This window comes from Rhizobium sp. T1470 (assembly GCF_042140505.1).
Classification (GTDB): Bacteria; Pseudomonadota; Alphaproteobacteria; order Rhizobiales; family Rhizobiaceae; genus Rhizobium; species Rhizobium favelukesii.
The window spans coordinates 1,908,347-2,362,845 of record NZ_CP148091.1; the positions used below are offsets into that span (position 1 = coordinate 1,908,347).

The 454,499-nt window shown below is 59.5% G+C and carries 427 protein-coding genes, 10 tRNA genes, 35 pseudogenes and 1 riboswitch (1 of these 473 cut by a window edge); of the genes and pseudogenes, 263 read left to right on the forward strand and 209 right to left on the reverse strand.

The genetic code is table 11. From position 1 onward, the window contains the following. The first annotated feature begins 233 nt into the window (after positions 1–233). The 5 genes from clpX (at position 234) to WGT02_RS09620 (ending at position 8,359) form a co-directional block, all read left to right on the forward strand. On the forward strand, positions 234–1,511 hold the full coding sequence (gene clpX / locus WGT02_RS09600) for an ATP-dependent Clp protease ATP-binding subunit ClpX (protein ID WP_024314733.1): 1,278 nt from the start codon (positions 234–236) through the stop codon (positions 1,509–1,511). Positions 1,512–1,926: 415 nt separating this feature from the next. Next, the gene (gene lon, locus WGT02_RS09605) at positions 1,927–4,341 is read left to right on the forward strand and encodes an endopeptidase La (RefSeq protein ID WP_024314732.1); all 2,415 of its coding nucleotides are present in this window, start codon (positions 1,927–1,929) and stop codon (positions 4,339–4,341) included. 207 nt (positions 4,342–4,548) lie between these two features. Further along, a complete protein-coding gene (hupB, locus tag WGT02_RS09610) occupies positions 4,549–4,824 on the forward strand; it encodes a DNA-binding protein HupB (RefSeq protein ID WP_007531759.1) in 276 nt (91 codons plus the stop codon). Positions 4,825–4,946: 122 nt separating this feature from the next. Then, positions 4,947–5,097: riboswitch (FMN riboswitch) on the forward strand. A 119-nt stretch (positions 5,098–5,216) separates the two neighbouring features. Beyond that, complete coding sequence (locus tag WGT02_RS09615) at positions 5,217–6,077, forward strand: DMT family transporter (RefSeq protein ID WP_208248157.1); 861 nt, start codon at positions 5,217–5,219, stop codon at positions 6,075–6,077. A 71-nt stretch (positions 6,078–6,148) separates the two neighbouring features. Beyond that, a complete protein-coding gene (locus tag WGT02_RS09620) occupies positions 6,149–8,359 on the forward strand; it encodes an esterase-like activity of phytase family protein (RefSeq protein ID WP_208250455.1) in 2,211 nt (736 codons plus the stop codon). Between the two features lie 64 nt (positions 8,360–8,423). Here the strand turns inward: WGT02_RS09620 and WGT02_RS09625 are convergent, their stop codons facing one another. Further along, entirely contained in the window at positions 8,424–9,410 is a 987-nt protein-coding gene (locus tag WGT02_RS09625) for an aldo/keto reductase (protein ID WP_024314729.1), read from the reverse strand. A gap of 310 nt (positions 9,411–9,720) precedes the next feature. Between WGT02_RS09625 and WGT02_RS09630 the strand changes: the two genes are divergently transcribed. Then, positions 9,721–10,122 carry a cupin domain-containing protein gene (locus WGT02_RS09630; protein ID WP_024314728.1) on the forward strand — a complete coding sequence of 134 codons (402 nt, stop codon included), beginning with the start codon at positions 9,721–9,723 and terminating at the stop codon, positions 10,120–10,122. Between the two features lie 2 nt (positions 10,123–10,124). On the opposite strand, the gene WGT02_RS09635 is transcribed toward WGT02_RS09630, so the two are convergent. From WGT02_RS09635 to WGT02_RS09645, 3 genes are all read right to left on the reverse strand, one after another. Further along, entirely contained in the window at positions 10,125–10,730 is a 606-nt protein-coding gene (locus tag WGT02_RS09635) for a class I SAM-dependent methyltransferase (RefSeq protein WP_024314727.1), read from the reverse strand. Between the two features lie 131 nt (positions 10,731–10,861). Beyond that, on the reverse strand, positions 10,862–11,908 hold the full coding sequence (locus tag WGT02_RS09640) for a GGDEF domain-containing protein (RefSeq protein ID WP_024314726.1): 1,047 nt from the start codon (positions 11,906–11,908) through the stop codon (positions 10,862–10,864). 400 nt (positions 11,909–12,308) lie between these two features. Then, positions 12,309–12,384 (reverse strand) — tRNA-Val (locus WGT02_RS09645). 397 nt (positions 12,385–12,781) lie between these two features. Between WGT02_RS09645 and WGT02_RS09650 the strand changes: the two genes are divergently transcribed. The 25 genes and pseudogenes from WGT02_RS09650 to WGT02_RS09770 all read left to right on the forward strand — a co-directional run bounded on the left by WGT02_RS09650 (position 12,782) and on the right by WGT02_RS09770 (position 36,651). Next, positions 12,782–12,858 (forward strand) — tRNA-Asp (locus WGT02_RS09650). Between the two features lie 53 nt (positions 12,859–12,911). Next, positions 12,912–12,988, forward strand: a tRNA-Asp gene (locus WGT02_RS09655). 333 nt (positions 12,989–13,321) lie between these two features. After that, on the forward strand, positions 13,322–13,687 hold the full coding sequence (locus WGT02_RS09660) for an NADH-quinone oxidoreductase subunit A (protein ID WP_007789653.1): 366 nt from the start codon (positions 13,322–13,324) through the stop codon (positions 13,685–13,687). Beyond that, positions 13,678–14,262 carry an NADH-quinone oxidoreductase subunit B family protein gene (locus WGT02_RS09665; RefSeq protein WP_024314725.1) on the forward strand — a complete coding sequence of 195 codons (585 nt, stop codon included), beginning with the start codon at positions 13,678–13,680 and terminating at the stop codon, positions 14,260–14,262. Before WGT02_RS09660 ends, WGT02_RS09665 begins: the two co-directional genes overlap by 10 nt. A 15-nt stretch (positions 14,263–14,277) precedes the next feature. Then, on the forward strand, positions 14,278–14,880 hold the full coding sequence (locus tag WGT02_RS09670; protein ID WP_024314724.1) for an NADH-quinone oxidoreductase subunit C: 603 nt from the start codon (positions 14,278–14,280) through the stop codon (positions 14,878–14,880). Between the two features lie 73 nt (positions 14,881–14,953). Continuing rightward, positions 14,954–16,144: an NADH-quinone oxidoreductase subunit D gene (locus tag WGT02_RS09675; RefSeq protein WP_024314723.1), complete on the forward strand. Its 1,191-nt coding sequence runs from the start codon at positions 14,954–14,956 to the stop codon at positions 16,142–16,144. A 9-nt stretch (positions 16,145–16,153) separates the two neighbouring features. Beyond that, positions 16,154–16,396 (forward strand): annotated as a pseudogene (locus tag WGT02_RS09680) (hypothetical protein); the annotation flags it as partial. 16 nt (positions 16,397–16,412) lie between these two features. After that, positions 16,413–17,549 carry an NADH-quinone oxidoreductase subunit E gene (locus tag WGT02_RS09685; protein WP_208248155.1) on the forward strand — a complete coding sequence of 379 codons (1,137 nt, stop codon included), beginning with the start codon at positions 16,413–16,415 and terminating at the stop codon, positions 17,547–17,549. A gap of 10 nt (positions 17,550–17,559) precedes the next feature. After that, a complete protein-coding gene (gene nuoF / locus WGT02_RS09690) occupies positions 17,560–18,864 on the forward strand; it encodes an NADH-quinone oxidoreductase subunit NuoF (RefSeq protein ID WP_024314720.1) in 1,305 nt (434 codons plus the stop codon). A 2-nt stretch (positions 18,865–18,866) separates the two neighbouring features. Next, complete coding sequence (locus tag WGT02_RS09695; protein WP_197901955.1) at positions 18,867–19,493, forward strand: 5' DNA nuclease; 627 nt, start codon at positions 18,867–18,869, stop codon at positions 19,491–19,493. A 217-nt stretch (positions 19,494–19,710) separates the two neighbouring features. Further along, positions 19,711–21,792, forward strand: a complete 2,082-nt coding sequence (gene nuoG / locus WGT02_RS09700; RefSeq protein WP_024314718.1) for an NADH-quinone oxidoreductase subunit NuoG — start codon at positions 19,711–19,713, stop codon at positions 21,790–21,792. Positions 21,793–21,804: 12 nt separating this feature from the next. After that, positions 21,805–22,848: an NADH-quinone oxidoreductase subunit NuoH gene (nuoH, locus tag WGT02_RS09705; RefSeq protein WP_024314717.1), complete on the forward strand. Its 1,044-nt coding sequence runs from the start codon at positions 21,805–21,807 to the stop codon at positions 22,846–22,848. Between the two features lie 40 nt (positions 22,849–22,888). Continuing rightward, positions 22,889–23,380: an NADH-quinone oxidoreductase subunit NuoI gene (gene nuoI / locus WGT02_RS09710; protein WP_007789671.1), complete on the forward strand. Its 492-nt coding sequence runs from the start codon at positions 22,889–22,891 to the stop codon at positions 23,378–23,380. 141 nt (positions 23,381–23,521) lie between these two features. Beyond that, the gene (locus WGT02_RS09715) at positions 23,522–24,136 is read left to right on the forward strand and encodes an NADH-quinone oxidoreductase subunit J (RefSeq protein ID WP_024314716.1); all 615 of its coding nucleotides are present in this window, start codon (positions 23,522–23,524) and stop codon (positions 24,134–24,136) included. Between the two features lie 29 nt (positions 24,137–24,165). Then, complete coding sequence (gene nuoK / locus WGT02_RS09720) at positions 24,166–24,474, forward strand: NADH-quinone oxidoreductase subunit NuoK (protein WP_007531803.1); 309 nt, start codon at positions 24,166–24,168, stop codon at positions 24,472–24,474. A 6-nt stretch (positions 24,475–24,480) separates the two neighbouring features. Continuing rightward, positions 24,481–26,481: an NADH-quinone oxidoreductase subunit L gene (gene nuoL / locus WGT02_RS09725; protein WP_024314715.1), complete on the forward strand. Its 2,001-nt coding sequence runs from the start codon at positions 24,481–24,483 to the stop codon at positions 26,479–26,481. Continuing rightward, complete coding sequence (locus tag WGT02_RS09730) at positions 26,481–27,992, forward strand: NADH-quinone oxidoreductase subunit M (protein ID WP_024314714.1); 1,512 nt, start codon at positions 26,481–26,483, stop codon at positions 27,990–27,992. Before nuoL ends, WGT02_RS09730 begins: the two co-directional genes overlap by 1 nt. Before the next feature lie 18 nt (positions 27,993–28,010). Further along, a complete protein-coding gene (gene nuoN / locus WGT02_RS09735; RefSeq protein WP_208248153.1) occupies positions 28,011–29,456 on the forward strand; it encodes an NADH-quinone oxidoreductase subunit NuoN in 1,446 nt (481 codons plus the stop codon). Beyond that, positions 29,456–30,220 carry a biotin--[acetyl-CoA-carboxylase] ligase gene (locus tag WGT02_RS09740; RefSeq protein ID WP_024314712.1) on the forward strand — a complete coding sequence of 255 codons (765 nt, stop codon included), beginning with the start codon at positions 29,456–29,458 and terminating at the stop codon, positions 30,218–30,220. Before nuoN ends, WGT02_RS09740 begins: the two co-directional genes overlap by 1 nt. Positions 30,221–30,237: 17 nt before the next feature. After that, entirely contained in the window at positions 30,238–31,908 is a 1,671-nt protein-coding gene (locus WGT02_RS09745; RefSeq protein ID WP_024314711.1) for a ribonuclease J, read from the forward strand. 3 nt (positions 31,909–31,911) lie between these two features. Then, entirely contained in the window at positions 31,912–32,316 is a 405-nt protein-coding gene (gene mce, locus WGT02_RS09750) for a methylmalonyl-CoA epimerase (protein WP_024314710.1), read from the forward strand. A gap of 134 nt (positions 32,317–32,450) precedes the next feature. Then, complete coding sequence (locus WGT02_RS09755) at positions 32,451–32,732, forward strand: DUF1467 family protein (RefSeq protein ID WP_208248150.1); 282 nt, start codon at positions 32,451–32,453, stop codon at positions 32,730–32,732. A 574-nt stretch (positions 32,733–33,306) separates the two neighbouring features. Next, a complete protein-coding gene (proS, locus tag WGT02_RS09760; protein WP_208248148.1) occupies positions 33,307–34,629 on the forward strand; it encodes a proline--tRNA ligase in 1,323 nt (440 codons plus the stop codon). Positions 34,630–34,645: 16 nt separating this feature from the next. Continuing rightward, the gene (locus WGT02_RS09765) at positions 34,646–35,953 is read left to right on the forward strand and encodes a lipoprotein-releasing ABC transporter permease subunit (protein WP_024314707.1); all 1,308 of its coding nucleotides are present in this window, start codon (positions 34,646–34,648) and stop codon (positions 35,951–35,953) included. A gap of 14 nt (positions 35,954–35,967) precedes the next feature. Further along, positions 35,968–36,651 (forward strand): ABC transporter ATP-binding protein, encoded by a 684-nt coding sequence (locus WGT02_RS09770; protein ID WP_024314706.1) that lies wholly within the window; start codon positions 35,968–35,970, stop codon positions 36,649–36,651. Here WGT02_RS09770 and WGT02_RS09775 read toward each other — a convergent pair whose 3' ends face one another. Further along, entirely contained in the window at positions 36,652–37,116 is a 465-nt protein-coding gene (locus tag WGT02_RS09775; RefSeq protein WP_208248146.1) for a DUF5680 domain-containing protein, read from the reverse strand. 71 nt (positions 37,117–37,187) lie between these two features. Next, the gene (locus tag WGT02_RS09780) at positions 37,188–37,772 is read right to left on the reverse strand and encodes a hypothetical protein (protein WP_037069392.1); all 585 of its coding nucleotides are present in this window, start codon (positions 37,770–37,772) and stop codon (positions 37,188–37,190) included. A 303-nt stretch (positions 37,773–38,075) separates the two neighbouring features. On the opposite strand from WGT02_RS09780, the gene dnaE reads away from it, so the two are divergent. After that, complete coding sequence (gene dnaE, locus WGT02_RS09785) at positions 38,076–41,576, forward strand: DNA polymerase III subunit alpha (protein WP_208248144.1); 3,501 nt, start codon at positions 38,076–38,078, stop codon at positions 41,574–41,576. 2 nt (positions 41,577–41,578) lie between these two features. Here dnaE and WGT02_RS09790 read toward each other — a convergent pair whose 3' ends face one another. Both WGT02_RS09790 and WGT02_RS09795 read right to left on the reverse strand, forming a co-directional pair. Beyond that, positions 41,579–42,814 (reverse strand): L,D-transpeptidase family protein, encoded by a 1,236-nt coding sequence (locus WGT02_RS09790; protein WP_208248142.1) that lies wholly within the window; start codon positions 42,812–42,814, stop codon positions 41,579–41,581. Between the two features lie 94 nt (positions 42,815–42,908). After that, on the reverse strand, positions 42,909–44,198 hold the full coding sequence (locus WGT02_RS09795; RefSeq protein ID WP_024314702.1) for a DNA polymerase IV: 1,290 nt from the start codon (positions 44,196–44,198) through the stop codon (positions 42,909–42,911). A 75-nt stretch (positions 44,199–44,273) separates the two neighbouring features. Between WGT02_RS09795 and WGT02_RS09800 the strand changes: the two are divergent. After that, a pseudogene (locus WGT02_RS09800) lies at positions 44,274–44,802 on the forward strand (GNAT family N-acetyltransferase); the annotation flags it as partial. Here WGT02_RS09800 and WGT02_RS09805 read toward each other — a convergent pair. Together WGT02_RS09805 and WGT02_RS09810 are read right to left on the reverse strand one after the other, a co-directional pair. Continuing rightward, positions 44,790–45,458 (reverse strand): annotated as a pseudogene (locus WGT02_RS09805) (hypothetical protein); the annotation flags it as partial. The pseudogenes WGT02_RS09800 and WGT02_RS09805 sit on opposite strands and share 13 nt — an antisense overlap. Positions 45,459–45,460: 2 nt before the next feature. Beyond that, positions 45,461–45,769 (reverse strand): DUF3572 domain-containing protein, encoded by a 309-nt coding sequence (locus WGT02_RS09810; protein WP_029709995.1) that lies wholly within the window; start codon positions 45,767–45,769, stop codon positions 45,461–45,463. 133 nt (positions 45,770–45,902) lie between these two features. Here WGT02_RS09810 and WGT02_RS09815 point away from each other — a divergent pair, with 133 nt between their 5' ends. Next, a complete protein-coding gene (locus WGT02_RS09815) occupies positions 45,903–46,274 on the forward strand; it encodes a response regulator (protein ID WP_007531841.1) in 372 nt (123 codons plus the stop codon). Between the two features lie 18 nt (positions 46,275–46,292). Continuing rightward, positions 46,293–47,663: a PleD family two-component system response regulator gene (locus WGT02_RS09820; RefSeq protein WP_024314699.1), complete on the forward strand. Its 1,371-nt coding sequence runs from the start codon at positions 46,293–46,295 to the stop codon at positions 47,661–47,663. Positions 47,664–48,370: 707 nt separating this feature from the next. Here WGT02_RS09820 and rpmG read toward each other — a convergent pair. The 5 genes from rpmG to topA all read right to left on the reverse strand — a co-directional run bounded on the left by rpmG (position 48,371) and on the right by topA (position 55,586). After that, complete coding sequence (gene rpmG, locus WGT02_RS09825) at positions 48,371–48,538, reverse strand: 50S ribosomal protein L33 (RefSeq protein ID WP_003587245.1); 168 nt, start codon at positions 48,536–48,538, stop codon at positions 48,371–48,373. A 93-nt stretch (positions 48,539–48,631) separates the two neighbouring features. Continuing rightward, the gene (locus WGT02_RS09830; protein WP_208248140.1) at positions 48,632–49,819 is read right to left on the reverse strand and encodes an MFS transporter; all 1,188 of its coding nucleotides are present in this window, start codon (positions 49,817–49,819) and stop codon (positions 48,632–48,634) included. A gap of 258 nt (positions 49,820–50,077) precedes the next feature. Continuing rightward, positions 50,078–50,533, reverse strand: coding sequence for a DUF983 domain-containing protein (locus WGT02_RS09835; RefSeq protein WP_024314697.1), 456 nt, complete (start codon positions 50,531–50,533; stop codon positions 50,078–50,080). A gap of 32 nt (positions 50,534–50,565) precedes the next feature. Then, the gene (rnr, locus tag WGT02_RS09840) at positions 50,566–52,938 is read right to left on the reverse strand and encodes a ribonuclease R (protein WP_208248137.1); all 2,373 of its coding nucleotides are present in this window, start codon (positions 52,936–52,938) and stop codon (positions 50,566–50,568) included. A 2-nt stretch (positions 52,939–52,940) separates the two neighbouring features. Then, positions 52,941–55,586 (reverse strand): type I DNA topoisomerase, encoded by a 2,646-nt coding sequence (topA, locus tag WGT02_RS09845; protein WP_024314695.1) that lies wholly within the window; start codon positions 55,584–55,586, stop codon positions 52,941–52,943. A 257-nt stretch (positions 55,587–55,843) separates the two neighbouring features. On the opposite strand from topA, the gene WGT02_RS09850 reads away from it, so the two are divergent. Continuing rightward, complete coding sequence (locus tag WGT02_RS09850; protein ID WP_024314694.1) at positions 55,844–56,023, forward strand: hypothetical protein; 180 nt, start codon at positions 55,844–55,846, stop codon at positions 56,021–56,023. A gap of 5 nt (positions 56,024–56,028) precedes the next feature. Here WGT02_RS09850 and WGT02_RS09855 read toward each other — a convergent pair. From WGT02_RS09855 to WGT02_RS09885, 7 genes and pseudogenes are all read right to left on the reverse strand, one after another. Beyond that, positions 56,029–56,209 (reverse strand): annotated as a pseudogene (locus tag WGT02_RS09855) (DNA-protecting protein DprA); the annotation flags it as partial. 159 nt (positions 56,210–56,368) lie between these two features. Further along, positions 56,369–56,680, reverse strand: a pseudogene (locus WGT02_RS09860) (DNA-processing protein DprA); the annotation flags it as partial. Then, positions 56,580–56,867, reverse strand: a complete 288-nt coding sequence (locus WGT02_RS09865; RefSeq protein ID WP_375679384.1) for a hypothetical protein — start codon at positions 56,865–56,867, stop codon at positions 56,580–56,582. The gene WGT02_RS09865 and the pseudogene WGT02_RS09860, both read right to left, overlap by 101 nt. A gap of 71 nt (positions 56,868–56,938) precedes the next feature. Next, positions 56,939–57,057 (reverse strand): annotated as a pseudogene (locus tag WGT02_RS09870) (hypothetical protein). 107 nt (positions 57,058–57,164) lie between these two features. Continuing rightward, positions 57,165–57,785, reverse strand: a complete 621-nt coding sequence (gene plsY, locus WGT02_RS09875) for a glycerol-3-phosphate 1-O-acyltransferase PlsY (RefSeq protein WP_208248134.1) — start codon at positions 57,783–57,785, stop codon at positions 57,165–57,167. A gap of 20 nt (positions 57,786–57,805) precedes the next feature. After that, a complete protein-coding gene (locus WGT02_RS09880) occupies positions 57,806–59,095 on the reverse strand; it encodes a dihydroorotase (protein ID WP_024314690.1) in 1,290 nt (429 codons plus the stop codon). Further along, positions 59,092–60,048 carry an aspartate carbamoyltransferase catalytic subunit gene (locus tag WGT02_RS09885; RefSeq protein ID WP_024314689.1) on the reverse strand — a complete coding sequence of 319 codons (957 nt, stop codon included), beginning with the start codon at positions 60,046–60,048 and terminating at the stop codon, positions 59,092–59,094. Before WGT02_RS09885 ends, WGT02_RS09880 begins: the two co-directional genes overlap by 4 nt. Positions 60,049–60,227: 179 nt before the next feature. On the opposite strand from WGT02_RS09885, the gene WGT02_RS09890 reads away from it, so the two are divergent. From WGT02_RS09890 to WGT02_RS09905, 4 genes are all read left to right on the forward strand, one after another. Beyond that, positions 60,228–61,877, forward strand: a complete 1,650-nt coding sequence (locus WGT02_RS09890; RefSeq protein WP_208248131.1) for an acyl-CoA dehydrogenase family protein — start codon at positions 60,228–60,230, stop codon at positions 61,875–61,877. Further along, positions 61,877–62,494 carry an N-acetyltransferase gene (locus WGT02_RS09895; protein WP_024314687.1) on the forward strand — a complete coding sequence of 206 codons (618 nt, stop codon included), beginning with the start codon at positions 61,877–61,879 and terminating at the stop codon, positions 62,492–62,494. The genes WGT02_RS09890 and WGT02_RS09895 overlap by 1 nt, the downstream gene beginning before the upstream one ends. A gap of 150 nt (positions 62,495–62,644) precedes the next feature. After that, the gene (locus WGT02_RS09900) at positions 62,645–63,307 is read left to right on the forward strand and encodes a TetR/AcrR family transcriptional regulator (protein ID WP_208248129.1); all 663 of its coding nucleotides are present in this window, start codon (positions 62,645–62,647) and stop codon (positions 63,305–63,307) included. Between the two features lie 292 nt (positions 63,308–63,599). Further along, on the forward strand, positions 63,600–63,932 hold the full coding sequence (locus WGT02_RS09905) for a DUF6105 family protein (RefSeq protein WP_024314684.1): 333 nt from the start codon (positions 63,600–63,602) through the stop codon (positions 63,930–63,932). On the opposite strand, the gene ruvX is transcribed toward WGT02_RS09905, so the two are convergent. Then, a complete protein-coding gene (gene ruvX / locus WGT02_RS09910) occupies positions 63,869–64,363 on the reverse strand; it encodes a Holliday junction resolvase RuvX (protein ID WP_208248127.1) in 495 nt (164 codons plus the stop codon). The two genes, WGT02_RS09905 and ruvX, sit on opposite strands and share 64 nt — an antisense overlap. A gap of 118 nt (positions 64,364–64,481) precedes the next feature. On the opposite strand from ruvX, the gene WGT02_RS09915 reads away from it, so the two are divergent. The 5 genes from WGT02_RS09915 to WGT02_RS09935 all read left to right on the forward strand — a co-directional run bounded on the left by WGT02_RS09915 (position 64,482) and on the right by WGT02_RS09935 (position 67,917). Beyond that, a complete protein-coding gene (locus tag WGT02_RS09915; RefSeq protein WP_024314682.1) occupies positions 64,482–65,186 on the forward strand; it encodes a metal-dependent hydrolase in 705 nt (234 codons plus the stop codon). Between the two features lie 124 nt (positions 65,187–65,310). After that, positions 65,311–65,598 carry an Asp-tRNA(Asn)/Glu-tRNA(Gln) amidotransferase subunit GatC gene (gatC, locus tag WGT02_RS09920; protein ID WP_024314681.1) on the forward strand — a complete coding sequence of 96 codons (288 nt, stop codon included), beginning with the start codon at positions 65,311–65,313 and terminating at the stop codon, positions 65,596–65,598. Positions 65,599–65,652: 54 nt separating this feature from the next. After that, a complete protein-coding gene (gene gatA / locus WGT02_RS09925; RefSeq protein ID WP_024314680.1) occupies positions 65,653–67,134 on the forward strand; it encodes an Asp-tRNA(Asn)/Glu-tRNA(Gln) amidotransferase subunit GatA in 1,482 nt (493 codons plus the stop codon). Between the two features lie 273 nt (positions 67,135–67,407). After that, positions 67,408–67,617, forward strand: a complete 210-nt coding sequence (locus WGT02_RS09930; RefSeq protein WP_225039626.1) for a hypothetical protein — start codon at positions 67,408–67,410, stop codon at positions 67,615–67,617. A 24-nt stretch (positions 67,618–67,641) separates the two neighbouring features. Beyond that, entirely contained in the window at positions 67,642–67,917 is a 276-nt protein-coding gene (locus WGT02_RS09935) for a hypothetical protein (protein WP_024314679.1), read from the forward strand. Between the two features lie 44 nt (positions 67,918–67,961). On the opposite strand, the gene WGT02_RS09940 is transcribed toward WGT02_RS09935, so the two are convergent. Then, entirely contained in the window at positions 67,962–68,219 is a 258-nt protein-coding gene (locus WGT02_RS09940) for a YjhX family toxin (RefSeq protein ID WP_024314678.1), read from the reverse strand. Positions 68,220–68,515: 296 nt separating this feature from the next. Between WGT02_RS09940 and WGT02_RS09945 the strand changes: the two genes are divergently transcribed. After that, entirely contained in the window at positions 68,516–69,028 is a 513-nt protein-coding gene (locus WGT02_RS09945) for a GNAT family N-acetyltransferase (protein WP_024314677.1), read from the forward strand. On the opposite strand, the gene WGT02_RS09950 is transcribed toward WGT02_RS09945, so the two are convergent. Next, complete coding sequence (locus WGT02_RS09950; RefSeq protein WP_024314676.1) at positions 69,020–69,334, reverse strand: DUF1294 domain-containing protein; 315 nt, start codon at positions 69,332–69,334, stop codon at positions 69,020–69,022. The genes WGT02_RS09945 and WGT02_RS09950 overlap by 9 nt on opposite strands. A 140-nt stretch (positions 69,335–69,474) precedes the next feature. On the opposite strand from WGT02_RS09950, the gene gatB reads away from it, so the two are divergent. The 5 genes from gatB (at position 69,475) to WGT02_RS09975 (ending at position 72,998) form a co-directional block, all read left to right on the forward strand. After that, positions 69,475–70,977, forward strand: coding sequence for an Asp-tRNA(Asn)/Glu-tRNA(Gln) amidotransferase subunit GatB (gene gatB, locus WGT02_RS09955; protein ID WP_208248125.1), 1,503 nt, complete (start codon positions 69,475–69,477; stop codon positions 70,975–70,977). A gap of 4 nt (positions 70,978–70,981) precedes the next feature. Further along, positions 70,982–71,485, forward strand: coding sequence for a GNAT family N-acetyltransferase (locus WGT02_RS09960; protein WP_024314674.1), 504 nt, complete (start codon positions 70,982–70,984; stop codon positions 71,483–71,485). Between the two features lie 13 nt (positions 71,486–71,498). Then, the gene (locus tag WGT02_RS09965) at positions 71,499–71,960 is read left to right on the forward strand and encodes a GNAT family N-acetyltransferase (protein WP_208248123.1); all 462 of its coding nucleotides are present in this window, start codon (positions 71,499–71,501) and stop codon (positions 71,958–71,960) included. Between the two features lie 104 nt (positions 71,961–72,064). Next, entirely contained in the window at positions 72,065–72,463 is a 399-nt protein-coding gene (locus WGT02_RS09970) for an NADH:ubiquinone oxidoreductase subunit NDUFA12 (protein WP_208248121.1), read from the forward strand. Positions 72,464–72,566: 103 nt separating this feature from the next. Further along, the gene (locus tag WGT02_RS09975; protein WP_024317833.1) at positions 72,567–72,998 is read left to right on the forward strand and encodes a DUF2155 domain-containing protein; all 432 of its coding nucleotides are present in this window, start codon (positions 72,567–72,569) and stop codon (positions 72,996–72,998) included. A 3-nt stretch (positions 72,999–73,001) separates the two neighbouring features. On the opposite strand, the gene aat is transcribed toward WGT02_RS09975, so the two are convergent. From aat to WGT02_RS10000, 5 genes are all read right to left on the reverse strand, one after another. Next, a complete protein-coding gene (gene aat, locus WGT02_RS09980; protein ID WP_024317834.1) occupies positions 73,002–73,616 on the reverse strand; it encodes a leucyl/phenylalanyl-tRNA--protein transferase in 615 nt (204 codons plus the stop codon). 6 nt (positions 73,617–73,622) lie between these two features. Beyond that, positions 73,623–74,969 carry an acetyl-CoA carboxylase biotin carboxylase subunit gene (gene accC, locus WGT02_RS09985; protein ID WP_024317835.1) on the reverse strand — a complete coding sequence of 449 codons (1,347 nt, stop codon included), beginning with the start codon at positions 74,967–74,969 and terminating at the stop codon, positions 73,623–73,625. 10 nt (positions 74,970–74,979) lie between these two features. Next, on the reverse strand, positions 74,980–75,447 hold the full coding sequence (gene accB, locus WGT02_RS09990; RefSeq protein ID WP_024317836.1) for an acetyl-CoA carboxylase biotin carboxyl carrier protein: 468 nt from the start codon (positions 75,445–75,447) through the stop codon (positions 74,980–74,982). A 22-nt stretch (positions 75,448–75,469) separates the two neighbouring features. Further along, complete coding sequence (gene aroQ / locus WGT02_RS09995; RefSeq protein ID WP_024317837.1) at positions 75,470–75,907, reverse strand: type II 3-dehydroquinate dehydratase; 438 nt, start codon at positions 75,905–75,907, stop codon at positions 75,470–75,472. A 144-nt stretch (positions 75,908–76,051) separates the two neighbouring features. After that, positions 76,052–76,810 carry a DsbA family protein gene (locus tag WGT02_RS10000; protein ID WP_024317838.1) on the reverse strand — a complete coding sequence of 253 codons (759 nt, stop codon included), beginning with the start codon at positions 76,808–76,810 and terminating at the stop codon, positions 76,052–76,054. A 210-nt stretch (positions 76,811–77,020) separates the two neighbouring features. Here WGT02_RS10000 and WGT02_RS10005 point away from each other — a divergent pair, with 210 nt between their 5' ends. From WGT02_RS10005 to WGT02_RS10020, 4 genes are all read left to right on the forward strand, one after another. Continuing rightward, complete coding sequence (locus tag WGT02_RS10005) at positions 77,021–78,178, forward strand: pyridoxal phosphate-dependent aminotransferase (protein ID WP_024317839.1); 1,158 nt, start codon at positions 77,021–77,023, stop codon at positions 78,176–78,178. A gap of 173 nt (positions 78,179–78,351) precedes the next feature. Beyond that, entirely contained in the window at positions 78,352–79,215 is an 864-nt protein-coding gene (locus WGT02_RS10010; protein ID WP_037069958.1) for a site-specific integrase, read from the forward strand. Positions 79,216–79,219: 4 nt separating this feature from the next. Then, entirely contained in the window at positions 79,220–80,404 is a 1,185-nt protein-coding gene (locus WGT02_RS10015; protein ID WP_082321374.1) for an IS91 family transposase, read from the forward strand. A 409-nt stretch (positions 80,405–80,813) separates the two neighbouring features. After that, positions 80,814–81,762, forward strand: a protein-coding gene (locus WGT02_RS10020) for an IS630 family transposase (RefSeq protein WP_208248119.1) whose coding sequence is annotated in 2 segments (ribosomal slippage) — positions 80,814–81,149 and positions 81,151–81,762 — 948 coding nt in all. Because the reading frame shifts where the segments join, the coding sequence is not laid out codon by codon here. A 66-nt stretch (positions 81,763–81,828) separates the two neighbouring features. On the opposite strand, the gene WGT02_RS10025 is transcribed toward WGT02_RS10020, so the two are convergent. After that, positions 81,829–82,836, reverse strand: a complete 1,008-nt coding sequence (locus WGT02_RS10025; RefSeq protein ID WP_024317840.1) for a ketopantoate reductase family protein — start codon at positions 82,834–82,836, stop codon at positions 81,829–81,831. A gap of 89 nt (positions 82,837–82,925) precedes the next feature. Further along, entirely contained in the window at positions 82,926–83,141 is a 216-nt protein-coding gene (locus WGT02_RS10030; RefSeq protein WP_024317841.1) for a hypothetical protein, read from the reverse strand. Between the two features lie 196 nt (positions 83,142–83,337). Between WGT02_RS10030 and ftsZ the strand changes: the two genes are divergently transcribed. The 3 genes from ftsZ (at position 83,338) to WGT02_RS10045 (ending at position 85,673) form a co-directional block, all read left to right on the forward strand. Further along, positions 83,338–84,366, forward strand: coding sequence for a cell division protein FtsZ (gene ftsZ / locus WGT02_RS10035; RefSeq protein ID WP_024317842.1), 1,029 nt, complete (start codon positions 83,338–83,340; stop codon positions 84,364–84,366). 157 nt (positions 84,367–84,523) lie between these two features. Then, on the forward strand, positions 84,524–85,372 hold the full coding sequence (locus WGT02_RS10040) for an oxidoreductase (RefSeq protein WP_024317843.1): 849 nt from the start codon (positions 84,524–84,526) through the stop codon (positions 85,370–85,372). 97 nt (positions 85,373–85,469) lie between these two features. Then, on the forward strand, positions 85,470–85,673 hold the full coding sequence (locus WGT02_RS10045; protein ID WP_024317844.1) for a hypothetical protein: 204 nt from the start codon (positions 85,470–85,472) through the stop codon (positions 85,671–85,673). A 229-nt stretch (positions 85,674–85,902) separates the two neighbouring features. Here WGT02_RS10045 and WGT02_RS10050 read toward each other — a convergent pair whose 3' ends face one another. Next, complete coding sequence (locus tag WGT02_RS10050) at positions 85,903–86,229, reverse strand: hypothetical protein (protein ID WP_024317845.1); 327 nt, start codon at positions 86,227–86,229, stop codon at positions 85,903–85,905. 2 nt (positions 86,230–86,231) lie between these two features. Next, positions 86,232–86,486: a DUF2188 domain-containing protein gene (locus WGT02_RS10055; protein ID WP_024317846.1), complete on the reverse strand. Its 255-nt coding sequence runs from the start codon at positions 86,484–86,486 to the stop codon at positions 86,232–86,234. 211 nt (positions 86,487–86,697) lie between these two features. Here WGT02_RS10055 and WGT02_RS10060 point away from each other — a divergent pair, with 211 nt between their 5' ends. Further along, complete coding sequence (locus WGT02_RS10060; RefSeq protein ID WP_167546204.1) at positions 86,698–86,871, forward strand: hypothetical protein; 174 nt, start codon at positions 86,698–86,700, stop codon at positions 86,869–86,871. A 12-nt stretch (positions 86,872–86,883) separates the two neighbouring features. Here WGT02_RS10060 and WGT02_RS10065 read toward each other — a convergent pair whose 3' ends face one another. Further along, positions 86,884–87,810, reverse strand: coding sequence for an MBL fold metallo-hydrolase (locus WGT02_RS10065; protein WP_208248117.1), 927 nt, complete (start codon positions 87,808–87,810; stop codon positions 86,884–86,886). Between the two features lie 135 nt (positions 87,811–87,945). Then, positions 87,946–88,776: an alpha/beta fold hydrolase gene (locus WGT02_RS10070; protein ID WP_024317848.1), complete on the reverse strand. Its 831-nt coding sequence runs from the start codon at positions 88,774–88,776 to the stop codon at positions 87,946–87,948. A 538-nt stretch (positions 88,777–89,314) separates the two neighbouring features. Between WGT02_RS10070 and WGT02_RS10075 the strand changes: the two genes are divergently transcribed. From WGT02_RS10075 to WGT02_RS10105, 7 genes are all read left to right on the forward strand, one after another. After that, positions 89,315–90,031: a GntR family transcriptional regulator gene (locus WGT02_RS10075; protein ID WP_208248115.1), complete on the forward strand. Its 717-nt coding sequence runs from the start codon at positions 89,315–89,317 to the stop codon at positions 90,029–90,031. After that, positions 90,028–90,942, forward strand: a complete 915-nt coding sequence (locus tag WGT02_RS10080; protein WP_024317850.1) for a dihydrodipicolinate synthase family protein — start codon at positions 90,028–90,030, stop codon at positions 90,940–90,942. The genes WGT02_RS10075 and WGT02_RS10080 overlap by 4 nt, the downstream gene beginning before the upstream one ends. Then, on the forward strand, positions 90,935–92,452 hold the full coding sequence (locus WGT02_RS10085) for an aldehyde dehydrogenase (RefSeq protein ID WP_024317851.1): 1,518 nt from the start codon (positions 90,935–90,937) through the stop codon (positions 92,450–92,452). Before WGT02_RS10080 ends, WGT02_RS10085 begins: the two co-directional genes overlap by 8 nt. After that, entirely contained in the window at positions 92,449–93,795 is a 1,347-nt protein-coding gene (locus WGT02_RS10090; protein ID WP_024317852.1) for an FAD-binding oxidoreductase, read from the forward strand. The genes WGT02_RS10085 and WGT02_RS10090 overlap by 4 nt, the downstream gene beginning before the upstream one ends. Before the next feature lie 80 nt (positions 93,796–93,875). Further along, on the forward strand, positions 93,876–94,727 hold the full coding sequence (locus WGT02_RS10095) for a glycine betaine ABC transporter substrate-binding protein (RefSeq protein WP_024317853.1): 852 nt from the start codon (positions 93,876–93,878) through the stop codon (positions 94,725–94,727). An 84-nt stretch (positions 94,728–94,811) separates the two neighbouring features. Then, on the forward strand, positions 94,812–95,903 hold the full coding sequence (locus WGT02_RS10100; RefSeq protein WP_208248114.1) for a glycine betaine/L-proline ABC transporter ATP-binding protein: 1,092 nt from the start codon (positions 94,812–94,814) through the stop codon (positions 95,901–95,903). 23 nt (positions 95,904–95,926) lie between these two features. Continuing rightward, positions 95,927–96,814 (forward strand): proline/glycine betaine ABC transporter permease, encoded by an 888-nt coding sequence (locus WGT02_RS10105; RefSeq protein ID WP_225039628.1) that lies wholly within the window; start codon positions 95,927–95,929, stop codon positions 96,812–96,814. Here the strand turns inward: WGT02_RS10105 and WGT02_RS10110 are convergent. From WGT02_RS10110 to istA (WGT02_RS10120), 3 genes are all read right to left on the reverse strand, one after another. Further along, positions 96,760–97,820, reverse strand: a protein-coding gene (locus WGT02_RS10110) for an IS630 family transposase (protein WP_208245220.1) whose coding sequence is annotated in 2 segments (ribosomal slippage) — positions 96,760–97,328 and positions 97,328–97,820 — 1,062 coding nt in all. Because the reading frame shifts where the segments join, the coding sequence is not laid out codon by codon here. The genes WGT02_RS10105 and WGT02_RS10110 overlap by 55 nt on opposite strands. Positions 97,821–97,956: 136 nt before the next feature. Continuing rightward, complete coding sequence (gene istB, locus WGT02_RS10115) at positions 97,957–98,751, reverse strand: IS21-like element helper ATPase IstB (RefSeq protein WP_208245060.1); 795 nt, start codon at positions 98,749–98,751, stop codon at positions 97,957–97,959. Beyond that, positions 98,741–100,261, reverse strand: a complete 1,521-nt coding sequence (istA, locus tag WGT02_RS10120; RefSeq protein WP_208180357.1) for an IS21 family transposase — start codon at positions 100,259–100,261, stop codon at positions 98,741–98,743. The genes istB (WGT02_RS10115) and istA (WGT02_RS10120) overlap by 11 nt, the downstream gene beginning before the upstream one ends. 170 nt (positions 100,262–100,431) lie before the next feature. Between istA (WGT02_RS10120) and WGT02_RS10125 the strand changes: the two genes are divergently transcribed. From WGT02_RS10125 to WGT02_RS10145, 5 genes and pseudogenes are all read left to right on the forward strand, one after another. Next, positions 100,432–101,283 carry a proline/glycine betaine ABC transporter permease gene (locus tag WGT02_RS10125; RefSeq protein WP_024317856.1) on the forward strand — a complete coding sequence of 284 codons (852 nt, stop codon included), beginning with the start codon at positions 100,432–100,434 and terminating at the stop codon, positions 101,281–101,283. Between the two features lie 15 nt (positions 101,284–101,298). Beyond that, positions 101,299–102,306, forward strand: a complete 1,008-nt coding sequence (locus WGT02_RS10130) for a 4-hydroxyproline epimerase (RefSeq protein ID WP_208248112.1) — start codon at positions 101,299–101,301, stop codon at positions 102,304–102,306. Further along, positions 102,296–103,305: pseudogene (locus WGT02_RS10135) on the forward strand (GlxA family transcriptional regulator). The gene WGT02_RS10130 and the pseudogene WGT02_RS10135 overlap by 11 nt, the downstream one beginning before the upstream one ends. A 17-nt stretch (positions 103,306–103,322) precedes the next feature. Next, positions 103,323–104,048, forward strand: coding sequence for an MOSC domain-containing protein (locus WGT02_RS10140; protein WP_162392077.1), 726 nt, complete (start codon positions 103,323–103,325; stop codon positions 104,046–104,048). Positions 104,049–104,283: 235 nt separating this feature from the next. Continuing rightward, on the forward strand, positions 104,284–104,463 hold the full coding sequence (locus WGT02_RS10145) for a hypothetical protein (protein WP_225039630.1): 180 nt from the start codon (positions 104,284–104,286) through the stop codon (positions 104,461–104,463). A gap of 632 nt (positions 104,464–105,095) precedes the next feature. Here WGT02_RS10145 and WGT02_RS10150 read toward each other — a convergent pair. From WGT02_RS10150 to WGT02_RS10170, 5 genes are all read right to left on the reverse strand, one after another. Continuing rightward, on the reverse strand, positions 105,096–108,920 hold the full coding sequence (locus WGT02_RS10150; protein ID WP_024317861.1) for a vitamin B12-dependent ribonucleotide reductase: 3,825 nt from the start codon (positions 108,918–108,920) through the stop codon (positions 105,096–105,098). 590 nt (positions 108,921–109,510) lie between these two features. Further along, positions 109,511–110,098 (reverse strand): PDC sensor domain-containing protein, encoded by a 588-nt coding sequence (locus WGT02_RS10155; protein WP_208248110.1) that lies wholly within the window; start codon positions 110,096–110,098, stop codon positions 109,511–109,513. Between the two features lie 196 nt (positions 110,099–110,294). Continuing rightward, positions 110,295–110,792, reverse strand: coding sequence for a xanthine phosphoribosyltransferase (gene gpt / locus WGT02_RS10160; protein ID WP_024317863.1), 498 nt, complete (start codon positions 110,790–110,792; stop codon positions 110,295–110,297). A gap of 182 nt (positions 110,793–110,974) precedes the next feature. After that, entirely contained in the window at positions 110,975–111,814 is an 840-nt protein-coding gene (locus tag WGT02_RS10165; RefSeq protein WP_208248107.1) for a universal stress protein, read from the reverse strand. A 108-nt stretch (positions 111,815–111,922) separates the two neighbouring features. After that, a complete protein-coding gene (locus tag WGT02_RS10170) occupies positions 111,923–112,699 on the reverse strand; it encodes a competence/damage-inducible protein A (RefSeq protein ID WP_208248105.1) in 777 nt (258 codons plus the stop codon). A gap of 223 nt (positions 112,700–112,922) precedes the next feature. Here WGT02_RS10170 and wrbA point away from each other — a divergent pair, with 223 nt between their 5' ends. Continuing rightward, entirely contained in the window at positions 112,923–113,519 is a 597-nt protein-coding gene (wrbA, locus tag WGT02_RS10175; protein WP_024317866.1) for an NAD(P)H:quinone oxidoreductase type IV, read from the forward strand. Positions 113,520–113,596: 77 nt separating this feature from the next. On the opposite strand, the gene WGT02_RS10180 is transcribed toward wrbA, so the two are convergent. The 8 genes from WGT02_RS10180 to WGT02_RS10215 all read right to left on the reverse strand — a co-directional run bounded on the left by WGT02_RS10180 (position 113,597) and on the right by WGT02_RS10215 (position 119,874). Further along, the gene (locus WGT02_RS10180; protein ID WP_225039632.1) at positions 113,597–113,734 is read right to left on the reverse strand and encodes a hypothetical protein; all 138 of its coding nucleotides are present in this window, start codon (positions 113,732–113,734) and stop codon (positions 113,597–113,599) included. Between the two features lie 140 nt (positions 113,735–113,874). Continuing rightward, a tRNA-Leu gene (locus tag WGT02_RS10185) sits at positions 113,875–113,961 on the reverse strand. 1,220 nt (positions 113,962–115,181) lie between these two features. After that, positions 115,182–115,295 carry a hypothetical protein gene (locus tag WGT02_RS10190; RefSeq protein ID WP_375679385.1) on the reverse strand — a complete coding sequence of 38 codons (114 nt, stop codon included), beginning with the start codon at positions 115,293–115,295 and terminating at the stop codon, positions 115,182–115,184. Between the two features lie 185 nt (positions 115,296–115,480). After that, positions 115,481–116,320 carry an IS21-like element helper ATPase IstB gene (gene istB, locus WGT02_RS10195; protein WP_208245483.1) on the reverse strand — a complete coding sequence of 280 codons (840 nt, stop codon included), beginning with the start codon at positions 116,318–116,320 and terminating at the stop codon, positions 115,481–115,483. Further along, positions 116,317–117,801, reverse strand: coding sequence for an IS21 family transposase (gene istA, locus WGT02_RS10200; protein WP_208244988.1), 1,485 nt, complete (start codon positions 117,799–117,801; stop codon positions 116,317–116,319). Before istA (WGT02_RS10200) ends, istB (WGT02_RS10195) begins: the two co-directional genes overlap by 4 nt. Before the next feature lie 168 nt (positions 117,802–117,969). Further along, entirely contained in the window at positions 117,970–118,326 is a 357-nt protein-coding gene (locus WGT02_RS10205; RefSeq protein ID WP_208248103.1) for a hypothetical protein, read from the reverse strand. 183 nt (positions 118,327–118,509) lie between these two features. Continuing rightward, positions 118,510–119,334 (reverse strand): glycosyltransferase family A protein, encoded by an 825-nt coding sequence (locus WGT02_RS10210; RefSeq protein WP_225039634.1) that lies wholly within the window; start codon positions 119,332–119,334, stop codon positions 118,510–118,512. Positions 119,335–119,505: 171 nt separating this feature from the next. Continuing rightward, a complete protein-coding gene (locus tag WGT02_RS10215; RefSeq protein WP_024318099.1) occupies positions 119,506–119,874 on the reverse strand; it encodes a VanZ family protein in 369 nt (122 codons plus the stop codon). Positions 119,875–120,016: 142 nt separating this feature from the next. On the opposite strand from WGT02_RS10215, the gene ilvA reads away from it, so the two are divergent. The 3 genes and pseudogenes from ilvA to WGT02_RS10230 form a co-directional block, all read left to right on the forward strand. Further along, a complete protein-coding gene (gene ilvA, locus WGT02_RS10220) occupies positions 120,017–121,267 on the forward strand; it encodes a threonine ammonia-lyase (RefSeq protein WP_024318098.1) in 1,251 nt (416 codons plus the stop codon). Positions 121,268–121,303: 36 nt separating this feature from the next. After that, positions 121,304–121,630 carry an HlyU family transcriptional regulator gene (locus WGT02_RS10225; protein WP_024318097.1) on the forward strand — a complete coding sequence of 109 codons (327 nt, stop codon included), beginning with the start codon at positions 121,304–121,306 and terminating at the stop codon, positions 121,628–121,630. Between the two features lie 269 nt (positions 121,631–121,899). Continuing rightward, positions 121,900–122,382: pseudogene (locus WGT02_RS10230) on the forward strand (GGDEF domain-containing protein); the annotation flags it as partial. Positions 122,383–122,385: 3 nt separating this feature from the next. Here WGT02_RS10230 and WGT02_RS10235 read toward each other — a convergent pair. After that, the gene (locus WGT02_RS10235) at positions 122,386–123,162 is read right to left on the reverse strand and encodes an SDR family NAD(P)-dependent oxidoreductase (RefSeq protein WP_024318095.1); all 777 of its coding nucleotides are present in this window, start codon (positions 123,160–123,162) and stop codon (positions 122,386–122,388) included. A gap of 105 nt (positions 123,163–123,267) precedes the next feature. Here WGT02_RS10235 and WGT02_RS10240 point away from each other — a divergent pair, with 105 nt between their 5' ends. Then, positions 123,268–123,846: a TetR/AcrR family transcriptional regulator gene (locus WGT02_RS10240; RefSeq protein WP_024318094.1), complete on the forward strand. Its 579-nt coding sequence runs from the start codon at positions 123,268–123,270 to the stop codon at positions 123,844–123,846. A 47-nt stretch (positions 123,847–123,893) separates the two neighbouring features. Here WGT02_RS10240 and WGT02_RS10245 read toward each other — a convergent pair whose 3' ends face one another. Beyond that, complete coding sequence (locus WGT02_RS10245; RefSeq protein WP_208248101.1) at positions 123,894–124,508, reverse strand: FMN-dependent NADH-azoreductase; 615 nt, start codon at positions 124,506–124,508, stop codon at positions 123,894–123,896. 140 nt (positions 124,509–124,648) lie between these two features. Between WGT02_RS10245 and WGT02_RS10250 the strand changes: the two are divergent. Then, positions 124,649–125,606: pseudogene (locus tag WGT02_RS10250) on the forward strand (LysR family transcriptional regulator). 64 nt (positions 125,607–125,670) lie between these two features. Here WGT02_RS10250 and WGT02_RS10255 read toward each other — a convergent pair. The 4 genes from WGT02_RS10255 to WGT02_RS10270 all read right to left on the reverse strand — a co-directional run bounded on the left by WGT02_RS10255 (position 125,671) and on the right by WGT02_RS10270 (position 129,600). Continuing rightward, on the reverse strand, positions 125,671–127,659 hold the full coding sequence (locus WGT02_RS10255; RefSeq protein WP_024318091.1) for a bifunctional 2',3'-cyclic-nucleotide 2'-phosphodiesterase/3'-nucleotidase: 1,989 nt from the start codon (positions 127,657–127,659) through the stop codon (positions 125,671–125,673). Positions 127,660–127,749: 90 nt separating this feature from the next. Beyond that, on the reverse strand, positions 127,750–128,085 hold the full coding sequence (locus WGT02_RS10260; RefSeq protein WP_072376664.1) for a PilZ domain-containing protein: 336 nt from the start codon (positions 128,083–128,085) through the stop codon (positions 127,750–127,752). A gap of 76 nt (positions 128,086–128,161) precedes the next feature. Next, entirely contained in the window at positions 128,162–129,052 is an 891-nt protein-coding gene (locus WGT02_RS10265; protein WP_208248099.1) for a DMT family transporter, read from the reverse strand. Positions 129,053–129,138: 86 nt separating this feature from the next. Further along, entirely contained in the window at positions 129,139–129,600 is a 462-nt protein-coding gene (locus tag WGT02_RS10270) for an Lrp/AsnC family transcriptional regulator (RefSeq protein WP_024318088.1), read from the reverse strand. A gap of 154 nt (positions 129,601–129,754) precedes the next feature. Here WGT02_RS10270 and ald point away from each other — a divergent pair, with 154 nt between their 5' ends. Next, entirely contained in the window at positions 129,755–130,873 is a 1,119-nt protein-coding gene (ald, locus tag WGT02_RS10275) for an alanine dehydrogenase (RefSeq protein ID WP_208248098.1), read from the forward strand. A 59-nt stretch (positions 130,874–130,932) separates the two neighbouring features. Here the strand turns inward: ald and WGT02_RS10280 are convergent, their stop codons facing one another. The 5 genes from WGT02_RS10280 to WGT02_RS10300 form a co-directional block, all read right to left on the reverse strand. After that, on the reverse strand, positions 130,933–131,400 hold the full coding sequence (locus WGT02_RS10280; protein WP_208248096.1) for a DUF1203 domain-containing protein: 468 nt from the start codon (positions 131,398–131,400) through the stop codon (positions 130,933–130,935). 99 nt (positions 131,401–131,499) lie between these two features. After that, positions 131,500–132,063, reverse strand: a complete 564-nt coding sequence (locus tag WGT02_RS10285; protein WP_024318085.1) for a GNAT family N-acetyltransferase — start codon at positions 132,061–132,063, stop codon at positions 131,500–131,502. Positions 132,064–132,067: 4 nt separating this feature from the next. Beyond that, positions 132,068–132,937, reverse strand: a complete 870-nt coding sequence (gene sseA / locus WGT02_RS10290; RefSeq protein WP_024318084.1) for a 3-mercaptopyruvate sulfurtransferase — start codon at positions 132,935–132,937, stop codon at positions 132,068–132,070. An 18-nt stretch (positions 132,938–132,955) separates the two neighbouring features. Beyond that, the gene (locus WGT02_RS10295; protein WP_208248094.1) at positions 132,956–133,693 is read right to left on the reverse strand and encodes an alanyl-tRNA editing protein; all 738 of its coding nucleotides are present in this window, start codon (positions 133,691–133,693) and stop codon (positions 132,956–132,958) included. A gap of 6 nt (positions 133,694–133,699) precedes the next feature. After that, a complete protein-coding gene (locus WGT02_RS10300; RefSeq protein ID WP_024318082.1) occupies positions 133,700–134,740 on the reverse strand; it encodes a cysteine synthase A in 1,041 nt (346 codons plus the stop codon). Between the two features lie 184 nt (positions 134,741–134,924). Between WGT02_RS10300 and WGT02_RS10305 the strand changes: the two genes are divergently transcribed. Both WGT02_RS10305 and WGT02_RS10310 read left to right on the forward strand, forming a co-directional pair. Continuing rightward, complete coding sequence (locus WGT02_RS10305; protein WP_375679386.1) at positions 134,925–135,617, forward strand: ChrR family anti-sigma-E factor; 693 nt, start codon at positions 134,925–134,927, stop codon at positions 135,615–135,617. Between the two features lie 100 nt (positions 135,618–135,717). Further along, positions 135,718–136,551, forward strand: a complete 834-nt coding sequence (locus WGT02_RS10310; RefSeq protein WP_024318080.1) for an SDR family NAD(P)-dependent oxidoreductase — start codon at positions 135,718–135,720, stop codon at positions 136,549–136,551. An 81-nt stretch (positions 136,552–136,632) separates the two neighbouring features. On the opposite strand, the pseudogene WGT02_RS10315 reads toward WGT02_RS10310, so the two are convergent. Both WGT02_RS10315 and WGT02_RS10320 read right to left on the reverse strand, forming a co-directional pair. Then, positions 136,633–137,100, reverse strand: a pseudogene (locus WGT02_RS10315) (class I SAM-dependent methyltransferase); the annotation flags it as partial. Between the two features lie 81 nt (positions 137,101–137,181). Next, the gene (locus tag WGT02_RS10320) at positions 137,182–137,508 is read right to left on the reverse strand and encodes a hypothetical protein (protein ID WP_208248092.1); all 327 of its coding nucleotides are present in this window, start codon (positions 137,506–137,508) and stop codon (positions 137,182–137,184) included. Positions 137,509–138,701: 1,193 nt separating this feature from the next. Between WGT02_RS10320 and WGT02_RS10325 the strand changes: the two genes are divergently transcribed. Continuing rightward, a complete protein-coding gene (locus WGT02_RS10325) occupies positions 138,702–138,872 on the forward strand; it encodes a hypothetical protein (protein ID WP_157997339.1) in 171 nt (56 codons plus the stop codon). A 683-nt stretch (positions 138,873–139,555) separates the two neighbouring features. Here the strand turns inward: WGT02_RS10325 and WGT02_RS10330 are convergent. Beyond that, a tRNA-Asn gene (locus WGT02_RS10330) sits at positions 139,556–139,630 on the reverse strand. A gap of 117 nt (positions 139,631–139,747) precedes the next feature. On the opposite strand from WGT02_RS10330, the gene WGT02_RS10335 reads away from it, so the two are divergent. Then, positions 139,748–140,044: a membrane protein gene (locus tag WGT02_RS10335; protein ID WP_024318078.1), complete on the forward strand. Its 297-nt coding sequence runs from the start codon at positions 139,748–139,750 to the stop codon at positions 140,042–140,044. A 129-nt stretch (positions 140,045–140,173) separates the two neighbouring features. Continuing rightward, positions 140,174–140,635: a BA14K family protein gene (locus tag WGT02_RS10340; protein ID WP_024318077.1), complete on the forward strand. Its 462-nt coding sequence runs from the start codon at positions 140,174–140,176 to the stop codon at positions 140,633–140,635. A gap of 181 nt (positions 140,636–140,816) precedes the next feature. Here WGT02_RS10340 and WGT02_RS10345 read toward each other — a convergent pair whose 3' ends face one another. Continuing rightward, on the reverse strand, positions 140,817–141,353 hold the full coding sequence (locus WGT02_RS10345; RefSeq protein ID WP_208248090.1) for a hypothetical protein: 537 nt from the start codon (positions 141,351–141,353) through the stop codon (positions 140,817–140,819). 108 nt (positions 141,354–141,461) lie between these two features. Between WGT02_RS10345 and WGT02_RS10350 the strand changes: the two genes are divergently transcribed. Continuing rightward, positions 141,462–142,082 carry a hypothetical protein gene (locus tag WGT02_RS10350; protein ID WP_208248089.1) on the forward strand — a complete coding sequence of 207 codons (621 nt, stop codon included), beginning with the start codon at positions 141,462–141,464 and terminating at the stop codon, positions 142,080–142,082. 713 nt (positions 142,083–142,795) lie between these two features. After that, the gene (locus WGT02_RS10355) at positions 142,796–143,053 is read left to right on the forward strand and encodes a DUF2171 domain-containing protein (RefSeq protein WP_024318074.1); all 258 of its coding nucleotides are present in this window, start codon (positions 142,796–142,798) and stop codon (positions 143,051–143,053) included. A gap of 263 nt (positions 143,054–143,316) precedes the next feature. Here WGT02_RS10355 and WGT02_RS10360 read toward each other — a convergent pair whose 3' ends face one another. After that, entirely contained in the window at positions 143,317–143,751 is a 435-nt protein-coding gene (locus WGT02_RS10360; RefSeq protein WP_208248087.1) for a helix-turn-helix transcriptional regulator, read from the reverse strand. Positions 143,752–144,096: 345 nt separating this feature from the next. Between WGT02_RS10360 and WGT02_RS10365 the strand changes: the two genes are divergently transcribed. Continuing rightward, a complete protein-coding gene (locus tag WGT02_RS10365) occupies positions 144,097–145,302 on the forward strand; it encodes an NUDIX domain-containing protein (protein WP_208248085.1) in 1,206 nt (401 codons plus the stop codon). Between the two features lie 158 nt (positions 145,303–145,460). On the opposite strand, the gene WGT02_RS10370 is transcribed toward WGT02_RS10365, so the two are convergent. Both WGT02_RS10370 and WGT02_RS10375 read right to left on the reverse strand, forming a co-directional pair. Further along, the gene (locus tag WGT02_RS10370) at positions 145,461–145,742 is read right to left on the reverse strand and encodes a hypothetical protein (RefSeq protein ID WP_208248083.1); all 282 of its coding nucleotides are present in this window, start codon (positions 145,740–145,742) and stop codon (positions 145,461–145,463) included. 249 nt (positions 145,743–145,991) lie between these two features. Then, a pseudogene (locus tag WGT02_RS10375) lies at positions 145,992–147,161 on the reverse strand (IS66 family transposase); the annotation flags it as partial. A 226-nt stretch (positions 147,162–147,387) separates the two neighbouring features. On the opposite strand from WGT02_RS10375, the gene istA (WGT02_RS10380) reads away from it, so the two are divergent. Beyond that, positions 147,388–148,860, forward strand: a complete 1,473-nt coding sequence (istA, locus tag WGT02_RS10380) for an IS21 family transposase (RefSeq protein WP_208245170.1) — start codon at positions 147,388–147,390, stop codon at positions 148,858–148,860. Next, positions 148,857–149,753, forward strand: coding sequence for an IS21-like element helper ATPase IstB (gene istB, locus WGT02_RS10385; protein WP_208245168.1), 897 nt, complete (start codon positions 148,857–148,859; stop codon positions 149,751–149,753). Before istA (WGT02_RS10380) ends, istB (WGT02_RS10385) begins: the two co-directional genes overlap by 4 nt. Before the next feature lie 48 nt (positions 149,754–149,801). On the opposite strand, the pseudogene WGT02_RS10390 reads toward istB (WGT02_RS10385), so the two are convergent. The 3 genes and pseudogenes from WGT02_RS10390 to WGT02_RS10400 all read right to left on the reverse strand — a co-directional run. Next, positions 149,802–150,230: pseudogene (locus WGT02_RS10390) on the reverse strand (IS66 family transposase); the annotation flags it as partial. Positions 150,231–150,284: 54 nt separating this feature from the next. Continuing rightward, a complete protein-coding gene (gene tnpB, locus WGT02_RS10395; RefSeq protein ID WP_037069548.1) occupies positions 150,285–150,638 on the reverse strand; it encodes an IS66 family insertion sequence element accessory protein TnpB in 354 nt (117 codons plus the stop codon). Further along, entirely contained in the window at positions 150,619–151,038 is a 420-nt protein-coding gene (locus tag WGT02_RS10400; protein ID WP_037069550.1) for a transposase, read from the reverse strand. Before WGT02_RS10400 ends, tnpB (WGT02_RS10395) begins: the two co-directional genes overlap by 20 nt. Before the next feature lie 415 nt (positions 151,039–151,453). On the opposite strand from WGT02_RS10400, the gene WGT02_RS10405 reads away from it, so the two are divergent. Together WGT02_RS10405 and WGT02_RS10410 are read left to right on the forward strand one after the other, a co-directional pair. Continuing rightward, complete coding sequence (locus WGT02_RS10405) at positions 151,454–151,756, forward strand: hypothetical protein (protein WP_225039636.1); 303 nt, start codon at positions 151,454–151,456, stop codon at positions 151,754–151,756. 888 nt (positions 151,757–152,644) lie between these two features. Next, positions 152,645–152,899 (forward strand): glycosyl hydrolase 108 family protein, encoded by a 255-nt coding sequence (locus tag WGT02_RS10410; protein ID WP_024317458.1) that lies wholly within the window; start codon positions 152,645–152,647, stop codon positions 152,897–152,899. A 340-nt stretch (positions 152,900–153,239) separates the two neighbouring features. On the opposite strand, the gene WGT02_RS10415 is transcribed toward WGT02_RS10410, so the two are convergent. Next, complete coding sequence (locus WGT02_RS10415) at positions 153,240–154,355, reverse strand: IS630 family transposase (RefSeq protein ID WP_208245192.1); 1,116 nt, start codon at positions 154,353–154,355, stop codon at positions 153,240–153,242. Positions 154,356–154,383: 28 nt separating this feature from the next. Here WGT02_RS10415 and WGT02_RS10420 point away from each other — a divergent pair, with 28 nt between their 5' ends. Next, positions 154,384–154,668, forward strand: coding sequence for a LexA family transcriptional regulator (locus WGT02_RS10420; RefSeq protein ID WP_225039569.1), 285 nt, complete (start codon positions 154,384–154,386; stop codon positions 154,666–154,668). A gap of 487 nt (positions 154,669–155,155) precedes the next feature. Here WGT02_RS10420 and WGT02_RS10425 read toward each other — a convergent pair. Continuing rightward, a protein-coding gene (locus tag WGT02_RS10425) for an IS5 family transposase (RefSeq protein ID WP_375679387.1) occupies positions 155,156–155,919 on the reverse strand; the annotation gives its coding sequence in 2 pieces (ribosomal slippage) (positions 155,156–155,583 and positions 155,583–155,919; 765 coding nt in all). A 120-nt stretch (positions 155,920–156,039) separates the two neighbouring features. Here WGT02_RS10425 and WGT02_RS10430 point away from each other — a divergent pair. Continuing rightward, on the forward strand, positions 156,040–157,254 hold the full coding sequence (locus WGT02_RS10430) for an IS701 family transposase (protein WP_208244986.1): 1,215 nt from the start codon (positions 156,040–156,042) through the stop codon (positions 157,252–157,254). Between the two features lie 83 nt (positions 157,255–157,337). On the opposite strand, the gene WGT02_RS10435 is transcribed toward WGT02_RS10430, so the two are convergent. Beyond that, a complete protein-coding gene (locus WGT02_RS10435; RefSeq protein ID WP_208248079.1) occupies positions 157,338–157,637 on the reverse strand; it encodes a hypothetical protein in 300 nt (99 codons plus the stop codon). Positions 157,638–157,750: 113 nt separating this feature from the next. Between WGT02_RS10435 and WGT02_RS10440 the strand changes: the two genes are divergently transcribed. After that, positions 157,751–158,173 carry a hypothetical protein gene (locus WGT02_RS10440; RefSeq protein WP_208248077.1) on the forward strand — a complete coding sequence of 141 codons (423 nt, stop codon included), beginning with the start codon at positions 157,751–157,753 and terminating at the stop codon, positions 158,171–158,173. Positions 158,174–158,183: 10 nt separating this feature from the next. Continuing rightward, positions 158,184–158,345 (forward strand): annotated as a pseudogene (locus tag WGT02_RS10445) (ATP-dependent DNA ligase); the annotation flags it as partial. A gap of 24 nt (positions 158,346–158,369) precedes the next feature. Here WGT02_RS10445 and WGT02_RS10450 read toward each other — a convergent pair. Then, on the reverse strand, positions 158,370–158,636 hold the full coding sequence (locus tag WGT02_RS10450) for a hypothetical protein (protein ID WP_024317455.1): 267 nt from the start codon (positions 158,634–158,636) through the stop codon (positions 158,370–158,372). Between the two features lie 301 nt (positions 158,637–158,937). Between WGT02_RS10450 and WGT02_RS10455 the strand changes: the two genes are divergently transcribed. From WGT02_RS10455 to exoR, 13 genes and pseudogenes are all read left to right on the forward strand, one after another. Then, positions 158,938–159,011: transfer RNA gene (locus WGT02_RS10455), tRNA-Cys, on the forward strand. Between the two features lie 610 nt (positions 159,012–159,621). Continuing rightward, positions 159,622–159,804, forward strand: coding sequence for a hypothetical protein (locus tag WGT02_RS10460; protein ID WP_024317454.1), 183 nt, complete (start codon positions 159,622–159,624; stop codon positions 159,802–159,804). Positions 159,805–160,104: 300 nt separating this feature from the next. Beyond that, on the forward strand, positions 160,105–160,485 hold the full coding sequence (locus WGT02_RS10465) for a helix-turn-helix domain-containing protein (protein ID WP_208248075.1): 381 nt from the start codon (positions 160,105–160,107) through the stop codon (positions 160,483–160,485). A gap of 233 nt (positions 160,486–160,718) precedes the next feature. Continuing rightward, on the forward strand, positions 160,719–161,090 hold the full coding sequence (locus tag WGT02_RS10470; protein ID WP_208246116.1) for a transposase: 372 nt from the start codon (positions 160,719–160,721) through the stop codon (positions 161,088–161,090). A gap of 11 nt (positions 161,091–161,101) precedes the next feature. Further along, the gene (gene tnpB, locus WGT02_RS10475) at positions 161,102–161,437 is read left to right on the forward strand and encodes an IS66 family insertion sequence element accessory protein TnpB (RefSeq protein WP_208246417.1); all 336 of its coding nucleotides are present in this window, start codon (positions 161,102–161,104) and stop codon (positions 161,435–161,437) included. 48 nt (positions 161,438–161,485) lie between these two features. Then, complete coding sequence (locus WGT02_RS10480) at positions 161,486–163,195, forward strand: IS66 family transposase (RefSeq protein WP_208246114.1); 1,710 nt, start codon at positions 161,486–161,488, stop codon at positions 163,193–163,195. Positions 163,196–163,267: 72 nt separating this feature from the next. Then, positions 163,268–163,705, forward strand: a pseudogene (locus WGT02_RS10485) (IS630 family transposase); the annotation flags it as partial. A 620-nt stretch (positions 163,706–164,325) separates the two neighbouring features. Then, a complete protein-coding gene (locus tag WGT02_RS10490) occupies positions 164,326–164,988 on the forward strand; it encodes a protein-L-isoaspartate O-methyltransferase (protein ID WP_029710312.1) in 663 nt (220 codons plus the stop codon). A 222-nt stretch (positions 164,989–165,210) separates the two neighbouring features. Continuing rightward, entirely contained in the window at positions 165,211–166,098 is an 888-nt protein-coding gene (locus WGT02_RS10495) for a PopZ family protein (protein ID WP_208248073.1), read from the forward strand. 118 nt (positions 166,099–166,216) lie between these two features. Beyond that, entirely contained in the window at positions 166,217–169,060 is a 2,844-nt protein-coding gene (locus tag WGT02_RS10500) for a valine--tRNA ligase (protein WP_024317451.1), read from the forward strand. Positions 169,061–169,462: 402 nt separating this feature from the next. Next, the gene (locus tag WGT02_RS10505; protein WP_024317450.1) at positions 169,463–170,674 is read left to right on the forward strand and encodes an OmpP1/FadL family transporter; all 1,212 of its coding nucleotides are present in this window, start codon (positions 169,463–169,465) and stop codon (positions 170,672–170,674) included. A gap of 235 nt (positions 170,675–170,909) precedes the next feature. Then, complete coding sequence (locus WGT02_RS10510) at positions 170,910–171,233, forward strand: hypothetical protein (RefSeq protein ID WP_024317449.1); 324 nt, start codon at positions 170,910–170,912, stop codon at positions 171,231–171,233. 137 nt (positions 171,234–171,370) lie between these two features. Further along, positions 171,371–172,174 carry an exopolysaccharide production regulator ExoR gene (exoR, locus tag WGT02_RS10515; protein WP_024317448.1) on the forward strand — a complete coding sequence of 268 codons (804 nt, stop codon included), beginning with the start codon at positions 171,371–171,373 and terminating at the stop codon, positions 172,172–172,174. A gap of 59 nt (positions 172,175–172,233) precedes the next feature. Here the strand turns inward: exoR and xth are convergent, their stop codons facing one another. Together xth and erpA are read right to left on the reverse strand one after the other, a co-directional pair. Next, entirely contained in the window at positions 172,234–173,031 is a 798-nt protein-coding gene (xth, locus tag WGT02_RS10520) for an exodeoxyribonuclease III (RefSeq protein ID WP_024317447.1), read from the reverse strand. 118 nt (positions 173,032–173,149) lie between these two features. Continuing rightward, positions 173,150–173,482, reverse strand: a complete 333-nt coding sequence (gene erpA / locus WGT02_RS10525) for an iron-sulfur cluster insertion protein ErpA (protein ID WP_024317446.1) — start codon at positions 173,480–173,482, stop codon at positions 173,150–173,152. A 213-nt stretch (positions 173,483–173,695) separates the two neighbouring features. Here erpA and WGT02_RS10530 point away from each other — a divergent pair, with 213 nt between their 5' ends. From WGT02_RS10530 to WGT02_RS10590, 13 genes are all read left to right on the forward strand, one after another. Beyond that, positions 173,696–174,913 carry a deoxyguanosinetriphosphate triphosphohydrolase gene (locus WGT02_RS10530; RefSeq protein ID WP_024317445.1) on the forward strand — a complete coding sequence of 406 codons (1,218 nt, stop codon included), beginning with the start codon at positions 173,696–173,698 and terminating at the stop codon, positions 174,911–174,913. Between the two features lie 64 nt (positions 174,914–174,977). After that, a complete protein-coding gene (argS, locus tag WGT02_RS10535) occupies positions 174,978–176,735 on the forward strand; it encodes an arginine--tRNA ligase (protein WP_208248071.1) in 1,758 nt (585 codons plus the stop codon). A gap of 59 nt (positions 176,736–176,794) precedes the next feature. Continuing rightward, positions 176,795–179,788, forward strand: coding sequence for an SPOR domain-containing protein (locus tag WGT02_RS10540; protein ID WP_208248069.1), 2,994 nt, complete (start codon positions 176,795–176,797; stop codon positions 179,786–179,788). Positions 179,789–179,897: 109 nt separating this feature from the next. After that, entirely contained in the window at positions 179,898–180,911 is a 1,014-nt protein-coding gene (gene nagZ, locus WGT02_RS10545; RefSeq protein WP_024317442.1) for a beta-N-acetylhexosaminidase, read from the forward strand. Positions 180,912–180,932: 21 nt separating this feature from the next. Further along, positions 180,933–181,790 carry a ScpA family protein gene (locus WGT02_RS10550; RefSeq protein WP_024317441.1) on the forward strand — a complete coding sequence of 286 codons (858 nt, stop codon included), beginning with the start codon at positions 180,933–180,935 and terminating at the stop codon, positions 181,788–181,790. A 32-nt stretch (positions 181,791–181,822) separates the two neighbouring features. Continuing rightward, positions 181,823–182,503 (forward strand): SMC-Scp complex subunit ScpB, encoded by a 681-nt coding sequence (gene scpB, locus WGT02_RS10555; protein ID WP_208250452.1) that lies wholly within the window; start codon positions 181,823–181,825, stop codon positions 182,501–182,503. Positions 182,504–182,688: 185 nt separating this feature from the next. Beyond that, a complete protein-coding gene (locus WGT02_RS10560) occupies positions 182,689–182,889 on the forward strand; it encodes a twin-arginine translocase TatA/TatE family subunit (RefSeq protein ID WP_024317439.1) in 201 nt (66 codons plus the stop codon). Between the two features lie 49 nt (positions 182,890–182,938). Next, positions 182,939–183,604 carry a Sec-independent protein translocase protein TatB gene (gene tatB, locus WGT02_RS10565; protein WP_208248067.1) on the forward strand — a complete coding sequence of 222 codons (666 nt, stop codon included), beginning with the start codon at positions 182,939–182,941 and terminating at the stop codon, positions 183,602–183,604. Beyond that, positions 183,601–184,428, forward strand: coding sequence for a twin-arginine translocase subunit TatC (gene tatC, locus WGT02_RS10570; protein WP_208248065.1), 828 nt, complete (start codon positions 183,601–183,603; stop codon positions 184,426–184,428). Before tatB ends, tatC begins: the two co-directional genes overlap by 4 nt. Positions 184,429–184,520: 92 nt before the next feature. Continuing rightward, positions 184,521–185,804 (forward strand): serine--tRNA ligase, encoded by a 1,284-nt coding sequence (gene serS, locus WGT02_RS10575; protein WP_024317436.1) that lies wholly within the window; start codon positions 184,521–184,523, stop codon positions 185,802–185,804. 4 nt (positions 185,805–185,808) lie between these two features. Further along, positions 185,809–186,576 (forward strand): 5'/3'-nucleotidase SurE, encoded by a 768-nt coding sequence (surE, locus tag WGT02_RS10580; RefSeq protein WP_024317435.1) that lies wholly within the window; start codon positions 185,809–185,811, stop codon positions 186,574–186,576. Positions 186,577–186,582: 6 nt separating this feature from the next. Further along, positions 186,583–187,236 (forward strand): protein-L-isoaspartate(D-aspartate) O-methyltransferase, encoded by a 654-nt coding sequence (locus WGT02_RS10585; protein WP_024317434.1) that lies wholly within the window; start codon positions 186,583–186,585, stop codon positions 187,234–187,236. A 137-nt stretch (positions 187,237–187,373) separates the two neighbouring features. After that, positions 187,374–188,933: a peptidoglycan DD-metalloendopeptidase family protein gene (locus WGT02_RS10590; protein ID WP_024317433.1), complete on the forward strand. Its 1,560-nt coding sequence runs from the start codon at positions 187,374–187,376 to the stop codon at positions 188,931–188,933. A gap of 49 nt (positions 188,934–188,982) precedes the next feature. Here WGT02_RS10590 and WGT02_RS10595 read toward each other — a convergent pair whose 3' ends face one another. Then, entirely contained in the window at positions 188,983–189,858 is an 876-nt protein-coding gene (locus tag WGT02_RS10595) for an ATP-binding protein (protein WP_024317432.1), read from the reverse strand. Positions 189,859–190,067: 209 nt separating this feature from the next. On the opposite strand from WGT02_RS10595, the gene yajC reads away from it, so the two are divergent. From yajC to WGT02_RS10630, 7 genes are all read left to right on the forward strand, one after another. Beyond that, a complete protein-coding gene (gene yajC, locus WGT02_RS10600) occupies positions 190,068–190,415 on the forward strand; it encodes a preprotein translocase subunit YajC (RefSeq protein ID WP_024317431.1) in 348 nt (115 codons plus the stop codon). 56 nt (positions 190,416–190,471) lie between these two features. Beyond that, entirely contained in the window at positions 190,472–193,033 is a 2,562-nt protein-coding gene (secDF, locus tag WGT02_RS10605) for a protein translocase subunit SecDF (protein WP_225039638.1), read from the forward strand. A gap of 4 nt (positions 193,034–193,037) precedes the next feature. Further along, positions 193,038–193,424 carry an Mth938-like domain-containing protein gene (locus WGT02_RS10610; RefSeq protein WP_024317429.1) on the forward strand — a complete coding sequence of 129 codons (387 nt, stop codon included), beginning with the start codon at positions 193,038–193,040 and terminating at the stop codon, positions 193,422–193,424. 2 nt (positions 193,425–193,426) lie between these two features. Beyond that, on the forward strand, positions 193,427–194,278 hold the full coding sequence (locus WGT02_RS10615) for a phytoene/squalene synthase family protein (protein ID WP_024317428.1): 852 nt from the start codon (positions 193,427–193,429) through the stop codon (positions 194,276–194,278). Positions 194,279–194,346: 68 nt separating this feature from the next. Next, a complete protein-coding gene (locus tag WGT02_RS10620) occupies positions 194,347–194,814 on the forward strand; it encodes a hypothetical protein (RefSeq protein ID WP_024317427.1) in 468 nt (155 codons plus the stop codon). Between the two features lie 195 nt (positions 194,815–195,009). Beyond that, positions 195,010–195,669, forward strand: coding sequence for a peroxiredoxin (locus WGT02_RS10625; protein ID WP_082321189.1), 660 nt, complete (start codon positions 195,010–195,012; stop codon positions 195,667–195,669). A 36-nt stretch (positions 195,670–195,705) separates the two neighbouring features. Continuing rightward, the gene (locus WGT02_RS10630; RefSeq protein WP_024317425.1) at positions 195,706–196,743 is read left to right on the forward strand and encodes an MBL fold metallo-hydrolase; all 1,038 of its coding nucleotides are present in this window, start codon (positions 195,706–195,708) and stop codon (positions 196,741–196,743) included. Between the two features lie 184 nt (positions 196,744–196,927). On the opposite strand, the gene WGT02_RS10635 is transcribed toward WGT02_RS10630, so the two are convergent. From WGT02_RS10635 to WGT02_RS10650, 4 genes are all read right to left on the reverse strand, one after another. After that, a complete protein-coding gene (locus WGT02_RS10635) occupies positions 196,928–197,521 on the reverse strand; it encodes a class I SAM-dependent methyltransferase (RefSeq protein WP_208248063.1) in 594 nt (197 codons plus the stop codon). A gap of 99 nt (positions 197,522–197,620) precedes the next feature. After that, a complete protein-coding gene (trmFO, locus tag WGT02_RS10640) occupies positions 197,621–199,054 on the reverse strand; it encodes a methylenetetrahydrofolate--tRNA-(uracil(54)-C(5))-methyltransferase (FADH(2)-oxidizing) TrmFO (protein ID WP_024317423.1) in 1,434 nt (477 codons plus the stop codon). 76 nt (positions 199,055–199,130) lie between these two features. After that, positions 199,131–201,200 (reverse strand): pyridoxamine 5'-phosphate oxidase family protein, encoded by a 2,070-nt coding sequence (locus tag WGT02_RS10645; RefSeq protein WP_024317422.1) that lies wholly within the window; start codon positions 201,198–201,200, stop codon positions 199,131–199,133. A gap of 48 nt (positions 201,201–201,248) precedes the next feature. Beyond that, the gene (locus tag WGT02_RS10650; protein ID WP_024317421.1) at positions 201,249–201,866 is read right to left on the reverse strand and encodes a glutathione S-transferase; all 618 of its coding nucleotides are present in this window, start codon (positions 201,864–201,866) and stop codon (positions 201,249–201,251) included. 112 nt (positions 201,867–201,978) lie between these two features. Between WGT02_RS10650 and WGT02_RS10655 the strand changes: the two genes are divergently transcribed. Then, complete coding sequence (locus WGT02_RS10655) at positions 201,979–202,866, forward strand: LysR family transcriptional regulator (protein WP_037069563.1); 888 nt, start codon at positions 201,979–201,981, stop codon at positions 202,864–202,866. A gap of 40 nt (positions 202,867–202,906) precedes the next feature. Here WGT02_RS10655 and WGT02_RS10660 read toward each other — a convergent pair whose 3' ends face one another. The 3 genes from WGT02_RS10660 to WGT02_RS10670 form a co-directional block, all read right to left on the reverse strand. Next, on the reverse strand, positions 202,907–203,110 hold the full coding sequence (locus WGT02_RS10660; RefSeq protein ID WP_208248061.1) for a hypothetical protein: 204 nt from the start codon (positions 203,108–203,110) through the stop codon (positions 202,907–202,909). 264 nt (positions 203,111–203,374) lie between these two features. Then, the gene (locus WGT02_RS10665) at positions 203,375–203,518 is read right to left on the reverse strand and encodes a DUF1127 domain-containing protein (protein WP_065814346.1); all 144 of its coding nucleotides are present in this window, start codon (positions 203,516–203,518) and stop codon (positions 203,375–203,377) included. 297 nt (positions 203,519–203,815) lie between these two features. Next, the gene (locus tag WGT02_RS10670) at positions 203,816–203,962 is read right to left on the reverse strand and encodes a DUF1127 domain-containing protein (RefSeq protein ID WP_003558908.1); all 147 of its coding nucleotides are present in this window, start codon (positions 203,960–203,962) and stop codon (positions 203,816–203,818) included. An 870-nt stretch (positions 203,963–204,832) separates the two neighbouring features. On the opposite strand from WGT02_RS10670, the gene WGT02_RS10675 reads away from it, so the two are divergent. The 5 genes and pseudogenes from WGT02_RS10675 to WGT02_RS10695 all read left to right on the forward strand — a co-directional run bounded on the left by WGT02_RS10675 (position 204,833) and on the right by WGT02_RS10695 (position 209,081). Next, on the forward strand, positions 204,833–205,936 hold the full coding sequence (locus tag WGT02_RS10675; RefSeq protein WP_208248059.1) for a DUF2157 domain-containing protein: 1,104 nt from the start codon (positions 204,833–204,835) through the stop codon (positions 205,934–205,936). Between the two features lie 11 nt (positions 205,937–205,947). Continuing rightward, a pseudogene (locus WGT02_RS10680) lies at positions 205,948–206,519 on the forward strand (GDYXXLXY domain-containing protein). 154 nt (positions 206,520–206,673) lie between these two features. Then, positions 206,674–206,758, forward strand: a tRNA-Leu gene (locus tag WGT02_RS10685). Positions 206,759–206,946: 188 nt separating this feature from the next. Continuing rightward, on the forward strand, positions 206,947–208,428 hold the full coding sequence (gene tig / locus WGT02_RS10690) for a trigger factor (protein WP_024313980.1): 1,482 nt from the start codon (positions 206,947–206,949) through the stop codon (positions 208,426–208,428). A 119-nt stretch (positions 208,429–208,547) separates the two neighbouring features. Beyond that, positions 208,548–209,081, forward strand: coding sequence for a nuclear transport factor 2 family protein (locus tag WGT02_RS10695; protein ID WP_225039641.1), 534 nt, complete (start codon positions 208,548–208,550; stop codon positions 209,079–209,081). Between the two features lie 54 nt (positions 209,082–209,135). Here the strand turns inward: WGT02_RS10695 and WGT02_RS10700 are convergent, their stop codons facing one another. From WGT02_RS10700 to WGT02_RS10715, 4 genes and pseudogenes are all read right to left on the reverse strand, one after another. Further along, positions 209,136–210,917 carry a radical SAM protein gene (locus WGT02_RS10700; RefSeq protein WP_024313982.1) on the reverse strand — a complete coding sequence of 594 codons (1,782 nt, stop codon included), beginning with the start codon at positions 210,915–210,917 and terminating at the stop codon, positions 209,136–209,138. 190 nt (positions 210,918–211,107) lie between these two features. Then, entirely contained in the window at positions 211,108–212,514 is a 1,407-nt protein-coding gene (gene sthA / locus WGT02_RS10705) for a Si-specific NAD(P)(+) transhydrogenase (protein ID WP_024313983.1), read from the reverse strand. 102 nt (positions 212,515–212,616) lie between these two features. Continuing rightward, the gene (locus tag WGT02_RS10710; RefSeq protein WP_051166643.1) at positions 212,617–213,204 is read right to left on the reverse strand and encodes a tyrosine-protein phosphatase; all 588 of its coding nucleotides are present in this window, start codon (positions 213,202–213,204) and stop codon (positions 212,617–212,619) included. A gap of 79 nt (positions 213,205–213,283) precedes the next feature. Beyond that, positions 213,284–213,448, reverse strand: a pseudogene (locus WGT02_RS10715) (JAB domain-containing protein); the annotation flags it as partial. Positions 213,449–213,620: 172 nt separating this feature from the next. Here WGT02_RS10715 and WGT02_RS10720 point away from each other — a divergent pair. Next, positions 213,621–213,994: pseudogene (locus tag WGT02_RS10720) on the forward strand (TIGR02391 family protein). Between the two features lie 300 nt (positions 213,995–214,294). Here WGT02_RS10720 and WGT02_RS10725 read toward each other — a convergent pair. The 5 genes from WGT02_RS10725 to WGT02_RS10745 form a co-directional block, all read right to left on the reverse strand. Next, positions 214,295–215,503, reverse strand: coding sequence for a serine hydrolase (locus WGT02_RS10725; protein ID WP_208248057.1), 1,209 nt, complete (start codon positions 215,501–215,503; stop codon positions 214,295–214,297). Positions 215,504–215,732: 229 nt separating this feature from the next. Then, positions 215,733–216,923 (reverse strand): 3-(3-hydroxy-phenyl)propionate transporter MhpT, encoded by a 1,191-nt coding sequence (gene mhpT / locus WGT02_RS10730; protein ID WP_208248055.1) that lies wholly within the window; start codon positions 216,921–216,923, stop codon positions 215,733–215,735. Between the two features lie 320 nt (positions 216,924–217,243). Beyond that, positions 217,244–218,686 carry an AMP-binding protein gene (locus WGT02_RS10735; RefSeq protein WP_208250449.1) on the reverse strand — a complete coding sequence of 481 codons (1,443 nt, stop codon included), beginning with the start codon at positions 218,684–218,686 and terminating at the stop codon, positions 217,244–217,246. A 21-nt stretch (positions 218,687–218,707) separates the two neighbouring features. Beyond that, complete coding sequence (locus tag WGT02_RS10740) at positions 218,708–219,538, reverse strand: p-hydroxycinnamoyl CoA hydratase/lyase (RefSeq protein WP_024313988.1); 831 nt, start codon at positions 219,536–219,538, stop codon at positions 218,708–218,710. A 12-nt stretch (positions 219,539–219,550) separates the two neighbouring features. Next, a complete protein-coding gene (locus WGT02_RS10745; protein WP_208248053.1) occupies positions 219,551–220,996 on the reverse strand; it encodes an aldehyde dehydrogenase in 1,446 nt (481 codons plus the stop codon). 112 nt (positions 220,997–221,108) lie between these two features. On the opposite strand from WGT02_RS10745, the gene WGT02_RS10750 reads away from it, so the two are divergent. After that, complete coding sequence (locus WGT02_RS10750) at positions 221,109–221,552, forward strand: MarR family winged helix-turn-helix transcriptional regulator (RefSeq protein WP_024313990.1); 444 nt, start codon at positions 221,109–221,111, stop codon at positions 221,550–221,552. 45 nt (positions 221,553–221,597) lie between these two features. Here the strand turns inward: WGT02_RS10750 and WGT02_RS10755 are convergent, their stop codons facing one another. Then, positions 221,598–221,843: a hypothetical protein gene (locus tag WGT02_RS10755; protein WP_141652543.1), complete on the reverse strand. Its 246-nt coding sequence runs from the start codon at positions 221,841–221,843 to the stop codon at positions 221,598–221,600. Between WGT02_RS10755 and WGT02_RS10760 the strand changes: the two genes are divergently transcribed. Then, complete coding sequence (locus WGT02_RS10760; protein ID WP_375679389.1) at positions 221,766–221,942, forward strand: LysR family transcriptional regulator; 177 nt, start codon at positions 221,766–221,768, stop codon at positions 221,940–221,942. The genes WGT02_RS10755 and WGT02_RS10760 overlap by 78 nt on opposite strands. Before the next feature lie 748 nt (positions 221,943–222,690). Here the strand turns inward: WGT02_RS10760 and WGT02_RS10765 are convergent. Continuing rightward, entirely contained in the window at positions 222,691–223,518 is an 828-nt protein-coding gene (locus WGT02_RS10765) for an oxidoreductase (RefSeq protein WP_208248050.1), read from the reverse strand. 75 nt (positions 223,519–223,593) lie between these two features. Here WGT02_RS10765 and WGT02_RS10770 point away from each other — a divergent pair, with 75 nt between their 5' ends. Beyond that, positions 223,594–224,544: an AraC family transcriptional regulator gene (locus WGT02_RS10770; RefSeq protein ID WP_208250448.1), complete on the forward strand. Its 951-nt coding sequence runs from the start codon at positions 223,594–223,596 to the stop codon at positions 224,542–224,544. A 640-nt stretch (positions 224,545–225,184) separates the two neighbouring features. On the opposite strand, the gene WGT02_RS10775 is transcribed toward WGT02_RS10770, so the two are convergent. Then, positions 225,185–225,610, reverse strand: a complete 426-nt coding sequence (locus WGT02_RS10775) for a helix-turn-helix domain-containing protein (protein WP_024313994.1) — start codon at positions 225,608–225,610, stop codon at positions 225,185–225,187. A gap of 45 nt (positions 225,611–225,655) precedes the next feature. Here WGT02_RS10775 and WGT02_RS10780 point away from each other — a divergent pair. The 5 genes and pseudogenes from WGT02_RS10780 (at position 225,656) to WGT02_RS10800 (ending at position 229,736) form a co-directional block, all read left to right on the forward strand. Continuing rightward, a pseudogene (locus WGT02_RS10780) lies at positions 225,656–226,463 on the forward strand (SDR family NAD(P)-dependent oxidoreductase). 249 nt (positions 226,464–226,712) lie between these two features. Next, on the forward strand, positions 226,713–227,303 hold the full coding sequence (locus WGT02_RS10785; RefSeq protein ID WP_208248049.1) for a TetR/AcrR family transcriptional regulator: 591 nt from the start codon (positions 226,713–226,715) through the stop codon (positions 227,301–227,303). A gap of 74 nt (positions 227,304–227,377) precedes the next feature. Further along, positions 227,378–228,004 (forward strand): hypothetical protein, encoded by a 627-nt coding sequence (locus tag WGT02_RS10790; RefSeq protein ID WP_024313996.1) that lies wholly within the window; start codon positions 227,378–227,380, stop codon positions 228,002–228,004. 104 nt (positions 228,005–228,108) lie between these two features. Continuing rightward, positions 228,109–228,963: a cytochrome b/b6 domain-containing protein gene (locus WGT02_RS10795; RefSeq protein ID WP_208248047.1), complete on the forward strand. Its 855-nt coding sequence runs from the start codon at positions 228,109–228,111 to the stop codon at positions 228,961–228,963. Further along, positions 228,960–229,736, forward strand: a complete 777-nt coding sequence (locus tag WGT02_RS10800; RefSeq protein WP_208248045.1) for a molybdopterin-dependent oxidoreductase — start codon at positions 228,960–228,962, stop codon at positions 229,734–229,736. The genes WGT02_RS10795 and WGT02_RS10800 overlap by 4 nt, the downstream gene beginning before the upstream one ends. 271 nt (positions 229,737–230,007) lie before the next feature. On the opposite strand, the gene WGT02_RS10805 is transcribed toward WGT02_RS10800, so the two are convergent. The 4 genes and pseudogenes from WGT02_RS10805 to WGT02_RS10820 all read right to left on the reverse strand — a co-directional run bounded on the left by WGT02_RS10805 (position 230,008) and on the right by WGT02_RS10820 (position 233,952). Next, complete coding sequence (locus WGT02_RS10805) at positions 230,008–230,208, reverse strand: hypothetical protein (protein WP_024313999.1); 201 nt, start codon at positions 230,206–230,208, stop codon at positions 230,008–230,010. A gap of 7 nt (positions 230,209–230,215) precedes the next feature. Continuing rightward, positions 230,216–231,052: a type I methionyl aminopeptidase gene (gene map, locus WGT02_RS10810; protein ID WP_024314000.1), complete on the reverse strand. Its 837-nt coding sequence runs from the start codon at positions 231,050–231,052 to the stop codon at positions 230,216–230,218. A 674-nt stretch (positions 231,053–231,726) separates the two neighbouring features. Further along, positions 231,727–232,129 (reverse strand): annotated as a pseudogene (locus WGT02_RS10815) (ester cyclase). Between the two features lie 491 nt (positions 232,130–232,620). Beyond that, positions 232,621–233,952 carry a DUF2778 domain-containing protein gene (locus tag WGT02_RS10820; RefSeq protein WP_208248043.1) on the reverse strand — a complete coding sequence of 444 codons (1,332 nt, stop codon included), beginning with the start codon at positions 233,950–233,952 and terminating at the stop codon, positions 232,621–232,623. A 315-nt stretch (positions 233,953–234,267) separates the two neighbouring features. On the opposite strand from WGT02_RS10820, the pseudogene WGT02_RS10825 reads away from it, so the two are divergent. Beyond that, positions 234,268–235,289, forward strand: a pseudogene (locus WGT02_RS10825) (methyltransferase). Positions 235,290–235,313: 24 nt separating this feature from the next. Here the strand turns inward: WGT02_RS10825 and phaC are convergent. Then, a complete protein-coding gene (phaC, locus tag WGT02_RS10830; RefSeq protein WP_208248041.1) occupies positions 235,314–237,152 on the reverse strand; it encodes a class I poly(R)-hydroxyalkanoic acid synthase in 1,839 nt (612 codons plus the stop codon). A gap of 154 nt (positions 237,153–237,306) precedes the next feature. Between phaC and WGT02_RS10835 the strand changes: the two genes are divergently transcribed. The 4 genes from WGT02_RS10835 (at position 237,307) to recJ (ending at position 242,538) form a co-directional block, all read left to right on the forward strand. Continuing rightward, the gene (locus tag WGT02_RS10835; RefSeq protein ID WP_208248039.1) at positions 237,307–237,723 is read left to right on the forward strand and encodes a hypothetical protein; all 417 of its coding nucleotides are present in this window, start codon (positions 237,307–237,309) and stop codon (positions 237,721–237,723) included. Positions 237,724–237,947: 224 nt separating this feature from the next. Beyond that, the gene (locus WGT02_RS10840; RefSeq protein WP_024314005.1) at positions 237,948–239,165 is read left to right on the forward strand and encodes an LL-diaminopimelate aminotransferase; all 1,218 of its coding nucleotides are present in this window, start codon (positions 237,948–237,950) and stop codon (positions 239,163–239,165) included. Positions 239,166–239,230: 65 nt separating this feature from the next. Continuing rightward, positions 239,231–240,553 (forward strand): homoserine dehydrogenase, encoded by a 1,323-nt coding sequence (locus WGT02_RS10845; protein ID WP_024314006.1) that lies wholly within the window; start codon positions 239,231–239,233, stop codon positions 240,551–240,553. A 182-nt stretch (positions 240,554–240,735) separates the two neighbouring features. After that, positions 240,736–242,538, forward strand: coding sequence for a single-stranded-DNA-specific exonuclease RecJ (gene recJ, locus WGT02_RS10850; RefSeq protein ID WP_024314007.1), 1,803 nt, complete (start codon positions 240,736–240,738; stop codon positions 242,536–242,538). Between the two features lie 88 nt (positions 242,539–242,626). On the opposite strand, the gene WGT02_RS10855 is transcribed toward recJ, so the two are convergent. From WGT02_RS10855 to WGT02_RS10865, 3 genes are all read right to left on the reverse strand, one after another. Further along, positions 242,627–243,871: a glycosyltransferase family 2 protein gene (locus tag WGT02_RS10855; protein WP_024314008.1), complete on the reverse strand. Its 1,245-nt coding sequence runs from the start codon at positions 243,869–243,871 to the stop codon at positions 242,627–242,629. A gap of 427 nt (positions 243,872–244,298) precedes the next feature. After that, positions 244,299–244,373: transfer RNA gene (locus WGT02_RS10860), tRNA-Glu, on the reverse strand. Between the two features lie 240 nt (positions 244,374–244,613). After that, positions 244,614–245,675 carry a class I SAM-dependent methyltransferase gene (locus tag WGT02_RS10865; RefSeq protein ID WP_024318025.1) on the reverse strand — a complete coding sequence of 354 codons (1,062 nt, stop codon included), beginning with the start codon at positions 245,673–245,675 and terminating at the stop codon, positions 244,614–244,616. A gap of 227 nt (positions 245,676–245,902) precedes the next feature. Between WGT02_RS10865 and WGT02_RS10870 the strand changes: the two genes are divergently transcribed. Next, positions 245,903–246,337, forward strand: a complete 435-nt coding sequence (locus WGT02_RS10870) for a hypothetical protein (protein ID WP_024318026.1) — start codon at positions 245,903–245,905, stop codon at positions 246,335–246,337. A gap of 164 nt (positions 246,338–246,501) precedes the next feature. Here the strand turns inward: WGT02_RS10870 and WGT02_RS10875 are convergent, their stop codons facing one another. The 4 genes from WGT02_RS10875 to WGT02_RS10890 form a co-directional block, all read right to left on the reverse strand. After that, the gene (locus WGT02_RS10875; protein ID WP_024318027.1) at positions 246,502–247,275 is read right to left on the reverse strand and encodes an amino acid ABC transporter ATP-binding protein; all 774 of its coding nucleotides are present in this window, start codon (positions 247,273–247,275) and stop codon (positions 246,502–246,504) included. 20 nt (positions 247,276–247,295) lie between these two features. Then, a complete protein-coding gene (locus WGT02_RS10880; protein WP_024318028.1) occupies positions 247,296–248,450 on the reverse strand; it encodes an amino acid ABC transporter permease in 1,155 nt (384 codons plus the stop codon). A 1-nt stretch (position 248,451) separates the two neighbouring features. Next, positions 248,452–249,654: an amino acid ABC transporter permease gene (locus tag WGT02_RS10885; RefSeq protein ID WP_208248037.1), complete on the reverse strand. Its 1,203-nt coding sequence runs from the start codon at positions 249,652–249,654 to the stop codon at positions 248,452–248,454. Positions 249,655–249,744: 90 nt separating this feature from the next. Further along, positions 249,745–250,770 carry an amino acid ABC transporter substrate-binding protein gene (locus WGT02_RS10890; protein ID WP_024318030.1) on the reverse strand — a complete coding sequence of 342 codons (1,026 nt, stop codon included), beginning with the start codon at positions 250,768–250,770 and terminating at the stop codon, positions 249,745–249,747. Between the two features lie 367 nt (positions 250,771–251,137). On the opposite strand from WGT02_RS10890, the gene WGT02_RS10895 reads away from it, so the two are divergent. Continuing rightward, on the forward strand, positions 251,138–252,328 hold the full coding sequence (locus WGT02_RS10895) for a cystathionine beta-lyase (RefSeq protein WP_208248035.1): 1,191 nt from the start codon (positions 251,138–251,140) through the stop codon (positions 252,326–252,328). Here WGT02_RS10895 and WGT02_RS10900 read toward each other — a convergent pair whose 3' ends face one another. Together WGT02_RS10900 and WGT02_RS10905 are read right to left on the reverse strand one after the other, a co-directional pair. After that, positions 252,329–253,480, reverse strand: coding sequence for an FAD-dependent monooxygenase (locus WGT02_RS10900; RefSeq protein WP_208248033.1), 1,152 nt, complete (start codon positions 253,478–253,480; stop codon positions 252,329–252,331). 24 nt (positions 253,481–253,504) lie between these two features. Then, positions 253,505–253,750 (reverse strand): zinc-finger domain-containing protein, encoded by a 246-nt coding sequence (locus tag WGT02_RS10905; protein ID WP_007790335.1) that lies wholly within the window; start codon positions 253,748–253,750, stop codon positions 253,505–253,507. A 154-nt stretch (positions 253,751–253,904) separates the two neighbouring features. On the opposite strand from WGT02_RS10905, the gene WGT02_RS10910 reads away from it, so the two are divergent. The 7 genes from WGT02_RS10910 (at position 253,905) to clpA (ending at position 260,381) form a co-directional block, all read left to right on the forward strand. After that, positions 253,905–254,687: an alpha/beta fold hydrolase gene (locus WGT02_RS10910; RefSeq protein WP_024318033.1), complete on the forward strand. Its 783-nt coding sequence runs from the start codon at positions 253,905–253,907 to the stop codon at positions 254,685–254,687. A gap of 120 nt (positions 254,688–254,807) precedes the next feature. Next, positions 254,808–255,641 (forward strand): serine O-acetyltransferase, encoded by an 834-nt coding sequence (gene cysE, locus WGT02_RS10915; protein WP_037069840.1) that lies wholly within the window; start codon positions 254,808–254,810, stop codon positions 255,639–255,641. A gap of 129 nt (positions 255,642–255,770) precedes the next feature. Then, positions 255,771–255,974 carry a DUF3126 family protein gene (locus tag WGT02_RS10920; RefSeq protein ID WP_007532353.1) on the forward strand — a complete coding sequence of 68 codons (204 nt, stop codon included), beginning with the start codon at positions 255,771–255,773 and terminating at the stop codon, positions 255,972–255,974. Between the two features lie 255 nt (positions 255,975–256,229). Continuing rightward, complete coding sequence (locus WGT02_RS10925; RefSeq protein ID WP_024318035.1) at positions 256,230–256,652, forward strand: DUF3597 domain-containing protein; 423 nt, start codon at positions 256,230–256,232, stop codon at positions 256,650–256,652. Positions 256,653–256,883: 231 nt separating this feature from the next. Beyond that, complete coding sequence (locus WGT02_RS10930) at positions 256,884–257,255, forward strand: phasin family protein (RefSeq protein ID WP_024318036.1); 372 nt, start codon at positions 256,884–256,886, stop codon at positions 257,253–257,255. A gap of 260 nt (positions 257,256–257,515) precedes the next feature. Beyond that, positions 257,516–257,869 carry an ATP-dependent Clp protease adapter ClpS gene (gene clpS / locus WGT02_RS10935; RefSeq protein WP_007790346.1) on the forward strand — a complete coding sequence of 118 codons (354 nt, stop codon included), beginning with the start codon at positions 257,516–257,518 and terminating at the stop codon, positions 257,867–257,869. Between the two features lie 10 nt (positions 257,870–257,879). Further along, positions 257,880–260,381: an ATP-dependent Clp protease ATP-binding subunit ClpA gene (clpA, locus tag WGT02_RS10940; protein ID WP_208248031.1), complete on the forward strand. Its 2,502-nt coding sequence runs from the start codon at positions 257,880–257,882 to the stop codon at positions 260,379–260,381. 37 nt (positions 260,382–260,418) lie between these two features. Here the strand turns inward: clpA and WGT02_RS10945 are convergent, their stop codons facing one another. Continuing rightward, complete coding sequence (locus tag WGT02_RS10945; protein ID WP_208248029.1) at positions 260,419–260,976, reverse strand: transposase; 558 nt, start codon at positions 260,974–260,976, stop codon at positions 260,419–260,421. A 192-nt stretch (positions 260,977–261,168) separates the two neighbouring features. Here WGT02_RS10945 and istA (WGT02_RS10950) point away from each other — a divergent pair, with 192 nt between their 5' ends. Next, positions 261,169–262,641 (forward strand): IS21 family transposase, encoded by a 1,473-nt coding sequence (gene istA / locus WGT02_RS10950; protein ID WP_208245170.1) that lies wholly within the window; start codon positions 261,169–261,171, stop codon positions 262,639–262,641. Then, a complete protein-coding gene (gene istB, locus WGT02_RS10955; protein WP_208245168.1) occupies positions 262,638–263,534 on the forward strand; it encodes an IS21-like element helper ATPase IstB in 897 nt (298 codons plus the stop codon). The genes istA (WGT02_RS10950) and istB (WGT02_RS10955) overlap by 4 nt, the downstream gene beginning before the upstream one ends. Here the strand turns inward: istB (WGT02_RS10955) and WGT02_RS10960 are convergent. After that, positions 263,434–264,405, reverse strand: a complete 972-nt coding sequence (locus WGT02_RS10960; protein WP_208248020.1) for an IS4 family transposase — start codon at positions 264,403–264,405, stop codon at positions 263,434–263,436. The two genes, istB (WGT02_RS10955) and WGT02_RS10960, sit on opposite strands and share 101 nt — an antisense overlap. Positions 264,406–264,634: 229 nt before the next feature. Here WGT02_RS10960 and WGT02_RS10965 point away from each other — a divergent pair, with 229 nt between their 5' ends. Further along, positions 264,635–265,489: a phosphatase PAP2 family protein gene (locus WGT02_RS10965; RefSeq protein ID WP_225039643.1), complete on the forward strand. Its 855-nt coding sequence runs from the start codon at positions 264,635–264,637 to the stop codon at positions 265,487–265,489. On the opposite strand, the gene WGT02_RS10970 is transcribed toward WGT02_RS10965, so the two are convergent. From WGT02_RS10970 to WGT02_RS10985, 4 genes are all read right to left on the reverse strand, one after another. After that, positions 265,490–265,915 (reverse strand): HIT family protein, encoded by a 426-nt coding sequence (locus WGT02_RS10970; protein WP_024316943.1) that lies wholly within the window; start codon positions 265,913–265,915, stop codon positions 265,490–265,492. It abuts the gene before it with no gap. A 53-nt stretch (positions 265,916–265,968) separates the two neighbouring features. Continuing rightward, positions 265,969–267,159 carry a GNAT family N-acetyltransferase gene (locus WGT02_RS10975; protein WP_024316944.1) on the reverse strand — a complete coding sequence of 397 codons (1,191 nt, stop codon included), beginning with the start codon at positions 267,157–267,159 and terminating at the stop codon, positions 265,969–265,971. A 78-nt stretch (positions 267,160–267,237) separates the two neighbouring features. Continuing rightward, complete coding sequence (locus WGT02_RS10980; protein ID WP_024316945.1) at positions 267,238–267,957, reverse strand: glycerophosphodiester phosphodiesterase; 720 nt, start codon at positions 267,955–267,957, stop codon at positions 267,238–267,240. Continuing rightward, entirely contained in the window at positions 267,957–268,424 is a 468-nt protein-coding gene (locus tag WGT02_RS10985) for a RidA family protein (protein ID WP_024316946.1), read from the reverse strand. The genes WGT02_RS10980 and WGT02_RS10985 overlap by 1 nt, the downstream gene beginning before the upstream one ends. A gap of 137 nt (positions 268,425–268,561) precedes the next feature. Here WGT02_RS10985 and WGT02_RS10990 point away from each other — a divergent pair, with 137 nt between their 5' ends. The 15 genes from WGT02_RS10990 to lpxB all read left to right on the forward strand — a co-directional run bounded on the left by WGT02_RS10990 (position 268,562) and on the right by lpxB (position 283,590). Next, positions 268,562–269,398 carry a cell envelope integrity EipB family protein gene (locus tag WGT02_RS10990; RefSeq protein WP_024316947.1) on the forward strand — a complete coding sequence of 279 codons (837 nt, stop codon included), beginning with the start codon at positions 268,562–268,564 and terminating at the stop codon, positions 269,396–269,398. 120 nt (positions 269,399–269,518) lie between these two features. After that, the gene (locus WGT02_RS10995; RefSeq protein WP_029710256.1) at positions 269,519–270,229 is read left to right on the forward strand and encodes a pentapeptide repeat-containing protein; all 711 of its coding nucleotides are present in this window, start codon (positions 269,519–269,521) and stop codon (positions 270,227–270,229) included. 232 nt (positions 270,230–270,461) lie between these two features. Beyond that, complete coding sequence (gene rpsB / locus WGT02_RS11000; protein ID WP_208248018.1) at positions 270,462–271,226, forward strand: 30S ribosomal protein S2; 765 nt, start codon at positions 270,462–270,464, stop codon at positions 271,224–271,226. Between the two features lie 242 nt (positions 271,227–271,468). Continuing rightward, positions 271,469–272,395 (forward strand): translation elongation factor Ts, encoded by a 927-nt coding sequence (gene tsf, locus WGT02_RS11005; protein ID WP_208248017.1) that lies wholly within the window; start codon positions 271,469–271,471, stop codon positions 272,393–272,395. A gap of 93 nt (positions 272,396–272,488) precedes the next feature. After that, positions 272,489–273,211 (forward strand): UMP kinase, encoded by a 723-nt coding sequence (pyrH, locus tag WGT02_RS11010; RefSeq protein ID WP_024316951.1) that lies wholly within the window; start codon positions 272,489–272,491, stop codon positions 273,209–273,211. Between the two features lie 52 nt (positions 273,212–273,263). Continuing rightward, entirely contained in the window at positions 273,264–273,824 is a 561-nt protein-coding gene (gene frr, locus WGT02_RS11015; RefSeq protein ID WP_024316952.1) for a ribosome recycling factor, read from the forward strand. A gap of 43 nt (positions 273,825–273,867) precedes the next feature. Continuing rightward, the gene (locus tag WGT02_RS11020; RefSeq protein ID WP_208248015.1) at positions 273,868–274,614 is read left to right on the forward strand and encodes an isoprenyl transferase; all 747 of its coding nucleotides are present in this window, start codon (positions 273,868–273,870) and stop codon (positions 274,612–274,614) included. Next, positions 274,614–275,447 carry a phosphatidate cytidylyltransferase gene (locus tag WGT02_RS11025; RefSeq protein ID WP_024316954.1) on the forward strand — a complete coding sequence of 278 codons (834 nt, stop codon included), beginning with the start codon at positions 274,614–274,616 and terminating at the stop codon, positions 275,445–275,447. The genes WGT02_RS11020 and WGT02_RS11025 overlap by 1 nt, the downstream gene beginning before the upstream one ends. A gap of 28 nt (positions 275,448–275,475) precedes the next feature. Next, a complete protein-coding gene (gene rseP, locus WGT02_RS11030; RefSeq protein ID WP_024316955.1) occupies positions 275,476–276,609 on the forward strand; it encodes an RIP metalloprotease RseP in 1,134 nt (377 codons plus the stop codon). A gap of 194 nt (positions 276,610–276,803) precedes the next feature. Further along, the gene (gene bamA / locus WGT02_RS11035; protein ID WP_208250446.1) at positions 276,804–279,140 is read left to right on the forward strand and encodes an outer membrane protein assembly factor BamA; all 2,337 of its coding nucleotides are present in this window, start codon (positions 276,804–276,806) and stop codon (positions 279,138–279,140) included. Between the two features lie 50 nt (positions 279,141–279,190). After that, positions 279,191–280,252 carry a UDP-3-O-(3-hydroxymyristoyl)glucosamine N-acyltransferase gene (gene lpxD, locus WGT02_RS11040; protein WP_208248013.1) on the forward strand — a complete coding sequence of 354 codons (1,062 nt, stop codon included), beginning with the start codon at positions 279,191–279,193 and terminating at the stop codon, positions 280,250–280,252. Beyond that, entirely contained in the window at positions 280,245–280,712 is a 468-nt protein-coding gene (fabZ, locus tag WGT02_RS11045; RefSeq protein WP_024316958.1) for a 3-hydroxyacyl-ACP dehydratase FabZ, read from the forward strand. The genes lpxD and fabZ overlap by 8 nt, the downstream gene beginning before the upstream one ends. Then, entirely contained in the window at positions 280,709–281,527 is an 819-nt protein-coding gene (gene lpxA / locus WGT02_RS11050; RefSeq protein ID WP_024316959.1) for an acyl-ACP--UDP-N-acetylglucosamine O-acyltransferase, read from the forward strand. Before fabZ ends, lpxA begins: the two co-directional genes overlap by 4 nt. Before the next feature lie 3 nt (positions 281,528–281,530). After that, positions 281,531–282,412, forward strand: a complete 882-nt coding sequence (locus WGT02_RS11055) for an LpxI family protein (RefSeq protein WP_208248011.1) — start codon at positions 281,531–281,533, stop codon at positions 282,410–282,412. Further along, positions 282,409–283,590: a lipid-A-disaccharide synthase gene (gene lpxB / locus WGT02_RS11060; RefSeq protein ID WP_024316961.1), complete on the forward strand. Its 1,182-nt coding sequence runs from the start codon at positions 282,409–282,411 to the stop codon at positions 283,588–283,590. Before WGT02_RS11055 ends, lpxB begins: the two co-directional genes overlap by 4 nt. A 29-nt stretch (positions 283,591–283,619) precedes the next feature. Here the strand turns inward: lpxB and gltA are convergent, their stop codons facing one another. The 3 genes from gltA to lexA all read right to left on the reverse strand — a co-directional run bounded on the left by gltA (position 283,620) and on the right by lexA (position 286,921). Beyond that, positions 283,620–284,909, reverse strand: coding sequence for a citrate synthase (gltA, locus tag WGT02_RS11065; RefSeq protein ID WP_024316962.1), 1,290 nt, complete (start codon positions 284,907–284,909; stop codon positions 283,620–283,622). 124 nt (positions 284,910–285,033) lie between these two features. Continuing rightward, on the reverse strand, positions 285,034–285,327 hold the full coding sequence (locus WGT02_RS11070; RefSeq protein ID WP_141652590.1) for a hypothetical protein: 294 nt from the start codon (positions 285,325–285,327) through the stop codon (positions 285,034–285,036). 877 nt (positions 285,328–286,204) lie between these two features. Further along, positions 286,205–286,921 carry a transcriptional repressor LexA gene (lexA, locus tag WGT02_RS11075; protein WP_024316964.1) on the reverse strand — a complete coding sequence of 239 codons (717 nt, stop codon included), beginning with the start codon at positions 286,919–286,921 and terminating at the stop codon, positions 286,205–286,207. Positions 286,922–287,120: 199 nt separating this feature from the next. Between lexA and WGT02_RS11080 the strand changes: the two genes are divergently transcribed. After that, entirely contained in the window at positions 287,121–288,005 is an 885-nt protein-coding gene (locus tag WGT02_RS11080) for a VOC family protein (protein WP_208248007.1), read from the forward strand. Next, positions 288,002–288,847 carry a 3-deoxy-8-phosphooctulonate synthase gene (gene kdsA, locus WGT02_RS11085; RefSeq protein WP_208248005.1) on the forward strand — a complete coding sequence of 282 codons (846 nt, stop codon included), beginning with the start codon at positions 288,002–288,004 and terminating at the stop codon, positions 288,845–288,847. The genes WGT02_RS11080 and kdsA overlap by 4 nt, the downstream gene beginning before the upstream one ends. A gap of 22 nt (positions 288,848–288,869) precedes the next feature. On the opposite strand, the gene WGT02_RS11090 is transcribed toward kdsA, so the two are convergent. Continuing rightward, the gene (locus WGT02_RS11090; RefSeq protein ID WP_208248004.1) at positions 288,870–290,714 is read right to left on the reverse strand and encodes a methyl-accepting chemotaxis protein; all 1,845 of its coding nucleotides are present in this window, start codon (positions 290,712–290,714) and stop codon (positions 288,870–288,872) included. Between the two features lie 422 nt (positions 290,715–291,136). Here WGT02_RS11090 and eno point away from each other — a divergent pair, with 422 nt between their 5' ends. The 14 genes and pseudogenes from eno to WGT02_RS11160 all read left to right on the forward strand — a co-directional run bounded on the left by eno (position 291,137) and on the right by WGT02_RS11160 (position 302,809). Further along, positions 291,137–292,411: a phosphopyruvate hydratase gene (eno, locus tag WGT02_RS11095; protein WP_024316968.1), complete on the forward strand. Its 1,275-nt coding sequence runs from the start codon at positions 291,137–291,139 to the stop codon at positions 292,409–292,411. 142 nt (positions 292,412–292,553) lie between these two features. After that, the gene (locus WGT02_RS11100; protein ID WP_072376510.1) at positions 292,554–292,874 is read left to right on the forward strand and encodes a septum formation initiator family protein; all 321 of its coding nucleotides are present in this window, start codon (positions 292,554–292,556) and stop codon (positions 292,872–292,874) included. Positions 292,875–293,020: 146 nt separating this feature from the next. After that, the gene (gene pdhA / locus WGT02_RS11105; RefSeq protein ID WP_024316970.1) at positions 293,021–294,067 is read left to right on the forward strand and encodes a pyruvate dehydrogenase (acetyl-transferring) E1 component subunit alpha; all 1,047 of its coding nucleotides are present in this window, start codon (positions 293,021–293,023) and stop codon (positions 294,065–294,067) included. A gap of 17 nt (positions 294,068–294,084) precedes the next feature. Further along, positions 294,085–295,458: a pyruvate dehydrogenase complex E1 component subunit beta gene (locus WGT02_RS11110; protein ID WP_208248002.1), complete on the forward strand. Its 1,374-nt coding sequence runs from the start codon at positions 294,085–294,087 to the stop codon at positions 295,456–295,458. Between the two features lie 18 nt (positions 295,459–295,476). Beyond that, entirely contained in the window at positions 295,477–296,829 is a 1,353-nt protein-coding gene (locus WGT02_RS11115; RefSeq protein WP_208247999.1) for a pyruvate dehydrogenase complex dihydrolipoamide acetyltransferase, read from the forward strand. A gap of 19 nt (positions 296,830–296,848) precedes the next feature. Then, positions 296,849–297,490, forward strand: a complete 642-nt coding sequence (locus tag WGT02_RS11120; protein WP_024316973.1) for an SGNH/GDSL hydrolase family protein — start codon at positions 296,849–296,851, stop codon at positions 297,488–297,490. Positions 297,491–297,492: 2 nt separating this feature from the next. Next, positions 297,493–298,042 (forward strand): annotated as a pseudogene (locus WGT02_RS11125) (GNAT family N-acetyltransferase). A 15-nt stretch (positions 298,043–298,057) separates the two neighbouring features. Then, on the forward strand, positions 298,058–299,503 hold the full coding sequence (gene lpdA / locus WGT02_RS11130; RefSeq protein WP_208247997.1) for a dihydrolipoyl dehydrogenase: 1,446 nt from the start codon (positions 298,058–298,060) through the stop codon (positions 299,501–299,503). Between the two features lie 76 nt (positions 299,504–299,579). Further along, entirely contained in the window at positions 299,580–299,834 is a 255-nt protein-coding gene (locus WGT02_RS11135) for a GlsB/YeaQ/YmgE family stress response membrane protein (protein ID WP_024316975.1), read from the forward strand. 14 nt (positions 299,835–299,848) lie between these two features. Continuing rightward, positions 299,849–300,097 carry a GlsB/YeaQ/YmgE family stress response membrane protein gene (locus WGT02_RS11140; protein WP_024316976.1) on the forward strand — a complete coding sequence of 83 codons (249 nt, stop codon included), beginning with the start codon at positions 299,849–299,851 and terminating at the stop codon, positions 300,095–300,097. 42 nt (positions 300,098–300,139) lie between these two features. Then, positions 300,140–301,111, forward strand: coding sequence for a lipoyl synthase (gene lipA / locus WGT02_RS11145; RefSeq protein WP_024316977.1), 972 nt, complete (start codon positions 300,140–300,142; stop codon positions 301,109–301,111). Between the two features lie 61 nt (positions 301,112–301,172). Then, entirely contained in the window at positions 301,173–301,745 is a 573-nt protein-coding gene (locus WGT02_RS11150; RefSeq protein WP_024316978.1) for an ATPase AAA, read from the forward strand. 41 nt (positions 301,746–301,786) lie between these two features. Next, the gene (locus WGT02_RS11155; RefSeq protein WP_208247996.1) at positions 301,787–302,356 is read left to right on the forward strand and encodes an AAA family ATPase; all 570 of its coding nucleotides are present in this window, start codon (positions 301,787–301,789) and stop codon (positions 302,354–302,356) included. Positions 302,357–302,365: 9 nt separating this feature from the next. Next, positions 302,366–302,809 (forward strand): type II toxin-antitoxin system RatA family toxin, encoded by a 444-nt coding sequence (locus WGT02_RS11160; RefSeq protein ID WP_024316979.1) that lies wholly within the window; start codon positions 302,366–302,368, stop codon positions 302,807–302,809. On the opposite strand, the gene WGT02_RS11165 is transcribed toward WGT02_RS11160, so the two are convergent. Together WGT02_RS11165 and WGT02_RS11170 are read right to left on the reverse strand one after the other, a co-directional pair. Beyond that, entirely contained in the window at positions 302,800–303,300 is a 501-nt protein-coding gene (locus tag WGT02_RS11165; RefSeq protein ID WP_024316980.1) for a CinA family protein, read from the reverse strand. The two genes, WGT02_RS11160 and WGT02_RS11165, sit on opposite strands and share 10 nt — an antisense overlap. A gap of 1 nt (position 303,301) precedes the next feature. Continuing rightward, positions 303,302–304,513 (reverse strand): bifunctional 2-C-methyl-D-erythritol 4-phosphate cytidylyltransferase/2-C-methyl-D-erythritol 2,4-cyclodiphosphate synthase, encoded by a 1,212-nt coding sequence (locus WGT02_RS11170; RefSeq protein ID WP_024316981.1) that lies wholly within the window; start codon positions 304,511–304,513, stop codon positions 303,302–303,304. Between the two features lie 235 nt (positions 304,514–304,748). Between WGT02_RS11170 and dusB the strand changes: the two genes are divergently transcribed. The 8 genes from dusB to hflX all read left to right on the forward strand — a co-directional run bounded on the left by dusB (position 304,749) and on the right by hflX (position 314,784). Further along, positions 304,749–305,675 (forward strand): tRNA dihydrouridine synthase DusB, encoded by a 927-nt coding sequence (gene dusB, locus WGT02_RS11175; protein ID WP_339151150.1) that lies wholly within the window; start codon positions 304,749–304,751, stop codon positions 305,673–305,675. After that, complete coding sequence (locus tag WGT02_RS11180) at positions 305,672–306,826, forward strand: nitrogen regulation protein NR(II) (protein WP_024316983.1); 1,155 nt, start codon at positions 305,672–305,674, stop codon at positions 306,824–306,826. Before dusB ends, WGT02_RS11180 begins: the two co-directional genes overlap by 4 nt. Then, positions 306,823–308,274 (forward strand): nitrogen regulation protein NR(I), encoded by a 1,452-nt coding sequence (gene ntrC / locus WGT02_RS11185; protein ID WP_024316984.1) that lies wholly within the window; start codon positions 306,823–306,825, stop codon positions 308,272–308,274. Before WGT02_RS11180 ends, ntrC begins: the two co-directional genes overlap by 4 nt. Positions 308,275–308,465: 191 nt before the next feature. Then, entirely contained in the window at positions 308,466–310,736 is a 2,271-nt protein-coding gene (locus WGT02_RS11190; RefSeq protein ID WP_208247994.1) for a PAS domain-containing sensor histidine kinase, read from the forward strand. Then, positions 310,726–312,090, forward strand: a complete 1,365-nt coding sequence (locus WGT02_RS11195) for a sigma-54 dependent transcriptional regulator (protein ID WP_024316986.1) — start codon at positions 310,726–310,728, stop codon at positions 312,088–312,090. The genes WGT02_RS11190 and WGT02_RS11195 overlap by 11 nt, the downstream gene beginning before the upstream one ends. 65 nt (positions 312,091–312,155) lie before the next feature. Further along, complete coding sequence (locus WGT02_RS11200) at positions 312,156–313,019, forward strand: D-amino-acid transaminase (protein ID WP_024316987.1); 864 nt, start codon at positions 312,156–312,158, stop codon at positions 313,017–313,019. 110 nt (positions 313,020–313,129) lie between these two features. Beyond that, positions 313,130–313,372 (forward strand): RNA chaperone Hfq, encoded by a 243-nt coding sequence (gene hfq, locus WGT02_RS11205; protein ID WP_003539403.1) that lies wholly within the window; start codon positions 313,130–313,132, stop codon positions 313,370–313,372. Positions 313,373–313,449: 77 nt separating this feature from the next. Continuing rightward, positions 313,450–314,784, forward strand: coding sequence for a GTPase HflX (gene hflX, locus WGT02_RS11210; protein WP_024316988.1), 1,335 nt, complete (start codon positions 313,450–313,452; stop codon positions 314,782–314,784). A 69-nt stretch (positions 314,785–314,853) separates the two neighbouring features. On the opposite strand, the gene mazG is transcribed toward hflX, so the two are convergent. Together mazG and WGT02_RS11220 are read right to left on the reverse strand one after the other, a co-directional pair. After that, complete coding sequence (gene mazG, locus WGT02_RS11215) at positions 314,854–315,687, reverse strand: nucleoside triphosphate pyrophosphohydrolase (RefSeq protein WP_208247992.1); 834 nt, start codon at positions 315,685–315,687, stop codon at positions 314,854–314,856. A gap of 6 nt (positions 315,688–315,693) precedes the next feature. Beyond that, positions 315,694–316,281 (reverse strand): nucleoside deaminase, encoded by a 588-nt coding sequence (locus WGT02_RS11220; protein ID WP_024316990.1) that lies wholly within the window; start codon positions 316,279–316,281, stop codon positions 315,694–315,696. Positions 316,282–316,543: 262 nt separating this feature from the next. Here WGT02_RS11220 and cysG point away from each other — a divergent pair, with 262 nt between their 5' ends. From cysG to WGT02_RS11245, 5 genes are read left to right on the forward strand one after another with little or no spacing between them, the layout of a single operon-like run. Next, the gene (cysG, locus tag WGT02_RS11225; RefSeq protein ID WP_024316991.1) at positions 316,544–317,980 is read left to right on the forward strand and encodes a siroheme synthase CysG; all 1,437 of its coding nucleotides are present in this window, start codon (positions 316,544–316,546) and stop codon (positions 317,978–317,980) included. A gap of 2 nt (positions 317,981–317,982) precedes the next feature. Continuing rightward, entirely contained in the window at positions 317,983–318,297 is a 315-nt protein-coding gene (locus WGT02_RS11230; RefSeq protein WP_024316992.1) for a DUF2849 domain-containing protein, read from the forward strand. A gap of 8 nt (positions 318,298–318,305) precedes the next feature. Further along, positions 318,306–319,976 carry a nitrite/sulfite reductase gene (locus WGT02_RS11235; RefSeq protein WP_208247989.1) on the forward strand — a complete coding sequence of 557 codons (1,671 nt, stop codon included), beginning with the start codon at positions 318,306–318,308 and terminating at the stop codon, positions 319,974–319,976. Between the two features lie 10 nt (positions 319,977–319,986). After that, positions 319,987–320,499, forward strand: coding sequence for a DUF934 domain-containing protein (locus tag WGT02_RS11240; protein WP_024316994.1), 513 nt, complete (start codon positions 319,987–319,989; stop codon positions 320,497–320,499). Between the two features lie 38 nt (positions 320,500–320,537). Continuing rightward, the gene (locus WGT02_RS11245) at positions 320,538–321,749 is read left to right on the forward strand and encodes a UbiH/UbiF family hydroxylase (RefSeq protein ID WP_024316995.1); all 1,212 of its coding nucleotides are present in this window, start codon (positions 320,538–320,540) and stop codon (positions 321,747–321,749) included. On the opposite strand, the gene WGT02_RS11250 is transcribed toward WGT02_RS11245, so the two are convergent. The 5 genes from WGT02_RS11250 to WGT02_RS11270 form a co-directional block, all read right to left on the reverse strand. Further along, entirely contained in the window at positions 321,729–322,679 is a 951-nt protein-coding gene (locus WGT02_RS11250; protein WP_208247987.1) for an AEC family transporter, read from the reverse strand. The two genes, WGT02_RS11245 and WGT02_RS11250, sit on opposite strands and share 21 nt — an antisense overlap. A 40-nt stretch (positions 322,680–322,719) precedes the next feature. Then, a complete protein-coding gene (locus WGT02_RS11255; protein WP_208247985.1) occupies positions 322,720–323,469 on the reverse strand; it encodes a cytochrome c biogenesis CcdA family protein in 750 nt (249 codons plus the stop codon). A 168-nt stretch (positions 323,470–323,637) separates the two neighbouring features. Next, positions 323,638–323,922, reverse strand: coding sequence for a hypothetical protein (locus tag WGT02_RS11260; RefSeq protein ID WP_208247983.1), 285 nt, complete (start codon positions 323,920–323,922; stop codon positions 323,638–323,640). Positions 323,923–324,225: 303 nt separating this feature from the next. Continuing rightward, complete coding sequence (locus WGT02_RS11265; protein ID WP_024316999.1) at positions 324,226–324,453, reverse strand: hypothetical protein; 228 nt, start codon at positions 324,451–324,453, stop codon at positions 324,226–324,228. Positions 324,454–324,663: 210 nt separating this feature from the next. After that, positions 324,664–324,819: an entericidin gene (locus tag WGT02_RS11270; protein ID WP_225039811.1), complete on the reverse strand. Its 156-nt coding sequence runs from the start codon at positions 324,817–324,819 to the stop codon at positions 324,664–324,666. A 491-nt stretch (positions 324,820–325,310) separates the two neighbouring features. Here WGT02_RS11270 and msuE point away from each other — a divergent pair. The 11 genes and pseudogenes from msuE (at position 325,311) to WGT02_RS11325 (ending at position 332,633) form a co-directional block, all read left to right on the forward strand. Then, a pseudogene (msuE, locus tag WGT02_RS11275) lies at positions 325,311–325,857 on the forward strand (FMN reductase). An 18-nt stretch (positions 325,858–325,875) separates the two neighbouring features. Continuing rightward, positions 325,876–326,046 carry a hypothetical protein gene (locus tag WGT02_RS11280; protein ID WP_167546207.1) on the forward strand — a complete coding sequence of 57 codons (171 nt, stop codon included), beginning with the start codon at positions 325,876–325,878 and terminating at the stop codon, positions 326,044–326,046. Between the two features lie 22 nt (positions 326,047–326,068). Continuing rightward, positions 326,069–326,227: a hypothetical protein gene (locus WGT02_RS11285; RefSeq protein WP_157997356.1), complete on the forward strand. Its 159-nt coding sequence runs from the start codon at positions 326,069–326,071 to the stop codon at positions 326,225–326,227. 9 nt (positions 326,228–326,236) lie between these two features. Next, on the forward strand, positions 326,237–326,368 hold the full coding sequence (locus WGT02_RS11290; protein ID WP_258579806.1) for a hypothetical protein: 132 nt from the start codon (positions 326,237–326,239) through the stop codon (positions 326,366–326,368). A 36-nt stretch (positions 326,369–326,404) separates the two neighbouring features. Further along, positions 326,405–327,004 carry an alpha/beta hydrolase gene (locus WGT02_RS11295; RefSeq protein WP_024318794.1) on the forward strand — a complete coding sequence of 200 codons (600 nt, stop codon included), beginning with the start codon at positions 326,405–326,407 and terminating at the stop codon, positions 327,002–327,004. A gap of 149 nt (positions 327,005–327,153) precedes the next feature. Beyond that, complete coding sequence (locus tag WGT02_RS11300; RefSeq protein ID WP_258579805.1) at positions 327,154–327,288, forward strand: hypothetical protein; 135 nt, start codon at positions 327,154–327,156, stop codon at positions 327,286–327,288. 37 nt (positions 327,289–327,325) lie between these two features. Beyond that, positions 327,326–327,985, forward strand: coding sequence for a peroxiredoxin (locus WGT02_RS11305; RefSeq protein ID WP_024318796.1), 660 nt, complete (start codon positions 327,326–327,328; stop codon positions 327,983–327,985). A 74-nt stretch (positions 327,986–328,059) separates the two neighbouring features. Further along, positions 328,060–329,361, forward strand: a pseudogene (locus tag WGT02_RS11310) (LLM class flavin-dependent oxidoreductase). A 448-nt stretch (positions 329,362–329,809) separates the two neighbouring features. Then, a complete protein-coding gene (gene istA, locus WGT02_RS11315; RefSeq protein WP_208245170.1) occupies positions 329,810–331,282 on the forward strand; it encodes an IS21 family transposase in 1,473 nt (490 codons plus the stop codon). Beyond that, positions 331,279–332,175 carry an IS21-like element helper ATPase IstB gene (gene istB, locus WGT02_RS11320; RefSeq protein WP_208245168.1) on the forward strand — a complete coding sequence of 299 codons (897 nt, stop codon included), beginning with the start codon at positions 331,279–331,281 and terminating at the stop codon, positions 332,173–332,175. Before istA (WGT02_RS11315) ends, istB (WGT02_RS11320) begins: the two co-directional genes overlap by 4 nt. 275 nt (positions 332,176–332,450) lie before the next feature. Beyond that, a complete protein-coding gene (locus WGT02_RS11325; protein WP_082321210.1) occupies positions 332,451–332,633 on the forward strand; it encodes a hypothetical protein in 183 nt (60 codons plus the stop codon). Between the two features lie 856 nt (positions 332,634–333,489). Here WGT02_RS11325 and WGT02_RS11330 read toward each other — a convergent pair. Beyond that, positions 333,490–333,711 (reverse strand): DUF982 domain-containing protein, encoded by a 222-nt coding sequence (locus WGT02_RS11330; protein ID WP_024318798.1) that lies wholly within the window; start codon positions 333,709–333,711, stop codon positions 333,490–333,492. A gap of 131 nt (positions 333,712–333,842) precedes the next feature. Then, positions 333,843–334,010 carry a hypothetical protein gene (locus WGT02_RS11335; protein ID WP_225039871.1) on the reverse strand — a complete coding sequence of 56 codons (168 nt, stop codon included), beginning with the start codon at positions 334,008–334,010 and terminating at the stop codon, positions 333,843–333,845. On the opposite strand from WGT02_RS11335, the gene WGT02_RS11340 reads away from it, so the two are divergent. Then, positions 333,969–334,220 carry a DUF982 domain-containing protein gene (locus tag WGT02_RS11340; RefSeq protein WP_225039814.1) on the forward strand — a complete coding sequence of 84 codons (252 nt, stop codon included), beginning with the start codon at positions 333,969–333,971 and terminating at the stop codon, positions 334,218–334,220. The genes WGT02_RS11335 and WGT02_RS11340 overlap by 42 nt on opposite strands. Beyond that, the gene (locus WGT02_RS11345) at positions 334,174–335,280 is read left to right on the forward strand and encodes a hypothetical protein (protein ID WP_339151151.1); all 1,107 of its coding nucleotides are present in this window, start codon (positions 334,174–334,176) and stop codon (positions 335,278–335,280) included. The genes WGT02_RS11340 and WGT02_RS11345 overlap by 47 nt, the downstream gene beginning before the upstream one ends. 1,641 nt (positions 335,281–336,921) lie before the next feature. Here the strand turns inward: WGT02_RS11345 and WGT02_RS11350 are convergent. Beyond that, a complete protein-coding gene (locus WGT02_RS11350; RefSeq protein ID WP_024318801.1) occupies positions 336,922–337,167 on the reverse strand; it encodes a hypothetical protein in 246 nt (81 codons plus the stop codon). Between the two features lie 149 nt (positions 337,168–337,316). Then, the gene (locus tag WGT02_RS11355) at positions 337,317–337,622 is read right to left on the reverse strand and encodes a DUF982 domain-containing protein (protein WP_082321207.1); all 306 of its coding nucleotides are present in this window, start codon (positions 337,620–337,622) and stop codon (positions 337,317–337,319) included. Between the two features lie 772 nt (positions 337,623–338,394). Here WGT02_RS11355 and WGT02_RS11360 point away from each other — a divergent pair. From WGT02_RS11360 to WGT02_RS11370, 3 genes and pseudogenes are all read left to right on the forward strand, one after another. Beyond that, positions 338,395–338,559 (forward strand): HNH endonuclease, encoded by a 165-nt coding sequence (locus WGT02_RS11360; protein ID WP_225039648.1) that lies wholly within the window; start codon positions 338,395–338,397, stop codon positions 338,557–338,559. Between the two features lie 193 nt (positions 338,560–338,752). Beyond that, positions 338,753–339,070: a hypothetical protein gene (locus WGT02_RS11365; protein WP_024318804.1), complete on the forward strand. Its 318-nt coding sequence runs from the start codon at positions 338,753–338,755 to the stop codon at positions 339,068–339,070. Positions 339,071–339,514: 444 nt separating this feature from the next. Next, positions 339,515–339,899: pseudogene (locus WGT02_RS11370) on the forward strand (ATP-dependent DNA ligase); the annotation flags it as partial. A 73-nt stretch (positions 339,900–339,972) separates the two neighbouring features. Here the strand turns inward: WGT02_RS11370 and WGT02_RS11375 are convergent. The 6 genes and pseudogenes from WGT02_RS11375 to WGT02_RS11400 form a co-directional block, all read right to left on the reverse strand. After that, positions 339,973–340,131 carry a DUF982 domain-containing protein gene (locus WGT02_RS11375; protein WP_375678258.1) on the reverse strand — a complete coding sequence of 53 codons (159 nt, stop codon included), beginning with the start codon at positions 340,129–340,131 and terminating at the stop codon, positions 339,973–339,975. 221 nt (positions 340,132–340,352) lie between these two features. Then, positions 340,353–340,574 (reverse strand): hypothetical protein, encoded by a 222-nt coding sequence (locus tag WGT02_RS11380; RefSeq protein WP_024319159.1) that lies wholly within the window; start codon positions 340,572–340,574, stop codon positions 340,353–340,355. A 621-nt stretch (positions 340,575–341,195) separates the two neighbouring features. Continuing rightward, positions 341,196–341,442: pseudogene (locus WGT02_RS11385) on the reverse strand (hypothetical protein). Between the two features lie 264 nt (positions 341,443–341,706). Further along, a complete protein-coding gene (locus WGT02_RS11390) occupies positions 341,707–342,240 on the reverse strand; it encodes a hypothetical protein (RefSeq protein ID WP_208250444.1) in 534 nt (177 codons plus the stop codon). Between the two features lie 641 nt (positions 342,241–342,881). After that, complete coding sequence (locus tag WGT02_RS11395) at positions 342,882–343,775, reverse strand: hypothetical protein (protein ID WP_208250443.1); 894 nt, start codon at positions 343,773–343,775, stop codon at positions 342,882–342,884. A 1-nt stretch (position 343,776) separates the two neighbouring features. Then, positions 343,777–344,022: a hypothetical protein gene (locus WGT02_RS11400; protein WP_231052288.1), complete on the reverse strand. Its 246-nt coding sequence runs from the start codon at positions 344,020–344,022 to the stop codon at positions 343,777–343,779. Between the two features lie 8 nt (positions 344,023–344,030). On the opposite strand from WGT02_RS11400, the gene WGT02_RS11405 reads away from it, so the two are divergent. Next, positions 344,031–344,177, forward strand: coding sequence for an HNH endonuclease signature motif containing protein (locus tag WGT02_RS11405; protein WP_112334078.1), 147 nt, complete (start codon positions 344,031–344,033; stop codon positions 344,175–344,177). Between the two features lie 559 nt (positions 344,178–344,736). Here the strand turns inward: WGT02_RS11405 and WGT02_RS11410 are convergent. Further along, a tRNA-Ser gene (locus WGT02_RS11410) sits at positions 344,737–344,826 on the reverse strand. A gap of 576 nt (positions 344,827–345,402) precedes the next feature. Between WGT02_RS11410 and WGT02_RS11415 the strand changes: the two genes are divergently transcribed. After that, on the forward strand, positions 345,403–345,597 hold the full coding sequence (locus tag WGT02_RS11415) for a hypothetical protein (RefSeq protein WP_208250442.1): 195 nt from the start codon (positions 345,403–345,405) through the stop codon (positions 345,595–345,597). 28 nt (positions 345,598–345,625) lie between these two features. Here the strand turns inward: WGT02_RS11415 and WGT02_RS11420 are convergent, their stop codons facing one another. Continuing rightward, on the reverse strand, positions 345,626–346,489 hold the full coding sequence (locus WGT02_RS11420) for a Hint domain-containing protein (RefSeq protein ID WP_208250441.1): 864 nt from the start codon (positions 346,487–346,489) through the stop codon (positions 345,626–345,628). Positions 346,490–346,668: 179 nt separating this feature from the next. Beyond that, entirely contained in the window at positions 346,669–346,899 is a 231-nt protein-coding gene (locus tag WGT02_RS11425; RefSeq protein WP_208247677.1) for a hypothetical protein, read from the reverse strand. A gap of 429 nt (positions 346,900–347,328) precedes the next feature. Here WGT02_RS11425 and WGT02_RS11430 point away from each other — a divergent pair. Both WGT02_RS11430 and WGT02_RS11435 read left to right on the forward strand, forming a co-directional pair. After that, positions 347,329–347,637: pseudogene (locus WGT02_RS11430) on the forward strand (DUF1515 family protein). A gap of 873 nt (positions 347,638–348,510) precedes the next feature. Beyond that, positions 348,511–348,724 (forward strand): annotated as a pseudogene (locus tag WGT02_RS11435) (ATP-dependent DNA ligase); the annotation flags it as partial. Between the two features lie 62 nt (positions 348,725–348,786). Here WGT02_RS11435 and WGT02_RS11440 read toward each other — a convergent pair. Continuing rightward, positions 348,787–349,017, reverse strand: a complete 231-nt coding sequence (locus tag WGT02_RS11440; protein WP_024318889.1) for a hypothetical protein — start codon at positions 349,015–349,017, stop codon at positions 348,787–348,789. Positions 349,018–349,670: 653 nt separating this feature from the next. Here WGT02_RS11440 and WGT02_RS11445 point away from each other — a divergent pair. The 4 genes from WGT02_RS11445 (at position 349,671) to WGT02_RS11460 (ending at position 353,851) form a co-directional block, all read left to right on the forward strand. Continuing rightward, positions 349,671–350,768, forward strand: coding sequence for a septal ring lytic transglycosylase RlpA family protein (locus tag WGT02_RS11445; protein ID WP_024318888.1), 1,098 nt, complete (start codon positions 349,671–349,673; stop codon positions 350,766–350,768). Positions 350,769–350,837: 69 nt separating this feature from the next. Continuing rightward, the gene (locus WGT02_RS11450) at positions 350,838–352,034 is read left to right on the forward strand and encodes a D-alanyl-D-alanine carboxypeptidase family protein (protein WP_208250440.1); all 1,197 of its coding nucleotides are present in this window, start codon (positions 350,838–350,840) and stop codon (positions 352,032–352,034) included. Between the two features lie 115 nt (positions 352,035–352,149). Further along, complete coding sequence (gene tmk / locus WGT02_RS11455; protein ID WP_024318886.1) at positions 352,150–352,833, forward strand: dTMP kinase; 684 nt, start codon at positions 352,150–352,152, stop codon at positions 352,831–352,833. Further along, positions 352,826–353,851: a DNA polymerase III subunit delta' gene (locus WGT02_RS11460; protein WP_208250439.1), complete on the forward strand. Its 1,026-nt coding sequence runs from the start codon at positions 352,826–352,828 to the stop codon at positions 353,849–353,851. Before tmk ends, WGT02_RS11460 begins: the two co-directional genes overlap by 8 nt. Here WGT02_RS11460 and WGT02_RS11465 read toward each other — a convergent pair whose 3' ends face one another. Beyond that, positions 353,852–354,652, reverse strand: coding sequence for a sulfite exporter TauE/SafE family protein (locus WGT02_RS11465; protein ID WP_024318884.1), 801 nt, complete (start codon positions 354,650–354,652; stop codon positions 353,852–353,854). Positions 354,653–354,890: 238 nt separating this feature from the next. Between WGT02_RS11465 and metG the strand changes: the two genes are divergently transcribed. The 5 genes from metG to WGT02_RS11490 all read left to right on the forward strand — a co-directional run bounded on the left by metG (position 354,891) and on the right by WGT02_RS11490 (position 360,141). Then, the gene (gene metG, locus WGT02_RS11470; RefSeq protein ID WP_208250438.1) at positions 354,891–356,441 is read left to right on the forward strand and encodes a methionine--tRNA ligase; all 1,551 of its coding nucleotides are present in this window, start codon (positions 354,891–354,893) and stop codon (positions 356,439–356,441) included. A 7-nt stretch (positions 356,442–356,448) separates the two neighbouring features. Next, the gene (locus WGT02_RS11475; protein WP_024318882.1) at positions 356,449–357,231 is read left to right on the forward strand and encodes a TatD family hydrolase; all 783 of its coding nucleotides are present in this window, start codon (positions 356,449–356,451) and stop codon (positions 357,229–357,231) included. Between the two features lie 4 nt (positions 357,232–357,235). Next, on the forward strand, positions 357,236–358,126 hold the full coding sequence (locus WGT02_RS11480; RefSeq protein WP_024318881.1) for an MBL fold metallo-hydrolase: 891 nt from the start codon (positions 357,236–357,238) through the stop codon (positions 358,124–358,126). Between the two features lie 419 nt (positions 358,127–358,545). Continuing rightward, the gene (locus WGT02_RS11485; RefSeq protein WP_037069798.1) at positions 358,546–359,547 is read left to right on the forward strand and encodes an IS30 family transposase; all 1,002 of its coding nucleotides are present in this window, start codon (positions 358,546–358,548) and stop codon (positions 359,545–359,547) included. A gap of 165 nt (positions 359,548–359,712) precedes the next feature. Continuing rightward, a complete protein-coding gene (locus tag WGT02_RS11490) occupies positions 359,713–360,141 on the forward strand; it encodes a DUF4864 domain-containing protein (protein ID WP_024314879.1) in 429 nt (142 codons plus the stop codon). Between the two features lie 58 nt (positions 360,142–360,199). Here the strand turns inward: WGT02_RS11490 and tgt are convergent, their stop codons facing one another. From tgt to coaD, 5 genes are all read right to left on the reverse strand, one after another. Continuing rightward, the gene (tgt, locus tag WGT02_RS11495; RefSeq protein ID WP_208250437.1) at positions 360,200–361,330 is read right to left on the reverse strand and encodes a tRNA guanosine(34) transglycosylase Tgt; all 1,131 of its coding nucleotides are present in this window, start codon (positions 361,328–361,330) and stop codon (positions 360,200–360,202) included. Beyond that, on the reverse strand, positions 361,331–362,413 hold the full coding sequence (gene queA, locus WGT02_RS11500; protein ID WP_024314877.1) for a tRNA preQ1(34) S-adenosylmethionine ribosyltransferase-isomerase QueA: 1,083 nt from the start codon (positions 362,411–362,413) through the stop codon (positions 361,331–361,333). It lies immediately after the preceding gene. A gap of 71 nt (positions 362,414–362,484) precedes the next feature. Further along, entirely contained in the window at positions 362,485–362,994 is a 510-nt protein-coding gene (locus WGT02_RS11505; protein ID WP_024314876.1) for a peptidylprolyl isomerase, read from the reverse strand. A 26-nt stretch (positions 362,995–363,020) separates the two neighbouring features. Next, positions 363,021–363,590: a peptidylprolyl isomerase gene (locus WGT02_RS11510; protein WP_024314875.1), complete on the reverse strand. Its 570-nt coding sequence runs from the start codon at positions 363,588–363,590 to the stop codon at positions 363,021–363,023. A 29-nt stretch (positions 363,591–363,619) separates the two neighbouring features. Beyond that, positions 363,620–364,114 carry a pantetheine-phosphate adenylyltransferase gene (gene coaD, locus WGT02_RS11515; protein WP_024314874.1) on the reverse strand — a complete coding sequence of 165 codons (495 nt, stop codon included), beginning with the start codon at positions 364,112–364,114 and terminating at the stop codon, positions 363,620–363,622. 175 nt (positions 364,115–364,289) lie between these two features. Here coaD and WGT02_RS11520 point away from each other — a divergent pair, with 175 nt between their 5' ends. The 3 genes from WGT02_RS11520 (at position 364,290) to WGT02_RS11530 (ending at position 364,921) form a co-directional block, all read left to right on the forward strand. Further along, complete coding sequence (locus WGT02_RS11520) at positions 364,290–364,511, forward strand: hypothetical protein (protein WP_024314873.1); 222 nt, start codon at positions 364,290–364,292, stop codon at positions 364,509–364,511. A gap of 86 nt (positions 364,512–364,597) precedes the next feature. Further along, positions 364,598–364,753 (forward strand): hypothetical protein, encoded by a 156-nt coding sequence (locus WGT02_RS11525; protein WP_167371564.1) that lies wholly within the window; start codon positions 364,598–364,600, stop codon positions 364,751–364,753. A 33-nt stretch (positions 364,754–364,786) separates the two neighbouring features. Continuing rightward, positions 364,787–364,921, forward strand: a complete 135-nt coding sequence (locus WGT02_RS11530; protein ID WP_258579707.1) for a hypothetical protein — start codon at positions 364,787–364,789, stop codon at positions 364,919–364,921. A gap of 128 nt (positions 364,922–365,049) precedes the next feature. On the opposite strand, the pseudogene WGT02_RS11535 reads toward WGT02_RS11530, so the two are convergent. After that, positions 365,050–365,477 (reverse strand): annotated as a pseudogene (locus tag WGT02_RS11535) (GNAT family N-acetyltransferase). A gap of 165 nt (positions 365,478–365,642) precedes the next feature. Then, the gene (gene gyrA / locus WGT02_RS11540; RefSeq protein ID WP_082321203.1) at positions 365,643–368,426 is read right to left on the reverse strand and encodes a DNA gyrase subunit A; all 2,784 of its coding nucleotides are present in this window, start codon (positions 368,424–368,426) and stop codon (positions 365,643–365,645) included. Between the two features lie 225 nt (positions 368,427–368,651). Here gyrA and WGT02_RS11545 point away from each other — a divergent pair, with 225 nt between their 5' ends. Beyond that, the gene (locus tag WGT02_RS11545; RefSeq protein ID WP_024314871.1) at positions 368,652–369,293 is read left to right on the forward strand and encodes a MarC family protein; all 642 of its coding nucleotides are present in this window, start codon (positions 368,652–368,654) and stop codon (positions 369,291–369,293) included. Positions 369,294–369,471: 178 nt separating this feature from the next. Here WGT02_RS11545 and WGT02_RS11550 read toward each other — a convergent pair whose 3' ends face one another. Beyond that, the gene (locus WGT02_RS11550) at positions 369,472–369,993 is read right to left on the reverse strand and encodes a single-stranded DNA-binding protein (RefSeq protein ID WP_024314870.1); all 522 of its coding nucleotides are present in this window, start codon (positions 369,991–369,993) and stop codon (positions 369,472–369,474) included. Between the two features lie 249 nt (positions 369,994–370,242). Between WGT02_RS11550 and uvrA the strand changes: the two genes are divergently transcribed. From uvrA to WGT02_RS11565, 3 genes are read left to right on the forward strand one after another with little or no spacing between them, the layout of a single operon-like run. Beyond that, a complete protein-coding gene (gene uvrA, locus WGT02_RS11555; RefSeq protein ID WP_024314869.1) occupies positions 370,243–373,167 on the forward strand; it encodes an excinuclease ABC subunit UvrA in 2,925 nt (974 codons plus the stop codon). Continuing rightward, positions 373,164–373,628 (forward strand): GNAT family N-acetyltransferase, encoded by a 465-nt coding sequence (locus WGT02_RS11560; RefSeq protein WP_024314868.1) that lies wholly within the window; start codon positions 373,164–373,166, stop codon positions 373,626–373,628. Before uvrA ends, WGT02_RS11560 begins: the two co-directional genes overlap by 4 nt. Before the next feature lie 15 nt (positions 373,629–373,643). Next, positions 373,644–374,450: a DUF72 domain-containing protein gene (locus tag WGT02_RS11565; protein ID WP_024314867.1), complete on the forward strand. Its 807-nt coding sequence runs from the start codon at positions 373,644–373,646 to the stop codon at positions 374,448–374,450. Positions 374,451–374,458: 8 nt separating this feature from the next. Here the strand turns inward: WGT02_RS11565 and WGT02_RS11570 are convergent, their stop codons facing one another. After that, positions 374,459–375,934 carry an NAD(P)H-hydrate dehydratase gene (locus WGT02_RS11570; protein ID WP_208250429.1) on the reverse strand — a complete coding sequence of 492 codons (1,476 nt, stop codon included), beginning with the start codon at positions 375,932–375,934 and terminating at the stop codon, positions 374,459–374,461. 342 nt (positions 375,935–376,276) lie between these two features. Here WGT02_RS11570 and WGT02_RS11575 point away from each other — a divergent pair, with 342 nt between their 5' ends. The 3 genes from WGT02_RS11575 to hspQ all read left to right on the forward strand — a co-directional run bounded on the left by WGT02_RS11575 (position 376,277) and on the right by hspQ (position 378,567). Further along, positions 376,277–376,615 (forward strand): P-II family nitrogen regulator, encoded by a 339-nt coding sequence (locus WGT02_RS11575; RefSeq protein ID WP_003579240.1) that lies wholly within the window; start codon positions 376,277–376,279, stop codon positions 376,613–376,615. 57 nt (positions 376,616–376,672) lie between these two features. Beyond that, on the forward strand, positions 376,673–378,082 hold the full coding sequence (glnA, locus tag WGT02_RS11580; protein ID WP_208250428.1) for a type I glutamate--ammonia ligase: 1,410 nt from the start codon (positions 376,673–376,675) through the stop codon (positions 378,080–378,082). 155 nt (positions 378,083–378,237) lie between these two features. Continuing rightward, positions 378,238–378,567 carry a heat shock protein HspQ gene (gene hspQ / locus WGT02_RS11585; protein WP_024314864.1) on the forward strand — a complete coding sequence of 110 codons (330 nt, stop codon included), beginning with the start codon at positions 378,238–378,240 and terminating at the stop codon, positions 378,565–378,567. Positions 378,568–378,679: 112 nt separating this feature from the next. Here hspQ and WGT02_RS11590 read toward each other — a convergent pair whose 3' ends face one another. Next, a complete protein-coding gene (locus tag WGT02_RS11590) occupies positions 378,680–379,339 on the reverse strand; it encodes an invasion associated locus B family protein (RefSeq protein ID WP_208250423.1) in 660 nt (219 codons plus the stop codon). Between the two features lie 267 nt (positions 379,340–379,606). Between WGT02_RS11590 and WGT02_RS11595 the strand changes: the two genes are divergently transcribed. Both WGT02_RS11595 and WGT02_RS11600 read left to right on the forward strand, forming a co-directional pair. After that, positions 379,607–381,412, forward strand: coding sequence for an extracellular solute-binding protein (locus WGT02_RS11595; protein ID WP_024314862.1), 1,806 nt, complete (start codon positions 379,607–379,609; stop codon positions 381,410–381,412). Positions 381,413–381,495: 83 nt separating this feature from the next. Further along, positions 381,496–382,167 (forward strand): DsbA family oxidoreductase, encoded by a 672-nt coding sequence (locus WGT02_RS11600; RefSeq protein ID WP_024314861.1) that lies wholly within the window; start codon positions 381,496–381,498, stop codon positions 382,165–382,167. A gap of 6 nt (positions 382,168–382,173) precedes the next feature. Here the strand turns inward: WGT02_RS11600 and mfd are convergent, their stop codons facing one another. Then, complete coding sequence (gene mfd, locus WGT02_RS11605; RefSeq protein ID WP_208250422.1) at positions 382,174–385,680, reverse strand: transcription-repair coupling factor; 3,507 nt, start codon at positions 385,678–385,680, stop codon at positions 382,174–382,176. Next, positions 385,680–385,994 carry a succinate dehydrogenase assembly factor 2 gene (locus WGT02_RS11610; protein WP_024314859.1) on the reverse strand — a complete coding sequence of 105 codons (315 nt, stop codon included), beginning with the start codon at positions 385,992–385,994 and terminating at the stop codon, positions 385,680–385,682. Before WGT02_RS11610 ends, mfd begins: the two co-directional genes overlap by 1 nt. Before the next feature lie 92 nt (positions 385,995–386,086). Between WGT02_RS11610 and recG the strand changes: the two genes are divergently transcribed. Beyond that, positions 386,087–388,192: an ATP-dependent DNA helicase RecG gene (recG, locus tag WGT02_RS11615; protein ID WP_024314858.1), complete on the forward strand. Its 2,106-nt coding sequence runs from the start codon at positions 386,087–386,089 to the stop codon at positions 388,190–388,192. Positions 388,193–388,207: 15 nt separating this feature from the next. Here the strand turns inward: recG and WGT02_RS11620 are convergent, their stop codons facing one another. From WGT02_RS11620 to WGT02_RS11680, 13 genes and pseudogenes are all read right to left on the reverse strand, one after another. Beyond that, a complete protein-coding gene (locus WGT02_RS11620; RefSeq protein ID WP_024314857.1) occupies positions 388,208–388,912 on the reverse strand; it encodes a DUF502 domain-containing protein in 705 nt (234 codons plus the stop codon). Between the two features lie 122 nt (positions 388,913–389,034). Continuing rightward, the gene (gene glmS / locus WGT02_RS11625) at positions 389,035–390,861 is read right to left on the reverse strand and encodes a glutamine--fructose-6-phosphate transaminase (isomerizing) (RefSeq protein ID WP_208250421.1); all 1,827 of its coding nucleotides are present in this window, start codon (positions 390,859–390,861) and stop codon (positions 389,035–389,037) included. Positions 390,862–390,966: 105 nt separating this feature from the next. Beyond that, a complete protein-coding gene (gene glmU / locus WGT02_RS11630; RefSeq protein ID WP_024314855.1) occupies positions 390,967–392,328 on the reverse strand; it encodes a bifunctional UDP-N-acetylglucosamine diphosphorylase/glucosamine-1-phosphate N-acetyltransferase GlmU in 1,362 nt (453 codons plus the stop codon). Between the two features lie 81 nt (positions 392,329–392,409). Continuing rightward, positions 392,410–393,162, reverse strand: a complete 753-nt coding sequence (locus tag WGT02_RS11635) for a FadR/GntR family transcriptional regulator (protein WP_024314854.1) — start codon at positions 393,160–393,162, stop codon at positions 392,410–392,412. Between the two features lie 15 nt (positions 393,163–393,177). Beyond that, positions 393,178–394,146 (reverse strand): galactofuranose ABC transporter, permease protein YjfF, encoded by a 969-nt coding sequence (gene yjfF, locus WGT02_RS11640; RefSeq protein WP_024314853.1) that lies wholly within the window; start codon positions 394,144–394,146, stop codon positions 393,178–393,180. After that, the gene (locus WGT02_RS11645; RefSeq protein WP_024314852.1) at positions 394,143–395,162 is read right to left on the reverse strand and encodes an ABC transporter permease; all 1,020 of its coding nucleotides are present in this window, start codon (positions 395,160–395,162) and stop codon (positions 394,143–394,145) included. The genes yjfF and WGT02_RS11645 overlap by 4 nt, the downstream gene beginning before the upstream one ends. Beyond that, positions 395,159–396,682: a galactofuranose ABC transporter, ATP-binding protein YtfR gene (gene ytfR / locus WGT02_RS11650; RefSeq protein WP_208250420.1), complete on the reverse strand. Its 1,524-nt coding sequence runs from the start codon at positions 396,680–396,682 to the stop codon at positions 395,159–395,161. Before ytfR ends, WGT02_RS11645 begins: the two co-directional genes overlap by 4 nt. A 121-nt stretch (positions 396,683–396,803) precedes the next feature. Further along, positions 396,804–397,766: a galactofuranose ABC transporter, galactofuranose-binding protein YtfQ gene (gene ytfQ, locus WGT02_RS11655; protein ID WP_208250418.1), complete on the reverse strand. Its 963-nt coding sequence runs from the start codon at positions 397,764–397,766 to the stop codon at positions 396,804–396,806. Between the two features lie 146 nt (positions 397,767–397,912). Next, the gene (locus tag WGT02_RS11660) at positions 397,913–398,986 is read right to left on the reverse strand and encodes a BMP family ABC transporter substrate-binding protein (protein ID WP_208250416.1); all 1,074 of its coding nucleotides are present in this window, start codon (positions 398,984–398,986) and stop codon (positions 397,913–397,915) included. Positions 398,987–399,036: 50 nt separating this feature from the next. Next, a pseudogene (locus tag WGT02_RS11665) lies at positions 399,037–399,956 on the reverse strand (ABC transporter permease). Next, a complete protein-coding gene (locus WGT02_RS11670; RefSeq protein ID WP_208250415.1) occupies positions 399,953–401,038 on the reverse strand; it encodes an ABC transporter permease in 1,086 nt (361 codons plus the stop codon). Before WGT02_RS11670 ends, WGT02_RS11665 begins: the two are co-directional and overlap by 4 nt. After that, positions 401,028–401,240 (reverse strand): annotated as a pseudogene (locus tag WGT02_RS11675) (ABC transporter ATP-binding protein); the annotation flags it as partial. The pseudogene WGT02_RS11675 and the gene WGT02_RS11670, both read right to left, overlap by 11 nt. A gap of 31 nt (positions 401,241–401,271) precedes the next feature. Next, complete coding sequence (locus WGT02_RS11680; RefSeq protein WP_225039569.1) at positions 401,272–401,556, reverse strand: LexA family transcriptional regulator; 285 nt, start codon at positions 401,554–401,556, stop codon at positions 401,272–401,274. A gap of 28 nt (positions 401,557–401,584) precedes the next feature. Between WGT02_RS11680 and WGT02_RS11685 the strand changes: the two genes are divergently transcribed. Further along, entirely contained in the window at positions 401,585–402,700 is a 1,116-nt protein-coding gene (locus WGT02_RS11685) for an IS630 family transposase (protein WP_208245192.1), read from the forward strand. A gap of 14 nt (positions 402,701–402,714) precedes the next feature. Here the strand turns inward: WGT02_RS11685 and WGT02_RS11690 are convergent. From WGT02_RS11690 to pcsA, 3 genes and pseudogenes are all read right to left on the reverse strand, one after another. Continuing rightward, positions 402,715–404,082: pseudogene (locus WGT02_RS11690) on the reverse strand (ABC transporter ATP-binding protein); the annotation flags it as partial. A 42-nt stretch (positions 404,083–404,124) separates the two neighbouring features. Beyond that, on the reverse strand, positions 404,125–405,105 hold the full coding sequence (locus tag WGT02_RS11695; RefSeq protein ID WP_208250413.1) for a quinone oxidoreductase: 981 nt from the start codon (positions 405,103–405,105) through the stop codon (positions 404,125–404,127). Between the two features lie 9 nt (positions 405,106–405,114). Further along, positions 405,115–405,843 (reverse strand): phosphatidylcholine synthase, encoded by a 729-nt coding sequence (pcsA, locus tag WGT02_RS11700; RefSeq protein WP_208250411.1) that lies wholly within the window; start codon positions 405,841–405,843, stop codon positions 405,115–405,117. Between the two features lie 246 nt (positions 405,844–406,089). Here pcsA and WGT02_RS11705 point away from each other — a divergent pair, with 246 nt between their 5' ends. Next, positions 406,090–406,902 (forward strand): ferredoxin--NADP reductase, encoded by an 813-nt coding sequence (locus WGT02_RS11705; protein WP_208250402.1) that lies wholly within the window; start codon positions 406,090–406,092, stop codon positions 406,900–406,902. Positions 406,903–406,949: 47 nt separating this feature from the next. On the opposite strand, the gene WGT02_RS11710 is transcribed toward WGT02_RS11705, so the two are convergent. From WGT02_RS11710 to WGT02_RS11735, 6 genes and pseudogenes are all read right to left on the reverse strand, one after another. After that, the gene (locus tag WGT02_RS11710; RefSeq protein ID WP_024314842.1) at positions 406,950–407,567 is read right to left on the reverse strand and encodes a GntR family transcriptional regulator; all 618 of its coding nucleotides are present in this window, start codon (positions 407,565–407,567) and stop codon (positions 406,950–406,952) included. A gap of 281 nt (positions 407,568–407,848) precedes the next feature. Continuing rightward, positions 407,849–409,056, reverse strand: a pseudogene (locus WGT02_RS11715) (ABC transporter permease). Next, entirely contained in the window at positions 409,046–409,762 is a 717-nt protein-coding gene (locus tag WGT02_RS11720; RefSeq protein ID WP_208250401.1) for an ABC transporter ATP-binding protein, read from the reverse strand. Before WGT02_RS11720 ends, WGT02_RS11715 begins: the two are co-directional and overlap by 11 nt. Positions 409,763–409,774: 12 nt before the next feature. Continuing rightward, positions 409,775–411,070 (reverse strand): efflux RND transporter periplasmic adaptor subunit, encoded by a 1,296-nt coding sequence (locus tag WGT02_RS11725; protein ID WP_208250399.1) that lies wholly within the window; start codon positions 411,068–411,070, stop codon positions 409,775–409,777. A gap of 131 nt (positions 411,071–411,201) precedes the next feature. Continuing rightward, on the reverse strand, positions 411,202–411,612 hold the full coding sequence (locus WGT02_RS11730) for a GFA family protein (protein WP_082321202.1): 411 nt from the start codon (positions 411,610–411,612) through the stop codon (positions 411,202–411,204). Beyond that, positions 411,612–411,803, reverse strand: a complete 192-nt coding sequence (locus tag WGT02_RS11735) for a hypothetical protein (protein WP_024314839.1) — start codon at positions 411,801–411,803, stop codon at positions 411,612–411,614. Before WGT02_RS11735 ends, WGT02_RS11730 begins: the two co-directional genes overlap by 1 nt. A 523-nt stretch (positions 411,804–412,326) precedes the next feature. Here WGT02_RS11735 and WGT02_RS11740 point away from each other — a divergent pair. After that, positions 412,327–412,402, forward strand: a tRNA-Lys gene (locus WGT02_RS11740). A gap of 360 nt (positions 412,403–412,762) precedes the next feature. Here WGT02_RS11740 and WGT02_RS11745 read toward each other — a convergent pair. Both WGT02_RS11745 and WGT02_RS11750 read right to left on the reverse strand, forming a co-directional pair. After that, positions 412,763–413,554 carry a putative nucleotide-diphospho-sugar transferase gene (locus WGT02_RS11745; RefSeq protein WP_208250397.1) on the reverse strand — a complete coding sequence of 264 codons (792 nt, stop codon included), beginning with the start codon at positions 413,552–413,554 and terminating at the stop codon, positions 412,763–412,765. A 478-nt stretch (positions 413,555–414,032) separates the two neighbouring features. Beyond that, positions 414,033–414,239, reverse strand: coding sequence for a hypothetical protein (locus WGT02_RS11750; protein WP_208250395.1), 207 nt, complete (start codon positions 414,237–414,239; stop codon positions 414,033–414,035). Between the two features lie 816 nt (positions 414,240–415,055). On the opposite strand from WGT02_RS11750, the gene WGT02_RS11755 reads away from it, so the two are divergent. Continuing rightward, positions 415,056–415,307 (forward strand): GlsB/YeaQ/YmgE family stress response membrane protein, encoded by a 252-nt coding sequence (locus WGT02_RS11755; protein ID WP_024314835.1) that lies wholly within the window; start codon positions 415,056–415,058, stop codon positions 415,305–415,307. Between the two features lie 70 nt (positions 415,308–415,377). On the opposite strand, the gene WGT02_RS11760 is transcribed toward WGT02_RS11755, so the two are convergent. Beyond that, on the reverse strand, positions 415,378–415,659 hold the full coding sequence (locus WGT02_RS11760; RefSeq protein ID WP_024314834.1) for a hypothetical protein: 282 nt from the start codon (positions 415,657–415,659) through the stop codon (positions 415,378–415,380). Between the two features lie 217 nt (positions 415,660–415,876). Between WGT02_RS11760 and WGT02_RS11765 the strand changes: the two genes are divergently transcribed. The 6 genes from WGT02_RS11765 (at position 415,877) to WGT02_RS11790 (ending at position 421,598) form a co-directional block, all read left to right on the forward strand. Then, the gene (locus WGT02_RS11765; protein WP_208250393.1) at positions 415,877–417,769 is read left to right on the forward strand and encodes a peptidylprolyl isomerase; all 1,893 of its coding nucleotides are present in this window, start codon (positions 415,877–415,879) and stop codon (positions 417,767–417,769) included. A gap of 17 nt (positions 417,770–417,786) precedes the next feature. Then, positions 417,787–418,803, forward strand: a complete 1,017-nt coding sequence (gene trpD, locus WGT02_RS11770) for an anthranilate phosphoribosyltransferase (protein ID WP_208250392.1) — start codon at positions 417,787–417,789, stop codon at positions 418,801–418,803. A gap of 9 nt (positions 418,804–418,812) precedes the next feature. After that, positions 418,813–419,625, forward strand: coding sequence for an indole-3-glycerol phosphate synthase TrpC (gene trpC / locus WGT02_RS11775; RefSeq protein ID WP_024314831.1), 813 nt, complete (start codon positions 418,813–418,815; stop codon positions 419,623–419,625). Between the two features lies 1 nt (position 419,626). Beyond that, positions 419,627–420,127 carry a cyclic pyranopterin monophosphate synthase MoaC gene (gene moaC / locus WGT02_RS11780; RefSeq protein ID WP_024314830.1) on the forward strand — a complete coding sequence of 167 codons (501 nt, stop codon included), beginning with the start codon at positions 419,627–419,629 and terminating at the stop codon, positions 420,125–420,127. Next, entirely contained in the window at positions 420,124–421,347 is a 1,224-nt protein-coding gene (glp, locus tag WGT02_RS11785) for a gephyrin-like molybdotransferase Glp (RefSeq protein ID WP_208250390.1), read from the forward strand. Before moaC ends, glp begins: the two co-directional genes overlap by 4 nt. Positions 421,348–421,415: 68 nt before the next feature. Further along, positions 421,416–421,598: an ACT domain-containing protein gene (locus WGT02_RS11790; protein ID WP_029710010.1), complete on the forward strand. Its 183-nt coding sequence runs from the start codon at positions 421,416–421,418 to the stop codon at positions 421,596–421,598. Positions 421,599–421,611: 13 nt separating this feature from the next. On the opposite strand, the gene WGT02_RS11795 is transcribed toward WGT02_RS11790, so the two are convergent. From WGT02_RS11795 to WGT02_RS11820, 6 genes are all read right to left on the reverse strand, one after another. Further along, positions 421,612–422,307: a methyltransferase gene (locus WGT02_RS11795; protein ID WP_208250388.1), complete on the reverse strand. Its 696-nt coding sequence runs from the start codon at positions 422,305–422,307 to the stop codon at positions 421,612–421,614. Between the two features lie 19 nt (positions 422,308–422,326). Further along, entirely contained in the window at positions 422,327–422,758 is a 432-nt protein-coding gene (locus WGT02_RS11800; RefSeq protein WP_208250386.1) for a GNAT family N-acetyltransferase, read from the reverse strand. 54 nt (positions 422,759–422,812) lie between these two features. After that, positions 422,813–424,687: a DEAD/DEAH box helicase gene (locus WGT02_RS11805; RefSeq protein WP_024314827.1), complete on the reverse strand. Its 1,875-nt coding sequence runs from the start codon at positions 424,685–424,687 to the stop codon at positions 422,813–422,815. A 98-nt stretch (positions 424,688–424,785) separates the two neighbouring features. After that, on the reverse strand, positions 424,786–426,645 hold the full coding sequence (locus WGT02_RS11810; RefSeq protein ID WP_208250385.1) for a CHASE2 domain-containing protein: 1,860 nt from the start codon (positions 426,643–426,645) through the stop codon (positions 424,786–424,788). A 5-nt stretch (positions 426,646–426,650) separates the two neighbouring features. Then, positions 426,651–427,184, reverse strand: a complete 534-nt coding sequence (locus WGT02_RS11815) for a FecR domain-containing protein (protein WP_208250383.1) — start codon at positions 427,182–427,184, stop codon at positions 426,651–426,653. Between the two features lie 102 nt (positions 427,185–427,286). After that, positions 427,287–428,432 (reverse strand): citrate synthase family protein, encoded by a 1,146-nt coding sequence (locus WGT02_RS11820; RefSeq protein ID WP_208250381.1) that lies wholly within the window; start codon positions 428,430–428,432, stop codon positions 427,287–427,289. Positions 428,433–428,517: 85 nt separating this feature from the next. Between WGT02_RS11820 and WGT02_RS11825 the strand changes: the two genes are divergently transcribed. Then, positions 428,518–429,606 (forward strand): citrate synthase/methylcitrate synthase, encoded by a 1,089-nt coding sequence (locus tag WGT02_RS11825; RefSeq protein WP_208250379.1) that lies wholly within the window; start codon positions 428,518–428,520, stop codon positions 429,604–429,606. Positions 429,607–429,650: 44 nt separating this feature from the next. Here WGT02_RS11825 and WGT02_RS11830 read toward each other — a convergent pair whose 3' ends face one another. The 6 genes and pseudogenes from WGT02_RS11830 to WGT02_RS11855 form a co-directional block, all read right to left on the reverse strand. Then, entirely contained in the window at positions 429,651–431,489 is a 1,839-nt protein-coding gene (locus tag WGT02_RS11830) for an ABC transporter ATP-binding protein (protein WP_208250376.1), read from the reverse strand. Between the two features lie 220 nt (positions 431,490–431,709). Next, positions 431,710–432,138, reverse strand: a pseudogene (locus WGT02_RS11835) (SRPBCC domain-containing protein). 109 nt (positions 432,139–432,247) lie between these two features. Continuing rightward, on the reverse strand, positions 432,248–433,876 hold the full coding sequence (locus WGT02_RS11840; RefSeq protein WP_037121996.1) for a CTP synthase: 1,629 nt from the start codon (positions 433,874–433,876) through the stop codon (positions 432,248–432,250). A 140-nt stretch (positions 433,877–434,016) separates the two neighbouring features. Beyond that, positions 434,017–434,529, reverse strand: coding sequence for a preprotein translocase subunit SecG (gene secG / locus WGT02_RS11845; RefSeq protein WP_024314821.1), 513 nt, complete (start codon positions 434,527–434,529; stop codon positions 434,017–434,019). Positions 434,530–434,636: 107 nt separating this feature from the next. After that, positions 434,637–435,407, reverse strand: a complete 771-nt coding sequence (gene tpiA, locus WGT02_RS11850) for a triose-phosphate isomerase (RefSeq protein WP_024314820.1) — start codon at positions 435,405–435,407, stop codon at positions 434,637–434,639. A 194-nt stretch (positions 435,408–435,601) separates the two neighbouring features. Continuing rightward, the gene (locus WGT02_RS11855) at positions 435,602–436,486 is read right to left on the reverse strand and encodes an alpha/beta hydrolase (protein WP_208250375.1); all 885 of its coding nucleotides are present in this window, start codon (positions 436,484–436,486) and stop codon (positions 435,602–435,604) included. Between the two features lie 217 nt (positions 436,487–436,703). Here WGT02_RS11855 and parE point away from each other — a divergent pair, with 217 nt between their 5' ends. Beyond that, on the forward strand, positions 436,704–438,776 hold the full coding sequence (gene parE / locus WGT02_RS11860) for a DNA topoisomerase IV subunit B (RefSeq protein ID WP_208250374.1): 2,073 nt from the start codon (positions 436,704–436,706) through the stop codon (positions 438,774–438,776). A gap of 5 nt (positions 438,777–438,781) precedes the next feature. On the opposite strand, the gene WGT02_RS11865 is transcribed toward parE, so the two are convergent. Together WGT02_RS11865 and WGT02_RS11870 are read right to left on the reverse strand one after the other, a co-directional pair. Next, complete coding sequence (locus WGT02_RS11865; RefSeq protein ID WP_024314817.1) at positions 438,782–439,237, reverse strand: OsmC family protein; 456 nt, start codon at positions 439,235–439,237, stop codon at positions 438,782–438,784. Positions 439,238–439,241: 4 nt separating this feature from the next. Beyond that, positions 439,242–439,859, reverse strand: a complete 618-nt coding sequence (locus tag WGT02_RS11870) for a GntR family transcriptional regulator (RefSeq protein WP_208250373.1) — start codon at positions 439,857–439,859, stop codon at positions 439,242–439,244. Between the two features lie 204 nt (positions 439,860–440,063). Here WGT02_RS11870 and WGT02_RS11875 point away from each other — a divergent pair, with 204 nt between their 5' ends. After that, positions 440,064–441,242, forward strand: a complete 1,179-nt coding sequence (locus WGT02_RS11875) for an AI-2E family transporter (protein ID WP_024314815.1) — start codon at positions 440,064–440,066, stop codon at positions 441,240–441,242. On the opposite strand, the pseudogene WGT02_RS11880 reads toward WGT02_RS11875, so the two are convergent. From WGT02_RS11880 to WGT02_RS11895, 4 genes and pseudogenes are all read right to left on the reverse strand, one after another. Then, positions 441,243–441,560: pseudogene (locus WGT02_RS11880) on the reverse strand (GNAT family N-acetyltransferase); the annotation flags it as partial. Between the two features lie 106 nt (positions 441,561–441,666). Next, entirely contained in the window at positions 441,667–442,506 is an 840-nt protein-coding gene (gene istB, locus WGT02_RS11885) for an IS21-like element helper ATPase IstB (RefSeq protein ID WP_208245483.1), read from the reverse strand. Continuing rightward, complete coding sequence (gene istA / locus WGT02_RS11890; RefSeq protein ID WP_208244988.1) at positions 442,503–443,987, reverse strand: IS21 family transposase; 1,485 nt, start codon at positions 443,985–443,987, stop codon at positions 442,503–442,505. Before istA (WGT02_RS11890) ends, istB (WGT02_RS11885) begins: the two co-directional genes overlap by 4 nt. 213 nt (positions 443,988–444,200) lie before the next feature. Beyond that, positions 444,201–444,347: pseudogene (locus WGT02_RS11895) on the reverse strand (GNAT family N-acetyltransferase); the annotation flags it as partial. Positions 444,348–444,464: 117 nt separating this feature from the next. Here WGT02_RS11895 and WGT02_RS11900 point away from each other — a divergent pair. Beyond that, the gene (locus tag WGT02_RS11900) at positions 444,465–444,875 is read left to right on the forward strand and encodes a hypothetical protein (RefSeq protein WP_024314813.1); all 411 of its coding nucleotides are present in this window, start codon (positions 444,465–444,467) and stop codon (positions 444,873–444,875) included. Here the strand turns inward: WGT02_RS11900 and WGT02_RS11905 are convergent. The 3 genes from WGT02_RS11905 to WGT02_RS11915 form a co-directional block, all read right to left on the reverse strand. Beyond that, entirely contained in the window at positions 444,872–446,044 is a 1,173-nt protein-coding gene (locus tag WGT02_RS11905) for a DUF2336 domain-containing protein (protein WP_208250372.1), read from the reverse strand. The genes WGT02_RS11900 and WGT02_RS11905 overlap by 4 nt on opposite strands. Before the next feature lie 85 nt (positions 446,045–446,129). Further along, positions 446,130–446,726, reverse strand: coding sequence for a flavin reductase family protein (locus WGT02_RS11910; protein WP_208250371.1), 597 nt, complete (start codon positions 446,724–446,726; stop codon positions 446,130–446,132). Then, the gene (locus WGT02_RS11915; protein WP_024314811.1) at positions 446,726–447,310 is read right to left on the reverse strand and encodes a nitroreductase; all 585 of its coding nucleotides are present in this window, start codon (positions 447,308–447,310) and stop codon (positions 446,726–446,728) included. The genes WGT02_RS11910 and WGT02_RS11915 overlap by 1 nt, the downstream gene beginning before the upstream one ends. A gap of 113 nt (positions 447,311–447,423) precedes the next feature. Between WGT02_RS11915 and WGT02_RS11920 the strand changes: the two genes are divergently transcribed. Then, positions 447,424–448,515 (forward strand): hypothetical protein, encoded by a 1,092-nt coding sequence (locus WGT02_RS11920; protein ID WP_208250370.1) that lies wholly within the window; start codon positions 447,424–447,426, stop codon positions 448,513–448,515. Between the two features lie 85 nt (positions 448,516–448,600). Here WGT02_RS11920 and thrS read toward each other — a convergent pair whose 3' ends face one another. From thrS to WGT02_RS11940, 4 genes are all read right to left on the reverse strand, one after another. After that, complete coding sequence (gene thrS, locus WGT02_RS11925) at positions 448,601–450,586, reverse strand: threonine--tRNA ligase (protein WP_024314809.1); 1,986 nt, start codon at positions 450,584–450,586, stop codon at positions 448,601–448,603. 122 nt (positions 450,587–450,708) lie between these two features. Next, positions 450,709–451,233 (reverse strand): DUF1697 domain-containing protein, encoded by a 525-nt coding sequence (locus tag WGT02_RS11930; protein ID WP_208250368.1) that lies wholly within the window; start codon positions 451,231–451,233, stop codon positions 450,709–450,711. Positions 451,234–451,363: 130 nt separating this feature from the next. Further along, the gene (yidD, locus tag WGT02_RS11935) at positions 451,364–451,768 is read right to left on the reverse strand and encodes a membrane protein insertion efficiency factor YidD (RefSeq protein WP_024314807.1); all 405 of its coding nucleotides are present in this window, start codon (positions 451,766–451,768) and stop codon (positions 451,364–451,366) included. 12 nt (positions 451,769–451,780) lie between these two features. Further along, complete coding sequence (locus WGT02_RS11940) at positions 451,781–452,227, reverse strand: iron-sulfur cluster assembly scaffold protein (RefSeq protein ID WP_208250366.1); 447 nt, start codon at positions 452,225–452,227, stop codon at positions 451,781–451,783. Positions 452,228–452,534: 307 nt separating this feature from the next. Between WGT02_RS11940 and folE the strand changes: the two genes are divergently transcribed. From folE to WGT02_RS11955, 3 genes are all read left to right on the forward strand, one after another. Then, complete coding sequence (folE, locus tag WGT02_RS11945) at positions 452,535–453,155, forward strand: GTP cyclohydrolase I FolE (RefSeq protein ID WP_024314805.1); 621 nt, start codon at positions 452,535–452,537, stop codon at positions 453,153–453,155. Between the two features lie 26 nt (positions 453,156–453,181). Then, positions 453,182–453,640, forward strand: coding sequence for a phosphoribosyl-AMP cyclohydrolase (hisI, locus tag WGT02_RS11950; protein WP_024314804.1), 459 nt, complete (start codon positions 453,182–453,184; stop codon positions 453,638–453,640). Between the two features lie 111 nt (positions 453,641–453,751). Then, positions 453,752–454,499, forward strand: the 5' portion of a protein-coding gene (locus tag WGT02_RS11955; protein ID WP_024314803.1) for a patatin-like phospholipase family protein. It continues 224 nt past the right edge of the window; 748 of the gene's 972 nt are visible here — the first part of the coding sequence; its start codon is at positions 453,752–453,754; its stop codon lies off the right edge, out of view.

Below are 454,499 nucleotides of genomic sequence, written 5' to 3' on the forward strand. Positions count from 1 at the left end.
GAAGAAACCCGGTGGCGGGTGCGGCAATCTCAAGTATTAATGCTATGTTGAATTCTTATGACATAGCATCGGCAGTCGAAGGGGAATTCGTTGCCGCCGGAGCCAGGACAGCATAGTTTGGACCGGTTCGTACCCCTTAACGGCCTTGGCCGGCTGGGGCTCCAAGCATGGAGCAGGCCAATGAGTGGACCGTTATTTCACCTTGAAATGCGGCGTGCTGGAAGGAAAGTGATATGAGCAAAGTCAGCGGCAGCAACGGCGGCGACTCTAAGAACACCCTGTACTGCTCCTTCTGCGGAAAGAGCCAGCACGAAGTCCGGAAGCTTATTGCCGGACCGACCGTTTTCATCTGCGATGAATGCGTCGAATTGTGCATGGACATCATCCGCGAGGAGAACAAGTCCTCGATGGTCAAGTCCCGTGACGGTGTCCCGACGCCTCAGGACATCATCAAGGTACTCGACGAATATGTCATCGGTCAGCGCCAGGCGAAGAAGATCCTGTCGGTTGCCGTTCACAACCATTACAAGCGCCTCGCGCATGCCACGAAGAATAGCGAAGTCGAACTGTCGAAGTCGAACATCATGCTGGTCGGCCCGACCGGCTGCGGCAAGACCTATCTTGCCCAGACGCTCGCCCGTATCATCGACGTTCCCTTCACGATGGCCGACGCGACGACGCTGACCGAAGCCGGCTATGTCGGCGAGGACGTCGAGAACATTATCCTGAAGCTGCTGCAGGCTGCAGACTACAATGTCGAGCGGGCCCAGCGCGGCATCGTCTACATCGACGAAGTTGACAAGATTTCCCGCAAGTCCGACAACCCGTCGATCACCCGCGACGTTTCGGGTGAGGGCGTTCAGCAGGCGCTTCTGAAGATCATGGAAGGCACGGTTGCCTCGGTGCCCCCGCAGGGCGGCCGCAAGCATCCGCAGCAGGAATTCCTGCAAGTCGACACGACGAACATCCTGTTCATCTGCGGCGGCGCCTTTGCCGGCCTCGACAAGATCATTTCTGCCCGCGGCGAGAAGACCTCGATCGGCTTCGGTGCAACGGTGAAGGCTCCAGACGACCGCCGTGTCGGCGAAGTCCTGCGTGAACTAGAGCCGGAAGATCTGGTCAAGTTCGGTCTCATCCCTGAGTTCATCGGCCGTCTGCCGGTCTTGGCGACGCTTGAGGATCTCGACGAGGATGCGCTGATCCAGATCCTTTCCGAGCCGAAGAATGCGCTGATCAAGCAGTACCAGCGCCTGTTCGAGATGGAAGACGTGGAACTGACCTTCCACGAGGATGCTCTTCGCGAGATCGCCCGCAAGGCGATCGTGCGCAAAACCGGCGCTCGCGGCCTTCGCTCGATCATGGAGAAGATCCTGCTTGATACGATGTTCGAACTGCCGGCGCTGGAAGGCGTACGTGAAGTCGTCATCTCCGAGGAAGTGGCACGCGGCTCTGCCCGTCCGCTTTACATCTACGCCGATCGACAGGACGAGAAGGCCAACGCTTCGGCGTGAGACGTTAGAGATATCTTGACGATACGAACCGTGAATTTAAGGGGCTTGCCGTCGGCAGGCCCCTTTCTATTTGAAAACCAGTGCACGACCCTGATAAATCTTGCTAAAGAGGTCGGAAAGCGCCTCTGCGGCCGTTGCGGATTCCCACGTCCGTGGCAATTATGGAATGATTCCGTTTGGTGTGTTTCGGTCTTGTGTGTTAGCCGGCGCGGAAGTGGCAAGCGCCGGTCCAGCCTGGCGCTCCAGAGTGAAGGTGTTCCGTTGTAGCATAGCTGTCATGTCCGAGGGGACACCGGCCATGGCGCAGCTTGAAAAGCATAGTCAGAACCTCCACTTGTGTCTCAAGTGGAGTGCGGCCCGGTTCTAGTGGCCGCGCCAGAAGAGCCCGGCAACGGGACGATGGAAAGGAAATAAAATGACGAAGAAAACGTCAGCTGCGAGCATCGCATATCCGGTTTTGCCCCTGCGCGACATCGTCGTCTTCCCGCATATGATCGTGCCGCTGTTCGTCGGCCGCGAGAAGTCGATCCGTGCGCTGGAGGAGGTCATGGGATCGGACAAGCAGATCATGCTCGTCACACAAATCAACGCGAGCGATGACGATCCGGAACCGTCCGCCATCCACAATGTCGGCACCGTCGCCAACGTATTGCAGTTGCTGAAGCTGCCTGATGGCACCGTCAAGGTCCTGGTCGAAGGTCGCGCACGCGCCGAGATCGATGCCTACACCGATCGCGAGGATTTCTATGAAGCCCTCGGTCATGTTCTCGAAGAGCCGCAGGACGATCCGGTCGAACTCGAAGCTCTGAGCCGTTCGGTTGTCTCCGAATTCGAGAGCTACGTAAAACTCAACAAGAAGATCTCGCCGGAAGTTGTCGGGGCGGCCAGCCAGATCGACGACTACTCGAAGCTCGCCGATACGGTCGCTTCGCATCTGTCGATCAAGATCACCGAAAAGCAGGAGATGCTGGAAACCACCAGCGTCAAGGCTCGCCTCGAAAAGGCGCTCGGCTTCATGGAAGGCGAGATTTCGGTTCTGCAAGTCGAGAAGCGCATCCGCTCGCGCGTCAAGCGCCAGATGGAGAAGACCCAGCGCGAGTACTACCTGAATGAGCAGATGAAGGCGATCCAGAAGGAACTCGGCGACGGCGAGGAAGGCCGCGACGAGATGGCCGAACTGGAAGAGCGCATCACGAAGACGAAGCTGTCCAAGGAAGCCCGCGAAAAGGCCGATGCCGAGCTGAAAAAGCTGCGGCAGATGAGCCCGATGTCTGCTGAAGCGACCGTGGTCCGCAACTACCTCGACTGGCTGCTGGGTATTCCGTGGGGCAAGAAGTCGAAGATCAAGTCAGACCTCAACAACGCCGAGAAGATTCTCGAAGCCGATCACTTCGGTCTCGACAAGGTCAAGGAGCGCATCGTCGAGTACCTGGCTGTTCAGGCTCGCGCGACCAAGATCAAGGGTCCGATCCTGTGCCTCGTCGGCCCTCCGGGCGTCGGCAAGACCTCGCTTGCCCAGTCGATCGCCAAGGCGACCGGCCGTGAGTATGTCCGCATGGCGCTTGGCGGCGTTCGTGACGAAGCCGAAATCCGCGGTCACCGCCGCACCTACATCGGTTCGATGCCCGGCAAGGTCATCCAGTCGATGAAGAAGGCAAAGAAGTCCAATCCACTCTTCCTGTTCGATGAAATCGACAAGATGGGCCAGGATTTCCGTGGCGATCCGTCGTCGGCTCTGCTCGAAGTGCTGGATCCGGCTCAGAACTCGACCTTCATGGATCACTACCTGGAAGTCGAATACGACCTGTCGGACGTGATGTTCATCACGACGGCGAACACGCTGAACATTCCTGCACCTTTGATGGACCGCATGGAAGTCATCCGTATCGCCGGCTACACCGAAGACGAAAAGCGCGAGATCGCCAAGCGGCACCTGCTGCCGAAGGCGATCAAGGAACACGCGCTGCAGCCGAACGAATTCTCGGTCAGCGACGATGCGCTGATGGCGATCAGCCAGCAGTATACCCGCGAAGCCGGTGTTCGTAACTTCGAACGCGAATTGATGAAGCTCGCCCGCAAGGCGGTCACCGAGATCATCAAGGGCAAGACGAAGTCCGTTCATGTGACCGCAGAGAACATTGACGACTATCTGGGCGTTCCGCGCTTCCGCCATGGCGAAGCCGAACGCGAAGATCAGGTCGGCGTTGTAACCGGTCTTGCCTGGACGGAAGTCGGTGGCGAACTGCTGACGATCGAAGGCGTGATGATGCCAGGCAAGGGTCGCATGACCGTTACCGGCAACCTGAAGGAAGTCATGAAGGAATCGATTTCCGCAGCGGCATCCTATGTGCGCTCGCGCGCAGTCGATTTCGGCATCCAGCCACCGCTCTTCGACAAGAGCGACATCCACGTGCACGTGCCGGAAGGCGCGACGCCGAAGGATGGCCCGTCGGCCGGTGTCGCCATGGCAACCGCGATCGTCTCGATCATGACCGGTATCCCGGTCGACAGGAACGTCGCGATGACCGGTGAAATCACGCTGCGCGGCCGCGTGCTGCCGATCGGCGGTCTGAAGGAAAAGCTGCTTGCAGCGCTTCGCGGCGGCATCAAGAAGGTGCTGATCCCGGAAGAAAATGCCAAGGATCTGGCGGAGATTCCGGACAACGTGAAGAACAACATGGAGATCATCCCGGTGTCCCGCATGGGCGAGGTGATCAAGCATGCGCTGGTCCGCAGACCCGAGCCGATCGAGTGGGATGGCACGGTGGAAACGCCGGTCATTGCAACGGTCGAAGGGCTCGACGAAACGGGTGCAACCATAGCTCACTGAGCCATGTTTGCCACATTCGCGCCCAATTGCTTAAAAACCCTGAAAAGGCTGGCGTTTTCGCCAGCCTTTTTTTGTGAAATCGACACGCAGACGCTTGCATTTCCTTGATTTGCAGGGTCTTTGGGGTGCGGCGGGCCTGATGAACTCCGTTCTGCGCCTAGCTTATAGATTTGAGTCGTTTCGAACCATTTAGAAAGGGGTGGAAACATGAACAAGAATGAACTCGTGTCCGCAGTTGCCGAAAAGGCAGGACTCTCGAAGACCGACGCTGCTTCCGCAGTTGATGCTGTTTTCGAAGTCGTCCAGGCTGAACTGAAGGGCAAGGGCGACGTTCGTCTCGCTGGTTTCGGTAGCTTCACCGTTTCCCATCGCGCTGCCACGAAGGGCCGCAACCCGTCCACCGGCGCTGAAGTCGATATTCCGGCTCGCAACGTGCCGAAGTTCACGCCCGGCAAGGGCCTGAAGGACGCCGTAAACGGCTGATATGAATTTGCTTGGCGGCCGGACCACCAGACCGGCGGTGTAAGTTTCGAAGGGTTCGGCCACGGCCGAACCCTTTTTGCTTTTCGCGGACTTGTCGGCACACGAAGCACGTCCTATGAAATGGTTGTTCTCAGGGCGGGGTGAAAGTCCCCACCGGCGGTAAGAGCTTCGGCTCAAGCCCGCGAGCGTCTTTCGGCCGATCTGCCGAAAGGGTCAGCAGATCCGGTGCAACTCCGGAGCCGACGGTTACAGTCCGGATGAAAGAGAATGAGCGGAGCGGGCGGGGCGAAATCTGTCCTTGCCGTGACATCGCGCTCATGCGTCCTGATTTGTGTTGGTTTCGGATGAAAGACATGAATTAGACTTCCCAGATATCTTCTGCCTCGCGTGCAATGGTCGGTGCTGCCTGGATGGTCGCCGCGGGCATTGCCTTCTCGATCCTCAATGTCCTCACACAGTGGCTGACGATGAAGCTCGCCTTTCCCTCGGCCTCGGCAGCCTTCTGGCAGTATGCCATTGCATTGGTCTTCTCGTTGCCCTTTCTCCGGCGCGTCGGCCTCGGGGCGATGCGAACGCGCTATCCCTGGCGCCATGTCGTGCGCGTTGCCTTTGCGGCATTCGGCGTGACGACCTGGGTCGCAGGACTCGCGTCCGTACCGATCTGGCAGGCGATTGCGTTGGTGATGACCTCGCCGTTCTTCATCATCATGGGTGCACGCATCTTCCTTGGTGAATATATCGGTCCCGCGAGGTGGGCAGCGACCGGTACCGGCTTCGTCGGAGCGATGATCATCCTGCAGCCATGGTCCGATAGCTTCAGTTGGGCGGCGTTTTTGCCGATCCTCTCTGCCCTTCTGTGGGGCGCCTCGTCGCTGATCACCAAGAGTCTCACCGGAGTGGAACGGCCCGAAACCATCACCGTCGGGCTGCTGGCACTCCTCACTCCGATCAACGGCGGCTTGGCTGTGGCCGCCGGCCTCAGCATCCCCTCCGGCCTGACGCTTCTCCTTTTTGTCGTGGCAGGTCTGCTGACCGTCATGGCCCAATATTTCCTGACGCTCGCCTACAGCACGGCCGATGCCGCCTACATCCAGCCTTTCGACGATCTGAAGCTTCCCCTGAATGTTTTTGCCGGCTGGCTGGTCTTCGGCTATGCCCCGACCGGTTATCTCTGGTTGGGTGCGCTGCTGATCCTCGGGGCATCGCTCTTCATCATGCGGAACGAAATGAAAAAGGAGCAGGGGGCCGGCTAACGCAGCCGGAATACGGCGCAGGTGTCATTGCGCTGTCATGCCCGTCCCGCAAAAACCCTGTGTTTGAATTCATGGGGGATTTCGTGACAATATTTTCGCGCAAGACAGCGGTTGTTGCCGTGCTTCTGACGACGGCGGCCTTTCCGGCCGCCGCAGAGCCCGTTATCAACCGCATCGCAACCTTCCCGGTGGCATCCAACCTGCCGGAGGGAAAAGACAAGCTTTCGGCCACGTCGGCGGAAATCATTACGGCCACTGACGACGGCATGACGCTGATCTACAGCGATAGCCCGCTCGGTGCGATCTGCTTTGTCGATATCTCAGACGCCAAGGCACCAAAGGCCGGTGGGGCGCTCATGATGGACGGCGAGCCGACATCCGTGACATCCGCTGCGGGCAAGGTGCTGGTTGCGGTCAATACGTCGAAGAGCAAGGCAAAGCCCTCGGGGCGCCTGGCGATCGTTGACGTTGCCACCGAGAAGATCGAGAGCACCTGTGATCTTGGCGGTCAGCCGGATTCCATCGCGCTCAACAAGGACAAGACCCTCGGCACGATCGCAATCGAGAACGAGCGTGACGAAGAGGTGAACGACGGCAAGATTCCGCAGCTGCCAGCCGGCGACCTGGTCGTATTCCAGATCAAGGATGGCACGGTTGATTGCGGCTCGATCAAGCACGTCGCGCTGAGCGGACTTGCCGGGATCGCGGCCGACGATCCGGAACCGGAATTCGTCTCCCTCAACGATCAGAACGAGATCGCCCTGACCCTTCAGGAAAACAACGAAATCGTCATCATTGACGCGGTAACTGCGTCTGTGAAGACGCACTTCTCCGCGGGCAGCGTCGATCTTGCAGGCATCGACACCAAGCGCGATGGCGCGCTGAAGTTTGCCGGTGAGCTCAAGAACGTCGCACGCGAGCCTGACGCTGTGAAGTGGCTCGACAATGATCGTCTGGTCGTCGCCAACGAAGGCGACTATCAAGGCGGTTCGCGCGGTTTCACGATTTTCGACACAACCGGCAAGGTACTCTATGAGTCCGGTGCCTCCTTCGAACGCGCCGTTGCCAATATCGGTCATTATCCGGACAAGCGTTCATCCGCCAAGGGTGTCGAGCCGGAAGGCCTGGAAGTGGCAACGATCGGAGGTCAGAAATATATACTCCTGCTCGCGGAGCGCGCCTCCGTCGTCGGCGTCTACAAGGATACCGGTGCCGTGCCTCAACTCGTCCAGATCCTTCCGTCCGGCGTTTCACCTGAGGGCGCTGTCGCCGTTCCGTCGCGCAATCTTCTCGCCACCGCCAACGAAGTCGATCTCGGCAAGGATAGTGGCCCGCGGTCGCATGTGATGATCTATGAACTTGCCGAGGGTGAGATCGCCTATCCGAAGATCGTTGCCGCCGAAAAGGACGGCAACCCGGTTGGCTTTTCGGCGCTCTCCGGCCTTGCTGCCGTTCCGGAAAAGCCAGGCCAGCTGTTTGCGGTCAGCGACAGCGTGCTCGGCATGCAGCCGACGATCTACACGATCGACGTAACCAAGGAGCCAGCCGTGATCACCGAGGCGCTGACCGTGAAGCGCGACGGCCAGCCGGCACAAAAGCTCGACATCGAGGGTGTGGCTGTCGATGAAAAGGGTTGGATCTGGCTGGCGTCGGAAGGCAACAGTGAGAAGCTGGTGCCGCACGCTCTCTATCACGTCAACCCAAAGGGCGAGATCAAGGAAGAGATAGCACTTCCGAAGGAGCTGGCGGCTAACGAAATCCGCTACGGCTTTGAAGGCGTGACGATCGTCGGCTCCGGCGACGACGCGACGCTCTGGATGGCCGTTCAGCGTGAGTGGAAGGATGACGAGAAGGGCTTTGTCAAACTCGTTTCCTACAATGCGAAGAGCAAGGAGTGGGGTGCCGTCCGCTACCCGCTCGACAAGTCCGAAGGGGGGTGGGTCGGTCTTTCCGAAATCTCCGCTCACGGCGACAGCGTCTACATCATCGAACGCGACAATCTCGTCGGTGACGCGGCAAAGCTGAAGAAACTCTACAAGGTGGCGATATCAGATCTGAAGCCCGCCAAGTTGGGCGGCGAGTTGCCGGTGGTCAAGAAGACTGAGGCTCACGACTTCCTTCCGGAGTTAAAGGCCGCCACCAACGGCTATGTTCTCGACAAGCTAGAAGGCTTCGCTTTCGATGCCTCCGGCAAGGCCTACGCGGTCACGGACAATGACGGCGTCGACGATTCCTCGGGTGAAACCCTGTTCTTCCCGGTCAATCTCGTCGGCACGAACTGAGATTGATCTATCAAGGAAACAGAATGGCCGGGTCTTAGCCCGGCCATTTTTTCTTGTGGTCGTCTTACCAGCGCTGGTGGACATAGGGAGCGACCAGCCGCTCGTAGATCTCGCGTGTTGCGTCCATCACTTCATGCGATAGCGGCGCGAGGCCAGCAGCTGCTGCGTTGGCGCGTGCATGTTCGGCGTTGCGTGCGCCGGGGATGACGACGGTTACCGAATCGCTCATCAGGATCCAGCGCAGCGCGAAGGCCGCCATTGTTGCGCCGGCCGGCACGAGCTTGCGCACTTCCTCCACAGCCTGCAGGCCGACCTCGAAGGGAACGCCGGCAAATGTCTCGCCGACGTCGAAGGCCTCGCCGTGGCGATTGAAATTGCGGTGATCGTCGCTCGCAAACTTCGTCTCGCGAGAGATCTTCCCGGACAACAGCCCGCTTGCGAGCGGCACGCGGGCGATGACCGCGATGTTCCTTCGTCGCGCCTCCTGGAAGAACAGGTGATCGGGCCGCTGGCGGAAGAGGTTGTAGATGATCTGGATGCTGACGACGCCAGGATACTCGATCGCCTTCAGCGCTTCCTCGACTTTTGCGACGCTGACGCCGTAGCCTCTGATCTTGCCGGCCTTCTGCAACTCATTCAGGCCTTCGAAGACCTCCGGGCGATAAAGCACCTCGGTCGGCGGGCAATGCAATTGCACGAGGTCGAGGCTGTCGACGCGCAGATTCTTCAGGCTGCGATCGATGAAGCCTTCGAGATTGGCCTTGGTGTAGCCGTCGGCAACATGCGGATTGAGCCGCCGACCTGCCTTGGTCGCAACCATCGGCCGTTCGCCGCCGCGGCTATCGAGAACGTCGGCAATGATCTTTTCCGACCGGCCATCGCCGTAAACGTCGGCGGTATCGATGAAGGTCATGCCGGCGTCGAGCGCCGCATTCAGCGCATCGCGACCGTCGGCTTCGCTGACATCGCCCCAGGCGCCGCCGATCTGCCATGCGCCGAAGCCGATATTCGTGACGGTGTGGGGCAGGTGACCGAAAGAATGCTGTTTCATGGAAATCCTCCGCGTGATGAAATGCCAGGCACTAGCAGTCGCCCAGGCAGGGAGCAAGCGTCTGCAGCCGAGATAGGGCGGCATCTGCCAAGCGTTGCCAATTCTGGCGAAGAGCGACGCAAACGGCGCGGTCGGCGACCGATTTGCCAGATATCGCTGTCGTCGGACACGTCGTATCACTGGCCGGTGACTGAAGGCCTGCTGGTCAACAGGACAGGCTGTACGATCGAGCCATACATCGCTTGGATGATGCGGACGCTTGGCTTACGGTCGGCTCAGACGGGCAGGTCAAGTTCGAAAGGAAAATCTGATGGAGATCAAACCCTGCGGATCACAACCCTCGATGAAGGCGCCGGCAGAGTATTTCACGGGATCCGTCCGCCAGGATCCATTGATGGATGCGCCGAGCCCGGCCCGGATGCGGGTGGTGAGCGTCACCTTCGAGCCAGGTTCCCGAACCGCATGGCACACCCATCCGCTGGGACAGACCCTCTTTGTCACCGCCGGAAAAGGCCTGGCGCAGAGCGAGGGCGGCCCCCTTCGTGAAATTCGCGCCGGCGATACGGTCTGGTTCGCGCCGGGCGAAAAACACTGGCATGGCGCCGCACCCGATACCGCGATGACGCACATCGCGATCCATGAAGCGCTTGACGGCAGCGCCGCCGACTGGATGGAACGCGTTACCGACGAGCAATACACCGGAACGGCCTGAGGTCAGAGACGCTTGAGACAGTAGGAAAAATGCGCGTGCGATTCGACCGTTAGGAACTCGAACTGCCAGCCATAATCCTTGCAGAATTTGGTGACCGCTTCGACGACGCCGTAGACGATCGGCTTCACAGTGTTGCCGGTGCAGAAATCGTGCCCGGCGATTCTTCCCGTTCGTTTCACTTTCTTCTCGCAAAGGAGGAGTTCCTGCCAGGTGAGCTCGAAGGAATGGTCCGTATCGATGTAGGCCCAGTCGAGGAAGTCATCGTCGAACTCGGCGAGCTTTTCGAGCGATGTGCCCTGCATCAGGTGCAGTTGTCCGCTCTCGATCTGGTCTTTGAATTGAGTGTGGATTTGATCGAGCCCCGAACTATAGCGGTCCATGCTCCAGGGATCGATCAGGTAAAGCTGCGCTGGCCGGTTCTTTTCGAGGATCTCTGCCGTGTACTCCCCAAAGGCGGCTCCGACTTCGACACCGATGCCGCCGTTCGGGATACGATAGAGCAACTCGCCCCGATCCGGCAGCAGCCTTGCGTTCTCCATGTGATGAGCGGCAAGCTGGGTCCTCGGCATGCTCGCCCGTTGTGCCTGCCGTTCCGCGCGTGTTTTCATGATGATGTCTCGGATGATGCTTGTACAATTGGACCGTGCGGCCCGTGAGAACCACCTTATAGCCAGTGCGACGTAAAGTTGGCTAGGCTTCTTCCTGAGGAAGGCGCAACGCAGATCGCCGACGTCTGATTCTATCGATAAATGAGCCAGTCCTTCGGCACGTGCGAGACATTCGTCACGCCATGTATGGAGACATTGTCTCCGCCCGATGCCTTTGCCATAGCGAGCGCTTGCTCGGCGAATGCGATCACGCCATCAGCAGTCAGGGCCTCCTTCGACATACATATCCCGACCGAGAATGAAAGCGCAGCGGCCCGTTTTCCGGATACTGGATGCACCACCGCAAGCCCCTTTATTCGATCGCGGAGCCTGTCGATGAGCCGCATGATTTCCGTCTCGTCTGCGGTTCGGAAAACGAAACCGAAGCGACCGCGATCGAAGCGGCAGGCCAGGTCTTCTTTGCTGGAGATCCCCTGGATCAGCTCGCCGATTTTCTTGAGGACGGGTTCGAGGAGGTTCGGAACGGCGGCAATCGTCTCATAGCCGTCGATGTCCGCAAAGGCGATTCCACAAAGATCAGGCAGCCCTGATTTCTCGTAGATCTTGGCTAGTTCCTTGTTGAACCCCCGGCGGTTCCCCAGCCCGGTCACCGTATCGACAAATCTGGCAGCGTTCGCCGCGGCGGTCTCTCGCTGCACCTCCTCAAGTTTCTGCGATTTCTCCACCACCTTCGAGGCGAGCATTGAGCTTTGTGCCTCGCGAGCGTGTGTGGCCGAGCTCACCGATTGCAACGATTGCGTGAGAGCGACCTTGTCTGTCACATCATTGGCTTCGAAAATTCGGGCAGCTTGGCTGATGACACTTCCGTAACGCGTAAGAGCGGACTTCTCCTCGTTGAGCAGGGAGAGGATGCTCTGCAGCTCCTGCTGCACCTGGCCGGAACGCGCCTCGAGTAGGCTGCCTTCGAAGTGATGGGGCAGGTAACGTCGGCAAATCGCATCCAGAGCATCCTGCGTCTTGACCGGGCCGAGCGACCTGAGTTCACGGGCGAGATCCGGACTATTGCCGGTCATGGCCTCGAACACGAGCTCATAGTTGCGCGGCAGCCCCTCGATACCCAATTGTTGCAAGACCGTTGCAACGCGAAAGGCCAGATTCGTGTGCGTATTGGGCTGCACCAGATGCTCTCCACCGTGACACTGTGTTTACCATCGATGAACTGCGGGAAGGGGCCGGATCACCGGCCAGCATGGCAGTCACTATTTAGGCAAGGTATGCTGGGGACTTCCTGCAGCGACCTTTGGCCGTGCCGAAAAGCATAAGAGATATGTATGAGAGAAACCGCAGAGCGTCATGCTCGCGCGGCAGACAACTTATAAGAACAATATTGCGCGCGCTCAATTAAAACGGAGTAAATGCCGAATTTGGCATAGAATGATGTGAACCTGCTGGCGCGCGTTTGGCTCCCAGCCGCTTGAGATCCGGTGGTCTTCGCTTGGCCGGCAGGCGTCTGCTGGCGCGGGCAGCGAAAGACGTTTTGCCAGTAGCAAATGCCATCGCGGATATGAACGGAAAGAATGGTGGGCGATGAGAGACTCGAACTCCCGACATCCTCGGTGTAAACGAGGCGCTCTACCAACTGAGCTAATCGCCCTCGCGAGAACGGTCCGGTTCGGTCCGCCGCGTCGGTGGCCGTGATCTATGCGGATCGCGGACAAACCGCAAGAGTGTTTGCGAAGATTTTTTGATTTTTTTGAGTGGAGCTGCTCGCCTTGCTTTGGTCTCGGCGATTTCTGAACTGTGGAAAACCGCAGGCTGGGCAGGCGAGGGCTGGGGAGTTGGTTGCCTGCCCGCAGCTCGGCAGGCACTCACTTAACAATACTTCGATTTTGCCCATGGAATTTGAGGCCCCGAAAACAATTCGCGGACTGTCATCGTTTTGTCTCTAAAGCTGCTTGACACTGAAATGCGAACCCCTTAGTTAGCCGCTCATCGAAGCGGCGAGGCTGCTTTGACATGGACGCGAAAGCTTCCGGATGCTTGAAATGAATGCGGGTGTAGCTCAGTCGGTTAGAGTGCCGGCCTGTCACGCCGGAGGTCGCGGGTTCGAGCCCCGTCACTCGCGCCATTTCAAGAAAAGGTACCACCTGGTGCTTGATCCGGTCCTTTGGTCCAACATGCGCGGGTGTAGCTCAGTCGGTTAGAGTGCCGGCCTGTCACGCCGGAGGTCGCGGGTTCGAGCCCCGTCACTCGCGCCATTCCGTCCCGGATAGGGTGTTTTTCTCTTCTTGTTGCATGCCTGCTTGGTCACCGGTTCCGATCTTTCCGTTGGCTTGGAGTTCGTCTTTCGTTGCGAGCCATGCAATATCCGACGGGCTGGCATGCAGTCTGAATCGACTTGTGTGGATTTGTCGCGACATCATTGCATCTGCTTGATAATGTCGCGCCTCGGCAGTCGAATTGGTGCTCTAAAAGTCTTGCGCCGTGGCGCTGGCTGCGCTAACCACGGCTGTGTTGCAACGCACGTTCGCTTGCCGGGCAATTGCCCACTTGCGCCTTCCTGGCGCAGCCCGCAAGCAGGGATGAACCTGATGACTGGACTGCTCAGTTCCTATATTCCGATCGCTATTTTCATTGGTATCGCCCTTGTAATCGGCCTGGCGCTTCTGATCGCGCCGTTTGCCGTTGCCTTCAAGGCGCCTGATTCCGAAAAGCTTTCGGCCTTCGAGTGCGGCTTCAACGCATTCGATGACGCTCGCATGAAGTTCGATATCCGTTTCTACTTGGTATCAATCCTCTTCATCATCTTCGACCTCGAAGTCGCTTTCCTCTTTCCGTGGGCCGTTTCGTTCGGCGCGATCGGCTGGTTCGGCTTCTGGTCCATGATGGTCTTCCTCGCTGTGCTGACCATCGGCTTTATCTATGAATGGAAAAAGGGAGCCCTGGAATGGGAGTAGCCCAAAGCGATAAGGCGCTCGTCGCGCCACACCCGAAGGGCATCATCGACCCGGCAACGGGAAAGCCGATCGGCAGCGACAGCGCCGTCTTCGGCGAAATCAACGATGAACTGGCCGATAAGGGCTTTCTCGTTACCTCGACCCGCGATCTGATCACCTGGGCCCGTACGGGCTCGTTGATGTGGATGCAATTCGGTCTGGCATGCTGTGCCGTCGAAGGCCTGATGCAGGTTTCCGGTCCGCGTTACGACATGGAGCGCTTCGGTGTTGCTCCGCGCGCTTCGCCGCGCCAGTCGGACGTTATGATCGTTGCCGGCACGCTGACCAACAAGATGGCGCCTGCGCTGCGCAAGGTCTACGACCAGATGCCTGAGCCGCGCTACGTCATCTCGATGGGATCCTGCGCCAATGGCGGCGGTTACTATCACTATTCCTATTCGGTCGTCCGTGGTTGCGACCGTGTCGTTCCTGTCGATATCTACGTGCCGGGCTGTCCCCCCACGGCAGAAGCGCTGCTCTACGGGGTGCTGCTTCTGCAGAAGAAGATCCGTCGAACCGGAACGATCGAGCGCTAAGGGCGGAGGACTGTCATGACTGAAGCCTTGAGCGAATTGTCTTCGTATCTCCGCGAGATGCGCGGCGATCTCTTTCTCGATGCATCCATCAGCTACGATGAGCTGAACGTCGCTGCGACGCCGGAAACGATTCTGGCGCTGCTGACGTTCCTGCGCGACGACGCACGCTGCGGCTTCATCAGCATGATCGATATCTGCGGTGTAGACTGGCCGCAGCGCGAAAAGCGTTTCGATGTCGTCTATCACCTGCTGTCGCCGAAGCAAAACCTGCGCATCCGTGTCAAGGTTGCCGTGGCTGACGGCGAACCGGTGCCGTCGGCAACCGCCGTTTATAAGGGTGCCGAATGGTTCGAGCGGGAAGCCTGGGACATGTACGGCATTCCGTTCTCCGGTCATGCGGACCTGCGCCGTCTTCTCACCGATTACGGTTTCGAGGGCCACCCGCTGCGCAAGGACTTCCCGACGACGGGTTACGTCGAAGTGCGTTATGACGATGCTGCCAAGCGCGTTGTCTACGAACCCGTCGAACTGAAGCAGGAATTCCGCAATTTCGACTTCATGTCCCCTTGGGAGGGCACGGACTACGTGCTGCCGGGAGACGAGAAGGCGGCGAAGTGAAGATGAGGCTCGGATTTCTTGAAGCCTCTCTGCTTTTCGTCTCATGCCAATTGCCAGCGCGGAGCGCGTCGCTATGACTGAACATAACGTTCGCAATTTTACGATCAATTTCGGACCGGAGCATCCGTCCGCGCACGGTGTTCTGCGTCTCGTGCTTGAGCTCGATGGTGAAATCATCGAGCGCGTCGATCCGCATATCGGCCTTCTGCATCGGGGCACTGAAAAGCTGATCGAGACGAAGACCTACCTGCAGGCCGTTCCCTATTTCGATCGTCTCGACTACGTCGCGCCGATGAACCAGGAACACGCTTTCGCGCTCGCCGTCGAAAAGATGCTGAAGCTCGAAATTCCGATTCGCGGTCAGCTCATTCGCGTTCTCTACTCCGAAATTGGCCGAATCTTGTCGCACATCATGAACGTGACGACGCAGGCCATGGACGTCGGTGCGATGACGCCGCCGGTCTGGGGTTTCGAAGAGCGCGAAAAGCTGATGGTGTTTTATGAGCGCGCCTGCGGCGCCCGTATGCACTCAGCCTATTTCCGTCCGGGTGGCGTTCACCAGGACCTCCCGCCGGAGCTGGTCGAGGATATCGGGAAGTGGTGCGATCCCTTCTTAAAGATCCTCGACGATATCGAAGGCCTGCTGACCGACAACCGTATCTTCAAGCAGCGTAACGTCGATATCGGCGTCGTATCGCTGGAAGACGCATGGTCGTGGGGCTTCTCGGGCGTCATGGTGCGCGGTTCGGGCGCTGCCTGGGATCTGCGCCGCTCGCAGCCCTACGAGTGTTACAACGATATGGAATTCGACATTCCGATCGGCAAGAACGGCGACTGCTACGATCGCTACCTGATCCGCATGATCGAGATGCGCCAGTCGGTTCGCATCATGAAGCAGTGCGTCGAGCGCCTGATGGGCAGTGCCAAGACCGGTCCGGTCTCGTCGATCGACGGCAAGGTCGTTCCGCCGAAGCGCGGCGAGATGAAGCGTTCGATGGAAGCGCTCATTCACCACTTCAAGCTCTACACGGAAGGCTATCACGTGCCGGCCGGCGAAGTGTATGCGGCCGTCGAAGCGCCGAAGGGCGAATTCGGCGTCTACGTCGTCGCCGATGGCAGCAACAGGCCGTACCGCTGCAAGATCCGTGCACCGGGCTACGCCCACCTGCAGGCGATGGACTTCCTCTGCAAGGGCCACATGCTCGCTGACGTGACGGCCGTGCTCGGTTCGCTCGACATCGTGTTCGGTGAGGTAGACCGCTGATGAAGCTGCCTCCTTGCTGCCTCCGGGGCCGTCGCCCAGGACGTCGGCGGAATGGGCCCGAAGCTGGGCCAGGGCGAGGTGCAGCCGCCGGCAGCAAAGGCCTCGATGGGCGACCTGTTGTCCAAGGGCTATGAAATCAAGGCCGCCGTTCCGAACGGCGGCAAGTTCGTTGTGTTTTTGCAAAAAGACCAGTCGGCCTACGCATGCGAGATGAAGTCTCTGACGGCATCGCAGTGTGGGACCATAAACTGACAAGGCGTGAGGAAGAATGTCCGTTCGTCGATTAGCCGAAGATCAATTCCAGCCTGCCGCGTTCGCCTTCAATGACGAGAACGCGCTCTGGGCGGAAAAGACGATCAAGAAATATCCCGCTGGCCGTCAGCAATCCGCGGTCATCCCGCTGTTGATGCGGGCGCAGGAGCAGGATGGTTGGGTCACGCGCCCCGCGATCGAAAAGATCGCCGACATGCTCGACATGGCCTATATCCGCGTTCTCGAAGTTGCGACCTTCTACACGCAGTTCCAGCTGAACCCGGTCGGTACGCGCGCCCACGTCCAGGTGTGCGGCACAACGCCCTGCATGCTGCGCGGCTCGGAAAGCCTGATGGCGGTCTGCAAGAGCAAGATCCACCATCACCCCTTTGAGCGTAACGCTGACGGCACGCTCTCCTGGGAAGAAGTCGAGTGTCTTGGGGCCTGCGTCAACGCGCCTATGGTCATGATCGGCAAGGATACGTACGAGGACCTGACGCCGGAACGTCTTGAAGAAATCATTGATACCTTCGAGGCCGGCAATGGCGCGAGCATCACGCCCGGCCCGCAGATCGACCGTCACTTCTCGTCGCCGGAGGGCGGCCCGACGACGCTGACGGAAGACGAACCGAAGGCAAAGAAGGCGCCTGCAAAGAAGGCCGTTGCCGAAGCTGCGACGGCAAAGGTCGATGCTGCTCCGGTTCCGCCGTCTGAAGCTGCGCGCCCGAAGAGCACCGATGCTGAAACCAACGCTGCATTGAAGACGCCGGCAACGGCGCCGAAGGCGGCCGCCAGGAACGTGAAGGCTGTCGAAGAACAGGCGGCTGCTGCACCGGCAGCGGCTCCGGTTGCCACGGCAAAGCCCTCGCTTACCGACAAAAACCGTCCGGCCGGCATCGAAAAACCGGCTGCTCCGGATGATCTGAAGCTGATCTCCGGCGTCGGTCCGAAGATCGAAGGCACGCTCCACGAACTCGGCATCTTCACCTTCGCGCAGGTCGCGAGCTGGAAGAGGGCCGAACGCGAATGGGTTGATGGCTACCTGAATTTCAAGGGCCGCATCGAGCGCGACGACTGGGTCAAGCAGGCCAAGGCGCTCGCCAAGGGCGGCGAAGCCGAATACATTAAAGTCTTCGGTAAGAAGCCGCGGTAAGGGGTGAAGCATGTTACAAGATAAAGACCGCATCTTTACCAATATCTACGGCCTCAAGGACAAGTCTCTGAAGGGCGCGATGAGCCGCGGCCACTGGGACGGCACCAAGCAGATCCTCGAAAAGGGTCGCGACTGGATCATCAACGAGATGAAGGCATCGGGCCTTCGCGGCCGAGGCGGCGCGGGTTTCCCGACCGGTCTCAAGTGGTCCTTTATGCCGAAGGAAAGCGACGGACGCCCACATTATCTCGTCGTCAATGCCGACGAATCGGAGCCCGGCACCTGCAAGGACCGGGACATCATGCGCCATGATCCGCATACGCTGATCGAGGGCTGCGTGATCGCCAGCTTCGCCATGGGTGCAAACGCGGCCTATATCTACGTCCGCGGCGAATATATCCGTGAGCGTGAAGCCCTGCAGGCGGCGATCGACGAATGCTATGATTACGGCCTGCTCGGCAAGAACAACAAGCTGGGCTGGGACATGGACATCTTCGTCCATCACGGCGCCGGCGCCTATATCTGCGGCGAAGAAACCGCTCTGCTCGAAAGCCTGGAAGGCAAGAAGGGCCAGCCGCGCCTGAAGCCGCCGTTCCCGGCCAACATGGGTCTCTACGGCTGCCCGACGACGGTCAACAACGTCGAATCGATCGCGGTTGCTCCGACCATTCTGCGCCGCGGCGCTGGCTGGTTCTCGTCGATCGGTCGTCCGAACAACGTCGGCACCAAGCTGTTCATGCTGTCGGGCCACGTCAACAAGCCGTGCACCGTCGAAGAGGAAATGGGCATCACTTTCCGCGAGCTCGTCGATCGCCACGCAGGCGGCATCCGCGGCGGTTGGGACAACCTGCTTGCAGTGATTCCGGGCGGCGCATCGTGCCCGATCGTTCCGGCAAAGGACATCATCGACTGCCCGATGGACTTCGATGGCCTGCGCGCGGTCGGTTCTTCCTTCGGTACGGCCGCTGCGATCGTCATGGACAAGTCCACCGATGTCATCAAGGCCATCGCCCGCATCTCGGCCTTCTTCAAGCATGAGAGCTGCGGCCAGTGTACGCCGTGCCGCGAAGGTACCGGCTGGATGTGGCGCGTGATGGAGCGCATGGCCAAAGGCAATGCCCACAAGCGCGAAATCGACATGCTGTTCCAGGTCACCAAGCAAATCGAAGGTCACACTATCTGTGCGCTCGGTGATGCTGCCGCATGGCCGGTGCAGGGTCTGATCCGTAACTTCCGTCACGAGATCGAAGCGCGTATCGACCAGTATACGGCAAGCGCACTGGATCACGGGGCGGTTCTCGAGGCTGCAGAGTAAGGCTGATGACGAAGGCGTCCGATAGCACTGACAAGGAAGGGGTGGCTGATTTCTCGGCCGACTTCGGCCGCCTTGCTGCCGAGATGCTGGAAAACGCCCGTGCGCTGCCGGTGCCGTCCGTGATGGTCAATCCGGCTGCGGCAATGGCGGCGGCTACCGCGATCGGTTTCGGCTTTTCGACGCAGATGGCCGGCGCATTCTTCGGAGCGCTGCAGGGCGCGCTCGATGCAACGAGCAAGCTCGCCTCCGTTCTCGACGAAACGCCGCCCGATGAGGGCAAGCCGCAAGTCGAGGTCCGGCCGGAGAGGGCGCCTGCCAGGAAGGTTGCAGACAAAGTCAGGCTTTCGGTTGTTCCGGTTAGGCAACCGAATGCCACGCCTGAAGTGGTTGCCAAACCCGCTTCAGGCGCTCGAAAGGCGGACGATCTGAAGCAGATTTCCGGCGTCGGTCCGAAGATCGAGCAGGTGCTGAACGCCAGGGGCATTCGCTCCTTCGCCATAATCGCCGGCTGGTCGGACGAGGACGCGGCGCACATCGACGCCGAACTCGGCTTCGACGGGCGGATCGCCCGCGATGGCTGGGTTGCGCAGGCCAAGGCGCTGATCGCCAAGGGGCGAAAGCGGAAGTGAATTTTCGGCCGAAACGGCCGGAGCAGGGTCAAGGCTGAAGAGGACGGGCAGGCGCCCGAAACTGCGAAGGCCGAAGGCTGATCCCGGGTCTCGGGATCGGCAGAGAATTTGAGCGACACCGATGCCAACGGGACAAGAATCCGGCCTGGCAGCGAAACTGTTGCAAAGTGGGTTTGTTTGCCGCCATCCGGCAAACGGAAAACAGGACTGAGTGACGATGGCAAAACTGAAGATTGACGGTAACGAGATCGAAGTACCCGATCATTACACCCTCATTCAGGCGTGTGAGGAAGCCGGTGCTGAAGTTCCGCGCTTCTGCTTCCATGAGCGCCTTTCGGTTGCCGGCAACTGCCGCATGTGCCTCGTTGAGGTAAAAGGCGGCCCGCCGAAGCCGCAGGCATCCTGCGCCATGGGCGTGCGCGATATCCGCGGCGGCCCGAACGGCGAACTGCCGGAGGTCTTCACCAACACGCCGATGGTCAAGAAGGCCCGTGAAGGCGTGATGGAGTTCCTGCTGATCAACCATCCGCTGGATTGCCCGATCTGCGACCAGGGCGGCGAATGCGACCTGCAGGACCAGGCGATGGCCTTTGGCATCGATAGCTCGCGCTATCAGGAAGACAAGCGCGCCGTCGAAGACAAGTACATCGGACCGCTCGTCAAGACGGTCATGAACCGCTGCATTCACTGCACGCGTTGCGTCCGCTTCACGACCGAGGTAGCCGGCATTTCCGAACTCGGCCTGATCGGCCGCGGCGAGGACGCCGAAATCACGACCTACCTCGAGCAGGCGATGACCTCCGAGCTGCAGGGCAATGTCGTCGACCTTTGCCCGGTTGGCGCTCTGACCTCGAAGCCGTTCGCCTTCACGGCCCGTCCTTGGGAATTGAACAAGACCGAAACGATCGACGTCATGGACGCACTCGGTTCCGCAATCCGTGTTGACACGCGCGGCCGCGAAGTCATGCGCGTGATGCCGCGGGTCAACGACCAGATCAATGAAGAGTGGATTTCCGACAAGAGCCGCTTCATCTGGGACGGCCTTAAGACGCAGCGCCTCGACCGCCCATACGTCCGCAAGGACGGCCGCCTGCAGGCTGCGACCTGGGGCGAAGCTTTCGGCGCGATCAAGGCTGCCGTTGCCGCGACCAGCGGCGAGAAGGTCGGCGCAATAGCCGGCGACCTCGCATCCGTCGAAGAAATGTACGCACTGTCGGAACTCGTGAAGTCGCTCGGTTCCGAGAACCTCGACTGTCGCCAGGATGGGACGGCACTTGATCCGTCGCTCGGCCGCGCAAGCTACCTCTTCAACCCGACGATCGAAGGCATCGAGCAGGCGGACGCACTGCTGATCATCGGCGCCAACCCGCGCTTCGAAGCCGCCGTGCTCAACGCCCGCATCCGCAAGCGCTGGCGCCGCGGCAACTTCCCGATCGGGGTGATCGGCGAAGCTGGCGAACTGCGCTACGGCCATGAATATCTCGGCGCTGGCCCGGACACGCTGAAGGATCTCGCTGACGACAACCACGCCTTCGCCAAGGTTCTGACGGATGCCAAGAAGCCGCTGATCATCATCGGCCAGGGCGCTCTGTCGCGCAGCGATGGTGCTGGTGTTCTCGCAACTGCTGCAAAGCTTGCCGGCACGGTCGGTGCAGTCGTGGAAGGCTGGAACGGCTTTGCTGTTCTGCACACGGCGGCATCGCGCGTCGGCGGTCTCGACCTCGGCTTCGTGCCCGGTGCAAAGGGTGTCAACGCTGCAGAGATGCTGGCATCAATGGATGTTCTCTTCCTGCTTGGCGCCGACGAACTTGATTTCGCCGCCAAGAAGGCAAAGCTGACGGTCTACATCGGATCGCACGGTGACCACGGTGCCCACAATGCCGATGTCATCCTGCCGGCGGCAGCCTACACCGAGAAGTCCGGCACCTGGGTCAACACCGAGGGTCGCGTTCAGATGGGCAATCGAGCCGGCTTCGCACCGGGTGACGCCCGCGAAGACTGGGCGATCCTGCGCGCGCTTTCCGACGTGCTCGGCAAGAAGCTTCCGTTTGACTCGCTTGGCGAATTGCGTGCAAAGCTCTATGCGGCCTTCCCCCATTTCGCAGCGCTTGACGAGATCGCTGAAAGCGACAGCGCCAAAATTGCCGCAGTTGCGAAAAAAGCCGGCAAGATGAACAAATCCGGGTTTGCTTCGCCGGTCAAAGACTTCTATTTGACGAACCCGATCGCGCGCGCTTCGGCAGTGATGGCCGAGTGCTCGGCATTGGCCCGCAACAACTTCAAAGTCGCGGCAGAGTAAGGGCAGGGGACTATGGAATCGTTTGTTTCAACTTATGTCTTGCCTGGCCTCCTCATGGTCGGTCAGTCGCTTCTTCTCCTGGTCTGCTTGCTCGTCTTCATCGCCTACATCCTGTTGGCAGACCGCAAGATCTGGGCAGCAGTGCAGCTCCGCCGAGGTCCGAATGTGGTAGGTCCGTGGGGACTTTTCCAGTCCTTCGCCGACCTTTTGAAGTTCGTCTTCAAGGAGCCGGTCATTCCGGCCGGCGCCAACAAGGCGGTCTTCCTGCTGGCGCCGCTCGTGACCGTGCTTCTGGCGCTGTCGACCTGGGCCGTCGTGCCTCTGGCTGATGGATGGGTCATCGCCAACATCAATGTCGGCATCCTGTACATCTTCGCGATCTCCTCGCTTGAAGTGTATGGCATCATCATGGGTGGCTGGGCCTCGAACTCGAAGTATCCGTTCCTCGGCGCGCTCCGCTCGGCCGCGCAGATGGTGTCCTACGAAGTCTCTATCGGCTTCGTCATCGTCACAGTCCTGCTCTGCGTCGGTTCGTTGAACCTGACGGATATCGTCCATGCCCAGCAGGCCGGCCTCGGCACGCGCCTCGGTCTGCCATCGTCGTTCCTCGACTGGCATTGGCTGGCGCTGTTCCCGATGTTCATCATCTTCTTCATTTCGGCGCTGGCCGAAACGAATCGCCCGCCTTTCGACCTTCCGGAAGCAGAATCGGAACTCGTCGCCGGCTTCATGGTCGAATACGGCTCCTCGCTCTACATGATGTTCATGCTCGGCGAATATGCGGCCATCGTTTTGATGTGCTCGCTGACGACCATCCTGTTCCTGGGGGGGTGGCTGCCGCCGGTCGACGTATGGTTCCTGAACTGGGTACCGGGCGTCATCTGGTTCACGCTGAAGTCGTGCCTGGTGTTCTTCATGATCGCGATGGTCAAGGCATTTGTCCCGCGCTATCGCTACGACCAACTGATGCGCCTGGGCTGGAAGGTCTTCCTTCCCTTGTCGCTCGCCATGGTCGTTATCGTTGCATTCGTGCTGAAGCTGACGGGTTGGGCATGATCATGCCGGCCCTCGTTTCAAGCAATATTGGAGGTTGAAGATGGCAGGCTTGTCCAACGCTGTCAGCTCGCTGTTCCTGAAGGAATTCGTCAGTGCGTTCTGGCTGACCTTCCGGTACATTTTTAAGCAGAAAGCAACAATCAACTACCCGTTCGAAAAGGGGCCGGTCAGCCCGCGCTTCCGCGGCGAACACGCACTGCGTCGCTATCCCAACGGCGAAGAGCGCTGCATCGCCTGCAAGCTCTGCGAGGCGATCTGTCCTGCCCAGGCGATCACCATCGAAGCTGGTCCCCGCCGCAACGATGGCACGCGCCGCACGGTTCGTTACGACATCGACATGGTAAAGTGCATCTACTGCGGCTTCTGCCAGGAGGCATGTCCGGTCGATGCGATCGTCGAAGGTCCGAATTTCGAATTTGCAACGGAAACCCGCGAAGAACTCTACTTCGACAAGGCGCGGCTTCTGGAGAACGGCGACCGTTGGGAGCGCGAAATCGCGCGCAACATCGCGCTGGACGCACCGTACCGTTGATCGAAATTGAAATGCCGGAATGCCGCCCGTCGCGCGGCTACCGGTCAACATGCACCGAGGCTTTGCCGGACCCGTCCATGCGAAGCTTCATCGGGCAGGGAAACTCCCGGCTGCCCGGGGGAAGATGAAAAAGGCACCAACATGGGTCTGCAGGCTCTATTTTTCTATCTTTTCGCCTTTGTCGCGGTAGCGTCGGCGTTCATGGTCATTTGGTCGAAGAATCCGGTACATTCGGTTCTCTTCCTGATCCTGGTTTTCTTCAACGCGGCCGGCCTCTTCCTGCTGCTCGGCGCCGAATTCCTTGCGATGATCCTGCTCGTCGTTTACGTCGGTGCCGTGGCGGTTCTCTTCCTCTTCGTGGTCATGATGCTTGACATCGACTTCACGGAGCTGCGCGCCGGCGTTCTCGAGTACGCGCCGATCGGTGCGATAATCGGGTTGATCCTGGCGGCTGAGCTCATCGTTGTCGTCGGCGGTACGGTCATTTCGCCGGAGATCGCCAAGACGGTCGCGATGCCGATCCCGGCTCTGACCGAGCGGACGAATACCGCTGCACTCGGCGACGTGCTCTATACGAATTACGTCTACTTCTTCCAGATCGCTGGTCTCGTGCTGCTCGTCGCTATGATCGGTGCGATCGTGCTGACGCTCAAGCATCGCACGCACATCAAGCGGCAGGACATTGCCAGACAGGTTGCCCGCAATCCGGCGACCGCCGTTGAGGTGGTCAAGGTCAAGCCGGGGCAGGGCGTTTAAGGCAGGCGCGAGCTTAAGGAACAAACACAATGGTCATCGGACTTTCCCATTACCTGACGGTCAGCGCCATCCTCTTCACGCTCGGCGTCTTCGGCATCTTCCTGAACCGGAAGAACATCATCGTCATCCTGATGTCGATCGAGCTCATCCTGCTCGCGGTCAACATCAACATGGTCGCCTTCTCGTCGTTCCTGAATGACATCGTCGGCCAGGTTTTTGCACTGTTCATTCTGACCGTCGCTGCAGCTGAAGCGGCAATCGGTCTTGCAATTCTCGTCGTCTTCTACCGCAACCGCGGCTCGATCGGCGTCGAAGACGTCAATATGATGAAGGGCTGAGGGCTCATGTTTTTATATAAAGCTATCGTCTTTCTTCCCCTGATTGGCGCGATCATCGCCGGCCTCTTCGGCCGCGCGATCGGCGCCAAGGCATCGGAATACGTTACCTGCGGCCTGATGATCATCGCCGCGGTGCTGTCGTGGTATGTCTTCATCACCGTCGGCATGGGTCACCATGAAGGCGGCCCGATCAAGGTTGAAGTCCTGCGCTGGATCCAGTCCGGCGGCATTGACGTTTCCTGGTCGCTGCGCGTCGACACGCTCACCTCCGTCATGCTGATCGTCGTCAACACGGTCTCGACGCTGGTGCACGTCTATTCGATCGGATACATGCATCATGATCCGCATCGCCCGCGCTTCTTCGCCTACCTCTCGCTCTTCACCTTCGCCATGCTGATGCTGGTGACCGCCGACAATCTGGCCCAGATGTTCTTCGGCTGGGAGGGCGTTGGTCTGGCCTCGTATCTGCTCATCGGCTTCTGGTTCAAGAAGCCGTCGGCAAACGCCGCCGCAATCAAGGCCTTCATCGTCAACCGCGTTGGCGACTTCGGCTTCATCCTCGGTATTTCCAGCCTGTTCGTACTCTTCGGCTCGATCAACCTCGACACCATCTTCGCGAACGCAGCGAGCTTTGCTCCGGCCGAAGCCGGCGGCGCGGGCGGCGAAATCGTTCTCAACCTCTTCGGCATGCACCTCGACAAGGCACATGCGCTGACCGGGGCCTGCCTTCTTCTCTTCATGGGCGCAATGGGTAAGTCGGCACAATTCCTGCTGCACACCTGGTTGCCTGATGCCATGGAAGGCCCGACGCCGGTGTCGGCACTCATCCATGCCGCGACCATGGTTACCGCAGGCGTCTTCCTCGTTGCCCGCATGTCGCCGTTGTTCGAGCTTTCGCCAGATGCGCTTGTCTTCGTAACGACGATCGGTGCCATCACGGCCTTCTTCGCCGCAACTGTCGGCCTCGTTCAGAACGACATCAAGCGCGTCATCGCTTATTCGACCTGCTCGCAGCTCGGCTACATGTTCGTCGCTCTCGGCGTCGGTGCATATGGCGCTGCAATCTTCCATCTCTTCACGCACGCCTTCTTCAAGGCTCTGCTGTTCCTCGGTGCCGGCTCGGTCATCCACGCCGTCGATGGTGAGCAGGACATGCGGTACATGGGTGGCCTGCGGACACACATCCCCGTCACCTTCTGGATGATGACGATTGGCACGCTGGCACTGACCGGCGTCGGCATTCCGTTCACGCCGTTCGGCTTTGCCGGCTTCTTCTCGAAGGACGTCATCATCGAAGCGACTTACGCTTCGCATTCGCCGGTCGCGGGCTTCGCCTTCACGCTCCTGGTCATTGCAGCTCTGTTCACCAGTTTCTATTCCTGGCGCCTGGCGTTTCTGACCTTCTTCGGACAGCCGCGCGCCTCGCACGAAGTCATGCACCACGTCCATGAATCGCCGCAAGTCATGCTGGTTCCGCTCTATCTTCTCGCTGCCGGTGCGGTTCTGGCAGGCGTGCTGTTTGAAGGCCGCTTCTATGGCGAGGAGTATGCCGAGTTCTGGAAGGGCGCGCTCTTCACCTCCAAGGAAAACGAGCTGCTTGAGCAGTTCCACCACGTTCCCGCGTGGGTCGGCCTCAGCCCCTTCATTGCGATGGTCGTTGGCTTCGTCACGGCCTGGTACATGTACATCAAGTCGCCATCGACGCCGCGCATCCTCGCGCAGCAGCATCGGGTTCTGTACCAGTTCCTGCTCAACAAGTGGTACTTCGACGAACTTTACGACTTCCTGTTCGTACGCTCGGCAAAGGCGCTCGGCCGCTTCTTGTGGCAAAAAGGTGACGTCGGCGTCATCGACACCTACGGCCCGAACGGCATCGCTGCCCGCGTCGTCGATGTCACCAACCGCGTCGTGCGCTTGCAGACCGGTTACCTCTATCACTACGCGTTCGCCATGCTGATCGGCGTTGCGGCGCTTGTTACCTGGATGATGCTCGGGAGTTCCTTCTGATGACCGATTGGCCTATTCTTTCAACGGTCACCTTCCTGCCGCTCGTCGGCGTGGTGCTCCTACTGCTGATGAATGAAAACGGTCCGAGTGGCCGCCGCAACGTGCTCAACATCTCGTTGATGACGACGGTCGTGACGTTCGTCCTTTCGCTCCTCCTCTGGATTGGTTTCGACAATGCGAACCCGGGCTTCCAGATGATCGAGAAGCATGGCTGGCTTGGCACCGGCATCAGCTATCATCTCGGCGTTGACGGGATCTCGATGCTCTTCGTGATCCTGACGACCTTCCTCATGCCTTTCTGCGTGCTGGCGAGCTGGCTGTCGATCGAGAAGCGCCTGAAGGACTACATGATCGCTTTCCTGATCCTGGAAGTGATGATGGTCGGCGTCTTCGTTTCGCTTGATATCGTTCTCTTCTACGTCTTCTTCGAAGCCGGCCTCATTCCGATGTTCCTCATCATCGGTGTCTGGGGCGGCAAGGATCGCGTCTACGCCAGCTACAAGTTCTTCCTCTACACGCTGCTCGGCTCCGTTCTGATGCTGCTTGCCATTATGGCGATGTACTGGCAGGCCGGCACGACCGATATTCAGGCACTGCTCGCCTACCAGTTCCCGCCGCAGATGCAGACCTGGCTCTGGCTTGCCTTCTTCGCGTCATTCGCGGTGAAGATGCCGATGTGGCCGGTTCATACCTGGCTTCCAGACGCGCACGTTCAGGCGCCGACGGCCGGCTCGGTCATCCTGGCCGGCGTGCTTCTGAAGCTCGGCGGCTACGGCCTGATCCGCTTCTCGCTCGGCATGTTCCCGGTTGCCTCCGAGTTCTTCGCACCGCTCGTCTTCGCGCTGTCTGTGATCGCCATCATCTACACCTCGCTGGTGGCGCTGATGCAGGACGATATGAAGAAACTGATCGCCTACTCGTCCGTTGCCCACATGGGTTACGTGACGATGGGCATCTTTGCGGCCAACGCGCAGGGTCTGCAGGGCTCGATCTTCCAGATGCTGTCGCACGGCATCGTCTCGGGCGCTCTCTTCCTTTGCGTCGGCGTCATCTACGACCGAACCCATACGCGAGAGATTGCGGCCTATGGCGGTCTGGTCAACAACATGCCGAAATACGCCGTTGCGATGATGGTCTTCACGATGGCGAACGTCGGCCTGCCGGGCACCTCGGGCTTCATCGGCGAATTCCTGACCCTGATTGGCGTCTTCCGCGTCAACACCTGGGTCGCGCTCTTCGCCGCAACGGGTGTTATCCTCTCCGCTGCCTATGCGCTCTGGCTCTATCGCAGGGTCATCTTCGGCGCGCTAGAAAAGGAAAAGCTCAAGGCGCTGCTCGACCTTTCCCGGCGTGAACAGCTGATCCTCTATCCGATGATCGCACTGACCATCTTCTTCGGCGTCTATCCGGCTCCGGTCTTCGATGTGACCGCTGCATCGGTTGACCAGCTGATCCATAGCTATACGGCCGCAGTCCAGGCAGCGCACGACGTTGCGCTGTCGATGAAATGATGACGGGACTTTTGGGACATGATCTCTGAAACAATTCTCGCAAGCCTGCATCTTTCCATTCCGGAGTTGATCCTCGCGGTCGGCGCCTTGGTGTTGTTGATGGTCGGCGTCTTCTCGGGAGAACGCTCCGGCCGCATGGTCAGCGTTCTCGCGCTGATCGTGCTGGCGGCGGCCGCTCTCTGGCTGATCGTCCTTCCGAGTGAAGGTGTTGCATACGGCGGCGTCTTCCTGTCGGACGGCTTCGGTCGCTTCATGAAGATCACGGCGCTGGTCGGTTCGAGCGTGGCGCTCTTCATGTCGCTCGGCCTTGCCAGGGAAAACCAGCTCGACAAGTTCGAGTTTCCGGTTCTGCTGTTGCTCTGCACGCTCGGCATTCTGCTGATGATTTCGGCCAACGACCTTATCTCGCTTTATCTCGGCCTCGAACTGCAGTCGCTCGCAATCTACGTCGTTGCTGCGATCAATCGCGACAGCGTCAAGTCCACGGAAGCCGGGCTGAAGTACTTCGTGCTCGGCGCGCTCTCCTCGGGCATGCTGCTTTACGGCATGTCGCTGGTCTATGGCTTCACCGGCCACACGCAGTTCGCTGCGATTGCTCAGGTATTGACTGTTGACGGCGCGCGTTCGCTCGGCCTCATTTTCGGCCTTGTCTTCATCCTTGCCGGTATCGCCTTCAAGATTTCGGCCGTTCCGTTCCATATGTGGACGCCGGACGTTTACGAAGGTGCGCCGACCCCGGTCACGGCTTTCCTTGCAAGCGCCCCGAAGGTTGCTGCGATGGCGATGATGACCCGCATCGTCATCACCGCCTTCCAGCCGGTTCTGGCCGACTGGCAGCAGGTCGTGGTCTTCATTTCGATCGCCTCCATGCTGCTCGGCTCCTTCGCCGCAATCGGTCAGAGGAACATCAAGCGCCTGATGGCCTATTCGTCGATCGGCCACATGGGCTATGCGCTGGTTGGTCTTGCCTCCGGCACGCAGACCGGCGTCTCGGGTGTCATGCTCTACATGGTCATCTACATGGTCATGACACTCGGCAGCTTTGCGATCATCATGTCGATGCGCCGCAAGGACGGCACGGTTGTCGAGGAGGTCAACGATCTGGCCGGCCTATCGACCACCAATCCGTTCATGGCGACGGTGCTGACCATCCTGATGTTCTCGCTGGCCGGTATTCCTCCGCTCGCAGGCTTCTTCGCGAAGTACTTCGTGTTTGTCGCTGCAATTGAGGCAAAGCTCTATGCGCTTGCCATCATCGGCATTCTCGCATCGGTCGTCGGCGCGTACTACTATCTCCGCGTCATCAAGCTGATGTGGTTCGATGAAGCCACCGACGAATTTGCTCGCGTGTCCGGTTCGCTGCGCCTGGTCTTCGGTGTCTCCGGTCTCTTCGTTCTCGCCTATGTCCTTATCGGCGGTCCGATCGGCGGCGCGGCCGAGCTTGCTGCTGCGACGCTGTTTTGATGAACTCTGAGGCACGGCGCCGGATATCGCTCGACGATTTCAGGCACGAGGCCCTGTCGGAGACATCGTCCACCAATAGCGAATGCCTTGCCCGAGCCCGGGCAGGGGACCGCGGCCTCCTCTGGGTGACGGCGGAAAAGCAGACCGGCGGCCGCGGCCGCCGGGGACGCCCCTGGGTTTCGGAACGGGGCAATCTCTACGCCTCGCTTCTACTCATCGATCCGGCGCCTATGGAGCGTCTGGGCTCACTGCCGCTGGCAATTGCCGTCGCGGTACATCAGGCCGTGCGCCAGGTGCTGCCGCACACGGCCGAGCGGCTGGAAGTGAAATGGCCGAACGATATCCTGATCGGGCGAAAGAAGACCTGCGGCATTCTCGTCGAGGCCGAAGCCTTGCCGGATGGGCGCCAGGCCCTCGTCATCGGTATCGGCATCAACGTTGCGTTCATGCCCGACAACCCGCTTTACCCTGTGACTTGCCTACGCGAGCAGGGGAGCTTTGCTTCCCCTGAAGAGGTTTTCGCGCATCTCTTCGCGTCGATGGCCGAAGTCCTCGAGGCATGGGATCGCGGCCGCGGAGTGCGCGAAATCACCGAACGCTGGCGCCAAGTCGCCTGCGGTATCGGCGAAAAGATAACTGTGAATCTGCCGGACCGGTCGATTTCCGGCCACTTCGCCGGAATTGATGTTAATGGCCTGTTGATGCTCGATACTGGCGCAGGCAGGATGATGACGATTGCCGCCGGCGATGTCTTCTTTGGTTGATTGGAAAAAAGAATAATATGACGAAGCAGGACGAACTGGTATTTCTGCCGTTGGGCGGCGTTGGCGAGATCGGAATGAATCTCGCCCTTTATGGCTACGGCCCGCCCGACCATCGCCAGTGGATCATGGTCGACTGCGGCGTCACCTTCCCTGGACCCGACTTGCCGGGCGTCGATCTTGTGCTGCCCGACATTCGCTATCTCGCCAGCGAACGGAAGAGCCTCAAGGCGATCTTCATCACTCACGCGCATGAGGACCACTACGGCGCGCTCGCCGATCTCTGGCCGGGCCTCAACGTGCCGGTCTATGCCTCAGCCTTTACCGCGGGCCTGCTCGAGGCGAAGCGCAATTTCGAGAAGTCGGCGATCGGTGAGATCCCGGTGACGCTGTTTACGGCGGGCGATACCGTCAATGCCGGACCCTTCAGCGTCGAGGGCGTGGCGGTAAACCATTCCATTCCGGAGCCGATGTCGCTGGTAATCCGCACACCACTCGGCAATGTGATCCATACCGGCGACTGGAAGATCGACCATGAGCCGTCTCTCGGTCCTCTGACAGACGAGACCCGTTTCCGCCAGCTTGGCGACGAAGGCGTTCTGGCGTTGATGTGCGATTCCACGAACGCGCTTCGGGATGGTGTCTCGCCGTCGGAGAAAGACGTTTCCGAGAGCTTGCGCAAGATTATCGAGAACGCCGAAGGCCGCGTCGCGGTGACGACGTTCTCATCGAACGTCGGCCGTATCCGCACGGTAGCCGAGGCGGCGGAGGCTGAAGGCCGCGAAGTACTTCTCCTCGGCAGTTCGCTCAAGCGCGTGGTCGACGTTTCTCGCGATATCGGCCTGATGGAGGGGATCAAGCCGTTCATTTCGGAAGATGAGTACGGCTATATCCCGCGCGACAAGGTGGTGGTCATCCTCACCGGAAGCCAGGGCGAGCCGCGTGCGGCCCTTGCCAAGCTCTCGCGCGATGAGATGCGCAATGTGGCGCTTGCCGCCGGCGATATCGTCGTATTCTCCTCCCGCGCCATTCCGGGAAACGAGAAGGCGATCCAGGATATCAAGAACGGCCTCATCGAGCAGGGCGTCCACGTGATCACCGACAACGAGGCCCTCGTCCACGTTTCCGGACATCCGCGCCGCAACGAGCTGCAGAAGATGTACGAGCTGACACGGCCGAAGATCGTCGTGCCGGTGCACGGCGAGGCGACGCATCTGACAGCGCACAAGGAGCTCGCGGAGCAATCCGGCATCTCGATCGTGCCGCGCGTGCGCAACGGCGACATTCTTCGTCTGGCGCCGGGACCAGTCGAGGTGATCGACGAGGCACCGCATGGCCGCATCTACAAGGACGGCTCGCTGATCGGCGATTTCGACGAGATGGGCATCGGTGAGCGCAAGAAGCTCTCCTATGTCGGCCACGTCGCCGTCAACGTCGTGATCGACAGCCGCTACGATATCGTCGGCGACCCGGATCTGGTTGCGATCGGCCTGCCTGTCTATGACGATGAGGGCGACGAGATGGAAGACACGCTGTACGATGCTGCTGTTGGCGCCATCGAGAGCATACCGCGCGCGCGCCGGAAGGATCTCGACCTGTTGCAGGAGTCGGTGCGCCGCGCCATTCGCGCAACGGCCAACCAGACCTGGGGCAAGAAGCCCGTGGTCACTGTCTTCGTTACGAAGGTCTGACGAATGCTCGGCCGGGTCAACCACGTTGCTATCGCTGTTCCCGACCTTGCCGCCGCAACGGCCGCCTATCGGGACACACTCGGCGCAACCGTCTCGGCCCCGCAGGCTCTGCCGGAACACGGCGTCACCGTCGTCTTCGTGGAGCTGCCGAATACCAAAATTGAACTCCTGCAGCCGTTGGGAACGGACTCGCCGATCGCGGCTTTCCTGGAGAAGAGCCCATCCGGTGGAATGCACCATATCTGCTATGAAGTCGGCGATATCCTCGTGGCTCGCGATCAGTTGATCCGGGGCGGTGCAAGGGTACTCGGCAACGGCCAGCCGAAGATTGGCGCGCATGGCAAGCCAGTGCTCTTCCTGCATCCGAAGGATTTCTTTGGGACACTCATCGAACTGGAGCAGGTCTGAGCAAGCCTGCGGCAGAGTGACACAAATCCGGCAAATGTCAGCAAGTGGTTCAAACCTGCTTTGAGTTGACGGACATTCCGGCCTATAAGCACGACAATTGCGATAGTCGCAAAGAGCCTAGTGGGACCATTTCGATGCTGCAGACATTTCTACAGGGCTTCGCCGTCTACTTTATCGTGTGGTGGATTACCCTCTTTGCCGTCCTGCCGATCGGCCTGCGCACGCAAGCGGAAGACAACGATATCGTGTTGGGAACCGTTCACAGCGCGCCGACCCGGTTCCGGCCAGTATTTGTTTTCTCGATGACGACGCTCATCTCCGCCGTCATCCACGCGTTGTGGTATATTGCTTCGAACTACTTCGGGTGGGGCTTCGACGCCCTGCCGCAGATTGGCCCTTCATTCTCAAACGTCTAAGGGCGTTTGCCCAGTTTTTGGGCGGATGCAGATTTTGGCCGTCACACACATGTCATGAGGTTGCGGCATGGAGGTGCCGTAACGGAACGAGGCCTTACGCTACGGTAGTGAAGGGTGTTATAAAGCGGAACATGGGTAGAAAAAGCCCAAAAAAAACAAGGCTGAAAGCCTTGTTTTAAGTATCGCGTGATCCTTATCCGTTGCCGGGGCTGCGACAAGCGCGCCTAAGATCTGATCCTCCCAAGACTTGACCGCGAAATCGACAGGGATTTGAGCTCCCTGCCTGTTTTGTGGGCTAAAACTAGCTCAAAGAATGGGCTTTGTCATCAGGTTTTTTGCATTTTTGCTACACTCCAGCAAAATTTTTCTGTTGATAAGAATTTCGTACAAACCATTATAATTCCGGCTTTTTCTTACTTTGTCTGCTTCGCAAGTGCGAACTTGCTTTAACGGAAGGCCGCTTCAGCCCGTCGCGGGTTTCTTTCCTTTCGCGAAGCAGCTATGAACGCTGCCAATATTTGTGATCGCCTTCGATTCCGCGACATGCGGTATCTCAACAGCTCTGGAATTCGCCATGCGCCTGTCTCGCTATTTCATGCCCATCCTCAAGGAAAATCCCAAGGAGGCGGAAATCGCCTCCCATCGGTTGATGTTGCGTGCCGGCATGATCCGGCAGCAGTCGCAGGGTATCTATTCCTGGTTGCCGCTTGGAAAGCGTGTGCTTGACAAGGTCAACAACATCATCCGCGAGGAGCAGAACCGCACCGGCGCGATCGAGCTCTCCATGCCGACGCTGCAGTCGGCCGAGCTCTGGCAGGAAAGCGGGCGCTACGACGCCTACGGTAAGGAAATGCTGCGCATCAAGGATCGTCAGGATCGTCCGATGCTGTACGGCCCGACGAATGAGGAAATGGTTACGGATATCTTCCGGTCCTACGTGAAGTCCTACAAGAGCCTGCCGCTCAACCTTTATCACATCCAGCTGAAGTTCCGCGACGAGATCCGTCCGCGCTTCGGCACCATGCGCTCGCGTGAGTTCATGATGAAGGACGCCTATTCCTTCGACCTGACGCGCGAAGATGCAGAGCACTCCTACAACAAGATGTTTGCCGCCTATCTGCGCACCTTCGACCGCCTCGGCCTGCGCGCCATCCCGATGCGCGCCGATACCGGTCCGATTGGCGGCAATCTCAGCCACGAGTTCATCATCCTGGCCGACACCGGCGAATCCGAAGTGTTCTGCCACAAGGACTTCGTGAATTTCGATATCCCTGCGGAAGATACCGACTTTGACAGCGTCGAAGGTCTGAAGGCGGTCTTCGACAAGTGGACATCGCTTTATGCCGCGACATCGGAGATGCACGACGAAGCTGCGTTCAACGCGGTTCCCGAAGGGGACCGCCTCTCCGCGCGCGGCATTGAAGTGGGCCATATCTTCTACTTCGGCACAAAGTATTCGGAGCCGATGGGCGCGAAGGTGCAGGGTCCGGATGGCAAGGAGCATACTGTCCACATGGGTTCCTACGGGATCGGCCCAACCCGCCTTGTTCCCGCCATCATCGAAGCATCGCATGACGAGAACGGAATCATCTGGCCGGCGTCCGTGGCGCCGTTCGATGCTATCGTGATCAACATGAAGGCCGGTGATGCGGCGTGCGATGCTGCCTGCGAGAAGATCTATGCGGCACTCTCGAACGCCGGCAAGGACGTTCTCTATGACGATACGGACGACCGTGCCGGGACGAAATTCGCGACCGCCGACCTGATCGGCGTTCCACTGCAGATCGTTGCCGGCCCGCGCGCGGTCGCGAGCGGCGAAGTCGAAGTGAAGGACCGCAAGACGGGCGCTCGCGAAACGATGACCATCGACGCGGCGATCAACAAGCTCTTGGGCTGAGAAGGCGGGTGGCAGGATGGCAGATGTAGCGGTGAGCCAGCAGGGTTCCAAATCCGGCTCGGCGCCGGCCAGCCGGCCATTTTCCGCCTTCGAACGGCTTGTGGCGTGGCGCTATCTGCGTGCCCGCCGCAAGGAGGCGTTTATTTCGGTGATCGCCGGCTTTTCCTTCATCGGCATCATGCTTGGCGTTGCTACACTCATCATCGTCATGGCGGTGATGAACGGATTCCGCACGGAGCTGATCTCCCGCATTCTTGGCATCAACGGTCACATGATCGTTCAACCGGTCGATACGCCGTTCACCGACTATCCGGCGTTGACCGATAGGCTTGCTGGTGTGCCAGGCATTAAAATGGCACTGCCGCTGGTGGAGGGCCAGACGCTCGCTGCCGGGCCAAGCGGAGCCGGCACAGGTGCGCTGGTGCGTGGTATCCGACCGGAAGATTTGGACAAGGTGAAAACCGTCTCCGGCAACATCAAGTCCGGTGATCTGGTCGGCTTTGCCGCCGGGCAAGGCGTGCTGGTCGGCTCGCGCATGGCAGAACAGCTCGGACTCCAGGCGGGGGACACGATCACCTTGATGTCTCCGGAAGGTGACATTACGCCGATGGGCGTCAATCCGCGCGTGAAGTCCTACAAGGTCTCGGGTACTTTCGAGATCGGTATGTCCGAATACGACGCGACGATCATCTACATGCCGCTCGAGGAGGCGCAGCTCTATTTCAACGCCGAGGGACTGGTTCAATCCATCGAGCTCTTCGTCGACAATCCCGACGACATTGACAATATGCGGCCGAAGGTTGAGGCCGCGGCCGGTCGTCAGATCGCGATTTCCGATTGGCGCCAACGCAACCAGACCTTCTTCTCGGCCCTGCAGGTCGAACGCAACGTCATGTTCATGATCCTGACGCTCATCGTGCTCGTTGCTGCGCTCAACATCATTTCCGGCCTCATCATGCTGGTGAAGGACAAGGGCAGCGATATCGCCATCCTGCGCACGATGGGCGCGAGTTCCGGCGCGATCATGCGCATCTTCTTCATGACGGGCGCCGCCATTGGTGTCGTTGGCACGCTGGCCGGTGTCCTGCTCGGCGTTCTCGTCTGCGTCAACATCGAGGAGATCCGCGAGTTTTTCTCGTGGGTTTCCGGCACGGTGCTGTTTGATCCGCAGCTTTATTTCCTCAGCCAGCTGCCTGCCGAAATGAGCTTCAGCGAAACGCTGTCGGTCGTGATCATGGCCCTGACGCTGTCCTTCATCGCGACGATCTTCCCGGCATGGCGAGCCTCCAAGCTCGATCCCGTGCAGGCCCTGCGCTACGAATAAGGAATGCCCTGTTCATGAAACGGAATACCGTTCTCAAGCTTTCCGGCGTCGAGCGCCACTACGGCCAGGGCGAGACGCTGCTCTCGATCCTCAAGGGTGCGGATTTTACGTTGAACAGCGGTGAAATCGTAGCCCTCGTCGCGCCATCAGGCACGGGAAAATCGACGCTGCTGCATGTTGCCGGCCTGCTTGAGCATCCCGATGGCGGCGAGGTGACGATTAATGGCAATGCCTGCGACGGCTTGCCGGACGACAAGCGCACCACGATCCGCCGCAATGAAATCGGCTTCGTCTACCAGTTTCATCATCTGCTGCCGGAATTCTCCGCGATCGAGAACATCATGATGCCGCAGATGATCGCCGGCCTGCCGCGCAAGGAAGCAAAGGAGCGGGCGGGCCAGTTGCTCGACTACATGCGGATTGGCCATCGTGGCGCGCATCGCCCCGGGGAACTTTCCGGGGGCGAACAACAGCGCGTGGCGATTGCCCGCGCCGTCGCCAATGCGCCGAGCCTGCTTCTGGCGGACGAGCCCACAGGCAATCTCGATCCTGAAACCGCAAGCTATGTCTTTGACGCGTTAGAAGCACTGGTGCGCCAATCTGGCCTGGCGGCGCTGATCGCGACCCACAATCACGAACTCGCCGGCCGCATGGACCGGCGCGTCACGATCGCCGACGGCAAGGTCGTGGATTTCTGATCAGCGGTGGATGAGACCGCCACGGTAGTCCAATTCGTAGGCCCTGCGCTCGTTCACGACGATAACTTCGCGGCCGCTGAAATGGCTGCAGTCGCCCGTGCTTTGATCGGCATAGAAACCGAAGGCATGCTCGAATTCCATGCCGCCGAGAAAGCGTCGGTACTCGGCATACATTTTCGACAGCGCAGCCTTGATGACGGTCCCGGCCCGTTCTCCATCAATCAGCGCATGCTCGACGATGCGTCCGAAGTAGTTCATCGCCCAGATCGGCTCGCCATCCAGCCAGACCACTTCCTGCCCGGCGAAATCGGTTCCGCCGAAATAGCTGTCGAGATAGCGCCACCCGCCGCGCTGATAGCCGATGTCGTGCGATCCCGTCCGGCAGGCCGGCGAAGGAGTTCCGCCGCCGACATAGGTGTTGGCCTTCGCCTCGACGATAAAACTGTTCAATGCAGAAATATTCATGGCCTGTCGCCTCCCGCTCGGCAGCGTCTCAACAACGGTGCCAATTGTAAAAAACAAAATAAGAACGAAAGCTATTGCCCGCAGATCGATTGCCCAGTGTCGTCGTTCCACTGGGCGATCGGGATGACACGGGGCTCGGTTTTGACGTCCTTGCCATTCTTCTGCAACTTGCCAGCCAAGGCGTTGTAGTCGCAGGAGCTGCCGGCGTTGGGGTCGAGCGTGTCGTAGTGATTGTAAGTGTAACCGGCCACGACGAACTGCTTGTTGCGATAGGCGACCGTCAGCGTTTGGTCCCAGCGATCGCGGCCGATGGCGCTGTTTTGCGAGTGTATCGCGATCGAGGACTTGCCGACGGCTTTCAACGACGGCTCCTGGCCGAAGACCCCATCAGCACTGGTGCTGCCCCAAATCTTGTTTGGCGCGCTCAGCGAAAGTCGCAGGAGTTCGTGGTCGCTGTCGCGAAGATAGATGTAGATGCTGATTTGATCATCGTTGGCTTTGTCTACTGGAGCAACAAACATTGCAAGATCCACCCGCCCGTCGCCATCCCAATCGCCCGTCGCCGCGTCGACGATGCGTGCAGGATCAATCTGCTCGGCTCGGGCGGTAAACGCCGTGGATAGAGCCAGTCCAGCAATTAATACAAACTTAAACATGCTTTTCTCCATCGCCATGCGGCCAGCAGAGCGGAAAAGAATCCTGTTGACAATAGAACAATAGCAGAACAAATTAAAAACATAAGAGAACAGGAGAGCCAAATGACTGACATGATCCGTGATATCGCAGCATTCACCTCCATCGCAATGTTCGTTGCCAGCTTCTCGCTGATCTGCATGGCAATGTGAGAATTCCGGGGACCGCACGGCTGCCATGCGGTCCAAACGCACTCCCTTCTCTGGACATCGACCCCTCAATGCTGAGAATACACCCGATTGATTCAGGTGATCGGAAGGCATGTCATGGCGGGTGCGGAGAAAGACGCGGCGAGCGGTTTTATCGGCGGTACGCCGGGCTTTGTTCACCTTCGTGTCCACTCGGCTTATTCGCTGCTCGAGGGCGCGCTGCCGCTTAAGAAGATCCTCTACAAGGCATCGAGCGACAGCCAGCCGGCGATCGCGATCACCGACACCAACAATCTGTTTGTCGCCCTCGAATTCTCACAGAAGGCGATGGATGAAGGTCTGCAGCCGATCATCGGCTGCCAGGTCTCGATCGACATGGAAGACGGCCTTGAGACGGAGCGGCGCGGCGGACAGCAGGCGCTCGTCAAGCTCCCGTCCTTGGTGCTGCTGGCCGCCACCGACGCCGGGTACGAGCGACTGGTGGATCTCGTCAGTCGGGCCTATCTCGGCGGTGAGGGCAACGGTCAGTCGATCCACATTCGTGCCTCCTGGCTCGATGAGATCGGAGCGGACGGCCTGATCGCCTTGACAGGTGCCTTGACGGGGCCGATCGATATGGCGTTGAAGGACGGGCACGCAGCGCAGGCAGAAGCACGCCTCCTGCTGCTGAAGCGCCATTTCAGCGACCGTCTCTATGTCGAACTGCAGCGTCACGGCACCTATGACAAGCGCCATGAACAGAAGGTCGTGGGCCTTGCCTATCAGCACGATCTGCCGCTGGTCGCCACCAATGAAGCGTTCTTCCCGACCCGTGACGACTATGATGCGCACGACGCGTTGATGGCGGTGGCCCACAATGCCATCGTCTCTGACGACACGCGGTTCCGCCTGACGCCGGATCACTACCTCAAGAGCCGCGCCGAAATGGCGAAGCTGTTTGCGGATCTGCCGGAAGCGCTGGAAAACACCATCGAGATAGCCCGCCGCTGCTCGTTCATCCTCAAGACGCGCAAGCCGATCCTGCCGCGCTTCACGGGCGCCACGACCGATCCCGAGGAAGCGGAACGCGAAGAGGCGCTCGAACTGCGCCGGCAGGCGGAGGAAGGGCTGGACAATCGCCTCGCCACGCTCGGCATGTCGCCTGGTTACGAGGAGAAGGAATACCGCGATCGGCTGGAGTTCGAGCTCAGCGTTATCGAACGCATGAAGTTCCCTGGCTACTTCCTGATCGTTGCTGATTTCATCAAATGGGCAAAGCAGCATGATATTCCCGTCGGCCCGGGCCGTGGTTCGGGTGCTGGGTCGCTGGTCGCCTATGCCCTGACGATCACCGACGTCGATCCGCTGCGTTTCTCGCTGCTCTTCGAACGCTTCCTCAACCCGGAACGCGTCTCGATGCCCGACTTCGACATCGACTTCTGCCAGGATCGCCGCGAAGAGGTGATCCGCTACGTCCAGCGCAAATACGGCCGCGAGCAGGTCGCGCAGATCATCACCTTCGGTTCGCTGCAGGCTCGCGCCGCATTGCGAGATGTCGGCCGTGTGCTGGAAATGCCGTACGGACAGGTCGACAAGATCTGCAAGCTGGTTCCCAACAACCCGGCCAACCCGACGCCGCTGTCGAAGGCGATCGAGGAAGAGCCGAAGCTGCAGGAAGAGGCCGGCAAGGAGCCTGTCGTCGCGCGCCTGCTCGACATTGCCCAAAAGATCGAGGGCCTATACCGCCACGCCTCCACCCACGCCGCCGGTATCGTCATCGGCGACCGCCCGCTGTCGAAGCTGGTGCCGATGTATCGCGATCCGCGCTCCGACATGCCCGTCACCCAGTTCAACATGAAGTGGGTCGAGCAGGCCGGCCTCGTCAAGTTCGACTTCCTCGGGTTGAAGACGCTGACGGTGCTGAAGGTAGCGGTCGATTTCGTCGCCAAACGCGGCATCAATGTCGACCTGGCCTCGATACCGCTCGACGACAAGAAGACTTACGAGATGCTCTCGCGGGGCGAAACGGTCGGCGTGTTCCAGGTGGAAAGTGCGGGCATGCGCAAGGCACTGATCGGCATGAAGCCGGACTGCATCGAGGATATCATCGCGCTTGTGGCACTTTATCGCCCAGGCCCGATGGAGAACATCCCGACATACAACGCCCGCAAACACGGCGAGGAAGAAGTCGAGTCGATCCATCCGACGATCGACTATCTGCTGAAGGAGACGCAAGGGGTTATCGTCTACCAGGAGCAGGTGATGCAGATCGCCCAGGTCCTGTCCGGCTACTCGCTCGGCGAAGCCGACCTTCTGCGCCGCGCCATGGGTAAGAAGATCAAGGCGGAGATGGACCAGCAGCGCGAGCGCTTCGTCGATGGTGCCGTGAAGAACGGCGTGTCGAAGCCGCAGGCTGACAACATCTTCGAACTACTCGCCAAGTTCGCGAACTACGGCTTCAACAAGTCGCACGCCGCCGCCTACGCGATCGTCTCCTATCAGACTGCCTATATGAAGGCGCATTATCCGGTCGAATTCCTTGCCGCGTCGATGACGCTCGATATGTCGAACACCGAAAAGGTCAACGACTTCCGCCAGGACGCCAAGCGCCTCGAGATCGAGGTGATCCCGCCCTCGGTGCAGACCTCGTTCCGTCATTTCGAGACTGGCGACAACAGGATCTACTATGCGCTGGCAGCGCTGAAGGGTGTCGGCGAATCGGCCGTCGATCATATCGTGGAGGTCCGCGGCGACACGCCGTTCGCAAGCCTTGAAGATTTCTGCCTGCGCATCGACCCGCGGCAGGTGAACCGTCGCGTGCTGGAAAGCCTGATCTTCGCCGGTGCCTTCGATTGCTTCGGGCTCGATCGCGCGCAACTGGCAGGCGGTCTCGATCGCATCATGGGTTATGCCCAGCGTGCACAGGAAAACAAGCTGAGCGGCCAGTCGGATATCTTCGGCAGCGCTCTTTCGTCGGGCCCCGAGAAAATCTCGCTGCCGCCGTTTTCGCCGTGGCTGGCCTCCGAGAAGCTGCTCAAGGAGTTCCAGGTCCTTGGCTTCTATTTGACCGCGCATCCGCTCGATAGCTACCAGAACATTCTGCAGAAGATGCGCGTGCAGACCTTCGCCGAGTTTTCGGCGGCAGTGAAGCAGGGAGCGAGCAACGGCCGCCTTGCAGGGACGGTCATTTCCAAGCAGGAGCGCAAGACGAGGACCGGCAACAAGATGGGCATCATCGTGTTTTCGGATTCATCGGGTCAGTTCGAAGCGGTGTTGTTTTCTGAGATGCTGAACCAATACCGTGACGTACTGGAGTCTGGAAAGTCCTTCGTGATCACGGCGATGGGGGAGGAGCGGCCGGAAGGCGTCGGCCTTCGGCTGCAGACCATACAGTCGCTGGAAGAGAAATCGCTGCAGATGCAGAAGGCCCTGCGCGTCTACGTGCGCGATTCCGGGCCACTCCGCGCGGTCGCGGCGCACTTGAATGCGAAGGGCGATGGCTTGGTCTCCTTCATCGTGATCAAGGAGGAGGGCAAGCGCGAGGTGGAGGTTGAACTCCCGCAGAAGTATCGCATCACGCCCGAGATTGCCGCGGCGCTTCGCGCAGCACCCGGTGTCGTTGACGTCGAGTTGGTCTGACGTCAGCTTTTGGTAACGGTGATGAAGTCGGTTCCTTTGCCGGTCTCGGTTCCGAGGCCGGTGTCGGAGATCGTCAGTGTCGAGCCGCTGGTCAACATGGCGTCGATCTTGCGCCGCGTCTCCGCGGGAATATGGATACGGCTCAGAGCATTGGCGATCGGCGTGCCGCTGATGATCGAGCTTTCGAGGCTGCTGATTCCGAGCCGCGTCATGGTTGCGCGCGAGAGCGTGTTGGGAAGCGTCGCACCCATCCAGTCCGCCGAGCCTGTTTCGAAATCGACACTGTGTGCCATGAAGAAATGCGTACCGAGAGCAAGGCCAGGATTTTCAATCGAGATCGGCGCTTCAAGAACAGGCTGGAAACCTTGGCGGATCATGAGGACTCCATTCGGAGGCGTTCCCTTGCCCGCCGCGGCATAGACGGCTCGGATGAGCACATCACTTGCCGGTGACTTGTCTGCGGTGGGCTCAACTGGACGCTGCAACTTGAAATCGCTGATTGCCTGGAGCGTTGCTGGTCCGAGGAAGCCATCCGGCTCACCCACGGCAAATCCGAGCTCGTTGAGGTATGTTTGAAGGTCGATAACCTCCTCGCGCAGGCTGCGGCGCGTAACGAGAATACGGATCGGCGTGTCGTTCGCGGGAGCTCTTGCCGCCGGGGTCTGGGCAGCCGGTAGCGCGACGTCGTTCATGGCGACCTGAACGGGGGCCTGCCCGATCGCCGGCCGCAAAGCAGCGTCGGAAAGCAGCGCCGGGGGCTCCGGCATGTCCGGCCGGAAGAGCGTCGGATGATCGATCGGTTCCGGCGTCACTTCCGCGTCGGTAATGACAACCGGAACGCCCATCTCTGTCATCTCATAGAGCTGCTTGGCAAAGGCTGCCGGCATGCGGACGCAGCCGTGTGACGCGGGGTATCGCGGCACGGAATTGGACTCGTGAAGCGCGATACCAGACCAAGTCAGCCGCTGCATGAAGGGCATCGGTGCAGCCGAGTAGAGGTTGGACTCGTGATATTTCTGCTTCTCGATGACGGAAAAGATGCCGCTCGGCGTTGGATGGCCCGGTTTCCCCGTCGAGACCTTCGAGGTCGCCGCGACCTCGGTGCCATCGTAGAGCGTGAGCGACTGCGCATCCTTCGATACGAAGATCTGCAGCGTGCGTGCATCCGCCGCGAGCGCAGGGTGCACGAGTGCGGTGGCCGACAGCAAGCCGAGGCCAAAAACGAGACGCGACAACATATGACTCAACCGATACGCAATACGTGAAGCGCCAGCCTAATCGGCGAAGCTTAAGGAAAACTTGAAATAAAGGACGTTGAGGCAGGCTCACATACTAGTGATCGCGCTTGCCGCCAAAAGTATATCCGGTCTGGACGGTTCCTTTGCCGAACCTGTCGCGCAGCTTGTCCATCGCCGCTTCGGCCGCCGCCCTGCGGCCCGATTGCACATCGATGAGGTCGGGCGGATCTGCCCGTGCGGGATCGCAAAGATCGGTCACGCCAATGCCGATCAGACGAAACTTCGTGCCGTCCGTTTCTTTCTCCAAAAGGTCCAGCCCGGTGCGGAAGATCCGGTCGGCAAGTTGGGTCGGGTCTTCGAGCTTGCGATTGCGCGTGCGCTGCTTGAAGTCCGCCGTCTTCATTTTCAGAACCACCGTCTGGCCCGCAATGCCGTGCTTCTTCAGCCGCCAGGAGACCTTTTCGGAAAGACTGCGGAGGATCGGAAGGAGTTCGTCATAGCGGGAAATGTCGTCGAAGAAGGTTGTTTCGGATGAGACGCTCTTTGCGACGTCGTTGAGATGCACTTCGCGGTCGTCGACGCCACGGGAAAGGCGTGCCAGACGCTGCCCCATGCTGCCATATCGGCGCATGAGGTCGCCTTCTTCCATCTCCTGCAACTGGCCGATCGTGCGGATGCCATCGGCCTCCAGTGTTGCTGCAAACGCCTTGCCGACGCCCCAGATCGTCGTCACCGGTCGCGGTGCGAGGAAAGAAACAGCCTCCTCCCGGCCGATGACCGAGAAGCCGCGAGGCTTCTGCAGGTCGGATGCGACTTTTGCGAGAAACTTGCAATAGGAGAGGCCGACAGAGATGGATATGCCGATCTCCTTCTCGATGCGCTGGGCAAATTTGGCAAGCGTGCGTGCCGGCGGATCGTGATGCAGCCGCTCGGTGCCGCCGAGTTCCAGGAACGCCTCGTCGATCGAAAGCGGCTGAACGAGCGGCGTCAGTTCCTGCATCAAGGTGCGGACCTCGCGTCCGACCTCGACGTATTTTTCCATGTCGGGCCGAATGACCACTGCCTGAGGACAGGCCTCCAGGGCCTTGAACATCGGCATCGCAGAACGAACGCCGTGAATGCGCGCAATGTAGCAGGCGGTCGACACCACCCCCCGCTTGCCGCCACCGATGATGACAGGCTTGTCGGCGAGCTCGGGATTGTCACGTTTCTCTATCGTCGCATAGAAGGCGTCGCAATCGATGTGCGCCAGCGTCAGCTCGTACAGCTCCTTGTGCCGCACAACACGGGGACTTCCGCACGCCGCGCAGCGGCGCGTTTCGGCCTTCTGCTCGGCAAGGCAGTCGCGACAAAAGCCGGGTGTCTTGGCGTACGCAAGTGTCATGACCAGAACAAAGATTGAACATCGCAACATTAGCCTCTAAGCTTTTGAGTCTCAAGAGAGGCGAGGAGGTTTGCATTGGATATCGATCTCCGTTTCGAGCCGGTGACGAAAAACCGGTGGGGTGACTTCGAACGGCTCTTCGGTCCTCGCGGAGCCTTCTATGACTGCTGGTGCGTTGCCCTGCGCTTGCCTCGTGCCGTGCGAGCGAAGATGGGGCCGGGAGAGCGAAAATCGCACATGCAGGGCCGAATAGCTGTCGGCCCGCCGCCAGGCATCCTGGCCTATGCTGATGACGAGCCGGTCGCTTGGGTCCAAGTCGGATCGAGGCACGACGTGCCGCAATTCAATTCGCCACGCACCGTGTCCCGACCGGTGGAAGAACGCGATGCACACGATCCGTCATTCTGGGCCGTGAGCTGTTTTTTTCTGAAGTCGCATTTGCGAGGGCAGGGGCTCAGCCATCGCCTTCTTGCCGGTGCGATCGACCATGCGCGGCGTCACGGTGCTCGCTATCTCGAGGGCTGTCCGATCGACCACGTCAATGCAATCGAAGTCGGTGACGCTCTGTACGGGGTCCACCGCGATCTTCGATGCGGCTGGATTTGCGGTCTTGAGACTATCCGCCGAGAAATGCGCCCTCAGTAGGTCTGCAGCATGTTCCCAGCCAGCGGCGGCCACGATGCTTCCAACCGGCGGTGGTGCGAACGGCTTGAAATCGGCGTTGGCCATCATGGTCAGGAGCAGGCACTCGGGCACATGATCGGCAACGGAAAGGAGATTGCGTTGCATATCATCGATGAAGGCGACAGGCAGGCTTCTGCGATCATGCAGCCTGGCGACAACAGGACCTTTCGGCTCCTCCGTGGCGATCAGGTCGAAAGAGAGGTCGAGCTGATCGAGCAATTTGCGCCGGATGCCGTGGTGCCGAGGCGGCATCGCAGTCAGGAAGACGACGTCGGCGTCATCGGAGAGCGCCCGCAGCGTTTCCACCGCCTTTTCCGCCGGCATCTGCCAGAGGTGCTGGTTTGCGAAGAACACCTCTTCGAACGAATCGACTGCGGCCTTGTCCAGTTCGCTGCCGTCGAGGAGCGAGACAATATTGCCGTAGAGCCGGAACGAGCGGGGCAGCAGGTCGTAACTGTGCGAGCGAAGGAAAGCGGTAAACGGCGAGAGGAATTCGAGAACCACTTCGTCGATGTCGCAGACGATCAAGGGCCGGTCGCCGAGGCGGATCTGGCTGGTGTTGGTTGCCATATCCATGCTCAATATTCTCCCGAGCCCAATCCGGGTGGCGAAAAGTGCAGCCATGCCGCGTTCAATACGTCGGGTGCGGTGTTGGTCGCCTGGCAAAAGGCCATGGCCGTCGGCTCGTGCTGCATGATGAAATCCATCATGCCGGAGAGAAATCCGGGCTCCTTGAGTGCACCGCGCACTTGCGCCGGTTCGACGCCGGTCAATGCAAGGAAACGGCCGAACAAATCCGGTTCGTTGGCAAGCCATGCGAGAACGGCGATCGCGGTCTGCTGCGGATCGGCCGCGAGTTGTTTCGAAGTCTTGAAGTTGCTTTGCATTTCTCGGGGTAAATTACCTATTCTTCAACCAAATACCGCTAGCCTGCAGCCATCGGTTCTATGGAACCATGCCGTCGCATAAGCCTTCTTCATGCGGGGAAGCGGTTACCAGAACGGACGTAGGACGCGTGTCATGCCCAAACAGGTGATGATTGTAGAAGATAACGAGCTCAACATGAAGCTCTTTCGCGACCTTATCGAGGCGTCTGGCTACACGACGATCCAGACCCGAAACGGCATGGAAGCCCTTGATCTCGCTCGTAAATACCGGCCTGATCTGATTCTGATGGACATTCAGCTCCCTGAGGTTTCTGGTCTCGAGGTCACCAAATGGCTGAAGGAAGACGATGACCTGCACGTCATTCCTGTTATCGCCGTCACAGCATTCGCCATGAAGGGAGACGAGGAGCGCATCCGCCAGGGCGGCTGCGAGGCCTATGTCTCCAAACCCATCTCCGTTCCCAAATTCATCGAGACGATCAAGACCTATCTGGGCGATGCCTGACGCATCGGAAAGAAGCCTATGACTGCGCGCATTCTGGTGGTTGATGATATTCCGGCCAACGTCAAGTTGCTCGAAGCGCGGCTAGTCGCCGAGTATTTCGATGTATTGACCGCCGGCGACGGCTATCAGGCCCTGGCAATATGCGAGCGGAACCAGGTCGATCTTGTCCTCCTAGATATCATGATGCCGGGGATGGACGGCTTCGAAGTGTGCGAACGCCTGAAGGCCAATCCAAAGACCTCGCACATACCCGTCGTCATGGTGACGGCTTTGGATCAGCCGACTGACCGCGTGCGTGGCCTGAAGGCAGGCGCCGATGACTTTCTCACCAAGCCGGTCAATGACCTTCAACTGATTTCGCGGGTCAAGAGCCTCTTGCGGCTGAAGACGCTCAGCGATGAACTGCGCATTCGCGCTGAAACCGCCCAGACGATGGGGATCGACGAACTGCTGCGGTCGGGTGAGGGGCGGGGCGACGAATCGGGCCAGGTACTGCTGGTCGATGGGCGTGCCAACTCCCAGGAACGTATCATCAAGGCACTGAAGCCTGTCGCCGATGTCTCCGCAATCTCGGATCCGCAGGCAGCTCTCTTCGAGGCCTCGGAAAATCCGTTTGAACTGGTCATCGTCAACGCCAACTTCGAGGATTACGATCCGCTGCGTTTGTGTTCGCAGCTCCGCTCGTTGGAGCGCACGCGTTTTCTGCCGATACTGATCATCACCGAGCAGGGCGACGACGACATGGCGATCCGGGCGTTGGAACTCGGCGTCAACGACTATATCGTTCGCCCGGTCGACCCCAACGAACTGGTGGCACGCAGCCTGACGCAGATGCGTCGCAAGCGCTACAATGATCGTTTGCGCGCGAGCCTGAAGCAGACGATCGAGCTTGCGGTCACGGATCCGTTGACCGGGCTCAGCAATCGCCGCTACCTGGATAATCACCTGAGCACGCTGTTCAATCGCTCGATGGCGCGGGGTCGTCCGCTATCGGTGCTGATCACCGATATCGATCGCTTCAAACAGGTCAACGACACCTATGGGCATGATGCGGGAGACGATGTGCTGCGGGAGTTTGCGAGCCGCATCCGTTCCACTGTCCGTGGTGCCGATCTTGCTTGCCGCTACGGCGGCGAGGAATTCGTGGTAATCATGCCGGATACGTCGCCAGAAGTCGCTGCAGCCGTCGCGGAGAGGTTGCGCTCCGCGGTCGAGACGGTACCGTTCTTGCTGAAGTCATCGGGGCAGGAGTTGAGCGTCACGGCTTCATTCGGAATTTCGTCACGGATCTCCTCCATCATCACTCCAGGACAGTTGATGAAGCAGGCCGATCTGGCGCTCTACGAGGCAAAAACGGGCGGCCGAAATCGCGTCGTCGCCGCGGCTTGAGTAACACGTCTATGAAGCATTTTGGGTCATCCACAGCTACCTGATTCATGCCTGCCGACGCGCAGCAGCCAAGTAATTTGAATACAAAGCCGGCCATCTGACCCGCACATTTGTTGGCTCTCGAAATCGCGCCAAGCAGATGCGGCATGGGCTCAGCGAAAAATGTGAGGATCAATCAGATTTAGCCGGCATTTCGCAAGTAGCTGCGATAACCGAGCTTCGAGGCGCAACGGCGCAAGCTAATACTATTGGTCTATAGTTTCGCGCTTCTTTGTCAATTTGGCGCTGTTCTTGCCGTCGGAGGCGACTTGAAGCTCTAAAGATTGTCCCAAAGCCGTACTTTTAACCATGCAATCAACCTCGGAAATCTAACCATTAAGAATTTGTTGATTTTCTTTCATTTTCGAGCAAATTATCGGCCATAAGAGATAAGTACTCCCTGTGAGGAGTCCGGGATACCCCATGATGCTCAGGTCCGCCGCATCTCCTGGGTCGTGGGGTCGGTCGGCTGGTTCGCAACATTAAGCGGTTCCTCGTGCCGCGTTGCTTGCCGGTCGACCCCCTTTCGAGTAAACGCCGTCCTTTCCGCATTTTCAGGAGGGGCGGCGTTTCTGTTTCTGTGCCTCGAACCAGACAGCAAAGCCGGCAAACAAAAAGGCGCGCAGCCGGTGGGCGCGCGCCTTCTTGAAAAACGTCAGATCCAGCGATTACTTGATCTTGGTTTCCTTGAACTCGACGTGCTTCTTTGCAATCGGGTCGTACTTGGTCTTCGTCATCTTGTCCGTCATCGTACGGCTGTTCTTCGTCGTGACGTAGAAGAAACCGGTGTCGGCCGTCGACAGCAGCTTGATCTTGATTGTGGTAGCCTTGGCCATGGTCGTCCTGCCTTTAATAAAATGAAAGCCGTGGCAGGCCGGATAGGCTCCACGGCAAATTCTGGCGCGAAACTACGAATCCCGCCCGAAAAGTCAAGCCCGCTTTCGGAGGAAAAGCAGCCTGACGGCGGAAAGCAGGGCATAAAGGCCGAAGAATCCGGCGATCGCCCAGGCGAAACCGTCATTGCCGGCAACGTCGATGGCTGCGCCGATCACCTGCGGTCCGGCCACGGTGCCCACCGCATAACAAAACACAAAGGCCGCGTTGGCGGCCGCGAGGTCGGAGCCGGTCAAGCGCGAACCCAGGTGACTGAGGCCCACCGTATAGAGCCCCGCGACACACCCTCCCCAGAAAAGGAGTACCGTCGCCATCAGAATCCAGCTGTGCACGAGGACCGGCAGCATCAGGGAGCCGATGAGGCCCATGAATGCCATGGCGGCCAGCAGCGGCCGCTTGTCCTTCATGCGGTCCGATAACAGGCCGACGGGAATCTGGAAGATCACATTGCCGATTCCCATGACGGTCAGCAGCAGGGCTGCCTGCGATTCGGTAAAGGAGGCGCGCACTGCATAGATTGGGAACAGCGCTAGGCCACCGGCTTCAACGGCCCCGAAGATAAAGACGGCAGCCGTCGCGGTCGGGACCAGGAAGACGTAGCGCATGAAATGCAGCTCCGGCTTCTCTTCGAGAACCGGGCTTTCGTACCGTGCGATATAGATCGGGATGGCGGCCAACAGAACGGCGCCTGCGCCGACAGCAAACGGCAGGATGCCATCGCTGCCGAGAATCGAAAAGAGGAGCGGCCCGCCTGCAAACCCGAACGAGAGGACAGTGGCATAGATACCGAGCACGAAGCCGCGCTTGGAAGGCGGCGAGGCGGCGTTGATCCAGAACTCCGATAGGATGAACAGCGTCGTTGTCGCGCCGTGAAAGGCGAAACGCAGCGGAAACCACATCCAGAAGTCCTGGGCGTAGTAGAAGCCGAGCGCGCTGATCGCTGAAATCACGACGGCCCAGATCATGGTCGGGGCGACGCCGTACTTGTGCGCCAATTTCGTGGTGATCGGGGCAGCCGCCATCGCGGCAACCCCGGCCATAGCCGTGTTCAATCCGATAAGCGTCGAGGGAATGCCGCGTTTTTCGAGAATGATGCTGAGAAGCGGAAGCCCGAGGCCGATTGCTATGCCGACAGCGGAGATGGACGAGACGGCTGCCACCAACGAAGGCCAATGAATTTCTTCGACATCGCCTGGTGTTGTGCCGTTTCGCGGCTGAGACATATACGCATCCTTAGAGACTTGCTGCACAGGTTCGCTCACCGCGCAGCACCATAGAAAGGCACAGTTGTGCCAAATCCAAATGACGGCTGTGCTTTACAAGATGAAACGCGCTGGCGGCAATAACCTGGATGAACTTGAATTGGTATAGTCAAAGAAGCTTACCGAATACACATGAGATTTCGCCCCGCGGAACCGCAGCGCCGTTGGGGCGTGCCACTACACGTCAATTGTGTCGTGAAGGTGAAGGGGCAGGTACGCCTAGCGTTTGCGGCCCGGTATCTCGTAGGCGTCATGATCGTCGGTTTGGCCACCGAAGCCGTGCATCTTCAACGCCCATTGCAGGCCGATGACGCCGCCTTTGATCGGCTGGATGATCAGCAGCGTGGCGATCAGGGTGATGGGCGTCCAGATCGCGAAGGTGAGCCAGAGGGGCATTGGCCAAACGAGGTCAGTTGCCATGTAGCCGCCGATGATGAGGTGGCCGATGACCACGATCGCGAGGTAGGGCGGCAGGTCGTCCGAGCGATGGTGGTGCATGGCTTCGCCGCAGGCAGCACAATTGTCGACCGGCTTCAGGAAGCTTTTGAAGAGTTTGCCGCTGCCGCATGCGGGGCAGGTGTTCAGCATGCCGCGCTTGATAGAGCGGCCGAGCGGACGCTCCACCTCGTCGCTGCCCCCGTAACGGATTGCCTGGTCGCTCGAGGTGGTCGTCATGGTTCATTTCCTTTCGCGGCGTCCCTACACGCCTATTGCCGCCCTCTTGGCGGCCTTGTTCCGGCCTTTTTGCGCGCGCGGCTTGCGTCGCGCCGGCCCGCCTTGTGGAACGAACGTACAGCGGTCGGCATCTTTCGCCCCTCGCTGATCATCTCGAAGCGTAGCGCACCGGCAAGCGGAATGGCTTCTGCAAGCTTGACCGTGACACTGTCGCCAAGGCGATATCCGAGCCCGGTCTTTTCGCCAGTCAGTGCTTGGTGCGCCTCATCGTAGATGAAGTAGTCCGTTCCGAGCGTAGATATAGGAACGAAGCCGTCCGCTCCATAGTCCGGGAGAGTGACAAATAGTCCCGATTTCGTCACACCTGATACGCGTCCTTCGAATTCCTCGCCGATGCGGCCGGCAAGATGATGGGCAATCAGGCGGTCTATCGTTTCGCGCTCGGCAGCCATGGCTCGCCGCTCGAAGGTGGAGATCTCGGCGGCGATGTCGTCGAGCACCCCTTCCTCATCGGGTGTGATGCCGCCTTCGCCGAAGCCGAGCGAGCCGACCAGCGCACGATGGACGATGAGGTCCGCATAGCGACGGATCGGCGAGGTGAAGTGCGCGTACTTCATCAGGTTCAGCCCGAAGTGCCCGATGTTCTCGGGGCTGTAGATTGCCTGGCTCTGCGAGCGCAGCACCATCTCGTTGACCATCGTCTGATGCGGGGTATCATCGGCCTTGGCAAGGATCATGTTGAAATTGTTGGCGCGCATGTTGCCGCCCTTGGCGAGCGATATGCCGAGGGTCGCCAGAAACTCACGCAGCACTTCCTGCTTGGCGAGCGTCGGCCCGTCATGAATTCGGTAGATCAATACCTGCCGCTTCTTCTCCAACGTCTCGGCTGCAGAAACGTTTGCTTGGATCATCATTTCTTCGATTAGCTTGTGCGCGTCGAGGCGTGGCGGCACGAAGACGCGGTCCACGGTGCCATCCGGCTTCAGCAGGATTTTGCGCTCAGGCATGTCGAGCTCGAGCGGCTGGCGTCGTTCGCGCCCGCGCGTCATCAGCCTGTAGGCATTCCAGAGCGGCTTCAGAATGGGTTCAAGAAGCGGTCCCGTCTTGTCGTCGGGTTTTCCGTCGATCGCTGCCTGTGCCTGCTGGTAGGAGAGCTTTGCCGCACTCTTCATCATAATGCGATGGAAGGTATGGCCGATCTTGCGGCCGTCGTTCGAAAACACCATGCGAACGGCAAGCGCCGGGCGGTCCAGACCTTCTCTCAGCGAGCAGAGGTCATTCGAAATCCGCTCTGGCAGCATCGGCACAACCCGGTCGGGGAAATAAACCGAGTTGCCACGCTTCAAGGCCTCGCGGTCGAGCGGCGAGTTCGGGCGCACGTAATAGGAAACGTCGGCGATGGCGACGGTGACGATGACGCCGTCGCGATTGTCAGCTGAAGGATCGGTCTCGGCATAGACCGCGTCGTCATGGTCTTTCGCGTCGGCCGGATCGATGGTGATGAGTGGGACATCGCGCCAATCCTCGCGATGCGACATCGTCGCGGGCTTGGCATCATCCGCCTCGGCGACAACTGCCGGCGGGAATATGTGCGGAATGCCATGCGCATGGATGGCGATCATCGAGATCGCCTTTTCTGATGCGACGGAACCGATGATCGACAGCACCTTGGCGCGCGGCAGGCCGAAGCGCGAAAGACGTGCAACTTCGACCTCGACGAGATCGCCGTCCTTGGCCTCGCCCTTATAGTCGGGGTCGATGACCATTTCCTCGCCGCGCCGGTCGATCGGTAGCAGACGTCCGGCTCCACCCGGCGCATCCTTGAAGACGCCCATGCTGGCGGTGCGGCGCTTGTCGAGGATCTTGATGATACGCGCGGTATAGGCCGGTCCGCCGCGGTCGGCGGCCGGAAAGATTTTCGCTAGAATGCGATCGCCCATGCCGGCAACGGGCGCCTTGCCCTTGCCGTTGCGTCCCGCGGGAGAGGTCGATTGGCGGATGGCGACGGCCGGCGCGACGCCCTGGTCATCGGGCCACTCCGCCGGCCGGCCGATCAGTTCGCCGTCCTTGTCGCGCGTCGTGATGTCGAGCACGGTGACGGGCGGCAAGGCTCCCGGCCGGATTAGCGACTTGCGCGTCTTCTGGAGCATGCCTTCCTGCTCCAGTTCGCGCAGCAGGTGCTTGAGCTCGACGCGGCTTTCGCCTTTCAGCCCGAACGCCTTCGCCAACTCGCGCTTCGACGCCTTCTGCGGATGATCGGCAATGAAACGCAGGATAACCTCACGGGAGGGCAGCGCGCCATGGGCGATGTTCAGTGGATCGGCGGCGGGTGGCTGGCTGGAGTGTCCAATCTTGCCCGGGCGCTTGCCCATGCCCTTCATTCTTTCCCGCGGGATTTTGCTCACTCTCAGCTCTTTTTCGTCTTTGCCGGCGCCTTGGCCTTCGTCGCCTTCGGCTTGGCGGCGGTCTTGGCCGTCTTCGTTTCGGCCGCCGCGGCCTTCGCCTTCGGTTTTGCCTTGCTCTTCGAAGCCGGTGCCTTGCCTGCCTTTGCGGCGATCAGCGCGAGCGCTTCCTCGACTGTCAGAGCCTGCGGATCGGTGCCCTTCGGCAGCGTCGCGTTAACCTTGCCCCAGTTCACATAGGGGCCATACTTGCCGTCGCGAATGGTGATTGCGCCGCCATCCGGATGGTCGCCGAGTTCCTTCAGCGCTGCCGCTGACGCCCGCCCGCCCGGTGCCTTGCTCGCCTTCTCGGCGATCACGGTGACGGCGCGGTTAAGACCAATTGAGAACACGTCCTCGACGCTTTCGAGATTGGCGTAGCCGCCATCGTGCAGGAGAAACGGTCCATAGCGCCCGATGCCGGAGGAAATCATCTTGCTGGTTTCCGGGTGCTTGCCGATATCGCGTGGCAGCGAAATCAATGCCATTGCCTTTTCGTAGTCGATATCGTCAGGCTTCCAGCCCTTCGGCAGGGAAGCACGCTTGGCATCCTTGCCGTCGCCACGCTGAATGTAGGGGCCGAAGCGTCCGGAACGCAGCGTCAATTCCTCGCCGGTCACCGGGTCGGTGCCGAGATTCTTCGGCTCGTTCAGCCCGGTGCCTTCGGCTTCCGAACCGCCTTCGGACGAAAGCTGACGGGTATAGTTGCATTCTGGATAATTCGAGCAGCCGACGAAGGCGCCGTATTTTCCCAGCTTCAGCGAAAGATTGCCGGTGCCGCAAACCTGACAGATGCGCGGATCCCCGCCATCTTCGCGCTTCGGGAAAACAAGCGGCGCGAGCGCCTCGTTGAGCGAGTCGAGAACGTTGGTGACGCGAAGCTCCTTCGTGTCCTCGATCTGGGAGAAGAAGTCCTTCCAGAAATCGCGCAGGACCTGCTTCCAGTTCAGTTCACCCGCCGAGATCCGGTCGAGCTTCTCTTCAAGGTCTGCCGTGAAGTCGTACTCGACGTACTTGGTGAAGAAGCTTTCGAGGAAGGCAGTCACCAGCCGGCCCTTCGCCTGCGGAATGAGCTTGCGCTTGTCGATGGTGACGTATTCCCGGTCACGCAGCGTCGCCAGCGTCGCGGCGTAGGTAGACGGACGCCCGATGCCGAGCTCTTCCATCTTCTTGATCAGCGACGCTTCCGAGTAGCGCGGCGGCGGCTCGGTGAAGTGTTGGGTCGAATTGATCTTCTGCTTCGCGAGGTTTTCGCGGGCGTTGATCTCGGGCAGGCGACCATCTTCGTCGCCGTCGTCGCTCTGTTCGCCGTCCTCCTTCTGGTCAGTATAGGCGGCGATGAAACCATCGAAGCGGATGACGGAGCCGACAGCGCGCAGACCGGCCTTCTGGCCGTTGTTGTCGGCGGTGATCTCAGCCGTCGTGCGTTCGATCTCCGCGGAGGCCATCTGGCTCGCGATACCACGCTTCCAGACAAGGTCGTAAAGCCTTAACTGGTCGGCATCGAGGAACTGACGCACTCGATCGGGCGAGCGATTGAAGTCGGTCGGCCGGATTGCTTCGTGGGCTTCCTGGGCGTTCTTCGCCTTGGTGGAATAGAAGCGCGCCTTTTCCGGCATGTAGCGTTGGCCGAATTGATCGACGATGGCAGCCCGTGCCGCATCAATGGCTTCGGGCGCCATCTGCACACCGTCCGTACGCATATAGGTGATCAGACCGACCGTCTCGCCACCGATGTCGACCCCCTCATAGAGCTTCTGGGCAACCTGCATGGTGCGGGACGCCGAAAAGCCGAGCTTCGATGAAGCGGCCTGTTGCAGCGTGGACGTTGTGAAGGGTGGTCCCGGGTTGCGCTTGACCGGTTTCGCTTCCACCGTATCGACGACATACGTGGCACCTTCGAGAAGCGCCTTCAGTGTGCCGGCTTCCTCGCCGTTTGCGATCGAGCGAGCCTGCAACCGCTTGCCATTCGCTGCAACCAGCTTTGCCTCGAATTCGTCGCCCCGCGGCGTCTTCAACAGGGCCGAAAGGTTCCAGTATTCTTCCGAGATGAAGCGCTCGATTTCGGATTCGCGATCGCAAACCAGGCGAAGCGCCACCGACTGCACACGGCCCGCCGAACGCGCGCCCGGAAGCTTGCGCCAAAGAACTGGGGAAAGGTTGAAGCCGACGAGGTAATCGAGGGCGCGGCGAGCCAGATAGGCATCAACCAGCGGTACGTCGATGTCGCGCGGTTCGGCCATCGCATCGAGGACGGCTTTCTTGGTGATCGCGTTGAAAACGACCCGCTTCACCGTTTTGCCGTTCAGGACGCGCTTTTTGTTCAGCATGTCGAGGACGTGCCAGGAAATCGCTTCACCCTCGCGATCCGGGTCGGTTGCAAGGAACAGGCCGTCGGAAGACTTCACCGCATCGGCGATGTCCTTGATCCGCTTGGCTGACGCACCATCGACCTCCCACAACATCTCGAAATCCTGGTCGGGAAGAACCGAGCCGTCCTTGGCAGGCAGATCGCGGACATGGCCGAAGGAGGCGAGCACCTTGTATCCGGGCCCCAGATACTTGTTGATCGTCTTTGCCTTGGCAGGCGATTCCACCACTACAACATTCATCATGATTCTCTAAAAAATGCGCCAAACCGGCGGATAAGCAGATGGAATCCCTGCCATGCCAAGATAACCGGTTCTTCGACATGGACAGGGAAATCGTTTCGGTCAAGTGTTTTGACTTCATTTTTACGCATTACGACGTGATGCAACCAATACGAGATAGTCAACGTATTGCAATTTCGGATAATTGAAGTATCGTTTTTGAAGTGTGGTTCGGGCCCGCCGAAAGGCAGCATTTCTCTTTCCTCAGAGACTATCCCATGGCGGCCAAGTTCGCAAAGAAAGATACCGGACGATCCGGCTCGCATGAGAACATCGCTTCCATCAGGCAGATGCTTGCTGAGTTGCGGCGGGTGGCGGAAGACGAGAACGCCGATATGCTGTGCTATCTGATCGAAATGGCCAATGTGGAGGCCGGCGATTTGCAGGCCTCGATGTAGGAACCTCAGTCGCCCATTGCAAGCGAGACGAAGCCGCCTTGATGGCGATAGTCATCCGGCGATAGTCAGCTCCAGCAGGGCAAGATAGACCGAAGGCGCCGGCAAACTGGTGTGACGGATGACGTCGTCGACCTCAACAGACGTCGGGCCGAGCGCATCGACGATGAGCGAGCGATCGGGGTCACCGGCGGCAGTATCGAACGACCGCCCTCGCGCCGCGACGGGCGCTGAGGAGCGATCGATCTGCGAGAGGGGTGCCAAAGCTTCGGTGAGATCACCCGGAGTGGTGAATATCATTGCTCCATCTTTCAGCAATTCGTTGGTGCTGTGACAACGCCGGTCGAGCGGCGAACCCGGCACCGCGAACACCGGCCTGCTGAACTCGCCGGCAAGCCTTGCCATGATAAGTGAGCCCAGGCGCATTGCCGCTTCGACAGCGACGACGCCGAGCGAAACGCCGGCGATCAGCCGGTTTCGGCGCGGAAAGTCGCGTGCGCGTGGTTCTCAGCCGAACGGCATTTCGCTGATGGCAAGTCCGTTGCCATTCCAGATTTCGTCAAGCAGACCGGCGTTCTCCGGCGGGCAGGCTGACAAACCTCCGGCCATGGCGGCCACAGTTCCGGTTTCGAGGCTTGCGTGATGCGTTGCCGTATCGATGCCGCGCGCAAGACCGGAGACAACCACATAGCCTGCCTGGGCCGCACTGGCGCGCAATCGTGGCGGCGAACTTCGCTCCACTGATGGAGGCGTTGCGGGAGCCGACAAATCCGACTGCCGGCTGCGAGGAAACAAAAAGATTGCCTTTGACGGCGAGCAATGGCGGAGCACCGTCGACTTGCTTCAACGCCTGCGGGTACTCCGGCTCGCCGATACCGACAAACCGGGCGCCAAAAGCGTCGGGCTGCCTCCAGCTCCTTATGCGTTCGTTCTCCGTCGCGCTATCCGGATCGCCCGCGTCGCCCCACCACGTGCAGAAAGCTCGGGGAGCGCGGCCAGGGTAGTCTCGGCGGATCCGAAATGATTGATAAGGTCACGAAGGTCGCGGGCCCGACATTGTCGGAGCGGATAAGACGCAGCCAGGCGATGCGTTGCCGCTTTCGTCAGCGCAATTCCCTTTGGCGGTGCGCTGCGAGCGTCCATCCTATCCCTTCGCCCCGATCTTGCTTTCCGTCCCGCTTATCAGGCGGGAGATGTTGGTCTTGTGCTTCCAGTAGGAGATGACGGTCATGATGGTCATGACAGCTGCAACCTTCTCGGCGCCAAGTATCCACAATGCAGCCGGAACGACAAGCATTGCAACCAGTGCGGAAAGCGACGAATAGCGCGTCGTGAAGGCGACTGCCAACCAGACCGCGGCAAAGGCCAGAACCATGATTGGGGCGACGCCGAGCAGCGTGCCGATATAGGTGGCAACACCCTTGCCGCCCTTAAAGCCGATCCAGACCGGGAAGAGGTGACCGATGAAGGCGAAGAAGCCGGCGATCAGCGCTGCTTCGTCGCCCAGGAAGTAACCGACGATCCAGGCCGCTGCGGATGCCTTCAGCGCATCGAGGAGAAGCGTTGCCGCGGCAAGCTTCTTATTGCCGGTTCTGAGCACGTTGGTCGCGCCGATATTGCCGGATCCAATGCTGCGCAGATCACCGAGACCGGCGGCCTTTGTCAGGATCAGGCCGAACGGGATGGAGCCGAGCAGGTAGCCGATGGCGGCAGCCGCCAATGCGATCGGCAGCGTGATCTGCCACGTCATGAGATCCGAGACCATGTTCCCCTCCGGTGGTCTTTTTATATCGTATACACGCACTGTCCGGCGACGTAGGTCGCAACAGCGCGTCCGCTGAAGCGCGCGTCTTCGAACGGCGTATTCTTCGAGCGGGAAAGAAGCATGTCCTTCGAAACAAGCCAAGGGTCATCGAGATCGATCAGCGTAATATCCGCCTTCGCGCCCGGCTTCAGCGTGCCGGCCTCGAGGCCGAAAATCCGCGCCGGTCGCGTCGACATCGCATCGATAAGGCGCATCAGGCTCACCTGACCGCTGTGATGCAGGCGGAGCGCCGCAGCGAGCATCGTTTCGAGGCCGACGGCGCCATCTGCAGCTTCGCCGAAGGGCAGACGCTTCGTGTCGACATCCTGCGGATCGTGCGAGGACACGATGATATCGATCGCACCGCGTGCCAGTGCATCCACCATCGCTACGCGATCGCCTTCGGAGCGCAGCGGCGGGTAGAGCTTGAAGAAGGTGCGGTACTCGCCGATATCGTTTTCGTTGAGCGACAGATTGTTGATCGAGATGCCGCAGGTCACGGTGGCGCCGCGAACCTTGGCAAGTTCGATCGCCTCGACCGATTCCGGGACGGAGATCATCGCCGCGTGGTAGTTGCCACGTGTCAGCTTGGCGATACGCAGATCGCGCTCGAGCGGAATGAGTTCGGCTTCCTTCGGGATGCCGCCGAGGCCGAGCCAGCTGGCAAACAGTCCCTCATGCATCACGCCGGTGGCGCCGAGATATTTGTCGCGCGTCTCGCAGGAGATTACGGCGCCGAATTCGCGCGCATAAGTCATGACCCGGCGCAGGACCTGTGTGTCGTGCACGCTCGAGCGACCATCGGTGAAGGCAACAGCGCCCGCTTCCATCAGCAGGCCGATCTCGGTCATTTCCTCGCCGGCAAGATGCTTGGTGATCGCCGCTGCCGGATAAACGTTGACCAGCGACTTGTCCTTCGCGGTCTTCTTGACGAACTCGACCAGCGCGATGTCGTCGATGACAGGATCGGTATCCGGCATCATGATGATCGAGGTGACGCCGCCGGCCGCTGCCGCACGGCTCGCCGAAGCGATCGTTTCGCGATGCTCAGCTCCGGGTTCGCCGATATGGACGCGCGCATCGACGAGGCCCGGCGCGGCGACGAGGCCGGTGCAATCGCGCACTTCGGCGCCAGCAGGCGTGCCCTGGTTCTGCGCATCCGCGCCGGCTGCGACGATCACGCCGTCCTTGACGATGATGGTGCCGACTTCGTCGAGATCGCGCGACGGATCGAGGATGCGAACGTTCTTGAGGACGATCGAGTTTCTCATGCACCGGCTCCTTCGGTGCGAGGACCCTGATTTTGCGACACAAGCAGCGTCTCCATCACAGCCATGCGCACAGCAACCCCCATTTCCACCTGTTCTGCGATCACGCTCTGCGGCCCGTCCGCGACCTCCGAGGAGATCTCGACGCCACGGTTCATCGGTCCGGGGTGCATGACCAGGGCGTCTTCCTTCGCCGCCCTCAGCGTCTCCGTGTCTAGCCCGTAGAAGTGATAGTATTCGCGCACCGACGGCACGAAGGCACCGGACATGCGTTCGCGCTGCAGGCGCAGCATCATCACCACATCGGCGCCCTTCAGACCTTCCTTCATGGAATGGAAGACCTCGACGCCCATATCGGTAATGCCAGCGGGAAGAAGCGTTGCCGGAGCAACGACGCGCACGCGTGCGCCCATTGCGTTCAGCAGTAGGATATTCGAACGCGCGACGCGCGAATGCAGAACGTCGCCGCAGATGGCGACGATGATGCGCGACAGCTTGCCCTTGGCGCGGCGGATCGTCAGCGCGTCTAGCAGCGCCTGCGTCGGATGCTCGTGCTGACCGTCACCGGCGTTGACCACCGAGCAGGAAACCTTCTGGGCAAGCAGGGCGGCGGCACCGGCGCTGGAATGGCGTATAACCAGCACATCGGGCCGCATTGCGTTCAGCGTCATCGCCGTATCGATCAGCGTCTCGCCCTTCTTCACCGAAGAATTGCCGACTGACATGTTCATCACGTCGGCGCCGAGGCGTTTTCCGGCGAGCTCGAAGGACGATTGAGTGCGCGTCGAGGCTTCGAAGAAAAGGTTGATCTGCGTGAGGCCGCGGAGCGTCGACGTCTTCTTCTCTCGCTGCCGGCTGATCTTGACGGCCTCGTCGGCCTTGTCGAGAAGAAAGGTGATATCCTGCTCTGTGAGCCCTTTGATACCGATGAGGTGGCGGTGGGGAAAGAAGACCATGAACCTGCCTCTTGCTGTCGTCTGCGGGGTCTATAAAGAGTGAGCCGGGCGGCGGCAAGCTTGCGCTGTGGGAAAGGCCTGTCTCCCCCTGCAATTTTGCCCGAATTCAACTATTGCAGAGATAGGGAAATTATAACTTCCGGTTTCCCTTTGCCTGCCTCTTGCACTAGAAGCGATTCATGACGCCCGCCGAAGAGAAACTTGCCGAACTCAACCAACCGAGCCTGTGGTCCGGTATCAATGCCTACAGGTCCGATCCGCTGATCGTTGACCTGACCGGCACGTTGCCGCGCGGGATCCGCGATGATCTCGACAATATGGGCCGCTATGTGACTTCGCCGGAGGCGCAGGAACTGGCGCGCATGGCAAATCAGGGCACGCCGCAGCTGCGCACGCATGGTCCGCGCGGCGAGCGGCTGGATGTCGTCGAGTTCCATCCCGCCTGGCATGCGCTGATGCGCCGTTCGATGTCATCGGGGCTTCACTCGTCGGTCTGGGATCCGCAGGCGGATACCGAGGCGAAAAACCAGGCACACAAGATCAGGGCGGCGCGCTTCTATCTGACGGCGCAGCTCGAATCTGGCCATCTTTGCCCGCTGACGATGACGAGCGCCTCGGTTGCTGCCCTTTCCGCGTCGCCGGCCGTGCAGAAGGACTGGGCGCCGAAGATCCTGTCACGCAAGTATGATTCCACGAACAAGCCGGCCATGCAGAAATCTGCCGTGACGATCGGCATGGGCATGACGGAGAAGCAAGGCGGCACCGACGTACGCGCAAACAAGACGGCGGCGGAAAAGGTCAGCGAAGGCATCTATCGCCTGTCCGGCCACAAATGGTTCATGTCGGCTCCGATGAGCGACGCCTTCGTGATGCTGGCGCAGACGAAGGATGGGATGGGCTGCTTCCTGGTTCCACGGCTGCTGGAAGATGGCTCTGCGAACGGCCTGCACTTCCAGCGCCTGAAGGACAAGGTCGGCAACCGTTCCAATGCCTCTTCCGAAGTCGAGTTCAACGATACCTTCGGCTTCCTGCTCGGCACGCCCGATGGCGGCATCCGAACCATCCTCGACATGGTGACGTTGACGCGTCTCGACTGCGCGCTGGCATCGTCAGGCATCATGCGCGCCTCGCTCGCCGAGGCTGTCCACCACACCCGCGGACGCAGCGTTTTCGGCAAGATGCTGGTCAACCAACCGATCATGACGCGCGTCTTGGCCGACATGGCGCTCGATGTGGCCGCCGCGACGGCGCTGTCCTTCCGACTTGCCGACGCATTCGACAGAGCACGCGCTAGCGCCGAAGAGGCGGCCTACGCCCGCGTCATGACGCCGGTTGCGAAATACTGGTGCTGCAAGATAGCGCCCGCATTGATCTACGAAGCGATGGAGTGCATCGGCGGCAGCGGCTACATCGAGGAGCGTCCGATCGCCCGTCATTATCGCGAAGCGCCGGTCAACGCGATCTGGGAAGGCTCCGGCAATGTGATGGCGCTCGACGTGCTGCGCATCCTGAACCGCGGCAAGGATCTCTTCGAAACGGTCTTTGCTGGGCTCGCGCGGGATCTCGGACCGGCCGGCAAGAAGACAATCGACGTTCTGCGGGCCGCCATGGCGCTGTGCGAGCGTGACGAGGGCGCAGCCCGGCTTCTGGTCGAGCAGTTGGCGCTTGCCGCCGGCGCAGCCGAACTTTATCGCCTCGGAGCAGGGCGGATCGCCGATGCCTTCATCGAGACCCGTCTCGCGAGCGGTTGGCGCTCCACCTACGGCATGCTCGATTCGCGCTTCGACGCCAGCTACATCGTCGATCTTCTCTATCCACCGGCAAACTGATGACAACGCTGCGTCCTGTCCGTGCCGAAGATCTGGAACAGATTTACGCAATCTCTCTCCTGACCGGCGATGCCGGCGGCGACGCGTCCCAATTGCATCACGACGGCAAGCTGATCGGCCACATCTACTCAGCGCCCTACATTGAGCTCAGCCCCGAAACGGCTTTTGTGGCAGAGGATTTTGAGGGTGTGGCAGGCTATATCGTCGGCGTCTTCGATACGGTTTTTTTCGAGGAACGGCTTGAACGCGATTGGTGGCCGGCGCTGCGAGAGACGTACGCCGATCCGCAGGGCGATCCGGCCAGCTGGGACGCGGATCAGAAGCACATCGCCGCGATCCATCGCCCGTCTCGTGTGCCCGCGACGCTCGTCGAAGCCTTTCCCGCCCATATCCACATGAACCTCCTGCCTCGCCTACAGGGGCAGGGGATGGGCACCAAGCTTTTCGACCGCTGGCTGACGAATGCACGACAGGCTGCTGTCGAGGCAGTCCACCTCGGCGCGAATGCGAACAATCATGGCGCCCTACGCTTCTGGGGCTCCCGCGGATTTAGTCGAATCGAGCCGCCATTGGTCGATCCTTCCGACCCGACCGCCTGGTTCGGGCAGCGACTGTAACAGCCTGTTGCAAAGCCATCCCCGCATGGTGACATCGTTGTAATTGTTCCGTCTTTGGCCGATTGTCCACAATCTTTCGAAGATGTCTCCGTTGCCGGTTCGCAGCGGTGTTGCTACTCACCGCAGAGTGACAACCGGACCGAATCCCTGATGCTCAATGATTCCATGGTGCTAGCGCCCGTTGCTGAGGCAATGCGTGTCGAACCCGAAAAGCGTATCCGCGACCGCGGGGCGACCGAAAAGGCGATCCTGAAGGCAGCCAAGTCGCTGCTGGCGGAGGAGGGGTTCCAGAATTTCGGGATCAACGCAGTTGCCCGCCGCGCAGGATGCGACAAGCAGTTGATCTACCGCTACTACGGCGGCCTGAACGGCTTGGTGGAAGCGATCGGCGCTGATCTCGGCACCTGGGTCAAGGATCGCATTCCCGAAGACACCGGCGGCATGTTCCTCCTGACCTACGGGGATTTGATGGAGCGCCTGTCACTCCTGTTCCTCGAGGCCTTGCGGGACGATCCGCTTGTTCGTCGTATCGTTGCCTGGGAAGTCTCCGAGAACACCGAGCAGGTGAGGCGGCTTTCCGAAGCGCGGTCGAAGGCCTTGGCAAACTGGCTCGACCGCATGCGTGGATCGCTGACGCCGCCGAAGGGCGTCGACGTCGTGGCCGTCAATGCGATTCTGATTGCAGCCATCCAACATCTCGTGCTGTCCGCATCCGCGGGCGGTCAGTGCGCTGGCCTGGCGTTGAAGACGCCGAAGGACTGGGAGAAGGCCGCGACCGCCCTGAAACGCATCGTTCGCGGCGTTTACGGCTGAAGCGCAAACAGCTTTCCACAGGCAGTCGGATGCCCGTTAACCTTAACAAATGGTTTACGTTGCGCGCTCCGGGTTAAGAAGTCAGGTTGCAGGGCAGTCCAAAATGCTTGGTGTCTGGAACCATGGGAACCAAAATCGCGAGAGCCGCGTTTCTTGTTGCCGCGATCATGTTTTTCGCTGTGCTTGCGCTGGATATTGCTGTGCCCGCGCTGGTTCTAGGTTCCATGGCATTGTCGATATGGCTGGTTTCGTTCGAGGGACCGTCCATTCGCAGAGAACGAGAGACGACCGCATGAAGTGGTTTCTGATCTTCTGGGCCGGTCCCATCGTCTTCCTGGCGGGATGGTATTGGCTTTCTTACTACGACATGAATTTCGGCATCTTCATGCTGAGCCGGCAGGTTCACGACCTCACGTTTGAGATCTACGGAAAGATCCTTGGCATTCCGCCGGAAACCATTCCGCCGCTGGTCGCCCGTGCGATCGTTGTCGACAGCCTTGTCGTGTTCGCCATCATCGCCTTCCGCCGGCGCAAGGCGATCGGTGCTTGGTGGCGTGCTCGTCAGGCGTCCAAGTCGTCCGATGCCGCTCTGGCGAGCAAGGACAGTCTGTCCAGCGCTCCCTGAAGAATGAAGCTTGCCGCAGCCGAGTCGATGCGCTCGGCACGCTTGCTGCGCGATACGTCCATCTCCAGCAGTGCCCGCTCGGCGGCGACCGTCGACAGCCGTTCGTCCCAATAGACGAAGGGCAAATCGGTCTTCTGCTCAATGTTGCGCACGAAGGCGCGCGTTGCCTGGACACGCGGCCCGGCCGATCCATCCATGTTCATCGGCAGGCCGATCACGAAGGCCGCAACCTTCTCCTTTGCAACAAACTTCAGAAGCGTTACCGCATCGATCGTGAATTTTTCGCGCTTGATGACGGGCCTCGGCGTGGCAAACCGTCGGCCAAGATCGGACATCGAAAGCCCGATCGTTTTCGTGCCGAGATCAAGCCCCGCAATCGCCTGTCCCGGCTGCAGCACAGTTGCCAGTTCCTCGATCGTCAGCACTGTCATCGTGGTTTCATCCCGTCAAAAGAAATTGAAGCGGTAACGCTTTTCTTTGCGACCGCATCGGATATGTCCATAACGAGCAAAGCAGGCTTTTGCATCCGATAATAGAAGGAGAAATTTCATGAAGATCACTTGGCTTGGTCATTCCGCATTCCGCATCGAGATCGGAAAGGCTAAAATCCTGCTGGATCCGTTCCTCACCCACAATCCGTCCTTTGCCGGGCAGGATGCAAAGGACGTCGCAAACGGCATCACACATATCCTGCTCACGCATGGTCACGGAGATCATGTCGGCGATACGGTTGCGCTTGCCAAGGCCTCAGGTGCGGTCGTTCTCGCCAACGCCGATCTCGCCGCTTGGCTGGGCTCGAAAGGCTTGTCGAGGATCGAGGCGGGCAATACCGGCGGCACGATTTCGTTCGACGGTTTTTCAGCGACCTTCACCAACGCGCTGCATTCCTCGGCGCAGATCACCGAAGACGGCGTCTCCCATGCGCTCGGCAATGCCAACGGTTTGATGCTGCACTTCGATGAGGAAGCCTCGATTCTCGCCATGGGCGATACCGACATCTTCTCCGACATGGCGCTGATCAACGAGTTGCACCAGCCTGAGATCGCTCTCGTGCCGGTCGGCGATCGCTTCACCATGGGCGGCGCCGTGGCGGCGCTTGCCTGCCAGCGCTACTTCAACTTCAAGACCGCCATGCCCTGCCACTATGGTACCTTCCCGATCATTGACCAGACGCCGGAGAAGTTCGTCTCCGGCATGGAAGGATCGAAGACGGCGGTGAATGCGCCGAGGCCGGGCGAGAGCCTTTCCTTCTAGTCGAGGTCTACTGAAATCGCGTCGATTTCAGAGAGGGAATTCTATGCACTCAAAAGAGCATGCCCGTTGCGCACAGCGGGCATGCTCTTTATAGCGGGTAGGAAAATCCTATCCGGAGAATACCATGTCCGTCGACTTTGCCACCGTTAAGCGCGTAGCGCGCCTTGCCCGTATTGCGGTCTCCGAAGAAGAGGCAAACCGCATGGTGGGCGAGTTGAATGGTATCCTCGGCTTCGTCGAGCAGCTCTCCGAGGTCGACGTCGAAGGCGTCGAGCCGATGACGTCGGTCACGCCGATGGAGATGAAGAAGCGCACGGATGATGTGACTGACGGCAACAAGGCGGCCGACATCGTTTCCAACGCGCCTGTCACCGATCAGAATTTCTTCCTGGTGCCCAAAGTCGTCGAATAAGGCGTCATGCCGCTTTCCGACTCCGTTGCCAATCCAGATTTGAAGCGAAACACCATGAGCGAACTCACCAGCCTGACCATTGCCGAAGCCCGTACGAAGCTGCGCGCCAAGGAGATCAAAGCGACTGAACTGACCGAGGCCTACATCTCGGCAATCGAAGCGGCCAACGACAAGCTCAATGCCTATATTAAGGTCACGCCCGAGAAGGCGTTGCAGATGGCGGAAGCCTCTGACGCACGTCTCGCCGGCGGCAAGGGTGGCGCGCTCGAAGGCATCCCGCTCGGCATCAAGGATCTGTTCGCCACCGAAGGCATTCATACGCAGGCCTGCAGCCACATCCTCGACGGTTTCAAGCCGCACTACGAGTCGACCGTCACCCAGAACCTGTGGGGCGACGGCGCCGTGATGCTCGGCAAGCTCAACATGGACGAGTTCGCGATGGGCTCTTCCAACGAAACCTCCTACTACGGCGCGGTCATCAACCCCTGGCGTTCGGCTGGCTCCAACCAGCAGCTGGTACCGGGAGGCTCCTCCGGCGGCTCCGCAGCGGCTGTTGCGGCCCACCTCTGCGCCGGTGCGACGGCAACCGATACGGGCGGCTCGATCCGCCAGCCGGCCGCCTTCACCGGTACGGTCGGCATCAAGCCGACGTATGGCCGCTGCTCGCGCTGGGGCACGGTGGCTTTCGCCTCGTCGCTTGACCAGGCTGGTCCCATTGCCCGCGACGTGCGCGACGCCGCAATCCTGCTGAGGTCGATGGCGTCAGTCGATTCCAAGGACACGACCTCCGTCGACCTGCCGGTTCCGGACTATGAAGCCGCGCTTGGCCAGTCGCTGAAGGGCATGAAGATCGGCATTCCAAACGAATATCGCGTCGACGGCATGCCGGAGGAGATCGAAACCTTGTGGCAGCAGGGCATTGCCTGGCTGAAGGACGCAGGCGCCGAGATCGTCAACATCTCGCTGCCGCACACCAAGTATGCGCTGCCGGCCTATTATATCGTTGCTCCCGCTGAAGCTTCGTCGAACCTCGCCCGCTATGACGGCGTCCGTTACGGCCTGCGCGTCGACGGCAAGGATATTGTCGACATGTATGAGAAGACGCGCGCCGCCGGTTTCGGCAAGGAAGTCAAGCGCCGCATCATGATCGGCACCTATGTTCTCTCGGCTGGTTACTACGACGCTTACTACATCAAGGCCCAGAAGGTTCGCACACTGATCAAGCGCGACTTCGAACTGGCCTTCAATGCCGGTGTCGATGCGATCCTGACGCCCGCGACACCGTCGTCTGCCTTCGGCGTCGCCGACGAAAACCTCGCCTCCGATCCGGTCAAGATGTACCTGAACGACATCTTCACGGTCACGGTCAACATGGCCGGGCTGCCGGGCATTGCCGTTCCGGCCGGACTTGACCACAAAGGCCTCCCACTCGGCCTGCAGCTGATCGGCAAGCCGTTCGACGAAGAGACATTGTTCAAGACTGCGCATGTGATCGAGCAGGCTGCGGGTAGGTTCACGCCCGCCAAGTGGTGGTAAGTGGACCCGCAATTAGGATGATGGCAGGGGCTGATCATCAAGTGGTCGGCGAGATTGGCTTGCCGCGTGGAAATCCAGCGGTGCAAGGGGAAGCCGGTTTCGACGATCCCGTCGTAATCGAGGCTGCTCAGAAGGCTTTCTTCGACTACCGGCAGCGACGAAATGTGACGTCGCGATTGCCGAACTTGGAAGCCCGGGTGGTCGGCTGGGGCGCCCGGGAAAACGAGCCCAATTCCATTTCTGACATCTGGATCGATCCCGCCTGCCAGGGCCGTGTCATCGGTTCGCCTGGTCCGCTATTTCGTTGAAGGCATTGCCGCTGATGGCTTCAAGGTTGCAAAAATCCGCTCCCGCGCTACCAATGGCGGCGCCATGCGGCTTTACGAGCGGGCCGGCTTCTCGATCGTCTGGCGCGGTGAGAGGTTCGATGCGGAACTCGCCATTCGGCTCGAAAAGGTGCATCTGGAGAAGCGTCTCGGCTAAAGGCGCAATTTCGGGAGGAGGCCTATGTCCAAACAGAATCTTGCGGACATGATCGGAGCATTGGATTGCCTCGCGGCGGCAGGTTTCGCCGTGGGTGCGGAGTGGCAGGCCGTGCATGAAATCTGCCAGGCACATGAGGGCGAGGCGCCTTTCGACTGGGGCCACGCCCTTTGCCATCGTATCGAAGGCGACGACTGGAATGCCGACTACTGGTACCGTCGAGCGGGAAAGCGCCGCGGGAGCGGCACGGTGGCCGAGGAATGGTCGGTGATGAAGGCCGAGCTTGCCGCACATCTTTGAACGATGCCGCGCGCCGAGGCGACGCGCGGCCGAATGTCGGAAAGCTACTTATTGTCCTGTTCCGCTCTCACCAGAATCAATCCCCGTTCGGTGATGCGATAGGGCTTGCCACCTGAGGATTTGATGGCCTTCTTCCGCTTCAGCTTGCGAAAGAGCTCGAGACCGAAGCCGGGATAGACCCAACCGTCGCGCGTGAAGCACTTTGCTGCCTCGATTTTTCTGTTGTCGTCGCGTTCGATTTCAATACGGCCACCCTGAGCCAATAGATGCAGGATGCGCTGCTCCGTGCGTGAAATATCCATGGAATGTTGATCCGGTCGTAGCGCCTTGAGGAGGCGCGCAAAAACGATCTGGCGTCCGATCGGACGTCAGGGCTTCGTTCTTTCGGGCCCGTGCGCGCAAGGAAAACCTGCGGGCAGGGGCCTCTACCGGGTCTGAGAGGACGAGTTCAACATGAGGCCGTCATATCCTCTGATCGCAGTCTCGTCAAGTTTTGCAACCCATGGGGGGATATTGTCCAGACCCTCGCGCTTGAAACGCAAGGCTTTGATAACGCGGTGATTCGGTGTTTTACTTCGGTGCAAACGCGGGGGTGCTGTTGATCCACATTCGCAATGCCCGCGAGGGCGACGCAAATCTTTTGAGCGAGATCGGAATAAGAGCCTGGCAGAATGCAATGGCGTCCATTGGGGAAGCGGACGCCATGGTGGATGCTGCCCGAAGCGCGTTCTTCAATTTCGTTGCCGGTAGCTGGATCACCGTCACCGTCATCGAATGGAACGGACATGCGGCAGGATGGGCCGCGCGCGAGACGCTCGACGAGAAAATTTCGGATTTCTGGATCGATCCTGCCTTCACCGGTCATGGTCTCGGAACAGCACTCTTGCAGGATATCGAGAAAGACATAGCAGCGCAGGGTTTCGATACGGCCATGATGCAGACGCACTCCGCGAACTCCGAAGCGATCAGCTTCTTCCAGAAGCGTGGATACGCAATTCATTGGCTGTCGATTGCCTACAATCCCAAGCTCGATCGTGATGTGCCGTCAGTCGGTTTGTCAAAGGCTTTGGAGTCCACGGACGACGGCACATACGGCCTTGTCTTAGTCTAGCAGCGGGCCATCCAGCGCGACGTAGCCGAGGGCGCCTGATAAAACAAGCGCGGCCACCATATGAAACATGACGATGGCCCTAAGGATCGATCGGAACGGTTCTTTCTGCGTCTTGTGACGTAGGAGCCTTTGCGCGCAAACCGCGCCCAAGCTGCCACCGACGAATGCGAGCGTCAGCAAGGTTTTCTCGCTGATCCGGCGCCGATGATCGCGAGCAGCCTGCTTGTCGAGGAAATAGATCGAGAACACGAAGGCATTCAGTGCCAGGAAGAGCCCGATGATCTTGAGAATAGCGGTTGCGGTCATCTGCGCCACGCTAGCGACATTGCGTTAACACGCCCCAAACTAGTTGGCTTGCTGCTACAGCACGGCCGAAAGCCTTGCACCGGCAAGCCATTTCCGTTACCTCACCAGTTGAAAAGAACAGCCTCAAAAAGAGCATCTCAATGACCATTGTCGACGTTCGCACGCCCGATCCGAAACGCTTCATTCCCGGCGCCACCGGCGATTGGGAAGTCATCATCGGCATGGAAGTCCATGCACAGGTGCTGTCGAATTCGAAGCTGTTCTCGGGCGCGGCGACGGAGTTCGGCAAGCCGCAGAATTCCAACGTCTCGCTTATCGATGCGGCCATGCCCGGCATGCTGCCCGTCATTAACGAGGAATGCGTCAAGCAAGCTGTCCGCACAGGTCTTGGCCTCAAGGCGCAGATCAACAAGCGCTCGCTCTTCGACCGCAAGAACTATTTCTATCCCGACCTGCCCCAGGGCTATCAGATTTCGCAGTTCAAGGATCCGATCGTCGGCGAGGGCAAGATCACCATCTCGCTCGGACCCGACCGGCAGGGCCAGTTCGAGGATATCGAGATCGGCATCGAGCGCCTGCATCTGGAGCAGGACGCCGGCAAGTCGCTGCACGACCAGCATGCCACCATGTCCTATGTCGATCTCAATCGCTCGGGCGTCGCGCTGATGGAGATTGTCTCCAAGCCTGATATGCGCTCGTCGGATGAAGCCAAGGCTTACATGACGAAGCTGCGTTCGATCGTTCGCTATCTCGGCACCTGCGACGGCAACATGGACGAGGGCTCCATGCGCGCCGACGTCAACGTCTCCGTCCGTCGCCCGGGCGAAGGCTTCGGCACCCGTTGCGAGATCAAGAACGTCAACTCCATCCGCTTCATCGGCCAGGCGATCGAATACGAAGCCCGCCGCCAGATCGCTATTCTGGAGGACGGCGGTACGATCGATCAGGAAACCCGTCTCTTCGACCCGAATAAGGGCGAGACGCGCTCGATGCGCTCCAAGGAAGATGCACACGACTACCGCTACTTCCCGGATCCGGATCTGCTGCCGCTCGAATTCGACGACGCCTTCGTCACGGCGCTCGAAGGTGATCTGCCGGAACTGCCCGACGACAAGAAGGAGCGCTTTGTGCGCGAACTCGGTCTCTCGATCTATGACGCTTCCGTCCTTGTCTCGGAAAAGGCGATCGCCGACTATTTCGAAGCCGTGGCAGAAGGCCGCGACGGCAAGGCAGCCGCCAACTGGGTCATCAACGACCTGCTCGGCGCCTTGAACCGCACAGGCAGAAGCATCGAGGAGACCTCCGTTTCGCCGGCTCAACTTGGTGCGATCATTGACCTCATCAAGGCGGAGACTATTTCCGGAAAGATCGCGAAGGACCTGTTCGAAATCGTGCTGAACGAGGGCGGCGATCCCGCCGAGATCGTCGAAACCCGGGGCATGAAGCAGGTGACCGACACCGGCGCGATCGAACGGGCTGTCGACGAGATTATCGCCGCCAACCCGGATCAGGTTGCAAAGGTCCAGGCCAAGCCGACACTTGCCGGCTGGTTCGTCGGTCAGGTCATGAAGGCGACCGGCGGCAAGGCCAATCCGCAGGCCGTCCAGGCTCTCGTGAAGGCGAAGCTCGGCATTGAGGAGTAAGGCCGTGTATTTCGTGCGCACCGCCAGCGAGGGTGATTTAAGCAAGATGCGCACCTTGCTGGATGAGGGCTTTCGCGCGACCTATGCTGGCCTCTATGGCGAAACGAAGGTCAACGCGCTCATTGCGCATCTGTTTTCGCCAGCGGCGCTGCAGGCGCGGCTGGCGAAAAAGAATGCCGAGTTCCTCGTTGCCGATAACGGCAAGGATATCGGCGGCATCGGTTATGCCGCCATGTCGGATGAGATGACGAAGACCGTCATGCTGCATCTGCTCTATGTCCGCCCGCCGCTGCATCGCCAGGGTATCGGGCGGGAGATCTTTGCCGAGTTGGAAACCTGCTTTCCCGATGCCGAAATCATGCGCCTCGAGGTCGAGCCGCGGAACAAGACGGCGATCGCCTTTTACCATGCCCACGGCTTCGAAGATGTCGGCCGCAATGAAAACGATGGGCCTGGGCAATCCGGAATACCGACGCTGATCCTCGAAAAGCCTCTCGAACAGCGCTAGCCCCAGTATGAGCATGAGCCAAACCATCATTCGCGAGGCGCGCAGCGCCGACGTGGCGGCACTCGTCGCCATCTTTGCTGCCGATGAACTCGGCGGTCACGGGGACACGACTGCGCCCGAGGTCTTCGGTGATTATCTCAGGGCTTTCGAGCGGCTCGCCACATCACGCGACCAGACACTCTACGTGGCGGAGCGCGACGGGAAGGTCGTCGGCACCTTCCAGACGATGATCGTGACGTCGCTGGTCGGTCGCGGCTCGTCATCGATGATCATCGAGGCGGTGCAGACGCGCGGTGACATGCGTGGACAGGGCATCGGTGCCCAGATGATCGAGTTTGCCATAGCGGAGGCAAAGCGTCGCGACCTGCGCCTCGTGCAACTGGCATCGAACGCGAGCCGCACGGATGCGCACCGTTTCTACAAGCGGCTTGGCTTCAAACAGTCGCACCTCGGCTTCAAGATGGCGCTGAAATGAGCCGGTGTGGCGCCGGAATCACTGGACAATGCGTATCGCTGGCGGCATAAGCGAGGGATCAAATTCTGGTCCCGCTCGCCGCTCGGCTAGCTCAAGGAAAAGACATGAAGAATCTCGTCGTGCAAATCTTCACCTGGTGGAACGGTCAGACGATCGGTACGCGCTTTGCGACCTGGCGTTTCGGCAAGCGCGTCGGTGAAGACGAATTGGGCAACGTCTACTACGAAGGCGGCATGTCGTCCTACGGCCTGCCGAAGCGTTGGGTTATCTACAAGGGGTATGCCGAAGCCTCCGCGATTCCGCCGGGCTGGCACGGCTGGATGCATCACCGCACGAACGTTCCCCCGAGCCAGGAAAACTATGTCGCCAAGGAATGGCAGAAGCCACATCGCGCAAACCAGACCGGTTCGCCGCAGGCTTATCGCCCGCCGGGCTCACTGGTCGTTCCTGGCGAACGTCCGCGGGTTACGGGCGACTACGACGCGTGGACACCTGGCAACTGAGCAGGGCAGCCGGCCCCGCTTTTGGCCACAATTGACCATTACCCGCAGAATGGCCGCAGCGATTGCGGCCTTCGATTTTAAGATGCTGTGGAGACGGGTAGATATGAAGCTTTTCACGCGGAAAAATCTCCTGCGTGCCGTCGGTGTCTCCCTGGCGCTTGGCTCGTCCTTTCTGCCGCAGGCTGCCGCCGCTGCCCGCATCGAGAACTCCGTCGCCGTATTCTCCGGCCTCGACAAGATCACCGGCCGCATCACGACCTTCGATGTCTATGTCAATGAGACCGTGCAGTTCGGCGCGCTGCAGGTCACGCCGAAGGCCTGCTATTCCCGCGATCAGACCGAAGCGCAGAAGATCGATGGCTTCGTGGAAGTGGACGAGATCACGCTCGACCGCAAGATTCGCCGTATCTTCACTGGCTGGATGTTTGCTGACAGCCCCGGCCTCAATGCCGTTGAGCACCCGATCTACGACGTCTGGCTGAAGGATTGCAAGCAGAACTCGAACGTTCCCGCTCCGGATAAAGCGGCCAAGTAATTCTCAGAATTCAAGATGTGGTGAAGCCATCGCCGCCGCTAGCATGTGGGTATACTCGTCCTTCGGAACATCTATGGCTCCGAAAGTCTTTAGGTGTTCGGTCGTAAACTGTGTGTCGAGCAGGGTAAAACCCTTGGCTCGCAGCCGTTCCACGAGATGAACGAGACAGATCTTCGAAGCGTCTGTCCGGCGTGAGAACATGCTTTCGCCGAAGAACGCCGAGCCCAGCGACACTCCGTATAATCCGCCGACAAGTTCGTCGCCGTCCCACGCCTCGACCGAGTGCGCATGGCCGATGCGATGCAGCGTCGAATAAAGCGTCCTGATCGTCTGATTGATCCAGGTGCTCGGCCTGTCCCCGGTCTCTGCTGCACAGGCTGCGATTACCGCATCGAAATCGTGGTTGAAGCGGATGTCGAACGGCTTGCGTCGGATCGCCTTGGCGAGGCTTTTCGAAACGTGGAATTCGTCGAGCGGCAGGACGCCGCGAAGATCGGGCTCGACCCAGAATATTTCCGGGTCGTCGGCCGACTCGGCCATAGGAAAGAGGCCGATAGAATAGGCGCGCAGGAGGATTTCCGGTGTAATGCCTGGAGACTTCCTGCGCGATCCTGCCATTCGTTGTTACGCCGGTTTCTTGGCAAGATAGTTTTCCAGCCAATGGATGTCGTAATCGCCGTTGGCGATGTCCTGGTTGTCGACCAGATCCTGGAACAACGGCAGCGTCGTCTTGATACCGTCGACGACGAACTCGTCGAGCGCGCGGCGCAGACGCATCATGCATTCGACGCGTGTGCGGCCGAACACGATGAGCTTGCCGATGAGGCTGTCGTAGTATGGCGGGATCTTGTAGCCCTGATAGGCGCCGCTATCGACGCGCACGCCAAGGCCACCCGGCGCATGGAAGTGCGTGATCGTGCCGGGAGAGGGCACGAAGGTACGTGCGTCCTCGGCGTTGATGCGGCACTCGATCGCATGGCCGTGGAAGTTGATCTCTTCCTGCTTGACGGAGAGTCCGCCGCCGGAGGCGACGCGGATCTGCTCGTGAACCAGGTCGATGCCAGTGATCGCCTCGGTGATCGGATGCTCAACCTGCAGGCGGGTGTTCATTTCGATGAAATAGAACTCGCCGTTCTCGTACAGGAACTCGATCGTGCCGGCGCCGCGATACTTCAGCTTGCGCATGGCATCGGCGCAGACTTCGCCGATCTTCATGCGCTGCTCGACATTCAATGCAGGAGAATTGGCTTCTTCCCAGACCTTCTGGTGGCGGCGCTGTAGCGAGCAATCGCGTTCGCCGAGGTGGATCGCATTGCCTTCGCCGTCGCCGAATACCTGGATTTCAATGTGGCGCGGCTTGCCGAGGTACTTTTCCATGTAGACGGCGTCGTTGCCGAAAGCGGCTGCCGCTTCGGTGCGGGCCGTCGACCAGGCTTCGATCAGGTCGACCTCGGACTTGGCAACCTTCATGCCGCGGCCGCCGCCACCGGCGGTTGCCTTGATCAGCACCGGATAGCCGATTTCGGCGGCAGTCCGCAGCGCGTCTTCCTCGGTCTTCACCTCGCCATCGGAGCCCGGAACGACGGGGATGCCGAGTTCCTGGGCGGTCGTCTTGGCGGTGATCTTGTCGCCCATGAGGCGGATGTGTTCCGCCGTCGGGCCGATGAAGGTGATGCCGTGCGCTTCCAGGATTTCCGCAAACTTGGCGTTTTCGGAGAGGAAACCGTAGCCCGGATGCACCGCGTCGGCGCCGGTGATCTCGCAGGCGGCGACGATCTGATGGATGTTCAGATAGCTTTCGCGCGACGGCGGGGGGCCGATGCAGACGCTCTCGTCAGCCAGGCGCACATGCATGGCATCGGCGTCAGCAGTCGAGTGAACCACGACGCAGGGAATGCCGAGCTCCTTGCATGCGCGCAGCACGCGAAGCGCGATTTCTCCGCGATTGGCGATGAGGATTTTCGAGACCATGACGCTCGCCTTATTCGATGACGACGAGGGCTTGGCCGTATTCGACGGGGCTTCCGTCTTCGACCAGGATTTCTGTGATCTTGCCGGACTTCGGCGAAGGGATCTGGTTCATGGTCTTCATCGCTTCGATGATGATCAGCGTCTGGCCTTCCTTGACCGTGGCGCCGAGTTCGATGAAGGGACGCGCGCCCGGAGCCGGAGCCATGTAGGCCGTGCCGACCATCGGGGCGCTGACGGTGTTGGCAGGGTTGCGCGCGGGGGCCGCAGGCGCCGCTGCGGCTGGAGCTGCAGCGACCGGTGCCGCGGCAAATGCGGGCGCAGCGATCGGAGCCTGGACGTACTGGGTGTTGCCGGCGCGCGAAACGCGAATTCGCAGATCGTCCTGCTCGACTTCGATTTCCGTCAGATCCGTATCGTTGAGGATGTTCGCGAGGTCGCGGATCAGCGCCTGGTCGATACCGTTTTTCTTCTCAGCCATGAGTGTTTGCCCTGTGTTCTTCTTATGCCGTGAGATTCTTCAGCGCATGCAGCGCCAGAATATAGCTGTGAGGCCCGAAGCCGCAGATGACGCCTTTCACCGCTGGCGCAATCATCGACTTGTGGCGGAATTCTTCTCGTGCGTGGACGTTGGAGATATGAAGCTCTATCACCGGAATGGAAATAGCGCGAATTGCGTCGTGGAGCGCGACCGACGTATGCGTGTAGGCTCCGGCGTTGATCGCCACACCAACGGCCTTGTCGTTCGCTTCATGGAACCAGTCGACGAGCATGCCTTCGTGATTGCTCTGGCGAAAATCGATATCGAAGCCGAGTTCCTGCCCTGCTGCCTTGCAATCTGCCTCGATATCCTGAAGCGTCTTGCCGCCATAGATGCCCGGCTCTCTTTTGCCGAGCATATTCAGGTTGGGCCCGTTCAGGACGAATATCGTTTGCGTCATCGAGTGTTCCATCAAGTGCGAGACGGCAACCTATAGACTCCCAACGGACCTAATGAAAGCCCTTTGGAAGAGGCAGCCGGAATCGCGCCACATTTGTCCACATGGCTGAAACGCGTCGATTTTGGCGATTTGATGGGCGCCGTCTCAACAACTCGTCTTGCCGCAGGCGCGCATGTTCTTGACCTTGGCTTCGAGGTCATCGAAACCGACTGCGCCCTGAACCAGTTCGTTGCCAATCACGTAGGACGGCGTGCCTGTAATGCCGAGGCTCTGGGCAAGTTGATAGGTCTCCTTCACGGAGGCGTCGCTGGAGCTCTTGGCCATCTCGTCACGGATTTGCTTTTCGCTGACACCAAGTGAGGCGGCGACTTCAATTGCACTCGCTTCGTCGGCGCGGCCATCACTGCTGAGAAGAGCGACATGGAACGCGCTATACTTCTCCGGCGCCAGCTTGCGGAATGCATCGGAGACCTTGTGCGCGGCAACCGATTCCGGGCCGAGGATGGGAAATTCCTTGAGCACGAAGCGGACGTTCTTGTCCTTTTCGAGCATCGTCTGCATGTCGGAAAGTGCGTGGCGGCAATAGCCGCAATTGTAGTCGAAGAATTCGACGATCGTGATGTCACCCTTCGGATTGCCGATCGTCACGTCGTACTGCGAATCGAAGATCGTCGACTTGTTGTCAGCAATCACCGCGTTGGCTTTGACGAGGCGCGTCTGCTCCTGCTTCTTCTGCAGGGCATCCTGAACATCCAGCATGATCTCCGGGTTTTCGATCAGATACTGCTTGATGAACTCGCCGAACTCCTTCTTCTGCGCCTCATCGAGCGCTGCCGCCGGGTAGGCCGTTGCCACAGAGGCAGTCAGCGCCAGCGCGGTGAAGATTTTCGGAAGTATGGCCATTATATCCTCGTCTTTCGCAGTTCGTATGCATCGTTCTAGGCACCGGATAACACTGCCCGGTTAACGGCAGCACTCCGATGCCGCCAAATTAAGGTGCGTCCGGTCGTCTTCAAACAGGAAATTTCGCATCCGCAGTTCAATCGCGGGATTGTGATGATCCGATTATTGCGGCAATTGTCTGGCCGCAAGCAAAGTTAGAGAGAAGCGATCTTGTTTTCCATTTCCCAACGCAGCGACGTCGAGCCCTTTCATGCCATGGATGTTCTGGCCGAAGCGACGAAGCGGCGAGCGAGCGGTCACCCGGTCATTTCCATGGCTGTCGGGCAGCCCTCGCATCCGGCGCCACGCGCCGCTCTGGAGGCTGCGCAGGCCGCACTCGTCGAGGGCAAGATCGGCTATACGGACGCGCTCGGCACGACGAGGCTGAAGCATGCACTGGCCTGGCACTATCGCGACCGGCATGGGCTGGAAATCGATCCTGCGCGCATCGCGATAACCACCGGTTCTTCCGCCGGTTTCAACCTTGCCTTTCTCTCGCTGTTTGATGCCGGTGACGCGGTCGCCATCGCCCTGCCGGGCTATCCTGCCTATCGCAACATTCTCGGGGCGCTTGGGCTCAGGGTGATCGAGGTGCCGGTCACTGCCGACACGCATTTCACGTTGACGCCCGAGAGCCTTGAGGCTGCACAAGCGGCACACAACGTCAGGCTGAAGGGTGTTCTGCTGGCGAGCCCTGCCAACCCGACAGGCACTGTGACCGGCCGCCAGGGGCTGACGGCGCTGGCCGACTATTGTGCGGCCAATTCGATCGCGTTCATTTCAGACGAAATCTATCACGGGCTGACTTTTGCCGGCGAAGAGACCAGCGCACTGGAATTGACGGACGAGGCGATCGTCATCAACTCCTTCTCCAAATATTATTGCATGACCGGCTGGCGCATCGGCTGGATGGTGCTACCTGAGCGGCTGGTGCGACCCATCGAGCGTGTCGCGCAAAGCCTCTACATCTCGCCGCCCGAACTCTCGCAGATCGCAGCGACGGCAGCGCTCGGCGCGACTGCGGAACTCGATGTCTACAAGGCGAGCTACGCGGCCAACCGTGAGTTTCTGCTGAAGCGTCTGCCGGAAATCGGTCTTTCCATTGCATCGCCGATGGATGGCGCGTTCTACGCCTATGTCGACGTAACGCGCTTCACCAATGACAGCATGGCGTTCGCCAAGCGGATGCTGGCCGAGATCAACGTCGCCGCGACGCCGGGTCTGGATTTCGATCCGCTGGACGGCAACCGGTCGATGCGCATGTCCTACGCCGGCGCCGAGGCCGAGATCGTTGAAGCAGTCGAACGCATCGCAGCGTGGTTGAAATAAGTCTGTTTCATCAGAGCGGCTTGTGGAGACTTCCTAGAGCGTTTCCGCATTTTTCTGAATCGGGTCAGATTGAACTAAGCCGCTACCGCGGCAATTGCGGCGGGCTTTGAGAAGAGCCTCCTGGCTGAGAGGATGAGGGTGTTGCAAACCCACCCTTCAGACAGGAGGTCCAGATGGCCGAGATAAGCCCTCTTCGCCGCCGGATGATCGAGGACATGACGGTCCGCAATCTGTCTCCGGCCACCCAACGATCCTATATCAATGCCGTCCAGAAGTTCAGCCGCCATTTCGGCCACTCGCCGGATCGGCTTGATCTTGAAGATGTCCGCGCGTTCCAAGTCTACCTTGTCTCAGGTGGAATATCCTGGGCGGCATTGAACCAGATCGTCTGCGCGCTGCGGTTTTTTTATGGGGTCACGCTCGGTCAGAATGAGATCCCGGAGCGCATCCCCTATGCCCGCGCACCGCGGAAGCTACCCATCGTTCTGTCGACGGACGAGGTAGTCCAATTCCTGGAAGCTGTCTCCAGCCTGAAGGCGCGTGTGGCACTAACCTGCGCCTATGGAGCCGGTCTCAGGGTCTCGGAAGTCTGCGGACTAAGCATCGGTGATATCGACAGCTCGCGCATGGTGATTCATATCCGCCATGGCAAGGGCGGCAAAGCCCGCTACGTCATGCTGTCGCCGGAACTGCTCGGCATCCTACGCAGCTATTGGCGCTTGACGAGGCCCAAGACGCTGCTCTTTCCCGGACGCAATCCTGACAAGCCGATCGAGCCGACGGTGTTGCATGCCGCTTGTCGTTCGGCGGTTGCAGCAACGGGACTGGCCAAGCGGGTCACCATCCATACATTGCGGCACAGTTTTGCCACCCACTTGCTGGAGAACGGCACCGATATTCGTATTATCCAAGTACTGCTCGGTCATGCACACCTGTCGAGCACGGCACATTACACGCGGGTTTCCACCGACACGATCCGCTCCACGGCAAGCCCGCTTGACCGATTGCGACTGGAGGTGACGCCGCCGGTATCATAATCGGTTGCGCCCCGCTTTCGAAGTTGCCGACATCTTTCGGCGACACGGTGGCTGCTACAGGCGAGAGAACGCCGGTCATCTTAGTCGTGGCGAACGACGTGTCATGGGCGCGATCGAAGCTTGCCGCACACCCAGGCTCGGCGGCCATGTCGATGCCTGCGATGAGTGTGGCACGACTCGCATCTCCTATAATTCCTGCCGCAATCGTCACTGCCCGAAGTGCCAGGGCATAGCTCGCAGGGGATGGGTCGCGGCCCGCATCTGCGATCTCTTGCCGGTCCAGTACTTCCATGTGGTCTTCACACTACCGCCTGGCATCGCCGAGATAGCCTTCCACAACAAGGCGGTCGTCTACGCACTGCTGATGCGGATCGCAGCCCAGACGCTGCAGACGGTCGCCGCCGACCCTAAACGGCTGGGTGCCGAGATCGGTATCATCGCCGTGCTTCACACCTGGGGCCAGGCGATGACCCACCATCCCCACGTCCACTGCGTCATACCAGGCGGCGGTCTCTCACCGGATAAGTCAAAGTGGATCGCATGCCGGCCGGGCTTTTTCTTGCCCGTCCGAGTTCTATCGCGTGTCTTCCGGCGGCTCTTTCTGACGGCCCTTGCTGACGCCTTCGCTCAGCGTAAACTTCGCTTCTCCAACGCGCTTGCACGCCTTGCCGACCCCACCGCTTTCACCAGCCATCTCGCGCACGCCCGTCGCAGTGAATGGGTCGTCTACGCCAAGCCGCCGTTTGGCGGACCGGACCAAGTGCTCGCCTATCTCGGCAGATACACCCATCGTGTGGCCATCGCCAACAGTCGTATCGTCGGTGCCGATGACGAGCATGTCGACTTCCGGTGGAAGGACTATCGACGCCAAGGACATGATCGCGAGAAGATCATGCGCCTTGACCCGCTCGAGTTTATCCGGCGCTTCCTTCTCCACGTACTACCCGACGGCTTTCACCGTATGCGTCACTTCGGCTTTCTCGCCAATAGCCATCGCCGGCAACGCATCGCCCTCTGTCGGGACCTGCTGGGCCAGCGGTCGACGTCGGCCGAGCAACCGCATTGCCTCAACCCAAATCAAGGCTACCCCTTCACATGCCCCGAATGTGACCGGCCGATGCGTCGGATGAAGGCCAACATCCGACCCGCTCAAGCACGGTCATCTTCATTCCGATGTGACACATCATGACATCAGGCGATCGGCAGACGACCCATATCACCCGCCGACTTGGACGCCGTTCCGGCGGACAATCGTCGCTGCCTGGAACCAGGCCAGATGTTCGATCCGTAGGCGCAAATGCATCCATATCGGCACAACCGGCACAGCGACCCGCGACATTGCGCTTCGACAATCATGTAAAACCTCGCCGTCTGCCACTTGATTGCGCGCCCTCAGGGCCACCGCATCACCGCGCCGGAACCGGACGCAGAACGCAATCCCCATAGTGCCAAACAACCCGCGCCTTCGTTCAATCCGGCTTATGTGAGGTCGGCCGAGTATGACGCCACTGTCCTATCCGACCTCACATAACCCTCCAGATTCCCGAATCGACATTGTTCTGATTCACTGATGCTGGCTGGATGGAGGCCAGCATCATATGACCGCACCATTATCGAATGATCTTCGTGAGCGTGTTGTTGCGGCCGTTTTGAACGGCGAAGGTGTCCGTGCCGTGGCTGCACGTTTCGAGGTTGCCGCTTCTTCGGTGGTGAAGTGGTCGCAGCGCCATCGCGCGACCGGATCGGTTCGTCCGGGCAAGATGGGCGGGCATCGCAAACGCATTCTGGAGCCACATCGCGGCTTCATTGCCGAGCGGCTTGAGCAGAACCCACATCTGACGCTGCATGGTCTGAAGGCCGAACTGGCAACGCGAGGCATTACCGTCTCCCATAATACGATTTGGGAGTTCATCCGCAGCGAGGGACTGCGCTTCAAAAAAAACGCTGTTCGCCCTTGAACAGGCTCGTGCCGATATCGCCCGCAGAAGAGAGCGGTGGAAGACCTTGCAACATCATCTCGATCCTGAACGGCTCGTCTTCATTGATGAGACCTGGATCAAGACCAACATGACACCCATCAGGGGCTGGGGACCAAAGGGCAAGCGTCTGCGGGCGTTTGCGCCGCACGGCCACTGGCGCACGCTGACATTCCTCGGTGCGTTGAGGAACGACCGGCTGGCAGCACCTTGCGTCTTCGACGGGCCGATCAACGGCCAGTGCTTTCGCGCCTATGTCGAGCAGCAGTTGGTCCCTGTTCTCAAGCCAGGCGACATCGTCATCATGGACAATCTCGGCAGCCACAAGTCGGCTGCCATCCGCCAGGCTATTAAAGCCGCCGGCGCACGGCTTTGGTTCCTGCCACCCTACTCGCCCGACCTCAATCCGATCGAGCAGGCCTTTTCGAAGATCAAACACTGGATGCGGCACGCGCAGCGCCGAACAATTGACGAAACCTGGCGGCACATCGGCAGGCTAGTCGAAACAATCCAGCCCGACGAATGCGCCAACTATCTCGAAAACGCGGGCTATGCTTCTGTCAAAACATGAAATGCTCTAATTCAATTCATGAGCGTTCTCCCGAGAACGCAGCAAGCCGCTCGACCGCTCGCGCAGTCACTTCGCCGGTCGGCAATTCTCCCGGTCAAGCTGCGACACCAACGCCAGGATCGTTTCGGAAACCGGTGTCGGCGTTGCCGTCAGGCGGCCCAATGAAACGACCATTCCCACCAGCGGCGCAATCTCCAGCGACTTCCCTGCCAGAAGGTCTTGCAGCATAGAGGTGCGAACCGGCCCGATCTGCCGGGCCTGTTCCAGTCGCTGCTCGACGGACATCCCGACATTCGCGCCGAGTGCCTCTCCAACGGCCTTTACCTCCTTCATGACCTTCCCGATCTGGTCGGTGATTGCGGCATCCGCCATCAGATCGGACATCAATGATCGCGTCAGCGCGCTGATCGGGTTGAAGGAGGCGTTGCCCATCAGCTTGCTCCAGATATCGTCGCGGATGCGGCTCGAGAGCTTAACGCCGATATCGGCGCGCTGCAGCAGTGACTCGATGTCGCGCAGATCTGCGCTGATCTCGCCGGAGGCCTCCCCGAGAATGAAGTGGCCTTTGTTGCTGAGCCGGACCTCGCCGGGCTTGCTGACTTCGGCGCCCTGGTGGGCGACGCAGCCGATGACGCGCTGCGGGCCGACAAGGCGCCAAAGCTTGCCGCCCTCATCGAGCTCGTCGAATTGCAGCTCCGCATGCCCGCTGTCCTGATCGCGGTGGAAATACCACCACGGAATGCCGTTGAGGATCATCATGACGCGCGTGCTGTCTTTCAGCAGGTGACCTATTCCCTGCGCGGCAGCGCTGAGCTGATGGCCCTTCAGCCCGGTGATCACGAGATCCTGCGGTGGTAGTTCCCTCGGATCGTCGGTGGCTCTCAGTTTGACGATGAGGGGTGCGTCTGCGCCCGCCTCAAGGAGACGCAATCCGTCGCCTCGGATGGCAGCGAGATGAGCGCCGCGCGCAACGACCGAAACCGTTACCTCTGCGCCGAGCGATAAGGCAAACTTCGAGGCGATGGCGCCGCCGAGTGCACCGGCGCCGAAGATGCAGATATTCTTGAGGGGCATGCGATGATCTTTCCGCGATTGGTGGGTCGCGCTGAACTTAGGTCATCCATTCCTCGAGGCGAATGATATTTTGAAGCCGCCCGACGCTTTTAGTGGCCGGTGCCGGGAAGAAGCTCGTTGCGGCGAAGCTCGTCGATGGCTGCCACCGCATCTTCCGCAGACCAGCCCGCGCGAATGGCAGCGCCGATCATCCGGACCTCGGCCTCCTCTTCGATCTTGAGAAAGAGCGGTTCCAAGGCCTCCTGGGCGGTAAGAATATGCTCGTTTGGAGGGGTAACTGACTGGCGGGTGACTGGCGTAGGCATCTGCACGGTGCTCCTCTCTCTGGCAGGGGATGATTCAAAATAAAGCGCGAGGGCAAAAAAGGTTCCGGATAAAGTTTCAAGAAAGCTTCATCTTGTTCTTTCGCCCCGGCTCTGCCTTGTTGCGCGACTAAGCTGATGCTCGATTCGGTTCCCAAAAGAGGCGGAGCCATGACAAAAACGCACGAAGGAGATTGCGATGACGAACGCCAAGAACGGGATTTCCGAAATGCGACCCAGAATTACAGTAATTGGCGTCGGCGGCGGCGGCGGCAATGCGATCAATAACATGATAGCGGAAAATCTCGAAGGCGTCGATTTCATCGCGGCCAATACGGATGCGCAGGTGCTGGCGACCTCCAAGGCATCCCGCCGGATACAGCTCGGCGCGCATGTAACCGAAGGGCTGGGGGCCGGTTCGCTGCCGGAAGTCGGTCGCGCCGCCGCCGAAGAATCGATCGATGAGATCATGGACCATCTGGCTGGCTCGCATATGTGCTTCGTCACCGCAGGTATGGGGGGCGGCACCGGAACGGGGGCAGCACCTGTTATTGCCCAGGCCGCCCGCAACGCCGGCATCCTGACGGTCGGAGTGGTTACTAAGCCCTTCACCTTCGAAGGCAATCGCCGCATGAAGACAGCCGATGTCGGTATCGAGGCGCTCCGCGAAGCGGCTGATACGGTAATCGTCATCCCGAACCAGAACCTTTTCCGCATCGCCGATGCAAAGACCACGTTCGCGGATGCCTTCATGACCGCCGACCGTGTTCTATATGCCGGTGTGGGCTGCATCACCGACCTGATCGTCAAGGAAGGCCTCATCAACCTCGATTTCGCAGACGTGAAATCCGTCATGCGGGGCATGGGACGGGCGATGATGGGCACCGGCGAGGCTTCGGGTGAGGGGCGTGCGATGAAGGCCGCGGAGGCTGCGATCGCCAACCCGCTGCTCGACGACATTTCGATGAAGGGCGCCAGGGGCGTTTTGATCTCGATCTCCGGCGGCACCGACATGACGCTCTTCGAAGTGGACGAAGCGGCAAGCCGCATCCGCGACGAGGTTCAAGATGAGGCCGACATCGTCGTTGGCGCGATCTTCGACCGCAACCTCGATGGCAAGTTCCGCGTCGCGGTTGTGGCGACGGGCCTCGACGGGGCGACGGCTGGAACGCAGGCCCGTCAGGGCGTAGCGCCTGGCCAAGACATGCACACGCGTACGCTGCAGTAAGCTTCTTGTCGTCTGCGCGTCCGATCGGGCGCGCAGACTTTTCCTGATCGATGTCGTTTAGGCGTAGTCGTGCGCTGGAAATATCAGGCGGCGGCCCTAAATCCGCTCTCGCTCCTTTCGCCCATTCAGGCGTTCCCGACAGCATCAGGAAAATCACATGTCTCAGGACAAGTCTCCCGTCTGGCTCATCACCGGCTGCTCCACTGGCTTCGGCCGTGAGCTTGCGAAACTCACCATTGCCCGCGGCTGGCCGACGGTCGTGACCGCGCGCGATAAGGCCCGCGTTGCCGATCTGGCATCCGCCCATGACGCGAACGCGCTGGCGCTGGATCTCGATGTGACCGATCGCGCTCAGGTCAAGGCGGCGGTCGCGGCTGCCGAGCAGCGCTTCGGCCGCGTGGACGTTCTCGTCAACAATGCCGGCTATGGCTACCAGTCAACGGTCGAGGAGGCGGAAGAGCAGGAAATCCGCGATCAGTTCGAGGCGAACGTCTTCGGCCTGTTTTCGATGACCCGTGCCGTCCTGCCTGGTATGCGGCAGCGCCGGCATGGCCACATCATCAACATCACCTCGGTTGCCGGCTTTATCGGCTTTCCCGGCTCAGGTTTCTATGCGGCGAGCAAGCATGCGGTCGAAGGTTTTTCCGATTCACTCTACGCCGAGGGCAGGCCGCTCGGCATCAAGGTGACCTGCGTCGCCCCCGGTCCGTTCCGCACCGATTGGGCCGGCCGCTCGCTTCGGCAAACGAAGAGCAGAATTGCGGACTATGCCGAAACCGCAGCTTCCCGCATGCGCCAGACATCGGATTACAGCGGCAAGCAGGCCGGAGATCCCGTGCGCGCCGGCGAGGCGATGATCCGGATCACGCAAGTGGAGAATCCGCCGCGGCATCTCGTGCTTGGCGAAATCGGCTACAGCAATGTCACCAACAAGCTGCGCGAACGGTTGGCGCAGATCGAGGAATGGCGCGAAACGAGTCTCGGAGCGGATTTTGCGAAGGAGTAGGGTCGTCGCAGCACGGTGTCACCTTTCGCGATGATCTCGGCGTCTGCGATGGGCGCGCGTGGGGCGTTAGGCAAGCGGTTTGGTGGAGGAATATTGAATGGCGAGGATTGCCTATATTGTCGCCGGCCTGCTCATCCTTATCGGGCTGGTTTGGATGGGGCAGGGCAGTGGCTATTTTCCGTATCCGGCGGAAAGCTTCATGATCGACCAGACACAATGGATCTATTGGGGCGCACTTGCTGCGGTGGTCGGAATTGCCGTGATTGTGGTGACGGGAAACGCGCGGCATCGGTCGAGATAAACATGTCCGATGGCTGGGCATCGCACACACTGTCGATGACGTGCCACAGACAGCTAGGCATGTTTTGCGCGCCGGCCACATGGGGTCGCCTACCGGTGACATCGATTTAAGTGATCGCACGTGGCCCAGCATTGGATTGCGCGGTCGCCCTTAAAATAAGCTCGCCGGCGAAGGAAGCCTGTGTAAGCGTCCGTCGCCGGCGAAGATTGGAATATGTAAACGGCGTGAATTACGCTCGGCGCGAACGAGCATCCATCATATCGGGCCGCGTGCCATCAGGAGCGCGAAGTCCGTAGTGCTTGCTTGCGAACACCCATTCCACATTGCCGGGCTCAAACGGGCGACGCGGATTTCTCAGCGCCATCCGGCGCTCGGAGAGGCTGCGCGGCAGGCTGTCGATCATATCATTGACGAAGGTTTCAACGCTGTCTTTCCAGCGGGGCGAGATCGAAACATCGACGCCGCCATAACGATGGAAGTCGGGATGTTTGCGGGAATAGCATGCGCCGAGCATCCACGCATGCTGCTGCTTGAGAAAACGTTCTTTAATGGTCATTCCTAGTCTTTTTCCTTGGCGTCATCGACGACATCGGCCTCGGGGCGGTCGCCTCCGTTCGACCGTTCCGTTGTCCAGCTGCCGTCTGCACGCTGATATGTAATGTCCGCTCCCTGGCCACCGAGCTGTTGTCGCTCCGCGGCTCGTTTTGCCGCTGCCAGTGCTTCTTCGTGAGTTGGGAAAGTTTCCGACCAGACATCGTCCAGGCGGTAGGCCCAGGCGCCATCATGTTCGGCGACGTGGTAGGTAATCGACATCGATCTTTCCTTCAAGAACTTTTCGCAGGAATTTGCATGGAGGCTCCACCCAGATTGAAAAGCTGGAACGCGCTCGCCCCATGCTTGTTCCCCCCGTGCCTGGCCTGTGTGAGGCTGGATTCAGCGCGACGTGTGATCTTGCGCGAGCGCGGAACGCTTCATAGGCTTGGGGCGTTGATAGATTCGTTCAACGTCTTTCAATAGGAACCCCATGCGCGCTCAGTCGAAGCCGTTCATCGTCGAAATCAAATCCTCCCGCCGCACGGAGCGTCGCCAGTCAGCGTCAATCTGGGGGAACCTCGATCTCGCAACCGTTGCCGAAGAGATTGCGGAAGAACTGCCGCAGCCGGTCGCCGTGCCTGAAGAAGCCGCCGGCGCGCAGTAACCTGCCCGAACCCTACGCCGACACAAACCGGTAGGAAGCATCCTTGCGTTCTGCATAGCCAACGCCCGGGTAGCTCCAGTGATAGCCGAGCATCTTGAGCTTGTCGGTCGCCGCGCGATCGAGCAGCATTTGGCGGGTCTTCAACGCGATCTCAGGTTCCGTGTCGAAGCCGAAATGCCAGGCGGGATTTTCGAAGAAGATCACGTCGTTGGTGCAGGCGTCGCCCGTGATCAGCAGGCCGCCGTCTCCAGCCAGTTCGATCGAGCCATGGCCAGGTGTATGTCCGCGGGTTTGCTGGATCCGCATCCCGGGAATGATCTCGTCATCCGGTCGCAGGAGCGTTAGCCTGTCCTTGACGGCAAACAGGTCCCGCTGCGCACCGCGCGCAAAGTCATGAAGCGCGGATGGCATATGCGTCGCGCAGTCCCTGTCGGTCCAGAAAGCCCATTCTGCTTCGCTGACGAAATACTGCGCGTTCGGATAAAGAACCTTGCCGTCAATCGTCGTCGTTGCGCCGGAGTGATCCGGATGCGCATGGGTGAAAACAACCTTGGTGATCGCCTCCGGCGCGATGCCGAGCGATTGCAGGTTCGCCGCCAGTTTGCCGGCGCTTGCCTGGAAATGGCTGCCGGATCCGGTATCGATGAGGATCAGGTCTTCGCCATGGCGGATCAGAGGGATGTTGGCCTGAACGGGAGCGGTCGCCGCGTTGCCGCCCAGCCGTGGCATGATCGCCTGGCGCTCCTCGAGCGTGATCTCCGCCGGAAGCGTCAGGAACCCGTCGCTGACGACGGTAATGTCGAACGTGCCGTGCTGGAAGCGGTGGAAATCGGCTGCAATCGCGTTGCGTGAAGCCAGCATCACCACCGCTGCTGTGGCAGTCAGCTTCAGCAGGTCGCGTCGGGACAACCCGCTCGGAATGGTATCTCGTGTGGTCACGAGCGTCTCGTTTGATGAGCAAATGCCGGCATGCGGCAGGCGGGCACCCCAGGGACCCGCCTGCGAATGTTCGAACGGTCTTCATCCGTCATACGATTGCCGGGCCGTAGAGGGCCCGGCGGATGATCCGCCACCTCAGTCCAGGAAGAACTCCAGCAGATCGGCGTTGATGACATCAGGATGCGTGGTGCACATGCCGTGCGGGAAGCCGGCATAGGTCTTCAGCGTGCCGTGCTTCAGGAGTTTTACCGAAAGCGGTGCGGAATCGGCATAGGGAACGATTTGATCGTCGTCGCCGTGCATGACCAGCGTCGGCACTGTGATCCGCTGCAGATCCTCGGTGAAATCCGTTTCGGAAAACGCTTTGATGCAATCGTAATGAGCCTTGGCAGCGCCCATCATCCCCTGCCGCCACCAGTTCTCGATGACGCCCTGACTGACCTTGGCGCCCGGGCGGTTGAAGCCGTAGAAGGGGCCTGTCGGCACATCGAGGAAGAACTGAGCACGGTTGGCGACAAGCGCCGCGCGGAAGCCGTCGAAAACCTCGAGTGGCAGGCCGCCGGGGTTCTTGTCCGATTTGACCATGATCGGCGGCACGGCGCCGATCAGCACTGCCTTGGCGACACGGCCGGGCTTGGCGCGCGCGACGTAGTGGGCAACCTCGCCGCCGCCGGTCGAATGGCCGACATGGATCGCATTCTTGAGATTGAGAGCATCGGTAAGCGTCGCAACGTCGGCCGCATAGGTGTCCATCTCATTGCCCTGCCACGTCTGGCTGGAGCGGCCGTGGCCGCGTCGGTCGTGGGCAATCACGCGATAGCCCTTGTCCAGAAAGAACATCATCTGCGCATCCCAGTCGTCGGCGCTGAGCGGCCAGCCGTGATGGAAAACAACGGGCTGGGCATCGAGCGGGCCCCAATCCTTGTAGAAGATTTCGGTTCCGTCCGTGGTCTTGATGAATGGCATGATCAGCTTCCCTCTGTCTGGATGTGATGGCTTTCATGGCGGTAAAGGCACGCGAGCATCCTTCCGGCGCCCATGTCATGGGGCATCCGGGCAGAGCTGACCCGCCCATCTACACTCTACGTCATCACCATGACGCGGCTTTGGTGGCGTTGCGAGCCAAACGCTAATCTGATGCAAATATCGCAGAATGGAAGATGCCGTTTTGAAGAATGGCGGCGGCAGGAGAGAGGGAGGAGAGATGTGCTCTTTCCGATCGGCTGCAGGAGACTGCAGGTCGTCACGTTACATCACGGGATTGGCGGCGCCCAGGAACATCGACGCCAGCGTCGCGACGCCGCTTCGCCCTTGCTCGGCGTTGCCTGGATAGACCACTCAGTCCCTCAACTAACGTTCCAGCCGCCAGCCTATCACGTCGTTCGCATCGAAATGTATTCTTTGAGAACATTCATTGTGTACGCAAAGTACACAATTTATTGACATCGTTTTAGATGCATGCGATGTTCCGGGCCTGACGCAGTAACGGCACGGAGAGTGACCCATGGCGAAGACCGTGAAGAGCAACCTGTACGAAGATTTGAAACGTCAAATTCTAACGATGGAGCTCGACCCCGACGCCGATCTCGACGAAGCCAGCCTGAGTGAGCGCTACGGCCTCTCCCGAACACCAGTCCGCGACATCTTTCGTCGCTTGGCGGGCGAGGGTTATGTCGACATTCGCGAAAACCGCGGCGCGCGCGTCATCCCGATGAACCATTCGACGCTGCGTAATTTCTTCCTGGTGGCGCCGATGATCTATGCGGCAATCGGTCGTTTGGCGGTCCAGAATTTCAAACCAGCACAACTCGTGGACTTGAAGCAGACGCAGGAGCGTTTCCGCGCGGCCAGCGAGAAGGGGGGCGCGCTGGACATGGTCCTCGAGAACAACCGCTTCCACGAGATCTTCGGCGAGATGTCCGCAAACGTCTATCTGCAACCAAGTCTCGGCCGGCTCCTCATCGACCACGCCCGGATCGGTCACACGTTCTTCCGGCCGAGAAACGAGGACATGAAGCGGCGCCTGCAGTTGGCCGTCGAGCATCATGACTGCTTCATCGAAGCGCTGGCGGCGCACGATGAGGACGCGGTCGTCGATCTCGTCTTTGAACATTGGGAATTGTCCCGCGAGAACATGGAGATGTTCATCGCTCCGCAGGGACTAAAAGCGGACGTCCTCATCGGCGGTCCGGCTGCAAAAACACTGGAGAAATCACCGTGAAATTCGAGGGGATCTATACCCCGGCCGTTACTCCGCTCGATGAGAGTGGACAGATCGACCGGAAGGCTTTCGCGGCTGTGCTGGAGTCGCTGATCGAGGCGGGGGTCCACGGCATCATCGTCGGCGGATCGACCGGCGAGTACTATTCTCAGACCAGCCAGGAGCGTTTTGACCTCGCGTCCTACGCCAAGCAGGTAATCGGGAGCCGCTTGCCACTCGTCGTCGGAACGGGCGCAACACGGACCGAGGATTCGGTGGAATACGCGAAGGCCGCCAAGGAGATCGGCGCGGACGCGATCCTGGTTTCGACGCCTCCCTATGCGCTTCCGACCGAGCGGGAAAATGCCGTTCACGCGCTCACAGTCGACCGTGCGGCCAATCTGCCGATCATGCTCTACAACTATCCGGCCCGCATGGGCGTGATGATGGGTAAGGACTATTTTTCACGAGTCGGCAAGTCAAAGAACGTCGTCGCCATTAAGGAAAGTTCCGGCGACATGGGCAACTTGCATCTTCTTGCCAGGACGTTCCCACACATCTCGCTCTCCTGTGGATGGGACGACCAGGCGCTCGAGTTCTTCGCATGGGGCGCGAGAAGCTGGGTGTGCGCCGGATCGAATTTCCTGCCGCGGGAGCACGTCGCTCTCTACGAGGCCTGTGTTCGCGAGAAGAACTTCGACAAGGGCCGCGCGATCATGACCGCGATGTTGCCGCTGATGGATTTCCTCGAATGCGGCAAGTTTGTCCAGTCGATCAAGCACGGCTGCGAAATCATCGGGCTCAAAACCGGATCGGTGCGTGCGCCGCTGCGGTCTCTCAACTCCGAAGAAAAGCGAACACTCCAGACTGTCGTCTCCACATTGAAGCGAACGGTCGGTCAGATCACCTCGGGAGCCAATCGTCATGCATGAACCGTTGACCGCCGCCGAATACAAGGCGATCGCCGCCGAACTGCAGTTTCCGACAAACGCGTTCATCGATGGTGCATTCCGTCCGGCGAATTCCGGCAAGATTTTCAAGTCCAAGAACCCCGCGACGGGAGAGACGCTTGCCAAAATTGCCGCCTGCGACAGCACGGATGTCGACTATGCCGTGCTCAAGGCGAGGGAGGCGTTCGATGACGGTCGCTGGCGGCTGAGGTCCCCCTCCGAGCGCAAGGAGGTTCTCCTGAAGCTCGCCAGACTAATCGAGTGCAATCGCCATGAGCTTGCCGTCATGGAAAGCCTCGATAGTGGCAAGCCGATCCGCGAGTGCCAGACGGTTGACGTCCCCGATACCATCCATACGCTGCGCTGGCATGCCGAGTTGATCGACAAGCTCTATGACAACACGGCGCCGGTCGGACCGAATGCGCTGACGATGATCGTGCGCGAGCCCGTTGGCGTCGTCGGCTGCGTTCTGCCGTGGAACTTCCCGCTGCTCATGCTCGCTTGGAAGATAGGCCCGGCACTTGCCGCGGGATGCTCCGTCGTCGTGAAGCCCGCCGACGACACGACGCTGACGACGCTTCGCGTCGCCGAACTGGCTCATGAGGCAGGCGTCCCTGCCGGCGTCTTCAACGTCGTAACTGGCAGCGGCAAGGAGGTCGGCGAGCCGCTTGGCATGCACATGGACGTCGACATGGTCGCCTTTACGGGCTCGACTCCAACGGGGCGTTGCTTCCTGCGCTATGCGGCGGACTCGAATCTGAAGCGCGTGGTGCTCGAGTGCGGTGGCAAGAACCCGGCGGTGGTTCTCGACGACGCGGAAGACCTCGACCTTGTCGCCGAGCAGGTCGTCAATGGTGCGTTCTGGAACATGGGCGAGAACTGCTCGGCCACGTCGAGGCTCATCGTGCATGCCAAAGTCAAGGACGAGCTGCTAAAGCGGATCGGGGCCTACATGCGCGAATGGAAGACGGGCGACCCGCTCGATCCGGAAAACCGCATCGGCGCACTCGTCAATAAGGCGCATTTCGAGAAGGTTACGTCCTTCCTCGATGACGCCAAGAAAGAGAAGCTTTCGGTCGCTCATGGCGGCGACACGCGCGACGGCATCTTCGTCGAGCCAACGGTTGTCGATGGCGTCACGCCATCGAGCAGGCTGTTCCAGGAGGAGATTTTCGGGCCGGTTCTGTCGGTCACGACCTTCAAGTCCCTAGCCGAGGCGGTAGGCCTTGCCAACGACACGAACTATGGCCTGACGGCGTCCGTCTACACCGGAAGTCTCCGCAACGCGATCAAGCTCTCGCGCGAGATCCGGGCGGGCGTCGTGACGGTCAACTGCTTCGGAGAAGGGGACGCGACTACGCCGTTCGGCGGCTACAAGGAGTCCGGTTTCGGCGGACGCGACAAGTCGATCTTCGCGCACGACAACTATTGCGAACTCAAGACGATTTGGATCGACGTGTCAGATCGTTCAGTAGACGAGACGATCCGATGACACGGCACGTCATCAAGCGCCTGCCAGTCGATACCGGCGTCTCGGGCTGGGAAGCGATCAGCGAACGCGGATTTCCCGTCACGGCGCTTGATGGGGATATCACCGCGGACTGGCTGATCATCGGTGGTGGTTTCGCCGGATTGTCCGCGGCTCGCCGTCTCTCGCAGCATCGCCCGCAGGACAAGATCGTGATCCTGGATGCGCGGGAGTTGGCGAAGGGGCCGGCGGGTCGAAACTCGGGGTTCATGATCGACGTTCCGCATAATCTATCGTCGGGCGAATACTCCGTCGCTGACGAGGGATCTGCGAAGACCGAGATCAGGCATAATCGCCTGGCAATCTCTTTCGCGGCAGGCGTCGCAGCCGAGTTTGGACTTTCCGGAGAGACGTTCGATCCTTCTGGAAAGGTGAACGCAGCGGCCTCCGACAGGGGGTTGGCGCTCAACGACAACTATAGGCGCTCGCTGGAAAAAATCGGAGAAGCGCATCGCGTCCTCGACGCCGGCGAGATGCGGCGCATGACGGGCTCGACATACTATCGCGGCGGGCTGTTCACGCCCGGCGCCGTCATGATCCAGCCTGCCGACTATATCCGCGGCCTAGCCCGTGGACTCCGGGGGAAGGTTTCGATCTACGAGCATTCGCCGGTCCTCGAGCTCTCGCGGGAAGGCCGGAACTGGAAGGCCCGGTCGAACCGCGGCTCGGTATCAGCGCCGAAGGTCATTCTGGGGGTGAACGGCCACATTGAAAGCTTCGGCCATTTCCGCGGCAGGTTGATGCACATCTTCACGTACGCGTCGATGACGGCCGCCTATTCGCACAACGAGTTCGGCGGCGACGTGACGGGCGCAGACCGATGGGCGCTGCTGCCTGCGGATCCGATGGGCGCGACTGTCCGCAAGATCACGTCGAACGGCCGCTCCCGCATCGTCATCAGGACGCGGTTCACCTACAACCCAAGTCTAAAGGTATCCGAGCGGCGTGTCTCTGGCATTGCTGCCGAGCAGCGTCGGTCCTTCGACGCGCGGTTCCCGGGGATGGAAAGCCTGCCACTGGAATATAGCTGGGCAGGCGCGCTCTGCCTTAGCCGCAACCACGTTCCCGCCTTCGGCGAAGTCGAGGAGGGGCTGTTTTCCGCGTGCTGCGAGAACGGTCTTGGGACCGTCAAGAGCACGCTTGCGGGCATGATGGCTGCAGATCTCGCGGCCGGTGTCGGGAGCCCGGAGCTCGATCAGTACAGGAACCAGCCAGAGCCGAGCAGGCTGCCCCCAGAGCCATTTGCATGGTTGGGGGTCAACTCGGTCATTCGATTTCAGGAATTGCGTGCTGGCCGTGAGGGATGAGCCCTCGCCGCGCAATGGTGAAGACTGAGCCTACCGCAAGTCTTCAACGACAATGGGAACGAGAACTAGGAGTAAGAACAATGAAGACTTTGTGGAAAGCGCTCTGTGCCGCTGCGATGGTCGGCATCAGCATGCTTCCGGCCCGCGCGGAGGAGAAGACCATCAACATGGGCACGCTGTCCTGGGAAGACCTGACGCCCATCACCGGCATCACGAAGAAGGTGCTTGAGGATGCTGGTTATACCGTCAAGGTGACGGAATTCTCCGAGTGGGGTATTGCCTACGCGGCTCTGGCCAAGGGGGACATCCAGGTTCTGGCTTCGCAGACCGATTACGTCGCGCAGGACTACTGGGACAAGAACAAGAACCGTCTCGAGAAGATCTCTCCGGTTTCTCACGGCCTCTACCAGGGCATCGCCGTTCCGAAGTACGTTCCGATCGACTCCCTCGAGCAGCTCAACGAAAATAGCGACAAGTTCGGCGGCAAGATTATCGGCATCGAGCCAGGCTCCGGTCTGATGCGTGACTCCTCCAACGCCGTCAAGGACTACGATATAAAGCTGCAGCTCGTCGAAGGTAGCACTGCGGCGATGACGGCCGCCCTCAAATCGGCATACGATCGCAAGGAGTGGATCGCCGTCACGATCTGGGAACCGTCGTGGATGGTCCAGAAGTACGCGGTAAAGTATCTCAAGGATCCGAAGGGCATCTTCCCGCCACCGCAAGGCTACTACTGGGTCGGCCAGAAAGGCTTCTCCGAAGAGAACCCGCATGCTCGTGAGGTCATGGCAAGCGTCTACGTTCCGATCGCCGACATCACCGCCATCAATGGCGAGGTGAAGGATGGCAAGACTATGGACCAGGCCGTCCAGGGCTGGGTCGGCGCCCATGCCGACCTGATCAAGCGCTGGGAAAACATCAAGAAGAACTGATCGCTTCGGCCGTCCGATGCTGTCGGGCGGCCACCTTCAAGCCCAACAAGAGAAGCCAGCACCAATTGGCTCGAGGGGATCGCTATGAAAACCGCAAATGCCGATACCAATGAAGTCCTGATTGACTGCCAATCGCTCTGGAAGGTCTTCGGAGACAAGTCCGCCGCCGCGATGAAATCCATCAACGCGCGGGGACTTGGGAAGAAACAAGTGCTGAAGGAGTACAACTGCGTCGTCGGCGTGACGAACGCCAGCCTGCAGGTCCGGCGCGGCGAGATATTCTGCATCATGGGCCTGTCGGGTAGCGGAAAGTCGACGCTTATCCGCCTTCTCAACAAGCTGATTACACCGAGTTCCGGAAAGGTGCTCGTAAAGGGCAGGGACATTGCGGCGCTGTCGCCGGTCGAGCTCAGGCAAATGCGCGCCATGAACATCGGCATGGTGTTTCAAAGCGTTGCCTTGCTTCCGCATCGCACCGTGCTCGAGAACGCTGCCTTCGGACTGGAGGTTCAGGGCATCTCCAAGCTTGAGCGAAACAAAACCGCCAAGGCAGCTCTGGAAACGGTAGGCTTGGCGGACTGGGTCGACCGGTACCCGAACGAATTGTCGGGCGGCATGCAGCAACGCGTCGGTCTCGCTCGTGCCCTTGCGTCCGATCCGGAAATCATCCTGATGGACGAGCCGTTCAGTGCGCTCGATCCGCTCATACGCCGCCAGCTTCAGGACGAGTTCCGGCAGCTCACGAAGTCGCTGGGCAAGTCCGCCGTCTTCATCACGCACGATCTCGACGAGGCGATCCGGATCGGCGATCGCATCGCCATCATGAAGGATGGCGCCATCATCCAGACGGGCACGGCCGAGGAGATCATTCTCAATCCGGCGGACGACTATGTCGCCGAGTTCGTGGCGGGCATATCGCGGCTCCATCTGATCAAGGCCCATTCCGTAATGCATAGCGTCACCGAGTTTCAACGCAGTGAGCCCAACTCCGATATCTCTTCGCTGGTGCGCACCACGCCCGACGCTGACATTGACGAACTGATCACCCTCACCATGCAGTCGGACCGCGACGCGATCGCCGTCGTCGACAACGACCAGGTCGTCGGCGTGGTCACGCCCCGCGGCCTCCTCATGGGCGTCAAGGGAACTTCCAACAACGATCGTGCGGCCGCCTGACCGCTGAACGGGAGCTGAGTGACATGGACATTTCAAGCTTCACCGACACCTTCGACGAATGGACCGACGCAGCGCTTGAATGGGTAGGCGACAACGGCGAATCCCTTTTCGACTATGTCAGATGGGTTCTCGAGGGGCTTTACGATGGAATTCTCTGGCTTCTTGAACTCCCGCCGTTCTATGTCGTTGCGATCGTCGTGGCACTGGTTGGATGGCGAGTCGTCAATGCTTGGTTCGCTATCTTGAGCGGCGTCGCACTGATGCTCTGCTTCTCGATGGGCCTCTGGTCAGAGACGATGAGCACCCTCGCGCTTGTCCTAACGGCGACGGTGCTGGCGCTGGCGATCGGTATCCCGATCGGGATCGCGGCAGGTTTCTTCACGGCGCTGGATCGCTTCATGGAACCGGGCCTCGATCTGATCCAGACGCTTCCGCCTTACATCTACCTTCTACCGGCGATCGCCTTGCTCGGATATGGCCCCGCAACTGCCTTGATTGCCACCGTCGTGGTTGCAATGCCGCCGGCGATCCGGTTGACGTCGCTTGGCATTCGCATGACGCCGAAGGCGTTCATCGAATTGGGAGAAGCGAACGGTATCACGCCAGGCCAGATGTTCTTCAAGATCCGCCTGCCGTTTGCCCTTCCCAGCATCATGGCTGGCATCAACCAGAGCCTGATGATGGCGTTCGGAATGGTTGTCATTGCCGGGATTGTTGGATCAGGCGGTCTTGGAGAGACGATCTATGGCGCGATCCGGACGCTCGACATCGCGACGTCTATCAACGGGGCGATCGCAATCGTCGTCCTGACAATGGTTGTTGGTTTCCACGCGGAACTGATACCAACGAGCGCTAATCAAAACCGGTGCGCCCAGTCACGCATTCCAATCGACATGATCTTCCACGGCTGAGCGACCAGCTTGTTCCATGCGTCGCAGCAATGGGCGACGATGTCCTCGTAATCTTTGAAGATCCGGTTGGACAACCAGTTGTCACGCAGAAATTGCCACACGTTCTCGACGGGATTTAATTCGGGCGAGCGTGGCGGCAGGAAGAGCAGTGTGATGTTGTCGGGCACATCGAGCTTCGGCGTGACATGCCACCCCGCCTGATCAACGATCAGCACGGCATGAGCGCCGTCATCGACGGCCTGGCTGATTTCGATCAAATGCTGGTTCATGGCGCTGGTGTCGCAGTAGGGAAGAACGAGACCCGCACCTTTGCCCTTCTTGGGGCAGATAGCGCCGAAGATATAGGTCCACATCGTGCGTTGATCGTGTGGTGCCGAAGGCCTTGTTCCCCTGCGTGCCCATCGCCGGGTGATCTTGTTCTTTTGGCCTATCCGAGCTTCGTCGGCCCACCAGAGCTCAATCTCGACGTTCTTCGGGAGCCTGCCTTTGATGGCTGCCAGTGTGGCGGGGAACTTTTTTTAAAACTCTCCAGGTCGCCTTCGTTCTGGGCGTAATGGCGCGGGCGGGCAGACAGCTTTGCAAAGCCGAGCGCCTTCAATTCGCGGCCAATGGTCGTTTCATCGACGGATATCCGATATTCTTGGAACAGCCATTGAGCAAGATCCTTGCGCCGCCAGCGCACAACGCCATGCACCGCCGGTATCGGGCCACTTTCGACGATCTTTGCCAAAGCCTGGCGATGCACGTCGGAAAGCTTTCCTTGATTGCCGGGTGCTTTGCCATTGATGAGCCCCGACGGGCCACGCGCATTGAAGCGAATAACCCAGTCGCGGACAATTTGCAGGGTCACGCCTCCGATCCTGGCCGCATCGCTGCGGGAATGGCCATCATAGATTTCGGCAAGGGCAAGAAGCCGCCGAGCCTGTGCCGCATCCTTCGTGCCTTTGGCCAACGCCCGAAGAGCGAAGCCGTCGAAGTCATCGCGCAGTGGAATTCCTGATGTCATCCGCAAACCTCCGTTTGCGGTATTGATTCAGAACTCAACTGATTTGGAAACCTCAAAAAGAGTCAGAGATCGCTCACGCTGGTATGAGCCGGTTTTTCCACCAAGAAGTGAGCCACCTCTAAGTATGGTTTTCTGATCAGGATTTGGTCAAGGGATTGGCTTTTTCTCCTTTCTTCTGTGCTGCGGCAGCCGAGCTGGCTTTGAAGCGGAAGCTGTCGTTACCGGTTTCCAGGATATGGCAACGGTGGGTCAAACGATCGAGCAGAGCGGTCGTCATCTTGGCGTCGCCGAAGACGGTTGCCCACTCGCTGAAGCTGAGGTTGGTGGTAATCACGACGCTGGTCCGCTCGTAGAGCTTGCTTAACAGGTGGAAGAGTAGTGCTCCGCCTGAGGCGCTGAACGGCAGGTATCCCAACTCGTCCAGGATGAGCAGATCGAGGCGGACCAAGGTCTCCGCGATCTGGCCCGCCTTGCCTTTAGCCTTCTCCTGCTCGAGAGCATTGACCAGTTCGATGGTCGAGAAGAAGCGGACCTTTCGGCGATGATGCTCGATGGCTTGGATTCCAAGAGCGGTCGCGACATGCGTTTTTCCAGTGCCAGGGCCACCGATAAGGACAACGTTCTGCGCCCCATCCATGAACTCGCATCGGTGCAGTTGGCGCACGGTGGCCTCGTTGATCTCGCTGGCGGCGAAGTCGTATCCGGAGATGTCTTTGTAGGCTGGGAAGCGAGCAGCCTTCATGTGATAGGCAATCGAGCGGACCTCACGCTCGGCCATCTCGGCTTTCAGCAACTGGGACAAGATTGGCACGGCCGCATCGAAGGCGGGAGCACCTTGCTCGATCAGGTCCGTGACGGCCTGGGCCATGCCATACATCTTCAGGCTACGCAGCATGATGACGACGGCAGCACTTGCGGGGTCATGACGCATGACGACCTCCTACGATCCGGACCCGCAAGCCATCGTAGCGTTCTACATTGGCCTTGGGTTCGCGCAGCAGGGTCAGTGCCTGTGGCGTATCGATGTCGGGACCGTCGGTCGTCTTGCCATCAATCAGCCGATGCAGCAGGTTCAACACATGCGTTTTGGTCGCCACGCCTTGATCCAGAGCCAGTTCCACGGCCCTGACGACGACCTGTTCGTCGTGATGAAGCACCAGAGCGAGGATGTCGGCCATCTCACGATCACCGCCGGGGCGGCGAAGCATCTGATCTTGCAACTGTCTGAAGGCCAGCGGCAATTCCAGGAAGGGCGCACCATTGCGCAAGGCACCGGGTTTGCGCTGGATGACGGCAAGGTAATGTCGCCAGTCGTAAATCGTTCGTGGCGGCTTATCGTGGCTCCGCTCAATGACCCGCTCATGCTCGCATAGGATATTGCCCTCGGCCGCAACGACCAGTCTCTCGGGATAAATGCGCAGGCTGACAGGCCGGTTCGCAAACGATGCTGGCACACTGTAACGATTGCGCTCGAAGGTGATCAGGCATGTCGGTGAGACGCGCTTGCTCTGCTCAACGAAGCCGTCAAATGCGGGTGGCAGTGCCATTAATGCTGCCCGCTCATCAGCCCAAACATCTGCGATTGTGCCGGGCAAGGTGCCATGCGCCGTCTCCCGCCACAGGTCCTGGCAATGCTGTTCCAGCCAAGCATTCAATACCGCCAAATCCGGGAAGTCAGGCATCTGTTGCCACAGTCGTGGGCGAGCATCCTGGACGTTCTTCTCGACCTGCCCCTTCTCCCAGCCGGCAGAGGGATTGCAGAACTCTGGCGCAAAGACGTAGTGGTTCGTCATCGCGAGGAAACGGATGTTGACCTGCCGCTCTTTGCCGCGACCGACACGATCGACCGCCGTCTTCATGTTATCGTAGATGCCGCGACCAGGTACGCCGCCGAACACACGGAAGCCGTGCCAGTGGGCGTCGAAGAGCATCTCGTGCGTTTGCAGCAGGTAGGCCCTGACCAGAAAGGCCCGACTGTGCGACAACTTGATATGTGCGACCTGAAGCTTCGTGCGCTCGCCGCCGATCACGGCATAGTCCTCACTCCAATCGAACTGGAATGCCTCGCCTGGGCGGAAAGACAGCGGAACGAATATGCCGCGGCCCGCTGTCAGCTGCTCAGCCCGCCAGTCGCGGGCGAACGCGGCGACCCGACCATAGGAGCCGGTAAAGCCGAGAACCACCAGATCCGCATGAAGCTGCTTCAGCGTTCGGCGCTGCTTGCGCGACCTCCCGGCCTCGGTCTTCAGCCAGCCAGCAAGTTTGTCGGCAAAAGGATCGAGCTTGCTCGGACGTTCCGGTACCGTGAACGTCGGCTCGATCGTACCAGCGCTCAAATACTTCGCGATCGTGTTGCGTGACAGCCCAGTGCGCCGGCTGATCTCGCGGATCGACTGCTTCTCGCGCAGCGCCATCCGACGGATGATGTTTAAAAGTCCCATGTGGATCACTCCGTGGCCCCCGTCGCTCACCGCGTTGGGGGGAAGGTTCACATGGCTCAATTCTCAATGGAAATTATGCGCCTAACCGGCTCAGTTCTGCGTGGAAACCAACAAATGGTGCTCGACCGCATAACGCAGAGCGCGGCCCGGCTTGGAACAGGGAGGCAGTCATGAATCCTTCGATCTTGCAGTTTTCGCCAGGTGCTCTTCTTGCTCCGGCGGTTGATTGGTTGAACACGAACCTGCATCCACTGTTCTCTGCGATCAGCTATGTAGTGGAGGCCGTCCTGTCGGCGATCGAGGCCGCGCTACTTTCAGTGCCGCCCTATGCCCTTATTGCGATCGTCGTCCTTGCGGCCTTCTTTGCGGTGAATCTTCGAGCGGCAATCCTCGCGGGCCTCTGCCTGGGATTTTGCCTGATCGTCGGGTTGTGGACGGCGTCGATGCAGACGATTGCGCTCGTGACCGTTGGCGTTTTGATCTCCGTCCTGATCGCGTTTCCCATCGGTGTCCTCTGCTCGCGCCACAAGACGCTTGAAGCCGTTGTGCGACCAGTCCTCGACGTTATGCAGACTGTGCCGCCGTGGGTCTACCTGATCCCCGCGGTGATGATCTTCAGCCTCGGGCGCGTCCCGGCGATCATCGCCACGATCGTCTACGGCATTCCCCCGATGCTGCGACTGACAACATTGGCGTTCAACCAGGTGCCGCGCGAGTTCATCGAGCTTGGCAACGCGATCGGCGCCCATCCTCGTTCGGTGCTTTGGAAGATAGAAATCCCGCTGGCCAAGCAAACGCTGATGGTCGGCCTCAATCAATGCATTCTGCTTTCGCTGGCCATGGTCGTTCTGGCAGGTCTGGTAGGGGCGGGTGGACTTGGTGCCGAGGTGACACGTGGTCTGACCCGTATGGAAATGGGCTTGGGCTTGCGCGCGGGGCTCGCAATCGTCGCAGTCGCGCTCCTGCTCGACCGGCTGAGCCGCGGTCTTCTCAATCGCGACGGGGCGCTTCGGACGGCCTGACTTGAGGAGACGTATATGAGAAACAGCTTTTTCTGCATCGACGCGCGCACCTGTGGAAACCCGGTGCGTCTCGTTGCCGGCGGGGCGCCATTGCTACCGCATGCTCCCATGGGCGAGAGGCGCGAATTTTTTGTCCGCGACCACGACTGGGTCCGAAGGGCCTTGATGTTCGAGCCCAGAGGACATGACATCATGTCGGGAGCAATCATCTACCCTGCCTATCGGGATGACTGCGACTTCGCAGTCCTCTTCGTCGAGGTGAGCGGCTGCCTTCCGATGTGCGGTGCTGGAACGATCGGCGTCGTGACGGCCGCGATCGAGGAGGGCCTGGTGAAGCCCCGCACATCGGGGCGTGTTTCCATCGAAACCCCCGCAGGACGAGTCGATGTGAGCGGGTATGTGGACTCGGTGCGCCTCTATAATGTGCCCAGTTACCTGCACGAAGCGGATGTCGACGTGGATGTGCCTGGAATGGGGCGCGGAGGCAACTACTACGTCGTCGTGGAGCCTCAGGAGAACTGGAGCGGCCTCGACGGTATGACCGCGGCCGAGATTGTCGGCTTCAGCGGGAGGCTCCGGGACGCGCTCGCGGACATCTGCGACCCGGTTCATCCCGACGACGAAAGGATTGGCGGCGTCCATCACGCCATTTGGTGTGATCAACCCGTCAATGGGCGCTCCGATGGACGTTGCGCGGTGTTCTATGGAGACAAGGCGATCGACCGGTCGCCTGGTGGAACCGGCACCTCGGCACGTATGGCCCAACTTCATGGAAAGGGGCGGCTTGCGGTCGGCGCAAGCTACCGGCATGAAAGCCTGATTGGCACGGTCTTCGAAGGTAGGGTCGAAGCGGATGCCGACGTAGGTTCCGATAATGGAATCCTTCCGAGCATTGGCGGCTGGGCGCGAGTCATCGGCCACAACGCGATCTTCGTCGATGACCGGGATCCGCTTGCCCACGGCTTCCAGATCCAAGTGAATATCACGCTCCACCAGACAGGAGACCATCAAGATGAGACCTGAGGATTTTCGATCCGGAGAGGCTGCTGCGACCCCTAAGCAGCTCAGAGTCGGATTCGTCCTGGCACGGTCGTTCACTCTTTCGGCCTTTGCGCTGTTCGTTGACACCCTGCGTCTCGCAAGCGACGAGTTCGATCGATCCGGGCGTGTGCTCGCCGACTGGCAGGTACTCGGCAGCACGCGCCACCTCATCGCATCGAGTTGCGGCGTCCAGGTGGCGCCAACTTCTGACTTCGTTGATCCATCCCGGTTCGACTACATCGTGGTTGTCGGTGGTTTGCTGACGGTTGAACGGCCGGTGGACCTGGAGACGGTCGTGTTCTTGAAACGTGCTTCGTCACAGGGCGTGCCGTTGATCGGAATTGCACTGGAACCTTTATTCTTGCCGACGCCGGATTGATGGCAAGCCACCAGACCTGCGTGAGCTGGCTTCACGCAAAGGCCTACAAGGAGCGATTTCCCGGCCTTCCGGTGCGATCGGACCGGTTGTTCAATCTCGATCGGCGGCGTGGATCCTGCGCGGGCGGAAGCAGCGCGGCGGACATGGCAGCGCTGCTCGTGCGGCGCTACATCAGCCGGGAGGCCGAGCGTAATGCATTGGAAGTCCTGCAGATTGAAAAGGCTCGGTCGCCCGGAGACGTGCAGCCCCGCAGGCCGCTCCACGAGAATTACGACGACGACCGCGTAAGAGCCGTCATGATCACCATGGAACAAAACATGGAAGACGGCATATCCATACCGGCTCTTGCATCGTCCGTTGGGCTCTCACGGCGGCAGCTCGAACGGGTTTTCTTGGAGAAGGCCGGGATGTCACCAGCTCAAGCCTATAAACGTGTGCGAATGGAGAGAGCGAAAGTCTTGCTTGCCCGCTCGAAGCTTCCGATGATCGAGATCGCCCTCGATGTCGGCTTCGAGAACGCCTCCCACTTCGCGCGCGCCTTCAAGCGGATCTTCGGGGCGACACCCTCGCAGGTGCGCGCGACCTCGGCGCGAGCTCATTAGACATGCGATCGGTAGGAGTGATCAGAGAGCTCTGGCGCTATCCAGTCAGCTCACTAACCGGCGAAATGGTCGACGCAGTCAAGGTGTCCGGTGACGGAATGGACGGCGACCGGCGATATGCACTCGTCGACGTTTCGACGGGCGTCGTTGCCCATCCCGAGCGCGACAAGCGTTGGCAAAAGTCCGTTTATGTGAAGTCACGGACGGCGACGGACGGCACCGTCGAGATACAAGTGCCCGGTCATCAATGGCTCCCCGTCGATGAACCACAGCTCGCGGGCGGCCTAACGGCGTTCTTCGAGTTCGACGTGGCCGTGAGGCCTTATGAGCGCTCTGCGCACGAGAGCGCCGAGACGATCTTCGCGGTCGATAGGTACGAGGTGTCTCCTCTTCACCTGCTGACGAGCGCGTCGGTCGACCATCTGCAGTCGCTTCATCCGGCCGGTAGTCCCGACCGGCGGAGATTTCGCCCGAACATCTTTATGGAAGCGAAGGCCGGTATCAGCGGCTTTGCTGAACTAAGCTGGATCGGCGCGCCGATCCAGCTTGGCGAAATAACCGGAAAAGTGATCGCGCCGACGAAGCGATGCGGGTTCACCATCATTGCTCAGGAAGGACTGGAGAGCGATCCGGAAATCCTTCGAAGTGTGATGAAGTTCGGCAATCGAAACATGGGTGTCTACTGCCGCCCGAGCCAAGAGGGGTTGCTCCGGGTAGGAGATGTCGTGTCGCTCTCAGCGTGACGTCGTCGCAACTGGTTCGATGCCGGCTTCCTTCAAGGCTGCAAGCAGCGCCACAGGCACCTCGATCTCGCCAAGTTGATCGTCGTCGACGTCTTGTCTGGGAACGGTGACACCGGGCAGACCCCGGCGATATTGGGAACCCTTCTATCTCAACCGTGATCAACTGTGCGATTGCCTATGCCGACGCTTAACCGCAAAGCATCGAGGCGAGATCAATCAGGGAGACCACGGAGCGGTGGTCAAGCTTCTTCGTGCCGCGCTTGGCAACGAGCTGCCGAACCGTCAGGAAGCGAATCTCAAGGCGCTTCTGGAGCAGAAGGACGAGCTGCAATACGAATCGCGGGACGATGCCGAGCGTGCTCTCGAGCGGCTGGAGGAGTTCGTCGCCTGGGCTGAAACTCAGCTTCTGAAATAATGTCCGCTGCCCATCGAATAGCGGAAATCTACCAATTAGCGATGGTCAGTCTGGTGGCAGTCTCTACCTGAAGGTCAGAAGATCTAGGCGACGCTGCAGTTCGAGAGGTTGCGGTCAGCTCTCCGAGGGCGACGCAAACCGGAATCGGGTTTGCAGGTTGGGTGAGCGCTCTGCGGGACGCGAGACGCACGGATGCGTCCATATTCCCTGCTTCGATGGACCACAGCATTTACTTCGGTTCTCCCATCTGGCTCTACAGCCCCGCTCCTCCAATTTGGGAATTCATCAAAAGCAACGATCTTTCAGGGAAGAAAGTTGTCCTGTTCAATTTGATGAACAGCAAGTTCGACCAGAAATATATAGACGAACTTGCGGAATTGGTGAGGCAGAAGGGCGGTTCGCTCGAAGGCCACGATCCGCTCTACGAACTGGTTCTTGTACTTGCCTAGCCTCAACCATCTCCGGATGATCACTATTTGTTCCTGAATGACTTTCCGGGCGTTTTTCACGCCCGGAATTCTTTCGAATAGCTGTTCGCCAGTTTTGGCTTCGAAAATGGCCGGTTTTAGAGGTGTTTGGCCAGACCTAAGTTGGGTTTCTCAGAAAGACGCCGCCACAAGTCAGACGAGCAATCAAGAGCAGCCGCTTGTGCTTCCGCACGTGTCGCACTTCTCGCACGTTCCATTCCGCACCATCGTGAAGTTCTGGCACTCGGAGCACATGTTGCCGGTGTAACCCTGCATGATCGAGCGGGCGCGGCGTTCAGCCTCGACCTTCTTGGCTTCCGTCTTGGCCGAAGCGGCGTCGGCGGCAGCCTTGTCGGAGAAGAGGGCGGTTGCCTGCTGCTGGGTTTCGGTGGCGACCTCTTCGATCACTTCCTCGGCGATCTCTTCGGCCAATTCCCGAGCGCGCTCCTCGTAGTCGCGCTTGAAGGCGACGATTTCGGAGGTGGAGATGCCAACGGTCGGCTCGATCTTGCGGGCGGCTGCACCCGCAAAGGACGTGACCGTGGCACCGGAGGAGGCGCGCGCAGGAGCTGCGGTGGCGGAGCCCTTCGGCTCGCCAGATGTCTGACGCTCGTTGCCGGAGACGAGCGTCGGCTTGTAGCCGCGGGTCCAGCCCGTCGAAACGAGATTGGTCTTACCTTCCTGGATGCCCTTGCCGAGCGCCGTGTTCGAGAAGTCGGATGTGTCGACATGCGCCAGATCGTGACGGCCGAGGTAGGAAACGGCGAGTTCGCGGAACACGTAGTCGAGGATCGACGTGGCGTTCTTGATCGCATCGTTGCCGATGACCACGCCTGCCGGTTCGAATTTGGTGAAGGTGAATGCCTCCACATATTCTTCGAGCGGCACGCCGTACTGCAGGCCAAGCGAGATGGCGATGGCGAAGTTGTTCATCATTGCGCGGAAGGCGGCACCTTCCTTGTGCATGTCGATGAATATCTCGCCGATGCGGCCGTCGCCGAATTCGCCGGTGCGCAGATACACCTTGTGTCCGCCGACGGCAGCCTTCTGGGTATAGCCCTGGCGGCGGTTCGGCAGCTTTTCACGCTCGCGGGTAACGCGCTCGACCACACGCTCGATGATCTTCTCGGTGATGGTGACGGCCTGGGCTGCGACCGGCTGCTGCAGCAGATCCTCCATCGCATCGTCGTCGTTCTCATCTTCGATCAGCGAAGCGTTCAGCGGCTGCGACAGCTTGGACCCGTCGCGATAGAGCGCGTTTGCCTTGAGGCCGAGCTTCCAGGAGAGCATGTAGGCGCTCTTGCAATCGTCGACCGTCGCGTCGTTCGGCATGTTGATCGTCTTGGAGATCGCACCCGAGATGAAAGGTTGCGCGGCAGCCATCATGCGGATGTGACTGTCGACCGAGAGATAACGCTTGCCGATCTTGCCGCACGGATTGGCGCAGTCGAACACGGCGAGGTGCTCGTTCTTGAGGAACGGTGCGCCTTCGAGCGTCATCGCACCGCAAACGTGGATGTTCGCAGCCTCGATGTCCTTCTTCGAGAAGCCGAGGTGGTCGAGCAGGTTGAAGCTCACGTCGGCGAGCTGCTCGTCCGAAACCTTCAGGATGGCCTTCAGGAAATCTGTGCCGAGCGTCCACTGGTTGAAGACGAACTTGATGTCGAAGGCCGACTTCAGCGCGGCGTTGACGGCATCGACCTTCTCGTCGGTGAAGCCCTTGGCCTTCAGCGTCGAGGGGTTGATGGCTGGCGCCTGGTTCAGGTTGCCGTGGCCGACAGCGTAAGCTTCGATCTCGGCGATCTGGCTCTCCGAGTAACCGAGAGTGCGCAGCGCTTCCGGAACGGCGCGGTTGATGATCTTGAAGTAGCCGCCGCCGGCGAGCTTCTTGAACTTCACGAGCGCGAAGTCGGGCTCGATGCCGGTCGTGTCGCAATCCATGACAAGGCCGATCGTGCCAGTCGGCGCAATGACAGTTGCCTGGGCGTTGCGGTAACCGTGCTTTTCGCCGAGTTCAAGCGCCTTGTCCCAGGCGCTCTTGGCATGCGCAGCGAGATCCTGGTCCGGGTTTTCCGGATGGATGAGCGCAACCGGGTTGATCGACAAGCCCTCATAGCCTGATGCCTCGCCGTAAGCGGCGCGGCGATGGTTGCGGATGACGCGCAGCATGTTCTCGCGGTTCGGCTTGAACATCGGGAACGGGCCGAGCTCGGAGGCGATTTCCGCCGAGGTGGCATAGGAAATGCCGGTCATGATCGCCGTCAGCGAGCCTGCGATGGCGCGGGCTTCGTCGCTGTCATAGGGGATGCCCGAGGACATCAGCAGGCCGCCGATGTTGGCGTAGCCGAGGCCGATCGTGCGGTACTCGTAGGAGAGTTCGGCAATGCGGCGCGACGGGAACTGCGCCATCATCACGGAGATTTCGAGCACGACACTCCAGAGACGCACGGCATGCTCGTAGTCTGATATGTTGATGCGCTTGGTGGCCGCATCCTTGAACTGCATGAGGTTAAGCGAGGCAAGGTTGCATGCCGTATCGTCCAGGAACATGTATTCCGAGCACGGGTTGGATGCGCGGATCGGGCCGGCAGCCGGGCTGGTGTGCCAGTCGTTCATCGTCGTGTTGAAGTGCAGGCCCGGGTCAGCCGATGCCCAGGCGGCGTAGGAGATCGACTCCCAGAGATCGCGGGCCTTCAGCGTCTTCATGACCTTGCCGTCCTTGCGGGCGGTCAGGTTCCAGTCGCCATCGTCTTCGACTGCGCGCAGGAAATCGTCCTTGATCGAGACCGAGTTGTTGGAGTTCTGGCCGGATACGGTGAGGTAGGCTTCCGAATCCCAGTCGGTGTCGTAGGTCTTGAACTCGAGGTCCTTGTAGCCCTGGCGAGCGAACTGGATGACGCGGCCGATGTAATTCTCAGGAACCTGGTCCTTCTTGGCAGCGCGGATTTCGCGCTTCAGGGCAGGGTTCTTGTTTGGCTCGAAGCAATCGCCGTCATCGCCGCCGTCGCAGTTGACGCAGGCCTTCATGATCGCCTTGAGATGCTTGGCGACGACCTTGGAACCGGTGACGAGGGCAGCAACCTTCTGCTCTTCCTTCACCTTCCAGTTGATATATTCCTCAATATCCGGATGGTCGATGTCGACCACGACCATCTTGGCCGCACGGCGCGTCGTGCCGCCCGACTTGATGGCGCCCGCTGCACGGTCGCCGATCTTCAGGAAGCTCATCAGGCCGGAGGAACGACCGCCGCCGGAAAGTTTTTCGCCTTCGCCGCGCAGATAGGAGAAGTTGGAGCCGGTACCGGAGCCGTACTTGAACAGACGGGCTTCGCGAACCCAAAGGTCCATGATGCCGCCTTCATTGACGAGATCGTCTTCAACGGACTGAATGAAGCAGGCATGTGGCTGCGGGTGCTCATAAGCGGACTTCGACTTCGTCAGCTTGGCGGTGAACGGATCGACATAGAAGTGGCCTTGGCCGGGGCCGTCGATGCCGTAGGCCCAATGCATGCCGGTGTTGAACCACTGCGGCGAGTTCGGGGCGACGCGCTGCGTGGCGAGCATGTAGGCAAGCTCATCCCGGAAAGCAGAGGCATCTTCCTCGGACGAGAAATAGCCGCCCTTCCAGCCCCAGTAGGTCCAGGTACCGGCAAGGCGGTCGAAGACCTGGCGGGCGTCTGTTTCGGAACCGTATTGCTGATCCTTCGGAACGTCCTTCAGAGCCGCTTCATCGGCAACCGAACGCCACAGGAAGGAAGGAACGTCGTTTTCCTCGACCTTCTTGAGCTTGGCGGGAACGCCAGCCTTGCGGAAATACTTCTGCGCCAGGATGTCGGCAGCCACTTGGGAGAACTGCGCCGGAACATCGATATTCTCGAGGCGGAAAACGATCGAACCGTCCGGGTTCTTGATCTCGCTCGTCGCCTTGCGGAATTCGATATCCGCGTAAGCGCTCTGTCCTGCCTTCGTGAAACGGCGTTCTATGCGCATTTGCCTAACCTCTAGCTTGCGCGCCCCGTCCCCGTTTGACCAAGGCGCAAGTTTCCACCTCCGGCGGCGCCGTGAGGAGCGCAGCCAGTTCTCGTTTCCGTATCGTCACAGGAGTGTCATCGGAGATGTCTTTCCTGTATCTTGTGGTGATGGTGGCTGCAAACACTAAATATAGTATTAACAGCTTATTATCGCCAGCCCCCGATGTCACTTTTTGGAAGATAAAAATCGCGCACAAAGCCCCTCTTGGCGGTCGACCTTCATGGACGCAACACCCTGATTCTACGCTCGATTTTTGAAGAGAACCGGCCTCGTTAATTCCGGTCCAACTGCCGTAGCAACATCGGGACCCATTAAGTTGGAAACGCGCGATTCCGTCAAGGGGTTGTTTTTAACGAACCGTTCACCACAAGATGTTGTGGATCGGGCTGTGGAGAACGGGGAAAAGAAAGTCGTATAAGGAATTCAATAGGTTGCACCCGCTTATCCCCAGAGAGCGAAAAAAATCTAAGAAAAGTTGCGACCGTGTTGATTTGGTTGCAGCTTTTGGCGCGCAAATGGGCATGGCGATTCGTTGAGGCCAATTTCGATCACAATGCGTCGATCGCGATCGTCACCGTTGCGACACCTATCGGCTTTCCGTTTTCATCCTTGATGACGAAACTAGCCTGCGTTTCCAGTACTTGTGTCTGCTCATCGCGCTCGGCACGGTCGATGAATATCTCGTCGGACTGTCTCGCGAATGTTTTCAGGAACTTGTCTTCGTCGCCTTGCCAATAGTCGGTGGTCATCGTGCCCTGGCCGACGTTGAGCCCGTGACGATCGGTTACGAAAAATTCGATGATGGCGCCCTGCGAATCATCCTGCTTGGATTTGAGGTATCGCGACACCGGCTTGGCGAGCAGATGTCTGACCATCTGCCAGCCGCCGGCCTGGATTTCGGAGCGGTAGGTATTGTCCAGCACCTGGATGTCCATGTCGCTGACATTGCCGAACTTGGTGTTCTGCTCCTCGATCGCCTTGCGCACGATCGCGGCATTCACCATCGGCTTGACGACTGTCTCGACGTATTCCCGTACGACGGACACATAGGCCGGTTCCGCCCAAGCGGCCAAAGGCGAGAGACAGAGGCTCAGCCCGAAAGCCACCACCGTCCCGACGTAGCCCCAACGCATCATATTCGTTCCAACGTCGCGCCCTGCGACTATGCCTCTAACGCCAGTCCGCAACGCAACGCCGTTGCCGCGTTGGACTGTGCTTAGAAGAATAAGGTCTGCGTGCGCAGCGCGATAGCGGAATCCGATGTGTTAGTTAAACAAAGATTTGTGCAATTTGAGGTTGCAACCGGTCCGTCGGGTTCGCGGCGAGGCGCTCTCAGCCGCGGCCAGCCTTGGAGATCGGTTCCTGATAGGTGAACCCCATATCCCAGGGGAAGTAAATCCAGGTGTCCTGACTGACTTCCGTGACAAACGTATCGATCGTCGGCACGCCCTGCGGCTTCGCATAGACACACGCGAAGTGTGCCTTGGGCAGGATCGTGCGAACTTCCGAAGCTGTCTTGCCGGTATCGGTCAGGTCGTCGATGACTAGGACGGATACGCCTTCGTCAGCGGTCAGTTCCGGCGCGATGCCCTTGAGGAGTACCATTTCCCCCTGGTTCACATAGTCGTGGTAGGAGGCGACGCAAACCGTTTCGATCAGCCGGATGTTGAGTTCGCGCGAGATGATTGCCGCCGGCACGAGACCGCCGCGCGTAATGCAGACGATCGCCTTGAAATCGCGCTTGAGGCCGGCGAGACGCCAGGCGAGTGCGCGCGCGTCTCTGTGGAACTGATCCCAGGAAACGGGAAAGGCTTTATCGGGAAGGGACATGGTTTGCTCCGCGGCATGAATGATGAGACGCCGTTTGCCGGCGGCCGGACGAGGCATTCCGCGATCGGCCAAACGCAAATCGCGCAGCCGAGACTGCGCGATAGGAGGACCGAAGCCGGAGCTCGTCATCGGTCGCCGCAATTAACGGATTCCGGAGGCAAAACGCAAGCCCCTCGTGATTCTTATCGCGACAGCAGGGTCAATGCCGTCATCGACTGCAGCAGGCTCTTTGTGGTGCCACCGAAGATCATCTGCCAGAGGCGGGAATGGGTGTAAGCGCCCATGACGAGCAGGTCGATGCTGCTGTCGGAGAGACGGTTTTCGATCACGGCTGACGCCGACTTGTCAGCGCTTTGCGCCGTTGCCAGGGTCACCTTTACACCGTGACGCGCCAGAGTGGCTGCAATCTCCGCGCCGGCCACAGCCGCAGATTGGAGCGCGTTGTCGACGGGATCGACCGAGAAAACCTCGACTTCGTCGGCGGCCTGCAGGATCGGCAAGGCATCAAACGCGGCGCGCGCCGCCTCCTTCGAGCCGTTCCAGGCAATGAGGACGCGCTTGATCGGCTTCGGCTGGCGCAGCACAAAGGGGATCATCAAGACCGGACGACCACTTTCAAAGAGGAAGTTGTCGACGTCCACGTGACTGTCCGATGGCTTGGAGGGATCCGCCTGTGAGGCGATCAGCAGGTCAGCGCTACGGGCGCTTTCGATCAGCGGCGCCGTGCCATAACCGGTGGAGGAAGCGAAACTGCGCCATTCAAAGGAGCCTTCCACCTCGGCCTTCCTGCGGAAGATGCGCTCGATTTCGATAGTCTCGGAATGCGCCATGTCCTGCAGCGCCTGGACGGCGACCGGATCCGGTATCTCCATCGGCGCGACAAGGGGCACGACAGCGACGGTTTCCGCATGAAGGCCGATAACATGGGCATTGGTCTGTGCGGCAATGGCGAAAGCAAAATCGGCCACGGCGGTGGCGTTGTCGACGGTATCGAGAATGGCAAGTATGGTTTTGTAAGACATAATCACTTCTCCTTACGCAGATGAAATCAGCTTGCCTGGAACGAGAATGCGTCGGGAAGGACGTCGGTTCCTTGATGCAGATCAATGAGCAGACGGCATCGCCTCGTGCTACGCCTCCGCCGAACGGTTTTCAGCAATCTCCTTTGTCTGGCGGATGGTCTCGATCATGGCGCGAACGTCAACTCCTACGGCGTCGACCGCGTCCTGGGAACGGCCCCGCACGACGATTTCGGTGGAGAACGCCTGCCCGATATAGCGGGGATACGAGCCGATGCTCGTCTCGGAATGGGCTTTCTGGATGGCGGCAAGCGGCGTGCCGATGTCGCCTTCGCCATAGGGGCAGGAGATACCGAGCGAGAGCATGCGCATGCCGGTGCGCAATGTCGGGACAACCGCATCGACCATGGCCTGGAAGACCTGCGGGACACCCGCCATGACGTGAACATTGCCGATGACGAAACCCGGCGCGGTCGAGACGGGGTTGGGGATATGGCGTGCACCGCTTGGCATCCGAGCCATCCTCTTTCTGGCGTCGGTGAATTCGAGACCGCGGCGCGCATACATCTCGCCGAGCAGGGTCATTGCGTCAGCATCGTATTCGCAAGGCAGCCCGAACGCCGCAGACACGGCATCGGCGGTAATGTCGTCATGGGTCGGCCCGATGCCTCCCGACGTGAAGATGTAGTCGTATTTTGCGCGCAGTGCATTCAGGGCCTCGACGATCGCATCCTCCTCATCGCCGACGATGCGGACCTCTTTGAGATCGATGCCGCAAAGCGTCAGAATATCGGCCAAGTGGCCGATATTCTTGTCTTTGGTGCGGCCGGATAAGAGTTCGTCGCCAATGGCAAGCATGGCGCTGGTGACAATTGTCTCATTGGTCATTGGAAATTTCCGAACATTTGGGTCCCAACATAGGTAGCGCCCTTCGCCGGTCTTGCAAATCGTATCGCTGCCGCTAGCCCACGCAAATGGTTCAAGTATTTTTTTCGTCTATGGCCATTGAACAGTGCGTTCTGCCGCGTGGGGCTATGTTCGTTGCGGCGCGCTGCTAAGTTTCCAACCGCTTACGAAATTCAAACGCAAATTCCTTGATGGAGATAAATAAATGGCGAAGGTACTCGTGCTCTACTATTCGGCCTACGGCCACATCGAAACCATGGCATATGCCGTCGCCGAAGGCGCAAAGTCGACTGGCGCCGAGGTTGTTGTCAAGCGCGTTCCGGAACTGGTTCCGGACGAGGTTGCCAAGGCGTCCTACTACAAGATGGACCAGGCTGCGCCGATTGCCACTGTCGATGAACTTGCTGATTATGACGCAATCATCGTTGGTGCCGGTACACGTTTTGGAACGGTTGCCTCGCAGATGCGCAATTTCTGGGATCAGACGGGCGGCCTCTGGTTCGCAGGCAAGCTCGTTGGCAAGGTCGGTTCGGCTTTCACATCCTCGGCGACGCAGCATGGCGGTCAGGAGACCACCATCCTCGGCTTCATCCCCACCTTCCTGCACCAGGGGATGATCGTTGCCGGCCTTCCCTATGCTTTCCAGGGCCAAATGGGCGTTGATGAAATCAAGGGCGGTTCGCCCTATGGTGCATCCACCATCACGGACGGCGACGGATCCCGCCAGCCCTCTGCAATCGAGTTGGAGGCAGCCAAATACCAGGGCGCTCACGTCGCCAAGATCGCTGCCAAGCTGGGCTGATCGGCTCCCTTCACCGGCAGGGGCGGCCTTTGGGTCGCGCCTGCTTACAGTGCGCAGAGAAAGTCGCCGACTGTGCGTCAGCCGTAGAAGTCGTGCAGCTTCACTGCGTAGAAAAGAAGCGGTATTCCGAGAACCGCAATCGCGATCATTAATGCCGTTCCCGCCCTGAACAATTTGAGACGTCGCGTCCTCGTGCCATCCCAATCGTAAACCATCGCCTTACTCCCACAAGACAAGCTTACAACTATGCGCAGCCCCAACCGCGGTCCTTCTGGCGCGCGCATACAAGCACATTCGCGAGCGATGATAAAGGGTCGTGGCCGGCTGCCGTGGATGCTGGTGCAGTCTGGCCCGATGGTGCGGACGACGGGGCTCGAACCCGTAAGTCATTGAAGACGAGAGATTTTAAGTCTCTTGTGTATACCAGTTCCACCACGTCCGCTTTCCTACATTCGGTGGTGAAACAGTCGGTTTCCTACTTGGTCTCCGACACGCTTTCCTACACGCCTCCTACTCAGTGGCGTTTGTAGGAGAGCCGTTGATTAGCATCAGTTTTGACGCTGCGCCACCCTCCAGAGCCCTCAAATTATCCATGAGGTGATCCGTGGCGAGGTGGGCGTAACCGAGCGTCGTTTGGTAGGATCGATGGCCCATCTCATGACGCGCGTGAGGTCGATGCCCTTGATGACCTGGCAAGAGGCGCATGTGTGACGAGCCGTGTAGACGACCGTGTCTTCAAGCGCGGAGAGGTGCGACCGGATGCTGCGCCAGATGTCGACCATGGCCACCCGGTGATGTCAGCCCACGGGCCTTCAAGGTTCTCCTTGCGCTGCCGCTCGACGGCTTCCCATGCGCGGTTGCCAGCGGGAGCGTCCGGTCGTACATCATCTCGATCATGCCCATAAGGCAACAAAAGGGGCGCCTTAACGACGCTCCAATAGGTGAAAGGCCAGGGTGATTTACGGGCCTATTCCTTGCCCGTTCCCCGCTGCAGTATTGCCATAACCGAGATAGTACGCGACCGCGACCGCCACCCCGGCTGTTAAGAGATATAGAACGTCAAGCCAGTTGACGCCTTGGAGAGTGGATTGCCAGAGCCCGCGCTTTGCCTCGCTCGCGTCTTTTGTCGTGCGCGTCATCCGGCGTTAGGTGCTTTGGTCGCTTCAAGGTTTACAGGTGCAGCCGGTCCGACTGGTCTTGAGAGACCGTCGACCGGATTGTGAACGCCATAACCGAAGTAGAGAGCGCTAAAGGCCAAGAGGATAACCACTGCATAGGCCATAACCCCTTGTGTCCGGTCACTATTGAAAAGGCCCTTCATTCAACAACCCCACTGATTTGCTCCCATTACAGGGATAAGCATTAGGGAATGACGATGGAAGCCCTACACGTTCCTTCTATGGTGCATCGCAACGAGAATAGAAGGCGTGTGCCCTATGGGTCACATTATGGGCGTTAAGTAACTAATCAGTCGCCGGGTCATTTTGTGAACATTATATCAGCTAGAGGGCTCCAATAGGTATCCCTTAGCTGTCCCTATGGTGCGCGTTTAGTTGTCCCTAGCGTCGGACCTATCGCCGGATAGACCAAAAGACACTGATTGAGAGGGACATGAATGAACATTCCCGCCCTTCATTACCCATTGGAGCGCCTTTAGCGCCACTACCCGTGGCCCCGTGCAGCGCCCACATCGGTCAGATAGAGAACTCCATGGAGCATCTTAACGACAGCCCACGAGGTTTCGTCCTTACAACGACCGGAGGGGTCCACGTACATGGCCGTGCCTTCGTAGTCGAGGAAGTCCTTGTCGTGTAAGATCGGGCGATGCCAGCCAGCGGTCACCCGCAAGGCCAACTATAGCGCGGCGATCTGGATGAGAGGCGCGCGACAATCTGGATGAGAATCCCGTGTGTCGCTGGCTGGGTGAGTTTATCTGTTTGATTGACGCTCGCAAGCGTCATTCATTGGTCTGATTGACGCTCCGCGACAATCTCGTTTGTGTTGTTGATTGTCGCGTAGGAGGACGGTCTTCCACGTTGGCGTTTTGCCTCCATGGCAGAGCGACGCCTGTAACTTTCGACGTTCATCTCGAAGATCGTTGCGTGATGAACAAGCCGGTCCACCGCGGCGAGCGTCATCGCCGGATCCGGGAATACACGGTTCCATTCTCCAAACGGCTGGTTTGCCGTAATCAGCATGGATTTACGCTCGTATCGCGCGGAGATCAGTTCAAACAGAACGCTTGTTTCGGCCTGATCCTTGGTGACGTAAGCAAGATCATCGAGAATGAGCAGATCGAATCTTTCGAGCTTGTTGATCGCGGATTCCAGTTGAAGTTCGCGGCGAGCGACCTGAAGCTTTTGAACAAGTTCCGTCGTGCGCGTGAAGAGAACCCGCCAACCATTTTCGACAAGTGCCAGCCCGATGGCGGCCGCCAAATGACTCTTGCCTCCGCCTGGTGGGCCGAACATCAGGACATTAGCGCCCTTAGCGATCCATGCGTCGCCAGCGGTGATCGCCATGACCTGGGCTTTCGAGATCATTGGCACGGCATCGAAGTCGAAGCTGTCAATGGTCTTGCCGGGCGGCAGTCTTGCCTCAGCGAGATGACGTTCAATCCTGCGCCGGTCTCGTTCCGAGAGCTCGTGCTCGGCGATGGCCGCAAGGAAGCGCGCTGCTGGCCAGCCTTCCTTGTCGGCCTGTTCAGCAAATTGCGGCCACAGAACTTTGATCGCTGGCAGGCGGAGTTCATTGAGCAGCAGGGAAAGGCGTGCGGCGTCGACGGAGCTGCTATTCTTCATGCTGCATCTCCCATCTCGTTCGATGCGAGCAGAACTTCGTAGCTGGAAAGAGGAGCCAGTTGGACGACGACACCGGGTATCGCGGCCGGATCGGGAGCGAACAGTGCGTTCAGGCGCTGCATGTTCGGCAGTTTACCGGCGTCGAGACTGAGCTGAAGTTGGTCGGCGAGTTCAGCCTCGCAGCCGCGGTCATGCGCAAGTGCGAGGAGCTCGACCATCAACTTACACGCCTGCTTCTCTGGCATCCGTTCAATCAAGAGGTCGAAGGTCTGCCGATACGATTGCCGTGGAAAGAGCTGATCGCGATAAACAAGGCCGAGCAGAGCCATGGGTTTGCGGCGCAGCGAATGAATGACATGCCGATAGTCGACGATCTGACTATGCTTGCCACTGGAGTGAGCGCGCCCTCGGGGCAGTGTCATCAATGGTGTTCCGCCGACAAACAGATCAAGGCGATCGTCGAAAAGGCGAATGCGCAGCGTGTGTCCGATCAGTCGGGAAGGAACTGTGTAGAAGACTTTACGCAGTGTGAAGCCCCCGGTGCGCGCGACACGCAGAACGATCTCCTCGAAATCGGTCGTTCGTCTTTCGGGCAAACGTTGCAGATGCGTTCGTTCCACATCGGTTCGCTTGCCCTTCAGCGCATTGCGACGGCCGATAATCTCATCGATGAAGCTGCGATAGCTGTCGAGGTCGTCGAAATCATTTGAACCTCGCATCAAGAGTGCGTCTTTAATCGCACTCTTGAGATGGCCATGGGAGCTTTCGATCGAGCCGTTCTCATGGGCGATACCCTTGTTGTTGCGCGTCGGCGTCATCAGGTAGTGCTCGCAGAGCTGCTCGTAGCGTTGCGTCAAATCCCGCTTTGCGTCGTTGTCGAGATTGCGGAAAGCAGCAGAGAGGCTATCCGTTCGGTGGTTCAATGGTGCCCCACCCACCGACCACAAAGCATTCTGCAAACCTTCCGCCAGGGCGACAAAGCTCTCTCCGCCCAAGATGACGTGCGCATGCTCAAAGCCGGACCAGACAAGACGAAAGTGATAAAGAAGATGATCAAGCGGCGCAGCGGCGACGCGAACGCCAATGCTGCCCATATCGGTGAAGTCGGATAGTCCAAGCCTGCCTGGCTCATGAACCTGCCGAAAGATAACCTCCTGTTCTTGGCCATGTATTGACCGCCATGCACTGATCCGCCTCTCCAGAGTCCGCCGAATTCCCTGTCCGAGTTCCGGATGACGCCGCAGCATCTCCTCGTAGAGGGCCACAGATCGAATACCTGGCGAGGACTTCAGGATCGGCACAACTTCGGCGTCGAAGATGTCGACGAGTGGATCGGGACGCCGCCGTTCACGGGCCGGCTTCTTTTGGGATGGTAGCCTGGCATCGCTATCAAGGCGGTAGGCTGTGGCAACGCTTATGGAGGATTTGGCGGCCGCAACAGTGACCGAATGCGTCTGACGCAACTTCATAAAAAGCCTCATTTGATGATCGTTTACATGGCGACCCGGCAATCGGTGCTCCTCTCAGGAATACACCTCGATACTGGGCCGGCCGCGATACACAAACGAGCCGAAAAATCTCGCCATCAGCGCTGCTGGAACTCCGGTCGGGCTACGCCCTCCCTACGTTCCAGCAGCGCTGACAGATTCTCATCTTGATTGACGCGCATTCTCATCCTGATTGTCGCGCCGCAGCCAACCAATCGGCAGCTTCTCGATGACCTGATCGGGACCGGAGCCCCGGACGATTTCACGAGGAGCCTTCTTCGGGTTCAGGCCCATCACGATCAGATCGCTGAGCTTGAGCGGGAACCTGTCTTTGTCCGACAGGCTGGTGTCCGGCATGAACTGGAGCGAGAAGCGATCGATCGGATCAACCTTGAGCCGCGCAGCGATCTTGTCATGGATTGCTTGATGGCTGGCCTTCGTCCACAGGCGGATGGTCTTGAGGGCGTCCCAGTCGTTCTCCCCGAGCAAGGCCCCGTAGTCCATCCAAGCGTTGTGCATGGGATGTCGCGGTAGCCGCATACGCGACCGGCAGGCCATGCAGGGTGCAGCCTTCCCGTATCAGACCTTCACGCTTGAGTTTGGTCAGGTAATCGTTTCGCCAGGTGAGGACCGCGCACGTCTGTCCTCGCGTAACTGCAGATGTCTGTTAAATTGCTCTGTCGATTACCAATTATGGGCAGTTTACCGCCATATATTGAAATGCTGCTGCATGTACTCGATGCACCGGCGATTGGCCTCAGCACGGTTCGCACCCTCGATGGTGGCGAGGTATAGTGAGGCGACATCGTGTGCAGCGGTCGTCCGTGGTTCTTCCAGCCCGGCAGGAAGCCAGATCGGGATACCTTTCAGCGCGAGCATGCCGGACAACCAAACATCGTCGACTGCCCATATGACATCAGGAATGTCATATGCGATATCATCGAAAAACTCGGGACGCACGACGGCACCACCGAGCCCCTGAAGTACGTCCACATAGCCGCCTTCCGCAACCAAGCTTGGCATCGGTTTCGGCCGATCCAAACGCAACACTATGGAACCGAACTTATGTCGTATTCGGCGGACGCGGAGCGAAAGATCTATTTTCCGCCTACGCATTGCTTTCGGCACAAAGGCGGAAGGTCTCGCGATATTGGTTGGCACGTCCTTGCCGATCAAGGCTACGCACTCCGCCGGTCGCTCATCCTGTGCCGCGAACAACTGAGCGGCCCAATTAGGCGAGAACACCTTGTCGTCGTCACAAAATAGGATCTGCGCTTTTTTCCCACGCAGATCGCGCGCAGCAAACAGCACCTTAGACGCAGGCCCCATATCTTCTTCGGGCCGAACTATCGTGATCCCGGCGGGTACAGATGGAAGAGACCCGTCGTAGTCGGGAAATCGTCGATATCGTTTGGGAACGTAGAGCCGGATTTCATCCACTGCACCGTTCTGCTTTATGAGGCTGTTAAGCGTCGGCGCAAGCTTAGCGAAACGCGGAGGGATCGTGGAGAGCGAGATGATGCGCAATGTCGTGGGCTCGGCGGAACTATAAAGCATTGACGGGAGGTTGTGCGGCACTGTGCCATTCCGAGTTGAGTTAAGTCAACCAAGACCGAACCAATGAGCGTGAATGGGCGGCAGGCATGCAGCCCACTCCATCTACGACTGCGGCCATTCAGTCAAGAGCAGGCGGCTGTGTCATATCTGCGAGATGCTCGCTGCAGATTTTGCGAACCGGACTTTATTCAGCACGCAGCCTACCAAAACTCCCACGGATGCACCAAGGATTTTGACGAGCGCGTCGTGCAGGCGCGCGTGGCGCGTCGGGGATAAATATTGCAGGTACTCAATTGCCAATGCGCCGAGGAACAAGAGAATGGCGACCGCGAGCCAATGCCGCGGATAGGCGACCGCGAACATGAAGCCGACCAACGAATAGGCCAGCGCGCGGTCGAGATTGACCGAGGTCACGGTATGCGGCCGCAGCCCGATCGGCGACAGCGTGGCGAAAATAATGGCCGCGAGAAGCAGCCAGGCACCTGGCCTTGCAAATTTACTTGAGATCATCGGGGCGATGTAGCTCCGTCGCGAGCGAATTGATAGCGCACAATTGCGTTATCACACCAGCTTTGGAAGCTGGCGGATATGGGCTTTCTCGCTCCGCCCACTTGTGCGATAGCGAAGGTGAAACAGGAATGGACGAACGACCGTGACCAGACAGGATGTCGAGAGCGCCGAGGCGGCCATGCGCAGCCTCTTTCCAGCAACGCCACTGCAGCTGAACGAGCACCTGTCGGCGCGTTATGGCGCCGACATCTGGCTGAAGCGCGAAGATCTTTCGCCCGTGCGCTCCTACAAGATTCGCGGCGCCTTCAATTTCTTCCGCAAGGCGATCGCCGAGGGTGCCGGCGGCAAGACCTTCGTCTGTGCCTCGGCCGGCAATCATGCCCAGGGCTTTGCCTTTGTCTGCCGCTATTTTGGTGTGCCTGGTGTTGTCTTCATGCCGGTGACGACGCCGCAGCAGAAGATCGACAAGACTCGCATTTTCGGTGCGGAGTTCATCACCATCAAGCTGACGGGCGACTTCTTCGATCAATGTTACCAGGCCGCGCGCGATCACGTCGAGGCGATCGACGGTGTGATGGTGCCGCCTTTCGACCATGCGGATATCATCGAAGGCCAGGCGACGGTTGCTGCCGAAATCCTGCAGCAGCTGCCCGAGGGAACGGTACCTGATATGGTCGTCATGCCGGTGGGAGGCGGCGGCCTCGCGGCTGGCATCACCGGCTATCTCGATGGCGTTGTGCCGACGTCCGGGTTCATCTTCACGGAACCGGCCGGAGCGCCGAGCCTGAAGCGAAGCATCGAGGCAGGGCGCCTGGTGACGCTCACCAAGGTTGACAATTTCGTCGACGGCGCGGCCGTGGCGAGGATCGGGGAGCTGAACTTCGCCGCCTTGGAAACATTCCCGACCGAGCAGGTCATGCTGATGCCGGAAAACGCGATTTGCGTGACTATCGGCGAGATGCTGAACGTGGAGGGAGTCGTCCTTGAGCCGGCAGGGGCATTGTCGCTGACCGCGATCGCCGCGATGGATCCGGAAGTGCTGAGAGGCAAGACTGTCATAGCAGTCGTTTCTGGAGGCAACTTCGATTTCGAACGCCTTCCAGACGTCAAGGAGCGCGCCATGCGCTATGCCGGCTTGAAGAAGTACTTCATCCTGCGGATGCCGCAGCGACCGGGCGCTTTGCGCGACTTTCTGAACCTGCTTGGCCCGGACGACGATATCGCACGTTTCGAGTATCTGAAGAAGACGGCTCGCAATTTCGGCTCGGTGCTGATCGGCATCGAATCCAAGGCACCTGAAAATTTCGCGCAACTCGTCGCGAATTTCGAGAATGCTGCCATCGGCTTCGAGGACATCACCGAAAACGAGATCCTCGCAAACCTCATCATTTAACTTTTCCGGTACGAGTTGCCATGATAAAGGCGGAGTATGGCTTCGATCTTCTCCAGCATTTTTTCAATGTTTTCAGGCGTCGGCAAATCTGCTGACGCTCCGGCAGGCGTCTCCTCCGAGCCCCAGCTCTACGGCGACTGCACAATCTACGCCGAGCCGCAGAAGGAAGGTGGCCAATATCGTCTCGCCGGCCGGATCGAGAAGACTGTTGATGGCGAAGTCCTCGTACGCAACTTCATCCGCGCCGATATGTTCGGGTCTTCCGATGATGCGATCGAGTGCACGGTACGCAAGGCGCAGCAGATTATCGATCAGAACGGTCCGTCACTGTTCAGCGATGGCGCAAGAGTTCGTCAGGTCTGATCCGCTTCCGACGCGGTTTTTCGGCATCTGCCGGGGCAACGTTTCTGCTCACGCAATCTTAAAGGATTGCGAAGAATCTTGGTGTCCGAAGTCTTACAGAACAGCCACGTTCCCTGCGCCACACAAAACCGACCGTCATGTTCACCGCCGTTGGTTGTTGGCGTGGACGCAGCGCTCTGGTGTTTACGCGCTGGCTGATGACAGGGGCGCCTGATGCAAGCCATTAACCTGCTGCTCTTTGCCATTGAGGCGGTTGGCTATCTCACCCTGGTGTTTACGACCGCACCCGGATGGAGATGGACGCGCCGGTCATGGTTCGTGAGGCGCTGCGGCAAGGGCACTTCGCCACTGTGATTATCCTGGATGCGGACCATTTCAAGGACGACAACGACCGCTTCGGACGTCTGCAGGGAGATGAGGTGTTGAAGGCGATCACGCTTCGCCTCGGCACCATTCTGCGATCGGCCGATCGTGTTTTCCGCTTCGGCGGTGAAGAATTTGTCGCGGTCTGCCCGGCAACCGGCCATGCTGAGGGAATGCGTCTTGCCGAACGCTTGCGCTGGACGATCGCAAGCAGCGTCAAGACGCCGGACGGAAAGCCGGTTACCGTCAGCATCGGCGTGGCGACAGCCGATACCGACGGCGTGAGCTTCACAACCGTCCTTTCGGCTGCCGACGAGAGGCTCTATCAGGCAAAGAAAGGCGGCCGCCACTGCGTCGTTGGCAAGCCTGGGCTTGTGAAGACTGGCTAGCGATTAACCGGCGCGGAATATCTTGGCGCCGGAGGGCGCGCTTGTCGCGCCGCCGTCGACCACGATCTCGATCCCTGTGACGTTAGCCGAATCGCTTGAGGCGAAATAGAGCGCAGCCTTGGCAATTTCCTCCGCTTCGCTCATTCGTCCGAGCGGACTCATTCCGCCCAGCCGGGCTTCGAGCGCGGACATTGCATCGGCGGTGGACGCCATCGGTTGCCAGATCGGTGTTTTGGTGCCGCCGGGCGTGACCTGATTGACGCGGATGCCGCGCGGCGCAAGCTCGGACGCCATATTTCGGGTCATGGCGCGTACCGCACCCTTCGTGGCGGCATAGGCAGACCAGCCAGGCGCACCAAGCACCGCATGCACGGATCCGTTGAGGATGACAGAGCCGCCATCGTTGAGATGCGGCAGTGCCGACTGGACCGTAAAGAACACGGCGGTGAGGTTCGTGCTGATGATGGCGTTAAATTGCTCCAGCGACGTCCCTCCAAGTGGGGTAGCACCGCCAATGCCGGCATTGGCGAAGAGCACGTCAAATTTGCCGAACTTGGCAGCTGCTTCCGCGAATGCCCGTTCCGTGGCCGCTACATCGGTGACGTCGAGTTTCAGCGTGAGCACGTTGCTACCGAGAGCTTTTTCGGCGGCCGCGAGGGTCTCGGGATTCCGACCGGTAATGATCACCTTGGCCCCTTCATCGAGGAAGATCTTGGCGGTCGCAAGACCGATGCCGCTGTTTCCGCCCGTAATCAGGGCGACCTTGTTCTGCAGACGCATTGCATGACTCCTCTTGGAAATTTGCTCGATCTGGATTACGATCGACATCCATAAGGATTATGAGTATAATCTTTATGAGTCAACCGATCCCCGGAGAGAATTTTCATGGGCCACTCACAGCAGGATAAGCGCAAGACGCACGAGAGGATTGTCGAAATCGCGTCGAAGCGTTTACGCGAGAAGGGGCTGGAAGGCGTAGGCGTCGCGGATCTGATGAAGGAGGCGGGGCTGACGGTCGGCGGCTTCTACAAGCATTTCGCCTCGCGTGACGAACTGGTGGTCGAGGCGATGCAAGCAGCTTTTGGCGCCTGGGCCACGAAGGTACGGTCGGAAGGGCGGGCTCCGGAGGATATTCCGTTGCAGGAGTATGCGGCGACCTACCTGAGCGGGGAACACCGGGACGATACCGCTGGGGGATGCCCGTTCGCAGCCCTCACGGCTGATATAGCGCGCGCCGGCGAGAGGTGCCGGTCGCTCGCGACCGATCAGATGAAGATGAACTTACACATCATGCAGGCGCGCATCAACACGACCGATGAAACACAGGCACGCCGCAAGGCGATAATCACGTCCTGTCTCATGACCGGCGCACTTGGTCTCGCACGGATCGCGAAGGATGAAAGCCTCGCCAGCGAGATACTCGATACCGTGAAGGCTTTCGTGAACGAGGTCGGCACAAAATGAAAACGGCCGGTGAGGACCGGCCGTTCCAATATCGGTCTGAACACCGATTAGGCGGCGAGGGCGATTTCCTCGGCGCGAGCCTTGGCAGCGCCAATTGCCTTCTCGGCAGCTTCTGGGCCAAAGGCGAGGCCTTCGACGAAAATCGTTTCGATGTCGGTGATGCCGAGGAAGCCGAGGACCGACTTCAGATACGGAACGGCATGGTTCATGCCGGCTGCTGGGCCCTGCGAGTACACGCCGCCGGAGGCGAGAACGACGTAGACCTTCTTGCCGGTGGCAAGGCCGACCGGGCCGCTTTCGGTATACTTGAAGGTGAGGCCGGCGCGGGCGACGTTGTCGATCCAGGTCTTCAGCGACGAATAGATGTTGAAGTTGATGAGACCGGTGCCGATGACGATCGTATCGGCGGCAAGCAGTTCAGCGGCGAGCTCGTCGGACGTCTTCACAGCCGCGGCTTCGTCAGCGGTGCGGGCATCAGCTGGCTTGCGGATCGCGGCGGTGAAGAGATCGTCGATGTGCGGAAGCGGGTTGGCAGAGAGGTCGCGGCGAACGACAACGCTGCCCGGCTGCTGAGTCTTGATCTTTTCAACGAGGTCAGCCGCGATCGTGGTGGAAAGCGAGTCTACGCGCGGGCTGGAAGTCAGAAGCAGGATGGACGACATGATTGAATTTCCTCTAGAATTGGGTTCCGCGGCTCGTCTTGGGAGCCTCGAGCCGCTTGTTCGGGAAGAAAATAGGACTGGCCGGCTATCGAAAAAACTGTGATAATGTCGATCAAAATCATCGATAGATTGGATGGCAAATGCTTCCGAACCCGACATTGGACCAGCTGCAAGTATTTCTCACTGTTGCGGAGACGGGCAGCTTCCCGCACGCTCAACCGCGCTCAGTCGGTCATCAGCTACACGATCGCCAACCTCGAGGCTCAACTGGAAGTGCCGCTCTTCGAGCGTTCCGGCGCGAGGCAGCCGAAGCTGACGGAGGCGGGCAAGGCGCTTCTTGAGGATGCGCGGCGGCTTGTCTCCGATCTCGAGGTGATGCGCGCCCGCGTAAAGGGGCTGAAGGAAGGACTGGAGGCCGAGGTCTCCGCGGCGATCAGCGTCATGGTGCCGTCGCATGCGGTCGTCGACGTGCTACGCGGGTTCCGTGACAAATTCCCGTCCGTGGCGCTCAGTTTGACGGTAGGGGAACTCGGTGTGGTGATGGATCTCGTTTTGAGCGGCAAGGCAACGATAGGCATCGGCGGCGCTCTGCTGAAGCAACACGATGCGCTTGTTGCAGAACAAATCGGACACTCCTTCATGATGCCCGTTGCCGCGCATGATCATCCGCTGGCGAAGATCGGCAGACCGCTGACCCTGGCGGATGTCCGTGAGGAGACGCAGTTGGTGGTGACGGACGCGTCGGGTTTGACAAAAGGCCGGGATTTCAATGTACTTTCCTACAAGACATGGCGGGTCAGTGACATTGCGACGAAACACTCCCTCATTCGCGGTGGGCTTGGTTGGGGCGGCTTGCCCGCCTCGCTTATTCGCAACGATCTGAGAAGCGGCGCTTTGGTCCATCTCGACTTGCCGGCTTTCGAGCAGGGAGAATATCCGATCTACGCCATGAGACGGATCGCCAGCCCGCCAGGTCCGGCGGCAAGCTGGATGATCGATGCGTTTCGGGTGAGGCTCGAGCAATGCCCTAGGCACGCCGATTTTACGGCTCAACTGGCCGAGCTGGCGCCGCCCGATTTTCCGATTGCGGCCGAGTAAGAGGACGCGGGTACCTCGCGCCTCCCATTCCGCTCTGAGTGGACAACCTTCTGAAAGCTCACATCTACAGTATCAACCTGAACTTCGAGAAGCCTTCGGCGCCGTCGCCTGCTTCCTCGATCTTGACGCTTTCCACGTTAGCCAGGAACTGTTTTGCCTTCGGGCTGCTCTGGAAGACTGCCGTTGTTCCCGAGAGTGGCTTGAAGGTCCAGTTGCCGTCGGCCGACGGATTGATCGTGCCCTCTTCGTGGACGAAGCGGACGATGACGTCGCGGTTCGTGTCCGGCGCCTGGAAGATGACCTTGTCGGCGGCAATTTCCGGAAACTTTCCACCGCCGCCGGCGCGGTAATTGTTGGTGACGACCACGAATTTCCGCTTGAGGTCAATAGGTTTGCCATCAAACTGCAGGTTCTGAATGCGGTTTGCGTCGGCATTGATCAGCTTGCCGTCATCATCGAACCTGCGCGGCTGCGACAGGTCGATCTGGTAGGTCACGCCGTCGATCACATCGAAGTTGTAGGATGGGAACGCGTTGTTCAGCAGGTCTGCATCCTTCGATCCGGGTTTGACCTCATTGAACATCGCCGCTGACATCTCCAGCCAGTTCTTCACCTGCTCGCCGCTGATGGCGACCGCCTGAACCGTGTTGGGGTACAGGTAGAGGTCTGCCACGTTCTTGATCGCGATGGCGCCGGCCGGCACATCCGTATAGTAGTCCGCGCCGCCGCGTCCCCCGGCCTTGAAGGGTGCGGCTGCCGAAAGCACCGGCAGGTCCTTGTATTCGGTGTCGGCCAGCATTTGCTTGATATACCAGGTCTGGGCCTGGCTGACGATCTGAACGGACGGGTCGTCGGCAACCAGCGCGAAATAGGAGTAGAGCGGCGCCGAGGTCTTGCCGACGGGGGTACGCACATAAGCGAGCGTCGCCTGGTGCTCGGCCTTCGCAGCCTCAATGACGTCCTTCTGATCGGCCACATCGGCGATAATCTTCTTTTTGTCATCGCGGTGGTAGATCGGCCGCGCTTCCGATGTGAAGTCGACGATCCGCCAGCCTTTGCCATCCTTTTCCAGCAGGAGATCAATCAGTCCAAGATGCGAGCCCCAGAAGCCGGCCATCACCGCGGGTTTGCCGTGCAACGCACCTTTCACTGGATCGGCATTCTGAATGCCGTCCCAAGTCTTCGGACCGGGAAAGACGAGGTGCTGATGCCCGGTGAAGATCGCGTCGATCCCATCGACCGCGGCAAGATGCAGGGATGCATTCTCCATCTTCTCGGATGGGGCCGCACCGTCGATGCCGGAGTGCGAGAGCGCGATGACGATATCCGCGCCTTCCTGCTTCATGACCGGCACCCAGGCTTTGGCAGCTTCAACGATGTCGCGCGTCTGCGCCTTGCCTTCGAGGTTCTTGATGTCCCACAGCATGATCTGCGGCGGTACGAAGCCGATGAAGCCGATCTTGACGGGGCTCTCGTTGCCGGCGCCGTCCTTGATGGCTTTCTCGACGATGACGTACGGCTTGAGGAACAGCTCGTCCTTTGTCGGGTCGGACGCAAGTTGGCCCTTCGTCAGGTTGGCGCAGACGAACGGGAAGTTTGCTCCGCCCAGCACCTTGAACATGAAGTCGAGACCGTAGTTGAATTCATGGTTGCCGAGTGTGCCGACGGTGTACCCCAGCGTGTTCATTGCCTTGATGACGGGATGCACATCGCCGTCCTTCATGCCGAGCTGATAGGCCATGTAGTCACCCATGGGATTGCCCTGCAAGACGTCGCCGTTATCGATCAGCAGAGAATTGGCAGCCTCCGCCCGGATGTTGTCGATGATCGTCGCGGTGCGCGCCAGGCCCATCGTGTCGTTCGGTTTGTCGGCATAGTAGTCGTAGGGGAAGACGTTGACGTGAATATCCGTCGTTTCCATCAGGCGCAGATGAGCCTGATTGGCGCCCGCGCGCGCACTAAAGGGATGAAGCAGGATGAGTGCAGACGTGGCAGCAATGCCACCAAGCAATGAGCGGCGGGTCATTGGCGGCAGATCGAGAATGGAAGACATGAAAACTCCTTCGAAAATCACGCGTCGCCCGGCCCGCAGGCGAGACTAGGGTGATTCGCGAAGGAGTAAACCCTGAAAATGACAGGGCAATTATCGCGTCAGGACCGGTTTCACTTCCTTGTGGAAGAACCGGAAATACGACGACACCTGCGCGCGGGCATTGGAGTTCGGATCGAACTGAATTCCAAGGCGGCCATTGTGGGTCCAGCGGATGATGCCATGAAGGGTGCCGAGATCATCGGCAAGGATCTGCACACGGCTGCCAGATGCCGCATGAATCGGCGCCCGGATTTCGACGGCCATGCCGGTAACCGACATGTCAAGGATGCGCGCATCCACTTCCTTGGTGAGATAGCGGACCTTACCGAATATGCGGCAATGTTTGCGCTCGGCCTTGCGAGTGATGATATTCAGATTGTTCTGCATGTTACGCTCCACCAGAAACATGTGGATGAAATCTACTGGGTGAACATTGAGAATGCTTTAATAGCTCGATCTAAAATTACGGAGATGTCGGTTGTGGATGGGATCTGCGTGCAACGACGTGTTCCCGCCACACGGTGAAAATTCCTGCCGCAACGACAATGAAAGAGCCGATGATCATACTAAGGCTCAGCCTCTCGTTGTAGATCACGACGCCGATTATCGATGCATAGACAAGCTGCAGATATGTCAGCGGCTGCACGGCGGTGGCATCCAGCATGTCGTACGCACGGATGAGAAAATAATGGCTCGATATGCTGGTCATGCAGACAAGCGCCATCCATCCCCAATCCCACCCCGACATCCATGTCCAATAGAAAGGGCCGACCAGCGTCATGCCGATGCCGCCGACGACGCCCGTGTAGAAAAAACTCGTCATGGCCGAGTCGTCCCGGCTGACAAGCCGCGTCGCGATGACATAGAAGGCAAACAGGAAGCACGAGAAGACGGCAAGCAGCAGCTTGAAGTCGAAGAATCCGCCTTCCGGCTTCAGAATCAACAAGACCCCGACCAGACCCGCGGCGATCGCCGTCCAGCGACGCCAGCCGACCCGTTCGCCAAGGATAGGCATTGAAAGCAGCGCAATGAGAATCGGTGTTGCCGAGAAGATCGCTTGCGAGTGGGCAAGACCGATCAGGGCAAAGCAGTTGATGACGACAACCACCTGCACGGCCAGCAAAAGGCCCCTGATCGCCTGTAGGAACGGCCTCTTTGTCCTGGCCGTCTGTTTCAGGCCACCCCTCATCTTGCAGGCCAGCGCAACGGTGAAGGCGGCAAACGCCCAGTAGCGGATCATGGTGACGAAGACGGGCGGGTAGGCGGATGCCAGATGCTTCGAGATGCCGTCCTGCAGCGAAAAGATGGTGATCGCCAAGAGGACGAAAATATAGCCTTGGGTCTTGGATTTCATGCGTGTGTCTTACAGCGGGGGATCAGGCCGGGGATAGCGAAGCCGCAGCTCCGCGCCGGGGACTGTCTGCCGGTTTTGGGGCTCTGTCAAAGCCCGACATTTGGCCTATCGATGACTTCTCGGAGCGCAAAGCTGGAATTGATCTTCACGACGTGCGGAAGCGCCGAGAGCCAGTCGCGATGGATGCGCTCGTAGTCCTCTAGGTCACGGGCGGCGACACGGAGAATGTAGTCATATTCGCCGGACATCAGATAGCAGACGAGGACGTTCGGACAGCGCTTAACGGCAGCCTCGAATTCGGAGAGCGTCTTCGCAAACTGGCCCGACAGAGAAATGTGTACCACCGCGATCATCCTGTAGTCGAGCGCCTTGTGCGAGACGTGGGCGTGATAGCCGCTGATGACGCCGCTCTTCTCCAATATGTCGAGCCGCCGCGAACAGGCCGATGCTGACAATCCGACCTTGGCGGCAAGATCGGCATTGGTGATGCGGGCATTGGACTGAAGCGTCTTCAGAATCGCAAGATCGATGGCGTCAAGTTCGGACATTCGAAGAACTTTCGATTATTTGCTCGAATTCGCAATGATCTTCGAAAATCAGCATCAGAGCAAACCTTCTTTGCAAGGACATTTCGCGGCTGTGGTGGTTGGATTTCCCCGTCAAAGACATTCCGCCAAGCGGACATAAAAGAGAGGAACGCCAATGCGTGTCGGTTGCCCGAAGGAAATCAAGAATCATGAATATCGTGTCGGCCTGACACCCGCGTCCGTTCGTGAGTACGTTGCCCATGGCCATGAGGTCCGGGTCGAAACCAAGGCAGGCGCCGGCATTGGCGCCGATGATGCCGCCTATGTGGCCGCTGGCGCAAAGATTGCCGCCTCGGCCAAGGAGATCTTCGAGAAGTGCGACATGATCGTAAAGGTCAAGGAGCCGCAGCAATCCGAGTGGGCGCAGCTTCGCGATGGCCAGATTCTCTATACCTATCTTCACCTCGCGCCCGATCCGGAACAGACCAAGGGCCTGCTTGCCTCCGGCGTCACCGCTGTTGCCTATGAGACTGTGACGGATGATCGCGGCGGCCTGCCGCTCCTTGCTCCGATGTCCGAGGTCGCCGGACGTCTGTCGATCCAGGCGGGGGCGACCGCATTGCAGAAGGCCAATGGCGGCCTTGGCATCTTGCTCGGAGGCGTGCCTGGCGTGTTGCCGGCCAAGGTCACGGTGATCGGCGGCGGTGTGGTCGGCTTGCACGCGGCCAGGATGGCGGCAGGCCTCGGCGCCGACGTCAGCATCCTCGACAAGTCTCTACCGCGCCTGCGCCAGCTCGATGATATCTTCGGCGGTCGTGTCCATACGCGCTATTCCAGCATTCAGGCCTTGGAAGAGGAGGTATTCTCGGCCGACCTCGTCATCGGCGCCGTGCTCATTCCGGGCGCTGCCGCACCGAAGCTTGTCACCCGTGAAATGCTGTCGGGCATGAAGCGAGGCTCTGTCATCGTCGACGTCGCCATCGACCAAGGTGGCTGCTTTGAGACGTCGCATGCAACGACGCATTCCGAGCCGACCTACGTTGTCGATGACGTGGTGCATTATTGCGTTGCCAACATGCCTGGCGCTGTGCCGGTCACTTCGGCGCATGCCCTAAACAATGCGACGCTCGTTTATGGCCTGGCGCTTGCAGACCGCGGACTGCGCGCGATCGCGGAAGATTGCCACCTGAGGAACGGTCTCAACGTCCATAAGGGCCGCGTCACCAACAAGCCGGTGGCCGAAGCGCTGGGCTATGAATCCTACACTCCGGAAAGCGTACTGAACGTCGCGTAAATTGCTTCACGTTAGGTGATGCAGGCCGGCCGCAGTCTCCTGCGACCGGCGTTTTCTTGTCATCTGTCGATACGGCACTGATAGCAATTGTTGCGCGCCGAGCGCACATGCACGTAGGCAATCTCCGGCCGCTCGAGGAGTTCGGCGGCATAGGAGCGGATATGGGGGGTCGGCGTCACCGCGCCGGTGCCGTAGACGATGCGGTTTTCGGCATTGTAGCCGCGCACGATGAAATCCGGGCTGGTCAGGACCGGCGGTAGGACTTCTTCGGCGGCATAGCGCTCGCAGCGTTCCTTGTGGAGGAAGACAGGACCGGTTTCGGCATAGGGCTGAAGCTCGGGAAACGGCCTATAGGCGAAGACCAGCAGTTCCTCGCCCGCATCGATATTCTTCAGGCAATGGCGGCAGGGATGGCCTGGGCCGTCAGAGACCATCGTCTCGGGCAAGAAACCGTAGGCATCTGTACCACCGTTCCAGAGATTTTCGGCGTCGGCAGTGGGCATGGCGGAAAAGCGGATGTCGGTCATGGCAGATCTCCTAGCTGATGGCCATGAGATGCGCCTTTGCCGGCACACATACCACCCGATTCCTGCAGGTGCTCTTCGGACTGGTTTGCCTCTGCCGGCTCACCAGTCCCTTTTACTCAACTCCAGAAGTTCCTTGTCGCTGAGAGGCCGGACGATGCCCGAGCCGGTGGAGACCGGGGAAAAACCGAACATCTGGTAGAGCTGCAAGGCGCGCGGGTGATCGAGGTTGTTGGTCGTGGTCGTCACCCGCTTCGGATTGAGCGTCCAGATTGCATAGAGCGCCTGCAGCAGGAACCACTTTCCGATCCCCAGCCCAAGCGCATGCTCGAACAGTCCGAAGTGGCAGAGCTCGATCGTGTCCTCATCCTCGATGAAATATTCATAGAAACCGGCGGGTGCGCCGTTCACGTAGAGCACGCTGATACTGTTGCGCTTGTCGTGCAGCGCCCTGGCCAGATCCTCGTCAACCATCCGCAAACGGTCCACCCACTGCCATCTGGCCCCGACTTGGCGGTAGAGATAGCGGTAGAACGGCAACGGAATGTCGGGAGCCCGCATGATCGCCGTCTGGATGTTGATCGGCACCGGCAGGCTTGCCTTCGGCGGTGACGTCATTTCCAGGCGCGTAATATGGGCTTTCATGGACGAGGGGGCCTTCACCATCGTGTCAGGCTTTGACCGGTTCTGGCGGGCCAGTGACGACGGGCGTGTCGTCCCGGCCACCCCATTCGCTCCAGGAGCCGTCGTAGAGCTTGTTGTCGGTATGGCCGAGCGATTCGAGCGCCAGCGTGACGATCGCAGCTGTGATGCCGGAGCCGCAGGATGTCACCACGGGCTTCGACAGGTCTATGCCCGCGTCCTCGATCGTCTGCTGGAGTTCCGGCAGCGACTTGAAGCGGCCCTGGTTGGCGAAGACGCCCGATGGCAGGTTTCGCGCCCCGGGCATGTGACCGGATCGCATACCAGCGCGCGGCTCGGGCTCGAGCGCTGTAAATCGGCCGGCGCTTCGGGCATCGGCTATCTGCAGGGCGCCGCTCGCAACGATGTCCCGCATTGTGTCGAGATTGACGACCCGCGAGGCGTCATAGGTCGGCCTAAAGACCTTGGGCTCATAGTGCGGCACGTTTGTCTCTAGCGGGCGGCCCTCGGATTTCCATCCGTCCAGGCCGCCGTCGAGCACGTACACATTCCGCGCGCCCATCACGCGAAACAGCCACCAAACACGCGGAGAGGCGAACATCCCGATGCCGTCATAGACGACGATGCGGTCCTTTTCCTCGATACCGAGCTTACCGACCTCGATTGCGAAAAGGTCTGGCGAAGGAATGGTGTGCGGCAGCGGCACGGAGTGATCGGCGATCTTGTCCTGATCGAAACGGATCGCGCCGGGGATATGGCCGGCGGCGTATTCCGCGTCAGCATCGCGTTGCTGCGCCGGCAGATAGAAGGACGCATCCAGGAGCCGCAAATCCGGCTTGCCGAGTTCCGCCTGCAGCCAATCGGCCGAAACGACGAAACGGCTCTTCTTTTCGCTCATTTTGCTCTCCCTAGACCGTCAAGCTTCGTCGCCGGGAGCGCCGAAGCGAATTCGGAAGCGCCGGTTTTCTTTGCCCTTCTTCTCGATCTTGGCAATGTGAATCTGGCCGACTTCCTGAGTTTCGGACACATGTGTGCCGCCGCAAGGCTGGCTGTCAATCGCAGAGTTTTCGCCGATGCAGACAAGGCTGACCCGGCCAAGGCCGATCGGCGGGCGAACATTCTTGGATTTGACGATACCGGGATTGGCCGCAAGTTCCTCGTCGGTAATCCACTGCAGGTAAACCGGATAGTTCTGCCGCACCAGCTCCATGAGTTTTTCGGTCACGTCGTCCTTGTCGATCGTCTCGCTCATGTCGAAGTCAACACGGCTCTCGTCTTCGCCGACGGCGGCACCGGTGATCGGATAGGAGCAGACGACGGAAAGCAGATGGCAGGCCGTGTGCATTCGCATCAGCTTGTAGCGACGCGGCCAGTCGACATGCAGCACCAGCTTTTCGCCAACAGCTGGCTTGGCTTCGCCTTCGAGGGGCACATGCACGACGATGTCTTTTGTCGCTCCATGTTTCGTCTGCCCAAGCGCGATCTTGCTGCCGTCCGTGCGCTCGAGAAAGCCGGTGTCGCCCGGCTGGCCTCCCGATGTCGCATAAAAGCAGGTCTGGTCCAGCTCAATGCCCCCGTCATCGTGAACGGCGGTCACCACCGCCTCGCATGTCGAAAGATAGAAATCGTCACGATAGAGGGCATTGACGGGCATGGGGTCTCACGCTGCTGGTTCGTATGGGATCTGTATGGTTTGCGTCTTGGCGAGCCATGCGGGAACGGGAAGGCCCTTCGACGTCAGGAAGTCCGAATTGAAGAGCTTGGACTGGTAGCGGTTGCCGTAGTCGGCGAGGATCGTCACGACTGTATGGCCGGGACCGAGCTCCCTGGCAAGGCGCACCGCGCCGGCGATGTTGATCGCCGTCGATCCACCCAGGCACAGGCCTTCATGCTCGACGAGATCGAAAAGGTAGGGCAGGGCTTCCGCATCCGAAATGTTGTAGGCGAAATCGGGCGTGAAACCGTCCAGATTTGCCGTGATCCGGCCTTGACCGATTCCTTCGGTGATCGAGGAGCCAGCGGATTTAAGTTCGCCGTTCTTGTAGAATTCGTAGAGCGCGGCTCCGTCGGGATCGGCAAGGCCTATCTTGATGTCCTTGCTGAAGGCTTTGAGGCCGGCTGCGACACCCGCAAGCGTCCCCCCCGAGCCAACGGAGCAGATAAAGCCGTCCACTTTGCCGTTCGTATCGTTCCAGATTTCGCGGGCTGTCGTTTCAATGTGGGCCTGCCGGTTGGCGACGTTGTCGAACTGGTTTGCCCAGATCGCGCCGTTCGGGTCCGTCTTTGCCAGCTGTTCGGCAAGCCTTCCGGACACCTTCACATAGTTGTTCGGGTTCTTGTAGGGAACGGCAGGCACCTCAACGAGTTCTGCGCCGAGCAACCTCAGTGCGTCCTTCTTTTCCTCGCTCTGAGTCTCCGGGATGACGATGACCGTTCGGTAGCCAAGCGCCTTCGCAACGACGGTCAAGCCGATGCCGGTATTGCCGGCCGTCCCCTCGACGATAACGCCGCCCGGCCTCAGCAGGCCCTTCTTCTCGGCATCGCGAATGATGTAGAGCGCAGCGCGATCCTTGACCGACTGGCCGGGATTGAGGAATTCCGCTTTGCCAAGAATCGTGCAGCCGGTCGCTTCCGACGCGCCCTTGAGCTTGATCAGGGGGGTGTTGCCGATTGCTTCCAGAACGGAGGGATAGACGGTCATGGACTCTGCCTCATTTGAACGCTTAGTTTAGGAACGGTCTTTTCCCTTCACAAGGCTAGGTTGGCAAGAAATGCTATTCCATCCCTTTGAGCGCAACGATAAAATTAGACTTCGATGCGTCCAGTGTGGTCGAGACTGAGCGTTCGCCGCCGTTGTGATCCGGAGATTGACTTTCAACGTACGGATGACGACAAAGCAATCTCTAAAAGCGGAAACGACCGAAACCGTCATGGTTCCCGATCATATCGACACGGTCGATGCACTGATGGCGCATTACGTCGCCGGATCCCTTCCTGAGCCGGCGCGCGTGCTGGTGGAATCGCATCTTGAAATGAAGCCGGATCATCGCTTGCTGGTGAGCGATCTCGAATCCATGGCTGGCGAGGCTCTCGAGCAGATACCGGAGGCTGCGATCAGCGATCGCAAGGCGCAGCTCGCTGCCGTCTTCGGCTCCGCGCCGCCGGCCGAAGATCAGGCGCCAGCCGATCTGCAGACACACGGCGGCTTCTTCCCGAAAGCGATACGCAATCTGGTCGGCTATGATGTGGATACAGTGCCTTGGAAGACGAAGCTTCCAGGCTTCAAGGAATACTCCACCAACATCGATGGCTGTGAAGTCAGCCTGATGTGGATCAAGGCCGGCCGCGCGCTGCCGGCACACACCCATAAGGGAATGGAACTGACCTTGATCCTGGACGGCGCGTTCAACGATGCTCGCGGTCGTTTCGGACCTGGCGATATCTCGGTAGCAGATGAGAGCGTTGACCACCGGCCGATCGCCGAAAAGGACCGTCCCTGCATCGCGTTTTCGGTTCTCGATGCGCCGGTCAAGCTGACTGGATCTTTCCGTCAGCTCATAGGTGACCTGATCGGCTGAAAGCAGCCACAATGGTGTGATACAGGCCTAAATCCGGGAGATGGCGAGGAACACCCGGACTTTTTTGACGTTCAGAAAGGCGGCCCGGAGGAGATGTACCATGCAAGATTTCTTTGCTCGTCCCGAACATGGGATAGCCTGGATTTCCGGCGCGAGTTCCGGAATTGGGCGAGCGCTGGCACTCAAACTCGCGGGAGATGGATACAAGGTCGCCGTCACCGCCCGCGACCATGAGAAGCTCGCCGAACTGCAGGCCGAGGCCTCCGACCTGTCCGGCAGCATTATCGTGCTCGACGGCGATGTCACGAACGCCGAAGACATGGAGCACGTGCTTGCTTCAATCGAATATGAACATGGTGCGCTCGCACTGGCGATCTTCAACGCCGGCGTCTATCTGCCTGTCCACGCGGAGGAGTTGAAGCTTGCTGATTTCGAGCAGAGTTTCGCGGTCAATCTGCAGGGTGTTGTAAATTGCCTGGTCCCGGCCGTACGGCACATGAAGGCGAAGGGGCACGGACAAATCGCCATCGTTTCGTCCGTTTCGGGCTATGGCGGCCTGCCGACCAGTGCGGCCTACGGCGCCACAAAAGCCGCCTTGATCAACATGGCGGAAAGTCTGAAATTCGATCTAGACAAGATGGGCATCCGCATTCAGCTCATCAATCCGGGCTTCGTCGATACTCCTGGAACGAAGAGGAACGAATTTCCCATGCCCTCTCTGGTCTCGTTCGAGGAGGCAGCCGAGCAGATTTCGGCGGGCCTCAAGTCTCGGCGTTTCGAGATTATCTTCCCGAAGCGTTTCACCTACATGATGAAGCTCGTCAATCTCCTGCCTTATAGTCTCTATTTCTGGTTAGTGAATCGCTCGACCGGCTGGCGGGAGCGGCCGCTTGAAAAGCATGCACGACCGGGTATGGCGCATCCTGCAGAGTAGTGTTCGGCGTCCAAGGCACGGACGAGGCGGATGGCGGCCGGACAGGAGGTCATCTGCCGGATTGGCCGCCATCCGCTCTCGTCAATTCCGCGCAAAGACGACCTGGCGGACGTCTATTTTTCTAGCGCGGAAGCCTGCTTCGCAATACAAAAAATAGAATTCCCAGAGCCGCTCGAAGCGCTCGTCAAAGCCCAATAGGCCAACAAGCTCCCATACCGACCAAAAACGCTCACGCCATTCGGCAAGCGTACGGGCGTAGTCTAACCCGAAAGCAAAGTCCCTGACCAGTGACAAATTCACCTTGCGGCCAAGTTCGGCCAGGTGGTCGCGTGCCGGCAACATGCCGCCGGGGACGACGTAGCGCTGGATGGAATCGGGGTTCGTCCGATATTGGGAAAACGCCTCGGGGCGAATGGCGATGATCTGAAGGCCGGCTTTGCCCCTCGGCTTCAGGCATTGGCGTAATTTGGAGAAATAGGCTGGCCAGTACTTTTCACCGACCGCCTCGAACATCTCGATCGAGACGATGCTGTCATAAACGCCGGCCTCCGCAGTGCAAGTTTGACTTTGGGGGCACCGCCCGGGCATAAGAAGAAACTGGAGCCGCTGCTAGAACTGCGGATGCACGCATCACTGCTCCCTCTTTTCGGTCGCAGATGCAGTTTCACAAATTTTTAGCAGCTTTTTGATTTCGTCGCATAAAACCACAAACGCAGCGGCGACGAGCTCGTTGGGCGTGTCGTCCATCTCGGCAATCAGTGTCTCCACCTCGCTCAGTGTCCGTGATGTCATAGGCGTATCTGCTCCACTTTCATCAAGTGTCAGTCGCAACTCGCGGATGCTGGCAATGCCGCGAGCGACTAGCTCGTTTCGCTCGTTGGGCGTCAGTAGGTGGATTTGGTTTACGGCCCGAACGAGCTCAGAGACAAAATCCGATGTTGTCGAGATGCTTGACATGCCTCAGTGCCCGAACGGTAGCGGCTTCAATTTTAACTAAATATCAACACTGTCGTTGTTCAGGGAGCTAACCTTTCGGTTGACGGGTGCATTTTCATAACTGCTGCGGGTACAATAAGCTGCAAGCACACGCGAGCTCTGTACCAAGCGGACCAGCTTCGTGCGCTAGAGAGCACTGGCGCTCCGGGGACGCGCCAACGCAACCTCGAGTCGTCTCGCAGCGGCTCGACCTGTCCCAAACGTCGTCGTCCTTCGCATCGTAGTCGCAAGCGTCCGGTTCATCGAGTTCGTCGTCGACGTTCCCAAGCTGCTGTCATGCGCACGAATGTGTAGGGTCCTTGGCCTCTGCCGCTTTATAAGACCCTACACATCGGACTACAAGAAGGCCATACGCTTTCGCTCTGGCCTTTGCCTATCTGAACAAATGCAAGCTCGCCGTACGCGACTAACTGTTGAGTAGTTGACGGAGATGCATTCAGCGCCGACGCGACTTCCTTAAGCGACAACAACCGCGGCACTGGGAAAGCTTCCATTCCGGTCAAGAACGCTCGTTGCACGTCCTCGCGCTGCGCTGAACGGCGTGGGGCGACGGCTGATTCTTGAAGATCGGATTTATTCCCACCAAAGACATCAGAGGCATTGCCGCCGGCACGAATCCCGAAGGCATTTCGATGTCTCCTCCGGTATGGTGGTGTCCGCTGTCCTTGGACGGCGAATTTGCAGCTTGGTGGGCCGCGATGAAAAAAGCGAGGCGAGCCGCGTGAGGGCGGTCAAGGAGCTATCAGGGGCGGTCACGTGATCTCGTGACAGCGGCGTGACGTCAATCTGCCACCCGACCCCATTCTTAAGTTAATGGCAGTCGCGCCCGGTCGCAGGGTCTAGCTGATCTTGTCGCAAAGGGCAAAGGCGTCATTCGTCGACTTCCATGAAACCGGAGCAATCGTCATTCTCCGTCAGCGAAGCGCAATGGGTAGAGAAATCTACGGAATAAACCTCCCTAGCGATCACGAACGTCCAAACCGAACCGTTCGAGGCGACGCGCTCGAGCACACTCATTGGCCACGCGGAACCACGCAGTGAGGATCAAGCAGGCAGGACTCCGCGCAACGCTCAGGCGCAAGCAGCGAAACCTCTGCTGCTGCTGCTGCGGGGTGCGGATGGTCCTGACGAACCCTACCAGCAGGATGCCTAACGTGGAAACGCTCGAGCATCTTGATCGGCGATCGGATGGCGGCAGCAACAGGCGGTCGCGCCTGGCGTTGGCGTGTTTCGACTGCAACTTCGGCCGAGGTTCCATGGACTGGCTGATCTACAAGACAATCAAGAGCGGTGAGCTCTTCGACATAATCATGAACAAGTTTTAGACGCGATACTTGCGCGCCGGCCCGCCTCCCTGGCGTGGCCTCTTGTATATACCAATGGCCGGCGCGGTCACCACCTGCGCCTCCACCAGCAGCGCGCCGACCGGTCTACCCCAATAGAATCAGTTGCCTCCGCCCGTTTTCTCATCTCTATTAGGTTAACCTAATGGAGGATTCGCGCATGGAAAGACTGCCGCCAGTTCGATCCGACGAAGTCAGCGCCTACGACAACTACGCTCGCCGCTTGATCGCCCATATGCGCGAGAGTCGCCGTCTGCTGGACTCGTTCACGCTACGGGATGATGGAGCCGGATCAGGGTCTGACGGAAAAATCGGCGGGAAGCATTAAGCACTCAAAATGAAGACCCGGCGCTGGGAGCTTCCGGGCCTTCTTGTGCTGGCGCCTTGAGGGACTGCGGGGGCCAGCGCGCGCAACTACCTGTCAGAGTGATTGCGTTGATAAAACCCGCAAACCTGCGAATGGTTCCGTTGCGCTCTGCTAACGCCCACCAGAAAAAGCGAAAGCCCGACAGGCTAGGGGGCGGCGCTGGCGCTCGCGGCTCGGACATGCTGCGGCGCAAGTTATCCGCAGCCAGCCGCTCGTGGTCGATTTCAAAAGTGGGGAGGGAAAGTGGAGAAGTAAGCGCCTGCTTCGGACAACAAAAGCAGGCGCTTACTTTCAAAACTGGCTCCCCGGGCCGGATTCGAACCGGCGACCTGTCGATTAACAGTCGAATGCTCTACCGCTGAGCTACCAGGGATCACCGCTCGCCGCGGTGTGAGTGGCCTAATACAAACGCTTGCCCGATTTGCCAAGCGGTTTTTTCAAAAAAATGACATCCGCTTGTATTCGACCTGCATAACCCCATTTCCTGTGGATGACTGAAGCACATGATACCACTGGAAAATCAAGCGCCAAGCGATTTGGCATCGACCACACCACGGGCCATCTCATTCTGGGTTCCGTAAGCATCCCGCTCCCGCGGTCGCGCTTTGCCCGGATGACAATCGGCGTGCTGCTGATCTTCGGCGGCGTTTTCGGTTTTCTGCCGGTTCTCGGCTTCTGGATGCTTCCGCTGGGGTTCATCCTGTTGTCGCACGATTTGCATCTCGTCCGTCGGATGCGGCGGCGATTCTCCGTCTGGTGGGTGAAGAGGCGTAAATCCAACCCTTGAATCGGTGATCATCCGGCAGCCCAAGCGAAAATGCCGAACGGTGCGCGGCCCGGAACCTCGCACCTAGCTAAGCGTTAATGAGATATGCGCGTAAGTGTACAAGCATGCAGGAAATAAGAAGGTGCTGGAATGAAGAAACTTGCGGTATTGGTGTTGGCAATCGCCACAAGCCTGGCCGGCGTCGGTCCGTCTTTTGCCGAAAATTCAGGCGATGAGCATTCGGCTCAGAGCCGCGGTGGGTTCGGAGATTCCGGTGCGAGAAATAGTCGCGGCTTCGACCGCTGCAGTATTTACCGTTGCGGCGGCTACCGCCATGGCCGTTACGGAGATCGTTACTACGGAAATCATTCCGGAAATCGCTATTATCGCGACGGCTACTACCGCGGCCATAACAGCGATGCGGGTGCGCTGCTCGGCGGTCTTGCAGCCGGCGCCATCATCGGCGGCCTGATTGCTTCGCAGCCGGTGGCTCGACCGGTGGGCAATTCGCACGTCGATTGGTGTTACAGCCGCTACCGGTCGTATCGGGCGTATGACAACACCTACCAGCCTTATTACGGTCCGCGGCGGCAGTGCTACTCTCCCTACTAGTGGTTGACCACAGAAACCGGTGGGATGACGACCTGAAATCCCATCGGTTTTTCAACAACCCCTTGCACTCGATTTCTATTCATTCTAAATGCCCGCCAACGCTTCGGTCATGAAGCGTCGTGAGGCCTCGTGGCGGAGTGGTGACGCAGAGGACTGCAAATCCACAGCATTTCCAATAAAATCAATGCCCGTTCTGAATAAGCGCCCCTACTTCAGGCGTTTTCTTCGTTTTACGACCATTGTTTTCATTCAGTTTTTTCGGCCATTCAGAATGGCCAAAACGCTTCTTCGTGGCTTCCAAGACGCGCTTTTCCGTCTCCTTCGCATAGCCACGATAGGCCGCCGCAGTCTTGTGCTTTGACAGCACCCGACCCTGTCCTTCGGTGAGCCCGCTTTCTTCCAGTTCCGTCATGCCTCCGTGCCTGCACTTGTCCAGGCTGAAGGATGGCGCGTCGAGCTTTCCTTCGTCTCGGAGCTTGTCCGCCCTCTCGCGAACCTCATGCGCGAGGAACGTGCCGTCTCCGAATAGCTGGCCGTTCTTCTTGCAGACGATCGACGTGCCGTAGCGAGGCGTCTTGTTTACGATCTCCTCCGCCTTCTCGTAGAGCTTCACCAGCGAGCCATCCTCGTCGGCGTACTCCAGCGGGTGGAGCGCGAGCTTGTCCGTCTTGCGGTGCTTCAGGCGGATCTTGTCGGGATGGTCGGAAGCACAGTCCATGGCGCATAGCCGGCACCGATCGAGGAAGCCACGATTTGCACTGGGGGGCATGGTATATCTGATGCTGCGGCAGGTTTACGGGCAGCCCGAGCTAGTGGAGATCTGAGAATGACGCATGAGGAAATAGCCGAGCTGTTCATCCACGCTGCGGAAGTGGATCGGCGGCTGCCAAACACGGCGCGGCCAGCAAGGCTGAAGGCGCAGGCTCTGCCATACGTTCACGACCATGTCGACCAAGCGGGATGGGCCGGCCAGCGATACGAGGAAGAGCGTCAGGCATTCTGGGATGCTCGGTCTATCCGCCTTCAGGTGAAGGATGTCACCGACTGGGAAAGGGCTAACGACCTGATCGTCCACGTTCAGCGCGAGCGGGATCGCCGCTGCCTCTGGTCATGGGCGAAGTCAAAAGCCGGCGGCATGTCCTTTAGCAAGTGGTGCCGGAGTGTCGAGCACATCCATCGGAATTACGGAAAAGAGTGCTGCGACCGTGCAATGCATCAAATAAGAGAATATTTCATTCGAAACGTATCAATCGATGTGATGAATGGTGTTTTAGCCGCCTTGCAACTTGAGCCCGAAATCGAGCATATTCAGGTCAACATAGACGAACCGCGACACTTCGCCTGGATGGTAGCAGCCGCTGACATCGAGGCCCGGGACTTCTCATGGGGCCGCCGAGCAGAACGAACGTCGCAAGCAGAGAGAAGCTCGCCGAAATCGGCGGCATAGGAATTGAAGGAGTGGCCGGGTCTAGCGGCCACTCCTTCACTGCGTTACATGGCTATGAAGTGCAGAGCTTTGAGTATTAGCATGATGAGCACGGGCGGGATCACGAGCTTGATGGTGAGTTCCCGGTATTCGAGTGTAAGTTTCATCTGATCTCCTTCTGTAGCGAAGGGTCACGACGCCCTTCGACAACATTTAGGCGAAACGGCACTTAAACCAAAGTGCCGGTTGGAATTATTCCATGTAGTGGGGATGGCCCGGACTGATACCTTCAGCATCCCGGCGATCCGAAAGTATTCTCAGCTTTCGTCGCGCATCGTCCATTGCAGAGCCTCAAATTATAGCGCCAGAGAGCCCGTCGCCGGTTTGTCACCCGGTCGGCGGGCGGACACCTCGATACAGCTTGGCATTCCGAGGCGTTCACTCTCCGCGGCAGCCACACGGGTTCCGTCTGAGGCGGTCGGATAAGGTCCGAGCAAAGCTAAACCCCATCTTCTCGGATGGCGACCCAATGGCCCCGTCTGGTCCAGCCAGTCGATACAAAATTGCAATTCAAAAGTTTGCCTTTCATGTTCATCGCGATTGATCTCGCGAATCGAACATGCGGCCTGAATGGTTGTTTTCACCAATCGCCCGCCACCTTCACCGGTCGGCGGGCTTTTCCATGGATCTTATCTCGCTCTGCGGCGTTAGTCGCGGAAAGGAGAAGAATCCCAATGGTAGATGCAGGGCAGATCAAGGAACACGCCGAAGTTATCGGAGCCGATGGTGTCCATGTCGGCACAGTCGACCACGTCGAAGGCCATCGGATCAAGCTCACCAAGAAGGACAGTGGCGAAGGCTCGCATCGCGGACACCACCACTATATCCCTCTGGGGCTGGTGGCCGAAATTGAAGGCGACAAGGTGCGTCTGTCGGCGAATGGCGACGTCGCGGTGACATTCGAGGAGGAAGAAGGCTCGGGTCCGGCGTAATTCTTCGGAGTCAAGCGTCAGATGGTATAGAAGTTACCGGCGGACGCATCCTCACAGCCCGGGCGTCGGCTCGGGCACCGAATTTCAAGGCGCCGGACAAGCCGTGAACGAACAGGCACTTTGCTGCTCAACTACTATAATTTGGGTGAGCAAACGAACTGAACACCGTCGCCAGCGGGAAGGCGCAAGTCAGGCAACGTAAGTCGCCGCGCATATTCTGAGCGCCATTTTGTAACAGCCCGTCACCACCGGGTGGCGGGTGTTTATTGATCGGGCCAAGTTGCATCCCGATGCTCGAGAACAGCCTCGGCATGCTTCCTTGCGTGCCCGAACACTTTGGACGCGTCTTCTGGCATTAGCCTGATCTGCAACTCTTGTGATCGGTCAATGCTTCCGAGCGTGTAAAAGCGCTCAACAGCATCATTGAAGTCTTCCGCCCAGACGGTCCATGGTGCAGTCCATTCCCCTTCCTCACCGCGGAAACGGGCCAAGAAGAAATGGAGCGGACGAGCTCCCTTGTGTCGTCCCTGTTGACGAATGAGCCAACCGGCATATTTGGCTGCAGCCTCATGCACTGGACGCACGGCGCTCTTGCCTGCTTCGACGTCTTGGTAGCTTCGGAAGGGCATGCCCATAGCCTCCGCCATCTCGTGCTGGGTGAGGTCCAGGCTTGCGCGGAATGCTTTGAGATCGAACATTGAAGGGCTCCTAGACCTCCCGAAGCTGGATTGCTTCGGTAAGATTGTAATGCACGAAAACCGTGCTTTCAACAACATTAAAAGCACGGAAGTCGTGTAAATAGTTGAGGCCGTCTGGAGCGATCGGGCGGCTCAACGCCCGCCACGGTGACCCGTCGGTGGGTTCTTCATTTTCGACGAGCCGCGGTCCCCGTGGTTGCCGGACTGGCGAGCGTGCAGCTTCGACGGACCGCGGCGGCAGTTCCTCTGACACCGAACCAATAGCCACTGCGGATCAGTTCGTTCAATGAGAAAATTGTGATATTATTGGTGCCTGCGAGAACGTGGTTACGACCGGGGTGGGCCATGAACTTCGAACCGCAGAAGTTTTTCATTGGGCTGGTCGACTTCTTCTCGATCATCCTGCCGGGCATGTTTGTCGCGTATCTCGGCGGGGAACTTGTTCCCCATGACTCTACCCTATTCCCGGACACCAACGAAGTCGGGTGGGGTGTTTTCCTGTTCGTCAGCTATTTCCTCGGCCATTTCATCTTTCTGATCGGCGCGCTGCTGGACGAATGGATCTACGATCCAATGCGGGCGTGGACCGATCTCGGCCAAACGAAAAGGCTATCCAAGGGAAAAGGGCTTTCTCCGGAGCTCTTGCGCAGGCTGGCACCCTCCTACCTGCTGTTCGGCCCCAACCCGGATAGAGCAGTCACGAAGGCAGAACGACTGAAGACAGCGGGCCTGCAGCAGCTCTCTGCCGAGAACACGATCAACGCGTTTCAGTGGTGCAAGGCACGGCTGGCGCTCGAAAGTCCGGAAGGCCTGGCGCAGGTGCAGCGGTTCGAAGCCGACGCGAAGTTCTTCCGCAGCTTCGTGGTCGCGCTTGCCATCTTCGGAGTGATCTACGCTTTCAGGGAAGACTGGCTGCGCGTAGTGATCGCGGCCGTGCTTGGTGGGCTCGCCCTGTACCGCTACGTCGAACAGCGATTCAAAACAACCCAGCAGGCATACTGGCTGGTGATCACGAAAGAGGGACTGAAGAATCCGCCGGCGCCGGCGCCGGCGGCGGCGGCCAGGGCGGACGGATTGACCCATGCCGGGGGCATCGTCTTCAGGAAAAGCAAACAAGGCCTCGAGTATCTGCTGGTAGGGGCGAAGGACGAACCCTCGCAGCTGGTGCTCCCGAAAGGCCACATCGAAGCGGGCGAGCAGACTGAGTTTACGGCCGTCAGGGAGGTACGGGAGGAGACCGGAACGTGGGCGCGAGTGCTGAAGCCGCTCGACACGGTCGAGATGAAATCTCGGACGAGGCCCGATACGCTGGCCCGCGTCTTTCTTATGGAGGCCGTCGAGGAAGGCGACGCCACCGAGGAACGCCCTAAGAGTTGGCTAGACCTGGAGTCCGCGAAGAAGGCGGCGATGCAGGAAACCCAGACTTTGCTCGGCCAGGCCGACAAGGCTGTCAGAGAGATGCGCGATTACGAGATGACGCCGCGCTTCATTAGCTCGATATGTCATCAAGTTTGGCAATTTGGTCGGCGTAGTATTGCGGCGATCTTCTAGCGTGTTCAGAGGTCTCCTCTGGGGGCTCTTTAAGCATTTCTACCAGCCGCCGGGACAGGGGACATGGCGAGCGCTCTAGCGGAAAGCCGATAGGTAACCAACGTTGCCGTCACAGCGAGGGCAGACATATGGCCGGCCGGATTTATCTGACTGTACGGTCAAAACAAAGCGGCCATCATCCATGCATATCGGGCAGAAAGCAGTTCCGATCGGCTGCTTTTCGGCGTCACAACGATAGCGATAGCCGCTATGCTCGACGGTTTCGTCTTTTCTCTGGAGGGACGATTTAAGGATTTAAGAGCCGCTATCTCGGTTTCTTTCTGCCTCAGTTCTTGTTGGGCGTCGATAAGACTAAGCTTTGCTTCCGCAAAGGCGCTGCTAATTTCGGCTATCTTAAGCTTGAAGGAAGCCTCGTCGACCTTCTGGTCGATGTCGTTCAACTGCTTCACGATCGTAAGTGCGGTCGAAATGCCGGTTACTGCGCTGGTATATCCAGGTGCATATCCTTCTCTGGTTGCAACACCATGAAGTTGGAAACTGCCGATTCCATCAAGCGGACATCGCAAGAATCGCCGATGCTCACAGGCTTTCCTGAGCGCTTTGCTCGTTGTTCGTAAGCGCGATTTTCGATGCGTATTGACGCCTGTTCCACACCGAACGGCGGATAGCATCGGTCGCGGTATCCGGCTCTATTCGGTCGTGGAGGTCTTGGAGAAGTTGAACGGGAGCAGGTCGCCGATGTCGGCATTCTCTTCGCGCTGTGGCAACTCGGTGAGTACGTGGCGCAGCCAGATCAGAGGGTCGACGCCACAGGCGCGGCATGTCAGCATCAGACTGTAAATCACAGCACTGGCCTTGGCTCCGTCAGCAGTGTCGCTGAACAGCCACGATTTTCTTCCGGTCGCAAAAACCCTGATGTCGCGTTCCAGGATGTTGTTATCGATCGGCATCCTGCCGTCGCTGGTGTAGCGCGTCAGATAATCCCATTGGTTCAGGGTGTAGGACACAGCATCGCCGAGCTTGGTATCCGGCACGACCTTCGGCGCGATGTTATCGAGCCACGTCTTGAGGGCGTTCAGGACAGGCAAACTGTGCTGTTGCCGGAAGCGGCGAATGCAGGCGGCCTGCGTTTCACCGGCGTCGGGCTTTATCTCTCGCGCCTGCCTCTCGATCCGGTAGAGCTGCTCGAAGAACCTGAGCGCTTGCTCCGGCGGGCCGCCGCCATTCTTTCTTGCCTTGAGGGCTTCGACGAAGCGCCGCCTGGAGTGAGCCATGCATCCGACATGGGTTGCGCCATGCAATGTGCGCCAGGCTGTGTAGCCATCGCTCACCAATATGCCGCGGTAGTCACCAAGGAAGGTCTGCGGGTGGATCTGGCCGCGCCCGGGCTGATAATCGAGCAGTACGATTGGCTGGTCACTGTCCTCGCCGCTGCGATAGGCCCACATGTACGATGTGCTGGTGGCCTCCTTGTCCTTTTCCTTGAGGACTTGAACCGTCGTCTCATCGCCATGAATGAGAGGCTGCGATCGCAACCGCAGTTTCAGCGCATCATAGATGCGGTGCAGATGCTTCTCGCTTGAGCCGATGACCCAGTGAGCGAGAGCGCCGCGGCTGATCGGAACACCAGCACGCTCGAATGTCTGAGCCACGCGGTAAAGCGGTGTGCCGTCGACGTATTTGTGGACGAGCGCGAAGGCTAACGTCGAGGCGGTAGCGATGCTGCCCGGCAGGGGCTGCGTCGGCATCGGTGCGATCACGACGGGTGTGTTGATCCCGGTGCGGTCGCAATGGCGGCAAGCGTACTTGAACCGCACATTCTGTAGGACCTTTGCCTTGACCTCGATATGGAGCTGCTTGCGCGGCGACAAACAAGGTGAGACTCAGCGTCAATCAGGATGAGACTCGGCGGCGGGGGTGTGACGAAGGGAGGGCGTAGCCCGACTGGAGTTACACCCCCGCCGCGGCGCAATTTTTCGGCGTCTCATGATCGCGGTTGGCCCGGTAGCGTCGGTGATTTTCTGAGAATGGAGAATCACCTTTGTGCCGGGTCGCCATGTAACCGATCATCAGACGAGGCTTTTTATGAAGTACCGACAAAACAACCCCATTGAGGTCGCTGCCGCCAAGGCGTCGATCAGCCGGGCGACGGCTTACCGCATCGAGAAGGATGCGCGTCTTCCATCGCAGACCAAGCCGCCGCGCGACCGGCGTCGCCCCGATCCCCTTGAGCACATCTTCGACGCCGAGGTTGTTCCGCTCCTCAAGGCCGCGCCCGGCATCCGAGCGGTCGCCGTTTACAACGAGATGCTGCGGCGTCATCCAGAGCTGTCAGAAGGTGTTCGCCGTACGATTGAGCGTCGTATCCGATCATGGCGGGCTGTTCACGGTCAGGAGCAGGAAGTGATCTTCCGTCAGATGCACGAACCCGGTCGGTTAGGACTGTCGGATTTTACCGACATGGGCAGCCTCGGCGTGACGATCGCCGGCCAATCGCTCGATCATCTGCTTTATCACTTCCGGCTGGTCTGGTCGGGCTTCGAGCATGCCCATGTCATCCTGGGTGGAGAGAGCTTCGTCGCTCTGGCCGAGGGGCTGCAGAACGCCCTGTGGTCGGTTGGCGGTTCGCCGCTCTATCATCGCAGCGACAGCTTATCGGCCGCCTTCCGCAACCTCGATGCCGACGCCAAGGTCGATCTGACGCATCGCTACGACGAACTGTGCGCCCATTATCGCATGACGCCGACGCGCAACAACAAGGGCGTCGCGCACGAGAACGGCTCGATCGAAAGTTCCCACGGCCATCTCAAGAATGCGATCCGCGATGCTCTGCTGATGCGCGGAACCAGGGACTTTGGCGACCTCGGATCCTATCGCGCCTTCATCGATGAGATCGTCAGCCGCCGCAATGCCGCACATGGCAAGCGCATCGATGCCGAGCGCACGCATCTGCAAGCTCTTCCCGATCGTCGCACCACCGACTTCGAAGAGGTCATCGTCACCGTATCGAGCACCGGCGGCTTCGCCTTGCGCAAGGTCTTCTACACCGTGCCTTCCCGTCTGATTGGCCACCGGCTGCGGGTGCGTCTGTTCGACGATCGCCTCGACGTCTTCATCGGCGGCACGCATCTGCTGACATTACCCCGAGGCCGCGCCCATGCGAGTGGCAAGCACGATCAAGTCGTCAACTATCATCACGTCATTCATTCCCTGCGCAAAAAGCCGATGGCGCTTTTGGGGCTCGTCTATCGCGACAAGCTCTTCCCCAGGCCGGAATATCGCAGGACTTTCGACGCGCTCATCGAGCAACTGCCCGAGCGGCAGGCTTGCAAGATCACCGTGGAACTGCTTGCCTTGGCTCACGATCGCAGTTGCGAGCGTGAACTGGCCGAGGAGCTTGCCAAAACGCTCGACGCCCACAAACTGCCTGATCTGGCGGCTTTGAGAGCGGTCTTCAGCCCGGACCCGGATCAGTTGCCGATCGTTCATGTGCAACTCGCGTCGCTCAATGGTTATGAAGCCCTGATCGGCACGGCCTATGCGGGAGAGGTCGCATGAAGAGCAACATCCACACAGTCGATGAAGCCCGCCTCGGCATCATGCTCAACGAACTGAGGCTGCCGACGATCAAGACGTTCTGGCACCAATTTGCCGAGCAGGCCGATCGGGAAGGATGGCCTGCTGCCCGTTTCCTCTCGGCCATCGCCGAGCATGAATTGGCCGAACGCGCCCATCGCAGGATCGAAAGACACCTCGCCGAGGCCCACCTGCCACCCGGAAAGACGCTCGACAGCTTCGCCTTCGACGCTGTTCCCATGGTCTCCAAGGCCCAGGTCATGGCGATTGCAGCCGGCGATAGCTGGCTCGCCAAAGGCGCCAATATCCTGATGTTCGGTCCGCCCGGCGGCGGAAAGAGCCATCTCGCCGCAGCCGTCGGCCTCGCGCTAATCGAGAACGGCTGGCGCGTGCTCTTCACCCGCACGACCGATCTCGTCCAGAAGCTTCAGGTCGCGCGGAGGGAGCTTCAGCTCGAAGCCGCCATCGCAAAGCTCGACAAGTTCGATCTTCTCATCCTCGACGACCTGGCCTACGTCACCAAGGACCAGGCCGAAACGAGCGTGCTCTTCGAACTCATCTCCGCAAGATATGAGCGGCGTTCCATCATGATCACCGCCAATCAGCCCTTCGGAGAATGGAACCGCGTCTTTCCAGACCCGGCCATGACGCTTGCCGCGGTGGACCGACTTGTCCATCACGCAACAATCTTCGAGATGAATGTCGAAAGCTACCGGCGGCGTTCGGCCATGGAAGCCAAACGCCAGCGCGGCAGACCCGCCTCATTCGCGACAATCAAAAGCTCTTCCCAGCTTGTCGCGGAGCGGCAATCAGAACACGATGAAACTCTTGCCAGCGACAATCAACATGATAACTTCGCTCCAACCGCGACATAAGAATCTCATCCAGATTGTCGCTCGCGTCTCATCCTGATCGTCGCGCTATAGCTGCTCGGTAACAGCCTCGCCCATGCGATGCATCTGACCCTGGCAGCAGGGACAAGACTTCTGATCGTCGGGGAGGTCATATTCGACGCGCTCGCGTGGCAGGTCTTCTGGCAGAGGTCTGCGTCCACGCTTCTTTCCCGTTTGACCTTCTACCGCTGGCAGGCCGGTGTCCGGAAGCTCGACAACATCGCCTGCTTCGCTGCCATCCTCGACCGCAGCCTCTTCGGCCTCGTTGAAGAGACGATCAATGTGCTTTTCACTGCGGGGGGCAAAGCGATGGAGTTTTGCCAGTGCAAGCTCTTCTTCCAGCTTGACGACCCGCTGCGAGAGCGCTTCCTTCTCGGCTTTGAGCGCAGCGATTTCGGCAGCATTGGCTGCCAATTGCGCCATCAGTTCTGCAATGCTCGGTTCGCCGGTGCGAGTCATCAGATTCTTGAATCTGAACCGCCCAGCCGCGTCAACTGCTCAATTCGACATCCGTCAGCCGGCAATCTGATATTGCCGCACCGGATGGCGCACCATTGCGTCGATATCGATGCCATCGAGGATCCAGTGAAGCTGTTCTGTCGTCAGCATGACCACCGGCACCTCGCAACGGGGCCATCTGAACCTGTCCTCGGTCAACCGCTTCAGGACCATCACAAAACCGGAACGATCAAAAAACAGCAGCTTCATTCGGTCACGCCGGCGATTGCAGAAGGCAAAAACCGCAGGCGCAAACGGATCCAGCGCCATCGTCTCCTGGACCAGGACCGCCAGGCTGTTGATGCCCGCGCGGAAGTCGATCGGTTCGCGATGCAGGTAAACCTTGAGATCACCGCCCAGTCTGAACATGACCCAGCGCTCCTATGATTGCTTCCAGCACTTCCACACCGGCGCACTCGACGGTCAGGCTGACCCCGTTCGGCAGGAGTGCGCTCACCTTGGACGCGGGAAGGCACTGGCTCAATGGCTTGGTCTTCTTCAGATCGCCAGCAGAACCCGAGTGCATATCCGGAGCAATCTGAACCGGAACGAACGCCGAGGCCAATGGCAATTGACGCTCCGCTCTGGACTTCTTCATCCACTTCCGGACGAGATTCGCATTGACGCCGTGCTCCAGCGCCAGCCGCGAGACCGAAACGCCGGGTTCTAAGCACGCCGCGACAAGCTGATCTCTCGACGCAGGGTCATATCGACGGCGGCCGTCGCGACCAACAAGCCGTACCTGCAGTTTAGGAGCATCTTCATCCATGATTTGGTGTCCACCTATTTTTTGGTGGACGCTTCATGCCTCACAGCACTCCGCTACAGAAGGCGCACAGAAATTAGCGCTTACCGTTGTTCGACTTCTCCACAGGTTGAGAAACGATGATCGAGAATTTCCTGATGATGGCGCTTCTGCTACTTGGCGCCCATTGGCTGTGTGATTACCCACTGCAAGGCACTGGTTTGAGATGCAACGTGAGGAAGGTCGGTGCGATTTCGCCCCGGCCTTTTTGTTGCCGATTCCGATCGCTTTAGAGGCCATGCCACTATTAACTCGCATTCGGTCGAAGGCGCCCCATATCAGGGATAGTGGTCAGCAGGACCGGAGCCGTTGGTTTTGATTGATGCTCTCCACCATATGCGTTCAGATGATGAACGCATTCCTGAATTGGAAATCCATTATGGACGTCGTTGTAAGAACTTACTCAGGTAAGGGCTCGAAAGAGCTGTTCTCATTGCTGGAGATGCATAAGGCAGACGTTGAAAAGCTTATGCGTTCAGTCACGGGATTTGAAAGCTACACTCTAGCACGCAGTAGTGAAAGCGACGGCGGCTTATCGATGACCGTATGCCGGGACAAGGCCGGCACTGAAGAGAGTGTTCGCCTTGCGAAGGAGTGGCTCTCAAAAAATGCAGCAAACATTAGCATGGATGCGCCAAAGGTCTCCTTGGGAACGATAATTATTCAAGCCACTAAGCACTAGTTTTCAATGGTTTCCCGGTCGAGCAACTCGCCGGCCGGGGCTCCGCTCCGCATTTATCACCTGATCGCTCACTCCGGCATACAAGCTGCAGGCGTTGCTGTGGTCACAGGTAATATTTGGCTCGGGTTCCCATTGACGATCGCGCCATCGCGAGGCCACTGGCGTTCCTGCTCAGGGTCTACCACACTGCCGACGAAGCGAGAGCCATAGGGCCGGCCGAGGGTGGTAATCTGTAGTGCGTGCCGCGATACTTTTGCAGAACCCCTGACAACGTTTGAAGCTGACTGTAAGGGACATTTGCAAGCTTCAAACCGCTCATTAGAGGCCGTCGGGCTTGGTTCATCGACATCTTTCCTATCCTACTTTCATAGAGGGTATCCGATTTATGAAGTGAATGGCCACCTCGTCAACGCTGACCACGTGCATTTCAATGGCTACGGTTCGCTCTTTGTCGGTCGCCAACTCGTCGGTTGAGGCAGCGAAGCCTCCTTTAGGCGATCGCTCTACATTATCAGCAACAGGCTCGCTTCGGCGGGCCTTTTTCTTTTCCAACATCGATGAATTTGAAGGTAGCTGCGCAGGAGAACTTCGTTGCAGCTTCTGTCGGGCTGTGCCCATCACCAGGCCCCGCAGCCGTGGCTGATCTAAGGGCGGAAGATCTGGCGGCGCCCCTCCAAGACACATCGCCAGATCCTCCTTCTCGCTGCGAAGAAGGGTTCGAACGCAGCGATCCTGTGTGATTGATCCGGGAGCCCCGACAAGGAACGGGTTTGTCGGGGCTGCCCGGGCATATGCGTGATGATCACGCAATACGAATTCTACTGAAAAATCACGGCGCTAGCACGTACCCAATTCGATTTCATCATTCAACAATCGGAGATAGTCCATATGGCCCGGGAGACACTTCCGAAAGCCCTCACGCTCGTATTCGGGTCTGAGGGATGCTACAGCGATGCCCAGACCGACAGCGGTGGTCCAACCAAATATGGGATCACCCATAAGACGCTGGCGGCGCATCTCGGCCTTGCTCACGTACCGCCTGAACGCGTCAAGGCAATGACAATCAACGAGGCCGCCGAGATCTATGAACAGTCGGCGAGGTTGCGAACGTCATCTATGCCGCATTCACGCAATGGCGGATGATCGGCGGTGCGATCGAACCGGCTCGCCTCGGCACAAAGGCGGCGATCGAGGCTGCGGCTTCCGTCGAAGACGCTGAGGCCGCTGCCAACGCGGTAGTCTAGCCCTGACAACAGGAAGCCCGCCGGGGTTCGGGCGGGCTTCCGTACGCATTACAAGAGAAACTGACCGCATCCGGTCGGGTTGATAAAACCACAACCATCCATTGCTCGCACTTCGTCCATTGGGCGTAGATTGCCTACCTTTCGGTGAAAAAAATCGACGCTACGAATGCGTCACTCGCAATTCTTCCTCGCTAATCAAAATGAGAAAGTGTTCTTCATCTAGTGCCGCGCCACAGAGATTATGACTCTTTGACGGGGTAAGCTTTGCGGAGCTTTTGGCGGGCTTTTTCGGTTGTGAACATCCATTGGATCTTTGCGCCATTAGCGTTGCGTTGCTGCTCCCAGGCTGCGACTTCGGCGATTATGGTGTCTTTATTGTCGATACGACGGTCGAGGCATTGGCTGCGCAGGACACCGATCTCGATCTCGACCATGTTGAGCCAACTGGCGTGCTTGGGCGTGTGGTGGAACTCCAGTCGCTTCAGCACCCTTCGAGCCTCCGGGGCTGGAAATGCGTCGTAAAGCGCCCCGGCGGAATGGGTGGAGAGGTTGTCCATCACCACGCGGATGATCGGGGCGTCGGGATAATCGACGTCGACCAGTTCGCGCATGCACTGGGCGAAGTCTTGGTTGGTTCGCCGATCGGTGACCTTCACCCTGCGCCAGGGCTGGTGGGCGTCCATGAAGACAAACAGATTGACCGTGCCGTTTCGGCGATACTCGCAGTCGTAGCGTTCAAGCTGGCCAGGCTTGGCCGCAATGGGCTCGCGCACTTCGCCGATGAGTTGGGTCGGGCTCTCGTCGAAGCAGACCACGGGCCTTTGTGGATCAGGCGTCTCTGCGTAGAGGTCGAGAACATCCTCCATGCGCGCGACGTATTCCCCATCGAGCTTTGGGATGCACCACATGTCTTTGCGCCAAGGTTTGAGATGATTCTCAGCCAGCCGGCGACGTACGGTCTCCGAGGACAACTCGTCATGATCGGTGAGTCGGACCATCTCATCGGCCAGAAGCTCCAGGGTCCAGCGGGCTCGCCCGGGCGGCGGCTTTGAGCAGGCGGTCGCCACCAACAGCGCCTCCTCCTTGCTCGATAGCTTGCGCTCAACACCCGGGCGCGGTTCTTCACTGAGCGCGCCTTCCAGATTGGCTTCCACAAACCGGCGCTTGGTCCGGTAAATCGTCGATCCGCTGACGTTCAAGGTTGCCGCGATCACCTCGTCGCTGAAGCCTTCGTCCGCCGCCACCAGGATCTGGGCGCGCTTGATCTTGCGCGACGCATGGCGTCCCCCGCTCAACAAAACGGCCAGTTGATCACGTTCCGATTGGCTAAGCTCTACGTGAAACTTTATATTCATCGACACCTCCTTCAGCGCGGAGACGCAGATGAATCCGAAAATGAGTCCCTCACTTGACCCGCAAGCCGCAACGGCAAGACATGGCCTTACGCAAGTCCAAGGCCAGTACCTGGCCTTCATCTACGCCTACAGCCGCATCTTCAAACAGCCTCCGGCCGAAGCCGACATGCGTCGCCACTTCGCCGTTACGGCTCCGTCTGTTCACCAGATGGTGCTGACCCTCGAGAAGGCAGGATTTATATCCCGCGTGCCAGGCGCAGCACGCAGCATCCAACTTCTCATCCCACCAGAAGACTTGCCCATTCTACGATAACCCAACCCGTCATAATCTCTGTGGCGCGGTACTAGACGAGTGACGACGTCCCCGTCGTCTGTCAAATAGTCAACTCTTCCCATTCTAAAGTCGCCAAATCTGGATTGATCGGTCCTGATCTGCTCGATGACCGTGCATAGCTTTCCGGCTCGGCTGGCGCATTGGAATCGCCTCGTCTCTTCATATCGTGCCATTGGCCTACTCCCAGTTTGCAGGGGGCGAGATAGTGCGGCGGCGCCGAATCTTCAATTTCGCTAATAGGCGTATTAAAATGGGCGCTTGCGCGGAAAAGAAAGGGGTAAGCGTCCCATTCCAAGCTGGTGGTTGCTCGCGCCCGGCTTGTTCTAACATCGGCTGATGACGGCCGGTTCGTCCGGGAAGCCATTTGCCTAGGGCAAACGCCCACACAACACGAGCGCTAGGAGAGCGCCCTTACGAGTTGCGCCAAAACCGAAGGGCTAAAAATCGCCAGCGCTAGGGCGTCGACTCATAAACTCTGACACCAGATCCGCGCCGCGACAAGTTTGACAGCGGCGAGATAGTTTTCCGGGCGCTTGTCGTAGCGTGTGGCGATACCTCTGAACTGTTTGATCTTGTTGAAAAACCGCTCCACGAGGTTTCGCTGCCGATAAACCCAGCGCGAGAATGAGAAGGAGCCCGTCCGATTTGCTTTGGGCGGGATGTTGGCCCAGGCTTTGCGCGCGGCCGCCTTAGCCCGGATGGCGTTACTGTCATAGCCCTTGTCGGCAAGCAGGATGTCGCCTTCGCCGAGGCTGTCAGTCAGCGCATCGGCTTCAGTGCAATCAGCAATCTGCCCGCCGGTCAGGCGGAGCGTGACGGGCCGACCTTCAGCATCGACGAGCGCGTGGATTTTGCTCGTGAGCCCGCCGCGGGAACGTCCCATGCCACCATCGTCTTGATCCCCTTTTTTCCCGTGGCCGCGTGCTGGTGAACGCGAACACAGGTCGAGTCGATCATGACGATGTCGCCATCGTAAGCTTCTGAAACCGCTTCAAGAAGCCGATCCCAGACACCAGCCTTCCGCCAGCGGACGAAGCGGTTGTAGCAGGTGGTTGGCGGCCCATACCGCTCAGGAACTTCCGCCCAAGGAGAGCCTGTTCGGAAGCGCCAAAGGATGCCATTCAACACCCGTCGGTCGTCGACACGGGGAACGCCGCGCGGCTTGTTGGGAAGAAGTGGCGAAATAATCGACCATTCCTGGTCCGTGAGTTCGTAGCGGCGGCGTGTCATCATGGCTCCTCATTCGGAAGCCTTGAATCACGAGGCACGCAAAACGCCAAGAACATTAATGGGTTTACGCCCTAGCATTACAGTTGCATATCTATCTGTGGTCTGAATCTATGGGTCTCCATGATTCGGAGGTCATGGATGACAGGTGCATCAATCGAGACTACGCTTGAGCTTTGGGCATCATCGTTGCGCGACGTGAAGGCTCGCATGCGCAGACTGTTTACGCAGGAGCGAGTTGCAGCCTCTGCGAACCTTTTCCTGGACGGCTTGCTGGGTGACGAGCGGCGTAAGACAGGTTGGATGCGTGCTGAGGCGGCCGGTGATCCCGGCCCGTGGCGGCAACAAGCCATTCTGGGGCGCGGGCGCTGGGACGCGGACGCACTTCGCGACATCGTGCGAGAGTATGTCGTAGAAAACCTCGCCACGGATGATGCGGTCCTGGTCATCGACGAGACGGGCTTCCTCAAGCAGGGCAAGACATCGTGCGGTGTTGCACGTCAATATACAGGTTCGGCTGGCAAGATAACGAACTGCCAGATCGGTGTGTTCGCCGCCTATGTGTCCGTTCGCGGTCATGCCTTTATCGATCGGGCCCTGTACTTGCCCAAAAGCTGGACCGGCGATCCGGCAAGGCTGGCAGCAGCTCATGTTCCTCAGGCTACAGCCTTCGCTACCAAGCCAGGCCTGGCTGTCGAGATGATACGGCGTGCGCTGGCAGCCGATGTGCCGTTTTCATGGGTGGCCGCAGATGCGGTCTATGGCGTCGGGGACGTTGAAGGGACCCTGCGTCGAGCCTGCAAAGGCTACGTTCTTGGGGTTAAATCGGACCACCATTTCGGCTCCTGGTCGGGTAAGCCTCCGGTCGCCGGCACAGCGCAGGAGATCGCCCGTGATCTCGATCCAAGTGCATGGCAACGTCTTTCCGCCGGTGAGGGCACCAAAGGCGCGCGGCTTCATGACTGGGCCTATTGCGAACTCGCCGACCTCGATGCCGACGAATACAACGAGACGACATCTGGGCTTTGGACCCGTGGCCTCCTGATCCGGCGCAATATCAGCGACGGTGATCTCGCATTCTTCACCACATGGTGCCTGGCCGGGACGGACATCCAGACGCTCGTTTCCGTTGAAGGCCATCGCTGGGCGATCGAAGACAGCTTCGAGACCGCCAAGAACGAGCTCGGACTCGATCACAATGAAACCCGGTCATGGCATGGCTGGCATCGCCACGTCTCCCTCGTCATGCTTGCCTTCGCCATGATGGCGGTGATCCGGTACCGCGCCAATGACGCGACGCCCCAAAAAAGACCGCGGATGCCGACCATCAGGACTTGATCCGCTGGTCTATCCAGGAAGTCCGGCGCATCGCCATAAGACTCGCTCAGCGTCGCATAAGCCCCGCCTACGTCATCGCATGGTCATGCTGGAGGCGCGCCCATCAGGCGGCCGCTCGACGAGCTCACCTCAAAACTAAAATACAACTGTAATGCTAGAAGAAGAAACAAAGCGGCCAAGCCGAGTCTTGCGCTGATCATACCGATAGCCCCTGTGGTCAAGACAAGAATCGACGGTCGGTGCATCTCGTAGCCGCTTGCGAGGATTAGCAAAAGCGCGATGAAAGCGTAAGCTGCGCCACGAGCGAGTCTGAGAGAGACGCGGCGCATGAAGCCGTAAGCTTGGTCCGTTTCGTCCGGCGGTAGATTTATTTGGTCTGCCATGCCCCCCTCTTAGTCACGGTGCGGTAACTATTGCACTTCAATCGAGAATAGCAAAGTACAACTAGGGCTCGCCTTCGGCGGGCTTTTTCTTTTCCAACAATCTGGAGCGTCCCATGGACCGCAAGGCGTTTTACGACACGCTGCGAGGCAGCGTGCTATTCCCGAATGGCTTCTCGACTGATCAGGTGAAAGGCATAGAGGCGCTTCTAGACGCGGCCAAAAGCCTCGCTGCAGACGAGATGGCGTATGTCTTGGCGACCGCCTATCACAAAACCGCCACCACGATGGAACCCATCGCCGAGTACGGCAAAGGGAAGGGGCGCAAGTACGGCGTGCCTGGTCGCAATGGCGGACAAGTTCCTCACGGTCGTGGCTTCGTCCAGACGACGTGGGACCCGAACTATGAGCGCACCGATCGCGAGCTCGGGCTCGGCGGGCGGCTGATCGCCAGCTACAACCTGCTACTTACCGATATAGCGATAGCCGCTCAGCCTCGAGCTTACAGCCCGCCGATACTTATCCCTCCTGAAGAATGAGCAGGGCTCTAGGTATGCCGGCCGGCGCAAGAACCTCGTATGGGTTCAGCCAACGCTCATTGCGGAGATCGAGTACCGCGCTTGGACCCATGACGGGAACCTGCGCCACTCCTCATACAAAGGGCTGAGAGACGTGCAGGACAACGCTGCGGTTTATGATCTTCCAGGTTGAAGGCTGATGCGGTAAATGCTTCGTTCAATCCGGCAGCCGCCGAAAGGAATTCGAAGACGGAGCCGCCGGTCTCAGGGCATTCAAAAACATGCAAGTCGCGAACACAAATCCGATCATCGCTTGACTCTGACGATGGGTCTGTAACTGGGCGATGCTGACGTATCCGCGAGAATCCATAAAAAGAAGGCACGCACCAAATACCATCAACCAAAGCCAAATCGAGTAGTCGCCAACGAACTTTTCGACAACCTGGGCAACGGTTGAGATTATCCCGCCGTCTTTATCTGCCATCGCTCACTCCAATAGACTAAAAACCGCTCGGAAAGTCCTTTGGCAATGATAGCCAGCAACGTCGATATTAGATGTATATTTTCGACGCGCAGAAAAATAGTGCGCTCCAACGCGCATAGGAATTCTGGACAGATCGAGCGTTCGCCCATCTCATCCAAGCGCCTTACTTTAAGCCTGTGGAAGAACGTTCTGGAAACGCTTATTCAGAATGGAAAAAGGACATTATTCAGAATGGACCCCCTTGCGATTTATCTAGGATGGTTCTAAACGACCGCCACGGTTCGATTTTTCGACCGCGTGAGGCCTCGTGGCGGAGTGGTGACGCAGAGGACTGCAAATCCTTGTACCCCGGTTCAATTCCGGGCGAGGCCTCCAAATCTGTCTAGATATCGACAAGTTATTGATTTTTCGACCGCGTTTCTCCGGGCGCGGGCTGAACGTGGCCTATTCCGCCATGCCTATCCGGCCTGCTCCGTTTTCGGGCCGTCGCCGCATCTGGCGTCAGAGCTTCTTGCTGCTTCTATCTGCGAAATTTCCAGCGTGACCTCGCCAACCAACCTACTCCAATCGGATTAGGACCTAGGTCCGTCTAGGCCGGCCCTGATCTCAGCGCTATTGTTTCTCTCGCTGGTCTGCCGAGGACAGTGGGGCTTTGAAGGTCGGATCCACTCCTGAATTAGCGCTTGCCGCCCACGGCAGACAGGGCGGGGGTAGTTTTCAGTCCCGACAATGCTGGAGGGGCCGGCCAAAGTGGCTGGTCCTCTCCCGGCTTCTAGTATCACCATCCCGACTAGGCCTCAGCGGTATGGACAGGACGCTCCTTCCTGCGTCACCAAAGTCACCTTGCCGTGGCATTTGCTCCATCAACATGGTGAGAATCCATACGGCGCTAGCGTTGATGCATGCTTTTCATAGCCAAATCGTCGAATTGTCGAACTTTCGATAGGTCGCTAAGTTTCAGTTCCAGTTCTTAGGAGCGCCTCCGATGCCGGCGACCCAAATGCCGCAACTGATCTTTGCCTTGAGCGTGGCGCGGGAAATGGCGGAGCGCGAGCTGCACGCGGACATGCTTGTCATCCTGATCGATGAGGCTCTGAAAGAGGCGAAGGAAGAAGCGCTGCGCCACGGCATTCTGGTCGACATAGAAGAAGAAACGGAGCTGCAATAGCCCTCGGCGGCAAACCGGATGTGCCCCGGCCGCGGCTGTTTCGGGCCCCGGCCGGGTTGTCGACCTAAGAGGGGCTGGGGAGGCTCCGAGATCGACGCCGACAGGCTACAGATCTCGTCCGACGGCCGGAATTGGTGTTTAAAGGTATGTTTCGTCGTTTGTTCTTGCCTAAAAAGAACCTCGCGGCGAATGTCGACCCATCGCCGCACCGAAAAGCTAGAGCATCGCACTTGAATTGAGAATCGAGTGGGGTTTTCACGAGGGTATTGGTGTGATTCACTGCGGTTGGAGGTGAATCACATGGGTAAATCTCATTCTGTTGATCTTCGTCAGCGTGTTGTTTCCATGGTCGCTAGCGGCCAATCACGGCGAGCCGCTGCCCGTCATTTCGCAATCAGCGACAGCAGTGTGATCAAGCTGCTGCAACGCCGGGAGCGGACTGGGCTGATAACCCCCGCGCGTCAAGGAAGGCCACCAGGTGCAGGGAAACTGTCGGCGTTTCGCGATTTCCTGGTCGCACAGGTCGAAGGCAAACCGGATATCACCATGCCAGAGCTTGCCCGTCGCCTTGAGGATGAACATGGATTGGTTATTCCACCATCGTCCCTGTCGCGGTTTTTGATAACGCAGGGATACACATATAAAAAAACAGATAATGGCGTCGGAACGCGCTCGCGCTGATATCCGAAAGGATCGTGATGTCTGGATTTCGAAACGCCAACCCCGGATGCGATTTGAACCGCATCGACTTGTTTTCTTGGACGAAACCTCGGTGAACACAAAGATGGTGAGACTGCGTGGGCGCTCCCCGCGCGGCGAGCGTCTCATCGTACGCATCCGAGCAGGGCCGCCTTGTAGGAATTGTCGGATTTGGCACTGACTGTCCTTATTGACGTCAAAAAGGACAGTGCGGAATGGAACGGCTTGAGATTGTCGATAGCGGCCGGCGGCGACGCTTCAGCAAAGAGATGAAGCTGCAGATTGTCGCCGAGAGCTATTCGGAACCTGGCTTGTGTGCGACGACGGCGCGGCGACATGGGATTTCCCGTTCGCAGTTATATGAATGGCGGCGGCTCGCACGAGCGTGGCAACTGGATGTTGGGTCGCCTGCCGGCGGCTTTATCCCAGCACTGCTTGTTCCAGAGATAGAGCCGGCAGCAGGGTCATTGCCGAACGCCGGCCGGATGGAGGTTGTCAGCTCGAATGGTCGCCGTGTGATCGTGGACCGCGATGTCGACGTTGAGGCGCTGCTTCAGATCATGCGCGGACTGGAGACGCTGCGGTGAATCCGTTTCCGATGGGAACAGGCGTCAAGGTCTGGCTTTCGACGGGGTATACGGACATGCGCTGTGGCTTCCCCTCTCTGGCGCTTCGGGTGCAGGAGGTTCTGAAGCATGATCCGTTGTCAGGGCATCTCTTCGTCTTCAGGGGCCGCAGATCGGATATTTTGAAGATCATCTGGCATGACGGTTTGGGTGCCTGCCTTTTTACCCGGCGGCTGGAGCGAGGCCGGTTCATCTGGCCGAATTTGGAGGGCGGTGCGGTTGCGATCTCTCCAGCACAACTGTCTTATTTGTTGTCCGGGATCGACTGGCGCAATCCGCAGGAAACATGGCGTCCGACACGGGTCTGATAGCATTATTACATTGAAAATACAGGGAGAATCTGATCGAATGGCTTCATGAATTCGAAGCCTGCCGATCTTCCCGCGGACCTTGCGAGCGCCTATCTGGCGCTGCTTTCCGAGCGTGAGATGTTACAGGCTGAACGCGATGTCGTTGTTGCCGAGCGCGACACCGTCGTCGCCGAGCGGGACATTGCGGTGGCGCAAGCCGCCAATGCGCAGGCCATGTTATCGGACAGCGAGGCACTGATTGCCCGTCTGGAACTGGCGATCGAAAAGCTGAAGCGCGAACTGCGCGGCCAGAGATCTGAGCGCACGGCGCGACTGATCGACCAGATGGAATTGCAGCTCGAAGAGCTGGTGATGGCGGCGACGGAGGATGAAATTGCGGCGCAGGCTGCGGCTGCCAGGACATCGAGCGTGCGTTCGTTTACACGCAAACGGCCGGTACGAAAGCCCTGGCCGGAGGATATCGAGCGACAACGTGTGATCATCGATCCTCCCACCGCTTGTGTCTGTTGCGGTGGATCGCGTTTGTCGAAACTGGGCGAGGACGTCACTGAGACGCTGGAGGAGATTCCGCGCCGGTTCAAAGTGATCGAGACGGTGCGGGAGAAATTTACCTGCCGTGACTGCGAGTCGATCAGCCAGCCGCCGGCGCCGTTCCATGCCACGCCGCGCGGCTTCATCGGCCCTCATCTGCTGGCCACGATCCTGTTCGACAAGTTCGGAATGCATAGCCCTCTCAACCGCCAGAGCACCCGGTTCAAAAGCGAGGGCATCGAGCTTTCGACCTCGACGCTGGCTGACCAGGTCGGGTTTGGGACAGCCGCGCTCATGCCGGTCTTTGATCTGATCGAGGCGCATGTCTTCGCGGCCGAGCGCCTTCACGGCGACGACACCACCATTCCCATTCAGGCCAAAGACAAATGCACGACCGGGCGCATATGGACTTACGTATGCGATGACCTGCCCTTCGGCGGTGCGGCGCCGCCGGCGGCAATATACTATGCGTCGAGTAACCGGCGTGGTGAGCACCCGCAGAAACACCTGGCCGGGTATGGCGGCATTCTGCAGAGCGATTGCTACAATGGCTTCGAGCCGCTCAGTGTCGCCGAGAAGAAAGCGGTGCCGATCACCTTTGCCTTTTGCCATGCGCATGCGCGGCGTAAATTCTTTGAACTGGCCGACATCCAGAAAAGTGCCCGTGATCGCAAACGCAGAGGCAAGCCGATCTCGCCGATCGCATTGGAGGCCGTCCAACGGTACGATGCGCTGTTCGAGATCGAGCGCCAGATCAATGGATTGAGCGCCGAAGAACGACTGGCCGCGCGGCAGGAAAAGAGCAAGCCGCTGTTCGATGACATGCACGAGTGGCTGAAACGGGAGCGCGCCACGCTCAGCAGATCCTCCGAGGTCATCGAGCCGATCGACTACATGCTGAAGCGATGGGATGGTTTTGCCGGTTTCCTGGAAGATGGCCGGATTTGTCTCACGAACAATGCCGCCGAGCGCGCGCTGAGAGGTATTGCCCTCGGGCGCCGCAACTGGACCTTCGCCGGTTCCCAGCGTGGGGCCGATCGTGCCGCCATCATGCTCACCTTCATCACGACCTGCCGTCTCAACGACGTCGACCCAAAGGCATGGCTCGCCGATGTGTTCGCACGCATCGCCGATCTTCCCGTCTCCCGCCTGCACGAACTGCTCCCGTGGACGTGGAAAAGGCTCCGTGAGGCCGAAAAGGCCCAGGATCAGTACATCGCCTGAGCGACAGCCTCACCATACATCAGCAAGTGCGCCTGCGCGCGAGCCAATTCCGCGGCCTTCCGCGTATGGATACGTCTCATCACGGATGCGCCCTTTGGCCACTGGGGGACACAGACATTCATTGCAGGCTTGCGCTGTTTCGGTCTTACTGCGCCCTGGATTATTGACAGGCCGATGAACCGGGAAATCTTCGACACCTACATCGAGACCCAGCTTGCGCCGACACTCGAACCAGGCAATGTCGTCATCCTGGATAATCTTCGCGTTCACAAGAGCGATAAAGCCAAAGCCTGCCTCAAGGAAGTTGGTGCGTGGCTCCTGTTTCTGCCGTCTTATTCGCCAGATTTGAACCCGATCGAAATGGCCTTCGCCAAAATTAAGGCCCATCTCCGAGCCGCCGCCGCTCGCACGTTTGACGCACTCTCAAATGCGCTCGGATCCATCTGCAACCTCTTCAACAGCCAAGAATGTCGAAACTATTTTACAGCCGCAGGCTATGGGTTCGATTAAAGGTACGGCGCTCTAGGACCCGCGAAGCTTGGGACTTGCAGTCGCCACAACGGCAAGACAGGCCTATAATTCAATCGCCTCGTTCGCCGCAATTCGGCGTTCAGTTGATCCGTTGTAGTGACGGTATTGGTGACACGCCGGTTGTCGCGACATTCGGGGCGCCGACGCTCACAAAGGGAATGAGGAGTATGAGGGCCAGCAGCGCGCAGATGAAAAAGCTGCCCAGCACGAGTGGTCTGATTGCCATTTCCCGTCCATCGAATCCCAAGGGAACGACACTATCCGGCGAAAAACTGACAATGGCCTGAAGGCAGGCAGTCAGCTCGTTTCACGATCAAAAAGCCCGCAGCAGAAGATCCCAACCAGCGTAGCGATGATGAAGAAGTCGAACAACGAGAGATATTCGATGATGTTCGGCATGGCCTGCTCCTCCTCAATTCCTCCGGTTGCAATAATATCACAGCACGCTCCTTTGTTCCATGAAGGATTGCTGTGGGGCCGCTTCGGCAGCCTTGGCACCCCGAATTCTTGCCGCAGCCATTCGTGAAGCCTTGAAAGGCCAGTGTGCTAAGATTAAGAGACGTGCAGACAAAGCCGCTTCCACCGGGCGAGAGGACATAATGAATTTCGAATCAGCACGCGCAAACATGGTCGACAACCAGCTCCGTACGACGGACGTCACCTCGCATTCCGTGCTGACGGCCTTCCTCACCGTGCCGCGCGAGGACTTCGTTCCTGAGAAGGCGAAGCCGCTTGCCTATATCGATCGTGACGTCGAAATCTGCCCGGCAGCTTCCGGCAGGCCGGCGCGCTATCTGATGCAGCCGTCGCCGCTTGCAAAGCTGCTTCAGCTTGCGGCGGTCACGAAGGATGACGTCGTGCTGGAGATCGGCGCTGGCAGTGGCTACGTATCGGCTCTTTTTTCGCACCTTGCTGGAACAGTGATCGCGGTCGAAGAGGATGAAACGCTCGCAGCGGAAGCCAAAACCAACCTTGCCGGCTACACAAACGTGTCGGTCGTCACGGGAACGCTCAATGCAGGCAACCCGGCCGGTGCTCCTTATGATCTGATTTTCATCAGTGGCTCGATCGAGGAAGTTCCTGCGGCCTTGCTCGCACAGCTTCGCGACGGTGCCCGTCTGGTCACGGTACAGGGTTATGGCGGCTCCGCACGCGCGAAGGTCTTTGTGAGCGAGCGCGGCACGGTTTCCGAAAACGTCTACTTCAACGCCTCCGTTAAGCCGCTTCCGGGCTTCGCCAAGGCGCGCGAATTCGTCTTCTAATCCTTGGCGTTCGGTCAGTCATTTTCAGCGGGCGCCTATGGCGCCCGTCTTTCTTTCTCGTCATCGAATGGTCACGCCGCGAAACGACGGCAGAAAGCTGTGCACTCCAGCATTCATTTGATTCCCGATGATTTTTTTCAATCATCGGCTATCCTAAGCTATGGGTGATTCGGATGCCCATTCCACGCACTCCGGTCGTTTTTCGGAATAACGGGGATAGATATGGCTCAGCCAAGCGTAGCGCGTGAACCGTCCATGGAAGAGATTCTGGCGTCGATCCGCCAGATCATCGAGAGCAATGACCCGGGTGCGGGCAGGGCGCTCTCCGCGTCGCCGCCAGCGGTTTATGGCGCCGACGAGGACGATCGTGATTCGGACATCCATTTGACGGTGGACGAGGCCTACGCTGGCGTGGAATTCCCCGAGACCGCCGCCCAGTTCGATCCGCGTTTTGTCGCTGCCAACTCGGCAGGCTCGGCTCCTCTGCCGGAGGCGCCGCCGCGTGCGATGTCTCTCGCTGATGTCGCCGCGCGCGTCCGTGCGGCGTCGGAGCGGAACGCTGCGCAGTTGCAGCGCGAAGTGCCGCCGGCATTTAGGCAGCCGGAAGCAAGTGGCACGGAACTGAGGACCGAAGCGCCGGAAACTATTGGCGAGGCGTCGACTCCTGCGCCCGCTTCGCGATCTGCGGACGCCCCTATGGCTCCCATTTCAGCTCCTGCGCCGAAAATCGTCGCCGTGCGCCAGCCCGTGGAAGTACCATTCGAAATGCCTCAGGTCGCTGCCATGGAGCCACGACCGGCTGTTGCTGACGCGGCTGAGGTATCCGTTCCCGCTATCGCCGCACCGACGGCGGAGGAGATGCTGCCAAGCCGCATTGAGGATGAGCAACAGCCAGTATTGCTCTCACATGATGCGGGCCTTCAGGTCGCCCGGTCCTTCGAGGAACTCGCTGCCGCCATCGATGGCGCCGAGCGTCGCTCTCTCGATGAGATCGCGGAAGACATGCTGCGCCCGATGCTGCGCGAATGGCTTGATGATAATCTGCCAACCCTGGTCGAGCGCCTCGTGCGTGAAGAGATCGAACGAGTGGCGCGCGGCCCGCGCCGCTGATCGGAAACGCCTTTCCTCAAAAAGCCGCTCCGGTCTCCGGGGCGGCTTTTTCATTGACTTGCCTGAAGCCATCCTATTTACAACCCGCATCTAAGAACCTCCAGATTTTGGTCCCCAAATGCTCGACAAGACCTACGATTCTGCTGCCGTTGAACCGAAAATCGCTGCAAAATGGGATGAGGCAGACGCCTTCCGCGCGGGCGCCAATGCCAAGCCGGGCGCCGAGACCTTTACCATCGTGATCCCACCGCCGAACGTGACCGGCTCGCTGCATATGGGGCACGCCCTGAACAACACGCTTCAGGACGTCATGGTCCGCTTCGAGCGCATGCGTGGCAAGGATGTGCTCTGGCAGCCCGGCATGGACCATGCCGGCATCGCCACCCAGATGGTCGTCGAGCGCAAGCTGATGGAACAGCAGCTGCCGGGTCGCCGCGACATGGGGCGCGAAGCCTTCATCGAGAAGGTCTGGGAATGGAAGGCGGAATCGGGCGGCCTCATCTTCAACCAGCTGAAGCGCCTTGGTGCCTCCTGCGACTGGTCGCGCGAGCGCTTTACGATGGACGACGGGCTTTCCGCTGCCGTTCTTGAAGTCTTTGTAACCCTTTACAAGGAAGGGCTAATCTATCGCGACAAGCGCCTTGTCAACTGGGATCCGAAGCTTCTGACGGCGATCTCCGACATCGAGGTCGAGCAGCACGAGGTCAACGGAAACCTCTGGTATTTCCGCTATCCGCTGGAGCCCGGCGTTACTTATCAGCATCCCGTTGCCTTCGACGAAGACGGTAAGCCGACGGAGTGGGAAACCCGCGACTACATCGTTGTCGCCACCACTCGCCCGGAGACGATGCTCGGTGACACCGGCGTTGCCGTCAATCCGAAGGATGAGCGCTACAAGCCGCTGGTCGGCAAGCATGTGATCCTTCCGATCGTCGGCCGCCGCATTCCGATCGTCACTGACGACTATCCGGATCCGACGGCCGGCACCGGGGCTGTCAAGATGACGCCGGCGCATGATTTCAACGACTTCGACGTTGGCAAGCGCACCGGATTGCGCGTCGTCAATGTACTCACGGCCGATGCGCGGATCACGATTAAGGACAATGAGGATTTCCTGGAAGGCATTCCTGATGCGGCAGCGCTGCACGGCGCCTGGGAAGAGCTCGAAGGCAAGGATCGTTTCGAGGCCCGCAAGATCATCGTCCGCATCTTTGAAGAGGGGGGTCTGCTCGACAAGGTCGAACCACACAAGCACATGGTTCCGCATGGCGACCGTGGCGGTGTTCCGATCGAGCCGCGCCTGACGGAGCAATGGTACGTCGACGCCAAGACGCTCGCAGCACCGGCGATCGCGTCGGTTCGCGAAGGCCGCACCAAGCTCGTTCCGCGCAGCTGGGACAAGACCTATTACGAGTGGATGGAAAACATCCAGCCCTGGTGCGTCTCGCGCCAGCTCTGGTGGGGCCATCAGATTCCGGCCTGGTACGGTCCGGATGGTCAGGTCTTCGTCGAAAAGACGGAAGAGGAAGCCCTGCAGGCGGCGATCCAGCACTATCTCTCCCACGAAGGCCCGATGAAGGCCTATGTCGAAGACCTGCTTGAGAACTTCAAGCCAGGCGAAATCTTGACGCGTGACGAGGATGTTCTCGACACCTGGTTCTCGTCTGCGCTCTGGCCGTTCTCGACGCTCGGTTGGCCCGACAAGACGCCGGAACTGGAACGCTACTACCCGACCAACGTTCTCGTCACCGGCTTCGACATCATCTTCTTCTGGGTCGCCCGCATGATGATGATGGGCCTGCACTTCATGGAGGATGACGACGGCGTTCCGGTCGAGCCGTTCCACACGGTCTATGTTCACGCGCTGGTTCGCGACAAGAATGGCCAGAAGATGTCGAAGTCCAAGGGCAACGTCATCGATCCCTTGGAACTGATCGACGAGTACGGCGCCGACGCACTGCGCTTCACGTTGGCGATCATGGCAGCCCAGGGTCGCGACGTGAAGCTCGATCCGGCCCGCATCGCCGGCTACCGCAACTTCGGCACCAAGCTCTGGAATGCGACGCGCTTTGCCGAGATGAACGGCGCCAAGAGCGATCCGCATTTCGTGCCCGAAGCCGCCGAGTTGACGATCAACCGCTGGATTCTCACGGAACTTGCCCGTACGGAACGTGACGTAACGGAAGCTCTGGAGTCTTACCGCTTCAACGATGCGGCAGGCGCTCTCTACCGCTTCGTCTGGAACCAGGTCTGCGACTGGTATCTCGAACTGCTGAAGCCGGTCTTCAACGGCACGGATGAGGGCGCCAAGAAGGAAGCGCAGGCTTGCGCCTCCTACATCCTCGAAGAGATCTACAAGCTCCTGCATCCCTTCATGCCTTTCATGACGGAAGAGCTGTGGGCACACACTGCAGGCGAAGGCCTCGAGCGCGACACGCTGGTCTGCCATGCCGAATGGCCGGCGCCGTCCTATGCCGACGACGCCGCAGCAGACGAAATCAATTGGCTGATCGATCTCGTTTCCGGCATCCGCTCGGTTCGCGCCGAAATGAACGTGCCACCATCTGCGGTCGCGCCGCTGGTCGTCGTCGGTGCGAATAGCCTGACGCGTGAGCGCCTTGCTCGCCATGATGCAGCCGTCAAGCGCCTTGCGCGTGTCGACGGCATCTCGCTTGCCGGGGAGGCGCCGAAGGGGGCGGCGCAGATCGTCGTCTCCGAAGCGACTGTCTGCCTTCCGCTCGGCACGCTGATCGACCTTGCCGCGGAGAAAGCGCGCCTCGAGAAGGCGATCGCCAAGGCCGATGGCGAGATCGCGCGCATTAACGGCAAACTCTCGAACGAGAAGTTCGTCGCCAATGCCAATCCTGAGGTGGTCGCCGCCGAGCGCGATCGCCTGGAGGAACTGCAAGGCCAGATCGCTAGCTTGCGGGTTGCACTCTCCCGTGTATCCGAAGCTGCGTAAAATCAACGCTTAGTAGCATGGAATTTTACGACGCCCGATGCCGAATCGGGCGCCGTTTGTTGAAGGTCGACATGAATCTCCGGATTTGGCATCCGGATTTACCGATATTCCTGAGCCCCACCTTGATTCCACACGTTTTCTTGTCGCCGCTGGCGAAAAACATGAGTGTTGTTTCCCTGTTACAGGAGGCAGCTAATGTGGAATGGTCGACCTCAGCAGTATGGGTAATTTTACCATCCATAGAATTTTGTTCTAAATTGCCGAAATATTGACGTGCCCGTCAATTCTTTACGTAAAACATCCGTTAGCCCAGTTTCCAATCACGCCAGATCACAAAGTTGCCATTTATCGGCATCGCCTGCACAGTCCCGCCATTGCAATTGCCTGAGTGGGGGAGACACATTGGCATCTCGTATGATTTCGGCAGGCGTTCTGTCGCTTGCCCTATTTTCGACGCTGGCGCAGCCGTCCTTCGCGGGCGGCCTTGATCGCGGCGGGTACAATATCGATCTGCTGTTTGACCAGTCGCGTTTTTCCGCGCAGTCGGCTGTGATTTATGTCATGCCGCAGCGTGAATTGGAGAATGTAAAGGACAACACTGCTCGCCGCGGAAATCTGAGTGGTCGGCCGAATTCGGCAGATGAGACGGAAAACTATGCCGTGCCCTATGTAGGCTTCAAGGCCGGGTATGAGGCGGTTGATTGCCTGTTCGACTACTCCGAACCATTCGGTGTTCACACCAATCCGGGCGTGAACTGGGCTGGCGCAAACAGCAACGTTGAGACGAAGGTCGATACTGAGAACTACGCGGCCACATGTTCATACAAGTTTGATGTGGGTCCCGGTCAACTTCGGCTCATCGGGGGCGCTTTTTATCAGCGGCTCGATGGTTTTCAGGAGAAACTCGTAGCTGTTCTCCCGCCGCGGTTCGGCACCGGCATCGGTCGCCTTGACATAGCAGACGAGTCCGGAGGATGGCGTGCTGGCGTCGCTTATGAGATTCCGGAATATGGCGTGCGCGCAAGCCTGGTGTACAACAGCAGGGTGAAATACGACGACTTGACGGGCACGTTGAACCTTTCGCAGGTCGCAGGCGGTGCCATCATTCCAGTTGCCGGCTCTGCCGAGGCGCCTGACTCACTTGAGCTGAAACTTCAGTCCGGTATTGCACCCGATTGGTTGGCTTTTGGATCTGTGAAGTGGACGAACTGGAGCTTGCTGCAGTCGATCCCTTTTTGCCCGACGAACGGGCTTGCCTGTCCGGCTGGAGGGATAACGTCTCTCGATCTAGCCTATCGTGATGGATGGACAGTTGTGGGAGGCGTTGGCCATAAGTTCAATGACCAATGGACGGCTGCGCTTAGCCTTACATGGGATCGTGGTACGAGCGATGGCTATGGCTCACAAACGGACACATGGCTGGTTGGCGCAGGTGCGGCGTACAATCCGACTGAGAATGTCGAATGGCGCGTTGCTGGAAGCCTCGGCGTCATGACCAGCGGTGAGTCAGGAACTTTCACGAGGGATGGCGTCACCTACGGAAATGATGCCACTTACACCTTCGGCAATGATCTTGTGGCTGCCGTATCGACCAGCATCAAGGTGAAATTCTAAGTTACAAAGATGAGCCTCAGGAAAGCCCGGCAAAATTGTCGGGCTTTTCTTTATGTACGGGTCGTTAAGCATGCCGTTTCCACGTCTCATTTTGTGACGATTCAGCAACAGTTTTTTACCAGCATTTGAGTAAGATGATCCCACGGTGAAATTGTCCATTTCCCGCCACAAACTAGGCGCAGCGCTATAGGCAGGCGAGGGAATGACAGGCGTAGGGTGCGCGTAAAAGAGTACGATGAGCGAGTTCGTAACGGGTACAGTCAAGATGGGTGAAGCGTACGGCGAAGATGCCGCTGCCGACGCCATTTTCCTTTTCCCGCAAGGCGATGCCGCCCCAGAACTTCGCTCTGACGTTGCGCTTCCGAACCTCTCTTTCTTCTCGTTTTCAAACCGATCGGCATTATCGGAATCGGCTTCCGGTAACATCGACACAGGTTTGGTCACAATTGGTGATTACCCTTTCTTTGACGGCGGAAAGGCGCATAGCCGGGCCGCGGGAGTGAGGCAGATGGCATCGCGCCGGACAGCGGGCGGAGAGTGTCGATGCGCTGGGAATTGAGGCTCTCGCGGGAGGGCGAAAGGCTAGATGCGACGCGGGCAAGCGGGCCCTTGAGCCCACCGCGGGATCGCTCGCCGGGAGGAATGCATCCGCGGATAGAAAGTCCGCACGGGTGGAAGCGAAAGAAACCGAGTGAAATGCTGACGTCCGAGTTCAGACCTTTCAGACGAATGCTCATGGGGCTTTCCATTGCCTGTTGCGCGGCAATTGCATCGCCCGCGAGCGCATTCGACATCAAGTCAGGCGTTTCGAAGGAGTCCGGTCCCTTCGATCTCTTCAAGTTCGGCTTCAAGGCTTATAAGAACGGTCAGAAAGAAGAAGCGGTCGAGGCTTACAAATATGCCGCCGAGAAGGGCCATACGGGCTCGCGATGGGCACTTGCCAACATGTATGCCGATGGCGATGGCGTCGCGCAGGATGACTTCGAAGCCTTCAAGATCTATAGCGAGATTGCCCAGCAAGGGGTGGAGCCCGGCTCTGAAGACACTGGCTTCTTCGTCAACGCGCTGCTGTCGCTTGCCAACTATTACAAGCGCGGTATTCCTGGCAGCCCTGTTAAGACCGATCTCAACCAGGCGCGTCAGCTTTATTTCCAGGCTGCTTCCACCTTCGGTGTGCCCGAGGCGCAGTTCCAACTGGCACAGATGATGCTAGCGGGCGAAGGCGGCAGCACCAGCACGCAGCAGGCAAAGAAGTGGCTCAACCAGGCTCGCAAGAGCGGCCATCCAGGTGCCATGGCCGTCTTCGGCAATATCCTCTTCCAGGAGGGGCAGGCAGCCAATGGGCTGGCGCTGATGACCGCCGCTCTCGATCGCTGCAAGCCGAAGGACTGTGGCTGGATGGAGTCCCTGCAGGAGCAGGCCTTCTCCGTCGCGACCGAAAGCGACCGCCGCTCGGCCGTCGCACTTTCTCACAAGATCGCCGTCAACGGCGCCGACTAGAGAATGCCTCCCGAAAATTGGGAGCCGGCGACAAGCAATCCGAAGGATCGCGACGCGCTCTAGGCGCCGGTTGTGAAATCGAAATACGCAACGACAGGCACGTGGTCCGACGGCTTCTCCCAGGCACGGACATGCTTTTCAATCGCAGATGATGTCATGCGGTCTGCAGCCTCGGGCGAAAGCATCAGGTGGTCGATGCGAATGCCGTTGTTCTTCTGCCAAGCGCCCGCCTGATAATCCCAGAACGAGTAGAGTTGAACGGCATCCGTCGTCGCGCGCACGGCATCGGTCAATCCAAGGCCTTCAAGTCGGCGGAATGCCTGCCGTGTCTGCGGCAGGAACAACGCGTCGTTCTCCCAGACCTTGGGTTCGAAGCAGTCGTGCGGCTCCTGGATGACGTTGTAGTCGCCGGCAAGGATCAGGATTTCCTCGTAAGCCAAGCGCTCGGCTGCGAATGTGCGCAGCCGCTCCATCCATGCGAGCTTGTAGGTATATTTCTCGGTCTCGACCGGATTGCCGTTTGGCAGGTAGAGGCAGCAGACGCGCGCGACGCGATTGCCGGGCAGCGAAAACACGGCTTCGAGGAAGCGGGCCTGCTCGTCAAGCGGATCGCCTGGCAGCCCGCGGCTCACCTCGTCGGGCTTGGTTTTCGAAAGAATCGCCACACCGTTGAAGCCTTTCTGGCCGTGCGTCTCGACATGATAGCCCATCGCTTCGATTTCGAGCCTGGGAAAACCCTCGTCGATCGTCTTGATCTCCTGCAGGCAGACGATATCGGGATCCGAGTCCTTCAGCCATTGCGTCAGGTTATCGATGCGCGCCTTGACGCCGTTGATGTTCCAGGTCGCGATCTTCATGGGGTGTCCTGTTCCGCTTCGTCGGTCTCTTGTATTGTGCTCCGTCGAGCGCGGACAAGACTATAAACCGGCCGCAAGGGATTCTTCGGCCGGTTCAATGTGGATACCTGGAGAAGGATCAGATCGAGAAGCTTGTGCCGCAGCCGCAGCTTGCAACCGCGTTCGGATTCTTGATCTGGAAGGACTGTCCGAGCAGGCTGTCGACGAAATCGATCTCGGATCCCGCCATATAGACTAGGGAGAGGCTGTCGATTAGCACCTTGGCGTCGTTCTTTTCGACAACGGTGTCGTCGTCCTGCGCGTCATCGGCAAGGTCGAACTTGTAGGAAAAGCCCGAACAGCCGCCGCCTTCCACGGAAACACGCAACGCGCTCTTTCCGGGTTCGGTGCCGACGATCGCCGCGATTCGTTTTGCCGCGGCATCGGAAAGGGTTACACTTGCGTCCGTCATGTTTGCTCCTGCCGGGGTCAAGAACCGGAGAGAATAACTGTTAGCCGCTAGTTTCAAGCGACTGATTTCAAAGCTACTTTCGCTTCATACCACGAAAGCGCATGTTTGGCTAAAGTGGCAGCGAAAGCGGCGCTTTGCCGTTTATGCTCTCTATAGGTATGAAGAGCGCAAGGCGGCGTCAATGGGCGGCTGCATATCGAGTAACGGTGACAAATGACGATCGACAGGCATGCTTTGGGATATGGCAATAGCGACAGGGCGGTTTATGCGGCCGATCCCTGGGCGACGCGCGGGAGGCTCTATCCCGAGGACCTTAGCCCCACCCGTTCCGATTTTCAGCGCGACCGCGACCGCATTGTCCACACGACGGCATTTCGCCGGCTGAAGCACAAGACGCAGGTGTTTATCGCTCAGGATGGCGATCACTATCGCACCCGGTTGACGCACACGATCGAGGTTGCGCAGGTGGCCCGCGCGCTTGCCAGGGCACTGAAGCTCGACGAGGACCTCGCCGAAGGCGTGGCGCTCGTCCATGATTTCGGCCACACGCCCTTCGGCCATACGGGCGAGGATGCGCTGCACGAAATGCTGCTGCCATACGGAGGCTTCGACCACAACGCCCAGTCGCTGCGCATTGTAACCAAGCTGGAGCGCCGCTACGCCGATTTCGATGGCATCAATCTGACGTGGGAAAGCCTGGAAGGGCTCGTCAAGCACAACGGCCCACTCCTGACCAAGGAGGGTGCTGGCACGCGTGGGCCGGTTCCGCAGCCGATCCTGGACTATTGCGAGATCCACGACTTGGAACTGGATACCTATGCAAGCCTCGAGGCGCAGGTCGCCGCGATCGCAGATGATATCGCCTATAACACGCACGACATCGACGATGGGCTTCGCTCCGGCTATCTGACCTTCGACATGCTGGAGGAGATTCCGTTTCTGGCTGGTCTGATGGCGGAGGTGCGGGAACGCTACCCAAACCTCGAGTCCAGCCGCTTTACCCACGAGATCATGCGGCGCCAGATCACCCGTATGGTCGAGGACGTCATTTCCGTCGCGCAACAGGGCCTTGCGGAGATCGAGCCGAAGAACGCAACGGATATTCGCCAGGCCAATCGCGTGATTGCGACATTTTCCGACGACATGTTTGAAACCGACCGGCAGATCAAGGCGATGCTTTTCAAGCGCATCTACCGTCATCCGGACATCATGCGCATCCGCGCCGGCGCAGCGCAGATCGTGACCGATCTCTTCGGGGCCTATATGGCCAATCCGAAGGAGATGCAGAGCCACTATTGGGTGGATCACATCGCCGGCCTTGCCGAAGCCGCGAGGGCGCGCCATGTCGGCGACTATCTGGCGGGGATGACCGACACCTACGCGATCAGCGCCCACAGGCGATTGTTTGACCACACTCCGGATTTGCGATAGGCAGCGGTCGCCCGGCGGGACCGGACAAATGCCTTGTGGCAGAGCCTATGCATGGAAGAGTGCGATGAACCTTTTTACCGATTTCGACGCCAGGATTAAAACCGCCCTTGAACAGATCGATCTGGTCAAGGAGAAGCGATCCGAGGTGGATTTCGGCCGCATCGCGATCGAGCCGCCGCGCGACCCGAGCCACGGTGACGTTGCGACCAACGCAGCGATGGTGCTGGCAAAGCCGCTCGGCACCAATCCGCGCGCTCTGGCAGAGATCATTACGGCGAAGTTGAAGGAAGACGCCGACGTCGCGGACGTCTCGGTAGCTGGCCCCGGCTTCATCAACATCAAGCTTTCCGTCGGCTACTGGCAGCGCCTGCTTGCCTCGATGATCGACGCTGGCACGGACTACGGCCGCTCGGCGCTTGGCGCCGGCAAGCGCGTCAACGTCGAGTATGTGTCGGCGAACCCGACCGGTCCCATGCATGTCGGCCATTGCCGTGGCGCCGTGGTCGGCGACGCGCTCGCCAACCTGCTTTCCTTTGCCGGCTTCGATGTCGTCAAGGAGTACTACATCAACGACGCCGGCTCGCAGATCGACGTGCTGGCGCGGTCGGTTTTCCTGCGTTATCGCGAAGCTCTCGGCGAGAAGATCGGAGAGATTCCGCCAGGACTTTATCCGGGCGACTATCTCATTCCTGTCGGTCAGTCACTGGCCCGTGACTACGGCGTCAGGCTGCACAACATGACCGAAGATCAGTGGATGCCGATCGTCAAGGATCGCACGATCGATGCGATGATGGCGATGATCCGCGAGGATCTGGACGCGTTGAACGTGCATCATGACGTGTTTTTCTCTGAGCGCACGCTGCACGCCCATGGCGCTGCCGCGATCCGCACCGCGATCAACGATCTGACGTTCAATGGGCATGTCTATAAGGGCACGCTGCCGCCACCGAAGGGCCAGTTGCCCGAGGACTGGGAGGACCGTGAGCAGACGCTGTTCCGCTCAACGGAAGTCGGCGACGATATGGATCGGCCGCTGATCAAGTCGGACGGCTCCTACACCTATTTTGCTGCCGACGTTGCCTACTTCAAGAACAAATTCGACCGTGGCTTCAACGAGATGATCTATGTTCTCGGCGCCGACCACGGCGGCTACGTCAAGCGCCTTGAGGCGGTCGCCCGCGGTGTTTCCGAAGGTAAGGCGAAGCTGACGGTCCTCCTTTGCCAACTCGTGAAGCTGTTCCGTAATGGCGAGCCGGTGAAGATGTCGAAGCGCTCGGGCGACTTCGTCACCCTCCGCGAAGTTGTCGAGGAGGTCGGCCGCGATTCGGTGCGCTTCATGATGCTATATCGCAAGAGTTCGGAGCCGTTGGACTTCGATTTCGCCAAAGTAACGGAGCAATCGAAGGACAATCCAGTCTTCTACGTACAGTATGCGCACGCGCGCTGCATGTCGGTTTTCCGGCAGGCGAAGGAGGTGTTTCCGGACCTTGACGTGACGCCTGGCGAGCTTGCGAAAGCGGCAGCGCGGATCGCGGATCCCGCGGAATTGCAGCTGGTTGCGAAGGCAGCAGAATTTCCCCGGTTGGTCGAGTCTGCGGCACAGTCACAGGAGCCGCACCGCGTCGTATTTTACCTCTATGACCTGGCAAGTTCTTTCCATGCGCACTGGAATAAAGGCAAGGATCAAGTAGACTTACGATTTATTAACGATAAGAACCGAGAATCGAGTATAGCCAGATTAGGGCTGGTGTACGCCGTTGCGTCGGTTTTGAAGTCGGGACTTGCCATTGCGGGTACCGCTGCGCCGGATGAGATGCGGTAGCGTCACCATTTACCCACAATGCTCTGGCATAAACCTTAGCAGTTGCGAGTGGGATGAGTATGGCAGACAAACAGCGGGCGTATGACACGCGTAAGAATACGGACCACTTTGCCGACGATGACCCTTTGGCGGAACTTGCCCGTATCGTTGGCTTTGAACCGCGGGTAGCAGCCAATACCGTTGAAGATGCACCCCGACAGGAACCAGCATTCAATCTCGAAGATGAGTTGCTGCGCGAGTTCGAGCGCTACGACGAGCCTCAGTCCGCAGCTTCCTTCGATCGGCTGCCTGAGCCCGTGTTCGAGCAGCCGACTGCCTATGAGGCTTCCGCCGATGAAGCTGGTGTCGCGCCCGCTGCCGAGGCCGAACCTGATTTTGTCATCGAGCCCGAAGGTTCCCCCGAAGTTGCCGTTGAGCCGGAGGTTCTTCAGCCGCCGGAAGTGGCTTCCAACCTGACCGCCGCCGCTTGGGCGTCAAGCGCCCTGCGTGAGGGTGAACCAATCTCCGGTGGCGCTCGTGATCTGATCGAAGAACTCGAGATGTCGATCGGCGCATCGCCCGCTTCGGCTGCGCCCGTCGTGCCGGTGGCGTCTGCCAAGGCTCCGCAGTGGTCTGCGGCCAGCATCCGGCTGCCGATCGCCAACTTCCATCCGGCGCGCCGCGATGAGCCTTTTGCCCCGGTCGTTCCCGTGGCTGTTTCTGCGCCTGAACCGGCTGCTGCGTCGGAGGGCATTGTCGCTTTTGAAGTGCCTGTTGCCGCGGGCTTCCCCGCTGAAATCGATCGTCACGAAGAGCCCGAGGTGGTCCACGATGAGCGTGAGGTGCTTCCAGAAGCGCCGGTCGTTGAACCTCTCATCGATCACCGCGCCTTCGATCTGGCTGCTGCCGCGAAGGATGATGGTGCCGTTCAGGCCGATGCTGCGCTGACGGAAGCAGCGCCGACTGAGATCGACGATATTGCCTTCGATATCGATGCACTCCTCGCCGACGTGTCGCATTACCCCGTTCCGGAGCGCCAGATCACGCCTGCGACAGACGTCGCCGAGATGCCGCGCTCGCCGGAGCCGGTCCGCGTAGCGGCACCTGTCGTGGCTCCGATGCCGAAACCGGTCGAGCCGCCTGTGCTCGCCTCCACTGCCAAGGCTGAACCGGAAGGTGATGATCCTTTCGCCGGCCATGACTTCGAACTCGATCTTGAAGGTATCGAGCTGGAATTGGCCGATTTTGACTTTGCTGAGCCAGTGAAGGTGCAGCCGCACGCGGCCGAACCACCGAGAGTTCAGACACCGCATGTCGAGGCCGTTGGACTGCAGCCGGTCGCCCCAGTGCCCGCTTTCCAGTCGGCGCCCGCTCCGGTTGTTGCCGCCGCGCCGATCCGTCAGGCCCCGGTAGAGGCAGCTTTCGTCGAAAAGGCGCCCGCTACGCCCGTATTCTCGGCCGATGCCGGAGACGACCTCCCGTTCGATCCGTCGATGATCTCGGATGCGGAGTATCATCCGGAAGCCGTCGAAGAAATGCACGTGCCCGTGCTGCCGCCCGTCGAGCAGCGGGAACCGGTGGTGACGACCTCAGACTTCGATTTCGACGTCGACGCCGAGATCGCCAACCTGCTTGCGCCGGCCAAGCCGGTGGAAACGCCTGCGAAGCCAGTCGTCGAGGAATGGCGGACCCGTGCGCCGATCTCTGTCGCGCCGAGCGCAGCGCCAGCCGTGTCTGTCGCCAAGCAGGCTCCGTTACAGAGCTTGGACGAGTTCGAACGCGCCCTTGAAGAAGACTTCCGACGGAGCGTCAACGAGCCGGTCCAACGCCGCGAGAACGTTTCCCAGGTGCAAATCCAGTCGGCAGGTGAAGCCGAGGATATGAGCCGTGCACGCTCGATGAAACGGATGCTGGCTGCCGCTGCAGCGATCGTCGTGTTCGGCGGCGTCGCCTATGCAGGCTATACGTTCCTAGCCCGTGATGGAGGCCTTGGTATTGCCTCCGGCGAGCCGCGCGTGATCACTGCAGACAAGGACCCGGTTAAGGTCGTACCGGAAAATCCGGGCGGAAAGACCGTGCCGAACCAGGACAAGGCTGTTTACGACAGCGTCGGCGGTGCCGCGGCCGAAGCGCCGAAGCAGAAAGCACTGGTGTCGAGCGACGAGCAGCCGGTCGACGTCGTTCAGCGCACGCTGACGCCGGAGACGCTGCCCGAGGACAACGACAGCGACATCGCAACGCCACCAATGGCGACACCGGTCGGTGACACCCAGGATCCGCGCCTGCTTCCCAGCCAGGATACGGCCGCTGTCGACGAAGCTGACAATGCAAACCAGGCTCCGTCGGTTTCCGCCCGCAAGGTCCGCACCATGATCGTCCGGCCGGACGGTACTTTGGTTGCCCGCGACGAGCCGGCTCCGGAAGCAGCCCCGACGCTGCCGAAGGCAACTCCCGTTCAGACGCAGAAGATCACCGCTGGCTCAAAGCCGGCTGGCGGCACTGCTGCGAATTTCCCGGCATCGGGGCAGGTCGCCGCCGCCGACATTCGGTCGACCCCGGTTGAAGAAACCAAGCCGACAGCCGCGCAGGCTCCCTCGGAAAATGCGCTGGCCAAGGCGGCGGCCGCCTCTCCGGCGAACGTCGACCCGCCGGTGCGCGCGGTGAAGAGTTCCACGGTGAGTGACACCGCGCCGGCTCCGGCAGCGCGTCCGGCTGGGACTGAAGCGGTGAAGGCAACTACCGAGGCGCCCGCGGCACCTGCAGCACAGAAGCCGAAGGAAGTTGCCGCTGTTTCGCCGGCTGCAACCCAGGCCCAACCTGCTACGGCCGCTGGTGGCTACGGCGTCCAGATCGCATCGCTTCCTTCCGAGGAAGAGGCGAAGAAGTCCTACGCGAGCCTTTCGAAGAAGTTTGCAAGCGTGCTTAGCGGCCGCAGCTACGAGATTCGCAAGGCCGAGATTGCAGGGAAGGGCACGTTCTACCGCGTTCGTATCCCTGCGGGCTCCAAGGACGAAGCCGCGGCTATCTGCGAAAAGTACCGTGCCGCAGGCGGCAGCTGCCTTATCTCGAAGTAAGCTATCGGCAAGCATTCAATCGAAGCGGCGGGTCTCTGGTCCGCCGCTTTTTTTGTGAATGCCGGTTGACGCGGCTCGTATTTTTGCCGGGCACCTCTATGATTCGGGTATGACCGAATCAAAAGCAATGATCCTTGGCTGTAGCGGCCTTTCTCTTACTCCCGAAGAAAAGGCGTTCTTCAGCGCGGAGCGTCCTTGGGGCTTCATTCTGTTTGGACGCAATATTTCGGAGCCGCAACAGATCAGCGATCTCGTCGCGGAGATGCGAGAAGCAGTCGGTTGGCACGCGCCGGTTCTGATCGACCAGGAAGGTGGACGCGTCCAGCGCATCCGACCGCCGATCTTCCAGCACTATCCCACGGGGCAACAGCTTGGCGATATCTATCGGCAGAACAGAGAAAAAGGCCTCCGCGCCGCCTGGCTGATGTCGCGGCTGCACGCCTTCGATCTTTCGAGCCTTGGGATCAATGTGGACTGCCTCCCGGTGCTGGACGTTCCCGTGGAGGGCAGCAGCAACGTGATCGGCAACCGCGCTTACGGTGGCGATCCGATGACAGTCACGGCCATGGGACGTGCCGCAGCCGAGGGTTTGAAAGCGGGCGGTCTTCTCCCTGTCATGAAACATATGCCGGGCCACGGTCGCGGCTTTGCGGATTCCCATCACGAGCTGCCGGTCGTCGCGGTTTCGCGTGCAGAACTCCAGGTGCATGATTTCCCTCCGTTCATTGCCATGAAGGACGAATTGATGGCGATGACGTGCCATGTGGTCTTTGCAGCCGTCGATTCCGAGCACCCGGCAACCACCTCGCGCAAGGTCATCGCCGGTATTATTCGCGAGTACATCGGCTTCAAGGGTCTGTTGCTTTCCGATGATACATCGATGAACGCCCTTGCCGGCACGATCGGAGAGCGCGCCGCCAACATCATCGCGGGCGGATGTGATATCGTGCTTCATTGCAACGGCCACATGGACGAGATGCAGCAGGTTGTCGAAAATGTGCCGGTCTTGCAGGGCCAGTCGCTCTTGCGCGCACAAGCAGTGCTGAAGGGCTTCCCGAGCGCTGACAAGGCCGAGCAGGCTTCGATCCGCGCCGAATTCGATGAGATGTTTGCGACTGTCTGATCGCAGAAGGGACAGGGCAGGGTGGATACGGTCAAAGGCACGGAACGGCTGCTGACGGCGACGCCGATGGACAAGTTGTGGCAGGAGAACGGCGCCGAGCGCGCGAGCTCCGATCCCGCGCTGCTGATCGATGTTGCCGGCTTCGAAGGCCCGCTCGACCTTTTGCTCTATCTCGCCCGCAATCAGAAGGTCGATTTGTCCCGCATCTCCGTTCTTGCGCTGGCGGAGCAATATCTGCAGTTCATCGAAAGCGCGAGGCGGATCCGGATCGAGCTGGCAGCCGATTATCTCGTCATGGCCGCCTGGCTTGCCTACCTGAAATCGCGCCTGCTGATCCCGCAGCAGGCCAAGGACGACGGCCCTTCCGGCGAGGAAATGGCGGCAACGCTCGCCTTCCGCCTGAAGCGTCTCGAAGCGATGCGCGAGGCTGCGAGCGGTCTCGTCAACCGGAACCGCCTGGGCCGCGATATCTTTGCTCGTGGTGCGCCGGAGCACATCCCGGACAGGCATCCGTCGGCGTACACTGCCAGCCTCTACGATCTGCTGACGGCTTATGCGTCGCTCCGTCAGCGTCAGGCGGTAACGCAGGTGACGATCGCACGTCGCACTGTCTGGTCGCTGACCGACGCCCGCGAGCTTCTGACCCGCATCATCGGCGAGATCAGCGACTGGACAGCATTGGAATCCTACCTCCTGCGTTACATGGCGTCGCCGGAAGACAGGGTGACAGCAATTGCCAGTGCGTTCGCAGCTTCCCTCGAGCTCGTTCGCGAAGGTAAGCTCGAGATCCGTCAGGATGGAGCTTTCCAGCCGCTCTATATGAGACGAGGCCCTAAACATGGAACGCTGCAGGTCGTCGAACAGGAGCGACCGGCGTGACCGATCTGGAAGACGAACACATCGATAGTGCAATGGTGGAAGAGACAGAGGACGACGTTCGTGCAGAGACTGAGGCGGAGCGCATTGCCGAGGCATTGGTCTTCGCATCTGCGCAGCCCGTCTCAGAAGGGTTCATTGCCGATCGCCTGCCGCGTCCGTTCAACGTCCGTGGGATCATGCTGCGCCTGAAGGAGCAGTATGCCCATCGCGGCGTCAATCTCGTGCAGGTGGATGATGCTTGGGCCTTCCGTACGGCGGCAGACCTCTCCTTCGTCATCCGGCGCGACGAGAACGAAGCCAAGAAGCTGTCGCGAGCGGCCTTGGAGGTACTGGCGATCATTGCATATCACCAGCCGGTGACGCGCGCCGAAATCGAGGATATCAGAGGCGTCCAGACCTCCCGCGGCACACTCGACGTCCTGATGGAGGCAGGCTGGGTTCGGTTTCGCGGTCGCAGGCGTACGCCGGGTCGTCCCGTTACGCTGGGCACGACGCGCGATTTCCTTGATCATTTCGGCCTGGAAGAACTGCGCGATCTGCCAGGACTTGAAGAATTGAAGGGCGCAGGGCTGCTCTCCGGTCGCATCCCGGCCACCTTCAATATACCATCGCCGACAATGAACGACGAGTTGACCGAAGACGAAGATCCGATCACGCAGCTCGATCTCGAGGAACTCGGCCTGCTTGCGCCCGGCGGCGCGTCCGAAGACTAATCGGATTTGTCTTGGTTCCGCCACGCATCGCGAAAACAATGCCGATCACAGTTTTTCGAATGTGTCTTCTCTTGTCACAGAGGGCGATACCGTGACATTAAGCGACAATCCAAGGGGAACTTTGATGTTGGAATTGGTGTAGGAAGCTCTTACATCTGGAAACATCGCAACAGGGAGTTAGCGTAATGGGTTCATTTAGCATGTGGCACTGGCTGATCGTTCTGGCCATCGTGCTTCTGTTGTTCGGTCGCGGCAAGATTCCGGAACTGATGGGCGACGTTGCCAAGGGCATCAAGAGCTTCAAGAAGGGCATGAACGACGAAGACACCACGCCCGAGTCCACGACTGCCAAGACCGTCGATCACAAGGCCGACGAAACGAAGTAATCACCTCCGGGCAAACGTAGCCCCCACGTTTCCCGCTCAGGAGCCTTGAATGTTCGATATTGGCTGGACCGAGCTGCTTGTCATCGCGGTCGTACTGATCGTGGTGGTTGGTCCCAAGGACTTGCCGCCGATGCTGCGTGCGTTCGGCAAGATGACACAGCGTGCCCGCAAGGTTGCGGGCGAGTTTCGCGCCCAGTTCGACGAAGCATTGCGTGAAGCCGATCTGGACGAAGTACGCCAGACGCTGACGGACGCGCAGAAGCTGAACCCCGTCAACAGCTTGCGTGAGGCAATGAACCCGCTTCGCCAGATGGGCAACGAAATCAAGGCCGACCTGCAGAAGGCGACGACGGTCGAGAACAAGACCGAGGTTCCGTCCGCTGCGGTATCGGTGCCTGACCCGTCGATGAGCCTACCTGAGACGCCCCCGGTCATGCCGCCGCCTTCGCCTCAAGCCGCCGTAGCCGCTGAAATGCCTGGAGCCGCTGTTACCGAGAAGCCAAAGGCCGTGCGCAAGCCACGCGCCAAGGCTGCGGATAAGGCTGATGCCGCAGCGGCCATCGCCGTTGTTCCGGCCGAAAAGACGAAGCGCGCGCCTGCCAAGGCCGCGGCACCAAGCACGGCCACCGCAGCAAAGAAGCCGACGGTCGCCGCCGTTGAGGCCACAGTCGCTCCGAAGAAGACGGCAGCGAAAAAGAAGAAGGACGACGCATGAGCGGTGACATCGAGGACAAGCCACAGCCGCTGATCGAACACCTGATGGAGCTGCGCACGCGGCTCATGTGGTCGATTGGCGCGTTCTTCGTCGCTTTCATCGTGTGCTTCATCTTTGCCAAGCATCTCTTCAATGCCCTTGTCTATCCCTACAAGTGGGCCGTTATCTGGGCGCATCTCGATGTGTCCAAGGCACAGCTCATCTACACGGCGCCCCAGGAGTTCTTCTTCACACAGGTGAAGGTCGCCATGTTCGGCGGTCTGGTGATCGCCTTCCCGATTATAGCGGCGCAGATCTACAAGTTCGTGGCGCCCGGTCTTTACAAGAACGAGCGCGCTGCCTTTCTTCCGTTCCTGATTGCCTCGCCGGTTCTGTTCCTCATGGGCGCATCGCTGGTCTACTTCTTCTTCACGCCGATGGTCATGTGGTTCTTCCTGACCATGCAACAGGCGCCGGGTGAGGGCGATGTCGCGATCTCGCTGCTTCCAAAGGTCTCTGAATACCTCAGCTTGATCATGACGCTGGTGTTCTCGTTCGGCCTTGTCTTCCAGCTTCCCGTCGTTACCACGCTACTGGCGCGCGTCGGCCTGCTGACGTCGGACTGGCTTCGGGAGAAGCGCAAGTTCGCGATCGTGCTCGCCTTTATCGTCGCAGCGGTGCTGACGCCGCCAGATCCGATGTCCCAGATCGGCCTTGCACTGCCGACCATCCTTCTCTACGAGATTTCCATCTACGCGGCGCGACTCGTGGAGCGCCAGCGTGTCCGCGAGGCGGTCGAAGAGGCTGAAGGAACCACGGACGTTGCCAAGTCGGACAACGTCTGACCGATCTGCTTCAATGAGCGCTTCCAAGCATCCGGTCGAGGCCCAGCCGGGCTTTGGCCGGCTTATCTTTTTACAACGACCCTGGAACGACGATGCTCGATATCAAATGGATCCGTGAGAATCCCGAAGCGCTCGACGCGGCACTCGCCAAGCGTGGTGCCGAGCCTTTGTCCGAAAGCCTGATTGCGGTCGACGAAAAGCGCCGTTCGGCCATTCAGAAGGTCCAGGACATGCTGTCCCGCCGCAACGCCGCCTCCAAGGAGATCGGCGCTGCGATGGCGCAGAAGAACAGCGAACTTGCCGAAAAGCTCAAGCTCGAGGTGGCCGACCTGAAGGTGCTGCTTCCGGCCGAGGAAGAGGGCGAGCGTCAGGCGACGGACGAACTGAATGATGCACTGTCGCGCATTCCGAACGTCCCGCATGACGACGTGCCGGTCGGCAAGGACGAGCACGACAATGTCGTTGCCCGCGTCGTCGGCGAGAAACCGCGCTGGAACCATACGCCGAAGGAACACTTCGAAATCGGCGAAGCGCTTGGCTACATGGACTTCGAGCGGGCCGCAAAGCTCTCCGGATCGCGCTTCACCGTGCTGACCGGTCCGCTTGCGCGGCTGGAGCGCGCGCTCGGCCAGTTCATGATTGACCTCCATACGGGCGAGCATGGCTACACCGAAGTCAGCTCGCCGCTGATGGTGCGTGACGAGGCGGTGTTCGGAACAGCGCAGCTGCCGAAATTCGCGGACGATCTCTTCAAGACGACGGACGGCCGATGGCTGATCCCGACCGCCGAGGTGACACTCACCAATCTTGTCTCCGGTGAAATCCTCGACCAGGAGAAGCTGCCGCTTCGTTTCACCGCGCTGACGCCGTCCTTCCGTTCGGAAGCCGGCTCAGCTGGGCGCGACACGCGTGGCATGCTGCGCCAGCATCAATTCTGGAAGTGCGAGCTCGTCTCGATCACCGATGCCGAGAGCTCGCTTGCCGAGCACGAGCGCATGACCGCCTGCGCGGAAGAGGTGTTAAAGCGCCTCGGCCTGCATTTCCGCACGATGACGCTCTGCACCGGCGATATGGGCTTCGGTTCGCGCAAGACCTACGACCTCGAGGTCTGGTTGCCGGGCCAGAACACCTACCGCGAGATCTCGTCCTGCTCCGTCTGCGGCGATTTCCAGGCGCGGCGCATGAACGCGCGCTATCGCGGTAAGGAGGACAAGGCAACGAAGTTCGTTCACACACTGAACGGCTCCGGCACCGCCGTTGGCCGCTGCCTGATCGCCGTTCTGGAGAATTACCTGAACGAGGATGGTACGGTGACTGTTCCGGACGTTCTGCTGCCATATATGGGCGGTTTGAAGAAGATAGAACGGGCGGCCTGAGCCGATGCGCATCCTGCTCACCAACGACGACGGCATTCACGCAGAAGGCCTCGCGGCGCTGGAGCGGATTGCGCGCACGCTGTCTGACGATGTCTGGATTGTTGCGCCGGAGACTGACCAGAGCGGCCTTGCGCATTCGTTGAGCCTTTCTGAACCGCTGCGGCTGCGCAAGATCTCTGACAAGCATTTCGCGCTGCGCGGAACCCCGACCGATTGTGTCATCATGGGCATCAAGCAGGTCATGGACGTCAAGCCGGACCTCGTGCTTTCCGGCGTCAACTCGGGCTCGAACGTCGCCGACGACGTCACCTATTCGGGCACCATCGCAGGCGCTATCGAAGGCACGATGCAGGGCGTTCGCTCGTTTGCGTTGAGCCAGGCCTATTTCCACCAGGATGGAGCAAGGACTGTCCCCTGGGAGGTCTGCGAGGCGCATGCGCCGGCACTTCTCGAGAAGCTGATGTCACTCGAATTGCCCGAGGGCACATTCCTGAACCTCAACTTTCCGAATTGCCGACCCGAAGAGGTCGAGGGCGTGGACGTGACGGCGCAGGGCAAGCTTGCCTTCAACCTGCAGGTCGATGCCCGCGCCGACGGACGTGGCTTTCCCTATTACTGGCTCAGGTTTGGGGAGCGTGCCGGCGCCTTCGTCGAGGGCACCGATATCCACGCCCTGAAGCATCGCAAGATTTCGGTAACTCCTTTGAAACTGGATCTGACTGATTATTCCGTACGGGACCGCGTGGCGCGGGCGCTTTCGAGTACGGAGTAGATTGTTTTGACGGCACGGCTGGTCGAGAAGGAAGGGTTTGCGGCGCTCGTCTTGAGGCTGCGGGCCGAAGGCGTTTCCGATCTGGATCTTTTGACCGCGGTCGAGCAGACGCCGCGCTCTTTGTTCGTGCCGCCGCAGTTTGCGGAGCACGCCTATTCGAGCCGCACGATCCCGATCGAATGCGGCTCATTTCTCGAGGGCGTCGATCTGGCGGTCAGGATCCTTCACCACCTGAAGATCAAGCCGGGCCAGCGTGTGCTTGAGGTCGGCACGGGCAGCGGCTTCATGTCGGCCGTCATGGCCCGCATGGCCGAACGCGTGCTGACGATCGACCGTTACAAGACACTGACGACGAATGCGCAGCGCCGCATCGACTCGCTCGGGCTCCGAAACGTCATCATCCGCCAGGCTGACGGCAGCGCCGGCCTGCAGGGCGAGGGAACCTTCGACCGTATCGTGGTCACCGCTGCGTTCAATTCGATGCCGCGGTTCTACACCGACCAACTGGTCTCAGGCGGCTCGATGATCGCGCCGCTGATGATCTCAGAGAATGAATGTCGCCTCGTGCGGCTCACGAAGACGGGCAGCCGCTTCGAGCGCGAAGAACTGTTCGATACGCCCTATCTTCCCATTGTCCCGCGCCTGGCGTCTCAACTCTGAGGCGAGGCGGTGGCGTAGGCTGCTATGGTTAGCATTCTCTCAAAAAAATCTCGCAGATTTCGGTACCTTAACCGCGTGGTAATACTAACGCGCTTTAATAAACCCACAAATGGTTGCGTTCATCAGTGGGTCGAGTCATGCGTTTCAGTCTTTCGCCAAGAGTAGGCAAGTCTGCCGGTAATGTCCTGATAGCGGCTTTGCTGGCGAGTGCCGCAACGGGTTGCAGTTCCGATGTGACACGTTTCGGTGGTCTTTTCTCGTCATCCGGTCAGGATCAGATGACGACCAACTCAATCCCTCGCAGAAATATGCAGGCCGATCCGGTGCCGCAGGCGGATTTGGAGCAGGGCGGGTACTCGGCAAGCAATCAAGCGATGAACCAGCCGTATCCGGCACAGTCCACTTATGGCGCCTCCAGTGCTCGCATGGCCTCGGCACCGGTCTCTGTTCAGCGTTCCGACCTTGCTGCACCTTCGGCAGTGGCGCCTGCAGCGCCGTCCCGCGAAAAGCAGGTGGCTCTCGCGCAGCCCTTCCCAGCAGCCGCTGCTCCGAAGAAATCGGCGCCCATTCTCGCTCCGCCAAAGATGGCAACCGACTCGATCGTCACGGGCACGACCCCGAAGGTGTCCGGTTGGTCGGCAACCAACGCGCCATCTGTCACGCTTCGTCCGGGCGAGACCATCGCGACACTTGCCAATCGCTATGGTGTGCCGGAGAAGGAAATCCTTCGTGCCAACGGCTTCAAGACGGCGGCAGCCGCGAAGCCTGGCCAGATCATCCTGATCCCGACCTTCAACGGCGGCAATGCGGCCAAGGCATCCGCTCAGACGACCAACCTTTCCAAGGGCGGACACTTGCCTCAGCCGGGCAAGCAGCAAGAGCAGAACGTTGCCGTCGTTCCGGGCGCGAACTCCGCTCGCGACAAGTCGGTTGCAAGCGCAGATCCGGCGGGCAAGCTTGCGGCTGGTGCAGGCAAGGGGCCCAAAGGCGCTGGCGGCACCTATGTCGTCAAGCCTGGCGACTCGCTTGCCAAGATCGCCAAGGCGACAGGCAACAGCATCGACGACCTGAAGGCTGCCAACAACCTCTCTGCTGGTTCGATCCGCATCGGTCAGGAGCTCAATCTCCCGGGCGGTTCGCAGGATGGAATGAAGACAGCCTCCATTCCGGCAAAGGCAGAGCCGAAGCCGGTCGCTCAGCCCGCCGCCGCAACGACGACTGCCGCCGCGCAGCCGGCAACCTACAAGGCTCCGGTCGCGACCGAGACTGTGGACGAGGCTGCGAAGAAGGAAGTGGCTTCGGCGGCACCCGAGGCGACCGGCATCGGCAAGTATCGCTGGCCGGTTCGTGGTGCGGTGATTGCTGCCTACGGCGCCAACGTCAACGGCAGTCGTAACGATGGTATCGACATCTCCGTGCCGCAGGGGACGCCGATTAAGGCCGCCGAAAACGGCGTGGTCATCTACGCCGGCAATGGGCTGAAGGAACTCGGCAATACGGTTCTCGTCCGCCACGACGACGGTACGGTCACCGTCTACGGCAACGCTGATACCTTGAGTGTCAGCCGCGGCCAGAAGATCCAGCGCGGCCAGACCGTCGCCGTTTCCGGCATGAGCGGCAATGTCAAGCAGCCGCAGGTTCACTTTGAAGTCCGAAAGGATGCGACCCCGGTCAACCCGGTTACTTTCCTCGAGTAGGTTATGCGTTTGAGGATGCTCGAAAGCCCGGCCCAAAGCCGGGCTTTTGTCATTCGGCACGGTCGAGGGCGATGCGCATACGGCCAGCCAGATCCTGAATGTACTGCCAGGCAACGCGGCCAGAACGCGCGCCGCGCGTGGTGGCCCATTCCAGCGCCTCCGCATGCATCTTCTGGCGATCGACGGGTAGCTTGAAGTGGTCGGCATAGCCGTCGATCATCGTCAGATAGTCGTCCTGGCTGCATTTGTGGAAGCCGAGCCAAAGGCCAAACCGGTCGGACAGTGAAACCTTTTCCTCGACGGCTTCGGAGGGATTGATTGCCGTCGACTGCTCATTCTCCATCATGTGGCGTGGCAGCAGGTGACGCCGGTTCGAGGTTGCATAGAAGAGCACGTTGTCCGGCCGCCCCTCGACGCCGCCGTCAAGGGCTGCCTTGAGCGATTTGTATGCCGTGTCATCGTGGTCGAATGAAAGGTCGTCGCAGAAGACAATGACGCGATGGGGCGTATCCTTGAGAAGATCGAGCAGCGTCGGGAGGCTCGCAATGTCTTCGCGATGCACTTCCACCAGCTTCAGCGATACTCCGCTCTCACGCCGCACATCTTCGTGAACAGCCTTGACCAGCGACGACTTGCCCATGCCGCGCGCGCCCCAAAGGAGAACGTTGTTTGCCGGGTAGCCGTCGGAAAAGCGCACCGTGTTTTCGTGGAGGATGTCACGCACGTGGTCCACGCCTCGGATTAGCTTCAGGGCCACGCGGTTCGGTCGTGCAACGGGCTGAAGGTGCTGACGGGCAGGGGACCAGACGAAGCAATCGGCCGCGTTCCAGTCGTTGATCGCAGGCGCCGGGCCAGCCAACCGGTCGATCGCATCCGTCAGTCGGCGCAACTCCGCCAGAATGGTGTTGTTGAAGTCTTCGGCCATGGGCCTTCCTCCTGAATTCTGGTTGCAACCAGCGTACTGTGTCTTTTGCCTGCGGCCTAGCATGGCCTTTTGCGAGCGGAAAGGTTACGAGGCAGCGGAATCGGTACGGTTTCCGGCTGTTTCTGTTGCATTCGCAAGGACCATAATTATAGTCCGGCCACCCGAGAAAAGGCGGAGTTCCGCCCACGGAAAGTTTTGAGGAGTTTAGCATGTTCATCACCCCGGCATTTGCCCAGGCTGCCACCGATAGCGCGGCGTCGCCGTTCGGCTCCGGCTTCGAAATGATTATCCTGTTCGTGCCGCTGATGGTCGTCTGGTATTTCCTGTTGATCCGTCCGCAGCGCGCCCAGGCCAAGAAGCGCGAAGAAACGCTGAAGGCGATCCGTCGCGGCGATCAGATCGTCACTGGTGGCGGCCTTGTCGGCAAGGTCACCAAGGTTGTTGACGACAAGGAGCTCGAAGTGGAGATTGCAGACGGAGTGCGCGTTCGCATCGTCCGCACCGGCATCTCGGAAATTCGCGTCAAGGGTGAGCCGGTAAAGGCAGACGCTGCGTAGTATTGCGAACCCAGTTGTGAACCGGGCTGGGCCGGGTCGGAAATAGTCGAGAGAAAATGCATCGTTTTTCCCGCTTGAAGGCTGTTCTGATCTGGGTTTTGGTGGTGGCGGCCGTGGTAGTCGCGGCCCCAAATTTATTGTCAGACGGGCAGCGTTCTAAGCTGCCCGCATGGCTGGCTCACAGCCATGTTGCCCTCGGCCCGGATGTGCAGGGCGGTTCCCATCTGCTTTTCCAGATCGAACGCGCCGATATCGTCAAGGAACGGCTTGAACGCACCGTCGCGGATATTCGTGGCAAGTTGCGCGAATCTAACATTCGCTACACCGGCCTGACCGGCAACGACCAGGACGTCACCGTCAAGATTACCGATGCCGGCCAGGTGGACGCTGCAATCAATGCCTTGAGCGCGCTGACAGCGAGCAGGAAGAGCGGCTGGTTCGGCGGCTCGATCCAGAACTTGACCCTGGAGAGGGGCAACGTCGGACAGCTCACGCTGCGAATTTCCAAGGATAGTATCGACGAAGGCATCGCGGCTGCCCAGGCGCAGTCTCTGGAGGTTGTCGAGCGTCGCATTGCCGGCCTCGGGATCAAGGATTATTCTGTTCGCGCAGATGGCCGCGACCGCATCGACGTCAAAGCCCTGGGCTCGATCGACGTTGAGCGGCTGAAAAATATTCTGAACGAACCCGCTCAGCTTTCCGTCCGGATGATCGACGACAGCATGTCGGGTCAGCAGGCCCTTGCCGGTCGCTGGCCAGCGACCTCCGAGGTGCTCTATTCGCTGGACGATCCGCCCGTTCCTTACCTCGTCGATCGCACGGATTTCATAACAGGCAAGAATCTCGTCGATGTTCAGGCCGTCGTCGATGCGCAGACGAAAGCGGTTGCTATTAGCTACAAGCTGGATTCTGAGGGAGCCGAACGCCTCGCACAGAAGACGCGCCAGAACATCGGCCGACACCTTGCCATCCTCTTCGATGATCAGGTCATGGCGGCGCCGATGATCAATGCCCCGATCGTGGATGGCATGGGCACGGTACCGGTCAGCTTCAGCGAGGACGGCGCCCACGATCTTGCGCTGATGTTGCGAGCCGGCGCTCTGCCGGCGACGTTGACGACCGTGGAGGAGCGCACCGTCAGTACTGCCCTCGGCGCGGAATCGAAGCGCGCCGGTTTGGTGGCCGGCTTCGTCGCTGCGGTCCTTGTCATCGGTTTGATGTTTGCGTTCTATCGCAAACTGGGCATCATCACCGGCATCTCGCTTGTCTTGAGCCTCGTCCTCATTCTCGCCGTGCTGAGCGCAATCGGTGCGACCCTGACGCTGCCCGGCATCGCTGGCATTGTCTTGATCATAGGCATGGCTGTGGACGCCAACGTGCTCGTCTACGAGCGGATTCGCGAAGAGGCAAAAGCAGGTCACTCCTTCGCGGACGCGATCGACAACGGCTTTTCCCGCGCCTTTTTGACGATCCTTGATGCCAACGTCACGATCATCATTGCGGCCGTCATTCTCTACTATCTCGGCAGCGACACCGTTCGCGGTTTTGCTGTGACGCTTGCGGCCGGAATCCTGACGACGGTTTTCACGACGTTCACGCTGACCCGCTGGATCGTCGTCACCTGGCTTCACCGCAAGCATCCGCGGCATCTGCCGAGGGATGTTCAGACAGGCATTTTCGACCGTGCGAACATCCGTTTCATGGGCATCCGAAGGTACACCTTCACGGTGTCGGCCGCACTTTCGATCTTGGCTATGGTCGGCTTCGCGACCGTTGGCGCGAATCTTGGGGTCGACTTTGCCGGTGGTTCGCACGTGGAGGTCAAGGCGAAGCAGGGCTCTGCCGATCCGAATGATATCCGCGCGCGTCTTAGCGATCTGAACATCGGGGATATCGAGGCTCGTCGCCTTGCCGACGCCTCGACGGCATTGGTTCGCATTCAGGCGCAAGGTGGCGGCGAGAATGCCGAGCAGTCTGCAATGACCTTGCTGCGTGATGAACTGGCGGACGACTATGAGATCCGAAGCGTGGAGGTTGTCGGTCCTGCCGTGTCGGGCGAACTGACGAGGGCCGCGACGTTGGGCTTACTCGGCTCGCTCGCTGTCATCCTGCTTTACATCTGGCTGCGTTTCGAATGGCAGTTTGCGATCGGTGCGATCATCGCGACACTGCACGATATCATCCTGACGCTTGGCCTCTTCGTGCTGACAGGCATGGAATTCAATCTGACGAGCGTTGCGGCCATCCTAACGATCGTCGGCTATTCGCTCAACGACACGGTCGTCGTCTACGATCGCATGCGCGAAAACCTGAAGCGCTACCGAAAAATGCCGCTGCCGATCCTCATCGACGCCTCGATCAATCAGACGCTGTCACGCACAGTTCTGACGGCCGCGACGACGTTGCTGGCACTGCTGGCGCTCTGCATGTTCGGTGGTGAAGTGATCCGCCCGTTCGCCTTTGTGATGCTGTTCGGCGTTGCCGTTGGCACCTTTTCCTCCATCTACATAGCTGCTCCCGTGCTGATCGCTTTCAAGCTCCGCCCGGACGCGGTCGATAGCGATCAAAACAAGAAAGTGGCCGAGCCGGGTACGAACTCCGGCAATCCGGCAGTGTGAGAATATGGCAAGAGGCATAGAAATCCGCGAGGCGCATTTCCCTGGACGCGCGCCCATCGATACCTACGGCAATGGCGGTTTCCGTTTCGCCGACATGTCCCATCGCGGATCGATCCTTTGCCTGCCGTCCGGCATCTATGGCTGGGACATGGATATGTCGAAGCCGCTGGCCGTCGAGAATTTTCAGAAGGTGCTCGATGAGGCAGCCGAGATCGAGGTCCTGCTGATCGGTACTGGCAACGACATGCGACCAATCCCGGCTGATTTGAAGGCTGCCTTGAAGGCAGCCGGCATTTCATCCGATCCGATGAATACGGGTGCTGCGGTTCGCACCTTCAATATCATGCTGATGGAATCGCGCGCCGTTGCCGCGGCACTGATAGCGGTCTGACAATGGCCGATCAGTCTTTGACGAACCAGGACATTTGCCTGGCGACGCTACGCGACAATGACCGCGACCGATACCTTGCCTGTCTGCTGTCGCCGGATGACAAACGCGGCGCCCTGGCAGCGCTTTACGCCTTCAGCGCCGAGCTCGCACGGATTCGCGATCTGGTGCATGAGCCGCTTCCCGGAGAGGTTCGCATGCAGTACTGGCGTGACCTGCTGGAAGGAAGTGCGCACGGCTCCACCCAGGCGAACCCGATTGCCGCCGCCTTGCTGTCGGCGATCGAAGCCCACCATTTGCCACAACAGACGCTCGTGAACATGATCGATGCTCGCATCTTCGATCTCTACGACGATCCGATGGAGACGCGCCTTTCGCTCGAAGGCTATGCCGGCGAGACGGCGTCTGCCCTCATTCAATTGGCCAGCCTGGTGCTTGCGCCGGAGGAGGCGGCAAGATCCGCCGAGGCTGCCGGCCACGCAGGCGTTGCGCAGGCGATTGCTGGCCTGCTGCTTTTGATGCCGCTGCATCGTCATCGCGGACAGCTCTACATTCCCGTCGAAATCCTATCCGCGACGGGACTTGATCGCGATGCGTTTCTTTCGGGCGAGGACAGGCCGCGCATCTCTGCGGCGATCGAAGCCTTTTCCGGACTCGGCCGCGACCATCTCGCCAAGGCGAGAAGTGTCGCGATATCACCAACCGTATTTCCGGCCTTTCTGCCTGTCGCTCTGGCGGAGCCGGTTCTCGTCAGTGCCCAGAGGGCTGGCGCAGGATTGTTCGAGCGTCAGCTGCAGCGCTCGCAGTTGCGACGCCAGGCGGTTATGTTGCTAGCGTTGATGCGCAAGAAAATCTGATCCTGTTTAAACTCGCGCAAGGCTCGTGCGGTATAAGGGCGCCGTTGCAGCTTTGATCGGAGAGCGATGTGAGCATTATCGTCTGGTGCGTTATTTTCGCAATCGTCATCTTCATCGCCTTTATGTCGACGCGCATGGCCGCGCAGAACAAGGAAGATGGCCTCCACGATACAGGACTGGCCATCATCGAGTTCAACCGTGCTTTCCCGAATGAAGCAATCCGCCAGTTGCAGGCGACCGCCAACGGCCAAGCGATGTTCGTGCGCCTGCATGACAACAAGGCGGGCTTCATGCGCAACATGCAGAGACATTATTCATGCCACATCATCGAGCCGGGCAGAGTGCGTGTCCTGAGTTCTGAAACTGGCAGCGGCCTCAGCATCGAGTTCCTTGATGCTCCGCATCAGAACGGCACGTTCGAATTCGCCTCCGCCAAGGAGGCATCAGAGGTCTCCCTCTGGCTGCTCGGCAACTACGTGGCGGAACCTGACAAGGCATTGCCGCCGCACAATTCCACGGCCGCACACGGCCAGTAGCGGAGCCCCTGGCGAACCGGCATATCCTTTCGCCGCGGCCATTCCGCATTCACGATCATCCTTATCGGCGTTGCCTCTCGCGGGACGCATGGCTACGGCCGTTTTGCCGTTGCCTGCCGGCCGAAATAGGCGCAAGATTTGCGCTCATCCGGCAAATGTTTGAGTTTGTGTTCACAAACGCGATGGAGGTGCGTGATGCTTGCGATCAATGATACCGCTCCGGATTTCGAAGCCCAGACGACGGAAGGCAAGATCAGTTTTCACCAGTGGATCGGCAATTCCTGGGCGGTGCTGTTTTCGCACCCCAAGGATTTTACCCCCGTATGCACGACCGAACTCGGTTACATGGCGCGGATCAAACCTGAATTCGACAAGCGTGGTGTGAAGATCATCGGCCTTTCTGTCGATCCGCTCGAACGCCACACCAGCTGGATGAAGGACATCGAGGAAACGCAGGGCTACCGTCCGAACTATCCGATGATCGCGGATGTCGATTACGCGGTATCGAAGCGCTACAACATGCTGCCTGCCCTGGTGTCCGGCGATCCGACGGACCGCACCCCAGCCGATAACCAGACCGTCCGCAACATTTTCGTGATTGGGCCCGACAAGAAGATCAAACTGGTTATGGTCTATCCAATGACGACAGGTCGTAACTTCGATGAGGTGCTGCGGGTGATCGATTCCCTCCAGCTTACCGCCAAGCACAAGGTCGCTACGCCGGTGAACTGGAAGAATGGGGAGGACGTGATCATCGCCGGCTCAGTCTCCGACGACGAGGCAAAGAAGCAGTATCCGCAGGGTTGGCGCGCACCGAAGCCCTATATCAGGATCGTGCCGCAGCCGCACGGATAGTCGATCGCAAACTGTGCCGCCACGCAGGAGGTAGGGATGATCTTCCGGCAGCTGTTCGATCCAGTATCGAGTACTTATTCCTATTTGCTGGCAAGCCGGAAGGGCGGCGAGGCGCTGATCATCGATCCGGTGTTGGAAAGGGTCGATCGCTACCTCCAACTCATCCATGAACTCGACCTGAAGCTGGTCAAGGCCGTAGACACGCATCTCCACGCCGATCACATCACAGGACTTGGCGCTCTGCGCGACAAAACCCATTGCATCACAGTGATGGGGGAGCAGACAAAAGCCGATGTCGTCTCGATGCGGCTTTGCGACAACGACAAGCTGACCATCGAGGGGCTTTCCCTGGACGTGATCTATACGCCAGGCCACACGGACGATTCCTACAGTTTCGTGCTGCCCGACCGCGTGTTCACCGGCGACACGCTGCTCATCCGCGGCACCGGCCGGACCGATTTTCAGAACGGTGACCCGAGAGCACAGTTCGAGTCGATATTCGGTCGGCTTCTAAAGCTTCCGGATTCAACGCTGGTTTTCCCGGCGCACGATTACAAGGGGGATACGGTCTCTACCATTGGCGAGGAGAGGGCCTTTAACCCGCGCCTGCAGGTGACGTCTGCCGATGAATATGCCGACCTGATGAACAATCTGAAGCTCTCGAATCCGAAGATGATGGATGTTGCCGTCCCCGCCAACATGAACGTCGGGATGAACCAGGCTAACGTCATGCGCCACGGCTGGGCACTGACGGCGCAACAGGCACTGAGTGTCGTCGGCCTCGGCGATGTCGCTTTGATCGATCTGCGCGAGAACGCCGAGCGGCAGCGAAACGGTACGATTCCGGGATCGCTGCACGTGCCGTATCCCTCGCTCGAGGAAAGCATAGGCGCGGGCGGAATGCTGCATGAACTGGCAAGCTCAACCCGCAAGAGGCTTCTCTTCTATTGCGCGTTCGGTGAGCGATCGGCAATGGCCGTGCAGGCAGCGCACGATGCCGGCCTTCCCCTGGCCTTTCACATTGAAGGCGGCATCGACGCCTGGAAGAAGGCGGAAGGACCGATCGGGCATTAGCGGGCAGCCTAGGTGAGCCATGCAATGGTGAAGCGGCGATCAATTCTGACCTGTCCCATCTGCTACCGATCGGCAGAGACGATGCCGTTAATGCCTGCGTTTGGTTCCACGAATGCCGAGGCTGCGGCGCGACGCTCAACGGTTCGCTGTCCACCGGTTCAGGCCGGGAACCCTCGCCGTATTGTCACGCGACTTGAAACACAGCCGCGTAGTGGTAGGGCGGGAGATCGACGATCCGCAGCATGGTAAGGCCGGCCGGCTCAACAACGGTGCGGACGGCTTCGATTGGCATGCGCGTCTCGGTTCGCGGTCCGCGCGGCTGACCAAGCACAACCGTTTCTTCCCGCGGCCGCGGATGCCAATTCACGATGCAGAATAACCCATCTGGCCGCAGAGCTGCCCGGACGGAACGCGCAAGGCCAGTCTGGTCAGGAACGCCGTGGAATGTGTTGGCGATCAGGACATAATCGACCGGCTCATCCAGGCGTTCGGCCAGGGAGGTGGCGTCCGCGCAGATCCACTGGCGAACGGACGCGTGCCTTCGTTCAACTTCGGCCTTCGCCAACTCGATCATATCAGGGTCAAGATCAAGCGCCGCAAGGCGTCCGTCGACCAACTCAGCGAGCGGGCCGGTGAAGTAGCCGTCGCCGCAGCAAAGGTCGAGCACGCTCATGCCGTGCCGAATGCCGACCTGCTGAAGCAGCCCTTCCGGATCGGGCCAGAGCGCGGACCACCAGTCCCGGTCCGGCATGGATGTGCCTTGAAACAATGCTGCCATCAGCGCACTCTTTTCGAGGACGTTACGCCGCACAACATCTTCGATTCTGACAACCGCCGACCGATGGCAGCATCGAGAATACTGATACGCGCGGCCCGATCATGCACTCTGCGCGAGTTTAATGTCGAGCCCAAGCCAGTTCGCACAATCAGCAAGGGCGCGCCTCGCGATAAGCTGCCGCTTCATGATGGTCTTATCCTTGCCGCGGAAGCGCTTCACGCCCTCGGGCTTGACGATCGAACCGGGCTCGAGTTCGGGGAAAAGGCCGAAGTTGATGTTCATCGGCTGAAACGACCGCTTGCCAGGCTCCTCGTCATTGACGATGTGACCGCCTGTGATGTGGGCGAGCAGTGAGCCCAGCGCCGTGGTTGCGGGCGGCAGCGATACCGTTTCTCCCTTCCGCTCGGCAGCGGCAAACCGGCCTGCCATAAGCCCGACACTGGCGCTTTCGACGTAGCCTTCACAGCCGGTGATTTGTCCGGCAAAGCGCAGGCCCGGGCGTGACTTGAGCGTCAGAGACGGGTCGAGCAGCGTCGGTGAATTGATGTACGTATTGCGGTGAAGGCCGCCGAGGCGGGCGAATTCGGCATTTTGAAGTCCCGGAATCATGCGAAAGATCTCTGCCTGGGCGCCGTATTTCAGCTTCGTCTGGAAGCCGACCATGTTGTAGAGCGTACCGAGCGCATTGTCCTGCCGCAACTGCACGACAGCGTAGGCCTTAACCGCCGGGTTGTGCGCATTGGTCAGGCCCATCGGCTTCATGGGGCCGTGACGCAGCGTTTCGCGACCGCGCTCTGCCATCACCTCGATCGGAAGGCAGCCATCGAAGTAGGGTGTCCCTTCCCATTCCTTGAACCCGACCGTATCACCGGCAATCAGGGCATCCACGAAGGCATTGTACTGCTCTTCGGTCATCGGACAGTTGATATAGTCCTTGCCGGTGCCGCCCGGGCCGACCTTGTCGTAGCGAGACTGGTACCAACAGGTATCCATGTCGATGCTGTCGCGATGAACGATCGGCGCAATCGCATCGAAGAAGGCCAGCGCATCCGCCCCCGTCTCGGCCTGGATGGCGCTCGCAAGGGAAGGCGCAGTCAGGGGGCCGGTCGCAACGATTGCAAGATCCCATTCCTTCGGCGGCAGACCGGTCACTTCTTCACGAACGACTGTGATCAACGGATGCCCGTGGATCGTCTTGGTGACGGCTTCGGAAAATCCGTCGCGGTCGACAGCCAATGCGCCGCCGGCCGGGACCTGGTGCTTGTCCGCACAGGCCATGATCAGCGATCCCGCCAAGCGCATCTCGGCATGGATGACGCCGACCGCGTTGCTGGTCGCGTCATCGGACCGGAAGGAATTGGAGCAAACGAGCTCGGCCAGATCGTCGGTCTTGTGAGCGTCGGTGCCTCGCACGCCACGCATCTCGTGCAGGATCACGGGCACGCCGGCGTTTGCGATCTGCCAGGCCGCCTCTGAGCCAGCGAGCCCGCCGCCGACCACGTGGATGGGAGAATGGGAAGAGGTTTTGTTCATGCGCGGCTGATTACCACGCTGGAGCGGCACAGGAAACCGAAGAATTGACGACCGTTCGATGCACGCGCCGACGCTCTTAGATATCCAGTTCCAGCCGAGCGCCTGTGTCGCTCGCTGCCGGCACGGCGCAGCAGATCAAAGCTTCCTCATCGGCGGCGTCGGCGGTCGGCTCCTTGAGATAGGCGACAGCGCCGGAGAAGATCTTCGTCCTGCAGCTCCCGCAATTACCGAGGCGACAGTTGAAATCAGGCGCCAAGCCATATGTTTCGGTAAGCTCCAGCAAAGTGCCTGATCCTGGCTCCCAGCGCGCTTCCTTGCCTGAGCGCATGAAATACACTGGCTGCGGTTCGCCAGCGGCGGCGCGCGCTGTCGGCCGCTTGGCTTCATCGCCCGATCGCTGGATAGACGCCGATCCAAACGCTTCGGCGTGGATGCGGTTATCGGCAATATTCAACCCACGCAGGCCGTCGTGCACGGACTGCATGAAGCCTGCTGGACCGCACAGATAAAAATCATAGTCGTTGAACGGCAATACTGTGCTCAGCAGGTTCATGTCGACGCGCCCCTGCTGTTCGTAGTCTTCGCCAGCGACGGTATCGGAGGTATCGCTGAGCAGGCGGACCAGCCTGACGACGCCACCGGATGCCGCGGCGAGTGCCTGCAGCTCGGTATCGAATGCGCGCTCCGACTTGCTATGTGCGGAGTAGACCAGCCACGTCGGTCGTATCCGGCGGGTGCGCAGGCCTTCGTAGACGACATGCCGGAGCATGGCGAGCAATGGCGTTATTCCAATGCCGGCGGCCAGCAGAACGGCAGGACGTCTCTCTGTGGCGTTGATCGTGAACGCGCCGACAGGGGCGCGGGCCTCGATGATGTCACCTTCTCGGATGGCGTCGTGAAGACGCGTCGAGACAAGTCCCTCGCGCTTGACGCTGATGCGATACGGACCATCGGAGGGCGCCGAGGAGATCGTATAGGTGCGCACGGCGGGTACCTGCGATCCCTCCACATTGATGCGGACAGGCAGATGCTGCCCGGAGACATGGGGAATGATCCCGCCTGCATCTGTCGGTTCGAGATAGAACGAGCGCACGCTCGCGCTCTCCTGGACGATCCGGGCGACGCGGAAGGGCCGCCAGCTCTTGGCGATGGCTGTCGCGCGAAGCCGCGCGGCGGCCTCATTCCAGCTGCCGGTCATCAGAGAATTGGGAGATGGACCATCGGTCCGCGAACGCCAGCGAAGCGGCGACGCTTCTTGTCTGTGGACGATCTGCGTCGGGCGAAAGCGCCACAGTCGCTCAGCACCCTGGAAGGCTGCTATCTCCGGCGATTCCAGGATGACCTGCGCGTCGCCCGTCAATTGCAGCAGATCGCCGTTCTCGAAATCCGCAAAGACCAACCCCGCCCGCGGATTGGCGAGGATGTTGCCGAGCGTGTTGAAGAAGAGATTGCCGGCAAAGTCCGGGATCGTCAGAACGCCGTCCTCGCCGATCCGTACGAAACCCGGCCTGCCGCCACGATGCGAAACATCGATCTGGCGCTCGCCATCCTCGCGATCGACGTAGGAGGCGACAAAAAACGTATCGGCCTTAGCAATCATTTCGGCGGGACGCCCATCAAGGCTGTTGAAATGGACAGGGTCGTACCCTGAGCGCTCCATCGGGTCCCGCACGAAGTCGAAATCGCGCAGCTGGATATATTGCGGGCAGTTTCCGTAGGATTGTCCCACGCGCACATCGAAGCCGTCCTGCTCCGTTCTATGGACGGTACCATTCAGGCGGTTGCGGCGGCGCGTGTGGAGTTCGATGCCAAGCATAGCGATGGCCTTGCCGTCGTCGATTCCCGCGTCGGCCGGATCAAGGTGTTCACGCGGAAGGGCGACGCTCAGCATATGGATGTCCGGGCTCTCAAGGAAACCCGGACGATTGGCACGTAGCGTTGCCCATGCATTGCCGTCCGCATCTACCGTTCCCAGGACGATGAAGGGCAACTGCGCATAGAACTGGCGGTGCTGATCGATCAGGTGATCTCGCAGCACGCGCCGGCCCACCTCGTCCATTCGCTTGGCGACGCCGACCTTTTCGTGCAGTGCGATCTCCCCGGCGTGCCAAGGAGAGGACTTGGTGCTTTGTGCCTCGATAGGCATAGCGGGCTCCCTATTGGAGTGTGGTCGGCCGCAGCGCAATGGAACGCCTCAAGCCGCCTCGACAATGCCGACTGGCGATTTCTGGAATGGTTGAAAGCCGGGCAGGGCTTCTATCCGCTCAAGCCATGCCGTCACATTGCGGTAGGCGGACCGGTCGACATTTCCTTCCGGTGCGCGGGCGATGTAGCTGTAAAGGGCGACATCGGCGATGGTCGACCTGTTCGCGGCGATCCACTCGCGATCAACCAGGCGGTCATCGATCAGTTGGAGGATTCGATGCGCTCTCGCGATCACGTCCTCGGAGTCGAACTTCGCTCCGAACAAGGTCACAAGCCTTGCCGCACACGGGCCATAGGCGATCTCGCCGGCAGCGACCGATAGCCAGCGCTGGACCGCCGCTGCAGCTGCCGGTTCCTCCGGGAGCCATCCCTCGGGCGCGTACTTCTTGGCGAGGTAGACGAGGATGGCGTTGGAATCGCTGATGATGACGCCTCCATCTTCCAGCACAGGCAACTGCCCGAACGGATTGAGGGCAAGGAAGCTGGCGCTTTTGTGCTCCCTGGCAGCAAGATCGACCTCTACGACATCGACGTCGACGCCAATAAGCGACAGGAAGAGGCGGGCGCGATGCGAATGGCCCGAGAGAGGATGCGAGTAAAGCTTCATCGGTCTAGTCTCCGTGTTGAGGTGACCAGACAATAATTGTTTCCGCCCGCGTGCTGAATTGCGATATCATGAAAGAAACTATTTCATTTAGCGGAATATTACGGGTGAGCAGATGGATCGGCTTCAATGCATGAGGGTTCTGGTCAAGGTCGCCGAGACGGCGAGCTTTGCGCAGGCAGCGCGCCAGCTTCACATGAGCCCGCCGGCGGTCACACGCGCGATCGCTTTTCTGGAGGAAGCCACAGGGGCGCGGCTCTTCGTCCGCTCCACGCGCTCAGTAAAGCTGACGCCGTCGGGCAGCCGATATGCCGATGACTGCAGAAGGATCCTCAGTGATATCGACGAGGCGGAAGCCTCGGCTGGCGGATCTCATTCAACTCCATCGGGAACGCTAACCATCACGGCGCCGGTTCTATTCGGTCAGATCTATATCGTCCCGATTATGACGGACTTTCTCAGCATGCACCCGGCCGTCACCGGGCGCGTCCTTCTCTTCGATCGGATGGTCAATCTTGTGGAGGAGGGCATCGACGTGGCAATCCGCATCGGCCACCTGCAGGACTCGGATCAGCAGGCGATAAAGGTCGGCAGCGTGCGCCGCGTCGTGTGTGGAGCGCCGGCCTACTTCGAGCGTCACGGCGAACCGGCAACGCCAGCCGACCTGGCCCAACACGTCACGATCGTCAACACGGGCTCATCGGCGCCATTGGACTGGCACTTCTCGCCCAACCATACGCCCGTCAAGCTTCATCCGCGCATGTACTGCAACACTGTCGATGCATCGATTGCAGCGGCGGTGACTGGATGGGGCCTGTCACGGACCCTGTCCTATCAGGTGGCGGAGCATCTTGCCGCCGGTCGGCTGAGAATAGTGCTCGAGGATTATGAGGAAGAGCCACTGCCAATCCACGTCGTTCATGTGGAGGGCAGGCATGTCTCGGCCAAGACGCGCGCCTTCGTTGATGTCGCGGTTCAGAAGATAAAGACGCTCAGACTGTAACTGCCGGGATCCGATGCCACATTGGTGACATCCACGAAGTTCAAGCCATTGTCCTAGCGGAGGCTTCGTATCGTTTGGACATGAAGCTTATTCGATCGAGATTGTTCAGGATATCGACCATGTCGCATGCTTCGCGCCACGTCATCCGAGCCATCTGCACGTCGTTCAGTTCGGCCGGCTGCTGTGTCGTGGCGTCGACGACGGTCCACAAACCGTCCTCCATGCGAAGATTATATCGGCGCATCACGCATGTCTCCCTTAGGCAACGGCGGGATACTTTCACAATGGTTAATATTAGTCCACCCTAAAAGAAAGGCCGAAATCACGGTATCAACAGGCAACCAAGATCGTACCTTGCCGCCGTGCCGCGTTCGCATCGTGCAGCGATTCGGGCCTAGGGATTTGGTTCGCGCTCGTCTCGCGTTAACGGGGTGTCGCTCATCGCGAAAGGCCCGGAATCAAAAACGGCGCCCGAGGCGCCGTCTTGGAAGCTTCACGCTCGCCGCTATTAGCGGAACGAGCGGGAAGCGATGTTGCGAATGTCGTAGCGGCTAACGCCAATGTCGGCGAGCGTCTGGTTGGAGAGGTTACCAAGTTCGCTGAGCGTGCGGCGGTAGCTAATCCAGCTCTTTGCAATGCGGATCGGGTTCATGTTCGTCTTCCTCAGAATGATCGTCGAGGGCGGCGCCATCGCCGCCTCGTCGTTGACATTCATATAGGCGTTTCCTGTCGTATTGTGCAGTGCAAAGAAAAGGCATCTGCTATGCAATTGTGCATGCGATGCTCATTCCGGATGCAGTGATTACTCTCTGTGCGCGACAAGAAGGGAGGTCAAAACGACCGCAACCATTGCGGAAGCTGTGAGCCAGATAAAAGAAAACGCCCGTTGCCAAGGGCAGCGGGCGTTTTATCAAGGCGATCTGCTTGGGAGGATAGCGGACCGCTTGGATTAGCGGGCAGAAGCCTCGCGAGCAACGCGATGGATGTCAGAGCGGTCGATGCCGAGGTCGTGCAATTCGCGGTTGGTCATGCGGCCGAGCTCGGTAACGGTCTGACGGTACTTGCGCCAGTTGTTGAAAGAGCGTGAGAAGTTCATTTTAATCCCCTTTCGTAGGGCTTGTGATTTGCCAGCTGCCGCCGATCGGCGCTGACCTCTATTTGATGAGCAGAATATATGTTGCACTGCGAAGTCGCGCCAGACACAAGATTTCAGACCACCTATGCGTTGGATGCAGATCTCACGCCGCTATTTACGCAATGAAGCCGGAATTTGGTCAATCATTAGGCAGAATGGTTTGCCGCCGATCGGCTGGTGCCGGCCTTTTTGCCTCCAGCGACCAATCGACGACGGCCGGTATATGCGGTTGCCTCCCTCAAGGAGGACTCCCGCAGGTTTGGGGCTGTCGGCAGTGGCTGCGAACCGTTGCTGCATCCGGTCACTGCCACCAGGCCATTGGTCGGGCGCTGCATGCGGGGAGAGGCATCGGCGCTGCTGCCTTGAAGGCACTGGAAAACCAGACATGTGATATTTTCGGGTATGGAAAACCAAACGCCCACCGGGGGAGGATCCGGTGGGCGTCATGAGGGTGACTGACAACTGGGAGGAGGAGTGTTGTCAGTCCATCGGAGGGCGCTGGGAGGAGGAGTGCGCTTCTCCGAATTTTGTTACGAAGATCATCTTCGCAGGCTTCCCGAAAAGCGGGGCAGGGGCGCCATCCCCTGTCTTATGTCAAACATATAGGACGCCTGATCGAGATATTGCAGTGCAATATACTCATGTTGCCCATGCGCCGAGTGCATGGCTAATGAGGAGGCGCTATACATTCGCGATTTGACGTTGTTGATCGGTTAATGAGCACTCCCAAATTCGCCCAGGGAGAATTCATATGGGAATATTTCCCTCGCGCTAATCAGTGGCTATAAAGCAAAGAGGAAGCGCGTCATCGCGCGTTTGTCGGAGTAGGGCATGTACCGCGGTCGATTGGAGCGAGATCTTTCCGTTTGGGTGGAAAAGGGGCTTTTGCCGGAGGCGACCGCAGGAGCGCTGCTGAGTGAGTATGATGCACGCCCGGCAAGCTTCAGCCTCGGCAGCGTGCTGACGATCCTTGCGGCAATCTTACTTGGGGCGGCGATCCTGCTGGTCGTCGCTTCGAACTGGGAAGCCATTCCACGCCTTGTGCGCGTCGCCGTCATTCTTGTCATCATCTGGGCCGTGCATCTCGGTGCGGCGGTTATGCTGAGGCGCGGTGCGACGGCGGCTGCGGGCGGGCTGCTGGTGATCGGTACCTTGTCTTTTGGCGGAGCGATTTCGCTGGTCGGGCAGATGTATCATCTGTCGGGAGACGAGCTGACGGTGATGTATCTCTGGTTTGCCATGGCTGTGATTTCGGCGGTGCTGTTCGGCTCCGGCGTCGTCGCCGCGGTGGCGGGCTTTCTGTCCTGGGGCAGCTTTGCCGCCTATCTCGATACCTACGACACGCGCTGGGTCGGCCTCGATCCTTGGGTCGTGCCGCTCATGGCGGCAGTGGTCATTGGTCTCGTGCGCTTCACCGGCGCTGATCGTGTCCGTCATCTGGCATATCTGCTGCTCGTCGGCTGGCTCACCTGGCTCTACGCGGTGAACGAGAATTTCTGGCTCGCGCTCGTCTATGCCATTGCTGGCATGTTGGCTTTCGTGCTTGTCAGTCTGCCGCCGCCGCGCCTTTCCACGCTCATCAGAAGTGCCGGTTCCGCTCCTGCCTTCTACACCTTCCTCGTCGCCGTGATTGGCCTGTTCTTCCTGCATGTTGAACTCGAGCATGGCTGGCAGTTCGTAACATTGGCGCTCGTGACGCTGGGGGCCGCGGTCCTTGCGATTGCGCTCCAAGGCCGGAACAATGGCGCGGTGCGCTATTTGGCTTACACGGCGTTTGCCATTGAGATGCTCTACCTTGCATCGGTGACCGTCGGGTCGATTCTTGGCACATCGAGCCTCTTTTTGTTCTCGGGGCTTTTCGTTGCAGCCGTTGCGTGGATCGTCATTCGCCTCGAGCGCCGATTTGCCATTAGAACCCCGGAGGCAAGCCTGTGAGCATTTTTTCAATGCAAGGCTCAGGGCGCCGCTACATTGTCGCTGCAATCATCGTTGCTGCCCTGCAGACCGCCGTTCTTGGCTATGTGATTGAAAGTCGCGCATCGATCCTGCGAAGTGGCGCCGACGCACTCCTAAAAACTGCCCCCGTTGATCCGCGCGACTTTCTCCGGGGCGACTACGTCGTGTTGAACTACGAGATATCCTCGGTCCCGGTCGCGTCGATTATGGGTGGTGTGCCGCAGGATCAGGGCAAGAAGAGCCTTTGGGTGCGGTTGAAGGCTGGTGACGGCGGCTTCTGGGACATTGTCGAATCATCGTTCGAACGTCTGCCGGAGCAGCCGGGCACCGTGGTTCTCCACAGCAGACCTTTCTATAGTTATGGTGCCAATTCCGCCGACCATATCCGCATCGAGTACGGCATCGAACGCTACTACGTTCCGGAAGGCCAGGGCATGGCTTTGGAGAAGGCCCGCCAGGACGGTGACGTCTCTGTTGCCATTCGCGTCGCTACCGATGGGACGCCGCAGATACCAGCCTGCTCGTGGACGGCAAGCCTGCTTACGACGAGCCTCTTTATTGAGCAGAGGCCGAATGGTGTGGAAGCCCGCCACTGCGGGCGAAATCACTGTCATTTGCCCTTCATTTTTCCTTTGCCTCTACCAAATCGGGTGTTATAGAGACGCCGCGCTCCGGAAGGCCTCATGTGCAGGCATATGCATGCGGTTTTTGAGAACGCGGGTATGGTGAAATTGGTAGACACGCCAGATTTAGGTTCTGGTGCCGCAAGGCGTGGGAGTTCAAGTCTCTCTACCCGCACCAAAAGCTGGCTTGCAGGCGGGGGGATCGGAAAACGGTGTCCCTCGATTACCCGGAAGCAAAGCGCCGTTCCGCCAGGGGCGGAATGAATAAGAATTGAGAACAAGCCACGCTCGGCAATTTCCCGGCGTCGTGCTCATCGAAACGAACGGCGTCTGGGCACGGCCGCCACGAAATGAAGGTAGGAAGACATGCAGGTTATCGAAACGCTCGCTGAAGGGCTGAAGCGCGAAATCAAGGTCGTAATCCCGGCCAAGGACATGGAAGTCAAGATGAATGAGCGTCTTGCCGACGTGAAGGACAAGGTCCGCATCAACGGCTTCCGTCCGGGCAAGGTTCCGGCCGCTCACCTCAAGAAGGTTTACGGCAAGTCCATCATGGCCGACCTCGTCAACGAGATTGTCCGCGAGCAGCCGACCGCCATCCTCGCAGAGCGCGGCGAAAAGTCCGCGACGCAGCCGGAAATCGCGATGACGGAAGACAAGGACGAGGCAGAGCAGATCCTCGCCGCTCAGAAGGATTTCGAGTTCACGCTCTCCTACGAGGTTCTGCCGCCGATCGAGCTGAAGTCCAGCAAGGGCATCAAGATCACCCGCGAAGTCGTCGACATCTCGGAAGACGAAGTCAACGAGCAGGTTCTGAAGGTCGCTGAAAGCGCCCGTTCCTACGAGACCAAGAAGGGCAAGGCCGCCAACGGCGACCGCATCACGATGGACTACGTCGGCAAGGTCGACGGCGTTGCCTTCGATGGCGGCACCGACCAGGGCGCAGAACTCGTTCTCGGCTCCGGCCGCTTCATCCCTGGCTTCGAAGACCAGTTGGTCGGCGCCAAGGCTGGTGACGAAAAGACCATCACCGTCACGTTCCCGGCCGACTACCCGGCCAAGAACCTGGCTGGCCAGGAAGCCACCTTCGACGTCACCGTCAAGGACGTTGCTGCTCCGGCCGAGGTTGAAATCAACGACGAGTTGGCGAAGAAGCTCGGTCTTGAATCGGCTGACCGTCTGAAGGAAATCGTCCGCGGTCAGATCGAGTCGCAGTACGGCTCGATGACCCGCCAGAAGGTCAAGCGTCAGATCCTCGACCAGCTCGACGAAATGTACAAGTTCGATACCCCGGCTTCGCTCGTCGATGCCGAGTACAACGGCATCTGGAACCAGGTCGCCAACGATCTCGCCCAGTCCGGCAAGACCTTCGAAGACGAAGACACGACGGAAGAGGAAGCTCGCGAAGAATACAAGAAGCTCGCTGAGCGTCGCGTTCGCCTCGGCCTCGTTCTCTCCGAAATCGGCGAAAAGGCCGGTGTTGAAGTGAGTGAAGACGAAATGCAGCGCGCCATCTACGAGCAGCTGCGTCAGTATCCGGGCCAGGAAAAGCAGATCCTTGACTTTTTCCGCAGCCAGCCGGGTGCGGCCGCCTCGATCCGCGCTCCGATCTTCGAAGAAAAGGTCATCGACCATTTGCTGACCGAGATCGACGTCACGGACAAGAAGGTGACCAAGGAAGAGCTGCTCGCCGACGAAGAGGGCGAAGCTTCTGACAAGGAAGCCAAGAAGGCCGCTCCGAAGAAGAAGGCTGCTGCCAAGGCAGAAGCCACTGAAGGCGAAGAAGCTGCCGCTCCGAAGAAGAAGGCCGCTCCGAAGAAGAAGGCTTCCGAGGACAGCGCCGAGTAATCTTCGGTTTTCCGAATTCATGAAAGCTCCGCCTCGTGCGGGGCTTAATACATTGCGAGGCCGGAACATTGTTATGATGTTACGGCCTCGTTTGTCATTGAGGTGGTTGCGACACCGCGATGACGGTGCGGCGCGACGGGGCTACGTCGAAAGTGGAGTTGTTACACGAATTAGTTGCGGTTTCGATTAAGCGGACGCAGACTGGAGCATTGCAAGAGGGGGATTTGGCAATGTCTTCCAATGATGACCTTAGGGATCTGGTGCGGCGGATCTATCGTGCGCGGGTGGAGGGCGATCTCGAGAGTTTGATGTCTTTCCTTGATGACGATTGCCTATTCCGAGTGGTCGGGAATCAGCATCTGGCGCCTTTGACGGATCCTGTTGTCGGCGCCGCCGCGCTTCGCGTGACGATGCAATACTTGATCGACAATTGGGATATGAGAGGGATCGATTTTGTGTCCATCCATGTCGACGGCGACGTTGCGTTGATTCACCGTATGGGACGCATGCGTTTTGGCGCGACGGAATACGATACCGAGATCATGGACAAAATGACCTTCGAGAACGGCAAGCTGAAGGAATGCGTGGAGTTCATCGACACGCTGCAGGCCGCTGCGCTGCTGGACGTCGTGAAATTACCCACGCGAAACTAAGAGCGCCGGTCCGCCAATGGATCTCAACGCGCCCAACCAAAGAGCACGGGCGCGTCAAACTGCCTTGTGGGCATGGGTTAGTTCGGCGACACGGTGGATGTGCGAGACCGCAGCCCGTCCGCCCGCCGTTTTCGTGAAGAGTTCGAGCGTTTCATCCTCGTGGTCACCGACCGGTGTCAGTGCCTGATCCATGTAGTTCGCCGAGTTCTTGTCACGGGCTATGAAAAAGGCGCTCGTTGCGAGGCCGGCGATGGTGGCGCCCAGCGACAAATGCTTGGTGACGGTTTCCCAGATGAACCGTGGCCAGAAGGTAACGGCGCTTTCCTTGGGAAGATCTGGGCGGCGTTCGGATGGATGCTTGAGACGCAGCAGGCCGCTCTGCAGTGGATGCACGTTCTCCAGAGGTACAGTCGTGGCGAACGACACGAGCATCTTGACGAGGCTGGCGAGCGGCACGCCGGTAGCAACAGCCCGGCGCAGCAGCGTCTTCATATGCTCTGGCGAATAGTAGAGCGACCAGGCCTCCTGGTAGATGCTTTCCCACTCCTGCTTGCTCATCTTCGGATGCGCAGTGCAGACGTGCTCGACGTCGTAGATGTTGAGATCGGCGTCCATCTCGACGCCCTTCTTCCACAATGTCTGATGATCTTCCGAGCCCGGCAGCGGCGTCAGCACGAAGAACTCAATGACGTCGAGGGGAAGCTCATGCTGGATGATCGCGATGTCGCGCCGGATCGTCTCCGGCGTGTCTGCCGGGAAACCAAGAATGTAGCCGGCGAGCGTCATGATGCCTTGGGCTTTCCAGGCGAGCAGCATCTTCCGGTATTCGGTGATCTTGTTCTGGTTCTTCTTGGCCGCCGTCAGATTGTCGGGGTTTACATTCTCAAGCCCGATGAAGACGCGAGTGACGCCGGCGCGCTTGGATTTTTCGATGAAGTTCGGGATCTTGTGGCAGAGCGTGTCGACCTGGATCATCAATCCAAGTGGAATACCGTCCTTTTCCCGGAGTTCGATCAACCGGTCGAAGATCGCTTCCCAATCCCTGTTGCGCGCGAAATTGTCGTCGGTGATGAAGAACTTATGGATGCCTTGCGCCCAATTCATCCGCACTAGTTTTTCGACATCATCAGCCGATCGGAACCGCGACTTGCGCCCCTGCACATTGATGATGGTGCAGAAAGAGCATTGATAGGGGCAACCGCGGCCGGCGTCGAAGCTCGTGCTGAGGCCAAGCGTCTGTGCTACATTGGCTTTCGGCAGGAAGGGCACGGCCGCACCTTCGATACTCGGCAGGTCATTCATGAAATTGTAAAGCGGCTCAAGTTTGCCGCTGGCGGCATCCTGCAGGACGCGGTCCAGGCGGCCTTCGGCCTCGCCGGCAAACATCGAAATACCCATCTCGCGACATGCATCCAAGCCGACTGCCTTGCCGTCGAGCATGGCGAGGCAGCCCGACACGTGAAAGCCTCCCATCGAAACCGGCACGCCGGCCTTGCGGAAGGGGCGCGCAATATCCAGTGCCCGTGGATACTGGTTCGACTGAACGCCGACCAACGCGACCATCCCGAAATTGTCATGTTGCGCAAGTCGCTTGAGCAGTGCCGGGATGTTGACCCGCGTGTTTGTCTCGTCGACGACCGTGATCTCGATCCCGACCTCTGCCCCCAATACCTTACGCTCTGCGCAGTCAGACGCGATTCCATAGATTGCAGCCAAGGAGTTGGACGGGATCATCGCCCGCCACCAGCGGATCACATAGCCATCATCGTCATAGTGCGACGGCTTGATCAGAATCAGTTGGAAATTCCGTTCGGCAGTCTTGGACAGGTCTTGCACGGTCGCTCGCTGGTAAGAGGAATCCCCGAAAATGGACGCTACCAGACGCGGTGGATTATACAAGCAAAGCTTTTACCGGTGCTATCCGACACAAATAAGTCGGGTCGCGCAGATTTTGTTCGATTCGTATATCATTGCTTTCGTTAAGAAAACCGTCAGGAGATCGGCGCTGTCACCGTTTGAGACAACATCAAAGCTCCGACTTGATATCGCCCATCCGGTTCCACGCATCTAGGCCAGCAATCTTATAGGCTTCGGCGAGTGTCGGGTAGTTGAACGTGTTCTCGACGAAATATTCGACGGTGCCTTTGAGGTTCAAAACTGCCTGGCCGATGTGCACCAGCTCGGTCGCCCCTTCACCGACGATATGCACGCCGAGCAGCCGGCGCGTCTTCAAAGAAAAGATCAACTTCAGAAGTCCGGTGTCGAGCCCCATGATGTGTCCGCGCGAGGTCTCCCGGAAACGCGCGATGCCGCACTCGTAGGGAATGCCGCGCTCCTTCATCTCTTCCTCGGTCAGGCCGCAGGTAGAGATCTCCGGCACCGCATAGATGCCGTAGGGGAAGTATTTCGGCGGCTCCTTCGCGACCGCGCCAACGGCAACGCGCGCGGCAATGCGGCCTTGTTCCATCGAGGTGGAGGCAAGGCTCGGAAACCCGACAACGTCGCCAGCAGCGTAGATGTTCGGCACGGATGTCTGGAAGGTTTCCGGGTTGACCTTGAGGCGGCCGCGGTTATCGGCGTCGAGCCCGGCTGCGTCCAGATTGAGCGTGTCGGTCGCGCCCATGCGCCCTGCGGCAAACAGAACCATGTCTGTCACCATGTGGCGGCCATTGTCGAGCTTCAGTTCAACTCTGCCGTTGTCGAGGCGCGTCACTGTGTCGGCCTTGGTGCCGAGCAGGATCTTCATGTTGCGATCACGCAGCTGATAGGTGAAATCTTCGACGATTTCCCGGTCGATGAAATCGAGCATCGTCGGCTTCGGATCGATCACGGTCACTGCGGTATCCAGCGCGCTGAAGATCGTCGCATATTCGATGCCGATGACGCCTGCGCCGATCACGGCCATCGAGCGTGGCAGTTCTTCGATGTCGAGCAATTCGTCGCTGTCGAGTACCGTTTTGCCGTCGAAGGGGATGTAGTCCGGGCGGAACGGCTTGGTGCCGACCGCAAGCAGGATGCTGGCCCCGGTGACCTTGACGACTTCGCCATCGTCCTTGACGACTTCGAGCGTCGACGGGTCGACAAAGCTTGCCTTGCCTCTGATGTGCTGGACGCGGTTTCGGGCGAACTGATGTTCAAGCACCTCGACTTCGTGATCAAGGGTGATCAGCAGGCGGCGCCGAAGGTCATCCGCGCTGATCTCTTCCTTCACGCGATAGGACCGGCCGTAGAAACCACGCTCGCGCCAGCCGGAGAGATTGAGCGCCGTTTCGCGCAGCGTCTTGGAGGGGATGGTACCGGTGTGAACCGAAACGCCGCCGACGCGCTTGCCTTGTTCGATGACCAGAACCTTCTTGCCGAGCTTGGCGGCCTGGATTGCGCCGCGGCGGCCCGCCGGACCGCTACCCACAACAACGAGATCGTACTGGAACATTAAGCTGGCCCCGATTGGAAAGCTGGAATCATTTGTGCGACGCAGTATGTCGCGCGTCCACGGGTAGCAGGTCAATGTTGCAGAATATTTTAAGGGAGAATATCAGGATTCACGGAAGCCAAGCAGGGGTTCCAGCTTCTCGAAGGTGCGGTCCATGGCGAAGGCGCGGCTAATCGGCAGCGCAATATGGCCATAGATGATCGACATTTGCTCCTCCGCGACGTTCTCGTTCGTCTTGCTGATCGCCGCCAGATAGAGGGCCGATGCGAGCCCGGTGCGATCCGAGCCCGAGAGGCAATGGATCAACAGCGGCTTTGGAGCGTCTTTCATGACCTGGATCAATTCCTCCGCGCGTTCTGGAGAAAGCTCCTTGTAAGCAGACATCGGGAAATCGATATGCTCGATTCCAAGCGTCTTCGCTTGCTCGACCTCGCCGTGCCATGCCGAGCTGTTGGTCGGGCCGCGCAGGTTGATGATGGTCTTGATCCCATACCGCTGCGCGAAATCCGCAATAGCTTGCGGGGATGGTTGCGACGAACGGTAGACTTCGCCGGCGACGACCGTGTGGAAGTTGTTCGTGGCTTTCAAATAGAGAGCATAGCTGCCAACGATAAGAAAGAGCGGCGCGAGAAAGCATAGTGCTGCCTTCCTGAAGCGAGGAAATTGGCGAGAAGCAATCGTCGTCGTCATGAAAGTCTCGGAGCAGGATGGTTGCAGCATCGTCGCTTTGCCACCCAAACCTGACGGACACCTGAAGCCGATTTGGCTCCTATATGAGACGCAGCCCCTTGAGGCTCGCGTGACCGTCCTTGCCGATGATGATGTGATCATGAACTGTGATGCCGAGCGGTTTTGCCGTATCGACAATCATCTTTGTCATATCGATATCGGCTTGCGACGGCGTCGGATCGCCCGAGGGGTGGTTGTGCAACACGGGGGAGAATTGGAATTGCGCGCGCTTCTAAACCAAGCGTTGGCATTTGCGGGTCTCGCGGTCGACCGACGGGCGAACTCAAGATTGCCGAAGTCGCACAAACCCTCCCGGAGGCCAGCGCCGGGCCCGCGAACTCCGGGCAGATCTCGAAGGCCGCGGCGTTCATCCCGACGTGCTCAGGTTCTGCCGAGCGGAGCTGCTTGCCGACAACTATTTTCACGCAGTACAGGAGGCGGTAAAGAGCGTTGCGGACAAGATGCGGACGCGAACCGGCCTTATGGACGACGGAGCAGCCTTGGTGGATCGCGCTCTCGGGGGCGAGTTTCCCGTGTTGGCCATCAATCCGCGCAGCACCGTCAGCGACGCAGTGAGCAGAGCGGCTTTGCCAACCTCGTTCGAGGCACATTCGGGATGTTCCGTAATCCGACCGCTCACGACGCTCGAATCCATTGGACTATGTCGAAGGAGGATGCTGAGGACCTCTTGACCATTGTCTCGCTCATTCATCGTCGTCTCGACAAGGCGCACATGCCGCCCCGCGTCTAGGTAAGGCCAAGACAAGTCAAAAAATTAGGTAGAAGGGAAGTCACTATTGGGTTTCATCATGCCGACGACGTGGCGCTTCCGCTCAAATGGCGCAATGCCACTGGCCGCTGTGAACGCCTTCAATTCACTTGTTCGCAGGATCTCCGGTCAGTCGGACTCGTCATGTTCAATTTTTGAAACCCAAGACAAAGTTCAGTAGTGGTTATTAGCAGCAGATGACTGGCGCGACTATGCTGAGCCGCGCCAGAGAGATGTCGTCGAAGCCGGTTGGATCGACGGATTATTTCGGAGCCCAACTCGTCAGCGCCCCAAAGAACGCTTCCGTCTCGACGTAGGGGTGTCGTCGCCCGGTGGGAAATAGCTAAGCTTGACCATGACGGTTTGCGTGTCAGGGTCTACGTAGACGTATTGTCCTTGCAGACCTACGGCTTTGTAGGCCTCCGATCCCTCGCGAGTCCAGAATTGAAAGCCGTATCCGCCGTCGACGCCCGCTTCGGAACCCAAGGGCGTGCGCGCCGTTCTGATCCACTCAGCGTCAACAACCCGACGCCCTTCAACAGTCCCTTCATTCAGCAGCATTTGTCCGAACCGGGCCCAGTCGCGCAATGTCGCGTTGAAACCGGCGCCACTGAATTCACGGCCAACTCCGGGCTTTCCGTCCATGATGTAGAAGCCATCCGCCTCAGCGCCCATTGGCTCCCACAGTTTTCCGGTGGTATAGGCTGCAACGGTTCCGCCGGTGACGCGCTCGATCAGCCAACCAAGAATGGCAGTGTCAATGGTTTTATAGGCGAATACCTTCCCCGGCTTGGCGGCAGTGGCAATATCGAGCCCAGCATCGGCAAATCGCGCCACGTTTTTAACAAGCGCATTGATGTGGTTGCTGGCGGCGATGCCCGGATTCGCAAAGTCGTAGCGCTTCTCATAATCCACGCCCGACCGCATTTCCAAAATCTGTCGAATCGTCACATCGCGATATCCGCCATTTTTCAATTCCGGCAGGTATTTTACGATGGGATCATCGATGGATTCGATGGATCGATCGGCCACCGCGGCTCCAACCAGTATGGAAGTGATGGATTTCGTCATGGACCAGCCCATGAAGCGAGTACTTGCATCGCTATTATTGCGATAGATTTCCGTGACGATCTTGCCGTTTTTCATCACCAGAAATGCGTTGGTATAATTGCGTTCTAGAAAATCTTCGGCGTTGAAAGTCCGCCCGTTGAATTCATAGGAGAAATCCATCCTATGATCCTCACGCGGGAGGATCCATGCAGTGCCGGAATGAGGCACGGTGCGAATGCTGAAAAGTTCGTCCATATTGCGGAAAGCAAACGCGTTGACGTCGCCGTCATTCATATGCCAGCGCATTATCTGCGTCGCGATCGGAACGTCTGAAGGTTTACCTTTCGCAATTTCGTCGGGCAGTGCCTGCTGCGCCCCGGCCGTATTGATGTTCAGCATGACGACAGTCATGGCGGCACCCAGCTTGATCAATTTCTTCATTTTTCCTCCCATTTGTCTGTTGCGTCGAGCGCGAACGCATGCCCGCCCGACTGTCCCTTCGAAATCGCGGACGCTGGCCAATTACGCTCTCCATGGATCGGCATTCGAGCAGATGAATCGATGTGCTGATAATCCGCTATCCAGCATAGCGGGTTGGTTGCCTATATAGCCATTTCAACGTGGAAAATGGCGAGTGAGAAAGCCGGGCGCGCCTGGGCGCCCGGCTTTCTCAGGAAATCGACGTCGCGCGCTTGCGGCGAGTCAGAAACCAGGTCGCAATGCCGCCAAGCACAGCGATTGGCAAGATACCCGTCAGCACTTCGGAGGCACTCTGACCCGCGGCAACCAGTGCTCCGGCAAGCAGCGGTCCTGCCACCGAGCCGAAACGACCCACCGCCACGGCAAGGCCGACCCCCTGACCGCGCACCTCTGCCGGATAGCACTGCGGGGCGATGCCGTAGAGCACTGCTTGCACCGAGATGATTGCGGCACCCTGTATCGCCCCCACCACGAGCGTCACGAAGATATTTGCGGGCGCCACGGCCAATAGCGCAAGCGCTACGACGAGTCCGCCAAAGGAACCGGCAACCCAGAATGAGCGGTTTCGCGCATCGAGGGCCACGCCCCCTAGGAGACTGCCAGCAGCTCCTGCCAGATTGAAGGCAAGTTGGACCATCCCCGCCTCGGCACGCCCGAAGCCGCGCGAGACCATAAGCGCCGGAAGCCAGTTGAGCAGCAGATAAAGCACCAGCAGCGAAAAGAAGAAACCAGCCCAAAGCAATAGCGTCGGCGCAAGGTTACCGCTGCCAAGAACCGTACCGATCCCTGTCACATCGCGCCCCTTGGGTGCCACGCGCAGTTCGGGCAGGGTCATGACCAGGGGCACGATCATCAGGGGAAGCAGACCGCCGATCACAAACAGCACCCGCCAACCATCGCCCAGACCGGCGATGGAGATCAGGCTGACCGCGGCACCACCCAGGGGAATGCCCGCATACATCAGCGCGACGGCGCGGCCACGGCGCTCCGGTGCCGCTGCCTCCGATGCGATGGCCACGAGATTCGGGAGAGCCCCGCCCAGCCCCACGCCAGTCATGAACCGCATCACCAGAAGGGTCTCGTAATTTCCCGCCAACGCCGTTCCGATGGCAAACAATCCAAACACGGCAAGCGAGATTGCAAGTCCTGCCCGCCGCCCATGCCTGTCTGAAAGCCATCCGCCCGCCAATGCGCCGAAGATCAGCCCGAAAGTTGCTGACGAGAAAAACATCCCCATCTGGGCAGGCGAAAGACCGAGCGCCGGGCCGAGGCGCGGCGCCGCAATGCCGGCAACCTGGATATCGAAACCTTCAACAAGGGCTGCGGCGAAGCATATGAGTATGGCCCGGCTACTGCCGGCACCTGATGTTGAAATTCCCATTGATCCTCCAAAATCAAAATAGTGAGTGGAAGGCGCGTCTCCTCCTGCGACTTCCGTTCGAGCAAGATGTCGTCAGGGCATGCGTTATGTCAAGAAAAAACGCTATGTCATATAGCGATATAAAATAGCAATCTTGCTGTTGTCCATGCAGCGGCGTGTAATCCTGCCACCCGGACAGTCGCTCATTGCTCATCATTCACGATTTCGACCGTAAGCCCGGCATGGTCCGATATGCGCCGGGTCGGCATCGGCGGCAGAATTCGGCGCCCTGCCGACAGAGCGGGCAGGGTGCCGAGCGTCGCCAGCAGTCGGCGTTTCGTTCACGCCGTGAGGAATTCGTCGCGCAGAATGTGTTTCATGACTTTGCCAGAGGCGGTGCGCGGCAAGGCATCGACGGTTACGAAGGTTTTCGGGATCTTGTAGCGAGCGAGGGAGGTTTCGCAATGCTGGGCCAGTTCGTTCTCCGCAATCGACTTACCGGGCACAAGCACCACGAAGGCACGGCCAACCTCGCCCCAGCGCGAGTCGGGCACGCCGATAACAGCGACCTCGCGTATGGCTGGATGGGAGGCCATCACGGATTCGATTTCAACCGGATAGACGTTCTCGCCACCCGAGATGAACATGTCCTTTCGCCGGTCTACGATAGTGATGTAGCCGTCAATATCTGCGCGGCCGACATCGCCCGTGCGCAACCAACCATCGGCACCGAGCGCGCTGTCCTCCCGGTTCCAGTAACCCCTGATCACGTTCGGCCCGTGCACAAGGACCTCGCCTTCGGCCCCGTGGGGCACCTCCCGCCCATCTTCGTCCACTAACCTTACGCGAGTAAGAGGGCCTGGCAGGCCGACCGCCCCGGCCTTTTCGCGCACGATCCGGGCCGAGAGAGGCATTCCCAGGATCGTGCCGCATTCGGTCATGCCGTAGCCATCGACCATTGCCACGCCGCGGTCCAACCACCAGTGGATATGAGCGGCCGGATTCGGCGCGCCGCCGGTGAACAGGGCTTTCAGCGCCCATCGATCTGGCGCAAAATTCCGTGCGTGGCGTAGCCCCTCGGCCATTTGAGGCACACAGAAGTAATGTGTGACACGCAGCTCCGGATCGGCCAACCGCGTATTGGTCAGTTCAGGATCGAATCCGGCTGAGATCATGCATGTCCCGCCGCGCAGAAGCGCGGGCCAGATCTGTGTCACCAAGCCTATGACGTGGAAAATCGGCGTGTCGCAAAGGAAGACGCTGTTGCTGTCCACTTCGCCGAGCACACCGAAATTGACAGCGGTGGCCAGAAGGCAGCTCGCACTCAGCATCGCGCCCTTGGGACTTCCGGACGTGCCGGAAGTATAGAGGATCGTGCAGGTCTCAGACTGCGAACGAGGCGTGCAACGGTCACCCGGAACGGCCAGTTCAACAGCTTCAGCAAAACCCGCCATGTCACGATACAATTCCTTCGGGGCGCAATCGGCCAGAAGGATATCGATCTCGGGCTCTGAAAGCCTCCAGTTCAGCGGAACAAAAATGCCGCCCATGCGGATTAGCGCTTGCTGCATCACGACCTGCCAGCCCGAATTACGAGCCAATACAGCCACGCGGTCGCCTTCCGTCACTCCCTTGGCCCGCAGCACCGCTACGGCACGCTCAATGTCAGCATCCAACGCCGTGTAGGTCCATTTCTTGCCCGTAGCGAGGTCGAGACAGGCAAGAGCATCGGGCCGGAGGCGCGCGTGAAGCGCCACCGGATCGGGGGTTGTAAAGTCCAGCATCACATCTCCTCCCTGAGATCGTCAGCCTGCCTTGCGCGACGTGTCGTAAGCGCCTAGGCCGGGCTTGTAGCTCTTCTCGTCGATAAACTGGCGGATTCCCTCCTTCCGCCCCTCGGCATCGTAGGAGTTGGCGGCCTCCTGCGCGCGGACGAGATAGTCCTCGGCGTCGTCATAGCTCATCGGCCCGACACGGCGAACAGCGTCCTTGGTGGCCTTCAGCGCAACGGGGTTTTTTTCCAGAAGCACCCTCGCGACCTGCGTCACGCGGTCCTTCAACTCTTTCAAGGGCAGGCTCTCGTTCACAAGGCCCCAGTCTGCGGCTGTCTTCCCGTCGATCGGCTCGCCGGTCATTGAGTGGTACATCGCCTTGCGGAAAGGCAGCAGCTCCACCGCAACCTTCGTGGCTCCGCCTCCGGGCAAAATGCCCCAGTTTATCTCGGAAAGGCCGAACTTCGCCTCGTCGGCGGCAAAGGCAAGATCGCAAGCGAAGAGCGGTCCGTAGCCACCGCCGAAGCACCAGCCGTTGACCATAGCGATGGTCGGTTTCTGGTACCAGCGCAGCCGCCGCCACCAGCTATAGCTTTCGCGCTGCGCCTTGCGTGTGCCGGCAAGACCATCAGCCTCGGTCTCGCGGAAGTATTCCTTCAGATCCATGCCCGCGGTCCAGGCGGAGCCTGCGCCGGTCAGCACCAGCACGCCCACGTCGTCGCGGAACTCCAACTGGTCCAGCGCCTCCATCATCGCCCGGTTAAGCGTTGGCGACATAGCGTTGCGCTTGTCGGGGCGGTTAAAGCGCAGCCAGGCGATTCCGTCCGCTATATCCCAAGTCACGGTATCAATGTCGTTTGCCATATGTTCGTCCTTTCAAATTGGAAAATGTCCAGGCTGTGTCTCGACCGTGATCCAGCGCAGCTCCGTGAATTCGGCTATGCCGGCACGACCACCGAAGCGACCGTAGCCAGAGGCACCGGTACCACCGAAGGGCATTTGGGCCTCGTCATGCACAGTGGGTCCGTTGACGTGGCAGATGCCGGACCGTATCTGCCGCGCCACGGCGATCCCGCGCGAGATGTCGCGGGTAAATACCGCCGCCGACAGCCCGTATTCACTGTCGTTGGCAAGCCTTACTGCGTCCTCTTCATTTTCTGCGCGCAGAATGGCGACGACGGGACCAAAACTCTCCTCCGTGTAGATCCGCATGTTCGAGGTGACGCGGTCTACGACCTGCGCGGGCATTAGAACGCCCTCAGCCGAGCCGGCACTGGTCACAGTGGCTCCTTTTGACTGCGCGTCCTCAATTAGCGACTGGACCTTCGTTACCGTGTGGGCGTCCACGACTGCTCCCAAAGGGGCGTTGCCCTGTGCCGGATCGCCCGCCTTCAGCTGCGCCGCGCGGTCGGTGAACTTCTCAACAAATGAATCGGCCACGTCGCTCACGACAATAATGCGTTCGGTGGACATGCAGATCTGGCCTTGGTTGAAGAAGGCTCCGAAGATTGCCGCCTTGACCGCCTCGTCAATGTCGGCGTCCTTCAGCACCAGAAGCGGAGCCTTGCCCCCCAGTTCCAGCAAACAGGGCTTCAACTGCCGCCCGGCACGTTCCGCGATGATCCGGCCCACCTTGGTTGACCCGGTGAAATTGATGCGTCGGATCGCCGGGTGGTCGATCAGCGCTCCGACGATCTCGGCTGCGTCCTCGGGTGCGTTGGTCACGAGGCTGACAAGACCCGGGGGAAGGCCGCCTTCCTCCAGCGCCTCAACGATCAGCGCGTGGGTGCGAGGGCAGATCTCGGAAGCCTTGAACACGACGGCATTGCCGCAGGCGAGGGGCGTGGCCAGCGCGCGCACCCCGAGGATCACTGGCGCGTTCCAGGGCGCGATGCCGAGACATACGCCCGCGGGTTCGCGGATGCCCATCGAAAGGCAGCCCGGTTTGTCCGAAGGGATCACCTCGCCCGAGACCTGCGTGGTCAACGCCGCAGCCTCGCGCAGGATCGAGGCGGCGAGCATCACGTTGAACCGCGCCCAGCCTTCGGTTGCGCCTATCTCGGAAGCCATTGCGATGACGAAGGCCTCACCCTTCGCTGTGATCACGTCGGCGGCCTTAAGCAGTACCGCGCGACGGGCATTAGGACCAAGGGCAGCCCATGCAGGGAATGCATCGGCCGCCACTTCCGCGGCTGCACGGGCGTCTTCGACGCTGGCGGCGGCGGCCTCGCTGGCAAGTGCTCCCGTCACCGGGTTATATCGGCGGAATGTGCGGCTCGCGGCCCGCTCTGCCCCCGCGATGCGAAGATTGACAATGCTCACGACAGTCCTCCAAGAATGCTGCCCGAACCGTCGAGCATATCGTCCGAGGGTAAATTAACGCGAAGATCGCTATCTTGTATAGCGGTTTTTTTGGAAAGGCACATGACGGCACATGATTGACAACGAAAAGAGCGCCTTGCTGAGCCTTGTAGGCTATCATCTTCGCCGTGCATCGGTCTTCGACCTGAACGGAGCAGTGGAAACGCTTGCGCAGGTGGATGCCCGCCCAATCGGCCTGAGCGTGCTATTGTGCATGGTCGAAACGCCTGGGCTGACCTCGGCCGAGATTTGCCGCATCCTCGGGATGCAGCGCGCCAACATTGTGCAGTTCCTGGCCGATCTGGAGGCAAAGGGCCTGTTCACCCGAGAGGCTGAGGCGACCGATCAGCGCGTTCAACGGCTATTCCCGACACAGGCCGGCAAAGACGCCGCCGCCGATTGGCTGCGCCGCCTGAACGAACACGAGGACCGGATGCTGGAAAGGCTTAACGCGGACGAACGCGCCGAGCTTCGCCGCCTGCTAGGGAAAATCTGGATGAACGCGCCCCGGCGCTAGTTGCTCAGTTTCGACGTCTGGTAGATCGGATTGGCGATGAATCTGTCAGTTCTGAACCAACTGCACCCCCGCGTCGAAGCCGGCCGCCACGATGTCAAATGTATCGTCGGTCACCGTCACACCGCTGCGTTCAAGTCGTTCTGCAACATCTGCGCTATGCACTCGCTGCCGCCGAGAAACGCCCGTTTCCGTCAAGCTTCCATTGCGCTGGACTTGCAGGAGCCGACAATCAGTCGAAGCATCCGCGTTTTCCAAGACGAGATCGGCTTCACCCTGTTCGAACGCAGCCATGCTGGCGTGCGCTTGACGAAAGCAGATAAGCATTATCTGCGCAACGTCCGCGCAGTTCTCAGATATCTCGATCGCGCTACGGGGAGGCGCTGTCGATAGCGTCGGGACGGAACAAAAGAGTCAGCGACATTCCAATACCCAAAGATAAGGAGCAACATGAAACTGAGCGGCAATACTATCCTCATCACAGGCAGCACAAGCGGCATCACCTTCAGTTCACTCTCGATCGTGCAGGATCATGTAAAGCCACGGTGCGGCACATACGATGTCGAATGAGCGATGGGACGGCACGAGTACTTTTAGTCCAAGAAAGTTGGGGCAAAGGACTGGGGTATGAAGATTAGGGTTGCACTCGCCGTCGGGCGCTTCAGGCTAAAATCTCCCACATCCACCTGCGCCGCAGCGTTGTAGACTTCGATGATGCGCCGTCCGCTAGCGTGCGTCACTTGACGGGCTGTGCCGCGGACATTCCTGACGGCTACATGGAACGCTTTCCGTTGTCGGCAGCGCGGGATGTGTAGAGTTCGGCGAACTTGTGCGGACCGCGCGCGCAGTGACGCTCGAGCGCCTGATGGCACGCTTTGGCCGAGGAGAGGAGGGTGGCGAGATTCCGGTGTCGACGGGCACCCATGCGCTGGCCCGGTTCGTACCGACCGTCCAATTCAGCATGTCCATCCTGGCGCGGGTGGTGTCGGACGCGCCCGAGGGTGGAAGCGGTTGCTAGGGTCGCGCTGACGGGCTAGGACGCCCGTACCATGCGGCTTCCCGCCACTGCTACACCATAGTTCAGTCGATCGAAAAAGATTCTGCTCGTGCTTTGCATTAGGAGCGAGCCCACTTGCAGCCATCAGCCGTCGGTCGAGACGGTGACAGACTTCCATTCCGCGATCTCCTGCTGCAGACGCTCCACTCTTTCCGATACAAACTTGAGCGCATCGCTCCCAAGCAGAAGCTGCGGTGGAGGATTGTCAGACTCGATCAGCCGTAGAACGGCCGTTGCCAGTTTGTCGGGGTCACCAAGCTGCTTGCCGCTTTTTTCCTGGCGCGCCTTTCGGATCGGATCGAAGAGTGCGTCATAATCGGCGATGGACCGGTCGGTCCGGGCCATCGACCGTCCAGCCCAGTCCGTCCGGAACGAGCCGGGGCAGAGTGCGGTGACACGCACACCAAACGGAGCCATTTCGGAACGCATGACTTCCGAGATGCCCTGCAGGGCGAACTTACTGCCGCAGTAAAAGGCAATCCCCGGCATGGTGATCATTCCGCCCATGGACGTGACGTTGACGATGAAGCCGCTACGCCTCTCACGGAACAGCGGCATGAAGGCCTTGGCAATCGCAACCGCACCGAAGACGTTGACGTCGAACTGACGCCGCATCTCTTCACGCGGAGACTCTTCCAGAATCCCCTCGTGGCCGTAACCGGCGTTGTTGATCAGGACGTCAACCGGGCCGTGCTCTTCCTCGACTCGTCGGACGATGTTGGGGATCCGGTCGAATTCGGTCACGTCACACAGGACTGAATGCACCCTCGGCAGGCGTTCCGCAAGGAAGGATCGCGAGGCTCCCGAGCGGACGGTACCGATAACCCTATGGCCCTCACAGTCGGCGGCAGCTGCTATGGCGAGACCGAAGCCGGAATTGGCACCGGTTATGAAGAAGGTCTTCTGTGACATGATGTGTTCTCTGCTTGATAACTCGAATGATTAGACAAATAGTCTCCCTATCGAGGGCTCACGATGCTGAGAACTATGAACTCCTTGCCAAATCCTATTAAGCTGAAGGACGAGAGATTAAAGCGCCAGGAGTTGGTGGAACGGGCCGGGCTTCTTGCGCCTCTTCATGGATACAATGCGACGCAGCTCGACAGCGTTCGCATCCTCAGGACAGAGGCAGTCCTTCACGACGTCCCTGTGCTCTATAGGCCGGGTGCGGTATTCGTGTTGCAGGGGCGCAAGCAAGGCCTGTGTGAGGGGAAGGTCTATCTCTACGACGAGGAGCATTATCTGGCTGTGTCGGTGCCTGTTCCGTTTCGGATGGAATCGGTGGCTAGCCCATCACGCCCTCTGCTGGCGGTCTATGTTGAGTTCGACATGCCGATGGCTGCCGAAATCGCTTCAGAAGTGGAGATGAGACGTTCCGGTCCGGCAGTCGGAGAAGCCAAAAGCCTTGTTTCGAGCAGAATGGAACCGGAGATCGAAGATTGCCTGCTGCGCCTACTGCGGGCGCTCGGCGATCCGCTTGAGACGGCGGTTCTAGGATCGGCCTTGTTGCGCGAGCTGCAATACCGGGTGCTGATCGGACCGCAGGGCGATGCAATAATCTCCGCCTTGCAGCAGAGAGGCACAGCCGGGAGGATTATGCAAAGCCTAGCCCGGCTCCGCGAAACCTATTGCACGCAGATTTCGGTCGCCGCGCTGGCGAGCGAATCGGGCATGAGCGTCCCTTCCTACCACGCCCATTTCAAGTCTCTGACCGGCAGTACGCCGATGCAATACGTGAAGGCGATGCGACTTCACGAGGCGAGGCTCATGATGGCGCGCCGGGACCGAACCATCGCGGAGGTCGCGCTGTCGGTCGGCTATGTCAGCCCCTCCCAATTTAGCCGCGACTTCAAACGCCACTTCCGCCGCACGGCCTCCGAAGAGGTGAAATGGGTCCGCCAACATCTCGGCGAACTCTACACGGACGCCGCCGGATAATGGTGCTTAGCCGTCTCAACATCGATCCTTCGAGAAGGTGGGCATGAGTGCCGATGAATAAGAAGAGCCGGAACCACGCGCAGCCGCGTCGCTCGATCTGCGTCACCGGAGCCGTGGGGAGAATCAAGATCCCATGACCAACGGATCGGCCGACGAAGGGACAAACGTCGTGCCTTGGCGTGGAAGACGCGTTGGCAGAGCCCTTTGAAAAGGACAGGTCATCAAGGCCCTTCCGCAGCAGTTCCTGGTGAGATTCCGAGCCATCAACTGGCAGGAGGGTTAGCCTTCTAATTTTCCATCTGCCCCCATGTCGCTCCAGTTCCCAGCGGTTCACCACAGCGCGATGAATCCGGTAGCCCGTCGACATGCCAGGGTTGGCGAGAACTCTTTGTTCGCCCTGGCAGTCCAGGTGAAACGATCTGAAGATAAGATGTCACCACCGCGACATCGCCCGCAGGTCGATCAGCGGCTGGCCGTAAAAATGTGCAAGGCCGCCGGCAATCGCCTCATCATGCTCGGGACGCTCGATGAAGGCACCTCGGCGCCCGTCGCGCCGTCCAATGAGGGACCACGGTCGAGGCCCAATCCTCCCTTCTCAATGTTCCGATGGGCGCGATTGCGCGACAAAACTGCGCGTTGCTCAACCACCACCCTCGTTACGTCGACGTGCAACAACCGAGCTCGTGGGGTTCAGATCTGGATGAAGGCGGGAGAACTCCCTTGCTGACATCAGCACCGGCATGAGGCCGCGACCAGAATCCGTAAGAGCGTACTCGACATGTGGCGGCTGCTCACCAAAGTCTCGCCTCACGACAAGCCCGTCGTTCTCAAGCTCTCTGAGATGCTGCGTCAGCATTTTCTGCGAGATGTTGGGAATGCCCCGCAACAACTGCGAAGTCCGCATCGAAGATTTTGCGAAAAGGCGGAACAAGATCGGCAGCTTCCATCGTCCGCTGATCATACGAAGCACCCTGTTCACATGCGCGACCGAACCTTCCGGGCCAAGGCAAACATCTCTTTCCTCACGTTCTACAGGCACTTTTAAGTGCGTAATTGCGTCACTCATCGTCCTGTCCTCATAACATCCTGACACTAGCACGGGAGCGACGTAATGGATCTGAAACTCGATGAAAGGGTTGCGCTGGTCACTGGCAGCAGCAAAGGGATTGGCGAAGGGGTGGCTCGCGTGCTTGCCCGCGAGGGTGCGATCGTCATTGTTCATGGCCGCAACAAGATCAAGACTGAAGAAGTCGCTCACGACATAGTCGCTCAAGGTGGACGCGCCCATGTCGTCATCGGCGACCTGACGGACGACGATCAGGTACAACGCCTTGTCGATGATGCGCAGGCTTTTGTTAAGCCCGTTGAGATCGTGATTAATAACGCAGGTGGGTCCGGCGCGACTGAGGACTGGACAACAACGCGGCCCGAGACTTGGGCGGCGGGATATGATCGCAACGTCCTTGCGGCGGTTCGAATTACATCGCGTCTGCTGCCGGCCATGCGGGAGGCGAAGTGGGGAAGGATCGTCAACATTTCCAGCCTCGCGGCAATGATGCCTCCTTTCAAGAGACCTGACTACGCGGCAGCAAAAGCGGCCATGATCGCGATGAGGCATCTCTGGCGAAGGCTGTCGCTATGGATGGTATTACAGTGAATACCGTTTCGCCCGGGACGATCCATAGCGCCAGCCTCGACGTAGCTTTCCGGAAGGTGGCTAGCAACCAGGGAGTTGCGGCCGACGCTCCATGGAGGGAAATCGAAGAATCGGTACTGCCCCTGTTCGCCCAGGTTCCTGTTGGACGAGTGGGAACGCTTGAAGAGTTGCCGACGCGATCTGTTTTCTTGTCAGCCCGCGAGCAAGCTACATCACCGGAGCAAACCTCAGGCTCGATGGCGGAATGTGGCCCGGGCTTTAGCTCTTGCCTGGCGCTTCGGCCCGACATCCATCGAAGGTCTTTCCCGTTTCTGAGCTGCAACGGCAGGTTGATCATCGGCCGGTTGGTTCAGATGCGGCCGGGCGGCCGGAACGCGGCTGCGCACCATGCTTGGAGTTTGGATGCCGGTGAAACATCGACAGGTGCTCACCCTGCGACCTAACGACCGGAATGTGAGACCTTTCGCATCTTTCACTTGACCGTCTTCCTACTGGAAGGTAGATAAACTCCATGAGCAATCTTTTGACAACCTCTGACGAAATCCTGGCCTCCGCCCGATCCCTGATCATGAGCGGAGGATATAACGGCTTCAGTTACGCCGATATCGCTGAAGTGGTCGGGATCCGCAAGGCCAGCATCCACCACCATTTCCCGAGCAAGGTCGAGTTGGTCCGCGTGCTTGTAGCGAGATATCGTGACGATGCCGAGCTGGCCGTGGCGGGTCTGGAACGGAACGTCCAGAACCCCTTCGAGCTCCTCCAAACCTACGCGGGCCACTGGGCCAAATGCATCGAGGACGCGAGCAGGCCTTTTTGCGTGTGCGCTCTGCTTGCGAGCGAACTGCCAGCGCTGCCGCCCGAAGTTGCGGCGGAGGTGAAGGCGTTTTTCCACTTTGCCTCAAAATGGTTGACCTCCGTCATGGAACGCGGCGCCAAGGAGGGATCTTTGAACCTCTCCAGCGTACCCAGCGTTGAGGCCGAGGCGTTCATGGCGTCCGTGCATGGAGCCATGCTCTCAGCGCGAGCTTACGGAACCCCTGAAGTGTTCGCCACCATTCTGGCGCCCACCTTGCAGCGACTGTCCCCGACCGTCGCTCAATAAAGCTGCGGGCGGGATTGCCGCCCGAAGCAACAACTGCGGCAAATAATCCTATCAACTAGTAGGAAGATACACTGATGATCAAGAAGATTCTCCCCGCCCTTGTGTTGGGGCTGTCCAGTATCTCGGCGGCCGTCATCGCGGCGCCTGTCCATGCCGAAGATATGAAGGCCGAACGGGTCAATGTCCGGGGCACCATCGTCAACTATAGTGGGTCCACTCTCAAGGTGAAGACGCGCGAAGGACAGACCCTCGATGTGGCCCTCGCTGACGACTGGAAGGTTTCCAGCGTCGCAAATGCAAAGGTCACGGACATCAAGCCCGGCGACTTCGTCGGCATTGCTTCTCTGCCGAAAGAAGGTGGTGGTGACGGCGCGCTTGAAGTGCTCATCTTCCCGCCGGCTCTCAAGGGTGCCGGTGAGGGCAGCTACGGTTGGGACCTCAAGCCCAACAGCAGCATGACCAACGCGACCGTGGCGGATGCAGTTAAAGGTGTCGACGGCCGGACCGTCACCATGTCCTACCATAGCAAGGAAAGGAAGATTTCTATTCCGGACGGCACGCCCGTCGTGACATTTGCTCCGGCGACCAAGGAGGATCTCATTCCCGGCGCCGTCGTCTTCATCCCGGCCGAAAAGGCTGCGACCGGCACGATCGCCCAGCAGGTGCTTGTCGGAAAAAATGGCGTGGTCCCGCCCATGTGACCACGCGTCGCCGGTCGGCTCGTCCGCCCCACCGGTTCGACCGGCGACTACCAACGAATGCTGCCTGACTTGCAGCCGATCGATGTTATGGACGGAGCCGCGTCATGAACGAGAATGCCAGCAATGACAATGTGCGATATCCTCAAACGATCTTCATCCGCCGCCACTCCCTCGTCACGCGGCTCACGCACGGGCTGAACGCGCTTTGCCTGAGCTTCCTCCTGCTGAGCGGGCTGCAGATCTTTAACGCCCATCCCGAGCTTTATTGGGGCCATTACGGCGCAGACGGTGATCGTGCTGTCTTGACGATTGGCTCTGAGGAACGGGGAGGCGAAACGCGCGGTTTTGTGCGTGTCGCGGGCGTCGGATTTGCGACAACGGGCGTCCTCGGAGTCTCGGATGTCGACGGCGGGCGGACGAAACAGGCTTTTCCGGGTTGGGCTACGATACCGTCGATTCAGGATCTCGCCGCTGGACGCCGCTGGCATTTCTTCTTTGCTTGGCTCCTTCTTTTCAATGGCGTCCTTTACCTCGGCTTCAGCCTCCTAAGCGGCCATTTCAGGCGGGATCTCGCACCGACAACCCGCGAGCTGTCGCCGCATCACCTGTGGCACGAAGTCCTTGACCACGCTCGTCTTCGCTTCCCGGAAGGCGAGGAGGCCAAGCACTACAACGCGCTTCAGAAACTGACCTACCTTGCCGTGATTGTTGTTCTGCTGCCGCTGATGGTTTTGACCGGCCTGACCATGTCGCCCGGTATGGACGCTGCCGTTCCCGCGCTGGTTGATGTCTTTGGCGGGCGCCAATCCGCGCGAACCATCCACTTCATCACCGCATCGCTTCTGGTGCTCTTCGTCATCGTTCATATCGCGATGGTCGTGCTGTCGGGGACCTGGAACAATATCCATTCGATGATCACAGGCCGCTACGCGATCCAGGAGAAAGGCATGAAATCATGAGCCATCTTCTCACGCGCCGCCGGTTCCTGATCGGCAGTACACTGGGCGCCAGCGCCATCACCCTGTCCGGCTGCGACCTGTTGGATCAAAACACCGACGTCGCCAATATCCTTCGTCCAGCCGAACAGTTGACAATGAAGGTGCAACGGCTGCTTCAGGGGCGTGATGCCCTGGCCCGTGAATTTACCGAGGCCGACATTTCGCCATCCTTCCGCGTAAACGGCACCAGCGCTCCCGACAGCGACGAATATGCTCAACTGGCGGAGGGCAAGTTCAAGGACTGGAAACTGAAGATCGACGGCCTCGTGGAGCGGCCTCAGGAGATTTCGCTCGCCGACCTCAAGAAGCTCCCGGCCCGTACCCAGATCACCCGCCACGACTGCGTTGAAGGATGGAGCGCCATCGGCAAATGGACCGGCGTTCCAGTCGCGCTCCTGCTCGCTTTGGCGGGTCTAAAGCCCGCAGCGCGCTACGTGGTCTTCCACTGCGCCGATGAGCTCGAAAAGACGCTCGACGGAAGCGGCCGCTACTACGAAAGCATCGATCTTGTCGACGCTTTCCACCCACAGACGATCCTCGCCCATGCGATGAACGGTAACGAGCTCAGCATCGGCCATGGCGCGCCGTTGCGGCTCAGGGTCGAGCGGCAGCTGGGCTACAAGCAGGCAAAGTACATCATGCGTATCGAGCTCGTCGACAGCTTTACGGGTCTCTGGGGCGGAAACGGCGGTTTCTGGGAAGACCGCGGATACGAGTGGTATGCGGGGATCTGACCCGCGTATGCCAGCTCCGGAGGCTGGCCGTCACGGCTCCTGGTCTAAGTCAACCAACTGCAGGATGATCCCGCTGCGCCTTTGTTTTCAGTAAGCAAAAAGCAGACGCCAGGCGATCAGGAACAGAAGACGCGGAGGGCCCCATGAGCAGACGAAGGGCAGCCTCCGCAGACTCATTGAACCGCATGCCCGCATCGAGGCCGACCGCAACCGCTTGCGCAATCGTAGTGACGCCTTCGAGGATGGAGTTGGTTAAAGCAAAATCAATTGCTTATAACTGAATGCGGAACTGCTCACGTGTCTCGTGCGCCATCGCTGCGTGGCGGTACTGGGTCACCGACGACCAGGACGACAGGACCTGCTTGCCTCGGAGTTCGCTCTTCAGGGTGCGGTGAGCGACCGTCGATACCAGTTCGCTGTCGGCGAAGGGCAGTTCGGCGTCGTTGGAGTGCGAAACAGGACCCTTCGTCATCAAGCGCTCATCGGTTCAGGGACGGAAGGCCTGGTCGGTCGAGGCCGCCGGGCGAAAGCGTGAAGATCTCGCAGCCGCCGGCGGTGACGCCGACCGTGTGTTCGTATTGCGCCGAAAGCGAGCGGTCGCGCGTGACGGCAGTCCAGCCGTCCGCCAGCACTTTCACATGCGGCCGGCCGAGATTGATCATCGGCTCGATGGTGAAGATCATGCCCTCGCGCAGCTCCGGCCCTTCGCTTGCGCGGCCATAATGCAGAATATTCGGGGAGTCGTGGAAGAGCGCGCCTACGCCATGACCACAGAAGTCACGCACGACGGAACAACGCTCGGCTTCGGCATATGTCTGGATGGCTTCTCCGATCGCGCCGGTACGAGCACCGGGACGAACGGCTGTTATACCGCGCAGAAGGGATTCATAGGTCACTTCAAGCAGCCGCTCAGCGGCGCGCTTGATGGTGCCGACCGGGTACATCCGGCTTGAATCGCCGTGCCAGCCATCCACCACGTAGGTGACGTCAATGTTGACAATATCGCCCTCGCGCAGCGGCTTTGCATCCGGAATACCATGGCAGACGACATGGTTGATCGAAGTACAGGTCGATTTCGTGTAGCCGCGATAGTTTAGGGTCGCCGGAATCGCCCCGTTGTCCATGCCGAACTCAAACACGAAGCGATCAATTGCATCGGTCGGCAGGCCGGGCCTGACGACAGCAGCCAACTCATCGAGGCAACGCGCGGTCAGCTGGCAAGCCTTGCGCATCCCCTCGAAAGCTTCAGGACCGTAGAGCCTGATTGCGCCCGTATTCTTCGATGGCGCGGAAGAGGCTTCGATATAATTCACCATTGCATGGCCTTAGCGATTGTCATTCTGGTACATCATGCAGCTATGCCGGGTTCGTGCATCGCGATCAATGGGGTGGATGTCATTTCTACCGTACTAGGGTGTGTTCGATGGCGGCGGGTGGATTTGATGAACCCACATTAAAGCGACGCAAATACTGGTCTAAAGCGCCTCAGATTCACCTAAAGCGAGCCCGATTCAGCCAAAGCGAAGCAGTCGAGGATCAACAATCTCAAGCATTTAGCATACTCGCTTTCGGGTATCGAAAGCAGGACCCGATCTGGCCAAGATGCGTTATTGTGGTGATGCCTGTGGGGCAATCTCTGCCATGCCACCGAGGGAACGCAAAGAGACCGTTACTTCACTTGAGGCGCTTCGACCGAAGAATGTCGGGATAAGTCATTTGCGACGGTAGATCCGATGCGGACGGTTTCTAGCGCCGATCGATCCCGAACAGAGCTATTCGAGCGACAATGTCGAGTTCCATTCGTACTGCCCAATCGACGATCCGCGGCAAAGCCGAAAACGAAAAATCGACCACTAAGAAAGGCCGCTGCGGCCAAACTTCGTTGCCCTTCGGCCCAAGAGAAAAGAGCTCTTGAAATCCGGGAGAGGGACGAGCGCCGACAGAGACTGGTGCGGCGCTCGTGAGCCTGCAAACCGGTGACAACTTCCCTTTACTTGCCAGTTGAGACAGCGAGCTGCCGTTCGATCGCTTGCTTGTCCAGAGCCGACCATACGCGGCGAATCTTCGTCCCCTCGAACTCATAAGATCACATTCTCCGCGAAGGATACCGTTCGACCATTCAGGGGCAGGCCAAGGAATTCGCCTTTCGGCGAGCAGTTGAATGTCAGGCGCGCCGCGATCATTGGCGGCTCGCTGACGATCGTGTCGGCATTGAAATGAAGGTCAGGAATGTCTTGGTAATCTTTGATCAGCATTGCCCGATAGCCTTCCAAACCAAACGGACGACCGTTATGTTCGGCATCTTCGCAGACGAACTTCCCCAACTCGTTCCATGCCTGCCGATTGAGGCAGCAAAGATACGACTGATAGATGTCACGCAAGGTCGTCGTCATCGTAGGTCCGGCGCTCCATCGGTCAAGCCGGTGGCCCATGCTCGCCGAGTGCCACTTGGCATCGTGCAACCTTTTGCCTGGCCGAAGAACTTTACCCTAGCAGTAGTAGCCATGTCATTCCTCTGAGGCGCTCTGTCGCTCACGTGCCGCCCAATCCGGTGTCCGCAACTGAAATCATCCTCTCGCTTTGCGTTCGGTGCGCTGTCGAACGGGCTACGCATTCTGCCGGCGATGTTGATGACCATGTAGTTTCGGCGCCCAATGGTTCAAACGCTCGCCCGTTTTCGCTCTGAATTCGAACCCGGCAAATTTTCTCACCGTGCGCATTTCTGCGAAACCCCCGAAGGAGCCTGCGTCGTTCTCCATCATCCAGCGCCGGTCCCGTCTCGCCGCAACGCCTTGCGGTGTATCCGAAGATGGAACGAGGAGATGCTAGCATGGCGGCGCGATGCGGGGAAAATCGAGCGCGCGTCGTTTTGCCTACGATCTGATTAGGAGCGCGACGAGAACAGCGAGGCAAAGGTGGACGTCGGCTTGTTCGGCATGCTCGTGACCACCACCAGCTGACGGATCTGGCCGCGTTTGAAGGCAGCGAGAAAACGCCTGTAGTCCTTGAAGGATACGCAGCCATTGGAGTCGCCGCGGGCGCCGAGCATGTAGGTATGCGCAAGCAGGCCAACGCGGTTGTAGATATAGCCCGCCCCACCGACGGGGCTAAGGCGGATGGCCGCAACGCCATGGAACAGGCTTTCGCGCATCGTCAGATTGTAGGTATGAGGCGGGGTTGGTCCGCGGTTCTTGGCATGCACATAGCGCGGGTTGTCACGCATCTTGCCGAGGCCGGAATGGGCCTCCAGGCGTTCGCCGTTCGGAAGGTAGACCATGTTGGCGGAAATGTCGTAGACCGCGACGCCATTGCGGGCGATGGGGCCCGAAAGTCCCTTCTTCAAGGTCGGCATGGCGTCGTCGTCATCATCCGAAGCGCCGGCATCGGGCCGTGCATAGGCCAGCACGGGTTCTGCCGGGGCGTTGCGATCGTCGGGCGCGGCCCGCTTGTTCAGGCCATCGGGCCGGGCCATCGGCAAGGGGATCGACGTGTCGCTGCCGCTCAGCACGAGATCGAACGGCTGGGCCGTCGTGGACGCAGGCTGCTCGGTCGGGGCAGTCGGCGCAAGGCTTGCAATTTCGACCGGACCCGGCTTGGCGGCGGCAGCCGGTGCCTCTGCCTTGGCGTCGGCCAGGGGCACTGCGAGCGCCAGTAGAGCCGGTCCTTCGGCGGCTGCAACCTCTTCCTTCGACGGGATGATGATGCGATCAGCCGAGGCGACAGCGACCGGCGTGGCGGTCACGGCATCGTCCTTGGTCGCGCGGGCCGGCTGGGCAGGTGCTGTTGATGCGACAATCATTGCCGGCGGCTTATTCGGAGAGGCTTCGGAAAGAGTGAGAGGTTCGGACTGCCCGACGAATGCTGCTGCCAGCGCAGCGGACGGAGCGGCCACGTGAGCACCCCTTACCAGTGCTAGCTCTCTTTCCGTGCTCATGCGCAACCGCGAGAATTTCGTGACGTGAACGAGGCGCTGCGTGGGATCGGTCTTGGCGATGGCAGTGGATGCAAGCGCGACATCGGCAAGCGGACCGGCGCTCGGATGCGGAGCCGGCGCGGCCATGTGCATGGTAGCGACTGTGGCGACCACCCAAACTGAAGCGGCAAAGCCCGCACCGATAAGAGCTGCACCTGAGAGAAAGCGGAAAGAGCGACGGAAGCGAGAAATGGACGTACCTATGGGCCTGCTATTGCTAAACACATCGACCGCAAACGCCATAACACTTGTCTTTCACAACTCGTTACTAGGCCGGCGGTACTGACAGATTGATATTTTCTTCGCCGGGGCCGGTATAGGAGCATCAGGGCTAAATTGCGGCCCGCTAATATATCCGGTCGCCTGATAGAATGACGAATTATGGTAACCAATTCCTTTACGTGATCGCTCGCCTCGTACGAATTCGAATGCAGGGATTTCAGCGCATCGCCGCGGTCCGATATTGCCGGCCTCCTCCTTTGTCATGAGGTGTCGAAGAGTGCGGGTTCTGCTATGAATGCCTCCCGTCGCGGAACTCCGCGTTGGGAGGAAAAGCCAATGTCTTCGACACATCCAGTGGCGCATGAAGAAATCTCGCCGGCCTTGCTGGTCGATGCGATGTTCGCATTTCGGAAAACGGCCGCGATCAAGGCGGCAATCGAATTCGATCTTTTCACGAAACTTGGCGGGGAAGGCCGCACGGCGACAATCCTCGCGTCGGAATTGGGCTGCGCCGAGCGCGGAGTGCGTATTCTCTGCGACTTTCTGGTGGTTTCGGGATTCTTGACGAAGAGCGGGAGACTTACGGGCTGACGCCGTCGAGCCAGATCTTTCTCGATCGGCGTTCGCCTGCCTATATGGGAGCAGCAATCGATTTCCTGGCTTCTCCGCAAATGGTGTCGTTGTTCCTAGACGACCCGGCCGCCTATGTTCGTAATGGCGGCTCCGTCGGCTTGGCGAACGTGGCGCCGGATAATCCCATATGGGTCAAGTTTGCCAGAGCCATGGGGGCATTCACCGGCGCAAGCGCGAAGGCCGTGGCATCGGACGTGGCGACATGGTCAAAACCGCCAAGCAAGGTGCTGGACATTGCCGCCGGTCCCGGCGCTTTCGGTATTGAAATCGCGAAAGTATCGCCATCGGCAAGCGTGGTCGCACTCGATTGGAAGCCGGTTCTTGCGGTGACTGAGGAGAATGCGACGAATGCGGGGGTGGTGGCGCGCTTCACCTTCCAGCCCGGCAGCGCTTTCGACGTCGATTGGGGCAGCGGCTATGACCTGATCTTGCTGCCGAACTTCCTCCATCATTTCGACGTCGATGGCTGCGTCACGCTCTTGAAGAAGGCGCGCGCGAGCCTGGTGCCTGGAGGCCGTGTCGCGATTGTCGAGTTCGTTCCGAACGAGGATCGTGTGTCGCCCGAATTTCCGGCTGCTTTTGCCATGGTCATGCTGGCGACGACGCCGAAGGGCGACGCCTACACCGAGCGGGAGCTTGCCGACATGGCCAAGTCAGCCGGTTTTCGTGACGTCGTCACGAAACCGCTGCCACCATCACCAGCGAGCCTGATCTTCCTGGAGTGACGAAGCCGAGCAGGAATATCGCGCTCAGACGCGCTCCATCACATAGCTTCCCGGCGCCTCTTCGATGGCGTTGAGCGCGGCGCCGCCCGGCTTGCGGGCGGGCACGCGCTTGCCGTCCTTCGCCTCGATCCAGGCTTGCCAGTGTGGCCACCATGAGCCGGCATTCTCGGCCGCTTCGGTAAGCCACGTGTCGTAGTCGCCCTTTGCAGCGCCTCCCGTCCAGTATTGGTACTTCTTCTTGTCCGGCGGATTGACGACCCCGGCGATATGACCGGAGCCCGCCAGCACGAAATCGACTTTGCCGCCGAAGAACTGGCTTCCGACAAACACCGACTTGGCCGGCGCGATGTGATCTTCGCGGGCGGCGAGATTGTAGATCGGAATCTTGACGTCCTTCAGCGACAGCGTTTGACCGTCGAGGATCATCTCGTTCGCGGTCAGTGCGTTCCTGAGGTAACAATTGCGCAGGTAGAAGGCGTGGTTTGCCGCCGCCATGCGAGTGGAATCGGCGTTCCAGAAGAGAAGGTCGAAGGGCATCGGTTCCTGGCCCTTCAGGTAGTTATTTACGAAATAGGGCCAGATCAGTTCCGAGGCCCGCAGCATGTTGAAGGCGGTCGCCATCTTCGAGCCGTCGAGATAGCCGATCTCGTCCATATGGGCCTCTAGTCGCCCCAACTGCTCCTCGTCGACGAAGACCTTGAGATCGCCGGCATAAGTGAAGTCCACCTGCGTCGTGAAGAGGGTGGCGGTCTTGATCCGCTTGTTCTTCTCCTTGGCGTGCAACGCCAGCGTTGCGGCAAGCAGTGTGCCGCCCACGCAGTAACCAATGGCGTTTGCTTCCTTCTCGCCCGTCGCCTTCTCGATCGTATCGAGGGCAAAGTCGATGCCTTCGCGCGCATAGGCCGCCCAATCCTTCTGAGCATGGCGCGCGTCCGGATTGACCCAGGAGATGACAAAAACGGTTTGCCCCTGATCGACACACCATTTGATGAATGATTTCTGTGGGTTAAGGTCTAGGATGTAGAACTTGTTGATCCACGGCGGGCAGATGAGGAGAGGGCGCTTCAGCACCGTCTCGGTCGTTGGCTCGTACTGGATGATCTGGCAGATTTCGTTCTGCGCGATCACCTTGCCCGCGGTGAGCGCCATGTCGCGTCCGACGGCGAATTTGGTCATGTCGGTCTGGCGAAGCTTAAGGTCGCCATGGCCCTTGACGATGTCCTCGGCGAGCATCTTCATGCCACGCACCAGGTTCTCGCCGCTCGTCGCGATCGTTTCCCGGTAAAGCTGCGGGTTTGTTGCAACGAAATTGGTCGGCGAGAGAGCGGCCGATATCTGCTTCACATAAAAACCGGCCTTGTGCTTCGTGTGCTCGTCGAGGCCCTCGGTTTCGGCCACGATCTTTTCGGCCCAATCAGCGGTGATCAGGTATACCTGCTTCAGGAATTCGAAGAACGGGTTCTTCTGCCAATCCTCGTCGGCAAAGCGCTTGTCCTTGCTGTCCGGTTCCGGCGCCGGCGTTTCGCCCTGCATCCGTTGCATCGAGCGCATCCAGATGCCGAAGTAGCTGCTCATCAGCTGCGTCTGCGCTTCGAAGGTGCGGCGCGGATCGGAAATCCAGTATTCGGTGACCTTGGAGAGCGTCTTGACCATGTCGGTCACCGGCTCCGCCGCATTTTGTGCAATCTCGCCACGTTCGCGTGGCGCGAGCCAGGCCGTAGCCGCCTTGCCGAGATTCTCGAGCGCGCGGGCGAAATTGATCGCCATGGCCTCGGGATCTTTCAACAGGTAGGGATCCAGGTCCTTTGCATCAAAGCCCTGGCTCTTTGCCTTGTCGCCGTTTTCCTGCTTGCTGTCGGTCACGCGTTTCCTCCGGCGGCAGCATGTTCCTGCAAATCGAGTTGTACATCTGGAAAGATCGATAAAACAAGTTCCGCTGATGCTCGCTCGTGCTATTGCTTTGTGGCGGCGACGAATTTAACAGTCGAAGCACCTCAGGATTTGGGACCTCTGGCACATGACGAAAAACGGCATTCGCACCATCGCAAACGTGACCTGCATCGCGCTCATCGGCGCTGCCGCGGCCATGACGCTTGCCGGATGCATGCAAACGCCTGAGGAAAAGGCCGCCTTCGCGGCCAGGCAAGCGGCGCCGACGCCCGTTGTCATGAACGCGACAAAGGGTGAGGCGCCCACCCAAAGCGGCCTTTCGCATTACAAGGACGGCTACCCGGGATTCGGTGCGCCGCTGACAGCCGCAAACGTTCAGATGAGTGACGACGAGGCCGGCGGGCTTCAGAAAAAGCTGACCGCACTCGGCGCCCAGCGCAAGGCCGGCACCATTTCGGAAGCCGAGTATCTGCGTCGTGTTGCGGAATATCGCAAGCTCGCGGCTGAGCACGGCGCCGAAACGCTCTCCGAAATCGCCAATTAGGCCTTGCCTTCGCTGCTATTTGGAAGCAAAGCCTTCCGACAGTAGCGGAAGATCAATTTTTCCTGATAATGCGCGGCCTGCACGGCTTTCCGTCAAACAAATGCCTTGTGACGCAAGTCTGATGAATACGGCGTTGGCGATTCTGAAGTTCGTATCGCGAACAGCCGGGAATTAGGACGAACTTCGAGCGCGGTCGTGGTGGCCGCATTTCCGTGGGGAAAGAAATGGAAGAGTTTCACAAAGTCCGGCGTTTGCCGCCTTACGTTTTCGAACAGGTCAACCGTTTGAAAGCGAGCGCGCGAGCGGGCGGGGCCGATATCATCGATCTCGGCATGGGAAACCCTGACCTTCCGACCCCGAAGGCGATCGTCGACAAGCTCTGCGAAGTTGTCCAGGATCCGCGCACGCATCGCTATTCGTCGTCCAAGGGCATTCCCGGCCTGCGCCGGGCCCAGGCTGCCTACTACGCCCGCCGCTTCGGCGTGAAGCTCAACCCGGACACGCAGGTCGTCGCGACGCTGGGCTCCAAGGAAGGCTTCGCCAATATGGCGCAGGCGATCACCGCACCGGGCGACGTCATCCTCTGCCCGAACCCGACCTATCCGATCCACGCCTTCGGTTTCCTGATGGCTGGCGGCGTCATCCGCTCGATGTCGGTCGAGCCGGACGAAAGCTTCTTCCCGCCGCTGGAACGTGCCGTCCGTCATTCTATTCCGAAACCGCTGGCGCTGATCCTCAACTATCCGTCCAACCCGACGGCGTTTGTGGCAACGCTGGACTTCTACAAGGACGTCATCGCTTTCGCCAAGAAGCACGACATCATCGTGCTTTCCGACCTTGCCTATTCGGAAATCTACTTCGATGGCGAGCCGCCTCCGTCGGTTCTGGAAGTTCCGGGCGCAATGGATGTGACGGTCGAGTTCACCTCGATGTCGAAGACCTTCTCGATGCCGGGCTGGCGCATGGGCTTTGCCGTCGGCAACGAGCGGCTGATCGCGGCCTTGACACGTGTCAAATCCTACCTCGATTATGGCGCGTTCACGCCGATCCAGGTGGCGGCAACGCACGCGCTGAATGGCGACGGTTCGGACATTGCGGAGGTCCGCAACGTTTACAAGCGCCGCCGCGACGTCATGGTGGATACCTTTGGCAAGGCTGGCTTCGAGGTGCCGCCACCGGCGGCGACGATGTTTGCCTGGGCCAAGATCCCGGAAAAGTTCCGGCATCTCGGTTCGCTGGAATTCTCCAAACTGCTGGTCGAGAAAGCCGACGTGGCGGTAGCGCCTGGCATCGGTTTCGGCGAAATGGGCGATGACTATGTCCGTCTCGCACTGGTGGAGAATGAGCATCGCATTCGCCAGGCTGCTCGCAACATCAAGAAGTTCATGTCGACGGCGGATGAGACGATGCACAACGTCATCTCGCTCAACGCACATCGCTGATATAATCCCCCTCAATGGCAGCCGCTCCGGCGGCTGCCTTTCATGACACATTTCAGGATCAATCCATGGCAGATGCCCTCAAAATCGGCATTGCGGGCTTGGGCACCGTTGGTGCTTCGCTTGTCCGTATCATTCAGCAGCGCAGCAATGAGCTTGCCGCAACATGCGGGCGCCCGATCCTGATTACGGGCGTTTCCGCCCGCGACAAGAGCAAGGACCGCGGCATCGACGTCGGCGGCATCGAGTGGTTCGACCGGCCGGAGGACCTGGCGGAGAAGGGCGACATCGATGTCTTCGTCGAACTCATGGGTGGCGTCGACGGTTCGGCAAACACCTCCGTGCGCGCGGCGCTCCAACGTGGTCTCCATGTGGTGACCGCGAACAAGGCGCTGCTTGCCTATCATGGCGTCGAACTGGCAACGCTCGCAGAAGAGAAGGGCGTGCTGCTGAACTTTGAAGCAGCCGTCGCCGGCGGCATTCCCGTCATCAAGGCACTACGCGAATCTCTGACGGGTAACACGATTTCCCGCATCTATGGGATCATGAACGGTACCTGCAATTACATCCTGACGAAGATGGAGAAGGAGGGCCTGTCCTTTGCCGATTGCCTGAAGGAGGCCCAGCGTCTCGGTTATGCCGAAGCCGATCCGGCCTTCGACATCGAGGGCAATGACACGGCCCACAAGCTCTCCATTCTCACCACGCTTGCGTTCGGAAACCAGATCGCAGCCGACGACATCTATCTCGAAGGCATCACCAACATCTCGATCGAGGACATTCACGCTGCTGCCGATCTCGGCTACCGCATCAAGCTGCTCGGCGTTGCACAGCGGACGGATACCGGCATTGAACAGCGCGTGCATCCGACGATGGTGCCCGTCGATTCTGTCATTGCACAGGTCGACGGCGTGACGAATGCCGTTGCGATTGAGTCCGACGTTCTCGGTGAACTGCTGATGGTCGGCCCGGGCGCTGGCGGCAATGCAACGGCTTCGTCGGTGCTCGGCGACATCGCCGACATCGCTAAAAGCCGCCCCGGCGCACAGCGTGTGCCGGTTCTCGGCCATCCCGCCAAATCGCTCGAGCCGTACCGCAAGGCGCAAATGCAGAGCCACGAAGGCGGATATTTCATTCGCCTGACCGTGCTCGATCGCACTGGCGTGTTTGCAAGCGTCGCCACCCACATGGCGGAAAACCATATCTCGCTGGAGTCGATTGTTCAGCGCTCGAAGCAGCATTTGGCGCCGTCGCATCACCAGACAATCATCATGGTCACCCATGCGACGACGGAGGATTCCGTTCGCAAGGCGGTCGCTGCGATCAAGGGCGAGGGGTATCATGTCGGCGAGCCCCAGGTGATCCGCATCGAGCGGCCCAAGGAAGACTGAAAACTCTTCCCTCCGACCACATCGACATTGCCTGAGGCGCGCCGCGGCAGACTTGCCCGTGCGTCCACAGCTAACGTCGCCCGCCTCGTCCAAAACCGTTGTGCGACCGCGCGAAGGCGCATAAAGCTGCCGATATCACTCCGGTCCCGGGGTGGTGACAAGCGATGAGGGCAGCAGACCACATGGAACTTCCGGCCGATCCGGTGCAACGCGCATTTCTGGGGGTGGAGAAGTCCGTCTTGGACAACCGCTGGATATCGCGCCTGGATCAAGCCGGTCAGAACCGGGCGCTCGCCATGTCCCAGATGCACGGAATGCCTGAGCTCATTGCGCGCGTTCTCGCTGGACGTGGTGTCACCGTCGATGAGGCGCTGGAGTTTCTTGATCCGACGCTTCGCGGCTTGATGCCCGACCCCTATACGCTGACGGATTGTGAGAAGGCGGCCAAGCGGCTCGCGCAAGCCATTCGCGGTCAGCAGCAGGTCGCGATTTTCGGTGACTACGATGTCGACGGCGCCTCCTCCTCGGCGCTGATGTTCCGTTTTCTCAAGCACTTTGGCGCCAAGGCCGAGATCTACATTCCCGACCGCATTTTCGAGGGCTACGGCCCCAACGCGGCCGCAATCGGCAGCCTGATCGGCAACGGTGCACGGCTGATCGTCACCGTCGATTGCGGGTCTACCAGCCATGATGCTCTGGCTGAGGCTTGCAGGCGCAACACCGACGTCGTGGTGATTGATCATCACCAGGTGACACATGATTTGCCGCCTTGCCATGCGCTGGTCAATCCGAACCGCGAGGACGATCTCTCCGGCCAGGGACATCTCTGCGCCGCGGGCGTCGTATTCCTCGTACTCGTCGCGACATTGCGCCTGCTGCGAGAGGCTGGGGATCCACGCGTGCGATCGATCGACCTGCTGCAATGGCTTGATATTGTCGCGCTTGCGACCGTTTGCGACGTTGTCCCTCTGAAGGGCCTGAACCGTGCCTATGTCGTCAAGGGGCTGATCGCCGCACGCCATCAGGGCAATGCCGGCCTGTCCGCTCTGTTTCGCAAGGCCGGCCTTGCCGGCCCGGTGACACCCTATCACTTTGGCTTCCTGGTTGGCCCGCGCATCAATGCGGGTGGACGCATCGGCGATGCGGCGCTCGGCAGCCGCCTGCTCACCCTGGACGATACGGGCGAGGCCGAGGCTATCGCCCAGAAACTGGATGAGCTCAACCGCGACAGGCAGGCGATGGAAGCGGCAATGCTGCAGGAAGCCGAGGCCGAGGCGCTGGCGGAATACGGGGATGGCGAGGGGGCCTCGGTCATCGTCACTGCGCACGAAAAGTGGCACCCAGGCATCGTCGGCCTGATTGCCGCCCGCCTCAAGGAAAAATTCAAGCGTCCAGCCTTCGCAATTGCTTTCGATCCATCCGGCAAGGGCACCGGCTCGGGCCGCTCGATCAACGGTTTTGACATGGGCAAGATGGTGCGCGCGGCAGTCGATGAGGGCTTGCTGGTCAAAGGCGGTGGCCACGCTATGGCCGCCGGTCTCACCGTCGAGCGCGACAAGCTCGGCCACCTGCGCAGTTTCTTCACCGAGCGTGCCGAAAAGACGGTAGCGGCGCTCGTGGCCAACGAAACCCTGAAAATCGACGGTGCGATTGCTGCCAGCGGTGCAACGATCGATCTGATCGATCGCCTGGAGACCGCCGGGCCTTACGGTTCTGGCCATTCTCAACCGCTCTTCGCGATTCCCGCTCATCGAGTCCGCGATTCCCGTCTGGTTGGCGACAAGCACGTGAAGGTGACGCTCGAAGCCATGGACGGCGCCCGCCTCGACGGGATTGCTTTTCGGGCCGCCGATACGCTGCTCGGCAGCCTGCTCCTGAATTCCAGGGGCGCCAGCCTGCACGTTGCAGGCTCGCTCGGCGCGGACCACTATCAGGGCTCCCGACGCATCCAGTTGCGCGTTCAGGACGCTGCGCCTGCCCGCTGAGCTCGGTGGATGTATAGGCGCAGCGTTTCGTTAGACGGCTGCCGTGCCATAGACGTGAGTTCCGGTCCCTGGCGCGGCGATCGTCGCGTCAGATGAGAATGTGCTGCGTCAAGTCGCTTTCGATGAAGATCATGTTGGGCTTGTAGCCGAGCTCGAGGAACTTCTCGCGGCGTGCCATATCCGCCGCGAAGATTATCGTGCTTTCGACCTCTGCTGAGGCGCTATCGTCTAGGTCTGCGGTGACTTCGATTTCTGGCGCTAGACCGACGTCGCGAAGGAGTTCGGTGATCAACGCCGGATCGGCCATTCCGCTGAGAACCAGCCGGTCAACGCCTGCCGTTGCACTCACCTGGTAGGCGAGGGTCTGCATGGCTACCAGCATCGGGAAGGATTCGCGCAGCGCTGCCACCTCGGGGTGATTGCCCATGCCGCCAAGTGCCATGCGCGTGTAGAGTTCATAGGCCTTGATGAAATCCTTGCGAACGGCCCAGAAGCGCACCGCCACCGCCATTCGGTTGAGGGTGAAGACCTTGCACATTTCTTCGTAGATTGCGCGCGATTCCGGCCCTGTGTTGAGCTTTCCGCGCTTGGCGGCCATGTAGAGGAAGTACTCAAGCCCGCCGCGATATTTATCCCACGCGACCATGACCTCTTCGTTGCCGGTCTGCGAACGGTTGGGCGCCAGCTTCGAGGTGACGACAGAGCGATAGAAAGGCTGCTTGAGGAAGGCCACTCCACCTTGATCGAGAACGTGCGCGAGATAAGCAAAGAAGCAGAAGCAAAAATCGCGCGGAACCCACACGGATCGAAGCGCCGACGATCGGTAGATTGCGATTTCCGGGAAGATGTGGCGTTCAAAAATGAACTGAAACACTTCGACAAAATCATGTCGGCCAAACTTGATATCCTCATCGACCTTATAGAACGTCGTGAGGTCGCGGTCGGCGATCTCGTCATAGAGATACCAGGAAGCGTGGCACGCGGACACGTCCGAATTAGCATCGAGATACGCGACGGCCGCCTTAACGCCATCTGGCATCAGGAAGTCGTCGTCGGCGAGATAGATCGAATACTCGCCAACGGCGTGGCGGAACGTGCTCGCGATATTCTTGTATGGCCCGCCGTTGACCGCACGGCGGTGAAAGCGAATGGGAAGGCCCTTGGCGACGAACTCTTCGACCACCTGCGCTGTATTGTCGGTCGAGGCATTGTCCGAGATCACGATTTCGTATGAGAAGTCGAAGTCATAGGTTTCGCAATGCTCGAGTGCATTGCGGAGATAGGCCTCCCGATTGTAGGTCGGGATACATATGCTGAGTTTGATGCCGCTCAATTGAATTGTCTCCGGGGCAGGGGCCTGTCGCCTTCATGGCATTGGTCGAAGGGCGCGGGGCGCCCGAAATTGTGCGGATCATGATGTCAGAGTAAGGCGTGCGCCCGCGGGACGGCAAAGAAGGTGCCGCCTCTTCTCCATGGGGAACCGCTCCCCAGCGCGCATCATGACTTCCACCAAGATCGCCTCCGCGATGGCGATATCTGCGCGGCTCGCTTGCCGGCAAAGATCTAGCGATGACTATCTATGGGGCAGAGTTGGAGCGAGGCTGGTGTTCGCGGCCGCGGAGGAAGCGGTAATGGTCGGTGCGAAAGAAAATCGGAGCGAGGCGCCAGCATCCCACGATATCAGGGGCACCACGTCAGCGATACCCTTTTGCCCAGCCCACCAGAGGGACAGCGTATGATGCTGATTTTTATTATGAAAATGGCACGCCCTAGGGGAGTCGAACCCCTCTTCCCAGAATGAAAATCTGGTGTCCTAACCGATAGACGAAGGGCGCTTCCTTCGTGGTGGCGCCCTTATAGTCAGGCACTTTGAATCCCGCAAGCGGCAAAACAAGAAAAAATCACAATGGCGCGATTTTTTCTTTGCTTCGCGCTTATGGCGTTCGAAGTGCTATGATTATCGTTTTGATATCACTATGTTATTTCTTGTGCCACACGCTGTTCGCGGCCATGTGGAAAGTTTCAGCGGACGTGGCCGGCCGGAGCCTGCCACGTCGCCAATGTCGCAATTTTCCTCAGGCGCGCACCTCGAAGACCATGTTGAAAGGTGTTTCGGTGGCGCGGCGGAAATGCTTGAAGCCGGCATCGAGGGCGACTTTCCTCAGCTTGGTCTCGCCGGCTTGCGCGCCGAGCGCCAGCCCGACCTCCTGAGAGAGCGAGGCCGGTGTGCAGATCATCGTCGATGCGCCGTAGTAGACACGGCCCACCGGATTGAGGTTGTCCTTCAGGCAGTCATGGGCGAAGGGCTCGACGATCAGCCAGGTACCGTCAGCCGAAAGCGATTCCTTCACATGCTTGCCGGCGCCGACCGGATCTCCCATGTCGTGCAGGCAGTCGAACATGGCGATGAGGTCGTAACTCCCTTCAGGGAAGCCAGCCGCCGGAGCCTGTTGGAACGTGACGCGGTCGGAAACACCGGCTTCCTTGGCCGCGGCCTTTGCCCGCTCGATCGACGGCGCGTGATAGTCGAAGCCGAAGAACTTCGAAGCTGGGTATGCTTGAGCCATCAAGATCGTCGAAGCGCCATGGCCACAGCCGACATCGGCGACTTTCGCGCCGGCCTTCAGGCGGGCTTCGACGCCCTGCAGTGCCGGAATCCAGTCGGCAACGAGATTGTTGTTGTAACCAGTGCGGAAGAAGCGCTCCGTACCTCGGAACAGACAAGTGCTATGCTCGTGCCATCCCACGCCCTTCCCGGTACGGAAGGCGTCGGCCACCTTGGGTTCGTCCATCCACAAGGCCTGCACGACCTGAAAAGCGCCAGCGAAGAAGGCAGGGCTGTCCTCCTCGGCAAAAACCATTGCCTGCTCCGGCGTCAGGTGAAAGCGATCGGTTTTCTCGTCATAGCTGAGGTAGTCGGCGGCCGCGAGCGCGGACAGCCATTCCCTGATGTACCGCTCCTTTATGCCGGTTTCCTTCGATACATCAGACGAGTTGCGTGGCTTTCCGTCGGCCATGGCCTTGAACAGGCCGAGGTCATCGCCAAGCACCACCAGCGCTCCGGATACGGCCGCGCCTACGTCGCCGATCAACCGACCGACGAGTGCATCCACTTTCTGCATGTCAGGTTCGCGCATGTCTTCCTCCATCGAGAATGCAGGAAAGGACCAGCCCCGGTGGACTATATCACCGTCAGCGTTTGCCGCGAAGGCGACAGGATGGCATTGCGGTGATACATTTTCCGTTTGCAAATGCAGGGCGATCAATGGACATATTTAACGTGTTGGTTGCGCCAATTGTCGCGTTGACAAGAAAATGGGTCGGATTGATAGTTCGATCGCCCTGGAGGCTTGGAGGAAAGATCATGATCAAGCATTTCACTATTCTTGCATCCGTTTCCCTGCTCGGGGCGCTGGCGTTTGCAACGCCGTCCTCGGCGCTGAGCATGAAGGAATGCAGCGCGAAGTATAAGTCGGCGCAGGCTGACGGCTCTGCGAAGGACATGAAGTGGAATGACTTCCGCAAGGCGCAATGCGGCCCGGATGCGACGGCCGAGCCGGATGTTACGCTCAATAGCGGCGAAGAGCCGGCAAAGCCGACGATGACGGCGCCCAAGGGCGTTTCGTTCCCGACAGCCGTTGCACCGAAGTATGCGAAGGAAACACCTGGCAAGGGCCGGATGCACACTTGCGTCGACTCCTACCATCAGAACAAGGACGCCAACACGCTCAATGGCCTGAAATGGATTCAGAAGGGTGGCGGCTTTTATAGCCTCTGCAATGCCAAGCTGAAGAGCTGATGGACCGTTGCGTATCTCGAAAGGCCCCGTTATTGGGTCCGTTATTGGGGCCTTTTGTTTTACGCGCTACGGTGGCGATGTGCTCAAACTGGTCGGCCAGAAGTGCTCTAAACAAAAAGGCCGCCGGAAGTCCGACGGCCCTTGAATTCGGTGCTCCAATCGGCCTAGTGCAAAATCTGGCTGAGGAAGAGCTTGGTGCGCTCGTGCTGCGGATTGTCGAAGAATTCGGCCGGCGAATTCTGTTCGACGATCTGGCCCTGGTCCATGAAGATGACGCGGTTGGCGACCTGACGGGCAAAACCCATTTCGTGCGTCACGCAGAGCATGGTCATACCTTCCTCGGCCAGTCCGACCATGGTCTCCAGGACTTCCTTGATCATTTCGGGGTCGAGCGCCGAGGTCGGCTCGTCGAAAAGCATGATCTTCGGGTTCATGCAGAGCGAACGGGCGATCGCCACGCGCTGCTGCTGACCGCCTGAGAGCTGGCCCGGATACTTATGGGCCTGCTCCGGGATCTTGACGCGCTTCAGGAAGTGCATGGCGATCTCTTCCGCCTGCTTCTTCGGCATCTTGCGCACCCAGATCGGTGCCAGCGTGCAGTTTTCCAGAATGGTCAAATGCGGGAAGAGGTTGAAGTGCTGGAAGACCATACCGACTTCGCGGCGCACTTCATCGATCTTCTTCAGGTCGTTGGTGAGTTCGACGCCATCGACGATGATCTGGCCCTTCTGGTGTTCCTCCAGACGGTTGATGCAGCGGATCATTGTCGACTTTCCGGAGCCCGAGGGGCCGGCAATGACGATGCGTTCGCCACGCATCACCTTCAGACTAATGTCGCGCAGCACGTGAAAATCGCCGTACCACTTGTTCATGCCGATGATGTCGACAGCAACATCGGTTGCCGAAACGGTCATCTTCTTTGGTTGAGCCTCAGCCATGCGTTCGTTCCCTTAATCTTTTATCGTTTGTGGCCGGTATCGAGATAGCGTTCCATAAAGCCTGAATAACGCGACATGCCGAAGCAGAACAGCCAAAAAACGAAGCCTGCGAAAATCAGCCCTGTCAAGGGCGTCACTGCGCTTGCCCAGTTGGCGTCGGTAAAGTTGAACCGGACAATGCCAAGCAGATCGAACATGCCGATGATCGATACCAGCGACGTGTCCTTGAACATGCCGATGAAGGTGTTGACGATGCCGGGGATGACCAGCTTGATCGCCTGCGGCAGGATGATGAGGCGCATCTTCTGCCAGTAGCCGAGCCCGAGTGAGTCGGCGCCTTCGGACTGGCCCTTCGGGATCGCCTGCAGACCGCCGCGGATGACCTCGGCCATATAGGCAGACGCAAAGATCGCAACACCGATCAGGGCGCGCAGCAGTTTGTCGATCGTGTATCCGGTAGGCAGAAACAGCGGCAGCATCACGCTCGCCATGAAGAGCACCGTGATCAGCGGTATGCCGCGGATGATCTCGATGAAGGCGACGCAGACCATCTTGATGACAGGCATGTTTGAGCGGCGACCAAGCGCCAGGATGATGCCGAACGGCAGCGACACGGCAATGCCGACGAACGAAAGCACCAGCGTCACCATCAGGCCGCCCCAGAGCGGCGTGTCGACGATCTCAAGGCCAAAGCCGCCGTAAAGCAGCCAGAAGGCAAGAAGCGGCAGGACGATGAAAAGCAGGATCGCGTTGGTGCCCTTGAACGGCGCCTTGGGTATGAGCATTGGCACCAGCAGGAGCACGAACAAGATCCCGACGATCGTCGGGCGCCAGCGCTCGTCGAGGGGATATCGACCGAACACGAACTGGTCGAACTTCGCATCGACGAATGCCCAGCAGGCGCCGCTCCAGCCGTCGGGCTGAGTGCCTCCCTGAACGGCCGTTGCGCAGAACGTGCGATCTGTTCCGGTCCAGACGGCTTGAATGAACAGCCAGTTAATCATGTGCGGCAACGCCCAGGCGAGGAGGGCAACGGCGAGAACCGTCAGCACGATGTCCTTGGGAGTTGCCAGCAGGTTCTTGCGAATCCAGGCCAGCGGGCCACTTTCGCTGCGCGGTGCAGGTTCGGCGTCGAGGAAGTTGGTTCTGACGAAGGGTTGGTTGGAAGTCGGCATCTTATCTCTCCACCAGAGCCATCTTGGCGTTGAACCAATTCATCACGAGCGATGTGAGAATGCTGAGGGTGAGATAGATGACCGCCCAGATAAACACGATTTCGATCGCCTGACCTGTCTGGTTGAGGATTGTGCCGCCGACGGCAACGAGATCCGCGAAGCCGATGGCGATGGCGAGCGACGAGTTCTTGGTCAGGTTCAGGTATTGGCTGGTGAGCGGCGGAATGATGATGCGCAAAGCCTGCGGAACCACGACGAGGCGCGTGACGCTCGCCGGGTGCAGGCCAAGTGCACCTGCTGCTTCGGACTGGCCCTTCGGCACGCCACGAATGCCGGCGCGAACGATTTCGGCAATAAAGGCCGCCGTATAGAAGGACAGCGCTAGAAACAGCGACATGAATTCCGGTCCGACGACGGAGCCGCCGGTAAGATTGAACTTGCCGGCGACCGGTACGTCGAACGACAGCGGCAGGCCGGAAAGGAGGAATATGAGGATCGGCAGGCCGACAATCAGACCGGTGGAAACCCAGATGGTATGGAATTGCTTGCCCGTGGCTGCCTGACGCTTGTGCGCCCAGTGCGCGATAATCGCGGATGCCACGATCCCGACCAGGAATGCCGCGCCAACCGCCCACATACCTTCACCGAAGATCGGCTTGGGGAATGCGAGTCCGCGATTGTTGAGGAACATGTTCAGCGGTAGATGCAGCGAATCGCGCGGCCCTGGCAGAACGGCAAGAACGCCCTGATACCAGAAGAAGATGACGAGCAGGGGCGGGATGTTGCGGAAGACCTCGACATACACCGTGCACAGCTTGGCAATCAGCCAGTTATGCGACAGGCGGCCGATGCCGACGATGAAACCGATGATCGTTGCCGTAATAATGCCGGTAACTGCTACCAGAAGGGTATTGAGAAAGCCAACCAGCAGCGCGCGGCGATAGGTGGCGTCGCTGGAATAGCCGATCAGCGACTGGCCGATGTCGAAGCCTGCGCGCCCGTTCAGGAAACCGAAGCCGGAGGCGGTACCGGAGCGGGTCAAATTCTCAGCTGTGTTGTGGGCAATCCACCACACGAATCCGACGATGACCGCGACGGTCAGGACTTGGAAGAAAATGCCCCGAAGCCTCGGGTCGTAGATCACCGACTGGAAACTCCAGCCAGTGCTTTGCACATGTGATGTGTGCACAGCCTCTTGCGTCATGCCGAGCCTAATCCCCTATGAGCCCGTTTTCGGGCTTTTCTCTTTATGATGGGAAGGCGGAAACCGCCTCCCCACACCTTCGTCAGTCGATCAACGGACCGGCGGGGCGTACTGTATACCGCCCTTGTTCCACAGCGCGTTCAGGCCGCGCTCGATCTTGAGCGGGCTGCCCTGGCCGACGTTGCGTTCGAAGACTTCGCCATAGTTGCCGACGCCCTTGATGATGTTGTAGGCCCATTCATTGGTGAGCCCCATGTCGGTGCCAATTTTCGTATCGGCTTCCGTGCCAAGGAAGCGTTTGATGTCGGGATTTGCCGAGTTCTTCATCTCGTCGACGTTTGCCTGCGTGATGCCAAACTCTTCGGCGTTCACGAGCGCATAAGCCGTCCACGACACGATGTCGAACCACTGGTCGTCACCCTGACGAACGGCCGGGCCCAGCGGCTCTTTGGAAATAATCTCCGGAAGGACTATGTGCTCGTCGGGGTTCTTCAGCGTCAGACGCAGCGAGTAGAGGCCGGACTGGTCGGTGGTATAGACGTCGCAACGGCCGGCGTCGTAGGCGGCGTTGACTTCGTCAAGCTTCTCGAAAACGACCGGATTGTACTGGAGGTTGTTCGACTTGAAATAATCGGCAAGGTTCAATTCCGTCGTCGTGCCGGATTGCACGCAAACGGCCGCGCCGGACAATTCGAGCGCCGACTTCACGTTCAGGCTCTTGCGAACCATGAAGCCCTGGCCGTCATAATACGTGACCGGGCGGAAGTTGAAGCCCTGCGCCGTGTCGCGGTTGATTGACCACGTGGTGTTACGAGACAGGACGTCGATTTCGCCCGACTTCAGCGCCGGGAAACGGTCCTTGGCCGACAGCGGCGTGTATTTTACCTTGGTCGGGTCGCCGAAAACGGCCGAAGCAACTGCCTTGCAGAAGTCGACGTCGAAGCCGGCCCAATTGCCGGAAGCGTCAGGCTGCGCGAAACCGAGAAGGCCTGTGTTGACGCCGCACTGAACGAAACCCTTTGCCTTTACGTCTTCGAGCGTAGTGGCAGACGCTGCCGAGGCGCCAAGCCCGAAAACTGCTGCGCCGATCGCGGCGGACAGAAGCTTAATCTTCATTTTTCCCAACCTTTTCCTTTGTCTTATCTTTTTGTGGGAGCGTTCGCCGAAGCAAGCAAACCTCCCAGATGACCCGACACCCTCCCGGCGCGAGTGGTGCTATCACAGTCGCAAATGTCACTATGGTCAAGTGTCGCGTTGAAAGATTGCGTGATATTTCGGCAATTCCCTATTCGCGGCGCGCAAAAGAGGCAGATGGCTATCGAAATGGCGGCCTTTTGCCGAAAAAAATCGCGCAAAATCACTGATATATCTGAATAACCTGCATGGCAGGGATGCGTTGCCCGGTCCTGCTTCGGGGTTGACCGATGGTTTCGCTCGGTTCAAAAGTTGCCGACTGCATCCCTCCGCCAAAGGCATTTCCAACATGAAAGACAGAGAAGGCCCGCTTCACAACGCTGGCATCAACACGCGCCTTTCCCACCTCGGCAACGACCCGGCCGAATTCCACGGTTTCGTCAACCCGCCCGTTGTCCATGCCTCCACGGTCCTCTTCCCGAACGCGCGAGCAATGGAAACCCGTGGACAGAAGTATACGTACGCAACGCGCGGTACCCCGACGACGGATGCCCTTTGTGAGGCAATCGATGCCCTGGAAGGGTCGGCCGGAACGATTCTCGTGCCGTCGGGCCTCGCTGCGGTTACCGTTCCGTTCCTGGCATTCCTCTCGGCCGGCGACCACGCTTTGATCGTCGATTCGGTTTATGGGCCGACCAGGCATTTCTGCGATACGATGCTGAAGCGCCTCGGCGTTGAGGTCGATTACTACGATCCGCTGGTGGGCGCGGCTATCGAAGCGCTGATCAAGCCGAACACCAAGCTCGTCCATACGGAAGCGCCAGGCTCGAATACCTTCGAAATGCAGGATATTCCGGCGATTGCCGCAATCGCGCACAAGCGCGGTGCGGTGGTGACGATGGATAACACCTGGGCGACGCCGGTCTACTTCAAGCCGCTCGACTTCGGCGCCGACATCTCCATTCACGCCGCCACCAAATATCCGTCCGGGCACTCCGATATCCTGATGGGGACGGTCTCGGCAAACGCCAAACACTGGCCGCAGCTTCAAGAAGCGAACATCACGCTTGGCATTTGTGGCGCGCCCGACGACGCCTATCAGATCCTGCGCGGGCTGCGCACCATGGGTGTACGCCTGGAGCGCCACTATGAAAGCGCGCTCACGATCGCCAAGTGGCTTGAGGACAGGGAGGAGGTCGCGACAGTGCTGCATCCGGCGTTACCGAGCTTCCCGTCGCACGAATTATGGAAGCGCGACTTCAAGGGCGCGAGCGGCATCTTCTCCTTCGTGCTTGCCGTCGACGCCCCGGAAAAGTTCAAGGCGAGGGCGCACGCCTTCCTCGACGCGCTGCAGATCTTCGGCCTCGGTTGGTCGTGGGGCGGTTTCGAAAGCCTCGCCGTTCACGTCAACCTGAACGATCGCCGCATTTGCAAGGCGCCAGCCGAAGGGCCGGTCATCCGTCTGCAGATCGGGCTTGAGGACGTCGTCGATATCAAGGCAGATATCGAGCGCGGCTTTGCAGCCGCCAACGCCGTCTGATCAGGTGCCGGCGCGGTAGCCGTAAATCCAGTCGAGATCCGCCGCGAGACTTTGCGGCGCTCGCAGCGCTAGGACGACGTCACGGCCGATGCGTATCGGTCCGCGGGCGTGATAGGCAAACTGGTTGAACGCGCCGCGCTGGCGCAGTCGCGCTATCCTCGGGGTGCGGCGCGCTTCGAACAAAGGTAGAGCTTCGGCGACCGGGCGCGTCGCAACGAACATCGCGAGCTCACAGGCATCCTCGATCGCCATCGCGGCACCCTGGGCCGCAAAAGGCATCATTGCGTGCGCTGCGTCGCCGATAAGCACGCAGTCGCGGCCGTCCTGCCAGCGCCCGTTTGTCGTTTCGTAGAGCGGCCAGAAGGTCATGTCTTCGGCCTTGCCGAAAAGCTCTGTCATGGCAGGGTGCCACCGAGAAAAACGCGAAAGCAGCTGCCGACGCTGGGCTTGCGTCGGCTGCGTGATCCAGGCATGCGGCGCGCCATTGCCGGCCGTGATCGCCACCATATTGAAACTGTCGGTTTCCCTGAGCGGATAGCAGACGAGATGCGCCGACGGACCAAGGAACGCCGAGACGCCATTGCGTTCAAGAAATGTGGGCGCGTTTGCGGCGCCAACCGTGAAGCGGTAGGCGATATTGCCGGAGAACCGGGGCGAGGGGCTGCCTTCGATGCTTTCGCGAACCTGCGACCAGACGCCGTCGGCGCCAACCAGAAGATCCTTTCGGCGTGATAGGTTCGACAATACCCGACCCTTGATCTGCGCTCCAAGATGCAGTTGGCAGAGCGGCTCTTTGGCGACGGCGTCAAGCAATGTTCGCTGTAGCGTGGAGCGATGCAGGACGCCGTAGGGAGCCCCCCACCGGGCACGTGCAAATCCGCCGGCTGGAATGGCCGCGAGCTGACGCAGCGTGGTTCCGGACATCAGCCGAATGGATTCTGGCTCGAGCCAGGCTTCGGCCAGGCGCCCGAGGATGCCAAGCTCGGCCAGAATGCGTGAAGCGTTCGGCGAAATCTGCAGACCGGCCCCGACCTCGGTCAGATCAGGCGCCTGCTCGAAAATTTCGGAACTGATGCCACGCTTCGCCAGCGCAAGCGCAGCTGTAAGGCCCGCTACGCCCGCGCCGACAATGGCGGCATGTTCAGCCGGCATAGGCTGTCCGATCTCGATTTGGGGTCAGGCAGCCTTGACGTGGAAGACGCAGCCAGCGGGATTGGTCTGGTTTGCCTTCAGCGCACCGTTAAAGCGGTAAAGGGTCGAGCAGTATGAGCAGACCTTCTCGTTCTCGTCGCCCATGTCGATGAAGATGTGCGGATGATCGAACGGAACGGAGGCGCCGGTGCACATGAATTCCTTCACGCCGACTTCGATAACGCGGTGTCCGCCGTCGTTCTGGAAGTGGGGAATGTTGTGGCCGGCCATGTTCGTCTCCGAATGCTTTGTAACGTGCGCGGACCTTATAGTCGTTCACTACAAATGTGTAGAGCCAAAGAGAGGCGGGACGCACAGTTTTTGCAACCGCGAGGGTTTCAGTTCGGCGGCCTATAAAATATGGTCCGGAAAAAAGGACAGTCCGATGAACTTGAATACGCCCGCCTTTTCCAGCTTCACGCATGACGGTCTGAAGCTCGCCTTCTTTGACGAAGGTGATCCGTCGGGGGTGCCGGTGGTGCTGATCCACGGATTTGCCTCCAGCGCCAACGTAAACTGGGTTCATCCGGGCTGGCTGAAGACATTGGGCGATGCGGGTTATCGGGTCATCGCCATAGATAACCGGGGACACGGTGCGAGCGACAAGCCGCGCGACGCCGAGGCCTATCGTCCTTGGCATATGGCGAGCGATGCGGTTGCGCTCCTCGATCACCTGGGAATTCCGGAAGCCAACATCATGGGCTATTCGATGGGAGCCCGCATTTCCGTGTTCGCGGCACTTGCCCATCCCGACCGCGTCCGCTCGCTGGTGCTCGGCGGTCTTGGGATCGGCATGACGGATGGCGTCGGCGATTGGGATCCCATTGCGGATGCCTTGCTGACGGCTTCCCTCGAAGACGTCACCCATGATCGCGCACGCATGTTTCGTGCTTTTGCCGATCAGACGAAAAGCGACCGCGACGCGCTCGCTGCCTGTATCAAGGGGTCGCGTGATCTCGTCGCACGGTCCGATATGGCCAAGATCGACGCTCCAACCTTGATCGGCGTTGGAACGAAGGACGACATTGCGGGTTCAGCCCAGGAGCTTGCAGCACTGATGCCCCGTGCACGGGCGCTCGATATTCCCGGTCGCGATCACATGCTGGCTGTCGGAGACCGGATCTTCAAGACGGCGGTGCTGGAGTTCTACGCCGAAGTCGCCGGATAGTGACTTGGCTTTGTCGCGGCGGTTCGGGACGGCGCAGAAACGATTCCCTGACCACCCATTTATGTTAACAGGTTTTTGCCCTATATAGAGCCGATCCTACGGCATACGAGGAGACCTTTCATGGTCGCAAAGACAGATATTCGCTCTCTTGAGACGGGCAATCCTCTCAAGGTGATGGATCCGATCTGGGACAGCCTGCGCGAGGAAGCGCGTGCTGCCGCAGAAAATGATCCGGTGCTGGCCGCATTTCTCTACTCGACCGTGCTCAACTATCGGTCACTCGAGGAGTGCGTGATCTACCGCATCTGTGAACGTCTCGACCATCCGGACATGCAGGCAATCCTGCTGCGCCAGACCTTCGATCAGATGCTCGAGGATTGGCCAGAGTGGAGTGCCATTCTGCGCGTCGATATCCAGGCAATTTATGATCGCGACCCCGCATGCCTGCGCTTCATGGAAGCCGTGCTCTATTTCAAGGGATTCCACGCGCTGCAGACACACCGCCTGGCGCACTGGCTGCTGAACCGCGGCCGGCGCGATCTGGCGCTATATCTGCAGAGCAGATCGTCGAGCGTTTTCCAGACCGACATCAATCCCGCAGCGCGTATCGGCAGGGGCATCTTCCTCGATCATGCAACCGGGCTGGTCGTTGGTGAAACCGCCGTCATCGGTGATAACGTGTCGATCCTGCACGGCGTCACGCTAGGCGGCACCGGCAAGGAAGGCTCCGACCGGCATCCCAAGATCGGCAGCGGCGTCCTGATCGGCGCCGGCGCCAAGATTCTCGGCAACATCGAGATCGGCTATTGCTCGCGCGTTGCCGCTGGTTCTGTCGTGCTGAAGGCGGTGCCGCCCAAGACGACTGTGGCGGGCGTGCCGGCCAAGGTGGTCGGAGAAGCAGGGTGTTCGGAACCGTCGCGAATAATGGATCAGGTGATCGGCGCAGATATCTGAGCCGCTCGTTGCCTTAACAGCATGGGACATATCGGCGGGGATAGCGTTCATGCGTCTGTTCCCGTGCCTTTACAGCGCCGTCTTTCCCATGCAAAAAGCGGCCAACCGAGACCGCTCAGGAGATGCAGTGTGAAGCCCGAAGAAATCAAGAAGCTCGACGCCTATTTCAAGCGCACGTTCAACCCGCAGGTGATCGTCAAGGCACGCCCGCGCAAGAACGATTCCGCGGAAGTCTATCTCGGCGAAGAATTTCTGGGTGTCGTCTATATCGATGACGAGGACGGCGACCGCTCCTATAATTTCTCGATGGCGATCCTAGACGTCGATCTTTGATCCGTGATTGACGGGCGGCGTGCCTTTTCGCCGCCCGTCTGCCTCGGCTCGCGTCCGCGAGCTGCTGGCCTGTCAAGGCAGCCCAAACAATCGAGCTGGAACGCGGCTCAAGCCTTGATCTTGCAAACCTCCGATTGTTTCTTTTGGCAGAGCAATCTTTAGCGGAAAAATAGGCCGCCTTCTCTGGACCGCTCCGCCGAATGCTCCATCTCCTCCGCTGAGCATGTGCTCTAGCGCCAAAGGAGGATGCCGAGAATGGGTATTTTCGACAAGATCAAGCACGCGATTTTTGGTGAGGCCGTCGCCGCTCCGGTCACTCCGTCTGCCACGCCGGCGCCATCGCCGACCGCAGCAGCGCCAAGCGCAGCGCCGGCAGCCACACCACAGCCGACACCGTCAGCTGCCTCGCCGGGCGCGGCCGCGATCGACATCGTGCCACTGCTAGACGCAGCGGTGAAGAAGAGTGGACAGAAGTTGGATTGGCGCCGCTCGATCGTGGATCTGATGAAGGCAGTCGGCATGGATGCGAGCCTTGCGGAGCGCAAGGAACTTGCCGCCGAGCTTGGTTTTACCGGCGACACGCACGACACCGCCACGATGAACATGTTCCTGCACAAGGCTCTGATGAAGCGCCTTGCCGAGAACGGCGGAAAGGTTCCGGCCGACCTCCTCGACTGACCGGCTCAGTGGCGGTAGCGCCGCGGCGACATTTTTAGCAAAGCTTCTGGTTGCGGCGCTTCTGATATATTTTAGTGAAATCAAATATCGAAATATCGCCGCCCTGCGCCGTCCAAAAAGCGGGGTTCGAGGACGCAATCATAGATTGTTTTGCAATGCACAATGACGCTTGACTATTTGTGCATTGCAGCTACGCTTCACCTGCCGCAGAGGCCAAGGAGGATGATGGTCATGTTGAACTTCGATGAAGCCAACCGGAAGAGCAAGGAAGCCATGGATACGATGCTGAAGAGCTACTCGGATACTGCCAAGGGTTTCCAGGCGATCGCCGCCGAGGCGGTGGAATATTCCAAGAAGTCGTTCCAGGATACGGTCACGCATTTTGAAAGCCTCTCGGGGGCGCGCAGCTTCGAAGCTGCGTTCGAGTTGCAGAGCAACTATGTGAAAACCGCATACGAAGCCTTCGTGACCGAAGCCACCAAGCTCGGCGAAATGTATTCCGATCTCGCCAAAAGCGCTTACAAACCATATGAAGCGCCTGTTGCCGCAGCGGCCGCAAAGGCGACGAAAGCGGCTGCAGTTGTTGCGCCAGCCGCGGCGTAAAGATACGCGGCACAGGCCGCATAGCTCTTGAAAATCGAGGACCGGCTACGCATCTGCGGCCGGTCTTTTCTTTTTTCACGATGCCTGTCGGCTGCCCATCGCCAGTTTCTGTGTCTTTGCGTCAAGACCGGCCGAATTGTGATTGCAGTGTGAAACGAGGGGCTTAAAATCGCTCCAGGATGAACTAAGTTAGTATTTCGAATATTCGGCGGGAAACACTCCTCCCAGGCCCCGCTGGACCGATCGAGGAATGAAAGAAAATGATCGCAGCGCCGATCCGGATGCAAAACGACAGCGAAAGGAACGGGGACAACGGAAATCGCGGAACCTCGGTCATCACACGCACGAAGCCGAAGACCAAGAAGCCCAATCTCTACCGCGTGCTCCTCTTGAATGACGACTATACTCCGATGGAATTTGTCATTCATATCCTTGAGCGTTTTTTTCAGAAGGATCGTGAAAGTGCCACCCGCATCATGCTCCACGTCCACAACCATGGTGTCGGTGAATGTGGAATATTTACATACGAGGTAGCGGAGACGAAGGTGAGCCAGGTGATGGACTTCGCCCGACAGCACCAGCATCCGCTGCAATGCGTCATGGAAAAGAAGTGAGGATCTGAACGTGCCAACATTTTCGCCTAGTCTTGAGAAGGCGCTCCATCAGGCACTGACCTTTGCCAACGAGCGGCATCATGAATATGCCACGCTCGAGCATCTGCTGCTCGCCCTGATTGACGATGCCGATGCGGCCGCGGTTATGGGGGCCTGCAATGTCGACCTCGACGCGCTGCGCAAAACGCTTGTTGAATATGTCGATAACGAACTCTCCAATTTGGTCACCGGCTATGACGAGGACTCCAAGCCGACCTCCGGCTTCCAGCGCGTTATCCAGCGAGCGGTGATCCATGTGCAGTCATCCGGTCGTGAGGAGGTAACAGGGGCTAACGTCCTCGTTGCCATTTTCGCCGAACGTGAGAGCCATGCTGCTTACTTCCTGCAGGAGCAGGAGATGACCCGCTACGATGCCGTCAATTATATCTCCCACGGGATCGGCAAACGTCCAGGCGCATCCGAATCGCGTCCGCCGCGCGGCGCCGATGACGGCGAATCCGAGAGCAAGCCAACGGCGCGTGGCAGCGGCGAGCAGGAGGAGGGCGGTCCTAAAAAGCAGCAGGACGCTCTGAAGGCTTACTGCGTGAACCTCAACAAGAAGGCCAAGGGCGGCAAGATCGATCCGCTGATCGGCCGTCAGGCTGAGGTCAACCGCACCATCCAGGTCCTGTGCCGCCGTTCGAAGAACAACCCGCTCTACGTCGGCGATCCCGGCGTCGGCAAGACGGCGATTGCCGAAGGCCTTGCCAAGCGAATCGTTGAGGGCAAGGTGCCGGAAGCATTGGCCGATGCCACGATATTCTCGCTGGATATGGGCACGCTGCTGGCCGGCACGCGCTATCGCGGCGATTTCGAAGAACGTCTGAAGCAGGTGGTCAAGGAACTGGAAGAATATCCGGGTGCTGTGCTGTTCATCGACGAGATCCATACCGTCATCGGTGCGGGTGCGACGTCGGGCGGGGCAATGGATGCCTCCAACCTCTTGAAGCCGGCTCTGTCCTCGGGCGCGATCCGCTGCATCGGTTCAACCACCTATAAGGAATACCGCCAGTTCTTCGAGAAGGACCGTGCTCTGGTTCGCCGCTTCCAGAAGATCGACGTCAACGAACCGTCGATCGACGATGCGATCGAGATCATGAAGGGTCTGAAGCCCTACTTCGAAGAGTACCATCACCTGCGCTATTCGAACGAAGCGATCAAGACCGCCGTCGAGCTGTCGGCTCGCTACATTTCGGACCGCAAACTGCCGGACAAGGCGATCGACGTCATCGATGAGACCGGTGCTGCCCAGATGCTGCTGCCGCCCTCCAAGCGCCGCAAGCTGATCACCGAGAAGGAGATCGAAGCGACGGTCGCGACGATGGCGCGTATCCCGCCGAAGACGGTGTCGAAGGACGACGAAGCTGTTCTTGCCAATCTGGAGCAGGAATTGCGCTCCGTGGTTTACGGTCAAGACAACGCGATCGAAGCGCTGTCGACCGCGATCAAGCTCGCTCGCGCGGGCTTGCGCGAACCGAACAAGCCGATCGGATCCTACGTTTTCTCCGGCCCGACCGGCGTTGGCAAAACCGAGGTTGCGAAGCAACTGGCGTCGTCTCTCGGCGTCGAACTCCTGCGCTTCGATATGTCGGAATACATGGAGCGGCACACGGTATCGCGCCTGCTCGGTGCACCTCCTGGCTACGTGGGCTTCGACCAGGGCGGTCTCCTGACCGATGGCGTCGACCAGCATCCACATTGCGTTGTGCTGCTCGACGAGATCGAGAAGGCTCATCCTGACATCTACAACATTCTGTTGCAGGTGATGGACCACGGCACGCTCACGGACCACAACGGCAAGAAGATCGACTTCCGCAACGTCATCCTGATCATGACGACCAACGCGGGTGCGTCGGAGATGGCCAAGGCGGCGATCGGCTTCGGTTCGTCCAAGCGCACGGGCGAGGACGAGGAGGCGTTGACCCGCCTGTTCACGCCCGAGTTCCGCAATCGCCTCGACGCGATCATCCCGTTCGCGGCGCTCCCGACGGAAGTCATCCACAAGGTCGTGCAGAAGTTCATCATGCAACTCGAAGCACAGCTTTCCGAACGGAATGTCACCTTCGACCTGCACGAAGATGCCATCGCCTGGCTGGCTGAAAAGGGTTACGACGACAAGATGGGCGCCCGCCCGCTTGCCCGCGTCATCCAGGACGTCATCAAGAAGCCGCTTGCCAACGAAATCCTCTTTGGCAAGCTGCGCAAGGGCGGCGTCGTCAACGTCACGGTCGGTCCGAAGGAAGACGGCAAGCCCGGCATCATCCTCGAAGCCGTGTCGGATAGCGCGCCGATCAAGCCGAAGCCGGAAGCCGAAGTCGCGCATCCCGAGGCCGACGATGAGGATGACGGCGAGCTGAAGACGAAGGCTCGCCCGAAGAAGACAACGGCCAGGAAGGCAAAGGCAGTCGTCGAATCCGAGGTGAAGAGCCCGCCCAAGAAGGGCAGTGCGGTTCCACGGGTTCCAAAGAAGTAAAGCGACCAAAAAGGCGGCTGCAACGGCCTAATGCAGTTCACTTAGGTTTGCTTACGGCTCTTATCGGGTATCTGGCAGGGAGTTTTTTGACGACACGGGGGCATGATCGCCCCCGTTTTTCTGTCAGCAGCAAGTCTGCCAATCTGTTTCTCAATCTGGTGAGGTGGGCGGGGATTTTGCCGGGTGCTTCGATCGCCATCCATCCCCATTCGTGACGCAGGTAATGCAGGGCTGTGATAAAGCTTAGTCGGGTTGGCTCGACTTGGGCTTCGGTCGCGACCTCTGCCATTTCGAGCCGCACCAGATTGTAGGCCAGCAACGCGCCCCAGACCTCCTGATAGACAGTCTCCGGCGTGCCGCTTCGCAGGGTCAGTTCGCTACCGAGAAGCTCCTGCTTGAGTTCGCGATAACTTGTCTCGATGCGCCATCGCTCTTCATACTGATGGACGATTTCGCTTGCCGGATAAGTTTGTCTGTCCATCAGCGATGTCAACAATATGCGCTTTTTGCCATGGCTGGTGGTCGTCTCGATGGCCCTGCCCTCCCAGAAGGCCGGCAAGTGCGCGGCGACAAACAAGGTGAGACTCAGCGTCAATCAGGATGAGACTCGGCGGCGGGGGTGTGACGAAGGGAGGGCGTAGCCCGACTGGAGTTACACCCCCGCCGCGGCGCAATTTTTCGGCGTCTCATGATCGCGGTTGGCCCGGTAGCGTCGGTGATTTTCTGAGAATGGAGAATCACCTTTGTGCCGGGTCGCCATGTAACCGATCATCAGACGAGGCTTTTTATGAAGTACCGACAAAACAACCCCATTGAGGTCGCTGCCGCCAAGGCGTCGATCAGCCGGGCGACGGCTTACCGCATCGAGAAGGATGCGCGTCTTCCATCGCAGACCAAGCCGCCGCGCGACCGGCGTCGCCCCGATCCCCTTGAGCACATCTTCGACGCCGAGGTTGTTCCGCTCCTCAAGGCCGCGCCCGGCATCCGAGCGGTCGCCGTTTACAACGAGATGCTGCGGCGTCATCCAGAGCTGTCAGAAGGTGTTCGCCGTACGATTGAGCGTCGTATCCGATCATGGCGGGCTGTTCACGGTCAGGAGCAGGAAGTGATCTTCCGTCAGATGCACGAACCCGGTCGGTTAGGACTGTCGGATTTTACCGACATGGGCAGCCTCGGCGTGACGATCGCCGGCCAATCGCTCGATCATCTGCTTTATCACTTCCGGCTGGTCTGGTCGGGCTTCGAGCATGCCCATGTCATCCTGGGTGGAGAGAGCTTCGTCGCTCTGGCCGAGGGGCTGCAGAACGCCCTGTGGTCGGTTGGCGGTTCGCCGCTCTATCATCGCAGCGACAGCTTATCGGCCGCCTTCCGCAACCTCGATGCCGACGCCAAGGTCGATCTGACGCATCGCTACGACGAACTGTGCGCCCATTATCGCATGACGCCGACGCGCAACAACAAGGGCGTCGCGCACGAGAACGGCTCGATCGAAAGTTCCCACGGCCATCTCAAGAATGCGATCCGCGATGCTCTGCTGATGCGCGGAACCAGGGACTTTGGCGACCTCGGATCCTATCGCGCCTTCATCGATGAGATCGTCAGCCGCCGCAATGCCGCACATGGCAAGCGCATCGATGCCGAGCGCACGCATCTGCAAGCTCTTCCCGATCGTCGCACCACCGACTTCGAAGAGGTCATCGTCACCGTATCGAGCACCGGCGGCTTCGCCTTGCGCAAGGTCTTCTACACCGTGCCTTCCCGTCTGATTGGCCACCGGCTGCGGGTGCGTCTGTTCGACGATCGCCTCGACGTCTTCATCGGCGGCACGCATCTGCTGACATTACCCCGAGGCCGCGCCCATGCGAGTGGCAAGCACGATCAAGTCGTCAACTATCATCACGTCATTCATTCCCTGCGCAAAAAGCCGATGGCGCTTTTGGGGCTCGTCTATCGCGACAAGCTCTTCCCCAGGCCGGAATATCGCAGGACTTTCGACGCGCTCATCGAGCAACTGCCCGAGCGGCAGGCTTGCAAGATCACCGTGGAACTGCTTGCCTTGGCTCACGATCGCAGTTGCGAGCGTGAACTGGCCGAGGAGCTTGCCAAAACGCTCGACGCCCACAAACTGCCTGATCTGGCGGCTTTGAGAGCGGTCTTCAGCCCGGACCCGGATCAGTTGCCGATCGTTCATGTGCAACTCGCGTCGCTCAATGGTTATGAAGCCCTGATCGGCACGGCCTATGCGGGAGAGGTCGCATGAAGAGCAACATCCACACAGTCGATGAAGCCCGCCTCGGCATCATGCTCAACGAACTGAGGCTGCCGACGATCAAGACGTTCTGGCACCAATTTGCCGAGCAGGCCGATCGGGAAGGATGGCCTGCTGCCCGTTTCCTCTCGGCCATCGCCGAGCATGAATTGGCCGAACGCGCCCATCGCAGGATCGAAAGACACCTCGCCGAGGCCCACCTGCCACCCGGAAAGACGCTCGACAGCTTCGCCTTCGACGCTGTTCCCATGGTCTCCAAGGCCCAGGTCATGGCGATTGCAGCCGGCGATAGCTGGCTCGCCAAAGGCGCCAATATCCTGATGTTCGGTCCGCCCGGCGGCGGAAAGAGCCATCTCGCCGCAGCCGTCGGCCTCGCGCTAATCGAGAACGGCTGGCGCGTGCTCTTCACCCGCACGACCGATCTCGTCCAGAAGCTTCAGGTCGCGCGGAGGGAGCTTCAGCTCGAAGCCGCCATCGCAAAGCTCGACAAGTTCGATCTTCTCATCCTCGACGACCTGGCCTACGTCACCAAGGACCAGGCCGAAACGAGCGTGCTCTTCGAACTCATCTCCGCAAGATATGAGCGGCGTTCCATCATGATCACCGCCAATCAGCCCTTCGGAGAATGGAACCGCGTCTTTCCAGACCCGGCCATGACGCTTGCCGCGGTGGACCGACTTGTCCATCACGCAACAATCTTCGAGATGAATGTCGAAAGCTACCGGCGGCGTTCGGCCATGGAAGCCAAACGCCAGCGCGGCAGACCCGCCTCATTCGCGACAATCAAAAGCTCTTCCCAGCTTGTCGCGGAGCGGCAATCAGAACACGATGAAACTCTTGCCAGCGACAATCAACATGATAACTTCGCTCCAACCGCGACATAAGAATCTCATCCAGATTGTCGCTCGCGTCGCATCCTGATCGTCGCGCTATAGGCAAGTCCGGTTCTGCCTGCCGCGCCTGGGGCGAGACCTTCATGCGCACCCGATAATCGGTGGGGTGCGGATCCAGTCGTTCCCATGTGCTGTTGGCTTTGGCCGGAATCAGCCAGTGACGCTCATGTCCCTTCGTCTGCAATTGCAAGAGAAGGCTGGCACTGAAGAAGCCCTTGTCGAAGACCGTCAGCGAATGGTCCGGAACCCGGTCGAGCAGGCTTTTGGCATAGAGCATCTCGTTTGTGCCATAGGCTCCGAACACCGCATCACGCACCAGATGCGTCGCCAGCGCCGTCAGCGTCAGCAGCCGCAATTGCGGATAGCTTGCGACAACGCCAGACGCGTAGGCCTGCGCTCCAAAATGCGCCCGGTTCTCCGGGCTGTCGGACGTCCGCAGCGTGCTGCCGTCCACGGCATAACGACAAAGACCCCGCCAGGCACGCCCGGATTGGTGGCGTTCATCCCAGCATGATGCACTCATTGCAAACAACTGCGCCAACGGTGCCTGACCCAAGCGCTGCCGTGCCTGTGTCAACGCGCTCTTGGCAATATCCGCGTTGACCTCATCGGGCAAAACCAGATCAAGATGGGCCACCACCTCCGGGATCGACTGATGACGATAAAGGGCCAACGCAATCACCAGCCAGACGACCTGCTCGGCTGGCAGCTTGCGCTTGCGGATGCTCGCCTTGCCTGTCGTGGCGAGAGCCTGAGCGATCCAGTCCGGGTCGATCGCCTGCGAAAGAGCCGATAATTCGGCCGAATGTCCAAGGGTGCGTGACATCACAAACAAAAACAGGATGGGAAAACGAATCCCCATCCTGAACCATCAAACTTGCCCGCAGCTCACTAAGTGAACTGCATTAGGCGTCGGCCGCCTTTTTCTTTGCTGTTATAGGCGATCGCTTAGGCGATTCTTAAATGAACCGGCTTTATATCGGCTCCAGCAAGGAGCCTCGCAATGGCGTTTCTGCCGGCTGAACGTTTTATCATTTTGATCCTCGCGACCTTCGCACTGCTTGATGCTTGCCTGTTGGTATTGAAGGGCGTTGGTAATCGACGTTACCGGATATGCGAGCCTCATCGCCTGTGGCGCCTTCCTGGTCGGGCTTGGGCAATTCTATCGGCATGTCCGCCGCAACGACCGGATTGCCGTAACGTCGATCGCTGCCGGTCTCTTCGTGCTTTTCACGATTGTCGGCTCGATCTTCAACTATCTGCTGTTGCCGCTGCGGTTTCAGCCAATCGACCCAGTTCTCGCTCGCTTTGACGCAGCGTTAGGGTTTCGCTGGCCGGACTTCGTGACGTGGGCCTCGCAATATCCGTCCGCTGGAATTGTGCTCCAGATGATCTACGCAACGTCATTGCCGCAGCTCGTCGTCATCCTGTTGATCTTGGGTCTTGGCGGTCGGACAAGGCTGCTTCATCATTTCCTGATGACCGGCGTGATCGGAGCGCTGATGGCGATCATTTGCTGGTTCTTCTTTCCATCGTTTGGCGCATCATCGATTTACGGGCTGTCGCCAGCGGTGACTGAAGCCGTCCCCCTTGCCGTTGGTCCGCACTACGGTGCTCAGCTTGTCGAGCTCGGACGCAACGGCGCGACCTATTTGACGCCAAGGAACGTGCTGGGACTGATCGGATTTCCGTCGTTCCACACGGTTATGGCGGCGATGTCCGCATGTTTCATGCTGCGGTGCGGGCCACTTGGCCTACCGTTCCTGCTCTTGAATGTCCTGATGATGCCCGCGATCCTGATACAGGGCGGGCACAATCTTGCCGATGTTCTTGGCGGTTTGCTTGTGTTCGGCGTTGCCTACGCACTTGCCGATGCGGCGCTGCGCCAACTTGAAAGGACGCAACGACAACTTAGCACCGGAATCGTAGCCACTGCCGCCGTTTGATCAGAGCTCTGCCTTGATCTTCTCGGCGTTGGCCGCGAGCACCGCATTGTCTTCCATCTGCCCCGAATGCGGACGCAGCGCCATGCCCTCGTATCGCGGGATCACGTGGAAGTGCAGGTGGAAGATGGTCTGGCCGGCGGCCGGTTCGTTGAACTGGCAGACGAGGACGCCGTCTGCATCGAATGCTTCCTTGACGGCATTGGCGATCTTCTGCACGACCGGGATCGTCTGCGCAAGAACCGCCGGATCGGCATCGAGGATGTTGCGCGAAGCTGTTTTGGGAACGACGAGCACGTGGCCTGGTGCCTGCGGCATCACATCCATGAACGCAACCGTGTCGTTGTCTTCGTAGATGCGATGCGACGGAATTTCGCCGCGCAGGATCTTGGCGAAGATATTGTTGCTGTCATAGGCGGCGCTGGTCATACGAAATCTCCTCTTTGCTGCTGTGATCGCGTAGCGCGGCAGGGACGAAAGCGTCAATCCTCCTGTCGCCGCTCGCCCTTTCGAAACGGGCTGTGCTCCGTCAGGATCTCGTTCATCTGTTCGACGTCGTTGCGCTCCCGCTCGAGATAGTCGGCGATCGCCCGGCGCAACCCCGCATGTGCAACATAATGCGCGGAGTGGGTTGTCACCGGCAGATAACCTCGTGCCAGCTTGTGTTCGCCCTGGGCGCCGGCCTCAACACGCTTGAGGCCCCTTTCCAGGGCAAAGTCGATCGCCTGATGATAACAGACCTCGAAATGCAGGTACGGGTGGTCCTCGATGCATCCCCAATGGCGGCCATAGAGCGTATCGCCGCCGATGAAGTTGATCGCGCCGGCAATGTAGCGACCGTCGCGTTTTGCCATGACGAGCAGTATATTGTCCGGCATGCGCTCGCCGATCAGCGAGTAGAACTTGCGCGTCAGGTACGGCCGGCCCCACTTTCGGCCGCCCGTATCCATATAGAAGGCGAAGAACTGGTCCCAGATGCGTTCGGTCAGATCGCTGCCGGTCAGCCAATCGATGCGAATGCCGTTTTCGAGTGCGGTGCGGCGTTCCCTGCGAAGAGCTTTGCGCTTGCGCGACGCCAGCGTCTCAAGAAACGTCTCGTGATTGGCATAGCCTTCATTGATGAAATGAAACTGCTGGTCCGTCCTGTGCAGGTAATCCTCGCCCTCGAAGATGCCGATCTCGTCCTCGGGTACGAATGTGATGTGAGCGGAGGACACGCCGAGCCGGCGCACGACTTCCTTGAGGCTCTCGGCTATTGCATGCTGGATCGGCAGGCGCTGCAGACCTTCGGCGACAAGCAGACGTGGGCCGGTCGCAGGGGTAAAGGGAATGGAGCATTGCAGCTTGGGATAGTAGCGTCCGCCCGCTCGTTCGAACGCATCGGCCCAGCCGTGGTCGAAAACGTACTCGCCCTGGCTATGGTTCTTCAGATAACCGGGGAGGGCGCCGACAAGCTCGCCCTTGTCCGTTTCCAATAGCAGATGGTGGCCCATCCAGCCGGTTTGCGCCGTCGCTGATCCCGATTCTTCCAGCGAGGACAGGAAAGCATGCGACACGAAGGGATTGTAGGCGAGCGTGCTGCCTTTTGGGGAGGCCCCGGAAAGCCGCGACCAGCTCTCCTGGGAAATCGCGGTGAAAGACCGCTCGATGCGGATTGAAAGTTCGTCTGTCATGGAGCGAATGCGAGACCGTTTGGGAGGAAAATAGGGCTCACCACCAGTCTGCGCACGATCTTGTCCAAAAAGCGAGCGTCAAACCGAAACGCGCGGATCGAATCCCTCGAATGTCATCTGGTCGGCATTCTCGAACGTGTGCCTTTGTCCCTTTTCATCGCGCACGGTCCAGGTGATGACCACGATGCCCTTTTCACGTTGTGCCGTAATGAACGGGTTCGGCAGGTCGGCGAAGAAATAAGAAATGAAGTCGAGGCCGAGCTCCATGGCCTTTTCGTGCACTTCGAACTCTTCCGGTTTGTTACCCCCTGCCGTCAGGCCGAGCGGATAGGGGATATTGAGCGCCTTTAGATCGCGAAGCAGCCAGTGGTCGAAGCTCATCAGCGCGACCTTGCCCTCATAGCCTTCAAGCACTTCGAGAACGGCTTCCGCAAATCCCTCGTCATCGGCCTCGCGGCCTTTCAGCTCGATAACCAAGGGAACCTGGCCCTTCACAAGATCCAGCAGCTGCCGCAGCGTCGGTATCTTGTCGGCTGTTCCGCCAACGGAGATGAGGCCGAGTTCCCGTGACGTGCGCTCGCGCACGTCTCCCTTGAGATTGCACAGGCGCTCCAGATCCTCATCGTGGAAGATGATCGGCACGCCGTCTGAGGCGTAATGCAGGTCGCACTCGATTGCAAAGCCTGCTTCGACCGCGCGCGAGAACGCAGAGAGCGTGTTTTCCCACACGGCCTTGTTGAGGTCATGATAGCCGCGATGAGCGACCGGCTGTTCCTTGAGCCATGCAGCTGAGGTCATCAGGCAATTTCCACGATCGCATCGATTTCGACAGCGGCGTTCATCGGCAGGGCGGCCATGCCGACGGCGGCGCGCGCATGCTTGCCGGCCTCACCGAGGACGCCGGCAATCAGGTTGGAGGCACCATTGATGACGAGGTGCTGTTCGACGAAGTCTGATGTAGAGGCCACGAAGCCGTTGAGCTTGATGACGCGCTTGATGCGGCCAAGATCGCCGCCGAGAGCAGCGCGTGCCTGAGAAAGGATATTGATGGCGCAGAGTTCTGCAGCGCGCTGGCCGGCTTGGACGTCGACATTCTTGCCCAGATGACCGCAGACGGCGATCTTGCCGCCCTCGAGAGGCAGCTGCCCGGAGATGTAGAGGAGGTTCCCGCTGACTACGTAGGGAACGTAGTTTGCGGCCGGGGCCGCAGCCTCAGGCAGGGATATCCCCATTTCTTTTAGGCGCGCAGCGATTTGATCGGACATTTTCCTCTCCGCTTTTATTGTGAATAGTTCTAAACTTATGCATCAAGGCTTGGAATCTAGATTGTGACATTTTCGAGCCTCGATTTGGCCGAAAGCGTTCTTATAATATTGCAGGCGAGTCCAACAGGAGATTGTCAATGTTCCGATCGAGTCTTGCCGCACTTCTTCTGGCGAGCGTTTCGACGACCGTCTATGCGGCCGCGCCAGCAACGAGTGCCGCGATTGCGACCGGTCTTGTCGCTCACCGGGCGGTCTATGATCTGGAATTGAAGGACGCCTCGGAGCGCTCCGGCATTTCGGGCATGTCGGGCCGCATGGTTTACGAGTTCGGCGGCAACTACTGCACGGGCTTCACCACCAATTTCCGCTTCGTGACGCAGATCGATACGGGCGATGCCGTCCGCGTCAGCGACCAGCAGACAAAGACCTTCGAGAACCTGAAGGACCGCAGGTTCACGTTCGACACCAAGTCTTTTACCGACGAGCAGCTCGACAAGGAGGTCAACGGAGCCGCGCAGGACCAGGCTGAAGGCGTGAAGGTTGCCTTGACCCAGCCGACCAGCAAGGAACTGCAACTTGCCGCGAGCCGGTTCCCGACCGAACATATGCTGGACGTGATCCAGAACGCCAAGGCTGGCAAGCGCCTGTTCGAGGCGCGCGTCTTCGACGGCTCGGATGACGGGGACAAGGCGCTGGTGACGACCACCGTCGTCGGCAAGCAGGTGGCACCGGCGGTCGATGAGGCCGATGCGGGCAATGCCGGCGCCTTCGCGAAGGCTGCCTTCTGGCCGGTCACGATCTCGTATTTCAACGAGAATACCAAGACCGACGCTTTGCCTGTCTATCGCATGTCGTTCAAGCTCTACGAAAACGGCATCACCCGCGATCTGACCCTGGACTATGGCGACTTTGTTCTCAGCGGCAGGCTTGCAAAGCTCGAACTGCTCGATAGCACGTCCGCTGCCTGCAAATAATCGTCGCGGATGCTCACCACGACGATTGTCGGTATGTCTAAGTAAACCCTCTCTATGCTAGTAATTCGAAAGGCGCGCTGATTAGGGCGCAAGAGTCGGATTGGAGTTTGAATCTTGGCGATGCGGCATGGTGTATTGAGTGGTGGACTCTCCGGAATCTCAGCTGGCTTGGTTGCGTTGACGCTGTTCGCGAGCACTCCAGCCTCGGCGTCGGATTGCGGCAGGACGCCGGTGGCGGGAATTGATTGGAGCGAGTGCAGCAAGAAGAATCTCATGTTGCAGGGAAGCGACTTTCAGGGTGCCAACCTGGCAGGCACGGACCTGAGCCTGACCAATCTCAGCGGTACCAATCTCACCTCGGCGAATCTCGAGAAGGCAACATTGGCGCGTGCGTGGTTCACGGGAGCTCAGGCCGGTAAGGCGAATTTCTCGAAGATCGAGGCTTATCGATCCGGATTCGAGAACGTTTTCGCAGAGGGAGCGTCGTTCGCCGGCGCAGAACTTCAGCGCTCCAATTTCAATGGCGCAAAGCTCAGCGGCGCGAACTTCGAGAAAGCCGAGCTTGGCCGCGCGAGCTTCGCCAAAGCCGTTCTCACAGGAACCAAGTTCTCTCTCGCCAATCTGTCGCGCGCCGACCTCAGCGAGGCAACCTTTGAGGGGCCGGTCGCGTTCGATCGCGCCTTCATGTTTTTGACGCGAATCGAAGGGCTTGATTTGTCTGCTGCGACGGGTCTCGATCAGGCTCAGGTCGATCTTGCCTGCGGCGATGCGAAGACGAAGCTGCCTGCCGGCCTTTCCGCACCGGCAAACTGGCCCTGCGCGTCGGATTGATCGCACTGGTGTGGCGCCTTCAGCCGGCGTCGAGTACGCTGCCACGAGCCTCCATTGTCGCTTTTTTCGCAGGAAGCCTTGATTTTCCGGATAAGGGAGGGTATGGCGACCCGCATTCCACACGTAAGGCATGGGATTGTCCGGGAGAAATCCGGATGGTTCCGCCCGGTGGCATTCTCGACGAGGATGCTGTTAGCCTTGCGGAGGTTCAACCGGAAAAGGATAACAAGGCATGGCATTGCCCGATTTCTCTATGCGCCAGCTCCTCGAAGCAGGCGTCCACTTCGGCCACCAGACGCACCGCTGGAACCCGAAGATGAAGCCGTACATTTTCGGCGATCGTAACAACATCCACATCATCGACCTCGCTCAGACCGTTCCGATGCTGTCGCGCGCCCTGCAGGTTGTCTCCGACACCGTTGCTCGTGGCGGCCGCGTTCTTTTCGTCGGCACCAAGCGCCAGGCTTCCGAGCTCATCGCTGACTCGGCCAAGCGTTCCGCTCAGTACTACGTCAACTCGCGTTGGCTCGGCGGCATGATGACCAACTGGAAGACGATCTCCAACTCGATCCAGCGTCTGCGCAAGCTCGACGAAATCCTTGGCTCCGAGCAGTCCGGCTACTCCAAGAAGGAGCGCCTGACCCTCGAGCGCGAGCGCGAAAAGCTCGACAAGGCTCTCGGTGGTATCAAGGACATGGGCGGCACGCCGGACCTGATGTTCATCATCGACACCAACAAGGAAAAGATCGCGATCGACGAAGCCAAGCGCCTCGGCATCCCGGTTGTCGCAATCATTGACTCGAACTGCGATCCTGATCTGATCGACTATACGATCCCGGGCAACGACGACGCTTCGCGCGCCATCGCTCTTTACTGCGACCTGATCGCCCGTGCTGCCATCGACGGTATCGCTCGTCAGCAAAGCTCGTCGGGCCGCGACCTCGGCGCATCGATCGAAGCTCCGGCGGAGCCGGCGCTCGACGAAACCGGCGCCTGATAAAAGAAGCAGGTGGGCTGAACTGCCCGCCATGCTTTCCAGAGATTGGGAAAGGCCGCTCGCGACTTTTAGAAGTTCGGCGGCCTTGACCGTTTCAGGCGGGGGCAGTCAGCCCGTCGCCCTACGAGTTTCGTTATGACGCGTCTTTCATCACGCTGTCATACATACAGGTACATTTCGTGCCTCAATCCGGTGCCGCACCGCCTTTGCGGGCCACCGTTTGAACCGACAAGAGGAAGCTTATGACCGAGATTACGGCTGCACTGGTGAAGGAACTGCGCGAAAAGTCCGGCGCAGGCATGATGGACTGCAAGAAGGCGCTGCTCGAAAACAACGGCGATATCGAAGCCGCAATCGACTGGCTGCGCGCCAAGGGCATCTCCAAGGCCGACAAGAAGTCGGGCCGGACCGCCGCTGAAGGCCTGATCGCCATTGCCGGTGCCGGCCACAAGGCCGTCGTCGTAGAACTCAACTCCGAAACCGACTTCGTTGCCCGCAACGACGCCTTCCAGGATCTCGTTCGCGGCATCGCCAACGTTGCTCTTTCGACCGACGGCACGGTTGAGGCCATTTCGGCTGCGACCTACCCGGCATCCGGCAAGCCGGTCGCTGACACCATCAAGGACGCGATCGCGACCATCGGCGAGAACATGACGCTCCGTCGTGCAGCCAAGCTGGAAGTCGAGCACGGCGTCGTTGCGACCTACATCCACAACGCTGCCGGCGACGGCATCGGCAAGCTCGGCGTTCTGGTTGCGCTGAAGTCGAATGGCGACAAGGCCGTTCTGACGTCGATCGGCCGCCAGGTCGCCATGCACATCGCCGCGACCAATCCGCTGGCCATCCGCGCCGAAGAAGTCGACGCCGCCGTTGCCGAGCGCGAACGCAACGTTTTCATCGAACAGGCCCGCGAATCCGGCAAGCCGGAAGCCATCATCGAAAAGATGGTCGACGGCCGCATGCGCAAGTTCTTCGAAGAGGTTGCTCTTCTGTCGCAGGCCTTCGTGATCAATGCCGACCTGACGGTCGGCGCTGCGATCAAGGAAGCTGAAAAGGAAGCTGGCGCGCCGATCGAAGTTGCCGGCATGGCACGACTGCTGCTCGGCGAAGGCGTCGAGAAGGAAGAGTCCGACTTCGCTGCCGAAGTCGCCGCCGTCGCCAAGGGCTGATAAACCTATAAATGTGAAAACCGAAGGGCATCGCGTGACAACGCGGTGCCCTTCGTGTATCCGGGCCTCAGCGGTGATATACGAGGAGCCAAGATGTCGTCAGAGCCTGTCTACAAACGCGTTCTACTCAAGGCTTCCGGCGAAGCCCTCATGGGCAGCCAGGGATTTGGGATTGATGTAGCGGTCGCAGACCGCATTGCGGCTGACATAGCCGAAGCGCGGCAGATGGGTGTGGAAGTCGGCGTCGTCGTCGGCGGCGGCAACATCTTCCGCGGCGTCGCAGTTGCCTCCAAGGGCGGCGATCGTGTCACCGGCGACCACATGGGTATGCTTGCGACCGTGATCAACGCGCTGGCGCTGGCAACCTCGCTGCGCAAGCTCAACATCGATACCGTCGTACTGTCGGCGATTGCGATGCCCGAGATCTGCGAGAGTTTCTCACAGCGCGCGACGCTCTATCACCTGTCGCTCGGCCGCGTCGTGATCTTCGCAGGCGGTACCGGAAACCCGTTCTTCACGACGGACTCGGCGGCCGCGCTGCGTGCTGCCGAAATGGGTGCGGAAGCGATCTTCAAGGGAACGCAGGTCGATGGTATTTATTCGGCAGACCCGAAGAAGGATCCGGAAGCGACCCGTTTCGACCATCTGACGCACAAGGAAGTCCTCGATAAGGGGCTGGCCGTAATGGACGTCGCGGCCGTGGCGCTGGCACGGGAGAATTCAATTCCGATCATCGTCTTCTCGATCCACGAGAAGGGTGGTTTTGCTGAAATCCTCAAGGGCGGCGGCCTCAAGACCGTCGTTTCTGATAACTGATCGAGTGGACGGCTGGTTTTGCCGCAGCTTCTACCAAGACGGGAGCAATGACATGAGTGAAGGCATCGACATCAAGGAACTCAAGCGCCGCATGGATGGCGCGATTTCCGCGTTCAAGCACGATATCGCATCGTTGCGCACGGGCCGCGCCTCGGCCAACATTCTCGACCCCGTCATGGTCGAGGCATATGGTTCGCGTGTGCCGCTGAACCAGGTGGCCAACATTACCGTGCCGGAGCCGCGCATGCTGTCGGTTTCGGTCTGGGACAAATCGATGGTCAACGCGACCGACCGCGCCATCCGCGAGTCGAATCTCGGCCTCAATCCGATCATCGACGGCCAGAACCTGCGCATTCCGCTGCCGGAACTCAATGAGGAACGCCGCAAATCGCTGGTGAAAGTCGCCCACGACTATGCCGAGAAGAGCAAGGTTGCAATTCGCCATGTGCGTCGCGACGGTATGGACGGCCTTAAGAAAGCCGAAAAAGACGGTGTGATTGGCCAGGATGAAAGCCGGGCGCAATCAGATCGTGTGCAGAAGATGACAGACGAGACGATTTCTGAAGTCGACCGCTTGCTTGGCGAGAAGGAAAAGGAAATCATGCAGGTTTAGGGCGCGCTGCGGCTGCGCCTTTGCTGCAAGAACCGGACGGGAAATGTCGGAACGAACATTTTTGACTGTGCCAGAACACGTCGCCATCATCATGGATGGCAATGGCCGATGGGCGAAGCAGCGCGGACTTCCGCGGACGATGGGTCATCGAAAGGGCGTTGACGCGGTGCGCGAGGCCGTGCGCGCTGCGGGTGACGCAGGGATCAAGTATCTCACCCTCTTCGCCTTTTCCTCGGAGAATTGGCGCCGTCCGGAAACGGAGGTTTCCGATCTGCTTGGCTTGCTGAAGGCCTTCATTCGTCGCGACTTGGCGGAGCTTCATCGCCAGAATGTGCGCGTGAAGGTGATCGGCGACCGGCTCAGCCTCAAGAGCGATATCCTCGATCTTCTGGTGGACGCAGAAGAGAGGACGAAGTCGAACACCGCGCTGACCCTCGTTATCGCCTTCAACTATGGTTCGCGCGACGAGATCGCTCGTGCAATGACAAGTCTTGCGCGTGACGTCGAGGCAGGACGGCTGAGGGCGCAGGACATTTCACCCGCGCTCATCAATGCGCGGCTCGATACGGCGGGCATCCCGGATCCCGATCTGATCATTCGTACGAGCGGTGAGGAGCGCCTTTCCAACTTCCTGCTTTGGCAGGCCGCTTACTCGGAGTTCATTTTCGTTCCTGAGTATTGGCCCGATTTCAGCCGGGAGATCTTCCATTCAGCGTTGGAGACCTTCGCGTCGCGCGACCGTCGCTTCGGTGGACTGGTAGCCCAAACGGCTGCGGCAGTAGGCACTTGATGCAGCAGGAGTTGAAGTTACGCATTCTCTCCGGAGTGATTCTTGCCGTCATCGTTCTGCTCGCCACCTGGTATGGTGGTGTCGCCTTTAGCCTTTTGTCCGCATTGATCGGACTGCTGATTTATTATGAATGGTCGACAATCACGAGGCTTGCGACCGAGCAACCGGTCGCCAACGCAATCGGTTGGGTGGGGCAGGTGGCGATCGCCGTGGCCGTGGTGGCTGGCACATTTCGCTATTCGCTGCTTCTCTTATCGCTGTTCTTCCTGGTTGCTGTTGGCTTCGTGCTTGTGTCGAAAACATCACGCTGGTTTCCCACGGGTATGATGTACGCCGGTCTTACCGGCATTGCGCTCTCGAGTATACGCGGCGCCGACAGTGTCGGGCTCGTTGCGATGCTCTTCGTCTTTGCAGTCGTGTGGGCAACCGACATTCTTGCCTATTTTGTCGGCCGCGCCATCGGCGGCCCGAAACTGGCGCCGAAGATATCTCCGGGAAAGACATGGTCCGGCGCCATTGGCGGTGTCGTCTCCGCAGTGATTGCCGGCAGTCTGGTTACCTATTTTGCGTTTCCGCAAAGCGTCGTGTTTGTGGCGCCGATCGCGTTCATCCTGTCGATATGTAGCCAGGCTGGCGATCTCTTCGAATCCTTCATCAAGCGCCGCTTCGGCGTCAAGGATTCGAGCCGTCTCATTCCTGGGCATGGTGGCATCATGGACCGGGTCGACGGGCTCATTTTTGCCTGCTTTGCAGCGTTCTTGCTAGCTGGGCTTTTTTCGCTGATAAAGGGCGGCGAAATGACGTCGCTCGGTGCAGCCCTGTTCGGCGTATAATGTCTGCAAAGGCTGGCGGAAAGATCAGATGCTTGGCTTGACCGGTATATTGGCGTTCCTGACGGGCTATATCGTGCCCTTCGTCCTCGTCTTGTCGTTGCTCGTCTTCGTGCACGAGATGGGGCACTATCTTGTCGGGCGCTGGAGCGGCATCAGGATATTGGCGTTCTCGATCGGCTTTGGCCCGGAATTGGTCGGCTTCACCGACAAGCACGGAACCCGCTGGAAGCTTTCACTGATACCGCTTGGCGGCTACGTCCGCTTTTTCGGCGATGAGGATTCATCGAGCAAGCCCGATGACGACAAGCTCGCAGCGATGTCGGAAGAGGATCGTGCGCGTTCGTTCGCCGGCGCGAAGCTGTGGAAGCGTGCCGCAACGGTTGCCGCCGGCCCAATTGCCAATTTCGTCCTGGCGATTGCGATTTTTGCGGTTCTTTTCTCGATCTACGGCCGATCGGTCGCGGATCCCGTTGTCGCGGAAGTCAAGCAGGGCAGCGTTGCTGCCGAGGCGGGCGTCGCGCCGGGTGACCTTCTGATCGCTATCGATGGCACGAAGGTCGAGACTTTCGACGACGTCCGACGCTACGTCAGCATTCGGCCCGAGCAAAGAATCATCGTGACGATCGAGCGCAACGGCGAGAAGTTGGATGTGCCGATGGTACCGGCCCGAACCGACATGACCGATCAGTTCGGCAACAAGATCGAGATCGGCCTTATCGGTATCGTCACGAACCAGGAGGTCGGTCACTTCCGGGTGCAGACCTATTCGCCGCTGGCGGCGGTCAAGGAAGGAACGATCCAGACCTGGCACATCGTAACCGGCACCTTCAAGTATATCGGCAATCTCATCTCCGGTTACATGAAGCCCGACCAGCTCGGCGGACCGATCCGTGTCGCGCAGGCTTCCGGCCAGATGGCGACACTAGGCGTTGCAGCTTTGCTGCAGCTCGCTGCTGTCTTGTCGGTTTCTATCGGATTACTGAACTTGATGCCGGTTCCGGTACTTGATGGTGGTCATTTGATGTTCTATGCGATCGAGGCGGTGAGAGGAAAACCGTTGGGATCGTCTGCCCAGGACATTGCGTTCCGCATTGGCTTGGCGATGGTTTTGAGCTTGATGGTTTTTGCCACCTGGAACGATATAAGTGCTTTGATAGGCTGATTGCCGGACGAGGGAAAATTACCGTTTATTTACGATGTTTCAAAGCTGTAGTGGCGAATGCGTCACGCTTGGAAATGAAGTAAACAGAAATTAACGTGCTCCCTTGCTTGTATGTCAAAAGCGGGTAAAACGACACACGTGACCGGAATCGGGGGACGCCTGGGCCGGGGACGAGAAAAAAGGTAATGGGTGAAATGAAGGCTGGTTCAAGATTTTTGAACGCAGTATCGGCGGTTACGCTGTCTGCAGGTATTGTTGCTTCGGGGGCAGGTGCAACGGTTTTCGTCTCGGCAACGACGGCAGAAGCTGCAGTCATTCAGCGTGTTGATGTACGCGGCGCAAGCCGTGTCGGCGCCGAAGCGGTACGCTCGAACCTGACGATCGTGCCTGGCAAGACCTTCTCCAACACAGACATCGATGACTCGGTGAAGCAGCTTTACGACACCGGCTATTTTTCCGACGTCAAGATCTCCGTCTCCGGTAGCACGCTGGTTGTTTCCGTTGAGGAAGCGCAGCTGGTCAACCAGGTGGTCTTCAACGGCAACCGCAAGATCAAGGACGACAAGCTCGCTGCTGTCGTGAAAACCCACGCGGCCGGACCATATAACGAAGCGCAGATCCAGTCCGACATTCAGGCAATCAAGGACGCGTACGCCGCGACCGGCCGCAGCGAAGTCCAGGTGACCACGCAGGTCGTGCCGCTCGGTGAGGGACGCGTCAATCTGGCCTTCGTCGTCGACGAAGGTGATCGCACCAAGATTGCTGCCATTAATTTCGTTGGCAACAACGCCTATAGTTCGGGTCGTCTCTCTTCGGTCATCGCGACGAAGCGCTCGAACTTTCTGTCGTTCCTGACCCGCAAGGACGTCTACAGCGAAGACAAACTTCATGCCGACGAAGAAACGCTGCGTCAGTTCTACTACAATCGCGGCTATGCCGACTTCCGTATCATCTCATCGGATGCGGCTTTCGACGAGGCAACGAACAAGTACACGCTAACCTTCAACATCGAAGAAGGTCCGCGCTATAATTTTGGTGCCGTGACGGTGCAGTCGACTGTTCCCGGTATTGATTCTACGCAGCTTCAGGGGTTCGTCCGCACGCACGAAGGTCAGGTCTACAGCGCCAAGGAAGTCCAGAAATCGATGGAAGCGATCTCCGATCAGGTCGCCTCCGCCGGATATCCGTTTGCGCGCGTGACGCCGCGCGGCAATCGTGATCTGACCAACAATACGATCGGCGTCGAATACCTCGTTGATCAGGGCGAGCGCGCCTACGTAGAGCGCATCGAAATCCGCGGCAACAGCCGTACGCGTGACTTTGTCATTCGTCGCGAGTTCGACATGAGCGAAGGCGACGCCTTCAATCAGCAGATGATCACGAGGGCCAAGCGCCGCCTCGAGGCTCTCGGCTATTTCTCGTCCGTCAACATCTCGACGCAGCCTGGCAGTTCGCCGGATCGCGTTGTTGTCGTCGTTGACGTGCAGGACCAGGCGACCGGCTCGTTCGGTATCGGCGCAGGCTATGCTGCCGGCGGCGATGGTCTGCTGCTCGAAGCATCTGTCGAGGAAAAGAACTTCCTCGGTCGCGGTCAGTACATCAAGATTAGCGCCGGTGGTGGTCAAGAAGGCTCTCAGACCTATGGCTTGAACTTCACGGAGCCCTACTTCTTGGGCTATCGCCTGGCTGTTGGTTTCGATCTTAACCACAGTCAGACGTCGAGCAACGACAACTACGACTACGAGGAAAACAGTGGCGTATTGCGCGCGACGGCGCCGATCACGGAAGATCTGGCGACGACGTTCCGCTACAACTACAAGCAGATGAAGTATGATCCCTCGGGCTCGCTGAGCAATCTGTCTGCGCCATACCAGAACCTCGTTGAAAACAGTCCGTGGGTGAAGTCGTCCGTTTCGCAGACGCTGACCTATAATACGCTCGATGACATGACGCTGCCTCGCGAAGGTATCTATGCCAGCGCCACGCATGAAATCGCTGGCCTTGGTGGCGACTCGGAATTCTACAAGATCTACGGTAAGGCGCGGTATTTCCACCTGCTTGCGGATGATGCTGATATCATCGGATCGGTTTCGGGTTCGGCGGGTTATGTCATCGGCTTTAACAAGAATCTGAACGTCTTTGATCAGTTCACGCTGACCAACGGCGATATTCGCGGCTTCGAGAACAAGGGCATCGGCCCACGCATTGCCGGGGCAAACGACGACCCGCTCGGTGGGAACACCTATTTTACGGTGTCGGCTGAAGCGACCTTCCCACTCCCTGCGGTCCCGCGTGACTTCGGCTTGCGCGGCGCCGTGTTCGCCGATGCAGGTACGCTGTTTGGCAATGATGTCGATCCGCGTGGTGATAGTGTGAACGGCGTTGATGCATCGCTCCGTGCTTCTGTCGGTGTTGGTCTTATGTGGGCGTCGCCATTCGGTACGCTGCGCGTCGACTACGCTATTCCGGTTCTCAAGGAAGACTTCGACAAAACTCAGCACTTCAAGTTTGGCATAAACAACCAATTCTGATATCGGCAGTCCGGAACCGTAAAATCGAATTCCGTTCTGGAGATTTGCCGATGGAGCAAAATGGCTTTTTTCTGCCCCATGATGGCGTGAAACTCTTGGAGTTGGCGCAGTATCTTGGGGCAGAGCTTGCTGATCCGAAAGATGCAGATGTCGTGATCCGCTCCGTTTCGCCCGTAAGTCGGGCGAAGGCGGGTGACCTGTGTTACATCATGTCGAAGAAGAGCAAGGACGAGCTCGCGACGTGCGCGGCGTCTGCCGTCCTTTGCAGTGTCGGCCTGCGATCGCTGGTGCCGGATCATCTGCCTGTTCTGATTTCGAAGAATGCTCATGCGGCCTTTGCCATGGCTGGGGGCTATCTCTATCCGAAGGCGCTGCGCCCTGAAGCACTGTTGTCCGAAGCTTCCGGTATCTCCGATCGCGCGATCGTTGATCCGACCGTCCGGCTCGAGGGCAAGGTTTCGGTCGAGCCATTCGCGGTCATTGGTGCGCATGCTGAAATCGGTGAGGGCACACACATCGGGGCGGGCGCCATCATTGGGCCAAACGTCAAGATTGGCCGCAATTGCACGATCGCGGCTGGTGCGAGTGTGCTGTGCGCACTCGTCGGCAGTGGCGTCATCATTCACAACGGTGCGCGGATCGGCCAAGATGGCTTCGGTTACGCCCCGGGCCCGCGGGGGATGATCAAGATCGTGCAGGTCGGCCGGGTCATCATCCAGGATCATGTCGAGATCGGCGCCAACACCACGATCGATCGCGGGACGATGGATGATACGGTCGTCGGCGAAGGCACAAAGATCGACAATCAGGTGCAGATCGGCCACAACGTCCGCATCGGACGCCATTGCGCCATCGTTTCTCAGGTCGGCATTGCCGGCAGCACTGTGCTCGGCGATGGCGTGCAGGTCGGCGGGCAGGCTGGACTGAACGGGCATATCAAGATCGGTGACGGAGTGCAGATCGCCGCAAAGAGCGGCGTGATCGGAGACATACCTGCCGGCGAACGCTACGGTGGCGTGCCCGCGCGTCCCATCAACGATTTTCTGCGAGAGACGGCTGCGATTTTGGCGCGATCAACGGGCAGCAAGAAAATGGGAGAAAAGAATGACTGAGGAAGCCAAGACTTTGCTCTCTTCGGCGGATATCAACGAGATCATGAAGCTGCTGCCGCATCGTTATCCGTTCCTGCTTGTTGACCGGATTATCGAGATCGATGGCGACGATTCCGCGATCGGCATCAAGAACGTGACGGCAAGCGAACCGCACTTCACCGGTCACTTTCCGGGGGCGCCGATCATGCCGGGTGTTCTGCTCATCGAGGGCATGGCTCAGACGGCCGGCGCGATCTGCGCCAAGAAGGAAGGTGAGACCGGCAACCTGGTCTACTTCATGACGATCGACAATGCGCGCTTCCGCAAGCCGGTCGTTCCCGGTGATCGCGTCGAATATCACGTGAAGAAACAGAAACAGCGCGGTAACATCTGGAAGTTCCATTGCGATGCTAAGGTCGATGGAGCGCTCGTCGCTGAAGCCGACATCGGGGCGATGATCGTTCGCAAGGATCAGGCATGAGTACGATTGCAGCCACTGCCAGCATTCACGCTATGGCCGTCGTCGAAGATGGCGCCGTGATCGGCGAGAACGTCAAGATCGGCCCTTTTTGCCATGTGGGCCCGAAGGTCGTGCTGGGCGATAACGTGGAACTGCTGACGCACGCGGTTGTGTCCGGCCAGACGACGATCGGCAAGGGCTGCCGCATTTTCCCGATGGCCGTCATCGGCGGCGATCCGCAGAGCGTTCATCATGGCGGCGAAGAGACGACCTTGACGGTTGGCGACAACTGCACTTTCCGCGAAGGCGTGACGGTAAACACGGGTACCGCCGATTTCGGTGGTCGGACGATTGTCGGCAACAACAATCTCTTCCTGGCGAATTCTCATGTCGCGCATGATTGCCGGGTCGGAAACAACGTCATCATGTCCAACAATGTGATGCTGGCGGGCCACGTGACGATCGAGGATCGTGTCATTCTCGGTGGCGGCTGTGCCGTGCATCAGTTCACGCGTGTCGGCCGGCAGGCCTTTGTTGGTGGGCTCTCGGCTGTCAGCTATGATGTCATTCCCTATGGCATGCTCAATGGCAATCCAGGTCTTCTGAGCGGCCTGAACGTCGTTGGCATGACCCGCGCCGGTGTTGACCGGGCGACGATTCATGCCGTGCGCCGCGCCTACAAGGCGATCTTCGAAGGCGACGGTTCGATCCGTGACAACGCCGCCGCGATCAGGGATGAGTATGCCGATTGCGAACAGGTCATGCAGATTCTCGATTTCATTGCCGCCGAAAGCGATCGCGCGCTTTCCTCTCCGACGAGGGGACAGAAAGGGTGATGCTTGGCTCTCGCTGGTGACATGGCAAAAGGCCGCTTGGCAATCATCGCGGGCAGTGGCCTTCTGCCGTCTCATGTCGCCACCGCGGCGCGGCAAGCAGGTGAGAATCCCTTCATTGTTGCGCTGAAGAACGAGGCCGACCGTTCTTGGGAAGGCTTTGACCACGCCGTCATCGGCGTCGGCGATTTCGCTGCTCTCAATCGCATCTTTGAAAGCAACGGCATAGACCGCGTCGTCATGTCTGGCGCTGTACGCCGGCGCCCGGAGTGGCGGGAAGTCCGGCCGACGCTGACGACTCTGGTGAAATTGCCGTCGACGATCCGTACGCTGCTCGCTGGCGGCGACGATACGGTGCTGCGCATGGTAATCACCTTGATTGAAGAGAATGGACGCCGGGTCGTCGGCGCGCACGAGATCGCACCGGATCTGCTTGCATCGGTCGGTCCATTGGGCGCCGTGCAGCCAAGCGCCGACGACACGAAGGACATAATACGTGCAGCCGAAGCGGCCGATGCGCTCGGTAGGCTGGACGTTGGTCAGGGGTCGGTTTCAGTCGGCGGCCGCATCGTTGCGCTCGAAGGTGTGGAAGGCACGGACAGCATGCTGGAGCGTGTCGCGAACCTGCGGTCGGCCGGGCGAATTTCCGCGCGCCGGCGCGGAGTGCTCGTGAAACTCTGCAAGCCTCAGCAGGATATCCGCGCCGACCTGCCATCGATCGGTATTTCGACGATCGAGAACCTGCGCCAGGCGGGACTGGCCGGCGTGACCGTTGAAGCGGGCCGCTCGCTGATCCTTGAGCGTGACGCTGTCATCAAGGCCGCGGATGAGGCTGGTATTTTCGTGTGCGGACTGGATAGGGGATTGCCATCCTGGGGGTTAGTGTGAGCGAGGCTTCGCTAAAAGTTGCTATCGTCGTTGGGGAGGTTTCGGGCGATCTTCTGGGCGCGGACCTGGTCGCGGCCCTAAAGCAGCAGTATCAAGGTCGCGTGGAGCTGATCGGCGTCGGCGGCGAGGGGCTGGACGCGCAGGGCCTGCGCTCGCTTTTCGATTTCTCCGAACTGTCGGTCATGGGCATCACGCAAGTGCTTTCGAACCTGCCGCGGCTGGTTCGACGCATTCGAGAGACGGCGGCGGCGATCATCGCGGCAAAGCCGGATGTGCTTATTATCGTCGACAGTCCCGATTTCACCCATAGGGTCGCCAAGCGCGTGCGCGCGGCGCTGCCTGAACTGCCCGTCGTCAATTATGTCTGTCCAAGCGTATGGGCGTGGAAGGAATACCGCGCGCAGCGCATGCTCTCGTACGTCGACCAGGTGCTGGCAGTCTTGCCCTTCGAGCCGGAAGTGATGCGCAAGCTGGGTGGTCCGCCGACAATCTACGTTGGTCACCGTTTGACCGCCGATCCGAACCTGGTGGACGCACGACGCCAGCGGGCGCAGACGAAACCGCGAAGTGAAACCGACCGCAAGACGGTGATGTTGCTGCCCGGTTCGCGTTCGTCGGAGATCATGAAGCTGCTGCCGCATTTTGGCGATGCCGTGAGCGAGCTGGTGGCGCGCAACGGTGACGTGCGCTTCGTTTTGCCGACCATGCCACGACGCGAATCCATGATCCGTGATCTCGTCAAGGATTGGACGACCAAGCCGGAGATCCTGACGGGGGTGGAGGCGAAGTGGCAGGCATTCGCTGAAGCGGATGCGGCCATGGCCGCGTCCGGGACTGTCGTGCTGGAGCTCGCGCTGACCGGTGTTCCCTGCATTTCGGCCTACAAGACCGACTGGATCATCAAGCTCATGACCAGCAAGATCAAGACGTGGAGCGCGGCCCTTCCGAACCTGATCACGGACTACACTGTCGTGCCCGAATATATCAATGAAGTCGTCCGAGGCGGCAGCTTTGCACGCTGGATGGAGAAGCTTTCGGCAGACACCTTGCCGCGACAGGCGATGATGGAGGGGTTTGACACCCTCTGGCAGAGGATGCAGACCGAAAAGCCGCCGGGAGAATACGCGGCTGAGATCGTTCTCGACGTCCTTCAAAAGAAAAAGCCCGGCCATTTCTGACCGGGCTCTTTGCTGTCTGCTGTCGCGGTTTAGCGCTTGGAGACCGGCAGGTAATCGCGCTGTGGCTCGCCGATGTAGAGCTGGCGCGGACGGCCGATACGCTGCTCCGGGTCTTCGATCATCTCGTTCCACTGTGCAATCCAGCCGACCGTGCGGGCCAGAGCAAACAGCACGGTGAACATGGTCGTGGGGAAGCCCAGAGCCTTGAGCGTGATGCCGGAGTAGAAGTCGATATTCGGATAGAGCTTCTTTTCGATGAAGTATTCATCAGTGAGAGCGATACGCTCCAGTTCCATTGCTACCTCGAGCAAAGGGTCGTCCTTGACGCCGAGTTCGCCGAGAACCTCGTGTGTCGTCTTCTGCATGATCTTGGCGCGCGGATCGTAGTTCTTGTAGACGCGATGACCGAAGCCCATGAGACGGAACGGATCGTTCTTGTCCTTGGCGCGGGCTATGTATTCGGGAATACGGTCGACGGTGCCGATCTCGGTCAGCATGTTCAGCGCTGCTTCATTGGCGCCGCCGTGAGCCGGGCCCCAGAGGCAGGCAATGCCGGCGGCGATGCAGGCGAACGGGTTTGCGCCCGATGAGCCGGCGAGGCGGACCGTCGAGGTCGATGCATTCTGCTCGTGGTCGGCGTGCAGGATGAAGATGCGGTCCATGGCGCGGGACAGCACCGGATTGACGACATATTCTTCGCACGGAACAGCAAAGCACATGCGCAGGAAGTTCGAGGCGTAGTCGAGATCGTTCTTCGGGTAAACGAAGGGCTGGCCGACGTGATACTTGTAGGCCATGGCCGCAAGTGTCGGCATCTTGGCGATCATGCGCAGGCTTGCGACCATGCGCTGATGCGGATCCGTGATGTCGGTGGAGTCGTGGTAGAAGGCCGACAATGCACCGACGCAGCCGCACATGACGGCCATCGGATGCGCATCGCGGCGGAAGCCCGTGAAGAACCGGCTCATCTGCTCATGCACCATCGTGTGATGCGTGACGCGATAGTCGAAATCCTTCTTCTGCGCAGCGGTCGGCAGTTCGCCATAGAGGAGCAGGTAGCAGACCTCGAGGAAGTCGCCATGCTCGGCAAGTTGCTCGATCGGATAACCGCGATGTAGCAGTACGCCGGCATCACCATCGATGTAGGTGATTTTCGATTCACAGGATGCGGTCGAGGTAAAACCAGGATCGTACGTGAAGGAAGCCGTGTGCTTGTACAGGGCGCCGATATCAATGACGTCAGGGCCGATCGTGCCGCTCTTGACGGCGAGATCGACTGATTTATCACCGATTTTCAGTGTTGCGCTTTGTTCCGTCATTCTGATCCTCCAAACTGGCGGTTGGCGCCATAAAAGCGCCATAGGGTTAAGCGTCGTCGACGATAGCTATATGATCGCGCGCCTAATGCCAAGTTCCCGTGACGCCATTTTGTGCATCGCAGTATCAACTTTTGGGCACTCCTGCGATGAGCCCTGCGCATAGCAGAAGCTGATGATTATCCTTGGCTTTTCTGGCTTCCGATTCTCCTTCGGATTTCAATCGATTATTGTTGCCTGAAGCCTGAAGAACTTGCATTGTGGTTGCAAGGGCGGCTGTTTTTGGGCGCAGATGCATGCCGGGGTTGAAGCCACTTTGTGAGGCAGGCCCCTCGGCGCGGATGCGCTTGCTCGCATGGCAGAGCGTTCTTTTCTTCGGGCTCAATCTGCTTAGAAGCCTCCGCGCGCCTTCAGCACGCAATCACTCGTCTCCTGGGCAACGTGGTTTACGACCGCGCCGCCCGGCTGCTCTTCGTGTTTTCGTCGCGCTGTGGCGACGGAGATGGATCATGGGCGGTTCTTCGTATTTTCTCCGGTCTTCCTCGGGCCGACGCCGTCCTCTGGTTTGAGCTCGCAAGTGACCCGCCAATGATCCGCCTGGGGGCATGGTTTGTTGCGTTCGCCCTGATTGCACCGGCCGCAGTCCCCGGGGCGCCGCCGACTGATCCGAAATCTTGCGCTGGCGGGCGTATTGGTGTCGTGGGAATGCTTTCCGCCCAGTTCGAAGCACGGAGTAGGGCGACCGTCATATTGGACGCGCGTATAATCACGACGATCACGGGCTGCGTTGAGCGTCGGGAAGGGGATCGCCGTGACCGCTGGCACTGCATCAATTCCACCTCGGCGACGCAATATCACCCCTGTCCGGCGGCGGACAGCGAAGGCCAAGCTCAAAGACTCTCGGCTAAGGAATTGCGCAATGCCCGCAATACGTTGCGGCAGGCCTCTGCGACGGGCGCTGAAGACCGCCTTGTTTCCCTGAAAACGCCTGGTGCACCGCCACGCACGATAGCAGCTACGTTCTGACAATCGTCGAAAACCCTGCTTACTTCGGCGCTGCGCGCGATACCGCCGATATCGTCGTGACGCCCGCTCGCCTGCGTGCGACCGAATGCCGGCCGGACGCACTGCTATTCACCGGAGAAATCCTGCGTCGCGGCTCTGGCGCCGCCGAGATACGCAAAGACGAACAGGGAACACCATCGTGTCACCGCCTACTACCACGCTTGACCGCCCCTGGATGCGGCATTGGGCATACAACTGGCGAAGCGGCACGTTTGACGGTGAGCCGCCTGTCGTCAATGATAACGACGAATGAGCCCGACGAGCTTGCCCTGAACCTTGACGCGGTCGGGTCCAAAAATACGCGTTTCATAAGCCGGGTTCGCGGCCTCGAGCGCAATGGAGGCGCCCTTCCGGCGGAAGCGCTTGAGGGTCGCTTCTTCGTCATCGACGAGCGCGACAACGATGTCGCCGGGATTTGCGGTGCTGCCATTGCGAATGATCACCGTGTCGCCATCGAAAATGCCGGCTTCGATCATCGAGTCGCCCTTGACCTCAAGCGCATAGTGCTCGCCCGGGCCAAGCATGTCGGCCGGAACGGTGATGTCGTGAGTATTGTTCTGGATTGCCGAAATCGGCACGCCGGCGGCGATCCGTCCCATAACCGGTACCGAGGCGGAATTGCCGTTGTCGGCATGTGCTGCCGGCTTCGGCGGCGCAACAAGCTGCGGTTTGCCGAGGCTGCCTTCGATGACGCTCGGCGAAAAGCCGCGGCGTGGTTGCAAGCTCGGGTTATATGCCTCCGGAAGCTTGATGACCTCCAGGGCGCGGGCCCGATTCGGCAGTCGGCGAATGAAGCCACGTTCTTCGAGCGCTGTAATCAGCCGGTGAATGCCTGACTTCGACGCGAGGTCCAAGGCATCTTTCATTTCATCGAAAGAAGGGGGGACACCGGACTCCTTCATTCGCTCGTGAATGAAGAGAAGAAGCTCCTGTTGTTTACGCGTCAGCATCGAAGTTGAACCCCAGAGTCGTGAAACAAAGCCAGAACAGACACTATATGTTCCATATGTGTTCCGCAAGTGCCTAAATTTTCGTAAAACTTGCCCGCAACTTGTTCAGTTTTCTCAGTTCATTTGACTGAAAGCGCCGAAGGGGGTTGCATTGTCCTGCGACCCGGCGCACATCTTCGCAAATTCCGGAGAGTTTGCTATGAGCGAAGCACATCCGCTGGACCACATCGTGCTGCCGGTCTCCAATATTGGACTCGCGCGCGAACGTCTCGGAAAACTTGGGTTCACCATCGCGCCCGATGCCCGGCATCCGTTTGGAACAGAGAACGCCTGCATATTCTTCTCCGACGAAACTTACCTAGAGCCCCTGGGGGTCGCCAGCGCGGAACTGCACGAGGCGTCGGCGAAGAAAGGGAATGTCTTCACCGCGCGTGACCGCGCCTTTCGGTTTCGATGCGGGGACGATGGATTCTCTGCCGTGGTCTTCGCGACCGCAGATGCCGATCGCGACCACGCCCGGTTCCTTTCCGAAAGGATCAATGGCGGCGAGATGCTACAGTTCGAGCGACCGATGAAGATGCCCGATGGCTCGGAGGCCACAGCCGCGTTCAAGCTCGCTTTCGCGGTGGATCTGCGGGCTCCGGATTTCTTCTTTTTCACGTGTCAACGCGTCAATCCGCTGCCGGCCGATCGAAAAGCGCTGCAAGTGCACGCGAACGGCGTCCATGGGATCGCAGAGATCGCTCTGGTTTCGCCAGATCCGAAGGCGTTCGGATCATTCGTGCGCGCAGCGGCGCACGGCCCGGGGATTGTCAACGACGCCTTCGGCGTGAGCGTCGCCGCTCCGAATGCCAGGATCAGCGTTCTATCCCCCGATGGATTGTATGCATATTTCGACCTTCCTGCAGCGTCCACCGATCGCGGCTTGCGCGGCATCGCCATCGTCTTCAAGGTTGGCGAGCTCGCCGTGACAGAAGCGCATTTGGCTGCTAACGGGATGACCTACACGCGCAAAAACAATCGAATTCTGGTGAAGGCGGCTCCCGGGCAGGGCGCGCTCTTCGCCTTTGAGGAGAAACGATGAGCCAGACAAAGTCCGAAGTCGTGGTTGGCGAAGGCGCCGGCTGCGTCACCTTTTCCAATGCCGGCAAGCTGTCGCTGATTGCTGGGCCCTGCCAGATGGAGAGCCGTGACCATGCCTTCATGGTCGCGGGCGTGCTAAAGGAACTCTGCGACAAGCTTGGTCTCGGCCTCGTCTACAAGTCCTCCTTCGACAAGGCGAACCGCACCTCGCTGTCGGCTCAGCGTGGGATCGGCCTCGAAACGGCGCTTGAGGTCTTTGCAGACCTCAAGAAGGAATACGGCTTTCCGGTCCTGACTGACATCCACACCGAGGAGCAGTGCGCCGAGGTGGCGACCGTCGTCGACATCCTGCAGATCCCGGCCTTCCTCAGCCGCCAGACCGACCTGCTGGTCGCTGCCGCCAAGACCGGCCGCACCATCAACGTCAAGAAGGGCCAGTTCCTTGCTCCTTGGGACATGAAGAATGTCCTCAACAAGCTGAACTCGACCGGCAACCCCAATATCCTGCTGTGCGAGCGTGGCGCCTCCTTCGGCTACAACACGCTGGTTTCGGACATGCGTTCGCTGCCGATCATGGCGGCGATGGGCGCTCCCGTGATCTTTGACGCCACGCATTCGGTGCAGCAGCCAGGCGGGCAGGGCGGCTCAACCGGCGGCCAGCGCGAATTCGTGGAGACGCTGGCACGGGCAGCCGTTGCCGTTGGCGTCGCCGGCGTCTTCATCGAAACGCACGAAGACCCTGACAATGCGCCGTCCGACGGGCCGAACATGGTTCACCTGAAGGATATGCCGCGGCTACTCGAAAAGCTGCTGGCTTTCGACGTGATCGCCAAGGCGGCCTGAAACCTGCAGAAAGTGCCGGCCGTCAACCGGCAAGCGCCATCCGTTTGTGGGAGGGATATCCCTTGGTCACGGAGTTGTCCGTATCGTCGAGACGGAAACGAGACAGCAGGTGATTGAGGTGCACTGCCTCGTCGCCGAGCTCTCGGCAGGCGGCGCTGGTTTGCTCGACCATCGCCGCGTTCTGCTGCGTGACGCTGTCCATCGTGTTGACGGCGGCGTTGACTTCCAGGAGCGCGGTGGTTTGTTCGGAGGAAGAACGCACGATCCCCTCGATCAGCGCAGTGACCATCAGAACCTGCTGATCGATATTGCTGAGCGCTTCGCCTGTGCGGTTGACGAGGCCAACGCCTGCTGAAACCTGGCTGGAAGACCTCTCGATCAACTGTTTGATTTCTTTCGCCAGATTGGCGGAGCGACCGGCAAGGTCGCGCACTTCCTGCGCAACGACGGCAAAGCCTTTTCCGGCCTCACCTGCACGGGCGGCCTCCACGCCGGCATTGAGCGCGAGGAGGTTGGTCTGGAAGGCGATTTCGTCGATGACGTTGATGATCTCGCCGATCTGCGCGGATGATGTCTCGATCTTCTCCATCGCGGCCACCGCCTCGTGCACGACGGTTGCCGAGTAGCTGGCGCTTTCCTTCGTCGCCGTCATCACCGCGTTCGCTTCATTGGCCCGTTCCGATGAGTTCTTGACGGTGACGGTGATCTGGTCGAGCGCGGAGGCTGCCTGCTCCAGCGAGGCGGCCTGATGCTCCGTTCGCCGGGCCAGATCATCCGTGCTCGAGGCGATTTCGCTCGAGCCGGTCCTTACCGTATTCGTGACGGCCGAGATTTCCTTCATTGCGCCGAAAAGCGTGCGGATGCTCGAGTTGAACTCGTGGCGCAGCTTTTCGTAGGCGGCTTCGAAGGGTTCGCTGAGCTGGACAGTGAGGTCGCCGCCGGAAAGGCGCTCCAGACCGCGGCTCAGGCTTGCAATGACGCGCTCGCGGGCGGCTTCCTCTTCTGCCTTGGTCGCGGCAAGCACCGCATCACGCTGTGCCTGCACCCGGCGTTCAGCATCTTGGCGCTCGCGGATATTGTTTCGCTCTTCGGCAGATTGACGGAAGACGGTGACGGCGCGCGCCATCGCGCCGATCTCGTCGGCGCGGCGGCTGAAGGGCACTTCCTTCGAATAATCGCCACCGGCAAGGATCGCCATATAGTCGCGCATCGCCGAGAGCGGCACGATAGCGCGTCGACGGAAGGCATAGAGGCCGCCGAGCAACAGGCAAAACGAGACAGCGGCTGCCGCAAGTGTGATCGTGGAAAGGATGCGGGTTTGTTCGGCAGCATCCTTTTCGGCAGCAGCAAGGAAGGCGTTCGCCATGTCCACGAGCTTGTTGACGGCCTCTTCATGAATATGGAAATTCGTTGAAAGCTTCTCGAAGGCCGCCGGGATGACGGCAGCGTCGTTCTTGAGAATGGCCGGGGCGAGTTCTTCCGCCATCACCTTCCAGAAGACGTCGCCTTTGACGAGGACGTCGTTCAGGAGTTTTTCCTTGAGATCGGCGCTGAGCGCCGTTTCCGACCAATATTTGCGGCGATCCTCATAGGCGGGCTTCAGGACAGTCTGGATGCGCTCGATATTCTTCCGCGCGACTTCAGGACGCTGCACCGCCTCAAGTGCAAGCATGTAGGATTCGACGATGTAGAGAGGCGGCGGCAGGATATCGGCGACGAGATCCTTGCCGTAGACGATCTGCTTATACATTTCGCCGTTCACCCGCAGCTTGTTGAAGGCGTAATTCTGTATGCCGATCGAAGTGATCAATCCCGCGGTGACGACGGCCGCGAAGATGGCAAGGCTGCGAGCAATATTGAGTTTCATCCGGCGCCCCGTAAATTTTATAGTGAACAGGTGTTGTTTATTGAAATGGCTTGGAATTTGGAGGGAACTTAAAAGCCCTATAAGCAGGCGGGTTTGAACCGCACAAGGAAGTGCATCATGCAATACTACTTGCCGGCGGACAGGCAGTATTTCCTTATTGAGGATTAATTGTACTATTGATTGGTTACCGATCGATAAATGTGCAACCGCATCGAATACTGTGACTTGTTTTTTAAAACCTGTAGTTTCGAAACACTGGAGCAGGGCAGCAGAAAGATGGAGGGGCAAGCCTCTTCAAAAGCCTGACATATTCGCGCGATAGGTCGTGACATGCCGTGTGTCGTCGGTGTGGCATTGTAATTTGCGTGCCTTCGATTAAACAGGCTTCGAACGATTTATCCACCCTCGAGCAGGAAGAGCCGATGACCGCAATTACCGACATTATCGCCCGCGAGATTCTCGACAGCCGTGGTAACCCGACCGTCGAAGTCGATGTCTATCTCGAAGATGGCAGCATGGGCCGCGCGGCGGTGCCGTCGGGCGCTTCGACCGGTGCTCACGAAGCAGTCGAAGTGCGCGATGGCGGCAAGCGCTATCTCGGCAAGGGTGTTGAAAAGGCCGTCGAAGCCGCCAACACGGAGATCTTCGACGCGATCGGTGGTATCGACGCCGAAAACCAGATCCAGATCGACAACATCATGATCGAGCTGGACGGCACGCCGAACAAGGCGCGTCTTGGCGCCAACGCCATCCTCGGCGTCTCGCTCGCCGTTGCCAAGGCGGCAGCACAGGCTTCCGGCCTGCCGCTCTACCGCTACGTCGGCGGCGCCAGCGCCCACCTCCTGCCGGTTCCGATGATGAACATCATCAACGGTGGTGCGCATGCCGACAACCCAATCGACTTCCAGGAATTCATGATCCTGCCGGTCGGCGCCGATTCCATCCGTGAAGCCGTTCGCATGGGCTCGGAAGTCTTCCACGTCCTTAAGAAGGAATTGTCAGCTCAAGGTCACAACACCAACGTCGGCGACGAAGGTGGCTTCGCGCCGGGCTTGAAGAGCGCGCCTGAAGCCCTCGACTTCATCATGAAGTCGATTGAGAAAGCCGGCTACAAGCCGGGCGACGACATCAGCCTCGGCCTTGACTGCGCCTCGACGGAATTCTTTAAGGACGGCAAGTACGTTCTCGAAGGTGAAGGCCGGACGCTGGAATCGGGCGCCATGGCCGAATATCTTGCTCAGCTCGCGGCCCAGTACCCGATCATCTCGATCGAAGACGGCATGGCCGAAGACGATTGGGACGGCTGGAAGGCTCTGACGGATCTGGCTGGGAAGAAGGTTCAGCTGGTCGGCGACGATCTCTTCGTTACCAACTCAGCCCGTCTTCGTGACGGCATCCGCATGGGTGTTGCCAACTCGATCCTCGTCAAGGTCAACCAGATCGGCTCGCTGACGGAAACGCTCGATGCCGTCAACACCGCGCACAAGGCTGCCTACACCGCCGTCATGTCGCACCGTTCGGGCGAAACCGAAGACTCTACGATTGCAGATCTGGCTGTCGCCACGAACTGCGGTCAGATCAAGACTGGCTCGCTGTCGCGCTCGGACCGCCTGGCAAAGTACAACCAGCTGATCCGCATCGAAGAAGGCCTCGGCCCGCAGGCCCGCTATGCCGGCCGTTCGATCATCCGCGGCTAATCGCATCTGATTTTTAACGACTTCGAACCCGCGCCTCAAAAGGCGCGGGTTTTTTCTTGCCCGATTTTTCATAGTCAACGGACAGTTAATCTCTGCCCGGTAGGCTTGAACGCATCGAGGTAATGCGTTCGAGCGTGCGTTTATGTGGACAAAGCATCACAAGAAGAAAAAGATCGGTCGTTTCGTGGTTCCGGCGATGACGATCGCGTTTCTTTCCTACTTCGGCTATCATTGCATTCATGGTGATTACGGTCTGCGGGCAACCGAGGGGTTCGAGCGCCAGCGGATAGCGCGCGAAAGGGAGTTGGCGGTTCTGAAAGGCAAGCGCGAGCACCTCGAAAAGCAGGTCGCGCTGCTGAGCGACGGTTCGATGGACAAGGACATGCTGGACGAGAAAGCGCGTCTTCAGCTGAATGTTTCTCGTGCCGACGAGATCGTGATATTCAATCACTATTCCAATTAACCGAAATTGAGTTAATCTCGATAAATGCTTATTTATCAGTAATTTACTGACGAATACGAGCCATGCATTTATGGCATTGCTGCGGCGAAATTTCTTCCCTATGGTACGCGCCACCAAAGAACCGACAAACCCACAGGGAGGGTTGAATGGCGCCGCGAAAAACCGCGACCGTTTCCAGCCGTAAAACTAGCGCAAAGCCGGCAAACAAGGCATCCAATGGTGGTCCTGTTGCTGATTTTACGCGCGATGAGGAGCTGAAGGCCTATCGCGAGATGCTGCTGATCCGCCGCTTCGAGGAGAAGGCCGGACAGCTCTACGGCATGGGCTTCATTGGCGGTTTCTGTCACCTCTACATCGGCCAGGAAGCTGTGGTCGTCGGTATGCAGATGGCCCAGAAGGAAGGCGATCAGGTTATAACCGCCTATCGCGACCATGGCCACATGCTGGCCACCGGCATGAGCGCGCGCGGCGTCATGGCCGAACTGACCGGACGCCGCAGCGGTTATTCGCGCGGCAAGGGCGGCTCGATGCACATGTTCTCTAAGGAGAAGCATTTTTACGGCGGTCATGGCATCGTCGGTGCCCAGGTCTCGCTCGGAACGGGCCTCGCCTTCGCCAACCGCTACCGCGGCAATGACAGCGTCTCCGTCGCCTATTTCGGTGATGGTGCCGCCAACCAGGGCCAGGTCTACGAGAGCTTCAATATGGCTGCTCTCTGGAAGCTCCCGATCATCTATATCGTCGAAAACAACCGCTACGCCATGGGCACGTCGACTGCGCGCGCTACCGCGCAGTCGAACTACTCGCTCCGTGGCTCCGGTTTCGGCATCCCCGGCGTCCAGGTCGATGGCATGGATGTCCGTGCGGTGAAGGCTGCAGCGGATGAAGCGCTCGAGCATTGCCGTTCGGGCAAGGGGCCGATCATCCTCGAGATGCTCACCTACCGTTACCGCGGCCACTCGATGTCCGACCCGGCGAAGTACCGCACCAAGGAGGAAGTGCAGAAGATGCGCTCCGAGCAGGATCCGATCGAACAGGTGCGTGCGCGCCTACTCGAAAAGGGCTGGGCCTCCGAAGACGATCTGAAGGCGATCGACAAGGACGTCCGCGATGTCGTTGCTGATAGCGCCGACTTCGCCCAGTCCGATCCGGAGCCGGATGCATCCGAGCTCTATACTGACATTCTGCTCTAATCGGGGAGGGACGACCCATGCCAATCGATATTCTCATGCCCGCCCTCTCTCCGACGATGGAAGAAGGCACGCTTTCCAAGTGGCTCAAGCAGGAAGGCGATACCGTCAAGTCAGGTGACGTCATTGCCGAGATCGAAACCGACAAGGCGACGATGGAAGTCGAAGCCGTTGATGAAGGCGTCATCGGTAAGCTGCTGGTGCCGGCCGGTACCGAAAATGTGAAGGTCAACGCCAAGATCGCAGTCCTGCTGCAGGACGGCGAGTCGGCCTCCGATATTTCGGCAGCACCTGCCGCGCCTGCTCCCGCCGCCGCTGCCCCACAGGTGGAAGAAAAGCCGGCTGCTGCTCCTGTTCCAGCCGAGCCGAAGGCAACCGTGCAGAACGATCCGGAAATTCCGGCCGGTACCGAAATGGTCTCGATGACCGTTCGCGAAGCGCTTCGCGATGCCATGGCGGAAGAAATGCGGGCTGACGAGAGCGTTTTCGTCATGGGCGAGGAAGTTGCCGAGTACCAGGGCGCCTACAAGGTCACACAGGGCCTCCTGCAGGAGTTCGGTGCGCGCCGCGTCATCGATACGCCGATCACCGAGCACGGCTTTGCCGGCGTCGGCGTCGGTGCTGCGATGTCTGGCCTGAAGCCGATCGTCGAGTTCATGACCTTCAACTTCGCTATGCAGGCGATCGACCAGATCATCAACTCGGCTGCCAAGACGCTCTACATGTCCGGCGGCCAGATGGGCGCCCCGATCGTGTTCCGCGGCCCGAACGGCGCTGCTGCCCGCGTCGGCGCCCAGCACAGCCAGGATTACTCGGCCTGGTACAGCCAGATCCCGGGCCTCAAGGTCGTCATGCCTTATACAGCATCCGACGCCAAGGGCCTGCTGAAAGCTGCCATCCGCGATCCGAACCCGGTCGTCTTCCTCGAAAACGAAATTCTCTACGGTCAGCATTTCGACGTGCCGAAGATAGATAATTTCGTCCTGCCGATCGGCAAGGCGCGCATTCATCGTCCGGGCAAGGACGTGACGATCGTCTCCTTCGGTATCGGCATGACCTATGCGGTCAAGGCTGTCGCCGAACTCGAAAAGATCGGCATCGACGCCGAACTGATCGACCTGCGCACGCTGCGCCCGATGGATATTCCCACCGTGATCGAATCGGTCAAGAAGACCGGCCGTCTGGTCACTGTCGAGGAAGGCTATCCCCAGAACTCCGTCGGCACCGAAATTGCCACCCGCGTCATGCAGCAGGCCTTCGATTATCTCGACGCGCCGGTTCTGACGGTCGCCGGCAAGGACGTTCCGATGCCTTATGCCGCCAACCTCGAGAAGCTCGCTCTCCCGAATGTTGGTGAAGTCGTCGATGCCGTGAAGGTCGTTTGCTACAAGTAACAAGGGGAGGGTATTTCGATGCCTATCAACATCACGATGCCTGCCCTGTCTCCGACCATGGAAGAGGGCAACCTCGCCAAGTGGCTGGTCAAGGAAGGCGACACGGTCAAGTCGGGTGACGTCATTGCAGAGATCGAGACCGACAAGGCGACGATGGAAGTCGAAGCCGTCGATGAGGGCACCGTTGCCAAGATCGTCGTTCCGGCCGGCACTGAAGGCGTCAAGGTCAATGCCTTGATCGCCGTGCTCGCAGCGGAAGGTGAAGACGTGTCCGCCGCTGCCAGCGGGGCAGGCTCCGCTGCTCTGGCTCCAAAGGTCGATGGCGCGGCAGCGCCGAAGGTTGAAGCCGCACCGGCATCCGCCGCTCAGGCGCCGGCGGCCGCCGCTCCTGCTCCGGTCGTTGCACCCGCAGCCGCTCCGGCAAGTGGCAATCGCGCCTTCTCCTCGCCGCTCGCGCGTCGTCTGGCGAAGGAAGCCGGTATCGATCTGTCTGGCATCGCCGGCTCCGGTCCGCATGGCCGCGTCGTCAAGAGCGACGTGGAAGCCGCTGTCACAGGTGGTGGTGCCAAGGCTGCTGCGGCCGCCGCTGCCACGCAAGCTGCTGCACCGGCTCCGGCTGCTGCACCCAAGGGCGCTTCGGAAGAAGCCGTTCTCAAGCTGTTCGAGCCTGGCTCCTACGAGCTTGTGCCGCATGACGGCATGCGCAAGGTCATCGCCAAGCGCCTCGTCGAATCCAAGCAGACGGTGCCGCACTTCTACGTCACCGTCGATTGCGAGCTCGATGCGGTACTGGCGCTGCGCGCCCAGCTCAACGACGCGGCTCCCCGCAAGGATGGCGGCGCCTCCTACAAGCTGTCCGTCAACGACATGGTCATCAAGGCCATGGCTCTGGCGCTGCGCGATGTTCCGGATGCCAACGTCTCCTGGACCGAGGCCAACATGGTCAAGCACAAGCACGCCGATGTCGGCGTTGCGGTCTCGATCCCGGGCGGTCTGATCACGCCGATCATCCGCAAGGCCGAGGAAAAGACCCTGTCGGTGATCTCCAACGAGATGCGCGACCTTGGCAAGCGTGCAAAGGATCGCAAGCTGAAGCCTGAGGAATATCAGGGCGGCACGACGTCTGTTTCGAACATGGGCATGATGGGCGTGAAGAACTTCGCAGCCGTCATCAACCCGCCGCATGCAACGATCCTTGCCGTCGGCGCTGGCGAGCAGCGTGTCATCGTCCGCAAGGGCGAAATGGTGATCGCAACCGTGATGAGCGTCACGCTTTCGACCGACCATCGCTGCGTCGATGGTGCGCTCGGTGCCGAGCTGTTGCAAGCGTTCAAGGGCTACATCGAAAATCCGATGGGTATGCTCGTCTGAGACCGGAGCGGAGGCGGAAATGACGAAGACCGTTCTTTGCTATGGTGACTCGCTGACCTGGGGTTATGACGCCGATACGATCGGGCGTCATGACTACAAGGATCGCTGGCCAAGTGCGCTCCAGGCGGCACTCGGCAACGAGGTGCGTGTTATCGCCGAAGGATTGAATGGACGGACAACCGCCTTCGACGACCACCTCGCCGACTGCGACCGGAACGGCGCGCGCATCCTGCCGACGATCCTGCAGACGCATGCGCCGCTTGATCTTGTCATTCTGCTTCTCGGCACCAACGACATGAAACCGGTCGTGGCTGGATCGGCTTTTGCCGCCTGCCAGGGCATCGCACGGCTGGTGCGGTTGATCCGCAATCATGCCTGGCCGTTCGAATTCGATGGGCCTGACATTCTGATCGTTGCGCCACCGAAGATTCGCGAGACGGCCAACGTGCCCTTCGCGGCCTCGTTTGTCGGTGGCATCGAGGAATCGACAAAGCTTCCGACGCTCTATCGTGATCTCGCGGACGAACTCGGCTGCGGCTTCTTCGATGGCAATTCGGTGGCGAAGACGACGCCGGTCGATGGCATCCACCTTGACGCTGAAAATACCCGCGCTCTCGGGCGCGGCATGGAATCGACTGTGCGGATGATGCTGGGGCTTTGAGCATGAGATCCTTCGTTTCGCTTCGGCCCGCCGCGCGGGAGGATGCGACGGAGCTGGCGCCTCTCACGGCTTCGCCTCTTGGCTTTCGCTCACGGAGCAAGGAAGCGGCGGTGGCGGCGACACCCCGATGCAGCGCGGACGGCGGAAGCCGCGCGGCGACGATGGGCAAGGCAACTGGCGCGATGCCGTGATTGGCGAGGGAGCCGCGATCGGCTACGGACTAGATGAAGGCATACGCAACATTCCGGCGGATCGCCCGGCGCTGAAACCGGTTATCGATCTGCAGCAGATGGTGATTGGAAGCTGGTTTATCGGAACGCTCGGTGTCCACAGCCATTGCGCGGCATCGGGATCGGTCGAAGGCTTCTGGAGGATCAGATCGAGCGGGCAAAAACCGCGCCGGTCAGTCTGATCACAGCAAGTTACAACCAAGCGGCTCCGTCGCTTTACAAGAACAATGGATTTTCGGAGACGGCGCGCGCTGATGCCGTGGCGTTCTTCGAAAACGGCAGAAAACACGAGTGGGTGCTACTCACCCGCGACGCCCGATAGCAAAGGCAGGAAAACATGGCTGAGAATTACGACGTCATCATCATCGGCTCCGGACCGGGGGGCTACGTCGCCGCCGTGCGCGCCAGCCAGCTGGGCCTCAAGACCGCGATCGTGGAACGCGAGCATCTGGGCGGCATCTGCCTGAACTGGGGCTGCATCCCGACCAAGGCTTTGTTGCGCTCGGCCGAAATTCTCGACCATTCCAACCACCTCAAGGATTACGGCCTCGTGCTGGAAGGCAAGGTCAGCGCCGACGTCAAGGCTGTCGTCGCCCGTTCGCGCGGCGTGTCGGCGCGCCTGAACGGTGGTGTCGGCTTCCTGATGAAGAAGAACAAGGTCGATGTGATCTGGGGCGAAGCCAAGATCACCAAACCCGGCGAAATCGTCGTCGGCAAGTCTTCCAAGCCTGTCGTCGAGCCGCAGAACCCGGTGCCGAAGAACGTCAAGGGCGAGGGCACCTACACCGCCAAGCACATCATCGTTGCGACTGGTGCCCGTCCGCGCGCGCTGCCTGGCATCGAGCCGGACGGCAAGCGGATCTGGACCTATTTCGAAGCGCTGAAGCCGGATGTGCTGCCGAAGTCGCTGATCGTTATGGGCTCGGGCGCCATCGGAATCGAATTCGCAAGCTTCTACCGCTCCATGGGCGTCGATGTGACTGTTGTCGAAGTCATGCCGACGATTATGCCGGTCGAAGATGCGGAAGTCACCACGATCGCCCGCAAGCAGCTGGAAAAACGCGGCCTGAAAATCTTCACGAGCGCCAAGGTCGCGAAGGTCGAAAAGTCCGCCAACAGCGTCACCGCGCATGTCGAGACGTCGGACGGCAAGGTGCAGCAGATTACGGCTGATCGGATGATCTCGGCCGTCGGCGTTCAGGGCAACATCGAAAACCTCGGGTTGGAGGCAGTCGGCGTCAAGACGGATCGCAGCTGCATCGTGATCGACGGCTACGGCAAGACCAACGTGGCAGGCATCTATGCGATCGGCGACGTTGCCGGTCCACCGATGCTCGCCCACAAGGCTGAGCACGAGGGCGTCGTCTGCGTCGAGAAGATCGCGGGTCTGCCGAACGTTCACGCCACCGACAAGAACAAGGTCCCGGGCTGCACCTACTGCAACCCGCAGGTCGCCTCGGTAGGCCTCACTGAAGCCAAGGCCAAGGAGCAGGGCCGCGACATCCGTGTCGGCCGGTTCTCCTTTGCGGCCAACGGCAAGGCGATCGCGCTCGGAGAAGACCAGGGTCTCTGCAAGGTGATCTTCGACAAGAAGACCGGCGAGCTGCTCGGCGCCCACATGGTCGGCGCCGAAGTGACCGAGCTCATCCAGGGCTTTGTCGTCGCGATGAACCTCGAGACGACCGAGGAAGAACTGATGCACACGATCTTCCCGCATCCGACCGTTTCCGAAACGATGAAGGAAGCAGTCCTCGATGCCTATGGTCGTGTTCTGAACGCTTGATAGTTTCCGTCGCCGCCCTCTATCTCGGGGTGGCAAATCCATCCCCATGGGGTGGAAAAAACAAAAGGAAATCATCATGTCTATGGGTACGCAGGCACTGCTCATCTTTCTGCTCATCGGTCTGCTTGCGGGCTTCCTCGCAAGCCTGGTCGTCGGTGGAGGTGGATTGATACGATGCCTGCTGAGCGGCATCATCGGCGCGTTTGTTGGAGGCTTTCTCTTCAACGCGCTCGGAATATCGCTCGGGATCGATAATGCGCTTGTGGTGCAGATCATTCACGCAACGGTCGGGGCCATCATCGTGGTGCTGATCGCGAGGGCGATAGCGTAAGGGCTAGGGGCAGGATGGAAGGCGTAGGCTGGATTGCGGCAATCATCATCGGCGGTTTTGCAGGCTGGCTCGCGGGCAAGCTGATGGAGGCGCGCTACGGGATATTGCTCAACATCGTGCTCGGGATTGTCGGCTCCGTGATCGCAACTGCGATTTTGGCGCAATTTCATATAGAGGTGGCTGGCGGCAGGCTCGGCTACTTCGTCACGGGTTTTCTTGGTGCCTGCTTGCTGATATTCGTCGCGCGGCTCGTCCGCCGATAGATAGGGCTTTTGCCGCATGGAGCGGCGGAGATTTGAACTACGATGGTAACCATTCTCGACACGATCAATCCCGACGCCAAGCGCGTGCGGCATCCGGAAAAGGCACATCGGCCCGATCAGGAAGTCCTGCGCAAGCCGGACTGGATTCGCGTCAAAGCACCAACCTCCAAGGGCTACGCGGAGACACGCTCGATCGTGAAGGAGCATAAGCTCGTCACCGTTTGCGAAGAGGCTGGATGCCCTAATATCGGCGAATGCTGGGACAAGAAGCACGCGACCTTCATGATCATGGGCGAGATCTGTACCCGCGCTTGCGCCTTCTGCAACGTTGCGACCGGCAAGCCGAACGCGCTCGATATGGCCGAGCCGGAGAACGTTGCCAAGGCGGTGAAGGAGATGGGGCTCTCCCACGTCGTCATCACCTCCGTCGACCGTGATGATCTGGCCGATGGTGGCGCCGAGCACTTCGAGAAGGTAATTTGGGCGATCCGCGCTGCGTCACCGTCGACGACCATCGAAATCCTGACGCCTGACTTCCTCAAGAAGCCGGGCGCGCTGGAGCGCGTGGTCGCCGCCAAGCCCGACGTCTTCAATCACAACATGGAAACCGTGGCCGGCAACTATCTGACGGTTCGTCCGGGCGCACGCTACTTCCACTCCATCCGCCTGCTGCAGCGCGTGAAGGAACTGGACCCAACCATGTTCACCAAATCGGGCATCATGGTCGGGCTCGGTGAGGAGCGCAACGAAGTGCTGCAGCTGATGGACGACCTGCGTACAGCAGACGTCGACTTCCTGACGATCGGCCAGTACCTGCAGCCAACCCGCAAGCACCACGCGGTTATGAGCTTCGTCACCCCTGACGAATTCAAGTCCTATGAGACGGTTGCCTACACCAAGGGCTTCTTGATGGTGGCCTCCAGCCCGCTGACGCGCTCGTCACACCATGCCGGCGAGGATTTTGCTCGCCTGAAGGCCGCACGCGAGAAGAAGTTGCTGATCCCCGCCGAGTAAGAGCGGTTGTTCCTAATCTGAAGTTGTGTATGTTGCGCGGCTCCCAGTCTCGGAGCCGCATATGCCGAACGACATCACCGCGATCGAGGATGCTGCCGAAGTACTTGGTGCGGCGCGCAGGATCGTTGTTTTCGGCTGCTCCGGTGGTGGCAAGAGCACTTTTTCCCAGAAACTCGCGCGGGTCATTGGCGTCCGCTACGTGTCCATGGATCGCGAGGTCTTCTGGCTGCCGGGTTGGATGTCACGCGCGAGGTCTGAGCAAAGGCAACTGATCGCTCAGATCGTCGCCGAGAACCACTGGATTATCGACGGCAACAATCCGAGCTCACTCGACCTTCGATTGCCGCGCGCCGATCTGGTCGTCTGGGTGCGGATGCCACGCTGGCTGTGCGTTTGGAGTATCGTCAAACGCGGGTTCATGGACCGCGGAAAGACCCGCCCCGACATGGCCCCGGGTTGCCTTGAGCAGATGCCGGATTGGCAATTCATTTCCTATGTCTGGAACTTCGAGCGGGATGACGTACCGGAATTTATGGAGGGCATTCGTCGGCACGGCGCATCGGTTCCTGTTGTCCAGCTGAAAAGCCGAGCAGACATGGGGCGCCTGCTGCATCGCCTCGATCCAGTAGACTGAGCGACCTCTTCAATTCGACACCTGTCTGCAGGGATGGAAACATGCCAAATTTCATTACCGATTTTGCGCACGCGGCCGAATTGTTGCTTCACTCGAAGCGTGTTCTGGTCGTCGGATGCTCCGGTGGCGGGAAGACAACGCTATCGCGCAAGCTCGCGCAGCAGCTCGGCATACGCCATATTTCGATGGACCGTGAGTTCTATTGGTTGCCTGGCTGGGTGAAGCGGCCGAAAACTGAGGAGCGGGACTTGATCGCGGTTGCGGTTGCGTCCGAACGGTGGCTGATGGACGGAACGGGATCATCAACCTTCGATCTCCGTCTACCGCGAACAGAATTCGTCCTATGGGTGCGATTGCCACGCTGGCGCTGCGTTCTTGGTGTCACCGGTAGGTGGCTGCGATGGCGGGGAAGGGCGCGACCTGAAATGGCGGCGGGCTGCCCCGAAAAGCTCGATCTCGAATTTCTGAGCTTCATCTGGAATTTCGAGCGTCGGTTTGTGCCACATATTGTTGCAGGAATCGATCGGTTCTGTCCCGACGTGCCCGTCCTTCAGTTGAAATCGCATCAGGAAATGCGCCGCCTTCTTGATCTTCTCGGCGCTCCCACTTAACTGCCGATCATGCCTCAGTTCGAAACGCATCGCCCCGTCCCGCATTCCGCCGATCAAATGTTCGACCTCGTCGCCGATGTCGAGCACTACCCACAATTCCTACCACTCTGTGAGGCGCTCAGTATTCGCAGCCGCAAGGAGCGTGACGGCAAGGTGCTGCTGATCGCTGATATGACCGTAGGTTACAAGGCGATCCGCGAAACCTTCACGACGCAGGTGCTGTTGAACCGGGCCGAACGCCTTATCGAGGTGAAGTATATCGATGGGCCATTCCGCTATCTCGACAATCGCTGGCGCTTCGAGGAGACGGCAACGGGCTGCAACGTCCACTTCTTCATCGACTACGAGTTCAAGAGCCGCATCCTGGGGGCAGTCATGGGCTCGATGTTTGACCGCGCCTTCCGCATGTTCTCCGAAGCCTTTGAAACGCGGGCGACCAAGATCTACAGCTGAGCCAGTTCCTGGATCATGCCAAATGCGGTCCTGACGGTCGCAAGGCGCACCTGGTCGCGACCGATATCGCCATAGTGCATCTTCCGATGAGTGAGGCCGCCGGCGCGTGACTTGGCAGCGAGATGGACGAGGCCGACCGGCTTTTGCGCCGACCCGCCGCCGGGGCCGGCAATGCCCGTCACGGCAACGGCGATGGCCGCGCGGGAGCGGAAGAGGGCGCCGTGCACCATCTGCCGCGCCGTCTCTTCCGACACAGCACCGAAGCGGATCAGCGTTTCCTCCTGCACGCCAAGCATCTCCATCTTGGCGGTGTTGGTATAGGTGACGAAGCCTCTGTCCACGACCGAAGAAGACCCCGAGATCTCGGTCAGTGCGCCGGCAATCAACCCACCGGTGCAGGATTCTGCCGTCGAGACCATCAGCCCCGCAGCAGTGAAGTCGCGAATGATGGCTTCGGCTTGTGCGACGATATCGGCCGGGAAGATACTCATCTCAGGTTTCCCTATAGACGACGGTTGCCGTGGCGATCGCGGCAATGCCCTCGCGGCGGCCGACGAAACCGATCGTCTCGTTCGTCGTCGCCTTGACCGAGCAGCGATCGATGGAAATGCCGAGAAATTCCGAAAGCTTGGCGCGCATCGCGTCACGGTGCGGCCCGACTTTCGGCGCTTCGGCGATCAGCGAGACGTCGGCATTCATGATCGTGCCGCCGCGCTCACGCACGATCTTCGCCGCATGTTCGATGAAGATGCGCGAGGGTGCACCCTTCCATTGCGGATCCGATGGCGGAAAATGGTCGCCGATGTCGCCGGCGCCACAGGTCGCAAGCAGCGCGTCCGTCAGCGCATGCAACGCCACGTCAGCGTCAGAGTGGCCCTTGAGTTTCTGATCGTGGGGAATGAAAACGCCGCAAAGCGTCACGCCATCGCCGGGCTCTAGCTGGTGAACATCGTAGCCGTTGCCCGTGCGCACATCGGGGAGTGCCTGACCGGAAAGTCTGCTGTCTGCCATCGCAATGTCTCGTTTGACCGTCAGTTTCACATTGTCCGCTAGCCCCTCGACGATCCGTACCGGTATACCGGCCCATTCGGCAATGGCCGCGTCATCGGTAAAGTCCGTCAGGTTTGCGGAGGCTGCCTTCTCGTGGGCGGCCAAGATAGGTTCGAAGGCAAACGACTGCGGCGTCTGCGCTGCATAAAGCTGTGTGCGGGGCACTGTATCGAGAACTGTTCCGTCGAGGTCGGCTCGCTTCAGCGTATCGGCTACAGGCATAGCCGGGAGAATTGCCGGCACGCCTTCCGAGAGGAGGCTGGCGATGCGATCGAGAAGGGTGTGGTCGAAGAAGGGCCGCACAGCGTCATGGATCAGAACATGTGTGAGGTTCTTGCTGCGCAAATGGTGCAGTCCCGCAAGAACGGATTGCTGGCGCGTCGAGCCGCCGTGGACCGCATCGATCGGCGCGCCCGACTGGACCTGACTGGCTGCCTTGGCAAACAGGACCTCGTCATCGGGGTGAATGACCACGACGATGTGGCGGGAAAGCTCCCAACTGGCGAATTTCTCCAATGTGTGAGCGATCACCGGCTTGCCGCCAATGGTCCGATATTGCTTGGGGCCCTCTTCGGATGCGCCTGCGCGTTCGCCACGCCCGGCGGCTACGACGACAATACCTATTGCTGGTTGCTTTTGATGCATTTGCGGCATAAATCCTCAAAACGCGATTTTGCACCGGTGCTTAGCGGCTTGGCGCATCGAATTCCAGCATTTGCCCTAAAAATGTCAATTCGCGCACTGCCCTCTTGGCAAGCCATTTAAACCTGTCTAAAAATAGTGCACGCATTCTGCGTGCCTGAAAGATAATCAATTGCTGAACTTTGACCTCGCATCACCTTTGCGGATCGGACCTGTGGAAGTCAGGAACCGCGTTGTTCTGGCACCCATGTCCGGCGTGACGGACATGCCGTTCCGGCAACTGGCGTGGCGCCATGGCGCCGGGCTTGTGGTCACCGAAATGGTTGCGAGCCGTGAGCTCGTCAACAGCACCGCCGAATCATGGGCGCGCCTTGAGAGTGCGGGCTTTGAGCCGCACATGGTGCAACTGGCTGGCCGCGAAGCGCATTGGATGGCCGAGGCTGCGAAGATCGCGGCCGACCATGGCGCTGATATCATCGACATCAACATGGGGTGTCCGGCCAAGAAGGTGATAGGCGGTTATTCCGGCTCCGCCTTGATGCGCGATCCTGATCACGCCCTGAGCCTCATTGAGGCGACAGTCAAGGCGGTGAGCGTTCCCGTGACCCTGAAGATGCGGCTCGGTTGGGACGAGAATTCCATCAACGCGCCCGAGATTGCGCACCGCGCGGAGGAGGCAGGCGTCCAGTTGATTACGATCCACGGCCGTACGCGCATGCAGTTTTATGAAGGCCGGGCTGACTGGGACGCAATCCGGGCGGTACGCGATGCCATCGCCGTTCCCCTGGTTGCAAACGGCGATGTTGAAACCGTCGAAGATGCGCACGCGATTCTGCGGCGCTCAGGAGCCGATGCCGTCATGATCGGCAGAGGGTGTCAGGGAAGGCCATGGCACGCCGGTGTATTGGCCGGTTACGCGGCGCCTGACGCATGGGAAATCCCCGACATTGCCGCTGAACACTACCGTATGATGCTTGCGTTCTATGGCGAAGCGGTCGCCGTCCGCCATGCACGGAAGCACCTCGGTTGGTATCTCGATCGCTTCGCGCCTGATGTCGCAGCCCAGGAGAAGGCTGCAATCATGACGGCACGCGAGCCTGAAGAGGTTACCGCACGGTTTTATGATGCATTGATGGCTGCGGCATCGAACACGCAGACCCGGGAGGCTGCATGACGAATGACGTGCCATCGTCGGTCGACAACGGAGGCAGCGCCGTTGCCACTGCTGTGCTCAACGCGATCCAGAATCCCGTCGTAATGGTCAACGAGGCCGGCCTCGTCGCTTTCGCCAATTGGGAAGCGGAGGCCTTCTTTGGTGCCAGCGCCGCCCACCTTGCCCGCTACAAGATCTCGACCTTCATTCCGTTTGGCAGTCCGCTACTGGCCTTGATCGATCAGGTTCGCGAACGGCGGGCGCCGATCAACGAGTATCGTGTCGACTTGAGCTCGCCGCGCCTCGGACAGGACAAGCTCGTCGATTTATACGTTGCCCCGGTTGTGAGCGATCCGGGCTCGGTGGTGATCGTCTTCCAGGAGCGGTCGATGGCGGACAAGATCGATCGCCAGCTGACGCATCGTGCGGCCGCTCGCTCGGTCACCGGCCTTGCCTCCATGCTGGCGCATGAGATCAAGAATCCGCTTTCCGGCATTCGCGGTGCAGCACAGCTGTTGGAGCAATCGGTCGTCGATGACGACCGCGCATTGACGCGGCTGATCTGCGACGAAACCGACCGCATCGTCTCGCTCGTGGACCGCATGGAGGTCTTCTCAGACGAGCGGCCGGTTGATCGGATGCCCGTCAATATCCACTCGGTTCTCGATCACGTGAAGGCTGTGGCGAAGGCGGGCTTTGCGCGCCACCTGCGCATCACCGAGAACTACGACCCCTCATTGCCGTCCGTCTATGCAAACCGCGATCAGCTTGTTCAGGTGTTCCTCAACCTCGTGAAGAATGCCGCCGAAGCGGTAGGCGATCGCCCGGATGGCGAAATCGTTCTGACGACGGCTTACCGCTCGGGCATTCGTCTATCCGTCGCCGGTACGCGCGAAAAGATTTCGCTGCCGCTCGAATTTTGTGTTCAGGATAATGGCCCTGGCGTGCCGGCCGACTTGCTGCCGCATCTGTTTGATCCGTTCATTACGACAAAGACGAACGGCAGCGGCCTCGGCCTGGCGCTCGTCGCCAAGATTATCGGCGACCATGGCGGCATCATCGAATGCGACAGCCAAAACAGCCGCACCACATTCCGCGTCTTGATGCCGGCCTCCAAGGACGCATCGCTGGAAGACGCAACGACCATAACTCCCACAGGACTTACTCGATGACAGCAACGATCCTCGTCGCGGATGATGATGCGGCAATTCGTACCGTGCTTAATCAGGCTCTGAGCCGCGCCGGCTATGACGTGCGAATTACCTCCAACGCCGCCACGCTCTGGCGCTGGGTTTCGGCGGGCGAGGGCGATCTAGTCGTAACCGATGTCGTGATGCCGGACGAGAACGCCTTCGATCTGTTGCCGCGGATCAAGAAAGCGCGCCCGGATCTGCCCGTGCTCGTCATGAGCGCCCAGAACACCTTCATGACGGCGATCAAGGCTTCCGAGAAGGGCGCCTACGATTATCTGCCGAAGCCGTTCGACCTGACGGAACTGATCGGCATCATTGGTCGCGCGCTCGCCGAGCCGAAGCGCAGACCTGCCAAGCTTGACGAGGATATGCAGGACGGAATGCCGCTCGTCGGCCGTTCGGCAGCGATGCAGGAAATTTACCGCGTCCTTGCACGCTTGATGCAGACGGATCTGACCCTGATGATCACCGGCGAGTCGGGCACCGGCAAGGAACTCGTGGCGCGGGCGCTGCACGACTACGGCAAGCGTCGCAACGGGCCGTTCGTTGCCATCAACATGGCGGCGATCCCGCGCGACCTGATCGAATCCGAGCTTTTCGGCCACGAGAAGGGTGCATTCACGGGCGCCCAGACGCGCTCGACCGGGCGTTTCGAGCAGGCCGAAGGCGGCACGCTGTTCCTCGATGAAATCGGCGATATGCCGATGGATGCCCAGACGCGCCTCCTGCGCGTGCTGCAGCAGGGCGAATACACCACCGTCGGCGGTCGCACGCCGATCCGCACCGACGTTCGGATCGTCGCCGCGACCAACAAGGACCTGAAGCAGGCGATCAATCAGGGGCTCTTCCGCGAGGACCTGTACTATCGCCTGAATGTCGTTCCGCTGCGTCTGCCGCCTCTGCGCGACCGCGCAGAGGATATTCCGGATCTCGTGCGCCACTTCATCCAGCAGGCGGAAAAGGAAGGGCTCGGCTCCAAGCGCTTCGATCAGGAAGCGCTCGATCTGATGAAAGCCTACGCCTGGCCGGGGAACGTGCGCGAACTGGAGAACCTCATTCGCCGGCTGATGGCACTTTATCCACAGGATGTGATCACGCGCGAAATCATCGAAGCTGAGCTTCGGTCCGATGTTCCAGACAGTCCCATCGACAAGGGTCCGATCCGCACTGGCAATATGACGATCGCCCAGGCTGTCGAGGAAAACATGCGGACGTACTTCGCCGGTTTCGGCGATGGCCTGCCACCGCCGGGGCTTTACGACCGTGTGCTGACGGAAATGGAGTATCCGCTGATACTTGCCGCCCTTACGGCCACGCGCGGTAACCAGATAAAGGCAGCCGATCTTTTGGGTCTGAACCGCAATACGCTGCGCAAGAAGATCAGAGAGCTCGGCGTATCGGTGTACAGAAGCTCCCGCACTGCTTGACAATGTGACTGCCGACGTTGCATTTTCGCCACAATGCGTTGCTTAGAAGTCACGCATGGGGTTCGGGTTTTCGCAGCTGCCCAAAAGCGCAACGGCACTTGTCGTTGCGTCGTGTAGGTAGGCTGGCGGCTTCCCGCCCTATCCGCGGGGAGCGGCGGAAGCGACGGTCTGCCGCCAGGAGAATTAAGCGAATGGAACAGGATGCGATGCCGCCTGCGGCGGAAGGCGAAGCTGTCACGGCCGTGACCGATCGCCGTGCCCTGTTTGCGCTACCGGGCCTGATCCTTGCCGGCGGGGCGCTTCTTTGCGCGACGCTGACGCTCTTCGTGTTGCTTGGGTTGACCCCGATCGCGCCGACCTACCATGTCGTCGTCACCTCCGTCGTCGTGAACTCGTTCTTCGTACTCGGTTTGATGGCCCTCATTGCACGTGAGGTTTCCCGCCTGGTCAAGGCACGCAAACGCGGGCGCGCGGCGGCTCGGCTTCACATCCGCATTGTTGTGCTCTTTTCGATCGTCGCAATCACCCCGGCGATCCTTGTCGCCATTTTCGCCAGCATCACGCTGAATGCCGGCCTCGACCGGTGGTTTGCCCTTCGTACGCAGTCGATCATCAGTTCCTCCCGCAACATCGGGCAGGCCTACATGATGGAGAATGCGAGCTACCTGCAGGGCCAGACCGTATCGATGGCGAACGACCTCGAACGCAATCGAGCGCTGTTCAATCTCGATCGCACAGGCTTTTCCGATTTGATGACGCGACAGGCGCGAGGCCGCGGTCTGCTGGGCGCATTTCTGGTCCAATCTGACGGCTCTGTGATTATCCAGGCTGATATCAAGACCGAGAAGCCGCTGCCGGCAATTCCTCAGGACGCTTTGAACAAGGCCGCGGCGGGGCAGCCCACCTTGATCCCGCCGGGCATAACGAACTTAGTCGGCGCTATCATCAAGCTCGATGCGATTGATGGTGCGTTTCTCTACACGGTTCGCGCCGTGGATCCGAAGGTGATGGGCGCCATGCGGATGATGGAGGAGAACGCCACCGAATATAAGTCGATGGAAGCGGGGCGTTTCTCACTGCAGATCGCGTTCGCGGTCCTTTACATCGGCTTCGCTCTCATCGTTCTGCTCGCTGCCATCTGGACGGCGATTGCCGTAGCCGACCGTATCGTGCGCCCGATCCGACTGCTGATTACGGCGGCGGATAGCGTGGCTTCGGGCAACATGGATATCGTCGTGCCCGTCCATGCCGTGGACGGCGACGTTGCAAGCCTGTCGCGCACATTCAACAAGATGATCTCGGAAATCCGCACGCAACGTGACGAGATCCTGGAGGCCAAGGACGAAGTGGACGACCGTCGTCGCTTCATCGAAGCCGTTCTTTCCGGCGTGACTGCCTCGGTCATCGGTGTCGAGAACGACCGCAGGGTGACGATCGTCAACAGTTCGGCGGAAGCCCTGATGGCGTTGCCGGCGTCGGAGATGCTCGGCAAGCAGCTTTCCGAGATTGCGCCCGAGGTGGATCAGGTTTTGACCGAAGCTGCTTCCCGCTATCGTGGCGATTTCCGCAAGCAGATCGCTCTTGTGCGCGCAGGGACCGTACGGACCCTCAGCGTCCAGGTGACGCGCGAGGAGGTTCGCGACATGAGCGAATCCTATGTCATCACGCTCGATGACATCACTGATCTCGTCATCGCCCAGCGCTCGACGGCATGGGGCGATGTCGCCCGTCGTATTGCTCACGAAATCAAGAATCCGCTGACGCCGATCCAGCTGTCGGCGGAGCGAATCCAGCGCCGCTACGGGAAACAGATCGACCAGGACGACCGGGGTGTCTTCGACCAGTGCACGGAGACCATCATCCGCCAGGTGGGCGATATCGGCCGCATGGTCGACGAGTTCTCATCGTTCGCTCGGATGCCGAAGCCGATCAAGGAGCCGAGCGATCTGCGCAAGATCCTGCACGACGCGGTGTTCCTGCGCGAGATGGGCAACAGTCACGTTAGCTTCCAGCAGGAACTGGGCGACCAGCCGCTGGAAGGACAATTTGATAGTCGCATGCTCGGTCAGGCTTTCGGCAATCTGATCAAGAATGCGGTGGAGGCGATTGAAGCCGTGCCGAGCGGCGAGCGCGACCAACGCAAGATCCTGGTTCGTGCTTCGCTCGATCCGGTACGCGACCGCTTTACCGTTGATGTGATCGACAACGGTCGCGGCCTGCCGGTGGAGAACCGCCATAGCATTCTCGAACCATATACGACGATGCGCGAGAAGGGCACCGGGCTTGGTCTGGCGATCGTCAAGAAAATTATTGAGGAACATGGCGGGCAGCTCGAACTGCATGATGCGCCCGCTGATTTCGACCAGGGAAGAGGGGCCATGATCCGCGTGCACCTGCCACGTCTGGAAACCGTGCCTTCTGCCCCGGCCGCAAGTGACAAGGAAGGTGTTTATGGCCTCTGATATTCTGGTCGTCGATGACGAGCACGACATCCGCGAGATCGTCTCCGGTATCCTGTCTGATGAGGGACATGAGACCCGCACGGCACACGATAGCGACAGCGCTTTGGCTGCGATCTCCGATCGTGCGCCGCGGTTGATCTTCCTCGACATCTGGATGCAGGGAAGCAAGCTCGACGGTCTATCGCTGCTCGACGAGGTGAAGACGCGCCACCCGGATATTCCCGTCGTCATGATTTCCGGTCACGGCAACATCGAGACTGCTGTGTCCGCCATCAAGCGTGGTGCATTCGATTTCATCGAGAAGCCGTTCAAGGCCGACCGGCTGATCCTGATCGCCGAACGCGCGCTCGAGAATTCGAAGCTGAAGCGCGAGGTATCGGAACTCAAGCGCAAGGCTGGCGATCCGGTCGAACTCATCGGTACGTCGGTGGCGGTCTCGCAACTGCGCCAGACGATCGAGAAGGTTTCGCCGACCAACAGCCGGATCATGATTTTCGGCTCGTCGGGTTCCGGCAAGGAGCTCGTCGCCCGGATGATCCACAAGAAGTCGGCGCGTGCAAGCGGTCCGTTCGTGGCGCTGAATGCCGCCAATATCACGCCGGAGCGCATGGAGATCGCGCTGTTCGGTACCGAAGGTTCGCCCGGCCAGGCGCGCAAGATCGGAGCGTTGGAAGAGGCGCACCGCGGCATTCTCTATCTTGACGAAGTCGGAGAAATGCCGCGCGAGACGCAGAACAAGATCCTGCGCGTTCTCGTCGATCAGCAGTTCGAACGCGTCGGCGGCTCCAAGCGCGTGAAGGTCGATGTGCGCATCGTTTCGTCGACGGCCTACAATCTGGAGAGCCGCATCGCCGAGGGCTGGTTCCGCGAAGATCTCTACCATCGGCTCGCCGTCGTGCCGGTGCGCGTACCGGCGCTGGCAGATCGTCGCGAGGATATCCCGTTCCTGGTCGATCAGCTGATGCGGCAGATTTCCGAGCAGGCCGGCATCCGTCCGCGCCGCATCGGCGACGACGCCATGGCCGTGCTGCAGGCCCATGATTGGCCGGGCAACATCCGCCAGCTGCGCAACAACATCGAGCGGCTGATGATCCTTGCCCGTTCTGACGGTCCTGACGCGCCCATCACCGCCGAGATGCTGCCGACCGACCTCGGCGACATGCTGCCGAAGGTCTCGGCCAAAAACGACTATCACATCATGACGCTGCCGCTTCGCGAAGCACGAGAAATGTTCGAGAAGGACTACCTGATTGCGCAGATCAATCGTTTTGGCGGCAATATCTCGCGTACCGCAGAGTTCGTCGGCATGGAGCGTTCGGCGCTGCACCGCAAGCTGAAGTCGCTTGGCGTTTGATACCAGGGCGGCGCTGCTGCGCCGTCACTCGTTCACCTGCTTATACCCCCACGCACAGGTTCTCCATGCCCAGAATAGCCTATGTGAACGGCCGCTATGTCACGCACTCGAGCGCGATGGTCCATATCGAGGACCGCGGCTATCAGTTCGCGGATGGCGTCTACGAAGTCTGTGAAATCAGGCATGGCTATATCGTCGATCTTACGCGCCACCTAAACAGACTGGACCGATCGCTTGGCGAGTTGCGCATTGCCTGGCCGATGAGCCGTAATGCGCTAACCCAGGTCATTCGCGAAACGTTGCGGCGCAATCGGGTCCGCAACGGTCTCTTCTACATGCAGGTCACGCGCGGCGTTGCGCGGCGCGATCACGTATTTCCGGCAGAGGGAACCCTGCCGTCGCTGGTGATCACCGCCAAGAGCACTGATCCCTCGATCATCGCCAAAAAGAACGCTACAGGCATCAAGGCAATTACTGTTCCCGACAATCGATGGGATCGCGTCGACATCAAATCGGTCGGCCTCCTGCCGAACGCGATGGCGCGTCAGCAGGCGAAGGAAGCCGGGGCGCAGGAAGCGATCTATGTCGACGCCAAGGGCATGGTGAAGGAGGGCGCTGCGACCAACGTCTGGATGGTCGACCGCGGTGGTACGCTCATCACGCGCCCGGCGGAACATGGCATTCTGCGCGGCATTACCCGCACGACGCTGATCGATGTCGGAGCCAAGCTGGGGCTGACGATCGAAGAGCGGGAGTTCTCGGTCGCCGAGATGCTTGCCGCACGTGAAGTCTTCATCACGGCTGCAACGAGCATCTGCTTTCCGGTCGTGGCGATCGATGGCCAGTCGATCGCGAACGGTCATCCGGGCAGCATCTCCCAGAAAATTCGGGAGGCCTTTTTCGACGTTGCGGAAAAGATTGCGATTTGATACCAAGGCTTTCTGGGCAGAGGGGATGAGGGTTGTCAGCTGCCTGCAGGCGAGGTTGATTAGTATTTCACCGGCAAAACGAAGCCGGCAATAAAGAAAGAAGCGGCGCGATGGCGGAACGTTCTCAGAATCTGCAGGACTTATTTCTCAATACTGTTCGCAAGCAAAAGATTTCACTGACAATTTTTCTGATTAACGGCGTTAAGCTGACGGGTGTGGTTACGTCCTTCGACAACTTCTGTGTTCTGCTTCGCCGTGACGGCCATTCGCAACTCGTGTATAAGCACGCGATCTCGACCATCATGCCCGGCCAGCCGATGCAGATGTTTGAGAGCGAAGAAGCCGCTTCCTAACAGGAACTGCAATTATTTCGACACGCGATACAAAGAACGATTCGATCATCCCGGAAGCTGCCAAGCACCGGGATGACATGCGCGCGACCGTTGTCGTGCCTGTGCTCAAGCAGGCGCGAGGCGGGCGCAGCGCGGGCGATGCTGCGCCCGTGGTCACCAGGACGCCCGAGAGCCGCCTGGAAGAGGCGACCGGTCTTGCCCAGGCGATCGACCTTGATGTGGTGAATGGCACCGTCGTAACCGTCAACGATCCGCGACCCGCAACGTTGATGGGCACGGGCAAGATCGGAGAGATCAAGGCGACGCTCGATGAAAACGATTCTGGTCTCGTTATCGTCGACCATCCGCTAACGCCGGTACAGCAGCGCAATCTCGAGAGAGAATGGAACGCCAAGGTCATTGACCGCACCGGCCTCATCCTCGAGATTTTCGGCCGCCGCGCTTCCACCAAGGAAGGCACGCTGCAGGTCGATCTCGCGCATCTCAATTACCAGAAGGGCCGTCTGGTCCGCAGCTGGACGCACTTGGAGCGTCAGCGCGGCGGTGGCGGCTTCATGGGCGGTCCCGGTGAAACCCAGATCGAAGCCGACCGGCGCATGCTGCAGGACCGCATCATCAAGCTCGAGCGCGAGCTGGAGCAGGTCGTGCGTACACGCCAGCTTCATCGCGCCAAGCGCAAGAAGGTGCCGCACCCAATCGTGGCGCTGGTCGGCTATACCAACGCCGGCAAGTCGACGCTATTCAATCGCATAACCGGGGCAGGCGTGCTTGCCGAAGACATGCTTTTTGCGACGCTCGATCCGACACTGCGCCGAATGAAGCTGCCGCATGGCCGCACCGTGATCCTCTCTGATACGGTCGGGTTCATCTCGGACCTTCCGACTCACCTCGTCGCGGCCTTTCGCGCCACGCTGGAAGAGGTTTTGGAAGCCGACCTCATCCTCCATGTCCGTGATATGTCCGACATCGACAACCAGGCGCAGAGCGCGGACGTGCTCCGCATCCTGAAGGACCTCGGTATCGACGAGGCCGAAAGCGACAAGCGCATCATCGAGGTCTGGAACAAGATCGATCGCCTTGAACCGGAAGCCCACGATGCGATTGTTCAGAAGGCGAGCGGCGCCGAGAACGTGGTTGCCCTATCCGCAATCAGCGGTGAGGGTATCGATACGTTGATGGGAGAGATCAGCCGCAGGCTTTCCGGCGTGCTGACTGAAGCGACCGTACGCCTGCCTGTCGACAAGTTGGCGCTGCTGCCTTGGCTCTACGACCACGCGATTGTCGACAACCGCGAAGACAACGAGGACGGGTCGATCACACTCGATGTGCGCCTCTCGGAAACCGAATCGGTCGAACTGGAGCGCCGTCTCGGCAACGGGCCGAAGGCTGGCAAAGAGGACTGGGAGCGCTAGAGGCTCCCCCACAGCGGGTACTTGAGTTTACGCCCGCGATTGCGCTTCACGTGAGGCGAGGGTGTCGGCTCAACCCAACTGCCGTTCGATTGCCTTTGCCGCCTGCCAAATTTCTTCCATCCGCTCCAGGCTAGCTGCTGCCAGAGTTTCACCTTCTGCATCAAGAACAGCTTCGATGTGATTGAAGCGTCTACGAAACTTCGTATTCGTTCCGCGGAGGGATTCTTCTGGATCGGCCTTCACGTGCCTGCCGATGTTGACGACGGCGAAGATAAGATCGCCGAGTTCATCACTGACCTTCGCCTGATCGCCTTCGGCCAGCGCGGCGCGCAGCTCGCCGATTTCCTCCTCAATCTTGTCGAGGATCGGTTCGGGCGCCGACCAATCGAAGCCCACCTTCGCAGCATGCTCCTGCAGCTTCAGCGCCTCGGTCAGGGCAGGGAAGTTTCGCTGGACCGATCCCAGGAAACCGGCCTTGAAATCTTCGCTGACACCGCGCTTGGCTCGCCGGTCGGCGCGCTCGCGCTTTTCGGCCTGCTTGATATCGTCCCATTGCTTCTTCACCGCATCCGGCGTATCTGCATCGGAACGGGCGAAGACATGTGGATGCCGGCGGATCATCTTGCGAGTGATGGCCTCAACCACGTCGCTAAATGCGAACTCGCCGGCCTCTTCCGCCATGCGCGCGTGGAAGACGACTTGCAGCAGCAGGTCGCCCAGTTCCTCGCAGAGATCGTCCATGTCATTACGCTCGATCGCATCGGAGACCTCGTAAGCCTCCTCGATCGTGTAGGGTTTGATCGTCTCAAATGTCTGGACGATGTCCCAGGGACAGCCGGTTTCCCGATTGCGCAGCGCGGCCATGATCTCGATCAGGCGTGAAATGTCTTTGGAAGCGTCCATGGTCACTCAATTCAGCGGAATGTCGTTGTCGCCCTTCGACGCCTGGTAGCTGTCGGAGAGCGCGTCGTAGCGCGCCTTGATGCGCGCTGTTTGTGCCTTCAACTCGGCCTTCAAATGCTCGTCTTCCGTCTCGACGAGATCGGCAACCGCAAAGCTGTTCCAGAATGCGTTGCTGCGACGGTAGCCGCCAGGTTCCAGACCGAAGACTTCCTTCAGGATCTTCAGGTCATGGGGAATGGCGAAGGCGTCGCGGGAATCTTCGTGGCTGAAGAAATAGTAGAAATTGTCGAACCCGGCCCAGGTGATCGCAGACATGCACATGGTGCAGGGTTCGTGCGTCGAGAGAAAGATCAGGTCCTTCGTGGCTGGCTTCTCGCCAAGCTCGTAGAAACGCTTGAGCGTGTGCACCTCGCCGTGCCACAGCGGGTTTTCAAGCTCGTTGTTGGTCTCCACAACGACCAGCGAGAGGTCGGATTTGCGAAGGATCGCGGCGCCGAATACCTTGTTGCCGGCAGCGACCCCACGTTCGGTCATCGGAAGGATGTCATGTTCCATCACGTTGAGCAGGCGGGCGGCGATGGTCGTGTCGGGCATGGTCTTCTCCTTGGTGGCTGCACTCTACCGGCAGCGCCAGAGGAGGCAAATGCCGATTTGATCGCGTCGTCGGATTTCTCACAGCCTTTCTGCTGCGTTGCGGCAGCTCCAGGTGTGCCCGCTGCGCCGCACCGGTGACTTTTACTCAAATCGTTGGAAGAGCGGGTAAAAGAATACGCACCCGCGCAGGCTTTGGAATTTCTGTTTCTTCATTTGCCTGGCCGGACGGTGCATATTCCGGCAACTTCGAAATGGATTGATGATGCCTTGCAAGAATGAACAACTGTCGGTATTTCCTGCCTTCTTTCGCGTCGAGGGCAAGATCGCGGCTGTCTTCGGCAATGGCGACGAAGCCTTTGCGAAGGTTCGCCTGCTGCTGAATACGCAGGCGAGGGTCGTTGCCTATACCGATCGCCCCGAGGCCGATTATCACGCCTATCTGATCGCCAATCGCATCGAAACCGTGCGCGCCGGCTTTGCAGCCGAGCAGGTCCACAGCGCAACTTTGGTCTTTGCGGCGACAGGCGACGCGGCGCAGGATCGCGTCATCGTCGAGGCCGCACGCGCCGAGAAAGTGCCCGCCAACGCCGTCGATCAGCCTGACTATTGCGATTTCTTTACGCCTGCGCTTGTCAATCGCGCGCCGGTGGCTGTCGCAATCGGCACGGAAGGCGCTGGACCGGTGCTCGCACAGATGATACGCGCCCAGGTGGATCAGCTGCTTGCGCCGTCGCTGGGGCGTCTGGCCGATCTTGCCACCAGCTATCGAAAAACCGTCGAGCATCTCGTGCCGAAGGGGGCTGCGCGCCGTCTTTTCTGGCACCATTTCTTCTCCGGCGCGGTCGCCGATGCTGTCGCCAACGAGAACCTGCCGCAGGCGCGTCGTGCAGCCAATAGCCTGCTGCAGTCTGCAGAAAAGGTCGACGGCCACGTATGGCTGGTTGGTGCCGGGCCCGGCGCAGCGGACCTGCTGACGCTGCGCGCCCAGCGCGTGATGATGGAAGCCGATGTCATCGTCTATGATGCCCTCGTGCCGCAGGAAATTGTCGACATGGGCCGCCGCGACGCCGAGCGTCTATCGGTCGGCAAGCGCAAGGGATGCCATTCGAAGTCACAGGAGGAGATCAACGATCTTCTCGTGCACCTCGGTCGTGAAGGCAAGCGTGTCGTTCGCCTGAAGTCCGGCGATCCGCTAGTCTACGGTCGGGCAGGGGAGGAAATGGCGGCTCTACGAGTTGCTGGCATTTCCTATGAAGTGGTGCCGGGCATCACCTCGGCATTCGCCGCAGCTGCCGATTTCGAGCTGCCTCTGACGCTGCGTGGCGTTGCGTCCTCGCTGGTCTTCACGACCGGCCACGATCTGACGGGCGATGTCTTGCCGGATTGGGCAAGCCTTGCGGTATCCGGTGCGACAATCGCCGTCTATATGGGCCGCACCGTTGCCGCCTCGGTCGCTGAACGCCTGATGCAGGCCGGCCTTCCCGCGGAGACGACTGTTGCCGTCGTCGAGAACGCCAGCCGATCCGATCGCCGTCTGCTGCATGGGATTTTGCGGGATCTTCCCGACCTGCAGCACCGTAACGAGTTGACCGGCCCGGTCATGGTCATTATCGGCGATGCGGTCGCAGGCGCCAATTTCGAACTGTCGGAACCGCTGGTACGCGAACGCGCCCGGTCCGACGAATTTGCAAGGAGCTGAACATGGTAGACAAGGTTCTGACCGCCAACCGATTGACGGATGGTGTTGCCGTCTGGCTGAACGCCAATGGCGACTGGGTCGCCTCGCTGCAGGACGCCCTCGTTGCTCGCCATGCTGAAGCCGTCGTGGCGCTGGAAGCGATTGGCAAGAAGTCCTATGCCGACAACGAGGTCGTCGACGTTGCCGTCGTCGAAGTTCAGGAGACCAACGGCGTGCTCTGGCCGCTGCGCCTTCGCGAGCGCATTCGTGCCCAGGGTCCGACCATGGAATACGCGCCGGGTTACAAGCCCGCCGACCCCGCATTCATCGCAGTCTGAGGAAGCAGATGTATCGTTACGACGAATTTGACCACGCTTTTGTCGCCGAGCGCGTCGAGCAGTTTCGCGACCAGGTGCAGCGCCGCCTTTCCGGCGAGCTCTCGGAGGACGCGTTCAAGCCGCTGCGCCTGATGAACGGCGTCTATCTGCAACTCCACGCCTACATGCTGCGCATCGCCATTCCCTACGGCGCGCTGAGCTCTCGTCAAATGCGCATGCTCGCTCATGTCGCGCGCACTTATGACCGCGGTTATGGCCACTTCACCACGCGCCAGAACCTGCAGTTCAACTGGCCGAAGCTCTCCGACATGCCTGATGTGCTGGCCGAGCTTGCCACGGTCGAGATGCACGCGATGCAGACCTCGGGCAACTGCATCCGCAACGTCACGGCCGATCACTTCGCCGGGGCTGCCGCTGATGAAGTCGCCGATCCGCGTCCCTATGCGGAAATCCTGCGCCAGTGGTCCTCCGTGCATCCGGAGTTCTCGTTCCTGCCGCGCAAGTTCAAGATTGCCGTCACCGGTGCCGAGCGCGACCGTGCTGCGATCCAGGTCCACGACATCGGCCTGCATCTGAAGAAGAACGACAAGGGCGAAATCGGCTTTGCCGTGTATGTCGGTGGCGGCCAGGGCCGCACGCCAATGATCGCCAAGCTGATCCGCGACTTTCTGCCGGAAGAGGATCTGCTATCCTATACGACCGCGGTCATGCGCGTGTACAACCTGCATGGCCGTCGCGACAACAAGTACAAGGCCCGCATCAAGATCCTCGTGCATGAAACCGGCGCGGAAGAATTGGCACGCCAGGTCGAGGCCGAATTCGCAGAGCTTAGGGATACCGAACTGAAGCTGCCCGAGCAGGACGTCGAAGCGATTGCGGCCTATTTCGCGCCGCCGGCTCTACCCGATCGCGCCGAAGGCTGGGAGAACCTTGCCCGCTGGAAGAAGGCCGATCCGGCTTTTGCTCGCTGGGTGCAGCAGAACGTGCAGCCGCACAAGCATCCCGACTATGGCATGGTGACGATCTCGCTGAAACCGATCGGCGGCATCCCAGGCGATGCTTCGGATAGCCAGATGGATGCCGTTGCCGATCTCGCTGAGGAATATGCCTTCGACGAAATCCGGGTCAGCCACGAGCAGAACCTGATCCTGCCGCATGTGGCACTCGCCGACCTCGAAGCCGTCTATCGCGGTCTGGTAGCCATGGGCCTTGCGGAGGCAAATGCCGGTCTCATCACTGACATCATTGCCTGTCCCGGGCTGGACTACTGCGCGCTCGCCAATGCGCGCTCCATTCCTGTCGCGCAGGAAATCTCAAGGCGCTTCGGCGATCCAGCTCGTCAAACCGAAATAGGCGAGCTGAAAATCAAGATCTCCGGCTGCATCAATGCCTGCGGCCATCACCATGTCGGCCATATCGGCCTGCTTGGCGTGGAAAAGAAGGGCGCTGAACTCTACCAGATCACGCTCGGCGGGTCAGGCGACGAGCACACGTCGATCGGCGAGATCATCGGTCGTGGCTTCGAGCCCGAGAAGGTGACCGATGCGATCGAAACGATCGTCAACACCTACCTCGCGATCCGCAAGGAACCGTCAGAGATTTTCCTCGACACCTATCGCCGTGTCGGTCCACAGCCGTTCAAGGACGCGCTGTATGGTTCGGCGGCGGAAGCGGCGTAAGGAGGCGACGATGAGCAAGATCTGGAGAGAAACCGGCTTCGTCGAGAACGATCCCTGGGTGATTGAGACGGAAGAGGTGAAGGCAGGCGAGGCGCAGAAGCCCCTTCTTGGCCTCGATGAGCTGATCGCCAAAGCCGACGAGAGCAATGAAGTCGGCTTTGGCGTGCTGATCAAGCCGGCGGACGATGTGCGCAAGCTCGAGCCATACCTTTATCGGCTTGAGATCGTCGCTGTCGCCTTTCCGGCGTTCAATGATGGCCGCGCGTTCAGCCATGCGTCGCTGCTGCGCGACCGGCTCGGATACACCAACGAACTGCGCGCCGTCGGTGACGTGCTGATCGATCAGATCCCGCTGATGCAGCGCGTCGGTATCGACAGCTTCGCGGTGACCAATGAGACTGCGATCAAGCGCCTGACGGAGCGCCGCCTGCCGGGAATTCCGCATCATTATCAACCGGCTGTGCGTGACGCGGACGCCGGCAAGGGTTATAGTTGGCGCCGTCAGGCGAAGCCGGCTGCATAAGCACCGGATCGCCGTCGATGAATTGACGGAACGGTGCAATGAAGACTTTTGAAATCGCGGTGGTCGGCGGCGGGCTTGCCGGCATGATTGCCGCTATCGCCTTGGCACGCGGTGGACGCAACGTGGTTCTCGTTGCCCCGCCGTCACCCAGCCAGGACCGGCGCACGACCGCGCTCATGGATCAGTCGATCCGCTTCCTCGACAGGCTGACCCTTTGGGATAAGCTGCGCCCGGCTGCCGCGCCGCTTTCCACGATGCGCATCATCGACGGCACGAATCGCTTGCTGCGCGCGCCGATCACCACCTTCCGGTCCGTCGAACTGGACCTAGAGACCTTCGGCTACAATTTCCCGAACAGGGCGCTGATGGAGGTGCTGGAGGCTGCGATTGCGGTCGAGGGCAATATCACGCGTTTCACGTCTTTTGCCGACGTGATCGATATCGGCGCTGAGTCTGTGACAGTCACGCTCGCTGATGGCGAAGTCCTCTCGGCTGGATTTGCGGTTGGCGCCGATGGGCGCAAGTCGAAGCTCCGCGAAACCGCAGGCATAGACGTTCGCACCTGGTCCTATCCGCAATCGGCCATGGTATTGAACTTCGAACATTCGCTGCCGCATGAGAACATCTCGACCGAGTTCCATACGGAAAGCGGACCATTCACGCAGGTGCCGCTGCCGGGCAATCGCTCCAGCCTCGTCTGGGTCCAGAACCCTTCCGACGCCGTTGCGCGCAACGAACTCTCGCTTGCCGAATTGAGCAATGTCGTCGAAGAGCGAATGCAGTCACTGCTCGGCAAGGTGGAGGTGGAGGAAGGTGCGCAACTCTGGCCGCTCTCCGGCATGATGGCACATCGCGCCGGCAAAGGGCGGATTGCCCTGATCGGCGAGGCTTCGCACGTCTTTCCGCCGATCGGCGCACAAGGGCTCAACCTCAGCCTGCGCGATGTCATGGCGCTTTCGGATATTCTTTGCGCACGGCCCGAACTGCCGATCGCCGCCGATGCCGGCGACCGTTTCGATCGCAAGCGCCGCGCCGATATCATGACCCGCACGGCAAGCGTCGATCTTCTCAACCGCTCGTTGCTGTCCGATTTTCTGCCTGTTCAGGTGATGCGCGCTGCCGGCCTGCACATCCTGTCGGCACTCCCGCCACTGCGCAGCATCGTCATGCGCGAGGGCATCGAGCCCGGTCGCGGCTTTCGCGACATTCCCGGCGCTATCAAGGAAAAGCTAAGCCGGAAGAAAGCCTGATTTGATCGCAAGCAGGATGAGCGAGACCGTCACGACGGAAAGGGCCGTCGTGATCAGGATCGTCGCCGAGGCGCGCTCCTGCCAGACGCCGTATTGCTGGCCGATGACGAAGACATTGGTTGCCGTCGGCAGGGCGGCGAGCAGTACCGCGGCATAGATCCAGACCGGCTCGACGCCGCCAACTGCTGTCAGTGCGAGATAGACCACGATCGGATGTACGATGAGCTTGGCCGGAACGATATAGCCGATCTCGGCGGGTATGCGCTTCAGCGGCCTAAGGGCAAGCGTGACGCCCATGGTAAACAAGGCGCAAGGCGCGGCGGCCTGCGCGAGATAATCAACGAAGCGCTGGAAGGCGAGCGGCTGATCGATGTGCAAGCCTGCGGCAACAAAGCCGAGCGCCGTCGAAAGGATGAAGGGGTGAAAGGCCACTTTCCGAGCAATATCGATCGCCAGCCGCCCGGCGGAGCGCCGATCATCGCCGGCTGCCGCCATGAGCGCGGGCGCGACGATGAAATGCAGTGCGTTCTCGAGGCAGACAATAAGCGCGACCGGTACAGCCGCACCTTCGCCCAGAGCCAGCAACGCGAGGCCGGGACCCATGTAACCGATATTGCCATAAGCGCCGGCAAACGACTGGATCGTGCAGTCAGCGAGCGAACTGCCGCGGATCCAGCGACCGATCGCAAACAGCACAATGAAGATCGAATACGTCGCAGCGAGATCGGTGGCGATGAAATCGATGCGTGTCAGATCCTCGAAGGGTGTGCGTGAGACGAGTTTGAAGAAGAGCGCGGGCAGCGCTGCATAGATAATGAAGGTGTTCATCCAGCCGAGCGCGTCGGCGGGCTGCTTCGTCACTTTCCCTGCGATATAGCCAATGAGGATCAGGCCGAAAAACGGCAGAAGCAGACTGACGATATCGGACAACGGCTATTCCAATGCAAATTTCTGCGGGGGCGATTTCGGCTTAGCCGATTTTCATCAGGATTGGAAAGGTCTGCTGGAACCAGATTGCCACGTCACTGACGAACCCGAACATGAAAGCGAGGCCGGTCAGGATCAGGAACGCGCCCATGACTTTCTCGACCGTTCCGAGATGTCGGCGGAAGCGCGTCAGAAAGCCCATGAAGGCACCGGAAAAGCCAGCGGCAATCCAGAACGGGATGGCAAGGCCGAGGGAATAGACGGCGAGGAGCCCGGCACCCGAGCCAACCGTCTCCCGCGAGGCTGCGACGCCAAGGATCGCACCGAGTACCGGGCCGATGCAGGGTGTCCAGCCGAAAGCGAAGGCTAGGCCCATGACATAGGCACCCGTCAACGTCGCCGGCTTGCCGGTGCCCTGAAAGCGCGCCTCGCGGGCCAGAATTCCAATTCGGAAGACCCCGAGGAAATTCAAACCCATGACGATGATGATCAGGCCGCCGATCTTTGCCAGGAGATCGAGATGCTGACGAAGCGCCATGCCGATGCTGGATGCACCAGCCCCGAGGGCCACGAAAACGGTGGCGAAGCCGAGCGTGAAGAAAAGCGCTGAAAACAGCACGCCCCGCCGCGCATCCGGGGCAACGGCGACCGCACTGCCGCCGCGGAACTGCTCGACGGAAATGCCGGCCATGTAGCAGAGATAGGGCGGAACGAGAGGCAGGACGCAAGGAGACAGGAACGAAAGCGCGCCGGCAAATAGGGCGCTCAACAAGGAAATATCGGCGATCGACACTTAGGGACTCCGGCGGCAGGCAATCATCCGCGAAGTCCTATCGCAGCCTAGGCATCGGGGCCAATCACCTTTTTGCGCTTCTTTTTGAAAAAGAGCCTCCTGAAATGCTGGCGCGCAGTCTGCGCACCAGAGATCGACGGGGATTCTCACGCCGTCGGCGACGGCGGATTAGCGGTCGCCGCAGACGGTCCTGTATTTGGTGATGTAGTGATGATGGCTCTTCTTCTGGTAGGGCTGTTCCCAGCATACCTGCCGGGACGCATAGCTCGGACGATCATAATCGTCATCGTCGTAGGCATAGCGCGGGCCGTGTCTGTAGTAGCGGGGCGGTGGCGGATCGTCATAGTAGCGCGGACCTCCGGAGCCGAGTTCGAAGTATACGCCGTCCGCGAAAGCTGGTGCGCTCACAAGCAGCGTCGCAAGTCCAGCAGCTGCAACAATAAGCTTTCTCATGATCGGTCTCCATCTGTATCTGCTGACGTAACGCCTTTGGAGCGCTGTTGGTTCGACAGATTAGATGTGAGGAATGAATGCGCACTGAAACGGGCGTTCATGTTCCAGTCATGTGGGAGATGACCACAGAGCGTTATGATTCGATGGAGCTTGCCCCGCACGGCCGGGCGTTAAATGCATCGGAAACTGAATACGGTGAAAGACAGTCGCACACAATTTCTGCAATGTGCGGGGATCAGATGCTCGGCGGTCCGCCGCCATCGGTGCCGCAATCGACGTCGCGAGGCAGACAAACGCTACGGCTCAATGATCAGCATCCGAAACATGGGGAATATGCAGTATGTGGCCATCGAGCAGGAGGAGGAAATGTTCTTCATCGAGCCGATTCACGATCTCGCCGTCCTCCGTCATATAATCGGTCTTGGGCGAAGCCGCGTTCTGTCCAGAAATCCTGATCTGCTGAATGACAACGTAGGTTTTCCCTCCGTCGTCCTGACACCGAAACCGCCTTTCCTCTCTATAGTTCGACATGGCTTGGCCTCCATCGCATCAAGAGGAATCTTTGCCGTCATCAATGCGATTTCAAGGCCCGACGATTATTTCGGACGATTTGACGCGAACAGATTGAGACGTCCGTGCCGAAACGCAGTCTGGGATGGCCGCCAAGGACGGGTCCTCAGCAGCGTTCAAACCGGAAGCATCAGGCCCGGCCCGGTAAATGGCTGCGAACCATCAATGAAATTAACGGGACGCAGCGTGCGCGACACGATTGCCGGCGTTCTGGGTAGCATTGACGGTATTGGCCGCATCGCGCCCGACGCCCTTGATCGTGTTTGCGCACGAACTCAATACAATGAGCAGGCACAAGGGAGCAGTAACTTTGGCGGTGATCGTCATCGGGGCGTTTCCTAGTTGAAGACGATAGCTAATGCGCCAGACCGCAAGTTGTTCAAAACGAACCGGAATCGCGTTGAGCCAGTCCATGAAATGAGGGCGGGAAGGGAATGTCCAAGGAAAAGCCCGGCGGGTAGAATCCACCGGGCCTTTTGGACCTACATAGGCGATGCTGGTCCGGCAGCGCGGATTTCAAACGCTGCACTCCTTTAACGAAGAACGCGACCAAAGGTTCCCACAAATACTATTCCGCCGCCCAACCTTACGGCGCGTGCTATGCGGTCTTGAATCGTTCCCTCTCGGGGCAGGGGTGCTCATTCGCGGGCTTCGCAGGCTTTGCGCTCAAAAGGCTAGCAGGCGCTGCGGAAGCCAAGCTGCCGCGATGGCGCGTTTGAGGGCATCGAATTTCACGCTTCCTTCTCATAACGGAACGTCATTTCTTTTGTTCACTAAATTTATAGACAATATTCGATGCGATAACGAAGGAGAGATATATGTCGCTGCGATTGGTGGGCATTGCCGGTAGCTTCAACCGTCCGTCCAAGACCTATGCCCTGGTCGAGCATATTGCCGGGCTTGCCGCTGCAAACTACGGCTTTTCCTCGAAGATCTACGATCTCAAGGACGTTGGCCCATCATTGGGCACTGCCCTATGGCGCAGCGAGCTGGATGAACAGGCCAGCCAGGTTCTCGATGATATCGTCAAGGCGGATGTCCTGGTTGTCGGCTCGCCGACCTACAAAGGATCCTATCCTGGCCGATCTTATCGAGCCGAGCGAACTCCGCTCCAAGCCGATCATCATCTCTGCGACCGGTGGCGGGGATCGCCATGCCCTGATTGTCGAGCATCAACTGCGGCCACTGTTCGGCTTCTTCATGGCCCACACGCTGCCGACGGCCGTCTATGCCTCTGACCGCGATTTCGTCGACTACAAAGTCGTCTCCGAGGCGCTGTCTGGCCGCATCGGCTCTGTCGTCGATGAGTTGGCTGCCTTCTCCTTCCTCCCGTCGGTAAAGGCCACGCTTCAAGCCGCCGAGTGAGATCTGGGGGATGGTGAGATGGACAGTGCGGAGAAGACGCCGATGGGAAGCGAGCTTTGGAGCGTCTTCGACTTTGCTCGCCGTTATCGACTGACGGTGCGCGAGCAAAACCGTCTGCTGATGCTGTTCGGCCCCGTCGCCACCGCCGCGGACTTGCTTTCGAATGCGAGGCGCAACCAGTTGATCTGACAAGGTATGCAAGGAGAAGCCGATGCTGCAGTCTCTTCTTTTATGGCTACGGTGGGCCGTCCTCGGGCCTCCGCAACCGACGGCGAGCGCACCGCGGATCGAGCTGCAAAGTGACGGCGAGCCGACGGCCCGCGACTATGAAATCTACTATTGGAACCCGTCTCCGGGGCCCTGGTACTGAGGGATCGTCATGGCTGTTTTCGATGATCGCCGCATCGCTCCGCGAAGCCGGCTTGTAGGTGTTGTGGCAGATATGGCCGCTTCTGTGGCAACGGTGCTCGCCTTCGGGCTCCTCTTCGCGATCACTCTCGGCGTTCTCTAGCAACGGATAGCTCACACGACGCGATAAGGATTGATGATGACGCCAGTACTTGTTCTTCCCGGGCTCTTCGGATCAGAGGATGCGCATTGGCAAACCGCCTGGCTGCGGGATCATCTTGAAAGTCGCCTCGTCCATCAGGACGACTGGGATCATCCGCATCTGAGAATCTGGCGGGCAAGACTCGAGGCCGTGCTCGAAGAGGTCGGCGAGGCCTACATCGTGGCCCATAGCTTAGGATGTCTGCTTGCAGCGAGCCTCGCCGGGCGGCCTGCCGCAGCACGGGTGAGGGGAGCGCTCCTCGTGGCGCCGTGCGATCTTCCCGCGACCGAGAAGCTTCATCCCCGCCAGATTGCTTTCGGCACGATGCCGACGGCTGAGCTGACGTTTCCAAGCATCGTCGTCGGCAGCCTGAACGATCGTTACATGTCGCTCGACCGCCTGACGCTCTTTGCCCGTCTCTGGGGCAGCGAGTTGCGCAACGCCGGTCTGGCCGGACACATCAATGTCGCCAGCGGCTATGGCCGTTGGCCGGGCGGCTACCGTGTTTTCGAAGCGCTGAAAGCCAGGACCCGCCATCTCGAAAAGATACCGCAGAAAAAGCGGTCTCTCGGCAGAGAGATCTCGTCCGCGTGGTAGAGGATCTCATGGCGTCGCCAAGACGATCATCGACGACATCGGGTGAAACTCGCCGGCGGACACTTCGTCGTCGTGCGTGGGTTCTCCTCGAATATGCGCATGATCTGGACGACCAATCTGACGCGCCGAAGATCGAGAAGCTCTGTCAAATGATCGACAGAATGAGCGTGGATATTGCTGCGGCTGATAAGGCGAGCTTTGCGGCTATCCTTCATCAGGCGACCGTTTTGACGCAGGTGCTTGAACAGCGGCTGAAAACGGCTAGACAATTCACCCGTCATTGAAAACCAACGCCATTTTTACCAACAAGGGTCAACGCTCATGAGCCTCCGCATCAACGATATCGCACCTGATTTTACCGCTGACACCACGCAGGGTCCCATCCAATTCCACGACTGGATCGGTGATGGCTGGGCGGTGCTCTTCTCGCACCCAAAGAACTTTACGCCGGTTTGCACGACCGAGCTTGGCGCGATGGCAGGACTGGAGCCCGAATTCCGCAAGCGCGGCGCCAAGATCATCGGCATCTCCGTGGATCCTGTGGAAAGCCACGGCAAGTGGAAGAACGACATCAAGACGGCGACCGGCTTCGATGTCGAGTATCCGTTGATCGGCGACAATGACCTGAAGGTCGCCAAGCTCTACGACATGCTGCCCGCTGGAGCCGGAGAAACGTCGGAGGGGCGCACGCCGGCGGACAATGCGACCGTCCGTTCGGTCTTCATCATCGGTCCCGACAAGAAGATCAAGCTGATCCTCACCTATCCGATGACGACGGGCAGAAACTTCAACGAGATCCTCCGCGCGATCGATTCCATCCAGCTGACCGCAAAGCATCAGGTTGCGACGCCGGCGAACTGGCAGCAGGGCGAGGACGTCATCATCACGGCTGCCGTTTCGAACGAGGACGCGGCAACCCGCTTCGGTTCGTTTGACACGGTATTGCCGTACCTGCGCAAGACCAAACAGCCACAGGCGTAGTCTTTGGGCAGGGGCAGGTATAGGACGGGAGGGCTTGATGGGCACAGGAGCGGCAATTGCACCTCGGCGCCTTCATGCGCCCTGTCAGCCTGCATACAGGGGCCTGGCGCTACCCCGGCGCCTATCGAGACGCGAACTTCAACTTCAAGCACTTGAAGGAATTTGCGCAAAAGCTGGAGGCGGCGAAATTCGACGCCTTCTTTATGGCCGACCACCTTGCCGTGCTCAACATGCCCGTGGAGGCTCTGAAGAGAAGCCAGACGCTTATATAACCTCCTTCGAGCCGTTCACGCTGCTGTCGGCCGCTTGCCGCCGTCACTGATCGGATCGGCCTCATTGCGACGGCCTCGACGACCTTCGACGAGCCCTATCACGTTGCCCGCCGCTTCGCTTCTCTCGACCATATCAGCGCCGGGCGCGCGGGCTGGAACATCGTAACGACGGCCAATCCCGATGCCGCGCTGAATTTCGGCCTCGAGGAACATGTCGAGCACGGCGAGCGCTACCACCGCGCCCGGGAATTCTACGACGTCGTTACCGGGCTCTGGGACAGCTTTGCCGACGACGCCTTTACGCGCGATGTCGAAAGTGGGCAGTTCTTCGATCCAGCCAGAATGCATGTCCTCAATCACAAGGGCGAGGAGCTTAGCGTGCGCGGCCCGCTCAACATCGCCCGCCCGCCGCAGGGCTGGCCGGTGATCGTGCAGGCGGGGCAATCCGAGCCGGGCCGCCAGCTTGCCGCCGAGACAGCAGAAGTCGTCTTCTGTTCGCCTCGCGACCTACCGGCCGCGCAGGCGCTCTATGCCGATATCAAGGGGCGCATGACCGCGATCGGCCGGGATCCTCACAATCTCAAGATTCTGCCGGCCGCCTTCATCGTTATCGGCGACAGCGTCGAGGAGGCGCGCGCGAAGCGGGCGCGTCTCGATAGCCTCGTTCACTATGACAGCGCCATCGCATCCCTCTCGATCGCTCTTGGTCACGATGCTTCGGGCTTCGATCCGGATGGGCCGTTGCCTGACATAGCGGAGACGAATGCCAGCAAGACTGGCCGCGCGCACGTGCTGAAGCTTGCCCAAGAGGAGCAGTTGACCGTTCGGCAGCTCGCGCAGCGCTATGGCGGCTACTCCGGCCTTGCCTTCGTAGGAACGCCGGAAACGATTGCCGACCAGATGACGAAATGGCTGGTGGAGTGCGGTAGCGACGGTTTCAATGTCGTCTTCCCGTATCTTCCCCAAGGTCTCGGCGATGTCGTCGATCGGCTCGTACCCGAGCTGCAGCGGCGAGGGATTTTCAGGCTGGATTACGAGGGCACGACACTGCGTGAGCACCTTGGCCTTCCTCGACCCACCAACAGATTTTTTGCAAGTCCCTGAACCGCGATAATGGCGGAAGAGATGTCGGATGAATTGTGTGCTGTGCGTGGCGTCCGGGATTTTCCGTTATCGTATTGAAATTAATAGTAATGTTATTTTAAGAATCCGTGCTGATTCGCTATAATTGCGGCTGCAACGGACTCCCAAAGTGGGGAACGACTTGGCGCGAGGGCTCAACAAACTTTCAGCTTCCGCACCGCTCTTTGAGGGAAGATAGTCCCTGCGCGGCGACAAACAAGGTGAGACTCAGCGTCAATCAGGATGAGACTCGGCGGCGGGGGTGTGACGAAGGGAGGGCGTAGCCCGACTGGAGTTACACCCCCGCCGCGGCGCAATTTTTCGGCGTCTCATGATCGCGGTTGGCCCGGTAGCGTCGGTGATTTTCTGAGAATGGAGAATCACCTTTGTGCCGGGTCGCCATGTAACCGATCATCAGACGAGGCTTTTTATGAAGTACCGACAAAACAACCCCATTGAGGTCGCTGCCGCCAAGGCGTCGATCAGCCGGGCGACGGCTTACCGCATCGAGAAGGATGCGCGTCTTCCATCGCAGACCAAGCCGCCGCGCGACCGGCGTCGCCCCGATCCCCTTGAGCACATCTTCGACGCCGAGGTTGTTCCGCTCCTCAAGGCCGCGCCCGGCATCCGAGCGGTCGCCGTTTACAACGAGATGCTGCGGCGTCATCCAGAGCTGTCAGAAGGTGTTCGCCGTACGATTGAGCGTCGTATCCGATCATGGCGGGCTGTTCACGGTCAGGAGCAGGAAGTGATCTTCCGTCAGATGCACGAACCCGGTCGGTTAGGACTGTCGGATTTTACCGACATGGGCAGCCTCGGCGTGACGATCGCCGGCCAATCGCTCGATCATCTGCTTTATCACTTCCGGCTGGTCTGGTCGGGCTTCGAGCATGCCCATGTCATCCTGGGTGGAGAGAGCTTCGTCGCTCTGGCCGAGGGGCTGCAGAACGCCCTGTGGTCGGTTGGCGGTTCGCCGCTCTATCATCGCAGCGACAGCTTATCGGCCGCCTTCCGCAACCTCGATGCCGACGCCAAGGTCGATCTGACGCATCGCTACGACGAACTGTGCGCCCATTATCGCATGACGCCGACGCGCAACAACAAGGGCGTCGCGCACGAGAACGGCTCGATCGAAAGTTCCCACGGCCATCTCAAGAATGCGATCCGCGATGCTCTGCTGATGCGCGGAACCAGGGACTTTGGCGACCTCGGATCCTATCGCGCCTTCATCGATGAGATCGTCAGCCGCCGCAATGCCGCACATGGCAAGCGCATCGATGCCGAGCGCACGCATCTGCAAGCTCTTCCCGATCGTCGCACCACCGACTTCGAAGAGGTCATCGTCACCGTATCGAGCACCGGCGGCTTCGCCTTGCGCAAGGTCTTCTACACCGTGCCTTCCCGTCTGATTGGCCACCGGCTGCGGGTGCGTCTGTTCGACGATCGCCTCGACGTCTTCATCGGCGGCACGCATCTGCTGACATTACCCCGAGGCCGCGCCCATGCGAGTGGCAAGCACGATCAAGTCGTCAACTATCATCACGTCATTCATTCCCTGCGCAAAAAGCCGATGGCGCTTTTGGGGCTCGTCTATCGCGACAAGCTCTTCCCCAGGCCGGAATATCGCAGGACTTTCGACGCGCTCATCGAGCAACTGCCCGAGCGGCAGGCTTGCAAGATCACCGTGGAACTGCTTGCCTTGGCTCACGATCGCAGTTGCGAGCGTGAACTGGCCGAGGAGCTTGCCAAAACGCTCGACGCCCACAAACTGCCTGATCTGGCGGCTTTGAGAGCGGTCTTCAGCCCGGACCCGGATCAGTTGCCGATCGTTCATGTGCAACTCGCGTCGCTCAATGGTTATGAAGCCCTGATCGGCACGGCCTATGCGGGAGAGGTCGCATGAAGAGCAACATCCACACAGTCGATGAAGCCCGCCTCGGCATCATGCTCAACGAACTGAGGCTGCCGACGATCAAGACGTTCTGGCACCAATTTGCCGAGCAGGCCGATCGGGAAGGATGGCCTGCTGCCCGTTTCCTCTCGGCCATCGCCGAGCATGAATTGGCCGAACGCGCCCATCGCAGGATCGAAAGACACCTCGCCGAGGCCCACCTGCCACCCGGAAAGACGCTCGACAGCTTCGCCTTCGACGCTGTTCCCATGGTCTCCAAGGCCCAGGTCATGGCGATTGCAGCCGGCGATAGCTGGCTCGCCAAAGGCGCCAATATCCTGATGTTCGGTCCGCCCGGCGGCGGAAAGAGCCATCTCGCCGCAGCCGTCGGCCTCGCGCTAATCGAGAACGGCTGGCGCGTGCTCTTCACCCGCACGACCGATCTCGTCCAGAAGCTTCAGGTCGCGCGGAGGGAGCTTCAGCTCGAAGCCGCCATCGCAAAGCTCGACAAGTTCGATCTTCTCATCCTCGACGACCTGGCCTACGTCACCAAGGACCAGGCCGAAACGAGCGTGCTCTTCGAACTCATCTCCGCAAGATATGAGCGGCGTTCCATCATGATCACCGCCAATCAGCCCTTCGGAGAATGGAACCGCGTCTTTCCAGACCCGGCCATGACGCTTGCCGCGGTGGACCGACTTGTCCATCACGCAACAATCTTCGAGATGAATGTCGAAAGCTACCGGCGGCGTTCGGCCATGGAAGCCAAACGCCAGCGCGGCAGACCCGCCTCATTCGCGACAATCAAAAGCTCTTCCCAGCTTGTCGCGGAGCGGCAATCAGAACACGATGAAACTCTTGCCAGCGACAATCAACATGATAACTTCGCTCCAACCGCGACATAAGAATCTCATCCAGATTGTCGCTCGCGTCGCATCCTGATCGTCGCGCTATAATAGTCCCGATATGCGTACGACAGTCCACCACGAGAACGCGCGTTGCGACAGGTTCCCCATCATCAGCTGGCTCCCTTGTGCCAGCATTTGCAGCGCATAAATCGGGTGAGCGTTCGTCGGCGGTCATTTATTTCCACTTCCCGGCGAAATACCCCTCGCATCTACCTAATGGCGCGATACATTGCTGCCTGCAGCGTAAACCGCCCTGGCGAGGAGAAGCAAGGATGAGCAGATTTCGTGCTTTAGTAGCAGCCGGAGCGATTATTAGTCTTTCGGCGCTCACATCGGCATGCGCGACTCCCCCGAACTCGATGGGCTCCGCATCAGGCTATCAGCCTGGCGATTCATTGAATCGAGCCTGCGCGGATGGCTTCAGGCCGAGCGACGGCCGCTCGTGCAGTTACTGACGGGCGGTGCCCATGGTAAGCAGATAACTCGCATATCACTGATCTCGTCCATGCGCTCTCTTGATGTCATCCCAATACGGATAATGCTCGCACACCACCATCGCGTTTCAACGCCCTTGGACGAGGTGTGGCCGAAGCCTCCCCATTTCCCGCATCCCTCCACACAGCAGTAGTGGTTTACGTGAATGTTGGCGCCAGGCGCCTTCGAGTGGTTTTCGATGCTCATCGCGACAGATTCCTACCATCAATCGCGCGCCCTTAGAGCCGCATTTGCATCGCATGAGACCGGCGACCTGGCCCAGCGTCAATCCTTTTCGAACTTCCTTTGTATCTCCCACCGCCGACGGGTTTGCGCCGCTTGCACTGTGGGCATGGGGCGAGCAACGCCTCATATTGCGCGAGTTCGCAAGAGTTCGTCCCTGCTCAGGCTTCGGCGCCGGAGAAGGGATGCCAAGTAATTGCTCGCTGAATGATCATAGGACAGTCGCCTTGCGCACGAGGCGGGCCTGAGCATACCCCCAGGTACACCCCCGTTTTCCATATCATCTCAACCAGCACCACGACGTGCACAGTTCCACCACCGCAAGGTCACGAGTCTACTAGCTTACCCGTGGCGCCGCTTCGAATGAGCACCAGATTGCCGGCAACGAGTGTCAGGTTTGGGCTCACCCAGTGCATCTTACCCATCGACTCGGATCGCATACGTGCCTTCCGTCAGAGCTTTGCATAAGCTCGTGTTGTCCGTATTCTTCGCAAATCCAAACGGCGAAACCGACATTCCAGGCGCCGCCGAGCATCAGAAGATTGGTGACGCGGGATCGATGGCGGATGCGAACGGATAACCAGCCTCAGTGGCCTAAACAAGCTCTGCCGACAGCAGCGCCTTCTCAAAGCGCTCGCGCGCGAGATCCGGCGATCCTCGACCGCGGATTGCCGCGAGGATCGCCGCCACGGCCTTGTCGAAGTTACGATCTTTTGCTTCTGGCCAACTGGCGGTCATGAACTCTTTTGCCGCCAGCGGTCCAAAGATCAAAGTGCCGCCGGCGCGGATCGGTCGATCCCACAGTACAATATTCACTTGCATGTCCTTATTGTTTTTCTACTAGAAGCATAATGCAAGTTGGGCTCGGAGTCTAATGACGGTGTCGTGTGAGAACGTCCGGACGGGCAACCTCTCGACGAAAACGAACCGGCTTCCATGTATCGAGGTCAGGAAAACTCAAGGAGTTTAGGGGTATGGATGGCGAAATCCCCGTCTTTATCAGCCCGAGGGACGTCGAAATTGAAGGCAACGGCCGATATCAGCATGCTGATACAGTCGCGGATCTCGCCGCCATACTCCTCGGCAGCAAATGGAAAAGCCGTCCATCGTTCCACCGTGCACTCATGGCGTCCTTGGAGGCACTGGACTTCTACACCGATGCAGCGACAGCGCGGGCCGCTTTCGCAATTGCGGCACACGAAGTGGGGCTGCACATTCTGCCTGACGATCGCGAGAAAATGCAAAAGAAGCCCCGCAGGGCGCGGGGCATCAGGAGTGATGAGCAGCGCCCTAGAGCGGGCGACGGCGGAAGGTACGCCTCATGAAGGGCGGGTTCAAGGTAAGCAAATGATTGTCGTTCCTCGACGTATCACGCGACGGCGGCCGCATTTCATCGCAATGATGCTAGTGCCGTTCTTTCTTATTTGCGGATTGCCAAAGGTTGCAATCGCAGATCCCGTTACCGATGATGGTCGTGCCTTGATAACGGCCATAGGGAAGAACGATTTTCTTAGCGCTCACACTATCTTACGTCGCGGGAATGTCGACGGAAATGGATTTGCCGATGGGCGATTCAAGCGAAGCTTTGTGAAGGAAGCTCTGTACGGGCAGGCTGATGATCGTTTGATTGACCTGCTGATGGAGAACGGCGCGGACCAAAAGGGATGGGACTATTTCGCCGGTCGCCTCTCGAGTGCTTATGCTGTCGCTGTCGGAGGAGTCAAAAGACGCGGTGCTGAATCTACGGTTCGGATCATAAGGGCGCTGAGGAGTAAAAAGTTCGAACATATCCGTGGGGTGAAAGAGAACATAAGTCTCCTTGCAGTTAACGGGCTTCCCTACCCAGACTTCCTCTCCATCGTTGACGAGTTGGCTGCCGATGGAATTGACCTGAAGGGAGAGTTTCGCAACGGGACGCTCAAGATGGTGCGAGTTTTCGATACAGGCTTGGAGGCCACTTGGCCGTATCTTCTTAAAATAATTGACGTGAATGAGGCCGATGCGTGGGGAAATACCATTACGAGCGTATACGCTGGGGCCAATTGCACGGTGGAGAGTTGGCAGGAAGACAATCCAAATTGGTTTTGCAACGAGGATCCTGCCAGGTTGAGGAAGATTGAAACCGCCGTCCATTCGCCGGGGTTTAAGGGAGACACCCTTCTTCTACAGGCCGGAGGCTGGACCACGTTTGACTATCTGGGCTTCACCTCCGGTCAAACTGGCAATTGCTTCAGCATCCCACGCGACGTCAGTCCGGTTCAGGATGAAATTCAGGACTTCGTGAAATCCACCTTCTCTGGAGAACTATCGCAATGGACACCGGTGAAAGACCCGTCATGTTCGGTGCGCGGTTCGACTGTCATTTGCAAATGCCTGAGGCCGTAAGGCAGGTCTGCCAAGGATGCCGCACGAGATCGTGGATTATCGACGATGAAACTCCCCATGTTCGCGCCACATCTGGCACAGACAGCTGACGCGGCAGCGGATGGGGGTTCATGCCAGCAAGAAAAGCAACCTGTAAATCTTCGCGACGCCACCCAGCCTCGGGGTCTAAAGGCTGCGTGGATTGGACATATGCAAGGGCTGCCAGAGTTGCCCTGTCCACCATTCAAAACACCTTCCCAAAATAGACCCATGCCACCGGTGGTGGCGTCGGCCGTCCTAGGGCGGTCAAGTATTCGTGATAGCCCTAGCATCTGGTTGATGGGGCGGCATTTTCACGTCAAGGACGCAAAGTCGCCACGGCGAGGGGACGCCATATGAGCAGATTTCAGGCATTTGTAGCAGCTGGAATGCTGATCGGTCTGGCTGCGATTACTTCAGCGTGTACGACGGCGCCGCGAAATCCAAACCCGCCTGATTATCAGTACCAGCCGAGGACTTCCGTGAATCCAGCTTGCGCGGGTAGGTTCAGGCCGAGCAATGAGCGTTCTTGTAGTTACTGACCCCGATGGCCCGACTTGGCGGCAGCATCAAGTCGATATCCAGTCGCCGGAAACGAATAAGGCAGCCATCCCAGCACGGTGATCGAAAGGGAAGCCCTCGGCAGGGTGTTGCTGCAACGTGGCTGTCGCATGGGGCGAAAGCTTCCCTTCTTGTCCTGGCTCCCCAGCGGGTCAGAACAATTATAGATTACGCCGATCTGCCGGGATCGCTAGTTGGACCAAAGCCCAAGAAATCGAGGGGAGGTTCAGCAGCTAGGTGTACGCGCAGGGGATCGCTGTCGAGAACCTGGCCCCTCAACGCGTCCTGCCCTTCGCGACAGGACGCCGGTGAGACTTCAGGCGGGTTAAGGGTGGTCTGCCTGAAGTCGCGTGCAATGAGGGTAGCATTAGCACACTAATCATCATACGCTCATGGCAGCGGGTTGGGGAGAGAATTCGTCTCGGCAGGTCGACTTGGGGAGCGTCAAAATAGGACTGCAGCTCCTCCTCAAGCTGAACACAGATTTGCTCGTATTCCTCCAGGAGTATCTTGTTGCCACCCTCAGCGCGCAACTTGGCGCGGAACCTGACGGCGTCGCCATAGTTCTCGATATCTTCGGTCCACCAGTGTGCAATATAGGCATAGGGGGACGAAGATGTGGGCAGCGCACTAGAAGGCCGCCAATCATAGCGAAAGCTATCGAAACGTGGGTCTTCCATGTTCAAAGCCATCACGAATGAGGCCGCGCCGAAGGATAGCCATCATCACGCCCATCTGGGGTTCGGACAGGCCCTATGACATAAATTCTCCGACAGCGTCTTCGAACGGGTAATCATACCATATCTTGAATTTGGGAAATTTCACGTTTTAGCGAACGTCGCCGACCTTCGCATCGACAGGAAACATGGGCCATATCCGCAGCCGCGAAGATAAAACCGTAATCAATTCGGGTTAGTACATACTTCGCTTGGAGTAGCCCATGCAGTTGCGTTGCTGTCATTGAGCGGTCGAAAAAAAGCCCCGCAGTATGTGCGGGGCAAGGTCAGGGCTCCGGAATGCTCGCGTCCAGAAGGCCGCGAGCGAAGCGCAAAACGCGGTGGGCTATGCCTTGGTTCCATCTCGGTCGAGATCGAGGCCGCGTGCGGCGTCGACGATATGCTTCAGGTGGCCAACGTCGCGCACGCCCTGCTGATAAAGCTCGATGGTGATTGCGGCAATGCGATCCGCCTCCTCGGAGCCAGGCTCTATTTTGAACTCTTCGCAAATGGCATCTAGAACTACGTGGCATTTGTGTAGGCCGTCAGAATCCAGGGGCACATCGCGGCGACTGAAGTGTTTGCGAGACATCACAACATCCTCCATGAAGAACATCTCTGTTGCCATCGCTAGAGACCCCGCCAGAAGAGCGGGGCCAGCGCTGGGACATAGGAAGGGTCGAGGCGAATGCCTCTGGCGGTAAATGCGACTGCCTGTCTTTTGTTCCAGCTTCGTCACATTCAGAAATGTCGATGAACGGTTGGCAAAAAACGTTCGCCGTTCGACCGCCTGTTACCGCCCCGAACAGCAAGGCCCGCCTCCAGGCATGCCGCGAGGAAGAGCTCTTTGCTTACTGCTGGAGGGGTTTGTCGCCGAAGGGCATTCCGACAGCTGATTACGGCTGCATCGTGATAAGCACCGTGGGCTTTGGGCCATTCGTTTTCGAGAAAGTCCAGGGTATCGTGGATACTCTCGAAAGACTTTTCAGCGCCATTCTGAAGTCGAACATTTACAGGGGTGTTCCAAAGGACATCCGGCGTTGGCATTTTTTCCTCCTTAATCTACCAACTGCAATATGAGTAAAATCTAATATGGGAGGCGCACGCGTGCAAGGGTAAGATCGGTGCCAAAGGAAAAGGCCGGCACCTCCATCAGCGCCGACCCCAGCTGCCAATTCATCCGTGGTCAGCCGTCAGAAACATGATGGGTTGAGTGCAATCCAAGTCGCTGAGCCGTCAAGCTTGGCTTAGGGAGCGAGGCGCCACCACTTCACGATGCGATGCGCCTCCGCCTTGCCTTCGTCTGTCAGTGCGTATGTCTCAACCTCGTCGCGATAGCCTGTTGTCAAGCGAACGGCGCCTTTTTCGATCAGCCAATGCATGTGGCTCGGGCACACTCTTTCCATAGTGCCAAAAGTCAACGCGTTTTGCCTCTTCCAGACCCACGTCCGTCACTTTCCACATGATATCGCCATCTCGGTCTTTCTTCCCCGCAACAATGGCGCCGTTTTCCGCCAACTTGTCCATTGTGAATGCCCCGGCATTTGGGATTGCTGGATGAGTTCGAGCGTATGGATGCGGTCAAGTTCCACGAAGCGCGCGCCGTCATCACTGGCCGCACATGTTCCGCTATGGGCCCCCAGTTTCAGGAAATCACAATGGATTGCGCCGATCGACCGCATCGCACGGTACGTGGCGAGTACTTGGTAGCGACCGATGGATACCGAGACGCGACGCATCTACACGCTAATTCTATTCCACCGGCAGGGCGGAAAGTGCTGCTATCGCCGCAGGTTCATGACGATATCTTACGAGCCGCGTGAGCGTACGCCCGCGGGCTGCGACGCTGGAACATCTTCGCCGCCGTGCCGATGGCGGCAAAGACAACAGAGACAATTTTGCCGCTGCGTGTAAGTCCTGCAACGATAGCCGCGGCAAATGGGACTTGCTTTTTTACGCGAGTTGGAAGCGTAACGAGTTTTAGGCGCGAGATGCGCGCCGGCCGCCATGATGGCGTGCCGCTTTTATTCTCAGTCACCAACGGCCGGCGCGGTCACCACCTGCGCCAAACACAAGCAGCGCGCCGGCCGGTGTTTTTTCGGGAAGTCCGCAGCGGGAGCTGTTCATCCGAGGTTAAGGCCTATTAACCCAGGCTCGCAGCCTGAAAGGATGCGCCGATGATGAAGAAGCTTTTTCCCACACTCGCAGCCATGGTCCTGGCTGCATCTTTCGCCCTGCCGCTAAACGCCATGCCGATCGTCGTGCCGAAAGCAGCACCTATCCACACCGCCGACGTTGAGCAGGTCAAAAACCGCGGTCATGGTAATGGATATGCGTATGGCCACTGGAAGAATCGGCGGTACGCGTACCGAGACTGCCGGTATTACGGCTCGTGCTACCGTCCGCGGTATTACGGCTATCCGCGAGATTATGGCTATCGCGACTATTACCCCTATCATCGCAGGTCAGGTGTGAGCCTATATTTCAATTTCTAGTCGGCATGCCACGGACAGTGCCCGCCTGAGGATACTGCACCCGTCGGCGCGAATGCCGGCGGCTTTCTTCGGTTCGACATGACGTTGGGCCTGCCAGCAGTCTGGGGCCGTTTTGGCTATGCTCTAGGCAATGTTTCTGGCAGACAATCGCAGCTCGGATCGCCAGCGTCGGGGCCCTTACACACACAAACTCCGGGCTGCGACCAGCGACGGCGCATCGCACGCCTGCATCGCTCCACGTCAGCTCCGGCGCCCATCCGTGGTGACGATCTCAAACTTGCCATTATCCGGCGCTTCGCACTACGACTTAGCGCGCGCTACTTTTGACATGCGCTGGGAGTTTCTTGATTCGTATGTAGAAGCGCAGTTGTAGGAGGCGGACGCCGGGCGGCCGATCCGAAGTGATGTATGGACTCTCGAGGAAATGCCTGATGGACTGAGGGGATGACAAAAGCTCCTTGGAAGCCTCCAAAGCCTCCAAAGCCTCCAAAGCCTCCAAAGCCTCTCCCCAGCGAAGCCGATGCGCCCGCCCGTTCGCGCGCACGAAAACCGCGCGATCCGTCGCAACCCCGCCTCCCACTCGATCCTATGCCGGCGCGCATAGAAGAGTGCCTTGCGCTCCTCAAGCCGCGCCCGCCGATCGGCCCTGATTGGATTTACGAGGTCAAAATGGGATGGATATCGGATCGCCGTCCATCTCAACAATGGGAACGTGCGCATTCTCACGCGCGGTGGCCATGACTGGACGCATCGCTTCCCCGCGATTGAGGCTGACGCTAAACGGCTCGGCGTCGGCAGTCCCATTCTCGACGGCGAAGCCGTCGTGCTAGCTGCGGTATGCGTCGTATAAGGGGCTGCTAGTGGTTCAGGACAATGCCACGGTTTATGAGGCCGAGTAGAGCTCAGGCGATCCTGAGGACGACCTTCGCATCACGGGCCGCTGCAAGGAATGCGGCTTGGGCTTCGCCCTGGGTCACCGCGCCGGTGACGGTCCCGGCGCAGGCCTCCATCGCTAGGATGAATCCGATGCCGCTCGTGACCGGCCAATTGGTAAAAAGCATATCAAGGGCTTCTTCTGCCGATCCTATGGCGTGGAGCGCTTGGTTGCGCTCAACGATTAAGGCGAGCCACTCCTGTGCCGACACAAGGTCTCCAATTCACGTTGGAGCGATGGACGAATGACGGATCGCACAGTTGGCCAGCGTTTGACATGAGGGGAGAAAAATTCTGACCTGGCGATCCACTCTCTAAACTCCCGTTGTGATACGTTGTTCCACGCACGCTATTCGTCAGCTGCGGCTGGAAGGCGAAGAAGCAGTAATTCAAGTAACTCAGCGGCGGTTAACGTCGGAAATTGCGACAATAGATCGATGGCAACACCTGCGGCCGTCTGCACCGAAAGGCTGTTGGGGTCAGTTCGGGTTGCTCCGCACCACCCCTGGAGGGAGGCAGTCACAGTTTCAAGTTCGTTGTCGCTGAGGTCCACGTGGGTGAGAAAGTTCATTGAATGGCTCCCGCCAAAGGCAAGAGCATATGTTATCTCCCAATCGGCTCTGCCCGTAAAACAAATGGAGCCAACCTAATCATGTTACGCCGATCAGGAAGAACACGATAGCACTAACGCCGTGTAAATGTGGCGGTTTATGAGTTGACGGAATGATCGCCCATGAGAAGTCCAAACAGACCACCGACTCGTGGGTTCTGTTTCTTGGCCAACGAGAGGCCTAGACCAAGCAGACCGCCATGGGTGCCATTGCCACGCCAGTGCAGCGCCCGCAGATTGGAAGCGTCATCCGCGCCGCAACGCTTTTGGAGTAGGATAGTGATCGAGTTCCCACCCATATTCCGAGTTTCGGTTTCCGTAATCACCGAAGCGCATGAGGGCCATGGGCGTCGAAACGACATTCGCTCGGATCTAGAGTGGTCGGTTTAACCGCGCGCTCCCAAACGGTGAGACGTCGGAAATATTCTAGAAGACCTTCAGCCAATTCATCATTCCCCAATAACGAATCACTTCCTCCTCGATATTTAGAGAATCATAATGCACAATATCTTGCAACTCCCGCAATGAATGGCACAAGATATACGATGTTGACTGCAAAAATCTCACGGGAGCAGTCGCGACTTACGAGCTCGCGCAGTTCTTGCTCCCCATGGCGTTTTGAATTGCCTGCACCTTGCCCTTGGAAACTGCTACCTGGCCCTCCTTGTCGCCGCCGAACGTGCTCGATGCAGGCACGCCGATTAGGAAGGCGCCCACAGCATCTCCCGTCGCGCCGCCATTGGAATGTCGACTGGTACGATTGCATCCGGACGTTTGGCGCACGAGGTTGCGGCCAGAGGATTGCCAGCGAAGCGTAGCGACGTTTCATGAATGCCCCTTTAGAATGACTCTTAACCCGACCACGAAATATGCATGACGTGTCATGGCTTGGAAGGAGCAATTCAAGGTTGAGCGTGCTTTTCCACTGCCGCAACCAATCGGCGTACTAAAGGCAAAGAAAAAGGCCGGCACCTTTCTCGGCGTCGACCTTCCTCAATCTGTCTCAACAACAACCGCCAGTACATCCGTGGTCGGGCCGTCAGAAACATGATGGGTTGAGTTTAGCCCGATCTGAGCCAGCGTCAAGTTCCACCTATGGAGCAAGACGCCACCACTTCACGATTCGATGCGCCTCCGCCTTGTCTTCGTCTGTCGGTGCGTATGTCTCAACCTCGTCGCGGTAGCCCGTGAAGCGAACGGCGCCTTTTTCGATCAGCCATTGCATATGGCTCGGGCCGGCCTGCGGTATTTCGTCAACGGCCCCCGCCTCGGGATGATCGAACATGAACATGAGTATCCGCTCAAGCTTCCTGTCCAGACCAAGGCGGGGGCGGAATTTCTCGCGCCGCTCCTGCTTCTTGATTTTCCATTCTTCGTAGTTGCTCAGTGGTCGCTCATGATCCGATTCCGCTGCGATCGATGGCGGCTCTGCGGTCACTGCCAGCCCACTAATTTCATCGAGCTTTGCATCGATTGCCTTGCGATCCCACTTCCAGGTGCCGGGTATTGCCGGCGGCATCTTGTGGCTCGCCACCCACATGGAAAAGCAAGTGGGCGATATCCCGCAGTAGGCTGCCGCTTCTTTGCGGCCGATGAGGCGTGGTGGCTCGGTCACGGATCGCCCCATTTGGTCTTGATCCTCTTGCTGCGGTCCCTTTTCCACATCCCAAGCTTTTCTTCGCCATCGGGCGCCGCTACGTTGAAGCCTGACGTGATCCCCAAGTACCCATCGTAGAACCGCCGAACCAATGGCACTGGTCGACCCTCGTGCAGTGGATCGATGCGAGGGAAGCCTTTCCTCTCAAGCTGAGGAATGACAGCCTTGATCCACATCGATGCGCGTTCCTTGCCCACCACGGCGATGGCGAATTCTTTGTCGGTGGCAAGGAGCGGCAGAGATCGCCGACAGACTGTGACTGTCCGGTGGTGGCGGAACGCATGCGGATTGGTGGGCCGCGTTCGGAAGCTAGGCGAGTCGGCCGAGGGCGGTCAAGTGTTCGTGATAGCCCTCGCATCTGCTTGATGGCGCGTCATTTTCGCGTCTAGAACGCAACGCGGCGAGGAGACCTCATATGAGCACGTTTCAGGCATTCATAGCGGCCGGAATGATGGTCGGCTTGGCTGCGATTACTTCAGCTTGTACGGCGACGCCGCGAAATCCAAATCCGCCTGATTTTCGATATCAACCACGGAATTCCGTGAACCCCGCTTGCGCGGACGGCTTCAGGCCGACCAACGCGCTCTCGTGCAGCTACTGACCGGGCAGGGCTATTCTGCGGTCGCTTGGGTCTCTGGCGCAGCCTCGTTGGCCGACATCGTGACGAATTCGGTTTCTTTGAAATATGCTTTGAAGACCACAGACAGCTCCTCACAGAGGTTCTTAGAGGTCTCAAAGTCCTCAATAACGTGGCTGTAAATATCTCGAATTAGGGATTCCAATTCAAACGCGGCCAATTCAAAGACGTGAGCTTGGTCTTTTGGAAGTACAGTAATTACTTCACCTTTCCTCTTCCCCGAGAGCTTCGTAAAAGGCTTCATATTTTCTTGGAGCGCCTCCCGCTTTCGGGAGTAAATGTCCAAACTCGCCGCAATGGATCGGTATCTGGCAAAAAGGAGCTGACAGTCGTTTATCAGGTCTGCTCGTTTCGCTTCGACTAAGGGAACGAACTCATTAGACGTAACGCTCGAAACGTCGTCGGTTGCTCCTGCTTGTGGGCGAATCTTTTTCCACATTTCTCCATGGAGAAGCCCGTGATTGTTCGCCTCGTTTAGCCCGCTCCACATGTAGCCGCGATGGGTGAAGTAGCCATTGGAAACTGCTTGTATCTTGAGAAACAGGGACAATGCTGCAGCCCTTTCAAGCTCCAGTTGCCTCACCCGCTCTCGGCTTTCTGAGCGCCTCTCCGTCTGCCAAGCCAGCAGCCATGAAGTGACGCCGCCCATGACCGCGCCCCCGAATCCAGCGTAAAGCGTTGCCTGGTCGGAGGATGAAATGCTTTTCACAGCCAGGTCTTCGACGTGAATGCCAGAGTAGGCGATAAACCCACTCGGGACGATTACGCCGCCAAGTACGCCAAGTAGGAAAAGTGGAAACCCGTCCGTTAGTTCATTTTTTGCATTGGATGCCGACACGTTTCGCTTGGTGATGCCGTTGCTTGGCAACTCAGCCACCCGCGCCAGGAGGAGCGTCGTTCGTCACGTGCTCCTTGTACTGAACGGTTTCGTCAGTGTTCATGTCGATCGATGCGCCGGTAGGCTGCGTCAGGCGCACGCCAGCACCGCCAGAGCCCGTGTAGTTGCCATCAATGAAGGTGACACCGGCGGCTGTCGACGCGTGCTCCAGGGCATCCATCGTCGACTGCTTCGCGTCTGAGCCATTCTCAATACGATTGACCGTATTCGCGGTCACACCGGACTTTGCAGCGAGATCGCGAACTCCCCAACCCCGATGGCGGCAAAGACGACAGAGACAATTTCGCGGCAGCGTGTAAGTCCTGCAACGATAGCCGCGGCAAATGGGACTGGCTTTCTTACGCTAGCCTAAAACGAGACGAGTTCTTCTAGGCGCGGCATGCGCGCCGGCCAGACTGATCCCCCTGACTGGGCTGGCCTCTTTCATTCGCCACTACCAACGGCAACGCCCGCACCAGGGCGTACCACGTGAGGAGGGCGCGAACGCCGGCAGCTTTTTTCCTATATTGCAGCGGGACTGTTGCTTCTGCCGTCGAAATAACCTTTTCGTGAATTCGTTATAACGGTGAGCTGGCGTCATCAGAAAAGGCCCGGCGCGTGGACCGCCGAGCCTTTTTGCGCTGGCGTTGAGGGACTAACCAGAGCGCGCAATGGCCCTGTTAGGAGTTCATTGCGTGGGTGGAGAACTCACAGAGGTATGAAAGGTTCCTCGTAAAAGCCCGGCGGGGACGGGGAATCAGCGCCGGGCCTATGCGAACCTCTGCATTTGGGCGATGCTTGGTCCCACAGCGTGGAATTGAAGCGCTGTATCGATAGAACTGGTGGAACGTAGGATAGTTCCAGTCGGCCAAAACGATCTTGGAAGCACGTTATGATAACTCGCTATTTCTCGTCTAAAAATTCAATAAAATACAACAAAATCAATGAGATTTGGCGGAAGAGGTGGGATTCGAACCCACGGTACGGTTTCCCGCACGCCGGTTTTCAAGACCGGTTCCTTAAACCACTCGGACACTCTTCCATCTAATTGATAAGGTTGAGAAATCGACATTTTGTTGATTTCAAAGAATCGGTGTTTGCTACCGATTTGCTACCCGATCACTCGACGGCTGGCTTTTTAGCAGCTTTGATGGCTGCGTCAACTTGCTCTGCAGCGTTTGCCTGCATCCCCCGAGGTCAAGCGGGATTCCGGTCGTCGAGTGCCCGAGACGCTCGCTGGCAATCTTCTGATGCACGCCGGCCGCAAGCAACTGCGTCACGTGGGAGTGGGATGTCAGCACATCGATCCGGCTGCCTATCTGGGAATGGCCAATGACGATCAAGGAGCGACAAGAACGAGAGGCGCACGATCGGGAGAACCCGTGGCGCCCGATGAGCACGGCGAAACCATCCGGCGGCCTCATCTGCGATCTGCTATTCGACGAGATGGCAGGCCATTTCGCTACCGAAGCTCTGCAGTACTTCCTAGATCCTGATGGTCACTGGTACCAATTCGGTCCGCCGAGGCGAGTTTACGCCCCGGCGCCATCAACTGGCGACCATCCTATGTACACATGACGCCGGAGGGGCGGAGCATCATCAAAAAGAGGGCTGAACGTTGAACATTCAAACACACAAACGAGCCTTCAATCCAAGCAACGAAGAGCGTCTGGCGAAGGTGACGAAGGCCGAGGAGCCGAAGTTTCGTTGCCTTCGCAGCGAGGAAGCAGGCAAGGAGGAGTTGTGGTTCGCCGTGGCCGCCGCCGGGTTCGAGGGGGCCGCCGTGTGTAATCCCGTCCGCAGGGTGTTCTGAGAGCATTCAACGCAAAGCCAGTGGCTGTTCAGGTCAGCAACTCCTTGGCTCGGGCATCGATCTTCTCGCAAGCATCCTCGAATGGATCGAATATCGGCGCTAAGGGAGAAGCGCCGAGCAGAAGAAGAGCTCTTAGGTGCTGCCAGCCGCCTTCCTCGCCAAGGACTGTCGCATAGGATGTCATTTCCTCGCGCGCCTCACCGGCATATAGCCGTTCGTATTCCGCAAAATTCGAGAAATTTTCGCGATTGCTATCCGAGGGATGGAAAGTCTCCGCCGCAGCGCCCTGAGCAAGGATCACTTCGTGAGTCGCGAGCAGGACGGCGTAATACTCGATCGTCATATCGTCGTGGGGTGCGATCGGTGCGATCGTCGTACCATTCACGAGATCCTTCACGCGGATCAAAACGCCATTCAGGAATAGCGCATGGCCAGGCGACAGGTAGAGATCCGAATGTGGCGTACGACTATCAAGCGCATGGCGCGCCACTCGGATTGGCACGAGACCGTCATGCCAGTGCGCGCCGCCCTTCCTGAACACTTGGCGACCAACCCATTTGATCGCGCGGGTGTCTCCGCCCGGAAGAGCGACGCGATCGCCAATCCGAAGATCCTCAACATACTTTTCACCGCAATCCGTGAGGATCGACGTACCACGCAGGAAGCACTGCGCACCGCTGCTCCCGCCTCCGCCGGAGTTGCCGTTGCCGCCGGAGTTGCCGTTGCCGTTGCCCCATCCCAAATGCAGGCCCGCAGCGCGCGCTGGCGACGATGAGGCCGCCATGGCAATGGCCGCCACGCTCGCGAAACGAGCACCGGCCGCGGCCGCCACTCCCATAAAACGCCGGCGTGCAGTATTGCGAGGCAGGTTGGGATCTTTGAAATAAGACATCCTGACACTCCTTTGAGAAAGGGACGGGAGCCCCCGAATACCGTGGGATGAGATCCCGAACAAAAGACAGTCGTATTCACCCAGACAGGAAGCAATTAATTCTAGACTGTCTTCCGCGCGATGCCAGATGTACTTAGGTACTATACTTTAGGACTATTTGTTTATCTGCTGGAACCGCCCTAACCGGCGCCGCTCGTCTTTTGATGCTTAACAAAAACGGCAATCATCACAATCTGTGGAGAAAACAAATGAACGTACTCGTTGCGGCTCAGCACATCCGCGCGACCGCTCTCCAGTCTGTCAATGAAGCCAACATGAAATCCGTCCTGGTGTCGCTCGATCGCTATCGCGAGGACTTCGGCATGGACCGCGTGCACCGCGTGGTGCAGTACCTGGCGCAGCTTATGCATGAAAGCGGCGACTTCCGATACGATCGCGAGATCTGGGACCGACGCCGGCGCGGGCCTGCTACGACACGCGCGCGGATCTCGGCAACACGCCGGCGCTCGATGGCGACGGAAATACATGGGTCGCACCGGCGTGCAGCTCACCGGCAAAGCCAACGATCAGGCGTTCTACGACTGGTCCGAGGCAAAGGGCTTCAACCCGGCCGACTTCGTCGCCAATCCGGATCTAGCCGATAACGACCCATGGGAAGGGCTGGTGCCGCTCTGGTATTGGGGCAGCCACAACCTCAATCGCTTCGCCGATCAGGGCGACATCGAGACGATCACTACGAAGACCAATGGCGGCATGAACGGCTTCGACGATCGCGTCGATCACTTCGCACGCCCGACGCTGGTGCTGGTCCTGAAGCCAACTGCCATCCGCACCAGCAAATGGGTGAAGTTCCGGCAGAAGTGCGCAACCTCCGTGACGCCTCCGCGCGTCAGAAGTGAAGTCGGACGCAAGCCGGGCAACGATGCATCAGCGCGTGGATCAACTCGTTGATCGCGTCGGAAAGGTGGAAGGAAATGTAGCTGCCGTTCAGGAAGACATCTCGGAAATGCGTCCAGTCACCGATGACCTGAAGCGTTGGAAGCTGATGGGCAGGGGCGATCGGGGTTATTGGCATCGGGAGCATGGCGCTGGGTGTCACTTTTGCCGACGTCATCTGTCGCATAGCGGTCGCTGTCATCGCCCGGTAGGACAGGGCGAACATGGCGGCGATCTAGACAGAGGCTGTAACGTTCGGCTTACGTCCACTGAAGGGAAGCCCTCGCGGGTTTGCGCATAGGGCAGGGCCGTCTTGTCCTGCATGCCACTGACAGAACAGCCACAAACTACGCCCGTCTGCCGAGATCGCTAGTCGGACCGAAGCGCTAAGACCGAGATGTCCAGCGAGTTGATAGAACTTTCAGCCGATTGCCGGGAAGAAGTTCGATCACTCGTGTGTGAGATTGATCGGTACATCAAGGATCTCGGTTTCCGTGAATCCCTGGGCGACCAATGGCTGTTCTATGTCGTATAGATCGAGGGCCGCCCTTACCCGGGGGAGGAGCGCCATCAAGGCGGTTCGAGTTTCCTGTTACCTCGTCAATCACGCGCCGCAAAAGACCCCGCAGTCGCGGTTGCGGGGGCCGAGTCGAGAGTTGGGCTTGAGGGGTTTCATTTCTCAAGCCAGCCGTAAACGCTGCACACTGCAATTTGTTCCCACTCCATGTCGAGGTTGTCGAAGAATTGTTCTAAACTGAAACAAGCGCGTTCGATGCAGCGGAAGCCGACCATTTTTTTCGTTAGGCTGGAAGTGTGACTGTCCCTCGATCATCACCTGCATCTCAGTGATCCGTTCTCTCAGCGGCCGCGGCCTCTTTCATGCCGCCTCCTTAGTCGTTGCGTCATTGCAACGTGGAGGGAACCATGCAGGCGGGTCGTTGTTCCGACAGACTACAGCCGCTCGTACGCGCTCGCCGCCTATATTTCGAATCGTACTGGTTCGGGTCGTGTCGCATTCTTTATCTTTTTAAGATTTGCCTGACGTAATTATTTGATGTCAAAAGCCTCCTCGTTCCAAGTCCCTCATTGCAGATGAGAAGCCGCTTCGCAGTCGAGCACGGAAGCCGCGCGACCCCTCCCAGCCGAAACATCCCCTTGATCCAATGCCGGCTCACGTTGAACCGTGCCTCGCGCTTCTCAAGCCGCGCCCGCCGCGGTCAAGATTGGACCTATGAAGTGAAATGGGATGGCTATCGGATTGCCCTCCACCTGAACAATGGAAATGTCCGGATCCTCACGGCGCGCAAGCAGTGCCCATTGGCGAGCCGACCTTCGTGCTGTTTGGGGAACGAGTCAGCGATTTATTTTCTCAGGGGGTCATGACTTGCAGCTTCTAGTACCCGTCGCACCCACTCGGCCAACGCTGGATCTTCTAAAAGGTGAAATTGGAACGTTTTTTCGTCGAGCTTCCCCAGCCGGTAGGCGTAAACTAGCTCTTGTTGTTGTTTGTTCAACCCTCGGACCTTCGCGTGCTTGGGTGAGACGATCCCCAGCTCGGTCAGCCGGCTTTTGAATGCCTCGTTCGACGACATGACATTCTCCTCCTGAGTAGAAAACAAAAAAGGAGCTCCAAAGGTTCCGGGGATCGGTCGACAGATTGACAAAAGTGGCGTGCATTTAGCCATGGTCTGCGCAAAGAGGATACGATGTGCTGCTTCTCAGGTTGAGGTACGAAGGCGGGATGCCAGGACCGCTTGACAATCATATTCTAGAGTGCGCCAGCCCAGTCGCCGATTGATGCGAGAAGACTTTGAGCGTTCGTTCTGGCTGAAAGGGCTTCGCATTCACGTCGGCGCCTGCACGTTGGCATTGACACTGATCTCGGCAGACGCGGCTTTCGGAGCCGCCTCTACTACTGTCGCCCATCGCGGTTAACTCAGACCACGCAGCGTTTAAGCCGTTCGGGGGCAGGTCAACAGGTTCTATCGGCTCGGCGGATTACGACGGAAAGGAGCTCCCTTGCCGACCTGCCTGCTGGGCGCGCGCCGAGCGTGTTCCTTAGAGTGTTAAATTAGTGACCTATTAACCATATTAGTTAGAATTTTCCCTATCTCGGGGAAATGCTTCGCAAATTCGCCATGAAAGCCGCATGATTAAAGTCTCGTTAGGTTGGTGGGATTAGGGGTGTCTGGCCCAGATCGGGGCAGATTTCTTAACCATAACGGTCTTGAGCGGCGTGGGACATATGAAAAGAGACTACGGGGCGGCGTCATTCGCAACGGGAATGCGATGGGTTGGGCTGTCGCTCATCTGCGCAACGGTGACGGCTTGTGGCACGGCGCCGGCTCCGACAAAACGCACTCACGGCAAGGAATATTTCTCGGAGAAGGAATACGGCGTTAAGGCCAGTCCGCGCGTCGCCACCGGCAACAATATCCCGAAAGGCGGCGGCCGTTATCTCGTCGGAAACCCATATGTGGTGAAGGGTAAGTGGTATTACCCCAAGGAAGATTTTTCGTACAGCAAGGTCGGAATTGCATCATGGTACGGCTCGGCCTTTCATGGTCGCCTGACGGCAAACGGCGAAGTCTATGACCAGATGCACCTTTCCGCCGCGCATCCGACGTTTCCTCTGCCGAGCTATGCGCGTGTGACGAATACGGAAAATGGTTCGTCAATTATCGTTCGTGTCAACGATCGTGGCCCCTATCACGAAGGGCGCATCATCGACCTGTCCAACAAGACGGCGGATATGCTTGACCTGCAGCATAGTGGTACCGGAAAAGTCCGCGTCCAGTATGTTGGCCGTGCCCGCATGGATGGTCACGACATGCCCTACCTGATGGCCTCCTATGTGCCGAAGGGCAGCCGCATTCCGGGCATCAACCCGGGCGGCGGGCAGATCGCCACCGGCGTCATGGTTGCCTCCAACAGCAAGCGCATAACCGCAGACCAACTCCAGAGCTTCGGCGGCTTCACGCCTGAACCGGAGAGTGTCCCGGTGCCGGTCTCGGCGACGTCCTATGCCGGCTCGACCCCGAGCGCCAGCTACAATGCCGCGCCCGTTCCGACGCCGATGCGCTCTCCATCCTTTGGCGGCGTCGCGCCGTTGGCGGAGCCGACGACCGGGCAGATGCTCGTTCTGCCGGAATTTGGTCCTTTGCCATATGAACGTCCCTATGGAGGGCAGCGTTCTCTCGCGATGGGGTATCAGGACGAGGGTGCCAAGACCGCTACCGTCGAACTCGCTTTCGATGCAGTGATGGTTCGCAACGACGGGCAGCAGGACTCCATCCTGGCGTCCTTCAAGCGGCAGAAGGCGGCCGCCGCGCACGGCGAGTAGCGACGGCCATTGCGTCGCTCTCGGTCCGCCGTTAGCATCGTCAAGGTCGCCCGTGCTGTGGGGTTTTCGGTGTTGAAGCGTTTAGTTCGCCTCTGTGTTTGTCTTCTGCCTTTTGCAACGGGTGCCGTTGCCGCAAACAGTGATACCAACGCGTCATTTGTTACCAAGGCAGCGCAAGCCTACATGATCGAGGCGTCCACCGGCACCGTGCTTCTTGCCAAGAACGAGAATGAGGCCTTCTCGCCAGCGTCGCTCGCGAAACTGATGACGGTGGATCTCGTCTTCGACGCGCTCTCAAAGAACCAGATCACACTCGATACGCAATATCCCGTTTCCGAATACGCCTGGCGAACGGGCGGCGCGCCGTCGCGCACGGCGACAATGTTTGCTGCGCTCAAGTCGAATGTCCGCGTCGAGGATCTCATCAAGGGCGTCGCCATTCAGGGCGCCAATGATAGCTGCATCATTCTCGCCGAAGGAATGAGCGGTGGTGAGCCGGCCTTTGCGGCGGCCATGATGCGGCGCGCCAAAACGCTCGGCATGGAGCGATCTGTCTTCGGGAATTCGACCGGGCTGCCTGACGGCAAGAGCAAGACGACTGCGCTTGACATGGTGACGCTGGCCGCGGAACTGCGAAAGTCCTACCTTAACCTCTATCCCTATTTCGCGCAGCCCGATTTCGAATGGAACAGGATTTTCCAGCGCAACCGTAACCCGCTGCTCGGTTTCGGCATGGGGGTCGATGGCCTGGCGATCGGCTTTGCCGAGGGAGAAGGGTATTCCATCGTTGCTTCAGCCGAACGCGACGGCAGGCGGCTTTTTATGGCACTGGGCGGCATTGCCTCCGACAAGGAGCGCACCGAAGAGGCCAAACGCGTGCTCGAATGGGGGCTCACCGCGTTCGAGAGCCGCCAGATTTTCGCCGACGCTGAGGTGATCGGCCAAGCCAGCGTCTACGGTGGAACGTCGCGCAGCGTCGATCTCGTGGCGAAAACACCGGTGAGCGTCTATATCCCGATCAACAATCCAGAGCGGTTGTCGGCGCGCATCGTCTATCGTTGGCCATTTATGGCCCCGGTGGAGGCAGGTCATGAAATAGGGACGCTGCGCATCTTTGCGGCTGGCCGCCTGTTGCGTGAAGTGCCGCTTTATACGAAGGAGACCGTGGCGGTCGGCTCTTTGAGCAGCCGCGCCGTCGATGCTCTGATGGAGCTCGGCGAAACGTTGCTGTTCTCCTGGCTGTGGGATAAGCCCGAACCCACGTGATCGCCATGTTCGCCGTTCAGGGTGAGAGTTGTCGCCGGGCGGTTTCGCTTTTCGCCGCCTTCCGGTAGATGTACAGCAGTGGTGCGGGCGAGCGCCGTAATGCAGGAAGTAGTCATTGCCATCCGGTACTGGATTGTTCGTAACGTTTGAAGGCGGGGAGGGTGCGGGAAAGTCGACGCAAATCCGTCGCCTTGCCGAGGCTCTTCGTGGTCGCGGCTATGAGGTGCTGCTGACGCGAGAGCCGGGCGGGTCGCCAGGTGCGGAAGCCGTGCGTCATGTGCTTTTGTCGGGTGCTGCCGAAGCCTTCGGAACACGCATGGAGGCAATCCTTTTTGCAGCAGCACGCAATGATCACGTAGAGGAAGTCATCCGGCCGGCTCTCATGAGTGGCAAGGTGGTTCTTTGCGATCGTTTCATGGATTCTTCCCGCGTCTATCAGGGTGTGACCGGAAATCTCGAATCGGAATTCATCGAGGCGCTGCAGCGCGCCGCCGTCAACGGCATCGTCCCGGATTGCACGCTGATCCTCGATCTGCCGGCACGGGCTGGTCTGGAGCGGGCCCGCAGGCGCGGTGCGGCTGGCGATGTGAGCCCCGATCGCTTCGAGAAGGAAGAGCTGGAAACCCACGAGAAGCGCCGGGAAGCCTTTCTCGATATCGCTGCCCGGGAGCCCAACCGTTGCCGCGTGATCGATGCGATGCAGACCGAGGAAGCGATCGCCGCGGAGATTGTCGAGATCATCTGGCAACGTCTGTCGCATCCTGCTGCGGCGAAGGTAGCGGAAGCAGCTCATGAGTGATGAACGGCCGGGATTGCTCGACGGCGCCATTTGGCCAGCCGAGAACATGAAGCTATTTGGTCATGAAGACGCCGAGGCATTCCTCGCGCAGTCATACCGCTCGGGCAAAGGCCACCACGCAATCCTGCTCGAGGGGCCACCGGGTATCGGCAAGGCAACGCTGGCATTCCGCTTTGCAAACCATGTCTTGACGCATCCCAATCCGGCTAGTTCGCCGGAGCTGCTGGCGGATCCCGATCCGGCCTCGCCGGTGAGCCGCCAGATCGCCTCGGGCGCATCGCATAACCTGCTTTACCTGGCGCGGCCCGTTGATGAGAAGACGGGGAAGGTCAAATCTGCCATCACGATCGATGAGGTGAGACGGGCAGGGCGCTTCTTCTCGCAAACGTCGGGCACCGGCAATTGGCGCATCGTCATTATCGACCCGGCCGATGACATGAACCGCAATGCCGCGAATGCGATTCTGAAAATCCTTGAAGAGCCGCCGAAGCGCGCCCTGTTCCTGCTCATTTCGCATGCGCCCGGCAAGCTGCTGCCGACAATTCGCTCGCGGTGCCTGCCACTGAAGCTTGCGCCGCTTGAAGACGGCGCCCTCGGCGCCGCGCTCGCACATCTCGGCATCGAGGCCGGCGATCCCGACCTGTTTGCGGCTGCGAACGGCAGCGTAGGCGAAGCGCTGAAGCTGGTGAACTATGGCGGCGGTGAGATCATCGAGGCTTACAACGAGGTTCTGCAAGCGCAAGGAGCGTCTGCCCGCAGGGCGATGCATCGGCTGGCGGATGCGCTTTCCGGCAAGGATAGCGATACAATCTTTGAGTTCTTCACCAGCCATGTCGCCGAAGACCTGACGCGCAAGGCACGGGCCGCTGCGATTGCGGGCCAGGTTGCTGCAGCGGAGCGGCTCTCCCGCCTGCATTCCGACATAGGCGAGCGACTAAGCGTTTCGGACGCCTACAATCTGGATCGCAAGCAGACGATCCTCAGCATCCTCGGAGACATCAAGCAGCCCGGTCCTTGATCAGGTAACGAGCAGCTTCCATGCGACAACGGCAAGCGTCAGCGCGAGTACAATGCGGATTGTCCGTTCATGGAGCTTCGGCGCGATCAGGCTGCCGGCGATGATCCCGGGGATCGAGCCCACCAGAAGGGCAAAGAGCATTCCCCAGTCGATCTCGCCGATCATCCAGTAGCCCATGCCACCGATCAGCGTCAGCGGCACTGCGTGGACGATGTCGGAGCCGACGATCTCGCGAACATCAAGGCGCGGGTAAAGCACGAGCAGCACCGTCACGCCAAGCGCTCCTGCGCCCACAGATGTCAGGGTCACGAGGATCCCGAGCACCAGGCCAAGCACGGTCGTCCAGATGGCGATCGTGATCGGCTTGGGCGAAGAGCGCTCCCCAATGGAGCGAAGCGCAAGTGCCAGGACCTGCTTGCGAAAGACCAGCATGAATGCGGTCATGACAAGCAGCCAGCCAAGGGCTGTCGTGATCGTGTGGGCGACGTCGACACTCTTGCGGTCGACACCTGCCATCAGCCAGAGCATCAGCAGGGCGGCTGGAACGCTGCCGGCAGCAAGACAGCCGACAACACGCCAATTCACCCTGCCGTGCATGCCGTGCACTGCCGTCCCGGCCGTCTTGGTGACGGCAGCGTAGAGCAGATCAGTTCCGACGGCTGTGGCTGGATGAATGCCGAAGACAAGCACCAGCAAGGGCGTCATCAGTGATCCGCCGCCGACGCCTGTGATTCCGACAAGAGCGCCGACGAGAAGCCCCGAGAGCGAATAGAGGGGATCGAAACTGGAAAGGGTGGTCAAACGGTCGACCTCGAGCCTGCGCGTGAAATGATGCTGCCGAGTGCTGGAGATGTCACGTCACTGATGCCCCGTCTTTGAGTTTTCTTTGGGTAGAATGCGCCTAAAATCGAGTCAAGTGCAGGACGCCCGCGATCGGCAAATCGCCGATGCTTTCGAAACTTGGTATTTCGCTTCGCCATGACATGCGCTAAGAGCGGCTGACAAATTTTATAGAGTAAGCCGGACAAGAATGGCCGCCATGACCGACAAGACACCCTTCTACATCACCACCGCGATTTCCTACCCGAACGGCAAGCCGCATATTGGCCATGCCTACGAGCTGATCGCGACGGATGCCATGGCGCGCTACCAGCGCCTCGACGGCAAGGATGTCTTTTTTCTGACGGGCACCGACGAGCATGGCCAGAAGATGCAGCAGACGGCGCGCGCCGAAGGCATCTCGGCGCAGGAGCTTGCCGATCGCAACTCCGGCGAATTCGAGTCGATGGCGAAACTTCTCAACGCGTCGAATGACGATTTCATTCGCACGACGCAGGAGCGTCATCACGAGACTTCGCGTGAGATCTGGAACCTGATGGCCGAGAACGGCGACATCTACAAAGATTCTTATGCAGGTTGGTACGCGGTTCGCGACGAGGCTTACTATCAGGAAAACGAGACCGAACTGCGCGCCGATGGCGTGCGCTACGGACCGCAAGGCACGCCTGTCGAATGGGTGGAGGAGGCAAGCTACTTCTTCAAGCTTTCGGAGTATCAGGACAAGCTGCTGGCGCACTATGAAGCCAACCCGGATTTCATCGGGCCGGCCGAGCGCCGCAACGAGGTCATCTCTTTCGTCAAGTCAGGGCTCAAGGATCTCTCGATCTCGCGCACGACCTTCGATTGGGGCATCAAGGTACCGGACGATCCGTCACATGTCATGTATGTCTGGGTCGACGCCCTGACCAACTACATCACCGCGACCGGATACATCGAAAACAAGAACGGCCCCCGGGCGAAGTACTGGCCGGCGGACGTTCACATCATCGGCAAGGACATCATCCGCTTCCACGCGGTCTACTGGCCGGCCTTTCTGATGTCGGCGAAGCTGCCGCTGCCGAAGCGCGTCTTCGCGCACGGCTTCTTGCTCAACAAGGGCGAGAAGATGTCGAAGTCGCTCGGCAACGTCGTCGATCCGGTCAATCTGGTGAATCATTTTGGCCTCGATCAGGTGCGCTACTTCTTCCTGCGCGAAGTTTCCTTCGGCCAGGACGGCAGCTACAGCGAAGAGGCGATCGGCACCCGCATCAATTCCGACCTCGCCAACGGCATCGGAAACCTCGCCAGCCGCTCGCTGTCGATGATCGTCAAGAATTGCGACGGCAAGATCCCGGAATGCGGTCCGCTGACGGATGAAGACAGGACCATGCTGGCGCAGGCTGATGCGCTGCTCGCTTCGACGCGCGACGATATGGGCAAGCAGCTCATTCATCGCGCGCTGGCCTCGATCATAGCAGTCGTCTCGGAGACCGATCGCTATTTCGCAGGTCAGGAACCCTGGGCGCTGAAGAAAACAGATCCGGCGCGCATGGGCACCGTGCTCTACGTGACCGCCGAGGTCGTTCGCCAGATCGCGATCCTGCTGCAGCCCTTTATGCCGGGATCTGCGGGCAAGCTTCTGGATCTCGTCGCGGCGCCTGCGGACGGGCGCGACTTCGGGGCACTCGGCGAAGCAGGTCGCCTTGTCGTCGGCACGCCGCTCGAAGCACCGAAGCCGGTCTTCCCGCGTTACATCGCGCCGGAAGCGTGAGGACGTCATGCTGATCGATACGCATTGCCATCTTGATTTCGCCGACTTCGAGGAGGAGCGCGACGAGATCGTCAAGCGCGCTCACGATGCTGGCGTCAAGCAGATGGTGACGATTTCGACACGCGTGCGCAAGCTCGACGGACTGCTCGCCATCACTGAGAAATATCCGTCGGTCTTCTGCTCCGTAGGCACCCATCCGAACAACGCCGGCGACGAGCTCGATATCCAGACGGACGATCTCGTGCGGCTGGCCAACGCCCATGAGAAGATCGTGGCGATCGGTGAAGCCGGTCTCGACTATTTCTACGACACGCAGAAACCGGAAGACCAGAAGACCGGATTGCGGCGCCACATCGACGCATCGCGCGAGACGCAGCTCCCGCTGGTCATCCATAGCCGCAGCGCCGACGAAGACATGGCGGCGATCCTGACCGAGGAAACGGGCAGGGGGGCGTTCCCGTTCATCCTTCACTGCTTCTCGTCGGGCGCCGAACTCGCAAGGGTCGGCGTTGAACTCGGCGGCTACGTCTCCTTTTCCGGCATCCTGACCTTCCCGAAGTCGGAGGAGCTTCGCGACGTTGCCAAGACGGTCCCGCACGATCGCCTGCTTGTCGAGACCGATGCGCCCTACCTCGCGCCGAAGCGCTGGCGCGGCAAGCGCAATGAGCCGTCCTATGTCGTGAACACGGCCGAGGTTCTGGCCGAGACGCTCGGCCTCAGCTATGCCGAGATGGCACGGATCACGACGGAAAACGCATTCCGCATTTTCTCAAAGATGCCGAGGATCTGACAGCGTGGGTTACAGACGGCGTTTCACCATTCTCGGCTGTTCGTCGTCGCCCGGCGTTCCGCGCATCACCGGCGATTGGGGGGCCTGCGATCCAACCAATCCGAAAAACCGGCGTACCCGCGCGGCGTTCATGGTACAGCAATTTGACGACAATGGTGGCGTCACGACCGTCGTTGTCGACACAGGGCCGGACTTTCGCGAGCAGATGATCGCCGCGCGCGTCACTCATATCGACGCCGTCCTCTATACGCATGCGCATGCTGATCACATTCATGGCCTCGACGATCTACGCGGCTACTTCTACGGCGCGCAGCAGCGGGTTCCGATCCACGCGACGCCGGATACCATGGACCGCATTCGACAGGGTTTCGGTTATTGCATCGAAACGCCGCCCGGCAGTAACTATCCGCCGATCGTCGAAGCGAAAGTTATCGAAAGCCTCGACGTGCCGCTGCGGATCAGCGGCGCGGGTGGAACCATCTCCATCTGGCCGCACCTGCAGCAACACGGCGACATTCACTCGCTCGGCATTCGTGTCGGCAATGTCGCTTATTGCAGTGATATCAGTGACTTTCCACCTGAAACTGTCGAAAAGCTTCAGGAACTCGACGTTCTCATCATCGATGCCTTGCAATACCGTTATCACCCGAGCCACCTATCACTCGAGCAGTCGCTCGACTGGATCGATCGCCTGAGGCCGAAGCGGGCGATCCTGACCCATATGCATACGCCGCTCGACTACGACACGGTTATGGCCGAAACGCCGGACCATGTCGTTCCGGCTTACGACCAGATGAGCTTCGATGTCGAACTGGCGGAACTCGCAACGCCTGACGCCCCGCAAGATTTCACATCAACTGGCGTGGCCGCGTCCATCATACGGCCGCGATCATGATGCCACGAGTCGCTGAGGAGTAGGTCGGACGAGCGGTGCGAAGGCGCCGCTACGAGGTAACCGAGATGTAAGCCTTGTGACATCTCGAACCAGATGCTCGAGGACAGCGCTTCGACATGGAAGGCGAAATCCGCGGTACTGTCCGGGCCGGCCAGAAGCCGTGCGGCGTCTAGGAAACTAGCAGCCTCGCGACATGTTCGACATCACATGTGTCCGCGGTCCGCGAGCCCCACAAACGCAACGCCAGAATGGACTTCAAACGATCCCATAACAGGCCATTTTAAGAAAACGCAACAAATACAAAATGGCTCAGAAGTTCCATAATCTATCTTATCCGATTTATGAATGCAAGGGGGTACATTCTATTTCCAAGTGCGACATGCCAATGATTACAATGGCTTCACTATGGAGATTTTGGCATGTCTGGATGCTATACGCAGATCACCCTCGCCGATCGCCGACGCCTGCATCACTTGGTGGCGGCAAAAGTTCCGGTAAGCGAGATGGCACGTCGGCTTGGCCGTCATCGCTCGACGATTTACCGCGAGATCAAGCGCAACACGTTTCGCGATCGTGAACTGCCGGACTACGACGGCTACTACAGCACGGTTGCGAACGACATTGCGCAGGACCGACGTCGCCGGCTGAAAAAGCTGCGGCGTCACCCGAATTTGCGAACAGAGATCATCAACCAGTTGGAAGCTCGCTGGTCCCCCGAACAGATTGCCGGACGCCTGCTGTCGGACGGCGTCAGTCGTGTTCGCGTTTGCAAGGAGACAATCTATCGCTTCATCTACAGCAAGGAAGATTATGGGCTTGGTCTCTATCAGTATCTGCCAGAAGCGCGCCGCAAACGTCGTCCACTGCGCTCCAGGAAGCCGCGGGACGGTGCGTTTCCAGCCACGCACCGCATATCCCAACGGCCTGATTTTATTGGAGATAGATCGCAGTTTGGGCATTGGGAGGGCGACCTCCTCATCTTCGAACGTCCACTCGGCCATGCCAATGTCACCTCCCTCGTCGAGCGCAAGAGCCGCTATACTGTTCTCATCAAGAATCCGAGCCGGCACTCGCGCCCGATCATGGACAAGATCATCAAAGCGTTTTCTCCCTTACCGGCCTACGCGCGTCAGAGCTTCACCTTTGATCGCGGTACCGAGTTTGCCGGGTTCAGGGCTTTGGAAGAAGGGATCGGTGCGTGCAGTTGGTTTTGCGACCCAAGTGCGCCTTGGCAAAAAGGGACCGTCGAGAACACCAACAAGCGCATTCGACGCTACCTGCCAGGTACCACAGATCTGGCAATTGTGTCGCAACGCGACCTTCTCCATCTGACGCGCCATATCAACGATCAACCGCGCAAATGCCTCGGATACAGGACGCCAACCGAGGTGTTTATGGCGCATTTGCGCGAAGATGGGTGATCCCCTATCCTGCAAAACAGGCATGATGCACTTGGGTTAGCTTCTCCAAGGCCGGCATATGGGTCTCGCGACGCGAGCGTAAGAAGCGCGCCCGCTTGCTGATCTATGCTCTTTCTTTGCGCGTAGACTGCCCTAGAGTTCTCTAGGACAGCCGGAGCCGTTGCCATGCGCGCCTTTCTCGCAGTTTTCATTCTGTGTGCCGCGTTCCTCGCTCTTGTCGCAACCGCTCGCGCCGAGGACCCGATCGACACGACCCGCGCGATGATCGAGGCGCAGATCAAAGCGTTCCTGAACGACGACGTCGACGCGGCCTATTCCTACGCCGCGCCTGGGATCAAGGCGATCTATCCCGACAAGAATGTCTTCTTCGCCATGGTCAAGAAGAGTTACGAGCCGGTCTATCACCCAGGCAACTATGCCTTCGGGCGCAGCCGCTCGATCGACAACGGCGCAATGATCTACCACGAGGTTCTGATATCAGGCCGCGACGGCAAGGATTGGACCGCAATCTACCAGATCGCGCGTCAACCCGACGGAAGCTACAAGATCAACGGCGTCCATATCGTGCCGAACACCGAGAGCAAAGGCATCTGAGCGGCGGTGAGGCGGCTTGCGGTGCGCCATGATGCCTTCGCCGCGAGCCTATCCGGTCTCAGACGGGCTCCAGGTCACCCCTCGCCCATTCTTCCTGCGTTTCCGCCATGAAGTCGGCAAAGCGCCCTTCGGCAATGGCCTTACGGATGCCCTGCATCAGTTCCTGATAGTAGGCAAGATTATGCCAGGAGAGCAGCATGCCGCCGAGCGCCTCGTTGGCGCGGACGAGATGATGCAGATAGGCGCGCGAGTAGTCGCGCGAGGCCGGGCAGTTCGACTGGTCGTCGAGCGGGCGCATATCCTCGGCGTGGCGGGCATTTCGGATGTTGACTTTGCCTCGGCGGGTGAAGGCAAGCCCGTGCCGGCCGGAGCGGGTCGGCATCACGCAGTCGAACATGTCGATGCCGCGCGCGACGGACTTCAGGATGTCATCCGGCGTGCCGACGCCCATGAGATAGCGCGGCTTCTCTGTCGGCAGAACTGGCAGCGTCTCCTCAAGCATCTTCAGCATGACGTCCTGCGGTTCACCGACGGCGAGGCCTCCGACCGCATAGCCCTTGAGATCGAGTTCACTCAGCGCTTCGGCGGAACGGATCCGCAGCGAGGGTACATCCCCGCCCTGCACGATGCCGAACATAGCCTTGCCCGGCTGGTTACCGAAGGCGACCTTGCATCGTTCGGCCCAGCGCAGCGAAAGCTCCATGGCGCGCTCGATCTCGCGCGGCTCGGCCGGCAACGCGACGCATTCGTCGAGCTGCATCTGAATATCGGAACCGAGCAGTCCCTGGATCTCGATCGAGCGCTCCGGCGACATGTGATGCAGGCTGCCGTCGACGTGCGACTTGAAAGTCACCCCCTGCTCGTCGAGCTTGCGCAGACCGGAGAGCGACATCACCTGGAACCCACCTGAATCAGTCAGGATCGGATGCTCCCAACGGATAAGCTTATGAAGGCCGCCGAGGCGAGCCACACGCTCGGCCGTCGGGCGCAGCATGAGATGGTAGGTATTACCGAGGATGATGTCGGCGCCCGTTTCGCGAACTTGGTCGAGATACATCGCCTTGACCGTGCCGACGGTGCCAACGGGCATGAAGGCAGGGGTACGGATCGTGCCGCGCGGCATCGAGACTTCGCCCAGTCGGGCGCCTGCATCGGTCTTCTTGAGGGTGAACTGGAAGTTCTCGGTCATCTAGTCTTTCCGGAAAAGAAGGCTGGAGTCGCCATAGGAATAAAAGCGGTAGCCTGTCGAAATCGCGTGCCGGTAGGCCGCATGCATGGTCTCGAAGCCGGCAAAGGCCGAAACAAGCATAAACAGCGTCGAGCGAGGCAAATGGAAGTTCGTCATCAGCATGTCAACCGCCTTGAAGCGGTAGCCCGGCGTGATGAAGATGCCCGTGGCGCCGGCCCAAGCGCGGATCTCGCCGTTTTCCTGCGCAGCACTTTCGATCAGCCGCAGCGATGTGGTGCCGACGCAGACGATGCGCCCGCCCCTCGCCCTGACGGCATTGAGGCTTGCCGCCGTCTCGGCGCTGACATAGCCGCTTTCCAGATGCATCTTGTGTTCGTCGGTGTCGTCGGCCTTAACCGGCAGGAAGGTGCCGGCGCCGACATGCAGCGTCACGAAATGCCGCTCGACACCTGATTTGTCGATGGCTTCGAAAAGCGCGGGCGTGAAGTGCAGGCCGGCCGTGGGAGCGGCCACTGCGCCCTCCTCGCGAGCATAAATCGTCTGATAGTCGACGCGATCGCGCTCATCCTCGGCGCGCTTGGCAGCGATATAGGGTGGCAACGGAATATGTCCGACGGAATGGATGGCCTCGTCGAGCATCGGCCCGGATAGATCAAAGGCGAGCGTCACTTCGCCGCCCTCGCTCTTCTCCTCGACGGTGCACTCAAGCTTGCCGAGCAGGCAGCTGTTGCCATCATGGCCGAAGGAGATGCGATCGCCGATCTTGATGCGCTTGCCCGGCTTCGCGAAGGCTTTCCAGCGGCCGGCGCCGATGCGCATGTGCAGCGTCGCCGAAACCTGTTGACCGCCGGCGCCTTCGCGATGGCGGACGCCCTCGAGCTGTGCTGGGATCACCTTGGTGTCGTTGAAGACGAGCGCGTCCCCTGCCCTCAGGAAATCGGGCAGATCGCTGATGCGATGGTCGGACAGCTGTACCTCGCCGGCCGGATCCACGACGAGCAGGCGCGCACTGTCGCGCGGGTCGGCAGGCCGCAGCGCAATCCGCTCGTCCGGCAGGTCGAAATCAAAGAGGTCTACGCGCATCACTCAAATCCGGGCAAAGCGAAACCCGCCCCACGCTTTCGCGCAACGGCGGGTTTCAGCAAAAATCACAATCAGACGTCAGCGGCAACCCGCATCGAGACAATCGAGTCCGGATCGACAACCGGCTCGCCCTTCTTGATCTTGTCGACGTTATCCATGCCTTCGATGACCTGGCCCCAGACGGAGTACTGTTTGTTCAGCCACGGAGCGTCCGTGAAGCAGATGAAGAACTGCGAGTTTGCCGAGTTCGGATTCTGCGAGCGTGCCATCGAGCACGTACCGCGAACGTGGCTGACCGCCGAGAACTCCGCCTTGAGGTCGGGCTTCTCAGAACCGCCCATGCCGGCGCGGCTGGGGTTGAAGCTATCGCCGCCCTTCTTGCCGAACTTGACGTCGCCGGTCTGCGCCATGAAGTCGTTGATGACGCGATGGAAGACGACGCCGTCATAGGCCTTCTCGCGAGCGAGTTCCTTGATGCGGGCGACGTGTTCCGGTGCCACTTCCGGCAGCAGCTGGATGACAACGTTGCCCTTGGTGGTTTCCAGGATGACGGTGTTTTCGGGGTCCTTGATCTCGGCCATTCTTCTTCTCCTATGTGTCTTGACGCTTATTTCTTGCCGACAGTGACCTTGATCATCCGGTCGGGATTGCTGACTTCGCCATTCTGGCCTTCGCCGCGCTTGATCTTGTCGACGTTCTCCATGCCGGAAACGACCTTACCGACGACCGTGTATTGGCCGTTGAGGAAAGAACCGTCAGCGAACATGATGAAGAACTGAGAATTTGCCGAGTTCGGATCCTGCGAACGGGCCATGCCGACCGTACCGCGAACGAAAGGCGTCTTCGAGAATTCGGCCGGCAGATCAGGCATATCGGACCCGCCGGTACCGGCGAGGCTTGCATCGAAGCCCTTTTCCATGTTGCCAAACTTCACGTCGCCGGTCTGGGCCATGAAGCCTTCGATGACGCGATGGAAGGCAACGTTGTCATACTCGCCCTTCTTAGCAAGCGCCTCGATCTGGGCGACATGCTTCGGCGCGACCTCCGGCATAAGCTGGATTACGACCGGGCCATTCTTCAGCTGGATCGTCAGCGTATCGCCGGACTGTGCGAACGCGTCGCCGGCGAACGAGGCAAGATAAAGCACGCCTGCAAACGCGAGATAGAAAAGTTTCATGTTGGCTCCGTTGCGGCGACAAAGGTCGCCTAGGATTTGCGCTTGGATTGAAGGGCCTTCAAGACGGGCGCCGGCACGAATGCACTGACGTCGCCTCCCATTGCCGCGATTTGCCTGACCAATGTGGCGGTTATGGGCCGGGAGGCCGTTCCAGCCGGCAGGAAGATGGTCTGGATATCTGGCGCCATCTGCCGGTTCATGCCCGCCATCTGCATCTCGTAGTCGAGGTCGGTGCCGTCCCGCAGGCCGCGGATGAGCAGTGCCGCGCCGTGGGACCGCGCCGCGTCGACGACGAGATTATCAAAGGCGACAACGGAGATATCGCCGGCTTTTTCGGGCAGTGCTTCCGCGAGCGAACTACGAATAAGATCCGCCTTCTCGTCAAAGGAAAAGAGCGGCGTCTTGCCCGGATGAACGCCGATCGCAACGATAACCTTGGATGCAACGCTCAGCGCCTGGATAAGCACATCCAGATGTCCGTTGGTGATCGGATCGAAAGACCCCGGATAAAAAGCTGTCGTCATTGGCCTAGCCGTTTGTTTCGACGCCTTTTGTCATGGATAAAGCCTGCCTGCAAGTCATAGCCCATCACTGAACAGCCGATGAACGCAGCATTCAAGGCGGCTTCAGGTGAGCTCACTATAACGAAGAGCGTCAATACCGATGTCATTCCGGCATCGGCCCTCCCCGGAAACGTTCATGCTGATCATCCTCGTTGTTTTCGCTGTCCTCGTCTCGCTGCTCGCGGAATTTTTCTACGGCTACGTGAAAGATCTTCAGGATGCAAGTTGGGTTCGGCCAAGCGTGCGGGAACACTACACAATTGTGCATGCGACAGGAAACGTGGCGTTTAAATCGATTAAGGATTCTGAACGCCAGATGAACGAGGTATTCAAAGTCGCTTCAGATCGGCCTTGGTAAACGACCGATCAATGCCCCGGAACCATTTTCGCACGCATGCGTTCACTCAACCAGCGTAACGCGATACGCCGCACAAGGAAAAAGATATGCCCAACAAGATTACCATGATTAATGCTGTTTGGATGGTAATGATGACTGGTATGCTTGCAGCGACTGTCGCGCTCTACGATCACAAAGTGGATGCGTCCAAGGTATATGGCCCCTATGCGTCGGCACGCGCGGCGATAACGAGCCAATACTAACGAACGTGAACGCAAAACCCAGGAGGATTGCTCATGTTCACGATATTGACTGTGCTCACCGCCCTTATCAGCATCATGTTTGTCGTGTCCGTGGCTTCCACCATCACCGCTCTTCGCCATGAAAGCGAAGAAACGAAGAAGATCGATGGAAAGCACAGCTGGTTCTAACCGCTGTCGCCCTTCTGGGATTGAACGTCACAGCCATTGAAGGCCGGATGAACGGCGTTCGTCCGGCCTTTTCCTGATCTAATGATGGTGCCAGCGATCCGCGTTCCACGATGTCCACGCGAGGCTTTCTAATCCTCGATGCGCCGCACCATGATGATGTCATCGATCTCTCTGCTGTCATGCATAAAACCGCCGGGAATTCGTCCGGCCTCATGGAAGCCTTCGCGCTCATAACACCGTATGGCAGCCATATTCTCACCGCTGACCGCGAGCTCCAGCTGCCGGATACCGTTCTCTCGCGCATAGTCCACCGTCGCCTCCAACAGTGATTGGCGCAGCCGCCGCCCCTTTCGCTGCGACACACGTAGACCATGATCAGCCTTGCGCGGTGTGCCATCTTGCTGGCACGTTGCCGGCTCAGCCTCATAATGCCAACAGGATCATCATGCCTGAAGGCCACGAACACCGGCCCGTCGATCAGCCGTTTAAGCCATGCATCCTCCGTGAGCACCTCCCAGTCCTCCGCACTGCGCAAAGGCCGCGGGCTGGTCCGCAGCGTTTAAATAGCAACGTCGCCAATACCGAGGATCCGGATCAATCTGCTCTCCATTCGACTGCAACGCTGCCAATCGAGATGGTAGCGGCAGCGCCTCCGGGGTTCAGACAAAAAGAAAACCGGGCAGCGGACTGCCCGGTTTTTCAAGGTCAGAATAACACCATATCAAGCTTCTGTGTCAGGCGCGCTTTCCGGGATCGCAGCGATGTCGTCACCGTTCTCGGCTACGTCTTCGGCCTCTTCTTCCGGCTCGCTGATGCGCTCGACCGATACGACTTTCTCATCCTTGGCAGTTGAGAAGATGGTAACGCCCTTCGTCGCCCGGCTCGCCACGCGGATACCGCCTACGGGAACGCGGATTAGCTGGCCGCCGTCCGATACCAGCATGATCTGGTCGCCGTCGTTGACCGGGAAGGCGGCCACAAGCTCGCCAATCTCGGCCGTCTTCGAGGTGTCGGTGGCGCGGATACCCTTGCCGCCGCGACCGGAAATCCGGAAGTCGTAGGAAGAGGAGCGCTTTCCGAAGCCCTTTTCAGAAACTGTCAGGACGTACTGCTCGCGTGCTTTCAGTTCCTCATAGCGTTCGTCGCTCAGCTGACCTTCCTCGGTCACTTCTTCGCCGACCAGCGAGATTTCTTCGGCGTCACCTGTCGTGAGGCGTCGCTCGCTTGCGGCTCGTTTCAGATAGGCTGCGCGCTCCCAGGGCTCGGCGTCCACGTGTCCGACAATCGTCATCGAAATGATGCGGTCGCCGTCACCGAGGTTGATGCCGCGAACGCCGATCGAGTTGCGGCCGGCGAAGACGCGGACGTCATCGACGGGGAAGCGAATGCACTGGCCGAGCGCGGTCGTTAGAAGGACGTCGTCATGCTCTGTGCAGGTCTCGACGGAGAGGATTTCGTCGCCCTCTTCCTCGAGCTTCATCGCGATCTTGCCGTTGCGGTTGACCTGGACGAAGTCGGAAAGCTTGTTGCGCCGAACAGTCCCGCGCGTCGTCGAGAACATCACGTCGAGCTTGTCCCAGCTATCCTCGTCCTCCGGCAACGGCAGGATGGTGGTGATGCGCTCGCCGGACTCCAGCGGCAGCATGTTGATCAGCGCCTTGCCGCGCGAGGTCGGCGTGCCGATTGGCAAACGATAGACCTTCTCCTTGTAGACGATACCGCGCGAGGAGAAGAACAGAACCGGCGTATGCGTGTTGAGAACGAATAGCTGGCTAACAAAATCCGCGTCGCGCGTTGTCATGCCGGAACGGCCCTTGCCGCCACGGCGCTGGGCGCGATAGGTCGTCAGTGGCACCCGCTTGATGTAGCCGAGATGCGAGACGGTCACGACCATGTCTTCGCGGGCGATGAGATCCTCATCGTCCATCTCAAGACCGCCGTCCATGATCTCGGTGCGGCGCGGCGTGCCGAATTCGTCGCGAACGGCTGCAAGCTCGTCCTTAACGATCGTCTGGATACGGATCCGCGAAGACAGAATTTCCAGGTAGTCCTTGATCTCTTCGCCGATTTTGTTGAGTTCGTCGCCGATTTCGTCGCGGCCGAGAGCGGTCAGACGGGCCAAACGCAACTCGAGGATGGCGCGCGCCTGCTCTTCCGAGAGGTTATACGTCATGTCCTCGTTGATGCGGTGACGCGGGTCATCGATCAGGCGGATCAGGCTTTCGACGTCGGATGCCGGCCAGCGGCGCGTCATCAACTGCTCGCGCGCAGTCTGCGGGTCCGGCGCCTGCCGGATGACGCGGATGACCTCGTCGATGTTGGCAACGGCAATCGCCAAGCCGACCAAGACGTGGGCTCGCTCGCGCGCCTTGCGCAGCAGGAATTTCGTTCTCCGGCTAACGACTTCCTCGCGGAAGGAGACGAAGGCACGCAGCATATCGAGCAGCGTCAACTGTTCAGGCTTGCCGCCGTTCAGCGCCACCACGTTGCAGCCAAATGAGGTCTGCAGCGGCGTGTAGCGGTAGAGCTGGTTCAGGATGACGTCGGCATTAGCATCGCGCTTCAGTTCGACGACGACGCGATAGCCCTGGCGGTCGGATTCATCGCGAAGGTCGGAGATGCCTTCGATGCGCTTGTCGCGCACCAGTTCGGCCATCTTCTCGATCATCGTCGACTTGTTCACCTGATACGGGATCTCGGTGATGATGATCTGTTCGCGATCGCCGCGCATCGGCTCGATCGCGGCAACGCCGCGCATGATTACCGAGCCGCGGCCGGTTTCATAAGCCGAACGGATGCCGGCGCGGCCGAGGATCTTCGCGCCGGTCGGGAAGTCCGGACCCGGAATGATCTGCATGATCTCGGGCAGTTCAATCGCCGGATTGTCGATCAGCGCGATACAGCCGTCGATGACTTCGACTAGATTGTGCGGCGGAATGTTCGTCGCCATGCCGACAGCGATGCCGCCTGCCCCGTTGACCAGAAGGTTCGGGAACTTCGCGGGAACGACAACAGGTTCGGAGAGCGTGCCGTCATAGTTGTCGCGGAAATCGACCGTTTCCTTGTCGAGGTCGTCGAGCAGCGAGTGCGCTGCCTTTTCCAGACGGCATTCGGTGTAGCGTTCGGCCGCCGGCGGATCGCCGTCGACGGAGCCGAAATTACCCTGGCCGTCGATCAACGGCAGGCGAAGAGACCAGTCCTGCGCCATGCGCGCCAGCGCGTCGTAAATCGCCGAGTTGCCGTGCGGATGGTATTTACCCATCACGTCCCCGGTAACGCGGGCGCACTTGACGTATTTCTTGTTCCAGTCGATGCCGAGTTCGGACATGCCGTAAAGGATGCGCCGGTGCACTGGCTTCAGGCCGTCGCGCACATCAGGCAGGGCGCGGCTCACGATAACGCTCATTGCGTAATCGAGATACGACCGCTGCATTTCCTCCATGATGGAGATGGGCTCGATGCCTGGCGGGAGCTTCCCGCCGCCGGGGGGTGTTTGCTCAGTCAAAACGGATCACGATCTCTTCTAGAATCACTTGAAGATTTATAGCGGAAAGGCTGTTCTTAAGCCAATTTTGGCGAGGGTTTTGAACAGTCTTTTGCGGTGTTATGAGGGCAATCTGGTCTTATAACGCCGCCATTTGCGCCATCCAGGCAGCGCCATTTGCCAAATTGATTTCTCCGCATCACAATCGCCCAAAACCAAGCGTTTATATGGGCTCATGGAGAGACAATGGCAAGCGCCGACCAACTGATCAACGCTTTTACGACGCTGCTTGTCACGATCGATCCGCCCGGCCTCGCACCGATTTTTCTCGGGCTCACCACCGGCATGAGCCGTAGTCAGCGAAAGCAGGTGGCGCTGCGAGGCTCGATCATCGCCTTTGTCATTCTCGCCGTCTTCGCCCTGTTCGGGGCCAGCGTGCTCGGGGTGCTCGGCATATCGATCGGAGCCTTCCGCATCGCCGGTGGTCTTCTGTTGTTTTGGATCGCGTTTGAAATGGTGTTCGAGAAGCGACAGGACCGCAAGGAGAAAACGAGCACGGCGGCGATCACCGTCGATCACATCCATAATATTTCGGTCTTTCCGTTGGCGATTCCTCTGATCGCCGGACCTGGCGCCATTTCGGCAACGATCCTGATTGCCGGGTCGATGCAGGGCTCATTCGAGCGTGCGCAATTGATCGTCGTCATTGCGTCGAGCTTGCTACTACTGTTTCTCGCGCTGCTCATCGCCGACAGGCTCGATCGCTTCCTCGGCGTTACAGGGCGCGCAATTCTGACGCGCCTTCTCGGCGTCATCCTGGCTGCGCTGGCCACGCAGTTCGTCGTCGATGGTCTGAAATCCACGCTGGGGACGATGCCTGCTGGCTAAAAAGCAAAACCCGCTACGAGCTAAGAGCCTTTCGGACCTGAGGTGGCAGGGTTTCGCGCGACAGCTCTATGCGTGCAGCAAACGCGTTTGGGCTCCTACTATCGTCCCGCGGGGGGCGCGGAAGACGGCGCACCTTGCGGCACGCCGTCTAGCTGATGTCGTAAAGGATGCTTTGCGGTCAGAACGGGATATCGTCGTCGAGATCGCGCGAAAAGTTTCCACCGCTACCACCGCCGCTGCTGCGGCCAGACGATTGCGAGGGCGCACCGTAATCGTCGCCGCCGCCGAAATCACCGCCGCCGGCATTGCCGCCACGACCGCCGGCGAAGCCCGAGCCGCCGCCTTCACCGCGACCGTCAAGCATTGTCAGGGTCGAGCCGAAGCCCTGCAGCACTACTTCCGTCGAATAGCGGTCTTGGCCCTGCTGGTCCTGCCACTTGCGGGTCTGCAGCGCGCCTTCGATGTAGAGCTTGGCGCCCTTCTTCACATACTGCTCGACGACCTTGCAGAGGCCCTCATTGAAGACCACGACCGTATGCCATTCCGTCTTCTCGCGGCGTTCGCCGGAGTTGCGGTCACGCCAGGTCTCGGACGTTGCGATGCGAAGGTTGGCGATCGGCCGGCCATCCTGGGTCCGCCGGATTTCGGGATCAGCGCCCACGTTTCCGATCAGAATTACCTTGTTTACGCTGCCAGCCATGCTTTCACCTTACCTGCCGCCCTGCCCGGCGGCGCTTGAACCAATCGGTGCACCTTAAACCATAGAGCGCCAGCGATGGGCGTCCATCGCCGGTTCATCCACAAGGAATTTTGTTCTTTATTTGTTCTAGTTTATCCCTATGATCCTGTCAACCGAATCGAAAACCTTGCGGCGGACGGACATTCAGCCTCGACTCGCCAGCCGGCATCACTAAATAAGGGGCTTGTTCCAGCACAGAAGCAGAAGACGATGAGCGAACTGAAGACGATTTCCATCCGCGGCGCGCGTGAGCATAATTTGAAGGGGATCGATCTCGATCTGCCGCGAAACAAACTTATCGTCATGACCGGCCTTTCTGGCTCCGGCAAATCCTCCCTTGCCTTCGACACCATTTATGCCGAGGGACAGCGGCGTTATGTCGAGAGCCTTTCGGCCTATGCGCGCCAGTTCCTGGAAATGATGCAGAAGCCCGACGTCGACCAGATCGATGGCCTGTCGCCGGCGATTTCGATCGAGCAGAAGACGACCTCGCGCAATCCGCGCTCCACAGTCGGAACGGTGACCGAGATCTACGACTACATGCGCCTGCTTTTTGCGCGCGTCGGCGTGCCTTACTCGCCGGCGACGGGCCTGCCGATCGAGAGCCAGACTGTCAGCCAGATGGTCGACCGCGTCCTCGATTTCGAAGAAGGCACGCGCCTCTATATTCTCGCGCCGATCGTGCGCGGGCGTAAGGGCGAGTATAAGAAAGAGTTGGCAGACCTTATGAAAAAGGGCTTCCAGCGCGTCAAGGTCGACGGCCAGTTCTACGAGATCGCGGATGTGCCGGCTCTCGACAAGAAGTACAAGCATGACATCGACGTCGTGGTCGACCGCATCGTCGTGCGGCCGGATATGGCATCGCGGCTTGCCGACAGCTTCGAGACCTCGCTCAAGCTTGCCGACGGCCTGGCTGTTGCGGAATTCGCCGACAAGCCGCTGCCGCCGGAAGAAACGGCTGCCGGCGGCTCCGCCAACAAGTCGCTCAACGAAACGCATGAGCGAGTCCTCTTCTCGGAGAAGTTCGCCTGCCCGGTGTCGGGCTTCACCATTCCCGAAATCGAGCCCCGGCTCTTTTCATTCAACAATCCTGCCGGCGCCTGCCCGACCTGCGACGGTCTTGGGGCGCAGCAGAAGATCGACGCCAACCTGATCGTGCCAGAGCCCGAGCGCACGCTGCGCGATGGCGCCGTCGCGCCTTGGGCCAAGTCGACGTCGCCTTACTACAACCAGACGCTCGAGGCTCTCGGCAAGCATTACGGCTTCAAGCTCGGCGCCCGTTGGAGCGATCTGTCGGAAAGAGCCAGGGACGTCATTCTGAACGGCACAGACGAGAAGATCGAATTTCACTATGCCGACGGTGCGCGGTCCTACACGACGCAGAAGAATTTCGAGGGCATCATCACCAATCTCGAGCGCCGCTGGAAAGAGACGGATTCCGCCTGGGCGCGCGAGGAGATCGAGCGCTATATGTCGGCAGCCCCCTGCCCGTCTTGCGGCGGTTTCCGCCTGAAGCCGGAGGCACTCGCCGTCAAGATCAACGCGCTGCATATCGGTCAGGTGACCGATATGTCGATCCGCGTTGCTCGTGACTGGTTCGAGGTCCTGCCGCAGTCGCTTAGCGCCAAGCAGAATGAGATTGCTGTTCGCATTCTCAAGGAGATCCGCGACCGTCTACGCTTTCTCAATGATGTCGGCCTGGATTACCTGAGCCTGTCGCGAAACTCCGGCACTCTGTCGGGTGGCGAAAGCCAGCGTATCCGGTTGGCGTCGCAGATCGGTTCCGGGTTGACCGGTGTATTGTATGTCCTCGACGAACCGTCGATCGGTCTCCACCAGCGCGACAATGCCCGCCTGCTCGACACGCTGAAGCACCTTCGCGATATCGGCAATACCGTGATCGTGGTCGAGCATGACGAGGATGCGATCCTGACGGCCGATGACGTCGTTGACATCGGCCCCGCGGCCGGCATCCACGGCGGTCAGGTGATCGCCCACGGAACGCCGCAGGAGATAATGGCGAACCCGAAGTCGCTGACCGGTAAGTACCTTTCCGGCGAGCTTGGCGTGCCGGTTCCAGATGAGCGCCGCAAGCCGAAGAAGGGCAAAGAGATCAAGGTAATCGGTGCCCGCGGCAACAATCTGAAGAATGTCACCGCCTCCATCCCGCTTGGCGTCTTTACGGCAGTCACCGGCGTGTCGGGGGGCGGAAAATCTACGTTTTTGGTCGAGACTCTCTACAAGTCGGCTGCCCGGCGGGTCATGGGTGCGCGCGAAATCCCGGCCGATCATGATCGCATCGACGGGTTCGAGCATATCGACAAGGTCATCGATATCGATCAATCGCCGATCGGCCGCACGCCGCGTTCCAACCCGGCGACCTATACGGGCGCGTTCACACCGATCCGTGACTGGTTTGCCGGTCTGCCGGAAGCCAAGGCGCGTGGCTATCAGCCCGGGCGCTTCTCGTTCAACGTCAAGGGTGGGCGCTGCGAAGCCTGCCAGGGCGACGGTGTCATCAAGATCGAGATGCATTTTCTGCCGGATGTCTATGTCACCTGCGATGTCTGCCATGGTAAGCGTTACAACAGGGAGACGCTCGACGTTACGTTCAAGCACAAGTCCATTGCCGACGTACTCGACATGACCGTCGAGGAAGGCGTTGATTTCTTCGCCGCCGTGCCTGCTGTGCGGGACAAACTGCAGGCGTTGAAGGATGTCGGCCTCGGTTACATCAAGGTCGGTCAGCAGGCGAATACTCTGTCAGGCGGCGAGGCGCAGCGCGTCAAGCTCGCGAAGGAGCTGTCGAAACGGTCGACAGGACGCACGCTCTACATCCTGGACGAACCGACAACCGGCCTGCATTTCCACGACGTTGCCAAGCTCTTGGAAATGCTGCAAGAGCTGGTCAATCAGGGTAATTCGGTGGTCGTCATCGAGCACAATCTCGAGGTCATCAAGACCGCGGACTGGATTCTTGATTTCGGTCCGGAAGGCGGCGATGGCGGCGGTGAGATCGTTGCCGTCGGCACGCCGGAAGCGATCGTCAAGGAGAAACGGTCCTATACCGGACAGTTCCTGAAGGAGTTGCTTGAGCGGCGCCCTGCTCGAAAAGCCGTAGCGGCAGCCGAGTGATGCTGAGAGCGGCCTCGCTCGATGATCTGCAGGCGGTCGAAGCGCTGACCGCGGAGGCCTATGCGCCTTACACGCAGCTCCTTGGGCGTCCGCCGACCCCCGTCGACGAGGATTATGCGCCGCGCATCCGTCGTGGCGAAATCTGGCTGCGGGAGGTGCAAGGCGAGCTCGCGGGCCTCGCCGTTATCGAACGGCACCCCGACCATGTAATGCTCTTCAGCATTGCTGTTGCACCAAGATTTCAGGGTACCGGCCATGGTCTTGCAATCCTGAGACGGGTGGAAGAGATGGCGCGCGAATGGAGGCTTCCGGACGTCCGTCTCTATACGAATGCACGAATGGAGCGGAATATTGCGCTTTATCTGGCGTTCGGTTTTCAGGAAACGGGTCGCCGCGAGCATCCGTATCGGCCAGGATGGGTGATCGTCGACATGGCAAAGCAAGTCGGCGGACAGATATAGTCAGAGGAGGAAGGAATGACGAAATCCGGCAACATTCGCGTTGGCATCGGCGGTTGGACGTTCGAGGCGTGGCGGGATCATTTCTACCCCGGAGACCTGAAGCAGAAGGATGAACTGCATTATGCAAGCCGCAAGCTGAAGGTCATTGAGATCAACGGCACTTATTACAGCTCGCAGAAGCCGGAAACCTTCGCCAAATGGGCCGCGGACGTGCCGGATGGGTTCATATTTTCGCTCAAGGCCAGTCGTTTCGTGACCAATCGCCGGATATTGGCAGAAGCCGGCGAGTCGATGGAACGGTTTCTGAACCAGGGCCTGACAGAACTCGGCGCTCACCTGGGTCCGATCCTCTGGCAATTCGCGCCGACGAAGAAGTTCGACGCTGATGACTTCGAAGGCTTTCTCAAGTTGTTGCCTGAGAAGCAGGATGGCTTGCCTCTGAAGCATGTTGTCGAAGTGCGCCATGACTCGTTCAAGGTGCCGGAATTCGTGGCGCTGCTTGCGAAGTATGGGGTTGCGCCTGTTTGCGCCGAGCATTTCGATTACCCGATGATCGCGGATGTGACGGCCGACTTCGTCTATGCCCGCCTCCAAAAGGGCTCGGACGACATCAGGATGTGTTATTCGCCAAGCGATCTGAAGGCTTGGGCCAAGCGCCTCGAGACCTGGGCGGAGGGCAAGATGCCCGACGATCTGCCCTTGATCGACGCCAGCCGCAAGGTAGCAACCGAGCCGCGCGACGTCTTTGCCTTCATGATCCACGAGGGCAAAGTCAATGCGCCCTTCGGTGCAATGGCATTACAGGAAGAGACGGCACGATAGGGTCGTTTTCAGAGCGGGCGGACATGCGTTGCCAATTCTTCCGCCGTCAGCCCTTTGCCCGCCCGCCCGCCAGCCTCTCCATGCATGTAGACGCCGGCAGCAGCCGCTTCGAAAACCGGAAAGCCTTGGGCCAGCAGGGCTCCGATGATCCCGGCAAGGACATCACCGGATCCGGCTGTCGCGAGCCACACCGGTGCGTTCGTGTTGATATAGGCTCTACCATCCGGCGAAGCGATGACGGTATCTGCGCCCTTGTAGACGATTGCGGCGTTGGCACGTGCCGCCGCCGCCCGCGCCTTTTCGACCTTCCCCATGGCCACGTCGGCGGCGATATCGGGAAATAGTCGGCCGAACTCGCCCTCATGTGGTGTCATGACTAGCCGCGGCTTGCCGGCGAACTGCGAGAAGAGCTCATCTGGAGCATCTTTGAGCGAAGTGAGCCCATCGGCGTCAAGCACCAGATGGCGCTTGGCAAGCGCTGCCACGAACCGGCGTGCCTTGTCGCCGACGCCGAAACCGGGGCCAAGAACGAACGTCTGTAGCCGCTCGTCGCGCAGCCAATCGCGGAGCGCGACCTCGTCGCCGATCGCATGCAGCATGATCGCCGTAAGGTGTGACGCATTGGTGCCCAATGCGTCTTCCGGCGCGGCGATTGTCACAAGCCCTGCCCCGGCCTTCAAACCCGCCATCGCCGACATCCGCGCAGCGCCAGTCTTGCTCTCTTCGCCGGAGAAGACGACAAGGTGGCCACGCTTGTATTTGTGTGTGTCCAGTCCGCTCGATGGCAGCACATGGCGCCATCGTTCCGGCCTGTTCTCTGCGATCTGTTGCTTCTTCTCAGCGCGGATGATGCGGGCGGGTATGCCGATATCGAATACTTCCAGTTCGCCGCAGAGCTCTCGCCCCGGCATCAACAGGTGACCGGGTTTCCGCGTCATGAAGGTCACGGTCCGATCCGCCACAAAAGCCGCTCCTCGAACGGCTCCGGTGCGACCGTCGACGCCGGATGGCAGGTCGACAGCAATCACCGGCACCAGCGCCTCCTTCACCCGTTCAATCACTGTGCAGACGTTCTCCGGAACATCGCGGGCAAGGCCGGACCCGAACAGGGCGTCGATAACCACATCGCCGTTGCGCGGCTGATATGTCTCAAGGGGCTGTGCGGCCGTCGGCGCCAAACTGTCCCTTGCTCGGGCGGCATCTCCCTTGAGCCTCTCCGGTTCTCCCATCTGGAATATATCCACAGTAACGCCGCTCTCAGCCAGTCGACGTGCGGCAACATAGCCGTCGCCACCGTTGTTGCCGGGTCCACACAGCACGGCCGCGCGAAGGGCGGCCGGAAAATCGCGCAGCAAAATGGCTGCTGCCGCGGCACCTGCCCGTTCCATAAGGGAATAGCTATCGATACCCGACGCGGCTGCCGCCGCATCGACAGCGGTCATGTCTTCCGGGGCGAGGAGCAACTCAGAGATTCCGTCGATCATCGCCGCATTCAAACAGAAATCGCCTAAATAACAACCGGCCGATTGATCATTGCGCAGATCAACAAATATGCAATTGCACAAAAGAAAGGCCATCGCTGTGCTTTGTCGGGAATTATTAGTGCGGGCAAATATTCCAGAAATTGGCCTGGATTTGCCTCCAGTACGTCGAATCTCGAATGTTTTTATCCAAAAAAACCCGAAAATTACTGATTCTGCGCACTTTTTCGAACGGTTGGTGGTGTTTTTCGAAAAATCGGCTTCCCAACTGGCACGATAACTGCATCATGACGCAAAGCAGGTCTGAGCCTGCTTTTAACGGGAGAAGCGGAGAGTCATTTTCTCATGAAAAAGATCGAAGCGATCATTAAGCCCTTCAAGCTCGACGAAGTGAAGGAAGCCCTTCAGGAAGTTGGCCTGCAGGGTATTACAGTTACGGAAGCGAAGGGCTTCGGTCGCCAGAAGGGCCATACGGAACTCTACCGTGGCGCGGAATATGTCGTCGACTTCCTGCCGAAGGTGAAGGTGGAAGTCGTCCTTGCGGACGAGAACGCGGAGGCCGTCATCGACGCGATCCGCAAGGCCGCGCAAACCGGCCGCATCGGCGACGGTAAGATTTTCGTGTCAAATATCGAAGAAGTCATCCGCATCCGCACCGGCGAAACCGGTATCGATGCCATCTAGTCTTTATCGCCTTCCGGCGAACCAAACTATCGTCATCTCAAATAAAGGAACTATTTAATGGCGACCGCAAGCGAAATTCTTAAGCAGATCAAGGAAAACGACGTCAAGTTCGTCGACCTGCGCTTCACCGACCCGAAGGGCAAGCTGCAGCATGTCACGATGGACGTGGTCTGCGTCGACGAGGACATGTTCGCCGACGGCGTCATGTTCGACGGTTCCTCGATCGCAGGCTGGAAGGCCATTAACGAATCCGACATGGTACTGATGCCGGACGCGGAAACGGTTCACATGGACCCTTTCTTCGCCCAGTCCACCATGGTCATTCTCTGCGACATTCTCGATCCAGTTTCCGGCGAAGCCTACAATCGCGATCCGCGCGGCACTGCCAAGAAGGCTGAGGCTTACCTGAAGGCATCCGGCATCGGCGACACGGTCTTCGTTGGCCCGGAAGCAGAATTCTTCGTCTTCGACGACGTTCGCTACAAGGCTGATCCTTACAATACCGGATTCAAGCTCGATTCCACGGAACTTCCGTCGAACGACGACACGGAATACGAAACCGGCAACCTCGGCCACCGTCCGCGCGTCAAGGGCGGCTACGTCCCAGTTCCGCCGATCGACAGCTGCCAGGACATGCGTTCGGAAATGCTGACGGTTCTGTCCGAAATGGGCGTCGTCGTCGAGAAGCATCATCACGAAGTGGCGGCCGCCCAGCACGAGCTCGGCATCAAGTTCGATACGCTCGTCCGCAACGCCGACAAGATGCAGATCTACAAGTACGTCGTGCACCAGGTCGCCAACGCCTACGGCAAGACGGCCACCTTCATGCCGAAGCCGATCTTCGGCGACAACGGCTCGGGCATGCACGTTCACCAGTCGATCTGGAAGGGCGGCAAGCCGACCTTCGCCGGCGACGAATATGCAGGTCTTTCTGAAACATGCCTCTACTACATCGGCGGCATCATCAAGCATGCCAAGGCGATCAACGCTTTTACGAACCCGTCGACGAATTCCTACAAGCGTCTCGTCCCGGGCTATGAGGCCCCGGTGCTGCTCGCCTACTCGGCTCGCAACCGCTCCGCCTCGTGCCGTATTCCGTTCGGCACCAACCCGAAGGCAAAGCGCGTCGAAGTCCGCTTCCCGGACCCGGTGGCGAACCCCTACCTCGCCTTCGCCGCGATGCTGATGGCTGGTCTCGACGGCATCAAGAACAAGATCCATCCTGGCAAGGCCATGGACAAGGATCTCTACGACCTGCCGCCGAAGGAGCTGAAGAAGATCCCGACGGTCTGCGGCTCGCTGCGCGAAGCGCTCGAAAGCCTCGACAAGGACCGCAAGTTCCTGACGGCCGGCGGTGTCTTCGATGACGACCAGATCGACTCCTTCATCGAGTTGAAGATGGCCGAAGTGATGCGCTTCGAGATGACGCCGCATCCGGTCGAGTACGACATGTACTACTCGGCTTGACGATCAAGAAAGGGAAGCCTCGGCTAGGCCGGGGCTTCCCGTACCGATGTCACGCGGCCAAGCGGCGGATGTGACACTCATGTGACGAGATCCTGCACAAATCTTGATTTGAGTAGGGCCAATCACCAAATCAGGTGATGAAAGGAAGTCGTACCATGAAAGAAAGAGTAGCAAAGTTCAGTATCGGCGAAGTGGTTCGGCACAAGGTATTTCCGTTCCGTGGCGTCATATTTGACGTAGATCCGGAATTTGCGAACACGGAAGAATGGTGGAACTCCATTCCAGCCGAAGTACGCCCCAGCAAGGACCAGCCCTTCTACCACTTGCTCGCCGAAAACGATGAAAACGAATACGTCGCCTACGTATCCGAGCAGAATCTGATAAATGACGAAAGCGGCGTCCCGCTTCGCAATGAGCAGGTCTATCAGATTTTCGATATGGCACCCTCGGGTCAGTTCAAGCCCAAGATGAACTTCACCCATTAAGGTTTGATGCCAACATGCGAAAGCCCCGTCCTTGGCGGGGCTTTTCTTTGCTCTACAGCAACAAAAAACCCGGCTCAAGGCCGGGTTTTCGGTATTCTTTTGGCACTCTGGCTTACTGAGCCTTTGCTGCCTTTTGTGCTTCTTCGAGCTTCTTGCGGGCTTCGTCAGCCTTCTTCAGCATGCTGTCCTGCAAGCTCTTCTGGCTTTCTGCCAGCTTGGAAGCGGAAACCGGTTCGCCGTCGAATGCGCCGGTGAAGCCTTCAAGCGAGATCTTGATCGGGTTCGGCGCGCGGCGGAAGTTGATCGAGGTCAGAACCAGATCGGTGCCCTTCTTCAGGCTAGCGACCATGGCGTCGGTCAGCTGGATCTGGGCGACGCAGCGATCGGGCATACACATCAGGTAGTCGATCTTCTGGCCTTTGCCGCCGTCGATCTGCAGGGAAACGCCCGGCGGGATCAGACGAGCCGGCGGCACCGAAACCTGGAGGCTCTTGTTGTTGATCTTGCCGGAGATGGTGATGAGGCCAACGCCCGTAACGAGCTGGCCGCCGCCTGCAAGAACGACGTTCTGGACGACGCAGACGTCATTGTCTTCCTGCTTGCTGCAGGTCTTGTACCAGCCGAGACGCGGGGCGCCGGCAGCAGTGGCGGGAGCGTCGGCGGGGGCCGCTGCATCTTGCGCGAAGGACGATACCGGAGCCGCTGCAGCACCGAGCATCACTGCCAGAACGGACAGGGCTGCCCGCGTTTTGTTTTCAGCCTTGAACATCATAACGAATTCCGTCTCCTGAAATCCCTTAGGGACGACAACGTGCCATCCTCACCAACGGGGTTGTTCGCACTCCACCTCTTAAAACAATGAGGCAAATGCATGACCCCCGACTTTCGGGTTCCCCTGTTACATTGCGTCGGGTCAGATATCCAGTATTTCTTTGACCTTTTCAGGGTCATCCGAAAGAATTCGGCGCCGATGGCGAACTGCGGTGGCTGCGTGATAGTCTTGCGCCGAATCGTGCCGTTCCCGGAAAGGACCTCAACGATGCTCCGGATCGTTCTTCCCGTCATCTTCACCCTGGTTGGCAGCGCAGCTCTCGCCGAGCCGGTGCATGGCATCGCAATGCATGGTGCACCGGCCCTGCCCGCCGATTTCAAGCATCTTCCCTACGTCAATCCCGATGTGAAGAAGGGCGGGAAGATCAATTATGGGGTCGTCGGGACCTTTGACAGCCTCAATCCCTTTATCCTGAAAAGCATGCGCACGACGGCGCGCGGCATGTGGGACCCCGAATACGGGAACCTCGTCTTTGAGACGCTGATGCTTCGCTCGCGCGACGAACCCTTCACGCTCTATGGCCTGCTTGCCCAGTCCGTCGAATGGGATGAGGATCGCAGCTATATCCAGTTCAATCTCAATCCGGCTGCCAAGTGGTCGGACGGCCAGCCGGTGACGCCGGATGACGTGATCTTCACCTTCAACCTTTTGAAGGAAAAGGGCCGCGTTCCCTTCAACACGCGACTGAACGCCGTGGCGAAGATGGAGAAGGTCGGAGACCACAGCGTTCGCTTCACCTTCAACGACAAGGCCGATCGCGAGTTTCCGCTGATCCTCGCTGGCTCCACACCGATCCTGCCAAAGCACGCCATCGACCCCGAGACATTCGATCGGTCATCGCTCACGCCTCCTGTCGGATCCGGTCCCTACAAGATCAAGTCGCTGAAGCCTGGCGAAAGCATAACCTTCGAACGCGATCCCAACTACTGGGGCAAGGATGTTCCTGCGAAAGTAGGCCTCGACAACTACGACCAGATCACGGTCCAGTATTTTCTGCAGGACACCACTCTCTTCGAGTCCTTCAAGAAGGGCGATATCGACATCTACCCGGACGGCAGTCCCGGCCATTGGGCGAGCGCTTACAATTTCCCGGCAGCAACATCCGGCAACGTCGTGAAGGACACCTTTGAACCAAAGCTTCCGAGCGGCATGTTCGGCTTCGTCTTCAACACCCGGCGGCCGGTCTTCAACAACGCGAAGCTCCGCGAGGGGCTGTCGTTGATCTTCGATTTCGAATGGGCGAACAAGAACCTCTTCTCGAACGCCTACATCCGCACCCAAAGCTTCTGGCAGAACTCGGATCTGTCGAGCTTCGGGGTGCCTGCCGACGAGCGCGAGCTGAAACTGCTCGGCCCCATCAAGGATCGTATCGATCCGGCGATTCTGAACGGCACCTACAAGCTTCCCGTAACGGATGGCTCAGGCCGCGATCGCAACGTCCTGAGGCAGGCGGCGGCGCTCCTCAAGGAAGCAGGCTATACGATCAAGAACGGCAAGATGAGCGACGCCAACGGTCGGCCGCTTGCCTTCGAGATCATGACGCAGAACACCGATCAGGAGAAGCTCGCGGTCTCCTACCAGCGTTCGCTCCAGCTGCTCGGCATTGCCGCGACGATCCGCACGGTCGACGATTCGCAGTATCAGAGCCGCACGAATAGCTTCGACTACGATGTCATCGTGAAGTCCTACACGTCGTCTCTGTCTCCGGGCATCGAACAGCTGGGGCGCTGGTCTTCCGCGGCCAAGGATCGTGAAGGCACCGACAATTTCGCCGGCGTCGCCGATCCCGGTGTCGATACGTTGATCCAGCACATCCTCATGGCTCGTTCGGCAGAAGACTTTACAGCGGCGGTGCGCTCTCACGACCGTATGCTCCTGTCGGGGCACTATGTTCTGCCGCTCTACCACGTCGATCAGCAATGGGTCGCGCGCAGCAAGCGCATCGGCCACCCCGAGACGGTTCCGCTCTACGGCTACCAGCTGCCGGCATGGTGGGATCAGAGCGTCCAATAGAATCCTTTTTCCTGCCTGGTTGAAGTCTCCCGCCGCAAGGCCTAGATGGCGGGAACGTTTCGGTTTGAGAAAAAGGAAAGCCCATGGAACGCATTACCATCGACGTTGTCTCTGATGTCGTCTGCCCGTGGTGCTATCTCGGCAAGGCGCGGCTGGAGCTTGCGATCGCCGAAGTCCAGGACGAGGTCGGTGTGGACATCAACTGGCGCCCGTACCGCCTCAACCCCGACTATCCGCCCGAAGGCGTCGACCAGAAGAAAGCGCTGGAGCAGAAGCTCGGCGGCGCCGAGCGTGTCGCTCAAGGGCACAAGATGCTGAGCGAGCTTGGTCGCGAAGTCGGCATCAACTTCGATTTCGACGCGATCAAGATCGGCCCGAACACGCTGGATGCACACCGCCTGATCCATTGGGCAATGGTCGAGGATCGCGAGAAGCAGGACCGTGTCGTCAATGCCCTCTTCAAGGCCAATTTCGAGGAAGGGCGCAACGTCGGCGACCATGCCGTTCTGCTCAATATCGCACAGAACGCCGGTATGGACCGAGCGGTCGTCTCCTCCCTGCTCGCGTCCGACGCCGACAAGGATCTCGTGATCGCCGAGATCGAAGCCGCGCAGAAGATGGGCGTCAACGGCGTGCCGTTCTTCATCTTCGACCAGCAGTATGCCGTCAGCGGCGCTCAGACACCGGATGTGTTGGCAAACGCCCTTCGCGATATCGCCAAGGCGAAGGCCGAAGCGCGCGCCGGCATGAACTGAGCGTGCTTACGCCTTCGCCATTTCCGCGAGCTGCGTCATGATAACGGCTGCACCCTGCAGCCGCTTTTCCGGTGTCGGCAGGTCGCGGGTGAGGAATACACTTTGGTCAGGCCGAATCTTCGCCATGGAGCCCTGCTTGGCGATGTAGCCAACCACGCTTGCCGGATTCGGAAACTCCTTGTTGCGGAATTGGATGACAACGCCCTTGGGCCCCGCATCCAGCTTCTCCACGTTGGCGACGCGGCAGAGCGATTTCACGTAGACGATCTTCAGGAGGTGCTGGACCTCGATCGGCATCGGGCCGAAGCGGTCGATCATTTCAGCGCCGAAGCCGTCGATTTCCTTCAGTTCCGCGATCTCCCCGAGACGGCGATAGAGTGCCATGCGCAGGTGCAGATCGGGCACGTAGCCATCCGGGATCATCACCGAAGTTCCGACCGAGATCTGAGGCGACCAGCCGCTATCCTGGATCTCATCGACGCCCTTCACCTCGGCAACGGCCTCTTCCAGCATCTGCTGATAGAGCTCGAAGCCGACTTCCTTGATATGGCCGGACTGCTCCTCGCCAAGCAGATTACCTGCTCCGCGAATGTCGAGATCGTGACTGGCAAGCTGGAAGCCCGCACCAAGCGTGTCGAGCGACTGCAGCACCTTGAGGCGACGTTCGGCCGTCGCCGTCAGCACCTTGTTGACCGGCAGCGTGAAGAGCGCGAAGGCGCGGACCTTCGAGCGTCCGACGCGGCCGCGTAGCTGATAAAGCTGAGCGAGGCCGAACATATCGGCGCGGTGGACGATCAGCGTGTTGGCGGTCGGCACGTCGAGACCCGATTCTACGATCGTCGTCGACAGCAGCACGTCGTAGCGCCCTTCGTAGAAGGCATTCATGATGTCTTCGAGTTCGCCAGCCGGCATCTGACCGTGCGCGACAGCGACTTTCAGTTCCGGCACGTCGGAGCGCAGGAACGCATGCACATCCTCGAGATCGGCAAGCCGCGGGCAGACATAGAAGCTTTGACCGCCGCGATAGTGCTCGCGCATCAGCGTTTCGCGGATGACGAGCGAATCGAACGGCGAAATGAAGGTGCGCACCGCCATGCGGTCGACCGGCGGCGTCGTGATCAGCGACAGCTCGCGCACACCCGTCATCGCGAGCTGGAGCGTGCGGGGGATCGGTGTTGCAGAAAGAGTCAGAACGTGTACGTCGCTCTTCAACTCCTTCAGACGCTCCTTGTGCTTGACGCCGAAGTGCTGTTCTTCGTCGATGATCAGCAGCCCGAGATTGGCGAACTGGATGCCCGCACCGAGAAGCGCGTGGGTACCGACGACGATGTCAGTCTTGCCCTCGGCCACTTCCTTCTTCGTCAGTGCCAGCTCCTTCGAACCGACGAGGCGCGAGGCCTGCTGGATGCGCACAGGCAGGCCGCGGAACCGCTCGGAGAAGGTCTTGAAGTGCTGGCGGGCCAGCAGCGTGGTCGGCACGACCACGGCAACTTGAATACCATTCATCGCCGCCACGAAGGCAGCACGAAGCGCCACCTCTGTCTTGCCGAAGCCGACGTCGCCGCAGACGAGACGATCCATCGGCCGGCCGGCCCCAAGATCGGAGCGCACGGCCTCGATGGCGTTGTCCTGGTCTTCCGTCTCGTCGTAGGGGAAGCGGGCGGAGAACTCATCATAGAGACCTTCCGGCGTCGTCAGCACGGGCGCGTGTCGCGTCAGGCGTTCGGCGGCAATACGGATCAGCGCATCCGCCATATCGAGCAGTCGCTTCTTGAGCTTGGCCTTGCGCATCTGCCATGCGCCACCGCCGAGCTTGTCGAGCGGAGCTTCCGTCCCCTCGCCGCCGTAGCGCGACAGCAGATCGATATTCTCGACCGGTAGGAAGAGCTTCGCATCGTCGGCATACTGCAGTTCAAGGCAGGCATGCGGCGCGCCCGCCGCTTCGATCGTCCGCAGGCCCACGAACCGGCCGATGCCGTGCTGCGCGTGGACGACGACCGAACCTTCATCGAGACCGGCGACCTCAGAGATGAAATCCGCAGCGCGTTTGCGCCGCTTCGAGCGCCGCACCATGCGGTCGCCGAGAATGTCCTGCTCGCCGATGACCACCAGATTGCCGGCTTCAAATCCGGATTCGAGACTGAGCACAGCGGCTGCTGCCTCGCCTTTGGCAAGGCTGTCGATCTCTTTCAGGGCGCCGATCGGTTTCACGCGCTCCAGGCCGTGTTCGTTCAGCACCTGCAGCAGACGGTCTAGCGAACCTTCCGTCCAGGCGGTGATCAACACCTTGGCGCCGGATGAGCGTTTGTCGGCAATATGTTTCACGACGGCGTCGAAGACATTCACGCGTTCGGCATTGCCACCCCCCTCCGCGTTCGAGCGTGCCCACCGCTCGCCCTGTCGAGCATCGAGATTGATGACGCGCCGCGCCTCTCCCTCGTGCTCGTTGAAGGGCGAAATCCGCATCGCGTCGAACGCGTCGAGCGTGTTGGCGAAAGTCTTTCCGTCCAAATAGAGCTGGCCGGGCGTCACGGGTTTATAGGGCGTTCCTTGCGCCATCTGACCTTTGCCGGGCTGTCCGGAATTCAGGCGCGCGTCATAATAGTCGAACACAAGCTTGGAGCGCTCCTCGGCAGCCTGGCGTACCGCGTGATCGGTCACCAGTCGGAAGCCTGTGAGATAGTCGAATACCGTCTCCAGCTTCTCGTAGAAAAGCGGCAGCCAATGCTCCGTGCCCGGATAGCGCCGCCCCTCCGATATGGCGAGATAAAGCGCATCGTCGCGCGTTGCCGCGCCGAACGAGGAGAGGTAGTTCTTGCGGAAACGGCTGATGGTATCGGGCGTCAGCGTGACCTCGCTCATCGGGTTAAGGTCGAGTGAACGGAGCTGCCCTGTCGTGCGCTGGCTTGCCGGATCGAAGCTGCGGATGCTTTCCAGCGTGTCGCCGAAGAAATCGAGGCGAACAGGCTCCTCGGAACCGGGCACAAAGACATCCAGAATGCCGCCGCGCACCGCATATTCGCCGACCTCGCGCACCGTTGCGACGCGGTCGAAACCATTGCGTTCCAACCGCCCGGCAATGTTGTCCATGCGCACAGTGTTTCCCGGACGTGCGGAAAACGCCAGGCTCTCGATGACCTCCTGCGGGGCAACCTTCTGCAGCATTGCATTGACGGTCACCAGCACGATGGCCGCATGCGGTTTCTTGCGATGCGCGATCAGGCCGCCCAGCGCCGCGAGCCGGCGTGCTGAGGTATCCGCGCTCGGCGAAACGCGGTCGTAAGGAAGACAGTCCCAGGCCGGCAGTGTCAGGACCGGGATCTCGGGCGCGACGAAGCCGAGAATCTGCTCCAAGTCGGCCATCCGCTGGCCATCGGAAAGCACGTAAGCGAGCGGCTCGCCGGCGCGCGCCAGATCGGCCAGCAACAAAGCCTCCACACCTGTGGGCACGTTGCCGATGGTCAGCGGCTCGGCGACGGCTGACAGCTTCTTTACGTTAAAACCTGGGATCATTACGCGTTCCTGGGCAGGGCGTCGGCTGGATACTCGAAATCGGGCTTGTAGGCGGCAAGGCGCTCGAACATCGGCGTCTGAAAACGCTCGGGCACCGGCCATGTTCCCATGATCCAGCGCACAAGATCGTTGTCCTCTTCGGCCATGACGGTTTCGAACTCGTCGAGTTCGGTCTCTGACAGGGTCGCGATCTCCTTTTCGGCGAACTGCCCGAAGACCAGATCCATCTCGCGAATGCCGCGATGCCAGCAGCGAAAGAGGATTCGGCGGCGGCGCGGATCAAGATCGGCGCTCGAGAGTGACACACCCGTCATGGCGTTACCTTCCTGTTGATGCGCCTCTATAGACCCTCGAAAGCGGCTTGTCAGCCTTGCCAAGGCCGCATTGTTCATCGCATTTTGCCGCCATGCGCCCCGCTATTCTCGATCCGCTGTTTTCGCCCGTTTCCGCCCTGCCCGGCGTCGGCCCAAAGATCGCCGAGCTGCTGGTAAAGCTGCTTGGGCGCGAGACGCCTGACGATACGCGCGTCGTCGATCTGCTGTTTCATGCGCCGCACTCCCTGATCGACCGTCGAAACCAGCCCGGTATCGCCCGCGCGCCGCAAGGCGCCATCGTCACCGTCACGGCTCGCGTGGATCGCCACCAGGTGCCGCCGCGCGGCAAAAGCAACATCCCTTACCGCGTCGTCCTGCATGACGAGTCCGGCGAACTGACACTCGTTTTCTTCCGCGGCCAGCCGGCATGGCTGGAAAAGCAATTACCGCTCGACGAAGAGGTGACCGTCAGCGGCAAGATCGACTGGTTCAATGGCCGCGCTTCGATGGTGCATCCAGACTATATTGTGAAGGCCAGCGAAGCCGAGAATCTGCCCCTCGTCGAGCCGATTTACCCCCTCACCGCAGGTCTTTCGCCAAAGACACTGCGCAAGATCATCGAAGCCGCGCTGCCGCGCACGCCCGAACTTCCGGAATGGATCGACCTGACCCTCGCACAGAAACAGGGGCTGCCCTCGACAGCGGACGCTTTCCACGCCCTGCACGAACCATGTGATCCCGCGGATATCGATACGCAAGCCCCCGCCCGTCGCCGCCTCGCCTATGACGAATTCATGGCGGGCCAGCTCTCCCTCAGTCTAGTGCGCCAGCGCCTGCGCAAGGTCGCCGGCCAACCGGTGCATGCTACCGGCATCATCAGTCGGCAAATCCTGCAGACCCTGCCGTTCTCTCCGACCGGCAGCCAGAACGCCGCGGTTGCAGATATCCTCAAGGATATGGCCGGCGAGGACCGCATGCTGCGGCTGCTGCAGGGCGATGTCGGTTCCGGCAAGACGTTGGTCGCACTGATAGCGATGGCCGCTGTCATCGAAAGCGGCGGCCAGGCCGTCCTGATGGCCCCCACGGAGATCCTCGCGCGTCAACACTACGCGACGATCTCGAGATTCGCCGCTTCGGCCGGTCTGCGCCTCGAAGTCCTCACAGGCCGTACCAAGGGTCGTGAGCGCGAAGACATCCTCGAGAGGATCGCGTCGGGAGAGGCGCAGATCGTTATCGGCACACACGCCCTGTTCCAAGACACCGTCAACTATCGCAACCTGATGCTGGCTGTCGTTGACGAGCAGCATCGTTTCGGCGTCCACCAGCGCCTGCGACTGACCGCCAAGGGCATCACGCCGCACATGCTTGTGATGACGGCGACGCCGATCCCGCGAACCCTGGTGCTTGCCGCCTTCGGCGACATGGACGTCTCGAAGCTGACGGAAAAGCCGGCCGGCCGAAAGCCGATCCAGACGATTACCGTGCCGACCGAACGCATTGGCGAGATCGTTGGACGGCTGAAGAGCGCGGTCGGAGAGGGCAAGAAGGCCTATTGGATCTGCCCGCTCGTCGAGGAATCCGAGGAGAGCGATCTGATGTCGGTCGAAGAGCGCCATGCAACGCTCGTCTCGTCGCTCGGCCCAGGCATCGGTTTGATCCACGGCCGCATGAGCGGCGCCGAAAAGGACGCCGTGATGATGGCGTTCAAGAACGGCGAAATCCGCCTGTTGGTCGCCACGACCGTGGTGGAAGTCGGCGTGGATATTCCTGATGCTACGATCATGGTGATCGAGCATGCCGAGCGCTTCGGCCTGGCGCAGTTGCATCAGCTTCGCGGCCGTGTCGGCCGCGGCGACGCGGCCTCGACCTGCATCCTGCTCTATAAGGGACCGCTTGGCGAGACCGGCCATGCGCGCCTGTCGATCATGCGTGAAACCGAAGACGGCTTCCGCATTGCAGAGGAAGACCTGAAACTGCGCGGCGAAGGCGAACTGCTCGGCACACGGCAATCGGGAACACCGGGCTTTCGTATCGCGAGCCTGGAGGCTCATGCCGATCTTCTGGAAATCGCCCGCCGCGATGCTGCGTATCTGATAGAGCGTGATCCGGACCTCACCAGCGACCGCGGCAAGGCCGTCCGCACCCTGCTCTACCTGTTCCGTCGCGATGAGGCGATCCGCTTCCTACATGCCGGGTGAGTCGCGCGACCAAAACTACATCTCGATAGGCGCCGGCAGCGGCTTGCGCGTTCGTTCTTGTTTCGCGATGCGCCCGGCAAGCTCTTCCGGTGTGACAAGGCCGCCGGAGATCAAGAGCTTTGCTGCATCCTCCGGTGACATATCGAGCGGAACAATCTTCTCGCGCGGCGTAAAGATCAGAAATCCGGCCGTCGGCACCGGCGTCGGCGGCAGGAACACGCAGACCATGTCCTGGCCCATCGCTTTGAACTTCGACGCAATCTCCCCCTTGGCATCCGTCGAAATGAAGACGAGCGCCCAGAGACCGGGGCTGGGATATTCGATTAGGCCGACCTTCTTGAAGGAGTTTGTTTTGTCCTTCAGCACCGTCTCGAAAATCTGCTTTACGCTCTGATAGATACTGCGCACGAGCGGTACGCGCTGCACAAGCGATTCGCTGAAATGAACGATGCTCTGGCCGATCAGGTTTTTGCCGAGGAAGCCGATAAGCGTGATCGCGATAAGCGCGATCAGCAGGCCGGAACCGGGCACAGCGAAATTCAGATAGTTGTCCGGGTCATAGCGCGCCGGCAGGTACGGCTTCACCCAGCTGTCTGCCCATCGCACGACCGACCATGTCAGCCACAGCGTAATCGCGATGGGCGCGCAAATGATAAGGCCCGCCAGGAAGTTGTTCCTGATGCGAGTGGCTATCGGCAATCGGGGCAGTTTTTCCGTCATCGCGTGCTGATGAACTCCGTTGAGCAGACCGGCTATCGGAAATCAGCTCCCCCATGCTTTCCTGATTGAAAAGCTGCCAGAAATTGCCAAGTCGCACAAGTCTTCAGGGGGCGACCAGCCGGTCACTCCACCGTGACCGACTTTGCCAGATTGCGCGGCTGATCGACATCCGTGCCCATGAAGACGGCCGTGTGATAGGCAAGCAGCTGGATCGGCAGTGAGAAGATCATCGGCGCGATGATCTCGTTGACATCAGGCAACACGATCGTCGCCATTGTTGGCAGCTTCGATGCGGCCGCGCCTGCCTCGTCGGTGATAAAGATGATGCGGCCGCCACGCGCTGCAACCTCCTGCATGTTCGACACTGTCTTGTCGAAGAAACGATCAAACGGCGCGATCACGATGACGGGCATGTTTTCGTCGATCAATGCTATCGGCCCGTGCTTCAGTTCGCCCGCTGCGTAACCCTCGGCATGGATGTAAGAAATTTCCTTGAGCTTGAGGGCCCCTTCCATCGCAAGCGGGAAGCTCGTGCCGCGACCGAGATAGAGAACATCGCGGCACTTCGACAATTCGCGCGACAAGCTTTCCATCTGCGGCTGGATGAGATTCAGTACGCGGCTCATAATGCGCGGCATTTCAGCGAGATGGCGCACCAGCTCCCTTTCCTGCTCCGCGCTGATCGTTCCCCTCGCCTTGCCGGCGCCGAGTGCCAGCGCCGCCAGGACGGCCAACTGGCAGGTGAATGCCTTGGTGGACGCAACGCCGATCTCTGGGCCCGCCATGATCGGGAAGATTGCATCCGACTCACGGGCAATCGTCGATTCCCTGACGTTGACCACAGCGCCGATCTTCAGCCCCTTGTCCTTGCAGTAACGCAGCGACGCCAGTGTGTCGGCGGTCTCCCCGGACTGCGAAATGAAAAGGGCGGCCTGCGAGGGCGACAGAGGCATTTCGCGATAGCGGAATTCGGATGCGACATCGATTTCGACAGGTAGACGCGCGTAGCGCTCGAACCAGTATTTGCCGACGAGGCCTGCGAGATATGCGGTTCCGCATGCGGAAATTGCCAGGCTGCTTGTAGCCTTGAAGTCGATCGCGTTGATGTTGTCACTGATCGTATTGCTGGCAAAGTCCATGTAGCGGCTGAGGGCATGCGAGATGACCTCCGGCTGCTCGTAAATCTCCTTTTCCATGAAGTGGCGGTGATTGCCCTTGTCCACTACATACGCAGTCGTCTGCGATATCTGCCGAGGGCGATGCACCTCGTTGCCCGAAAAGTCGAGGATTGTCGCACCGTCTCGCGTCAGCACGGCCCAATCGCCGTCGACCAGGTAGGTGATCTCGTTGGTAAAGGGAGAAAGCGCGATGGCATCCGAGCCGAGGAACATTTCGCCCGAGCCGTAGCCCACGGCAAGTGGCGGTCCGGAGCGCGCCGCCATGATCATGCTGGGGTCGTTCTGGAGCATGATTGCAAGCGCATAGGCGCCGGTTACCCGGTTCAGCATTTTGAGCATCGCGGCACGCGGCTCGATGCCGTGACGAAGATACTTCGCCATGAGATGGGCGACGACTTCGGTATCCGTCTGCGTCTCGAAAACGGCGCCTTCGGCAATCAACTCGTCTCGCAGCTCGGAGAAGTTTTCGATGATGCCGTTGTGGACGACCGCAACCCCCTCGACAAAGTGCGGATGCGCGTTGATCTCGTTGGGAACGCCATGAGTAGCCCAGCGCGTGTGCGCAATGCCGATTGTTCCCGGCAGAGGTTCGCCGTCGAGGCGCTTTTCGAGATTGAAGAGCTTGCCCTCGGCGCGACGCCGAGCCATTTCGCCGTTATGTATCGTGGCGACTCCCGCCGAGTCATAGCCGCGGTACTCAAGCCGCTTCAGTGCGTCAACAAGGCGCCCCGCAACCGGGTTGCTTCCTACGATTCCAACAATACCACACATGAAAGTCCCCAAAGCCTTCCGTTCCGAAGGCCACTCGTAACGATTTTGTCTTTTTTCTCAATGGCCTCGGCGGTCACTTTCGGTTTCCGCGCGTTACGCAGAGCCCTATGCCTTGGACTTGTTTGCAGCCTTGATAGCCAGTGCGCGTTCGCGCAGCACGGCGGCTCGGCCCGGCTTCAGTTCCTGGCGCGCCCTGCCAAAGGCGAGCGCATCGGCGGGTACATCCGCGGTGATGACACTGCCGGAGGCAATATAGGCATTGTCGCCAATGCTGACCGGCGCTACGAGCGATGAGTTCGATCCGATGAAGGTATTCGCCCCGATCAGCGTCTCGTGCTTGTTGACGCCGTCATAGTTGCAGGTAATCGTGCCTGCTCCAATGTTTGCCCCCGCTCCGACCTTCGCGTCGCCGATGTAGGTCAGGTGATTGACCTTGGCTCCCTCGCCGATCTTCGCGTTCTTGACCTCGCAGAAATTGCCGACTTTCGAGCCGTTGCCGAGATCGGCGCCCGGCCGCAGGCGAGCGAACGGGCCGACGGCCGCGGCGGTGCTGACATGCGCACCCTCAATGTGCGAGAACGCATGAATGATCGCGCCGCCATCGATTGTCGCACCGGGGCCGAACACGACGTTCGGTTCGATTAGGGCGTCCTGCCCAATCGCGGTATCGTAGGAAAGAAACACGGTCTCAGGAGCGATCATCGTGACCCCGGCGATCATCATCTCGTGGCGCCGGCGCTCTTGCCAGAGCCGCTCGATCACGGCGAGTTCCGCCCGATTGTTGCAGCCGGTCATTTCGATTTCGGGTGCGTCGACAGCCGTGACGCGGCCGCCGATGGAGCGGGCGATCTCCACTAGGTCCGTCAAATAGTACTCGCCTTTGGCATTGGCGTTGCCGATGCGGGATAGCAGATCGAGAGCCTTGCGGCCGTTGATTGCCATCAGGCCGCTGTTGCACCATTTCACGGCACGCTCGGCATCTGTCGCATCCCTTTCCTCGCGGATGGCGATCAGTTCGCCATCCTTGACGAGCACGCGGCCGTAGCCGGTCGGCCTGTCGGTGTGGAAGCCGATGACGACCACATCGCTGCCCTCGGCAAGGCCTTGACGTGCGGCCTTGAGCGGTCCCTCGGTCTGCAACGGTACATCGCCGTAGGTCACGATGATATCGTCATATCCGCGCGCGATGGCTTCGCGTGCTGCCAGCACCGCATGACCGGTGCCAAGCCGCTCCTTCTGCAGATATGTTTCGATCTCGACGTTTCCGACTTGGGCAGCCTTCGCCACTTCGTCGGCGTCGCGGCCCACGACGAGCGCGACCGATGAAATGTCGCTCTTTGCCACGGCATCCACGACATGCGCGATCATCGGGCGGTTCGCGATCGGGTGCAGCACCTTCGATTTCGACGACTTCATTCGCGTGCTGTCCCCCGCAGCGAGAATGATGGCGAGGCAAGTCCGTTCCATGATGTGCTCCGAGAATCCATTGGGTGCAGCCTTTGCTGCCTCATAGCAGCAAGACAAGGGCGGGACAAAGATCAAAATGGATCAGGCGGATGCCTTGGTTATCGCCGCATAGGCGTCGCGGACGTGATCGCGGCCATCGATGATCACGATCTCCATGGCTTTTCGGGCGCCATCGACGTCCCCGGCGACGATCGCCTCGACGATGCGCATATGCGTGTCCGCAATGTTCGAGAAGCCGTTCTGCGATGGCGGTGTACTAATGCGGAACATGCCGACCAGCGCGGCTTCGATCAGGCTGCCAAGCGTTCGCATGAAGGGGTTGTGAGATGCATCGGCTATTGCGAGGTGAAAATGCAGGTCGGCCAGCGCAAGGCTTTCGCTGGTGTGGCCCAGAGCGGCCATTTCCGTTGCCAGAGCTCGCAGATGCTCGATGTCGTCCTTGCTCGCCCGCTCGGCGGCGAGACCGGCGGCAAATGGCTCGAAAGCTAGCCGGATGTCGTAAAGCTGCAGCAGGAATTCTTCCGTCACGCCGCTGTCGAAATGCCAGGCTATGATCTCGCTGTCGAACATGTTCCAGAGGTTCTTCTCCGTCACGCGCGTGCCGACGCGGGCCTTGGCGACGATCATGCCTTTTGCGGCAAGCGTTTTCATCGTTTCGCGAAGGACGGTGCGTGAGACCTTGAAACGCTGTGCGAGTTCGGCGTCGCCGGGCAGGATGCTTCCAACAGGATAGGTTCCGGCAACGATCGCCCTGCCGAGCTCATCCACGACTTGTGCGTGGCTCGTTCGCGATTTGCGCGCTGTTTTTCCGGTCTCAAGCAATCTGTTACGCAACGAATACCTCCCCGCTCAGGCATACCTCTTATTCATACTGGAAAGGAAGAGAATAACCTTCTGCATTAGAATGAATGCAAAAAGCAAAAGGCCGATCAAGATCTTCGTCCACCAACTCGAGAGCGTCCCGTCGAAGGTGATGTAGGTCTGAATGAGGCCCTGTATCAGGATACCGATGAAGGTGCCTGCCACGAATCCCGCCCCTCCGGTCAACAGCGTCCCCCCAATGACGACTGCTGCGATCGCATCCAGCTCGACGCCGACTGCTGCCAGAGAATAACCGGCCGACGTATAGAGTGAAAAAACGATTCCGGATAGACCAGCAAGAAAGCCGGACAATGCATAGATCTGGATCGTGGTTCGCCCCACGGGAACGCCCATGAGCTGCGCCGTCTGTGGGCCGCCGCCGAGCGCGTAGACATTGGTACCGAAGCGCGTGCGATGCGCCAGGAATATGCCGGCGACAAAGACGAGAAGCATGACGCCGCCGATTAGCGTCAGCCGACCACCGCCCGGCATCCTGTAATAGAGGCTTGTCAGCGTCGTGTAGTAGTCGTGATTGATCGGAATGCTGTCGATCGACAGCACGAACGCCATGCCGCGTGCCAGGAACATGCCCGCGAGTGTCACGATGAAAGCCGGCATTTCCAGATAGTGAATGATCGCGCCCATTGCCGCACCGAAGGCGGTCGTGATGATTAGCACCAGGACAAACGCAACAAGCGGATGGATTGTGGTGTTCTGCAGGATGACGGCCAGGAACACGCCGGTGAAAGCGATGATCGAGCCGATCGATAGGTCAATGCCGCCCGAGATGATGACAAACGTCATGCCGACCGCTGCGATGCCGAGAAAGGCATTGTCAGTCAATAGGTTGCCGATCACGCGGGTAGACAGGATGTTAGGATACTGCAACGTGCAGATTGCATAGGAGAGAACGAAGATCACGACCGTTGCCAGCAGCGGAAGATATTTCGAGTTCATTGAATCTGCCCTTCCCCGACGCTGCTCGATCGCCGGCCTAGAACCACGGCCGCCGATTGAATTGCCGGCGACTGAATGACGAGGATCACGATGACGATCACCGCCTTGATGATCAGGTTGAACTCCGGCGGAAATCCTGAGAGCAAAATGCCGGTGTTCACAGCCTGAATGATCATTGCGCCGATCAGTGAGCCGAGGATGCTGAAGCGTCCGCCCAGCAGAGAGTTGCCGCCCACGACGACGGCCAAAATCGCGTCGAGTTCCAACCAGAGCCCAGCATTGTTTGCATCGGCGCCCTTGATATCGGCTGCGACGATGATTCCGGCGATCGAGGCGCAAAGGCTGCTCAACATATAAACGGCCATCAGCAGTACGGGCGTTCGCACGCCGGAAAGCATGCTTGCACGTCGATTAATGCCGGTTGCTTCGATCAGCATGCCAAGCGCCGTGCGCCTCACGAGCAGAATCACCAGGGCGCCCATGACCAGCCATATGATGACAGGCATGGGCAGGAATGCGAAGGAGCCGCTGCCAAGCGCGATCAACCCTTCATCGTTGAAGGTCATGATGACACCCTCGGTGATGAGCTGAGCAATCCCGCGTCCGGCAACCATCAGCACAAGCGTGGCGATGATCGGCTGGATGTTGAGTATGGCGACTAGAAGGCCGTTCCATACCCCGCAAAGCAGCCCGACTCCCACCGTTACCAGCAGCGTCATGACCAGCGAATGGCCGGACACGATGGATGAAGCGGCAACGGCGCCGCAGATCGCGATCACCGCGCCGACCGACAGATCGATCCCCTTGGTCGCAATCACGAGCGTCATGCCGACTGCCAACAAGGCAACAGGCGCGCCGCGGTTTAGCACATCTATCAGGCTGCCATAAAACCGATCGTTCTGAACAACAACATTAAAAAACTGCGGGAACATAATGAAATTTAATATGAGAATGACCGCAAGCGCGATGAGTTGCGGCGCCAACCGGATCAGCAGTGCGTTGAGCGACGACCTCATGCGTCCTCCGTCTTCTTTTGGGCGGCAGCGATGGCGTCGACGATGCGCGCGGTGTTGACATTGTCTCCCGTCAGTTCCGCGACATGCTCGCGATCGCGAAGGACCAAGATACGTGAGCTATAGGCGATAAGTTCTTCCAATTCCGAAGAAATAACGATCAGTGACATGCCCTTCGCGCAGAGATCTTCGATCAAGCGGATAATCTCGGCATGTGCGCCGACGTCGATGCCGCGGGTCGGCTCGTCGAGGATCAGGAAGTCCGGATTGGTGGCCAGCCAGCGCGCAAGAATCGCTTTCTGCTGATTGCCGCCTGACAGCAGACGTATCGGCTTCTCCCTGTCTGTCGTCCGGATGTCGAGCGCACTGATGTAGCGGTCGGCCAGGGCGTTTTGATCGGCGCGAGAAATCGGCCGGGCCCAGCCTCGCCGTGCTTGCAGCGCCAGGGCAATGTTCTCGCGAATGGAAAGGTCGCCGATGATCCCGTCCGTCTTGCGATCCTCCGGACAGAAACCGAAGCCGCTGCGGATGGCCGCACGCGGATTCGAGAGCGCAACCTGCTTACCGTCGACTTGTGCCGTTCCACCGTCAGCCTGCTCGATCCCGAAAAGCAACTCGGCAGTCTCCGTGCGGCCGGACCCGAGCAAGCCTGCAACGCCCACCACCTCGCCGACGCGGACCTCAAGGTTGAACGGCTTCACCTTGCCACGCTTGCCGTAGCCTTCGAACCTGTATTTGACCGGACCGGCTGTAACCGAATGCGCCCGCGCTGTTGCTTCGGCATTCGCCAATTCATGACCGAGCATCATCGAGATCAGGCTCTGGCGAGACAGCTCGGATGTTTCGCGAGTGCCGACCAATTTGCCATTTCTCAGCACTGTGATGCGATCACTGACCTCATAAACCTGCTCCAGGAAATGAGTAATAAAGACAATGCCAAGGCCGCGTTCTTTCAAGTCCCGCATGATACGAAAGAGCATCGCGACTTCCTGCGTGTCAAGGCTTGCAGTCGGCTCGTCGAGAATGAGGACTTTACCCGACAAATCGACAGCGCGCGCGATCGCCACGACCTGCTGCACTGCGACCGAAAACCGGTCGAGTTGCGCGGTCACATCGACGTCCATCCCGTATTGCTCAAGCAGTGCCCGCGCCTGCCGGTTCATCGCCCGTACATCGATCATGCCGAACCGCTTCGGCTGGCGCCCGAGGGATAGGTTCTCGGCGATGCTCAGATTGGGGAGGAGATTGACCTCCTGATACACCGTGCCGATGCCGAGCTTCTGGGCCGCGAGCGTATCGGACGGATTGATTTCGGCGCCATCGAGAGCAAGCCTGCCCTGATCGCGGTGATAGGCACCCGTAATGCATTTGATGAGCGTTGATTTTCCGGCACCGTTTTCGCCCAGAAGCGCATGCACCTCGCCCTTGCGCAGCGAGAAATCGACCTTGTCGAGCGCAATGGCGCCCGGGAAGAATTTCGATATCCCGGAGGCGGTTAGAACGTTCTCGAAATCGTGAATCATGAAAGCGGCTTTTCCTGATGTGGACCGACAATGCCGCGCCGTGGACGGACATGAAGTCCCGACTGGCATTCGGCAGTTCCGCACCGGCCCATGATGGACCGGTGCGGTTCCAGCGTCAAAATCAGTAGCCGAGGTTCTTCTTCGACTCGTAGACCTTCATCGGATCGTCAGCCGGCGTATAGAGCTTCGATTCCGTCTGGATCCACTTCGGCGGGCCCTTCTTGTCTTTCAGGTATGCATCGAGCACGTCGAATGCGGGACCTGCCATGTTCGGCGTCAGCTCCACGGTCGCGTTCGCCTCTCCGGCTGCCATGGCCTTGAAGATATCAGGAACCGCGTCGATAGAGACGACGAGAATGTCCTTGCCCGGCTTCAGACCGGCTTCCTTGATCGCCTGAATGCCGCCCACGGCCATGTCGTCGTTGTGAGCGTAGAGGGCGCAGATATCCTTGCCGCCGTTTTCAGCTTTCAGGAAGCTTTCCATGACTTCCTTGCCCTTAGTGCGGGTGAAGTCGCCGGTCTGGCTGCGAACGATCTTGAAGTTTGCCTTGCCCGCGATGGCTTCCTCGAAGCCCTTCTTGCGGGCGATGGCTGGCGAAGAACCGGTCGTGCCCTGAAGCTCGACGATGTTGCAAGCCTTGTCGCCAACGGTCTTTACAAGCCAGTCGCCGGCAACCTTGCCCTCATGAACCTGATCTGAGGTGACAGCGGTCAGGTAGAGGTCTTCAGGCGCCTTGATCGTTCGGTCGAGCAGGATCACCGGGATTTCGGACTCCTTCGCTTCTTTTAGAACGGCGTCCCAGCCGGTTTCTACGACCGGCGCCAGGAAGATGGCGTTGACGCCCTGCGCGATGAAGGAGCGGATCGCCTTGATCTGGTTTTCCTGCTTCTGCTGCGCGTCAGCAAACTTCAGGTCCACGCCACGCTTCTTGGCCAGTTCCTTCGTGACGGTGGTTTCGGCAGCGCGCCAGCCAGATTCGGAGCCGATCTGCGAAAAGCCCACAACGAGCTCTGCAGCCGATGCCGAGCCGAACATGCAGGCAGCCAGAACCGTGGCACCCAAGAGTGCGGTCTTCAATTTCATGATTTCCTCCCAAAGCCGCCTCTCGCGGCACGCATAGGAAAAAATCATATAGTATTACTTTTGTAAATGCACTTTTTAGTATGCGATGCAGCAAAAAAGGCGCTCGAAACGAGCGCCTTTTCGCATGTGCTAATTGCTGGCCGAAATCACTTCGGCAGCTTGTCGTCTACGCCTTCGACGTAGAAGTTCATGCCAAGCAGCGTGCCGTCGTCAGCCTTCTCGCCGGCCTTGAGCCAGGGAGTACCGTCCTGCTTGTTGATCGGGCCGGTGAAGGGATGCAATTCGCCCGACTTGATCTTGGCTTCGGTTTCCTGAGCCATCTTCTTCACGTCATCAGGCATATTGGTGTAGTCGGCCATCTTGAGGATGCCGTCCTTCAGACCATCCCAGCTCTGCTCGGACTTCCAGGTGCCGTCAAGCAGCGCGTGAACGCGCTTGGAGTAGTAGTTGCCCCAGGTGTCGACAATTGCCGTCAGCTGGGCCTTCGGACCGGCTGCGATCATGTCGGAGGCCTGACCGAACGCATGAATGCCGCGTTCCTCAGCAACCTGCATCGGAGCGGTGGTATCCGTGTGCTGCGTCAGTACGTCGACGCCCTGGTCGACCATGGCTTTTGCGGCATCGGCTTCCTTGCCCGGGTCGAACCAGGTGTTCACCCAGATGACCTTCAGCTTGAAGTCGGGATCGATTGAGCGGGCGCCCTGCTCGAAGGCGTTGATGCCCATGACAACTTCCGGAATCGGGAAGGAGGCGATGTAGGCGGCGCCGTGGTTCTTCGATGTCTTGGCTGCGATCTGACCGAGGATGTAACGGCCTTCATAGAAGCGCGAGTTGTAGGTCGCGAGATTCGGGCCGGATTTGTAGCCGGTACCATGCTCGAACTTCACGTTCGGGAACTTCGCTGCGACCTTTACGGTGGCGTCCATGAAGCCGAAGGACGTCGTGAAGATCAGCTTGCAGCCCGAACGGGCGAGACGCTCGATGGCACGCTCGGCGTCGGGGCCTTCCGGCACGTTCTCAAGGTAAGGCGTGTCGATCTTGTCGCCGAATTCCTTCTGGATCTGCTGGCGACCGAGATCGTGAGCCTGCGAATAGCCGCCGTCGGTGTGTGATCCGACATAGACGAAGCAGACTTTGGTCTTGTCCGCAGCCTGCGCCACGGAGCCGAGGCTCAGGACGGCGGCAGCCGATGCGGCAAGTGCAAGTGCTGGTTTTTTCATGATAACCCCTGTTGGTTTGAAGCTTCCGGAAACGCGTCTCATTCTTTTGTTTAGCGCTCCGGCACGAACGGTTTTCCCAGCGACGCGGGCGTGTTGATCAACGTCGTACGCCGATTATGAGAAATGATGACAAGAACCACAATAGTCGCTGCATAGGGCAGCATTGACAGGAACTGAGCCGGGATACCGACGCCGAAAGCCTGGGCGTGAAGCTGCAGGATCGTCACAGCGCCAAACAGATAGCCGCCGGCAAAAACCCGCCATGGACGCCAGGATGCGAAGACGACGAGTGCGAGCGTGATCCAACCGCGGCCGGAAGACATGTTCTCCACCCATTGCGGCGTGTAGACGAGAGAAAGCTGCGCTCCCGCTAGTCCCGCGCAGGCGCCACCGAACATGACCGCGAGGTAGCGCGTACGGATAACACTGATGCCGAGAGCATGGGCCGAGCCGTGACTATCGCCGATTGCGCGCAGCTTCAGGCCGGTGCGGCTGCGGAACAGGAACCAGCTCACGCCAAACATCAATGCGAGCGACAGATAAAAGGTCAGGTCCTGACGGAACAGCACAGATCCGAGAGCGGAATGTCGGAAAGGTAAGGGACGACGATTGGCGCTAGGCGAACGCCAGGTACGCTCACAAAGCCTTCCCCCAGCATTCCCGAAACGCCAAGTCCGAGGATGGTTAGCGCCAAGCCGGTTGCGACTTGGTTGGCAACCAGCGTCAGAGTGAGAAAGCCGAAGAGCAGCGAGAACAGCGCGCCGGCGACAATTCCGCCCAGCAGCCCGATATAGGGAGAGCCGGTCATTTGCGCGCTCGCGAAGGCTGCAACAGCCCCCATGATCATCATGCCTTCGACGCCGAGATTGAGAACGCCGGACCGCTCGGCGACGAGTTCGCCAAGCGCGGCAATGACCAGCGGCGTGGACGCAGTAATGACGGTCAGCAGAATCGCTTCGAAGATGCTCATGCAACGCCTCCCCGGACTCGCGACCAGATGATGCGGATCTTGTAATAGATGAGGGTGTCACACGAGAGCACGAAGAAGAGCAGCAATCCCTGGAAGACGCGGGTCACCTTATCGGACACGCCGAGCGACAGCTGCGCAGCCTCGCCGCCGAGGTAGGTCAGCGCGAGCACAAGGCCGGATGCGACGATACCGAGTGGATTCAGCCGTCCGAGAAACGCGACGATGATCGCCGTGAAGCCATAGCCGGGAGAAATCGCAGGCTGTAGATGTCCGATCGATCCGGAGACTTCCGAAATGCCGGCAAGTCCGGCAAGCGCCCCCGAGAATAGAAAGCTGAACCAGATCATCTTCTTCGACGAAAAGCCGGCGAAGCGTCCTGCCCGTTCGGACTGTCCGAGAACGACGATCTCAAACCCTCTCAGCGTATACTTGAGCATGAACCAAACGAGAATCGCCGCGACAATCGCAAAAACGAAGGCCCAATGGGCGCGGCCGGATTCTTCCCAGATCGCCGGCAGCGTAGCTTCCGGCGCAAACGGCACGCTTTCTGGAAAGTTGAAGCCCTGAGGATTGCGCCAGGCGCCGCGGATCAGCCAATCGAGGAAGAGCTGTGCGATATAAACGAGCATCAGGCTCGTCAGTATTTCGTTGGTATTGAAATGCGCCTTCAGCAGCGCTGGAATGGCCGCAAACAAAGCGCCGCCGATCGCGCCCATGATGAGCATCAAGGGCAGCACCATCGGCGAATGCCACTCGGTGAACAGGATCGGCAGAATGGAGCCCGTGATCGCGCCGATCGTAAACTGTCCCTCGGCGCCGATATTCCAGTTGTTGGAGCGATAGCAGACGGCCAGCCCGACGCCAATCATGATCAGCGGCGCTGCCTTCACCGCAAGTTCGTGCAGCGACCAGACTTCCAGCAACGGCTCAAGGAAAAACGCGTCCAGTGCCTCGATCGGGTCCTTGCCTAGAATGGCAAACATGATCGCCCCGGCGAGCAGCGTCAGCAGCAATGCCAGCAAAGGCGACACGAAGCCATAGAGCTTCGATGCTTGCGGCCGCTTTTCTAGTTCAATGCGCATTGGCGGTCTCCGACGCGGTCTTGCTTTCGTGCAGACCGCCCATCAAAAGACCAATCTTCTCACGTGACAGTTCTCCCGCCGGGAAAGGTTGCGAAAGCCGCCCCTCAGAAATCACGGCAATCTCCGTTGCGACCTCGAATATTTCGTCAAGGTCCTGGCTGATGACGACGACTGCCGAGCCGTTGCGCGCCAGATCGACTAGTACCGCGCCACAGAGATTATGACGGGTTGGGTTATCGTAGAATGGGCAAGTCTTCTGGTGGGATGAGAAGTTGGATGCTGCGTGCTGCGCCTGGCACGCGGGATATAAATCCTGCCTTCTCGAGGGTCAGCACCATCTGGTGAACAGACGGAGCCGTAACGGCGAAGTGGCGACGCATGTCGGCTTCGGCCGGAGGCTGTTTGAAGATGCGGCTGTAGGCGTAGATGAAGGCCAGGTACTGGCCTTGGACTTGCGTAAGGCCATGTCTTGCCGTTGCGGCTTGCGGGTCAAGTGAGGGACTCATTTTCGGATTCATCTGCGTCTCCGCGCTGAAGGAGGTGTCGATGAATATAAAGTTTCACGTAGAGCTTAGCCAATCGGAACGTGATCAACTGGCCGTTTTGTTGAGCGGGGGACGCCATGCGTCGCGCAAGATCAAGCGCGCCCAGATCCTGGTGGCGGCGGACGAAGGCTTCAGCGACGAGGTGATCGCGGCAACCTTGAACGTCAGCGGATCGACGATTTACCGGACCAAGCGCCGGTTTGTGGAAGCCAATCTGGAAGGCGCGCTCAGTGAAGAACCGCGCCCGGGTGTTGAGCGCAAGCTATCGAGCAAGGAGGAGGCGCTGTTGGTGGCGACCGCCTGCTCAAAGCCGCCGCCCGGGCGAGCCCGCTGGACCCTGGAGCTTCTGGCCGATGAGATGGTCCGACTCACCGATCATGACGAGTTGTCCTCGGAGACCGTACGTCGCCGGCTGGCTGAGAATCATCTCAAACCTTGGCGCAAAGACATGTGGTGCATCCCAAAGCTCGATGGGGAATACGTCGCGCGCATGGAGGATGTTCTCGACCTCTACGCAGAGACGCCTGATCCACAAAGGCCCGTGGTCTGCTTCGACGAGAGCCCGACCCAACTCATCGGCGAAGTGCGCGAGCCCATTGCGGCCAAGCCTGGCCAGCTTGAACGCTACGACTGCGAGTATCGCCGAAACGGCACGGTCAATCTGTTTGTCTTCATGGACGCCCACCAGCCCTGGCGCAGGGTGAAGGTCACCGATCGGCGAACCAACCAAGACTTCGCCCAGTGCATGCGCGAACTGGTCGACGTCGATTATCCCGACGCCCCGATCATCCGCGTGGTGATGGACAACCTCTCCACCCATTCCGCCGGGGCGCTTTACGACGCATTTCCAGCCCCGGAGGCTCGAAGGGTGCTGAAGCGACTGGAGTTCCACCACACGCCCAAGCACGCCAGTTGGCTCAACATGGTCGAGATCGAGATCGGTGTCCTGCGCAGCCAATGCCTCGACCGTCGTATCGACAATAAAGACACCATAATCGCCGAAGTCGCAGCCTGGGAGCAGCAACGCAACGCTAATGGCGCAAAGATCCAATGGATGTTCACAACCGAAAAAGCCCGCCAAAAGCTCCGCAAAGCTTACCCCGTCAAAGAGTCATAATCTCTGTGGCGCGGCACTAGTGCCTGACGAATGCGGCTCGCCGCTCCCGCGTCGACGCCCCATGTCGGTTGATTGACGACGAGAACCGCTGGTTGGCGGTCAAGCTCGCGGCCAACGATGAACTTCTGCAGGTTTCCCCCGGAAAGCGAGCCTGCCGCCGGGTCCTCGCCGCTCTTGCGCACATCCATCGCGTCGGCGATCCGCTTGGTCGCGGTCTTGACCGCGCCGCGGCGGATCACCTTGAGAAAAGCGCCGCCAAGAAAGGTTCTGCGGTCGGATTGGCTGCGTGCCAGCACGAGATTGTCGGAGAGCTTCATGGCCGAAACGGCCGCGTGGCCGTGGCGTTCTTCCGGCACAAAGCCGGCGCCAAGGAGGCGCCGAGCTGTGATGCCCTGGGTACCGACGGCTTTCTTGCGGATCGTGATCGCGTCCGGCGAACTCACTGGATATTCTCCCGAAAGAGCGTCGAAGAGTTCGCCCTGTCCATTGCCGGCAACACCCGCGATCGCCAGGATCTCGCCGGAACGGACGGCCAGAGACACCTCCCTGAGTGGCATTGCGAAGGGAGTGCGTGCAGCAACGGAAAGATTGGTGACCGAAAGCTGCACATCGCCCTTGTTGCCGCGGTCGGGATGCGTAACCGTCGCGACGTCGCTGCCAACCATCATGCGGGCAAGAGAAGCCGGCGTCTCCTGACGTGGATCGCAAGCGCCCGTGACCCTGCCGTTGCGCAGCACGGTCGCGCGATCACAGATGCGCTGCACCTCCTCCAGCCGATGGCTGATGTAGAGGACCGATTTGCCCTCCGCCTTCAGCTTGAAAAGTGTTTCGAAAAGTCTGTCGGCCTCCTGCGGCGTCAGCACCGATGTCGGCTCGTCGAGGATGATGAGCTTGGGATTTTGCAGCAGCGCGCGCACAATCTCGATGCGTTGGCGTTCGCCGACGGAAAGATCAGCGACGTGGACATGGGGGTCGAGCGGCAGGCCATAGGCGCGCGAGAGCGCCCTTGCCTCTTCCGCGATCCTGCCGATCGGAATGCTGTCATCGAGCGAAAGCGCGATGTTTTCAGCGACCGTCAACGCCTCGAAGAGCGAGAAATGCTGAAAGACCATGCCGATGCCGAGCATGCGGGCGTCGCCTGGCGAACCGATCGAAACCGGTTGGCCTTCCCACAGGATGTTGCCCTCGGTCGGCTCGAGCACGCCGAACAGCATCTTGACGAGCGTCGATTTGCCGGCGCCGTTTTCACCAAGGAGAGCATGGATTTCGCCGGGGGCGATATCGAGGTCGATGTGGTCGCAGGCAGCAAAGCTGCCGAAAAGTTTCGTCAGTTGCTGGACCGACAGTAACGCACCGGAACCCGGCACATCAGATAACGACACGTTCCCCTCATTTCTCTCTGCCGACCGTGCCCGTTCGGGTCATTATGGGATCAGCAGCGTAGTTCCGGTAGTTTTTCTGGATTCGAGATCCATGTGAGCCCGCCCGACGTCACGCAATGGATAGGTTTGGTTGATACTGATACGCACTTTGTTGCTCAAAACAACATCAAATAACGCGTTTGCACAATTGGTTAGCTCTTCGCGTGTGGCGATGTATGTGAAAAGTGTGGGCCGCGTTGCAAAGAGCGATCCTTTCTGTGCGAGCATGGCGAGCGTGAAGTTCTCGATCGGCCCCGAGGACTGGCCGAATGAGACGAACATACCGAGCCGTCTCAGGCAATCCAGCGATTGCGGAAACGTGTCGCGGCCGATCGAGTCATAGACGACGTGGACGCCAGCGCCACCGGTGATTTCGCGCACACGCTCTGCGAAATTCTCGGTATTGTAGTTGATGACGTGATCGTAGCCATGCTCGAGTGCAAAACGCACCTTGCTGTCCGACCCCGCGGTGCCGATCACGGTTGCGCCGAGCGCTTTGGCCCATTGGCCGGCAATGAGACCGACGCCGCCGGCTGCCGCGTGGAATAGAACCGCAGTACCCGGTCCAACCTTGTACGTCCGGGTGAGCAGATATTGCGCGGTCATCCCCTTCAGCATCATCGAGGCTGCAGTTTCTAGCGGAATTCCGTCCGGGACCTTGACGACGTGCTTCGTTTCGATGTTTCGCTCGACGCTGTAGGCGCCGTCCGAGCCCGCGTAGGCGACGCGATCGCCAATCTTCAAATCTTCAACGCCAGGTCCGACCGCGGTTACGGTGCCGGCCGCTTCCTTGCCCGTCACGAAAGGCAGATGCGGCGCCTCGTAGAGGCCGGTCCGGAAGTAGACATCGATGAAATTGAGGCCGATGGCAGCGTGTTTGATCTGGACTTCTCCTGCACCGGGTGGCGGCAGGTTGATATCGATATATTCGAGAACTTCGGGTCCGCCGGTCTTTCTGAATGAGACCGCCTGCGTCTTTGCCATCGCCTTCTCCTAATCGCGGCGTCCAAGCGCCGGGAAGAACTGCAGCACGGCGCCGATGCAGTAGAGGTAGATACCGCTGAGGATAAAGAGGACAAGCGCCCATTGCGGGACGACGAAATGCATCAGAAGCGCATACATTCCGAGCGCCGACCATACGAAGAAGACGCCGAGGTTGAGCGGCCGCAGGCGCTCGACCCGGACGGGGTGGAGAAAATTGATCGGAAGGAAGGTGAGGATGACGGAAACGATGACGACGGCAAGTGCTGTGATCGCGCTGGCATCGATCACGAAGAGCGTAAAGACGATCATGTTCCAGACCACCGGGAAGCCCGAGAAGAAGTACTCGTCCGTTTTCATGCCGGTATCAGCGTAGTAGATTGCGCTCGATACGACGATCATGCCTGCCGCCGCGAAGGACCATGGTTCGCCGATCATGCCGCTCTGATAGAGCGCAAAGGCTGGCAGCAGGACATAGGTCACATAGTCTATGATATTGTCGAGTGTATCACCCGACCAGTTTGGCAGCACTTCCTTGACACTGACCTTGCGGGCGATCGGTCCATCAATGCCGTCAACGAGAAGTGCAAGGCCGAGCCACCAGAACATGTCGATGAAACGATGTTCGCCAGCAGCGACCACGCCGAGAAACGCTAGGAAGGAGCCGGACGCCGTCAGAATATGGACCGAAAATGCGCGCATCTCTGCGTAAGGTACGCGCTTGTAATTGAAAATCTTCATGTTTCCCCGAGCAGCCTATGGCGTCCACGCCCGGCAGGCGCGGTTTTTGCCTAATATGCATCCTTTGCTTCGCTTCGCCAGCGCAAAAGCGACGAAGCGTCGCAAGGCGCCGGAATCCTGATGATGACACGCATATTTCGTGCAAGTTGCTTGAGAAAGAATGGAATACCTTTAATCGCAGCACTATTTGTAATATCTCGCTGGCATAGAAAACATTGCGCGACGAATACGGGACCCGATACCGAAATGAACGCCCCTGCAAAGACCGAAGACTTCGCCTCCCCGATTCCTGCTGGAGTCTATGCCGAGACCGTGCTTAGCGTGACACATTATACGGATCGCTTGTTCCGGTTCACGATGACGCGCCCGCTGGGTTTCCGTTTCCGGTCCGGCGAATTCGCGATGATCGGCCTTATGGTCGAAGGCAAGCCGATTTTCCGCGCCTATTCGATCGCAAGCCCCGCCTGGGCTGAAGAGCTCGAATTCTTCTCGATCAAGGTGCCGGACGGCCCGCTGACCTCGCATCTGCAGGCGATCAAGCCCGGCGACCAGGTCCTGATGCGCAAGAAGCCCACGGGCACGCTAGTGCTCGACGCGCTCACACCCGGCCGTCGCCTCTATATGTTCTCGACCGGAACCGGAATCGCCCCCTTCGCGAGCCTGATCCGCGATCCCGAAACCTATGAGACGTATGAGGAAGTCATCCTCACCCATACGACCCGCGACGTTGCGGAGCTGAAGTACGGCTTCGATCTCGTCGACGAGATCAAGAGCGACGAACTTCTGCGGGAAGTCGTCGGCGACAAGCTTCGCCACTATGCGACGGTCACCCGCGAGGATTTCGATTATCGCGGCCGCATCACCGATCTTATTGCATCAGGCAAGCTTTTCGCGGATCTCGGTGTTCCGCCGCTCGATCCGTCAATCGATCGCGGCATGATCTGCGGTTCCTCTGCAATGCTGAAGGACACCAAGGATCTGCTGGAAAAGGCCGGCCTCAACGAGGGCGCAAACAGCAAGCCGGCGGAGTTCGTCATCGAACGTGCATTCGTCGGTTAAAGCCCGCCACGACACACTTAGTTTACGGCCCCTCAATGGGGCCGTTTTCAATCATGGCTGCTGAGATACTTGATCAGTGCGCTCATCGCTTGGCCGGCGCCCTTTGACTTGCCCTGCTGGATGGCCCGCATGACTGCCACGTGCAGCGAGATGGTTTGATCCATTCGGTCGGGACTGGTGGACGCTGACCAGAGCCGACGCGAATGGGTCTGAACCGGTCCAAGGGCTGACGTGATGAAGGCGTTGGGGCAGGCTTCTTCGAGAATTTCGTCAAAGGCCTTGTCCGCGGCGAAGAATGCCGCAAGGTCGCCGGTTGCGGCGCAAACTTCCATCGCCTCTGCGCATTCGCCCAGCTCTTTGCGCTGCTCTGATGTGGCAAAGTCGGCAGCCAGTGCGGCCGCGATCGGCTCGAGCTCTCGGCGAACCTGCATCACATTCTCATGGTCAGTCGGCTTGATCTCGGCCACCTGCAACCCGACACGCGGCTTCACCACGATCAGCCCTTGCCACGCCAGCTTCTGGATTGCCTCGCGTACCGGCGTACGCCCGTGGCCCGCAAGGTCGATCAGGTGCTTCTCGGTGACCAAGGCGCCCGGCTGCAACGTCAGCGTCACGATCGCATGTTCCAGGGTGAGATAGGCAAGGTGACTAAGTGAATTCTGCATTCGCATATCCGTGGCTTCGGAAAATGTCGGCGGGTCGCGAAGGCGACTGTAACGTCGATGATATATCAGTGTGCTCTCGAACGGCAAGCTGGCGCCGAGCGTGGATCATTCGAGGGCGATGGTTCTCCCGCTCAGGGCGTTCCAATCCTTCAGAAACGGCAAACGGAAACGGCTTGGCTGCGCAGGAGCGGTCAGGCAAGAACGCGCCAACACCTCCACTCCCTGCCCCACGATGCTCTTCGATTCGTTAAATGTCGGGAGCCTAGCCGCGAGGCGGCTGCTCACTCGTGTCTCAGCGCCTCGATCGGGTTGAGTTGTGCCGCACGGCGTGCCGGGAAGTAGCCGAAGACCATCCCGATTGCGGCAGAGAACGCGAACGCCACCGCGATCATCATGGGGCTGACCACGAAAGGCACCTTGAGGACGGTCACTGCCCCATAGCCGAGGCCGACCCCCAGCAGGATCCCGGCCACGCCACCGAATACCGATAGTGCCACCGCCTCGACAAGGAACTGCAGCAGCACCTGGTTTTCTAACGCGCCGATCGCCAGGCGTATGCCGATCTCCCGGGTGCGCTCCGTCACTGACACAAGCATGATGTTCATGATCCCGATCCCGCCGACGAGCAGGCTGATCGCGGCGACCGCTCCCAGCAGGCTGGTCAGCAGCGTGGTGGTGCCCGTCATCGCTTCGCCAATCTGCGTCATGTCATTGACGCTGAAGTCATCTTCGCGGCCGGGGATGATCTTGCGCCGCTCACGGAGCAGGTTTTCGGTTTCGTCCTGAACTTTCGTCGTCGAGACACCGTCGCGCGCCGAAATCACGATCATCTGGACATTGGCGTTCGCTTTGCCGCCGACCCGGCGCTGATAAACCTTGACGGGCATGATGATGACGTCGTCCTGATCGTTGCCCATGCCGGACTGGCCGCGCTTGGCGAGAACGCCGATGACGCTACACGAAACCTTGCCGACACGAATCTGCTGGCCGCTGGGGTCTGCACCGCCGAAGAGCTGCGAACGCACGGTCTCGCCGAGGATGCAGCGCGGCGCCCACGTTCCTCTGCCGCGTCGAAGGTGCGACCGATTGCCATGTCCCAGTCCTGGGCGATGAAATAGTCGTTGGTCGTCCCCATCACGGTCGTCGAATGGCTCTGCCCGCCGTAGATGGCCGTTGCTGTCGTCTGATTGAGCGGCGCAGTGGCACGAAGGCCGTTAACCTGCTCGTGGATGGCGTCGACGTCCTTGATTGTAAAGCGGCGGGCCTCCGAACTCGCACGGCCGGGGCCAAACTGACCCGGACGTGCAAATAGCATGTTGGTGCCGAGCCGTGAAAGCTCCGCCGAGACCTGGGCGGTCGTGCCGTTTCCGATCGTTACCAACGCGATGACGGCCGCGACGCCGATGACGACGCCGAGCACCGTGAGGAACGACCGGAGCATGTTTCGGCTGATTGCGCGCAGCGCAAGTTTCAGCGTCTCAAAGAACATGGTCCGCCCTCCCGCGATGCTCGACTTCCGTCTCGAGCCTGCCGTCGATAAAGCGCAGCAGGCGCTGGGCGTAGGCAGCAATATCAGGCTCATGCGTGACCATGACGATCGTAATGCCCTGTTCGCGATTCAATCGCGTCATCAAGTCCATGATCTCAACGCTGGTCTTGGTATCGAGATTGCCGGTTGGTTCGTCCGCCAGAAGTAGCGAGGGTTCCGTCACAATCGCCCGGGCAATGGCGACGCGTTGCTGCTGGCCGCCGGACAGCTCCTGCGTCTTGTGATGCTCGCGCCCTGAAAGACCCACAAGTCCGAGCGCCTCCTTGGCTTTACGGTGACGCTCGCTCGCATGCATGCCGCGGTAGATCAGCGGCAGCTCGACATTTTCCAAAGCCGAGGTGCGCGACAGCAGGTTGAACCCCTGGAACACGAAACCGAGCATATGGCGGCGCAGCAACGTCAGTTGGCTGCGGTCGAAGCCTTGTGTTGACATGCCTTGGAAACTGTAATCGCCGGCGCTCGGCACATCGAGACAGCCAAGAATGTTCATCGCCGTTGATTTGCCCGAACCGGAGGGTCCCATGATCGCGACGAATTCATGCTCCCGGATCGCCAGATCAACCCGATCGAGGGCGCGGATTGCCGCCTCCCCCTGACCGTAGATCTTGGAGACCTGCTTGAATTCGATGAGTGGCGGGCTCGTCATCTTGAGCCTCGCCTACTTCGCCTGCGCGGTAGCGTCGGTAATCACGGCATCCTTTTCCTTCAGGTCACCGGAAACAATCTGAGTGAATTGCCCGTCGGAGGACCCCACTTGGATGACCACCGCTGCCGGTTTGCCAGCCTTCAGCACCCATACGCGCCGCTTCGCTCCAGTCAGGGCTTCGCCCTGGTTGCCGGTCCGCGGCCCCATCCGCGGTGGTCTTAAGAGGCCGAAGATGCCGCGGCCACGGGGAGATTCGGCAGCAGGGGGTGCATAGCGCAGCGCCGAATTGGGAAGCATCAGGGTATTCTTGACCGCCTCCACGGTGACGTCGGCCGTGGCAGTCATGCCGGGACGCAACAACAAGTCGGCATTGTCGACGGAGAGAATCGCCTTGTAGGTTACGACGTTGTTCGTTGTCTCTGACGCAAATCGGATCTGCTTGATCTCAGCCGGAAAGGTCCGATTGGGATAGGCGTCGACCGTGAATGTGGCCTTCTGGCCGACCGCGATCTGGCCGACATCGGCCTCGTCGACGTCGACCTGAAGCTCCATCTTCCTCAAATCGCCAGCAATGACGAACAGCACCGGCGCCGAAAGCGACGCTGCGACCGTGGCGCCCGGATCGACCGAACGCGTGAGAATCACGCCGTTGATCGGCGAGACGATCTTCGCCTTGGCGAGGTTGACCTCGGCGAGTTGTAGATCGGCTTCCGCCGAGAGCACGGCGGCGACGTTGATGTCCTTCGCGGCGACCGCGGAATCGAACTTGTAGCGCGCATCTTCGAGGCTCTGCTGTGTCGAAACGTTGCTTTGAACCAGGTTACGAAAGCGTTGGAACGAACTCTGGGCCGACTCAAGGTCGGCCGTTGCCTTCACCACGTTCGCTTTGGCCGAATCGAGCTTCGCCCGCGAACTCTTTACGTCAGCCTCGAGCTTGTTCGTATCGAGAGCAGCAAGAACCTCGCCGGCCTTGACTTCGCTGTTATAGTCGACGTTGACGTCGCGAACCGTGCCGGACAGCTCGCTTGATATATCCACCTGTTCTGTCGGCTGCACCGATCCCGTTGCCGTCACCAGCACGGTTAATTCGCCGCGCTTGATCGGCTGCGTGGCATAGCTGTATGGGTTTTCTTCTCGCCGCGAATAAAAGTAGGCGGCGGCACCAGCGGCAAGAATCACCAGAAGCAATACCAACAGGCGACCACGCCAACGGCCTTTGGACTGTTTGCGTGAGGCCACAAGGACGGCAGCCAGGTCGGCGCTCGCCTTTGTCGACTTGGTTTCGTGCATATCCTTGACGTCGTTCATTCCGGCCTCGCAGCATGCTGCCAATGCAGCCGTCAGCAAGATGAGCATGTCGAAGCTGAACGGCGGATTAGCATCGGCCCGGATTGGCACGAAATGGCGATGGAATGAAATGAAATCTTGGTAATGAGAGTTCAGTTTTTCGTAGGATCCATGGCATCGAAGGCATCCGCTTCGTATTGCCCGGCGCCCTCTATCGGATGCAGCCAGGTTTCGCGTCGCTTGATCCAAATCTCTTCAATCGGCTGGAGATCGTTCGGAGCGTCGTCCAGCGAACCAATTCGGACCTCTGCAAATCTATCGCTAAGGCAGAAGAGACGTTCGCCACATCGCGGACAGAAGCTGCGACCCGCGTAGGTGGATGTTTCCCCTGCTTGATAGAATGATGATCTCGGCCAAACTGCAAAGGCGACGAAAACGGATCCGCTCGACTTGCAGCAGTCGCTACAGTGGCACAGTCCGACGCGGAGTGGTTCGCCTCTAGCCGTGTAGCGCGCCGCGCCGCAAAGGCAGCCTCCACTCCGGATGCGCGTTGATAAAGTCATCAGTGAGCCGGCATGCGACGCTTGGCGGCCATCAGCAGATCGAGTTCTGTGGCAGATGGCCCGAATTTTTCATAGAGCCGCTTTGCTTCGGTTTCCTCCAGGCGATATTTCCTGGCAAACTCACCGAGACTATAAGGCCGCCCGCGCAACACTTTTCGGGTCGTCGGCGTCGATGTAGTCACGCTGGTCATTCGCATTCTCCTTGGTTGCACAAGGGGCTAGCTAGAGCGTCGCGTGACTTTGTGAAGGTGTTGAGCGGTCATCCGAAAGGCTTGATTCAATTAATTTTTTTTGGGGAACCTTCTGCCCCCTCGCGCATTTATAAGGCGAGATTGTGAGCCGCGCCAAGCGGACGCGGCGGCGCGAAAGAATGCCCGGATTTTTCCGCTTTCCCCGGGTGGCCAACGAAGCGGCACTCGAGCTTTCGCCCGTCCGGTTCATGATCTCGTTTCCCCCAACTTTGACAAAGCGCTTTCGGGCGCTTTTCTTTTATGGTCCTTGCACAATTGCAAAATGCTGGGCTCGCGCGATCATGATGATAGCCGCAGTTGGTCGATGGAAATGAAGCCGGCATAGGCTGGCGGGCTGCCTTTTCAGGCCCAGGCGCAAGAAATGTGCCTGATGCACAGGGAACGACGATTTTTTGGTTGACCGCAATGGGGCGCCTGCATATGTTCCGCGCACTTCCAGCCGGGCGAACCGCTCGGCGACAGGGAGAGCGTAGCTCAGCCGGTAGAGCAACTGACTTTTAATCAGTAGGTCTCGGGTTCGAACCCCGACGCTCTCACCAATAAAATCAATGACTTACGATAGATTTCAGGTTTGGCTTCCGTGTCGTGTCGCCACACCGACGGTGAGATGGGTCGGTCTTTTTGCGTTTCTTTGGCATTGGGTGAGAAAAGCCGCCGGCATTCGCGCCGACACCTGGCGTTTGGTCAGGCGTCGAGACCCCTTCCCCTCCGTCGGGTCTACTCGTTAAACGAAGGGAACTTTCTGCAGATTTTTGGGTGATGTTGACGCAATCACTCTGACAGGTTGTTGCGCGTGGCTTCAAGCTTCTAGGCGCCAGCACAAGAAGGCTCGAACGCTTCCAGCGCCGGGACCCTTTCGCCGTTGCTCGGTTTTTCTCGGCAACGTCCAGGGGGTCGCATTATAGCTTCGGCCGTTCGTCGATATTTGCATTCATCAAAGGCGCGAGGATCTGTTCGATCGTGTCGATGCGCTCCTTGCGTCGCTCGAGCCTCTTATTGCGACCGCGCTTCTCGTGGGCCTTGGCCTGCCGGCTTGCCTGCAGTTGCTCGATGTAGACTGCATCGGACTTTGCGTTTGAAAGCCGATCGAAGATCCAACAAAACGAAGGGGGAAGTTCGCCAACCTGATATTGCGGGCTCTCGCTTGCGCGATCCTCATCAAGAATTTCTTGGAGGACAATTTGATCCCATATCTCAGGATCCTGGTCGCACCGTTCTTTCCATACTTCCAATAGGCGCAGTGTCGCCGGCGTGTCACGCAATAGGATAGTTGCTGAAATCAGCCGGTCCTCCTCCCGATAAACCGCTAGATCACAGCTGAATGTCGTCATAACCGGCCAAGGATCTCGGTGAAAAACAGCATCCACATCCACATAAAGCAATGGGCCGCGATGCGCCCTTCGCGCCTCTAGGAGAAACGTGGGCTTGAGCGCTGCGTTGCGCACCCAACTGCCGGTACTGTCCACCACAGTGGTGTGAACGAGCAACCCAAGGCGCTTGGCGGATGCTACCATCCGCGCGGCTTCATGCTCATAGAACGTATTGGAAGTATAAAAGCCGACAATTTTCCCGTGGGCGTTCGGCGATATTATGATTTGCGAATCTATCGGGAAGGGTACGACGTGATTACGATACTTAGATTTGGATGCGCTAAAGAAATCGAAGAATCGATAAAGTAACTTTGAACTCATTTTGTGCGGAAATCCATTAAGGTCGGAGGGAAGGCACCTGTAATTTGCCCGCCTACCGTGGTTGCGTGATGCCCGCAAACCAATTTTGTTTTGTCGAAGGAGCGCCGTAAATATTATGCGTCACTGTAGCGCCTTTGCCACGTACCGCCTTTTTGCTCGGCGATCAGCCAGGGCGGCATCGGCTTCACCGGCCGGCGCGTGTCTGGCGTAGGCAAATGGTGGGTCTATGGATAAATCCGCACTTCAAAGATGTGAAATGCGATAAAACGAATCTCACCTGATCTTAATCGGTAGGCCGTCGTTCGAACCCGACGCTCCACGAACATCAAGCTCGTTCTGGCGTGTTTGAACGCTATTTATTGCACCGGCCGTGGCGGCTGCAGGTATGGCAGTCTTCTCTGCGGGCACGTGCTGGTTTCCTATGGCTACCTGTCCGCAGATTGTTTCGTGTCCTTGCCCCAATGAATGTGACGCATTATCAATGTGACGTCGCCTTCCGGCTGGCCAGCAACAGAATGTAGTCATCCGCCGCATCCGCTATTGCCATCGCCACTTCCGCAGGCGCCCACCCCTTTTGCTTCGCATCGCGGATGATCTGATGGAGTGCGGGTTCAACATCGGCACGGCAATCGAGCAGACGTTGATCATGGGTGGCGTCATCACGAACCGACTGTAGATTGATCATAGCTGGAACCCCTCTCATGTGAAGGAAGCTACCATGACATAGATTGCAGGTTGAGCAAGCAAATGCTTAAGGAAAGCCGCAATTTCGTTGAGAATGAGCTTTTTCGATTACATAAGCGGCGTCGGCAAAACGATTCACGGCATAATCAACCATCAAATCCGTCACCAGAGCGTCGTCTATCTTGCGAGCCGCGTGCCGACGACGGCCCGAGCACTCGTCTCCAGGCACAAAACTGATCGCATATTGGTATTATTATTACACAGCTGATAAGGCGCAAACTATGACAATTGGTATGCATTTCGACGCAATCTTTAAAATATGATGACCTGCTCGACGCAATGTTCATCTCGCATATGCAGTTGAAGATGTATGCCTCGCAAAATGCGTGCCTAGGGAGGCATTGCATCCGTTCCACGGGAACTCCTCAGGACTTCTCACGGCGCACTCGACACAGCGTCGAGTGTTTTGAGAAAAACGTCCAGTAGTTGTGTTTTTCGTCATACGGAGGGGAGCGTCGTCGTCCAGCATCATTGGGGTGGGAGAAGTTTAAGGTGGACTTGAGGCAGGTTCTCTGCCGTCTCGCTTGTCTTCGGGCGAACACATTTGCGTTGCGTAACCAAATGGATCGCCTATCTTTCTTGCAGGAGAATTGAGTCTGAGTGCCGGCATAGACATTTACGCCACCATTTGCGCTGCGAACCTATCCTATATTGCCAAATCACATGTCTCTCGTGCCGCGCACCGCCTGGCTATCATAGCAGGACCTCAATTTCTGCCTCGAGCGCTGACTTCGTTGTTCTCTGGAGGGAAAATCATATGGAAGACGCAGGCGTAGGTTGGGTAGCCGCTATCATTATCGGGGGCATTGCCGGGTGGCTCGCGGAAAAGTTCATGAACAGCAACATGGGGCTGTTGATGAATATCATTCTCGGCATCGTGGGCGCGATCGTCGCAAATGCCGTACTCTCAGGATTGGGCATCGCGCTCGCTGGCTGGCTCGGCTATCTGATCGCCGGCTTTGTCGGCGCATGCCTGCTCATCGCTGTTGGCCGGATCATTCGCCGCTAGGCAGTAACGCAAAATCAAAAAGCCGGGCGTCAGCACGCCCGGCCCTCGACTCGTCAAATGCCGATCGATTTTATCGACGGCTCATCAATCCGAAAAGATAAGCGACGCCGGCTGTCACGGCGAGCGCGAAGATAGGCTCCTCCCTTACCTTGTCGCGCACGCGTTCCGTCATGACCGAAGCTTCATCGGCGACGGCGGTCTTGGCGCCGTGTCCAAGCGCCACAACGCTTTCGGACAGGCGTGCAAGGTCTTCGCGCAATGCTGCGACCTGTGCGGAAAGATCGTCTGCCGCGATCTCCGCCTTCACACGCGCGGTTGCGGACTGGGCGGAGGCGGTTTTCATATCGGCCATGGTCTGCTCCTCTTTTTCCGGATGCTGTTCAACGAATCAGCCCTGGGAAAGGTTCCGATATCCGGTGTCTTTTGCTGCGCCAAGCGCTTCTGCGTGATTGCAGATATAGCGCAGATGTTTTCGCGCGATAACCCTTCATTTCCTGCCGGCTTTGTTCTAAGGAACGTCGAATGCTTTGCCCGCGAACGGGCGAATATAATGCGAGGTTTGCGTTTCGATGTTCGATCTTCTGAGAAGAGCTGCTCACACCTGGGTTGCTAAGCTCCTCATGCTGCTTCTGGTCGCCTCTTTCGGCATCTGGGGTGTGTCACGCTCGCTCATATCAGGCGGCAATAGCACGACGGTCGTCAGTGTCGGAGACCAGCACGTGGAGGTCAACGAATTCCGTTTGGCCTACCAGCGGCAGGTCGCAAATCTCAGCCAGCAGTTCGGTATGCGGCTGACGCCCGATCAGGCCCGCGCCTTTGGCGTCGAACAGCAGGTATTGGCGCAGCTGGTTGCCGGCGCGTCGCTAGATCAGTTGGCCGAAGACATGAACCTCGGGCTATCGCAGGATCGGCTTGCGCAGCTGATCGGCGACGATCCGGCCTTCAAGGCCGTCAACGGTCAGTTCGATCGCACCCTCTTTACGTCGCGACTGCGCAATGCCGGCATCCGCGAGGATGACTACATCAAGGAGCGCAGCAAGGTTGCCGTTCGCAGCCAGATTGTCGATGCTGTCTCGAACGGCTTCACGGCGCCGAAGACACTAGTTGATGCGCTCAAGCTCTATCGCCAGGAAAGCCGCGGCGTCGATTACCTGTTGCTGACCAATGCCAATATCGAGCCGATCAAGGCGCCTGCCGAGGATGTGCTTGCCAAGTGGTTCGAAGGTGCCAAGACGCGCTATCGCGCACCGGAATACCGCAAGGTCGCTTTCCTCAAGCTTCAGCCGGAGGATATCGCCGATGCCGCCTCCGTCACGGATGATCAGATCCGCGAGGACTTCGACAAGCGGAAGGAGAGCTTCCGCACACCAGAGACCCGCACGATCGAGCAACTGACCTTCCAGAACAAGGATCTCGCCAATGCCGCCGAGGCCGCGCTGAAAACCGGCACGACTTTCGATCAGCTGGTGACCGATCAGGGCAAGACGTCAACCGACGTATTCTTGGGCGAGTTCTCCAAGGACAAGGTTCCGGATCAAGCTATTGCGGATGCGGCCTTTGCAGTCTCAAAAGACGGTGGAACGACGCCTGTTGTCGATGGCACCTTCGGCCCGGTTGTCCTCCGCGTCAGCAACATCAAGCCCGAGAGTGTCAAGAGCCTTGACGATGTCAAGGACGAGATCCGCAAGCAGCTCGCCGTTTCCAACGCTTCGCAGGAACTCATTAACGTACACGATCAGATCGAGGATCTGCGCGGCTCCGGTTCGACGCTGGAACAGATTGCAGAGCAGCTCAAGCTCAAGGCTGTTGTGGTCGACGCCGTCGATGCCACCGGTCTCGACAAGAATGGCAACGAGGTCAAGGATATTCCGGCCAAGCAGCAGGTTCTTGGCGCGGCCTTCAGGACGGATGCGGGCGCCGACGCTCCTTCCCTATCGATCGGTACTGACGGTTATCTCTGGTTCGACGTCCGCGACGTTACGCCGCAGCGCGACCGCCCCCTGAGCGAGGTCCAGGACAAGGCCGTCGCTGACTGGACTGCTGAGCAGCAGAAGCTTGAACTTGCCAAGAAGGCCGAAGAACTGAAGCAGCAAGCCCAGAAGGGCACATCGCTGGCTGATATCGCTGCGCCGCTTGGCATAACCGTCGAAAGCAAGACCGGCATTGCCCGCGGGACCGATGATGCGGTTCTCGGTCGTGGCGGTGTTACCGCTGCGTTCTCCGGCCCGATGGACACGGTTGCCAATGCCGTCGGCGGCGACCCGACGACGCAAATTCTTCTCAAGGTGACTGAAGTGAATACGGAACCGACGAGTGACGTGCTCAACAACCAGGACCAGCAGATCACAGCAACGGCAAACGCTGCCGGCGATGACATTCTCGATCAGATGGTCAACCTGCTGCAGACGCAGTACGGCGCATCGATCAATCAGTCTCTCGCCGATCAGGCGGCAGTCCGCTAAGGGGGGAACATAAGCGCATGACAGATCTGAAGCCGCTTTTGGCGAAGGCTGCGAGCCGCGAGCCGCTGACACGTGAGGAGGCCCGCGAGGCCTTCGACATTCTGATGTCCGGTCAGGCGACTCCTTCGCAGATCGGCGGCTTCCTGATGGCGTTGCGCGTCCGTGGCGAAACGGTCGACGAGATTGTCGGCGCCGTGACGACGATGCGCTCCAAGATGCTGACGGTTGATGCGCCTGCCGACGCAATCGACATCGTCGGAACCGGTGGCGACGCGAGCGGGACCTACAATATCTCAACGCTGGCCGCCCTCATCGTCGCCGGTGCCGGTGTACCTGTGGCCAAGCATGGCAACCGGGCCCTGAGCTCGAAATCGGGTGCAGCAGATAGCCTCGCCGCTCTTGGCGTCAGGCTGGATGTAAGCCCCGAGGTGATCTCCCGCTGCATTCGCGAGGCTGGTGTGGGCTTCATGTTCGCCCAGCAGCATCACTCGGCGATGCGTCATGTGGGTCCGACGCGCGTCGAACTCGGCACGCGGACCATCTTCAATCTGCTTGGCCCGCTGTCCAATCCGGCCGGTGTGCGGCGCCAGTTGCTTGGCGTGTATGCGCCGCAGTGGGTCGTGCCGATTGCGGAGGTCATGCGCGATCTCGGTTCCGAAAGCGTATGGGTCGTCCACGGCAACGGCCTCGACGAGATCACGACCACCGGAAAGACGAGTGTTGCAGCACTCGAGGATGGCAAGATCCGCACATTCGAACTGTCTCCCACGGATTTCGGCGTCGAGCCTTGCCGGCTGGAGGCCATCAGAGGCGGAGACGGTGTGGTGAACGCCGCCGCCCTGCGCGACGTTTTGAGCGGCGCAAAGAACGCGTATCGCGATATCGCGCTTGCCAACGCAGCTGCGTCGTTGGTGATATCAGGCAAGACTGAGATGCTTCAGGACGGCATGCGGCTTGCTGCGCAGTCCCTGGACAGCGGTGCGACGGCCGCGGCCCTTGATAAACTCATCGCCGTGTCGAACGACATCGACTAGGATAGAGCCATGACCGACATCCTGAAGAAGATCGAACGCTACAAGCGGGAAGAAATCGCCGCCGCAAAGGCGAAAGTGTCGTTGGCCGATCTGAAGGCGATGCAAGCGGATCAATCGGCACCGCGCGGCTTTCACCGTTCGTTGGTTGCGAAGTCAGAGGCTGGCCAGTACGGCCTGATCGCTGAGATCAAGAAGGCCAGTCCGTCAAAGGGTCTGATCAGGCCCGATTTCGATCCGCCATCTCTGGCCAAGGCCTATGAACTCGGAGGTGCGGCCTGCCTTTCGGTGTTGACCGACACGCCAAGCTTTCAGGGCGCGCCAGAATTTTTGATGACGGCACGTGCGGCGTGTTCGCTGCCGGCACTGCGCAAGGATTTCATGTTCGAGACCTACCAGGTGCAGGAAGCGCGTGCCTGGGGTGCAGATTGCATCCTGCTGATCATGGCCTCACTTTCGGATGACGATGCAAAGCGCCTTGAAGATGAGGCCTTCGGGCTTGGCATAGATGTGCTGGTGGAAGTCCACGATGCCGAGGAGATGGAGCGCGCGCTGAAACTCACGTCCCCGCTCGTTGGCATCAACAATCGCAACCTCCGGACATTCGAAGTCAGCCTTGCGGTCAGCGAGAAACTCGCGCCAATGGTTCCCGAGGATCGCCTGTTGGTAGGCGAAAGCGGCATCTTCACGAATGCTGATTGCAAGCGTCTCCAAGCGGTTGGCATCGACACGTTTCTGGTTGGTGAGAGCCTCATGCGCCAGGAAGACGTTGCGGCCGCCACGCGTGCGCTGCTCTTCGGCGAAGCCGTGCTGGCGGCTGAGTGACATGAGCGGGCCCCAACCCGGATTGACCCACATTGATGCCTCCGGCGAGGCGCACATGGTCGATGTCGGCGACAAGGTCGAGACCACAAGGGCTGCTACAGCCGAAGGTTACGTGCGCATGGCAGCGGCGACACTCGATCTTATTCGCGCAGGCAATGCGAAGAAGGGCGATGTTATCGGCACAGCCCGCCTTGCCGGCATCATGGCGGCCAAGCAGACGAGCAATCTGATCCCGCTCTGCCATCCCCTAATGCTTACGAAGGTTTCTGTCGACATCACGGCGGATGCCGATCTACCCGGCCTGCGCGTCAGTGCGACCGCGAAGCTGACGGGCAAAACCGGGGTCGAAATGGAAGCGTTGACCGCCGTTTCCGTTGCCTGCCTGACGATATACGACATGGCCAAGGCTGCCGATAAGGCCATGGAAATCGGGGGAATTAGGCTGCTCGAAAAATTTGGCGGCAAGTCTGGAGACTTTCGTCATCCGGAGTACGGCAAATGAGCATGCTCCCCGTTGCCGAGGCGCAAGATCGTCTGCTGTCGCGCGCAAAGCCGGTTCAGACGAGAGAAACCGTTTCTCTGCCGGAGGCCGAGGGCCGTGTGCTAGCAGCTGACGTTGAGGCCAAGCTGACCCAGCCGCCTTTCGACGCGTCCGCGATGGATGGATATGCACTGCGCCGCGAGGATGTTCCAGAGCCCGGCGCCGAACTGAAGCTCATCGGCACATCGTCAGCCGGTCGCGGGTTCGACGGTGTCGTCGGCAGGGGAGAGACGGTCCGCATCTTTACGGGCGCCCCGGTTCCATCAGGCGCAGACAGCGTGCTGCTCCAAGAGGATGCTGAGAAAATCGAAGGCGGCATCCGCGCGACATTTGCCGTTCGGCTTGGCCAGCACATTCGGCCCCGCGGCCAGGATTTTGTTGAAGGCGAAGCCGTGCTCAAGGCGGGCACTGCGCTTGACTTTTCCCGCCTGACCGTGGCCGCCGGCATGAACCATGCAGCGCTCGAGGTCTGGCGCAAGCCAGTCGTCGCGTTGCTCGCCACCGGTGACGAATTGCTGCCGCCCGGAAGCTCGCCTGCGCCCGCGCAGATCATTGCATCGAGCACCTTCGGTATTGCCGCGCTGGCCCGCAAGGCTGGAGCCGAGGTTCTCGATCTCGGGATCGTGCCCGACGACATCGCCGCGATTTCGGCGGCGGTCGAGCGCGCCCGGCAGGCCGAGGTCGATGTCATCGTGACGCTCGGCGGGGCGTCAGTGGGCGACCACGATCTGGTGCAGGCTACGCTGCTCGCCGCGGGCATGAATCTTGATTTCTGGCGGATTGCCATGCGCCCGGGCAAACCGTTGATGGTGGGCAGCCTCGGGGACACGCATGTTATTGGTTTGCCCGGCAACCCGGTATCGAGTCTGGTCTGCGGGCTGCTGTTCCTGGAGCCGTTGATTCGCAAGCTTGCCTCGCTTGCGCCGGTCAGACGCGACGCAGAGGTGGAGACGGCGGTAACGCTGCGTGCCAATGACCAGCGACAGGACTATGTGCGCGCCACGCTGTCGCGACTGCCGTCAGGTGCCCTGTGCGCAGAGCCGTTCGGCAAGCAGGACTCGTCGATGATGAAGATATTCGCTCGGGCCGACTGCTTGATCATTCGGCCACCCCATGCGCCCGAACTGCCCGCAGGAAGTCCCTGCCCTGTGATGATGCTAAGACCCGACCTTCTTGGCTGAAACCGTCTAGTCTGCCGTTTCATTTGTGGTGCTGGGTATTTGCTCAACCAACCGAAAGCAGGATTGAGATGACGAAGGAGACCGTCTGGGACATGCATGCCAGGCTGTCCGGCATGACGCCGACCCTCATGAATGGCGAGTTCGTATTCTGCGTGATGCCCGACGAGGATGTAGCTCGGCTTGCGGTTCCCGATACGCTGCCTTGGTTTCGCGAGCGCGAAGGAATCTCTCAGGAAGCGTCGTCCAACTGAGCGTCTTCCTTGATCACCCGTCCGCCCCCAGGGTGAAGACGCCGCCAATCGCCGCCTGGCCGGTCGAACCATCGCCGAAATCGGGGACAGCATATTCAGCGATAAGCCTTAGAGCCGCGAGCGGCAGCGACCGTCTACGTGGATCCCCTATGAGGACCTCGATGCCTGCTTTGCGACAGGCAGTAAGGAACGGCAAAACTCTCGCTGCAAGCGGTGCACTATAGAAGACGTCCCCCGCAAGAATGACATCCACGTCGGGTGGAGCGCGGGAGAGAACATCGGTGCTTGTTACTTCGACTGTCACACCGTTCGCTTCCGCGTTGAGACCGATTGCCGAGGTAGCGTTCCTGTCGATCTCCGCTGCGATCACCCGGGATGCTCCGCATTTTCGAGCCACGATCCCGACGACGCCGGAACCTGCGCCGAGATCGAGGACGCGGCGATCGAGAACGATATCTGGATGCTCCAGAATGTGTCTGGCAATCAGGGTTCCGCCGGCCCAGCCATGGGCCCAGTACGGCGGTGGATCCTCCGCGTCGTTGGCTCTGAGGCGCGAGAGCCCGCTGCCGGGATGAGCCGTATAGAGCAGTATCTCAGGCAAGCCTGATGCCGGCTTCAGCTGCAGGTTTTCGACGATAAAGGTGCGAACATCCGCCCCGGAAAGAGCGCGGGACCCTCGGCTATCCTCACGACGGTGCTCTCCGCTCATTCGCTTCCCGGCCGCCCGATCAATAGTTCTTCATCGCCAGATGCGGCATCCCGCCATCGGGAAATTCATCGCCGAACGCGACGAATCCAAAGCGCTCGTAGAGAGCTATCTTGTCGCTTTGCGCGGTCAGATAAAATCGGTTCTCACGGACTGATCGGTGTTCGTTCATCGCATAGGTCATCATGGCGCTTGCAACGCCATGACCGCGCCACGTGTTGCAGACGGCGACGCGGCCGATCTTCACATGCTCCTCGGCATGAATGATCCGCAGCGTTCCGCAGACATCGCCGTCCGCTATGGCAACGACGTGGTGCGCGATGAGGTCGAAAGCATCGAACTCTTCATCGCTAGGGACCTTCTGCTCGACGATGAAGACCGCGCGCCGCAGCTTGAACGCTTCGTTGCAAAGAGTGCTGAAAACGGGAACCGTCAATACGACCGTATCTGCCATTGTCCTCTCCGCGATCTCTGCCGGCGATACAAAAGCTGTAGCACCGGCGAGATGTCATCCCTTCTTCTTCGAGAACTTGGGCTTCGGGTCACCGCTGCCCTTGCCCTCGAACTTCGGCTTTCCGGGCTTCTTGCCCCAGGGCGTTGCATCGCGCCGCTCGTCCCGTTCGCCCTCGCTGCGGGCTTCCTTACGGAACTTATCCTTCTGGCGATCGTCGCTGAATTCACGGCGCTCGCCAAAGGCTTTCTTGCCGGCATAGGGCTTCGAGGCGGCGGGCTTGTTGAAATCTGGCGTGCCGTTCAAAGCGGTGACGCGGATGCCGCGCTCCATCGTCTTGTTCTGACCGATCGCGTGCAGGAAGGTGTCGGCGCTCTCCGCGGAAATCTCGACGTAGGTTTCGTCGGTCTGCATCTTGATTGCGCCGATCTCCCGCTTCGTCAGATTGCCGTTTCGGCAAAGCATCGGGATCAACCACCGTGGCTCTGCGTTCTGTTTCCGGCCGACGGAAATCGAAAACCAGACGCTAGGCCCGAAATCATCGCGCGGCCCTTTCTGATACGGTTCGCGTGGCCCGTCGGCGTGTTCGCGGCGCTTGCCGCCGCGGCTGTCCTGGACGGAGACCTCGATTAGATCCTCCGGTGCAGATTGGTTGGAACGGTAAAGGTTGACGAAGGCGGCGGCGAGCTTTTCCGCCCCGTGTGCATCGAGAAGCCGCTTGACCAGGTCCTGAGCTTCCTCGCTCGGTGCTTCCTCGAAGATGGGGTCTGCAAGCAGACGCGCTTCGTCGCGTGCTGTGACCTCTTCCGCCGACGGCGGACGTGCCCAGGCGGCGGAGATGCCGGCATTGTCCAGAAGGCGTTCGGCCTTGCGGCGAACGTTCACTGGTACGATCAGTGCGCTGACACCCTTGCGGCCGGCCCGGCCCGTTCGGCCGCTGCGATGAAGCAGGGTCTCCGGATTGGTCGGCAGGTCGGCGTGGATGACGAGGTCGAGGCCCGGCAGGTCGATCCCGCGGGCTGCAACGTCCGTGGCGATGCAAACGCGGGCGCGTCCATCACGCATCGCCTGCAGCGCATGGCTGCGTTCGTTCTGCGTTAGCTCGCCAGACAGCGCGACGACGTTGAAGTTGCGGTTGTGAAAGCGAGCAGTCAGATGATTAACCGCGGCGCGCGTTGAACAGAACACGATGGCGTTGGTCGCTTCATAGTAGCGCAGGACATTGATGATCGCGTTTTCGCGATCGCTTGGTGACACGACAAGAGCCCGATACTCGATGTCCCCGTGCTGCTTTTCTTCGGCTGCCGTCGCAATTCGGACCGCGTTCTTCTGATAGCTCTTCGCAAGTTTCGCGATCGCCGCCGGAACCGTCGCTGAGAACATCAGCGTCCGACGACCATCGGGCGAGGAATCCAAAATGAACTCGAGATCTTCGCGGAATCCGAGATCGAGCATTTCATCGGCTTCATCAAGCACGACAGCCTTAAGCGCCGAAATATCGAGCGCGCGGCGGCGGATATGGTCACAGAGGCGACCCGGTGTGCCGACAACGATATGGGAGCCACGCTCCAGCGCACGGCGCTCGCTGCGGATGTCCATGCCGCCGACGCAACTGACAATCAGCGCGCCTGTTGCTTCGTAAAGCCATTCAAGTTCGCGCTTGACCTGAAGTGCGAGCTCTCGCGTCGGCGCGATCACGAGGGCGAGCGGTTCGGCTGCAGGCCCAAAACGGTCCTCGTTTTCAAGCAACGTGGGCGCCAGCGCGAGACCGAAGGCGACGGTCTTGCCGGAGCCCGTCTGGGCCGAAACGAGGGCGTCCGACGCGGCAAGCGCCGGGTCGAGCATGGCCTTTTGGACTGGCGTCAGCTCGGTATAGCCGCGCTTCACCAACGCCTTGGCGATCGCCGGAACGACGCCGTTAAAATTTGTCATGTTGTCTATCTTTCGGAAGTCTCACGCGCATGTTGCGCTCTGGCCGGCAGTTGCCAGCAGAGAAGTTGGGCCGTTCCTACTTCGTCAGACGGCAAATGTCAAAGCAGATGTCCTTGCCAGAGCCATACATCGATGCCTTCACTTCGGCCTCGAATGCGCGCTTGTGCGGGGCCTTCGAGCCGGCCAGAGCGAAGCGGCACGCTATCCGCCCCAGCCGCTTTGATCAATGCCGCGCTCAAGGCCAGTTCAACGCCCCGTGCTGCTGCCACCTCCATCAGGCGGCTCGCGACGTTCACGGTGTCACCGGTCGCGGTAATTTGCTGGCGATTGCCGCTCCCGAGCCGCGAGGCGACGACCGGACCGCAATGAGCCCCGACCTTGAAACCGGTCTTTCGGCCGCGAAGGGTCGGATTGGCGACGAGCCAGGGCCGCATCCGCTCACACAGGCTGACTGCGCAGGCGGCGGCCCGCGTAGCGTCGTCGTCGGCCGGTTGCGGCAAACCGAAGAGAATCATCGCGCCATCGCCCATGAAGCTGGTGACCGCCCCGCCATGCGAGCGCGCCTCCTCGTCGACCAGCTCGAAGAAATCGCTGAGAACTTCGCGGACATTCGTCGCGCCGATTGCCTCGCTCAAGCCCGTGAAGCCGGAGAGGTCGATGAAGATGACCGCAGCGTCCTGTCGGATCGGTTTTGCGAGAAAGTTCGGATCGCGCGCGAGCCACTCGCCCAGGCCCGGTGCCTCGATGCGCTGCAGGAGATGGCTTTGCGCCGCGAAGTGTGCAGCCTGACGACGATCCATCCAGATCTCCGCGGCGCCGAAGAGCAGCACCGGCGGCAGAGCTGCTGCGATGGGCAGTGCTGCGCTAAACCAGTAGCCATGCGCGAAGGCGGCAATGTTCAAGGCGGCCCATGCGACCGACGCGGAGGCAATGATGGCATAGCCAATGGCACTGCGCCGCCACGCAAGCAGGCTGATCAGAAGCAGTGGCAGAACCACGGCTATGAGCGAATCGAGCAAACGCACATTGCGGTCTCTGATGATGCTGTCGCCGGCAATCAGATGTGTCGCTGCAGTCGCCATCACTTCTACGCCCGGCAATACCGGATCGAATGGCGTCGGGAAGACGTCGCCGCCGGCGGTCACCGTGGAGCCGATCACGACGATCCTATCCTCAATCGCTTTGGCGGGAAGCCTGCCGGCCAGTGCATCCACAGCGCTGAAGGTCGGAATGGTGCCGCGCGGGCCGTAGAAGGTAATGGGCAGTCTCTGCCCGTTATCGGTCGGCAAATGCCGATCACCGAGTGCAAGCCCGCCCGGCGAGAACGCAGGATTGATACCGAGTGCCAGCGACGCGACCCGCAGCGGAAACGACGCATCGACACGCTCGATCCAGCGAGAGATCAGCGGAATGAAGCGCGGCGTGCCGGACTCATCGGTGGCGACGTTGACGACGCCAACGGCCGCAATGTCGGAAAAACGGCTAAGTGGCAACAGCATCTGGCTGGCCGTCGGTATCGCCGCCAGCGGATCGTTGGCGTCGTGACCGACCACTTGTACGTCTTTTGGGAAAACGCCGGCGGCGGCGATGACACTGGGCGTCTGCTGCAGGGCCAAAGCCAGCGCCGCATCGCCCTCGTCCGATCCGGGATCAACCAGCAAGAGATCGAGTGCTATGACTTTCGGCTTCAAGGCGCTGACGGCGGCCACTACGCGGGCGAGCGTCGCCCGATTGAGCGGATAGCCGTTGTCGGCGGCGGTCTGATCGTCGATTGCGACGATGCTGGTGACTGGCGGAGGCACTCGCGCGCCGATCACAGTGCTTCGCAGATCGGTGAGCGAAGCCTCGAGGCGGTCGAGGAAACTCATACTGCCCGAAAGATGCATATAGCCGAGAAGCCCGCCCCAGAGTGCGGAGAGCAGCAGCGCGATCGTGATCAGGAGCCGTCTGCCCTGCATCGGCGCTATTGGCCAAGGCGGGCAAGCAGGGCCGCGGCGCGGGCCGCTGGCCAGCGGCGCACGGTCAGCGGGCCGCTGCCTCGCGTGACGTCAACACCCTCGCCTACATTCAACGTGACCCGCCGTCCCGCCGAGGGACGACCGACCGCGACGCGGCCGCGTACGACAAAGACGGACGTCGTGCCGCTCTTGACATCGACAGCCCAGCGCGTGCCGCGCACGGCCGCGATCGCCTGTGGCGTGACCACTTCGAACCCGTCTGGTCGCTGGGCGCGGTCGACATCCACGAGCACGGCCTTGTTGCGCAATGACACCGCGTCCAGTCGCCCGTCGCGGTTACGGTCGATGACATCGAAGCGGGCCCCACCCTCGGCAATGATCGTCACACCCTCCGCGCATAGCATGACTTGCCGCGAGGTCCCCGCCACGCGCTCCATGGTGCATCCGCTGGCTTGTGCAAACGCTGCATCCGAGGCGAACAGACAGGCAGCGCCAACAGACACGAACAGCGCCAAAAGCATTCTGGAGTTTACAAACATATCCGTCCCCTCTGACGATCGGACGACCCCGGTGTGCGGCGGCCATCATACGCTGATTGCTGCAGCACGCATGCCGAAACGTCAACGGCTATCCGACGTAGTCTATGCTTTGAGCGGTGTTTCGATTGCTGGACCAGTATAGCGCGCTCTTGGACGAATGAGATGGCCGCTCTCGACCTGCTCCATGGCATGAGCGAGCCACCCGACGGTTCGAGCGAGCGCGAAGATCACAAGTGGGGCATTGTCAGGAAGATTAAAAACAGCGGTCATCGCCGTTAGAGCGAAATCGATGTTGACGCTTTCTCCGATGATTTCCTGCCCCACCGCCGCCAGTTTGGCATAGCGCGGCGGTAAGGCGAACTGCGACATCAGCGCTTTTGCTCTGATGTCTCCGTCAGGATAGAGGGGGTGGCCGAACGCGGGGAGCGACCTTCCCTGCGTCAGCGCCTGTCGTATGGTCGCGCCGGCCCCGAGGGCGTCGACGTCTTCGATCAATGAGGCGACGCCCTGCCACGCGCCGCCGTGGAGTGGTCCGGTCAAGGTCGAGAGACCCGACAGTACTGCGGCCGACAGCGTTGCGCCTGACGAGGCTGCCACCCGTGCGGCGAAGGTCGATGCGTTGAGCTCGTGATCTGCGAGGAGCACAAGCGCGCGTCTGATGCAGTTGGCAGCTTCAGGCCTGCACCAACTCATGGCGAGGCGCAGATGCAATGGCGAAGCGGCGGTATCTGGTGCTAAGGCAGCAGCCACGGTCGACAGGATACTTTGCGCTTCGGCCTTCAGCACCTTCGGCGACCGTCCGAGGGTCGGCAGGTCGTGGGTAACGCGCTGCGCTAGCAGGACAAATGCCCGCTCCAGCGAGGGTGCTGCTTCCAGAGCCTCACCCGGTGCCGCCGCAATCTGTCCGGAGTTCCACAGAAGCGCTGCGGTCTCCTCCAGCGTCGCATGTTCAGCCCAGGTGGCAGCATCCTGGTCACGATAGTAGAGCCGACCATCCAAAATGGCGGAAATGGCAGACGGCAGTACCGGATCGCCCCATTGCATGGTGTCGGCCGCAACCGTCTCAGTCTTTCGGCGGCCCGCGTGTCGCTCGGCCAACCGCATCACGTCTGCTGCGCTGTAAAGACGTCGCCGCGGGTCGGTGGCATCGGGTTTTGCCCGGATGCGGCCGCGGCTCACATTGGCGTAAAGCGTTTGCGGCTTCGTACCGAGTTTCTCAAGCGCCTGCTCGGCGGACAGCCAGGGCATCCTGTCCTCTTACATTGATCAATTACGTCAAGATTGACGTCAATCAACCTAGGCTCGATCCTGCTCTGCGTAAAGGAGAAACACCATGAAGAACGGTTTGGAAGATGTCATCGCAGCTGAAACGCAGCTCTCCGATGTGGACGGCGAAGCGGGTCGCCTGATCATCCGCGGCGTGTCGCTCGATCATCTCGTTTCGACGGCAACCTATGAAAGTGTTGCCGCTCTGTTGCTCGACGGATTGACGGAGCGGCAGTTTGCTCCCGCAGAACTCCGCCCGTGGTTGGGCGAAATGCGGGAACGTCTGTTCGCTCACGTGACGGCATTCGATTCGCAGCTGCTAGCATTGCCGCCTGTCGATGTCATGCGGGCTCTCATTGCTCGCTTGCCGGATGGCGAGGATTTCGAGGCCGCCCTTCGATTGCTGGCTGCGCCTGCCGTCTTCCTGCCGGCAATTCTCCGTCTGCAGGCTGGGAACGACCCGGTAGCGCCGGACGGCTCCCTTTCTCAGGCGACCGACATCCTGCACATGCTGACCGGCGAGTTGCCGAGTGCGGAGCAGACAGCTGCACTCGACGCCTATCTTGTCACCATCTGCGACCACGGACTGAACGCCTCGACCTTCGCATCGCGCGTCATCGCCTCGACGCAAGCCGGGCTCACCTCATCGGTGCTCGCGGCGATAAGCGCGCTCAAGGGACCGCTGCATGGCGGTGCCCCCGGCCCTGTGCTCGATATGTTCGACGCGATCGGAACCGAAGGGAATGCACGCGGCTGGCTCGGCCAGGCGCTGGACCGCGGCGAACGCCTGATGGGCTTCGGCCATCGCATCTACCGGGTGCGTGATCCGCGCGCCGACGCCCTCAAGCAAGCCCTGCGACCGCTGGTTTCAGCCGGTCAGGTCGATCGCCAGCGGATCGAACTTGCAGAGGCAGTCGAGCGTGCGGCGCTCGCCATCCTCAAGGAGCGCAAGCCGGACCGTCCACTCGATGTCAACGTCGAGTTCTACACCGCCTTGCTGCTCGATGCGCTGGGCTTTCCGCGCGGTTCCTTCACCGGTGTGTTCGCCATCGGCCGGACCGTGGGCTGGATCGCACATGCCCGCGAGCAGGCGCTGGAGGGCCGGCTAATCCGGCCACGCTCGGTCTATGTCGGGCCGTTGCCAAAAGCGGCGTGACAATCGGCAGATAGCCCGGCGGCGAGGGCCGCCGGGCTATCGTTTCAATCCCCGGCCTCGACACCGAGAAAGCCGCCGGATTGGCGAGCCCACAGCCGCGCATAGATGCCGTCCTCCCGTAGGAGGTCGTCATGGCGCCCCTCCTGCGCAATCCGGCCCTTGTCGAGCACGACGACCCGATCCATCCGTGCGATGGTTGAAAGGCGGTGGGCGATGGCGATGACGGTCTTGCCATCCATGAAGTCGTAGAGCGTGTCTTGGATGGCAGCTTCGACCTCGGAATCGAGGGCGGACGTCGCCTCGTCCAGGATCAGGATCGGTGCGTCTTTCAAGATGGCGCGGGCAAGCGCGATGCGCTGGCGCTGGCCGCCCGAAAGCTTCACGCCGCGTTCGCCCACATGTGCCTCATAGCCGCTCCGCCCCTGCTGGTCGCGCAGGCCTGGAATGAAGCCGTCCGCGTGGGCCTTGGCGGCGGCGGCCTCGATCATCGACTGCGGCAGGTCAACTCGGCCATAGGCGATGTTGTCTCGCACCGAGCGATGCAGCAGGGCGGCATTCTGCGCGACCATGCTGAAGCGGCCGCGAAGGCTTTCCTGTGTCACCGAGCGGAGGTCCTGACCGTCTACCAGGATCTGCCCTCCTTCGGCTTCGAAGAAGCGCAGGGCGAGATTGACGAGAGTCGATTTTCCCGCGCCCGAACGACCGACCACTCCCACCTTCTCACCGGCTTCAACGCGCAAGCTGACGCCATCAAGCCCACCGCTGCCCTTGCCGTAGTGGTGACAGACTTTCTCGAATGACAGCGCGCCGCCATTGAGTTTCAGTTCGGTGGCATCGCGACGGTCCGGAATATCGACCGGCTGGGCGATAGTGCTGAGCTGGTCACGTGCCGCCCCGACATAGTTGAACAGCGCGGCGACCGCGTCGAGCAGCCATTCGGCCATCGCAGTGATGCGGAAGCCAAGCGCAAGGGCGGCAGCGACCATTCCGAGCGGTGCTGCTCCCGATTGCCACAGGATGATCGAGTAGCCGATGAGGCTGACCATCAGAAGGCTGCTGAGGAAAACCATACTGCTGTTGACCGTGACTTCGAGTTTTTGCACCGAGATAAACGCCCGCCGAGCGGTGTCGAGATGGTCGCGGCTGTCCCGGTCCTCGTCCCGCTGGCGGGAAAAGAGCTTGATCGTGTCCATATTCGAGAAGGTGTCGACCAGCATTCCGGAGAGCGCCGAGTCGGCCTCCTGAACTCGCTGCGAGGCGTTCCTCACGCGCGGAATCACGAAGCCCATCAACACGAAATACAACCCGACCCAAATGGCCATCGGAATAACCAGGCGCAGGTCTGCCGAGGCCATGAGCCAGATGGACCCGGCGACATAGATTGCCACGTAGGAGATGGTGTGAATGACCGAGTACGCAGCTCCCGTCGCGGTGTTGCCGAGTTCCTGCACGCGGTAGGCGATACGTCCGGAAAAGTCGTTCTGAAACCAGCCGACCGACTGGCGCTGTACATGGCGCAGTGCGCGCCAGCGGATCATCGCGACTGCATTCGGCCGAAAGGCGATGTCATCGAGCGACTCGCGCGCCGCGGAAACCAATGGCCGGACGACCAATAGAAGGAGCGCGGCAACAAGAAGCTCGGCGCCATGGCCCGCCCAAAGCTCGCCCGGGCGAGTGGCCGCAAGCGTATCGACGAGCCGACCTGAGTAGCCGATCAGCCAGACTTCGAGGATCGCGCCGACGGCGGTCAGCAAGAGACTCGCCGCAACGACCCAACGCAGCGGCCTCAGCGCATTAAAGACAAATGGCCAGACCTCAACGGGCGGCGTGTTGCAGGTGTAGGATTGGAATGGATCGATCAGCTTTTCAAAGCGACGAAACATGGAGGCCCTCCATGGGGCAGGATAATGTCATTTGATGATGGACCGGCCAGGCAGCCCCTAACGGCACTGCTGTTCAGCGGTGGTTTCCGGTGCCGTTGGTTCTCATCAAACGCTCTCCCCATGGGTCGCTTTGCGCCGGCTCAATCCGGCGAATGGCCGATTTAGTACCATTTTGGGCTGCGTGTGTGAACCCCTCGACTCCTAGGGGCGAGTTTTGCATCTACGCGACCACGTATGCAGCGAGTTGCTCAAGCGTCTGTCGGCAACCCATTTCGTTGTCTTCCAGGCGTATCCCGGCAGGAATATGCTTGGTAACCATGGCAACCTCTGTGCCGTCCGGGGTCGGCCGCAAATGTGTGAGGATCGTCATTTCGCTGGCAAAACCGGGATCGGCGGAACCGAATACCGTCTTCCAGACCACGAGGGGGTTCGGGATGAGCTGTGCAATTTTCCCGAGGAACCGGTCGGTCTTCTCCGAGGTCTTGCCCACCATGTTGGTCTCTCTGTCAGGATAGACGAGCGACATGCTGAAGGCACCCTGCCCTCGAACTCATGCACGATGCCGCGCATGTCGCCTGGCGGCAGCCATGTGGCAACCGGCGTCTGCATTGAGGAACGCGGCATAGACCGCGCTTGGCGGTGCGTGAATGACGTGGGAGACAGTCGTGCTGCGGTTTTGGCTCGTCCGACGAAAGACAGCGGCCGCGTACCGATTGAAAAGACCGCCGCGCCGATATGGCGAGGCGGCCTATTGTTGATCAGACTAGGCGGCTCTGCTCGGTCGCCGCTTCGATGAAGCTTGCGAACAGCGGATGTGGGTCGAGGGGGCGGCTCTTAAGTTCCGGATGGTACTGGACGCCGATGAACCACGGATGATCCGGATATTCGATCGTCTCCGGCAATACACCATCCGGCGACATTCCCGAGAAGACGAGACCGCAGTTTTCCAAACGATCCTTGTAATCGACGTTGACTTCGTAACGGTGGCGATGGCGCTCGGAAATATCGGTCGAGCCGTAGATCTCGGAGATCTTGGTGTCCTTCTTCAGCGCAGCCTTGTAGGCGCCAAGGCGCATCGTGCCGCCGAGATCGCCCGATGCCGTGCGCTTCTGCAGCTCGTTGCCTTTCACCCACTCCGTCATCAGGCCGACGACCGGATTCTTCGTCGGGCCGAACTCGGTCGACGAGGCGCTTTCCACGCCGGCAAGATTACGGGCTGCCTCGATGACGGCCATCTGCATGCCGAAGCAGATGCCGAAATACGGCACCTTGCGCTCGCGAGCGAAACGAGCCGCGTGGATCTTGCCTTCTGAGCCGCGCTCGCCGAAGCCCCCGGGAACGAGGATTCCGTGGACCTTCTCAAGGTACGGCGCCGGATCCTCCTTTTCGAAGACCTCGGATTCGATCCATTCGAGCTTGACCTTGACGCGATTGGCAATGCCGCCGTGATGCAGCGCTTCGATCAGCGACTTATACGCATCCTTGAGGCCGGTGTACTTGCCAACGATCGCGATCGTGACTTCGCCTTCCGGCGTGCGGATACGATTGCAGACCTCTTCCCAGGGATCGAGGCGCGGCTTCGGCGCCGGCTCGATCCCGAATGCTGCCAGCACTTCGTTGTCGAGGCCTTCCTTGTGGTAGGCGATCGGCACGTCGTAGATGTTGGCGACGTCGAGCGCCTGGATGACAGCGGACGGACGGACGTTGCAGAAGAGCGAGAGCTTGCGGCGTTCGGCCTCCGGGATTTCGCGGTCGGCGCGAACAAGCAGGATGTCGGGATGAATGCCGAGCGCCTGCAGTTCCTTGACGGAGTGCTGCGTCGGCTTGGTCTTCAACTCGCCGGCTGCCGGAATATAGGGCATTAGCGTCAGGTGGACGTAGATCGCAGTGCCGCGCGGCAGGTCGTTGCCGAGCTGGCGGATCGCCTCCATGAAGGGCATCGCCTCGATATCGCCGACCGTCCCGCCGATCTCGCAGATGACGAAGTCGTAGTCGTCATTGCCCTCCGTCACGAAATCCTTGATCTCGTTGGTGACGTGCGGGATGACCTGTACTGTCGCGCCGAGATAGTCGCCACGGCGTTCCTTGTCGATGATGTTCTTGTAGATGCGGCCAGTGGTGATGTTGTCGGTCTTGGTCGCCGAACGCCCGGTAAAGCGCTCGTAGTGGCCAAGATCGAGGTCGGTTTCGGCACCGTCGTCGGTGACGAAGACTTCGCCATGCTGGGTCGGGCTCATGGTGCCCGGGTCCACGTTGAGATAGGGGTCGAGTTTGCGAAGCCGCACCCGATAACCACGGGCCTGCAGCAACGCTCCGAGAGCGGCGGCCGCAATTCCTTTACCGAGAGAGGAAACCACGCCGCCAGTGATGAATACGTATCGCGCCATGGGAGTCATGGGATACCTTTTCAAAAACGATTCCACCAGCCCCAAAATTCATTTCCTGAACTTTTGGTGCCAGCGCGAAATCTGAACAAAAGAAAACCGGCAGACCCGAGGGCCTGCCGGCAGTTTATGCAGTGTGCCGCTTACTGTCCGCTTGGGACGGTTGCTGGCGCCGGAGCCTGTGGTGCTGCCGGAGCAGTTTGAGTAGACGCTGGTGCCGATGCAGCCGGGGCCGCGGGTGCCGTTGCCGCCGGAGCGGTAGCGGCGGGCGCCGTTGCTGCTGGAGCGGACTCGCCGCCGGTCGGAACGCCGTTATTGCTCTGCGGGGCCGGTGCAGCCGGAGCGGAGTTACCATTCTGGCCGCCGAGCGAATCAAGAATACCGTTGCCCTGTCCGCTCGTCGCCGGAATACGGTTCAGAATATCCGTCGGACGGCTCTCATAGCGGTTGAGGATACCGAGACCGAGCGAGGTAATGAAGAACAGCGTCGCCAGGATCGCGGTCGTGCGCGTCAGCGCGTTGGCCGTGCCGCGGGCGGACATGAAGCCCGAACCGCCGCCGATGCCGAGGCCGCCGCCTTCCGAGCGCTGGATGAGGACAACGCCGACAAGCGCCAGCACGATCATGAGATGGATGACAATCAAAACGGTCTGCATGGGTCCAGTCCTGCCCACACGCACGGCGGGCATAAAGTAAAATTCTGGCGCTCTTTACATGAGGTGATCCGCTATTCCAAGCCCTTCGGCTCGGAATATACACGGCTCTAGGAAAGCAACGCGTCGTATGCGCCGTAGATGGCGAGGAAATCGGTTGCTTTCAAGCTTGCGCCGCCGATCAGTGCGCCATCGACATTCGCGACGCCCATCAGTTCCTTCGCATTGCTTGGCTTGACCGAGCCTCCATAGAGGATGCGGATCTTCTTGCCGGCATCGCCAAAGCGCGCAACGAGCTCGGAACGCATGAAGGCGTGCGCCTTCTCGACGTCTTCTACGGTCGGCGTGACACCGGTACCGATCGCCCAGACGGGCTCGTAGGCTATGACCGCGTTCTCGGGTGTCGCGCTGTCCGGCACCGAGGCGGAAAGCTGACGCTTGATGATGTCGAGGGCCTGGCCAGCCTTGCGCTCGTCAGCCGTTTCACCGATGCAGACGATCGCGGTCAGTTCCGCTGCGAAGGCAGCTTCTGCCTTGGCGCGCACAAGATGGTCGGTCTCGGCATGGTCGGTGCGACGTTCCGAATGGCCGACGATGACGTAAGTGCCGAAGCAATCGGCAATCATCTCGGCCGAGAGATCGCCGGTGTGGGCGCCCGATGGATTCTGGTGGCAATCCTGCGCGCCGATCGCAAGCGGGCTATCCGTGCAGAGCGCTGTAGCCACATAAAGTAGCGTCGCCGGAGGGCAGATCAGCGCCTCCACCTTGACGGAAAGTGGCGTCTGAACACCTTCTGCGATCGCCTTGATCTGGTCGAGGGAGGCACGCGTGCCGTTCATTTTCCAGTTTCCCGCCACGAGCGGGCGCACGTCAGGTGTCATGCCAACCTTCCAATCTTCCATGTATCGAGCGGCCTTAGCAAAAGCAGGGATCAATGAAAAGGTTTCGTCCCCTTGCGTAAGGGAAATAACGGCTTTTTGTCGCGCAAATGCTTAGAATTTTGGGCCGATGTTGCTGAAAATCATAGACCGGAGCGCCATGCACGCCATCTGGCCTTCTGTCCTCCTAGCGATCGTCAGGAGCCCAATAGCCAGTTCAGCGTACGGCGCCAATCGATCATCCGGATTGGCGTTCCGTGGTTGCCGGTCTGGTAGAGCGTGAAATGCGTAGGGTAGCCCGTCTTCAGCAGCTTTTCGAACAGCGTCTGCTGGTCGGTCGCCGCATAGATCGGATCGCGGCTGCCATGGGCGAACCAAAGCGGCAGCTTGGCCTTGAAGAAGGAGCTCTTGGCAAAATCCGGATCGGCAACGCCGCTCAGGATCACCATCCCCTTGAGGCGCTTCACGCTGTCCGGATCGCGGCTCACGCCCCAGCAGAGCTGGCTGCCCATCGACGCACAGGTCAGGATGATCGGCTTGCCGGGCGATTGTTTGGAAACGTAACGGATCAGACCCTCAATCGCAGCCACTCCATCGCTGTCGAAGCCTTTGACCGACGGCGAGTAGTAGACGCCGCCGTTGCCGGCCACCAGGTTCTTAAGGCGATTGAAGTTTCCGCCGAAGCTATAGTCGTTGGCGCCGAGACGCCGGTCGCCGTTGCGTCCGTGAATGAAGATGACCGCAAATGCGGCTCCCGAGCTTTGTCCCACCCGGGTGACATCGAGCCTTTGGGCACCAAGCTGCAACGTCTCGTCCGACTGCTGCTTTCTGATGCCGAGAGACACATATTTTTGTTGCGCGCGTTTCTGCGGTATCTGATCGCGGCCGTTGATGTCGCGCATCTCGTCGTATTCGATGACGTCCAGCGCGCCTTTATCGCTTGTCTGCAGCACATTTTGTGTGGAAAAGAGATCGTCTTTGTAGGGCGGCAGCTTCTCAGCGGCCTGGCCGCTTGCTGACGCCGCTAGGAAAAAGGCCGCAATTGCGGCGATAATGGTGCAATGACTTGTGGACATTCGCATGCGCATGGTTCCCTGAGCCTTGTGACCGCTTGCCATTCCACGCCCGTCAACGCAAACCATTTCCTGAGAAAGTCCGCCAGATCGGGCGGCGTCGCGTAACAAGGCGCTTTCTGGCAGAATCTGCCTGATTCGCAAACGTGACATCAAATGCGGTGATTTTGGGTCAGGCTTGGCATAGGCCGCCTGCCCCCGACAGGATGAAGATCTGAACGGCCCCATGGACGATAGCAACGACCTCTTTTCCGGACTGCCCCTGACACCGAAGCAGGACGAGGCTCCAAAGCCTGCCGAGCCGCCAAAGGCTGCGCCCGCCGAGGCCGCTGCTCCGGCCTCGCGTCCGGCGCCCGTGAGCTCGACATCGGACGACTACGGCGCGTCCTCGATCCGCGTGCTCGAGGGACTCGAGCCCGTTCGCATGCGTCCGGGCATGTATATCGGCGGCACCGACGAAAAGGCGCTGCACCATCTGTTCGCCGAGGTCATCGACAACTCGATGGACGAAGCGGTCGCCGGCCACGCCAACTTCATCGAGGTCTATCTCGACCGCGAAGGCTATCTGACGGTCAGCGACAACGGACGCGGGATACCCGTCGAAAACCATCCGCAGGTTCCAGGCAAGTCGACGCTCGAAGTCATCATGACCAAGCTGCACGCCGGCGGCAAGTTCGACGGCAAGGCATACGAGACATCCGGCGGCCTACACGGCGTTGGCGTTTCTGTCGTCAACGCGCTTTCCGACGTGCTGGAAGTCGAGGTTGCGCGTAATCGGAAGCTGTATCGCCAGCGTTTCTCCCGAGGTTTGCCACAGGGCGAACTGGAGGAACTCGGCGACGTCCATAATCGTCGTGGCACGCGTGTCCGCTTTCACCCCGATCCGCAGATTTTTGGCGAGCACGCAAAGTTCGATGCGGGGCGCGTGTTCCGCATGGCTCGCTCCAAGGCTTACCTCTTTGGCGGCGTGGAAATCCGCTGGAGCTGCGAGGAAGGTGTGCTGCCGCAAGGCTCCGAGATACCTGACAAGGCGGTCTTCCACTTCCCCGGCGGTCTGAAGGATTACCTGCAGGCGACGATGGGCAAGGAATTCACCGTCACCCGCGAGATCTTCGCAGGCAAGACGGAGAAGACCAGCGGTCACGGCTCGCTAGAGTGGGCAATCACCTGGTACGGCGGCGATCCTCAGGTCCATTCCTACTGCAATACCATCCCGACGACCGAAGGCGGTACACACGAGGCAGGCCTGCGCATCGCGCTGACCAAGGGCCTGAAGAACTACGCTGATCTGACGCAGAACAAGCGCGCCGCCCAGATCACCACCGATGACGTGATGATCTCCGCAGTCGGCATGCTGTCGGTCTTCATTCGCGAGCCTGAATTCGTCGGCCAGACGAAGGACAAGCTTGCGACCGTCGAAGCCCAGCGCATCGTTGAAAACGCACTTCGCGACCCGTTCGACCACTATCTTGCCGACAATCCGAACGAAGCAGCCAAGCTGCTCGACTGGGTTATAGAGCGCGCGGAAGAGCGCCTGCGCCGTCGCAAGGAAAAGGAAGTCAACCGCAAGACGGCCGTGCGCAAGCTGCGTCTACCCGGCAAGCTTGCCGATTGCGCACAGAACACCGCCCAGGGTGCCGAACTCTTCATCGTCGAAGGTGACTCGGCAGGCGGCTCCGCCAAGCAGGCGCGTAACCGCGCCAACCAGGCCATCCTCCCACTGCGCGGCAAGATCCTCAACGTCGCAAGCGCCGGTCGCGAGAAGCTTGGCGCCAACCAGCAGCTCGCTGATCTCGTCCAGGCGCTTGGCTGCGGCACACGCTCGAAGTATCGCGAGGAAGACCTTCGCTACGAACGCATCATCGTGATGACCGACGCCGACGTCGACGGCGCTCACATTGCGTCGTTGCTGATCACGTTCTTCTATCAGGAGATGCCCGAGTTGGTCCGTGGCGGTCACCTCTTCCTTGCCGTGCCGCCGCTTTACAAGATCACCCAGGGCGCGAAGTCTGCCTACGCCCGCGATGACGCGCACCGGACCGAGTTGATGGAGACCGAGTTCAAGGGCAAGGCAAAAGTCGAAATCAGCCGATTCAAAGGTCTCGGCGAGATGCTGCCGGCGCAGCTCAAGGAAACCACAATGGACCCAAGCAAGCGCACGCTGTTGCGCGTGGTCATTGACGAGGTGGATTTCGAGGGTACGCGCACGGCGGTCGACGACCTGATGGGAACGAAGCCGGAAGCTCGCTTCCGGTTCATTCAGGATCGGGCTGCCTTTGCGGAAAACCTTGATATCTGAAACGGTTAGTCGAGATGCACTGTAATTTCCGTCTTCACGGAGTTGGCGAGGAAGCACAGTTCATGCGCCTCGTGATGTAGTCTCTGTTCGATCTCGCGGTTCGGCCTGTCGCCGGCATAGATGACCCGCGGACGAAGCTCTACGCGGCTAACCATTGTCTTGCCATCCACGGTTTCCATCAGGCCGGTCGCTGCATCGACATAGCTGTCGATCATGATGCGTTTCCTTGAAGCTAGCCAGAGGTAGAACAGCATGTGGCAGCTGGACAACGCCGCAACGTACGCCTCTTCCGGATCCACATTTTCAGTAAGCGCATAGGGCAACGGCACATTATGCGGCGAAGCGGAGGCAGCAACGGAAGCACCGCCATCGAAGTTCCATATATGTCCGCGGCTGTAGCGTCCGTCGATAAAGCTTGCCGCGCCCCGCTCCCACGCGACCTCTGCGGAAAACGTCGTCATCCTGTCATTCTCCTTCGCGCGTCAGGCGCGCTGTTGTCATCTGCAAATGGGCTGACAACGCCTGCAGCGCCGCGGCTTCGTCGCGACGTGCACAAGCTTCGATGATGGCGCAATGCTCGGCGTGGAGGTTGACGCGATCATCGGAGCCCTTCGGCTGTCTCAGATAGGCGCGGCGCGATTCACGTCGCAGTTCATCGATCATGAAAAGAAGGCGGGCATTGCCGCATCGCCCATAGAGCGTTCGATGAAAAGCGACATCCAGCTCTTCCAGGGTAGCAGGGTTCTCCTCTTCAACCAGATCTTCGTTGAGACGGTGCGCCTTACGCAGGTCGCTATCGCCGAGGATCGGCAGCGATCCTCGCAGCGCCATGTTCTCCAACGCCGCGCGGATCTCGGCGAGCTCACGTGCCTGCTCTTGCGTCAAACCGGCGACAGCAAGGCTTCGGTCTGGCCGCCGGTCGAGCAGGCCCGTGGCCAGCAGCTGATTAAGGGCTTGGCGCACCGGCTGGCGGCTCACGCCAAATCGCTCCGCCAGAAGCTCCTGCTTCAATACAGTACCCGGCAGCAGGTTGCCGCCTTCAATTTCGCGCCGAAGCGCCACCGTGATCACATTTGAATCCATGGATCCAAAGTAGCCGATCAAGCGGATTTTGACAATATTGTTGCAGGGTTCTGTCATATTGATTGAGGAGAGTGGGGTTAAGGAGCGTAGTATAATCGCTGCGGATCTCGGAAGCACCTGTTGGCAGCATTAACCGGTCATTGTGCTTGCGCCCGAGAGATACATGGCCCATATCCATAGTCAAAATAGGGGGAAAAGAGCGACGTGAGCCTTCCGAACAGCAATATCCAGCGAGAGTCGCGATGGCTCGGCCCTTCGGGTCCTGCGCGCACGCCATTAATTCCCTCGATCTCTGCGGCGCGCTGGCTGCTGGTCCTTGTTGTCGCGGCTGGCGTCTACTTCTTCTATGGCTTTGCCGTCCCGGTGCTTGCGGCGCTTGTCATCGGTTTTGCAAGCTGGCCGCTTTACCGCCGGCTGCTCGAGCGTGTCGGTGGAAACACCACGATCGCTGCCACCGTCGCCATTGTGCTGATCGTCACGTTCCTGGTCTTACCGATCGTCTTCGCTGTCACCTATACGACAGGCGAGGTGCGAGAGTGGGTGGCCTGGGCGGTCCATGCAAACAGGTCGGGTGCGCCGACACCGCAGTGGATCATCGCCCTGCCCTTTGCCGGCCCCTATCTCGACGAGTTATGGACCAAATATATCGGTAGCCCCGGCTCCATGGGTGAGGTGATCCAGGCTGTCAGCGGCGCCAACATCGGCAATATCTATCGGGCGATTCTGGCAGCAGGCGGCGGCGCCTTCCACCTGCTGCTGACGCTGCTCTTCATGCTGATTGCGCTGTTCTTCGTTTACCGCGATGGTTCCGCTTTCTCGCGGCAGATCGACATGCTTGGCGAGCGTATTCTCCCGAACCGCTGGGAGCGGATTTCGCGGGTCGTACCGGCAACCATCAGCTCGACTGTCATGGGCATGACGTTGATCGCGATCGGCGAAGGCATCGTGCTTGGCGTCGCCTATTGGATCGCCGGTGTCCCCTCGCCCGTGACGCTCGGCGTTCTCACCGGCATCATGGCCTTGATACCGGGCGGCGCGCCGCTCTCCTTTACGCTGGTGTCCGTCTATTTGCTGGCTAGTGGCTCGCACATTGCCGGCGTCGGTCTTTTTGTTTGGGGAACGGTCGAGCTGTTCATTGTCGACAAGACGTTGCGGCCGAAGCTCGTCGGCGGTCCGATTAAATTGCCATTCCTGCCCACGTTCTTCGGCCTCGTGGGCGGCGTGAAGACCATGGGCTTCCTCGGCCTCTTCATCGGGCCGGTCCTGATGGCCCTCATCGTCGCGATCTGGCGCGAGTGGATGCACGAGGTTCGCGATGCGGAAGCAGGCCCACAAGTCATGATCGACGAACAAGCCCCTCCGGGATCTCGCGCGGCTGAGTGATCAGGCGAGCCGCTTTTCCATGAACAGACTGAGCGGGTCCGGCAGGTAGCCGCCGAATGGTCCTATTTCGACATAGCCGTATTTGCGGTAGAGAGCGATTGCCTCCGGCTGGTAGATGCCGGTTTCGAGCCGAACGGCCCGCAGCTTCTTTTCGGCGGCGGCCGCTTCGAGCGCGTTCATCAGCTTGCTTGCCACCTTCAAGCCGCGCGCGGCCGGGTCAACGAACATGCGTTTGATCTCCGCCGTTCCGTCGCCAACCTCGACCAGCGCGCAGCAGCCGACGATAGCGCTGTCGTTGCGGGCGACAAAGAAGTTGACTATAGCGCGGCGATCTGGATGAGAGGCGCGCGACAATCTGGATGAGAATCCCGTGTGTCGCTGGCTGGGTGAGTTTATCTGTTTGATTGACGCTCGCAAGCGTCATTCATTGGTCTGATTGACGCTCCGCGACAATCTCGTTTGTGTTGTTGATTGTCGCGTAGGAGGACGGTCTTCCACGTTGGCGTTTTGCCTCCATGGCAGAGCGACGCCTGTAACTTTCGACGTTCATCTCGAAGATCGTTGCGTGATGAACAAGCCGGTCCACCGCGGCGAGCGTCATCGCCGGATCCGGGAATACACGGTTCCATTCTCCAAACGGCTGGTTTGCCGTAATCAGCATGGATTTACGCTCGTATCGCGCGGAGATCAGTTCAAACAGAACGCTTGTTTCGGCCTGATCCTTGGTGACGTAAGCAAGATCATCGAGAATGAGCAGATCGAATCTTTCGAGCTTGTTGATCGCGGATTCCAGTTGAAGTTCGCGGCGAGCGACCTGAAGCTTTTGAACAAGTTCCGTCGTGCGCGTGAAGAGAACCCGCCAACCATTTTCGACAAGTGCCAGCCCGATGGCGGCCGCCAAATGACTCTTGCCTCCGCCTGGTGGGCCGAACATCAGGACATTAGCGCCCTTAGCGATCCATGCGTCGCCAGCGGTGATCGCCATGACCTGGGCTTTCGAGATCATTGGCACGGCATCGAAGTCGAAGCTGTCAATGGTCTTGCCGGGCGGCAGTCTTGCCTCAGCGAGATGACGTTCAATCCTGCGCCGGTCTCGTTCCGAGAGCTCGTGCTCGGCGATGGCCGCAAGGAAGCGCGCTGCTGGCCAGCCTTCCTTGTCGGCCTGTTCAGCAAATTGCGGCCACAGAACTTTGATCGCTGGCAGGCGGAGTTCATTGAGCAGCAGGGAAAGGCGTGCGGCGTCGACGGAGCTGCTATTCTTCATGCTGCATCTCCCATCTCGTTCGATGCGAGCAGAACTTCGTAGCTGGAAAGAGGAGCCAGTTGGACGACGACACCGGGTATCGCGGCCGGATCGGGAGCGAACAGTGCGTTCAGGCGCTGCATGTTCGGCAGTTTACCGGCGTCGAGACTGAGCTGAAGTTGGTCGGCGAGTTCAGCCTCGCAGCCGCGGTCATGCGCAAGTGCGAGGAGCTCGACCATCAACTTACACGCCTGCTTCTCTGGCATCCGTTCAATCAAGAGGTCGAAGGTCTGCCGATACGATTGCCGTGGAAAGAGCTGATCGCGATAAACAAGGCCGAGCAGAGCCATGGGTTTGCGGCGCAGCGAATGAATGACATGCCGATAGTCGACGATCTGACTATGCTTGCCACTGGAGTGAGCGCGCCCTCGGGGCAGTGTCATCAATGGTGTTCCGCCGACAAACAGATCAAGGCGATCGTCGAAAAGGCGAATGCGCAGCGTGTGTCCGATCAGTCGGGAAGGAACTGTGTAGAAGACTTTACGCAGTGTGAAGCCCCCGGTGCGCGCGACACGCAGAACGATCTCCTCGAAATCGGTCGTTCGTCTTTCGGGCAAACGTTGCAGATGCGTTCGTTCCACATCGGTTCGCTTGCCCTTCAGCGCATTGCGACGGCCGATAATCTCATCGATGAAGCTGCGATAGCTGTCGAGGTCGTCGAAATCATTTGAACCTCGCATCAAGAGTGCGTCTTTAATCGCACTCTTGAGATGGCCATGGGAGCTTTCGATCGAGCCGTTCTCATGGGCGATACCCTTGTTGTTGCGCGTCGGCGTCATCAGGTAGTGCTCGCAGAGCTGCTCGTAGCGTTGCGTCAAATCCCGCTTTGCGTCGTTGTCGAGATTGCGGAAAGCAGCAGAGAGGCTATCCGTTCGGTGGTTCAATGGTGCCCCACCCACCGACCACAAAGCATTCTGCAAACCTTCCGCCAGGGCGACAAAGCTCTCTCCGCCCAAGATGACGTGCGCATGCTCAAAGCCGGACCAGACAAGACGAAAGTGATAAAGAAGATGATCAAGCGGCGCAGCGGCGACGCGAACGCCAATGCTGCCCATATCGGTGAAGTCGGATAGTCCAAGCCTGCCTGGCTCATGAACCTGCCGAAAGATAACCTCCTGTTCTTGGCCATGTATTGACCGCCATGCACTGATCCGCCTCTCCAGAGTCCGCCGAATTCCCTGTCCGAGTTCCGGATGACGCCGCAGCATCTCCTCGTAGAGGGCCACAGATCGAATACCTGGCGAGGACTTCAGGATCGGCACAACTTCGGCGTCGAAGATGTCGACGAGTGGATCGGGACGCCGCCGTTCACGGGCCGGCTTCTTTTGGGATGGTAGCCTGGCATCGCTATCAAGGCGGTAGGCTGTGGCAACGCTTATGGAGGATTTGGCGGCCGCAACAGTGACCGAATGCGTCTGACGCAACTTCATAAAAAGCCTCATTTGATGATCGTTTACATGGCGACCCGGCAATCGGTGCTCCTCTCAGGAATACACCTCGATACTGGGCCGGCCGCGATACACAAACGAGCCGAAAAATCTCGCCATCAGCGCTGCTGGAACTCCGGTCGGGCTACGCCCTCCCTACGTTCCAGCAGCGCTGACAGATTCTCATCTTGATTGACGCGCATTCTCATCCTGATTGTCGCGCCGCAAGTTGACAGTCGGCTTTTCCAACGTCGAGACATCGACGAGGTGGTTGCTCTCCGGCGGATAAAGCGACTGCGCGTAGATATCGGACATGTCGAGCAATCGGAGCACGCCTTCTTGGCGCGGTGGTTCAAGAGCAATCGTAATGGACACGGGATTTTCCTGTCTTGGGCGCGCTTCCCACGACGAAAAGTTAACGCTGGAGCGCCTTCATTCCGTTGGAATCACAGTCTCTAAGAGGCAGAGTTTCAATATTCACAAGGCGATATTATGCAAGCGGTATTGGTTGCAATGACCATCTTAGGGTGCAACGACTCGGTTACACAATGCAACTACATCGCCACGGTCGAGAAACAGTGGCAGACCATTGCGATGTGCGACGCCGACTCGGAAAGGCAGCTGAAGCACTTTACGAATGTAAGCTACCCGACAGCCATTGCCGTTTGCGAGCCACCGAAGCCTGCTACGCCCCCGGACGCACCAAAGGCTGTCGTAGAAAACAAGCCAAAACTGCCCGCACCAGCTGAAACGCAAGGTCGTTTGTCAGTTCTCGCTGACCGGGTGGCGGGCCAGGTACGTGCCCATTTACCATCCGGCAGCGATATGAAAACTGTGCTGGTTTCGCCCGTCCATTTCGTCTCGGGAAGCTATTCCTGGGTCGCGAAGCGGCTTCACCCCTAGGCTGCGGCGAGAGACGTTACCTGCGCGTACGCGCGCGCATGCTGCCGCTGCTCCGCAATGTGCAGCCTTTCGACCGTCTCGAGCAGTTCTTGGGCAGCACCGCGCGTTCCATGCCGACGGAACTTCTCAAGCAGCATGTCGCAGACGTCGCCGAGCATGGTGGCGGCAAGGTTTTTCGATGCCTCCCGCCACAGCAGCGTTGCTTCGACGAAGATCACGCTGATGTCGCGGGCAAGCCCGGCCGATTCGTAGAGGGCGCGCACTGCGTGCATGCGCCCGGTCGCGAGGATGGAGCGAACGCGTCGCTCGTCACAACCCGTAAGGCTGACAATTGCAGCCGCAAAGAACTCCACCTTGCCCGAGCAGAGGGCATGCATCAGGAAGGACGGCGTTAGGTGGCCGCTTACCCGCAAATGTTCGACAAGGTCTGAAATCTCGGGCGGCGTAAGGTCGCCTGCAATCGAGACGACGGCGGCTTCGTTGGCTTCCCGGCTGATCCGATGCAATCGGTTTGGATCGATCGTCGCCTGCGCCAATGGCAGATTGACGAGGGCGACCCTGACATGCTGCGTCAACAACTGGCGTGCGTGTGCCGGCAGGTCCCAACGAGCCAGCAATAGATTGCGGATTTCGCAATGGTGGCCGAGACGCTCGGCAATTCTCTTGAGCGAATAAGGTGCGATCACCGCCCCGTTGTTTTCGAGAAGGCACAGGACGGTCTCGTCTTCGCCGATTTCGGCAAGCGCGGCAGAAACCGACCGTGAGATCGTGCCACGCGCTGCAATCAGCATTCGCGTAACCTCGCTGCCGCTGGTCGCCAGATCCACAAGGTCGGCATCCGACAGCAAGGGCGAGCATGTGACGGCGTGGCACGCAATCTCCGGCTGGTCCGCTGCGAGCGAGAGAATAATGGCTCGCGGCGCGTTCGGCGACCACGAGATTGCTTCGGCAAGCGCCAGCCTCACTTTGGGGGATGGGTCGTCGAGCAGGAAAGTCAGGGCCATCTCGGCGGCTGCGCGTTCTGCTGCAGCCATCTCGGACTGCAGATAGGCTCTGCCCAGGGCATTGGCCGCGCGGGCCCTGTCTCCGGCCTTGGCGGTTTCCGCCCAACGAAGAAATGCTTCTACGATCACCCGTGTGCCCCATGCCCGAATGCGATTCTCTCGCATTCCAATCAGTGGAACTACGGTATGCGCAAAAAGTTTATGATTGGTTCACCATGTTTATTAAAGGCTTGGTCCGGGAGCCTCAAACCTACGGTCGGAACATTTCGAACACGTTGCTGTCTTCGCTGTAGTCCATGTAACCCATGCGCGCGACCGGCCTGGCGATCGTCATATCGAGGCGGCCATCGCGAATGATCGTTTCGTCGATGCGGATGCCGATGACCTGGCCGAAGACCATGACGTTCTCGGAATCCTCGCCGCTGAGTGACTTCGGCACAAGGGTCTCCGTTACCTTGCATTCGAGCACGGCAAAGGCTTCGGCGACATAGGGCGCATCTACAAGCTCGCCTTTCCTCGCAGTCAGGCCGGCAAGCGCAAACTCGTCGACACCGTAGTCGACGGCAGCCGATGAGGTATTCATCTTCTCGACCAGGTTCCGGCTCACGAAGTTGCAGGTGAACTCGCCCGTCTCGACTGCATTCCTCTGACTGTGCTTGCGGCCGGCGGAAGAAAACATCACGAGTTTCGGGCGGTCGGAAATCGCATTGAAGAAGGAGTACGGCGCGAGATTGATCGAGCCGTCCCTTCCCTTGCTGCCGATCCAGCCGATCGGGCGCGGCGCGACGATCGCCTTGAAGGGATCATGCGCCAGACCGTGCCGGTTCGCATCGGTGGTATAGAACATCAGTCCTCTCCGCCAAACCAGGTAACCGTCTCGGTCAACTCCGGACGTGGGCGCTCGACGGCAGGAAACGTCGTCGACCCCATGTGAATGAAGCCGGCGATCCTTTCGCCCGGCTTGACGCCGAGCAGCTCGTAGGCCCGCTCGTCGTAGGCGAACCATTCCGTCAGCCAGTTGGCGACCCATCCGTGGGCGTTGGCGGCAAAGATGATGTTGAGGCAGACTGCGCCGGCAGACATCAACTGCTCCCACTCGGGAATCTTCATATGCGGGCCGGACTTGCTGACGACGGCAACGACGACGGGAGCGCGGGTAAAGCGCGTCCGCTCCACCTGTATCATTTCGTCGGAAAGGTCTGGCTTGGCCTCGAGTGCGAGCTTCAGAAGCTCCTCGCTGATCCGGGCACGCTCTTCGCCGCGATAGACGATGAAGCGCCATGGCGCGAGCTTGCCGTGATCAGGCACGCGTGAGCCCAGGCGCAAAATCTCTTCGATCTCGGCCTTATCAGGCCCCGGCTCTGACATCTGGAATGCAGGAATAGAACGGCGCACGCCAAGATAGTCGATCAGCTTGATATCGGATTTCATGCGGGAGAGACTTCCATTTTCATGACAGCATTTGGGATGGGTCTTGAATTTGCCATCGCGTTGGTCTTGAAGTGGCCTCTGTGATTTCAGATGTCAATTGGTTCGTACGACACATGGTTGGCATTTCGCCATATGCACGCATAAGCCTGGCCTTCGCTTTCACTGCCCTGCTGCCTTTGGGCAGTCAGGCGCAGGAGGCCTTCCAGACCTTCAAGCAGATGGACACGACGGCGAAGATGCCGAAGCTGAACGCCTTCATTGCGCCGGGTACGGCGCCGCAGGGCACGAAGCTGCACGAGGTCGCCCTTGAGGCAAAGCTGACGGCCAATGGCGATGCGGTCCAGGACGGCCTTTCCTGGTATGTGTTTAGCCCCATGACGGGTTCCGACGGCAAGCTCCCGCTGATTGCATCGTCGCAGGGTGGCTCTGCGGACTTCCAGCTTGCGCCCGGAGATTATTTCGTCAACGTTTCCTTCGGTCGCGCCGGTGTTACCCGCAAACTGACGGTTCCCGAAGAGGGTAAGGTTGACAAGCAGACGATGGTGCTGGAGGCCGGGGGATTGCTGTTGAACGCCGTATCGGGCTCGGACGTCCGCATCCGGCCGGATCAGCTTAGCTTCTCGATCTACTCCGCCGAGGTGCGCGAAGACGGGGAGCGCGGTCTTGTCATGGCTGATGTGCCCCCCAACACCGTGGTTCGTCTGAATGCGGGGACGTACCATATCGTCTCCGAATACGGCGACACCAACGCTTCGATCCGCGCCGACATTCAAGTGGAAGCGGGCAAGCTCACAGAAGCAACGATCCAGCACAAAGCCGCGCAGATCACCTTCAAACTCGTGTCCGACGCTGGTGGAGAAGCGATTGCCGATACCGCCTGGTCGATCCTGACGGCTGCTGGCGACAGTGTCGGCGAGAGCGTCAGCGCCTTCCCGACCATGGTGCTTGCCGAAGGCGAATATTCAGCGGTTGCCCGAAACAAGGACAAGATCTACCAGCGCGATTTCAAGGTGGAGGCCGGCAAGAACACCGATGTCGAGGTCCTGATGAAGGACGTACAGCCCGAAGAGCCGACTGAGGCGGCAAAAACGGTGCAGGTTCAGCCGGATCAACAACCGCCGGCGGGTGACGCATCGTCCCGGACGCAGGCGCCATTGCCCTCTTATGATCAACTGCAGAGCGGCACCGGCGACGACGCGGACTAATCTGCTTCAACGTGTTGCGAACAAAGAAAACCGCCCGGTCCTGTCCAAAGACCGGGCGGTTTTGTATTGAGGTCTGGTTGGTGGCTCAGGCCGCCTTCGCCTTCTTGGCGTCCGCCTTGCGACGGACATCCGGCGGCGTGGCTTCGAGCCCGAGGCTTGCGATCGCCTCGTCAAGCGACATCGCGGTCTGCTCCGGGCTGCCGAGACGGCGGATATTGACCGTGCGCTCTTCCGCTTCCTTTTTGCCGCATACGATGATGACGGGAACTTTCGTGACGGAATGTTCGCGGATCTTGTAATTGATCTTCTCGTTGCGGAAGTCTGTCTCGACCGTCAGGCCGGCGTCGCGCAGAGCTGCCGCAACTTCGGCGCCATAACCATCGGCTTCGGAGGTGATCGTCGCAACCACGACCTGCTGCGGCGATACCCACAGCGGCAGGTGTCCTGCGAAGTTCTCGATCAGGATGCCGAGGAAGCGCTCCATCGAGCCGCAGATGGCGCGGTGGATCATCACCGGCTGCGTCTTTTCCGAGTTGCTGTCGATGTAGAAGGCACCGAAGCGTTCCGGCAAGTTGAAGTCGACCTGCGTCGTGCCGCACTGCCATTCGCGGCCGATCGCGTCCTTCAGGGTATATTCGAACTTCGGACCGTAGAACGCGCCCTCGCCCGGCAGAATGCCGGTCTTGATGTTGTTTGACTGCTGCTGGATTGTCTCCAGCACCTCGGTCATCACGCTTTCGGCGCGATCCCACAGCTCGTCCGAGCCGACGCGCTTTTCCGGGCGCGTTGAAAGCTTGATGGCGATCTCATCGAAGCCGAAGTCTTTGTAGACCGAAAGGATCAGATCGTTGATCTTCAGGCACTCGGCTGCCATCTGCTCGTCCGTGCAGAAGATGTGCGCATCGTCCTGCGTGAAGCCGCGCACGCGCATCAGGCCATGCAGAGCGCCCGATGGCTCGTAGCGGTGGACGGTGCCAAATTCCGCAAGGCGAATTGGTAGTTCGCGGTAAGACTTCAGACCGTGCTTGAAGATCTGCACGTGACCGGGGCAGTTCATCGGCTTCAGTGCGAAGACGCGGTCGTCATCCGTATCGTCGCCGGCAACGGTCACCTTGAACATGTTGTCGCGGTACCAGCCCCAGTGGCCGGACGTTTCCCAAAGCGACTTATCAAGCACCTGCGGCGCGTTGACCTCCTGGTAGTCTTCAGCGAGGCGGCGGCGCATATAGGCGACAAGCGTCTGGAACATCCGCCATCCCTTGCCGTGCCAGAAGACGACGCCTGGACCCTCCTCCTGGAAGTGGAAGAGATCCATCTCGCGGCCGAGCCGACGATGGTCGCGCTTCTCGGCCTCGGCAAGCACGTGGAGGTAATTGTCGAGATCTGCCTGCTCGGCGAATGCCGTGCCGTAGATGCGGGTCAGCATTGGATTGCTGCTGTCGCCACGCCAGTACGCGCCGGCCACCTTCATCAGCTTGAACGCCGTGCCGATCTGGCCGGTAGACGCCATATGCGGCCCGCGGCACAGGTCGAACCAGTCGCCCTGATAATAGATCTTCAGATCCTGGCCTTTGGGAATCGCATCGACAAGCTCGACCTTGTAGCTTTCGCCCTTCGCGGCAAAGACTTCCTTGGCCTTTTCTCGCGACCAGACTTCCTTGGTGAACGGCGCGTTGCGAGCGATGATTTCCTTCATCTTCTTTTCGATCTTTGGCAGATCGTCCGGTGTGAAGGGCTCGTTCTTGGCGAAGTCGTAGTAGAAACCGTTCTCGATGACCGGGCCAATCGTTACCTGCGTGCCGGGCCAGAGCTCCTGCACCGCTTCTGCCATGACATGGGCTGCGTCATGCCGGATCAGCTCCAGCGCGCGGCCATCGGTGCGGGTGATGATTTCAATCGTGCCTGCCGTCACCGGATCGGAAAGGTCATGAACCTGACCGTCGATCGCGATCGCGACTGCCTTCTTGGCAAGCGACTTGGAAATGGATTCTGCGACATCCTTACCGGTTGCGCCAACATCGTAGTTGCGCACGGAACCATCGGGAAATGTCAGGGAAATGGATTGGGACATCTAGAATTCTCCTTGTCCAGTCCCGCCAACGAATGCGGGTGGTTGCAATGAAGCGCTTCGTCCGCACGAATGCGCCGCCGCCTGATACCGAGATTTGCTGCTTGAGTAAAGAAAAAGGCAGCTCAGCCGATCATTTCGGCAAGGCCGCGAACCGTGTTCCAGTTTCGCAGCGTACCGACGCCCATACGCTTGGTCGTCAGTGCTGAAAGCAACTTCCATTCGCTTGGTTTGCCGCCAAAATCGATCCAGAGGTCGCCATCTGTGATCGCGAGGCGCTGCTTCGGATTGGCATAAGGTCGAAGCGTCTCGATGGCCGTAGGGGCGAGTGGTCTTCGCATCACCCGTACGATGAGTTGGCTGCCCTCGCCGTCCGGAAACGGATTCGAGCCCGCAAGCTTCAACCAGTCGACACCTCTGCGCACAATGATATCGACCGGCTTGCCGTACCGTGCGTTGAACGCTGCTTCCAGTCTTGTTTCGATATCGCAGAGTTGTGTTACGTCTGCCTCAAAAACGATGTTGCCGGTTGAGACCAGCGTTCTTGGATTTCTGTAACCGACGTCGGTTACCATGTCGCGAAGGTCAGACATCACGACCCGGCGGCCCGGCGCAAGCACGATACTGTGCAGCAGCGCAACGTAGATCATCCCGTCCAGAACTCCGCTGCTCGGTCCGGAAGGTTTGCAAGGACCGGTTCGAATGCAGTCGCTTCGACACGCCTGGCCAAGGGATCGGCGACTTCATCGCAACGACGAAATACATGAAATGCGCCCGCCGTCATCTCTCAGCCCGCTTGCGCCCAAGCGCGAAATAGCGCCACGGCGTCCACCAGTGCAAGCGCTCAGAAAGCTGGCCGGGGACCGGGTCGAGCCCGCTCGTGCCCCCCGGCCCGCAGCGTGCGACCCGAAACAATGTCATCCATCCACCGCTCCACAGCCCATGCCGCGCGACCGCCTCGTAGCCATATTCCGAGCAGGTCGGGATGTGCCGGCAGGAATTGCCGATAAAGCCGGAGAGTGTCAACTGATAAAGGCGGATAAAACCCATACCGAGCAATCTGCCGGGCGTCTTGCGAAACGGGCCGGAATAGTTACGGGAGTAGAGGACAGTTCGCTGGCGCGGCGCGGCGGCGCCACCTTCGTCTTCGTCATCTTCTCGGCTTATGGAGCAGAACTCGCACATCGGTGTTGCCGCTCAGGCCTCGACGGTTTCGGCGCGTCTGGCTTCGATCTGGCCGATTGCATCGACGACGGCGTCGAAGGTCAGCATCGTGGAAGCATGTCGTGCCTTGTAGTCTTTCACGGGGCGGAGATAGCGCATGTCTGCGAACCGGCCTTCCGGGCCCTCGCCGTCCGCCTTCAGCATCACCAGCATGTCCTCGCGCGCCTTGCGCAATTCCGTCGCGTTCGCGCCGACGACATGGCGCGCCATGATCGAAGAGGATGCCTGTCCAAGCGCGCAGGCTTTGACGTCATGCGCAAATCCGGTCACCGTATCGCCATCCATCTTTAGCCAGATCTTGACCTTGGAGCCGCAGAGCTTGGAATGCGCCTGGGCGCTGGCGTCCGCATCCGGCAGGCTGCCGATCAGCGGAATGTTGCCCGCAAATTCGAGGATTTTGCTGTTGTAGATATCGTCCATCGTGGATTCCGCTCCAGAATTCATGCGGATCGGCGCCTCAAAACTCATTGTAGCACAAAAGAAAAACACAGCGTGTCGTGCCAGGAGACTTACATAAGGACGCCGTTTTCCTATATGTATGTCGTTCGAAGGCCAGAAAAATGCAATGGCCTCGGCTAAGTTTGATTGGGAAACCGTGCCGGAAGGGCAGCAATTCCAGCCCTGAAAGCCCCGGAGCCTGCCAAAGGTGCATGAATTCCCTTGAGTGGAATTGCCAGTGGCTAGTCCGAAAGACGGTCCGCAAAAGCGGACCAGGAGACTGTTACATATGGACGCCATAATCAAGAATTTTCCGCAGACCCCCGCTGATCTAGAAGCCGATCGGCCCAGCCGGAAAGAAGCTGAGGACGCCGTCCGCACGCTCTTGCGTTGGGCCGGCGATGATCCGTCGCGAGAAGGTCTCGTGGATACCCCGGCTCGCGTGGCCAAGGCCTATCGCGAACTTTTCGCCGGCTATGATATGGACCCGGAAGACGTGCTTGGCCGCACCTTCGAAGAGGTCGCCGGCTATGACGATATGGTCCTGGTGAGGGACATTCCCTTCTTCTCCCATTGCGAACACCACATGGTTCCGATCATCGGCAAGGCCCATGTCGCCTACATGCCCGACGGCAAGGTGCTCGGCCTTTCGAAGATCGCCCGCGTCGTCGAGATCTACGGTCGCCGCCTGCAAACTCAGGAAACTATGACCGCCCAGATTGCGAAGGCGATCGACGACACGCTGTCGCCGCGCGGTGTTGCAGTCATGATCGAGGCTGAACACATGTGCATGGCGATGCGCGGCGTGCAAAAGCAGGGCTCGACCACATTGACGACAACATTTACCGGAACGTTCAAAACTGAGCCGGCTGATCAAGCCCGATTCATGACCATGGTCCGGAGCCGCTGATTACGGCTTCGATTGAGAAAGCCGCGATGATGCCCTTTGCATTCAATGCACCGTCCGACGACAAATCCGAACTCGAGGACGCGGGCGACTTCACGCCGCGGTTCGACGATCGCGGCCTGATCACTGCGATCGTCACCGATGCCACTGATGGCGAGTTGCTGATGGTGGCGCATATGAATGCACAGGCCCTCGCCCTGACCATACAGACGGGGAAGGCTCACTACTTCAGCCGCTCCCGCGGCAAGCTCTGGATCAAGGGCGAAACGTCGGGCAACACCCAGATGGTCAAGGAAATCCGGACGGATTGCGATCAGGACGCCATCTGGCTGAAGGTCGAGGTAGCTGGCCACGATGCCACCTGTCACACCGGCCGCCGGTCCTGCTTCTATAGAACCGTCAACCTCGAAGACGGCAAGCCGATGCTCGATATCGTCGATGACGAGCTCCAGTTCGACCCGAATGAAGTTTACGGAAAAGAAACGTAAGAACGGGCAATTGCCACTTATTGGGCCAAAAGCTACGCCTATATACGAATTGGAAAGGGAGACGGGACACTACTATACTCACCTGATTGTTTGCCGGGAGGGAGGCGAGCCATGCTTAATTGGGGTTTGTACCGCCAAAGCGCTGAGGCAGGCACGTCCAACACCAGCACTCCGGCATCGCCAGATATGAGCGTCCCCATCACTCCCGGGCCTACTCCCAAGAAAACCAAGCTTGCTCTCGCGCTCGGCGGCGGCGCCGCACGCGGCTGGGCCCATATAGGCGTCCTGCGCGCCTTAGATGAAGAAGGTATCGAGATCGGCATGGTCGCCGGAACCTCAATCGGCGCCCTCGTCGGTGGATGCTATCTGGCCGGCAAGCTCGACGAACTCGAAGCCTTCGCCCGTTCGCTGACGATGCGGCGCATTGCCAGCCTGCTTGACCTCACAATCGGCGGCAGTGGCTTGTTCGGCGGCATGCGGCTGACGAAACGCATGCAGGAGCATCTGGAAGGCCTGAATGTCGAAGATCTGGACCGGCCGTTCGTGGCTGTTGCCGCCGAGGTAAACACCGGGCATGAGGTCTGGATCGCCAACGGCTCATTGATCACGGCGCTTCGCGCCTCCTATGCCCTGCCCGGCATTTTCGAACCCATTCGCAGCAATCAGCGGACGCTCGTCGACGGCGCGCTGGTCAACCCGGTTCCTGTTTCCGTCTGCCGCGCCTATGAGCAACCGCTCGTGGTCGCCGTCAACCTGAACTACGATCTTTATGGTCGGTCAGCCGTCGTCCGGCACAATGCCACCCTCTCGCCGTCTGAAGTGCATCGGCGCGAAGAGGTTCCCTATGCCAGGCTCGGCA

Coding starts and splice junctions, on each gene's coding strand:
- WGT02_RS11280 (WP_167546207.1), top strand. CDS start 325,876: ATGGACAGTGCGGAGAAGACGCCGATGGGAAGCGAGCTTTGGAGCGTC.
- WGT02_RS11720 (WP_208250401.1), bottom strand. CDS start 409,762: ATGACGAGCCCGCCACTCATCGAATTCAAGCAGGTCTCCAAGATCTAC.
- WGT02_RS11220 (WP_024316990.1), bottom strand. CDS start 316,281: ATGCCCGACACGACCATCGCCGCCCGCCTGCTCAACGTGATGGAACAT.
- WGT02_RS10925 (WP_024318035.1), top strand. CDS start 256,230: ATGGGTATTTTCGACAAGATCAAGCACGCGATTTTTGGTGAGGCCGTC.
- WGT02_RS11645 (WP_024314852.1), bottom strand. CDS start 395,162: ATGAGGTCGTCGCTCAACGCACTGCTGATCCGGTTGGCGCCGCAACTC.
- WGT02_RS10895 (WP_208248035.1), top strand. CDS start 251,138: ATGAAAGACAGAGAAGGCCCGCTTCACAACGCTGGCATCAACACGCGC.
- lexA (WP_024316964.1), bottom strand. CDS start 286,921: ATGCTGACGCGTAAACAACAGGAGCTTCTTCTCTTCATTCACGAGCGA.
- accC (WP_024317835.1), bottom strand. CDS start 74,969: ATGGTCTCGAAAATCCTCATCGCCAATCGCGGAGAAATCGCGCTTCGC.
- WGT02_RS10075 (WP_208248115.1), top strand. CDS start 89,315: ATGGCGAAGACCGTGAAGAGCAACCTGTACGAAGATTTGAAACGTCAA.
- WGT02_RS11620 (WP_024314857.1), bottom strand. CDS start 388,912: ATGACGGAAAAACTGCCCCGATTGCCGATAGCCACTCGCATCAGGAAC.
- topA (WP_024314695.1), bottom strand. CDS start 55,586: ATGAATGTTGTAGTGGTGGAATCGCCTGCCAAGGCAAAGACGATCAAC.
- WGT02_RS11570 (WP_208250429.1), bottom strand. CDS start 375,934: ATGATCGACGGAATCTCTGAGTTGCTCCTCGCCCCGGAAGACATGACC.
- WGT02_RS10355 (WP_024318074.1), top strand. CDS start 142,796: ATGGTAGATGCAGGGCAGATCAAGGAACACGCCGAAGTTATCGGAGCC.
- WGT02_RS11810 (WP_208250385.1), bottom strand. CDS start 426,645: ATGCAGGGCAGACGGCTCCTGATCACGATCGCGCTGCTGCTCTCCGCA.
- WGT02_RS11525 (WP_167371564.1), top strand. CDS start 364,598: ATGCCCAACAAGATTACCATGATTAATGCTGTTTGGATGGTAATGATG.
- WGT02_RS10085 (WP_024317851.1), top strand. CDS start 90,935: ATGCATGAACCGTTGACCGCCGCCGAATACAAGGCGATCGCCGCCGAA.
- WGT02_RS10435 (WP_208248079.1), bottom strand. CDS start 157,637: ATGGCAGACCAAATAAATCTACCGCCGGACGAAACGGACCAAGCTTAC.
- frr (WP_024316952.1), top strand. CDS start 273,264: ATGAGTGAAGGCATCGACATCAAGGAACTCAAGCGCCGCATGGATGGC.
- WGT02_RS10440 (WP_208248077.1), top strand. CDS start 157,751: ATGGACCGCAAGGCGTTTTACGACACGCTGCGAGGCAGCGTGCTATTC.
- WGT02_RS10100 (WP_208248114.1), top strand. CDS start 94,812: ATGAAAACCGCAAATGCCGATACCAATGAAGTCCTGATTGACTGCCAA.
- WGT02_RS11760 (WP_024314834.1), bottom strand. CDS start 415,659: ATGGCCGATATGAAAACCGCCTCCGCCCAGTCCGCAACCGCGCGTGTG.
- lpxD (WP_208248013.1), top strand. CDS start 279,191: ATGGAGCAAAATGGCTTTTTTCTGCCCCATGATGGCGTGAAACTCTTG.
- WGT02_RS09765 (WP_024314707.1), top strand. CDS start 34,646: ATGGCAGATGTAGCGGTGAGCCAGCAGGGTTCCAAATCCGGCTCGGCG.
- WGT02_RS10645 (WP_024317422.1), bottom strand. CDS start 201,200: ATGCCTATCGAGGCACAAAGCACCAAGTCCTCTCCTTGGCACGCCGGG.
- WGT02_RS11390 (WP_208250444.1), bottom strand. CDS start 342,240: ATGGGGCGATCCGTGACCGAGCCACCACGCCTCATCGGCCGCAAAGAA.
- argS (WP_208248071.1), top strand. CDS start 174,978: ATGAACCTTTTTACCGATTTCGACGCCAGGATTAAAACCGCCCTTGAA.
- istA (WP_208245170.1), top strand. CDS start 329,810: ATGAAGTACCGACAAAACAACCCCATTGAGGTCGCTGCCGCCAAGGCG.
- WGT02_RS09740 (WP_024314712.1), top strand. CDS start 29,456: ATGAACTCTGAGGCACGGCGCCGGATATCGCTCGACGATTTCAGGCAC.
- WGT02_RS10235 (WP_024318095.1), bottom strand. CDS start 123,162: ATGCGTCTGCAGAACAAGGTCGCCCTGATTACGGGCGGAAACAGCGGC.
- WGT02_RS11140 (WP_024316976.1), top strand. CDS start 299,849: ATGGAAGGCGTAGGCTGGATTGCGGCAATCATCATCGGCGGTTTTGCA.
- WGT02_RS11745 (WP_208250397.1), bottom strand. CDS start 413,554: ATGAGTTCAAAGTTACTTTATCGATTCTTCGATTTCTTTAGCGCATCC.
- WGT02_RS10040 (WP_024317843.1), top strand. CDS start 84,524: ATGTCTCAGGACAAGTCTCCCGTCTGGCTCATCACCGGCTGCTCCACT.
- WGT02_RS10155 (WP_208248110.1), bottom strand. CDS start 110,098: ATGATGCGTTGGGGCTACGTCGGGACGGTGGTGGCTTTCGGGCTGAGC.
- WGT02_RS11170 (WP_024316981.1), bottom strand. CDS start 304,513: ATGCCGCAAATGCATCAAAAGCAACCAGCAATAGGTATTGTCGTCGTA.
- WGT02_RS10710 (WP_051166643.1), bottom strand. CDS start 213,204: ATGACGACGACGATTGCTTCTCGCCAATTTCCTCGCTTCAGGAAGGCA.
- WGT02_RS11910 (WP_208250371.1), bottom strand. CDS start 446,726: ATGTTCTATACCACCGATGCGAACCGGCACGGTCTGGCGCATGATCCC.
- nuoL (WP_024314715.1), top strand. CDS start 24,481: ATGTTTTTATATAAAGCTATCGTCTTTCTTCCCCTGATTGGCGCGATC.
- tatB (WP_208248067.1), top strand. CDS start 182,939: ATGTTCGATATTGGCTGGACCGAGCTGCTTGTCATCGCGGTCGTACTG.
- WGT02_RS10875 (WP_024318027.1), bottom strand. CDS start 247,275: ATGGCTGAGGCTCAACCAAAGAAGATGACCGTTTCGGCAACCGATGTT.
- WGT02_RS11325 (WP_082321210.1), top strand. CDS start 332,451: ATGAGCAGATTTCGTGCTTTAGTAGCAGCCGGAGCGATTATTAGTCTT.
- WGT02_RS10490 (WP_029710312.1), top strand. CDS start 164,326: ATGAATTTCGAATCAGCACGCGCAAACATGGTCGACAACCAGCTCCGT.
- WGT02_RS10790 (WP_024313996.1), top strand. CDS start 227,378: ATGATCAAGAAGATTCTCCCCGCCCTTGTGTTGGGGCTGTCCAGTATC.
- WGT02_RS11135 (WP_024316975.1), top strand. CDS start 299,580: ATGTCTATGGGTACGCAGGCACTGCTCATCTTTCTGCTCATCGGTCTG.
- yjfF (WP_024314853.1), bottom strand. CDS start 394,146: ATGAACTCGAAATATCTTCCGCTGCTGGCAACGGTCGTGATCTTCGTT.
- WGT02_RS10805 (WP_024313999.1), bottom strand. CDS start 230,208: ATGACGAAGGGTCCTGTTTCGCACTCCAACGACGCCGAACTGCCCTTC.
- WGT02_RS11505 (WP_024314876.1), bottom strand. CDS start 362,994: ATGGCCGAGATCAAGGACCCCGAAAACACCGTCATCCTGGAAACCACC.
- istB (WP_208245168.1), top strand. CDS start 331,279: ATGAAGAGCAACATCCACACAGTCGATGAAGCCCGCCTCGGCATCATG.
- WGT02_RS11805 (WP_024314827.1), bottom strand. CDS start 424,687: ATGACAAATTTTAACGGCGTCGTTCCGGCGATCGCCAAGGCGTTGGTG.
- WGT02_RS11020 (WP_208248015.1), top strand. CDS start 273,868: ATGTCGGAACGAACATTTTTGACTGTGCCAGAACACGTCGCCATCATC.
- WGT02_RS10345 (WP_208248090.1), bottom strand. CDS start 141,353: ATGGACTGTGCTTCCGACCATCCCGACAAGATCCGCCTGAAGCACCGC.
- hisI (WP_024314804.1), top strand. CDS start 453,182: ATGATGCCCTTTGCATTCAATGCACCGTCCGACGACAAATCCGAACTC.
- lpdA (WP_208247997.1), top strand. CDS start 298,058: ATGGCTGAGAATTACGACGTCATCATCATCGGCTCCGGACCGGGGGGC.
- WGT02_RS10410 (WP_024317458.1), top strand. CDS start 152,645: ATGGCCCGGGAGACACTTCCGAAAGCCCTCACGCTCGTATTCGGGTCT.
- WGT02_RS11755 (WP_024314835.1), top strand. CDS start 415,056: ATGGAAGACGCAGGCGTAGGTTGGGTAGCCGCTATCATTATCGGGGGC.
- aroQ (WP_024317837.1), bottom strand. CDS start 75,907: ATGACGCAAACGATATTCGTCCTGAACGGGCCCAACCTGAATATGCTC.
- WGT02_RS10905 (WP_007790335.1), bottom strand. CDS start 253,750: ATGGCCGGCCACAACATTCCCCACTTCCAGAACGACGGCGGACACCGC.
- WGT02_RS10405 (WP_225039636.1), top strand. CDS start 151,454: ATGGACGTCGTTGTAAGAACTTACTCAGGTAAGGGCTCGAAAGAGCTG.
- WGT02_RS10500 (WP_024317451.1), top strand. CDS start 166,217: ATGCTCGACAAGACCTACGATTCTGCTGCCGTTGAACCGAAAATCGCT.
- WGT02_RS11230 (WP_024316992.1), top strand. CDS start 317,983: ATGGTAGACAAGGTTCTGACCGCCAACCGATTGACGGATGGTGTTGCC.
- WGT02_RS09935 (WP_024314679.1), top strand. CDS start 67,642: ATGTCCAAACAGAATCTTGCGGACATGATCGGAGCATTGGATTGCCTC.
- WGT02_RS09815 (WP_007531841.1), top strand. CDS start 45,903: ATGCCCAAACAGGTGATGATTGTAGAAGATAACGAGCTCAACATGAAG.
- WGT02_RS10105 (WP_225039628.1), top strand. CDS start 95,927: ATGGACATTTCAAGCTTCACCGACACCTTCGACGAATGGACCGACGCA.
- WGT02_RS09625 (WP_024314729.1), bottom strand. CDS start 9,410: ATGAAACAGCATTCTTTCGGTCACCTGCCCCACACCGTCACGAATATC.
- WGT02_RS09885 (WP_024314689.1), bottom strand. CDS start 60,048: ATGGTCTTCTTTCCCCACCGCCACCTCATCGGTATCAAAGGGCTCACA.
- WGT02_RS11200 (WP_024316987.1), top strand. CDS start 312,156: ATGCCCAGAATAGCCTATGTGAACGGCCGCTATGTCACGCACTCGAGC.
- cysE (WP_037069840.1), top strand. CDS start 254,808: ATGGTCGCAAAGACAGATATTCGCTCTCTTGAGACGGGCAATCCTCTC.
- WGT02_RS11510 (WP_024314875.1), bottom strand. CDS start 363,590: ATGAAACTTTTCTATCTCGCGTTTGCAGGCGTGCTTTATCTTGCCTCG.
- WGT02_RS10735 (WP_208250449.1), bottom strand. CDS start 218,686: ATGCTGGACTTTACAACCCCCGATCCGGTGGCGCTTCACGCGCGCCTC.
- nuoI (WP_007789671.1), top strand. CDS start 22,889: ATGGCAGGCTTGTCCAACGCTGTCAGCTCGCTGTTCCTGAAGGAATTC.
- WGT02_RS09630 (WP_024314728.1), top strand. CDS start 9,721: ATGGAGATCAAACCCTGCGGATCACAACCCTCGATGAAGGCGCCGGCA.
- WGT02_RS10255 (WP_024318091.1), bottom strand. CDS start 127,659: ATGTCTTCCATTCTCGATCTGCCGCCAATGACCCGCCGCTCATTGCTT.
- WGT02_RS10930 (WP_024318036.1), top strand. CDS start 256,884: ATGTTGAACTTCGATGAAGCCAACCGGAAGAGCAAGGAAGCCATGGAT.
- WGT02_RS10990 (WP_024316947.1), top strand. CDS start 268,562: ATGTTCCGATCGAGTCTTGCCGCACTTCTTCTGGCGAGCGTTTCGACG.
- WGT02_RS11680 (WP_225039569.1), bottom strand. CDS start 401,556: ATGAATCCGAAAATGAGTCCCTCACTTGACCCGCAAGCCGCAACGGCA.
- WGT02_RS11660 (WP_208250416.1), bottom strand. CDS start 398,986: ATGAAAAAACCAGCACTTGCACTTGCCGCATCGGCTGCCGCCGTCCTG.
- WGT02_RS10270 (WP_024318088.1), bottom strand. CDS start 129,600: ATGTCCGAACTTGACGCCATCGATCTTGCGATTCTGAAGACGCTTCAG.
- WGT02_RS09900 (WP_208248129.1), top strand. CDS start 62,645: ATGCTCAATGATTCCATGGTGCTAGCGCCCGTTGCTGAGGCAATGCGT.
- tig (WP_024313980.1), top strand. CDS start 206,947: ATGCAGGTTATCGAAACGCTCGCTGAAGGGCTGAAGCGCGAAATCAAG.
- WGT02_RS09670 (WP_024314724.1), top strand. CDS start 14,278: ATGACTGAAGCCTTGAGCGAATTGTCTTCGTATCTCCGCGAGATGCGC.
- surE (WP_024317435.1), top strand. CDS start 185,809: ATGCGCATCCTGCTCACCAACGACGACGGCATTCACGCAGAAGGCCTC.
- WGT02_RS09950 (WP_024314676.1), bottom strand. CDS start 69,334: ATGACCGCAACCGCTATTCTCAAGATCATCGGGCTCTTCCTGGCACTG.
- WGT02_RS11575 (WP_003579240.1), top strand. CDS start 376,277: ATGAAAAAGATCGAAGCGATCATTAAGCCCTTCAAGCTCGACGAAGTG.
- WGT02_RS11120 (WP_024316973.1), top strand. CDS start 296,849: ATGACGAAGACCGTTCTTTGCTATGGTGACTCGCTGACCTGGGGTTAT.
- sthA (WP_024313983.1), bottom strand. CDS start 212,514: ATGTTCCAGTACGATCTCGTTGTTGTGGGTAGCGGTCCGGCGGGCCGC.
- tatC (WP_208248065.1), top strand. CDS start 183,601: ATGAGCGGTGACATCGAGGACAAGCCACAGCCGCTGATCGAACACCTG.
- glmS (WP_208250421.1), bottom strand. CDS start 390,861: ATGTGTGGTATTGTTGGAATCGTAGGAAGCAACCCGGTTGCGGGGCGC.
- WGT02_RS09770 (WP_024314706.1), top strand. CDS start 35,968: ATGAAACGGAATACCGTTCTCAAGCTTTCCGGCGTCGAGCGCCACTAC.
- WGT02_RS09940 (WP_024314678.1), bottom strand. CDS start 68,219: ATGGATATTTCACGCACGGAGCAGCGCATCCTGCATCTATTGGCTCAG.
- yidD (WP_024314807.1), bottom strand. CDS start 451,768: ATGTGCGAGTTCTGCTCCATAAGCCGAGAAGATGACGAAGACGAAGGT.
- WGT02_RS10025 (WP_024317840.1), bottom strand. CDS start 82,836: ATGCCCCTCAAGAATATCTGCATCTTCGGCGCCGGTGCACTCGGCGGC.
- WGT02_RS10900 (WP_208248033.1), bottom strand. CDS start 253,480: ATGCCGGCTGAACATGCCGCCATTGTCGGCGCGGGCGTAGCGGGCCTT.
- dnaE (WP_208248144.1), top strand. CDS start 38,076: ATGGCGGGTGCGGAGAAAGACGCGGCGAGCGGTTTTATCGGCGGTACG.
- WGT02_RS10740 (WP_024313988.1), bottom strand. CDS start 219,538: ATGGCAAACGACATTGATACCGTGACTTGGGATATAGCGGACGGAATC.
- secDF (WP_225039638.1), top strand. CDS start 190,472: ATGCATCGTTTTTCCCGCTTGAAGGCTGTTCTGATCTGGGTTTTGGTG.
- tsf (WP_208248017.1), top strand. CDS start 271,469: ATGACCGAGATTACGGCTGCACTGGTGAAGGAACTGCGCGAAAAGTCC.
- WGT02_RS10430 (WP_208244986.1), top strand. CDS start 156,040: ATGATTCGGAGGTCATGGATGACAGGTGCATCAATCGAGACTACGCTT.
- WGT02_RS10095 (WP_024317853.1), top strand. CDS start 93,876: ATGAAGACTTTGTGGAAAGCGCTCTGTGCCGCTGCGATGGTCGGCATC.
- WGT02_RS11110 (WP_208248002.1), top strand. CDS start 294,085: ATGCCAATCGATATTCTCATGCCCGCCCTCTCTCCGACGATGGAAGAA.
- WGT02_RS10610 (WP_024317429.1), top strand. CDS start 193,038: ATGGCAAGAGGCATAGAAATCCGCGAGGCGCATTTCCCTGGACGCGCG.
- WGT02_RS10190 (WP_375679385.1), bottom strand. CDS start 115,295: ATGTACGTGGACCCCTCCGGTCGTTGTAAGGACGAAACCTCGTGGGCT.
- WGT02_RS10630 (WP_024317425.1), top strand. CDS start 195,706: ATGATCTTCCGGCAGCTGTTCGATCCAGTATCGAGTACTTATTCCTAT.
- WGT02_RS10635 (WP_208248063.1), bottom strand. CDS start 197,521: ATGGCAGCATTGTTTCAAGGCACATCCATGCCGGACCGGGACTGGTGG.
- hflX (WP_024316988.1), top strand. CDS start 313,450: ATGCGCGCGACCGTTGTCGTGCCTGTGCTCAAGCAGGCGCGAGGCGGG.
- WGT02_RS10265 (WP_208248099.1), bottom strand. CDS start 129,052: ATGAAATCCAAGACCCAAGGCTATATTTTCGTCCTCTTGGCGATCACC.
- mhpT (WP_208248055.1), bottom strand. CDS start 216,923: ATGGGAATTTCAACATCAGGTGCCGGCAGTAGCCGGGCCATACTCATA.
- WGT02_RS11155 (WP_208247996.1), top strand. CDS start 301,787: ATGCCAAATTTCATTACCGATTTTGCGCACGCGGCCGAATTGTTGCTT.
- WGT02_RS11365 (WP_024318804.1), top strand. CDS start 338,753: ATGATGAAGAAGCTTTTTCCCACACTCGCAGCCATGGTCCTGGCTGCA.
- WGT02_RS11190 (WP_208247994.1), top strand. CDS start 308,466: ATGGAACAGGATGCGATGCCGCCTGCGGCGGAAGGCGAAGCTGTCACG.
- ntrC (WP_024316984.1), top strand. CDS start 306,823: ATGACAGCAACGATCCTCGTCGCGGATGATGATGCGGCAATTCGTACC.
- WGT02_RS09660 (WP_007789653.1), top strand. CDS start 13,322: ATGACTGGACTGCTCAGTTCCTATATTCCGATCGCTATTTTCATTGGT.
- WGT02_RS11545 (WP_024314871.1), top strand. CDS start 368,652: ATGGCAAGCGCCGACCAACTGATCAACGCTTTTACGACGCTGCTTGTC.
- trpC (WP_024314831.1), top strand. CDS start 418,813: ATGACCGACATCCTGAAGAAGATCGAACGCTACAAGCGGGAAGAAATC.
- WGT02_RS10980 (WP_024316945.1), bottom strand. CDS start 267,957: ATGACCTCAGCTGCATGGCTCAAGGAACAGCCGGTCGCTCATCGCGGC.
- parE (WP_208250374.1), top strand. CDS start 436,704: ATGGACGATAGCAACGACCTCTTTTCCGGACTGCCCCTGACACCGAAG.
- WGT02_RS10880 (WP_024318028.1), bottom strand. CDS start 248,450: ATGCCGACTTCCAACCAACCCTTCGTCAGAACCAACTTCCTCGACGCC.
- WGT02_RS10590 (WP_024317433.1), top strand. CDS start 187,374: ATGCGTTTCAGTCTTTCGCCAAGAGTAGGCAAGTCTGCCGGTAATGTC.
- WGT02_RS09780 (WP_037069392.1), bottom strand. CDS start 37,772: ATGTTTAAGTTTGTATTAATTGCTGGACTGGCTCTATCCACGGCGTTT.
- WGT02_RS11350 (WP_024318801.1), bottom strand. CDS start 337,167: ATGTCTCGCAAACACTTCAGTCGCCGCGATGTGCCCCTGGATTCTGAC.
- trmFO (WP_024317423.1), bottom strand. CDS start 199,054: ATGAACAAAACCTCTTCCCATTCTCCCATCCACGTGGTCGGCGGCGGG.
- secG (WP_024314821.1), bottom strand. CDS start 434,529: ATGCAGACCGTTTTGATTGTCATCCATCTCATGATCGTGCTGGCGCTT.
- WGT02_RS10655 (WP_037069563.1), top strand. CDS start 201,979: ATGGATCGGCTTCAATGCATGAGGGTTCTGGTCAAGGTCGCCGAGACG.
- moaC (WP_024314830.1), top strand. CDS start 419,627: ATGAGCGGGCCCCAACCCGGATTGACCCACATTGATGCCTCCGGCGAG.
- kdsA (WP_208248005.1), top strand. CDS start 288,002: ATGAGCCAGACAAAGTCCGAAGTCGTGGTTGGCGAAGGCGCCGGCTGC.
- WGT02_RS11420 (WP_208250441.1), bottom strand. CDS start 346,489: ATGTCTTATTTCAAAGATCCCAACCTGCCTCGCAATACTGCACGCCGG.
- WGT02_RS11520 (WP_024314873.1), top strand. CDS start 364,290: ATGCTGATCATCCTCGTTGTTTTCGCTGTCCTCGTCTCGCTGCTCGCG.
- WGT02_RS09675 (WP_024314723.1), top strand. CDS start 14,954: ATGACTGAACATAACGTTCGCAATTTTACGATCAATTTCGGACCGGAG.
- WGT02_RS11735 (WP_024314839.1), bottom strand. CDS start 411,803: ATGACCAGCGTGACTACATCGACGCCGACGACCCGAAAAGTGTTGCGC.
- WGT02_RS11445 (WP_024318888.1), top strand. CDS start 349,671: ATGAAAAGAGACTACGGGGCGGCGTCATTCGCAACGGGAATGCGATGG.
- WGT02_RS11595 (WP_024314862.1), top strand. CDS start 379,607: ATGCTCCGGATCGTTCTTCCCGTCATCTTCACCCTGGTTGGCAGCGCA.
- WGT02_RS11815 (WP_208250383.1), bottom strand. CDS start 427,184: ATGTTTGTAAACTCCAGAATGCTTTTGGCGCTGTTCGTGTCTGTTGGC.
- WGT02_RS11265 (WP_024316999.1), bottom strand. CDS start 324,453: ATGTCGAACTATAGAGAGGAAAGGCGGTTTCGGTGTCAGGACGACGGA.
- WGT02_RS11870 (WP_208250373.1), bottom strand. CDS start 439,859: ATGGATTCAAATGTGATCACGGTGGCGCTTCGGCGCGAAATTGAAGGC.
- WGT02_RS11165 (WP_024316980.1), bottom strand. CDS start 303,300: ATGAGTATCTTCCCGGCCGATATCGTCGCACAAGCCGAAGCCATCATT.
- bamA (WP_208250446.1), top strand. CDS start 276,804: ATGAAGGCTGGTTCAAGATTTTTGAACGCAGTATCGGCGGTTACGCTG.
- nuoK (WP_007531803.1), top strand. CDS start 24,166: ATGGTCATCGGACTTTCCCATTACCTGACGGTCAGCGCCATCCTCTTC.
- lipA (WP_024316977.1), top strand. CDS start 300,140: ATGGTAACCATTCTCGACACGATCAATCCCGACGCCAAGCGCGTGCGG.
- WGT02_RS11590 (WP_208250423.1), bottom strand. CDS start 379,339: ATGATGTTCAAGGCTGAAAACAAAACGCGGGCAGCCCTGTCCGTTCTG.
- yajC (WP_024317431.1), top strand. CDS start 190,068: ATGTTCATCACCCCGGCATTTGCCCAGGCTGCCACCGATAGCGCGGCG.
- WGT02_RS10400 (WP_037069550.1), bottom strand. CDS start 151,038: ATGGATGAAGATGCTCCTAAACTGCAGGTACGGCTTGTTGGTCGCGAC.
- hspQ (WP_024314864.1), top strand. CDS start 378,238: ATGAAAGAAAGAGTAGCAAAGTTCAGTATCGGCGAAGTGGTTCGGCAC.
- eno (WP_024316968.1), top strand. CDS start 291,137: ATGACCGCAATTACCGACATTATCGCCCGCGAGATTCTCGACAGCCGT.
- nuoG (WP_024314718.1), top strand. CDS start 19,711: ATGGCAAAACTGAAGATTGACGGTAACGAGATCGAAGTACCCGATCAT.
- WGT02_RS11900 (WP_024314813.1), top strand. CDS start 444,465: ATGCAAGCGGTATTGGTTGCAATGACCATCTTAGGGTGCAACGACTCG.
- WGT02_RS09850 (WP_024314694.1), top strand. CDS start 55,844: ATGGCGGCCAAGTTCGCAAAGAAAGATACCGGACGATCCGGCTCGCAT.
- WGT02_RS11475 (WP_024318882.1), top strand. CDS start 356,449: ATGCTGATCGATACGCATTGCCATCTTGATTTCGCCGACTTCGAGGAG.
- WGT02_RS10785 (WP_208248049.1), top strand. CDS start 226,713: ATGAGCAATCTTTTGACAACCTCTGACGAAATCCTGGCCTCCGCCCGA.
- WGT02_RS10595 (WP_024317432.1), bottom strand. CDS start 189,858: ATGGCCGAAGACTTCAACAACACCATTCTGGCGGAGTTGCGCCGACTG.
- WGT02_RS11670 (WP_208250415.1), bottom strand. CDS start 401,038: ATGCGCATTGAACTAGAAAAGCGGCCGCAAGCATCGAAGCTCTATGGC.
- gatC (WP_024314681.1), top strand. CDS start 65,311: ATGTCCGTCGACTTTGCCACCGTTAAGCGCGTAGCGCGCCTTGCCCGT.
- recG (WP_024314858.1), top strand. CDS start 386,087: ATGCGCCCCGCTATTCTCGATCCGCTGTTTTCGCCCGTTTCCGCCCTG.
- clpX (WP_024314733.1), top strand. CDS start 234: ATGAGCAAAGTCAGCGGCAGCAACGGCGGCGACTCTAAGAACACCCTG.
- istA (WP_208245170.1), top strand. CDS start 147,388: ATGAAGTACCGACAAAACAACCCCATTGAGGTCGCTGCCGCCAAGGCG.
- cysG (WP_024316991.1), top strand. CDS start 316,544: ATGCCTTGCAAGAATGAACAACTGTCGGTATTTCCTGCCTTCTTTCGC.
- tnpB (WP_208246417.1), top strand. CDS start 161,102: ATGGGAACAGGCGTCAAGGTCTGGCTTTCGACGGGGTATACGGACATG.
- WGT02_RS10840 (WP_024314005.1), top strand. CDS start 237,948: ATGGAAGAGTTTCACAAAGTCCGGCGTTTGCCGCCTTACGTTTTCGAA.
- WGT02_RS10310 (WP_024318080.1), top strand. CDS start 135,718: ATGCAAGATTTCTTTGCTCGTCCCGAACATGGGATAGCCTGGATTTCC.
- WGT02_RS10615 (WP_024317428.1), top strand. CDS start 193,427: ATGGCCGATCAGTCTTTGACGAACCAGGACATTTGCCTGGCGACGCTA.
- WGT02_RS10420 (WP_225039569.1), top strand. CDS start 154,384: ATGAATCCGAAAATGAGTCCCTCACTTGACCCGCAAGCCGCAACGGCA.
- WGT02_RS10285 (WP_024318085.1), bottom strand. CDS start 132,063: ATGGTGAAGGCCCCCTCGTCCATGAAAGCCCATATTACGCGCCTGGAA.
- proS (WP_208248148.1), top strand. CDS start 33,307: ATGCGCCTGTCTCGCTATTTCATGCCCATCCTCAAGGAAAATCCCAAG.
- WGT02_RS11150 (WP_024316978.1), top strand. CDS start 301,173: ATGCCGAACGACATCACCGCGATCGAGGATGCTGCCGAAGTACTTGGT.
- WGT02_RS10755 (WP_141652543.1), bottom strand. CDS start 221,843: ATGGCTGCGTTCGAACAGGGTGAAGCCGATCTCGTCTTGGAAAACGCG.
- WGT02_RS09745 (WP_024314711.1), top strand. CDS start 30,238: ATGACGAAGCAGGACGAACTGGTATTTCTGCCGTTGGGCGGCGTTGGC.
- WGT02_RS09835 (WP_024314697.1), bottom strand. CDS start 50,533: ATGACGACCACCTCGAGCGACCAGGCAATCCGTTACGGGGGCAGCGAC.
- WGT02_RS11730 (WP_082321202.1), bottom strand. CDS start 411,612: ATGACTTTATCAACGCGCATCCGGAGTGGAGGCTGCCTTTGCGGCGCG.
- mce (WP_024314710.1), top strand. CDS start 31,912: ATGCTCGGCCGGGTCAACCACGTTGCTATCGCTGTTCCCGACCTTGCC.
- WGT02_RS11905 (WP_208250372.1), bottom strand. CDS start 446,044: ATGCGAGAGAATCGCATTCGGGCATGGGGCACACGGGTGATCGTAGAA.
- WGT02_RS10240 (WP_024318094.1), top strand. CDS start 123,268: ATGGGCCACTCACAGCAGGATAAGCGCAAGACGCACGAGAGGATTGTC.
- WGT02_RS10675 (WP_208248059.1), top strand. CDS start 204,833: ATGTACCGCGGTCGATTGGAGCGAGATCTTTCCGTTTGGGTGGAAAAG.
- WGT02_RS11100 (WP_072376510.1), top strand. CDS start 292,554: ATGTGGACAAAGCATCACAAGAAGAAAAAGATCGGTCGTTTCGTGGTT.
- WGT02_RS11115 (WP_208247999.1), top strand. CDS start 295,477: ATGCCTATCAACATCACGATGCCTGCCCTGTCTCCGACCATGGAAGAG.
- gatA (WP_024314680.1), top strand. CDS start 65,653: ATGAGCGAACTCACCAGCCTGACCATTGCCGAAGCCCGTACGAAGCTG.
- WGT02_RS09685 (WP_208248155.1), top strand. CDS start 16,413: ATGTCCGTTCGTCGATTAGCCGAAGATCAATTCCAGCCTGCCGCGTTC.
- nuoN (WP_208248153.1), top strand. CDS start 28,011: ATGATCTCTGAAACAATTCTCGCAAGCCTGCATCTTTCCATTCCGGAG.
- lpxA (WP_024316959.1), top strand. CDS start 280,709: ATGAGTACGATTGCAGCCACTGCCAGCATTCACGCTATGGCCGTCGTC.
- WGT02_RS11485 (WP_037069798.1), top strand. CDS start 358,546: ATGTCTGGATGCTATACGCAGATCACCCTCGCCGATCGCCGACGCCTG.
- WGT02_RS10750 (WP_024313990.1), top strand. CDS start 221,109: ATGATTGACAACGAAAAGAGCGCCTTGCTGAGCCTTGTAGGCTATCAT.
- WGT02_RS09755 (WP_208248150.1), top strand. CDS start 32,451: ATGCTGCAGACATTTCTACAGGGCTTCGCCGTCTACTTTATCGTGTGG.
- WGT02_RS11195 (WP_024316986.1), top strand. CDS start 310,726: ATGGCCTCTGATATTCTGGTCGTCGATGACGAGCACGACATCCGCGAG.
- rseP (WP_024316955.1), top strand. CDS start 275,476: ATGCTTGGCTTGACCGGTATATTGGCGTTCCTGACGGGCTATATCGTG.
- WGT02_RS10975 (WP_024316944.1), bottom strand. CDS start 267,159: ATGACAGACGAACTTTCAATCCGCATCGAGCGGTCTTTCACCGCGATT.
- WGT02_RS10885 (WP_208248037.1), bottom strand. CDS start 249,654: ATGACGCAAGAGGCTGTGCACACATCACATGTGCAAAGCACTGGCTGG.
- WGT02_RS10470 (WP_208246116.1), top strand. CDS start 160,719: ATGGAACGGCTTGAGATTGTCGATAGCGGCCGGCGGCGACGCTTCAGC.
- clpS (WP_007790346.1), top strand. CDS start 257,516: ATGATCGCAGCGCCGATCCGGATGCAAAACGACAGCGAAAGGAACGGG.
- WGT02_RS11840 (WP_037121996.1), bottom strand. CDS start 433,876: ATGGCGCGATACGTATTCATCACTGGCGGCGTGGTTTCCTCTCTCGGT.
- WGT02_RS09665 (WP_024314725.1), top strand. CDS start 13,678: ATGGGAGTAGCCCAAAGCGATAAGGCGCTCGTCGCGCCACACCCGAAG.
- gltA (WP_024316962.1), bottom strand. CDS start 284,909: ATGACGGAACAAAGCGCAACACTGAAAATCGGTGATAAATCAGTCGAT.
- WGT02_RS10045 (WP_024317844.1), top strand. CDS start 85,470: ATGGCGAGGATTGCCTATATTGTCGCCGGCCTGCTCATCCTTATCGGG.
- istA (WP_208244988.1), bottom strand. CDS start 117,801: ATGAGGCTTTTTATGAAGTTGCGTCAGACGCATTCGGTCACTGTTGCG.
- WGT02_RS10055 (WP_024317846.1), bottom strand. CDS start 86,486: ATGTCGATTACCTACCACGTCGCCGAACATGATGGCGCCTGGGCCTAC.
- WGT02_RS11375 (WP_375678258.1), bottom strand. CDS start 340,131: ATGCTTTTTACCAATTGGCCGGTCACGAGCGGCATCGGATTCATCCTA.
- WGT02_RS11305 (WP_024318796.1), top strand. CDS start 327,326: ATGAGCCTCCGCATCAACGATATCGCACCTGATTTTACCGCTGACACC.
- WGT02_RS10215 (WP_024318099.1), bottom strand. CDS start 119,874: ATGATCTCAAGTAAATTTGCAAGGCCAGGTGCCTGGCTGCTTCTCGCG.
- WGT02_RS10335 (WP_024318078.1), top strand. CDS start 139,748: ATGACTGAAGCACATGATACCACTGGAAAATCAAGCGCCAAGCGATTT.
- WGT02_RS10205 (WP_208248103.1), bottom strand. CDS start 118,326: ATGCACAACGCTTGGATGGACTACGGGGCCTTGCTCGGGGAGAACGAC.
- istB (WP_208245483.1), bottom strand. CDS start 116,320: ATGAAGAATAGCAGCTCCGTCGACGCCGCACGCCTTTCCCTGCTGCTC.
- WGT02_RS09890 (WP_208248131.1), top strand. CDS start 60,228: ATGACGCCCGCCGAAGAGAAACTTGCCGAACTCAACCAACCGAGCCTG.
- WGT02_RS11920 (WP_208250370.1), top strand. CDS start 447,424: ATGGTTGGCATTTCGCCATATGCACGCATAAGCCTGGCCTTCGCTTTC.
- xth (WP_024317447.1), bottom strand. CDS start 173,031: ATGAAGATCGCGACCTGGAACATCAACGGCGTCAAGGCGCGCATCGAT.
- WGT02_RS11825 (WP_208250379.1), top strand. CDS start 428,518: ATGAAGAACGGTTTGGAAGATGTCATCGCAGCTGAAACGCAGCTCTCC.
- WGT02_RS11380 (WP_024319159.1), bottom strand. CDS start 340,574: ATGAACTTTCTCACCCACGTGGACCTCAGCGACAACGAACTTGAAACT.
- WGT02_RS11080 (WP_208248007.1), top strand. CDS start 287,121: ATGAGCGAAGCACATCCGCTGGACCACATCGTGCTGCCGGTCTCCAAT.
- WGT02_RS09790 (WP_208248142.1), bottom strand. CDS start 42,814: ATGTTGTCGCGTCTCGTTTTTGGCCTCGGCTTGCTGTCGGCCACCGCA.
- WGT02_RS11790 (WP_029710010.1), top strand. CDS start 421,416: ATGACGAAGGAGACCGTCTGGGACATGCATGCCAGGCTGTCCGGCATG.
- pcsA (WP_208250411.1), bottom strand. CDS start 405,843: ATGAAGATTTTCAATTACAAGCGCGTACCTTACGCAGAGATGCGCGCA.
- ytfR (WP_208250420.1), bottom strand. CDS start 396,682: ATGATTCACGATTTCGAGAACGTTCTAACCGCCTCCGGGATATCGAAA.
- WGT02_RS10245 (WP_208248101.1), bottom strand. CDS start 124,508: ATGTCGTCCATCCTGCTTCTGACTTCCAGCCCGCGCGTAGACTCGCTT.
- WGT02_RS10415 (WP_208245192.1), bottom strand. CDS start 154,355: ATGAATATAAAGTTTCACGTAGAGCTTAGCCAATCGGAACGTGATCAA.
- WGT02_RS10845 (WP_024314006.1), top strand. CDS start 239,231: ATGGCAGATGCCCTCAAAATCGGCATTGCGGGCTTGGGCACCGTTGGT.
- WGT02_RS09620 (WP_208250455.1), top strand. CDS start 6,149: ATGGGGGATTTCGTGACAATATTTTCGCGCAAGACAGCGGTTGTTGCC.
- fabZ (WP_024316958.1), top strand. CDS start 280,245: ATGACTGAGGAAGCCAAGACTTTGCTCTCTTCGGCGGATATCAACGAG.
- WGT02_RS11710 (WP_024314842.1), bottom strand. CDS start 407,567: ATGCAGAATTCACTTAGTCACCTTGCCTATCTCACCCTGGAACATGCG.
- WGT02_RS11855 (WP_208250375.1), bottom strand. CDS start 436,486: ATGCGAATGTCCACAAGTCATTGCACCATTATCGCCGCAATTGCGGCC.
- istB (WP_208245060.1), bottom strand. CDS start 98,751: ATGCGTCATGACCCCGCAAGTGCTGCCGTCGTCATCATGCTGCGTAGC.
- WGT02_RS10295 (WP_208248094.1), bottom strand. CDS start 133,693: ATGCCCGTCAATGCCCTCTATCGTGACGATTTCTATCTTTCGACATGC.
- istB (WP_208245168.1), top strand. CDS start 262,638: ATGAAGAGCAACATCCACACAGTCGATGAAGCCCGCCTCGGCATCATG.
- WGT02_RS10070 (WP_024317848.1), bottom strand. CDS start 88,776: ATGCCATTCATCAAGACCACGGACGGAACCGAAATCTTCTACAAGGAT.
- WGT02_RS11290 (WP_258579806.1), top strand. CDS start 326,237: ATGGCTGTTTTCGATGATCGCCGCATCGCTCCGCGAAGCCGGCTTGTA.
- WGT02_RS10835 (WP_208248039.1), top strand. CDS start 237,307: ATGACGAAAAACGGCATTCGCACCATCGCAAACGTGACCTGCATCGCG.
- hupB (WP_007531759.1), top strand. CDS start 4,549: ATGAACAAGAATGAACTCGTGTCCGCAGTTGCCGAAAAGGCAGGACTC.
- WGT02_RS10305 (WP_375679386.1), top strand. CDS start 134,925: ATGACGACAAAGCAATCTCTAAAAGCGGAAACGACCGAAACCGTCATG.
- dusB (WP_339151150.1), top strand. CDS start 304,749: ATGTCCGGCGTGACGGACATGCCGTTCCGGCAACTGGCGTGGCGCCAT.
- WGT02_RS10320 (WP_208248092.1), bottom strand. CDS start 137,508: ATGTCAAGCATCTCGACAACATCGGATTTTGTCTCTGAGCTCGTTCGG.
- WGT02_RS10090 (WP_024317852.1), top strand. CDS start 92,449: ATGACACGGCACGTCATCAAGCGCCTGCCAGTCGATACCGGCGTCTCG.
- WGT02_RS10665 (WP_065814346.1), bottom strand. CDS start 203,518: ATGAACCCGATCCGCATTGCAAAGAGCTGGATTAGCTACCGCCGCACG.
- queA (WP_024314877.1), bottom strand. CDS start 362,413: ATGCGCGTAGACCTCTTTGATTTCGACCTGCCGGACGAGCGGATTGCG.
- ald (WP_208248098.1), top strand. CDS start 129,755: ATGCGTGTCGGTTGCCCGAAGGAAATCAAGAATCATGAATATCGTGTC.
- WGT02_RS10870 (WP_024318026.1), top strand. CDS start 245,903: ATGATCAAGCATTTCACTATTCTTGCATCCGTTTCCCTGCTCGGGGCG.
- WGT02_RS10350 (WP_208248089.1), top strand. CDS start 141,462: ATGACGCATGAGGAAATAGCCGAGCTGTTCATCCACGCTGCGGAAGTG.
- WGT02_RS11345 (WP_339151151.1), top strand. CDS start 334,174: ATGAGCAGCGCCCTAGAGCGGGCGACGGCGGAAGGTACGCCTCATGAA.
- rpmG (WP_003587245.1), bottom strand. CDS start 48,538: ATGGCCAAGGCTACCACAATCAAGATCAAGCTGCTGTCGACGGCCGAC.
- WGT02_RS10995 (WP_029710256.1), top strand. CDS start 269,519: ATGCGGCATGGTGTATTGAGTGGTGGACTCTCCGGAATCTCAGCTGGC.
- WGT02_RS11820 (WP_208250381.1), bottom strand. CDS start 428,432: ATGCCCTGGCTGTCCGCCGAGCAGGCGCTTGAGAAACTCGGTACGAAG.
- istB (WP_208245483.1), bottom strand. CDS start 442,506: ATGAAGAATAGCAGCTCCGTCGACGCCGCACGCCTTTCCCTGCTGCTC.
- WGT02_RS11160 (WP_024316979.1), top strand. CDS start 302,366: ATGCCTCAGTTCGAAACGCATCGCCCCGTCCCGCATTCCGCCGATCAA.
- WGT02_RS11765 (WP_208250393.1), top strand. CDS start 415,877: ATGTTCGATCTTCTGAGAAGAGCTGCTCACACCTGGGTTGCTAAGCTC.
- WGT02_RS09975 (WP_024317833.1), top strand. CDS start 72,567: ATGAAGCTTTTCACGCGGAAAAATCTCCTGCGTGCCGTCGGTGTCTCC.
- WGT02_RS11930 (WP_208250368.1), bottom strand. CDS start 451,233: ATGATCTACGTTGCGCTGCTGCACAGTATCGTGCTTGCGCCGGGCCGC.
- WGT02_RS11865 (WP_024314817.1), bottom strand. CDS start 439,237: ATGACGACGTTTTCCGCAGAGGTCGCGTGGGAGCGGGGCGCGGCAAGC.
- WGT02_RS10820 (WP_208248043.1), bottom strand. CDS start 233,952: ATGGCGTTTGCGGTCGATGTGTTTAGCAATAGCAGGCCCATAGGTACG.
- WGT02_RS10795 (WP_208248047.1), top strand. CDS start 228,109: ATGAACGAGAATGCCAGCAATGACAATGTGCGATATCCTCAAACGATC.
- WGT02_RS09635 (WP_024314727.1), bottom strand. CDS start 10,730: ATGAAAACACGCGCGGAACGGCAGGCACAACGGGCGAGCATGCCGAGG.
- WGT02_RS10150 (WP_024317861.1), bottom strand. CDS start 108,920: ATGCGCATAGAACGCCGTTTCACGAAGGCAGGACAGAGCGCTTACGCG.
- WGT02_RS10660 (WP_208248061.1), bottom strand. CDS start 203,110: ATGCGCCGATATAATCTTCGCATGGAGGACGGTTTGTGGACCGTCGTC.
- WGT02_RS10765 (WP_208248050.1), bottom strand. CDS start 223,518: ATGTCACAGAAGACCTTCTTCATAACCGGTGCCAATTCCGGCTTCGGT.
- ftsZ (WP_024317842.1), top strand. CDS start 83,338: ATGACGAACGCCAAGAACGGGATTTCCGAAATGCGACCCAGAATTACA.
- WGT02_RS11235 (WP_208247989.1), top strand. CDS start 318,306: ATGTATCGTTACGACGAATTTGACCACGCTTTTGTCGCCGAGCGCGTC.
- WGT02_RS11800 (WP_208250386.1), bottom strand. CDS start 422,758: ATGGCAGATACGGTCGTATTGACGGTTCCCGTTTTCAGCACTCTTTGC.
- folE (WP_024314805.1), top strand. CDS start 452,535: ATGGACGCCATAATCAAGAATTTTCCGCAGACCCCCGCTGATCTAGAA.
- WGT02_RS11460 (WP_208250439.1), top strand. CDS start 352,826: ATGAGTGATGAACGGCCGGGATTGCTCGACGGCGCCATTTGGCCAGCC.
- WGT02_RS10910 (WP_024318033.1), top strand. CDS start 253,905: ATGAACTTGAATACGCCCGCCTTTTCCAGCTTCACGCATGACGGTCTG.
- WGT02_RS10650 (WP_024317421.1), bottom strand. CDS start 201,866: ATGAAGCTTTACTCGCATCCTCTCTCGGGCCATTCGCATCGCGCCCGC.
- WGT02_RS10725 (WP_208248057.1), bottom strand. CDS start 215,503: ATGAAGAAATTGATCAAGCTGGGTGCCGCCATGACTGTCGTCATGCTG.
- pdhA (WP_024316970.1), top strand. CDS start 293,021: ATGGCGCCGCGAAAAACCGCGACCGTTTCCAGCCGTAAAACTAGCGCA.
- WGT02_RS11550 (WP_024314870.1), bottom strand. CDS start 369,993: ATGGCTGGCAGCGTAAACAAGGTAATTCTGATCGGAAACGTGGGCGCT.
- WGT02_RS10340 (WP_024318077.1), top strand. CDS start 140,174: ATGAAGAAACTTGCGGTATTGGTGTTGGCAATCGCCACAAGCCTGGCC.
- map (WP_024314000.1), bottom strand. CDS start 231,052: ATGGTGAATTATATCGAAGCCTCTTCCGCGCCATCGAAGAATACGGGC.
- WGT02_RS09830 (WP_208248140.1), bottom strand. CDS start 49,819: ATGTCTCAGCCGCGAAACGGCACAACACCAGGCGATGTCGAAGAAATT.
- glp (WP_208250390.1), top strand. CDS start 420,124: ATGAGCATGCTCCCCGTTGCCGAGGCGCAAGATCGTCTGCTGTCGCGC.
- WGT02_RS10450 (WP_024317455.1), bottom strand. CDS start 158,636: ATGGCAGATAAAGACGGCGGGATAATCTCAACCGTTGCCCAGGTTGTC.
- rpsB (WP_208248018.1), top strand. CDS start 270,462: ATGGCATTGCCCGATTTCTCTATGCGCCAGCTCCTCGAAGCAGGCGTC.
- WGT02_RS10260 (WP_072376664.1), bottom strand. CDS start 128,085: ATGCAGAACAATCTGAATATCATCACTCGCAAGGCCGAGCGCAAACAT.
- erpA (WP_024317446.1), bottom strand. CDS start 173,482: ATGACGGACGCAAGTGTAACCCTTTCCGATGCCGCGGCAAAACGAATC.
- WGT02_RS11270 (WP_225039811.1), bottom strand. CDS start 324,819: ATGACGATCACCGCCAAAGTTACTGCTCCCTTGTGCCTGCTCATTGTA.
- WGT02_RS09820 (WP_024314699.1), top strand. CDS start 46,293: ATGACTGCGCGCATTCTGGTGGTTGATGATATTCCGGCCAACGTCAAG.
- WGT02_RS11725 (WP_208250399.1), bottom strand. CDS start 411,070: ATGAACGACGTCAAGGATATGCACGAAACCAAGTCGACAAAGGCGAGC.
- WGT02_RS09915 (WP_024314682.1), top strand. CDS start 64,482: ATGAAGATCACTTGGCTTGGTCATTCCGCATTCCGCATCGAGATCGGA.
- WGT02_RS10000 (WP_024317838.1), bottom strand. CDS start 76,810: ATGGCCATACTTCCGAAAATCTTCACCGCGCTGGCGCTGACTGCCTCT.
- WGT02_RS10495 (WP_208248073.1), top strand. CDS start 165,211: ATGGCTCAGCCAAGCGTAGCGCGTGAACCGTCCATGGAAGAGATTCTG.
- WGT02_RS09970 (WP_208248121.1), top strand. CDS start 72,065: ATGAAGAATCTCGTCGTGCAAATCTTCACCTGGTGGAACGGTCAGACG.
- WGT02_RS11245 (WP_024316995.1), top strand. CDS start 320,538: ATGAAGACTTTTGAAATCGCGGTGGTCGGCGGCGGGCTTGCCGGCATG.
- hfq (WP_003539403.1), top strand. CDS start 313,130: ATGGCGGAACGTTCTCAGAATCTGCAGGACTTATTTCTCAATACTGTT.
- WGT02_RS10460 (WP_024317454.1), top strand. CDS start 159,622: ATGCCGGCGACCCAAATGCCGCAACTGATCTTTGCCTTGAGCGTGGCG.
- WGT02_RS10365 (WP_208248085.1), top strand. CDS start 144,097: ATGAACTTCGAACCGCAGAAGTTTTTCATTGGGCTGGTCGACTTCTTC.
- uvrA (WP_024314869.1), top strand. CDS start 370,243: ATGAGCGAACTGAAGACGATTTCCATCCGCGGCGCGCGTGAGCATAAT.
- coaD (WP_024314874.1), bottom strand. CDS start 364,114: ATGACGACAGCTTTTTATCCGGGGTCTTTCGATCCGATCACCAACGGA.
- WGT02_RS10165 (WP_208248107.1), bottom strand. CDS start 111,814: ATGTCTTACAAAACCATACTTGCCATTCTCGATACCGTCGACAACGCC.
- WGT02_RS09615 (WP_208248157.1), top strand. CDS start 5,217: ATGGTCGGTGCTGCCTGGATGGTCGCCGCGGGCATTGCCTTCTCGATC.
- WGT02_RS10130 (WP_208248112.1), top strand. CDS start 101,299: ATGAGAAACAGCTTTTTCTGCATCGACGCGCGCACCTGTGGAAACCCG.
- WGT02_RS10625 (WP_082321189.1), top strand. CDS start 195,010: ATGCTTGCGATCAATGATACCGCTCCGGATTTCGAAGCCCAGACGACG.
- WGT02_RS10775 (WP_024313994.1), bottom strand. CDS start 225,610: ATGAGTGACGCAATTACGCACTTAAAAGTGCCTGTAGAACGTGAGGAA.
- WGT02_RS09775 (WP_208248146.1), bottom strand. CDS start 37,116: ATGAATATTTCTGCATTGAACAGTTTTATCGTCGAGGCGAAGGCCAAC.
- mfd (WP_208250422.1), bottom strand. CDS start 385,680: ATGATCCCAGGTTTTAACGTAAAGAAGCTGTCAGCCGTCGCCGAGCCG.
- nuoF (WP_024314720.1), top strand. CDS start 17,560: ATGTTACAAGATAAAGACCGCATCTTTACCAATATCTACGGCCTCAAG.
- WGT02_RS10530 (WP_024317445.1), top strand. CDS start 173,696: ATGACGATCGACAGGCATGCTTTGGGATATGGCAATAGCGACAGGGCG.
- WGT02_RS10510 (WP_024317449.1), top strand. CDS start 170,910: ATGAGCGAGTTCGTAACGGGTACAGTCAAGATGGGTGAAGCGTACGGC.
- WGT02_RS09965 (WP_208248123.1), top strand. CDS start 71,499: ATGAGCCAAACCATCATTCGCGAGGCGCGCAGCGCCGACGTGGCGGCA.
- nagZ (WP_024317442.1), top strand. CDS start 179,898: ATGACCGAATCAAAAGCAATGATCCTTGGCTGTAGCGGCCTTTCTCTT.
- WGT02_RS11240 (WP_024316994.1), top strand. CDS start 319,987: ATGAGCAAGATCTGGAGAGAAACCGGCTTCGTCGAGAACGATCCCTGG.
- WGT02_RS10300 (WP_024318082.1), bottom strand. CDS start 134,740: ATGACCGTCTATCCCTCCGTTCTGGAAGCAATCGGCAACACCCCCCTG.
- gatB (WP_208248125.1), top strand. CDS start 69,475: ATGACCATTGTCGACGTTCGCACGCCCGATCCGAAACGCTTCATTCCC.
- istA (WP_208244988.1), bottom strand. CDS start 443,987: ATGAGGCTTTTTATGAAGTTGCGTCAGACGCATTCGGTCACTGTTGCG.
- WGT02_RS11795 (WP_208250388.1), bottom strand. CDS start 422,307: ATGAGCGGAGAGCACCGTCGTGAGGATAGCCGAGGGTCCCGCGCTCTT.
- istA (WP_208180357.1), bottom strand. CDS start 100,261: ATGGGACTTTTAAACATCATCCGTCGGATGGCGCTGCGCGAGAAGCAG.
- serS (WP_024317436.1), top strand. CDS start 184,521: ATGCTCGATATCAAATGGATCCGTGAGAATCCCGAAGCGCTCGACGCG.
- tnpB (WP_037069548.1), bottom strand. CDS start 150,638: ATGTTCAGACTGGGCGGTGATCTCAAGGTTTACCTGCATCGCGAACCG.
- WGT02_RS10480 (WP_208246114.1), top strand. CDS start 161,486: ATGAATTCGAAGCCTGCCGATCTTCCCGCGGACCTTGCGAGCGCCTAT.
- WGT02_RS09880 (WP_024314690.1), bottom strand. CDS start 59,095: ATGAGAAACTCGATCGTCCTCAAGAACGTTCGCATCCTCGATCCGTCG.
- istB (WP_208245168.1), top strand. CDS start 148,857: ATGAAGAGCAACATCCACACAGTCGATGAAGCCCGCCTCGGCATCATG.
- WGT02_RS10180 (WP_225039632.1), bottom strand. CDS start 113,734: ATGGTTTACGATTGGGATGGCACGAGGACGCGACGTCTCAAATTGTTC.
- scpB (WP_208250452.1), top strand. CDS start 181,823: ATGGTGGAAGAGACAGAGGACGACGTTCGTGCAGAGACTGAGGCGGAG.
- sseA (WP_024318084.1), bottom strand. CDS start 132,937: ATGAGCGAAAAGAAGAGCCGTTTCGTCGTTTCGGCCGATTGGCTGCAG.
- glnA (WP_208250428.1), top strand. CDS start 376,673: ATGGCGACCGCAAGCGAAATTCTTAAGCAGATCAAGGAAAACGACGTC.
- WGT02_RS10225 (WP_024318097.1), top strand. CDS start 121,304: ATGGCTTCGATCTTCTCCAGCATTTTTTCAATGTTTTCAGGCGTCGGC.
- WGT02_RS11285 (WP_157997356.1), top strand. CDS start 326,069: ATGCTGCAGTCTCTTCTTTTATGGCTACGGTGGGCCGTCCTCGGGCCT.
- trpD (WP_208250392.1), top strand. CDS start 417,787: ATGACAGATCTGAAGCCGCTTTTGGCGAAGGCTGCGAGCCGCGAGCCG.
- WGT02_RS10560 (WP_024317439.1), top strand. CDS start 182,689: ATGGGTTCATTTAGCATGTGGCACTGGCTGATCGTTCTGGCCATCGTG.
- WGT02_RS10170 (WP_208248105.1), bottom strand. CDS start 112,699: ATGACCAATGAGACAATTGTCACCAGCGCCATGCTTGCCATTGGCGAC.
- ytfQ (WP_208250418.1), bottom strand. CDS start 397,766: ATGAAATTGAAGACCGCACTCTTGGGTGCCACGGTTCTGGCTGCCTGC.
- WGT02_RS10890 (WP_024318030.1), bottom strand. CDS start 250,770: ATGAAGATTAAGCTTCTGTCCGCCGCGATCGGCGCAGCAGTTTTCGGG.
- WGT02_RS09730 (WP_024314714.1), top strand. CDS start 26,481: ATGACCGATTGGCCTATTCTTTCAACGGTCACCTTCCTGCCGCTCGTC.
- WGT02_RS09895 (WP_024314687.1), top strand. CDS start 61,877: ATGACAACGCTGCGTCCTGTCCGTGCCGAAGATCTGGAACAGATTTAC.
- pyrH (WP_024316951.1), top strand. CDS start 272,489: ATGTCGTCAGAGCCTGTCTACAAACGCGTTCTACTCAAGGCTTCCGGC.
- WGT02_RS10465 (WP_208248075.1), top strand. CDS start 160,105: ATGGGTAAATCTCATTCTGTTGATCTTCGTCAGCGTGTTGTTTCCATG.
- WGT02_RS10060 (WP_167546204.1), top strand. CDS start 86,698: ATGCGCGCTCAGTCGAAGCCGTTCATCGTCGAAATCAAATCCTCCCGC.
- WGT02_RS11490 (WP_024314879.1), top strand. CDS start 359,713: ATGCGCGCCTTTCTCGCAGTTTTCATTCTGTGTGCCGCGTTCCTCGCT.
- WGT02_RS10670 (WP_003558908.1), bottom strand. CDS start 203,962: ATGAACTTCTCACGCTCTTTCAACAACTGGCGCAAGTACCGTCAGACC.
- WGT02_RS09715 (WP_024314716.1), top strand. CDS start 23,522: ATGGGTCTGCAGGCTCTATTTTTCTATCTTTTCGCCTTTGTCGCGGTA.
- WGT02_RS11940 (WP_208250366.1), bottom strand. CDS start 452,227: ATGGACGATATCTACAACAGCAAAATCCTCGAATTTGCGGGCAACATT.
- WGT02_RS11025 (WP_024316954.1), top strand. CDS start 274,614: ATGCAGCAGGAGTTGAAGTTACGCATTCTCTCCGGAGTGATTCTTGCC.
- WGT02_RS10050 (WP_024317845.1), bottom strand. CDS start 86,229: ATGACCATTAAAGAACGTTTTCTCAAGCAGCAGCATGCGTGGATGCTC.
- WGT02_RS11600 (WP_024314861.1), top strand. CDS start 381,496: ATGGAACGCATTACCATCGACGTTGTCTCTGATGTCGTCTGCCCGTGG.
- WGT02_RS10770 (WP_208250448.1), top strand. CDS start 223,594: ATGAACTCCTTGCCAAATCCTATTAAGCTGAAGGACGAGAGATTAAAG.
- aat (WP_024317834.1), bottom strand. CDS start 73,616: ATGGCAGGATCGCGCAGGAAGTCTCCAGGCATTACACCGGAAATCCTC.
- istA (WP_208245170.1), top strand. CDS start 261,169: ATGAAGTACCGACAAAACAACCCCATTGAGGTCGCTGCCGCCAAGGCG.
- WGT02_RS10865 (WP_024318025.1), bottom strand. CDS start 245,675: ATGCGCGAACCTGACATGCAGAAAGTGGATGCACTCGTCGGTCGGTTG.
- WGT02_RS11610 (WP_024314859.1), bottom strand. CDS start 385,994: ATGACGGGTGTGTCACTCTCGAGCGCCGATCTTGATCCGCGCCGCCGC.
- WGT02_RS11180 (WP_024316983.1), top strand. CDS start 305,672: ATGACGAATGACGTGCCATCGTCGGTCGACAACGGAGGCAGCGCCGTT.
- WGT02_RS10030 (WP_024317841.1), bottom strand. CDS start 83,141: ATGCCTACGCCAGTCACCCGCCAGTCAGTTACCCCTCCAAACGAGCAT.
- thrS (WP_024314809.1), bottom strand. CDS start 450,586: ATGTCCCAATCCATTTCCCTGACATTTCCCGATGGTTCCGTGCGCAAC.
- WGT02_RS11565 (WP_024314867.1), top strand. CDS start 373,644: ATGACGAAATCCGGCAACATTCGCGTTGGCATCGGCGGTTGGACGTTC.
- WGT02_RS10360 (WP_208248087.1), bottom strand. CDS start 143,751: ATGTTCGATCTCAAAGCATTCCGCGCAAGCCTGGACCTCACCCAGCAC.
- lon (WP_024314732.1), top strand. CDS start 1,927: ATGACGAAGAAAACGTCAGCTGCGAGCATCGCATATCCGGTTTTGCCC.
- WGT02_RS10125 (WP_024317856.1), top strand. CDS start 100,432: ATGAATCCTTCGATCTTGCAGTTTTCGCCAGGTGCTCTTCTTGCTCCG.
- WGT02_RS10800 (WP_208248045.1), top strand. CDS start 228,960: ATGAGCCATCTTCTCACGCGCCGCCGGTTCCTGATCGGCAGTACACTG.
- metG (WP_208250438.1), top strand. CDS start 354,891: ATGACCGACAAGACACCCTTCTACATCACCACCGCGATTTCCTACCCG.
- tpiA (WP_024314820.1), bottom strand. CDS start 435,407: ATGACACCTGACGTGCGCCCGCTCGTGGCGGGAAACTGGAAAATGAAC.
- recJ (WP_024314007.1), top strand. CDS start 240,736: ATGGAACTTCCGGCCGATCCGGTGCAACGCGCATTTCTGGGGGTGGAG.
- WGT02_RS11090 (WP_208248004.1), bottom strand. CDS start 290,714: ATGAAACTCAATATTGCTCGCAGCCTTGCCATCTTCGCGGCCGTCGTC.
- wrbA (WP_024317866.1), top strand. CDS start 112,923: ATGGCGAAGGTACTCGTGCTCTACTATTCGGCCTACGGCCACATCGAA.
- WGT02_RS09795 (WP_024314702.1), bottom strand. CDS start 44,198: ATGACACTTGCGTACGCCAAGACACCCGGCTTTTGTCGCGACTGCCTT.
- accB (WP_024317836.1), bottom strand. CDS start 75,447: ATGGCTGAGAAGAAAAACGGTATCGACCAGGCGCTGATCCGCGACCTC.
- WGT02_RS11300 (WP_258579805.1), top strand. CDS start 327,154: ATGATCGACAGAATGAGCGTGGATATTGCTGCGGCTGATAAGGCGAGC.
- WGT02_RS11830 (WP_208250376.1), bottom strand. CDS start 431,489: ATGTTTCGTCGCTTTGAAAAGCTGATCGATCCATTCCAATCCTACACC.
- WGT02_RS10280 (WP_208248096.1), bottom strand. CDS start 131,400: ATGACCGACATCCGCTTTTCCGCCATGCCCACTGCCGACGCCGAAAAT.
- WGT02_RS10970 (WP_024316943.1), bottom strand. CDS start 265,915: ATGACCAGCGCCGCCTATGACAGCAACAATATCTTCGCCAAGATCCTG.
- WGT02_RS11705 (WP_208250402.1), top strand. CDS start 406,090: ATGAACGCCCCTGCAAAGACCGAAGACTTCGCCTCCCCGATTCCTGCT.
- WGT02_RS11530 (WP_258579707.1), top strand. CDS start 364,787: ATGTTCACGATATTGACTGTGCTCACCGCCCTTATCAGCATCATGTTT.
- WGT02_RS10985 (WP_024316946.1), bottom strand. CDS start 268,424: ATGTCCGATCAAATCGCTGCGCGCCTAAAAGAAATGGGGATATCCCTG.
- glmU (WP_024314855.1), bottom strand. CDS start 392,328: ATGGAACGGACTTGCCTCGCCATCATTCTCGCTGCGGGGGACAGCACG.
- mazG (WP_208247992.1), bottom strand. CDS start 315,687: ATGGACGCTTCCAAAGACATTTCACGCCTGATCGAGATCATGGCCGCG.
- WGT02_RS10540 (WP_208248069.1), top strand. CDS start 176,795: ATGGCAGACAAACAGCGGGCGTATGACACGCGTAAGAATACGGACCAC.
- WGT02_RS10960 (WP_208248020.1), bottom strand. CDS start 264,405: ATGGGGATTCGTTTTCCCATCCTGTTTTTGTTTGTGATGTCACGCACC.
- WGT02_RS11750 (WP_208250395.1), bottom strand. CDS start 414,239: ATGATCAATCTACAGTCGGTTCGTGATGACGCCACCCATGATCAACGT.
- WGT02_RS10010 (WP_037069958.1), top strand. CDS start 78,352: ATGGCCGAGATAAGCCCTCTTCGCCGCCGGATGATCGAGGACATGACG.
- exoR (WP_024317448.1), top strand. CDS start 171,371: ATGCTGACGTCCGAGTTCAGACCTTTCAGACGAATGCTCATGGGGCTT.
- WGT02_RS11440 (WP_024318889.1), bottom strand. CDS start 349,017: ATGTCGTCGAACGAGGCATTCAAAAGCCGGCTGACCGAGCTGGGGATC.
- WGT02_RS11295 (WP_024318794.1), top strand. CDS start 326,405: ATGACGCCAGTACTTGTTCTTCCCGGGCTCTTCGGATCAGAGGATGCG.
- ruvX (WP_208248127.1), bottom strand. CDS start 64,363: ATGACAGTGCTGACGATCGAGGAACTGGCAACTGTGCTGCAGCCGGGA.
- nuoH (WP_024314717.1), top strand. CDS start 21,805: ATGGAATCGTTTGTTTCAACTTATGTCTTGCCTGGCCTCCTCATGGTC.
- WGT02_RS11260 (WP_208247983.1), bottom strand. CDS start 323,922: ATGAGAAAGCTTATTGTTGCAGCTGCTGGACTTGCGACGCTGCTTGTG.
- WGT02_RS11685 (WP_208245192.1), top strand. CDS start 401,585: ATGAATATAAAGTTTCACGTAGAGCTTAGCCAATCGGAACGTGATCAA.
- tgt (WP_208250437.1), bottom strand. CDS start 361,330: ATGACCGAGAACTTCCAGTTCACCCTCAAGAAGACCGATGCAGGCGCC.
- WGT02_RS11425 (WP_208247677.1), bottom strand. CDS start 346,899: ATGCATAAGCTGCGCCAGGTACTGCACCACGCGGTGCACGCGGTCCAT.
- gpt (WP_024317863.1), bottom strand. CDS start 110,792: ATGTCCCTTCCCGATAAAGCCTTTCCCGTTTCCTGGGATCAGTTCCAC.
- plsY (WP_208248134.1), bottom strand. CDS start 57,785: ATGGTCTCGGATCTCATGACGTGGCAGATCACGCTGCCGATCGCATTG.
- WGT02_RS09905 (WP_024314684.1), top strand. CDS start 63,600: ATGAAGTGGTTTCTGATCTTCTGGGCCGGTCCCATCGTCTTCCTGGCG.
- WGT02_RS11695 (WP_208250413.1), bottom strand. CDS start 405,105: ATGGCAAAGACGCAGGCGGTCTCATTCAGAAAGACCGGCGGACCCGAA.
- WGT02_RS11355 (WP_082321207.1), bottom strand. CDS start 337,622: ATGCCAACGCCGGATGTCCTTTGGAACACCCCTGTAAATGTTCGACTT.
- WGT02_RS11915 (WP_024314811.1), bottom strand. CDS start 447,310: ATGAAATCCGATATCAAGCTGATCGACTATCTTGGCGTGCGCCGTTCT.
- WGT02_RS10695 (WP_225039641.1), top strand. CDS start 208,548: ATGACGGTGCGGCGCGACGGGGCTACGTCGAAAGTGGAGTTGTTACAC.
- WGT02_RS09810 (WP_029709995.1), bottom strand. CDS start 45,769: ATGCAAAGCAACTTCAAGACTTCGAAACAACTCGCGGCCGATCCGCAG.